420 protein-coding genes, 2 tRNA genes and 2 pseudogenes (1 of these 424 only partly in view) are annotated in these 461,373 nt (G+C 33.0%); 166 read left to right on the forward strand and 258 right to left on the reverse strand.

The genetic code is table 11. The annotated features are described in order from the left end of the window. From OA85_RS00005 to OA85_RS00045, 9 genes are all read right to left on the reverse strand, one after another. Positions 1–422, reverse strand: a 422-nt coding sequence (locus OA85_RS00005) for a cytochrome-c peroxidase (protein ID WP_039107191.1), incomplete at its 3' end; no start/stop codon positions are given. 452 nt (positions 423–874) lie between these two features. Beyond that, positions 875–1,876: an FAD:protein FMN transferase gene (locus tag OA85_RS00010; protein ID WP_039107194.1), complete on the reverse strand. Its 1,002-nt coding sequence runs from the start codon at positions 1,874–1,876 to the stop codon at positions 875–877. A gap of 229 nt (positions 1,877–2,105) precedes the next feature. Continuing rightward, the gene (locus OA85_RS00015) at positions 2,106–4,304 is read right to left on the reverse strand and encodes a PepSY domain-containing protein (RefSeq protein ID WP_039107196.1); all 2,199 of its coding nucleotides are present in this window, start codon (positions 4,302–4,304) and stop codon (positions 2,106–2,108) included. Positions 4,305–4,517: 213 nt separating this feature from the next. Further along, a complete protein-coding gene (locus OA85_RS00020; protein WP_039107198.1) occupies positions 4,518–5,000 on the reverse strand; it encodes a DUF2271 domain-containing protein in 483 nt (160 codons plus the stop codon). Between the two features lie 4 nt (positions 5,001–5,004). Further along, positions 5,005–6,519 carry an ankyrin repeat domain-containing protein gene (locus OA85_RS00025; RefSeq protein ID WP_039107201.1) on the reverse strand — a complete coding sequence of 505 codons (1,515 nt, stop codon included), beginning with the start codon at positions 6,517–6,519 and terminating at the stop codon, positions 5,005–5,007. Positions 6,520–6,802: 283 nt separating this feature from the next. Continuing rightward, entirely contained in the window at positions 6,803–7,951 is a 1,149-nt protein-coding gene (locus OA85_RS00030) for a PepSY domain-containing protein (protein WP_039107203.1), read from the reverse strand. 64 nt (positions 7,952–8,015) lie between these two features. Next, on the reverse strand, positions 8,016–10,388 hold the full coding sequence (locus OA85_RS00035; RefSeq protein ID WP_039107204.1) for a TonB-dependent receptor: 2,373 nt from the start codon (positions 10,386–10,388) through the stop codon (positions 8,016–8,018). A gap of 198 nt (positions 10,389–10,586) precedes the next feature. Further along, positions 10,587–11,066 (reverse strand): DUF6265 family protein, encoded by a 480-nt coding sequence (locus tag OA85_RS00040; RefSeq protein WP_039107206.1) that lies wholly within the window; start codon positions 11,064–11,066, stop codon positions 10,587–10,589. Between the two features lie 240 nt (positions 11,067–11,306). Further along, positions 11,307–13,598 carry a DNA topoisomerase 3 gene (locus OA85_RS00045; protein WP_039107208.1) on the reverse strand — a complete coding sequence of 764 codons (2,292 nt, stop codon included), beginning with the start codon at positions 13,596–13,598 and terminating at the stop codon, positions 11,307–11,309. 351 nt (positions 13,599–13,949) lie between these two features. On the opposite strand from OA85_RS00045, the gene OA85_RS00050 reads away from it, so the two are divergent. Further along, positions 13,950–14,591 (forward strand): hypothetical protein, encoded by a 642-nt coding sequence (locus OA85_RS00050; RefSeq protein WP_039107210.1) that lies wholly within the window; start codon positions 13,950–13,952, stop codon positions 14,589–14,591. 223 nt (positions 14,592–14,814) lie between these two features. Here the strand turns inward: OA85_RS00050 and OA85_RS00055 are convergent, their stop codons facing one another. The 4 genes from OA85_RS00055 to OA85_RS00070 all read right to left on the reverse strand — a co-directional run bounded on the left by OA85_RS00055 (position 14,815) and on the right by OA85_RS00070 (position 18,277). Next, complete coding sequence (locus tag OA85_RS00055) at positions 14,815–15,078, reverse strand: hypothetical protein (protein ID WP_197056040.1); 264 nt, start codon at positions 15,076–15,078, stop codon at positions 14,815–14,817. Positions 15,079–15,231: 153 nt separating this feature from the next. Then, positions 15,232–15,882: a DUF1801 domain-containing protein gene (locus tag OA85_RS00060; RefSeq protein ID WP_082014096.1), complete on the reverse strand. Its 651-nt coding sequence runs from the start codon at positions 15,880–15,882 to the stop codon at positions 15,232–15,234. 220 nt (positions 15,883–16,102) lie between these two features. Next, on the reverse strand, positions 16,103–17,014 hold the full coding sequence (locus OA85_RS00065; RefSeq protein ID WP_039107213.1) for an alpha/beta hydrolase: 912 nt from the start codon (positions 17,012–17,014) through the stop codon (positions 16,103–16,105). Between the two features lie 279 nt (positions 17,015–17,293). Next, positions 17,294–18,277 (reverse strand): glycoside hydrolase family 43 protein, encoded by a 984-nt coding sequence (locus OA85_RS00070; RefSeq protein WP_039107214.1) that lies wholly within the window; start codon positions 18,275–18,277, stop codon positions 17,294–17,296. Between the two features lie 572 nt (positions 18,278–18,849). Here OA85_RS00070 and prfA point away from each other — a divergent pair. The 3 genes from prfA to OA85_RS00085 all read left to right on the forward strand — a co-directional run bounded on the left by prfA (position 18,850) and on the right by OA85_RS00085 (position 21,789). Beyond that, positions 18,850–19,926: a peptide chain release factor 1 gene (prfA, locus tag OA85_RS00075; RefSeq protein ID WP_039107216.1), complete on the forward strand. Its 1,077-nt coding sequence runs from the start codon at positions 18,850–18,852 to the stop codon at positions 19,924–19,926. Positions 19,927–20,109: 183 nt separating this feature from the next. Further along, positions 20,110–20,922, forward strand: a complete 813-nt coding sequence (pyrF, locus tag OA85_RS00080; protein ID WP_039107218.1) for an orotidine-5'-phosphate decarboxylase — start codon at positions 20,110–20,112, stop codon at positions 20,920–20,922. A gap of 72 nt (positions 20,923–20,994) precedes the next feature. Further along, positions 20,995–21,789, forward strand: coding sequence for an ABC transporter substrate-binding protein (locus tag OA85_RS00085; RefSeq protein WP_039107220.1), 795 nt, complete (start codon positions 20,995–20,997; stop codon positions 21,787–21,789). Here the strand turns inward: OA85_RS00085 and OA85_RS17455 are convergent. After that, positions 21,784–21,933: a hypothetical protein gene (locus tag OA85_RS17455; RefSeq protein WP_197056041.1), complete on the reverse strand. Its 150-nt coding sequence runs from the start codon at positions 21,931–21,933 to the stop codon at positions 21,784–21,786. The genes OA85_RS00085 and OA85_RS17455 overlap by 6 nt on opposite strands. Positions 21,934–22,041: 108 nt before the next feature. Here OA85_RS17455 and OA85_RS00090 point away from each other — a divergent pair, with 108 nt between their 5' ends. From OA85_RS00090 to OA85_RS00100, 3 genes are all read left to right on the forward strand, one after another. Then, on the forward strand, positions 22,042–22,827 hold the full coding sequence (locus tag OA85_RS00090; RefSeq protein ID WP_039107221.1) for an alpha/beta fold hydrolase: 786 nt from the start codon (positions 22,042–22,044) through the stop codon (positions 22,825–22,827). 356 nt (positions 22,828–23,183) lie between these two features. Continuing rightward, a complete protein-coding gene (locus tag OA85_RS00095; RefSeq protein ID WP_039107223.1) occupies positions 23,184–24,668 on the forward strand; it encodes a catalase in 1,485 nt (494 codons plus the stop codon). A gap of 19 nt (positions 24,669–24,687) precedes the next feature. Then, complete coding sequence (locus OA85_RS00100; RefSeq protein WP_039107224.1) at positions 24,688–25,344, forward strand: VOC family protein; 657 nt, start codon at positions 24,688–24,690, stop codon at positions 25,342–25,344. Between the two features lie 308 nt (positions 25,345–25,652). Here OA85_RS00100 and purU read toward each other — a convergent pair whose 3' ends face one another. Further along, positions 25,653–26,507, reverse strand: coding sequence for a formyltetrahydrofolate deformylase (purU, locus tag OA85_RS00105; protein WP_039107225.1), 855 nt, complete (start codon positions 26,505–26,507; stop codon positions 25,653–25,655). Positions 26,508–26,714: 207 nt separating this feature from the next. Continuing rightward, positions 26,715–27,422: a DUF4197 domain-containing protein gene (locus tag OA85_RS00110; protein ID WP_039107227.1), complete on the reverse strand. Its 708-nt coding sequence runs from the start codon at positions 27,420–27,422 to the stop codon at positions 26,715–26,717. A gap of 318 nt (positions 27,423–27,740) precedes the next feature. On the opposite strand from OA85_RS00110, the gene OA85_RS00115 reads away from it, so the two are divergent. Continuing rightward, positions 27,741–31,193: a methylmalonyl-CoA mutase family protein gene (locus OA85_RS00115; protein WP_039107228.1), complete on the forward strand. Its 3,453-nt coding sequence runs from the start codon at positions 27,741–27,743 to the stop codon at positions 31,191–31,193. Between the two features lie 104 nt (positions 31,194–31,297). Here the strand turns inward: OA85_RS00115 and OA85_RS00120 are convergent, their stop codons facing one another. Then, positions 31,298–31,696, reverse strand: coding sequence for a FimB/Mfa2 family fimbrial subunit (locus tag OA85_RS00120; protein ID WP_039107229.1), 399 nt, complete (start codon positions 31,694–31,696; stop codon positions 31,298–31,300). Between the two features lie 1,178 nt (positions 31,697–32,874). On the opposite strand from OA85_RS00120, the gene OA85_RS00125 reads away from it, so the two are divergent. Both OA85_RS00125 and OA85_RS00130 read left to right on the forward strand, forming a co-directional pair. Continuing rightward, positions 32,875–36,969: a T9SS type A sorting domain-containing protein gene (locus OA85_RS00125; protein WP_082014097.1), complete on the forward strand. Its 4,095-nt coding sequence runs from the start codon at positions 32,875–32,877 to the stop codon at positions 36,967–36,969. A gap of 1,210 nt (positions 36,970–38,179) precedes the next feature. Then, positions 38,180–39,763 (forward strand): hypothetical protein, encoded by a 1,584-nt coding sequence (locus tag OA85_RS00130; protein ID WP_156129385.1) that lies wholly within the window; start codon positions 38,180–38,182, stop codon positions 39,761–39,763. Here the strand turns inward: OA85_RS00130 and OA85_RS00135 are convergent. Further along, entirely contained in the window at positions 39,753–39,944 is a 192-nt protein-coding gene (locus tag OA85_RS00135) for a hypothetical protein (protein WP_039107232.1), read from the reverse strand. The genes OA85_RS00130 and OA85_RS00135 overlap by 11 nt on opposite strands. 7 nt (positions 39,945–39,951) lie before the next feature. On the opposite strand from OA85_RS00135, the gene OA85_RS00140 reads away from it, so the two are divergent. Together OA85_RS00140 and OA85_RS00145 are read left to right on the forward strand one after the other, a co-directional pair. Next, on the forward strand, positions 39,952–40,725 hold the full coding sequence (locus tag OA85_RS00140; protein WP_039107234.1) for a T9SS type A sorting domain-containing protein: 774 nt from the start codon (positions 39,952–39,954) through the stop codon (positions 40,723–40,725). A gap of 510 nt (positions 40,726–41,235) precedes the next feature. Then, on the forward strand, positions 41,236–43,848 hold the full coding sequence (locus tag OA85_RS00145) for a T9SS type A sorting domain-containing protein (protein ID WP_039107235.1): 2,613 nt from the start codon (positions 41,236–41,238) through the stop codon (positions 43,846–43,848). A gap of 78 nt (positions 43,849–43,926) precedes the next feature. Here the strand turns inward: OA85_RS00145 and OA85_RS00150 are convergent, their stop codons facing one another. Continuing rightward, complete coding sequence (locus tag OA85_RS00150) at positions 43,927–44,499, reverse strand: DUF1543 domain-containing protein (protein WP_039107237.1); 573 nt, start codon at positions 44,497–44,499, stop codon at positions 43,927–43,929. 86 nt (positions 44,500–44,585) lie between these two features. Between OA85_RS00150 and OA85_RS00155 the strand changes: the two genes are divergently transcribed. Then, positions 44,586–45,086 carry a hypothetical protein gene (locus OA85_RS00155; protein WP_039107239.1) on the forward strand — a complete coding sequence of 167 codons (501 nt, stop codon included), beginning with the start codon at positions 44,586–44,588 and terminating at the stop codon, positions 45,084–45,086. 79 nt (positions 45,087–45,165) lie between these two features. On the opposite strand, the gene OA85_RS00160 is transcribed toward OA85_RS00155, so the two are convergent. Both OA85_RS00160 and OA85_RS00165 read right to left on the reverse strand, forming a co-directional pair. Continuing rightward, the gene (locus tag OA85_RS00160) at positions 45,166–46,125 is read right to left on the reverse strand and encodes a TerC family protein (protein WP_039107242.1); all 960 of its coding nucleotides are present in this window, start codon (positions 46,123–46,125) and stop codon (positions 45,166–45,168) included. Positions 46,126–46,281: 156 nt separating this feature from the next. After that, positions 46,282–47,295 carry a glutamine synthetase beta-grasp domain-containing protein gene (locus tag OA85_RS00165; protein ID WP_039107244.1) on the reverse strand — a complete coding sequence of 338 codons (1,014 nt, stop codon included), beginning with the start codon at positions 47,293–47,295 and terminating at the stop codon, positions 46,282–46,284. 375 nt (positions 47,296–47,670) lie between these two features. On the opposite strand from OA85_RS00165, the gene OA85_RS00170 reads away from it, so the two are divergent. Then, on the forward strand, positions 47,671–49,860 hold the full coding sequence (locus tag OA85_RS00170) for a glutamine synthetase III (RefSeq protein ID WP_039107246.1): 2,190 nt from the start codon (positions 47,671–47,673) through the stop codon (positions 49,858–49,860). 133 nt (positions 49,861–49,993) lie between these two features. Here the strand turns inward: OA85_RS00170 and OA85_RS00175 are convergent, their stop codons facing one another. Then, complete coding sequence (locus OA85_RS00175; protein ID WP_039107248.1) at positions 49,994–50,362, reverse strand: VOC family protein; 369 nt, start codon at positions 50,360–50,362, stop codon at positions 49,994–49,996. A gap of 143 nt (positions 50,363–50,505) precedes the next feature. After that, entirely contained in the window at positions 50,506–50,787 is a 282-nt protein-coding gene (locus OA85_RS00180; protein WP_039107250.1) for a DUF4242 domain-containing protein, read from the reverse strand. Positions 50,788–51,186: 399 nt separating this feature from the next. Here OA85_RS00180 and OA85_RS00185 point away from each other — a divergent pair, with 399 nt between their 5' ends. The 3 genes from OA85_RS00185 to OA85_RS00195 all read left to right on the forward strand — a co-directional run bounded on the left by OA85_RS00185 (position 51,187) and on the right by OA85_RS00195 (position 53,814). Beyond that, positions 51,187–52,365 (forward strand): AIR synthase related protein, encoded by a 1,179-nt coding sequence (locus tag OA85_RS00185; protein WP_039107252.1) that lies wholly within the window; start codon positions 51,187–51,189, stop codon positions 52,363–52,365. 186 nt (positions 52,366–52,551) lie between these two features. Continuing rightward, positions 52,552–52,908, forward strand: a complete 357-nt coding sequence (locus OA85_RS00190; RefSeq protein ID WP_039109231.1) for a hypothetical protein — start codon at positions 52,552–52,554, stop codon at positions 52,906–52,908. A gap of 303 nt (positions 52,909–53,211) precedes the next feature. Further along, on the forward strand, positions 53,212–53,814 hold the full coding sequence (locus OA85_RS00195) for a GNAT family N-acetyltransferase (RefSeq protein ID WP_039107254.1): 603 nt from the start codon (positions 53,212–53,214) through the stop codon (positions 53,812–53,814). Between the two features lie 18 nt (positions 53,815–53,832). Here the strand turns inward: OA85_RS00195 and OA85_RS00200 are convergent, their stop codons facing one another. From OA85_RS00200 to OA85_RS17680, 9 genes are all read right to left on the reverse strand, one after another. Beyond that, entirely contained in the window at positions 53,833–54,531 is a 699-nt protein-coding gene (locus tag OA85_RS00200; protein WP_039107257.1) for a DUF6629 family protein, read from the reverse strand. Positions 54,532–54,634: 103 nt separating this feature from the next. Then, entirely contained in the window at positions 54,635–55,300 is a 666-nt protein-coding gene (locus tag OA85_RS00205; protein ID WP_082014099.1) for a CPBP family intramembrane glutamic endopeptidase, read from the reverse strand. Beyond that, entirely contained in the window at positions 55,242–56,696 is a 1,455-nt protein-coding gene (locus tag OA85_RS00210) for a hypothetical protein (RefSeq protein ID WP_039107260.1), read from the reverse strand. The genes OA85_RS00205 and OA85_RS00210 overlap by 59 nt, the downstream gene beginning before the upstream one ends. Before the next feature lie 426 nt (positions 56,697–57,122). Further along, complete coding sequence (locus OA85_RS00215; protein ID WP_039107261.1) at positions 57,123–57,644, reverse strand: MepB family protein; 522 nt, start codon at positions 57,642–57,644, stop codon at positions 57,123–57,125. A gap of 107 nt (positions 57,645–57,751) precedes the next feature. After that, the gene (locus tag OA85_RS00220) at positions 57,752–58,912 is read right to left on the reverse strand and encodes an NAD(P)/FAD-dependent oxidoreductase (RefSeq protein ID WP_039107262.1); all 1,161 of its coding nucleotides are present in this window, start codon (positions 58,910–58,912) and stop codon (positions 57,752–57,754) included. A 24-nt stretch (positions 58,913–58,936) separates the two neighbouring features. Beyond that, positions 58,937–59,686 (reverse strand): AraC family transcriptional regulator, encoded by a 750-nt coding sequence (locus OA85_RS00225; protein WP_039107263.1) that lies wholly within the window; start codon positions 59,684–59,686, stop codon positions 58,937–58,939. A gap of 462 nt (positions 59,687–60,148) precedes the next feature. Next, entirely contained in the window at positions 60,149–60,559 is a 411-nt protein-coding gene (locus tag OA85_RS00230) for a hypothetical protein (protein WP_039107264.1), read from the reverse strand. 164 nt (positions 60,560–60,723) lie between these two features. Continuing rightward, complete coding sequence (locus tag OA85_RS17270) at positions 60,724–60,861, reverse strand: hypothetical protein (RefSeq protein ID WP_156129386.1); 138 nt, start codon at positions 60,859–60,861, stop codon at positions 60,724–60,726. Between the two features lie 71 nt (positions 60,862–60,932). Next, positions 60,933–61,061, reverse strand: coding sequence for a hypothetical protein (locus OA85_RS17680; RefSeq protein ID WP_255350534.1), 129 nt, complete (start codon positions 61,059–61,061; stop codon positions 60,933–60,935). Between the two features lie 517 nt (positions 61,062–61,578). Here OA85_RS17680 and OA85_RS00245 point away from each other — a divergent pair. Further along, positions 61,579–62,109, forward strand: coding sequence for a hypothetical protein (locus tag OA85_RS00245; RefSeq protein ID WP_039107270.1), 531 nt, complete (start codon positions 61,579–61,581; stop codon positions 62,107–62,109). Between the two features lie 28 nt (positions 62,110–62,137). Further along, a complete protein-coding gene (locus OA85_RS16920; protein WP_052257089.1) occupies positions 62,138–65,344 on the forward strand; it encodes an arabinofuranosidase catalytic domain-containing protein in 3,207 nt (1,068 codons plus the stop codon). Between the two features lie 143 nt (positions 65,345–65,487). Here OA85_RS16920 and OA85_RS00255 read toward each other — a convergent pair whose 3' ends face one another. Together OA85_RS00255 and OA85_RS00260 are read right to left on the reverse strand one after the other, a co-directional pair. Further along, positions 65,488–66,276 (reverse strand): anti-sigma factor domain-containing protein, encoded by a 789-nt coding sequence (locus tag OA85_RS00255; RefSeq protein WP_039107272.1) that lies wholly within the window; start codon positions 66,274–66,276, stop codon positions 65,488–65,490. Further along, positions 66,276–66,806, reverse strand: a complete 531-nt coding sequence (locus OA85_RS00260; RefSeq protein WP_039107274.1) for an RNA polymerase sigma factor — start codon at positions 66,804–66,806, stop codon at positions 66,276–66,278. The genes OA85_RS00255 and OA85_RS00260 overlap by 1 nt, the downstream gene beginning before the upstream one ends. A 230-nt stretch (positions 66,807–67,036) precedes the next feature. Between OA85_RS00260 and OA85_RS17685 the strand changes: the two genes are divergently transcribed. The 5 genes from OA85_RS17685 (at position 67,037) to OA85_RS00285 (ending at position 72,746) form a co-directional block, all read left to right on the forward strand. After that, a complete protein-coding gene (locus tag OA85_RS17685) occupies positions 67,037–67,687 on the forward strand; it encodes a DUF4331 family protein (RefSeq protein WP_039107276.1) in 651 nt (216 codons plus the stop codon). A gap of 26 nt (positions 67,688–67,713) precedes the next feature. Continuing rightward, on the forward strand, positions 67,714–68,265 hold the full coding sequence (locus OA85_RS17690) for a DUF4331 family protein (protein ID WP_039107278.1): 552 nt from the start codon (positions 67,714–67,716) through the stop codon (positions 68,263–68,265). 147 nt (positions 68,266–68,412) lie between these two features. Then, a complete protein-coding gene (locus OA85_RS00275; RefSeq protein ID WP_039107280.1) occupies positions 68,413–69,708 on the forward strand; it encodes a lipopolysaccharide assembly protein LapB in 1,296 nt (431 codons plus the stop codon). Between the two features lie 9 nt (positions 69,709–69,717). Next, positions 69,718–71,931: a TonB-dependent receptor plug domain-containing protein gene (locus OA85_RS00280; protein WP_039107283.1), complete on the forward strand. Its 2,214-nt coding sequence runs from the start codon at positions 69,718–69,720 to the stop codon at positions 71,929–71,931. A gap of 227 nt (positions 71,932–72,158) precedes the next feature. Then, a complete protein-coding gene (locus OA85_RS00285) occupies positions 72,159–72,746 on the forward strand; it encodes a glutathione peroxidase (protein ID WP_039107285.1) in 588 nt (195 codons plus the stop codon). A 58-nt stretch (positions 72,747–72,804) separates the two neighbouring features. On the opposite strand, the gene pip is transcribed toward OA85_RS00285, so the two are convergent. The 3 genes from pip to OA85_RS00300 form a co-directional block, all read right to left on the reverse strand. Continuing rightward, the gene (gene pip / locus OA85_RS00290) at positions 72,805–73,719 is read right to left on the reverse strand and encodes a prolyl aminopeptidase (protein ID WP_039107288.1); all 915 of its coding nucleotides are present in this window, start codon (positions 73,717–73,719) and stop codon (positions 72,805–72,807) included. Positions 73,720–73,742: 23 nt separating this feature from the next. Then, positions 73,743–74,693 carry a tRNA-dihydrouridine synthase gene (locus OA85_RS00295; protein WP_039107290.1) on the reverse strand — a complete coding sequence of 317 codons (951 nt, stop codon included), beginning with the start codon at positions 74,691–74,693 and terminating at the stop codon, positions 73,743–73,745. A 91-nt stretch (positions 74,694–74,784) separates the two neighbouring features. Then, positions 74,785–75,282: a GNAT family N-acetyltransferase gene (locus tag OA85_RS00300; protein ID WP_039107292.1), complete on the reverse strand. Its 498-nt coding sequence runs from the start codon at positions 75,280–75,282 to the stop codon at positions 74,785–74,787. Positions 75,283–75,375: 93 nt separating this feature from the next. On the opposite strand from OA85_RS00300, the gene menD reads away from it, so the two are divergent. The 12 genes from menD (at position 75,376) to OA85_RS00360 (ending at position 87,133) form a co-directional block, all read left to right on the forward strand. Beyond that, the gene (menD, locus tag OA85_RS00305; RefSeq protein WP_039107294.1) at positions 75,376–77,037 is read left to right on the forward strand and encodes a 2-succinyl-5-enolpyruvyl-6-hydroxy-3-cyclohexene-1-carboxylic-acid synthase; all 1,662 of its coding nucleotides are present in this window, start codon (positions 75,376–75,378) and stop codon (positions 77,035–77,037) included. An 87-nt stretch (positions 77,038–77,124) separates the two neighbouring features. Next, positions 77,125–77,466, forward strand: a complete 342-nt coding sequence (locus OA85_RS00310) for a DUF2853 family protein (RefSeq protein WP_039109233.1) — start codon at positions 77,125–77,127, stop codon at positions 77,464–77,466. A 110-nt stretch (positions 77,467–77,576) separates the two neighbouring features. Further along, positions 77,577–78,431: a S1 RNA-binding domain-containing protein gene (locus tag OA85_RS00315; RefSeq protein WP_039107297.1), complete on the forward strand. Its 855-nt coding sequence runs from the start codon at positions 77,577–77,579 to the stop codon at positions 78,429–78,431. Between the two features lie 732 nt (positions 78,432–79,163). Beyond that, positions 79,164–79,994 (forward strand): 1,4-dihydroxy-2-naphthoyl-CoA synthase, encoded by an 831-nt coding sequence (locus OA85_RS00320; protein WP_039107299.1) that lies wholly within the window; start codon positions 79,164–79,166, stop codon positions 79,992–79,994. Positions 79,995–80,079: 85 nt separating this feature from the next. Continuing rightward, complete coding sequence (locus tag OA85_RS00325; RefSeq protein ID WP_039107301.1) at positions 80,080–80,595, forward strand: PH domain-containing protein; 516 nt, start codon at positions 80,080–80,082, stop codon at positions 80,593–80,595. Then, complete coding sequence (locus OA85_RS00330; protein ID WP_039107303.1) at positions 80,595–82,109, forward strand: PH domain-containing protein; 1,515 nt, start codon at positions 80,595–80,597, stop codon at positions 82,107–82,109. The genes OA85_RS00325 and OA85_RS00330 overlap by 1 nt, the downstream gene beginning before the upstream one ends. 82 nt (positions 82,110–82,191) lie before the next feature. After that, entirely contained in the window at positions 82,192–83,142 is a 951-nt protein-coding gene (menA, locus tag OA85_RS00335) for a 1,4-dihydroxy-2-naphthoate octaprenyltransferase (RefSeq protein WP_039107305.1), read from the forward strand. Between the two features lie 33 nt (positions 83,143–83,175). Beyond that, complete coding sequence (locus OA85_RS00340) at positions 83,176–83,853, forward strand: metal-dependent hydrolase (RefSeq protein ID WP_039107307.1); 678 nt, start codon at positions 83,176–83,178, stop codon at positions 83,851–83,853. A gap of 134 nt (positions 83,854–83,987) precedes the next feature. Beyond that, positions 83,988–85,196, forward strand: coding sequence for a M48 family metallopeptidase (locus tag OA85_RS00345; RefSeq protein WP_039107309.1), 1,209 nt, complete (start codon positions 83,988–83,990; stop codon positions 85,194–85,196). A 186-nt stretch (positions 85,197–85,382) separates the two neighbouring features. Next, entirely contained in the window at positions 85,383–85,676 is a 294-nt protein-coding gene (locus OA85_RS00350; RefSeq protein ID WP_039107311.1) for a type II toxin-antitoxin system HigB family toxin, read from the forward strand. Between the two features lie 5 nt (positions 85,677–85,681). After that, positions 85,682–86,038: a type II toxin-antitoxin system HigA family antitoxin gene (locus OA85_RS00355; RefSeq protein ID WP_039107313.1), complete on the forward strand. Its 357-nt coding sequence runs from the start codon at positions 85,682–85,684 to the stop codon at positions 86,036–86,038. A gap of 42 nt (positions 86,039–86,080) precedes the next feature. Further along, the gene (locus OA85_RS00360) at positions 86,081–87,133 is read left to right on the forward strand and encodes an o-succinylbenzoate synthase (protein ID WP_039107314.1); all 1,053 of its coding nucleotides are present in this window, start codon (positions 86,081–86,083) and stop codon (positions 87,131–87,133) included. A gap of 105 nt (positions 87,134–87,238) precedes the next feature. On the opposite strand, the gene OA85_RS00365 is transcribed toward OA85_RS00360, so the two are convergent. The 27 genes from OA85_RS00365 to OA85_RS00485 form a co-directional block, all read right to left on the reverse strand. Next, positions 87,239–87,685, reverse strand: coding sequence for a DUF1572 family protein (locus OA85_RS00365; protein WP_039107315.1), 447 nt, complete (start codon positions 87,683–87,685; stop codon positions 87,239–87,241). Next, a complete protein-coding gene (locus OA85_RS00370; RefSeq protein ID WP_039109234.1) occupies positions 87,675–88,154 on the reverse strand; it encodes a nuclear transport factor 2 family protein in 480 nt (159 codons plus the stop codon). Before OA85_RS00370 ends, OA85_RS00365 begins: the two co-directional genes overlap by 11 nt. 247 nt (positions 88,155–88,401) lie before the next feature. Then, positions 88,402–90,435 (reverse strand): outer membrane beta-barrel protein, encoded by a 2,034-nt coding sequence (locus OA85_RS00375; protein ID WP_039107317.1) that lies wholly within the window; start codon positions 90,433–90,435, stop codon positions 88,402–88,404. 4 nt (positions 90,436–90,439) lie between these two features. After that, positions 90,440–92,131, reverse strand: coding sequence for an Ig-like domain-containing protein (locus OA85_RS00380; protein WP_039107319.1), 1,692 nt, complete (start codon positions 92,129–92,131; stop codon positions 90,440–90,442). 438 nt (positions 92,132–92,569) lie between these two features. After that, positions 92,570–93,580 (reverse strand): diguanylate cyclase, encoded by a 1,011-nt coding sequence (locus tag OA85_RS00385; RefSeq protein WP_231557050.1) that lies wholly within the window; start codon positions 93,578–93,580, stop codon positions 92,570–92,572. Between the two features lie 97 nt (positions 93,581–93,677). After that, positions 93,678–94,016: a hypothetical protein gene (locus OA85_RS00390; RefSeq protein ID WP_039107321.1), complete on the reverse strand. Its 339-nt coding sequence runs from the start codon at positions 94,014–94,016 to the stop codon at positions 93,678–93,680. Position 94,017: 1 nt separating this feature from the next. Next, the gene (locus OA85_RS00395) at positions 94,018–94,365 is read right to left on the reverse strand and encodes a hypothetical protein (protein ID WP_039107323.1); all 348 of its coding nucleotides are present in this window, start codon (positions 94,363–94,365) and stop codon (positions 94,018–94,020) included. Between the two features lie 56 nt (positions 94,366–94,421). Next, positions 94,422–94,700 (reverse strand): YtxH domain-containing protein, encoded by a 279-nt coding sequence (locus OA85_RS00400; RefSeq protein WP_039107325.1) that lies wholly within the window; start codon positions 94,698–94,700, stop codon positions 94,422–94,424. 34 nt (positions 94,701–94,734) lie between these two features. Next, positions 94,735–94,887 (reverse strand): lmo0937 family membrane protein, encoded by a 153-nt coding sequence (locus OA85_RS17275; protein ID WP_156129387.1) that lies wholly within the window; start codon positions 94,885–94,887, stop codon positions 94,735–94,737. A gap of 147 nt (positions 94,888–95,034) precedes the next feature. Beyond that, a complete protein-coding gene (locus OA85_RS00405; protein ID WP_039107327.1) occupies positions 95,035–95,670 on the reverse strand; it encodes a porin family protein in 636 nt (211 codons plus the stop codon). 216 nt (positions 95,671–95,886) lie between these two features. Continuing rightward, positions 95,887–96,357 carry a hypothetical protein gene (locus OA85_RS00410; protein ID WP_039107329.1) on the reverse strand — a complete coding sequence of 157 codons (471 nt, stop codon included), beginning with the start codon at positions 96,355–96,357 and terminating at the stop codon, positions 95,887–95,889. A gap of 164 nt (positions 96,358–96,521) precedes the next feature. Next, the gene (locus OA85_RS00415) at positions 96,522–96,707 is read right to left on the reverse strand and encodes a CsbD family protein (RefSeq protein WP_039107331.1); all 186 of its coding nucleotides are present in this window, start codon (positions 96,705–96,707) and stop codon (positions 96,522–96,524) included. A 201-nt stretch (positions 96,708–96,908) separates the two neighbouring features. After that, entirely contained in the window at positions 96,909–97,301 is a 393-nt protein-coding gene (locus tag OA85_RS00420) for a low affinity iron permease family protein (RefSeq protein ID WP_052257090.1), read from the reverse strand. A gap of 15 nt (positions 97,302–97,316) precedes the next feature. Beyond that, on the reverse strand, positions 97,317–97,538 hold the full coding sequence (locus OA85_RS00425) for a hypothetical protein (protein WP_039107332.1): 222 nt from the start codon (positions 97,536–97,538) through the stop codon (positions 97,317–97,319). Between the two features lie 140 nt (positions 97,539–97,678). Then, a complete protein-coding gene (locus OA85_RS00430) occupies positions 97,679–98,446 on the reverse strand; it encodes a DUF4382 domain-containing protein (protein ID WP_039109237.1) in 768 nt (255 codons plus the stop codon). A 144-nt stretch (positions 98,447–98,590) separates the two neighbouring features. Continuing rightward, a complete protein-coding gene (locus OA85_RS00435; protein ID WP_039109239.1) occupies positions 98,591–99,475 on the reverse strand; it encodes an MlaD family protein in 885 nt (294 codons plus the stop codon). A gap of 29 nt (positions 99,476–99,504) precedes the next feature. Then, positions 99,505–100,281: an ABC transporter ATP-binding protein gene (locus OA85_RS00440; RefSeq protein ID WP_039107333.1), complete on the reverse strand. Its 777-nt coding sequence runs from the start codon at positions 100,279–100,281 to the stop codon at positions 99,505–99,507. 1 nt (position 100,282) lies between these two features. Further along, complete coding sequence (locus OA85_RS00445) at positions 100,283–101,041, reverse strand: ABC transporter permease (protein WP_039107335.1); 759 nt, start codon at positions 101,039–101,041, stop codon at positions 100,283–100,285. Positions 101,042–101,198: 157 nt separating this feature from the next. Beyond that, a complete protein-coding gene (locus OA85_RS00450; RefSeq protein WP_052257092.1) occupies positions 101,199–101,693 on the reverse strand; it encodes a PA2169 family four-helix-bundle protein in 495 nt (164 codons plus the stop codon). 140 nt (positions 101,694–101,833) lie between these two features. Beyond that, positions 101,834–102,055, reverse strand: a complete 222-nt coding sequence (locus OA85_RS00455; RefSeq protein WP_039107337.1) for a hypothetical protein — start codon at positions 102,053–102,055, stop codon at positions 101,834–101,836. 34 nt (positions 102,056–102,089) lie between these two features. Continuing rightward, the gene (locus OA85_RS00460; RefSeq protein WP_039107339.1) at positions 102,090–102,473 is read right to left on the reverse strand and encodes a hypothetical protein; all 384 of its coding nucleotides are present in this window, start codon (positions 102,471–102,473) and stop codon (positions 102,090–102,092) included. A 295-nt stretch (positions 102,474–102,768) separates the two neighbouring features. Continuing rightward, positions 102,769–104,142, reverse strand: a complete 1,374-nt coding sequence (locus OA85_RS17730) for an OmpA family protein (RefSeq protein WP_052257093.1) — start codon at positions 104,140–104,142, stop codon at positions 102,769–102,771. Between the two features lie 228 nt (positions 104,143–104,370). Beyond that, positions 104,371–104,523, reverse strand: a complete 153-nt coding sequence (locus OA85_RS17280; RefSeq protein ID WP_156129388.1) for a hypothetical protein — start codon at positions 104,521–104,523, stop codon at positions 104,371–104,373. 29 nt (positions 104,524–104,552) lie between these two features. Next, positions 104,553–105,026: a Dps family protein gene (locus OA85_RS00470; protein ID WP_039107341.1), complete on the reverse strand. Its 474-nt coding sequence runs from the start codon at positions 105,024–105,026 to the stop codon at positions 104,553–104,555. A 183-nt stretch (positions 105,027–105,209) separates the two neighbouring features. Further along, positions 105,210–106,187, reverse strand: a complete 978-nt coding sequence (locus OA85_RS00475; RefSeq protein ID WP_039107343.1) for an MlaD family protein — start codon at positions 106,185–106,187, stop codon at positions 105,210–105,212. A gap of 3 nt (positions 106,188–106,190) precedes the next feature. Then, the gene (locus OA85_RS00480; RefSeq protein ID WP_039109243.1) at positions 106,191–106,970 is read right to left on the reverse strand and encodes an ABC transporter ATP-binding protein; all 780 of its coding nucleotides are present in this window, start codon (positions 106,968–106,970) and stop codon (positions 106,191–106,193) included. A 2-nt stretch (positions 106,971–106,972) separates the two neighbouring features. After that, positions 106,973–107,767, reverse strand: coding sequence for an ABC transporter permease (locus tag OA85_RS00485; protein ID WP_039107345.1), 795 nt, complete (start codon positions 107,765–107,767; stop codon positions 106,973–106,975). 383 nt (positions 107,768–108,150) lie between these two features. On the opposite strand from OA85_RS00485, the gene OA85_RS00490 reads away from it, so the two are divergent. Further along, positions 108,151–108,756, forward strand: coding sequence for a 2,3-diphosphoglycerate-dependent phosphoglycerate mutase (locus OA85_RS00490; protein WP_039107347.1), 606 nt, complete (start codon positions 108,151–108,153; stop codon positions 108,754–108,756). A gap of 8 nt (positions 108,757–108,764) precedes the next feature. On the opposite strand, the gene OA85_RS00495 is transcribed toward OA85_RS00490, so the two are convergent. The 26 genes from OA85_RS00495 to OA85_RS00620 form a co-directional block, all read right to left on the reverse strand. Continuing rightward, entirely contained in the window at positions 108,765–109,826 is a 1,062-nt protein-coding gene (locus OA85_RS00495; protein ID WP_039107349.1) for a class I fructose-bisphosphate aldolase, read from the reverse strand. Positions 109,827–109,886: 60 nt separating this feature from the next. Further along, positions 109,887–110,975 carry an alkene reductase gene (locus OA85_RS00500; protein ID WP_039107351.1) on the reverse strand — a complete coding sequence of 363 codons (1,089 nt, stop codon included), beginning with the start codon at positions 110,973–110,975 and terminating at the stop codon, positions 109,887–109,889. 400 nt (positions 110,976–111,375) lie between these two features. Continuing rightward, positions 111,376–111,570, reverse strand: coding sequence for a hypothetical protein (locus OA85_RS00505; protein WP_039107352.1), 195 nt, complete (start codon positions 111,568–111,570; stop codon positions 111,376–111,378). 299 nt (positions 111,571–111,869) lie between these two features. Further along, complete coding sequence (locus OA85_RS17570; RefSeq protein ID WP_231557051.1) at positions 111,870–112,082, reverse strand: response regulator; 213 nt, start codon at positions 112,080–112,082, stop codon at positions 111,870–111,872. Positions 112,083–112,212: 130 nt separating this feature from the next. Next, positions 112,213–114,657 (reverse strand): response regulator, encoded by a 2,445-nt coding sequence (locus OA85_RS00515; RefSeq protein ID WP_052257094.1) that lies wholly within the window; start codon positions 114,655–114,657, stop codon positions 112,213–112,215. A gap of 97 nt (positions 114,658–114,754) precedes the next feature. After that, on the reverse strand, positions 114,755–118,531 hold the full coding sequence (locus OA85_RS00520) for a response regulator (protein ID WP_052257095.1): 3,777 nt from the start codon (positions 118,529–118,531) through the stop codon (positions 114,755–114,757). Positions 118,532–118,559: 28 nt separating this feature from the next. Beyond that, positions 118,560–119,132 (reverse strand): chemotaxis protein CheB, encoded by a 573-nt coding sequence (locus OA85_RS00525; RefSeq protein ID WP_039107354.1) that lies wholly within the window; start codon positions 119,130–119,132, stop codon positions 118,560–118,562. Further along, positions 119,133–119,957, reverse strand: a complete 825-nt coding sequence (locus tag OA85_RS00530) for a protein-glutamate O-methyltransferase CheR (RefSeq protein ID WP_052257096.1) — start codon at positions 119,955–119,957, stop codon at positions 119,133–119,135. A 93-nt stretch (positions 119,958–120,050) separates the two neighbouring features. Beyond that, the gene (locus OA85_RS00535; protein WP_039107358.1) at positions 120,051–120,485 is read right to left on the reverse strand and encodes a response regulator; all 435 of its coding nucleotides are present in this window, start codon (positions 120,483–120,485) and stop codon (positions 120,051–120,053) included. 2 nt (positions 120,486–120,487) lie between these two features. Further along, positions 120,488–123,718 carry a PAS domain S-box protein gene (locus OA85_RS16925; RefSeq protein WP_082014102.1) on the reverse strand — a complete coding sequence of 1,077 codons (3,231 nt, stop codon included), beginning with the start codon at positions 123,716–123,718 and terminating at the stop codon, positions 120,488–120,490. Between the two features lies 1 nt (position 123,719). Further along, positions 123,720–124,283: an AraC family transcriptional regulator gene (locus OA85_RS00545; RefSeq protein WP_039107360.1), complete on the reverse strand. Its 564-nt coding sequence runs from the start codon at positions 124,281–124,283 to the stop codon at positions 123,720–123,722. 388 nt (positions 124,284–124,671) lie between these two features. Then, on the reverse strand, positions 124,672–125,199 hold the full coding sequence (locus OA85_RS00550; RefSeq protein WP_039107362.1) for a hypothetical protein: 528 nt from the start codon (positions 125,197–125,199) through the stop codon (positions 124,672–124,674). A 23-nt stretch (positions 125,200–125,222) separates the two neighbouring features. Beyond that, on the reverse strand, positions 125,223–125,699 hold the full coding sequence (locus OA85_RS00555; RefSeq protein ID WP_039107364.1) for a hypothetical protein: 477 nt from the start codon (positions 125,697–125,699) through the stop codon (positions 125,223–125,225). A 3-nt stretch (positions 125,700–125,702) separates the two neighbouring features. Beyond that, on the reverse strand, positions 125,703–126,380 hold the full coding sequence (locus OA85_RS00560; protein ID WP_039107366.1) for a peptidoglycan DD-metalloendopeptidase family protein: 678 nt from the start codon (positions 126,378–126,380) through the stop codon (positions 125,703–125,705). Positions 126,381–126,480: 100 nt separating this feature from the next. Then, a complete protein-coding gene (locus OA85_RS00565) occupies positions 126,481–126,744 on the reverse strand; it encodes a hypothetical protein (protein ID WP_052257097.1) in 264 nt (87 codons plus the stop codon). Between the two features lie 143 nt (positions 126,745–126,887). Beyond that, positions 126,888–129,296, reverse strand: coding sequence for a thiamine pyrophosphate-dependent enzyme (locus tag OA85_RS00570; RefSeq protein WP_039107368.1), 2,409 nt, complete (start codon positions 129,294–129,296; stop codon positions 126,888–126,890). Positions 129,297–129,482: 186 nt separating this feature from the next. Further along, a complete protein-coding gene (locus OA85_RS00575; protein WP_039109249.1) occupies positions 129,483–132,230 on the reverse strand; it encodes an aminopeptidase N in 2,748 nt (915 codons plus the stop codon). Between the two features lie 191 nt (positions 132,231–132,421). Then, positions 132,422–133,150 (reverse strand): TIGR00730 family Rossman fold protein, encoded by a 729-nt coding sequence (locus OA85_RS00580; protein WP_039107370.1) that lies wholly within the window; start codon positions 133,148–133,150, stop codon positions 132,422–132,424. A gap of 269 nt (positions 133,151–133,419) precedes the next feature. Continuing rightward, positions 133,420–133,860, reverse strand: coding sequence for an endonuclease domain-containing protein (locus OA85_RS00585; RefSeq protein ID WP_082014132.1), 441 nt, complete (start codon positions 133,858–133,860; stop codon positions 133,420–133,422). 138 nt (positions 133,861–133,998) lie between these two features. Beyond that, complete coding sequence (gene uvrA, locus OA85_RS00590) at positions 133,999–136,830, reverse strand: excinuclease ABC subunit UvrA (protein ID WP_039107372.1); 2,832 nt, start codon at positions 136,828–136,830, stop codon at positions 133,999–134,001. 143 nt (positions 136,831–136,973) lie between these two features. Then, positions 136,974–138,272: a TIGR00341 family protein gene (locus tag OA85_RS00595; RefSeq protein WP_039107374.1), complete on the reverse strand. Its 1,299-nt coding sequence runs from the start codon at positions 138,270–138,272 to the stop codon at positions 136,974–136,976. A 170-nt stretch (positions 138,273–138,442) separates the two neighbouring features. Next, positions 138,443–140,227: a chloride channel protein gene (locus OA85_RS00600; protein WP_039107376.1), complete on the reverse strand. Its 1,785-nt coding sequence runs from the start codon at positions 140,225–140,227 to the stop codon at positions 138,443–138,445. A 36-nt stretch (positions 140,228–140,263) separates the two neighbouring features. Next, positions 140,264–140,938 (reverse strand): DNA alkylation repair protein, encoded by a 675-nt coding sequence (locus OA85_RS00605; RefSeq protein WP_039107378.1) that lies wholly within the window; start codon positions 140,936–140,938, stop codon positions 140,264–140,266. A gap of 21 nt (positions 140,939–140,959) precedes the next feature. Next, positions 140,960–142,645 (reverse strand): gamma-glutamyltransferase, encoded by a 1,686-nt coding sequence (gene ggt, locus OA85_RS00610; RefSeq protein WP_039107380.1) that lies wholly within the window; start codon positions 142,643–142,645, stop codon positions 140,960–140,962. A 14-nt stretch (positions 142,646–142,659) separates the two neighbouring features. Beyond that, positions 142,660–144,345, reverse strand: coding sequence for a gamma-glutamyltransferase (ggt, locus tag OA85_RS00615; RefSeq protein ID WP_039107382.1), 1,686 nt, complete (start codon positions 144,343–144,345; stop codon positions 142,660–142,662). Then, a complete protein-coding gene (locus OA85_RS00620) occupies positions 144,342–144,926 on the reverse strand; it encodes an ACP phosphodiesterase (RefSeq protein WP_039107384.1) in 585 nt (194 codons plus the stop codon). The genes ggt (OA85_RS00615) and OA85_RS00620 overlap by 4 nt, the downstream gene beginning before the upstream one ends. 101 nt (positions 144,927–145,027) lie before the next feature. Here OA85_RS00620 and glmM point away from each other — a divergent pair, with 101 nt between their 5' ends. Then, positions 145,028–146,416 (forward strand): phosphoglucosamine mutase, encoded by a 1,389-nt coding sequence (gene glmM, locus OA85_RS00625; RefSeq protein ID WP_039107386.1) that lies wholly within the window; start codon positions 145,028–145,030, stop codon positions 146,414–146,416. 109 nt (positions 146,417–146,525) lie between these two features. On the opposite strand, the gene OA85_RS17695 is transcribed toward glmM, so the two are convergent. The 6 genes from OA85_RS17695 to OA85_RS00650 all read right to left on the reverse strand — a co-directional run bounded on the left by OA85_RS17695 (position 146,526) and on the right by OA85_RS00650 (position 152,137). Then, positions 146,526–146,648 carry a hypothetical protein gene (locus tag OA85_RS17695; protein WP_255350535.1) on the reverse strand — a complete coding sequence of 41 codons (123 nt, stop codon included), beginning with the start codon at positions 146,646–146,648 and terminating at the stop codon, positions 146,526–146,528. After that, positions 146,648–147,013: a cupin domain-containing protein gene (locus OA85_RS00630; protein WP_156129389.1), complete on the reverse strand. Its 366-nt coding sequence runs from the start codon at positions 147,011–147,013 to the stop codon at positions 146,648–146,650. The genes OA85_RS17695 and OA85_RS00630 overlap by 1 nt, the downstream gene beginning before the upstream one ends. A 184-nt stretch (positions 147,014–147,197) precedes the next feature. Then, positions 147,198–147,488, reverse strand: coding sequence for a hypothetical protein (locus OA85_RS16930; protein WP_197056042.1), 291 nt, complete (start codon positions 147,486–147,488; stop codon positions 147,198–147,200). Positions 147,489–148,120: 632 nt separating this feature from the next. Continuing rightward, entirely contained in the window at positions 148,121–150,658 is a 2,538-nt protein-coding gene (locus OA85_RS00640) for a TonB-dependent siderophore receptor (RefSeq protein WP_039107388.1), read from the reverse strand. Beyond that, positions 150,645–151,559, reverse strand: coding sequence for a FecR family protein (locus tag OA85_RS00645; protein ID WP_039107390.1), 915 nt, complete (start codon positions 151,557–151,559; stop codon positions 150,645–150,647). The genes OA85_RS00640 and OA85_RS00645 overlap by 14 nt, the downstream gene beginning before the upstream one ends. 62 nt (positions 151,560–151,621) lie before the next feature. Continuing rightward, positions 151,622–152,137 carry an RNA polymerase sigma factor gene (locus tag OA85_RS00650; protein WP_039107392.1) on the reverse strand — a complete coding sequence of 172 codons (516 nt, stop codon included), beginning with the start codon at positions 152,135–152,137 and terminating at the stop codon, positions 151,622–151,624. 260 nt (positions 152,138–152,397) lie between these two features. Between OA85_RS00650 and OA85_RS00655 the strand changes: the two genes are divergently transcribed. The 3 genes from OA85_RS00655 to OA85_RS00665 all read left to right on the forward strand — a co-directional run bounded on the left by OA85_RS00655 (position 152,398) and on the right by OA85_RS00665 (position 154,908). Then, a complete protein-coding gene (locus OA85_RS00655; protein WP_039107394.1) occupies positions 152,398–153,441 on the forward strand; it encodes a hypothetical protein in 1,044 nt (347 codons plus the stop codon). Between the two features lie 91 nt (positions 153,442–153,532). Beyond that, entirely contained in the window at positions 153,533–154,303 is a 771-nt protein-coding gene (locus tag OA85_RS00660) for a membrane metalloprotease (protein ID WP_039107396.1), read from the forward strand. Positions 154,304–154,326: 23 nt separating this feature from the next. Next, complete coding sequence (locus tag OA85_RS00665) at positions 154,327–154,908, forward strand: porin family protein (protein ID WP_039107398.1); 582 nt, start codon at positions 154,327–154,329, stop codon at positions 154,906–154,908. Positions 154,909–154,980: 72 nt separating this feature from the next. On the opposite strand, the gene OA85_RS00670 is transcribed toward OA85_RS00665, so the two are convergent. From OA85_RS00670 to OA85_RS00680, 3 genes are all read right to left on the reverse strand, one after another. Then, positions 154,981–155,883, reverse strand: coding sequence for a hypothetical protein (locus tag OA85_RS00670; protein ID WP_231557052.1), 903 nt, complete (start codon positions 155,881–155,883; stop codon positions 154,981–154,983). A 10-nt stretch (positions 155,884–155,893) separates the two neighbouring features. Beyond that, complete coding sequence (locus tag OA85_RS16935) at positions 155,894–156,313, reverse strand: DM13 domain-containing protein (RefSeq protein WP_052257100.1); 420 nt, start codon at positions 156,311–156,313, stop codon at positions 155,894–155,896. Positions 156,314–156,484: 171 nt separating this feature from the next. Beyond that, positions 156,485–157,078: a hypothetical protein gene (locus OA85_RS00680; protein ID WP_039107402.1), complete on the reverse strand. Its 594-nt coding sequence runs from the start codon at positions 157,076–157,078 to the stop codon at positions 156,485–156,487. Between the two features lie 210 nt (positions 157,079–157,288). Between OA85_RS00680 and OA85_RS00685 the strand changes: the two genes are divergently transcribed. Beyond that, positions 157,289–158,776, forward strand: coding sequence for an aminotransferase class V-fold PLP-dependent enzyme (locus OA85_RS00685; protein ID WP_039107404.1), 1,488 nt, complete (start codon positions 157,289–157,291; stop codon positions 158,774–158,776). A 97-nt stretch (positions 158,777–158,873) separates the two neighbouring features. On the opposite strand, the gene OA85_RS00690 is transcribed toward OA85_RS00685, so the two are convergent. Further along, on the reverse strand, positions 158,874–159,746 hold the full coding sequence (locus OA85_RS00690) for a lysophospholipid acyltransferase family protein (RefSeq protein ID WP_039107405.1): 873 nt from the start codon (positions 159,744–159,746) through the stop codon (positions 158,874–158,876). 115 nt (positions 159,747–159,861) lie between these two features. Here OA85_RS00690 and OA85_RS00695 point away from each other — a divergent pair, with 115 nt between their 5' ends. Together OA85_RS00695 and OA85_RS00700 are read left to right on the forward strand one after the other, a co-directional pair. Beyond that, entirely contained in the window at positions 159,862–160,500 is a 639-nt protein-coding gene (locus tag OA85_RS00695) for a rhomboid family intramembrane serine protease (protein ID WP_039107406.1), read from the forward strand. 54 nt (positions 160,501–160,554) lie between these two features. Then, complete coding sequence (locus OA85_RS00700; protein WP_039107408.1) at positions 160,555–161,244, forward strand: SIMPL domain-containing protein; 690 nt, start codon at positions 160,555–160,557, stop codon at positions 161,242–161,244. 144 nt (positions 161,245–161,388) lie between these two features. Here the strand turns inward: OA85_RS00700 and OA85_RS00705 are convergent. The 6 genes and pseudogenes from OA85_RS00705 to OA85_RS00725 form a co-directional block, all read right to left on the reverse strand. Continuing rightward, positions 161,389–161,469 (reverse strand) — tRNA-Tyr (locus tag OA85_RS00705). Positions 161,470–161,642: 173 nt separating this feature from the next. Beyond that, a pseudogene (locus tag OA85_RS17750) lies at positions 161,643–162,029 on the reverse strand (TlpA family protein disulfide reductase); the annotation flags it as partial. 18 nt (positions 162,030–162,047) lie between these two features. Beyond that, entirely contained in the window at positions 162,048–162,818 is a 771-nt protein-coding gene (locus tag OA85_RS00710; RefSeq protein WP_039107409.1) for a DUF4369 domain-containing protein, read from the reverse strand. 322 nt (positions 162,819–163,140) lie between these two features. Continuing rightward, complete coding sequence (locus OA85_RS00715) at positions 163,141–163,383, reverse strand: hypothetical protein (protein WP_039107410.1); 243 nt, start codon at positions 163,381–163,383, stop codon at positions 163,141–163,143. Between the two features lie 165 nt (positions 163,384–163,548). Further along, complete coding sequence (locus OA85_RS00720) at positions 163,549–163,989, reverse strand: KTSC domain-containing protein (RefSeq protein WP_039107412.1); 441 nt, start codon at positions 163,987–163,989, stop codon at positions 163,549–163,551. A gap of 175 nt (positions 163,990–164,164) precedes the next feature. Further along, positions 164,165–164,410, reverse strand: coding sequence for a hypothetical protein (locus tag OA85_RS00725; protein ID WP_039107414.1), 246 nt, complete (start codon positions 164,408–164,410; stop codon positions 164,165–164,167). Positions 164,411–164,501: 91 nt separating this feature from the next. Here OA85_RS00725 and OA85_RS00730 point away from each other — a divergent pair, with 91 nt between their 5' ends. After that, positions 164,502–165,047 carry a hypothetical protein gene (locus OA85_RS00730; protein ID WP_039107415.1) on the forward strand — a complete coding sequence of 182 codons (546 nt, stop codon included), beginning with the start codon at positions 164,502–164,504 and terminating at the stop codon, positions 165,045–165,047. Here the strand turns inward: OA85_RS00730 and OA85_RS00735 are convergent. Both OA85_RS00735 and OA85_RS16940 read right to left on the reverse strand, forming a co-directional pair. Then, a complete protein-coding gene (locus OA85_RS00735; RefSeq protein ID WP_039107416.1) occupies positions 165,044–165,439 on the reverse strand; it encodes a response regulator in 396 nt (131 codons plus the stop codon). The genes OA85_RS00730 and OA85_RS00735 overlap by 4 nt on opposite strands. Next, positions 165,436–168,273: a PAS domain S-box protein gene (locus OA85_RS16940; protein WP_082014103.1), complete on the reverse strand. Its 2,838-nt coding sequence runs from the start codon at positions 168,271–168,273 to the stop codon at positions 165,436–165,438. The genes OA85_RS00735 and OA85_RS16940 overlap by 4 nt, the downstream gene beginning before the upstream one ends. A 385-nt stretch (positions 168,274–168,658) precedes the next feature. Between OA85_RS16940 and OA85_RS17285 the strand changes: the two genes are divergently transcribed. The 6 genes from OA85_RS17285 (at position 168,659) to OA85_RS00770 (ending at position 173,043) form a co-directional block, all read left to right on the forward strand. Continuing rightward, on the forward strand, positions 168,659–168,811 hold the full coding sequence (locus OA85_RS17285; RefSeq protein WP_152556954.1) for a hypothetical protein: 153 nt from the start codon (positions 168,659–168,661) through the stop codon (positions 168,809–168,811). A gap of 2 nt (positions 168,812–168,813) precedes the next feature. Next, positions 168,814–169,056, forward strand: coding sequence for a hypothetical protein (locus tag OA85_RS00750; RefSeq protein WP_039107418.1), 243 nt, complete (start codon positions 168,814–168,816; stop codon positions 169,054–169,056). 17 nt (positions 169,057–169,073) lie between these two features. After that, the gene (locus tag OA85_RS00755) at positions 169,074–169,457 is read left to right on the forward strand and encodes a YchJ family protein (RefSeq protein WP_039107420.1); all 384 of its coding nucleotides are present in this window, start codon (positions 169,074–169,076) and stop codon (positions 169,455–169,457) included. Between the two features lie 107 nt (positions 169,458–169,564). Further along, entirely contained in the window at positions 169,565–170,683 is a 1,119-nt protein-coding gene (locus OA85_RS00760) for a VWA domain-containing protein (protein ID WP_039107422.1), read from the forward strand. An 80-nt stretch (positions 170,684–170,763) separates the two neighbouring features. Continuing rightward, positions 170,764–172,227, forward strand: coding sequence for an AAA family ATPase (locus tag OA85_RS00765; protein WP_039109255.1), 1,464 nt, complete (start codon positions 170,764–170,766; stop codon positions 172,225–172,227). 222 nt (positions 172,228–172,449) lie between these two features. Further along, a complete protein-coding gene (locus tag OA85_RS00770; protein ID WP_039107423.1) occupies positions 172,450–173,043 on the forward strand; it encodes a 2OG-Fe(II) oxygenase family protein in 594 nt (197 codons plus the stop codon). Between the two features lie 3 nt (positions 173,044–173,046). Here the strand turns inward: OA85_RS00770 and OA85_RS00775 are convergent, their stop codons facing one another. Beyond that, positions 173,047–173,607, reverse strand: a complete 561-nt coding sequence (locus OA85_RS00775; protein ID WP_039107424.1) for a 2'-5' RNA ligase family protein — start codon at positions 173,605–173,607, stop codon at positions 173,047–173,049. 208 nt (positions 173,608–173,815) lie between these two features. On the opposite strand from OA85_RS00775, the gene OA85_RS00780 reads away from it, so the two are divergent. Continuing rightward, positions 173,816–174,670 carry a DMT family transporter gene (locus OA85_RS00780; protein WP_039107426.1) on the forward strand — a complete coding sequence of 285 codons (855 nt, stop codon included), beginning with the start codon at positions 173,816–173,818 and terminating at the stop codon, positions 174,668–174,670. A gap of 72 nt (positions 174,671–174,742) precedes the next feature. Here OA85_RS00780 and OA85_RS00785 read toward each other — a convergent pair whose 3' ends face one another. The 3 genes from OA85_RS00785 to mnmE all read right to left on the reverse strand — a co-directional run bounded on the left by OA85_RS00785 (position 174,743) and on the right by mnmE (position 179,514). Further along, the gene (locus OA85_RS00785; protein ID WP_039107427.1) at positions 174,743–175,885 is read right to left on the reverse strand and encodes a saccharopine dehydrogenase family protein; all 1,143 of its coding nucleotides are present in this window, start codon (positions 175,883–175,885) and stop codon (positions 174,743–174,745) included. A gap of 361 nt (positions 175,886–176,246) precedes the next feature. Beyond that, positions 176,247–177,641 (reverse strand): glycoside hydrolase family 130 protein, encoded by a 1,395-nt coding sequence (locus OA85_RS00790; RefSeq protein WP_231557053.1) that lies wholly within the window; start codon positions 177,639–177,641, stop codon positions 176,247–176,249. Positions 177,642–178,125: 484 nt separating this feature from the next. Further along, entirely contained in the window at positions 178,126–179,514 is a 1,389-nt protein-coding gene (gene mnmE / locus OA85_RS00795; RefSeq protein WP_039107429.1) for a tRNA uridine-5-carboxymethylaminomethyl(34) synthesis GTPase MnmE, read from the reverse strand. Positions 179,515–179,692: 178 nt separating this feature from the next. Between mnmE and OA85_RS00800 the strand changes: the two genes are divergently transcribed. From OA85_RS00800 to OA85_RS00810, 3 genes are all read left to right on the forward strand, one after another. After that, complete coding sequence (locus tag OA85_RS00800) at positions 179,693–180,523, forward strand: universal stress protein (protein WP_039107431.1); 831 nt, start codon at positions 179,693–179,695, stop codon at positions 180,521–180,523. A gap of 158 nt (positions 180,524–180,681) precedes the next feature. After that, complete coding sequence (locus tag OA85_RS00805) at positions 180,682–181,515, forward strand: universal stress protein (protein ID WP_039107434.1); 834 nt, start codon at positions 180,682–180,684, stop codon at positions 181,513–181,515. A 98-nt stretch (positions 181,516–181,613) separates the two neighbouring features. Further along, positions 181,614–183,386 (forward strand): DNA mismatch repair protein, encoded by a 1,773-nt coding sequence (locus OA85_RS00810; protein ID WP_039107436.1) that lies wholly within the window; start codon positions 181,614–181,616, stop codon positions 183,384–183,386. 168 nt (positions 183,387–183,554) lie between these two features. On the opposite strand, the gene dnaN is transcribed toward OA85_RS00810, so the two are convergent. From dnaN to OA85_RS00835, 5 genes are all read right to left on the reverse strand, one after another. After that, entirely contained in the window at positions 183,555–184,673 is a 1,119-nt protein-coding gene (gene dnaN / locus OA85_RS00815; protein ID WP_039107438.1) for a DNA polymerase III subunit beta, read from the reverse strand. A gap of 103 nt (positions 184,674–184,776) precedes the next feature. After that, positions 184,777–186,462 (reverse strand): gliding motility-associated ABC transporter substrate-binding protein GldG, encoded by a 1,686-nt coding sequence (gldG, locus tag OA85_RS00820; protein ID WP_039107440.1) that lies wholly within the window; start codon positions 186,460–186,462, stop codon positions 184,777–184,779. Beyond that, a complete protein-coding gene (gldF, locus tag OA85_RS00825; RefSeq protein ID WP_039107442.1) occupies positions 186,462–187,187 on the reverse strand; it encodes a gliding motility-associated ABC transporter permease subunit GldF in 726 nt (241 codons plus the stop codon). The genes gldG and gldF overlap by 1 nt, the downstream gene beginning before the upstream one ends. Before the next feature lie 68 nt (positions 187,188–187,255). Beyond that, the gene (locus OA85_RS00830; protein WP_039107443.1) at positions 187,256–187,552 is read right to left on the reverse strand and encodes a putative quinol monooxygenase; all 297 of its coding nucleotides are present in this window, start codon (positions 187,550–187,552) and stop codon (positions 187,256–187,258) included. A gap of 66 nt (positions 187,553–187,618) precedes the next feature. Beyond that, positions 187,619–188,446 carry an S-adenosyl-l-methionine hydroxide adenosyltransferase family protein gene (locus OA85_RS00835; protein WP_039107444.1) on the reverse strand — a complete coding sequence of 276 codons (828 nt, stop codon included), beginning with the start codon at positions 188,444–188,446 and terminating at the stop codon, positions 187,619–187,621. 182 nt (positions 188,447–188,628) lie between these two features. Between OA85_RS00835 and OA85_RS00840 the strand changes: the two genes are divergently transcribed. Beyond that, a complete protein-coding gene (locus OA85_RS00840; protein ID WP_039109256.1) occupies positions 188,629–189,579 on the forward strand; it encodes a PhoH family protein in 951 nt (316 codons plus the stop codon). 43 nt (positions 189,580–189,622) lie between these two features. Here the strand turns inward: OA85_RS00840 and OA85_RS00845 are convergent, their stop codons facing one another. Together OA85_RS00845 and hmpA are read right to left on the reverse strand one after the other, a co-directional pair. Further along, complete coding sequence (locus tag OA85_RS00845; protein ID WP_039107445.1) at positions 189,623–190,042, reverse strand: Rrf2 family transcriptional regulator; 420 nt, start codon at positions 190,040–190,042, stop codon at positions 189,623–189,625. Positions 190,043–190,053: 11 nt separating this feature from the next. After that, positions 190,054–191,256 (reverse strand): NO-inducible flavohemoprotein, encoded by a 1,203-nt coding sequence (gene hmpA / locus OA85_RS00850; protein ID WP_039107446.1) that lies wholly within the window; start codon positions 191,254–191,256, stop codon positions 190,054–190,056. Positions 191,257–191,451: 195 nt separating this feature from the next. Here hmpA and OA85_RS00855 point away from each other — a divergent pair, with 195 nt between their 5' ends. Beyond that, the gene (locus OA85_RS00855) at positions 191,452–192,282 is read left to right on the forward strand and encodes a Cof-type HAD-IIB family hydrolase (RefSeq protein ID WP_039109258.1); all 831 of its coding nucleotides are present in this window, start codon (positions 191,452–191,454) and stop codon (positions 192,280–192,282) included. Positions 192,283–192,435: 153 nt separating this feature from the next. After that, a complete protein-coding gene (locus OA85_RS00860; protein ID WP_039107447.1) occupies positions 192,436–193,389 on the forward strand; it encodes a phosphoribosylaminoimidazolesuccinocarboxamide synthase in 954 nt (317 codons plus the stop codon). 76 nt (positions 193,390–193,465) lie between these two features. Here the strand turns inward: OA85_RS00860 and OA85_RS00865 are convergent, their stop codons facing one another. Together OA85_RS00865 and OA85_RS00870 are read right to left on the reverse strand one after the other, a co-directional pair. Further along, a complete protein-coding gene (locus tag OA85_RS00865; RefSeq protein ID WP_039107448.1) occupies positions 193,466–194,008 on the reverse strand; it encodes an SRPBCC family protein in 543 nt (180 codons plus the stop codon). Positions 194,009–194,032: 24 nt separating this feature from the next. Next, positions 194,033–194,494, reverse strand: coding sequence for a DUF1801 domain-containing protein (locus OA85_RS00870; RefSeq protein WP_039107450.1), 462 nt, complete (start codon positions 194,492–194,494; stop codon positions 194,033–194,035). A gap of 317 nt (positions 194,495–194,811) precedes the next feature. Between OA85_RS00870 and OA85_RS00875 the strand changes: the two genes are divergently transcribed. Then, positions 194,812–195,216: an ankyrin repeat domain-containing protein gene (locus tag OA85_RS00875; protein WP_039107451.1), complete on the forward strand. Its 405-nt coding sequence runs from the start codon at positions 194,812–194,814 to the stop codon at positions 195,214–195,216. A 73-nt stretch (positions 195,217–195,289) separates the two neighbouring features. Here OA85_RS00875 and OA85_RS00880 read toward each other — a convergent pair whose 3' ends face one another. The 7 genes from OA85_RS00880 to OA85_RS00910 all read right to left on the reverse strand — a co-directional run bounded on the left by OA85_RS00880 (position 195,290) and on the right by OA85_RS00910 (position 203,600). Beyond that, positions 195,290–195,886, reverse strand: a complete 597-nt coding sequence (locus OA85_RS00880; protein WP_039109259.1) for a DUF2238 domain-containing protein — start codon at positions 195,884–195,886, stop codon at positions 195,290–195,292. A 188-nt stretch (positions 195,887–196,074) separates the two neighbouring features. After that, on the reverse strand, positions 196,075–199,173 hold the full coding sequence (locus OA85_RS00885) for an efflux RND transporter permease subunit (protein WP_039107452.1): 3,099 nt from the start codon (positions 199,171–199,173) through the stop codon (positions 196,075–196,077). 3 nt (positions 199,174–199,176) lie between these two features. Further along, complete coding sequence (locus OA85_RS00890) at positions 199,177–200,262, reverse strand: efflux RND transporter periplasmic adaptor subunit (RefSeq protein ID WP_039107453.1); 1,086 nt, start codon at positions 200,260–200,262, stop codon at positions 199,177–199,179. 60 nt (positions 200,263–200,322) lie between these two features. Continuing rightward, a complete protein-coding gene (locus tag OA85_RS00895) occupies positions 200,323–201,570 on the reverse strand; it encodes a TolC family protein (protein ID WP_052257102.1) in 1,248 nt (415 codons plus the stop codon). A 178-nt stretch (positions 201,571–201,748) separates the two neighbouring features. Continuing rightward, a complete protein-coding gene (locus tag OA85_RS00900) occupies positions 201,749–202,021 on the reverse strand; it encodes a hypothetical protein (RefSeq protein WP_156129390.1) in 273 nt (90 codons plus the stop codon). A 38-nt stretch (positions 202,022–202,059) separates the two neighbouring features. Continuing rightward, positions 202,060–202,401: a lysozyme inhibitor LprI family protein gene (locus OA85_RS00905; protein WP_052257103.1), complete on the reverse strand. Its 342-nt coding sequence runs from the start codon at positions 202,399–202,401 to the stop codon at positions 202,060–202,062. A gap of 155 nt (positions 202,402–202,556) precedes the next feature. After that, positions 202,557–203,600 carry a site-specific integrase gene (locus OA85_RS00910; protein WP_039107458.1) on the reverse strand — a complete coding sequence of 348 codons (1,044 nt, stop codon included), beginning with the start codon at positions 203,598–203,600 and terminating at the stop codon, positions 202,557–202,559. Between the two features lie 385 nt (positions 203,601–203,985). Here OA85_RS00910 and OA85_RS00915 point away from each other — a divergent pair, with 385 nt between their 5' ends. After that, on the forward strand, positions 203,986–204,426 hold the full coding sequence (locus tag OA85_RS00915) for a hypothetical protein (protein WP_039107460.1): 441 nt from the start codon (positions 203,986–203,988) through the stop codon (positions 204,424–204,426). A gap of 180 nt (positions 204,427–204,606) precedes the next feature. Here OA85_RS00915 and OA85_RS00920 read toward each other — a convergent pair whose 3' ends face one another. The 6 genes from OA85_RS00920 to OA85_RS00945 all read right to left on the reverse strand — a co-directional run bounded on the left by OA85_RS00920 (position 204,607) and on the right by OA85_RS00945 (position 210,669). After that, positions 204,607–205,821 carry a peptidylprolyl isomerase gene (locus OA85_RS00920; protein WP_039107462.1) on the reverse strand — a complete coding sequence of 405 codons (1,215 nt, stop codon included), beginning with the start codon at positions 205,819–205,821 and terminating at the stop codon, positions 204,607–204,609. Between the two features lie 222 nt (positions 205,822–206,043). Then, complete coding sequence (locus tag OA85_RS00925) at positions 206,044–207,159, reverse strand: peptidylprolyl isomerase (protein ID WP_039107464.1); 1,116 nt, start codon at positions 207,157–207,159, stop codon at positions 206,044–206,046. Between the two features lie 85 nt (positions 207,160–207,244). After that, positions 207,245–207,892, reverse strand: a complete 648-nt coding sequence (gldI, locus tag OA85_RS00930) for a gliding motility-associated peptidyl-prolyl isomerase GldI (protein WP_039107466.1) — start codon at positions 207,890–207,892, stop codon at positions 207,245–207,247. A gap of 3 nt (positions 207,893–207,895) precedes the next feature. After that, positions 207,896–208,900: a bifunctional oligoribonuclease/PAP phosphatase NrnA gene (locus tag OA85_RS00935; protein ID WP_039107468.1), complete on the reverse strand. Its 1,005-nt coding sequence runs from the start codon at positions 208,898–208,900 to the stop codon at positions 207,896–207,898. Positions 208,901–208,969: 69 nt separating this feature from the next. Next, on the reverse strand, positions 208,970–210,226 hold the full coding sequence (locus tag OA85_RS00940) for a voltage-gated chloride channel family protein (protein ID WP_039107470.1): 1,257 nt from the start codon (positions 210,224–210,226) through the stop codon (positions 208,970–208,972). Positions 210,227–210,258: 32 nt separating this feature from the next. Then, positions 210,259–210,669 (reverse strand): RidA family protein, encoded by a 411-nt coding sequence (locus tag OA85_RS00945; RefSeq protein WP_039107472.1) that lies wholly within the window; start codon positions 210,667–210,669, stop codon positions 210,259–210,261. 266 nt (positions 210,670–210,935) lie between these two features. Between OA85_RS00945 and OA85_RS00950 the strand changes: the two genes are divergently transcribed. Beyond that, positions 210,936–211,541 (forward strand): hypothetical protein, encoded by a 606-nt coding sequence (locus OA85_RS00950; protein ID WP_039107474.1) that lies wholly within the window; start codon positions 210,936–210,938, stop codon positions 211,539–211,541. A 119-nt stretch (positions 211,542–211,660) separates the two neighbouring features. Then, positions 211,661–212,356 (forward strand): hypothetical protein, encoded by a 696-nt coding sequence (locus OA85_RS00955; protein WP_039107476.1) that lies wholly within the window; start codon positions 211,661–211,663, stop codon positions 212,354–212,356. 25 nt (positions 212,357–212,381) lie between these two features. Here OA85_RS00955 and OA85_RS00960 read toward each other — a convergent pair whose 3' ends face one another. Continuing rightward, positions 212,382–212,909 carry a hypothetical protein gene (locus OA85_RS00960; protein WP_039107478.1) on the reverse strand — a complete coding sequence of 176 codons (528 nt, stop codon included), beginning with the start codon at positions 212,907–212,909 and terminating at the stop codon, positions 212,382–212,384. 229 nt (positions 212,910–213,138) lie between these two features. Between OA85_RS00960 and guaA the strand changes: the two genes are divergently transcribed. From guaA to OA85_RS01015, 11 genes are all read left to right on the forward strand, one after another. Then, on the forward strand, positions 213,139–214,668 hold the full coding sequence (gene guaA / locus OA85_RS00965; protein ID WP_035670833.1) for a glutamine-hydrolyzing GMP synthase: 1,530 nt from the start codon (positions 213,139–213,141) through the stop codon (positions 214,666–214,668). A 128-nt stretch (positions 214,669–214,796) separates the two neighbouring features. Then, positions 214,797–216,746, forward strand: coding sequence for a LysM peptidoglycan-binding domain-containing protein (locus OA85_RS00970; protein ID WP_369699878.1), 1,950 nt, complete (start codon positions 214,797–214,799; stop codon positions 216,744–216,746). 127 nt (positions 216,747–216,873) lie between these two features. Further along, a complete protein-coding gene (locus OA85_RS00975; RefSeq protein ID WP_035670836.1) occupies positions 216,874–217,275 on the forward strand; it encodes an OsmC family protein in 402 nt (133 codons plus the stop codon). Between the two features lie 86 nt (positions 217,276–217,361). Continuing rightward, positions 217,362–217,595, forward strand: coding sequence for a DUF3820 family protein (locus tag OA85_RS00980; protein WP_035670838.1), 234 nt, complete (start codon positions 217,362–217,364; stop codon positions 217,593–217,595). Positions 217,596–217,667: 72 nt separating this feature from the next. Further along, on the forward strand, positions 217,668–219,281 hold the full coding sequence (locus OA85_RS00985; protein WP_039107481.1) for a CTP synthase: 1,614 nt from the start codon (positions 217,668–217,670) through the stop codon (positions 219,279–219,281). A gap of 70 nt (positions 219,282–219,351) precedes the next feature. Next, on the forward strand, positions 219,352–221,256 hold the full coding sequence (gene yidC, locus OA85_RS00990) for a membrane protein insertase YidC (RefSeq protein ID WP_039107483.1): 1,905 nt from the start codon (positions 219,352–219,354) through the stop codon (positions 221,254–221,256). Positions 221,257–221,348: 92 nt separating this feature from the next. Next, the gene (locus OA85_RS00995; protein WP_039107485.1) at positions 221,349–222,059 is read left to right on the forward strand and encodes a toxin-antitoxin system YwqK family antitoxin; all 711 of its coding nucleotides are present in this window, start codon (positions 221,349–221,351) and stop codon (positions 222,057–222,059) included. Between the two features lie 77 nt (positions 222,060–222,136). Next, positions 222,137–223,324, forward strand: coding sequence for a tRNA 2-thiouridine(34) synthase MnmA (mnmA, locus tag OA85_RS01000; RefSeq protein ID WP_039107486.1), 1,188 nt, complete (start codon positions 222,137–222,139; stop codon positions 223,322–223,324). 135 nt (positions 223,325–223,459) lie between these two features. Next, positions 223,460–225,073, forward strand: a complete 1,614-nt coding sequence (locus OA85_RS01005) for a S8 family serine peptidase (protein WP_039107488.1) — start codon at positions 223,460–223,462, stop codon at positions 225,071–225,073. 15 nt (positions 225,074–225,088) lie between these two features. Further along, entirely contained in the window at positions 225,089–226,033 is a 945-nt protein-coding gene (locus OA85_RS01010; RefSeq protein ID WP_039107490.1) for a nitronate monooxygenase family protein, read from the forward strand. Positions 226,034–226,042: 9 nt separating this feature from the next. Further along, on the forward strand, positions 226,043–226,453 hold the full coding sequence (locus OA85_RS01015) for a hypothetical protein (protein WP_039107496.1): 411 nt from the start codon (positions 226,043–226,045) through the stop codon (positions 226,451–226,453). A 175-nt stretch (positions 226,454–226,628) separates the two neighbouring features. Here OA85_RS01015 and OA85_RS01020 read toward each other — a convergent pair whose 3' ends face one another. Beyond that, the gene (locus tag OA85_RS01020) at positions 226,629–227,069 is read right to left on the reverse strand and encodes a DUF4268 domain-containing protein (protein WP_039107497.1); all 441 of its coding nucleotides are present in this window, start codon (positions 227,067–227,069) and stop codon (positions 226,629–226,631) included. Positions 227,070–227,167: 98 nt separating this feature from the next. On the opposite strand from OA85_RS01020, the gene OA85_RS01025 reads away from it, so the two are divergent. Continuing rightward, positions 227,168–227,809 (forward strand): CoA pyrophosphatase, encoded by a 642-nt coding sequence (locus OA85_RS01025; RefSeq protein ID WP_039107499.1) that lies wholly within the window; start codon positions 227,168–227,170, stop codon positions 227,807–227,809. 134 nt (positions 227,810–227,943) lie between these two features. Then, complete coding sequence (locus OA85_RS01030; RefSeq protein ID WP_039107501.1) at positions 227,944–228,753, forward strand: 1-acyl-sn-glycerol-3-phosphate acyltransferase; 810 nt, start codon at positions 227,944–227,946, stop codon at positions 228,751–228,753. Positions 228,754–228,760: 7 nt separating this feature from the next. On the opposite strand, the gene OA85_RS01035 is transcribed toward OA85_RS01030, so the two are convergent. After that, positions 228,761–229,393, reverse strand: coding sequence for a hypothetical protein (locus tag OA85_RS01035; protein WP_039107503.1), 633 nt, complete (start codon positions 229,391–229,393; stop codon positions 228,761–228,763). Next, a complete protein-coding gene (locus OA85_RS01040) occupies positions 229,390–229,893 on the reverse strand; it encodes an RNA polymerase sigma factor (RefSeq protein ID WP_039107505.1) in 504 nt (167 codons plus the stop codon). Before OA85_RS01040 ends, OA85_RS01035 begins: the two co-directional genes overlap by 4 nt. A gap of 286 nt (positions 229,894–230,179) precedes the next feature. On the opposite strand from OA85_RS01040, the gene OA85_RS01045 reads away from it, so the two are divergent. The 3 genes from OA85_RS01045 to OA85_RS01055 all read left to right on the forward strand — a co-directional run bounded on the left by OA85_RS01045 (position 230,180) and on the right by OA85_RS01055 (position 234,283). Then, positions 230,180–231,484 carry an NAD(P)/FAD-dependent oxidoreductase gene (locus tag OA85_RS01045; protein WP_039107506.1) on the forward strand — a complete coding sequence of 435 codons (1,305 nt, stop codon included), beginning with the start codon at positions 230,180–230,182 and terminating at the stop codon, positions 231,482–231,484. A gap of 51 nt (positions 231,485–231,535) precedes the next feature. Further along, the gene (locus OA85_RS01050) at positions 231,536–232,663 is read left to right on the forward strand and encodes a lactonase family protein (RefSeq protein ID WP_039107508.1); all 1,128 of its coding nucleotides are present in this window, start codon (positions 231,536–231,538) and stop codon (positions 232,661–232,663) included. Between the two features lie 405 nt (positions 232,664–233,068). After that, the gene (locus OA85_RS01055) at positions 233,069–234,283 is read left to right on the forward strand and encodes a 3-oxoacyl-[acyl-carrier-protein] synthase III C-terminal domain-containing protein (RefSeq protein ID WP_052257104.1); all 1,215 of its coding nucleotides are present in this window, start codon (positions 233,069–233,071) and stop codon (positions 234,281–234,283) included. A 48-nt stretch (positions 234,284–234,331) separates the two neighbouring features. On the opposite strand, the gene OA85_RS01060 is transcribed toward OA85_RS01055, so the two are convergent. Continuing rightward, a complete protein-coding gene (locus OA85_RS01060) occupies positions 234,332–235,396 on the reverse strand; it encodes a DUF3810 domain-containing protein (protein WP_039107510.1) in 1,065 nt (354 codons plus the stop codon). 110 nt (positions 235,397–235,506) lie between these two features. Here OA85_RS01060 and OA85_RS01065 point away from each other — a divergent pair, with 110 nt between their 5' ends. Next, complete coding sequence (locus OA85_RS01065; RefSeq protein WP_039107511.1) at positions 235,507–236,967, forward strand: aminoacyl-histidine dipeptidase; 1,461 nt, start codon at positions 235,507–235,509, stop codon at positions 236,965–236,967. 253 nt (positions 236,968–237,220) lie between these two features. On the opposite strand, the gene OA85_RS01070 is transcribed toward OA85_RS01065, so the two are convergent. From OA85_RS01070 to OA85_RS01090, 5 genes are all read right to left on the reverse strand, one after another. Next, on the reverse strand, positions 237,221–237,559 hold the full coding sequence (locus tag OA85_RS01070) for a DHCW motif cupin fold protein (protein ID WP_039107514.1): 339 nt from the start codon (positions 237,557–237,559) through the stop codon (positions 237,221–237,223). Positions 237,560–237,684: 125 nt separating this feature from the next. After that, positions 237,685–238,452, reverse strand: a complete 768-nt coding sequence (locus tag OA85_RS01075; RefSeq protein WP_039107515.1) for a carboxypeptidase-like regulatory domain-containing protein — start codon at positions 238,450–238,452, stop codon at positions 237,685–237,687. Positions 238,453–238,540: 88 nt separating this feature from the next. Beyond that, positions 238,541–240,496, reverse strand: coding sequence for a DEAD/DEAH box helicase (locus tag OA85_RS01080; RefSeq protein WP_039107517.1), 1,956 nt, complete (start codon positions 240,494–240,496; stop codon positions 238,541–238,543). 204 nt (positions 240,497–240,700) lie between these two features. Continuing rightward, positions 240,701–241,279, reverse strand: coding sequence for a non-canonical purine NTP diphosphatase (locus tag OA85_RS01085; RefSeq protein WP_039107519.1), 579 nt, complete (start codon positions 241,277–241,279; stop codon positions 240,701–240,703). A 1,042-nt stretch (positions 241,280–242,321) separates the two neighbouring features. Next, positions 242,322–243,830, reverse strand: a complete 1,509-nt coding sequence (locus tag OA85_RS01090; protein ID WP_039107521.1) for an FMN-binding glutamate synthase family protein — start codon at positions 243,828–243,830, stop codon at positions 242,322–242,324. A gap of 184 nt (positions 243,831–244,014) precedes the next feature. On the opposite strand from OA85_RS01090, the gene OA85_RS01095 reads away from it, so the two are divergent. After that, positions 244,015–246,396 carry a hybrid sensor histidine kinase/response regulator gene (locus OA85_RS01095; RefSeq protein ID WP_039107522.1) on the forward strand — a complete coding sequence of 794 codons (2,382 nt, stop codon included), beginning with the start codon at positions 244,015–244,017 and terminating at the stop codon, positions 246,394–246,396. Here OA85_RS01095 and OA85_RS01100 read toward each other — a convergent pair. Continuing rightward, positions 246,393–247,178 (reverse strand): NYN domain-containing protein, encoded by a 786-nt coding sequence (locus tag OA85_RS01100; protein WP_039107524.1) that lies wholly within the window; start codon positions 247,176–247,178, stop codon positions 246,393–246,395. The genes OA85_RS01095 and OA85_RS01100 overlap by 4 nt on opposite strands. Before the next feature lie 251 nt (positions 247,179–247,429). Between OA85_RS01100 and OA85_RS01105 the strand changes: the two genes are divergently transcribed. Both OA85_RS01105 and OA85_RS01110 read left to right on the forward strand, forming a co-directional pair. After that, positions 247,430–248,692, forward strand: a complete 1,263-nt coding sequence (locus OA85_RS01105) for an aminotransferase class I/II-fold pyridoxal phosphate-dependent enzyme (RefSeq protein ID WP_039107526.1) — start codon at positions 247,430–247,432, stop codon at positions 248,690–248,692. 107 nt (positions 248,693–248,799) lie between these two features. Beyond that, positions 248,800–249,267 carry a hypothetical protein gene (locus tag OA85_RS01110; RefSeq protein WP_039107528.1) on the forward strand — a complete coding sequence of 156 codons (468 nt, stop codon included), beginning with the start codon at positions 248,800–248,802 and terminating at the stop codon, positions 249,265–249,267. A gap of 92 nt (positions 249,268–249,359) precedes the next feature. Here OA85_RS01110 and OA85_RS01115 read toward each other — a convergent pair whose 3' ends face one another. Then, positions 249,360–250,478: a hypothetical protein gene (locus OA85_RS01115; protein WP_039107529.1), complete on the reverse strand. Its 1,119-nt coding sequence runs from the start codon at positions 250,476–250,478 to the stop codon at positions 249,360–249,362. A gap of 8 nt (positions 250,479–250,486) precedes the next feature. Continuing rightward, positions 250,487–251,452: a transporter gene (locus OA85_RS01120; RefSeq protein WP_039107530.1), complete on the reverse strand. Its 966-nt coding sequence runs from the start codon at positions 251,450–251,452 to the stop codon at positions 250,487–250,489. A 123-nt stretch (positions 251,453–251,575) separates the two neighbouring features. On the opposite strand from OA85_RS01120, the gene OA85_RS01125 reads away from it, so the two are divergent. The 7 genes from OA85_RS01125 (at position 251,576) to OA85_RS01150 (ending at position 258,682) form a co-directional block, all read left to right on the forward strand. Next, positions 251,576–251,857 (forward strand): DUF4834 family protein, encoded by a 282-nt coding sequence (locus OA85_RS01125; protein WP_035670903.1) that lies wholly within the window; start codon positions 251,576–251,578, stop codon positions 251,855–251,857. 49 nt (positions 251,858–251,906) lie between these two features. Continuing rightward, the gene (locus tag OA85_RS01130; RefSeq protein WP_039107532.1) at positions 251,907–254,339 is read left to right on the forward strand and encodes a YfhO family protein; all 2,433 of its coding nucleotides are present in this window, start codon (positions 251,907–251,909) and stop codon (positions 254,337–254,339) included. Between the two features lie 40 nt (positions 254,340–254,379). Further along, positions 254,380–254,538, forward strand: coding sequence for a hypothetical protein (locus OA85_RS17460; protein ID WP_165579406.1), 159 nt, complete (start codon positions 254,380–254,382; stop codon positions 254,536–254,538). Continuing rightward, on the forward strand, positions 254,538–254,999 hold the full coding sequence (locus tag OA85_RS01135) for a hypothetical protein (RefSeq protein WP_039107534.1): 462 nt from the start codon (positions 254,538–254,540) through the stop codon (positions 254,997–254,999). The genes OA85_RS17460 and OA85_RS01135 overlap by 1 nt, the downstream gene beginning before the upstream one ends. A gap of 95 nt (positions 255,000–255,094) precedes the next feature. Next, positions 255,095–256,378, forward strand: coding sequence for a glycosyltransferase family 4 protein (locus OA85_RS01140; protein ID WP_039107536.1), 1,284 nt, complete (start codon positions 255,095–255,097; stop codon positions 256,376–256,378). 42 nt (positions 256,379–256,420) lie between these two features. Beyond that, complete coding sequence (locus tag OA85_RS01145; protein WP_039107540.1) at positions 256,421–257,890, forward strand: lipopolysaccharide biosynthesis protein; 1,470 nt, start codon at positions 256,421–256,423, stop codon at positions 257,888–257,890. A 492-nt stretch (positions 257,891–258,382) separates the two neighbouring features. Then, positions 258,383–258,682 carry a hypothetical protein gene (locus tag OA85_RS01150; RefSeq protein WP_039107543.1) on the forward strand — a complete coding sequence of 100 codons (300 nt, stop codon included), beginning with the start codon at positions 258,383–258,385 and terminating at the stop codon, positions 258,680–258,682. Between the two features lie 6 nt (positions 258,683–258,688). Here the strand turns inward: OA85_RS01150 and uvrA (OA85_RS01155) are convergent, their stop codons facing one another. Next, positions 258,689–261,487: an excinuclease ABC subunit UvrA gene (gene uvrA, locus OA85_RS01155; RefSeq protein WP_039107545.1), complete on the reverse strand. Its 2,799-nt coding sequence runs from the start codon at positions 261,485–261,487 to the stop codon at positions 258,689–258,691. A 430-nt stretch (positions 261,488–261,917) separates the two neighbouring features. Here uvrA (OA85_RS01155) and OA85_RS01160 point away from each other — a divergent pair, with 430 nt between their 5' ends. Together OA85_RS01160 and OA85_RS17465 are read left to right on the forward strand one after the other, a co-directional pair. Further along, positions 261,918–262,502, forward strand: a complete 585-nt coding sequence (locus OA85_RS01160) for an RNA polymerase sigma factor (RefSeq protein ID WP_039107547.1) — start codon at positions 261,918–261,920, stop codon at positions 262,500–262,502. Between the two features lie 51 nt (positions 262,503–262,553). Continuing rightward, positions 262,554–262,697, forward strand: coding sequence for a hypothetical protein (locus OA85_RS17465; RefSeq protein ID WP_197056043.1), 144 nt, complete (start codon positions 262,554–262,556; stop codon positions 262,695–262,697). A 109-nt stretch (positions 262,698–262,806) separates the two neighbouring features. Here the strand turns inward: OA85_RS17465 and nth are convergent, their stop codons facing one another. After that, positions 262,807–263,472: an endonuclease III gene (gene nth / locus OA85_RS01165; RefSeq protein ID WP_039107549.1), complete on the reverse strand. Its 666-nt coding sequence runs from the start codon at positions 263,470–263,472 to the stop codon at positions 262,807–262,809. Between the two features lie 89 nt (positions 263,473–263,561). On the opposite strand from nth, the gene bcp reads away from it, so the two are divergent. Further along, the gene (bcp, locus tag OA85_RS01170) at positions 263,562–264,014 is read left to right on the forward strand and encodes a thioredoxin-dependent thiol peroxidase (protein ID WP_039107550.1); all 453 of its coding nucleotides are present in this window, start codon (positions 263,562–263,564) and stop codon (positions 264,012–264,014) included. Between the two features lie 97 nt (positions 264,015–264,111). Here bcp and OA85_RS01175 read toward each other — a convergent pair whose 3' ends face one another. Further along, entirely contained in the window at positions 264,112–265,575 is a 1,464-nt protein-coding gene (locus OA85_RS01175) for a TonB-dependent receptor (protein WP_039107553.1), read from the reverse strand. A 95-nt stretch (positions 265,576–265,670) separates the two neighbouring features. Between OA85_RS01175 and OA85_RS01180 the strand changes: the two genes are divergently transcribed. Genes OA85_RS01180 through OA85_RS01190 form a run of 3 tightly spaced genes read left to right on the forward strand, consistent with a single transcriptional unit; the run spans position 265,671 to position 267,382 of the window. Continuing rightward, complete coding sequence (locus OA85_RS01180; protein ID WP_039107555.1) at positions 265,671–266,435, forward strand: MBL fold metallo-hydrolase; 765 nt, start codon at positions 265,671–265,673, stop codon at positions 266,433–266,435. A gap of 12 nt (positions 266,436–266,447) precedes the next feature. Next, positions 266,448–266,948, forward strand: a complete 501-nt coding sequence (locus OA85_RS01185; RefSeq protein ID WP_039107557.1) for a hypothetical protein — start codon at positions 266,448–266,450, stop codon at positions 266,946–266,948. Between the two features lie 2 nt (positions 266,949–266,950). After that, a complete protein-coding gene (locus OA85_RS01190; protein ID WP_039107559.1) occupies positions 266,951–267,382 on the forward strand; it encodes a hypothetical protein in 432 nt (143 codons plus the stop codon). Positions 267,383–267,384: 2 nt separating this feature from the next. Here the strand turns inward: OA85_RS01190 and OA85_RS01195 are convergent, their stop codons facing one another. From OA85_RS01195 to OA85_RS01210, 4 genes are read right to left on the reverse strand one after another with little or no spacing between them, the layout of a single operon-like run. Continuing rightward, the gene (locus OA85_RS01195) at positions 267,385–268,032 is read right to left on the reverse strand and encodes an alpha/beta hydrolase (RefSeq protein ID WP_039107561.1); all 648 of its coding nucleotides are present in this window, start codon (positions 268,030–268,032) and stop codon (positions 267,385–267,387) included. Between the two features lie 4 nt (positions 268,033–268,036). Beyond that, entirely contained in the window at positions 268,037–268,363 is a 327-nt protein-coding gene (locus OA85_RS01200; protein ID WP_039107563.1) for a hypothetical protein, read from the reverse strand. A gap of 45 nt (positions 268,364–268,408) precedes the next feature. Continuing rightward, on the reverse strand, positions 268,409–269,662 hold the full coding sequence (locus OA85_RS01205) for a dihydroorotase family protein (RefSeq protein WP_039107565.1): 1,254 nt from the start codon (positions 269,660–269,662) through the stop codon (positions 268,409–268,411). A gap of 30 nt (positions 269,663–269,692) precedes the next feature. Then, positions 269,693–271,621 (reverse strand): BatA and WFA domain-containing protein, encoded by a 1,929-nt coding sequence (locus OA85_RS01210; protein WP_039107567.1) that lies wholly within the window; start codon positions 271,619–271,621, stop codon positions 269,693–269,695. 182 nt (positions 271,622–271,803) lie between these two features. On the opposite strand from OA85_RS01210, the gene OA85_RS01215 reads away from it, so the two are divergent. After that, the gene (locus tag OA85_RS01215) at positions 271,804–272,916 is read left to right on the forward strand and encodes a lactonase family protein (RefSeq protein ID WP_039109265.1); all 1,113 of its coding nucleotides are present in this window, start codon (positions 271,804–271,806) and stop codon (positions 272,914–272,916) included. Between the two features lie 138 nt (positions 272,917–273,054). Here OA85_RS01215 and OA85_RS01220 read toward each other — a convergent pair whose 3' ends face one another. The 8 genes from OA85_RS01220 to OA85_RS01255 form a co-directional block, all read right to left on the reverse strand. Next, positions 273,055–274,407 carry a DEAD/DEAH box helicase gene (locus OA85_RS01220; protein WP_039107569.1) on the reverse strand — a complete coding sequence of 451 codons (1,353 nt, stop codon included), beginning with the start codon at positions 274,405–274,407 and terminating at the stop codon, positions 273,055–273,057. Positions 274,408–274,484: 77 nt separating this feature from the next. Beyond that, on the reverse strand, positions 274,485–275,750 hold the full coding sequence (locus tag OA85_RS01225; protein WP_039107571.1) for a YaiO family outer membrane beta-barrel protein: 1,266 nt from the start codon (positions 275,748–275,750) through the stop codon (positions 274,485–274,487). Continuing rightward, entirely contained in the window at positions 275,747–278,137 is a 2,391-nt protein-coding gene (locus OA85_RS01230; RefSeq protein ID WP_039107572.1) for an LTA synthase family protein, read from the reverse strand. The genes OA85_RS01225 and OA85_RS01230 overlap by 4 nt, the downstream gene beginning before the upstream one ends. 17 nt (positions 278,138–278,154) lie before the next feature. Further along, the gene (locus tag OA85_RS01235) at positions 278,155–279,585 is read right to left on the reverse strand and encodes a glycosyltransferase (protein WP_039107574.1); all 1,431 of its coding nucleotides are present in this window, start codon (positions 279,583–279,585) and stop codon (positions 278,155–278,157) included. Positions 279,586–279,597: 12 nt separating this feature from the next. Further along, on the reverse strand, positions 279,598–280,674 hold the full coding sequence (locus tag OA85_RS01240; protein ID WP_039107576.1) for a HEAT repeat domain-containing protein: 1,077 nt from the start codon (positions 280,672–280,674) through the stop codon (positions 279,598–279,600). A gap of 32 nt (positions 280,675–280,706) precedes the next feature. Further along, on the reverse strand, positions 280,707–281,075 hold the full coding sequence (locus OA85_RS01245) for a response regulator transcription factor (RefSeq protein WP_039107578.1): 369 nt from the start codon (positions 281,073–281,075) through the stop codon (positions 280,707–280,709). Positions 281,076–281,518: 443 nt separating this feature from the next. Further along, positions 281,519–282,283 (reverse strand): TIGR02757 family protein, encoded by a 765-nt coding sequence (locus OA85_RS01250; RefSeq protein ID WP_039107580.1) that lies wholly within the window; start codon positions 282,281–282,283, stop codon positions 281,519–281,521. Positions 282,284–282,287: 4 nt separating this feature from the next. Next, a complete protein-coding gene (locus OA85_RS01255) occupies positions 282,288–282,950 on the reverse strand; it encodes an ABC transporter ATP-binding protein (RefSeq protein WP_039107582.1) in 663 nt (220 codons plus the stop codon). A 173-nt stretch (positions 282,951–283,123) separates the two neighbouring features. Between OA85_RS01255 and msrA the strand changes: the two genes are divergently transcribed. After that, the gene (gene msrA / locus OA85_RS01260; RefSeq protein WP_039107584.1) at positions 283,124–283,672 is read left to right on the forward strand and encodes a peptide-methionine (S)-S-oxide reductase MsrA; all 549 of its coding nucleotides are present in this window, start codon (positions 283,124–283,126) and stop codon (positions 283,670–283,672) included. 49 nt (positions 283,673–283,721) lie between these two features. Next, positions 283,722–284,018 (forward strand): hypothetical protein, encoded by a 297-nt coding sequence (locus tag OA85_RS01265; RefSeq protein ID WP_039107587.1) that lies wholly within the window; start codon positions 283,722–283,724, stop codon positions 284,016–284,018. Positions 284,019–284,030: 12 nt separating this feature from the next. Here OA85_RS01265 and OA85_RS01270 read toward each other — a convergent pair whose 3' ends face one another. The 6 genes from OA85_RS01270 to OA85_RS01295 form a co-directional block, all read right to left on the reverse strand. Further along, positions 284,031–284,333, reverse strand: coding sequence for a DUF6787 family protein (locus OA85_RS01270; protein ID WP_039107589.1), 303 nt, complete (start codon positions 284,331–284,333; stop codon positions 284,031–284,033). Positions 284,334–284,365: 32 nt separating this feature from the next. Further along, positions 284,366–284,800: a DUF6146 family protein gene (locus OA85_RS01275; protein ID WP_039107591.1), complete on the reverse strand. Its 435-nt coding sequence runs from the start codon at positions 284,798–284,800 to the stop codon at positions 284,366–284,368. A 110-nt stretch (positions 284,801–284,910) separates the two neighbouring features. Then, positions 284,911–285,474 (reverse strand): DUF937 domain-containing protein, encoded by a 564-nt coding sequence (locus OA85_RS01280; RefSeq protein WP_039107593.1) that lies wholly within the window; start codon positions 285,472–285,474, stop codon positions 284,911–284,913. A 94-nt stretch (positions 285,475–285,568) separates the two neighbouring features. Beyond that, positions 285,569–286,519: a D-2-hydroxyacid dehydrogenase gene (locus tag OA85_RS01285; RefSeq protein ID WP_039107595.1), complete on the reverse strand. Its 951-nt coding sequence runs from the start codon at positions 286,517–286,519 to the stop codon at positions 285,569–285,571. Positions 286,520–286,708: 189 nt separating this feature from the next. Further along, positions 286,709–287,779, reverse strand: a complete 1,071-nt coding sequence (serC, locus tag OA85_RS01290) for a 3-phosphoserine/phosphohydroxythreonine transaminase (RefSeq protein WP_039107597.1) — start codon at positions 287,777–287,779, stop codon at positions 286,709–286,711. Positions 287,780–287,872: 93 nt separating this feature from the next. Continuing rightward, on the reverse strand, positions 287,873–288,931 hold the full coding sequence (locus OA85_RS01295) for an acyl-CoA reductase (RefSeq protein ID WP_039107599.1): 1,059 nt from the start codon (positions 288,929–288,931) through the stop codon (positions 287,873–287,875). 136 nt (positions 288,932–289,067) lie between these two features. On the opposite strand from OA85_RS01295, the gene OA85_RS01300 reads away from it, so the two are divergent. After that, entirely contained in the window at positions 289,068–289,418 is a 351-nt protein-coding gene (locus OA85_RS01300) for a 4Fe-4S dicluster domain-containing protein (protein WP_039107600.1), read from the forward strand. A gap of 58 nt (positions 289,419–289,476) precedes the next feature. Here the strand turns inward: OA85_RS01300 and OA85_RS01305 are convergent, their stop codons facing one another. Together OA85_RS01305 and OA85_RS01310 are read right to left on the reverse strand one after the other, a co-directional pair. Further along, a complete protein-coding gene (locus OA85_RS01305) occupies positions 289,477–290,217 on the reverse strand; it encodes a class I SAM-dependent methyltransferase (RefSeq protein WP_039107602.1) in 741 nt (246 codons plus the stop codon). A gap of 94 nt (positions 290,218–290,311) precedes the next feature. Further along, a complete protein-coding gene (locus tag OA85_RS01310) occupies positions 290,312–292,960 on the reverse strand; it encodes a TonB-dependent receptor (protein ID WP_039109267.1) in 2,649 nt (882 codons plus the stop codon). A gap of 361 nt (positions 292,961–293,321) precedes the next feature. On the opposite strand from OA85_RS01310, the gene ychF reads away from it, so the two are divergent. From ychF to OA85_RS01335, 5 genes are all read left to right on the forward strand, one after another. Next, positions 293,322–294,416 carry a redox-regulated ATPase YchF gene (gene ychF, locus OA85_RS01315; protein ID WP_039107604.1) on the forward strand — a complete coding sequence of 365 codons (1,095 nt, stop codon included), beginning with the start codon at positions 293,322–293,324 and terminating at the stop codon, positions 294,414–294,416. 291 nt (positions 294,417–294,707) lie between these two features. After that, on the forward strand, positions 294,708–295,376 hold the full coding sequence (locus OA85_RS01320; protein ID WP_039107605.1) for a hypothetical protein: 669 nt from the start codon (positions 294,708–294,710) through the stop codon (positions 295,374–295,376). 79 nt (positions 295,377–295,455) lie between these two features. Then, positions 295,456–295,977 carry an NADPH-dependent FMN reductase gene (locus OA85_RS01325; RefSeq protein WP_039107607.1) on the forward strand — a complete coding sequence of 174 codons (522 nt, stop codon included), beginning with the start codon at positions 295,456–295,458 and terminating at the stop codon, positions 295,975–295,977. A 149-nt stretch (positions 295,978–296,126) separates the two neighbouring features. Then, positions 296,127–297,989: a DNA topoisomerase IV subunit B gene (locus OA85_RS01330; RefSeq protein WP_039107608.1), complete on the forward strand. Its 1,863-nt coding sequence runs from the start codon at positions 296,127–296,129 to the stop codon at positions 297,987–297,989. Positions 297,990–298,033: 44 nt separating this feature from the next. Next, entirely contained in the window at positions 298,034–300,763 is a 2,730-nt protein-coding gene (locus OA85_RS01335) for a DNA gyrase/topoisomerase IV subunit A (RefSeq protein WP_039107609.1), read from the forward strand. 44 nt (positions 300,764–300,807) lie between these two features. On the opposite strand, the gene OA85_RS01340 is transcribed toward OA85_RS01335, so the two are convergent. The 11 genes from OA85_RS01340 to OA85_RS01390 all read right to left on the reverse strand — a co-directional run bounded on the left by OA85_RS01340 (position 300,808) and on the right by OA85_RS01390 (position 309,011). Continuing rightward, positions 300,808–301,467, reverse strand: coding sequence for a PolC-type DNA polymerase III (locus OA85_RS01340; RefSeq protein ID WP_039107610.1), 660 nt, complete (start codon positions 301,465–301,467; stop codon positions 300,808–300,810). After that, entirely contained in the window at positions 301,467–303,386 is a 1,920-nt protein-coding gene (locus OA85_RS01345) for a DUF294 nucleotidyltransferase-like domain-containing protein (RefSeq protein ID WP_039107611.1), read from the reverse strand. The genes OA85_RS01340 and OA85_RS01345 overlap by 1 nt, the downstream gene beginning before the upstream one ends. Before the next feature lie 160 nt (positions 303,387–303,546). Next, positions 303,547–304,317 (reverse strand): TerC family protein, encoded by a 771-nt coding sequence (locus OA85_RS01350; protein WP_039107612.1) that lies wholly within the window; start codon positions 304,315–304,317, stop codon positions 303,547–303,549. A 39-nt stretch (positions 304,318–304,356) separates the two neighbouring features. Continuing rightward, a complete protein-coding gene (locus OA85_RS01355) occupies positions 304,357–304,731 on the reverse strand; it encodes a hypothetical protein (RefSeq protein ID WP_039107613.1) in 375 nt (124 codons plus the stop codon). Positions 304,732–304,796: 65 nt separating this feature from the next. Next, on the reverse strand, positions 304,797–305,375 hold the full coding sequence (locus tag OA85_RS01360; protein WP_039107614.1) for a DUF1572 family protein: 579 nt from the start codon (positions 305,373–305,375) through the stop codon (positions 304,797–304,799). A 2-nt stretch (positions 305,376–305,377) separates the two neighbouring features. After that, positions 305,378–305,950: a pentapeptide repeat-containing protein gene (locus OA85_RS01365; RefSeq protein WP_039107616.1), complete on the reverse strand. Its 573-nt coding sequence runs from the start codon at positions 305,948–305,950 to the stop codon at positions 305,378–305,380. Beyond that, positions 305,950–306,171, reverse strand: coding sequence for a DUF6095 family protein (locus OA85_RS01370; protein WP_039107618.1), 222 nt, complete (start codon positions 306,169–306,171; stop codon positions 305,950–305,952). The genes OA85_RS01365 and OA85_RS01370 overlap by 1 nt, the downstream gene beginning before the upstream one ends. A gap of 10 nt (positions 306,172–306,181) precedes the next feature. Next, positions 306,182–306,484: a Dabb family protein gene (locus OA85_RS01375; RefSeq protein WP_039107621.1), complete on the reverse strand. Its 303-nt coding sequence runs from the start codon at positions 306,482–306,484 to the stop codon at positions 306,182–306,184. Positions 306,485–306,490: 6 nt separating this feature from the next. Then, positions 306,491–307,303 (reverse strand): N-acetylmuramic acid 6-phosphate etherase, encoded by an 813-nt coding sequence (gene murQ / locus OA85_RS01380; RefSeq protein WP_039107622.1) that lies wholly within the window; start codon positions 307,301–307,303, stop codon positions 306,491–306,493. A 182-nt stretch (positions 307,304–307,485) separates the two neighbouring features. Continuing rightward, positions 307,486–308,154, reverse strand: a complete 669-nt coding sequence (locus OA85_RS01385) for a ZIP family metal transporter (protein ID WP_039107623.1) — start codon at positions 308,152–308,154, stop codon at positions 307,486–307,488. 92 nt (positions 308,155–308,246) lie between these two features. After that, the gene (locus OA85_RS01390; protein ID WP_039107625.1) at positions 308,247–309,011 is read right to left on the reverse strand and encodes a bifunctional 2-polyprenyl-6-hydroxyphenol methylase/3-demethylubiquinol 3-O-methyltransferase UbiG; all 765 of its coding nucleotides are present in this window, start codon (positions 309,009–309,011) and stop codon (positions 308,247–308,249) included. Positions 309,012–309,080: 69 nt separating this feature from the next. On the opposite strand from OA85_RS01390, the gene OA85_RS01395 reads away from it, so the two are divergent. Next, positions 309,081–310,271: a class I SAM-dependent RNA methyltransferase gene (locus OA85_RS01395; RefSeq protein WP_039107627.1), complete on the forward strand. Its 1,191-nt coding sequence runs from the start codon at positions 309,081–309,083 to the stop codon at positions 310,269–310,271. A 58-nt stretch (positions 310,272–310,329) separates the two neighbouring features. Further along, positions 310,330–310,566: a hypothetical protein gene (locus OA85_RS01400; RefSeq protein WP_039107628.1), complete on the forward strand. Its 237-nt coding sequence runs from the start codon at positions 310,330–310,332 to the stop codon at positions 310,564–310,566. Between the two features lie 222 nt (positions 310,567–310,788). Here OA85_RS01400 and OA85_RS01405 read toward each other — a convergent pair whose 3' ends face one another. The 3 genes from OA85_RS01405 to rlmD are packed head-to-tail and all read right to left on the reverse strand — an operon-like array spanning position 310,789 to position 313,585. Next, positions 310,789–311,604, reverse strand: a complete 816-nt coding sequence (locus tag OA85_RS01405; RefSeq protein ID WP_039107629.1) for a DUF6048 family protein — start codon at positions 311,602–311,604, stop codon at positions 310,789–310,791. Continuing rightward, positions 311,576–312,115 carry a DUF6452 family protein gene (locus tag OA85_RS01410; protein ID WP_039107630.1) on the reverse strand — a complete coding sequence of 180 codons (540 nt, stop codon included), beginning with the start codon at positions 312,113–312,115 and terminating at the stop codon, positions 311,576–311,578. Before OA85_RS01410 ends, OA85_RS01405 begins: the two co-directional genes overlap by 29 nt. A 57-nt stretch (positions 312,116–312,172) precedes the next feature. Continuing rightward, positions 312,173–313,585 carry a 23S rRNA (uracil(1939)-C(5))-methyltransferase RlmD gene (rlmD, locus tag OA85_RS01415; RefSeq protein WP_039107631.1) on the reverse strand — a complete coding sequence of 471 codons (1,413 nt, stop codon included), beginning with the start codon at positions 313,583–313,585 and terminating at the stop codon, positions 312,173–312,175. A 336-nt stretch (positions 313,586–313,921) separates the two neighbouring features. Here rlmD and OA85_RS01420 point away from each other — a divergent pair, with 336 nt between their 5' ends. Next, positions 313,922–314,506, forward strand: a complete 585-nt coding sequence (locus tag OA85_RS01420) for a DedA family protein (RefSeq protein WP_039107634.1) — start codon at positions 313,922–313,924, stop codon at positions 314,504–314,506. 35 nt (positions 314,507–314,541) lie between these two features. Here OA85_RS01420 and OA85_RS01425 read toward each other — a convergent pair whose 3' ends face one another. Then, the gene (locus tag OA85_RS01425) at positions 314,542–314,985 is read right to left on the reverse strand and encodes a hypothetical protein (RefSeq protein WP_039107636.1); all 444 of its coding nucleotides are present in this window, start codon (positions 314,983–314,985) and stop codon (positions 314,542–314,544) included. Between the two features lie 286 nt (positions 314,986–315,271). On the opposite strand from OA85_RS01425, the gene OA85_RS01430 reads away from it, so the two are divergent. Further along, positions 315,272–316,327, forward strand: coding sequence for a sensor histidine kinase KdpD (locus tag OA85_RS01430; protein WP_039107638.1), 1,056 nt, complete (start codon positions 315,272–315,274; stop codon positions 316,325–316,327). Between the two features lie 96 nt (positions 316,328–316,423). Then, complete coding sequence (locus tag OA85_RS01435; RefSeq protein ID WP_039109268.1) at positions 316,424–316,834, forward strand: OsmC family peroxiredoxin; 411 nt, start codon at positions 316,424–316,426, stop codon at positions 316,832–316,834. Between the two features lie 63 nt (positions 316,835–316,897). On the opposite strand, the gene OA85_RS01440 is transcribed toward OA85_RS01435, so the two are convergent. From OA85_RS01440 to OA85_RS01465, 6 genes are all read right to left on the reverse strand, one after another. Further along, entirely contained in the window at positions 316,898–317,884 is a 987-nt protein-coding gene (locus tag OA85_RS01440; protein WP_039107640.1) for an aldo/keto reductase, read from the reverse strand. A gap of 27 nt (positions 317,885–317,911) precedes the next feature. Beyond that, positions 317,912–318,595, reverse strand: a complete 684-nt coding sequence (locus OA85_RS01445) for an SGNH/GDSL hydrolase family protein (RefSeq protein ID WP_231557055.1) — start codon at positions 318,593–318,595, stop codon at positions 317,912–317,914. Positions 318,596–318,743: 148 nt separating this feature from the next. Further along, positions 318,744–319,631, reverse strand: coding sequence for a cysteine synthase CysM (gene cysM, locus OA85_RS01450; protein WP_039107644.1), 888 nt, complete (start codon positions 319,629–319,631; stop codon positions 318,744–318,746). Between the two features lies 1 nt (position 319,632). Further along, a complete protein-coding gene (gene epsC / locus OA85_RS01455; RefSeq protein WP_039107646.1) occupies positions 319,633–320,424 on the reverse strand; it encodes a serine O-acetyltransferase EpsC in 792 nt (263 codons plus the stop codon). A gap of 205 nt (positions 320,425–320,629) precedes the next feature. Next, positions 320,630–322,012, reverse strand: coding sequence for an ATP-binding protein (locus tag OA85_RS16945; RefSeq protein WP_231557056.1), 1,383 nt, complete (start codon positions 322,010–322,012; stop codon positions 320,630–320,632). A 227-nt stretch (positions 322,013–322,239) separates the two neighbouring features. Beyond that, positions 322,240–322,518, reverse strand: a complete 279-nt coding sequence (locus OA85_RS01465) for a DUF2752 domain-containing protein (RefSeq protein WP_039107648.1) — start codon at positions 322,516–322,518, stop codon at positions 322,240–322,242. A gap of 101 nt (positions 322,519–322,619) precedes the next feature. Here OA85_RS01465 and OA85_RS01470 point away from each other — a divergent pair, with 101 nt between their 5' ends. Together OA85_RS01470 and OA85_RS01475 are read left to right on the forward strand one after the other, a co-directional pair. Next, positions 322,620–322,802: a hypothetical protein gene (locus OA85_RS01470; protein ID WP_039107651.1), complete on the forward strand. Its 183-nt coding sequence runs from the start codon at positions 322,620–322,622 to the stop codon at positions 322,800–322,802. After that, positions 322,795–323,346, forward strand: a complete 552-nt coding sequence (locus OA85_RS01475) for a Smr/MutS family protein (protein ID WP_039107653.1) — start codon at positions 322,795–322,797, stop codon at positions 323,344–323,346. Before OA85_RS01470 ends, OA85_RS01475 begins: the two co-directional genes overlap by 8 nt. A 128-nt stretch (positions 323,347–323,474) precedes the next feature. Here OA85_RS01475 and OA85_RS01480 read toward each other — a convergent pair whose 3' ends face one another. After that, complete coding sequence (locus OA85_RS01480; RefSeq protein WP_156129393.1) at positions 323,475–324,434, reverse strand: hypothetical protein; 960 nt, start codon at positions 324,432–324,434, stop codon at positions 323,475–323,477. A 205-nt stretch (positions 324,435–324,639) separates the two neighbouring features. On the opposite strand from OA85_RS01480, the gene OA85_RS01485 reads away from it, so the two are divergent. Genes OA85_RS01485 through OA85_RS01495 form a run of 3 tightly spaced genes read left to right on the forward strand, consistent with a single transcriptional unit; the run spans position 324,640 to position 327,793 of the window. Continuing rightward, positions 324,640–325,560 (forward strand): EamA family transporter, encoded by a 921-nt coding sequence (locus OA85_RS01485; protein ID WP_039107657.1) that lies wholly within the window; start codon positions 324,640–324,642, stop codon positions 325,558–325,560. A gap of 17 nt (positions 325,561–325,577) precedes the next feature. Continuing rightward, complete coding sequence (locus OA85_RS01490) at positions 325,578–326,702, forward strand: cysteine desulfurase family protein (RefSeq protein WP_039107659.1); 1,125 nt, start codon at positions 325,578–325,580, stop codon at positions 326,700–326,702. Positions 326,703–326,719: 17 nt separating this feature from the next. Beyond that, positions 326,720–327,793, forward strand: coding sequence for an FUSC family protein (locus tag OA85_RS01495; RefSeq protein ID WP_039107660.1), 1,074 nt, complete (start codon positions 326,720–326,722; stop codon positions 327,791–327,793). Positions 327,794–327,855: 62 nt separating this feature from the next. Here OA85_RS01495 and OA85_RS01500 read toward each other — a convergent pair whose 3' ends face one another. The 19 genes from OA85_RS01500 to ppsA form a co-directional block, all read right to left on the reverse strand. Then, the gene (locus OA85_RS01500) at positions 327,856–330,084 is read right to left on the reverse strand and encodes a glycosyltransferase (protein ID WP_039107661.1); all 2,229 of its coding nucleotides are present in this window, start codon (positions 330,082–330,084) and stop codon (positions 327,856–327,858) included. 10 nt (positions 330,085–330,094) lie between these two features. Beyond that, positions 330,095–331,132 carry a pesticidal protein Cry7Aa gene (locus tag OA85_RS01505; RefSeq protein ID WP_039107663.1) on the reverse strand — a complete coding sequence of 346 codons (1,038 nt, stop codon included), beginning with the start codon at positions 331,130–331,132 and terminating at the stop codon, positions 330,095–330,097. A 45-nt stretch (positions 331,133–331,177) separates the two neighbouring features. Then, a complete protein-coding gene (locus OA85_RS01510) occupies positions 331,178–332,155 on the reverse strand; it encodes an MlaD family protein (RefSeq protein ID WP_039107665.1) in 978 nt (325 codons plus the stop codon). Positions 332,156–332,163: 8 nt separating this feature from the next. Beyond that, positions 332,164–332,916, reverse strand: coding sequence for an ABC transporter ATP-binding protein (locus OA85_RS01515; protein WP_039107667.1), 753 nt, complete (start codon positions 332,914–332,916; stop codon positions 332,164–332,166). Between the two features lie 6 nt (positions 332,917–332,922). Then, positions 332,923–333,705, reverse strand: coding sequence for an ABC transporter permease (locus tag OA85_RS01520; protein WP_039107669.1), 783 nt, complete (start codon positions 333,703–333,705; stop codon positions 332,923–332,925). A 199-nt stretch (positions 333,706–333,904) separates the two neighbouring features. After that, the gene (locus OA85_RS01525; protein ID WP_039107671.1) at positions 333,905–335,815 is read right to left on the reverse strand and encodes an SPFH domain-containing protein; all 1,911 of its coding nucleotides are present in this window, start codon (positions 335,813–335,815) and stop codon (positions 333,905–333,907) included. Positions 335,816–336,075: 260 nt separating this feature from the next. Beyond that, entirely contained in the window at positions 336,076–336,369 is a 294-nt protein-coding gene (locus tag OA85_RS01530; RefSeq protein WP_039107673.1) for a chaperone modulator CbpM, read from the reverse strand. Further along, positions 336,366–337,274: a DnaJ C-terminal domain-containing protein gene (locus tag OA85_RS01535; RefSeq protein WP_039107675.1), complete on the reverse strand. Its 909-nt coding sequence runs from the start codon at positions 337,272–337,274 to the stop codon at positions 336,366–336,368. Before OA85_RS01535 ends, OA85_RS01530 begins: the two co-directional genes overlap by 4 nt. Positions 337,275–337,315: 41 nt before the next feature. Beyond that, positions 337,316–337,573, reverse strand: a complete 258-nt coding sequence (locus tag OA85_RS01540) for a DUF2061 domain-containing protein (RefSeq protein ID WP_052257107.1) — start codon at positions 337,571–337,573, stop codon at positions 337,316–337,318. After that, positions 337,570–337,995 carry a universal stress protein gene (locus OA85_RS01545; RefSeq protein ID WP_231557057.1) on the reverse strand — a complete coding sequence of 142 codons (426 nt, stop codon included), beginning with the start codon at positions 337,993–337,995 and terminating at the stop codon, positions 337,570–337,572. The genes OA85_RS01540 and OA85_RS01545 overlap by 4 nt, the downstream gene beginning before the upstream one ends. 241 nt (positions 337,996–338,236) lie before the next feature. Further along, positions 338,237–338,836 carry a YceI family protein gene (locus tag OA85_RS01550; RefSeq protein ID WP_039107679.1) on the reverse strand — a complete coding sequence of 200 codons (600 nt, stop codon included), beginning with the start codon at positions 338,834–338,836 and terminating at the stop codon, positions 338,237–338,239. Between the two features lie 238 nt (positions 338,837–339,074). Further along, positions 339,075–340,136, reverse strand: coding sequence for a reverse transcriptase domain-containing protein (locus OA85_RS01555; protein WP_052257108.1), 1,062 nt, complete (start codon positions 340,134–340,136; stop codon positions 339,075–339,077). Between the two features lie 185 nt (positions 340,137–340,321). Continuing rightward, a complete protein-coding gene (locus OA85_RS17295) occupies positions 340,322–340,474 on the reverse strand; it encodes a hypothetical protein (RefSeq protein WP_156129394.1) in 153 nt (50 codons plus the stop codon). Between the two features lie 158 nt (positions 340,475–340,632). Beyond that, positions 340,633–341,787, reverse strand: coding sequence for a phosphatidylserine/phosphatidylglycerophosphate/cardiolipin synthase family protein (locus OA85_RS01560; RefSeq protein WP_039107681.1), 1,155 nt, complete (start codon positions 341,785–341,787; stop codon positions 340,633–340,635). Beyond that, positions 341,774–342,877 carry a site-2 protease family protein gene (locus OA85_RS01565; protein ID WP_039109273.1) on the reverse strand — a complete coding sequence of 368 codons (1,104 nt, stop codon included), beginning with the start codon at positions 342,875–342,877 and terminating at the stop codon, positions 341,774–341,776. The genes OA85_RS01560 and OA85_RS01565 overlap by 14 nt, the downstream gene beginning before the upstream one ends. Positions 342,878–342,977: 100 nt before the next feature. Next, positions 342,978–343,967, reverse strand: coding sequence for a 2-hydroxyacid dehydrogenase (locus OA85_RS01570; RefSeq protein ID WP_039107682.1), 990 nt, complete (start codon positions 343,965–343,967; stop codon positions 342,978–342,980). Between the two features lie 226 nt (positions 343,968–344,193). Continuing rightward, on the reverse strand, positions 344,194–345,486 hold the full coding sequence (locus OA85_RS01575) for a dihydrolipoamide acetyltransferase family protein (protein WP_039107684.1): 1,293 nt from the start codon (positions 345,484–345,486) through the stop codon (positions 344,194–344,196). After that, the gene (locus OA85_RS17300) at positions 345,479–345,640 is read right to left on the reverse strand and encodes a hypothetical protein (RefSeq protein WP_156129395.1); all 162 of its coding nucleotides are present in this window, start codon (positions 345,638–345,640) and stop codon (positions 345,479–345,481) included. The genes OA85_RS01575 and OA85_RS17300 overlap by 8 nt, the downstream gene beginning before the upstream one ends. Before the next feature lie 216 nt (positions 345,641–345,856). Next, on the reverse strand, positions 345,857–348,307 hold the full coding sequence (gene ppsA, locus OA85_RS01580) for a phosphoenolpyruvate synthase (protein WP_052257110.1): 2,451 nt from the start codon (positions 348,305–348,307) through the stop codon (positions 345,857–345,859). Positions 348,308–348,885: 578 nt separating this feature from the next. Here ppsA and OA85_RS01585 point away from each other — a divergent pair. The 6 genes from OA85_RS01585 (at position 348,886) to OA85_RS01610 (ending at position 355,738) form a co-directional block, all read left to right on the forward strand. Further along, complete coding sequence (locus tag OA85_RS01585) at positions 348,886–351,207, forward strand: PAS domain S-box protein (RefSeq protein ID WP_039107686.1); 2,322 nt, start codon at positions 348,886–348,888, stop codon at positions 351,205–351,207. Continuing rightward, entirely contained in the window at positions 351,208–351,924 is a 717-nt protein-coding gene (locus OA85_RS01590; protein ID WP_231557058.1) for an ATP-binding protein, read from the forward strand. It abuts the gene before it with no gap. Positions 351,925–351,945: 21 nt separating this feature from the next. After that, positions 351,946–352,356: a response regulator gene (locus tag OA85_RS01595; protein ID WP_039107687.1), complete on the forward strand. Its 411-nt coding sequence runs from the start codon at positions 351,946–351,948 to the stop codon at positions 352,354–352,356. Positions 352,357–352,374: 18 nt separating this feature from the next. Further along, a complete protein-coding gene (locus OA85_RS01600; RefSeq protein ID WP_039107689.1) occupies positions 352,375–352,800 on the forward strand; it encodes a response regulator in 426 nt (141 codons plus the stop codon). Positions 352,801–352,806: 6 nt separating this feature from the next. Then, positions 352,807–355,164 carry a hybrid sensor histidine kinase/response regulator gene (locus OA85_RS01605; RefSeq protein ID WP_039107691.1) on the forward strand — a complete coding sequence of 786 codons (2,358 nt, stop codon included), beginning with the start codon at positions 352,807–352,809 and terminating at the stop codon, positions 355,162–355,164. Positions 355,165–355,378: 214 nt separating this feature from the next. After that, the gene (locus OA85_RS01610) at positions 355,379–355,738 is read left to right on the forward strand and encodes a response regulator transcription factor (RefSeq protein WP_039107694.1); all 360 of its coding nucleotides are present in this window, start codon (positions 355,379–355,381) and stop codon (positions 355,736–355,738) included. Positions 355,739–355,835: 97 nt separating this feature from the next. Here the strand turns inward: OA85_RS01610 and OA85_RS01615 are convergent, their stop codons facing one another. The 12 genes from OA85_RS01615 to truA form a co-directional block, all read right to left on the reverse strand. Next, positions 355,836–356,282, reverse strand: a complete 447-nt coding sequence (locus OA85_RS01615; RefSeq protein ID WP_039107696.1) for a hypothetical protein — start codon at positions 356,280–356,282, stop codon at positions 355,836–355,838. Between the two features lie 126 nt (positions 356,283–356,408). Next, on the reverse strand, positions 356,409–356,816 hold the full coding sequence (locus tag OA85_RS01620) for a DUF2809 domain-containing protein (protein ID WP_052257111.1): 408 nt from the start codon (positions 356,814–356,816) through the stop codon (positions 356,409–356,411). Positions 356,817–356,956: 140 nt separating this feature from the next. Beyond that, positions 356,957–357,481, reverse strand: a complete 525-nt coding sequence (locus tag OA85_RS01625; RefSeq protein ID WP_231557059.1) for a GNAT family N-acetyltransferase — start codon at positions 357,479–357,481, stop codon at positions 356,957–356,959. Between the two features lie 12 nt (positions 357,482–357,493). Next, positions 357,494–357,928 (reverse strand): DUF1801 domain-containing protein, encoded by a 435-nt coding sequence (locus OA85_RS01630; protein ID WP_156129396.1) that lies wholly within the window; start codon positions 357,926–357,928, stop codon positions 357,494–357,496. A 302-nt stretch (positions 357,929–358,230) separates the two neighbouring features. Next, on the reverse strand, positions 358,231–358,635 hold the full coding sequence (locus OA85_RS01635) for a hypothetical protein (RefSeq protein WP_039107700.1): 405 nt from the start codon (positions 358,633–358,635) through the stop codon (positions 358,231–358,233). A gap of 126 nt (positions 358,636–358,761) precedes the next feature. Further along, positions 358,762–359,352: a nucleotidyltransferase family protein gene (locus OA85_RS01640; protein WP_197056044.1), complete on the reverse strand. Its 591-nt coding sequence runs from the start codon at positions 359,350–359,352 to the stop codon at positions 358,762–358,764. Continuing rightward, a complete protein-coding gene (locus OA85_RS01645; RefSeq protein WP_039107704.1) occupies positions 359,343–359,927 on the reverse strand; it encodes a hypothetical protein in 585 nt (194 codons plus the stop codon). The genes OA85_RS01640 and OA85_RS01645 overlap by 10 nt, the downstream gene beginning before the upstream one ends. A 447-nt stretch (positions 359,928–360,374) precedes the next feature. After that, positions 360,375–360,794: a cupin domain-containing protein gene (locus OA85_RS01650; RefSeq protein WP_039107707.1), complete on the reverse strand. Its 420-nt coding sequence runs from the start codon at positions 360,792–360,794 to the stop codon at positions 360,375–360,377. A gap of 647 nt (positions 360,795–361,441) precedes the next feature. Next, positions 361,442–361,930 (reverse strand): hypothetical protein, encoded by a 489-nt coding sequence (locus tag OA85_RS01655; RefSeq protein WP_039107710.1) that lies wholly within the window; start codon positions 361,928–361,930, stop codon positions 361,442–361,444. A gap of 230 nt (positions 361,931–362,160) precedes the next feature. Beyond that, positions 362,161–363,549 carry a dihydrolipoyl dehydrogenase gene (gene lpdA / locus OA85_RS01660; protein ID WP_039107711.1) on the reverse strand — a complete coding sequence of 463 codons (1,389 nt, stop codon included), beginning with the start codon at positions 363,547–363,549 and terminating at the stop codon, positions 362,161–362,163. Positions 363,550–363,923: 374 nt separating this feature from the next. Continuing rightward, positions 363,924–365,678, reverse strand: a complete 1,755-nt coding sequence (locus OA85_RS01665) for an ABC transporter ATP-binding protein (RefSeq protein WP_039107713.1) — start codon at positions 365,676–365,678, stop codon at positions 363,924–363,926. A gap of 108 nt (positions 365,679–365,786) precedes the next feature. Then, a complete protein-coding gene (truA, locus tag OA85_RS01670; RefSeq protein WP_039107715.1) occupies positions 365,787–366,557 on the reverse strand; it encodes a tRNA pseudouridine(38-40) synthase TruA in 771 nt (256 codons plus the stop codon). Between the two features lie 300 nt (positions 366,558–366,857). Between truA and OA85_RS01680 the strand changes: the two genes are divergently transcribed. Next, positions 366,858–367,355, forward strand: a complete 498-nt coding sequence (locus tag OA85_RS01680) for a metallophosphoesterase (RefSeq protein WP_039107719.1) — start codon at positions 366,858–366,860, stop codon at positions 367,353–367,355. Positions 367,356–367,358: 3 nt separating this feature from the next. Here the strand turns inward: OA85_RS01680 and OA85_RS01685 are convergent, their stop codons facing one another. From OA85_RS01685 to OA85_RS01695, 3 genes are all read right to left on the reverse strand, one after another. Continuing rightward, positions 367,359–369,053, reverse strand: a complete 1,695-nt coding sequence (locus OA85_RS01685; protein ID WP_039107722.1) for an ATP-binding protein — start codon at positions 369,051–369,053, stop codon at positions 367,359–367,361. Positions 369,054–369,064: 11 nt separating this feature from the next. After that, positions 369,065–369,727 carry a response regulator transcription factor gene (locus tag OA85_RS01690; protein WP_039107725.1) on the reverse strand — a complete coding sequence of 221 codons (663 nt, stop codon included), beginning with the start codon at positions 369,725–369,727 and terminating at the stop codon, positions 369,065–369,067. A 134-nt stretch (positions 369,728–369,861) separates the two neighbouring features. Further along, positions 369,862–370,275, reverse strand: a complete 414-nt coding sequence (locus OA85_RS01695) for a DUF4293 domain-containing protein (RefSeq protein ID WP_039107727.1) — start codon at positions 370,273–370,275, stop codon at positions 369,862–369,864. Between the two features lie 181 nt (positions 370,276–370,456). Here OA85_RS01695 and rho point away from each other — a divergent pair, with 181 nt between their 5' ends. Then, the gene (gene rho / locus OA85_RS01700) at positions 370,457–372,286 is read left to right on the forward strand and encodes a transcription termination factor Rho (RefSeq protein ID WP_039107730.1); all 1,830 of its coding nucleotides are present in this window, start codon (positions 370,457–370,459) and stop codon (positions 372,284–372,286) included. A gap of 101 nt (positions 372,287–372,387) precedes the next feature. Here rho and OA85_RS01705 read toward each other — a convergent pair whose 3' ends face one another. The 3 genes from OA85_RS01705 to OA85_RS01715 form a co-directional block, all read right to left on the reverse strand. Then, positions 372,388–373,644, reverse strand: a complete 1,257-nt coding sequence (locus OA85_RS01705) for an RsmB/NOP family class I SAM-dependent RNA methyltransferase (protein ID WP_039107732.1) — start codon at positions 373,642–373,644, stop codon at positions 372,388–372,390. 143 nt (positions 373,645–373,787) lie between these two features. Further along, entirely contained in the window at positions 373,788–375,749 is a 1,962-nt protein-coding gene (locus OA85_RS01710; RefSeq protein WP_039107735.1) for a KUP/HAK/KT family potassium transporter, read from the reverse strand. Between the two features lie 126 nt (positions 375,750–375,875). After that, the gene (locus OA85_RS01715) at positions 375,876–377,303 is read right to left on the reverse strand and encodes a hypothetical protein (protein ID WP_039107738.1); all 1,428 of its coding nucleotides are present in this window, start codon (positions 377,301–377,303) and stop codon (positions 375,876–375,878) included. 117 nt (positions 377,304–377,420) lie between these two features. Between OA85_RS01715 and OA85_RS01720 the strand changes: the two genes are divergently transcribed. Continuing rightward, on the forward strand, positions 377,421–378,485 hold the full coding sequence (locus OA85_RS01720) for an oxidoreductase (protein ID WP_039107740.1): 1,065 nt from the start codon (positions 377,421–377,423) through the stop codon (positions 378,483–378,485). Positions 378,486–378,549: 64 nt separating this feature from the next. Here OA85_RS01720 and OA85_RS01725 read toward each other — a convergent pair whose 3' ends face one another. The 4 genes from OA85_RS01725 to OA85_RS01740 all read right to left on the reverse strand — a co-directional run bounded on the left by OA85_RS01725 (position 378,550) and on the right by OA85_RS01740 (position 381,354). Further along, the gene (locus OA85_RS01725) at positions 378,550–379,008 is read right to left on the reverse strand and encodes a hypothetical protein (protein WP_039107742.1); all 459 of its coding nucleotides are present in this window, start codon (positions 379,006–379,008) and stop codon (positions 378,550–378,552) included. 49 nt (positions 379,009–379,057) lie between these two features. Beyond that, positions 379,058–379,471, reverse strand: a complete 414-nt coding sequence (locus OA85_RS01730) for a hypothetical protein (RefSeq protein WP_039109279.1) — start codon at positions 379,469–379,471, stop codon at positions 379,058–379,060. 33 nt (positions 379,472–379,504) lie between these two features. Beyond that, the gene (locus OA85_RS01735; protein ID WP_039107744.1) at positions 379,505–380,047 is read right to left on the reverse strand and encodes an RNA polymerase sigma factor; all 543 of its coding nucleotides are present in this window, start codon (positions 380,045–380,047) and stop codon (positions 379,505–379,507) included. A 62-nt stretch (positions 380,048–380,109) separates the two neighbouring features. Next, on the reverse strand, positions 380,110–381,354 hold the full coding sequence (locus tag OA85_RS01740) for an SRPBCC family protein (protein ID WP_039107746.1): 1,245 nt from the start codon (positions 381,352–381,354) through the stop codon (positions 380,110–380,112). A gap of 249 nt (positions 381,355–381,603) precedes the next feature. Here OA85_RS01740 and OA85_RS01745 point away from each other — a divergent pair, with 249 nt between their 5' ends. Together OA85_RS01745 and OA85_RS01755 are read left to right on the forward strand one after the other, a co-directional pair. Then, on the forward strand, positions 381,604–383,625 hold the full coding sequence (locus tag OA85_RS01745; RefSeq protein WP_039107747.1) for a dihydrofolate reductase: 2,022 nt from the start codon (positions 381,604–381,606) through the stop codon (positions 383,623–383,625). Positions 383,626–383,963: 338 nt separating this feature from the next. Further along, positions 383,964–384,353 carry a nucleoside triphosphate pyrophosphohydrolase family protein gene (locus tag OA85_RS01755; protein WP_039107748.1) on the forward strand — a complete coding sequence of 130 codons (390 nt, stop codon included), beginning with the start codon at positions 383,964–383,966 and terminating at the stop codon, positions 384,351–384,353. Positions 384,354–384,446: 93 nt separating this feature from the next. On the opposite strand, the gene OA85_RS01760 is transcribed toward OA85_RS01755, so the two are convergent. Continuing rightward, the gene (locus OA85_RS01760) at positions 384,447–385,514 is read right to left on the reverse strand and encodes a branched-chain amino acid aminotransferase (RefSeq protein ID WP_039107750.1); all 1,068 of its coding nucleotides are present in this window, start codon (positions 385,512–385,514) and stop codon (positions 384,447–384,449) included. A 307-nt stretch (positions 385,515–385,821) separates the two neighbouring features. Here OA85_RS01760 and mnmD point away from each other — a divergent pair, with 307 nt between their 5' ends. Both mnmD and OA85_RS01770 read left to right on the forward strand, forming a co-directional pair. Beyond that, positions 385,822–386,484 carry a tRNA (5-methylaminomethyl-2-thiouridine)(34)-methyltransferase MnmD gene (gene mnmD / locus OA85_RS01765; protein ID WP_039107751.1) on the forward strand — a complete coding sequence of 221 codons (663 nt, stop codon included), beginning with the start codon at positions 385,822–385,824 and terminating at the stop codon, positions 386,482–386,484. Positions 386,485–386,630: 146 nt separating this feature from the next. Next, positions 386,631–386,828 carry a hypothetical protein gene (locus tag OA85_RS01770; protein WP_039107752.1) on the forward strand — a complete coding sequence of 66 codons (198 nt, stop codon included), beginning with the start codon at positions 386,631–386,633 and terminating at the stop codon, positions 386,826–386,828. A 30-nt stretch (positions 386,829–386,858) separates the two neighbouring features. Here OA85_RS01770 and OA85_RS01775 read toward each other — a convergent pair whose 3' ends face one another. Beyond that, positions 386,859–387,803, reverse strand: a complete 945-nt coding sequence (locus OA85_RS01775) for a LysR substrate-binding domain-containing protein (RefSeq protein ID WP_039107753.1) — start codon at positions 387,801–387,803, stop codon at positions 386,859–386,861. A gap of 97 nt (positions 387,804–387,900) precedes the next feature. Between OA85_RS01775 and OA85_RS01780 the strand changes: the two genes are divergently transcribed. Both OA85_RS01780 and can read left to right on the forward strand, forming a co-directional pair. Beyond that, positions 387,901–388,380, forward strand: coding sequence for a Dps family protein (locus tag OA85_RS01780; RefSeq protein ID WP_039107755.1), 480 nt, complete (start codon positions 387,901–387,903; stop codon positions 388,378–388,380). Between the two features lie 111 nt (positions 388,381–388,491). Next, entirely contained in the window at positions 388,492–389,127 is a 636-nt protein-coding gene (gene can / locus OA85_RS01785; RefSeq protein ID WP_039107757.1) for a carbonate dehydratase, read from the forward strand. A gap of 26 nt (positions 389,128–389,153) precedes the next feature. Here the strand turns inward: can and OA85_RS01790 are convergent, their stop codons facing one another. The 3 genes from OA85_RS01790 to OA85_RS01800 form a co-directional block, all read right to left on the reverse strand. Further along, positions 389,154–390,356 (reverse strand): LETM1-related biofilm-associated protein, encoded by a 1,203-nt coding sequence (locus OA85_RS01790; protein ID WP_039107760.1) that lies wholly within the window; start codon positions 390,354–390,356, stop codon positions 389,154–389,156. A gap of 86 nt (positions 390,357–390,442) precedes the next feature. Then, on the reverse strand, positions 390,443–391,012 hold the full coding sequence (locus tag OA85_RS01795; RefSeq protein WP_039107761.1) for a YdeI family protein: 570 nt from the start codon (positions 391,010–391,012) through the stop codon (positions 390,443–390,445). Positions 391,013–391,027: 15 nt separating this feature from the next. After that, positions 391,028–391,555, reverse strand: coding sequence for a superoxide dismutase family protein (locus OA85_RS01800; RefSeq protein WP_039107763.1), 528 nt, complete (start codon positions 391,553–391,555; stop codon positions 391,028–391,030). Positions 391,556–391,789: 234 nt separating this feature from the next. Here OA85_RS01800 and OA85_RS01805 point away from each other — a divergent pair, with 234 nt between their 5' ends. From OA85_RS01805 to OA85_RS01815, 3 genes are all read left to right on the forward strand, one after another. Next, positions 391,790–392,704 (forward strand): YihY/virulence factor BrkB family protein, encoded by a 915-nt coding sequence (locus tag OA85_RS01805; protein WP_039107764.1) that lies wholly within the window; start codon positions 391,790–391,792, stop codon positions 392,702–392,704. 143 nt (positions 392,705–392,847) lie between these two features. Then, positions 392,848–393,276 carry an META domain-containing protein gene (locus tag OA85_RS01810; RefSeq protein ID WP_039107765.1) on the forward strand — a complete coding sequence of 143 codons (429 nt, stop codon included), beginning with the start codon at positions 392,848–392,850 and terminating at the stop codon, positions 393,274–393,276. Positions 393,277–393,374: 98 nt separating this feature from the next. Beyond that, complete coding sequence (locus OA85_RS01815; RefSeq protein WP_039107767.1) at positions 393,375–393,896, forward strand: DUF4251 domain-containing protein; 522 nt, start codon at positions 393,375–393,377, stop codon at positions 393,894–393,896. Positions 393,897–393,993: 97 nt separating this feature from the next. Here the strand turns inward: OA85_RS01815 and OA85_RS01820 are convergent, their stop codons facing one another. The 6 genes from OA85_RS01820 to OA85_RS17305 form a co-directional block, all read right to left on the reverse strand. Beyond that, positions 393,994–395,799: an acyl-CoA dehydrogenase family protein gene (locus tag OA85_RS01820; RefSeq protein WP_039107770.1), complete on the reverse strand. Its 1,806-nt coding sequence runs from the start codon at positions 395,797–395,799 to the stop codon at positions 393,994–393,996. A gap of 144 nt (positions 395,800–395,943) precedes the next feature. Further along, positions 395,944–397,125 carry an acetyl-CoA C-acyltransferase gene (locus tag OA85_RS01825; RefSeq protein ID WP_039107772.1) on the reverse strand — a complete coding sequence of 394 codons (1,182 nt, stop codon included), beginning with the start codon at positions 397,123–397,125 and terminating at the stop codon, positions 395,944–395,946. A gap of 3 nt (positions 397,126–397,128) precedes the next feature. After that, positions 397,129–399,519: a 3-hydroxyacyl-CoA dehydrogenase/enoyl-CoA hydratase family protein gene (locus OA85_RS01830; protein ID WP_039107774.1), complete on the reverse strand. Its 2,391-nt coding sequence runs from the start codon at positions 399,517–399,519 to the stop codon at positions 397,129–397,131. A gap of 49 nt (positions 399,520–399,568) precedes the next feature. Beyond that, complete coding sequence (locus OA85_RS01835; RefSeq protein ID WP_039107776.1) at positions 399,569–400,081, reverse strand: MarR family winged helix-turn-helix transcriptional regulator; 513 nt, start codon at positions 400,079–400,081, stop codon at positions 399,569–399,571. A 138-nt stretch (positions 400,082–400,219) separates the two neighbouring features. Continuing rightward, positions 400,220–400,609 carry a hypothetical protein gene (locus tag OA85_RS01840; RefSeq protein ID WP_039107778.1) on the reverse strand — a complete coding sequence of 130 codons (390 nt, stop codon included), beginning with the start codon at positions 400,607–400,609 and terminating at the stop codon, positions 400,220–400,222. Positions 400,610–400,811: 202 nt separating this feature from the next. Beyond that, complete coding sequence (locus OA85_RS17305; RefSeq protein ID WP_197056045.1) at positions 400,812–400,979, reverse strand: hypothetical protein; 168 nt, start codon at positions 400,977–400,979, stop codon at positions 400,812–400,814. 248 nt (positions 400,980–401,227) lie between these two features. On the opposite strand from OA85_RS17305, the gene OA85_RS01845 reads away from it, so the two are divergent. Further along, positions 401,228–402,562, forward strand: a complete 1,335-nt coding sequence (locus OA85_RS01845) for an ATP-binding protein (protein ID WP_039107780.1) — start codon at positions 401,228–401,230, stop codon at positions 402,560–402,562. Here the strand turns inward: OA85_RS01845 and OA85_RS01850 are convergent. From OA85_RS01850 to OA85_RS01875, 6 genes and pseudogenes are all read right to left on the reverse strand, one after another. Beyond that, a complete protein-coding gene (locus OA85_RS01850; RefSeq protein WP_039107782.1) occupies positions 402,559–403,611 on the reverse strand; it encodes a proline iminopeptidase-family hydrolase in 1,053 nt (350 codons plus the stop codon). The two genes, OA85_RS01845 and OA85_RS01850, sit on opposite strands and share 4 nt — an antisense overlap. Positions 403,612–403,635: 24 nt before the next feature. Then, positions 403,636–403,956: pseudogene (locus OA85_RS01855) on the reverse strand (long-chain fatty acid--CoA ligase); the annotation flags it as partial. Further along, positions 403,953–406,256 (reverse strand): HYR domain-containing protein, encoded by a 2,304-nt coding sequence (locus OA85_RS01860; protein ID WP_039107786.1) that lies wholly within the window; start codon positions 406,254–406,256, stop codon positions 403,953–403,955. The pseudogene OA85_RS01855 and the gene OA85_RS01860, both read right to left, overlap by 4 nt. A gap of 409 nt (positions 406,257–406,665) precedes the next feature. Then, positions 406,666–408,669, reverse strand: coding sequence for a cytochrome c biogenesis protein CcdA (locus OA85_RS01865; protein WP_039107788.1), 2,004 nt, complete (start codon positions 408,667–408,669; stop codon positions 406,666–406,668). After that, positions 408,669–409,979 (reverse strand): tRNA lysidine(34) synthetase TilS, encoded by a 1,311-nt coding sequence (gene tilS, locus OA85_RS01870; protein WP_039107791.1) that lies wholly within the window; start codon positions 409,977–409,979, stop codon positions 408,669–408,671. The genes OA85_RS01865 and tilS overlap by 1 nt, the downstream gene beginning before the upstream one ends. Before the next feature lie 27 nt (positions 409,980–410,006). Then, positions 410,007–411,293, reverse strand: coding sequence for an anthranilate synthase component I family protein (locus OA85_RS01875; RefSeq protein ID WP_039107793.1), 1,287 nt, complete (start codon positions 411,291–411,293; stop codon positions 410,007–410,009). Positions 411,294–411,513: 220 nt separating this feature from the next. Between OA85_RS01875 and OA85_RS01885 the strand changes: the two genes are divergently transcribed. Then, the gene (locus tag OA85_RS01885; protein ID WP_039107797.1) at positions 411,514–412,407 is read left to right on the forward strand and encodes a DUF4349 domain-containing protein; all 894 of its coding nucleotides are present in this window, start codon (positions 411,514–411,516) and stop codon (positions 412,405–412,407) included. 408 nt (positions 412,408–412,815) lie between these two features. Next, positions 412,816–413,193, forward strand: a complete 378-nt coding sequence (locus OA85_RS01890; protein ID WP_039107799.1) for a hypothetical protein — start codon at positions 412,816–412,818, stop codon at positions 413,191–413,193. A gap of 69 nt (positions 413,194–413,262) precedes the next feature. Here OA85_RS01890 and lpdA (OA85_RS01895) read toward each other — a convergent pair whose 3' ends face one another. Together lpdA (OA85_RS01895) and OA85_RS01900 are read right to left on the reverse strand one after the other, a co-directional pair. Next, on the reverse strand, positions 413,263–414,666 hold the full coding sequence (gene lpdA, locus OA85_RS01895; RefSeq protein WP_039107801.1) for a dihydrolipoyl dehydrogenase: 1,404 nt from the start codon (positions 414,664–414,666) through the stop codon (positions 413,263–413,265). Positions 414,667–414,817: 151 nt separating this feature from the next. Next, complete coding sequence (locus OA85_RS01900) at positions 414,818–415,276, reverse strand: Lrp/AsnC family transcriptional regulator (protein ID WP_039107804.1); 459 nt, start codon at positions 415,274–415,276, stop codon at positions 414,818–414,820. Positions 415,277–415,563: 287 nt separating this feature from the next. Here OA85_RS01900 and OA85_RS01905 point away from each other — a divergent pair, with 287 nt between their 5' ends. Continuing rightward, positions 415,564–416,790, forward strand: a complete 1,227-nt coding sequence (locus tag OA85_RS01905) for an aminotransferase class I/II-fold pyridoxal phosphate-dependent enzyme (RefSeq protein WP_039107807.1) — start codon at positions 415,564–415,566, stop codon at positions 416,788–416,790. A 124-nt stretch (positions 416,791–416,914) separates the two neighbouring features. Here the strand turns inward: OA85_RS01905 and OA85_RS01910 are convergent, their stop codons facing one another. Then, the gene (locus OA85_RS01910; RefSeq protein WP_039109280.1) at positions 416,915–418,846 is read right to left on the reverse strand and encodes an amino acid permease; all 1,932 of its coding nucleotides are present in this window, start codon (positions 418,844–418,846) and stop codon (positions 416,915–416,917) included. 303 nt (positions 418,847–419,149) lie between these two features. Further along, complete coding sequence (locus OA85_RS01915) at positions 419,150–422,065, reverse strand: FAD-binding and (Fe-S)-binding domain-containing protein (protein WP_039107809.1); 2,916 nt, start codon at positions 422,063–422,065, stop codon at positions 419,150–419,152. A gap of 251 nt (positions 422,066–422,316) precedes the next feature. Here OA85_RS01915 and OA85_RS01925 point away from each other — a divergent pair, with 251 nt between their 5' ends. The 14 genes from OA85_RS01925 to OA85_RS01990 all read left to right on the forward strand — a co-directional run bounded on the left by OA85_RS01925 (position 422,317) and on the right by OA85_RS01990 (position 436,982). Then, on the forward strand, positions 422,317–423,849 hold the full coding sequence (locus OA85_RS01925; RefSeq protein WP_052257112.1) for a glycoside hydrolase family 10 protein: 1,533 nt from the start codon (positions 422,317–422,319) through the stop codon (positions 423,847–423,849). A gap of 28 nt (positions 423,850–423,877) precedes the next feature. Next, the gene (locus tag OA85_RS01930; RefSeq protein WP_039107813.1) at positions 423,878–425,155 is read left to right on the forward strand and encodes an MFS transporter; all 1,278 of its coding nucleotides are present in this window, start codon (positions 423,878–423,880) and stop codon (positions 425,153–425,155) included. A gap of 104 nt (positions 425,156–425,259) precedes the next feature. Then, positions 425,260–426,870 (forward strand): glycoside hydrolase family 3 protein, encoded by a 1,611-nt coding sequence (locus OA85_RS01935; protein ID WP_039107815.1) that lies wholly within the window; start codon positions 425,260–425,262, stop codon positions 426,868–426,870. 141 nt (positions 426,871–427,011) lie between these two features. Next, the gene (locus OA85_RS01940) at positions 427,012–427,650 is read left to right on the forward strand and encodes a peroxiredoxin (RefSeq protein ID WP_039107817.1); all 639 of its coding nucleotides are present in this window, start codon (positions 427,012–427,014) and stop codon (positions 427,648–427,650) included. Positions 427,651–427,734: 84 nt separating this feature from the next. Beyond that, positions 427,735–428,043 carry a co-chaperone YbbN gene (locus OA85_RS01945; RefSeq protein ID WP_039109282.1) on the forward strand — a complete coding sequence of 103 codons (309 nt, stop codon included), beginning with the start codon at positions 427,735–427,737 and terminating at the stop codon, positions 428,041–428,043. An 89-nt stretch (positions 428,044–428,132) separates the two neighbouring features. Beyond that, positions 428,133–428,390: a hypothetical protein gene (locus OA85_RS01950; protein ID WP_039107819.1), complete on the forward strand. Its 258-nt coding sequence runs from the start codon at positions 428,133–428,135 to the stop codon at positions 428,388–428,390. 181 nt (positions 428,391–428,571) lie between these two features. Beyond that, positions 428,572–429,069 (forward strand): thiol peroxidase, encoded by a 498-nt coding sequence (tpx, locus tag OA85_RS01955; protein ID WP_039107820.1) that lies wholly within the window; start codon positions 428,572–428,574, stop codon positions 429,067–429,069. Between the two features lie 10 nt (positions 429,070–429,079). Continuing rightward, positions 429,080–429,454 carry a diacylglycerol kinase family protein gene (locus tag OA85_RS01960; protein WP_039107822.1) on the forward strand — a complete coding sequence of 125 codons (375 nt, stop codon included), beginning with the start codon at positions 429,080–429,082 and terminating at the stop codon, positions 429,452–429,454. 19 nt (positions 429,455–429,473) lie between these two features. Further along, positions 429,474–431,933 carry a DNA translocase FtsK gene (locus tag OA85_RS01965; protein ID WP_039107823.1) on the forward strand — a complete coding sequence of 820 codons (2,460 nt, stop codon included), beginning with the start codon at positions 429,474–429,476 and terminating at the stop codon, positions 431,931–431,933. A 4-nt stretch (positions 431,934–431,937) separates the two neighbouring features. Then, positions 431,938–432,627: an outer membrane lipoprotein carrier protein LolA gene (locus tag OA85_RS01970; RefSeq protein ID WP_082014136.1), complete on the forward strand. Its 690-nt coding sequence runs from the start codon at positions 431,938–431,940 to the stop codon at positions 432,625–432,627. Positions 432,628–432,633: 6 nt separating this feature from the next. Then, on the forward strand, positions 432,634–434,067 hold the full coding sequence (locus tag OA85_RS01975) for an LptF/LptG family permease (protein WP_039107825.1): 1,434 nt from the start codon (positions 432,634–432,636) through the stop codon (positions 434,065–434,067). A gap of 9 nt (positions 434,068–434,076) precedes the next feature. Then, positions 434,077–435,210 (forward strand): 3,4-dihydroxy-2-butanone-4-phosphate synthase, encoded by a 1,134-nt coding sequence (gene ribB / locus OA85_RS01980; RefSeq protein WP_039107827.1) that lies wholly within the window; start codon positions 434,077–434,079, stop codon positions 435,208–435,210. Positions 435,211–435,377: 167 nt separating this feature from the next. Beyond that, a tRNA-Ser gene (locus OA85_RS01985) sits at positions 435,378–435,465 on the forward strand. A 269-nt stretch (positions 435,466–435,734) separates the two neighbouring features. Next, positions 435,735–436,982: a site-specific integrase gene (locus tag OA85_RS01990; protein WP_039107830.1), complete on the forward strand. Its 1,248-nt coding sequence runs from the start codon at positions 435,735–435,737 to the stop codon at positions 436,980–436,982. Positions 436,983–437,157: 175 nt separating this feature from the next. Here the strand turns inward: OA85_RS01990 and OA85_RS01995 are convergent, their stop codons facing one another. The 4 genes from OA85_RS01995 to OA85_RS02005 form a co-directional block, all read right to left on the reverse strand. Beyond that, positions 437,158–439,824 carry a lipopolysaccharide assembly protein LapB gene (locus tag OA85_RS01995; RefSeq protein WP_039107832.1) on the reverse strand — a complete coding sequence of 889 codons (2,667 nt, stop codon included), beginning with the start codon at positions 439,822–439,824 and terminating at the stop codon, positions 437,158–437,160. After that, a complete protein-coding gene (locus OA85_RS02000) occupies positions 439,824–441,968 on the reverse strand; it encodes an ATP-dependent RecD-like DNA helicase (protein ID WP_052257113.1) in 2,145 nt (714 codons plus the stop codon). The genes OA85_RS01995 and OA85_RS02000 overlap by 1 nt, the downstream gene beginning before the upstream one ends. A gap of 312 nt (positions 441,969–442,280) precedes the next feature. Further along, positions 442,281–442,430, reverse strand: a complete 150-nt coding sequence (locus OA85_RS17310; RefSeq protein ID WP_156129397.1) for a hypothetical protein — start codon at positions 442,428–442,430, stop codon at positions 442,281–442,283. An 82-nt stretch (positions 442,431–442,512) separates the two neighbouring features. Beyond that, on the reverse strand, positions 442,513–443,280 hold the full coding sequence (locus OA85_RS02005; protein ID WP_039107834.1) for a hypothetical protein: 768 nt from the start codon (positions 443,278–443,280) through the stop codon (positions 442,513–442,515). Positions 443,281–443,900: 620 nt separating this feature from the next. Here OA85_RS02005 and OA85_RS02010 point away from each other — a divergent pair. From OA85_RS02010 to OA85_RS02085, 16 genes are all read left to right on the forward strand, one after another. Next, positions 443,901–444,689: a hypothetical protein gene (locus tag OA85_RS02010; RefSeq protein WP_039107835.1), complete on the forward strand. Its 789-nt coding sequence runs from the start codon at positions 443,901–443,903 to the stop codon at positions 444,687–444,689. Positions 444,690–445,524: 835 nt separating this feature from the next. Further along, positions 445,525–445,812, forward strand: a complete 288-nt coding sequence (locus tag OA85_RS02015; RefSeq protein WP_039107836.1) for a helix-turn-helix domain-containing protein — start codon at positions 445,525–445,527, stop codon at positions 445,810–445,812. A gap of 95 nt (positions 445,813–445,907) precedes the next feature. Then, positions 445,908–446,771, forward strand: coding sequence for a hypothetical protein (locus tag OA85_RS02020; protein WP_039107837.1), 864 nt, complete (start codon positions 445,908–445,910; stop codon positions 446,769–446,771). Further along, complete coding sequence (locus OA85_RS02025) at positions 446,755–447,414, forward strand: hypothetical protein (protein WP_039107838.1); 660 nt, start codon at positions 446,755–446,757, stop codon at positions 447,412–447,414. Before OA85_RS02020 ends, OA85_RS02025 begins: the two co-directional genes overlap by 17 nt. Before the next feature lie 115 nt (positions 447,415–447,529). Beyond that, positions 447,530–448,201 (forward strand): hypothetical protein, encoded by a 672-nt coding sequence (locus tag OA85_RS02030; protein WP_039107840.1) that lies wholly within the window; start codon positions 447,530–447,532, stop codon positions 448,199–448,201. 131 nt (positions 448,202–448,332) lie between these two features. After that, positions 448,333–448,734 carry a hypothetical protein gene (locus tag OA85_RS02035; RefSeq protein WP_039107841.1) on the forward strand — a complete coding sequence of 134 codons (402 nt, stop codon included), beginning with the start codon at positions 448,333–448,335 and terminating at the stop codon, positions 448,732–448,734. Between the two features lie 39 nt (positions 448,735–448,773). Next, positions 448,774–449,016, forward strand: coding sequence for a hypothetical protein (locus OA85_RS02040; protein ID WP_039107843.1), 243 nt, complete (start codon positions 448,774–448,776; stop codon positions 449,014–449,016). A 3-nt stretch (positions 449,017–449,019) separates the two neighbouring features. After that, the gene (locus OA85_RS02045; RefSeq protein WP_039107845.1) at positions 449,020–449,292 is read left to right on the forward strand and encodes a helix-turn-helix transcriptional regulator; all 273 of its coding nucleotides are present in this window, start codon (positions 449,020–449,022) and stop codon (positions 449,290–449,292) included. Positions 449,293–449,295: 3 nt separating this feature from the next. Beyond that, entirely contained in the window at positions 449,296–450,525 is a 1,230-nt protein-coding gene (locus OA85_RS02050; RefSeq protein ID WP_039107846.1) for a DNA cytosine methyltransferase, read from the forward strand. Then, entirely contained in the window at positions 450,522–451,028 is a 507-nt protein-coding gene (locus OA85_RS02055; protein ID WP_039107847.1) for a hypothetical protein, read from the forward strand. Before OA85_RS02050 ends, OA85_RS02055 begins: the two co-directional genes overlap by 4 nt. A gap of 10 nt (positions 451,029–451,038) precedes the next feature. Further along, entirely contained in the window at positions 451,039–453,168 is a 2,130-nt protein-coding gene (locus tag OA85_RS02060) for a sensor histidine kinase (protein ID WP_039107848.1), read from the forward strand. Continuing rightward, entirely contained in the window at positions 453,169–454,257 is a 1,089-nt protein-coding gene (locus OA85_RS02065; protein WP_039107849.1) for a response regulator, read from the forward strand. Between the two features lie 69 nt (positions 454,258–454,326). Beyond that, complete coding sequence (locus OA85_RS02070; protein WP_039107850.1) at positions 454,327–455,796, forward strand: ATP-binding protein; 1,470 nt, start codon at positions 454,327–454,329, stop codon at positions 455,794–455,796. Beyond that, complete coding sequence (locus tag OA85_RS02075; protein WP_039107851.1) at positions 455,793–458,615, forward strand: Z1 domain-containing protein; 2,823 nt, start codon at positions 455,793–455,795, stop codon at positions 458,613–458,615. Before OA85_RS02070 ends, OA85_RS02075 begins: the two co-directional genes overlap by 4 nt. Before the next feature lie 2 nt (positions 458,616–458,617). Then, positions 458,618–459,589 (forward strand): PD-(D/E)XK motif protein, encoded by a 972-nt coding sequence (locus OA85_RS02080; protein ID WP_039107852.1) that lies wholly within the window; start codon positions 458,618–458,620, stop codon positions 459,587–459,589. Beyond that, positions 459,589–461,373, forward strand: partial view of an AIPR family protein gene (locus tag OA85_RS02085; protein WP_039107853.1) — the 5' portion only. 603 nt of this gene lie beyond the right edge of the window; only the first 1,785 of its 2,388 coding nucleotides appear in the window; its start codon is at positions 459,589–459,591; its stop codon lies beyond the right edge, outside the window. The genes OA85_RS02080 and OA85_RS02085 overlap by 1 nt, the downstream gene beginning before the upstream one ends.

Here is a 461,373-nt window from a genome sequence, read left to right on the forward strand (position 1 = left end):
ACATTTGCAATAGTGCCATTATTCATTTCTACTGCACCAATAAAGGGATGAATGAGCTGTTCTTTTAGGTTTGGAGATCGTCCATTAAGAAAAAGACCTCCAATATAAGTTTCATCGGTTGTATTATAGGTACGCTCCGGAGAAAATACATTGTAAGCTAAATTTGGAGAATTGATGTTCGAAAAAGTACCAGTTACGGCTCCTTCCGAAATGTCTCTGTGCAAAGGATCACTAAAGCCAGTTTCTGGCGCATGGCAAGAAGCACACGCTTGACCGATAGGATTGGAGAGGTTTTTATCAAAGAAAATTAATTTTCCGATTGCTATTTTATTACTAATAACGGGCACATATTGGGAATCATCAGTACAGCTGGATAGCATTATTGCAGTAATAAAGCAAATTAAAAAGTATTTTTGATTCATTTATTTGGAATAATTAAAAATAAAAATGCAAATGTATAATCTGATTTTGATTTAACAAAACTTATTTAGATTAAATATTAATAATATGTTAAAAATATTTATAAGTGTTTGTTTTTTAATACTTTACGTTTATTTTTTTGGGAATAAATTCCTTGATTTTGGGTATTTTTCTTGTAGGTGTTGTTTTTTGATTCTACAAATTGTGAAATCCTGTCTCTAAAAAGAGTTTGAAGATTTTTTTTGTATTAAATTTTGTTAAAGGAATAATGTAAATGTCTGTTTCCTGAGCGAACTTTTCTTTGCTCCAGATTTAAAGAATTAGCACAGTTTTTTGAATATTTGATTTGTAAAATTTATTTCAAAAAAGCATTGAAATTAACCCTGAAGCATCAGAAATACGAAGCTTGTCTTTGTGGCAATACTATTATTTCTCTAGTTAAAATTTAGAGTAATTAAAATTGGGCTTTGAATTTTTTGATTCGGAAGTTTTTTGATTTTACTACTTTTCCATCATCCGTAATCATTAAACAACTATAATCGGGGTATTTGTTTAGCAAAAGCAGTCCTGCTGTTTTTCCTAAAACCATTAACGAAGTACTCAAGCCGTTTGCCGTTTCTGCATTTGGTCCAAAAACCGTCACACTGCATAAACCTGTAGCAGGATAACCCGTTGCCGGATTGATGATATGCGAGTAGCGCTTGCCGTTAAAAACAACAAATTTTTCATAGCTTCCTGAAGTCGTTACAGCATCTTGTTCTAATGGGGCAACAGCTAAAAGTTTTTCAGGATGAAAAGGATTCGTAATACCAATATTCCAATTCTTTCCGTTAGGCTGTTTTCCCCAAGTGCTCATATCTCCTGATCCGTTTATAATCCCGGCTTTAATCCCTTTTGTAAGCATCATATTCCGGCATTTATCGGTGGCGTAACCTTCTCCTAATGCGCCAAATCCAATTTTCATCCCTTTTAGTTTCAGAAAAATGGTGGATTGAACACTATCCAAGATTATATTTTTATAACCCACTTTTTCAACCGATTTCTTAATGGCTTCCGCCGAAGGCATCTCCGTCATGGAACCGTCAAACTTCCAGATTTTATCCATTGCCGCAAAACTGATGTCAAAACCGCCATTGGTCACTTCAGAAAACCGAATCGCTCTTTGCGTTAATTCAAAAACTTCGTTATCCACTTTCACTGCCCGAACACCCGCATTTTGGTTCACTTCAGACACCTTCGAGTCCGGTTTCCAGTCGGATATCAAATTTTCGATTCGTGTAATTTCTGCAATAACAGCATCTATATTTTCTTCTGCCGATAATGAATCCTTTGCTACAATGGTAATGTCAAATCGGCCGCCCATAAGTAAGGTTGTTCTTTTTCGCAAGACTTGGGCATAATTACCTTGACTCACAAAAAGTATCGCAATCAGCAAAAAGAAGTATTTTCTAGACATAAAATTCAGTATTAAAATAATTTGGGCGTGACCCTCCGTAAAAACTACGGGTCGTGCTGTACGTTCCCGCTTTTTTATGAGAGGCAAAAAAAGCCTCTCATAAAAAGAGCTTCACTACCATCACTCACGCGGAGCAATAACCAATCCATATATAAAAATGATAATGTTTCAATCCAGTTTCGGCTCCCTCTCCTTTGGAGAGTCCCGAAACTTCGGGAGGGTAGAGGACTTAATAACAATCCGTTAGTATTTGTCCATTGGTTTTATAATGAGAAATTCCCATAGTTGTTCTGTCTATACAAAGAACATCAAGAGCAGATTCCACGTCCTTTTGCATGGCAAGTGAACCGCAAATCATAACAACCCCTCCCTGCGTTAGTAAATCCATAAAAAAATCAGCATCTCGTTTGATTAAATCCATTACATAATGATGGTTCGCTTCGCGAGATAAAGCCACATGAAAACTTTTAAGTTGATGTTTTTGAATCATTTCTGCAGCAAATTTTTCATACCCTAAAACAGTTTCAGTTGCTTTTCGAAAACCACAATACAAATGAATGGGTGTCTTTTTCTTATTTTGTTCCATCATTCCCAAGAAGGGAGCAATACCAGTTCCATTTGAAATTAGCGCTACTTTGGATGCTTTTTTCGGGAAATGAAAAGCAGCGTTCTTAAGGATTCGTGCTTTTATAATCGAACCAGGTTCAACATCGTATAAATAGCCTGAACCCAAACCAGAAGGATGCAGTTTTACCACTAATTGTATGTTACCGTCATGATTTCCGATAGAGTAGAGGCGTTCTCGTGTGTCATTTGCAGGATAAATAGCCAAAAGGTCACCTGACGTAAATTTAGTGTTCATACTAGCTCGTAATGTGAGTAAAAAAGTATGTTCCGTATCAGAAATGGCAGTTTTATCAAGTACCATAAACTTTTGTAACCCTTTTGGAACATGATTGTATAATGATGGAGTAGCCGAAAGAGAAATTCCTGTTTTGGCACTCCATAATTTTACCCAGCCTACAAATTCTTCAGCGGATTTGTCATTTACGGTTTGTAATTCTAAAAAGCGTTCCGCCCAACTCTGTTTTGCCAATAAGGCATCAATGTCACAGGCAAAACCACAAAAATCAGGATACGCTTTCGAACCAAAACCAACTACCGAAACATTGATTTTTTGATTTTGTTCGGTTTTGTTGACCAGTGCTATAAATTTATTTCCATTAGAGGGAGGGTCTCCCAATCCGTGGGTTGAAGTAAATACGATAAGATGTTCTGCTTTTATATAAACCGAATAATTATTCAATTCGGTAAGGAAAACTTTTTTTCCGTTGGCAAGCAATTGTTTCTGAATAGCATTGGCAAATAGTAATGAACTGCCATTTTCGGAACCTACCAGTAAAATGAATGTACAGTCTTCAGGTTTGTATTTATTTTTAATGCGACTCGATCTTCGCTTTAAAGTCATGGCAAAACCGGAGTAGATAAAAAACAGAATGTTTAAACTCGCTATAGCTAAAATTATCGCCCATAAAATACTTGCTCTCCCAGTATGCAAATCAAGACTCAAATCCGATACTAAAGTTCTCATCGGGAAAGGAATTTCACGTACAACTGCACCAGTAATTTGGTTAACTTCTATTTCTCGGTCCTTTAATGTAATGATATAATATTCCTCGGGATCATCAGAAAAAGGGAATTCAATTTTTTGAACATCAGCCAGAAGTGTATTTTTAAATACGGACGAATCAGTATCTTTTTTTGAAATAGTCGTGGTTGCTGCCATTTCTATTTTTTCTTCTGTATCTGTTTTTTCGATAAAAAAGTTAAACTTTTCCAAGGTTAAATACGTTCCCGAAAGGGCAATTATCAAAATGGGAATTAACGCCAATCTACCCAATACAACATGATAATATTGAGCAAAATAGTCTTTGATGACTTTAGAAAAGAAATTGCGGAGGCCTCTTTGCCTGTTAAGTACTAAAGCGAAACCCGAAATAGAAATCAATACCAACAAAAAGGAAATAAAACCAACAAAAAAACGCCCGGTTTCTTTCAAAAATAAAGAACGGTGGAGCGCTGTAGTCCATTGGATAAAATCGCTTTTTTTTAAAGGTGTGCCTATTATTTTTCCGGTTTTTGGGTTAATATAGGCATTGACATCATTGTCTTCCTTATCAATACCTTGCAGCGTCACAAATTGATTGTGGTCGACACTTAATTCTGTTATTTCAGGATAGGCTTTTTTTAATACAGGTAAGGTTTCTCCAAGTGTTATTTTTTCGAAATTTTCAACTCGGTAGGGTGGTGTTTTTTCCTGTATGGCATCGACAGCGAGTATGACACCAGTTACTGATGCCAACACTAAAAATGCAGCAGAAAATACAGCCAAAGCCAAGTGTGAGTAACGCCAAAAAGAAAGAGTCATTGATGTAATTGTATTTTAGAAATTATTGATTGGTAAAAGTAAAAACAGATTTGCTTTTCTGACTTTATTTTTAAGCTTTGTCATAAAATTATATTTTTCTGAGTTTTTTTAGGAGTATTTATTAAAAAAAAAATCTGCGAAAATCTGGGAAATCTGCGTGTTACTATTTTCACGCAGATTTTGCAGATTTTCGCAGATAAAAAAGTTCAATATTTAAATTTTGCTTAATCTTACATAGCGAATATACCCTTTACCTTCTGTTTTTTCAGCCATTCCTTGTGTGGTAAGAGGTATTTCTAAATCAGTTGTGTAATATTTATGATCTTCTACTGCTGTTTCAAATCGTAATTTATACCCTTTGTTGATTTTAGCATCTTCAATTTCAATGGTGGTTATACTACGGTCACCGCCAGTTACTGAAGCTCCTGTTTTAGCACTAATATCCGTAGGTTTTTTAGAATAGAATTTATGCCATTCTTTAAGGGTTTTGTACCATTTTTTATCGTCACCCATTACATACAATGTTTTGTCATATTCGCCTTTGGCATTTACAAGTGAAACCACAATATAAGCACCTTCTCCCATATAATTGGACATTTGGAGCATGCATTTGTATTTACTGGTTTGTGCAGCTGCTTGGAAAGATAAAAGACATAGTAGCGCACCTGTTAGGCCTATTTTTAGTATTGACTTCATAATATTATTTTAAAAATTCTAGAGATACGTTGTTTTTTGTTAAAGACTCATTTTCTTTTGCCAAGGCATATACGCTTTCGTCAAAATCGGTGTTAATGTCTTTTTTCGCACCGATAGACACTAAGTATTTCAAGATAGTATCGTCTTTAGAAATCATGGCTGCTTTGTGCAATGCTGTTAAACCATTTTTGTTTTTTGCGTTTACATCGATGTTTAAATCGGCAATTTTTTTTAGTAAAGTTAAATCATTTTTGGCAACAGCGAAGTGGTATAGCGTACTGCCGTCTTTTTGAGGAGTGGCTAAGTTTAATCCTTTATCCTGAAGTAATTTTATTTTGGCAGTAAAAGGATCTTGTTTTGGTGCATTAGCTGCTTCTGGTCCACGCCCCATTCCCATTTGCGGTCTGTACGACTGTATTAAGTAATATCCTAAGTTGTTTCCATCTTTGTCTTCAACGTTGACAGCAGCACCTTTACTCAAAAGAAGTGTTATGGCTTCAGGGGTTCCTGACTTTACAGCCATTGTCAATGCCGATTCTCCTTTTAGATTTTGTGTATTGTTGTTTTTTACAATTGGCAATAACAATTCTAATGCAGCAATTTCTCTGGAAGCTGCAGCAACCATTAATGGAGTATTCCCTTCGTTATCAGATTTATTAGCATCCACTCCTTTGGATAAAAAGTAGTTTATGATTTCGGTTTGGTTGGATTTATTTACTAGAAAATGAAGTACAGTTTCTCCAGTTTTGCTTGTTACTGTCGGTTTTATTTTTAATTCCTCTACTAAGTATTTATAAGTTTCTAAAGTATTTGCTTCTCTGCGAGAACCTTGTGCAGCAATAATTAGTGCATTGTCATTGTATTTTACTCCTTTTTCTAATAACGTTTTTAAAAGTGTTACATTACCTGTTCTTGCTGCATAATTAAATGCAGTATTGCCATCGGAATCAATATCCTTAAGAGACAATCCTTTCGAAACAAAATAGTTAGAAAGAGTACCATCTTTGTCTAAAGGGATAGCCATAAGCAATAGGTTTACTCCGTCTCTGTATTTTTTCTTAGGGTCTATTCCAGCTTTAAAAAAAGCCTCATAAACAGCAGTATTGTTTTGACCACTATTGGCTGCAAATGTAATTGGGGTTGCACCCTGGCTGTCTTCTAAGTTTATGTCTGATCCTTTGGCTATAAGGTATTCTACGATTTCTAGATTTCCTTTATTAGCTGCCCAATGTAAATAAATGCGATTGTCGTGTGTAGATTTAGTGACTTCATTTCCTGGTTGTTCCAATAAAAATTTTATAGTGGCCGCAGGTGCATCATTATTGATAGCCATAACGGTTACGTCAAAAGCATTTGGGGTTGAAGCTGACGGGCTGTTGCCTTTTGCTATTTCAGCTTTAACTGCGTTTACATCTGGGGCTGTTTTCCAGAAAGACTGCTCCAAAAGTGTGTTTTTTGGTTGTGCACTAACGAATAAAGAAGCGACTAAGGCAAAAGAAATAAAAAGATTCTTTTTCATAAATTTTTTATAAAGGTTCTTATTAATTTAGAAAGTATGTTTGTTTAATTTGGTTATTTAGAATAAATAAAAATAACGCAAATGTAAAAATTAATATTTATAATATCAATTATTATTTTGCCCTTTTAAAGAGAAAATTTTATTGTATTTTTTAAACTTGTCTGCCACATTCTATGTCAAAAAAAGTACACGGATTTTTCAATTATCTTATTTAGATATAAAAATGACTGAAAGGTTTAAAGCCATTACTTAAATTTTTCAATTATGCTTTTTCATAATTGTATTAAACAGGAATAGTTGTGTTTTTCTTTTTTTTGTTTCGTCCCCACCAAACGTAGAATCCGGATATTGGAAGGCTCGCAATGAGTAAACTAAATAGGAATGCAAATATTTTTCCGGGTAAACCCAGTATTGCTCCGGTGTGAATGTCGTAATTCATTTTCATGAGGTTATCGGCAATTTTAGCTTCTTTTTGTCTGCCCCATAGATGGAAAACAGGTATTTCTTTCAAGCTGTATTGATCAAAATAACGGTAATCTATTTTCCAATAGGTTCCTTTGTCTGAATTAGCATTGGCAGCTATTGGAGAGGTCGCTTTTTCTGGTGGATGTATTTCAATGGATTCCGCTTGAGGATATTCTTTTTGCATTTGATGCCAAATTTTATCCAATGGGTTTGCGATTGTAGCTGTTGCTGTCTTTGTATTTATTTTCGAAAGCGGTTCTTCATATAATAATGATTTTTCACCACCGGATACTTTATAATAAGAGTATGCAAACCATTGAAATCCCCATACTAAACCTGTAATGGCGAAAATAATTCCGATTATAAGCACATAAAAACCAGTAATATTATGCAAATCATAGTTTTTGCGTTTCCACTTTGTGCCTTTTTTCCATTTGAACCAAAAGCGTTGTTTTGCGGCATTTTTATTTTTTGGATACCAAAGAATTAAACCCGAAACTAACAGTGCCAGAAATATTAATGTTGCCGATGCTACAACTGTTTGTCCAATTTCATGAGGCAACCAAAGATAGAAATGTCCGTCCAGTATAAAAGGAAAGAATCCTTCCTCATTATTTACTGTTTTCAAAACTTTTCCTGTATACGGGTTTATAAAAACGGTATAGTAATACGTGGGTTCGTAATGAAAAAATTCAGCTTCTGCGGCATTATTTTTTTCGTTGTATTTTATTGCATGGAGCAGTTTATTAGGAAGTTCTTTTTTAGCAATTACAGCTAATTTTGAAGGAGGTAAAAAAGTAGCATCCTGTTCTTTTACAAATCGATATTCTTCAGTACTATTTTGTATTTCTTCCTGAAAAGCATACAAACAGCCCGTCATGGCAATTATGAAAACAATTATGCCCGATGATAAACCAAGCCATAGATGTATTTTTCCAATCCCTTTTTTTAAATTATTATTTTTCATTAAAAATAGATAAAACCCCTCACCGAAATGAGGAGTTTAATTAAACAAACAAAACTAACTAACTCTAAAATTTATATCCAACAGATAAGCGGAAGTTAGTTCCTGCTTCTGTTTGCCAGTAATACATATCGCTATAGCTATAATATCCTCCAGAATACAGGTATTTGTTCAAGATATTATTGACAACAAGATTGACTGATATTTTGTTTTTTTGGTAAGTAACACCTCCGTCCAATCTGAAATAATCTGGAAGCATTGTGCTATTATCTGGCGAAATATACCATGGTGCTCTTTTTACTTGGTATTGGTATCCTAATGAAAAACCAACTCCATTTAGGGTTCCTCTATCTATTTTATAATTCAACCAGGCATTTTGGATGTGTCTTGTAGTTCCGGCTACTTGAGTTCCCACAAGTGATTGATCAGTATCTTTGGTTGTTTTTCCTTCCGTAAAGGCGTAGTTAACAATAAGATCTAAGTTTTTGAAAATTTCTCCTCTAATGTCTACCTCAAAACCTTTTGTTTTTTGTTGTCCACTTTCTCTACTGAATTGTTGTGTTCCGGATGAATGTTCCGGATCTAATGTCAGTACATTGTTTTTGGTAATTTGATAAACGGAAACAACTGAATTCCATTTTCCGTTTAACCAGTCTCTTTTTAAACCAAATTCTATATTTCCTCCAGTTTCAGGTTTAAAAGATTGGCCTTGCCAGTTCGTACCGTAGTTCTCATTAAAAGATTGATCGTTCACAAAATAGGCGGCCGTGTTTTTATCAATAGAATAACTCAAACCAACTCTTGGAGTGAATTTTTCGTTTTTGGTGCCCCCAGAGTAAGCATTATACGCTTTAAGAATCGTATATCTTCCCGCCAATGTTAATCTAAGTTTGTTGTCAAAGAAACCCAATTCGTCCTGTACATAGAGCGCTTTGTAACTGTTTTGGTATTTTACACCTCTATCTTCCAGACTTTTACTTCTGTCAAAAGTAGGAGAAGCGGCCAGTGTTCCGTGTTCCGGATTGTAAATGTCTAAGTCAGGCATAGTAAAATATTGGGACCAGTCATGAAAAAATGTTTTATCGCTTAAATCCAATCCCGATAGTATTTTGTGGGTAACTGATCCTGTTGTAGCTTCACCATTTATAAAAGCTTGCCCAACATAGATTTTTCCTAAAATATCCCAATTTCCACCAGCACGTTTAAGAATCGCATCATTGTTAGGGTCAAAGCCAGTGGGCCATAATGACATTCCTTCTTGTTGGTAATTAAGATAAGATGTTTGAGCAGTAAACTTCCATTTGTCACTTATTTTATGATCTAAAATGGCAAGAATATTTCTTTCTGTCATTTTAGTAGGATCTAAATTAGCTTCTGATGTAGAGAAACTTCTTGGTAAATCAGCATATCCTCTGTGCGAAAAAACATAATTGGCACCAACGGCATTTACTTTAGAAAATTGCTGCGTGTATTCCAGTGTTATGGCTGTTTTATCGGTTGCTAAATATTTAAGTACTGGTGCAAATGTATAGCGATCATTAAAATCAAAATCACGGTAACTTTGTTTCTTTTCACCCATTACATTGATGCGATACAATAATTTTCCGTTTTTTGTCAGTTTTCCGTCAAAATCCAAGGTACCTCTATATCGATCAAAACTTCCCAGCGTTATACTCGCTTCGCCTTTGGTACGTCCGCTTGGTTTTTTGGTAACTACATTATAAAAACCACTTGGGTTGCCGTTTGCAAGCATAAATCCTGCAGGACCTTTGACAAATTCAATACGTTCCACCATACTCATATCTTCCGTAAGTGGTCCCCAAGTTGAACTGACATTCATACCGTTTCTAAAAGCGGCCACTTGACTGCCTCTCATAGTAATATTGGCATAATTGTCCCAATGTTCCACTCTTGTAGCGCCACTCACATTGCGGGTCACCCCTTCAAGCATATCAAAAATTTGTTGATCTTGAATAAGTTTTCCTGTTATAACTTGTATGTTTTGTGGAATCTCAATAATAGGCGATTGCAAGCGAAGCGTTGATGAAACACGATTCGTTTTGAAAGCACTTTTGTTACTCAAAACCACTACTTGGTTCAATTCATTGTTCGATAAAGTAAGTTTTAATGTTACGGCAGTAATTTCTCCAGCAGTAATTTTTACTTCTTGTTCTAAGTCATTATACCCAACCAAAGTAACTTTTAGAACATGTACCCCTTCGGATATGTTTTTTAGTATAAACGCTCCATTGTTATCCGCAATAGTATTTTTGTTTGCTCCTTTTATAGAAACGGAAACTCCTTCGGCAGGTTTGTTGTCGCTCGTTAAAATGGTTCCTTTTATACTACCGGAGTTTTGGGCAAAAGCGGTAGTTATAGAAAGTAGCAGCAGACAGACGAGAAAAATAAATTGAGGTATTCGTTGTTTTAAATAGTTCATGGTTAAAAATTAAATGAGTTAAAGCTTATTTAGAACAAATAAAAATAAAGCAAAAGTAAAATTTAATTTTTATTTAACAAGTATTATTTAGACTAATTAAAAATAATGTTTTAACAAGATGATTTCTATGGTTTTAGATATAAAAAAAACCTTGCTTTTCTAGAGCAAGGTTGTAATTTCAATCTGAAATGTATATTTTTATTTGGTCTTTTTCATCGAAAATTGTTCTGAACTTGGTTTCCCTTGTTGAATTCCCGAAATTTTAGCCACTAAACTGTCAGGAGTAATTTGGGTATAACTGATTTTTTGAGGATAGTCGTGTTTTGGATTTTCAAAGACTAATTGTTTCTCGGTTGCAGTTGTCAATTTAAAAGAAACCGGTTTGTCATCGTTTTGTCCTTTTACGGCTGCATTATAAGTCAATTCTTCTCCTTTTTGTTTTAATGTTATGGTCTCAAAATGCAAGGTGTCTTTTTCTTTTATAAAGTAGGACTGTGCGTGAAAGGTGCTGTCATTTACTTTTTTCCAAGTTTCGGAAAGATTTCCATCAGCCGAATTGTTTTCCCAGTTTCCAAGTAGCCAGCGCGCTGCTTTGATTTTATCTTTTTCATTTGAATCGGATTCTTTGCAGGAAACAAGAGCTAACAACAGCATTATAAAAGTTATTTTTTGAAACATTGGTGTAAATATTTGGTGTTATTTTGAAATGCTAAATTATAAAAAAATAAGAGACTATTCGGAAAAGAATAATGGCACAATTCCGATAGTTCAATGTCATTAATTAGTATTTACAGTCGGATTGATTCATTTTAATCTGCGAAAATCCGCTGCATCTGCGTTCAATTTTTCACGCAGATGCAGCGGATTTTCGCAGATTTTTAAATCTTTTTTAAAAATGCATTCTGTTGTACACCTCTCTTAGATGTTTTCTTTCAAGATATTATGAACCAATTCTTTGGTGGGTTTTTGATCTTTTAGTTTCGCTCTAACCACATCAAAAGTAACTTTGAAATCACATCCCAATTTATAGTTGCTGCAACCATAAGCGGTTTTTCCTTTAAGCACCGTTCCTTTTTGACATTTCGGACAGACTAATTCGTCTGGAATAGCTTTCGCCAAGGTTTTTTTAGGTTCTAATATAAGTTTGAAATTTTCATCAAAGCGCAGTAAACCTTCCACAGTGCCGGTATCGGTTTTAAAATCTTTCAAGTTTACGGTAGACCCTTTTTGAAGCAATCGCAAGTATTGGTTCTCAGATATTTTTTTCTCTGCAAAAGTGTAAGGCAATAGAAACGTGCAACCTGCTTTATAATCGCCACAACCATAAGCCGATTTTCCTTTGATGAGTGTCGCTTTTTTGCATTTCGGACAGGCTTCCGCCAAAATTCCTGCCGCTTTCTTTTGCTCTACTTTAGCCACTTCTTTCTGAATACTTCCTGCGTGCGAAATATTGGCACGTCTGGTTTCACTCCGTACTTCATACACCAAGACTTCTACCATACGCTTCATATTGTTGATGAACGCAGCAGCGGTAAATGTCCCTTTTTCAATATCTTTCAACTGCTTTTCCCAGGAACCCGTAAGTTCTGCCGACTTTACCAAATCATTTTGAATAGTGTCAATCAATTGAATCCCAGTTGGTGTTGGCAAAACCTGTTTTTTGTTCCGAACGATGTATTGGCGTCTAAAAAGCGTTTCAATAATATTAGCCCGTGTTGATGGACGACCAATGCCGTTTTCTTTCATTAGTTCACGTAAATCTTCATCATCCACCTGTTTACCAGCGGTTTCCATGGCGCGCAATAAAGTGGCTTCCGTAAACTGATTGGGTGGCTTGGTTTCCTTTTCTAAAAACGAGGGTTCGTGCGGTCCTTTTTCGCCTACAACAAAACTAGGCAAGATGTCGGCTTCTTTTTCTTTGGCGTTTGGGTCTTCAAAAACTATGCGAAAGCCTTTTTTTAAGATCTCTTTTCCGGTGGTTTTAAAATGTACATCTGCCGCTTTCCCGATAACGGTAGTATTGGCTACCAAACAATCGTCATAAAATACAGCAATAAAACGCTTTGTAATAATATCATATACCTGTTGCTGATTGTATTGCAAATTGCTTTGAATCCCCGTTGGAATAATCGCATGGTGATCGGTTACTTTTTTATCGTTGAAAACTTTGGGTGATTTTTTTATCTTTTTTCCTAAAAGTGGTTGCGTCAACGTTGCATAATTGGTTAAATTTTGCAGGATGCCAGGTACTTTTGGATAGATGTCATTTGGTAAAAATGTCGTATCAACTCTAGGGTAGGTGACTACTTTTTGTTCGTACAAAGTCTGAACAATTTTGAGTGTTTCATCAGCCGTAAAGCCAAATTTTGTATTGCAATATACTTGTAAACCTGTTAAATCAAATAACTTAGGCGCAAACTCGTTGCCATTCTTTTTTTCGACAGAAACAATTTCAAACTCACTTTCCTTGACTTTATTGGCTAAAATTTCGCCATCTTCCTTTTTCAAAAAGCGTCCTTCCTCATAGCTGAAGAGCGTTTCTCTGTATAAGGTTTGCAACTCCCAATACGGTTGCGGTTTAAAATTCTCAATTTCCTTGAATCGGTCCACGACCATAGCCAAGGTTGGGGTTTGCACTCTTCCAATGGACAATACTTGTTTGTACCCACCATGTTTTACGGTGTACAAACGGGTGGCATTCATGCCGAGTAACCAGTCGCCAATGGCTCTGGAAAATCCTGCGTAGTATAAATTATCGTAGTTGGCGGATGGTTTTAAGTTTTCAAAACCCTCTTTGATGGCTTCGGTGGTTAGGGATGAAATCCACAAGCGTTTTACCTCGCCTTTGTATTGGGCTTCATTCATGACCCAGCGCTGAATAAGTTCTCCTTCTTGTCCGGCATCCCCGCAGTTGATGACCAACTCGGCTTTGTCAAACAGACTTTTTATGATTCTGAATTGCTTTTGTATACCCGAATTTTCCACCACTTTGGTTTCAAATTTGTCGGGAAGCATGGGTAGGTTGTTCAAGTCCCAACTTTTCCAATGGGGTTTGTAATCGTTCGGTTCTTTTAAGGTGCATAAATGCCCAAAAGTGTACGTTACCTGATAACCATTGCCTTCGTAATACCCATCGTGCTTGGTATTGGCTCCTAAAACGGATGCGATTTCACGTGCTACACTTGGTTTCTCGGCAATACAGACCTTCATTTTCTCCTTCTAATTTAAGGGCGCAAATTAGGAATTTAGATGTTGGTATTATAAAGAAATCTTTAGGAGTTATGAACGGGGGTAAATAGTGGAATGGGGCAATCACGTCCAGTTTGTTATTGTTTTATTTGCTTATTGAATGAGGAACGAATTCTTAAAGTTAAAGTAACTGTAAAATGCAAAAATAGGTTCCTATTAATGCTTATTTTTTTATTTAAGTATCTTATAATCAGTTATTTTTAAGTCATAACGAATTTAATTTCGTAAATTTGATTGTTGTTACTTATTGCTTTTTATATAATAGATTTTAATAGTTGAATTCGATTAATTAGCTTTTAAAATTCAGAAAAAATGAAAAAATATATTTTATATATTCCTGTTTTTGTTTTTTTAGTTTTGAATATAACTTGTTCCCCCGATATAAACCTTGATAGTTCTCCTCCTGCTAATAGTGGTGAAATGGGTGTAATTACAGTTAAAGAATATAAAACTAATTTACCTTTGTCAGGAGTAAAATTTAGTACCTATTATTGCAATGCATATGATTCTGAGTTTGGTAATTGCATAAGCCCAATATTATGGTCATCTTGTACAACTGATAGCAAGGGTAATTGTAAATGTAGTTTTCCAAAAAATGCATTCGAAAAGGTCACTATTGAAAAATCAATGTATTGGTCAAGATATTATATAATTAATAATGAGTATCTGATTGAACCAGAAGCTTGGGTTAATCTTAATTTTAAAACAGTTGTTGCATATCCGAGTACAAGTACTTTTTTTATAATAATAAATGGTGAATTACGCTTTGTGCGAGAATTTATTCAGCCAACATATAATTCAAGTAAGGTTTTTAGACTATTTGGTAATGAAGAAAACAAAGTGGATTGGGTGTTGTACAAAACGTTTAATTCCAGTGATGAAATTCTTGCTTCAGGTAGTTTTGTTTTAAATCCAGCGAAATTTGAAAATTTGACATATACCTTAAATTATTGAATTCTATCCGTTCTTACTGTAACGTCAGTTTGTTTGAAAATCCCCGCTCCCCGAAGTCTTCTCGAAAACGAAAATAGTATTAGTAGAATGCAGATCAACTTCTTTATTCATTAAAACTCTTTGGAGAGATGGGTTCTAACTTTAGCAAACTTTATTTTCCGTGTTTGTTGATCATTGGAATGGCTATAAGTTAGGAGGCTTCGCAGAGTAAAGTGAGTAAAAATCAACAACAGTCATGAAGAATACGGTCATGCATGATTACAAATGTCATCCATATCACGACTAGAATTACCAGCAAATTAATAATTGTGAGTGTTGTGTAATAATTTCTCTGAAAATCATTGGACTGGCTAATCATTTTTTTAGCGTAAAATTTAGAAGCAATTGGAATTAGAGCCATTAATACTAATACAACAATCCCTGGATAAAAACCGGTGACTGCAATACCAATAATGCTAAATACTGTTACTGTAAGGGTTATTGTCATTGACATGGATGTAACAATTTTAAATATTTTCGTTTCCATTTTGATACTAATTTAAGATTAAAAAAAACACTTTGAATTAAGAAGCATATTGAAGTTGTTTTTTCATTAAATCCACGCTATCGAATGGAAAGATATCTCGGTTTATAACTGTTTTTATTTATTTTCTCCTCGAATGTATTTGTGTGAACCGTCGCAGTTGGGCATTTTTTTAGACATCCCACAAATGCAATCGTTGATTCCTTTTCCGTCAAGAATACGCTGCGTGTATTTTTCAATTCGGGTTTCGCGGGTTTTGGATTGTTTGGAACCCGAAAAGTATAGGTTGTAAGCGCGTTGTCGCCCTGGAGTTAAGGCTTGGAAAGCAGTTTTTAAGTCGGGATTTTTGTCTAAGGTGTTTTGTAATTCTGCTACCAATTCAAGTTCGGTATTGCTTTTGAAATCCACTTTCAAGCCTGCTTTTTCAATTTCAATGGCTTCATAAATATAAGCTTTGATTATAGATTGCTGTTCTATGATTTCTTCCAGATTGGTAAACTTAAAGAAGCGTACCGCCTGACTGTTTTCTCCGGGTTTACTTAGAACACCATTGCTGTCTTGTAACAAAGTCCCCTTGAAAAAACTAAGCGTACAGTATTCCTTAAAACTGCCTATAAGGACAACATTATTTCCCTGAAAACAATAACAAGGATTTCGCCACTTGAATTCTTCGGTTAGACCGCAATCGAGCAGCAATAATCGCAATTGCTCCATTTCGGGTTGCCATTTTTTGGCATTGCTTATAAAGTCATCAACTTTGGGATTCATTTTATTTGGTTTTAAAAATAAAGGAGGTTTTGGTTTTATAAAAGTATTAAAAAAACGCAGGGCAAACGCTACGATGGTGCTACAAATAAATTCTTGCCCCGTGTTTGTTGCTTATTGGAATGGGTACGAAGTCAGGAGACTTCGCACAGCAATCCTGATTTTTAAGAGCGTTATTTTTTAAGGAATACTTCGCATAGCTGGTAGCGGCGGTAAATTAAGGTTATTTTAAATGTGTATTCAAAAACACTATAATTTTGTTTTTTATATCCTCAGTATTAAATAATGTTCCACCATGTTGGGCATTCGGTACAATTACAAAATCACTTTGGACGTTTGCCAGCTTTAAGTAAGAATCTAATAATTTTGATAGCGTAATAGGAACAGTCTGATCCTTATCGCCGTGAAATATCAGAAATGGCGGGTCATTTTTATCAACGTAAGTAGTAGGACTGGCAATTTTTGCTAAATCTGGCCGCAGTAGTGGCTGTGCGCCAAGCAAAGCAGTCGAAGTTGATTTCTGTTCCCCTTCATCTAAAGGCATACTACCTATACGGGCAATAAAATCTGACGGACCATAAAAATCGATTGCTCCCTTGATTTTAAAAACAGGTTGTTTTTTATTGAAATAAAATGCTTCGTTGTTATTATTATTTGATGTTCCCATCAGTGAAGCCAAATAGCCACCTGCCGAAAAACCGATAACAGCAATATTATCTTTATCTAAAAAATATTTTTCGGAGTTTTTATACAGAAAATCAACTGCTTGGTTGCAATCTTGTATTTGAGCAGGAAAGATTGCGGTAGTACTGTACCGATAATTAATAGAGGCAACCGCAAAACCATTCGCTAAAAGTGCATTTATCGTTGTTTTCATGTTTTCCATATCACCATATTTGTCACCCTGTCTCCAACCACCACCATGAATCCAAATCACAAGTGGTGATTTTTTTCCATGCTTTGCAGGCACGTATATATCAAGTGTATGTTTTACGAGCGAATCCGAAGCATAAGGAATAGTAGTATACATAATTGTTCCCTGAGGAAATAAATTTTGGATATTCGCTGGGATTTGTGCTGCGAGTTTGCCAGCAAAGGAAATGAGAAACAATAAAAAGACCGTGCTTTTTTTCATGATAGGCTGTTATATATTAGATTAATTTTTCTTAGGAATGAGCGCTAAAGTCCCTTTTTACAGGAGGGTTAGGACTAAAATAGTTTTATTTTTTGGTTTAATCAAATGCTCAAAATTGCAAACATGTTAGGAAAAGTTGGGAGGCTTCGCAGCAATCCTGACTTTTAAGAACGTTATTTTTTTAAGGAACACTTCGCATAGCAGGATTGATTAATTACTGCAAAAATTAGATTTTTTTCATTCGACTGATGCATTATGAATTAATATGGTACCTTAAAATTATTTAATTCTATGTGCTCTTACCCCTTCGTTTGTAATCGTAATGGGTTTGATGAAACCTTGTTCGTCAAAAAACATTTCTTCTATGCACGTTTCTCTTGAATTGGCATCTGTTTCGGTAAGCGGTCTTCTGTGATAAACGATATAATATTGATTAGAATCAGGTGCTTTCATAACCGAATGATGCCCTGCTCCAGTAGCGATTTTAGGATCTTGTTGCAAGACCTTACCAATTCGCTTAAATGGTCCCATCGGAGAATCTGCAATGGCATACGCCACGCAATAATTGGGTCCGCCCCAGCCACCTTCGGACCACATAAAGTAATATTTGTTATTTCGGATAAACATAAAGGGTCCTTCAACATAATTTTCTGGGGTAATCTCTTTAAATACTGTTTTGTCTTTGAAAGGGATAAAACCAGTAAAATCTGGTTTCAATTTACCAATATTGCAATGTTTCCATCCTCCATAAATTAAATAATGTTGACCATCCTTATCTCTAAAAACAAATTGATCAATAGGTTGTGCACCATTATAAAATTTATCTACTAATGGCTTTCCTAAATAATCTTTATAAGGCCCTTCAGGTTTAGATGCAACCGCTACACCGATTCCTCCGATTTCAGTATCATTTTGAATGTCGTTAGCTCCAAAAAACAAAAAATATTTATTCTTGTTTTTAATGATTGACGGTGCCCACATCGCTTTTTTTGCCCATTTTACAGCAGTTGTATCTAAAACTTTAGCATGTTTTGTCCATTGGGTTAAATCAGAAGATGAAAACGCATCCAGAAAAACTTGTTTTTCATAAGGCGCTGAAAAAGTGGGGTATATCCAGTACGTTTTATCAAAAATGATTCCTTCAGGATCGGCATACCAACCTTTAAAAATAGGATTGTTATTTTTTATTTTATCAGCAACAGCATTTTGTGCACTTGTTTTTGAGCAAAAAATAATAAATAGTAATGCTAAAACTCTGTTCATGGTTTTTATTTTAAAAGTAAAACAAATTTTCTAAAACCATTTACCGTAAAAGATATTTTTATCATTAATAATTTTACTCTTAATAAGATAGATATTAAATTAAAACTCAAATAATGGATATGAAAATAAAAACGGAGAGCATTTCGCGTAGCGGGGGGAGGAATCTCTGTTTGTTGCTCGCGTTTGTTGCGATTCCTTCTTCGTCGGAATGAGAAAATCATGGAGATTATTCCTTAACTTAATGACATTGAACGAGCGTCAGATTGGGGTAACTTCTTTTGATTCATCAATTTTACGGAAAACCGTAAACGCTATCTTTTTTAGTACAATTCCCTAGCCCTGATTACTTCCCTATGCTTTTATTTTAATTGGAGTTCAGTGAACTTCGTTTGTAGCGGCATCCTTTTTCTGTCCGCCGCGGCGGACAGAAAAAGATACAGCGAATAGCAGGAAATAGCTCCAGATTGCCACACAATTCGTTCCTCATTGTTCGCAATGACAATCTCAATTGTGAACCTTGCAAACTGAATACTTTTTTCGTATTTTTGCACTCCAAATAAAGGACTAAGAAAATGTTAGATAGACTTCAAATAGTAAAACAACGTTTCGATGAGATATCGGATTTGATCATTCAGCCGGATGTTATCTCTGATCAGAAGCGTTATGTGCAATTGAATCAAGAGTACAAAAGTTTAAAAGCTTTGGCTGAAAAGCGCGATGAATATGTTATTATCATGGCGAATATTGAAGAAGCAAACGAAATAATAGCGGATAACAGTGATGCAGATATGACCGAAATGGCCAAAATGCAACTGGATGAAGCGAAGGAAAGATTGCCGGAACTGGAAGATGAAATCAAGTTTATGTTGATTCCTAAGGACCCGGAAGATGCCAAAAATGTTATGGTGGAGATTCGTGCCGGAACGGGTGGGGATGAAGCGAGTATTTTTGCAGGGGATTTATTCCGTATGTACACGAAATATTGTGAGAACCGTGGTTGGAGAACTTCGGTTGTAGATATGAACGAAGGAACTTCGGGCGGTTTTAAAGAGGTGATTTTTGAAGTTACCGGTGAAGATGTTTACGGAACCTTGAAGTTTGAAGCGGGTGTTCACCGTGTACAACGCGTACCACAAACGGAAACGCAAGGACGTGTGCACACATCAGCAGCGACTGTTATGGTATTGCCGGAAGCAGAAGAATTTGATGTTCAAATCGATATGAATGATGTACGTGTAGATTTCTTTTGCTCTTCAGGACCAGGTGGACAATCCGTAAATACAACCAAATCAGCGGTTCGTTTGACGCACATTCCAACCGGATTAGTGGCCCAATGTCAGGATCAAAAATCACAACATAAAAATAAAGACAAGGCATTTGGTGTTTTGCGTTCCCGTTTATACGAACAGGAATTAGCCAAAAAACAAGCCGAGGATGCTACCAAACGTACGTCTCAGGTAAGTTCTGGTGACCGTTCGGCTAAAATTCGTACCTACAATTACGCACAAGGTCGTGTAACGGATCACCGTGTAGGTTTGACATTATACGATTTAGGAAATATCATGAATGGTGACATTCAGAAAATTGTTGACGAGCTAGCGTTAGTTAACAACATGGAAAAATTGAAAGAAGCAAGCGAAGTATTTTAATAAGTACTAAGGGAAAAGAATTAAGTATTAAGAAGTGTCGGACTGGATTTAGTTTGGCACTTTTTTTTGAAATTAATTTCTGACTTTGCGTCTCTGTAAGAAATAATAAACAGATTAAATTTTTGTAAACTTTGCGAATCCCGAAGCATCGGGATTGCGAACTTTGCGGTTAAATACACAACAATGACTACACAACAACTTATTGAGCAAATCAAAATCAAGAAATCATTCCTAGCTGTAGGATTAGATGTTGATTTGAATAAAATTCCACAACATTTACTAGAACTGGAAGATCCTATTTTCGAATTCAATAAAGCGATAATTGATGCGACCCATGATTTAGCAGTAGCTTACAAGCCTAATACTGCTTTTTATGAAGCTTACGGAATAAAAGGTTGGATGTCGTTGCAAAAAACAATTAACTACATCAACTCAACTTATCCCGATATCTTCACGATTGCGGATGCCAAACGTGGCGATATTGGAAATACGTCTTCGATGTATGCCAAAGCTTTTTTTGAAGATTTAAACTTTGACAGCGTTACTGTTGCTCCTTATATGGGGAAAGATTCGGTAGAGCCTTTTCTAGCGTTCGAAAATAAACATACGATTATGTTGGCTTTGACTTCAAACGAAGGTGCGTTCGATTTTCAGACTTTAAACGTTGATGGGAAAGAATTGTACAAACAGGTATTAGAAACGTCTAAAACGTGGAAAAACAGTGAAAACCTGATGTATGTTGTAGGTGCTACCAAAGCGGAATATTTTACTGAAATCCGTAAAATTGTTCCTGACAGTTTCTTGCTTGTTCCCGGAGTAGGCGCGCAAGGCGGAAGTTTAGCTGAAGTTTGTAAATACGGTATGAATGCCAATGTAGGTTTGCTGATTAATTCTTCCAGAGCGATTATTTATGCTTCAAACGGAACTGATTTTGTTGAAAAAGCAAGAGAAGAAGCGTTGAATATGCAACAGGAAATGGCAGCGATATTAGGTTAATGATGTTTAAAGTCTAATGTTTAAAGTTGCTCCACTTTGAACGTTAAACCTTTTAAACTTTAAACAAAAAACATGAAAACTCTAACTGACCAACTCGGAACTTCCCATTCTTTTGAAACGTCGCCCAAACGCATCATTTCATTAGTTCCTTCCCAAACGGAATTATTGTATGATTTAGGTTTGGAAGACCGAATTGTTGGGATTACAAAGTTCTGTGTGCATCCGTATCATTTTAAGTCCACAAAGAAAATTGTTGGCGGAACCAAGAAAGTGCATTATGAAAAAATCAGATTGTTGCAACCCGATATCATCATTTGTAATAAAGAGGAAAATACACAAGAAATTGTAGCGGAGTTGCGTAAAATTTGTCCGGTTTGGGTGACGAATATCATCACCATTGAAGACAATTTTCAAATGATTACCGACTTTGGCCAGCTATTCAATTGCAGAACCGAAGCCCAGAAATGGAACGATAAATTGGCTTTTGCCCTGAGCGATTTTAAAAACTTCGTTAAGGATATACCCGTTAAAAAAGCAGCGTATTTCATTTGGAAAAATCCTTTTATGGTCGCTGGTTCCGATAATTTCATCAATGAATTATTGAAACTGAATCATTTTGAAAACATTTATCAGAACAAGGGACGTTATCCGGAAATCGAACTCAAAAAAATGCGTTTAGAAGGTGATCCGGATTTGGTTTTTCTATCCTCAGAGCCTTTTCCTTTCAAGGAAGAAGATGCTTTTGAAATAGGCCGTTTCACGCATCATGCAAAAACGGTATTTGTAGACGGGGAAATGTTTTCCTGGTATGGAAGTCGCTTGCTAAAAGCGTTTGACTATTTTAAAAAAATACATCAAAAATTATAGTTCACATTCTTCCAGAACTAATTCTTCCTTAGCAACGGCAGGCTTTGAAGTGCTTTTTTTCGTTTCGAAATTTTGTTCAGCAAGTAGTTGGTATTCTCTTTTAAGCTTTTCTATTTCACTTTTCTCTTTCAATAATCCAATCATCGGTGTAATTTTTTGGCAAATTTACGTTTTACAATTGTTAAATTAGCATTAATATATGTTAAGATTGGGATTTAAAATTAAAGTTCTATTTTTACAAAAAATAAGAACGTGATTAATTATACCATTTACGAAAATAAAAATACCGATCAGTGGGTAACTTTTGTGCATGGTGCCGGCGGAAGTTCTTCTATCTGGTTCAAACAAATACGCGATTTCAAAAAGCAGTATAATATATTGCTATTGGATTTGCGTGGTCACGGGGAATCAAAACCGACCTTAAAAACGGCTTTCAAACAGCACTATACTTTTTCGGCTTTGGCTAATGATATTTTGGAAGTCTTAGACTTTCTTAAAATAAAAAAATCACATTTTGTTGGGATTTCATTGGGTACCATACTCATCAGACAATTAGCTGAAATGTATCCGGAACGTGTTCAAAGTATGATTCTTGGCGGTGCCATCCTGAAAATGAATTTCCGTTCTCAAGTATTGATGCGATTGGGGAATATGTTTAAGTATGTATTGCCTTATTTGGTTTTATATCAATTTTTTGCCTTTGTCATTATGCCTAAAAAAAGTCACAAGCAATCGCGTGTCCTTTTTATAAACGAGGCCAAAAAATTATACCAGAAAGAATTTATTAAATGGTTTAAACTCACTGCCGAAATTAATCCAGTTCTCAAATGGTTTCGTCAAGTCGAATTGAATATTCCTACGCTTTATGTTATGGGTGAAGAGGATTATATGTTCTTGCCGTCTGTTAGAAAGGTTGTCGAAAATCATTATAAATCTTCTAAACTTTTTGTGATAGAAAAATGTGGGCATGTGGTCAATGTGGAACAACCTAATGTTTTCAACGATGCCGTCCTTTCTTTTATAAATACAGCTCAATAAAAAAATGCCTGCATTATAAATGCAGGCAATTCTTTAACTAACCAAAACCAAAATAATAAATAACCAGTTTATTACCCTGCAAAGATCACACATAAGCGAGTGTTTTGCTGTTAAGATTTTGTTATTACTTTGTTGTATATACGTTAAGTTTTTTAACTTTATTCTGTTATTACCGGTTAACGGTTCCGTTTCGGAATCAACTTTTAAATTACCCCAATTTTACTTATTCAAATTTAATCCTCTTTTGTTGAAAAAACGCAGACCGTTTTTTTGATACTGTTTTATAGGCACTGTCAATTTTGTTTGTGTTTTTAAGTTTTGCTATTGCTTGATGAGAACTATTAAATCGTATTAATATGAAATCACATGAAAAACTTACAACAGCATCCGGGAGACCATTTGTAGAAAACGAAAATTCTCAATCGGTAGGTTCACGAGGACCTTTACTATTGCAGGATTATATTCTTCACGAAAAAATGGCTCATTTTAACAGAGAACGCATTCCGGAACGGGTCGTGCATGCAAAAGGTTCGGGAGCATTTGGGACATTTACCGTAACACACGATATCACTAAATATACCAAAGCTAAAATTTTTTCTGAAATTGGAAAAGAAACTAAATTAGTGCTTCGATTTTCAACGGTGGGAGGTGAAAGAGGCTCGGCTGATACGGAAAGAGATCCACGAGGCTTTGCCATGAAATTTTACACCGAAGACGGTAATTGGGATTTAGTAGGCAATAATACACCCGTTTTCTTTGTCAAAGACCCCAAAAAATTTGGAGATTTTATACACACCCAAAAACGAGATCCGTATACCAATATGAAATCGCCTACGATGATGTGGGATTACTGGTCGCTGAATCCAGAAAGTTTGCATCAGGTATTGATACTCATGTCAGATCGAGGAACTCCGTTTGGGTATCGTCATATGAATGGGTATGGCAGTCATACGTATTCTATGATTAATGGGGCTAATGAAAGAGTGTATGTAAAATTCCATTTCAAAACAGCCCAGGGAATTAAAAATTTCAGTAATGAAGAAGCGGCAGAAATGAAATCTCGTGATATGGATTTTGCTCAGCGTGATTTGTTTGAGAATATTGATGAAGGAAATTTTCCACAATGGAATTTACAAATTCAAGTCATGACGGAAGAGCAGGCCAATTCGCAAGACTATTATTTGAACCCTTTTGATTTAACTAAAGTTTGGCCTCATGGCGATTTTCCGTTGATTGACGTTGGCGTTTTAGAATTAAATCAAAATCCACATAATTACTTTCAGGATATTGAGCAAGTAGCATTTGCTCCAGCACATATTGTGGATGGAATTGGGTATTCCCCTGATAAAATGTTGCAAGGTCGATTGTTGTCGTATCCTGATGCACAACGCTATCGTTTGGGAACAAATTATGAGCAAATTCCAGTAAACCGTTGTCCGTTTGCCACCAATAATTACCAACGGGATGGACAAATGCGCGTGGATGGAAATGGAGGAAGTTATCCAAATTATTTTCCAAACAGTTTTGATGAAATGGAAATAGATCAAGCGTATAAAGAACCTCCATTGGAAATTTTTAGTAATTTTGCGGATTGGTACGATAGAAATTGCGAAGGTGAAAATGACCATTATACACAACCGGGTAATTTATTTAAAATTATGACTCCGGAGCAACAACAAAATACGATTAACAATATTATTACACACATGTCCGGTATCGAAGGTCCTAAAAAAGAGGAAATAGTTAACCGTCAATTGAGTCATTGGTATAGAGCTGATGGTCGAATAGGAGCGGGAGTTGCTGCAGGATTAGGAGTAGACGTTGATTTGTTAGAAAGATAATTAGTTTCAATTGAATAGAATGAATATACTCGAACTTGAATTACTAACAGATGCCCTCAGTGAAACGGAAGTGTTTTATAACAACGTCATCGGGTTAAAAACTATTTCGAAAAGCAATTCGAGTATTACATTTGCAGTGGGTGTAACACAACTAACTTTCAGGTCTTGTAAAAATTTAAAGCCAGTGTATCATTTTGCTTTTGATATACCCAATAATAAGTTGATGGAAGCTTTTGCCTGGATAGAAAAGAAAACAGAAATTCTAGCTGTAATTCCACCCCAAAAAATTGCCGATTTTTATAACTGGAATGCCAAGTCTTTTTATTTCTATGATAATAATGGAAATATTCTAGAATTTATTGCTCGTTTCAGTTTGGATAATGCTTCAGAGAAATCATTTGACGGTTTGTCAATTGTATCCGTAAGCGAGATCGGTTTTGTTACCAAAAATGTTTCACAGCTCAGTGATGAAATTTGTAAAAAGTATGCTCTTTCAGTATTTCCGAAGCAACCCAAGCTAAATAAATTTATTGTTCTGGGAACGGATACAGGACTTTTTATTCTGGTGGAAGAAAACCGGGATTGGTACCCAACGCATAAAAAAGCAAAATCGTTTTGGACTAAAGTAGTATTTGATAATAATGGGGAAACGATGGAAATTGAAGCTTCTGGTTAAAAGCGGATTATCGAAATTAAGGGTTTAAATGTGCCGTTAGGCACTAAATCTTGGTAGAAAACATGAATTGGAGCGAATTTATCGTGCCGTAGGTACGCAACATTTATCGTTTTGTTGCGTACCTACGGCACGCTAACGAATTTTAAATCTACTTACTACCTATATTTAGTACCTAACGGCACAAAAAAGACTTTGAACCCTTGATTCTATTAATAATCAAAAAATGCTCGTCAAAAGTGAGTGTTTTTTTTAACAGTTTTTATAAGGTTTCGGCTCCCTATCCTTTGGAGAGGGCCGGGGTGAGGATATTAAGAAAACACTACCGTTTTGTTATTGTAAACCATTGTTTTTCGCTCTGCATGCAATTTTATGGCTCTTGCCAAAACCATACGTTCCAAATCTCGTCCTTTCATAATAAAATCTTCTATGGAATGGCTGTGTGAAACTCTGGCAATATCTTGTTCAATAATTGGACCTTCATCTAATTCTTCGGTTACATAATGACTGGTGGCACCAATAATTTTCACGCCGCGTTTAAAAGCCGAATGATAGGGTTTCGCTCCAGGAAATGCCGGAAGAAAGGAATGATGAATATTGATAATTAGATTTTTGTACTGCGCAATCAAATTGGGTGTGATAATTTGCATGTAGCGTGCCAAAACAATAAAGTCGATATTATACTGCTTCAGTAAATCAATTTGCTTTTGTTCGCCTTCAGCCTTAATGTCTTTGGTAAAAGGAACATAATGAAACGGAATAGAAAAACGTTCCGCCACTGATTTCAAATCCTCATGGTTGCTTATGATTAATGGAATTTCAAGAGGCAATTCTCCAGCGCTGTATCGTCCTAAAATATCATACAAACAATGGTCGTATTTAGAAACAAACAAAGCCATTTTTGGTTTTTCGTCTTGGGTGTACATTTCCCAAGACATATTAAATGGAGTTGCTAAATTAGCCTGAAAATGAATTTTAATTGCTTCAATATCCCAGTTTTTTGCACTGAACTCACATTCCAAACGCATGAAAAACACATTTTCATCGGCATCCACATGTTGGTCCAGATAGATAATATTACCGTCAATGGATGCGATATAATTGGTAACAGAGGCAATAATTGCTTTTTGGTCTTCGCAATGTATAAGTATGGTAATTTTTTGCATTTGATATATCTCTTTCTACTTTAGTCCGTATAGTGTTTTTCAAAACTAAACTTATTTCTTTTTATAAAAAAATTTGATTTTAGTATTTATGTTTTAAAAATAGGAACAGTTTATCCGTAAAAACAAACACCTAACCCCTCTTAAGAGTGGAATTCGATTCTGCTAACATTAAATGTTTAGTTGTTTTTAGCAAATAAAGCGATTAAATTAAATCTTGTCCTGCATTGCAAAAACTTTTTGCAATAAAACGGAAGTTCTGGAACTTAAATTCGTTCTGATGTTTTTTTCTTCAACGGCAACCATCTTGAAAACGCCATTCATCGCTTGATTGGTAACATAATCAGTCAAGTCAGGATTCACTTTGTTTACTAATGGAATGCTGTTGTATTTTGTTATAATGTTAGACCAAACTTTATCGGCGCCCACTTTAGTAAACGAATTTTTTATCACGGGATTAAATTTTCCGTACAAAGCTGTTGAGGTGCTATTTTGTAAATACGTAGTAGCCGAACTTTGATTCCCCATCAAAATCGATTTGGCATCCATAAAAGTCATGTTTCTTACTGCATCAACAAATATGGGAGTCGCTTCCTTAACCGCATCTTCAGCAGCACGATTCAATACTTTCAAACCTTCATCAGCCAATGAACTCAGCCCAATTCTTCTTAAACCAGAATCCACTTTTCTTAATTCTTCCGGGAGTAAAATTTTTACGGCTTCATTTCTATAAAAACCATCTACCGCAGTCAATTTTGTTACTTGTTTAGAAATTCCGTTATTCAGTGCTTCCTTCAATCCTCCTGCAATATCAACGCCTCCTATTCCTTGCGTTTGCGGTAATTGATTCAGAACCTGTTGCATTTCGGCACAACTGGAAAGAGAGACTGCCGCCACTAAAATTAAAACTTTTTTCATCTTAAATTGTTTTTATAAATTTACTGTATCAATTCGGCCTATGACTTGTGTCAAAAGTACTACTTATTCAAAAATAAAGCCACGATTTTATTTAGGAGCACAAACTTTAGGATTTATTTGGGAACATGGGTCCCGCTGTCCTCTTTATCTTTTCGAGTCTTTTCTCGTTTTAGGAACGAGAAAAGACTCGAAAAGGATATCGCTCCCATCGGGGCTAAAATGAAAAATGGTTGCTTTTTTATCAACAACGGTATTAAAGGGCGAATAATTATTAAAAAAAAGTCGTAAATTGCACTCTTAAATTATCATATTCATAAAATGGAACACATAAAACCCTATATTCCTAATAATAAAGTAAGAATTGTCACCGCAGCAGCTCTTTTTGATGGTCATGATGCAGCTATTAACATCATGCGTAGAATTATTCAGTCTACCGGTGTTGAGGTCATTCATTTAGGTCACGATAGAAGTGTGGAAGAAGTGGTAAATACAGCGATTCAAGAAGATGCTAATGCGATTGCCATAACATCGTATCAAGGGGGGCACAATGAATATTTCAAATATATGTACGACTTGCTTCAAGAAAAAGGAGCTGGACAAATTAAAATATTTGGCGGTGGAGGCGGAGTGATTCTGCCTACAGAAATAGCCGAATTACAAGCCTACGGAATCACCAGAATTTATTCTCCTGATGACGGGCGCGCCATGGGTTTACAAGGAATGATAAATGATTTAGTGCAACGTGCAGATTACGCTATTGGAGATAAATTGGGTGATGAAATCAATCATCTGGAGGGAAAAAATCCAAAAGCAATTGCCCGTATTATTTCATCAGCAGAGAATTTTCCTGATGTAGCGGCCCAAACTTTGGAAGCAATCCAAAAGAAGAATGAAAATTGTACTATTCCGGTTCTTGGAATTACGGGAACGGGTGGAGCAGGAAAATCATCGTTGGTAGATGAATTGGTACGTCGTTTTCTAATCGATTTTCCGGAAAAAACGATTGGATTAATCTCTGTAGATCCATCCAAACGTAAAACGGGCGGAGCATTGCTAGGAGATAGAATCCGAATGAATGCCATCAATAGCCCTAGAGTTTACATGCGTTCCTTGGCCACACGCCAATCGAATCTGGCTTTGTCAAAATATGTTGCTGATGCAATTCAAGTCATTAAAGCAGCCAAATATGATATTATAATCTTGGAGACTTCAGGAATCGGGCAATCCGATACGGAGATTATGGATCATTCTGATGTTTCCTTATATGTAATGACACCAGAATTTGGTGCTGCAACCCAATTAGAGAAAATCGACATGCTTGATTTTGCTGATTTGGTAGCGATAAATAAATTCGACAAACGCGGTTCTCTGGATGCGTTACGAGACGTGAAAAAACAATACCAACGCAATCACAATCTTTGGGATGTGAATTTAGATACACTTCCTGTTTTCGGGACAATTGCCTCGCAGTTTAACGATCCGGGAATGAATACGCTTTACAAAGCGATAATGGATAAAATCCATGAGAAAACGAATTCTGATTTGAAATCGACGTTCCAAATCACTCGTGAAATGAGCGAGAAAATCTTCGTTATTCCACCACACAGAACCCGTTATTTATCTGAAATTGCCGAAAGTAACCGAAAATATGATGTGACGGCGGTAAGTCAGGAACAAGTAGCCCAAAAATTATACGGAATTTTTAAAACGATTGAATCAGTTTCCAAGAAAATTCCAGAATTAAATAAGACCGGAATTAATGATGATTCGGTTTTACCTAGTGCTTTGGAATCTGAAAAACCAGGAGTAGCTGAGGATAGAATCTTTTTGAATCTTTTACTAAACCAGTTTGATAAAGTAAAAATGGATTTGGATCCCTACAATTGGGAAATCATTTTGACTTGGAATGAAAAAGTTAACAAATACAAAAATCCAGTTTATACGTTTAAAGTTCGGGATAGAGAAATAAAAATGGCAACACATACGGAGTCACTTTCACATTCTCAAATTCCGAAAATAGCGTTGCCAAAGTATCAGGCTTGGGGCGATATTCTACGTTGGTGTTTGCAGGAAAATGTTCCTGGAGAATTTCCTTTTACCGCTGGTTTGTATCCTTTTAAACGTGAAGGAGAAGATCCTTCAAGAATGTTTGCTGGAGAAGGCGGACCGGAAAGAACCAACAAACGGTTTCATTATGTGAGTGCCGGATTGCCGGCAAAACGATTGTCAACGGCCTTTGACAGTGTGACTTTATACGGAAATGATCCACATGTACGTCCTGATATTTATGGGAAAATTGGTAATGCCGGAGTTTCTATTTGTTGTTTGGATGATGCCAAGAAATTGTATTCCGGTTTCGATTTGGTTCATGCAATGACTTCGGTAAGTATGACTATCAATGGGCCGGCACCTATGTTGTTAGGCTTTTTTATGAATGCTGCGATAGATCAACAATGTGAGTTCTACATTAAAGCGAATAATCTGGAAGCAGAGGTTGAAGAAAAAATCAACGAAATCTATACCAAAAAAGGAGTAGAGCGACCGCATTATCAAGGCGATTTACCCGAAGGAAATAATGGTTTAGGGTTGATGCTTTTGGGCGTAACCGGAGATCAGGTTTTGCCTACGGATGTTTACAATGAAATCAAGGCAAGAACGTTATCTCAAGTTCGTGGAACAGTTCAAGCGGATATTCTTAAAGAAGATCAGGCGCAAAATACTTGCATTTTCTCTACTGAATTTGCTTTGCGATTAATGGGAGATGTGCAGGAATATTTCATTACCAAGAATGTAAGAAACTTTTATTCGGTTTCCATTTCAGGGTATCATATTGCCGAGGCAGGGGCAAATCCTATCACGCAATTAGCTTTCACGCTTTCTAATGGTTTTACTTATGTGGAATATTATTTGAGTCGTGGGATGAATATTAATGATTTTGGACCCAACTTATCGTTCTTCTTTTCGAATGGAGTTGATCCGGAATATGCCGTTATCGGTCGTGTAGCACGTAAAATTTGGGCGAAAGCCATGAAAAACAAATACGGCGCTAACGAACGCGCACAAATGTTGAAATACCATATTCAAACTTCCGGACGTTCCTTACACGCACAGGAAATAGATTTCAATGATATTCGTACGACTTTGCAAGCGTTGTATGCGATTTATGACAACTGTAATTCTTTGCATACCAATGCGTATGATGAAGCGATTACAACGCCAACAGAAGAATCAGTGCGACGAGCGATGGCAATTCAGTTGATTATCAATAAAGAATTAGGGCTGGCCAAAAATGAAAACCCAATTCAAGGTTCGTTCATTATTGAAGAATTAACGGATTTGGTTGAAGCTGCGGTTTTAGAAGAATTCGACAGAATTACTGAACGTGGCGGTGTTCTAGGTGCTATGGAAACGATGTACCAACGCAGTAAAATTCAGGAAGAAAGTTTGTATTATGAGACTTTGAAACATACCGGAGAATTCCCAATTATCGGAGTGAATACGTTCTTAAGTTCCAAAGGTTCTCCAACGGTAATTCCAGCCGAAGTAATTCGCGCCACCGAAGAAGAAAAGCAATACCAAATTGATATGTTGCATCATTTGCACCAGTCCAATCAGGATTTAGTAAAGGAACACTTGAATACGCTTCAAGAAGCTGCCATTAAAAATGAAAATTTATTCGAACACTTAATGGAAGCAACCAAGGTTTGTTCTTTGGGACAAATTACTTCGGCTTTATTTGAAGTTGGTGGGCAATATAGAAGGAATATGTAGCATGCATAAGAATTGTAGATGCTAATTTTAATCATAAAAGAGGCTGTTCTTATAAAGATACAGCCTCTTAAAAATAATATACTGGTATTCTTTTCGGTAACAAACTAATCATCATTTGCTACATTTTTATTTTTCAATGCCGGTTTGTAAACTTCCGAGATTGCTTTTGTTGTTAAAATTGACTTTTCTTCAGAAATAATAATTTCATGTCTTACTTTTTTTAGATTGTTTTCCACAACCAAATAGTAAGTTCCAACTGGAAATGCATCTAAATTATACCTTCTTGCGATTCCTTTCTCTCCTGTTGCATTTTCGGTGTAGATTAAGTTATTCTCATTGTCATAGATAGATACATTAACTTTTTTGATTTCATTTAGAGAAAAGCTAATTTCATTTCCTTTACCTTTTTTTACATTCAGTAAAAAATCGCCGTCGATTGCATACGAACTCATGCTAGTCATTGCCACTACGAACAATAAACTTAATTTTAAAATCTTTTTCATGATACTAGTTTTTAATTAATAATTAAAATTTATAGTGCTAAATTAATTCAACAACACATGATGCAACACCGCTATTTTTTCTGATTTAGGTACTATTTTATCTTTCACGAAAACGATTTATGTTGAAAACGCTGTGATTTTATGTGTTTGTTTATTAAGTACTTATGAGTATAAAAGACTAAATATGAATTTTAATGATTATATTATCCTAAAAAAATGGACTAATCTATATCCAATATTTACATTTTAATTAAAGTCCTATCAATGCTATTGAGGTGGCTTTTTTTCTGGTTGAAGTATTTTTGAAGATATTTGATTAGTGTTGTCTAAATAAAAAGACTTTTCAGTAATGAAGATTTTTTTATAGCCATTTTCATTTCATTCCAACAATTTTGATAAATGAAAATTAATGCTTTAAAATCCCCGTGATGTTTCCAAAATCTTAAAAAAAATGAGCCGATTCTACTATTTTAAGATTATCAATAATTGTCCAAATTTTTCATCAAAAAATCAATAAAATTGCAATAAAGTGATTAAAATACAAGGACGATTTATTGGTTTTAACATTGTTTTTTAATTAACAAAATTTATGTAATAAAATAATTAATTAATTGATAATCAAATAGTTAACGAGTTATTTAGTATTAATATTTTATTGCCGTAAAGCTTTTCTTAGTGAAGTGTGTTCTTTGTCGGGAATAATAGAATGTTGTCTTGTTTATGTCTGTTTCTTTTCCTTTTTTTGGTGCAATACCTAACTTTGGTTTAACAAAAATTTATTTGATTTAGGTTGTTTACCAAGCAACTTTCAGGTTAATAAAAGGATTTTTTTGTTTCCCCTAAATAAATATCCTTTAGATGATGGACTACTTCAAATTATTTTTTGAAGATGTTTCGTTTTTCTGCAAGTTTTCTCCCCCGAGTCTGAAAACTTTTGTTGCATACCTATTTTGTTAATTTCAATGCTAATTGTTTAAGATTAGAGTTTTAAGGTTGCTTTTTAAGCGACGGTCTGGTTGATAAAGAATTTAGTTATTGTTCCCCACAATAAAAATCCTTTGAATGATGGAGTACTTCATAAATGTGTTTATGAAGGTGTTTTGTTTTTCTAGAAGTTTTATTCCCTAAGTCTGTAAATTTTCCTTTTTTCTAATTTATGATGTAAAAATACTTTTATTATGAAAAAGAATACAATTTCGAAGTTTTTCGATGTTTTATCTAGCAAAATAAATTGTTGCTTATCAACGAAAAACACTGTTTCTGAATTAAATTTTTTTAAATTTAATGAGAGAAATTCAATTGATTACCTGTCAAATTTATGGTTTCGTTGTTGGCACCAGTCGATCGTATTCCCATTTATGTTGGCGGCAATCCTAATGATAAGTTATACGGCAAATGCGCAAAACATTCTGGGAAGAGCACCCGTTTTAGCTCCTAAGGGAGGTTTTGGTGTTGACGGAAATGCATTTGTTAAGTTTCCGGGTCCTCCAGCAGATAATCCAACTTGGGGTGACTTTTTATTTGAGAATCAGGCAGCCCCTGTGACAGCAAATCCAGGGGGGATATTTGTACCTATACCACCCCCATACAATTATCCAGACGGGCCATTACCACCTGAATTTTATGTGTACCCTAATACTGTCTTTTTTAGAGATAATATTACAACCAGTGATCCAACTACTTTTACCAGTAGCAATAAGATCGATGATGTTGTAAGCTCTTATACTTGGGGTGTAGGTTCTTCACCAGACAAAAATGAAATTCAAAATGCAATTGCTCATTTTACTTATGGAGATCCTGTTTTAGGCGGAAATTCTGCCGATTTATGGTTGATTTTCGCTGCTGACCGTCAAGTGACTAACGGAAGCAGTTATATCGATTTTGAGATTCTTCAAAAACCATTGACTATGACTACGACGGGAACTGACTCAAAAGGGTTTGCTTTTGGAACCTTTACCTCTGCGGCGGGTACTCCTAGCGGACGTACAGTTAATGATCTTTTAATAACTATTGAGTTTACCCAAGGTGGAGTAGCAGCAAATGTGGTTGTTAGAAAATGGCTTGGAACTAAATATAGTGACCCTTTTACCCCAGCTGCCGGGACCGTTTATGGTACGAATAATTTCGTAACAACTGTGGTGCCCTATCCTGTTTATAATCAAGCTCCTGTTTCTACCAATCCTAATTTATGGGCTTATGCTCCAAATCAATGGGCAGAAGGGGCTGTTAATATAACTCAAGCTTTAGGGGTTCAAAATGATCCTTGTTTTGCAGTTAGTACTTTATTTGTAAGAACTAGAACTTCTGGTTCTTCCGGTCAATCAGAATTAAAGGATTTTCCTGGAGCACCTTTTCAATTACATTTATGTACGGATAAAACACCGCCGACTATTGTCTGTCCAACAGTAACCTCTCCAATTAATTGTCCAGCCACACCATCCTTCGGTGTAGCCACAGCTACCGATAACTGTCCTGGAAATATACCAATAACTTTTGCCGATGTAACCACTCCAGGCAACTGTCCAGGTAACTACAGCGTGACCAGAACATGGACGGCTACCGATGGTTGCGGCAATACCTCCACCTGTAGCAGAACTATTGTGGTTCATGATACTACACCTCCAGTAATTACTTGTCCTACGGTAGTATCACCAATTAACTGTCCTGCCACACCATCTTTTGGAGTAGCAACCGCTACCGATACTTGTGACCCAAGTGTGGCAATCACTTTTGCAGATGTAACCACTCCAGGGAATTGCCCTGGTAATTATAGTGTAACCAGAACATGGACCGCTACAGATGATTGTGGTAATACAGCAACTTGTAGCAGAACTATTGCAGTTCAGGACACTACACCTCCGGTAATTACTTGTCCTACAGTAGTATCGTTAATAAACTGTCCTGCCACTCCTAATTTTGGAACTGCAACAGCTACCGATACTTGTGACCCAAATGTGGCAATAACTTTTGCGGATGTAACCACTCCAGGTAACTGTCCAGGCAACTACAGTGTGACCAGAACATGGACCGCTACAGATGATTGCGGAAATACCGCTACCTGTAACAGAACCATCAATGTTCAGGATATTACTCCTCCGGTTATTACTTGTCCTACAGTGGTATCACCTATTAACTGTCCCGCCACTCCGACTTTTGGTGTAGCAACGGCTACCGATACCTGTGACCCAAGTGTGGCAATCACTTTTGCCGATGTAACTACTCCAGGCACCTGTCCCGGTAATTATAGTGTGACCAGAACATGGACCGCTACTGATGATTGTGGTAACACCGCAACTTGCAGTAGAACCATTAACGTTCAGGATATCACACCTCCGGTAATTACTTGCCCTACAGTAGTATCACCTATTAACTGTCCTGCCACTCCGACTTTCGGTGTAGCAACGGCTACCGATACCGATGATTGTGGTAATACCGCTTCTTGTAGTAGAACTATTAACGTTCAGGATACCACACCTCCGGTAATTACTTGTCCAACAGTGGTGTCACCTATTAACTGTCCCGCCACTCCGACTTTCGGAACAGCAACGGCTACCGATACTTGTGACCCAAGTGTGGCAATCACTTTTGCCGATGTAACTACTCCAGGCACCTGTCCGGGTAATTATAGCGTGACCAGAACATGGACGGCTACTGATGATTGTGGTAACACCGCAACTTGCAGTAGAATCATCAACGTTCAGGATACCACACCTCCAGTAATTACTTGTCCTACGGTAGTATCACCTATTGACTGCCCTGCCACTCCAACTTTCGGAATAGCAACAGCCACCGATACGTGTGATCCAAGTGTAACAATTACTTTTGCCGATGTAACTACGGCGGGAACTTGTGCCGGAGCATATAGTATAACCAGAACATGGACCGCTACAGATGATTGTGGTAATACCGCAACCTGCAGCAGAACTATTGTGGTTCGCGATACTACACCTCCAGTAATTACTTGTCCTACTGTAGTATCACCGATTAGCTGCCCAGGTACCCCAACTTTTGGTGTAGCAACAGCTACCGATACGTGTGATCCAAGTGTAACAATTACTTTTGCTGATGTAACGACTCCAGGCAGTTGTCCAAGTAACTATAGTGTGACCAGAACATGGACCGCTACCGATGATTGTGGCAATACCGCTACCTGTAGTAGAACTATTGCGGTGCAGGATACTACTGCTCCAGTGATTACATGTTCAGGTCCTAAAACGATCGAATGTAATGCTGCATTTAATTTTGATGAACCAACTGCCACTGATAATTGTAGTACATACACTATTATTACTGTTGGTACCGTAGTCAATGCTGATGGAAGTCAAACACGTACTTGGAAAGCAGTTGATGCTTGTGGTAATGAATCTACTCCGTGTAGCCAAACCATTAGTGTAACTCCTTGTGCTCATATCTTCCCGACTCAGACTACCTGTTGTAATTTCAGCACAGGAACAGCTACTCAGTTATCTCAAGTTTGTTATACAGCCTCTTCTCCTAGTAACGGGAAAGTGACTAATGCAATTCCGGGTGTGTTCTTCTATTATTCAAATGTGGTGGCACCAGCTGCTAACTTTACAATTAATGTAACACAATCTAATGATGGTGATTTGAATAAACTGTTTAGTGTGCAAAATACTTCCAATGTCCGTTTGTTTACTCAGGGATGCGGAACAAATGTAAACTTTACTGCAAGTATTGTCAGTGGTTCTGAAGCCAAAATGGTTGTGACAGGAGCTACGATTGGAGCAACGTATATTATTTCTGTAAAATACGATGTGAAATCAATCATTGGTGCTCATATCTCAGGTGCTAATCCTACCAGTACCTATACTTTCAAAAGCTTTACAAAAGTAGGTGCCAATGCAGCTGTGCTTGTAACAGGAAGTACAGGAACTATAGATGCCGTATCTGGTTGTACAGATAATACTCCATTACCTGGGGATTGTACACTTCCTACAGCAATTGCTCCTAGTATTATCAATAAAGCACCTAGTATTGAAGCAAAAATTGAAAGCGTAGGATTTGATGCATATCCAGTTCCTTTCAAGGATCAACTTACTATTAGATATAAATTTGATTATGTATCTGATGTAAAAATTGAGGTATTCAATGCACAAGGTATTTTAGTACTTTCAAAAACTGATACCAATAGTTATTTGAACAAAGAAATTGCATTAAGCCTTAAAGCAAATAAAGGACAAGAGCAAGTTTATGTTGTTAAAGTAACTACGGACAAAGGAAGCAGTACTAAAAAAGTAATGTCTTCCAGATAGTTTAAATAATTGTTTATCTAATCCCTAAAAAAAGAATGAAATGGATTAGAATATAAAATAAGCCTCGGGAGTGAAAATTTCCGGGGTTTATTTTTGTTGTTTTTTAATTGAGTTTTATATAAAAAAGCTTGAGATTGATAAAAGATTTTTTGTTTCCCATTATAAAAATATCTTTTTAATGATGAAGTGCTTTATTGCCATTTTTCATCATTTAAGTTTTACTAAAAAAGCGGACTAATTTTCGTTTACTATCTGCATTAAAATCAAAGCCATTTCAATAATAGTGATTTGGCTTTGATTTTATCTTTTATAAACAACTTGGTTTTTTATTTATCATTATCATTTCGTCTTACATTTCGAAAGAATAAAAAACAATGTTTTAAATTCTTATGGTGTTACCAAAATATTAAAAAAAGAAATCCATTTTAATAATTTAAGATTCTCAATAATGTCCTGAAATGGGTGTCTAAAAATCAGTATAAATACAATTAAATGATTAAAATGCAAGAACGATTTGTTGTCTTTAACATTATTTTTTGATTAACAAAATTTAAGTAATAAAAATATTAATTAATTGATAATCAATTAGTTAACGAGTTTTTTAGTATTAATATTTTACTGCTGTAAAGCTTTTCCTAGCGAACTATGTTCTTTGTCGGGTATAACAGAATGTTGTCTTGTTTGGCTTTATTTTTTTTTCGTTTTTTGATGTAATACCTAACTTTGGTTTAACAAAAAATTATTTGATTTGAGTTGTTTGTCAAACAACTTTCAAATTATTAAAAGGATCTTTTTGTTTCCCCATAATAAAATATCCTTGTATGATGGAGTACTTCATAAAATTATTTTTTGAAGATGTTTCGTTTATCTGCAAGTTTTCTCTTTGAATCTGAAAACTTTTGTTTACCCTGTTTTTATTATTTTTAATTCGAATCATTTTTAAAATCAATATTTTAAATTGTTTTAAAAAAGTGTTTTTTGTTCATAAATGGATATGGTTTTGCATATTCAGTTTATTGAAAGTATACTTCATCAATCTATTTTTTGAAGCTGGTTATTTTTTAGTAGTTATCTCAAATCGGTAAACTTCTTATTTTTTCTAATTATGGTATTAAAATACAATTTATGAGACAAAACCCTTTAATTTTTCGGAAACCCAAATTCTACTAATGCTTTCTTATTAATAATATGGTCTTAAAACCAAATTATTATGAAAAAAATTATCTCTTTTAAGATAAAAAGTATGCAAGAATATTGTTGTACTTTTTTCCAACTTTTAAACGTAAGTTTTTCAAAATTTAATTTCATAACTCCTATTTATTGGCGTCAGTCATATACTTTACCACTTATGTTGACAGCAATTTTAATGACAGGTTATAAAGTTAATGCGCAGGGGTCCATTAAAGGTATTGTGCCAGTACAGCACCCCATTGGGGGATCTGGAGTTGATGGCGATGCTTGGGCTCATGAACCTATTGGATCTATATACGAAAATGTAGGAGACTTGTTTGATAAGCTTTACGACCCGGTCAACAATCCAACCCATACGGTTAATCATGGTGTGCTTGACTTAACAACAGGAGCGCTTCTGTACCCTGGCTCCACTTTTTTTCTGCAGGATCGTTATCAAAATGATCTGACTATATTCACTCTCTCGAACAAAATAAATGATAATCCAAACACCTATACTTGGGGTGCAGGATCTTCACCTAACAAAAATGAAATCCAAAATGCGGGTGCTCATTTTAGTTATGGTGACAGTTCTATTCGTGGTGGAGATGGTGTTACTGGTGCATTTGGGGACCCTAATGATTTGTGGTGTCTTTTTGCAGGAGATCGTCAGGTAACTAATGGAAGCAGTTATATTGATTTCGAGTTTTTACAAAAATCTTTAACAATTACGGGTGCCACATTCGGTCCTCTAGATCCTGCTACTGGTACTGCCCCAATTACTGGTGGTAGTGGTGGTTTTGCTACTGAAGGAACCCAAGGAGGTCGAACAGTAGGGGATATTTTGGTCACTATTGAATTTACCCAAGGTGGGGGAGATGCCAATGTAGTGATTCGGAAATGGACACAAATAGGAACCGGAGTATATGAATATGTAATTGTGCCAAACAATGCTCCCGGTATCGCAGGAAATATTTATTGTACGAATAATACAGTAACTACTACGGTACCTTTTGATGCATATGGAACCACTCCAGGGACCTATGCCCCTAATCAATGGGCTGAAGGGGCTATCAATCTTACAAAAGTATTCGAAGCAACTAATAATCCTTGCTTAGTTATAAGTACGTTGTTTGTTAGAACAAGATCTTCAGGAAATTCAGCGCAATCGGAACTAAAGGATTTTCCTGGAGCTCCAATTCAGTTGAAATTGTGTTCGGATAAAACACCTCCTGTGATTTCAGCCTTACCAGAGGCGACCACTATCAATTGTCCATCAATTCCGGCTTTTGCAACACCAACTGCAACGGATAATTGTACATTAAAATCGTTGACTTCTACTGATGTAACTACACCAGGTAATTGTGCCGGTAATTACAGCGTGACCAGAACCTGGACTGCTACGGATGATTGTGGAAACACATCAACAGCTACACAAACGATCAATGTTCATGACGTTACAGCACCGGTAATCGCAGCTTTACCAGCCGCATCCACTATCAATTGTCCAGCAGTACCATCATTCGCACAAGCTACCGCAACAGATGCTTGTGATGCTTCCGTGACGTTGACCTTTGCCGATGTAAGAACCGATGGAAAAAATGTCCAGGTAATTACAGCGTAACCAGAACCTGGACCGCAACCGATGATTGTGGCAACCATTCTTCTGCAACACAAACAATCAATGTCCATGACGTTACACCACCAACGCTTACTTGCCCAGCTGGTGAAACAGTTGCATGTGGTGCAACACCAGTCTTTGGTATTCCAACAGTAAGTGATAGTTGTGATTCAAATCCAATCATTAATGATTTGGGAATTACTACAACAAATAATGCAGATGGTTCAGTGACCTATACAAAAACCTGGACAGCTACTGATGCTTGTGGTAATACATCAATTTCCTGCAGCCAAAGTATTATAGTACCTGCATGTGAAGGATGTACTTTAGGATATTGGAAAAACCATACTGACAGATGGTGTTCTTCTTACACTCCTTCTATGTTGTTTGGTAATGTGTTTGTAAATGCACCGTCTAATTTTGCTAATTTAACTTTACTGCAAGCTCTAAATTTAGGAGGCGGAGGTATTTATAATTTAGCTCGTCAAGGCGTAGCCGCTTTATTGAATGCTTGTAGTGATGAAGTTGATTATCCAGCACCTTATGGTAGTAATACTCAATCAGTAATAAATGCTGTTAACTCAGCCTATTTAGCTGGAGGAAGCGCGCCTGGAACATTGGCAACTCAACTGGATATTCTTAATAATTCAGGTTGTCCATTGGGCGGAACTAGTGCTACCCATAAAGAAGTTGGTTCTAGCACTAACGCTGATTTTACTGCTTATCCCGTTCCTTTCAAAGATATACTTACGATCAGATACGATTTTGATTATGTGTCTGATGTAGTAATCGATGTATATGATGCACAGGGGATTTCAGTGCTTTCAAAAAAGGATACCAATAGTTATTTGAACAAAGAAATCTCGTTACACCTTCATTCCTATAGAGGTCAAGAACAGGTTTATATTGTGAAAGTAACTACTGATCGAGGTAGCAGTGTAAAAAAAGTAATGTCTTCCAAATAGATTTTAAATAATTGTCTAATCCTTAAAAAATAAATGAAATGGATTAGAGTATAAAATAAAACCTCGGAAGTGAAAACTTTCGAGGTTTTTTTAACTCAGTAATTAATTTTTATTTTATAAAAAACAATCAAATTTAAAGTTGGTTTTTTATAAAATTGCTTGATGGTTAATAAAAAAGTTTTAGCTATTACTTCCCACAATACAATATCCTTTTGATGATGATGTGTTTCATAAAATCGTTTATGAGGATGTATTGCTATAGTAAGTTTTGACTATCAAAACGTAAGCTTTCTCTTTTTTTATTCTAACTTTTTTTATTTAAAAATTAGGTTTTTTTAAGCCCCATTTGGTTACTAAAAGGTTGTTTATTCCCCAAAATAAAATATGCTTTTGATGATGGAGTTCTTCATAAAGTAGTTTATGAAGGTGTATTGTTTTTTCTAAAAGTTTTCAGTTCCCAGTCTGCTAGTTTCGTACTATATAACAACTATGGTTTTAAACTTTATTATCATGGAAAAAAATTCACTTCTGACGTTTTTCGACGTTTTATTGCGCAAAATTAATTCTTGCTTTATACCGAAAAACACAATTTCTACATTAGGTTTAAAAATACCTAGTTTATTCTATTTTAATCCTCAATCACAAAAAACGGATCTTACAAAACGATATTCCCATAATAATGTTTCAAAATCAGGGTTTGGGGGATTCTTTTTTTCTTTTGTAAACATGATGCTATTTTTATTAATATGTTTCTTGTTTTTTTCTGCACAAATCAATGCACAGGTGCTTCCCGGAATAGCTACTGTTAATACACCAACAGGAGGTTTTCAAATTGAAGGTGATCTGCAAGCTAATACACCAATTGCTGGTAAAGGTGACTGGTTGCCAGGTGTTGCGGGTAGTGGTGGTAGTGTTTTAACTGTAGCAGGCACACCAGTTAATGCTTTAACAACTTTTCATTTAACGGATCTTTATAATACATCGGAAAATAATTTTTCGGGCGGTAAAAAGTTTAATGACAACCCAAATCTCTGGACTTGGACAAGTAACAGTGCACTTGGTAAATGCGATATAAACAATGCATTATTTCACTTTACAACTGCTCCATATACAGATCCAGTAACACATGTAAATTCGATTCACACCTGGCTTATTGTAGCAGCCGACCGACGCAGTAACAGTGGTAATGCCTACATAGATTTTGAATTGCTGCAAAATACAATGACAGATAATCCTAATGGCACTTTTTCTTCTGCGGGTCCAAACAATGGGCGAACCAAAGGAGATATTCTTTTAACGCTGGCTCTAACAAATGGTGGAGGTGCTGCTGAGTTTTTTGTAAATAAATGGGACTTGGTGGGTGGTATTTATGATTATGTTGACAAAACATCCTCTACTCCCGCAGGATCTGTTTACGCTTCTACCAATGCGGGAAACGTTCCCGTATCTTTTAGCGCTTTTGGTCTCAATCAATATTCTTCCAATTTATTTGTAGAAGCCGCTATAGACCTGACAGCATTGCTTGGTGCAATTGATCCCTGTACAAGTCTGGGAGTAAAAACATTATTCATCAAGACGAAAACTTCCCAATCTCCTACCGCTACTATCGTTGATTTTATAAATGCAAAACAGGTATCCCTGCAAATTGGGTTGGCAAATGCCGGTTTGGATCAATCACAATGTGGAAGTGTTTTCTCCGTTACTGGAACAGCCACCCCAAGCCCCGGAGATGCAATTAGCTCAACAACATGGAGTGTTTTTTCTGGAACTGCAGCCATTACAAGTCCTTCATCGGCAACCAGCAATATAACCGTTACAGGCTCTTCTGCCACTTTACGTTACACAGTAAACACTATTCGTGGATGTACAGTTTATGATGATGTTGTCTTAGAAGTTTTAACGCCTCCAACTGCCAATGCAGGCAGCGATGTGACAATAAATTGTACTACTACAAGTACCACTTTGGTAGCCAGCGGGGGCGTTTCCTATTCTTGGTCACCTGCAACGGGATTGAGTGCAACAAATATTGCCAATCCTGTAGCTACACCAGCGACTACAACAACTTATACCGTAACGGTAACAGGGGCAAATGGATGTACAAAAACAGATGATGTAATAGTGACTGTTACTACAACAACTTATACCGTAACGGTAACAGGAGCAAATGGATGTACAAAAACAGATGATGTAATAGTGACTGTCACGCCAGCAACTACAACAACTTATACTGTAACGGTAACAGGGGCAAATGGATGTACAAAAACAGATGATGTAATAGTGACTGTTGACAAAGCATTACCGTCAGCCAATGCTGGCAGCGATGTGACAATAAATTGCACCACTACGAGTACAACTTTGGGAGCCAGCGGAGGTGTTTCCTATTCCTGGTCACCTGCAACGGGATTGAGTGCAACAAATATTGCCAATCCTGTAGCCACACCAGCTACTACAACAACCTATACCGTAACGGTAACAGGAGCAAATGGATGTACGAAAACAGATAGTGTAATTGTAACAGTTGATAAAGCATCACCTTTAGCTCCAGTTGTTTGCGTTGTTCAGCCTTCTCTTTGTGGACCAACAACAGGATCAGTTACTATCCTTAATCCAATAGGTTCCGATTATGTGTACAGTATTGATAATGGTACTACCTGGCAGGCAGCTACTGTATTTTCTTCTTTAGCTCCAGGTTCAGTAACGGGTATAAAAGTTAAAAAACTAAGTTCTGGCTGTATCTCAGACCCTGCAGATTGTAGTGCTTCAAATTGTCCAGCACCATCTCTAGCTAAAATTGCTAATCCAGATACTAAAACAACAGAAACAATTGCTCCTATAGAAACAAGTCTAACTGCTAAAACTGCAAACTCAGGGTTTGATGCGTATCCTGTTCCTTTCAAAGACCAGCTTACAATCAAATACAAATTTGATTATGTATCTGATGTGAAAATTGAGGTGTTTAATGCGCAAGGTATTTCAATATTTTCTAAAATGGATACCAATAGTTATTTGAACAAAGAAATTGCGCTAGACCTTAAATTAAGTAGAGGAAAAGAGCAAGTATATATTGTCAAACTAACTACTAATCGTGGAAGTAGTGTGAAAAAAGTAATGTCTTCCAAATAATTTTAAAAACCAATTTTAACTGAAAAGCATCCGTTTAAGCGGATGCTTTTTTTGTTTACTTATTTTAATAGGCAAATGTTAAACAGTAATTTTATCTAATTTTAAATACTCAATATGCAATTCATCTTCTTTTAAATCAGTTACGGATTTTGTAATCTTTAAGGAGTACCGTTCTTTAAATTGTTTGTTCAATATATCCGATATATTGTAAATATCATCCACATCGATACCATATTTATCATCAATATGGGAAGTAGCTCCCTTGAAACCACAATGTTTATAGAAAGTGGTTTTCTTGGCATTTTTGGAAGCCAACCCTAAACTTTTGGCAACAGAAAGTATTTTATAATGGTATTCTTCAAATTCATTTTCTTTATAACCACCCAAATTAATAAAAAATAATTTTTCAGGAGCAGTAGTTGGAGCTGCATCTTTGATACTAATTTCAATCGAATAATTATCGACTACAGCAACTTCTCTCCAGGCATCAATATGTATTTTTCCTTTGGCTTCGGGCCAAAAAACTTTCATCTGTGGAATTAAATTTTTTAAAGAATTTCCAATTCCAAAAAAAATATCATGCTGCTCCGTAAGCCTTCCTTCCGGCTTGCAGCCCAGCATTACCATGTATAATTTAAGTTCTTCTTTCATATTCAAATATACATTTTTTTATAAAAAGATACTTTGGCACAATTCATGAATGTATAAAAAAAATGAACCATTAAAATATTTAAATCATGAAAAAAATACTTACCCTTTTAGCCATTGCAGGATTATTTAGTTTGCAAAGTTGTACCGTAACGGATAACGGACCTATTGTTGATAATCCTACTAGCCAAGTATTTGAAGTTAATGCTTCTTTTACTTCTAATAATAACTACAGTAAATTAATCACTTTTAGTTATCCCATTTATTCTTCGGATGTAGTATTAGTATACCGATTATCCGGTACAACTTCACAGGGTGGTGATATATGGAAATTATTGCCTGAAACACATTATTTTAGTGATGGAACACTTGATTTTGGTTATGATCAAGATTATACTACAAGAGATGTAAATGTATTTATGATTGGAAATGATTTGCAATCGGTTTCTACGGATTTTAGATTGAATCAAGTCTTAAGAGTTGTTATTGTCCCTGGAGGTTATGCAACTTCGATAAATAAAAATAGTTTTGAAGCGGTTATGGCGACTTTAAAATTAAATGAAAGTCAAATTCAAAAAATTCAAATGTAATTTTAGAAGTATACACATAAAAAAAGGGAATCGAAAGACTCCCTTTTTTTATGGTTTTATTTTTATGATATAATGTAGATTAGCTATTTTCTTCAGCAACTTCTTCTTTACCCATTTTTATAGATACAATGATTCCGACCAATAGCGAAACAGCTATAAAAGCTAACGATACCCATTCAGGCATTTCGATAAAATCGTGAAGTAACATTTTGAGTCCCACAAAAGTTAAAATAGCAATAAGACTGTATTCTAAATGGGCAAATTTTTCTAACATATTGGCCAAAAAGAAATACATGGAACGTAATCCTAATATCGCAAAAATATTAGAACTGAAAACTAAAAAAGGATCATTTGTAATAGCTAAAATTGCAGGAACACTATCAAGTGCAAATACAACATCCATGACTTCAATAACTACCAAGGCCACAAATAACGGAGTTGCAGCAGTAATATGCCTTCTTTTTACAAAAAAATGTTCTTTGTCCATGTGATTGGAGATAGGCATCAGTTTCTTAAGGCTCTTGTAAATAAAAGATTTTTTTGGTTCAAATTTTTCATCTTCACCGGTGAATAACATCCGCATTGCGGTATAAACCAAAAATGCTCCAAAAAGATAGGTTGTCCACGAGAATTTATTAATCAGTAAAACACCAAAATAAATCATTGTCCCTCTAAAAATGATTGCTCCCAATATTCCCCAAAACAAAACCCGATGTTGGTATTTTTGGGGTATTTTGAATGCAGAAAAAATTATGGCAATAACAAATATATTGTCAATACTAAGGGATAATTCGATCAAATATCCTGTTATGAATTTCATCGATGCAGCTATTGGTTTCAATCCATCCGGATTTGAAATGTAATTATTACCGTATAGCCAATAGATTACTCCAGAAAATAAAAAAGATAATGCTACCCATATAGCAGTCCATTTGCCAGCTTCCTTCGAACTGACAATATGTGGCGTTTTGTTGAAAACACCTAAATCGAGTGCAAGAAATAGTAATACGGCAGCTAAAAATGAAATCCAGACAATCATAAATCCAGTTGTTAATTATTAGGATGAGTAAAGATACTTTTTGATTATTTAAATTTTAAACTTATTGTTAAATAAAGTTGCTTTGTGATTACTGTAAGGCATAAAAAAAAGTGCCTTCATTACTGAAGGCACTTTTAAGTATAAATTAGCTAAGGTTTACAATACTGATTTTACAGTTTTTATAATTCTTGCAGCAATTTTGTATGGATCACCATTAGATGCTGGTCTTCTGTCTTCTAAATATCCTTTCCAACCATGTTGAACAGTATATAAAGGAATTCTGATTGAAGCTCCTCTATCAGATACTCCGTAAGAGAAATCGTGGATAGAAGCTGTTTCATGTTTACCAGTTAAACGTTGTTCGTTGTAAGCTCCGTAAACCGCAATGTGTTCTTCAACAACTGGACGGAAAGCTTCACATATTTTGTCATAAATTGCTTTATCTCCACATGTTCTAAGAACTTCGTTAGAGAAGTTAGCGTGCATACCTGAACCATTCCAGTCAGTATCACCTAATGGTTTTGGGTGGTATTCAATATAGTAACCGTATTTTTCAGTCAAACGATCTAATAAATATCTAGCAACCCAGATTTCATCACCTGCTTTTTTAGCTCCTTTTGCGAATAATTGAAATTCCCATTGGCCACAAGCAACTTCTTGATTGATACCTTCAAAGTTAAGTCCGGCTGCGATACATAAATCTGCATGCTCTTCTACTAAACCTCTTCCGTGTGTGTTTTTTCCACCTACTGAACAGTAGTACATACCTTGTGGGGCAGGGTAACCACCTATTGGAAATCCTAAAGGCAATAAAGTTTTAGTATCCATGATAAAATATTCTTGTTCGAAACCGAACCAGAAATCACCATCATCATCAATAGTAGATCTACCATTAGATGGATGTGGTTTTCCATCAGCAAACATCACTTCGGTCATTACCAAGTATCCATTAATACGAGTTGGATCTGGGTAGATCGCAACAGGAACTAATAAACAGTCAGATGAACCACCTTCGGCTTGTCTTGTTGAAGAACCATCAAAAGACCAGTTTCCTATTTCAGCTAACGTTCCTTGAAAATTTTCGTGTTCTTCTACTTTAGTTTTACTTCTAAGATTTTGTGTTGGTTCGTATCCGTCTAACCAAAGGTATTCTAATTTTATTTTAGCCATAATAATATAAATTTATTTTCTTTTTGATAATTTTCTTGTGCAAATATAAATTAATTTGTCAATCTCGTAAAATCAGGGGGTAATTTTTATTTAACGAGGTATAATTTTTAGCATTACTGCATTTTTTGAGGGGTATAATTAAAAAAATGTAATTTTAGTTGGGTATAAAAATTAAATTCATAATGCAGATTTTTTAGTCATTATTAAATAGTTAAGATTTTTATTACTTCAGATGTAAAAAGAGCTACTTTTTTTAATTTTAATTTCTATCTTAAAAAGAAAGTTAAGATATGTTAATGAGAGGATTAAATATTACTGGAATGAATTATATTTGTATGTGTTTTAAATTACGATTAATATTTTAAATTTATAATTATGTCATCAATTCGTTTTCAAGCATTAAGGGAAGCTTCCAATAGAAAACCTGTTCATTTTGAAGAAATAGACAGAAAATCAATTATTTATGGTTCTAATGTGTTTAATGATAAAGCGATGAAGCAATATTTGACTTCAGATGCTTTCAAAGCAGTTCAAGGAGCTATTCAACACGGAACTAAAATAGACAGAAAACTAGCGGATTATATCGCAATGGGAATGAAAGAGTGGGCCTTGTCAAAAGGAGTAACCCATTATACACACTGGTTTCAGCCACTTACAGGAACCACTGCTGAAAAACATGATGCTTTTTTTGAAACATCTTATGACGGTAGCGATCCAGTTGAAAAATTTGGTGGAGCACAATTAGTACAACAAGAACCAGATGCATCCAGCTTTCCAAATGGAGGAATCAGGAACACATTTGAAGCAAGGGGATATACAGCTTGGGACCCAACTTCTCCAGCATTTATTTTTGGAACTACATTATGTATTCCTACTGTTTTTATTTCCTATACAGGAGAAGCATTAGATAATAAAATTCCATTATTGAGAGCTTTATCAGCTATGGATGAAGCTGCTACGGAAGTATGTAAGTATTTTGACAAGAATGTAAAGAAAGTTACTGCGACCTTAGGTTGGGAGCAAGAATATTTCTTAATTGATAAATCTTTAGCAAATTCTCGTCCTGATTTAGTGATGACAGGAAGAACTTTGCTAGGACATACCTCTGCAAAAGGACAACAGCTTGATGACCATTATTTTGGTTCTATTCCAACTCGTGCATTAACGTACATGAGAGATTTAGAACAAGAATGTATGTTGTTAGGAATTCCGGTTAAAACACGTCATAATGAAGTGGCTCCAAATCAATTTGAGTTGGCCCCTATTTTTGAAGAGACTAACTTAGCTGTTGACCACAACTGTTTATTAATGGATGTAATGCAAAAAGTGGCTGAACGTCATGATTTGAAAGTGTTATTCCATGAAAAACCGTTCAAAGGAGTTAATGGTTCCGGAAAACACAACAACTGGTCACTGGCAACTGATACCGGAGTCAACTTGTTAAGCCCGAGTAAAACGCCAATGAGCAATTTACAGTTTTTGACTTTCTTTATCAATACTATTAAAGCGGTAAATGACTATGAATCATTATTAAGAGGTGCAATTGCAACGGCAAGTAATGACCATAGATTAGGTGCCAATGAAGCGCCGCCAGCGATTATCTCTGTATTTATTGGAGAGCAATTGACTAAAGTTTTAGCTGAATTAGAAGGGGTGACTACCGGGAAATTGTCTCCAGAAGAGAAAACAGATTTAAAATTAAATGTTGTTGGTAAAATTCCAGATGTGCTTTTGGATAATACGGATAGAAACAGAACCTCACCATTTGCTTTTACAGGAAATAAATTTGAGTTCAGAGCAGTAGGATCCTCTGCAAACTGTGCTAATGCAATGACCACTTTGAATACTATTGTTGCAAAACAATTGAAAGATTTCAAAATAGAAGTAGATGCTTTGATTGAATCTAAAGACATGAAGAAAGACGATGCCATCTTCAATGTTTTGAGAGAGTATATTAAAGTTTCCAAAAAAATTCTTTTCGAAGGAGATGGTTATAGTGATGAATGGGAAATAGAAGCAGGGAAAAGAGGTTTAAGCAACTTTAAAACTACTCCTGAAGCATTGAAAGCGAGAGCTTCTAAACAAGCTTTGGATTTGTTTTCTGAAATGGGGATTATGAACCATATTGAAGTGGAAGCGCGTTACGAAATTGAATTGGAGGAGTACACTAAGAAAATTCAAATTGAAGGCAGAGTTTTAGGTGATATTTCCACAAATCACGTTATTCCTACTGCAATTCGTTATCAAAATACTTTGATTGAAAATGTTAAAGGTTTGAAAGATATTTTTGGAACTGAGTTTGAAACAATCGCCAAAGAGCAAATTGTATTGATCAAAGATATTTCAAAACATATTGAAGGAATCAATTCAAAAGTAGCTGAAATGACTAACGAAAGAAAGAAAGCTAACGTAATGACTGATGCTCAAGAAATGGCTGAAGCCTATTGTAATAATGTAAAGCCTTATTTTGAAGTGATCCGTGAACATTGTGATAAACTGGAGTTGTTGGTAGACAATGAACTTTGGACATTGACTAAATATAGAGAATTGTTGTTTACAAAATAATAACAAACACTATTTCATAAAAATGCCTGTCAGTTATGACAGGCATTTTTTATGGTTTAATTATAAAGATTTTTAGCTTGGATTTATAAAGCAAATAGTCATTTAAGCGTCTAATTGCTGTTTGATTTTTCCGTTATTTCATGGAGTGAAATGCTACTTTGTTTCCTTCAGTGTCCGTAAAGTGTGCCATAAAACCATTGGGTCCTATTGATGTTTTAGGTAAAATGATTTTTCCGCCTGCCGCTTCAATCTTTGCAAGAGGAATACTCAAATCTTCACCACCGTTGAGGTAAACTAAAGTGCCTTTGTCAGCTGGTTGATACGCTGCATTTTCCACTAAACTACCTCCAATTCCATGTTCCAAGTCTGCCGGGAAGAAAGCTGATTTCATGCCCATGGCTTCCATTGGCTGCATTTTTGTGCCTAAAACTGTTTCGTAAAAGGCTTGTGCTCTGTTCAAATTTTTTACTGGAATTTCAAACCAGTTAATTGCATTTTTCATCTTATTTAGTTTTTTTGTTTAAAGTATTGAATTACTCTTTTTAAGATTTTGTTTTGTGGTTAAATTCTAAATACAGATTTTAAGTTTAGTTTTTTTGCTTGTTGTTTTTTATTTCCATTGTTGCAGTTTAAGGTCGTTCCAGACTAAACCGTTTGTTCTGCAGTTGTTGGGTCAATGGTAGCAAATACTTGACTTATCGAATTTGCTGGAAATCCGCCTGACTTCGCATGTTCCCGAATCATATCCTCGTTAGGAGCGATATACGTACAATAGATTTTGTCAGCAGTTACTTGGCTGTTGACCCATTGAATTTGGGGTCCCATTTTGCCCAGTACTCCACAAGAAGTTTGTGAAATGGTTCTTAACTGATCTTCAGTAAGTTTACCCGCACCGGGAATTTCTCTTTCAATTACATATTTAGGCATGATGTTGTGGTTTTTAGTTCCCTACTCTTATGGCTTTTCGGTACGGCCCCGTTTTTTTATGTGGTCGCTGGTTTCCACTTTTTTTTGGTTTATTTCTAGGTTTTGAATTTCTTAAACTTTTAAAGGGTTTTTGCTGTAATTTTAATTAAAATCAATACAAATCTAGTACGATGTTCATTATAATAAACTGTATTTGTTTATAGATTATTTTTTGCATTTGATTTGTAAAGTCCTAGTAAACAAAATAGTATGACAAATTTAATGAAATAAATTCACATTCGGTTTATAGATTATAGATTTAACGAAACACTTGAAAACCCGATAGGCAAAACCCAAAAAAAATAATTATCTTTGCCGCAAAACACATCTGCCTAAAAGCAGGTTACACAACTAGACTACATGAGTTCAGATACTTCAAAAAGATATGCGCTTCGCGGTGTTTCGGCATCCAAAGAAGATGTGCATAACGCCATAAAAAACATCGATAAAGGATTATTTCCTCAAGCATTTTGTAAAATTGTCCCAGATTATTTAACCCAAGACGAAGACTATTGCCTGATTATGCATGCGGACGGAGCGGGAACTAAATCTTCTCTGGCGTATATGTATTGGAAAGAAACAGGAGATATTTCTGTTTGGAAAGGTATTGCCCAAGATGCATTGATTATGAATATCGATGATTTATTGTGTGTAGGAGCAACGGATAATATTTTACTTTCTTCCACCATTGGAAGAAATAAAAATCTTATTCCTGCCGAAGTAATTTCTGCAATTATCAATGGAACCGAAGAGTTAATCAAAGAACTGGATTCTTTTGGCGTAACCATTCATTCCACAGGAGGTGAAACGGCAGACGTAGGTGATATCGTTCGAACTATTATTGTAGATTCTACCGTAACGGCTCGTATGAAACGTTCTAAAGTAATTGACAATGCTAATATTAAAGCAGGTGACGTAATTGTAGGTATGGCTTCTTTTGGTCAGGCTACTTACGAAAAAAGCTATAATGGCGGAATGGGAAGCAATGGATTAACATCGGCGCGTCATGATGTTTTCGGGAAATATTTGGCAACCAAATATCCGGAGAGTTTCGATGCTGCAGTTCCTGAAGAACTAATTTATTCCGGACAAGTAAATCTTACTGATTCAGTTGAGAATTCGCCAATCGATGCAGGTCAATTAGTGCTTTCGCCAACCAGAACCTATGCGCCTATTATCAAGAAAATTTTAGACCAATATACTGCTGATGAAATTCACGGAATGGTGCATTGCAGTGGAGGAGCGCAAACCAAAATTTTACATTTTGTACAAAATCTACACATTATAAAAGACAATTTATTTCCGGTTCCCCCATTATTTCAGTTGATACAAGAACAATCCAAAACCGATTGGAAAGAAATGTATCAAGTATTCAATTGTGGACACCGCATGGAAGTATATGTTCCGGAAGCCATTGCCCAAGACATTATCGCGATTTCAAAATCGTTTAATGTCGATGCACAAATTGTAGGTAGAGTGGAAGCAGCCGATGCTAAAAAACTGACTATTACCAGCGAATACGGAACTTTCGAATATTAATTTTTCTAGGAGCTAATCCCGCTATCCGTTACAATCTTTCTAGTCCTGAACTTGTTTCAGGATCCTGAAACAAGTTCAGGACTAGAAAGGATTTCCACTGCTATCGGGGCTAACCAATCAGGAAACTTTCGGATTATTAAAAAAATCTGTGTTAATCTGTGTAATCTGTGGCAAAAAAATAAAATTATGTACGAACTACTTTTTTGGCAATATCAGGACGGAATTTATTTAAACCATCATTTGGTTTACGAAGCTTTGGTCGAACAACAAGAAGTAACGGGTCTTGAAGAACTACCTGTAACTGTCATCCTCAATAGGATCAATAAGCTGTTCTCTCAATGGGAAAAAGTAGATGACAACAGTTGGAAAAATAATAAAGGGAAAGGCGCTTTTCAAATAAAAACCACTCCTCAAAGCATTCAAATTGATTGCTACGGCACCGAAGGGAAAATCATGAATCAATTGGTAGACGCATTGGCGGAGTTCAATTGTCCACTGTACGATCCTCAAGTTCCAGAGCGTTACGATGAAATGAGTGAGTAGCATTTTTAGAAGCTAATCCAGCTAACCGTTTCAAGTCCGCGCATAAAACACTATTTTTCTAAGTCATAAAAGGAGCTTCCGTTGGTCGCTCTTTTATAACAAGAAAAATTGGTGTTTTATACTGTGGGCTTTTCACTTTCATCTGGGCTAAGACATCCACGATTATTTATTGAATTCGAAAGAGGCCAACTTAAATGAACTTATATCTTTTATATGTTTAAAAAATTGTACTAAATGTTTTAGATTTATCTATACTCATAATTGGTATTGTCTTTTTTTTATAAATTAGCCCAAAAAAGAATCATGTCTATTTCCCAATTCCCTCAAAATACAATCCTCGAAGACGAATCAATTTTACTACGTCCTTTACTGGAAACGGATGTCGAAAATTTATTGGAAATATCCCTAAACGAACCTGAAACCTGGGAATATTCTTTAGTACGTGCAAACGGTAAAGAAAATCTGGAAAACTACATCAAACTAGCCTTAAAAGCCAAAGAAAATAAAACCGAATTCCCCTTTATAGTTTTCGATAAAAAGTCAGGAAAATACGCTGGAAGCACCCGTTTTTACGATATCAATTTGGAGTTCAAAACCTTGCAGTTGGGCTATACTTGGTACGGAAAAGATTTTCGTGGAACCGGACTCAACAAACGCTGTAAATTTTTGCTGTTGCAATTTGCTTTCGAAACCCTTGGAATGGAACGCGTAGAATTTCGCGCAGACAATAACAACCAGCGAAGTATTGCTGCCATGAAAAGCATTGGTTGTACAGTAGAAGGCGTTATGCGAAATCATATGCCCACTTTAGGGAGTGCTATTCGTAGAGACAGTATTATTTTGAGTATTCTCAGCAATGAGTGGTTCGCTAGCGTGAAAGAAAACTTAAAGAAAAAAATAGAGTAAAAACTAAAGGTCAGGAATTTAAACACTTGTTTTTTTGGTGTGTTCAATCTTATAGTAATATTTAGATTGCTTTTTACTGGGGTTTTTAATTTCGTCCATAACGATTAGTACGGAGATGCTAATAATAGAAGAAAAGAAACACCAAACCGAAACGATATAGTCAAGATATAAAATGGTTGTAATGAGGTAAGAAATCATGATGGTGATACTTAAGAGCCACATTTTTTTGATATCTGAAAATAAAGGAGGAGCAATAGTGGCAATGATATAAAGAAGGTCTCCATAACTGCCAAAAATGATTGGATACCTTTGGATATAAGAGATATGACGCCCAATAATTTTAGCTTCAACAGAATACGTGATTAAACAATACCCAAGATACAAAGCTACTGAGAGGCCAATTACAACCAGAATCCATTGAAAAAGAACATTTTCCTCTTCTTTCTTAAGCTTCAATGATGCAAAAGGAATCCATAAGGGCCAGACCACTTGTGCAAAAAACAAAAAGGTGTAGGTGGTGACTTGTTGTAATGGAGCAAAAAACGGTTTGGTTAATGCGAGCCATAAAAAGCCCTCTGCAATTTGTTGCACACAAAAAATAATCGGAATACCGGCAAAATATATTTGGGAAGGTTTTTGCACTTTTTTTATTGTCGCAACACTTATCGCTGCAAGAACAATACCCGCCCCAAAACTGGCACTAGCTGAAAAACACATAGAATTTAGTTTATATGAATTAAGACTTTGGAGATGCCATTAGACATAAAAAATAGACTTTCAACCCTTAATTCGTGTTGTTAATTTAAGTTTACTTCATTAATTACCACACCCACCAAGGAGCTTGCAGGACTTCGGCATAAACGATTAAATCAAAAATGACATGCGCTATAATGACTGGCACAATACTTTTTGAATAATTCTTTAAAAAACCAAGTACGACATAAGCACCAAAGGACCAGATAAAAAAGGATACAAGATGTTGTTGTGGTATCGCTGCCGGCGAAAGAAATAAACAAGCTTTGTAAGATGCATGTGCAAAGGCAGCAAATACCATTGCAAAATCGGTATTGAGCTTACTGATTTGACCTTGTATGAAACCACGAAAAACCAATTCTTCAATGATAGCAACGCTTGCTGCCACTACTACAAATGGTCGGATTACCGCAGGTAGAATTGACATTCCCAGATTGCCTCTGTAATAAATTGCGGCTATGATACCTAATTCAAGTCCAATAACAATTTGTACCAGCATTTTTAGAGAAAAAAGATTCCTAAATAAAAATCGGAATGCAACGGCTGGAGAACTGATATCCCTGCTAATAATAAAAGCTACCATTACCAAAGGAATAAAAGCTACGGCTTTCATTGGAAAAGGGTAGGTAATTAAATAGGCAAACACCATTATTTCAGCACTGCAAACTACTGCATCAAGCACTGCTTTTTTGGTTCGTCTGGGTATCGCTTTTGTTTGTTCTGAATGCTCCATTTTTTTTGTTTCTTTTAAAAGATTTCTTCAATAATTTTCTTGGAAAAACTAAACTGAATAAAAATACAGTAGGCACTAATAAAAGCAGCCAGCCAGAACCCATACAGGCTCCTGTATTAGGAACAATGATGCAACCTGGTAAACTCTTTTTCAGCGTTTGTACATAGGTGCTGTCGGCCTTATTTTTCTCAGGGATGGATAAGTATCTTAATTGCTTTAATGCATAGAGCGATTGTTTATCCGTTAGGGTATCTGTTATTACGAGTCCTCTGAGATTGGGTAATTTTTGCAATGCAGATAAATTTTTTACAGTATCATTTCCGTTTATTTCCAGAACTTGTAAACTCGATAATTGTGCGTTTATAATGTCGAATTGTCTTTGTGTACTATTCTCAGGAAATCCCAGCCATCGGATGTCTTTGTAGGAGCTAAGGACATCAATATTGGTAAAAATGCCAGAGACAATCAATACAGAAAGTTTAGAAAACTTGTTTTTTAATGTTGCCAAATCTCCTTTACAGCCAAAATTAGTAATGACCAGCTGCTCCAGATTTTTGAGTGGTCGCAAAGCGGAATAATCAGCCATACAGGCAAATAAACTTACCTTTTCCAGTTGTGGATTGTTCTTAAAAAAGGCATTATTCATGGATTTAATGTCACCACCATTGATAATGCATTGTTTTAAGGTAGGTATAGCGGGCAATGTAGCCGTAACTATAGAATCCGATATATTCAGATGCAGGCATTCGATGGATTTCCAATGTGCCAATAAGGATAATTGATTTTGTTTTAAAGATGCTCTTATAAAATGAGGTTTGAAAAAATCAGCCACTTTGATATAATTCTCAATTATAATTGGAGAATCATTTTCTTCAAATGACAAAGCGGTATTGGGTTTTAAATGGGCTATTTTTTTTAAATAAGGAATGTAACTTGGGGGAGTTTTTGATTTAAAATAGATGGTTTCTAAGTTATCAATTGTTCTTGCTTTCATTTTTTGAAACCAAGGGATAAGATTTGCTTTTTCAGTTACTATGATGGTATTTACTTTTCCATTTACAAAAACAAGGGAATCACCGGAATCATTAATCTCAAAAGAATCATTCGTCACGTCATTAAAAGAAATGGTAAGGTCATTAAACCCTAATACATCTCCTTTTTCGGCAAGTACAGCCCCATAATTTTTTTCATTGGAAGGAAATTGAACTAAACCATAATTTTTTGACAGGTTGATGGCGTCCCCTTTGCCATGAAATTTTACAACAGCAAAACGATGTCCTCCTTTAAATTCAGAAACAGCCCAAAATAATACTACCAACAGTACTACAACGAGTAAAATGGATAACCAATTAAACGGTTTAGGTTCATTACTTACACGATCTTTAAAGGTGTCCATAACGTAGTGGTTTATGTATTTATAGTTTGGTTAGCAACTTAGAAAATAGATGGCACGCACTTATTTCCTTTAGATAATTACTGCAAAACGAATTAAAATAAAACGGGGCTACTGAAACTGGTACTGCTAAAAATGAGTGCTAAAAAACAATGAGTCGTTACTACCCATCATTTTTTAAATAATTGATTTTAACTTAATAAGTTAGTCGAATTTTTAAAATGATCTAGCTTTTAAATAATAATAAGATTTTGGGGATAGGATAGGATTCATAAAATTGTGAAATCCTTAACTAAAGCTAAATTAAAAATAATTTTTGATTTTAACAACTGAAAATCAGTATATTATAAAAATAAATAAATTATTGTAGTACGTTTATGTAAAAAATAAACCTTGTTTGAAATTATTTAAATAAGGTTCCTTTTGCTGTTATTTAATTTCCAGAGAATAAAGCGATTTGGCCCGGTTTAAATCTATGTTTTTGTCTAAAGGGATTTCCAAGAAATAATCCAATTGCCATTTTTGAGTTTTTTGAGCCTGCTTATTCGTTGTGGTGTCCCAAGGAGGATATACCCGAATAGCGCGTTTTCCTTCTTTCAAATCTGTGGTAAGGATTCCGTGTTGAATAAGCACGGATTTAGGAAATACAAATTGACCAAAATGATCTCCGCTTCGAGTATTGATAATAAATAAATCGATGTCATCTGAAAGGTCAAAAGGTTGAATAGGTCCTTTTGCTATTCTTTTCCATACCGTGACGAATTGACCCACTTTTGTAGGTGTGGTTTTAGCCACGCGAAATAGTATTTTTGATGCATTCAGTTCAAATTGGTACGCACCATACTCCTTGCTTTCTTTTTCCGGTATCGGGTTTGTAAGTTCAAAGTCACAGGGATCAAAAACAAGGGTTTTGCTTTCTAGAAGAGTGTTAGGTATTGCAGTTGTAGGCATTAATTTTTTTAATTTAGTTTTTTAAAAATAACAAAAAGCCATGAATTACTCATAGCTTTTTGTGTTCTTTTTGTTAATTGTTCCAGTAAAATGTTGAGTGTTCATTTTCAGTGTCCGCTAAAGAATTCCAACATTGTATTTAATGCACTTTCTGAATGCATGCGTTCCCCATTGTCAAGTGATTCCTCAGCAATAAGGGCGGCTCTTTTTTGCATTTTTTTTTCATAGAAAGAAATAGCTTCTTGCAAAGTGTTGTACTTGTCAGATGTTAAACAATCGCTCAATTCTAACGCATCAAGCATCGCCATATTTACTCCTTCGCCTGCAAAAGGGGGCATCACATGAGCTGCATCACCAAGCATTGTCACGTTAGGTAGTGTTTCCCAAGTTTGGTCTAATGGCATACAATATATTGGACGTGGGATAAAAGGTGTTGCTGCTTTTTCAATCAACTCATACCAAATACTGCTCCACTCAGAATAGTCTTTTTTAAACCACTTCAACAATTGTGTTTTATTAAAAAAGTCTAAACCACTATTTGCTTCCCAATTTTCATCTGCTTTAAAACTTATATAAAAACCAATTTCGCCATTCGCTTTTTGACCTAATAAAATATCTTTTTTATTTCCAAAAGCCATTACTTTTCCTCCACGAAGCAAGGTAGCAATTAGGGGTGCTGATTTTTCTGCATCATAAATAGTGCCTTCAAGCATAGTTATGCCTGAGTAAAAAGGTTTGATATCTGTTATGTAGGGACGTATTTTTGAGTTTGCACCGTCAGCCGCAATAACAATGTCTGCGTAAGCATTTTTTTTATTTTTGAAATGCAACAGCCAACCTTCGTTTTGTTTTTCCATTGAAATAAAATGACTGTCCCACATAATTGTTTCGGGTTGTAATGATTCCAATAGGATTTTCCTTAATGCTCCACGATCTATTTCAGGACGAAAATGTTGATCACCAAAATTTCCATGGATTTTGGTTTCATGGTCACTGAAAAATATTTCTGAACGTTCATTTACGATAACCATTTTATCTGCACCTTGAAGAAAATTATTTTTAAACGCATCTAATAAATTTGCTTTGCGTAAAGCCGCTAAACCTGAATCTTCATGTAAATCAAGCGGTGAACCTTGCACACGGGCATTTTTATTAAGATCTCTTTCAAACACTTTTACGTTTGCTCCTTTAAGTTGTAAAAGTCTTGCTAGAGTCAGGCCGCCAGGACCTCCGCCAATAATGGCGATTTTTTTATTTTGTAACAACATGATTTTTAATTTTATGCTCCAAAACTATTGCTTATTGTACACTAAGAATTGTAAAAATCGGTCATTTTTATTTTTGAATAATTCTTTGGGGGAAACACCTGAAAGTTTCTTAATCTCTTTGATGAAATGGGATTGGTCGGTAAAGTTAAGTTGTGGAAAGAGCCTGCCTTCTTTGATGTGCGAAAGCGAAACTTGGAAACGAAGAATATTGCAATATGTTTTTAACGAAAGTCCGAATTGCTGATTGAAATAACGGTTGATTTGTCGGTCACTCCAAATGACTTTTTCTGAAAGTTCTTTTATGGAAATCTCTCCATTTGCAGTATGAATTAATTCAAATAATTTTCGTTTTCGTTCATCAATTTCTATTGGTAAGAGTGAATGAATTTTTTGCGAAGCCTTTTTGCAAAACGCATCAAAATCGTTCAAATCATCAATACTGAAATCCCAAAAATTATCCGTCATTGCTTTTCCGCTATTTAATAGGTCTGCAATTGATTGTTGGAAAATATATTCTACTGCAATCGGATTAAAACTTATAGCAAAGAAATTTGAAACATCAGACTTTGCTAGTTTAGGTTTGTTTTCCAAGCCCATCAGCAAAATACGAAGTTTATTGTCGGTTGTTTTAGAAAAGAGCAAATCAATTTTTCCGTTAGGAATAATTACAGCTTCGTCGATGTTTGACAGATTCTGCAGAGATGAAAAACAATAAACAAAGTCAGCAAGCGACTTTTCTGGTTTTATGAGTTTGTAATTCAAGAGAATGTCCATCAATAGTTATCTATTATTAGAGGGTCTGTTTAAAATGATGCCCAACGTCAGTTTTCCCGAAGCTTCGGGATAAAAACCTTCAAATGAACTCTATTGGGTTAATCAGTGAGTAAATATATGGGATTTAAACTATAATTAAAATTCTTTGTGGAAAAGTCACTTTCTCATTCCTTAATAGAATATAAGGCATAAAAAGCATTAAAAAGAGTTGTTGGAACCTCAAAATATTGAGCCAATACTTTCAGTAAATTTAGGTTAATCAAATTGAAAATCCGGCAAAGATTATAGGCTGAAAAACCAATCATTATTTGCTCACTGTTGTGGGCACAGTTTGCAAAACCGTGCTAACGATTGGGGTATATCAGCGCGGTCGGGCTTTGCCAAATCATCCCAAATACAAAACCAACTTTCCATTAAGCCAATTGCCCAAATCCGTTGTAGTAGCTGTTATGCCTAGTGCTTTTATTGTCGTTTGGTAAATTGTCCATCTTCGTTTTCAAATAAATTTTGATTCACTCTATAATAATACCAATTTTTTTGTCTGTCGTATTGGTTCTCTTTTTCAACTTTGTCATTCCATACACATTCATTAATTTCAAAAGTCTTTTCAATGAATTTAGCGTCAATTACTTTTAGCACTTCTGTTATTTTAGCACTTTCTGTATTTGGGAGTATAACAAGTATTTCGTCAATTATTTTTCTTGCGTCCATTTCGTTTAGCCATTCATAAATCAAGTCTTCATTGTCCGCATAATTGTCTGTAAATCGTTTCCACTTTGGAATTAAATAATTTAGCCCATTTTGTTTAACAAGGTCAGAATTGTTTTTTAGAATAGCTTTTATTTCGTCTGTATGTGGAAATTGTGTCTTCATTTATTTTTCTTCTGGCATTAGGCATAACGTTCTGGTACTACAGCGGGTTTGGTACTAAATTAAGCCCTATTTTCGTATTTGCCAAATCATCCCAAATACAAAACCAGCTTTCCATTAAGCCAATTGCCCAAATCCGTTGTAGTAGCTGTTATGCGACGCTTTTTTTATTTATTAGCTATTTCATAAACTATGTTTATAGTTTCTTCTAATTCAACTTCCATAACTTCAAATTTATCAAATGAGGTTTTCGGATTCATCATTTCACTCGCTACTCGTGGTTTTAAAAATTTTACTTCATCCATTTTTATTGATGAATATGCAATATCACGTAAATTATATTTAGAAACTTGTTTAACATTATTTAATTTTACATTTAAAGAGTCCAATCGGATGTTGTTGCCAATAAAACGGCAAGCGATTTAGCGGATACTGCTTTAGAAACGAATATCAATACGGTACAATCTAATGTTGATGCAAACAAAGCCGCAACTGATATTGCCATTGCAGGAGTTCAATCGGATGTTGTTGTCAATAAAGCAGCGAGTGATTCAGCAGATACCACCTTACAAGCGAATATCGATGCTGTTCAATCTGATGTTGACGCAAATGAAAGCGCAACTCAAACCGCACTAAATCTAAAAGCGGATCTTGAATCGCCAACTTTAACCGGAACACCATTAGCACCGACCGCTGTAGCAGGAACTAATACAGCACAAATAGCTACAACTGAATTTGTAACTGCAGCAGTAGTTGCCTTATCTGCAAATTTTGTTGATTTAACAACTGATCAAACCATTGCTGGAACTAAATTTTTTAGCTCTGATGCAAATATTAACGGAGTTACTGTAGGAAGAGGAAAATTTAATGAAAACTCAAATACCGCAATTGGACTCGGAGCTTTAGAAAATAATGAAGGGTATGCAAATACCGCAATTGGAAGAGGAGCTTTAGCAGGAAATATTAACGGAAGCGGAAATACTGCGCTTGGATATATTGCATTATCTAATAATAGTTCAGGTATGGATAATGTTTCAATAGGAAATGGTACATTACAAACTAACACTTCAGGTTCTCAAAATACAGCTATTGGGAATGGTGCTGATGTCGCTATTGATGGCATTACAAATTCTGTTGCCATTGGCGTAAATGCCATTGTCACGGCATCTAATACAATACAGTTGGGTTCCGACGGAAGTGGTTCTCATACTGCTATCACAGATGTTAAAACAAGTGGTAGCTTAACTGCTGCTGGATATAAAATTCCAAGTGGTACCTCTTCTCAATTCTTAATGGCTGATGGAACTATTTCAACAGGCACTGCTGAAGTCAGAGAAATGGCAGATGAATTTAGTGCTACGATTTCGCAAACAGAATTTACTTTAAACCAAGCTCCATCAGCTAACAGTAAAGTAAAAATGTATGTAAATGGGATTCGAATCAGTAATTCTGCTTATAGCATAAGTGGAACTACATTAACGTATGTGCCTGATAATAATGGTTCATACATATTATCGATAAATGATAGAATTCAGTTTGATTATTTTTATTAATACATAGCTTCCAATACAGCCAAATACTATGAATTTATATAAAAAAATAGTTTTCTTTATTTTGATTTTTGCCGCTTTTCAAGGGTATGCTCAAAACACTTTAGATGTTTTAGGCTTAGACAACACTACACCAGCAGCAGTTGCCTATAGTTTACGAAAAGTAAGTACCTCGTATGTTGGCAATGCTATACAAGTGCGTCGCAGTAGTGATAACGCCACTCAGGATATTGGTTTTGATAATAATGGAGATTTAGACACAAGTGCTTTGCTGGCATTCGTTAGCAGTGATAATGGTTACGTAAGTATTTGGTATGACCAAAGTGGTAACGGAAGAGATCTGATTAAAACAGATTATGACTTTCAACCACAAATAGTATTTGCAGGAGCTTTTAAATATATAGGTACAAGAGTAGCAATCGATTTTTTAGGAAATAAAGGGTTGGTTTATTCTGGATCACTAAGTTTAGCCAGTATTACTTCGGTGATTCGTTCTGAATCTGCAATTTGGCCGGGTCACCATTGCATTTTAGAGGGAAGCCCTAGAATAGGAGGGATATTAGAAAATGGAGGAACAACATTTCATTTCAATGTTTATCCACTTGAAATATGGAAAGATGGAATTTCAAAAACAACTTCTGAATCGCTGGCTCCCGTTGATGAAGCGATGGTTTTATCCATTAGTCCTCAAACCGATAACTTGTATCAAATATTTATAGGTAATTATGATGGTGGTAATGATGGTGGGTCAATTTTAGAAAGTGAAGCTATAGCATTTTCTTCTTTAAATCCGTCTAATATTCGTCTATCAATAGAATGTAATCAAGGGTCTTATTATAGAATTGCTATGAACTCATGTCCTACAGCAATATGGACTAATCCTTCGTCTTCAGATCATTTTGAATGTTTAGGAACAACAGCAACCTCACTGACTGTCCAGGCTTCGGGAACCAATCTTTTATATCAATGGTACAGTAATTCCAGTTCCAGTACAAGCGGAGGAACTTTAATTAGTGATGCTAATAGTAATATTTTTATTCCGCCAACTTCAGTTGCAGGAACTACTTATTATTATGTTGTTGTTTCCGGTTCTGATGGACCAGAAGTTACAAGTAGCATCTCTGGGGCAATTACAGTGGACGCTTTACCAACAGTGAGTATTTCTCCAACGAGTGCAATAATAAATTCTGGGGAATCAGTTACTTTAACGGCTTCAGGAGCCAACTCCTATTTTTGGGGTTTTATTAATGCTGTACCTTTAGATCATGTGCCCAATTCTAAACTTGCTGTGGGTTTACGTCGGTTAAGTTCTTCGTATACTGGTTCTGCAATCCGTTTAAGAAGAGATAGTGATGATACTGAAGCTGATTTTGGATTTATAAACAATGAATTAGATATTGCTGCAATTGCTATTTGGTTAGGCAGTGCCAATGGTTATTGTGTTATACTTTATGATCAATCCGGAAATGGAAACAATATGACTCCATCAGATTCATCTACGCAGCCTCTTTTTGTCCCTAATGGATTGAATGACAAACCTATTTTAAGATTTAATACCAATCAAAATCTTGGGAATTCTGTAGATTTTCCTCCTCCTTTTACGGTGATTTATGGAGCAAAACAAACAGGGCCTAGTCGTAATCGTGTGATGACTTCTATGTATAACAATTGGTTGTTAGGCTGGTGGGGAGGTTTTAAATCAAAGGCACATTATGATAGTTGGATTACCAATGATTTTGATGAAGTTGCTGATAGTAATGCCTATGTATATTCAGGAACTGGCGACGGAATCAACTCTGAGATATATGAAAATGGGGTTTCAAAAACAATTTTTCCTTCAGGTGGAGTTTCTGGTCCAAATGGAATTACGATAAATTATAATGAATCATCAGAATCAGATGTTACTGAAATATATGCTTTCAACACTGTATTATCTTCAACAGATAGAGAAGCTATCGAACACAGTACAGCTTCTTATTATGGAATATATGGTGACGCTCCCTTAGGGAATACGGCATCTATAATTGTTAGTCCTACAGAAACTACTTCTTATTCTCTAACAGGATATTCTGCAAATGGTTCGTGTTCTGCGACAAGTAATGTGACTATAACCGTATTTCAAAATCCAAACTTGATCAATTTTGGAGATATAATAAGAACTTATTTTGATGGTAATTTTATAATTACGCCACCATCTACTTTAAGTTCAGGGACACTTACTTATACTAGTAGTAACAATGATGTAGCTACAATTAATGGCACACTGGTTACGATTGTTGGACCAGGAATAACGACAATTACTGTATCTCAGGAAACGGATGGGGTTTATTTTGGAAGCGTTTTTACAGCAACATTGACAATTAATGATGTTACTGTTTTAACAAAAAACGGAAAAGTTAGCACTCGAGATTTTAATTATGTAAATAGAAATGGAGCAATAGCTTCTAGTACTGCGTTGACTACTTATGGAGAATCTATTTCTGCTAAATCAAACAACGGATTATCGGCTGCGTCATCCGGTATTAGTGCAGTGCAAATAAAAGCCGATTTTCCTAATTCAGTCGATGGCGTTTATTGGATTAATTTGCCAAATGTTGGCCCAACCCAAATTTATTGTATTATGGATAGTGCTTATAATGGAGGTGGTTGGATGCTTGCGATGAAAGCAACAAATGGAATTACATTTAATTATGATGCGACTTATTGGACAGCGGCAAATACATTAAATTCAACAGACAATTCTAGAAATGATGGAGATGCTAAATACGAAACAATGAATAACTATGAAGCCAAAGATTTGATGGCTATTTGGCCTGATATTTCAAATAACAATACAGAAAGCGGCAGTATTGATGGTCTGTCAAACTGGACTTGGTTACAAAATGATTTTCATGATCAGGGCTTAAAAACTACCCTCATTAGCAAATTTTCAGGATCACAAACTGAATATTATAGCGCTACTGATGGTTCAATGACCTTTTCGGGCTATGGAGAATCCGTATTTTCAAATCAAGAAGGGTACACTTTTTATGGTATTAATTATATGTTTAATTCGGGTTCTAGAGTTCGTTGGGGATTTGCATGGAATAACGAAACGGATCAAGGATCTAATGATATTTCTGGTGGAATAGGAATGGATTCAAGTTACGGAGGTTATTCTGCTGGGGACAAAATAAACTGTTGTCAAATTAACACTGGAGTTGACAGAGCAGCTAGAGTAGAGGTTTACATTCGATAAAAAACTAAAACTAAAAGAACATAATAATAGCTAGGACAGACATAGTTAATTTTAGCTGTTTGACTTTTTAAAATAATTCTCTCCATAAAAAAAGGTTCAACTTTGGGTTGAACCTTTTTTATTTTCAGTAGAAAAAGTGCTCTTTACACTTTTCCTAATGTATATAATTGTTCCATTGTAGGAGTTAAACTTCCGCCTTTAGGTTCGAGTGTGATACCAAAAGCTTCTGCATCAGTTGCATTATCCACAGCAAACATTTTTTGATCATTAACCTTAAAATTTTCCAATAGTCCAATACTTGTAGGGGTTAACGGGTTCAATTTTAATGCCCATACTTGGTATACCATTCCTTCTGGTGGTTCTGGTAATCCTGCGGCATCTACATAAACCACTTTGGTTTCTTTATTCCAATATACTTTTGCAGAGGATTGTGGTGCCACTGCTTGTCCGCCAAGTGCTACAACGGTATTGTTTGCATCTCTTACAACAGCTAAACTGGTTTCGCTTGCTTTATTTTTTAATTGTAAAGCATTCAAATCTTTTTCCATTTTTGCTTTCTCCACTTCGGCATTTACTACTTGTGTATTGGTTTGATCCAACTGATTGTATTGGTAACCAATGCCTGCTAATAATAGAATTGCTGCTGCCCAACCAATGTATTGAGACCAATTTCTTGTTGGTTCCAATTCGATTACTTTAGTAGCGTGTTTAAGCTCTAGTTTGGATTTTATTTTTTCGTAATTCGCCACAGAATGGAACGGTGAAAAGCTGGAAGATAATGCTACAATAGCCTTTTCTATAGCAATAATTTCATCGTTTATTTCTGGATTATTTTTTGCCATGGTATTCACTTCTTCATTTTCGGTTTCAGTGAGTTGACCATAAACGTAGAGTTCTAAAATACCTGATTCTATATATTCTTTTGCTTCCATTATACTTTCAAATAATTTCTTAAATCATTAATACAGTTTCGATTATGAGTTTTAACGGTTCCCAAAGGAATTTCCAATTCCTCCGAAGCTTCTTGTTGGGTATACCCTTTAAAAAACAGTAAATCTATTATTTGAATACATTTAGGTTTTAGCTTTTTTACAAACTCTTGAATCCCAATGCTATCAATTTTATTGACCAGTTTGTTACTGTCGTCAAATAGATGTACGAAATTATCTGAAGAAAGGTTTTTTTGACTGTTATTAAAATTTTTAGAACGTAGCTTATCAATAGATGTATTTCGGGCAATATTTAGAATCCAAGTATAGAAACGCCCTTTGCTTTCATGGTAGGAATCAATATTTTTCCAGATTTTGACAAATACATCTTGAAGCACATCTTCGGCTTCTTCTCTATTTTTTACAAGAACATTGATTACTGCAAACAAACTTTTTGAATACATATCATAAAGATGTGTGAATGCCTTTTCGTCTTTCTTATAAATTAATACTAACAATTCATCTTGAGTCATATATTTTTATTTTGCTTTTACAAACTTATACATTCTTATTTACAATTGGCAAATTTTATGAATAGCTACTTTAAAATAAATTTAAAATAAAAATAATTGTATTTTATTTAAGTATTTAAATTACTGAAAATCAAAAATTTAGCAAATATGTTGATTTTTTTTTATGATTTTTAAAACCAAAGCGAATACAAACCCGTAAATGCTTTTATAACCTTTTAATTTTAAACAAAATGAAAAAAACAAAAATGATATTAGGCCTATCGCTAGTTGCGGTTTCGGGCTTAATTTTAGTAGCTGCTGATCACGTTGATGCTCCAGCAGTAACAGGTAATGCAGCAGATATTACTGATGTGTACACTTTTCAGGGACAAGATACAAATAATCTTGCATTTGCAGTAAACACACAAGGATTGTTAAGTCCTAATGCTACAGCCGCGGCAACATTTAATGAAAATGTTATGATTGAAATCAATATTGATAACACAGGTGACAATGTTGAGGATTTAGTTATTCAAGCCATCAAAAGAGATGACAAGATGTATTTCTTTGGTCCTTACGCTCCAACCGCTACTGGAACTTCAAGCACTATTAAAAAAGAAGCTGCTTCAGGAAGTGTAACTATTTCTACTTATGGTTCAACTCCTTTAATTGCAGAGAAAAACGGAATGAAATTTTTCGCAGGACCAAGAGATGATCCTTTCTTTTTTGACTTAGGTCAATTCAAAGCAATCCTTGGTGGAACTGCTTCTGGATTCAAAAATCCGGGTACAGACACTTTTGCAGGAACAAATGTACTTTCATTAGTAGTTGAAGTTCCAAAAGCAATGCTAGGTACTTCAAGTACTTTGAATGTATGGGCTGAAACTAAGAAAAAACAATAACTAATTTTATTTTAAAACGTAAAGACATGAAATCTAATAAATTCAAATTAATAGCTGTAGCAGTAGTTTGTGCAGTTGTTTCAGTAAATTGTGATAATAATGATTCGACAACAGATCCTGTGGCAAGTCTTGATTTTTCAGGAACTTTTGTTCAACAAGATCAAATGGCCAGACCAGCAATAAACACTGTATTTATTGCATCGGGAGCACCGAAAGATGAATTCAATGCTGCTATTCCATCAATGATGGGCGCTAAATACCAATCTATTTTTCAATCTAGATTATTAGCTTTAAATTCAGGTTACACTGTAAATGCTTTAGGACAAACTGCACCTCAGTTAACAGGTCTTTTAGCTACTGATGTATTAAATGTTGATAAAACTAAAAAAACAACATTTTTTGATGGAACTAATGTTCTTACAGGTAGAGCTTTGGCAGATGATGTTATTGATGTGGAATTGTTATTGATTTTTGGAGGACCAATGGGAACTTCAAATGCAGGACTTACTTCTGATCACGTAGATGCAAACGATAAAGCATTTGGAGTTTCTTTCCCTTATTTGGCAACAGCCTGGTAATAATTTATAAAAAAAACAGAGTTTGATATATTTAGTTTCAACTCTGTTTTTTTTCTTTTCAAAACAAACAAACAAACAAACAAACAAACAAACAAACAAACAAACAAACAAACAAACAAACAAACAAACAAACAAACAAAACAGATTATGAAAACTTTAAAAATAATTCCATTATTGGTTTTTACAATCCTATCTCTTTTTAGTTGCGAGAAAAAACCAAGTCAAATTACCAATACTTCAGATTATAATAAATATCTGAATGTAAAAGGAAATAAATCATTGATTTTTGCGAATAACGAAATTGATTTCTGGCAAAAAAAATTCGATGCAGCTCCTAATCAAATTAGTTATTTAAGCATGATAGCATCTAATTATGCGACTCTTTTTGAATATACCGGCGATATTAAAAATCTATATAAAACAGAAGAGCTGTTAACAAAATCGAATGAAGCTTATGATTATTCAAGAGTTTCTACCATTCGATCTTTGGCAAGAAATTATATTGCGCAACATCGTTTTAAAGAAGCATTAGTATTAGCAAATAAAGCTTTTTCGATAGGAGAAGGCTTGAAAGAAACACAAAAATTACTCTTTGATGTTCAAATGGAATTGGGAAATTTTCCCGAAGCCGTACGCAATTTGAATGCCATGCGAGATATGAAAGATTATGATTATCTCATTCGTTTGGCAAAATGGAATGATCACAAAGGCGACTTGAAAACGGCTATAACTTTCATGGAAAAAGCAAGAGATATTGCGGAGAAAGAAGATAATAAAGTGCTTAAAATATGGTCGTATTCTAACTTAGGTGATTTTTATGGTCATGCGGGAAGAATCCAAGAATCATATGACAGCTATTTAAAAACATTGGCAATAGATCCTAATTATTCGTATGCTTTAAAAGGAATTGCCTGGATTGTATTCTCTCATGAACGAAACACAGTCGAAGCAAAAAGAATTGTTGAAGCGATTGAAGTGACGCACAATACACCTGATTTTTATTTGTTGAAATCTCAAATAGCCCAATTTGAAGGAAATAAAAAAGAAGAAATCAGTAATAGAAATGCCTATTTCGCTATGTTGCAAAAAAACAATTATGGTGCGATGTATAACAAATACAACGTTTTAATTTATGCTGATGATAAACAGACAGCTTCAGAAGCATTGGAAATTGCAAAAATAGAAATAGACCACAGACCAACTCCTGATTCCTATGATTTATTGGCATGGTCGTATTTGAATTTAGGTGAAAATAAAAAAGCATTGGAAATTGCACAAAAACATGTCGTTGGACAATCATTTGAACCTAAAGTGCAATACCACTTGGCAATGATTTATAAATCTAATAATTTAGCTAAAAAAACGAAGCCTATCAAAGAAGAATTGCTTTCCAGCTTGTATGAATTGGGACCAAATTTAGAGAAAAAGGTAAATCAATTATAAAGTATCAAAATGAAGAATTTTTTTGTAATCCTGATAACTCTTTTGGGTTTAACTACCTATGCCCAAATTCAAAAAGGAATAGTAGTTGATAGTGATGGAAATGCAGTAGAAAATGCATACATCAATAATATAAGTTCTGGAAGTCATGCGCATACTAATGAATTTGGGATGTTCAGTATTGATAAAACGGCTGCAGGAAATGTTTTGAAAGTAAATGCACTTGGGTTTAAAAAAATGAATTATACATTTTCTGGTTCTGAATTTAGAATTGTTTTAGAGGATGATATTTTTAGACTGAATGAGATTGTAATTCAAGCAAAACTTTCGGCGATGAATGTGATTTCGAAAATTGATTTGCAAACAACTCCCGTAAATTCTTCTCAGGAAATTTTACGAAAAGTACCTGGTTTGTTCATCGGACAACATGCCGGTGGTGGAAAGGCAGAGCAACTGTTTTTGAGAGGTTTTGATATTGACCATGGAACTGATATTGCCATTTCAGTAGATGGAATGCCAGTAAATATGGTTTCTCATGCGCATGGGCAAGGCTATGCCGATTTACATTTTGTGATTCCGGAAACAGTGGAAAAAATAGATTTTGGAAAAGGAACGTATTATGCCAGCAAAGGGGATTTTGCTACGGCAGGATACGTTGCTTTCCAAACTAAAGATAAAATTGAAAAAAGTAGTATTGGTCTAGAAGTAGGGCAATTCAATACGCTAAGAACAGTAGGATTATTTAATCTTTTGGGAAACCAAAAAACACAAAGTGCTTACATTGCAACGGAATATATCCTGACAGATGGTCCATTCGATTCCCCCCAAAATTTTAATAGGATCAATCTGTTGGGTAAATATTCAGCTATTTTAGCAGATAATAGTAAGTTTTCCGTTTCAGCCTCTCGTTTTTCTAGTCGTTGGGATGCTTCTGGTCAAATACCACAACGATTGGTTGATAACGGAACAATATCAAGATTTGGTTCAGTGGATGATACAGAAGGAGGAAGTACATCAAGATCAAATATAAATGCATCCTTGAGTAAACCAATTGATGAAAATACATTCGTAAAAGCCAATGCATTTTATTCAAAATATGATTTCGAATTGTATTCTAACTTTACTTTCTTTCTTTACGATCCTATTAATGGAGATCAAATTAGACAGAAAGAAAATAGAACGATTTATGGAATGAATGCTGAATTGAATAAGAAAACCAAGCTTAATGATGTAAATGTATTGATGCAGTATGGAATAGGTTTTCGTGCGGATGCTACAAAGGATACAGAGCTTTCACATACTTTAAATAGAACTACTACTTTGCAGCAAATTAAATTAGGGGATATTGATGAGTCTAATTTATTCTCGTATGTGAATTCAGAATTCAGTTTTGGAAAATTAATGATTAATCCCGCAGTGCGATTGGATTATTTTAAATTTAATTACCGAGATAAATTGACTACTGATTATAATACGCAAACAGAAAGTAAAGTGAAAATTTCGCCAAAACTGAATTTTATTTATTCGCAAAATAACAATTTGCAGTTTTATATAAAATCAGGAATAGGATTTCATTCAAATGATACTCGCGTTGTGGTTCAAAATAGTGGTAAACAAATTTTACCTACAGCAATAGGAACCGATATTGGTACGATTTGGAAACCATTTCCAAAGTTAATTGTCAATTCGGCTTTATGGTATTTGTATTTGGAACAAGAGTTCGTTTATGTGGGTGATGCTGGAATTATTGAACCAAGCGGAAAATCAAAACGTATGGGATTTGATTTAGGATTGCGGTATCAACTGAACGATTGGTTTTATTTGGATACAGATGCTAATTATACTTACGCCCGAAGTATTGATGAGCCAAAAGGACAAGATTACATTCCGTTAGCACCTGATTTTACTTCTACCGGCGGTTTAAGTTTTCAGAATTTAAATGGTTTTTCAGGTGGAATTCACTACCGTTATTTAAAAAGCCGTCCAGCAAATGAAGATAATTCTTTAGTTGCCAAAGGCTATTTTGTTTCTGATTTCAATATCAATTACAAACTTAAAAGTATTTCTTTCGGAATAGCAGTTGATAATTTATTCAATACCAAATGGAATGAAACCCAGTTTGCTACTGAATCAAGATTAAAAAATGAGCCAACAAGTGTAGAAGAAATCCATTTTACACCAGGAACACCTTTCTTCATGAAGGGGAAAATTACATATACATTTTAGCTTACTATAATCAAGATTAGTTTGTTTTGTTTGGAAGCCTGGTATTTTGTTTGATATCAGGCTTCTTTTTTAACTTGTGTTTAACCAAAATAAATTTTTAAGCAACAATTAATTGTTATAATTTTATAAAAAATATAATTTCAAAATCAGCATAATTGAAATACGGTAAAATACTGATATCGATATGCAAATTCCATATTCAAATAAAAAACAAATATTATCTATTTATGAAAAACCTATTATTCTTAACGTGTACTATTCTATTTCTTTTTAGTTGTCAAAACCAGGCACAAACTAAAAAAACAAAATTAAATAAAAGTAATACTGCTATGGCCAAGGAAACCATTTATCAATTTAAAGTAGAAGATTTATCAGGAAATATTTTTGATTTTGCATCTTTGAAAGGTAAAAAAGTAATGATTGTGAATACCGCTTCAAAATGTGGTTTGACTCCTCAATACAAAGATCTTGAAGCGATCTATAAAGAATACAAGGATAAAGGTTTTGTTATTGTAGGATTTCCAGCCAATAATTTTGCTTCACAGGAACCAGGAACTAATGAAGAAATTGCAACTTTTTGTCAATTGAATTATGGTGTGACTTTTCCTATGATGGACAAAGTTTCAGTAAAAGGAGATGATATGTGTGCAGTATATCAGTTTTTGACTCAAAAATCAAAAAATGGTTTGCAAGATTCACAAGTGGAATGGAATTTTCAAAAATACTTAATCAACGAAAAAGGAGAATTGGAAAAAGTGATCTCTCCAAAAACGTTACCAACTGATGCTTCAATCGTAGATTGGATTAAAGCTTAGTTAGTTATAAGGCATAATAAAAAAGCGATTTTCTGGAAACTGAAAATCGCTTTTTTGTTTATTTTAAAACTTGAATGATTCTATTTTCAATTTCTGGTTCGGTATCAGAATGTCCACCTTTTTCAATATATAAAATTGAACTATCTAATCTTTTATGTAATTCCTGAGCATAAATTAACGGACAGATATTATCATTTTCACCATGTATTATAGTTACAGGGATATTGTTTAATTTATTAGTATTTTGGAGGATAAAGTCTTCTTCAATAAAACAATGATTAGTTAAATAATAAGCTTCCATTATTGATAGTGACTGATAAGGAAATTGGGATATAATAGCATGAACTTCATTTACAGTCAGACCTTGTTTGAAAATAGAGATTTCATAAAATGCCCATTCATAAGAATAAAATTCTTTATCTTCCTCAGTTCCATTGAGCATTTTATCAAGATAATATTCTGCTATTTTCTTTTGATGATCTAATGGGACATTATTTTTAAACCGATTCCATACGTCAGGAAAATCGTTTTTTATACCACCATTAATATAATGTTCTATTGAGTTAAGGTTTCCTAGAAATATGCCTCTCAGTAATAAATTTTTAACTTTTGTAGGATTTTGAATAGCAAATATAAGGCTTAGGGTTGTCCCCCAGGAACCTCCAAAAACGCTAATTTTTTCGATACTTAGATGGTCTAGAAGTTTGTTAATGTCTTCAACTAAGTCTTGGGTGGTATTCTCTTTTATGCAACCAAACGGTATGCTTTTAGATGATCCTCTTTGGTCAAAGAAGATTACTTTTTGTTTATCAAAATTAAAAAATCTTTTATCATTTTCAGAAAACCCAGCGCCCGGACCACCATGAACAAATAAATAAGGTTCTCCATTTATATTCCCGCAAACTTCATAATATATTTTATGAAGATCACTAACTTGTAAATATCCTTTTTCGATAATATAATTTTGTTCCAATTGTTTATTTTTAAAATAAAAAATTAAATTTTCTCATTTTTGAAAATTGCTGCAACAGCCGCTTCATAATTTCTAATACTCTGCGCTTTTTTTATTTGTTTTAATACTTTATGTGGATTTGAAAACGTAGCAGAAAAGTATTCCCATAAATGATACATCTTCAATAAAATATGGGCTGATCCAGATAAGGATTCACTATATATGGCATATAAAGTGTCATGAAAAGCACTGAATAATTCCATTTTATTTGCAGGATATTCCATAGTATTGTTTTTTATCATACTTGGTAAAAAGGGATCGGAAATTAATCCTCGTCCAATCATCCAGTGGTCTATGGAAGGAAAACGCTCTTGCATTTCATGAAATTTAGCCACAGAAGTGATATCACCATTGTAATACAGTTTGTGAATCGTGTTATCGATGCATTGTTGAAACGCATCAAGATGTACGCCACCTTTATACAGTTGTTTGCCAATGCGAGCATGAATGGCAATATTTTTAATAGGATACGTATCCAAGATGGGTAAAACATCTAGAATTTCTTCGCTATTTTCATATCCCAGACGCATTTTCATAGACACAATAATGTCAGATTCAGAATGTGCTTTGTAAAGAATGTTGTTAATTTTCTCTGGATTACTGATAAGACCGGAACCCATACCAGATTTTGTAACCATTGGATATGGACATCCTAAATTCCAGTTTAATTCTTTGTATCCCAATTCTCGAACATATTTGGCTACAAATAAAAACTCTTCGGCATCGTTTGTTATAACTTGTGGAATTACCTCTAAACCAATATTATTTTCAGGCAGTAGGTCTCTTTCATAGGATGGTTTAATGACAAGTTTTCCGTTTAAACGGATGTAAGGGGAGTAATAGGTATCGATTCCTCCAAACAATTTGTTTTGGGCATTTCTAAAACGAAAGTCGGTAAATCCTTGTAAAGGAGATGAAAGTAGGGTATAGTCCATGAAATTTTTAATTGCGCAAATATACCATTCTTTATATGGTTAGGGTTTTTCTGGAGCAATTATGTTTTTTTGTTTAATGAAAAGTACTTATTTATTTTAGAATCAATTGCATAAAAACCAAATCGAGCCAATGATCAAATTTGAAACCTACTTCACGAATTGTACCCACCACTTTGAAACCAAACTTTTCATGAAAAGCGATGCTTCCTGAATTATCAGCATCAATAGCGCCCATCATGACGTGATATCCTTGCTCTTTTGCCAATAGAATGAGTTCAGCCAATAGTTGTTTTCCAATACCTTTTCCTATAAATTCCTGGGCAACATAAACGGAATGTTCTACTGTGAATTGATAGCCTATTTTTTGTCTAAATGGACCATAGCTTGCAAATCCAATAGCCCCGTTTTCAAATTCGGCCACAATTACCGGTAAATTTTTTTCTAATTTGTCTTCAAACCATAATTTTTGGGTTTCAAAATCGTGTGGCTCATAATCATAATTAGAAGTACTATGAAGTATTTCGTGATTAACGATTTCTAGTATTGTATCAATATCGGCAAAAACAGCTGGTCTTATCTTGATTTCCATTAAAAAGTATTTTCGTTCAAATTTAAGAAAACTATTTAAGATTAAAGAAAAACCTTTGCAACTTTGTATCTTTGTTCTTTTGAAACTAAAACAATGATTTACCCCAAAATACCTTTAGCACAAAGCATTATTGAAATTTGTTTGGCCAAAGGAATCACCACCATAATAATTTCCCCAGGTTCCCGAAATGCTCCACTAACGATTGGTTTTGTGAGTAATCCCGCCTTTCAATGTTACAGTATAGCTGATGAACGTTCCGCCGCTTTTTTTGCACTTGGAATTGCACAGCAAACTCTGCAGCCTGTAGCTTTGGTTTGTACATCGGGTTCCGCATTACTGAATTATTATCCTGCTTTTGCGGAAGCATTTTATAGTCAGATTCCTTTAATTGTAATCTCTGCGGACAGACCACAAAGCAAAATCGATATTGGCGACGGACAAACCATCAGACAGGAAAATGTGTTTGTAAACCATTCCTTATACAATGCCAATTTAAATGAAGTTGTTTCAAAAGCAAATGATTTCAAAATAAATGAAGCGATAGATTTGGCCTTGCATAAAAAAGGCCCCGTTCATATCAATGCGCCATTTGAAGAGCCATTATACGAAACTGTTTCAGAACTTTCGGTTGATGTCATGGTTAATGGTTTTGCAAATTTGAATGCTTTGAGCACAGTAGAAAATGTTTCGGAGTTTGTTGATATTTGGAACAATTCAACTAAAAAAATGATTTTAGTTGGTGTGAATGAACCAAATTTAATCAGCGAAAAAACAATTGCTGCATTGGCTCAAGATGAATCGGTTGTTGTCATGACCGAAACTACGTCAAACTTGTATCATCCTTCATTTATAAACAATATCGACACTATAATTACTCCTTTTACCAATGAAGATTTTGAGGATTTTCGACCGGAAATATTGGTGACTTTTGGTGGAATGATCGTTTCTAAAAGAATCAAGGCTTTTTTGAGAAAATACAAGCCAAAACACCATTGGCATATTGACACATTAAGAGCGTATGATACTTTCAATGCATTGACGAAACATTTTGAAGTGAATCCCAGTACTTTTTTTGAAGCATTTTTACCTTTAACGGGAGTGGTAAAAAGCGATTATTTTGAGAAATTAGAAGCAGTGAAACTTTTGCGAAAGCAAAAACATGAAAGCTATTTGGCAAAAATTCAATTTTCAGACTTTAAAGTTTTCGAAAAAGTAATTCAAAGTTTACCAAAGAATAGTCAATTGCAAATCAGTAACAGTTCAGCGATTCGTTATGCGCAATTAATAGCTATCGATTCTTCGATTGAGGTGTATTGCAACCGTGGGACCAGCGGAATCGACGGAAGTACTTCTACTGCTATTGGTGCGGCTGTCGCCAATAAAAAACAAACGATTTTCATAACCGGAGATATTGGATTTTTATACGACAGCAATGCTCTGTGGAATAATTATATCCCAAAAAATTTCAAAATAATTTTGATAAATAACGGTGGTGGCGGGATTTTTAGAATTTTACCAGGTCATGAAGAAACGCCTGTTTTTAATACTTTCTTCGAAACATCGCATGGTCTTACTGCAGAACATTTGGCTAAAATGTATGGTTTTGAATATAGTATTGTCAATGATGAAACGAGTTTAGTAAAGGAACTGGATACTTTTTATAGTCAAAATGAAAAACCAAGTATTCTGGAAGTTTTTACGCCAACATTAGATAACGATAGAATTTTGTTGCAGTATTTTAAAGAATTGGTTTAATTATTTTATTTATTCGTTAAAACGTATGATTAAATGTTTAAATTTGAGATTGTTAAAAATAATAATCAAATACTAAATTTTTTATTTATGAGTGCAAGAGATGAATTAATTGTAAAGTATGCTGCTGATTTGAAAGACAAATGTGGCGTTAATCCTGATATGGATTTATTGACAAAAGTAACTATTGGTTGTGGTCCGTCAATTTATAATGCCGATTCGGCAACTGTTGCCGGAAGTCAACAATCAGAATTGGATACCGTGAAAAACAATTTTCTAATTAAGAAATTAGGACTTGCTGATGGTGCTAATTTAGATGCAGGAATTGATGCTGTATTGGAAAAATACGGTCGTTCCAATAAAAATAAATACCGAGTTGTGGTATATTATTTATTGGCAGTTCATTTTGGAAAAGAGAGTGTTTACAATTAACAATAGATATAAAAATGAAAAGCGCCTTAGTTGGCGCTTTTTTTATGAAGTGATTTTTCGTTTTACCATTTTCAAACTTCGTACCTTTGCACTTTAGAAATTGAAAGAAAATGATTGAAATAGGAAAATACAATACGCTTACCATTTTACGCGATACCAAAGTGGGTTTGTTTCTGGGAAATCCAGAAAAAGATCCGGAAGGAATACATGATATTCTTTTGCCTAACAAATACGTTCCAAACGAATTTGAAATAGGCGAGGAGCTTATCGTTTTTGTGTATTTGGATCACGAAGAAAGACCCGTTGCCACAACATTAGAACCTTATATTTTATTGAATGAATTTGCACTTTTGCGTGTGAATTATACCAATCAGATTGGTGCTTTTATGGATTGGGGAATGGAAAAGGATATTTTGGTTCCGTTCAAAGAGCAAGCGCGTCCTATGGAAAAAGGAAAACGCTACTTGGTGTATCTTTATATGGATGAAAAAACCAATCGTTTGGTAGCTTCAAGTAAATTGAATCAGTTTTTAAAAAATGACCACCTTACAGTTGAAAAAGGAGAAGAGGTTGATTTAATCGTTTCCCATATCACTGAATTAGGAATTAACGTTATCATCAACGAAAAACACAAAGGTTTGTTGTACAAAGATGAAGTCTATGATGATGCAATTCGTACGGGAGACCGCATGAGAGGCTATATTAAAACGATACGTCCGGACAATAAAATTGATGTGGCATTGCAAGTTCAAGGATATCAAAGTATAGAGCCGAATGCAGAGAAAATTCTGGATGAATTAAGAGCCAGTAGAGGTTTCTTGCGTTTAACAGACAATTCACATCCGGAAGACATTAAAACGGTTTTGAAAATGAGTAAGAAAACCTTCAAGAAAGCCATTGGTGCTTTGTACAGGGAGAAATTAATCGAAATCAAGGAAGACGGAATTTACTTGATTAAGGAATAAAAAAAAAGAAAGACTAATCGAAAACGGTTAGTCTTTCTCTTTTTAATTCTGTTTTAGAATATTAAATTCTATCAGCAATAAAATAATTTTAATTTCATTCTAAAAGTATATTTATTCGCTTTTATAACTAATAGTATCCTTAATACTACTTTAATAATATTGACTTAAGCGCAAATTACTTTTTTAAATGGTTTGTCTTTAAATGTCCAAACACTTGCTTAGAAGCTAAGAATCAATTTCACATTAAAGCCATTGGTTTTGTATATATTAAAAGATTAATTTCCTGAAAATAATTATTTTATTAATGCACAACTTATTTGTTGAGCGGGAATGCAAATCTTTATTTTTAACCGTAGGTGTTACTCTTTATTTTTTACTATTGGGGCAAATGACCTTCTCATTAGCTCACTTATCTTGGTTTTAGAAATCGTATTATAATTTATTACCATCGAAAAAGGAGCGACAAAATTTTTAATTGTATTCAAAAAAACATTTTTTAGGTTAATAAATCAGTGACTTAATCAAACTAATCAAGTTATATTCTCCTGATTAGCAATATTTAAAATTAGGGATAATTTTAATTGCGGTCTGTTAATATTCTGTTTTTTTTTCGTTTTTTAACATTTTTGTTTGTTTAATCAGAGAAAGATTACCACAAGCTTCTCTAAAATAGAATAGATAAAATGTAAAAAATGATTTAATTTTACACTGAAATAATTTAAATCAATTGTAATGGATTGGATCACTGTCAAAGAATACGAGGACATAACCTATAAGAAATGCAATGGCGTTGCCAGAATAGCTTTCAACAGACCGGATGTGCGCAATGCTTTCCGACCAAAAACAACTTCTGAATTGTACAATGCATTTTATGATGCGCAGGAAGATACTTCGATAGGAGTGGTTTTACTGTCTGCCGAAGGACCTTCGTCTAAAGATGGAGTATATTCTTTTTGTAGCGGTGGGGATCAAAATGCACGTGGTCATCAAGGGTATGTGGGAGAGGATGGACAGCATCGTTTGAATATTTTGGAAGTACAACGATTAATCCGATTCATGCCTAAAGTTGTTATCGCCGTAGTTCCAGGTTGGGCAGTAGGTGGCGGACACAGTTTGCACGTTGTTTGCGATTTGACTTTGGCAAGTAAAGAACACGCAATTTTCAAGCAAACGGATGCTGATGTAACAAGTTTTGATGGTGGATATGGTTCTGCGTATTTGGCTAAAATGGTAGGACAGAAAAAAGCGCGTGAGATTTTCTTCCTTGGACGTAATTATTCAGCTCAAGACGCTATGGATATGGGAATGGTTAATGCCGTGATTCCGCATGATGAACTTGAAGATACTGCTTACGAATGGGCCCAAGAAATATTAGGTAAATCACCAATGGCTATAAAAATGCTAAAATTCGCTATGAACCTTACGGATGATGGAATGGTGGGGCAGCAGGTTTTTGCTGGTGAAGCCACACGTTTGGCGTATATGACTGAAGAAGCCAAAGAAGGCAGAAATGCATTTTTGGAAAAAAGAAAACCAAATTTTGAAAAGAAATGGTTACCATAAAAAAGTTTGATGCTTAAAGTTTAAATTTGTTTTTACCAATAACTTTAAACTTTTTAAAACTTAAACTTTAAACTAAATTTTATAAATGGAAAACTTCAGAAACGAAACTATAGATATCACACAGCTTCCTAAATTTGAAGAAGTACCTTTTTTAAGTTTGAAAAAATCCTACTGGAAAGTGATTTTGATTAATTCGTTTATTGTGTTTGTGTTGATGACAATTGGTCTGGGATTTGCGCTGTTAAAGATTGAGGAATTAGTAGCGTATCAATTAGAAATTAGTAGCGCTTTTGGACTCTTTATCCTGATTTTTGTTTTCTTTTCATACCTAAGTTTCAAGAAAAAAGGATTTGCTTTCAGAGAACATGATGTTCTCTTTAGATATGGAATCATTGCTACTAATACTATTGTAATTCCTTATAATAGAATACAACACGTAGCTTTGCATGAAGGAATGGTTTCACGTTACTTTGGATTGGCTAAAATTGAAATTTTCACTGCTGGAGGTAGTTCGAGTGATATTGAAATTCCGGGAATTGAGAAAGAACAGGCCGAAAATATCAAACAACTCTTGATGGGTAAAATACAAAAACAACTGTGATGCGGGCTGATTTTAGTCAACCGCAAAGACAGTCTATTGTTGGTATTTTGGTACTTTTTTTTGATACCATTCGTCATTTTGGTAAAGCACTTTGGCCAATATTAGTCGTTTGGATTTTTAAATTTAAAGAATTCAATCCTTTGTATTTGATACTTGGGGTATTGGGCGTTTTGTTGGTTTTTGGTATTATTGCCTATCTTAAATATTTAAATTTCACTTTCTTTCTGGATGAAAAAAATCAGGAATTTGTTATTACAGAAGGTATTTTAAACAAAACAAAAATAACGATTCAACTCAATAAAATCCAGCAAGTAACGATTAAGCAGTCCTTTATTCAAAAAATTATAGGAGTGCATACGCTTGATGTAGATACTGCCGGAACTGCTAAAACGGAAGTAGCAATCAAAGCCATTTCGCATGATTTAGCTTTAGCGTTAAAAGCGCATTTGTTAGAAAATGAAACGAACAAAACAATAGTAGTTTCGGATGAAATTGATGCAGAAATACAAGAGGATACAATTGGTAAAGAAGTATCGCCGTTTATAAAAATTAGTTTTTTGAGTTTGTTAAAAGTTGGGATTTCAACTAATTATGTGAAGAGTTTCTTTATTTTGTTGGCGTTCTCCATTACGTTTTATGATAATGTAAAACGTGTTTTTGGTGAATCGACCATCGATGAATCTAAAATTGATTCCTATTTAAAGGAAAATGCCATGTTAGAAATGGTTCCAATAATGATCCTTCTTCTTTTTAGTGTGATTCTGGTTATGAATGTCTTTAGAATGGTTTTTAGGTATTTTGACTTTAGAATTACAAAACAAACGGGTTCCTTGTTGCTTTCCTTTGGGTTGTTGAATACAAAAAGTACGATTATCAAACCTGAAAAAGTTCAAATTGTATCTGTTTCCAGTAATTACTTTCAAAAGAAAATGAATATACTTGAAATGAAAATCAAACAGGCGACCAGCGGAGAGAAAGAAGAACGAAAAGCTGCGATTGAAATTCCAGGTTGCAACGAATTCGAACAGAATGAAATTTTGAAATTACTATTTGATAAAATCCCTGAAAAAGGAGTGGTGTTAAAACCTAATTTTCGGAAGCTTGGATTTTCTATATTTCTTACAATTGGATTACCTTTGCTTGGGTTTTATTTTTTGAGGGATGAGGTAGTTTCCCAATTTCCTACTTTGGATATCTTGGCTGTTTTCTATGTTGTATTTGTTGGGATAATTCAGTTTTTTAAATATAGAAATAACCGTCTTTTTATCAATGATCATTTTATTATTAAACAAAGTGGTGCATGGGATATTAGTAATGAAATTATTGAGCCGAGTAAAATTCAAGCGGTCACGACATCGCAACTTTTTTGGCATAAAAACCTGAATATAGGTTCTATAACGTTACACACCGCTGGAGGAAATATCGCTTTTCAGTTGGGAGATTATATAAAAATTAAACAATATGTCAACCTTTGGTTGTACGAAATAGAAACGTCTGATAGTAATTGGATGTAAATAAAATGGTTAAAGTTTAAGGTTTAAAGTTGATTTTACGACAAACCTTAAGTTTTTAACTTCAAACTTTTAAATAAAAAAAATGAAACATTGGATTGAAGCCGCGCGTTTACGAACATTACCATTATCTGTATCTGGAATAATTGTTGGAAGCATGTATGCTTTGGCGCACCCAACGGATGCTGTATTAACCCCAACGGAAGTTTTCAATTGGCGCCTTTTTGGCTTTGCCATATTGACCACACTTGGGTTGCAAATACTCTCTAATTTTGCCAATGATTATGGTGATGGGATGAAAGGAACGGATAATGAGGACAGAATAGGTCCAAAACGCGCCATACAAAGCGGTGTGATTACTCCTGAAGCCATGAAGCGCGCTATTATCATCACATCTGCATTGACGTTACTTTCAGCGATGCTGTTGATTTATTATGCCTTTAAGGATACTAATTTGTGGTATTCCTTATTCTATTTGGTTTTAGGTATTTTGTCTATTGTGTCTGCCATTCGTTATACGGTTGGAAATACGGCTTACGGCTACCGAGGATTTGGCGATGTTTTTGTCTTTGTTTTTTTTGGGTTGGTAAGTACATTGGGAGTGAATTTTTTATATTCAAAACAACTGGATTTTGAATTGTTTTTACCTGCAATAGCAATTGGATTATTGAGCGTTGGTGTTTTGAATCTAAACAATATGCGTGACGAAGCTTCAGATAGAAAATCAAATAAAAATACCATTGTTGTAAAAATTGGTGGAGCTAAAGCTAAAATATATCATTATTTTCTGATTGTAACCGCAATGGTTTTGGTATTGATTTTTGCTATTTTAGATGATTTTCACTTTGACCAATATTTGTTTTTACTGGCTTACATCCCTTTAACTAAACATTTAATTACCGTTTATAAAAACAACAACCCTAAGGAATTAGATCCCGAATTAAAAAAACTAGCGCTAAGTACTTTTGCACTTTCGGTGTTGCTGGCGTTATGTATGATTTTCTTCTTCTCGGATTTGATCGTGAATAATTATTAAACTCAAATTAGTCTATTTTAAAATTTAATTCAAATGAAAATAACATTTTACGGTCACGCCTCATTGGGTATAGAAGTTGGTGGCAAACACATCATTGTAGATCCTTATATTTCTGCTAATCCAAAAGCGGCTCATATTGATATTGACACCTTAAAAGCCGATTATATTTTGATAACGCATGCACACGGAGATCATATTCTGGATGTCGAAGCAATTGCAAAAAGAACCAATGCGGTAATTGTTTCTAATGCTGAAATTGCAGGTCATTATGGAGCAAAGGGCTTTCAGGCGCATCCTATGAATCATGGTGGTAGCTGGAATTTTGACTTTGGGAAACTGAAATATGTAAATGCCATTCATTCCAGTTCTTTTCCTGACGGCAGTTATGGGGGAAATCCAGGCGGTTTTGTCATCGAAGGTGAACATAAAAACATCTACATCGCTGGTGATACGGCGCTTACCATGGACATGAAACTAATTCCTATGCGCACCAAATTAGATTTAGCGATTCTGCCGATAGGCGATAATTTCACCATGGATGTAGAAGATGCTATTGTTGCTTCTGATTTCTTGGATTGCGATAAAATTCTTGGGTATCATTACGATACTTTTGGTTATATCGAAATCGATCATGAAGCTGCTATTCGTAAATTCTTCGATAAAGGAAAAGATTTGATGCTGTTAGAAATAGGAGGTTCAATCGAATTGTAAATTTCATTACTGTAAAAAGAAGAATTAGGAGCTAATCCAGCTTTCCACTGTATCTTTCCTTATCTCGTTTAAAAAAAAACGAGATAAGGAAAGGATGCCGTTTCAATCTGGGCTAAAAAACGTTAATCAAGAAAATGAACATTCAAAAAATAGCTTTAATAGTATTATCAATTATTTCATTTCAATCTGTTTTTTCTCAAAAAGACGGCTATTGGGACAAAGCTCGCGCTACAACGGAAGAAATTACAGTTTCCGCAAGAGACAGAATAATTATTAAAACCCAAGATTTCCCAGAAGGAACAACCGAAGTAGTTTATAGAATAACACTTTTGGATAAAAATCAGCAAATGGCGGGTAGCTTGGTTTCGGTTTTAAAAGCCATTCCGGACCCAACAGGAATCAGTCAAGGTTCAGCGGGAGCAGTTTTTATCGTATCTAAAATATCAGGGGATGATAAATGTAAGTATGCCATTTTTTCAAGCAGCGATTTAGCTGCAAAATACAAAGAAAACGGAAAAACGGATGACGCTTGTTTGGTTCAGGATACGCCGGTTAGTAAAGATGCCAAACGACTTTCTACAGAGAAATCGGCTTGTATGAAATCTAATTCAGGAAATTTATGGTTTGGTTTCGAAAGTAAAAACTGGATTATGAATCAAAAAATCATTCTGGAAGTTGTGCCATGGGTCGATAATAAACTCAGTCGTGGTTGGACGCTTGAGAACAGAAAAGCAATCATTGAGCAATGTAAAACATCGAATATGGCTCAAAAAATGACCAATTCAGATGATTTTTGCGTTTGTATTCTCGATAAAATACAATCCAAATACAAGTTCAAGGAGTTCCAAAAATTATTGGCAATAGAACGTTCTAAAGCTTTTAAGGATTTTGGAAATAGCTGTTTCAATGAAACGGGCGCTTCTAATGTAGTTTATAATGGTTTGCGCAAACAGGCATCAGATTTAGCGAAACAAGGCCTTTATGGAGCTGCAATAGCTAAATTGAATGCGATAATTAATAACAATAAGGCAACTGCTTTAGATTATAATGCAATTGGAAACAGTTATATTCTAACCAAGCAATATGGCAAAGCGATTAAATTCCTAAAAGAAGGCGAGAAGCTCGATGATTCGGAGTTATTGATAAAGCTGAATTTGGCGCATGCGTATTTATTGAATAATAACTATTCATCAGCGAAAGCTATTTACAAAGAATACCAATCTCAAAACGTAACGGATAGTTTGGGTTGGACTGAAAAAGTAAAACAAGATTTTGAGACTTTCAAAAAAGCTGGTATTAAAAATGATGATTTTGAAAGAGTTTTAAAATTGATGGAGAAATAGATTGAAATTTTAAAACTTTATGTTTACTTAATTATATGCTAAGTAGAGATTGATTTGTTTAACCATATAAGAGATGTAAGAACATTTAAGTTTCAATTAAAAATAAATTAGTTGATTTTAAATTTTAAAAAAAAAAATAATTCCCAAAATGGGAACTTTTTATTATCTTTGTAAAATAAATAAGCTTTGAGAGTAATTGCAAAAAAAATATTGAGAGATTTTTGGTTAGCTCATGCAGATTGCGAACAGCAATTAAAGTCTTGGTTTCAGGAAACAAGCAAATCCGAATGGAAAAATCCCAACGAGATAAAAAAGGAATATCCAAGTGCAAGTATTTTAAATAACAATCGATTTGTGTTCAATATCAAAGGAAATAATTACCGATTAATAGTTAAAATAAATTTTGATTATCAAATAGTTTGGATCCGATTTATTGGAACGCATGCAGAGTATGATAAAATTGACGCCAACGAAATTTAATTACAATGGAAATTAAACCTATAAAAACAGAAAATGATTATAATCAAGCTCTTCAAAGACTTGAATTTATTTTTGATGCTAAAATTGGTTCGCCTGAAGGAGACGAATTGGAAGTGCTTGGTATTTTAATTGACAAATATGAGAATGAACATTTTCCTATTGGTATGCCGGACCCAATTGAGGCCATCAAATTCAGAATGGAACAAATGGGGTATAATCAAAATGATTTGGCCAATATTGTTGGTTTAAAAAGCCGAGCAAGTGAAATTCTAAATCGCAAACGAAAACTTTCCTTGGAAATGATCCGTCAACTGCATGAGCGATTAAACATTCCTACAGACGTTTTAATTCAAACGTATTAAATTGTTGATTAAGTTTATATTAACTCGTAATTCATAATTTTTTTGAAAGCAACGTACCACAAATACATTCTTAATTTCAAACGCCCGTCAGGAACTTCCCGTGGTGTAATGACTGAAAAAGAAACTTGGTTTATCGTCCTGGAACAAGACGGTAAAAAAGGAATTGGAGAATGCGGAATTCTTCGCGGATTGAGTATTGATGATAGGCCGGATTATGAAGAAAAATTACAATGGACTTGCGATAATGTTCACCTTGGACAAGATTGGCTTTGGGAAGCATTATTAGCCTTTCCTTCGATCCAGTTTGGAGTCGAAATGGCTTTCCAATCTTTAGTGAGTGAAACTCCTTTTTTGCTCTTTCCTTCGGGCTTTACAAATGGGGCAAAATCAATACTGATTAACGGCTTGGTTTGGATGGGTGAGGAGTCGTTTATGAAGCAACAAATCGAGGAAAAATTAGCTCAGGGTTTTCGATGTATTAAACTTAAAATAGGAGCCATAGATTTCGATAAAGAACTGCAATTATTGCGTTTTATTCGGGAACATTTTACTCCGGAGCAAGTCGAAATTCGTGTGGATGCGAACGGTGCTTTTGATGAAAATTTAGCTTTAGATAAATTAATGCAACTATATGAATTTAAATTACATAGCATTGAACAGCCGATACAAAAAAACCGCACTGACAGGATGGCAGAGCTGTGTAAATTCACTCCTTTCCCTATTGCTTTGGATGAAGAGTTGATTGGCGTGTTTGCATTGGAAGAAAAAGAGCAATTATTACAGAAAATCAAACCGCAATACATTATTTTGAAGCCTAGTTTTGTAGGTGGTTTTCGAGGCACGCAGGAATGGATTTCATTGGCTGAAAAGCATAAAATTGGCTGGTGGATTACCTCAGCATTGGAGAGTAATATTGGACTAAATGCGATAGCACAATGGACCTTTTTACAGGATAATTCCATGCCTCAAGGATTAGGAACCGGAGCATTGTATACCAATAATTTTGACTGTCCACTCGAAGTTTTACAAGGACAATTATGGTACAAAAATGAAGGTAATTGGGAGTTTGATTTTAATGAATTTTTAGATTTTTAGAAAATAAAAATTGTAATAGAAACGGTTCTATATTTGAATTTATGGTACACTGAAATCTTAAAGTTGTTATTGACTAAATAAGATTTTATTTTTTACCTAATTTTATTAAATAGCTAATAAACGCCTGTGGTAATTGATTTGACCTAGATGATAAGCAAGGTGAGTAGTCAAATGTATCAGCATAAATTCAGTTGAAGTCTTAGTTTCAAAAACTAAAAGAGGGTATTCTTTTTTTAATTCTTCTTCTGATACGTTATTAAGGGCATTGTTAACGATAACAATGGTTTCTTCAATTTTGTTTATTAATTCTGCTCTTGGGACATTCTTAAGCGAAAATTCAAGTGGTCTTTTTCTAATATAGCCTGTCTTTCCAAATTCTGCTCCAATATACGTATTAAGATTTCCTATTAAATGCAAGCATAGATTACCGGCGGAATTAGCGATACCTTTTTGTATGTGCCAAATTTCACTTTCATTTTGGTATAACTCAATCTCCGATTTTAATTTATTTAAATCTCTATCGAATAACGATTTTAAAGTTTCAATTAGCATGGTTGGTTTTTTTATATTTCTTCAATGATAATAATGCTTGTTGGTGTATTTTATTTTGAAAAAATCCAGTCCAACCCAATAAATATCCGTTAGTTCCTAATGCTTGTTTGGACCATTTCCAAATATCAAAATAATCAGAATGTTTGATGATGAACCCCTCTTTAAACTGAAATTGAGCCTGAATAATATTTACAACTTTTCTATTGGTTTTGCTAAAAGTATAGGTCGCTATCCATTGAGCGGCACCAGTATATTCGTTGGCTTTTACATCTGAGAATTCAATTTTTATATTTCCTTTGCTGCTTTCTATGAGCATTTTCCACATTTGGCATACATCATTTCCTTTTAAGAGACCAAATACGGGATCCCGAAACTGAATATCTGGATGGTAACATTGACACATTGTTGCGGCGTCAGCATTTGCAAAAGCAGTATAGAACTTGGTAAGGATTTTCTCGTTTGCAGTCATAATTAACATAAAGTGATTAGTAAAAATAATGATTTTTTTGTTAAAATTTCAGTTTTAAATAGTAATGTAAAAAAAATGAATGTCATTTATTTCTAATTTGATGCTTTGATACACGTAAATTAGTTGCTATTCATCGAGTTGTCTTTATTAAGAATTTAAAAAATTAAACAAAAAAAAAGAGGATAGAAACTTAAAAGTCTATCCTCTTTTTGTAATTTATAAAAATCATATTCTTTATTCCTATGCCTTATTTAGCTGCTGGGATAATATCGATTATTACGGTACGATTGTAAAAACGCTCTTCTGGATTTTTGTTTTCAAAAGGAGATTTATTTTCGTCCTCACCATATCCAAGTACTTCAAATTTCACATCGTTTCTACCAGATTTAGATAAACCACTTTCGATTATGCTTTTCACATCATTAGCACGAGCTAAAGATAAATCTTGATTGTGGACTTCTTCACCAATAATATCAGTATGACCATGAATAATAACTGTTGCTCCAACAGGAATTTTTGGTGTTATCACTTCAGTAAGGTATTTTTCATAGATAGTTATCGCTTTAGATTTATTAAATTCATAAATAATGCTATATCTTGTACCTTCTTCCATTTTTGCCGGAGTCCAAAGTACCATGTGTACCGGAGTTTCCTTCTCTACAATTTTACCACTTTTAGTTTGACCAATCATTTTCACAGTGTAATCACCTTCTGGACGGCTACCTAAAATTGATTTTCCAGGAATACTCACTTCTTCTTGTGTATAAGGTCCAAAAGCCTGTACTTTTCCTTGTTCATCAGTTATTTGTAATGACCATGTAGACAAAGCTTCATTAGCTCCTTTATTACTGAAAGTAACATAGCTTTCAGCTGGCGCTTCTTGCAAAGGAGCAATTTGCACAGGTTTTAATTGTGCATCAGGACCACTTTGAAATTCCATCAACAAATCTGGGGAAGTACTTTCGATAGAAACTCTGCGATCTCCTTCACGTAGTAATTCCAATTCAAGTGTTCCACCTGGTTGTTCTGATGGGATATTCGGTTTGTTTTGACCTTTAGTAGTTATCCTAGATGGATTTATTGCAAATGTATTTACTAAATAGATTTTGATTGATTCTGACATTGCAAGACCATCTTCAGGACCTTTCTCTGATGAACCGACCAAAGTAATTGTCGATGAAGGATTTTTTTGCATACGATCTCCAAGGATGTTTAAAACATTATAATAAACAATCATTTGTCTTTTAGAACGGTCTGACAAGTTTTTTGGAGCAAAAACTTCCAATTGGTCTTCTTTGAAATCTTTAACCTGATCTTTAGTCAATAGAACATAACGATTTGGGATTTCAGTTGATCCAATATTAAAGAATACATAGTTTCTAAGTGGGAATATTTCAGTCATTCTGCGATCACCAGCAACATTACTGGGTGAGTTTACAGAAAACTGAACTTCATGATCCTTCAACATATCAGTTGATTCTTGGATATTATGTCCTTGTCCCATTTTTAGTGCTATACCGGCTCTAAGAGTTGTTATATTCCATGTTTCTGTTGAACGTGGATTTTGACCAAAATAAGGCTGAAAAGCAACAAAAGGAGACAATACAAATTGTGTCTTATTCGTATCAGAAGAAAGAGGAATATCATAACCAGCTCCAATTTGCATTGAAAAAATAGTTTTTTTGACATCACTTAAATCTCCTGTTACTGCAGGACTGGCTGCTTGATCCGGATATGTGGGATTGATTCCTAATTGATAGGTAAATGATTTATCCATGTTGAAAGCCAAACGTGGCCCCCCATAAAGATAAAAATTAGATTTAAAAGGAGCAAAGCGTAAACTTGGTTCCACAGTAATATAACTTACGTTTGTAGATAAATCTGCCGGACAGTCACATGGAGTAACAATTTGGTCAAAAGATCCTTTACGATTATCATATCCAGCTTGAAGCATTACACCCCATCTGGAATCAGCAGGGCGATATTCTAAAAGCGGTGCTATGAAAAGTCCCACACCATTTCCGTTATGGAACGCAGCTGGGGAGGTAAAATCAGCATTCAATTGTTGAGTTGAGCCACGATAAAAATTAAAATTGGCGCCACCAGCAACTCCAAAATACCAAGAAGGTTTTGTGTACTTGATTACTTGCGTTTCTTGTGATTGAACAGGAGTTTGAACACTTAACCATCCCAATGCAATTATTGCAATACTTTTAATAGTCAGTTTATTAGAGGACCATGCAATGCATGATCCTATTTTAAAATTAGTTTTAGTTTTCATCTTTTTACGGCTTAGTGATTATGTTTGTGTGAGTCATTACTACAGCTCCATTTCTGGCAAGCATTCTACCTTGAGCGGTTGAATGTGATCCCATTGTTATAGATTGTAGGGCTAATATATTACCTACAAATGAAGTATAATCTCCAATAGTTGCAGAGCTTCCAGTTTGCCAAAAGACATTTTTAGCAAGAGCTCCGCCGGTAAGTTTTATATTTCCACCAGCCCCACCAATAGTGGTAAAAGCAGATGCTACTTGAAAAATCCAAACGTCTGTAGCACTACCGCTAAGTGTTAAATCACCTGATTGTACTAAAAGTGTAGAAGTTGATTTATAAATACCCGCAACAAGTGTTTTTCCTCCTTGATCACCTGATACCGTTATAGGTGCGCTATAAGAAGCTCCCTCAGCAAAAAGATAGGCATTAGTTAAATCTAGTTTCGCTTGAGTTAACATAGCTGCTACACCAGCAGGGGCAATATCGTCAGAAGCGTAAATTGCACCATTCACTATAATTGCAGGAGGAAATCCTGTAATTGAAGAACGAACACCTGGGCTTATACCCACATCCATGTTATTAATTACACTAAAACCAGCGTTATTGCTAACTCCAACTCCTGATAAAATTCCAAATCTTTCTGCTGATCCAAGATTTACGGTATTTCCGATTAAAGTTGAATTAGTACTAAAGTTCCAAACATAATCGTTAGCTAATGACATGCCAGCTAGATTCTTTGCTCCTGTGTTAATTGTAGCAGTGTAGGTAGTTCCCGCTAAAAGATTACTTGTAGGATTAAAAGATAGTGTTGTACCTGAATAAGAAACAACTCCCGGCACTATTGTGGTACCATTTTTTAAAGTAAATGTGGTAGCATTTATAGTCAAAGGATCCATTGCTGTACTAAAGTTAGCCGTAATAATTTTATTAACAGCAATACTTGTAGCATTATCTGCTGGGTCAGTAGCGGTTACTTTAGGAGCCGTAACAGATCCAGTAGTAAATGTCCATGTAAAATTATTAGTTAATGATGTTCCTTGTACATTTTTAGCTCCTGTAGTAATAGTTCCAGTATATACTGTATTGGCTGTTAATGGAGTAGTAGGAGAAAAATAAGCAGTTGTCCCAATGTATGAAACTGTTCCTGCTACTGGTGTTGTCCCTTGTTTTAATGTAAAAGTTGTCCCATTAATTGTTGCCTGATTCATTGCCATGTTAAAATCAGCAGTGATAATTTTATTAAGGAATACATTAGTGGCATTATTTAATGGATCAGTAGCAATTACCATTGGCGTAACTGTTGAACCAGTACTAAATGTCCAAACGTAATCAACTTGTAAAGCATTGCCCATTAAGTCCTTAACAGATGTTTTAATTCTTCCTGTATAAGTTGTGTTAGGAGTAAGTGGACTTGTAGGAATAAACGAAGCAGTGTCACCGTTTAGTGAAACAGTTCCTGCAACTAAAGCAGATCCTTGCAAAGTAAAAGAGGATTGGTTAAAAGTTGCCGCATTCATCTCTTCGTTGAAAACTACTGTGATGGTTTTGTCTAGAGCAATGTTAATTGCACCATTATCAGGACTTGTCGATAAGACAACTGGGCAAACACCTTCGATTTCTTGGAAATCGTCATTTGCGCAACCAGAAATTAATGCAATAAATAGTATTGCAAAGGTTAACATTAAATTTTTAGCTTTCATTTTTTTTGATTTAGGGGATTAAGTATTTTATACGACAAAGGTTGGTTTGTTCTAGACTTTAAGTATTATACAATTAGAAGTATAACTTGTGAAATTCACATATTCAAAATGTTAATATTTTAATTAATTAATTGATAGTTAATTTTTTATGTTTTTAAATGTGTTGAATATGTGTTAGGGTAGATGTTTTTTTTCTAAAAATAAGGTTAGAAATTGCTAAAAAATGTTGTGTCAAAATACATTTTAGAAGAAATACTTTTGAAGAATGGAAGAATATAAATAGTTGATACTAATCTATATTCGAAGATTAATTCTTTATTTGTTTTTAGCTATTAAAAAAAGAGGGTTTGACTTTTTAATTAAAAAGTCAAACCCTCTTTTTTTAATACACACATTGGGGGATGGTATTTGCAATACTATTAATTGTAATAAATAATTTTATTTACACTTAATTTTATTTTTCCCTTTTTCACCCAAATTGAAAATGAATAAGGTTAGTTCTTCTGTGAAAGTATCAAGAATTAAAGCAGATTGTCGGATGTAATTTATTGATACTTTAAGTTCTTCTGGTGAATTTATTTCCTGCTCAAGTAAAATAGATAAACCTAGAATATTTGCAACTGGTTGTCTGACTTTATGGGAGGTCATAAACATCATTTTCTCTAATCCATTGATGTATTCTTTTTGATATTCTTCAGCTTTTTTAAGCTCTGCATTAGCAATAATTAACTCAGCAGCTCTTTCTTCTTTTTCTTCGTTTTGAAAAATAAGCTCTCTGTTAGCTATGTTTAGTTCTGCAGTCTGGATTCTTCTTTCTTGGTTTTTAAATGCGAGTTTCTTGTTTGCGAAGTCTAGTTCTTCGGCTCGTTCTTCCTTTTCCAGGTTTTGAAAAGCAAGTTCTCTATTGGCGATAATTAATTCAATCGCTCTTTTTTCTTTTTCTTCGTTTTGAAAAAGCAGTTCTTTATTGGCAATAACTAATTCAGCAGCCCGTTTTTCTTTTTCTTCGTTTTGAAAAAGCAGTTCTTTATTGGCAATAACTAATTCAGCAGCCCGTTTTTCTTTTTCTTCATTTTGAAAAAGCAGTTCTTTATTGGCAATAACTAATTCAGCAGCCCGTTTTTCTTTTTCTTCGTTTTGAAAAAGCAGTTCTTTATTGGCAATAACTAATTCAGCAGCCCGTTTTTCTTTTTCTTTATTTTGATATGCAAGCTCCTCATTAGCAATAATTAATTCGGCAGCTCTTTTTTCTTTTTCTTCATTTTGATAAGCAAGCTCCGTATTAGCAATAACTAATTCAGCAGCTCGCTTCTCTTTTTCTTCATTTTGATAAGCAAGTTCAGTATTAGCAATAGCAAGTTCCGCAGCTCGTTTTTCTTTTTCTTCATTTTGAAAAACAAGTTGTTTATTAGTTATTATTAATTCTTCCTTTTTTATCCTTTTATCCATTTTATTTCAATTTAAATCCGTTAGAATTTTTACATTGCTATAAACATATTCCTTATAAAAGATTTTACTTCAAAAATTAATTAGAGCAGTTCTGAAGTTATAATTTTATATTATCAGAATGTTTTGTTACCACATTCGTAATTACAAATTGCAATAATGTTCCTAATATTCTTTTTATTGGATTATGAGTTGACCCTAACAAAACTTTTTTAGTTAAATAACCTGTTGACATTCCAATAGCATTACTAATTAGATTTCCTTTTATGTCAGATGAAGTAGTCATTTCGCTAAAAACACTTTTAATTATATTCAAAGGTTTTAAATTTTCATACGTTAGCTCAAACTGTTGTTTTAAAGAACGTAATTCTAGAGCTTGTTTATTTTCTAACAATACAATAGTTTCATTGAGCTTATCTGTTTCGCTAATATTTTTCATACTATTTTTTTTTAAGCATTTTAGTGATAATGAAATTACTGACAGGAGTTTTAATCCATTGATCCTTAAAAGTGTATAGTATAACCGAAATTAGGAAATAAGCACTTCCTATGATAAAGAAACCTAAATATGGTTTTCCCATTAATTCACCTATCCATAAAGAAAGTCCAATATTAGTTAACAGAACAAACATTGCAACAACAATAGCAACAGTTAATCTGGAAAGTAGAGAGGATAATACATCTGCTGATTTGTCAATTGCATTAAGCTTTACCAATTCGGCTGTTGTTCTAGTATAATTCTCTGCTTTTTCAAAAAGCGTTTCTATTGTTGTTGCGTAGTTGTCCATAACTTAATTTTAATCGAATTAATAGTTTGATATTTTAATGAATACACTACTTAAAATTAGATTTCTAATTTTTGAATTTCCTTTTTAGTTTTTTCTAATTTCTCTTTTCCATCTGAAAGTAGATCTTGACCTTCTAACCAGATACCTTCATATTTTTTGGTAATAGTACCTAATAGGGTTTCATATTTATCTTTTAAGTCATCAGCGTAATCATTGCCTTTACTTAAGATTCTTTTTCTTGTTTTCTTTCCTTTTTCCGGAGCAAATAATATACCCATTAATGCACCTGCTGCAAGACCACCTAATACGCCTAATACTAATTTATCTGTTTTCATAATTTATTTTTTAATGATTTATTTCTATTCTTAATTATAATCTTCGCCCTTGAATAAGTCTTAATAATATTGCGATTATAGCAATAACAAGTAAAACATGTATAATTGAACCAGCACTGTATGCAAAGAATCCAATTGCCCAAAAAATGATTAATATTACTGCTAATGTGTAAAGAAGATTGCTCATGATTTCTATTTTTTAATGATTAGTATTTAAAATTTTATTAGTAAAGTTAAAAATAAAATAAATCGTAATATATTGTTTTACAATATTTTATAAGATAAAAAAGGTGTTTTTTAACTTAATATGAAAATTATTCTATTATTTTTTTGATTAAAAAGAAAAAGCAGCGTAAAAACTCAAGACACTATTTTTAGCATCTGGAGAAGTGAAATTACTGCTTGAATTATCTTTCCCAATTTTGGTTAATCCATAATTGTAGCGAACGCCAAAACTTACAGGTTCTAAATCAAGACCAACACCTCCTGCAAGACCTGCATCAAATCTATTAAAATCATCGGTGTTAATATTGTCTTGGAAGTTATAATTCCCGTTGCTTGATTTGTTTGTAGTTTTTCCACTAACTAAGTAAGCAGCATAAGGTCCCGCATGAATATTGAAATTTTTTGTAACATTTACGACTAATAAAAGAGGTACTTCGATATAATCTAATTTAAACTGTGCAGTTCCGCTTACTAATGCATTGTTATAAACAAGTTCGGCTCCTTTTCCAGTATAAGAGATTTCTGGTTGAATTGAAATAAAATTGGTAACGGGTAATTTGGCAAATAAACCTACGTTAAAACCGGTCAATACATTATTATCATCAACATTATCAGTATAGAGGTTGGAGAAATTAACGCCACCTTTAATACCAAATTTAGGTTCGTTTTGTTGTGCCTTAACTCCCGTAAAAGTCATAAGACTTAATACAAGGGAAGCACAAATTAATATTTTTGATTTTTTCATTTTTGTTTTCTTTAAATTTAATTTATAGTAGATCTGATGTCTTACAAAGGTCAGCCCGAAAGAGGGGAAAAGTGTTACAATACTTTCCATAAAACTTATATTATTCACACATTTTAGTAATGATTATGAGCTATATAAAGTTTTTTTACAGGAGAAAAAATAATTGAAATAAAAAAGGCGAGTTAAAAAACTCGCCTTTTAAAATCTATTGTATTGTTATTTTTTATTGTCAACTGTCATGTCTTTTAAAGCTTGACCCAGTTCACTCATGTCATGATTGTATTCTCGTTTAAATGATTCCCAATCGCTGGCTTTATCGTTTTTATAGGTTTCAACTTTAAATTTGATATCCTTATTTTTTTGTTCCAGTTCCTCCACTTTTTTTGCGTACAAAGCATCAATTGAGTTTCCGGTTTTTTCCATTTTTGCTTTCAAATCAGTGATTCGTATTTCATTTTCATTGATTGCAATATTAGTTTGATTTTTGAATGCTTTCCACTCCTCGGCAGTTGCTTCTTTTCTGGCATTCATCAATTCTTCTTTAGCATCTTGCACATCTTCTCGAGCATCGGCTACTTTATCTTTAGCGATATCTTCTTTTTTAGTTGAAGTCTGACATCCTACGAATACGCATCCTGCCATAAATGTTGTTAGGGCAAGAGCATAAATTGTTTTTCTTATTTTCATATGTTTTTTTTTGAACAGTAGAGTGAGGATCTTTATTTTACCATTTTATAATTCAAACTAGAACAATCTAGTTACGCTAGTTTGAATTATTTTATGGTATTAATCAGGTAATTAATTTAAGAGAAATAGTTGTAAATAAATAGGATATCTTATAATACAATTATTTACAGGTTTTCAATAATTTTAAGTAATTCTTCTTTGGTTTTACCTAATTTTATTTGAAGCTTCCCAATCATTTCGTCTTTCATACCTTCTTTAAAAAGTAAATCATTATCAGTTAAAGCTGCAAATTTTTGTTTTAATTTTCCTTTTTGCTCTTCCCAATTCCCCTTTAGCTCTGTACTATTCATGTTTATTTTATTTAAGTTATAAAACAATATTCATAACAGTACAAAGGTCTAGTAATTGCTATTAAAAAGGCTTATAGAATTTAGGGTAAGACTTGTATTATTCACGCATTTACAATAATAAAAATACTTTTAAAATAAATAAAATAAGGGCAATAAGTGATAGAAGTCGATAAATAATTTATCTTTTTTTTAAATAACAAATTATATTTCTGCGTCTAGTTCTTTTATTTTTTCAGCTAATTCGTTGTATTCTTTTGAAAGTTCCGTTATTTCTCTTTCTGTTTTTACATCAGCGTTCAGTACGGCATTACTGGCAGTTTCATGAGATGAAACCAGCTCGTTTACTTTTAAATGTAAAGAAGCCGAAAATCGGTTAAATGATTTTTGGATAATAAATAAACTTAAAAAGGTAACTCCAAAAATAATATCTCCAATGATTTGATGTACATCCCTTGTTGTAAATAAATTATTAATCCACCACCAAAGTACGAAACATAAGGCGACAATAAATGTAATAGGATTACCAAGTATTGTTGTTACTGTTGAAGCAAGTTTTTCAAAAAGTTGCTCCAAATGGCTGTATATCTTTGTCATAAAATAGTTACAGGTTTATTTATTTGCTGTTTCAGAATGATTTGGAGTAAATTCCTTTAATAATGAATTCAATGATTCGTAATAATCTTTCAATATTTTAATATTAATTTCTGGACTATTTGTATTAGGAATTGTCACGGGCATTTCTACTAAATATTTCAGTAGTTCAGGATATTCATTTCGTATTTTCAAAGTAATTTTTAGAATAGCATCGTTAAGCTCTTTTTTGGTTTCCATGATAATTTTTTTGGTTGATTTAAACTTCTTTTTTCGAATGCTAAAAAAATTAAACTATTAGAAGTATCGCTCAATAAAAGCATGCTTCTAATAATTTAATTTTCATTATAAAATTGTACATTCTAGAAAACGATATTCTTTTATAGAAGAATTACAGTTCCTAGATCAGTTGTATTACCGGTTGTCACTACAATAGTGCTTTTGGTCACTGGAGCTAAAGGCAATACAGGAGTAATAGTTACATTATATGTCCCTGAAGGAAGTCCCATAACTAAAAATTCTCCACTTGCATTTACATTTGTTGAATAGGATAAATTGGTAAGAACATCAACAGCAGTAACTACAGCCATACTGCCTGCAGGAGTAACTTTTCCTTTTATTGAGCCACTTATTGCTGCTTCAACTGTTCTAATTACCGGTTTCAATTTATAGGTTCCGTTACCAGTACTAACAATAGATTTATTAGCATCAAAATCAAGAAGGACACTATACAATATGCCTTGTTCAAGCGTTTGGTGAACCTGTAGTTTTAACCCGGTTTGATCAGCGCTAGGTGTGCTTAAAGGATAACTTACGTTGTTAATTTTTACCGTATTTTCAGTTCCTAGTATAAGTCTTATTTGCTCGACTTTGGAAATTTCCAATGAATCAGTGGCAATTAGCGTACTTACTCCATTAGAAAAATCAAGTAGGTTATAGATTCCTTTTCGTACATTTAGTGTCACTGTTTGTCCGGCATCGCCAGTTACTTCTACACCCAGTATATCTACATTTACTTCATCATACGGACCTGGCGCATCAGTCATTCGTACTGCGTACGGATAACTACCTGTTGTATTGTCATTGTTACATGAATTCAATAAAAATCCAAGTAGAATGAAAGACAGAATAATTTTCATTTTTTTCATTTTCATTTTTTTTTAATTATAAAAATATTTTGATTACTATGTAAAGGTACTGTCACCTTTAGAACGAAGTGTTATAGAACTTTATTTTAAATTTGTATTATTCTCACTTTAAGCGCTTTAAATCTAAGTGTTTTAGTGTTAAATTTATTTTTTCGCATTATTGTCTTCAACAAATTTTAAATCTTTTTTCATTTCTAATTCTTGCTGCTCATCTAATTCTTGTTGTTTTTTTTCTTCCGCTTTTTTCTGTTTGTTAAAATAACCCCTTAATAAAAAATTATGTTTTGCGGCTTCAATAACTTCGTTAAGTCCTTTTGTTCCTGTTTTAACATTGGTTAAGGTTGAGTCAACCATTTTCCCCATTTTTTCATCGCTGACCAGTTTGGATAAAGCGCCTTTTCCGTTATTCATTTTAGTAGTGAAACTGGAAAATTCATTTGAACTGCTTTCTAAGTTGGCAAGAGTGTTTTTTAAACTAGCAGCAAATTCTTGATCAGTCATTAATTTTGATAAAGTTCCTTTTCCGTTGTTCATGTTGTAAGTAAATTGAGCCAATTGGGCAGTAATAATTCCTGCATTATCCACACTTTTTTTTACACTACTCATAACATCTTCCATGTCAATAGGCTTTCTTGAGGCAATTATATCATTGTCTTTTACTGATTTATTCGAATTAGTTCCTGGTGATATAGTTAATACTTTGTCTCCCATTAATCCATCTGAACCAATGCTGGCTATAGCATCTGTTTTAATAAATTGTTGAACCTCATCTTTTATCGAAATACTAACCACTACAGAGGAGTCGGTAACTAATTCGATATCACTAACTGTACCAATATTAATACCTGAAAAACGTACATTATTACCTACTTCTAAGCCGCTTACGGATTTAAAGTTTGATTTTAAATGAAATGTTGAACCAAATATATTTTGTTGTTTTCCTACAAAATAGATTGTAGCTATAAAAAGGACTAATCCAATTATTACAAACATTCCCAATTTCCATTGGAACCCAGATTCTTTATTCATAATTTTTGATTTATTTTTTAATTTTCTTTTTAAATGAAAAAGGAACGAACCCATTCATCATCACTTTTTTCTAGAGATTCATAACTGCCTTCAGCATGAATTACACCATCTTTTAAAATTATTACTCGGTCTCCAGTATGTTTTGCGCAAGCCATATCATGGGTAATAATTATAGAACTTGTTTTGTTTTTTTTCTGAAGGTCTAATATTAATTCACTTATTTCTCTAGAAGTAATGGTGTCTAATCCAGTAGTGGGTTCGTCATATAATATTATTTCAGGCTTTAAAATAAGTGTCCTTGCCAGTCCAACTCTTTTTCGCATACCGCCAGATAATTCTGAAGGCATTTTATCAATAGCATCTGCTAAGCCTACGCTTTCTAATACTTCTGAAATTTCAGTTTGCAACTCCTCTTTTGATAAACCGGTTACATGTCGTCTTAATGTAAAACTAAGATTCTCCCTGACACTCATCGAGTCGTATAGTGCGGCATTTTGAAACAGAAATCCAATTCTAACTCTAATTTCATTCAGTTCTTTAGCATCTATTTTGGTAATATCAGTATCAAATACATTAATCTCGCCTTTATCTGCCATGACTAAGCCAACGATGCATTTTATGGTTATTGATTTACCGGATCCTGACTTTCCTAATACTACTAAATTTTCTCCTTTATTTACAGAGAGATTGACTCCCTTTAGTACTTCGTTATCTCCAAAGGCTTTATGCAAATCCTTTATTTCTATTATGGGAGCATTTTTAATAGTGGTTTTATCAGCATCTATGTTTGTTTTTTCCTGTATCATTTTAAAAGAATAAATCAGTTAATTGTACCGCAAGCATGTCTATAATAAATATAGTAAGTGAAGCTGTAACTACTGCTGAGTTTGCTGCTTTACCCACACTTTCAGTTCCATTTGCAGCGGTAAAACCCTTATAGCATCCTATCATTCCTATGAAAAATCCAAAGAAAAATGTTTTAATGGTGGCTGGTATAATATCTAAAAAGGTCAAGGATTCAAAAACTTGTGAAGTATACCGTACCAGATTAACATCATTATGCATATTTACGCCTATATATCCTCCAAAAATTCCAATACCATCAGCATAAATTACTAGAACCGGAATCATAAGCGTAGTGGCTAATATTCTCGTTACTACTAAATATTTGAAAGGATTAATTGCCGCAACCTCCATGGCATCAATTTGTTCAGTTACTTTCATCGAACCTAACTCTGCTCCAATACCAGATGAAACTTTTCCAGCACAAATCAATGCTGTAATTACAGGTGCAATTTCTCTTATCAAGGATAGGGCGACCATTCCAGGCAACCAAGATTCAGCACCAAATTTTGCTAAAGTTGGTCTTGACTGAAGCGTAAGAACTAATCCCATTATAAAACCTGTTATAGTAACTAATGGTAACGATTTATATCCAATGGAATAACATTGCTTAACAAAGGCTCTCATTTCATATGGAGGTGTAAAAACTTCGCTAAAAAAACGTTTTGTGAATAGCGTTACTTTTCCAACATCGTTAAAAGTATTTTTTAAATATAGAATCAAAATAGAATATTTTTATTGAGATTAATAGATTGGATGAGGTTAGTTTATTCTATAGTATTTTGATTTTCTTGGAGATAAAAATCAAAATTTAATACTTTAAATTGCTATGAAAAAACTAATGTAATAAGTAGGTAAATAACGGTGTAATGAATTATTTTTATAGAATAGTTATTCCTTGTTTTAATAAAAAACACTTATTTTCAAATAACCTTTTTCGTAAGTTAATTATTTTTGAGTTGTCGATATTTATCAATGAATAGTGTTTTTGTAGCATAATTTGCTGCTCAAGACTCAAATTCTCCACCTTAAATAGTAATGCATTTCTATAATATAGTCCAGTAATATGTTCGTGTGATTCACAATGATTAATTATATCCTTACTGTCTTTACAAATAAGGGCGGCTTTAAGATTAATCCAAAATTTAGAAAACAGGTTGTTGATTTTTATCGTCTCTCTTGGGATTCCTCCTAATTTTTTAATTTCTTTTATAAGTTCTGATTTACATTTCAGACTAGTTTGTTGAAACTCTAAAAACAGTTTCTTTAAACTATTTTTTTCTGTTGCTTTTGAAGCAGTTCTATAACCTTCTATCCTGTCGTCATTAATTTCGATGAGTGTATTAAATACCTCGATTGATTTATCTGTGTTCATTTTTTTTGTAATTTAAATTAATGACTATCAGTTTAATAGAATTATATTGTTAGTTACAAAGTTGCACACTATAGAGACAAAATATGTTATAGAAATTTATATTTAAATTGTAATATTCACAGTTTTTAGTAGCGTAATTATTAGGCAAGTTGTTTGTTTTTACTAACTATTAAAACAATACCTCCTGCAGCTAATACGATCCCAACTATAGGCGACCATACTATTGGATGGTTTACTTCTTTGTTTATTTGTATTGGACCTATATCTACTACTTTTTCTGTAGTTACGTAGTTGAAGCTATTATAAAGCATCAATAGTATTCCAATTATTACCATTCCGATTCCTATAGTTCTTGTTTGCATTATTCTATTGTTTAAAAGGATTAGTAAAGAATGATTATGCTTTTGAAAAATAGTCCCTAACAAAAGCATGTTGTTGATTTGCAGTCATTTTATCTGTATTTTTAATTTCAATTTTAATTTTCAAAAAGCGTTCATCTTCACTTAATAAGTCAAATAATTCAGTCTTTGCATCAGTAGGTCCAAATAGAATTACTCGTTTGTAATTTTTAATGGCTTCTCCCAGTTTTTTGTAATAATCTTGAAGTAGTCCTTTTTCTTTGTTGTGCATTGTCTTTTCACTTTTTGCTAGACTTTTATTTTTTACATCATTAGTGAATTTTGATTCAATTGTTTCTATTTCAAAATGTTTAGATGTAAATTCCATTAAATGTGCAATAGAATGATCCATCCAAATGCCTAATTTTTTTGTAGTTTTCATAATGTTTTTTTAATAGTTAATAGAGGTGATGTGATTTAGCAACTGACTGTAATTCGTAATTTTCAATAAGTTAAATTTCAGCTATTTAGTCCTAAAAAACATTATATAACTTTAGGATAAAATTATATAATTCACATGTTTTTTATTTAATTGTTAAATGGTTGTTTTGACCACAAAAAAAGGGCTGTTGTCACCAACAGCCCTTAACCAAAAACCTAACCTAACCTAACCTAACCTAACCTAACCTAACCTAACCTAACCTAACCTAACCTAACCTAACCTAACCTTATTATTTTTAGTAGTTCATTTTCAACTCTACTCTTCTGTTTTTTGCACGACCTAAAGCAGTTTTATTACTGGCATTTGGTTTGCTTTCACCATATCCTACTGCTGTCAATCTAGAGGCAGCAATACCTTTTTCCATTAAATATTTTTTAACGGATTCCGTACGTTTTTGAGATAATTCTAAATTGAAAGCATCACTACCATTACTGTCTGCATGTCCTTCGATAACTAAGTTAGAAGCTTGATATTTATTAATTAAGGTTACTAATTCGTCCAATTGTACTAAAGAAGCAACTTTTAATTTTTCACTATTATTTTCGAAGAATATTTTACTTCCTAAATAGGTGATTCGTTGTACATCTTGTTTTGTAATTTCAGGACATCCTTTATTTTCCATAGTTCCTTTAACGGTAGGACAACGGTCATCCATATCAGCTACACCATCACCATCAGAATCTGGACAGCCATTTAAACTCAATGGACCCGCAACATCTGGACAACGGTCTAAATCATTTGTTACTCCATCTTTATCATTATCCATTGGACAACCCGTTGCATCAACTTTGGTTCCCATTTTAGTATCTGGACATTTATCGTTGATATCAACTACACCATCATTATCAGAATCAGGACAGCCATTTAATAATGCAGTTCCCGCAACATCTGGACAGGCGTCTAAATAATCAGCTACACCATCTTTATCTTTATCCAAAGGACATCCGTTTGCATCAACAGCTACTCCTGCTGGAGTGTTGGGACAGGTATCATTACGATCTGAAACACCATCGTTATCAGCATCTTTTTTGTCTCCAAAATTGAAAGTCAAACCAGCCATGTGAGACAAGTAAGCATCTTTTTTACCGGCAATTACGCCGTCTCTTCTGTCCTTATTAGAATAACTGAAGGTTTCCTGTAAATTCAGCATAATTACTGGACTCAATCTGAAATTTAATCCACCACCAGCTGTAGGTAAAGCATAATCAATTCTATCTTGGTCAAAGTTGACATCTTTGTCAAATAACATTGCACCAACTCCTGCAAACACATAAGGTCTTACCACTGACTCCGGTCCGGTAAAATTAAATCTAACATTTAAAGCCACAGAATTGAAATCGCTTTTAAAACTCCCTGCAGTACTATTGTAACCTATTGTTCCTTTTGAAGCTAAAAAATTTAAATCGAAATGGCGACCTAAATATCTGGATACAGATAAACCTCCAAAACCATAAAATGCTTTATCTGTTTTATAAAAATTATTACCAAGATCGCCTTGGTATTGCGTTACTCCACTATGAAGACCTATATTCCATTTTTTGTCTTCTGTTTGTGCTTTTGATAGTAATGTAAATGCTAAGCAAGTACACATCAGTAGGATTTTTTTCATTTTAATTTATTGTTATGATTTATTAATGCAAAGATGATTAACATGAAAGACTTTAATGTTATAGAACTTTATGAATAAGTTGCATCTTTCTCACATATGGATTATTGTAGTTTTGTCCCAAAAAGGGATCTATAAAAAAGCCTTTTTTATTAACCACTCCAGGAGAGATTAATAAAAAAGGCTTTTTAATAATTCTATACTTTAAAAAAATATAAATTAAGTAAATGGCTAAATCATTATACAAGATAAGTTTTCGTCGAATTTCTCAAACTCATTTTCTGTTATTGATTGTTCTTCTTCAAAATATTTTTTTGCGGTAATTTTACCAACTTTGCAATAACTATTAGAGCCTAAGTAAACTTCGTTTTCTAGATTTTCCATTTTATGTTGTGTTAATTTTTTAATTTAAATTAGTCTAGATATCTTCTTAAAGTCCAAGACATTGTTTCGTGTGATTCCATTAGACCGGTTAGAAAATCAGCAGTTCCAGCATCTTTATTTTCTTGAATACTTAGGTCGACATCTTTTCGTAAATGAACAATAACCGTTTCATGATCGGCTAATAATTCTTTCAGCATGTCTTTTTGTGCAGGATACTGATGAGGTGATTCTTTAAGTACCGTTATATCTGAAAACTCTTTCATTGTTCCAATAGTTTTTCCACCTAATTTACTGATACGCTCCGCAATTTCATCGATTGATTCTTCTAATTGTCTGTATTGACCTTCAAATAATTTATGAAGTTCCATAAAACTTTCACCTGATACGTTCCAATGAAATTTTCTTAATTTGATATATAACGTCATTTCATTTGCTAAAATTGACGAAAGAATTGTAATGCTTTTTTTTAAATGTTCTTCTGTAATTCCTATTTGTGGTTTCATGTTTTCTAGATTTTATTTAAGTTAAAATGTTATTTTTTAAGAGGATATTATTCCTGAATGCCTAGCTTTTATCTTTTAAATTCAAGAGATATAAATACTGAAAAATACATGTTGCAAAGATGCCTAGCTAATAAAGAGAAAGTGTTATATAACTTTTTAAAGAATTTACAAGATTCTCACATTTCATTTTTTAGGGGTATTTTTTTCGGTTTCTTTATTTTTCTTTTTAAAATAGCCTCTTAATAAAAAATTATGTTGGACAGCCTCCAGATCTTCATCTAGTTTTTCGGAACTGCTTTCTAAATTTTTAATGGTTTTTTTCAAGCTAGCGCCTGATTCTTCATCGTGAAACAAAACGCCAATAGTTGTATTGGGATTATTGCCGGCTTCTTTGAGATTATTTACAAATAAATTAGCAGTTTCAGTCATTTGATGCAATTGTAAAACAGATTTTTTTATAGAAGCATAAACGATTGTATCGGTTACTAATTCATTGGCAAGAGTTCCTCTGTTATTTAGTTTTGAACTAAAATCATTTAGGGAACTGATTAGTTGTTTTGCTTTTGCGGAAGCATCATTAAGTGATACTGTTACTGAGTTTATATTGTTGTATAAAGTGTTGTCGTTCAATAATTTCCCAACAGTTCCTTCGCTTGTAGTTAACTTTTTACTGATTGTTTTAAAATCAGTTGTGATTGCCAGTAGGTTTTCATTATTCTTCTGTAAAGTATTCAAAATATTCTCTGTAGAAAATGAATTCTCAACAGCTAAAGTATCTCCTTCTTTGACTGCACTGAACTGTGGAGTACCTCCGTAAATAACAATAACTTTATTTCCTATGAGACCATCGGTACTTATTTTTGCCTTCGCATCTTTGCGAATATAATCTTGTGCTTTTTTTTCCACTTCTAAGCTCACCAAAACATGCGTTTTCTTATCGATATTTATAGTGCCTACCGTTCCTATTTTTACACCTGAAAACCAAACATTATCACCTTTTTGAAGTCCATTTACATTATCAAATAAAGAAACCAGTTCCATTTTCTTTTTGAAGGTTTCATGTAAATTTCCAACCATTAGAATTCCAACGATTAGAAATACCAACCCTAAAAAAATAAAAAGGCCTACAATTACAGCGCGTTTATTTGGAGATTCATTCATGGTTTATTGTATGAAATTATAAGCAAAAAACTTTTTGACTTGATCATCATCTGCATTTAAAACATCTTCAAATGTTCCTACTTTCGAAAACGTTCCATCAATCAACATGGCTATACGGTCGCAGGTATTTTTTGCACATGTTAAATCATGTGTGATAATAACGGAGCTTGTTTTGTATTGCTGTTGCACTTCAATAATAAGCGTATTAATTTCGGCACATGTAATCGGATCTAAACCTGATGTGGGCTCGTCATACAACATTATTTCGGGCTTTAAAATCAAAGTACGGGCAATACCTATTCTCTTGCGTTGTCCTCCGGAAAGGTCAGCAGGAAGTTCATTTATTTTATCTTTTAAACCTACTGCATCCAGTGCTTCTTCTACTGCAAGATCCACCTGTTTTCTAGTGAGGTGTTTTACATTCATAGTTAATGGAAATGCCAGATTTTGATAGACATCCATACTATCATATAAAGCACTGCTTTGAAAAGAAAATCCAATGCGTAGCCTCAATTCGTCTAATTCTTTTCCATTTAATTCCGTAACTTTTTTTCCTAATACGGTTACTTCTCCTTTGTCAGGTTTTAATAAACCTGCAATAATTTTTATTAATACGGATTTGCCAGAGCCTGATTTACCAAGTACGGCAATATTTTCGCCTCTATAAATATTTAAGTCAATGCCTTTTAAAACGTCCAATTCACCAAAGGATTTATATAATCCATTGATCGTTATGACCGATTCTTCTTTATTGATACTATGTTGTATTTTGTCTTTTTCCATGTTTAAAAATATCGAATCCAATTCACAACTTGTACTATGACAACCTCTTCAAAAAAGATAAGAAATATGGCAAGTATTACCGCCTGATTAGTTGCTTTTCCAACGCCACGTGTTCCTTGTGTTGCAAAAAATCCTTTGTAGCAACCTATAATTCCTATTGTAAATCCATAAACAATGGATTTGGTTACTGATGAAAAAATGTCCAGAAAAGAAATATTTGAAAAAGCATTTTTATAAAAAATTTCTAAACTTGTCATCTCTTCATTATGAACATTGTAATACGAACCCAATAGTCCTATAAAACTGCAATACAATGCCAGTATGGGAATGGAAATTGTTGTCGCAATTACCCGCGTAACCACTAAGTATTTAAAAGGATTGATTGCTGATACTTCCATCGCCTCAATTTGTTCCGTTACTTTCATGGAACCTAATTCAGCACTAATACTGGAACCTACTTTTCCAGCACAAATAAGTGCTGTTACCAATGGACCTAAAGCTCTTACAATGGCAATCCCAATTAAGGAAGGCAACCAGGAAACTGCCCCAAAAGTTTCCAGTGAAGGCCGTGATTGTTTTGTAAAAACGACACCTACAATAAAACCGGTCAATGTTATTAAGGAAAGTGATTTTAATCCAATCTCAAAACACTGATTAATAATTTCACGCCAATGAAAAGGAAGTATAAATGCTTCTTTAAAAAAACGAATGGTAAATTGATAGCCTTTGTGAACGCCTTCTAAATAGGAATCAATTCCTTTTGAAAATAAATATTTCTTTGTATCGATCGTATTCATTTTGGAGCGTTTCTATTTAGTTACTATTCTACCGCTTTATGCTGTTTCATTTAAAAAAGTGTTTACTTAAAATTGAATTGTATTCCTAACGAATAGCATCATAAATTTACAAAAATAAATTACACGAAGTCTATTTTTTGCGTTGATATAGTGTTTGTAGTCAGTATTTTATGTTTTATTTTTTGAATAAATTGTTTTTTTATTAAGCATAATTTTTTTTAAGTTTAATAAAAATAGAGTATTAGTTTTTTATTGTTATAATAGCGATATTGCTAGGATATAAAAGTGTACTAGTTTTTATACTTTTTTGAGTTATTTGAAAGGATTTTTTTCTGAATATTTATTAGGGTCAGCTATACAAATGAAATAACAAATAACAAAATATGGCTTTATTAGTACTTATTCGGCATGGCCAATCCATCTATAATTTAGAGAATCGTTTTACAGGAAATCTGGATGTACCATTGACTTCTTGGGGAGAAGAAGAAGCAAAGCGCGCAGGAGCCAAGTTAAAAGACTTTAATTTTTTGTATGCTTATACTTCAGTATTGAAAAGGGCAGGGGAGTCTTTGAGAATTATCTTAGAAGTAATGCAACAGACCCATATTCCTGTCATTAAGAATGAAGCTTTAAACGAAAGAATGTACGGGAGTTTACAAGGACTTAATAAAGCGGAAGTAGCAAAAAAGTACGGAGAAAATCAGTTGGAAATATGGAGAAGAAGTTATGAAGTTCGTCCTCCAGATGGCGAAAGTTTAGAAGATACTTACAATAGAATTGTGCCGTATTATAAACAAGAAATAGAACCAAAACTAAAATCTGGTAAAAATATTTTGATAGTGGCTCATGGGAATAGTCTTAGGGCATTAATGATGTATTTAGAAAATATCAGCCCAATAGCAATAGTCAAAATAAACATTCCCACTGGAACGCCCAGACTTTACGATTTAGATACTGATCTAAAAATTAGAAGTGTGAAATATTTGTAAATGAAAGATTATGCTATGGAAACTTCTTTTGCCAGGTAAATTTCCTGTACCGCATTTATGAGGTTTACGCCTTCACTAAAGGGACGTTGAAAAGCTTTTCTCCCCATAATCATTCCGGCTCCACCGGCACGCTTGTTTATTACAGCCGTTTTTATGGCTTCCGCCAAATCAGTTACACCTTTTGATTCTCCACCTGAATTAATCATACTAATGCGTCCTGAATAACAATTTATCACTTGATAACGACATAAATCGATGGGATGCTCACTGGCTAATTTGGTATACATATCCGGATTTGTTTTGGCAAATTTTATAGCTGTAAAACCACCGTTATTCGTTGGTAGCTTTTGTTTGATAATATCTGCCTGAATTGAAACCCCTAAGTAATTGGCTTGACCAGTAATATCAGCAGCCGTATTATAATCGATTCCGTCTTTTATAAAGCCATCATTTCTGGAATAACACCAAAGAATTGTAGCCATTCCTAAATTATGTGCTTCTTCAAAAGCCTTTGCTATTTCTATAATTTGCCTGTCTGATTCGGCAGAGCCAAAGTAAACAGTAGCGCCAACCGCTATAGCGCCCATATTCCAGACATCTCTGACACTCCCAAACATAATTTGGTCGTATTTATTGGGATAGGTCATCAGTTCGTTGTGATTCAGTTTTACCACAAACGGAATTTTGTGCGCATATTTTCTGGATAACATTGCCAATCCGCCCATTGTAGAAGCGACTGCATTACAACCCGCTTCCATAGCTAATTTTACAATATTTTCTGGATCGAAATAAATAGGGTTTGGAGAAAAGGAACTTCCTGCAGTATGCTCAATTCCTTGATCTACGGGTAAAATAGAAATATAACCAGTGTCACCAAGTCGGCCATGTTGGTATAACTGCGTCAAACTTCGAATGGTTTGTCCATTTCGATTGCTTTGCAGAAAATGAGTATCAATATGGAAAGGAGTAGGTACATGAATTTGATCTTTCATAATTGTTTTACAAACATGATTTAATAAAGAGTCTTTTTCATCACCTAATAAATTCAATAATTGAACTATATCTTTCATTTTTACTTTGATTTAAATGGATTTCTAAAACATTGTTTTAACAGATAAGTCTATTTTAAATTACCCCTTATAAACTGGATAATCAGTGTATCCTTTCTCATCAGCAGTATAAAATAAATCCATATTGAGGTCTTGTGATAAAGGCCAATTGTTTTTAAATCGATCTACTAAATCTGGATTATTGATAAACGGACGGCCAAAAGCTACGAGGTCTGTAAGTCCGCTTTCAATTGTTGCTTCGGCAGTTTCTTGATCAAAGCCACCGCAAAGAATTAAGGTGTTTTTAAAATTGTGTCGAATCAATTTTTTAATTTCCAAAGGAACTGGAGGTGCGCCCATAGCGGAATGATCTACAAGATGAATATAGGCAATGTCCAGTTTATTAAGTTCTTTAGATAAGTAATCATAAGTGGCTTCAATTTCAGGATAATGTGGCATATCACTGGCTACTCCGTATGGTGATAAACGAATACCAGTTTTTTCTTTTCCAATGGCAGCGGCAACAGCGGCTACTACTTCGAGTACAAATCGGCATCTATTTTCAATACTTCCACCATAATTATCAGTTCTGATGTTACTTATTGGCGAAAGAAATTCTTCTAATAGATACCCATTTGCCGAATGTAATTCTACACCATCAAATCCTGCAAATAAAGCATTTTCTGCGGCGGCAACATATTCTGTTCTGGCATGAAGAATTTCTTGTAGTGTCATTTCTTTTGGGACAACAAAATCCTGTAATCCTTTCAAGTCAGTCCACATTTGTCCAGCCGCTTTTACTTGGGAAGGGGCAAGGATATGAGCATCTTTATGCATATTCAGCGGATGACTAATTCTTCCTGAGTGCATTAATTGAACAATTATTTTTCCACCGTTTTTATGTACTGCAGTTGTTATTGTTTTCCAGCCCGCTACTTGAAGCTCACTAAATATTCCTGGAATTCTGGCATATCCAAGACCGTTAGGCGATGGCGATGTTCCTTCAGTTATAATCAATCCCGCATTGGAACGTTGCGTATAATATTCCTTCATAAGTTCATTAGGAACATTGTCAATTGCTCTGCATCTGGTCATAGGTGCCATAACAATACTATTTTTTAATTCGATGGAACCCACTTTTTTTGTTTTGAATAATTCGTGTGTTTTCATGTTTTTTATGCTCTTAGATTGTTGATATAAAGATAATTATATTTAACGAGTAGTTTTTTAATTATTTGCAAAAATTAATGAGTCTTTATGTATTTACTGTTTGATAAGTAATGATACATCAGTTTTTAAACAATAAAAAGCAATACTTTTTGAATGGTAGCTGTAAAAAACAAGATTTTGTAAACAAACTTGAAGCCGATGTAATTGTAACTAAAAAAACCTCTCGAAAATTTTTAAAATTCCGAGAGGTTTAGTATGTATTATTCTAATTTGTAAAGCAATGCGAATTGCTTTTAATTAATTTCTTTGCAAAAAAGACAATGATTGCTGTAAAGACATAAATCATTGTCTTTTTTAGTTCTATTTAAAAATACATTTTGTGTTTAGAAAAAAAGATGCTTTATGATTCGTCTTTTGTTGTACGAACTAAACTAATTCCGGAAACGAAAAATATAATGCCTAGCACGCCGTATATGATTAGTGATTTGACATCATTCATTTCAGAGGAGGCACTTGAAAATAATATCGCTGTGTAAATAAGTCCACCTATTCCAAGAGCTGTAAGTAATGCTCCAAAGATTCTTTTTAGATTCATGATTTTTATTTTTTAAGTATTGGTTAATATAAAATTTAATTTTACTTTAAAAGTCTAATTAACTTATAAATAGATGTTTTAGTTTAACTATTTAAAGCATTTATGGACATTAGTGTTATAAGACAAATGTATTTTAATTAGACTTCAAAGCTGTTATATAATTACTAACAAAACTTATATCATTTACACTTAAAAAAATGAAAAAGATTACATTCAATCCATGTACCAGCTTAATTCTTTTTCTATTTTTTAATATTTAAAAATGATAGAGATAATTTTTTGCAAGCGAACAAAAACAGTTACGCTTTTACGACATAATCAAATGCTTTATACTGTATATAGTTTATGGCTACTTCAATTTTATCCTGAGACGACAACATTATAACTGGAATTTGTGGATTGAAAGCTTTTATTTTATCTAGGGTTTCAAGTCCGTTCATTGCATTTTCTACTATACCATCAAGTTGATAATCTAATATTATTATATCAGGATTACGGGATAAATTTTCCAAGCATAGTTCTCCAGTTGAATATGTTTCAATTGTGAAATCTGCATTTTACAGAAATTCAATTTCTAAAGATTTTAAAAATAATGCATAATCATCTACCAGAAAATTTTTTATTTTATTTTCGTTTTTACTATTATGAATTTTTAATTATTTGAAGTTCTTCCTCTAATTCGATACAAGCTTGTAGACAAACGTGTTCAAGTTGTAGCACTAAATCATGCATTTCTTCTGATTTTTCTTGAACCATTGTAAGTTCTTGAATTTTTTTTGCTAAGTTTTCAAAATCAGGACTGATTCCCATTATTGAAAAAGACGGAATCATTTTATGCGCAGCGGCACCTAATAAAGACCAATTTTGGTCAGCAAAACTTTGTTTAATTGTATCTATTATAGGAGGGGTTTGTACTAAATAGAGCGAAATCATTTCCATCATTAATTTTGGATTTGACTTTGTTCTCTGATTTAAATAAGTAAGATCGATATATCTTAGTTTTTTCTTTGGATTTTCTTCATTTTCAAAAAATGTATTGACTTTAGCACGTTTAGGATTGTTTAAGATACCAACTATTTTACTATACAACAGCCTTTCATCAATTGGTTTAGCCATATAATCATTCATTCCCAATGCTTTACATTTATCAGCATCAACAGTTGTTACGTCAGCGCTTAATGCAATTATAGGAATTGTAGAATTCATGGTATTTCTAATATATTCTGTAGCTTCAAAACCATTCATTTCTGGCATTTGCAAATCCATCAAAATGATGTCATAATTTTTTTCTTTAAGTTTTTCAATAGCTATTTTACCATTTTCAGCAATCTCATTAGCAAATCCAAAATCTTCTAAAAGTGTTTTCATTAGTAATTGATTGAGTGCAATATCTTCAACCACTAAAACTTTTATATTATTTATTTCTGAATCTAACTCCAACATTTCATTCTCTAATGCTGTATCGACATTTGTTTTTTCAAAAGATAATATAAAGCTAAATGTTGATCCTTCATTAATTATGCTTTTTACACGAATACTACCGCCTTGTGGCTCTATTAATTGTTTTACTATAGCCAGACCCAGTCCAGTTCCTCCATATAATCTTGAAGTTCCGCTGGTTGCTTGCTGGAAATTTTCAAATATAGTTCCTATTTTTTCCTCAGAAATACCAATTCCCGTATCTGTTACCGCAAACTCAAGAATTACTTTATCATCATCTTCATGTAATAAATTAACACTTACCGTAATTTTTCCTTTGGTTGTAAATTTCACTGCATTACTTACCAGATTTAAAATAACTTGATGCAAACGAATCGAATCGCCTAATAGGACTTTAGGTATTTTAGGATCATAGATTTTGACTAATTTTAAATTTTTTTCTTGAATTTTTGCTTCAAATAAATGAAGCATAGCTGAAATGGTGCATTCCATTTTGAATGGCGTTTTCTCAAATGTCATTTTACCTGCATCAACTTTTGCTAAATCGAGTATGTCGTTAATAAGAACTATTAATGTGTCACCACTTATTTTAATGGCGTTTAAATATTCCTTTTGTTTAGTTGACAAATCTGTTTTTAATACCACTTTTGTAAATCCAATAATGGCATTCATTGGTGTACGAATTTCATGGCTCATATTCGACAAGAATTGCTGTTTAGCCTTCACCGCATTTTTAGCTATAATGGTGGCATTTTCAGCATTTATTTTAGCCTCTTCAGCAATTGTGGTGGCTAATTCAGCAAAAACCTTGGCTTCAATCAATTCTTTTTCAATTCTTTTTTGATCCGTAACGTCTCTGGCAACAATAACAACCCCAAGCACATTCTCTTTATCATCTTTATATACTGATCCGTTGAATAATACTTCTGTTAACTTGCCATTTTTATGACGAAGTATTAGTGGAGAATCGGCAACGAATCCTTTTTCGAATACTTTTTGATACACTTCACCTGCCTTTTGTGGTTCAGTGAAATAATCAAAAAAATCAGTTCCAATTAGTTTTTCACGTGATATTCCGGTTACTTTTACTGATGCATTATTCATATCCGTTATTTTTCCTTCGGGACTAATGGCAAATAAAGGGTCGTGACTTGCTTCAATAAGACTAAGAGAATATTTTGAAAGTAATTTTTGGGCCTTAAGATCGGTGTTGAGCTTTTTTAATTGTTCTGCTTGAATTAATAATTCTTGATTTTTTTTATACAAATCCACAAAAACAGCCACTTTTGCTTTTAATATTTCTGGCAAAAGGGGTTTGATCATATAATCGACTGCACCAGCCTGATATCCTTTGTAAATTTGTGCGGAATTATCCATGCTTGCCGTTAGAAAAATAATCGGAACATGCTTGAGTTTTTCTATTTGACGAATTAATTCTACGGTTTCAAATCCATCCATCATTGGCATTTGTACGTCTATTAATATGATGGCAAAATCTTGTTGGTGCAGCAGAATTTTTAATGCTTCATTACCAGAATTTGCTTTTACACACAAATAATTTTCGTTAGAAAGGATTACTTCTAAAGCAAACAAATTTTCAGGAAGATCATCAACCAATAAAATTTTAACAGGGCTATTTATTTTCATTTTCAATTGTAAAATAAAAGTTTGAATGTTGGAATACCAACAAAAAAAGTTTAATTATAATGAATAGTGGATATACCACCTTCACAATTACGTTTTATTATTTACTTAACCATACACGCATTAATGACAGTAAACGTTCTACATCAATAGGTTTTGTAATGTAGTCGTTAGCACCGGCATCAATGCATTTTTGTTTGTCATCTTTCATGGCTTTTGCGGTAAGCGCAATTACAGGCAGGTTTTTAAATTTTATCTGAGATCGTATTCGTTTCATTGCTTCGTAACCATCCATTTCAGGCATCATAATATCCATTAATACCATATCAATGTCATTATGCACATTCAGCATCTCCAATGCATTTTTTCCGTTTTCTGATTTTATGACTTCCATTCCTCGTTCTTGCAATATTTTGGATAATGCAAAAACATTACGCATATCGTCATCTACCAATACTATTTTTTTGGAATGAAATATAGCTTCTTTATCATGTAAACTATTAATAATCGTTTGTTTTGATTTTGGTAAGTTACTGATGGTCCGGTGAAGGAAAAGAGCTGTCTCATCCAGCAATCGTTCTTCTGATTTTATGCCTTTTATAATAATGCTCTCCGCATATTTTTGGAGTAGATTATTTTCTTCTTTTGTAAGCTCTTTTCCAGTGTAAACAATAATAGGAGGCATGTTATGGCCTTTTATATCTTCCAGTTTATTGATAAGGTCAAAGCCGCTCATGTCTGGTAAACCAATATCCAGTATGATACAATCGATGTGATTCTCTTGATACAATGCTAAAGCTTCTTTGCCTGTTGCTGCTTCAAAACAATGTACATCACCATTGCCAATGAGTATTTTCATTGCCTTTCTTGAATTTTCATTATCTTCAATAATCAACAGGTTTTTTATTTTTCTATTTACAAAATTTTCAATTCGGTTGAAAGCTTCTTCCAGTTCATTTTTAGCGATTGGTTTCATCAGGTATTCTACTGCACCTTCTCTGATTGGTTCCAGCGAACGGTCATTTGCCGAAATAATATGCACAGGAATATGCCTTACAGATGGATTTGCTTTTAATTCATGCAATACTTGCTGTCCTTTGATTCCAGGTAAACCCATATCAAGAATAATTGCTTGGGGTTTATACTTTGAAGCAAGCAATAGACCATCTTCTCCAGTTGCTGCCGACAAACATTTGAATCCTTTTTTGTTAGCTTGGTTTAAAAGTATAGCAGCAAAATGTCGATCATCTTCAATAATGAGTACTACTTTATCATCTGCGCTTATTGTGTCTCTGTCATCTTTTATGGTATCATAATTTAAATATTCAGATTCAATTTTTGGGTGTGGTGTATACAAAACGGGTTTCAATGTAATTGTACTGAAAGTTTCTTGTTCAGGGAATATTTCAAGCGGAATAATGAGTGAAAAAGTTGATCCTTCTTCTAAATTGCTGCTTACTTTTATTTCGCTTTCTAATAACTTTGCAAGTTCCCGTGAAATGGAAAGCCCTAATCCGGTACCGCCATATTTTCTGGAAGTACCACCTTCTGCTTGTTGAAAAGCTTCAAATATAGCAGTTTGTTTGTCTTCGGATATTCCAATACCTGTATCAGTAACAGAAATATTCAAAGTGGTTTCCGTATTTGGATCAATACGTATAGTTACACTTCCTTTTTCGGTGAATTTTATAGCATTGGATATAAGATTTTTCAATATCTGATTCAAACGTTGTGAATCGGTGTGGATAAATTCAGGTAAAGCTGCCGCCAATTTGCAAACAAGTTTTAACCCTTTTTGCTGTGCCTGATGTTTGAAATCACGAAGAAGATCATTTGAGAAATTTTTTAATGATACTTTTTCAACATTTATAGACATTTTTCCTGCTTCAATTTTAGACAGATCTAGTACTTCATTAATTAATATAAGAAGGTCATGACCGCTTTTATAAATTATTTCTGCACTTTCAACCTGAACATCATCCAGATTTTTCTTTCTGTTTTCTGATAAATCTTTTGAAAGGATTAGCAAACTATTAAGCGGTGTTCTTAACTCATGCGACATGTTTGCAAGAAATTCTGATTTATACTTGCTGCTAATCTCCAGTTGTTTTGTTTTTTGCTCAATGTTATTTTTTGAAGCTTGAACTTCCTTATTTTTCTCTTCTAATGATTGAGTTTGTTCTTCCAATTCTTCATTGGTCATTTGTAACTCTTCCTGCTGTTGTTTAAGATCTTGCGCTTGTTGTTCTAATTCTTCATTCAGTTGTCTGAGCTCTTCTTGCTGTATTTGAAGTTCTTCAGCTTGATTAGAAAGTTCTTTGTTGGCAAAACTTAACTCTACAGCTCTTTTTTCTTTTTCTTCATTTTGATAGGCAAGTTCTTTGTTTGCAATTCCTAACTCTGCTGCTCTTTTTTCTTTCTCTTCGTTTTGATAGGCAAGTTCTTTGTTTGCAATTCCTAACTCTGCCGCTCTTTTTTCTTTTTCATCATTTTGGTAAGCAAGTTCTTTGTTCGCAATGCCTAATTCTGCCGCTCTTTTTTCTTTCTCGTCATTTTGGTAGGCGAGTTCTTTATTGGCAATGCCTAATTCTGCAGCTCTTTTTTCTTTCTCATCATTTTGAAAGGCGAGTTCTTTGTTCGCAATTCCTAGCTCTGCAGCCCTTTTTTCTTTCTCATCATTTTGATAGGCAAGTTCTTTATTAGCAATAACTAATTCTGCAGCTCTTTTTTCTTTCTCTTCAGCTTGTTGAACAGTATTAACGCTAATGGCTATACTGTTCATAGAAACACTGATGAATTCCTTCTCTGTTTCATTGAAATCAGTAAGTTTACCTATTTCTATTACGCCAATCGTTTTACCTTCAAGCAAAAAAGGAGTAATGAGCAAGTTTTTTGGTTTTGCATTCAAAATGGATGAAGTGATGCGTATTTGATCTTCGGATATATCTGTTAAATAAATTTGTTTTTGTTCCCAAGCGGACTGGCCAATTAATCCCTCATTTAATTTGAATTTTTCATTAGAGTCTTTAGCTGCTGAAAAGGCAAATTTACCGTTTAGTGTCAGGAGATTTTCTTTTTCATTAAAGAGATACACAGCTCCTATATTAGCGTTCAGATAAGTACATAAAAAACTGATAGTACTGTTTGCTAATTGTGCTATACTTTGGTCTCCTATTAATTTTTCATTAAGTTCGGAGTTACCTGTAAGTAACCAGTTTTTATTTGCAGTTTCAGATTCGGAACTTTTAAGAGCTTTTAAATTTTCAGTAACTATAGTGTATACAACGACAAGAATCATTACAATGATTAACAATAAAACACCAAAAACAATATTAAACTTACTGGCATCATCTTGACTGATTTCTATCCTTTCGGCAAGTAACGTTTGTTCAGATTCCTGTGCTTTATCAATTATTCTTCTTATCTCATCTTGCAATTGTTTTCCTTCGCCTGAAGCAACAAATTCCATTGCTTTTTTAAAATCTGTTTTACGAAGGGTTATGCATTTTTTTAAATTATCAAAACGTATTTTGAGCTCTTTCGCAAGTTCCTCAATGTTGTTTTGCTGATTAGGGTTGTCTTTTGTTAATTCCTTTATTTTATCAAGTTGATCTGTTACTTTTGTATTGGCAGATGTAAAAGGTTTCAGAAAATCGGTATCGCCAGTAATGACATAACCTCTTACGCCAGTTTCGGCATCAACAGAAGACATAAGTATTTTTTCGAATTCATATAATACCTGATTGGAATGATTTACCAAGGTATTTGAAGCGACAAATTTTTCACTGTTTTTAAAAGAGAAAATGGCAACTCCTAAAAGGACTAAAGCACAAGCTATAAATCCGATTACTATTTTTCTACCAAGGGTTATTTCCATTCTATAATATTTGTAAAGGTTATCGAAATTATTCTTTTTGTTTATCAATTTTTATCAGTAACGCGACTATATTCTCCAATGATAGAATATAATCAGATTCAATAGCACCAATTGCAGACTTTGGCATATAAGGAGATTCTGCTGTTTTCGGGTCTTGAATGATGGCTAGACCACCCAATTCTTTTATTCGCTTTATACCTCTGGTCCCGTCATGATTAGAGCCTGTAAGTACGATTCCAATTAATTTGTTTTTATAGGCTTCAGCCGCCGATTCAAATAATACATCAATTGAAGGTCTTGCAAAACTCACACGTTCGTCTATGGTAAAGGAAAAGGTTTTATCCTTTTCAATCAGCAAGTGATAATTAGGTGGAGCAATATAAATTTTGCCTTTTTCAATGTTCTCCTTTTCATCAGCTTCTTTTATATCAAGGTGGCTTTTTTCATTTAAAAGTTTTATCCATTGACTATCTGAATGAGCACCTAAATGTTGCACTATAATAATGGGCGTATTGAAATCAGCGGGTAAAGCTGAAAATATAATTTTCAAAGCATTCATGCCGCCAGAAGAAACTCCTATTACTATTGCTTTATATTGCATTTAATATTTCTTTTTAAATATTCGTTGTTTTGTATCCAACTCAATATATTCCTCATGCAGATCAGTAAACCGTAAACTTTCTTTGGATCCTAAACATAAAACACCCCCATTAATGATACTATTATAAAAAAGGGTTTGGACTTTGTTTTGTAAATTTTTATCAAAATAAATCAGCACATTTCGACATAATATCAAGTGTACTTCAGCAAATACACTATCAGTAACCAAATTATGATTGGCCCAAACAATATTTTTTTTTAATGATTGATTCATAATGACGTTATCATAATTGGACGTATAATAACTGGAAAAAAATTCTTTTCCTCCTGACAATTGATAATTTGTAGTGTATTCTTTTATCATTTTGTTCGAAAAAATTCCATCTTTTGCACGGTTCAAAGCTATCTGATTAAAATCAGTTGCATAAATAGTAGTTCTATCATACAATCCTTCTTCTTGCAAAATGATAGCCATCGAATACGCTTCTTCTCCAGTTGCACAGCCAGCATGCCATATTTTTATAAAGGGATACGTTTTTAAAATTGGGATAACTTTTTCTCGTAATGATCTATAAAAGGCTGGATCACGAAACATTTCGGTTACTGTTATCGATAAATCCTGTAGCAGTTCAGAAGCAAATGTTTCATCTTTCAAAACCTTAGATTGCATTTGGGAAATATCTTCTAAGCCTGAAAATGACATTCTGTTCATGATTCTGCGCCTGATATGAGCTTGAGAATACTGCCTGAAATCATAGCCATATTTCCTATAAATAGCTTCTAATAACAATGAAATTTCTAGATCTGATGTGTCTTTATATTGCATTTTTGTAAAATAAATTTGGTTTTTTTGACCAAATTAAAAATAGATTAATCTAACGAACTATGAAATTAATGGAGAATTATAGTAAAAAACAGATTACATGCGATCCATATACCAACTTAATTCTTTTTCCATTTTTTGATATTTAAAAATGGTAGTGATAATTTTTTGTAAGCGTACAAATGCTGTTTCACTTTTTACAACATAATCAAATGCCTTATGATGCATACAGTTTATGGCTACTTCAATTTTATCCTGCGAAGACAGCATCACAACTGGGGTTTGTACATTGAAAGCTTTAATTTTGTCTAAAGTTTCAAGTCCATTCATAGCACCTTGTACAATACCATCAAGTTGGTAATCCAATATTATTACATCGGGATTATGAGATAAATTTTCTACACATAGTTCTCCTGTAGAATAGGTTTCAATTATAAAATCTGCGTTTTCCTGAAACTCAATTTCTAAAGATTTTAAAAATAATGCATCATCATCTACCAGGAAAATTTTTATTTTGTTTTCGTTTTTCACTATTATTTATTTTTAATTACGTTAAGTTCTTCTTCTAATTCACTACAGGCCTGCAAACAAATTTCTTCGAGTTGAATTACTAAGTCATATATTCCTTCTGCTTTTTCTTGTGTGCTTGCAAATTCCTGAATTTTTTTTGCTATGTTTTCAAAAGCAGGGCTAATTCCCATTATTGAAAACGAGGGAATTATTTTATGTATTGAAGCTCCTAATAATGACCAATTTTTGTCTGTCAAACTTTGTTTAATACTATCAATTAATGGTGGTGTTTGTATTAAGTACAGCGATATCATTTCTATCATTAATTTGGGATCAGATTTAGTTCGCTGATTTAAATAAACTAAATCAATACATCTTATTTTTTTCTTTATACTATCCCTTTCTTGCAAATTGTCTTGCAAATTTTCCTTTAAATTCTCATTAAGTTTTGAAGTTAGTTTTTTTAGTTTAGGTTTCTTTAATATACTAACTATTTTACTATACAACAACTTTTCATCAACGGGTTTTGCCAGATAATCATTCATTCCAACGGCTTTGCATTTATCTAAATCAACAGTCGTTACATCAGCAGTTAAAGCAATAATAGGAATTTTCGAATTCATTATCTTACGAATGTACTCTGTAGCTTCAAATCCATTCATTTCCGGCATTTGTAAATCCATCAGAATGATGTCATAATCTTTTCCTTTAAGTTTTTCAATAGCTATTTTACCATTTTCGGCAATATCTAAGCCAAATCCAAAATCATCCAATAACGTTTTCATTAGTAATTGATTGAGTGCTATGTCTTCAACAACTAATACTTTTATATTTTTTATTTCAGTATCTAATTCCATTAGCTCAGTTTCTAATTCGGCATCAGCATTTGTTTTTTGAAAGCTTAAAGCAAAGCTAAATATTGAACCTTCATTAACGATACTTTTTACACGAATACTACCTCCTTGAGATTCTACTAATTGTTTTACTATGGCAAGACCTAATCCTGTTCCTCCATACAATCTGGAGGTTCCACTTGAGGCTTGTTGAAAATTTTCAAATATTTTTCCTATTTTCTCTTTGGGTATGCCAATCCCTGTATCACTTACAGCAAATTCAATAATTACTTTATCATCATCTTCATGTAATAAATTAACGCTAACAGTAATTTTTCCCTTTGTCGTAAATTTTACGGCATTACTGACTAAGTTTAAAATAATTTGATGCAAACGAATTGGGTCTCCAACTAAGACTTTAGGAATTCGACTATCATATTCTTTTACCAATTTTAAATTTTTTTCTTGAATTTTTGTTTCAAATAAATGAAGCATAGACAATATTGAGTCTTTCATTTTGAAAGGCGTTTTCTCAAAAGTCATCTTACCCGCATCTACTTTTGCTAAATCAAGTATGTCATTGATGAGAACGATTAATGCATCGCCACTCATTTTAATAGCATCTAAATATTCTTTTTGTTTAGCTGTCAAATCTGTTTTTAAAACCACTTTTGTAAATCCGATAATAGCATTCATCGGCGTACGAATTTCATGGCTCATATTTGACAAAAATTGCTGTTTTGCCTTTACTGCATTTTCCGCAATGATGGTGGCACTTTCGGCATTTCTCTTGGCTTCTTCTGCAATTTCTGTTGCTAACTCAGCAAAAACTCTGGCCTCAATAAGCTCATTAGCAATTCTTTTCTGATCCGTTACATCTCTGGCAACAATTACAACACCAAGTACATTTCCTTTATCATCTTTGTAAACTGAGCCGTTAAACAATACATCCGTTAATTTACCGTCTTTGTGACAAAGTGTAAGAGGAGAATCAGCAACAGAACCTTTTTCAAATACTTCCTGATATACTTCTCTAGCTTTTTGTTGTTCGGTAAAATAATCAAAGAAATCAGAATCGGTAAGTTCTTCTCTTGTCATACCTGTAATGTTTACCAATGCTTCATTCATATCAGTAATTTTTCCTTTGGTGTTTATCGTAACCAATGGATCAAGACTTGCTTCAATCAAACTAAGAGAATATTGCGACGCTAATTTTGCAGTATAGCTTAATTCTTCAAGCTCTTTATTTAAAATTTCGCGCTTTACTTTTTCATTATTTTGAAATAGAAGTTCTTCGTTAGCTATGATTAATTCGTTTGCCCGTTTTTCTTTCTCATCGTTTTGAAACAGAAGCTCTTTATTGGCTATAACTAATTCAGCAGCTCTTTTTTCTTTCTCTTCATTTTGAAAAAGAAGCTCTTTATTCGCTATTATTAATTCAGCTGCTCGTTTTTCTTTTACTTTATATTGTAAAGCAAGTTCTTCATTTGCGATTACTAATTCAGCAGCTCTTTTTTCTTTTTCATTGTTTTGAAAAGCCAGTTCTTCATTTGCAATTACTAATTCAGCAGCTCTTTTTTCTTTTTCATCATTTTGAAAGGCTAACTCATTGTTTGCAATAATTAACTCATTGGCTCTTTTTTCTTTTTCATCGTTTTGATGCGCCAGTTCTTGATTAGCAATTCTTAAATCTAATGCCCATTTTTGCTCTGCTATATCTCTTGCTACAACAACAACGCCAAGTACATTTCCGCTGTCGTCTTTATAAACAGATCCATTAAATAAAACATCGGTCAATTTTCCTTCTTTATGTCTAAGGGTAAGTGGAGAGTCAGTCACAGATCCTTTCTCAAACACTTCCTGATAGACTTCTCGGGCTTTTTGTTTCTCAGTAAAATAATCAAAGAAATCTGATTTAGTGAGTTCTTTACGTGTCATACCGGTAATATTCACTAATGCTTCATTCATATCAGTAATCTTGCCTTCAGTATTTATGGTAACTAATGGATCAAGACTTGCTTCGATTAAGCTTAAAGAATATTTTGAAAGTAATTTTTGGGCTGTTACATCTCTAGCAGCCGCAAAAACGCCAAGAACATTCCCTTTATCATCTTTATAAACGGAAGCATTGTATAACACATCCGTTAATTTTCCGTTTTTATGTTTTATCGTTAGTGGATAATCAGCAACAAAACTTTTCTCAAAAACCTGTTGATATCCTTGTTTTGCTTTTTCTTGTTCGGTAAAATAATTTGAAAAATCAGTTCCAATTAAATTTTCCCGAGAAATTCCTGTAATTTTTATTGATGCTTCGTTTACATCAGTAATCTTTCCATCAACACTAATTGTAACAAACGGATCTAAACTAGCTTCAATTAAACTCCTGGTATATTGAGACTCGTGTTTGTTTGTTGTGCCCATTTTAATTATTTATATCATTAGAATTTCCAATGTCTTCAATTGGATTTCTTCTTTTATCCTTCAACTGTTTGAAATGCGAAGGGGATAAACCAGTGACTTTTTTAAACTGGCTAGAAAGATGCGCTACACTGCTGTAGTTCATTTTCCAAGCAATTTCAGTAATGTTTAATTCACCATAAATAATTAGTTCCTTTATTCGTTCCGTTTTGTGAGAAATTATAAATTGCTCAATTGTAGTTCCTTGTACTTCCGAAAACAAGTTAGACAAGTACGTATAATCATGATTTAGTTTTTCACTCAGATAATCAGAAAAGTTCACTTTTATGTTTTCAGTAGAATGGTGTACCATTTCAATAATCACATTTTTTATTTTTTCAATGAGCATGGCTTTCTTATCATCCATTAATTCGAGCCCAGAATTCAAAAGGGCTGATTTAAGTTTTTCACGTTGATCCATAGAAATAGTTTCCATGATTTCAACTTCACCTAAATCAACAACAATGAAGTGTAGTCCCAGTTTTTTCAATTCCTCTTTTACCGCCATTTTGCAGCGATTACTAACCATGTATTTGATATATAGTTTCAAATTATTTTTTTTTAACAGATTATGTAAAAATCGGATAAACAGTATTAAAAACACTTACATAACTTTAAAAAAAAGTTGCATAATTCACACATTATTAATTTCAATTTATTTTTAATAATGTAGCCTTCGGTAGGAAAATGAGTAATTAAAAAGGGCTCTGTTTTTGAATAAAATGAACCCATTAAGTATTTTAATTTTTTTAAATTTACGAATAAACGCCGACAAAGAGGCATCATTCGAGTTTTAATAAAATAATGTGGGGTTTATGATCTAATTATCTGTGATAATTTTAAATAGATTACAACCCACAGATTCATCAAAGTAATGAATCGTTTAAAGACAAAATACTTTAGTCGGTTATTTTCTGTTATTGATACAAAGTTGTTATTTGTGTAGCTGTATCGTAATTTTTTTTGGTTTTATCCGAAGCTGTCGAAAAGTATGTTTTTCGATTAACAGCAGTAAAATTACCTATTTGACTGCTAAATTTACTGGCATTTCCTTTGATGTTAAAACGAATCGATTGAATATCAGTAATTTTCATTTTATTCATTTCTAAAGGAGAAAAGGTGTAATACGATACAATTTTATTTTCTATATTTTCCCTAATCCCTTTATCAGAACATATTATGATGGTATTATCAGTTAAATAAACATAGACTACCCCTGAAATATTAAATGTGGGGTTTGTAGTTGCAACGGCTAATTTTAGGATACCACCATTTTCTGTTTTTGCAATCTGTATAGCTGCAATTCCTGTTAAGGCATAGTTTTCACAAATAAAATCCAAAGAATTCGTAGCGTGATAAGATCTACCTTTAAAACTCAATAATTCCTGACTTGTTGCAGAAAACGTAACCATAATTAATAAAATAAGCAGGACTTTTTGATTCATGAATTCAGGGCTGTTAATTGAAATTATTTATATTGAAAAGTGTCCACCCAATCGAGTGATTTAATAGACGAAACCTTGTTTTCTTGATTCATTGAAACCCGAAGTTCTTTGTTGGCAACTTTCTTTGTATACAATGCTTTATAACGAAAAATACTAGTTTGATCACTATTGTTCTTATAGATTTCAACTAGCTGAAGGTCTTTAAAAGTACCATAATATTGACGAAATCTAGTACATGTTTTTGTCAAGCGTTCTTCGGTTGTATTTTTAATTACCGAAGGGGTTGCTTCACTTTCGTTAAAAGGTTTAAACTTAGAAGTATTACAGGTCATTAAAACCCTTTTTCCTAATTCATACGCTTTATCTTTTTGAGATTCACTCACTTCAGAAAATGTTAGTTTGACTAATTTTACTTCCTCAGGTTTAGGAGCAGTAACAACGGTTTTAGATTTACAACCTACTAATAAAACAATGCCTAGAAAGAGAATTATCTTTTTCATAATTTATGTAATTTTTAATAATAAGTTAGGATTAGGACAATTTTCTAAATAATAATCCAGATTATTTTTGCTGCAAACTCCAGGATAATCACCAAAATTAACTCCGATATTTTTTATAATCTGAAAATGTAAGTGAGGTGCATAATCTCCATTAATTGGTGAATTCCCCAAAGTTGCTATTTGTTGTCCTTTTTTAACAATATCTCCAATTTCAATTTTTGTAATACTTTCTAATGAAAGATGGCCGTACAAAGTATAAAAAGTTTCATTTTTTATTTTGTGTTCTAAAATAATGGTTGGGCCATAATCTCCCAAACCTGCATTATAATTAAAACTATGAATAGTTCCATCAACAGCTGCTAATACAGGAGTTCCAGCTTTTATCCATAAATCTAATCCAATATGAATATTTCGCTCTTCGGATTTAGTATCATTAAAAACAGCACTTCGTTTGTATAAATTACGTTCTTCATTATAACCTCCAAATGCGACTTTTGCTTCGCTTGTTGTTAAATAATTTTCGATGTATCTTTCGAAATCAATAGCATTGCCAATATCCAATTTTAATAATTCAGGATTAAAAGTTGATAAATCTAAAGCGATATAATTTTTATAATCAATAGAATCATCTATCACTTTAACATTTTGTATGCTTTTTAAAAGAGTTTCCAAAGTGTTCATTTTCTATTATTTTTAATAAAGTTTAAATTTAAAATAAAAAATGCCAACATAAATAATTTATGTTGGCATTATAACTTTTAATTAAGAGAATAATCGAGTATTATTTTTTGATCTCAATTTTTGCTTCACCACCCGAAACATTAACACTTGTTTTAGTTGCTCCATCTTTAGTACTGACATTTACACCATCAGTACTTACTTTTATAGAAGTACTATCTTTCGCTTCTCCTGAAACTGTAGGAGTGGATGGAGTAGATGCGCTAGATGTTTCCACTTGTGGTGCAATAGGATTGTCGTCTTTTTTCTTGCAGGAAACAATCGTCATAATCGAAAGTACTCCTAAAATTAGTGTTATCTTTTTCATCTTATTTTTTTATTATGGTTACTGACTAATGAATTGATTACCAATTTAGTATTTTAATTTTTTATAAACAAACGATTAATTAAGATTCAAAAAAAATCCCAACCTGAATTAAGTTGGGATTTCAATTTATAAATAATTATGTTTTAATACAAACTTGGAAATTTCGAAGGATTTACCTCATTCATCATTCCATATACTTTTTCGAATATATCTTCTGCAGAAGGTTTAGAAAAATAATCTCCGTCCGTTCCGTAAGCAGGTCTGTGCGCTTTTGCAGTCAAAGTCTGAGGTTTGCTGTCTAAATAAGTATAGGCATCTTGTTGTTCTATAATTTGTTGTAAAATATATGCCGAAGCACCTCCAGGAACATCTTCGTCAATTACTAAGAGACGATTCGTTTTGGCAATACTTTTTACCACATCTTGATTAATATCAAATGGTAATAATGATTGTAAATCGATTACCTCGCAATCTATGCCAACTTCAAGAAGCTCTTTGGCAGCTTGCTGCACTAATCTTAAAGTAGATCCATAAGAAACTAATGTAATGTCAGTACCTTCTTTCAATGTTTCCACAACGCCAATTGGTGTTTTGAATTCGCCGTAATTCAAAGGCATTTTTTCTTTTAATCGGTAACCATTCAAACATTCAATCACTAAAGCAGGTTCATCACATTCCAATAAACTGTTATAAAAACTGGCTGCTTGTGTCATATTTCTTGGAACCAAAACGTGAATTCCTCTTATGGCATTTATTATCATTCCCATAGGAGAGCCAGAATGCCAGATTCCTTCTAATCGATGACCGCGTGTTCGTATAATTAAAGGGGCTTTTTGTTTGCCTACCGTACGGTATCTTAATGTTGCTAAATCATCACTCATGATTTGGATAGCGTACAACAAATAATCTAAATATTGAATCTCGGCAATAGGGCGTAAGCCTCTTAAAGCCATTCCTATCCCTTGACCAATTATGGTTGCTTCACGAATCCCGACATCGGCTACACGAAGTTCTCCGTATTTTTCCTGCATTCCTTCTAAACCTTGATTTACATCACCAATATTTCCAGCATCTTCACCAAAAATTAGTGTTTCAGGATATTTTGTAAAAATAGCATCAAAGTTATCACGCAAAATCATGCGACCGTCCGTATCTTCTTTTGCATTTTCAGAATATTCAGGTAAAACTTTTTCTGCTGAGAAGACATTTAAATCTGTTTCAGAAAATAAGTTGCTACTGAATTTTTGTTGGGTTCTATTGGTGTACGAGGTGATCCAAAGTGACAATTCCTCTTTACCTTTTTCGTTCATTGCTAAACGCAATACTTTTCGGGCAGTTACAAGAATCTCTTTTTTCAAAGGTGATTTTATACTGTTTAAATCCGTAATCAGTTTTAGTATTCTTTCTTTGTTTTTACTTGTTTCTGCTATTTTTTGTAATAAGGAAACTAGCTCTTTTTGTTCTTCAATTATAGGTTCAATGAAAGCATTCCAAGCTGCTTTTTTAGCTTCAAAAACGTCTTTTTTAGCTTGTGAATCAATTGCTTCAATTTCTTCTGGAGAAGCAACATTGATGGCAATCATCCAGAGTTTCATTTGACGAAGACAATCAAAGTCTTTTTCCCATGCTAATCGATTCGCGTCTTTATATCTCTCATGAGATCCTGAACTGGAATGTCCTTGTGGTTGCGTTAATTCGTTTACATGAATTAATACTGGAATGTGTTTTTCACGAGCTATATTTGCCGCTTTTTCATAAGTAGCAATTAATTCAGCATAATCCCAACCTTTTACTTTTAATATTTCAAAACCGTTGGTATTATTCTCTCGTTGGTATCCTTTTAATATTTCAGAAATACTTTCTTTAGTGGTTTGATGTCTTGCATGTACTGAAATGCCATATTCATCATCCCAAACACTCATAACCATAGGTACTTGTAAAACACCAGCTGCATTTATAGTCTCAAAAAATAACCCTTCTGATGTACTTGCATTTCCTATTGTTCCCCAAGCTATTTCATTACCCTCAACAGAAAAATTTGCTGCATTGGTAATTCCTGAAACTTGCCGGTATATTTTTGATGCTTGCGCTAATCCTAGTAATCTAGGCATTTGCGCTGCAGTAGGAGAAATATCTGCGCTTGAATTTTTTTGTTTAGTTAAATCTTTCCATGATCCGTCTTCATTCAAACTATGTGTTGTAAAATGGCCTCCCATTTGTCTTCCTGCAGACATCGGTTCTTGTTCAATATCAGTATGGCCATATAAACCGGCAAAAAACTGTTGCATGGTTAATTCACCTATTGCCATCATAAAAGTTTGGTCGCGATAGTATCCGGAACGGAAATCTCCATTCTTGAATGCTTTTGCCATAGCTAATTGTGGTACTTCTTTACCATCCCCAAATATTCCAAATTTAGCCTTTCCAGTCAATACTTCTTTACGTCCTAGCAGGCTGCATTCTCTGCTTATAGTAGCTATTTTGTAGTCACTTAATACTTCAGTTTTGAAATCTTCAAATGTCAGGGTAGTATTATTTTTTTCTTTTATCATAATTGAAAAGTATAACTTTGTGCTGCAAATTTAATTAAAAACTAGCTATTTTCATAATTCATTAAAAAAAATATAATTTAATTATTAGTAGTCAATTTCTAATTAGTATGTGTATTTTTTAATTATATGTATCTAAAAAGCTATTTTTTGATGAATAATGTAATAAATAGTGATTTTTATCTTTAATTAGAACCATTTTCGATTAAAAAGATTGATTAATGTTTTTGGAGAGAATGTAACCACAAATCGTATTTTTTCGTTGTAATTATTTTGCCCAATTTCCCATCCATTGTTGGAATAAATTGGAAAATACAATTCGAAATAGTCCGTTACCAGATTCAGACGAATTCCACTATCGTATACGAATTTCTCATTTTGGTTTCTGTTTTTAATAAGACCAATGTCGCCATATACTTCCATCCAATTCCAAATATTGAAACTTCCGTTCAAAGTAGTAATCCATTGATTAGCAAAAGGAGTGTCTAATTTTGATTTAAAACCACCTTCAGCCAATATAAATTGTTGGCTGAAAAAACCACTATTTTCAGATCGACCATAATAATTGTAATCAAAGAGATAATCAGTAGGTCTGTCTAATGCAAAACTAAAAAAGTCTGAAGCGGTTCTATTGTATAGAAAACTACCGGCATAGAGGCGTAAATTAATTTGAAAATTGTTTTCAAATAATTTTCGATATTCAAATTCAGTGGCTACTTTTCCAAATTTACTTGATATCTGTAAATCAGAGGTAAAGTTAAAATGATTGGTTACTTCGGTTCTTGTGTTGATGTATTTTGCGTCAAAAACGGAGTAATTCTCCGTTGAATTGTCAATCACTAAAGCACTTTTCTCTCTGTTTACTAATACTTGGCGAAATAGTATTAACTGTTTTCTATTATCCCTAAAGTTCTCTTCTCTGATTCGTAATTGCACCGATGGATTTATCTTCAGGTAAGCTGCATCCGGAGCATAATGAAAATAAGAACCCGAAACCGAATATCTTACGTTGTAAAGTGTACTGTTTCTGTAATTTTGATTTACGACCAATGCCGCTGAACCTGTCAAATTATTTGTTTTTGAGGAATAAGCCGGATTGATATCGAATATAAAAGGTTTGTCTAAAATAGTTTTGTTATGTAATCGCAATCCCGGTGAAAAACCATCATATAAGTTATACGTTAGTGTGGGTACATATAAAATCTGATTGTAATACGGATCTTCTAAATCCTTCATAAAATTAAATTTTATAGGTCGATTGGTTGGATAAAAACCTTTCAATGATTTCCAATTGTTTCTTAAATTGTATTCTGGAACTTCATTACTGTAATTTAAAACGATTTTATCGGCATTTTTTCTTTCAATGGTAAAAGTGCTGTCCGTTTCATTGGCATCAAGCCATTTTTTAAAAACAATTTCTCCTTTTTTTACACCATAAACTGGAACAGGAACTGAAACATTGGTTTTGTTTTTTACTGAAAAAGTAATACTGTCTTTCGTTTTTGAGACATCAGTAAATTTATAATCTATGATTTCACGAGAACCAATTATGGTTTTAAAAAACCAGTTAATATCTTTATCAGCATTGGATTTTAGTATCCTTTCAAAATCAGTTCTCGAAACTTGTTTTTCCTTGTTTTCAACGTAGAATTGACGAATGCTATTGTTTACTTCATCATGCTCTAGATAATCGTCCAGATATCTAAAACTCAATCCGGCACGGTATTTACTGGCAATTTGTTCGTTGAATTTTATCAAACTATTTTTTGGATTTCCAAGTGGCTGATCTAAATTTTTTCGAGCCATAAGCATATAAAAATAGCTGTATTGCTCATTAAAACTTAAGTTGGTCAAGTTGTAGCTTTTTAATAATCGAAGTTTAGAAACACTTCCAAACATCTTCGTGTCTGGATGATTTTCATCAATATATTTCATCATGGTATAAACCTGGATTCCATCATAAATCCAGTTATCTTTCCTTGGATCTAAACGCAAACTATTCTTTAAATAGGAATTCAAATAGGTTTTCAAAAATTTAATCTCAAATATAAATTCATCTGTGAATGGACTTAAAAAAGAAGGCAATTGGTTCAATCCATAAAAAGGATTTCTCTCATAATCAGTTTGGGAAACTATTATTTTTTCATGTGGATATTTTCCAACAAGCGTATTTACATAATCCATAACACGATCAACAATAACTGCTTTTTGAATATCACTTATTTTATTTTCTTTCAAATTAGTCAGTACTTCATTGTTATTCTTTTTGAAGCTGATGAAACTTGTTTTGGGTTCTACAAAAAGACTAAAATCAGTTCGGTTGTTTCCAGATAATTTATAGTTTAAAAAACTTTCGTTCTTATTTAGTAAACTACTATTTAAATCAGAAGTAACTTCTAAACCTACAGGTATTTTCAAAGTAATATCATAACTAGAAACCCCATTGGCAATATCATCTAAATTGTTGTTGCTGTTTCGAACGAAATCATGGTTTTCATACCGGGCAGGAGTAAGAAACCAGTTTTTAAGGTTCATTTCGCCTTTATCATTAAACCCGTATTTAGTGAATTTATCACTTGGTATTTTTGTGATATAAGTGAGATGTAAAGTAGTTTTTTGATTTGGAAGTAGTTTTTGTCTTAGTTTAACTTCAATATAATCTGGATTTTTCTCTGTCCTTTCCCATGAAGCAAATAATAGATTGGTATCAATAATGGTTAAATTGTTAGTGCTTCCACGTTCTTCTATTTTAGCCAAATGAAAACCTCTGTAAAATTCATCCGAAAAACGTTTCGCCAAAGGAGTGTTTTTATCAGAATACGCATTATTCCAATCATTCAACACAATTGAAGTTAATGTGTCATTCGATTGATTGAAAAAAGTGATTTCTTGCTGAATATTCAATGTTTTGTTCTCGGCATTCAACTCAACAATCATTTTAGAATGGTGTTGCGCGTATTGTTTTACTGATGCCAATAAAACAAGAAGATAGACCGTGATTTTAAAGATTAATTTCAACTGTTTTCTTTAGAATTTAATAAAAAATAAATATACTTTTTTTTAGATAAAAACAGTAAGAAAACTAACAAATTAACATAAAAAAAGCTGTTGTTTAGACAGCTTTTCAATTAAAAATTAGGAGTTAAATCGTATTTTTTATAGAATTTATCCAAGACATCAACCACTTCATCTTCGGTATCTACAATTTTAAATAAATTCATATCTTCGGCACTTACCGTATGTTCTTTTTCTATTAAAACCGTTTTTATCCAATCAATCAATCCCGCCCAAAAGCTGGTACCAACTAATATTATTGGAAATTTTGCAATCTTTTTCGTCTGAATTAAAGTCATCGCTTCAAATAATTCATCCATAGTTCCAAAACCTCCCGGCATCACCACAAAACCTTGGGAATATTTTACAAACATCACTTTTCGAACAAAGAAATAATCAAAATTCAAGTTCTTATCCCCATCAATATAAGGATTATAATGTTGTTCAAAAGGCAATACTATATTCAATCCCACCGAGGTTCCTCCGCCCAGATGTGCGCCTTTATTTCCCGCTTCCATAATTCCTGGACCACCGCCAGTAATAACACCATAACCGGCTTTACTTATTTTATAGGCAATTTTTTCAGCAAGTAAATAATATTTATCTTCCGGTTTTGTTCTCGCTGAACCAAAAATAGTCACACAGGGACCAATGCGTCCCATGCTTTCATATCCGTTAACAAATTCGGCCATGATTTTAAAAATCGCCCAACTGTCATTGGTTCTTATTTCATTCCAGGTTTTTCTTTTCAGTCTGTCTTGGATTACTTTATCCTCGTCATTGTCAAAATCTTCTAATCTCATATGCTATATTTTAAATCTTATTTTTTGAAGCTATTTCCTGCTGTCCACTATATCTTTTACTTGCTAAAAAAGCAAGTAAAAGGATGCCGTTTCCATCAGGGCTAGGGCTCCCAAATACTAAAGTAACTCTTTTTTCAAAAACTGCGCCGTATAACTCTTCTTAATTTTTATAATTTCTTCCGGAGTTCCTTTACCTACAATTATTCTGTCTGCTTTTCCCCTCATTTGGAGGGGTGCCCGGAGGGCGGGGTGGTTTTATTGTCGAAATTTCAGATATTAGTAGCTTTATTTCCAAATTCTACAACAATATATTTCTCAAGTTCCATCATCACATTATTCAAATCATGTTTTACCCTTAAATCCGAAATTTTATAAACCTTTAATCCTAATGAAATGAGATAATCTTCTCTTTTTTGATCGTACTCCTCTTTGTTATCATGGCTTGAACCGTCAATTTCGATTACCAATCCTAAAGTTTTTACATAAAAATCTACGATATAATTACCTATAATTCTTTGTCTGTCAAAATCTATTTTCCAAAATATTCCTTTATGGACTTGTAACCAAAAAATGACTTCTGATAGCACACCTGCTTTGCGCAATACTCGTGATCTAGCTTTTAGTTTTATGTTGTAGGGTAAGTTTTCGATGAAATTTCTATAAATAGGGTAGGTGTTTATATAAGCGGTTATTTCTCTATTGTTTTCCATAAATCCTTGTTTTATTCCCCTCCTTTGGAGGGGTGCCATATATGGGGCGGGGTGGTTTTTAAGTGAAATTACAGAAAAACAGTAAAAATAACAAAAAAACCACCCCGCCCTCCGGGCACCCCTCCAGAGGAGGGGAATTTAAGCCAACTCTTTTTTCAAAAACTGCGCAGTATAGCTCTTCTTAATTTTTATAATTTCTTCAGGTGTTCCTTTGGCAATGAGTTGTCCGCCGCCTTTTCCTCCTTCAGGACCAATATCTATAATATAATCGGCTAGTTTTATCACGTCCATATTGTGCTCGATAATCAATATCGTATTTCCTTTATCAACCAGTTTATTGATTACCTCCATCAATACTCTGATATCTTCAAAATGCAAGCCTGTTGTGGGTTCGTCCAGAATATAGAAGGTATTTCCGGTATCTTTTTTTGATAATTCTCCCGCCAGTTTGATACGTTGTGCTTCACCGCCGGAAAGCGTTGTGCTTTGTTGGCCAAGCGTAATATATCCCAAACCAACATCCTGAATCGTTTTTACTTTTCTATAAATCTTCGGAATCATTTCAAAAAACGGAACCGCTTCATCAACCGTCATATTCAACACATCCGAAATGGATTTTCCTTTGAATCGAATCTCCAATGTTTCCCTGTTAAAACGTTTTCCTTGGCAAGTTTCACATTCTACATAAACATCGGGTAAAAAGTTCATTTCAATCGTTCGCACACCAGAACCTTCGCAAGTTTCACAGCGTCCGCCTTTCACATTAAAACTAAATCGACCCGCTTTATATCCCCGAATCATACTCTCAGAAGTCATTGTAAACAGATTCCTGATTTCAGTAAAAACTTCGGTGTAGGTTGCCGGATTACTTCTTGGCGTTCTGCCAATCGGACTTTGGTCAATATCAATCACTTTATCAATATGTTCCAATCCCTCAATTTTTTTATAAGGCTGTGGTTTTTTGACTCCATTGAAATAATACGCATTCAAAATAGGGTAGAGCGTCTCATTGATCAAAGTTGATTTGCCACTTCCCGAAACTCCAGTCACGCAAATCATTTTACCTAAAGGCAATTCTATCGAAACATTTTTCAGGTTGTTTCCTGTTGCTCCGGTCAGTTTTAGGAATTTTCCATTTCCCTCTCGACGTTTTGCAGGAACTTCAATTTTCATCTCTCCATTCATATACATCGCCGTTATGGTATGATGTCTCAAGATTTCGGCAGGTGTTCCTTTACTGATAATTTCTCCGCCATATTTCCCTGCTTTGGGTCCAATATCAATCACATAATCAGCACGTTCAATCATGTCTTTATCGTGTTCCACCACAATTACGGAGTTTCCAATATCTCGTAATTGTTCCAGAGAATGAATCAATTTATCATTGTCTCTTTGGTGCAAACCAATACTCGGCTCATCCAGAATATACAAAACACCCACCAACTGCGAACCGATTTGTGTTGCCAAACGAATCCGTTGTGCTTCACCACCTGAAAGTGATTTTGAACTTCGGCTTAAAGCCAAATAATCCAAACCTACATTCATTAAAAAGTTCAATCTGTCCTTAATCTCTTTGATTACTTCAGTGGCGATAATCTTTTGCTTATCAGATAAATGATTTTCTAAATCAAGAAACCAAGCTGTCAAATCCGAAATGTCCATATCACACAATTCGGTAATATTTTTTTCATTGATTTTAAAGAACATCGCTTCTTTTTTCAAACGGGAACCTTCGCAAACAGGACATTTTATTTCGTCCATAAATTCCTTTGCCCAACGTTTTATGGATGTTGAACCGCTTTCGTCATGCTGGTTTTTTATGAAATGTGAAATCCCTTCAAAATCAATTTTGTATTCTCTGGCAACGCCTAAATCTTTGGAGTTGATAGTGAATTTTTCTTTTCCACCATTCAGAATCATTTCCATTGCTTCCTCCGGAATAGTTTCTACAGTATCTGTCAATTTGAAACCGTATTTTTCTCCTATGATTTCCAATTGCTTAAAAATCCAAGAGGATTTGTATTCTCCCAAAGGAGCAAAACCGCCATTTTTTATAGATAATTTCGGGTTTGGAATAATCTTTTTTGTATTGATTTCATTCACTGTTCCTAGACCGTTGCAATGATCACAAGCACCTTTTGGTGAGTTGAACGAAAACAAATTCGGTTCTGGATTTTGGTAGGAGATTCCTGTTGTAGGACACATCAAATTTCTACTGAAAAACCGTACTTCATTAGAATCTTGGTCTAAAACCATCAATACATTCTCCCCGTGATGCATTGCCGTGTTGATGCTTTCGGTCAAACGTTTTTCATTTTCTGGAGTATCGTCAATAACCATTCGATCCACAACAATTTCGATATCGTGTGTTTTATAACGGTCTAATTTCATTCCTAAAGTAATATCCAATATATCACCATTTACGCGAACTTTAAGAAAACCTTGCTTGGCAATTTGTTGAAAAAGCTCGGCGTAATGTCCTTTTCGAGCACGAATAACCGGAGCCAAAATATTGATGCGTTTTTCTTTAAAATCATGAATGATCAAATCTTTGATTTGTTCATCATTATAACTAACCATTTTTTCTCCTGTATTATAGCTGTAGGCGTCAGCACCACGAGCATAAAGCAAGCGCAGGAAATCATAAATTTCAGTAATTGTTCCCACAGTTGAACGTGGACTTTTACTGGTCGTTTTTTGTTCAATAGCAATTACTGGAGAAAGTCCGTCGATTTTATCAACATCGGGACGCTCCAAACCGCCCAGGAACTGTCTCGCATAAGCAGAAAAAGTTTCTACATAACGGCGTTGCCCTTCGGCATAAATGGTATCGAAAGCTAAGGAGGATTTCCCAGAACCCGAAAGACCAGTAATTACGACTAGTTTTTCACGAGGAATGGAAATATCTATATTTTTAAGATTGTGAACGCGAGCGCCTTGAACTTCAATGGTATTGTCTTTGTCTAACATAATTTTTGCAAAAAAGCAAAGTTACCATTTTGATTTATTCTTTCGATAGAACAGTTTAGAAGTTTATGTTAAAAAGAAATATTAAAAAATGGTAACGTAGTATATATTAGTAAAGTTCAGCGTATATTTTGATACGCGAATAACTATTCTAATCTATAAATTTCAATTTTATCTTTGACCAACCTTTTCTCTAACCATAGTGATAATTTTTCCTTTGAGAGATTAGAAAGGTTTGTTTTACTTTGGTAAACTAATACGGGATATACTTTTAAACTATCTGTATTTTCATAAAATTTATGATTAGAAATAGATAAGTTATTGATTTCTGGAAATAAAATTTTCACTTCTGCTAATATTGCTTTATTATCATAGTGATTTGATTTGACTTCATTTTCTAGATTGGCAATTGTAATGTATTTTTTATTTAAATTGGATTTTCCAGAATTAATTTCATTCAAAATGTATTTTTTAATATCGGTGGTGTCTTGTTTGATATTTAATTCAGTATTATATATTTTATAATTATTAAGTGTATGTTTAAGTGATTTGATTTCTTGGTCGCTAAATTTTTTGGTTAAAAAAGCAAGTTCAATTTTTTTTGGATTTGAATTAAATCTAATTTTTTTATAAAGTATTGTATATCCTTTGTTTATGAATTCTTTTTCAATGAAAACTTCAATTTTTTGATTGTATTTTTTTTCGTCAATTAGTTTATAAGCAAAATAAATACTGGGCAACATTAGTGTTAAAATTAAAGTTGTTATAATATATTTTACTTGTTTTTGACGTTTTGCATCTACTTGTTGCAATGCAGGATATTTTAATAGTTTGACAATTAGTAAAGTTGATATGCAAATAAAAACGCAATTGATGGTATATAAAAAAAGGGCTCCTAAAAAGTATTTTATATTTCCGATAGCCAATCCGTATCCAGCTGTACATAATGGAGGCATTAATGCTGTAGCAATTGCTACTCCGGGAATTGGATTTCCCTTTTCGACTCTTGTAATGGCAATTACTCCTACAAGTCCTCCAAAAAAAGCAACTAATATATCATAGATGTTTGGAGAAGTTCTAGCTAATAGCTCTGATTGTGCTTCTTTGAATGGACTTAAAAAAAAGTAAGTTGTTGAGACTACTAAACTAACAATTGTTGCGGTTAACAGATTTTTTAATGCTTTTTTTAATAAATCAAAATCGAATATTCCTAAACTAAATCCGGCACCAACAATTGGGCCCATTAATGGCGAAATAAGCATTGCTCCAATGATTACCGCAGTTGAATTTACATTTAATCCAATGGATGCAACTACTATTGCACAAGCTAATATCCATAAAGTAGCCCCTTGAAATGTAATATTTGATTTTACATTTTCTAATACTTTGTTTTTATCTTCTTCACCAATTTGTAAGTCTATTAATTTTAATATTTTATTGATCATCGGTTTGGATTATTTCCTCAGTTAATATTGTTTTTAAACGTATAAATCCAATTGTGTCGGCAATTAATGATGAAATTAAAATAACAAATTTCGTGTTTTTTAATCTTTAAAAAATACGAAATAGAGAAGGAATAATTGTTTTGTTGATTAACACAATTAGTTAATTTTTATTATTCAATCGTCATTGATTTTAGTTTGGCTCTATAGGCTTCAAGAGCAATAGATTTTGAAATAAACCCATAATATTTCCCCTCTTTGATTACCGGTAGAAAAACAACTTTTGCATTTTCGAATTTATTCATTACAATTTCCATACTATCTTCTGGGGAAATTAGTTCTATAGGCGGAATCATAATTTCTTTTATCAACGTGTATTTTACGCGGTAAGGGTTGAAAATAATTTCTCTGATGGTATTAAAATGTACGATTCCCACTATTTTCTTTTCCTTATCTACCACAGCAAAAATAACTTGATTAGAATGTGAAATTAAATCAACTAATTTTTCCAGATTTTCATCGGGAGAAACAGTTAAATAATCGGTTTGTATAATTTTATTAATATCTAAGGTAGTCAGAATATTAGTGTCTTTATTGCTGGTGAAAACATGCCCTTTTTTGACTAAATTTTTCACGTCCATCGAGTGTTTTTCAAATCGTTTAGAAATAGCAAAACTAATAGAAGCAACAATCATTAAAGGAATCATTAAGTTGTAACCTCCAGTGATTTCTGCGATAAGGAAAATCGCAGTTAATGGTGCATGAAATAATCCACTTAATATTCCGGCCATTCCTACCATGGTAAAATTACTGATTGGTAATTTGGTCAATCCTGTTAGATTTAGAAATTTAGAAAAGAAAAAACCAATATAAGAGCCTAAAAATAGGGAAGGAGCAAAATTACCACCGTTACCACCACTTCCTAAAGTGATACCTGTCGCAAAAACTTTTAGCATCATTGTGACACCAATAAAAGCCAAGAGTATCCAATTATTATTTCTAAAATTACTAAAAAGAGTGTTTTCAAGTAATTCTCCAGGGTCATTTTCGGATAAGGTTTTAATACTTTCATATCCTTCTCCAAAAAGGGTTGGAAAAATAAATATAAGTACCGCTAAAATTGAAGCACCAAAAAGTGCTTTTTTATATGGACTTAGTTTAAGTTGCTCAAAAAAATGTTCAACGCGATTGAAATATCTAGAATAATATACTGAAATCAATCCCGTAAATAATCCTAAAAGTACATAGAAGGGGATGTTATGATAATCAAAAGTTTGTTGTTGTTTGAATGATAGTAGCACATTTTCGTCTAAAACAATAACAGAAACTAAAGCGCCTGTTGCTGCTGCGATCATAATGGGTGTAAATGCGGAAATACTGACATCAACTAATAATACTTCTATGGCAAATAATACTCCTGCTATGGGAGCATTAAAAGCGGCCGCAATTCCGGCTGCAACCCCACAACCAATGAGCAAGGTCCTGTCTTTGTAGCCTAATTTATATTTTTGTGCATAATTAGATCCAAATGCCGCACCCGTAACTACAATAGGACTTTCTAATCCTGCTGACCCTCCTAATCCAACTGTAAGAGAGCTAGTTATAATCTGCGCATACATTTGTTTTCGGGGAATTATACTTGCCTTCTTAGCAACGGCATACAAAATTTGAGAAGTTCCTTTTTCGATAGTACCACCTAGCACTCTTTTGATTACAAAAACGGTAAGTAAAATTCCAATGATAGGTAAAATACTATTGATGAAACTTAATTTTAATGTTCTATTAATATAGGTGGCAAATGAAAAAACCCAGTGTGCAAAAGATTTCAAAACGATCACTGCAAAAGCGGATGAAATACCAACTAAAATACTAGATAAGAATATAAACTGTTTTTGACTTAATATTGATTGTGACCAAGCAATTATTGTTTCTAATTTAAATATATATTTTTTGAACATTGTGTTTTTTAATAAGGATGCTAAAATACTACTATTTTAAGGGCAACAAATATTTTTTAATGCTTCTTTTGTACTTAATGGTTTTAAATTAGCTTCTAGAACAAAGTTCTTCACCGCTTCGGGATTTGTTTTTGCATATTCCCTTAATGCCCAGCCAATTGCTTTTTGAATAAAAAATTCTTTAGAATGCGCTTGTTTTAAGCATTCAGAGAATAAAAAATCAGCATTCGTTTTTTGTTTGTAATTCAATTGAAATAAAATAGCACTTCTATTCAGCCACATATTCTCTGACTTTGAAAATCGTTCAATTACATTTTTGGTTTCCAATGGAAATTCCAATAGATATTCTCCTAAAATGTATTTCGAAATGGTATCTACACTATCCCACCAAGAATTGTTACCTATCAGTTTTTCAATCAGTTGAATATCTTCTTTTTTATAATTTACCTTAAGTTCTTTTATTAAAATTTCAATGGCGCAATAATGAAATTCCCGTTCTTGTTTTGAATATAAAGCTAAAGCAATTTCTCTTGGGTTTGCTGAAACTTCTTGTTTGTTTTCTTTCCAAATTTCCTTGAAAATACGTCTTCGTTCCTCTGTTTTTATTCCAAAAAACGAAAAATTATTCTTCATGTATTTTGCCATTGCAAATGCATTCCCCTTATTCTCCTTTTGTTTAAAAGCGTTTTCTAATGCAATTATAAAGTTCATAAATTCAGATTTTCAATACATTTAAAATCCTACCGCTGTATCGTCTCCTCTATAATCAGCGCCACCTTCAAGTTTTTTATTTGGTAAAACTAAAATAGCATCAACTTTTCCTATTACTGGCGTCGTTTTTTCATTGATTTTATATCCTTTTGATTTTAAAACATCAAAGGTTTTAGTGTCGAAAGTATTAGGTTCAAAAGTGATTAAATCAGGTAGCCATTGATGGTGAAAACGTGGAGCATTTACCGCTTCTTGCATACTCAAACTATACTCGTAAACATTCAAAATCGTTTGTAATACTGATGTGATTATTGTAGAACCGCCTGGTGAACCCACAACCATAAATAATTTTCCGTTTTTCTCTACAATAGTTGGAGTCATAGAACTCAACATTCGTTTTTGTGGCGCAATACTGTTGGCTTCATTTCCTACTAATCCAAACATATTTGGTTCACCTGGTTTGGCACTGAAATCATCCATTTCATTGTTGAGAAAAAAGCCCAATGCATCACAGTAATATTTAGAACCGTAACCCGCATTTAGTGTTGTTGTGGCTGCAATAGCGTTACCAAATTGATCCACAATAGAATAATGTGTGGTTTCAGTACTTTCATTATAATTTACATTTCCTTCCTTTATATCTGATGAAAGAGTGGCTTTATCAAAATTAAAACTAGCCATTCTTTGTTGTAAATAGTCATCATTCATTAATCCCTTAAGTGGAATTTTTACAAAATCAGGGTCGCCTAGAAAATAACTTCGGTCAGCATAAGCTCTTCTTTCGGCTTCTACAATAACTTGAATAGATTCGGATGAGTTATGTCCCATTTTTGCCAAATCATATTGCGCAATCATTTTAAATATTTGAGCCAAACATATTCCGCCGCTACTAGGAGGAGGCATTGAAATAATTTTTAAATCTTTATAATCAAAAGTTAGTGGTGTTCTCCATTTGGCTTCATATTTAGCCAAATCTTCCATAGTGATAATAGCTCCTTTTTCCTGAAGGTATTGAACTAATATTTTTGCGGTTTCTCCTTTGTAAAATTCATCTCTGCCATTTTTAGAAATCCGCCTTAATGTGGCTGCCAAAGCAGGATATTTAATAGTATCATTTTCTTTAAAAACAGTCGATAGTAGGGAATTTGCTCCGTTTATTTTGACTAACTCATTTCGGTATTCGCTGAGACGTTTTTCTTGTTTATTGGTCACAATAACTCCACGTTCTGCTAATTCAATTACGGGTTTCAATATTTCTTCAATAGGTAAAGAACCTAATTTTCTATGTACTTCAAATACGCCTGCAATAGTTCCAGGTATTCCAATAGCAAGTGCTGTAGCTGTACTTTTTCCTTTAATAACATTTCCTTTATCATCAAGAAACATGTCTTTTGTTGCTGCTAATGGTGCTTTTTCGCGATAATCCAAAGTTCCGGTTTCCCCATTGGCTTTTCGATAGACCATAAAACCGCCACCTCCAATATTTCCTGCATAAGGATAGGATACGGCAAGAGCCAGTTCAGTTGCAACCATCGCATCAAAAGCATTCCCGCCTTTTTTCATGATTTCAACTCCAATTTTTGAAGCTTCTTCACGAGCAGATACCACCATTGCTTTATCAGCAACAAGTCCTGTTGGTTGAACTATAGCATTTTGGGTTTTACAACCAATAGAAAAGACACTCAATAGAATAATAATTTTTTTCATTCAAATATTTAAATTTAAAACCCAACAGCTTTGTTATCTCCTCTTTTATCTGCACCACCTTCAAGTTTTCCATTTGGTAATACTAAAACGGCATCAACTTCGCCAATGATTTCTTTGTTTTTTTCATTGATGATATATCCTTTTTTCATTAAATTATTCAATAATTCTTTATCGAATGAATTAGGTTCAAAAGTAATTTCATCAGGTAACCATTGATGATGGAAACGGGGTGCATTTACCGCTTCTTGCATGCTCATACCAAACTCATAAACATTCAATATCGTTTGTAAAACTGATGTGATTATCGTTGAACCTCCAGGTGTACCCACAACCATAAAGAGTTTTCCCTCTTTTTCTACAATCGTTGGTGACATGGAACTTAACATTCTTTTTTCGGGAGCGATGCTATTGGCTTCAGTTCCTGTAAGTCCGTATAAATTTGGAACTCCCGGCTTGGCACTAAAGTCATCCATTTGATTATTCAAAAAGAAACCCAATTCATCACAATATATTTTAGAACCATAATTATCATTTAAAGTAGTTGTTGCTGAAACGGCATTTCCGGCTGCATCGACAATAGAATAATGAGTCGTTTGTTTGCTTTCATACCCTTTGATTTCCCCATTTGCAATATCGGAGGATTTTGATGCTTTGTCGAATGAAAAATCACTCATTCTTTTTTCTAAATAAGTGGCATCTACTAATTCTTTCATAGGAAGTTTTACAAAATCAGGATCACCCAAGAAATAATTTCTGTCGGCATAGGCTCTTCGTTCAGCTTCAGTAATTACCTGAATGGTCTTTAGACTGTTGTGTCCCATTTGAGAGAGATTGAAAGGCTCAATCATTTTCATGATTTGATTCAAACATATTCCACCGCTACTTGGCGGAGACATAGAGGTTATTTTTAAATTTTTATATTGAAATGTAATGGGAGTTCTCCATTTAGCTTGGTATTTTTTCAAATCTTCCATGGTTACATTTCCACCTTTTTTATCAAGAAAAGTAACTAATTTTTGAGCAGTTTCTCCATTGTAAAATTCATCACGACCGTTTAAGGCAATTCGTTTTAATGTGGCTGCCAATGCTGGATATTTTATAGTATCATTTTCCTTGTATTCTTTCGAAAATAAACTGTTTGGACCGTTACTTTTTACAAATGAATCTCTATAAAACGATAAACTTTCGGCTTGAAATTTAGTGACTATAACGCCTCTTTCTGCCAAGGCAATTACAGGTTTCAGAATTTCACTTATTGGTAATGAACCATATTTTTTGTGTACTTCGAATATTCCTGCAATCGTACCTGGAATTCCAGAAGCCAAAGCGGTTTCTCTACTTTTACCTGCTATTACATTTCCTTTTTCATCAAGAAACATGTCTTTAGTTGCAGCCAAAGGTGCTTTTTCTCTATAATCTATTGCACCGGTTTCGCCATTGGCTTTTCTAAAAACCATAAATCCACCACCGCCAATATTTCCTGCTTGTGGATGTGAAACTGCTAGAGCGAGTTCTGTTGCTACCATTGCATCAAAGGCATTTCCACCTTTTTTCATGATTTCCATTCCAATTTGCGAAGCTTCTTCACGCGCAGAAACTACCATAGCTTTCGTGGTCACTAAACCTGTAGGTTCAACTGCTTTTTCATTCGATTTGCATCCTAAAACAGTAAAAGCAAGTAGAAACAGTATTTTTTTCATAGGGTCATTATTTTAGTATTCGAAAATAGTATTAATTCTTTAAAAAAATCGGTAAACTCGGTTTCAAATTCTGAATAAAATTCTGAAAGTTCATTTGTGGCAAATCTCATTTTAGATTCGTTTTTGGTACGATAATCCATTTGTGTCAAAATTTGATTAATTCCTTCAATAGTTTGATAACTGACTAACCAATTCTGTTTTATCATATAAGGCATCATTCCTTTAGTCCTTTCGGAAAGGAGTGCAGTATTATCCAGTAAAGATTGATAAAATCGATCTACAAATTCTTCTAATTTTTCATCAGAATATTTTGTCCAGTTTTTTGCCAAAAAATGATCGTAAAAAACATCCACAATTACACCGGCATAATGATGGTAATTTTCATGTAGTTTTTTTGTACTTTGCCTAAAAATGGGATGTGCATCAGTAAAAGTATCAATGGCACGGTGCAAAATGATTCCTTTTTTAATCTCTAATGGATAGCTTTCAAAATGTTTTCCACGGATACCATCAGCCATGAAATTACCAATTTTGATTAAATCATTGTCACCGGAAAGATAGATGTGGGCTAGGAAATTCATTCGCCTAATTTATGAATTATAAATGACTTTTGTAAACCGTCAATTATTATATTTGTGAGCAATTTAAAAATTAATATCCAAAAATCCATAAAAATAGAAATATGACTCTAATAAAATCAATATCAGGAATTCGTGGGACAATAGGAGGTAAAGTTGGTGATAATCTTACGCCGGTTGATGCGGTTAAATTTGCTTCAGCTTATGGAACTTGGTTAAAAAAATATATAGGAAAAGAAAAAATAACTGTTGTTGTAGGTCGTGATGCTCGTATTTCGGGGCCAATGATTCACAATTTAGTGGTGAATACTTTAATTGGTTTAGGAATTGATGTGATTGATTTAGGTCTTTCTACAACGCCAACCGTTGAAGTGGCTGTTCCATTAGAAAAAGCGGAAGGTGGAATTATCCTTACTGCTTCGCATAATCCAAAACAATGGAATGCTTTAAAACTATTGAACGAGAAAGGAGAGTTTCTGAATGGAGAAGAAGGGCTAAAAATTCTTGAAATTGCTGATGCAGAAGCTTTCGATTTTTCGGATGTGGACGATTTAGGGGCCATTATGATTAACGATGCTTATATGGATATTCATATTGATGAAGTATTGAATTTGCCTTTAGTAGATGTTGATGCAGTAAAAGCAGCTAAGTTAAAAGTGGTAGTTGATGGTGTAAATTCTTCGGGAGGAATTATTATTCCTAGATTATTGGAATTAATGGGTGTTGAAGTAGTTAAATTATATTGTGAACCGAATGGTCATTTTCCTCATAATCCTGAACCCTTAAAAGAACATTTGACTGATATTTCAGAATTAGTGGTTAAAGAAAAAGCTGATTTAGGAATCGTGGTTGATCCTGATGTGGATCGTTTGGCTTTTATTTGCGAAGACGGTGAAATGTTTGGTGAGGAATATACTTTGGTGGCTTGTGCCGATTATGTATTGAGTAAAACACCAGGGAATACAGTTTCTAATATGTCTTCTTCCCGTGCATTGCGTGATGTAACTAATATGCATAACGGAAGCTATGAAGCAAGTGCCGTAGGTGAAGTGAATGTAGTGGAGCTAATGAAGAAGAACAATGCTGTAATAGGAGGTGAAGGAAACGGCGGAATCATATATCCGGAGCTGCATTACGGTCGTGATAGTTTGGTGGGAGTGGCGCTGTTTTTAACACATTTGGCCAACAAAAAAATGACAGTTTCTGCTTTGCGTGCTTCGTATCCCGAATATTATATGAGCAAAAACAAAATTGAATTGACACCACAAATTGATGTTGATGCAATTCTTGTAGCCATGACAGAGAAATACAAAAATGAAGATATCACCACTATTGACGGTGTGAAAATTGACTTTGCTGAAAATTGGGTTCACCTAAGAAAATCAAATACTGAACCAATTATTCGTATTTATACGGAAGCTGCTTCACAAGAAAAAGCGGATGCTTTGGCACAACGAATCATTGATGAGATAAAAGAAATAGCTGGAATATAATATCATTATTTATTAAAAAAGTTAACCCTTTCAAATCGTATTTTGAAAGGGTTAACTTTTTTAATAAATAATTTTTATAAAGCGAAAGTTGCTTGTTCATTTTTATAAATCATTTTTTATGTCTAGGGTCATCGGCAGGATTAATGTAGATGATTCCCCAAGGACCTATGCCATGTAATTGAATGATGCATTCTTCCTTTGTGAAGAAATAGTGATGTGTTCCGGTTTTCATTACTGCAAACCTCCTGTTGTCATTTTCTTTGCTTCTTTTTCATTAAATTTATCTCCAATTCCCATATAGCAGGAACCTTTAATAACAGTAATGTGCTCATCGGCTGGATGCCAATGCGGCATTATCTTATAATTGGCGGGAATTTTTGCGCGAATCGTAAATAATCCTGCTACGCTTGGGTTTCCTTCTATAACAGCTGCTTTTGAACCAGGTGGCAAACCCGGAGGAGCTGGACCCCACTTAATATCATTGGGCATAATCATGATATGGTCTGCAGGCATTTTCATCACTTGTGCCTGAATCTGTGCAACTACGCTGAAGATACTTAATAGCATCAAGGCAGCTATTTTTTGTATTGCTTTCATTTTCATTGTTATTTTGAGATCATTTTTTTATGAGGATTCGATTTGAGATTAAGAACTAAAAGACAAATGGAAACCTTATGGATATTTGTATTTTGTTAAACGATATAGATTCGAATAAATTAGAGATGAACTATCTTACTGAGGCAGGTTCATCTCATAGGTATTTTAACGGACTGTTAGGTGTTCAATGAACAGCATTGCCAGAATATTCATAATGAAGTGGCAATACAGTAGGTTGAGTTGGCGTAATACCATTTTTAGTAAGAATAGGAGCTAACGTTTGTCCAAATTCATTAAACTTATCAGCATTTTCCCAAACATCTATCACTTTTAAACCTTTTCCAGCCTGAGCGCTCACATGATATTCCAATCCTTTTGGATTTTCATGACCCGCTGTACGCAAATCCTGCCATATTTGGTCATATTGTTTTGATGTCATTTCAGGAAATTCGTACTGAACCATTATTTTTTTCATATTTTCCATTTTGTTATTTTTTATTCTTCTACTCGTGTGGCTTTTCGATGACGCCCCGTTTTTTTAGTGGCTGCTGGTCTCCACTTTTATAGGTAATAATTATCGATTGGTTAGTTCTTAGTTTTAATTTTTTTCATGATATTAGCGCTTAAGTGTCTTATTATTTTAGTCTGTTTAATAAATTCAAAGAAAAGAACTTTACAAAAGAAAATCTCGATTGCATATACTCTTGAACACATTTCAAATCTAATATTTTTAGATGATAAAAATCTAAACAAAAATACGACTATTTAATATTTAATTAATTGGTTATTAGGTAAATATGGTTGTTTTTTGAATTTAATTACTTTAGATAAAAAAAGCATTATTAAAACATTGTTAAGTAAAATGTTTCTATAGAAGTAAACGGAGAATTAATGAAATAAGGCATTTTTTTATTCAAAAAATAAGCTTGAATTTATCTCAAATTAAGTCAGGAATGACCTTATCAGTAATTGTATTTTAACTGAAGAAATCATTTTCAGAAACTATATTGTAAAACTTATAAAAATAACAAGGTTATGATTTAATCAGACAAATAATTAAATATTAAAAAGGGTAGAGTTGTAAATCAACTCACATTAAAATAAATATTAAAAATTCACTCTAAAACTTATATTTGGCGTTAAGCCTAATGATTTGTTATTTACTTGAACAGCATCATTAGAGTCATTTGGATTGACTTTGTAATACCTATTGATAACATTATTTTGATTGGTAGCATTAATTACACCCATAGTAAACGAAGCTTTAATAGATTCCGACAGATTAAAATTATAATTTAAGGAAGCGTCTAAACGCATGAAATCAGCTAGATTTTCACTGTTTGGCGAACCATAATTTACCATTGTATTATTTCCTTTTTGGATGGTTTCTTTATCTACAATTGGTTTTGTATAAGGCTGCCCATTTCTCCAAATACCGCCAACAGCTATTTTTAGATTTTTAAATATATTGTAATAGAAACCTAAAGATACAGAATGTCTTATATCTACATTATTGGGAAAAGTTGAAGGAGTAAAAGTATCAAATTTATAGTCATTTGTACTGAAAGTATAACTGACCCAAACACTATATTGATAAGCTGTTTTATTGGCTAAAAATTCCAAACCTTTTGCAGTGTAACTTCCATTCGCATTATTAAACTGAAAACTATTATAAAAACCTTGATTGGAAGCAGTAATACCATCTACAATTTTATAAAAACCTGTAGCCTCAATATTTAGTTTGTTTTTATTGAATTCCACACCAAAAGATCCTTGTTTACTCGTTGCAATAGGTATATCTTTATTTGTGACTAAAACCCAACGTCTTTTTTCTACACCTAAGAAATCATCTTCAAAATCCACGATTTGAGTAGTAGATTGATTTTTAAATTCCCCTTCTAATTTTAAAGCAAATTGATTTGATAATTTTTGTCTGATATTTATTCGTGGCTCAACCAAAAACTTTTCAAATTTTTGAAAATAATTCAAACGCAATCCCACTCTCAAATAGGTATTATTCTTATTGTATTCCACTTCTGAAAATAAGGCGTGATTCAATAGAACATCTTTTTTAGTGCTAGAGTAAAACGGAGCACTAACGGTGGTTTGATTTAACATCCCCGTTTCATTATATTGGTAACCAAACAAGAAATTTAAGTTGTCATTTGTTTTGTAATAGGTATTTAATTTTACTCCTGTTTCCAGAACTTCATTGGCTTCGGTTAAGCGCTGGTCTGTTTCCACTCTATAATCGGTAGCGTCAATATTGTATCTGGAAAAGTAAGTAATTAGGTTTGTGCTTAATTTTGGACTCCATTGTCCTTTCCAGTTTCCTCCATAGCCAATATTTTTCTGGGATAAATTACTAACTTTAGACTCGGTTTCGTTTGAGTTAGTAATACGACGTTCCGAATAATCCAAAGCGTTATTGATACCAATAATATTGGCTCTAAATTGATGTTTTTCATTTAAATCAAAAAGCAATTTAGCGGTGTAATCATAAAAGTAAAAATCAGAAGAAGTATCCTTTTGGTTACTATCCGTATTGATTTCAGTGTCTTGAAAACTTCGTTCAAAATATTTAGTGTAAGTTGGAGATTTAAACAAATCGGTAATGGAACGACGTCCTGAAATATGTAACTCTAATTTTTTAGTTATTGGAATCTCTAAAAAGGCATCAGCACTTATTAAATTAATTCCTCCGCCACCAGAAAAAACAGTTGTAACATCGTCTTTGGTCTGCATGTTTATGGTACTGGAAACTCCATCGCTGTATTCAGCACTTGTTCCGTTTTTACTAACGATTACTTTATTGGTAAGATTCGGGTTGTAAGCAGATATTAATCCAAAGAAATGACCGGAATGATACATTTTGATATTATCCCAAAGCACTAAATTTTGATCGTTAGTTCCGCCACGCACATTAATATTGGCTATACTTTCATTGGTACTTTCAACCCCAGGAAGTACTTGAATGGATTGCAAAATGTCTGGTTCTATTTGTCCGGGAAGAATACCAAATTTTTTAGTGTTTAAAACAGTGCTTCCATCTAAATATTTTTGTAATCCAGGAGTTAAATAGACATTTATCAAAACTTGATTCAATTCTTCATTTTTTGTGGAAAGAATAATTTCTTTGCAATTATTTTGTGCTGAAAACAACTCTTTAGCTGCCAATTGTCTGGATTCAAAACCTAAATAGGAAATGGTTAGCGTTGCATTTATTGGAATATTCGGTAAATTGAATTTACCATTTTGATCTGTAATTGTATTTCTTCCGATGTCATTTACAACTACTGAAGCACCAATAAGAGGAGACTTTTTTTCGTTGGATAAAACAATTCCGCAAATGGATATTGTTTTGTTTAGCACCGAAACGGTAACATATCGATTGTCTAAAGCTTTGAAATTTAAAAGTGTTTTCGAGTTCAGATAATCAATTGTTTCTTGTAATGTAAATGAAGGATTCGGTTTTTCAATTGCAATAGTGGCTATATCTTCAACAGCATACGAAAACTTAACATCAAATTGTTTTTCGATGGAAACAATAACCTCAGTTAGAGCTGTTTTTTTAGCTGTATTTTGTCCATAACAAATACAACCCATACAAAGCAGTAGATAAACCAGCCATTTATTTAACACCATAATTGTAAAATATAACGGTTTTGCCTTCAATCCTGTAACTTAATTTAAGCGGAATTGTAACTGCTTGAAGCGCAATTTCTTTATTAGTATGTGTAAAACTTCCCGTAAACAGTTTTGAAGTATCTACATCTTCTTTTTTAATTTTTATATCGTACTGACGCTCTAGTTCTGCAATAACCTGATTTAAAGGAATTCGATTAAAACTCGATTCTTGTTGAATCCAAGAAGGGTTTTTGGCATTAAAATCTTCAACATTTTCAATTGAGCCATTTATAACTCGGAATGTTTTGCCAGGAGGCAATTTAACGGTTTTATTATTGTAAGTCACACTTACTAATCCTTCATAGCAATTAACTTCAAAATAATTTTTGCGTTCTTTTACATTAAAATGTGTGCCTAAAACTTTTACTACTCCAACCTTTGTATTTACACTAAAAGTTTGCCCTTTTTGTACCTTAAAGTAAGCTTCTCCTTCTAACGTTAAATCTCTTTTATCCGCCCATTTTTTTTCATTAAAAGTTAATTTTGAAGCGGAGTTTAATATCACTTCAGAATTATCAGGTAGCGTAACCGTTTTGGTTTGTGCTATTTGAGTTTCGAAAGATTTAGTATTGTTAAAAAACAAGAAATAAGCAGAGGTTAACATAATAACCAGAATGGCAGCGACTCTATAGAATGTTTTGAAATTTAATGATCTAACTTTTGTTTTCTTTTTAGAATGGTTTCGAGCCTTAAAAGCTTCTAAAGCAGCTTGGGCATCTACTTTTGGTGTTTCCAATTGTGATGCATAATGAGCAATCTTTTCAAGTGTTTTCAAATCTTCAGATTGTTTTAAATCTTCAATTTCTTTGCTTGAAAGCTCATTATTTAACCATTTTAATATCTCTTTTTCATTTTTCATTTTATATCTCTATGTTTATAAGACAACTAACGTTTAAATTACCCTACAGCTTAATGACTAATTTATATATTTTCTATTTGGGCTTTTAATATTTGTAGTGCCCCAGACATTCTTTTTTCTACAGTTTTTTGAGAAATATCGAGTAATTCAGCTATTTCCCTGTACTTTTTTCCATCTATTCGATTCAATAAAAATACTTCTCGCTGTGCTTCACTCAATGATGCGATAGCTTTAGTGAGTTTTTGTTTGAATTCTTCTTCTTCGAATAAATATTCAGGACTTTGATTATTCGTATCAAAGTTAGGTGCATCTTTAGCGTACCTTAATACCACTTTTTGATGCTTTATAGTATTTAGAAATAAATTATTGATGCTGGTAAACAAATACGTTTTTACTTTACTAAAATCAATTTTAGAACAATTCTCCCAGATTTTGGTAAACGCATCTTGTACCAAATCTGAAGCAGCTTCATCATCACCACATTTGTAATACGCAAAATTATTTGCTGATTGGACATGCTTTAAGTAAAAGTCTCTAAAGTGATTTTCTTCGCAAAGTGTACTTTTTTCGTCGCTCATTGAGTATTAATTCATTTTTTGTAGGCTGTAAATGTAAATTATTTTTTCAAAAAGCAATTATGTTAATTAGAATTGCTTTTTTATTAAAAATATCTATAAATTTAATTTGCTTATTGTTAGTGTTTTATGGTTTTTATTTGTAAAATTTTATATTTTTTTTAAATTTTTGGTAGGGTAAAAATAAGCGTAGTTGTCTTACTAATAGAAAGGCGCTAAAAAACATCGCTTGTAAATATAAAAATACATTAAATTTGAAAATTATGAAAAAATTAAAAATTGTTACAGGAATTGCATTGATGGCTATATTAGGTTTTACATCATGCCAAAGTGAAGTTAATGACGTACAAGGAGAGAATCCAAATACAAATTCGGCTAATTCAACTACAACAAGTAATCTAAAACGTACTTCGATGTATGATGGTTCTTTTGATGATTTCTTGGATGGAGCATCATGTTCTTCCATTTTATTACCAGCTACCGCTAAAGTAAATGGTGTTCAGGTTACCATTTTTAGTCAATTAGATTACCAACAAGTTATTTCTATTTTTGGACAGTCAAATAATGACCAAGATACCGTTGTATTACAATTTCCTTTAAGAGTTAGATTAAGTAATTATACAGAGGCCACTGTTAATAATCAAACAGAATATAATGCTATCCTTAATGCATGTACATCTGCGGAAGCTTCTGGCCAAGATGCTATTTCTTCAGTAAATATTAGCTTCCCAATTACAATTTTAACGTATAATTTAAGTTTACAACAAACAGGAAGTATTGTGATCACATCCGAACAACAATTATATACGTATATGTCTAATGTAAGCAGTACGGAATTATTTTCAGTAAGCTATCCAATTTCAGTGACAATTGCTGATGGAACGAAATCAACTGTTTCAAGTGATGCTGAATTGCAATCAGCTATTACTGCATCTCTAAAGACAGAAGCAACGATGAAAGCAGCAGTTGAAAATTCAAAAAAATTAGAAACGATTTTAGTTAATGGAAAGTTTAAAGTAGATTCATTTATAAGCGCAGGAGTTAACTCGGCAACAAATTACAAAGATTTCACGGTAGATTTTGCAAATAATTTATCAGTAACAGCCATAAATCTATTGAGTACAACTGTGAATGGGACTTATGCGGTAAGTTCGGAATTAGATGTTTTCCTAAAACTAAATTTTTCAGGAAATGCTACGTTTGCTTTATTGAATAATAATTGGAAAGTAACAAGTTTTACTGCAACAACAATATCATTGCAAAGTACAACTAATGCAGCAGTTACATTAGTATTGAAACAAATATAGGCTATATCTTAGTTGGTGTTTTTATAAAGAGCAGCTACTTAACATGATGTAGCTGTTCTTTAAAAATAAACTAATAATATAAAAGAGAATAATGAAAAAAGGAATTGTAATTCTAATAATGGGTTTGGTGCTATTTGTGTCCTGTTCAAAAGATGATGCTCTTAATACTAGTGAAACTATAAATTCTGTTGCTAATAAACAAACAACCGGAAGTTCTTCGAATGATTTATTATCGGATAAAAAGTTTACCAGCATGGTTGTAGAAGTAGTTTACGTTCAAGGCTTTGAACCATCAACAACTGCAATTAATAATTTTGTGTCTTTTCTTAATGCCAGAACTTATAAACCAAACGGAATAAGTATTGTAAAAAGAGCTATTCCTTCAACTGGTAAAGCAACTTTTACCGACAAGGAAATTGTAGCAATTGAAGATGCTAACCGAACAAAATTCAATACATCAAATCAAATTGCAGTTTGGTTATTTTTTACAGATGGGAAATCATCGAGTGACACCAGTACTGCAGTTGTCTTGGGTACAGCTTATAGAAATACCTCTTTAGTTATTTATGAGCAGACAGTTCAAGGTTTGAGCGATAGTCCATTTGAGCCTAATAGAAGCTTATTAGAGACTACAGTCATTAGCCATGAGTTTGGACATATTTTAGGGCTTACTAATTTAGGAGCACCTTTACAAAGTAACCATGAAGATACTTCACATCCAAAACATTGTAATGTAGAAAGTTGCTTGATGTATTGGTCTTCCGAAACTGGGAATGGTATTGCTAATATGGTTTCTGGTGGTTCAGCTCCACAACTGGATGCACAATGTCTTGCAGATCTTCGTGCCAATGGTGGAAAATAATTTAATAAAAAATTAGAAAATTTATGAAAAAGCAGCATTTGACAATAGCTTTATTTTTGGGAATAGTATTCTCAATAAACGCACAAATGAAAACAACGCATAAATCGAATGCCGGTATAAAAGGAGGATATAATTTAGCTGCGGTAAGTTTTGATGGAGATGGAGAAACAGAACAACGACATAGCTTTCACGTAGGTATTTATGGAGAGGAATTTATAAGTGAAAGCTTTTCTATCCAACCTGAATTGTTATATTCTCAACAAGGATATGTAATTACAAATAGCAGTGGGACTTTTACCCAAAAACTGAATTATATCAATTTACCGCTAATGCTGAAAGCTTATCCTTCCCAAAACTTCTTTTTAGAAGCAGGACCACAAATAGGATTAGCTGTTTCGCATAAAGAAGAATATGATGGTCTTTTTAGCAGTTCACAACAGTATGATCCTAATAGTTTTGATTGGGGAGTTAATTTTGGAGGAGGTTTTAAAACCGATTCTGGAGTAAGTTTAGGTGTACGTTACCATTTAGGTTTAGGAGATTTATATGATGACGGGAAAGCTAAAAACAGAGTTTGGCAATTTTCAGTAGGTTTTGATTTATAAGTTTGCAAACAATAAAATTCAAATGCCCAAGAATTTCTTGGGCATTTTTTTTAAATATATTTGAAAGTAAGCTTAAAATGAGATTTTATAAATTAACCCAGCAGTAAATTCTCTGGTCAATCCGTCAGGTCTAATAGTTCTCACAACAAATGGTGTTGCCAATGATAATTCAAGACTATTTTTAGAATTAATCCTATACGCACCAATCAAATTTCCGTTAATAGTCAATCCATCGGAGCCTATAATGGTTTCCCTTTTTCCAAAAGCATTTTCAAAATTGTCTTCTCCTAAATGATAAATGAATAGCACATTAGGTTTGAAAGTAAATTTTTTATTAGTTGTTTGAATCGTATAAGTAGTGCGGAATAAAGCATCTGATTTTCTTTCGAATAAATTAGTGGAAGGAAAATCATTTGTATCAGAAAACTCCTTGAAATAGGAATTTTTATTGTTATTAAAAACAGGAATTTGGATTCCAGTATTAAAATCCCATTTTTTATAATTGAGATTAGCACCAACAATCAAGTCAAAAGTTCCTAAACTCGATTGATAATCTAATGGAAGAGAAAAGCCATTAATTTTTTGATTCGAACTGGTAAAAGGTATTTTAAATCCCAATAGCGTACTCCATTGTGTTTTCGTTTTTTTATTCCAATTGTAATTCCCAATCAAATACCCATCACCCAAAGCGCCTCGTTTACCAAAACTTCCGTTTGCAACTGAATATGTGATTTTAGAACTCAGTGACAATCGTTCATTCACAGTTCTTGTATAGGTTATGTAAGGTGAAAAATAAGTAACATCAGCTTCTCCAGCGCCAAAAATACTTCCTATTTCAATCCCATTTTTGAATTCTTTCTCTGATGTTTGAAAACTATGCCCAATGGAACAAACGCCAGCGTCACTGCAACCTTGTGAATAGGATAGCGTATTGCTAAATATTGCAATAGCAACACTAAATAGTAATTTTTTCATGAGTTTGGTTTTAATTTTTAGATAATTGTGCTATTGCAAAAAGATGATTGTATTGCTGACAATGAATCAATACATATTTATAGGCTGAAACATCAACTTGTGAAGGAATTATATACACTCTTGCGGAAGTTAAATTACCTAAATTCACAAAATCCGAAGGTGTAGTTGTTTTAGAAAGATATACTTTTAAATCAGGTCCATTAGAAATGCTAAAGTTTTCTAATTGTACTTCATTTTTATCGGTACTCAAATAAATTTTAGCTGAACCGGTAACGGTTATTCCTGAAGTTGGAGTGAAATCACCTATAAAGATAGGAGGTGTACTTTCAGGAATTGTAGTGCTTAACTCAGGATTATGTGTCAAATCGCCTTCGACTTCGCAAGAAAATAGAATTAGAAAAAGCGGGAGTATAAAAACAAGTTTTTTCATAGTCAAATATGATTTTAATTCATTCGGAATTGATTACTCAAATTTAAAATGAATCAAAATCATATTTTGTCAGCTACTTTACATTTTGTGGGAATTTATATAAAAGATGATTTTGAGCTGTATTATTAAGCTTTATTGTTTTTTTGGGAAACAAAAAATACGGGTATTATTTTATAATTTGGACTCTGTTTTAGAAACGTGTTTCATATTCTCTAAATAGGACTCGATGTTTATTTTTAATTTATTGATACGAGAATAATCATTTCCATTAAAAATGATGTAAAGTACGGTAAGAGCAGAAATTATGTAAATAACCACACCCGATGTTGCGAAAAGATTAAAGGATATTATAGTGATAATGATACAAAATAATAGTCCAAATATTTTTAATGAATTTTCAGGATTTGATTGGGTAGTATTATTTTCAATAATTTCAGGTAACTGGTTTAATAATGAATCAATATCGGGTTCGCAAATTTCATTTTTTTTCAAATCGGTTATCAAATCTTCAACAGTTTTTATTTTCTTGTTTTTAGAATAGAGATAAGGGAATATCTCATTAATAAAATTTTGATTTCTTAAATCTTGAATATTTCCAATCAACATTTTAACTTCATTGGGTAAATCCTTTCTTATCGCAATTTCTTTTTTTAAAGCACTGAAAGTTGGTATCGTTAATGAGTCTACATTGTTATAAATATATTGAGTTAATTCGTCCTCTGATAAATGATGTAGTTTTTCTTCTAATACGCTGTTATCATTCATAATTTTTGTGGTATTTATTGATGAATATTGGATTGATTTCTATTTCTTTTACAAAAGTATTTCCTTTGTTTATTATTACTTTACGGGAAACCTCATTGACAATAAAAATTATTCTGAAATCTTTAAAAAAATAGCCGAAACTTAGAAATAACAAACTTCAAATTATAAATTCAATAAAATAATAATATCTTTGATTCAAATTAAATAATGATGACCACTATCGAAAAGCCAACTCAGTTAGAACTTTATTTCCAACAGTTTCGTGAGAATATAATTGGAATTAATCAAGAGTTTGAATCACCTTACGGACAAAAGCAAATTATCTATACGGATTGGACAGCGAGTGGTCGTTTGTATCGTCCTATTGAAGAGAAATTGATGAATGAGTTTGGTCCTTTTGTGGCCAATACCCATACTGAAACTACAGTTTCTGGAACTGCTATGACTAAAGCCTATCATCAGGCTAGACATATTATTAAACATCATGTACATGCTAATAATGATGATGTTTTAATCACTGATGGAACGGGAATGACAGGTGTTGTCAATAAGTTCCAACGTATTTTGGGTTTGAAAGTACCAGAAAATTTGAAGGATTTTATTACTATTCCTGCCGAAAAGAGACCTGTTGTCTTTATTTCGCACATGGAACACCATTCTAATCAAACGTCTTGGTTAGAAACTATTGCTGATGTTGAAGTAATTCCATCCACTGAAGATGGATTATTCAGTATTGTAAATCTACAAGTGTTATTAGAAAAATATAAAGACAGAAGCTTCAAAATTGCTTCTATCACTTCTTGTTCAAACGTTACTGGAATCAGAACACCTTATCACGAAGCCGCAAAGTTAATGCATCAACATAACGGACTTTGTTTTGTTGATTTTGCCTGTTCAGGGCCGTATGTAAAAATAGACATGCATCCTGAAGATCCGGAAAGTTATTTGGATGCAATTTTCTTTTCTCCCCATAAATTTCTTGGAGGACCAGGAACTTCGGGGGTTTTGGTTTTTAATAAAAAATTATATCAAAATTTGGTTCCGGATTGTCCAGGCGGAGGAACGGTAAGTTGGACTAACCCTTGGGGAGAACATAAATACATTGATAATATTGAAGATAGGGAAGATGGTGGGACCCCAGGATTTCTTCAGGTGATAAAAACGGCTCTTGCGATTCAGTTAAAAGAGAAAATGGGAATTGAAAACATTTTGAAAAGAGAACATGAAATCGTTGATTTTGTTTTTGAATCTCTTGGACATATACCAAATATTAAAATTCTTGCCGGTCAGCATCGAGATAGGTTAGGAGTAATCTCCTTCTTTGTAGAAGATTTACATTTTAATTTGGGAGTAAAATTATTGAATGATAAATTCGGAATTCAAACTCGTGGCGGTTGTAGTTGTGCGGGGACTTATGGACATTTTCTACTGCACGTAGATCAGGAAACTTCTCATAAACTCATTGATGAAATTACCTTGGGTGATTTAATTAGAAAACCGGGTTGGATTAGAATGTCAATTCATCCTACAACCACTAATGCCGAAATTGAATTTGTTTGTAATGGAATTAAAGCATTGGCTGAAAACCATAAAATTTGGGCTTTAGACTATAATTACAATTCAACTACAAATGAGTTTGTACACAAACAAGCACAATCTTTAGAAGATGAATTGGTAAAAAACTGGTTTTCATTATAATACGGAGGTTCTAGTGAATTAAATCTTTAGCAAAAAAAATCATTTATTCAAAAACTACATTGCTTTTGAATAAATGATTTTTTTTATTTTCAAGAAATTATTTTTTTCTGTGTTTCCATCTTTTATGTGTCCAAAAATAATATTCAGGAGCTTCAAGGATTTGCTTTTCGACTTCTTGAATAAAAGTATGTGTAATCCCAAAATCCGGAATTGATTTAGGATTATCAGTAATAGGAATCAATGTTGCTTGATAATAGCCTCTTTTTATTTTTTTTACTTTTGCAAAAACTACATTCAAATCATATTTCTTGGCTAACATTTCGGCCCCTGTGTGAACGGGAACTTCAATACCCATGAAAGAGTCCCAATGAAATATTCTATCGGCTTTTGGGGATTGATCACTGGCTAAACCATATACAGAAAGAATATTTTCTCTTTGGTTTTGTGCAATCAATGGAATAGTTTTATTGGTGACAACTAATTGTGTATTGTATTTTGATCGAATATCTCTAATGAGTTTATCAAAATATTTATTATTTATTTTTTTATAAACACCTACACCTTGGTATGTTATTTTTTGGTTAAGGGTAATCAACCATTCCCAACTCGCATAATGAGAAGCCAAAAGCATTATGCTTTTTCCTTTCTTCTCATATTCTTTAATTACTTCCAGATTTGTTATTGTAAATCTCTTGTTCATTTCTTCAGATGAAATGGTCATGGTTTTAATCATTTCAAGAAACATATCACATAAATGTTGATAGGATTTTTTCTCTATAATAAGACGTTCTTCATCGCTAAGATGAGGTAATGCCATCGCTAGATTTGCTCTTACTGTCTTTTTTCGGTAGCCAATGATGTAATAGACTAAAAAATAAATAGCATCAGATAATAAATAGAAAATTCGAAAAGGAAGAATAGAAACAATCCAAAGAAAAGGATACGCTATAATAAAAATAAGAAATTGCATGCAGTAATTTTTTTTGCAAATATAATGCAAAAATGAACATCCGTATAAATTTTGATTAGTAACTGTATGGCTATTTGAGAATGACTATATTTACGATTCACAATAAACAAACTTTATGAATGTCATTTTAATTGCAATAATTGTTGTAAATATTTTAATTAGTTACAAGGGATTTAATGATCTTTCCTTTTTTAGAAAATACGAATTTCATGTTGGAAGTATTCGTTCAGGCGAACAAATAAGAATGGTATCATCTGGTTTTCTTCACGCTGATTTACCGCATTTGATTTTTAATATGCTGACGCTTTATTTTTTTGCACCAGTTGTTATCGAATATTTAGGTAGTATCTCGTTTGTGTTAGTTTATTTTGGGAGTTTAGTTTTTGGAAGTTTGTTGACCATGCTTTTTCATAAAAACGATTATAGTTATAGAGCTGTTGGTGCATCGGGGGCAGTAACGGGAGTTTTATATTCAGCAATATTATTACAACCTGATATGATGTTAGGGATATTTTTCATTATTCCAATTCCTGCTTATCTTTTTGGAATTTTATACTTATTGTATTCTATCTACGGTATGAAAGCTAAGAATGATAACATTGGTCATACGGCCCATTTTGGAGGTGCTGTAGGCGGATATTTGATTACACTTATAAAAGAACCTCAATTATTCGTAGATCATACTTTAATGGTGGTATTACTGGCTATTCCTATTGTTGTTCTTTTTGTGATGGAAAAAATGGGAAAACTATAATGGCATAACTTTTGAAAGAGAATTACAACAAAAAACAATTAAAATAAAATTAAGATGAAAAAAGCTGTACTAATTCTATCTATCATGTTCATGTCTATGTCATATGCGCAAGAAGTTAAGCAAGTTCCACAAATAAGTGTAAATGGAGAAGGGAAAGTAAAGGTTGTTCCGGATCAAGCAACAATATTAGCTACTATTGAAACAAAAGGAAATAATGCCAAAGATGTTAAGAAGCAAAATGATCAAAAGATTGAAGCCGTTTTGAAATTTATAAAAAAAATGAACTTGGCTCCGGCGGATTATAATACCCAACGTGTTTCTCTAAATCCAGAATATGACTATGAAAAAAAGAAACACAATTATAATGCTACACAAACTATCGAAATATTATTGAAAGATTTATCAAAATATGACGAATTGATGGAAGGATTGGTAGACGAAGGAATTAATAGAATTGATAATGTTACCTTTCAATCTTCAAAATTAGCACAATATCAATCAGAGGCAAGAAAATTAGCTATGAAAGAAGCTAAACTAAAAGCAGAGGACTATGTTTCAGTTTTAGGTCAAAAAGTGGGGCGTGCGATGACAGTCTCTGATAACTCTCAAACCTATTATCCACAACCTATTCGATATGCTGCCATGAAAATGGAAATGAGCGATGCGCAGGCTCCAAGAGAAACGCTTGCAGTTGGTGAAATTAATATTACTGCTAATGTTAGTGTGAGTTTTATTTTAGAATAGAAATAGTAAAAATCATAAATTGAAAAGTCCCGTGTCATTCTAAAAATGAGACGGGACTTTTTTTTTGAAATAATATTAAATCTAGACTTTTACAGAATTTTATTTACTAAAAAAAAAACTCTTCAATTGCTTGAAGAGTTTTAGTGGGGAGAGCAGGATTCGAACCTGCGAAGTTTACACAGCAGATTTACAGTCTGCCCTCGTTGGCCGCTTGAGTATCTCCCCAAGACTCAACAAGCATTGCTTATTGTGCTAACCGGGTGCAAATATATAAACTGTTTTGAAGTTTCCAAACTATATTTACACTTAATTTTAGTATTATTTTTAAAGTATTGGTATTGAATAAAATAAAAAAATCTCCACTAGGGAGATTTTTTGTTTTATTCAATTGAAGGAAGTTATTTTGCCAAAAGCGCTATAATTTTTGCTCTTAATTCGTCTCCTCTTAAATCTTGTGCTACTACATTCCCTGAAGCATCAAGAATAAAAGTAGCAGGAATAGATTGAACTTTATATTGAGCAGCTATAGGCTCATCCCAAAATTTTAAATTGGAAATATGATTCCAAGTTAATTTATCTTTTGCAATAGCTTCTTTCCAAGCCTTAGCATCTTTATCTAAAGAAACACCAACGATGTTAAGTCCTTTAGCATGTAATTCTTTATATATAGCAACAACATTTGGATTTTCTTTGCGACATGGTCCACACCAAGATGCCCAAAAATCAACTATTGTAACTTTTCCTAAACATTCTTTCAGGGAAATTACTTTTCCATCAGGATTAGGTCCAGAAAAATCTGCTCTTCATTTAGTTTCAACAGCAGGAGCAGCTGATGGAGCAGTAGGGGCAGCAGCACCTACAGAAGGAGATTTCATTTCAGCAAGTTTAGCTTTTATGGCTTTACCTGGTTTTGTATTTTTTAATGACTCTTCTAAGCTATTGTACATTTTTTCTGATTTTTTAGTATCAGCACTTGGGTCATTAAGCATTCCTTGGATTATTAAAGCAGAAATGAATGATTTTGGATGTGTTTCAGCATAGGTTACATATTTAGCTTTAGAAGCTGTACCTACTTCTTCTTGAATTTTGCCAAATTCTTTCATCAATCCATTGATTACGGCCGTATCTTTAGTTTGTTGAGCAGTATTCATTGCTTGCATGTTTTTCTTCTGAAAATCCATTAATTTCTTTTGAACTTTAGTGATTTCTTGATTGAAAGCAACATATTCATCATTGTTATAAGTTCCAGATACTTTAGATTTTTGTATGCTATCTTTGTTTACAACTATGGTAATATCTCCATTTTCTAAAATAAAAGGTATTTTTTCTTGAACTCCTTCTACTTGTATTGTGTGAAAAGAAGGCTCTACAGCTTTTCCTTTAATTTCAAATTTACCATTTTCAATTTTTACGGTATCAATTGCAGTTAAACCACTACCATTTTCATTTGGCGTTTCTAGAATTACTGTTTTTCCATTTTCAAATCCAGTTGCAGTTCCAGAAATGGTGTATTTATCTTTGGTACAAGAAGTCAGCATTACAACAGCCGAAAGGAATAAAATTATTTTTTTCATTATTAGTTAATTAAGTTAAGTGTGCAAAAGTATTTAAAATTATAAATTATATATAATTTTACTACCTAAATTTTTGTTATAATTTTTTATTCTTAATAAGTATTTAGGACCATTAAAAATAAAATAATTTGAATTACTGTAGTAAACCTAATTTGAAACTTTTTTAAATTATTATTTCTAAATAATAAAATATATAATTTGTTGATTGTTAATATCTTTATTAACGATAAAATTAAAGTTCAGGAATTGGAAGTTAACATAATTAAATATCTAGACCAGGCAGAATATAAATTATTAAGTTAGATTTAATCATGCCTAAGGATTATTTTTTTTTTGGATTGATATGTTTAATTTCACACTTTTCAATACTATAATCGGCATGTTCTAATTCATTCATAGTAATCTTAATGTCTAAATTGATTTTTCTCAATTTTTTGTTTAAATCAGAAGATATTGGATTCGATTCAAGATTTAATTCTATTTGTTGTTTTTCTTGTTCCAGGGCATCTAGAGTTTCTTTTGCTTTTTTATGTTGGGATTTAAATAATTGACAAGGATCATTCATAATTTTTACTTTGTAGGTTTATAATTACTAAGAATCGCTAAATTATTAAATATAAGTATATTAAGCAAGCTTATTTTTTTTCATTTTTATAATATAAATAAACTGTTTTAAAATAAAAAAGCATCCCTGTTATAGGATGCTCATGTGTTTTTATTGAAAAAAAAACTAGTCTTGATTAAGAGTTTTTCTCCATGTAAAAGAGTTAAGGATATGTCTTTTAGCAAATCTCCCAGGAGAATCAGCATTTACCATTTTCACATAAGTTGCTTTAGGAACACTAATGTATTCATAAACGCTTCCATTTGAAAAATTGATAATCAATCTACCTTCAACAAATTTATAATCCGTGATAGTGGAAGTTGAAATAGTTTCAGTGTATTCCGGTAAATTTTGTTTTATAGTTTCAGGATTGATACTTACCAGAAAGTGATAAGCTTCAATAATTTTTTTACTATTTTCTTCTGCAGCTTTTAATCCTTCATCATTTCCTTGAAATTTGTCAGGATGCGCTTCTTTCATCGCATTACGATAAATCGTTTTTAAATCTTTAAGCTCAGCAGTTTTTTCTACATTTAGTAGTTTGCGGTATTCAACTATTTTTTTCATAAATAAGGTAACTACTTGTCTTTTAATATAAAATCAATATAATTTGATTTCAAAATCGACAAATTTTTTGCAAAGGTACACTTTTTTTTAAATTTGTTAGTTTAGGACTAAAAAAAAATCAAAAAAAGCAATCCTTTTTTTGATTTTATAGAAGTTTAAACAACACATTAAGAGGTTATTGTTGTGGTTTATTATTTGCTTTGTCAAAGTTTTTTGACTTTTTTGGATATTTATTATAACTAATATCGCTTGGATTTTCTATTATGCTTTTAATGGTAATCCAATCACCAATAGCATGTTTTTGAGCCATTTTATAATCTAAAAGATATTCACCACAAAAAAAGTTGTTGTTTTCATCTTTTTCCATAATTCCGGTGTAAACACCTTTTTGTAACATTCTTTCTTCAGAAGCTTTGGTCATAATCAATTTATTTAAAATAATTCTAGTTGGCAAAGTTAATCAATTATTGTTTGTCTTGTTCTATTTTAGACTTTCTGATTACCTTTGTTTCATGCAAAAAATATTTCGCCCTAATCCTAATTCATTCAAAAATACCTTTTGTGTATTTCATGAGGAGTCTTTAGATTCGTTAAAAGGATTGTCTGTTCAATACCAAAGCAAGTCTGGAAGTAGTTATTATTATACTATATTAGGAATGTATCGCTTGTCTAATCATTGGGGAAGATTAGCTAATAGTAAATGGCGATTAGAACCTTTGGAACCTGAAACCGAGTCTAAAATTAAATTAGGTTTTGCTTTTTGGACTAATTTTTATCCAGATAATGCAGTTGAGGAATTGTATTATTTAGAAGCAAATTATGTGAAAAGAACGGTTAACTATCAACATAAAAACAATCCGAATTATGATAATAAGGCAATTCTTCGGACTAGTTTTGAAACTACTAAAAGAATCAAGCAAATTCGAAATTTACTTACCTTGACTTCATGGGCTAAATATTTTGAGTACGATGACTTGGATTTTTTGCGTCAACAAATTATAAATGAACTGATTTTTACTAATAAATCTTTAGAAGAAATTAAAAGAGAAATAGCTTAATCATTTGTTGCCACTAATATTAAGTCATCAGTTGTTATGGGTTTTGATAAATAACCCAAAATATCCGGATACGTTTTAGTTTTGTTTTTATCTTCAACAGCTATAGAAGAGCTTACAATATAAATATTTATTTTTTTGTTTATTTGGGATTTTATCAATTCCATTTCTTCCATGAATTCCCATCCATCCATAATAGGCATATTAATGTCCAATAGAATAATATCTGGATATATTCCTTTGCTTTTTAATGTATTATGCAAAGTGTCGATAGCTTCTTTTCCGTTTTTAAATGAAAAAGCAGTTGAAAACATCTCTGATCTTTGAATGATTTTATTAACTATAATTTGGTAAATAGCATCATCGTCTACTACCCATATTACTTTTTTTGTCATTGAATATAAATTTTAAATGTTGTGCCTATATTAGGTTCGCTTTCAACGGTTATATTTCCTCCCATTGCATCAATTTGATTTTTTGTAATAAATAAACCAATTCCTTTTGAATCTGCATTGTTGCTAAATGTTTTATACATCCCAAAAATCTTATCTGCATTCCTTACAAGATCAATTCCAACACCATTATCTGATATTTGAAGCACATTCATTTTATTTTCCATAAACCATTTTATTATTATTTGAGGTTTTCTTCCAGGGTGTTTATAGCGAATGGAATTAGAGATGATATTATAAAGTACGCTTTCCAGATATGCAGGATTATAATTTACCATAATATCCTCTGGCATTATAGTTGAAATGGAAACTTCATTTGATGTGATTTGCTCTGAAAGTACTTTTTGAACGGTATAAATGTATTCTTTTAAATTTAGGGATTCAGAAACTAAACCAATATTTGTTCTTATATTTATTACTTCATTCAGGTGAAGCATAGTTTCACTTAGAGAACTTGAAACTGATTTTAATAATTGTATCATTTGGTTTTTTTCATCCTCTGATTCAGAAGATTCAATTAAACTCATTATAGATGCAATATTACTGGTATGTGACCTTAAATTATGGGAAACAATGTAAGAAAAATTAAGAAGTCTTTTGTTTTGTTCCGTAACTAAATTGAAGGAATTATTTAAATCTTTTTCGGCTTCTTTAGTTTTGGTAATATCTATCATGATACCCCTTAAACTTACTGCTTTACCATCTTCAAAAATAACGTTTACAATATCTCTTAACCATACAACAGCACCGTTTTTTGCAATCATTCGATATTCAAAATCATGATTTAAATTGGCTTTAGTTTGCGACAAACAATAATTTTGAACCCATTCTTTGTCTTCAGCATAAATATGGTCTGCCCAAAAAGTATGGTTTGATAGCCATTCCTCGGGAGTATATCCTAATATGTGTTCTACTTTTTTACTAATAAAAGAAAAAGAAAAGGTTTCAATATCACATTCCCATACAATTCCGTCAATTGTATTAATAAGAGACTCAACTCTTTGTTTTGTATCAAGTATAATTTTTTCGGTAGCTCTGCGTTCTGTAGTATCTTCTGTAGAAACAATAATTCGTTCTAATGTTTTTTTATATCCTCGAATTACATTCCATCTTAAATTTATATCACGATATTCTCCTTCTGCATTTTTAATTTTTGAATCTATAATAAATTGTTTTTCACCTTGAGTGACTGCTATTAGATGTTTTATAAAATCATCTTTTGATTCTAAATCAATTAGGTTTGATTTTTTTTGAATTAGTTCTTCTTTAGTTTTTACCTTATGAAGCTTAAGACAGGCGTTGTTAACATCTATTAATTTAACCAATGAATAACATTTATTAACTACATCTGGGTTGTTATTAAAATACTCAAAAACTATTTCTGTTTTTTCATTGATTAGATTTAACTCCTGAAGGTATTTTTTAATTTCCGAAAAATCTTCTTCTCTTAAAGGAAGAGGTGAATCATCAAATAAACTTTTAAATCGAGTTTCTGTTTTTTTAATTAGTTCTTCAGCTTCTTTTTTTAATGAAATATCTTCAACAATTGCAATATGTGAGGTTACTTTTTCATTTATTTTCCAAAGCGGAGACACGGTAAGATTAATCCATATTATAGTACCGACTTTTGTTAAATATCGTTTTTCTAAAGAATAGGATCTAATTTGTCCCTTTCTTAGTTTTTCTAAATTCATCAAATCTTCTTCTAAATCATCCGGGTATGTAATAGATTGAAAATTTTTTCCTTTCATTTCCTGATGTGAATATCCTAATAAGTTGCAATATTGTTTGTTAATCTCAATAAAATTGCCAGAATAGGAATCTATATAGGCGATTCCCACAGCTGCCTGATCAAAAATAGCTTCAAACTTTATCTCAGAATTCAAAAGTTTTGTAGCTTGGTTACTTACTAAAGATTGAAGTTCTTCAGGTATTTTTAAAAGAGTGTAAATCAAAAAACCAAAAAGTGCTGCCAAAATAAATCCTATAATTGCTGGAATTAAAATTTGATAATAAAGATAATTTTGATGCTTAGATATCAGGTATAATTTCCAGTCACCATCGGGAATATAGGTAGAGATATTATATTTTTTAGAAAAATCACTTTGATTGGGTAAATAAAAAACTTCTTTTTGGTTAGCAGAATTTTTCTTTGAAAATTGAAAATAATATTTTGAATCGTCAACATTATTAATTCCAGAAGATTTTAAAAAAGTATCTAATTTAATAATAACAGCAGAAAATCCCCAAAATTTATTATTTCTAAAAACGGGAAATCTACCTACAATTCCCATCCCACCTTGTTTTAATTTTAGCGGACCAGCAAAATACATTTTTTGATTTTCAATAGATTTTAAAGCTTCTTTAAGATAAGGAGCTTGTAAAATATTTAAATTCATAGCTGCTTCATTCCCTTTCATAGGATAAATATATTTTATCACCCCTTTAGGAACTAATTGAACAGCGCTAATACTATTGTTTGATTCCATCAATTTCGATCCTACATAATCAAAATTTTCAGGAACTCCTTTGTCATTAATTGTTAGTGCTAATGTTAAGGTAGTTGTATAACAGTTTTTAAGCGATTGTTCTATATTTTGATTAACAACATGAAGGATCGTATTCATTTCTCGTTGCTCATCTTCTTTTATAAGTTTATACTGTTGTGAGACTATAAAACAAGCAATATAGCTTAGAAATAGAAATGTAAGTAACCCTGTTGTCTTAGGTCTATTTAAGAACCAACTGATGAATTTAGGGTGTTTATTATGATCCATTTATGCTATTTGGAAGATTGACGAAGTTGAGTTATTTAGAAAATAAATGTATAAAAAAATAGAATAAGAGCATAATGTTTTCTTAATTATAGTCATATTCTTAATTTTTAATACGTTATAGTGCTTTTTTATGATAAATCGTACTTATTGGAATATCATATTTGAGATAAAAACTATTAATTGTAAAAAATAGTATGTGCAATTGTATTAAATTTCAATTTATAATGGAATACTCGAAGAATTGAAAATACTATTTTAAAAAAATGATTCCTATTAAAAAACAGAAATTATCAAATTAAAAACAATTTGAATTTCAATAAATAACCCGAACTTTGCACCTGGTTTTAAATCAAATAATTGATTTGATAATTAAAAGGAAAAGACAATGAGTAGAAATAACGAAAGGAACATAAAAAAACACAACGATAAATTGCACAAAGCACAAGATAAAGTAAAACAAGCTGAAATGTTACGCAAGGAAAAATTAAAACAAATTGTAAAGAAGTTCAATGAAGATAAGTCTTCAGAAAATAATTAAAAATGGAAAACAATAAATTTACAGATTTGAAAAATGGTGTTCAAGAAATAATTGATTTGATTGCCAATAAAAATGCCAAAGAGGCTAACAATAAATTAGTTGAAGTTAGCGAAGAATTAGACGAATTACTTGACTTTGCGGAAGAAGATGAAGACCTAATTGAAATTAGTAAGTATCAAGTATTATTGAATCAATTGCATCAAAAAATAATTGCGCTTGATGGACAAGTAACAGGAATGCTTTAAAAGATTTCTATAAAATAATGATTGTAAAAAAATGTTATTGCGGCTCCCAAAAAAACTTTCAGGATTGTTGTGAACCAATTATAAAAGGAATTCAGAAACCCTCAACTGCTCAATCTTTAATGCGTTCCAGATATTCAGCTTATGCAATACATGAAGTTGATTATTTATTGGCAACTACACATATTTCTGAACGGAAATACCATTCTAAAGCTGAAATTTTAAATTGGGCAATTTCCAACCAATGGCAAAAACTTGAAATTATAAATGCTACCGAGAATACCGTAGAATTCAAAGCCTATTTTCTGGATAGTAAACTTCAAAAACAAATTCATCACGAACTATCTACTTTCAAACTTGAAAATGGGAGTTGGTTTTATGTTGATGGTGAATTTTTCAATTAGCTTTCTTTTTAATAAAAGGCTTACTTATTCTTGTTATTATGTTTTTAACTAAAAATTAATAAACGTTTGTCTAGACTACATTTTAAAAAGATGTAATTTTAAAGTCTATGAAAAATGACAATAAAAAAGGATTTTATTTCAAGCAATACGAAGCCCCATTTCAGTCCCCGTTTGATAAGCTCTTTGGTATTTTCAAAGAGTTAATCGTACACACTTCGGGAGATTTTGATGAAGCAATAGACTGGTTGCGAGAATTAGACAAAGAATATAAACTCACCGATGAACAGTATACCATTGATGACTTTATCGAAGATTTAAAGAAAAAAGGCTACATCCGCGATGAACTCAAAGACGATGGCACTTCAGGAATTGGAATTACTGCCAAAACGGAACGCGCCATTCGCCAGCAGGCATTAGACAATATTTTTGGTAATCTAAAACGTTCTGGAAGTGGCAATCATAAAACCAAGCATTCCGGAAACGGAGATGAGCATACCGGTGAATTTCGGGAATTTCATTTTGGAGATGGATTAGAAAGAATTTCGTTGACCGAAAGCTTGCGTAATGCCCAAATCAATAATGGAGTAGCAGATTTTATGTTGACCGAAAATGATTTGGTTGTTGAAGAAACGCAGTATAAATCACAAATGAGTACGGTTTTGATGATTGATATCAGTCACAGTATGATATTGTATGGTGAAGACCGAATTACGCCTGCAAAAAAAGTTGCGATGGCTCTTGCTGAATTGATTACAACACGTTACCCAAAAGATACTTTAGATATTCTGGTTTTTGGAAATGATGCCTGGACCATTGCCATCCGAGATTTGCCGTATTTGAAAGTTGGACCATTCCATACCAATACGGTGGCTGGTTTACAACTCGCCATGGATATTCTGCGTCGAAAAAGGAATACCAATAAACAAATTTTCATGATAACGGATGGAAAGCCAAGTTGTGTTCGCGAAAAAGACGGTTCTTATTATATGAACAGCAATGGACTCGACGAATATATTGTCGATAAATGCTACAATCAGGCGCAACAGGCTCGGAAATTGCACATTCCAATAACCACTTTTATGATTGCCAATGATCCCTATTTGCAGCAATTTGTAAATCGGTTTACCGAAGCCAATCAAGGAAAAGCATTTTATACCGGATTAAAAGGACTTGGAGAAATGATTTTTGAAGATTATGAAACCAATCGTAAGAAGAGAATAAAATAGTAATCAGTTTGTAGTCTCAGCTGCCAGTTTTAATGGAGACCAGAATAAATAATAATTTCAATAGCAATTATAATAGTAATATGAAAATAGAAAATATAAAAACACTCGGAGAATTAAAAAAATCAGGTTACATAAGCAAAAGCATAAAAGATGAATTGCGTTCCAACCTTAGAGACAAAATAAAGTCAGGAAATCCAACATTTGAGGGGGTTCATGGATTTGAAAATACCGTAATTCCGGAATTAGAACGCGCTATTTTATCGCGTCACAATATCAATTTGTTGGGTCTTCGTGGTCAAGCCAAAACGAGACTGGCGCGCAAAATGATCGAATTACTCGATGAATACATTCCGTTTGTGACTGGTTCAGAAATTAATGACGATCCTTTGCAACCTATTTCACGTTTTGCCAAAGATATAATTGAAATCAAAGGGGATGAAACTCCAATTTCGTGGTTGCATAGAAGCGACCGTTTCTTCGAAAAACTGGCCACACCAGATGTTACCGTTGCGGATTTGATTGGAGATGTAGATCCAATAAAAGCAGCCAATTTAAAACTGTCCTATGCGGATGATCGTGTGATACATTTTGGGATGATTCCAAGAGCGAATCGTTGTATTTTCGTTATCAACGAATTACCTGATTTACAGGCCCGAATTCAGGTAGCGTTATTTAATATTCTACAAGAAGGGGATATCCAGATTCGTGGTTTTAAGTTGCGAATGCCACTCGACATGCAATTTGTTTTCACAGCAAATCCGGAGGATTATACGAATCGTGGAAGTATTGTAACCCCGTTAAAAGACAGAATTGGTTCTCAAATCTTGACACATTATCCGGAAACCATTAAAATTGCTCGAACTATTACAGAACAGGAAGCAAAACTGGACACAGCACAAAGCGATATGGTTTACGTGCCTTCGTTAGCGAGGGATTTATTGGAACAAATAAGTTTTGAAGCAAGAGAAAGCGAATATATTGACAATAAAAGTGGTGTAAGTGCCAGATTAAGTATTACTGCTTTAGAAAATTTATTGAGTACAGCAGAAAGAAGAGCATTGAAGTCTGGAGAAGATAAAACAACTTTACGTCTGTCCGATTTTATGGGAATCATTCCTGCCATTACCGGAAAAGTGGAATTAGTTTATGAAGGAGAGCAGGAGGGAGCGGCCGTTGTGGCGCAGCATTTATTAGGTGATGCAATTCATACTTTTTTCCCTGCTTATTTTCCAAAAATTGAAAAACTAGAAAAGCTAGACGAGAAAACGCCTTATACCGATATCATTGAATGGTTTTTTGCCGAAAGTGGTTTTGAATTATTGGACGATTGTTCCGATGAAGAATATGAAAGAATCTTGGGAAGTATTGTTCCGCTTGAAGTCTTAATCAAGAAATACCAACCACAACTGGAAAAAGAAGATAAATTTTTCATGAAGGAATTTATTCTTTGGGGATTGGTTGAATACAAAAAACTGAGTAAAGACCGCTTTTCCGAGGGGTATCAGTTCAAGGATATTTACGGAAGTTTTATCAGTAAATTATAAATAACGTAGTATTTATTAAACCATAAAAGTCATTTAAGGAATTATAAGTTTGTAATTTCTTAAATGACTTTTATGGTTAAAATTGATATTGTGTTTTGTCTTTTTTATTTATGATGGAATGAGTTTTCAATATAATTTTTTATTTATTTCATAATGAGACGCTAACAGTTTTATTTAGTCTACCTTGTCCCGTTGGCAGTATTTGCAGTCAATAAAATAGACATGAAAAATAGCTTTGAGGATTTAATTGCCTCTTATATTGAAAATAAAGTTGGGATATCCGAACATTTTTTGAGTACCGACTTGGCTAATAATTTAAAACAAAATTTGCTTACTTTGAATCAGGACAGTCTATTGATGGCTGCAGGAATCGGGAATTCTGAGAAACTTTCTTACGATGGCGCGATACGAAGCGATTCTATTTATTGGCTTGACAAAAAACACAACAATGCATTCGAAAATGAATTCTTTGCTCAAATTGAAGCATTTATTCTTTATCTGAACCAAAGTTGTTACGCGGGAATTACGGGTTATGAATTTCATTATTCGTTATATGAATCAGGTGATTTTTACTTGAAACATCTGGATCAGTTCAAGAATAATCCCAGCCGAAAATACTCCATGATTAGTTATTTGAACAGCAATTGGCAAGAAAGTGACGGTGGCGAATTGCTTATTCATCAATTGGATAACAATCAGAAAATTTCGCCTACTCAGGGTAAAACTGTTTTCTTCAAGAGTGATGAATTGGTTCATGAAGTTTTGGTTACTCAAAATACCAGAATGAGTATTACGGGGTGGTTGAAGAGTGATTAATTCCTAAAAAAGTGTTCCCTGTATTGGCTCTGGTTTTGGATTATTGTTAAATTTAAAGGTATCGGTTACAACAAACTGTTTTGTAGTGTCATCAAATTTTCGCAAAACAATACTTTCACACAAAAAAGCGATGTCTATTGAGCTAAATAAAGTTTTAGCTCTTTCGAGATTTTCCGGAGTTAATCTTCGCGCAATGGATAGATGGGGATCATTGCTTTTTTTCATATTTTGAATATGAAATGATTCCTGAATTTGTTTCATTATGGGTTTCAAACTACTTTTAGAATCTTTATTTGGCGAAATAAAAAAGGCTCCATTTGGATAGGAACTGAATTCATTTAAACATACTTCAACCGGATGTAAAGTATCACACAATCTATCCATTTGATTTTTAATAATTTCAATTTGTTTATCAGTTGCTTTGAATTCACAAATGGTAATATGGCCAATAGAATTTTTACTGTGAAACCAGCCCACTTCTTTGGACAATTGTTCTTTCATGGATTTAACCAATGAAATAATTGCCTCGGAAGGATATATCGCAACAGAATAATCTTTTTCCATAATTTTAATGATTTACGCTTTATACAAAAGTAAAGAAATAGCTATTGTAAGCTTCTTTACATGATATAAATCTGGAGATTGCATTCCTTTAACCCAGATTTTTTTTAGTTTAACTATATGATTATTTCCTTAAATAGCTTTTCTTTAATTTAATAAAAGAGTGCTACAGAAAAGATAAAATAGTAATTTTACAGTCAAAATATTGTCTATGTTATTTCTTATTTTAAGCATCATATGTAGTGTAACTGTTGGTGTACTATTTAAATTTTCACGCAAGTATAATGTAAGTAATACTCAAATTATAGCTTCAAATTATGTGTTTGCGCTTATTCTTTGTTATTTGTTCTTTAGTCCAGAATTTAATGATGTAGGAACTTCGGCACCTTGGGGTATTTATATAGCTATTGGTGTTTTGTTGCCATCTATATTTCTTTTTTTAGCTGCATCCATAAAACACATGGGTATAGTAAAAACGGATGCTGCTCAACGACTTTCTTTGTTTATCCCTATTTTGGCAGCTTGGCTACTTTTCAAAGAAGATTTTAATATGTTAAAAGTTGCTGCGCTTGTAGTTGGTTTTCCAGCATTATTACTCATTCTCGCTAAGCCTTCTCAAAACACCGAAAATAAATGGATATATCCTGCAGTAGTTTTACTTGGTTTTGGAGTTATAGATATTCTTTTTAAACAAATTGCCTTGTATACAAGTTTACCGTATACAACTTCATTATTTGTTGTATTTGGGATCGCGCTGCTAATCATGATTGGGGCAGTTATTTATGAAGTAGCAATCAATAAAGTGTCATTAAATATCAAAAATATTCTTTTTGGTGGTTTGGTAGGTATTTTCAACTTTGGCAATATTCTTTTCTATCTAAAAGCACATCAAGCATTCGTTCAAAATCCGTCAACTGTTTTTGCAGGTATGAATATGGGGGTAATCATCATTGGAAGCCTTGTTGGGATTATAATTTTTAAGGAAAAATTGACCAAAATGAATTTTGCAGGTCTTTTTTTAGCTTTGGTAGCGGTAGTTTTAATTGTAATCTCACAGACAATTTAAAGATGCACAAACGATACATCTTCATTAACTAAGTGTAATGAAAATGTATCATTATATGTGGCAATACTGTGTTTACACTTTACCGTAAACACGTATGATATAATTTCCATTTAAAAACTGTTTAGGACTAATTTGGCTTTGCAAGACAACTCCGTTATGAGGGGTTTCGAGTAATAATTGGGCTGCTTGGACTAATGGTGCTGCCGTAGTGGTTTGGATGGCTCTCAATTGATGTTTACCAACTATTTGTGGAAGTATGCATTTTGCAATTTCTTTTCTCCGTAACATTCCAGCTGCATCTTTGCCTTCTACTGCTGCATATAAAACAATTTTATCATCTTCAATATGAGGAATTATAGCTTCCATTTTTTCTTGAAGGCTTTTAATTGCGTCAGGTGTATTTCCTAAATTAGTAAGTTGCTCTTGAACCCAAGAATAATGCCCTGGATATCGCAATGTTTTGTAGTCAAGTGAACGTACCTTTCCTAGCAATGCTTCAGGTAAATCCGCTGCACCGCCTGAGGTGAGATCCTCTTCATAAGCAATGCCATCAATAATGATAGTTGCTCTTTCCGACAATGACGGCAGCGTAGTTTTTTTAAAATCCCTTAAGACTATGGTTTCTTTCAAATATTCTGTAGCTACTCCCACCGGACTCCAAGTAAAACCATAATAATGCGGAGCAACAGCATGATTGGTCAGGGCGCCAACTTTCATTTCTAATTTATCTACTTTATCTATTTCAAAGTCAAGGCAAAATTGTTGAAAAAGTCCATTGGCCAGCAAGTCGATGTAGCCGGGTGCGAGACCAGTTTGAAGTATAAAACCAGTTTTGGCATCTTTTGCCAAAGCCATTATTTCTTCGGTTTCTGAAACATATTCTGTGAGGTTGGCGTAATGTAGATTAAAATCTTTGGCAAATTGGGCTATTCTAGGTGCTTGGCTACCGGGTAAACAGTCGAGGATTATATCTCCTTGATGCAAAATTGCTTTCATTTCATCCGTTAAGCCATTTTCAGCAAGGTGGAAGTCTTTAACGAAACCCGTTTTTGTTGTTCCTTCTTGAATCCAATGTGCTACTTTTTTTGCTTTTGAATGGGTTCTGTCGCCAATAAAAAGAGTAGGGGGTACTTCACTCCATTCCATCAATAACAAACCAACAGCTTCGGCAATTCCACCGGCTCCAGCGATAATAATATTGTGATGCTTTTTCATGTATTAAAGGTACTATTTTTTCTTGATTTAGTATTTGAGATAATATAGTAATTTGTTGGTTGTGGAAACGAATTCCCTGTCAAGGATAGCAACGAAAAGCACGTAAAGGAAGAGGCCTTTTATAAAACAGACCCCGAAACAGCGACCAAAGGAAGCTCGTTTCAGGGTTATGTTTTATGGGCAACTTCCTGCGGACTTGTAGTGAATAGCCTGCTCGGACAGCATAATAATACAAAAAGGATTGTATAATAATATAGTTTAGTTTGCAAAATAGTTTAAATTCTTCTAATAGAACTTTTTGATATTGATGGAGAATGAAGTAGTCATGGAAAATGAAAAGCTACTGATGAAGGGAAAATCATCATTTACTTTTCTTCAAAGCCTCGATTAATTCTACCAAATTTACCACTCCGTAGGTAGATGAATAGTCTGATACGGCATAAGGCAATATAAGGCTGTTGTTGTGAATAATCGAACCACATGAATAGACTACATTTGGTACATATCCTTCCCGTTCATCTTCCCGTGGTGAAAGCAAGGGCTCTTTAAGTCTTCCTATTTCTTTGGAAGGATCATCAAGATCAAACAGCGAAGCGCCTATGCAATATCGTCTCATGGCACCTACACCATGGGTAATTACCAACCAGCCTTCTTTGGTCCAAAGTGGGGAGCCACAATTTCCAATTTGTGTAAACTCCCATGTATATCGCGGCTCCTGGAGGATTACAGGATTATTCCATTGCGTAGCTCTATCAGAATACATAAGGTAATTGTTCACACCATCAATTCTGGATAACATTGCATACTTGCCCTTGATTTTTCTAGGGAATAATGCCAGATTTTTATTTTGAGCACCGGCTCCATATAAGGGCATTACGCGGAACGTATAAAAGTCTTCAGTAGAAATAAGTTTTGGGAGAATGACATGACCATTATAAGCGGTATAAGTAGCCATTACTCTATCTGATTGATCATCATCCACAAAGCGCACAAAACGAGCATCTTCTATACCACGACTTTCAGAATCTGATATCGGAAAAATAACACGTTCGGTGATATCGGAATCGTGTTTGAATTGTAAATCATAAAATGAATCCGCCAACCACATCACTTCCTCGAGTGCAGTTCTCCTCTCCTGGCGAATCATAGGATCGCTTAATGCTTTATTTACCACATTTTTTAATGCGGCATATTCAAATTCATCGGGTAGGTCTTGCATAATGCGGGTTGAGTATTTATCCGAAGTATGCATTTCTGCTAATTTCATCAGAAAGCGTTCTTTGTTGTATAACGATTTGTGAACAATCTCTGCTTTATCAATGTTATTGCCAATTTTCATGATATGGAGATCGTTATTTTTATCTAAGATTCCCCTTCTAAAAACAATTGACGAGATATGACCCTCACCAGTGGCACGGAAAGAAATGATGACCCGTTTCTCTCCCTCTTCGAGATCCGATTGATCAAAATCTTCCACAATAGAAGGGTTGAAAAAAGCAGCGGATTCTATAGCATACTCCATTGTACAGTAAGAACCAATGAGCATTTTTCGTTCCTCTGACAGACCTTCATAATTGATTTGCATCCCTTCAATTATGCCTCTAATTTTTTCGCAATGCGTGAAGAATACGCGTGAAATATTTCGATGCCTTCTGGCAAACTCCCGAAGTGTATGTTCTAGGGTGTCTATGACTTGTTTTTCATCCAACAGCATTATGCGGCTCACCATCTGTTGGGTTCGCTGATCGCCATTCATAAAATATCGAGCTACAACTCTCCTTGAATCAGGTGTGAATATTATATTTTTTCGGATTACTGGAACTCGCATAGTTTTATTTTATAATTTATAATAAAATAAGTGCGCCTTTTTATGTAGTGATAAAAAGTCGTTTAAGTATTTTTACTTCATAGCTCGGTTCTAGTTTTAGAATGCCACAAGGTATCTTTTTGAAACGTATCCATTTCAGTTCCGAGTTGTTCTATTTCTAAACTTGTTCAAAGAGTTTTGCTAAACAAGTTGATTCACTTAAGAAATTGGGAATTTTGAAAGCTCTAACTTCAATTAAGTGATTAATTCAAAATTACAAAAATAATAATGAAATAAGTGTTAATGTTTGGTTTACAGTGTTAAAGCTTTTTTAAGAGTGTTGATTGACAGGAATCGAATTTTAAATATTGATTTCGATTTTGTTTTGATTAGATATTTGTATGGGTTATTTTCTTTGTTGTGATTTTGTATTTTACTTCCCGATGCAGAAATTAGCGAAAATATTCCCCAACAATTCGTCATTAGTAACCTGACCGGTAATCATCCCAAATTGATACAACGCTTCTTTAATATCCAACGCCATCAAGTCGCTGGACAAGTTAGTTTCAAGTCCAAATTTTACTTTTTGTATCTCGTCTAAAGCTTTTAGTAAGGAATCGTAATGTCTTGTATTTGTTACGATTGTTTCGTTATTTCGTAACGCGCCAGTATTCACAAACGAGAGCAGTTGATTTTTTAAATCCTCAACACCTAGTTTTTCTTTGGCTGAAATAAGTAAGATTTCTGGAATCTCCGATTTGATATTTTGGATTTCAGTTTCGGTCAATTTATCGGCTTTATTTCCAATAATAACTAAGGGTTTCAGCGGAAACTGATTTTTTATTTTTTCTAATTCTACTTTTAATTTTAGTCCTGAAATTTTAAACTCAGAGCTGTCAAAAAGAAAAACAACCACTTGAGCCTGTTCTATTTTTTCAAAAGTTTTTTTAATTCCAATGCTTTCCACCACATCTTCGGTTTCCCGAATTCCAGCTGTATCGATGAATCGAAAACCAATTCCGCCAATCACTAATTCATCTTCAATAGTATCACGCGTAGTTCCCGCAATCTCCGAAACAATGGCGCGTTCTTCATTCAATAAAGCATTCAAAAGCGTAGATTTTCCTACATTGGGTTCTCCCACAATCGCCACAGGAATTCCGTTTTTAATTACATTCCCAACAGCAAACGAATCGATTAATCGCTTTAGCACAAACTCGATTCTATTTAATAATTCATGAAATTGGGTTCTGTCAGCAAATTCCACATCTTCTTCGGCAAAGTCGAGTTCGAGTTCGATCAAAGAGGCGAAGTTCAATAGTTCTTCACGCAGTTTGGCTATTTCATTGGAGAAACCACCACGCATTTGTTGCATCGCAATTTGGTGTGAGGCTTCATTATCAGATGAAATTAAATCCGCAACAGCTTCGGCTTGTGATAAATCAAGTTTTCCGTTTAGGAATGCTCGTAATGTAAATTCGCCGGCATTTGCCATACGGCAGCCTTTTCGAAGCAACAACTGAATAATTTGTTGTTGAATATAAGTAGAGCCGTGACAGGAAATTTCTATTGTATTTTCGCCTGTATAAGAATTTGGACCTTTGAAAATTGAAACCAACACTTCGTCCAAAGTTTTGTTGTCATCTACAATATGACCTAAATGTAACGTATGGGTTTTTTGGGTGGTTAAATCTTTGTTTTTAATGGATTTAAAAACAGCATTACCAATAGTAATGGCATCATCTCCGGAAATTCGGATTACTGCTATTGCTCCAGCTCCCGAAGGAGTTGCCAGTGCCACTATGGAATCGTGAGGAATCATATTTTTATTCAATTTTATGCAAAAGTAAGTAAAATTGACGTTGCAACAAGACCTGCTTATTAAACCATTAACTTTATTTTTAGTTAAAAATAAGCCAAACTGGCAATTATCATATTATTTCATTATTTGTTTCGTAATTTTATGTAAATATTTGATTTGTAGTAAATTAATATGAGTCATGAAAAAAATTCTATTTCCCACTGACTTTTCGGATGTTTCTAATAATGCCTTCATCTATGCATTAAAATTGGCTGAAACGATACATGCTGAAATTATTACGTTGCATGTGTATCAAATGTTACAACCTAAATTCGCAGATTTTTCAGCTTATTTATATGAAGTTTATGAAGTTACAGAGTTAAGTAATTTTGAGAATTATAGAGATGAAGTTCCTGTTTTAAGAAATATAGCCGAAAAAAATAGCTTGGGACACATCAAGACAAGCCATGTTTTAGTTGTAGGTAATTTTATTCACGAAATTCAAAAATTAACGCAGGAGGAAAATATTGATTTTGTAGTTATGGGAACTAAAGGGGCAACAGGGTTAAAAGAAACCTTTTTAGGTACTGTCACCACCAAAGTCATGGATGATGTTAAAGCGATTGTATTTGCAATTCCGTCACATTGCCAATATCAACCCATAAAAAGAATACTTTTTGTGACACAATTTAAGCCAAATGACTTTAAAGCATTTAAGAAAGTGATGGAATTGGGTCATTTATTTCAGGCGCACATTGATTGTTTGTTTGTTCAGCAACACCAGCATGAAGCTAAAAATGATTTTGCTGACGATTGGAAATCTATTGTTGAAAAACAGGATATAACACTCCATACTATTGTAAGTAATGATGTGGAGGGAATTATTTTAAATTTTATTGAATTGCATAAAATTAATACAATTGCAATGCTTGTATATCATAGAAATTTCTTTGAAAAACTATTTCAAATCAGTCTTTCAAAAAAATTAGCTTTTCATGCTGACGTGCCAATTTTGGCTATTCATGAATAAAAGCTATTGAAATATTTATTAGAATAAAAATAGTTTACCTGATTCTAAATCAACATCTTAGTTTAAGTTTTTTTAATATAAATACCTGATAATTATCATGTTAAATATTTTGTTTTATAATTAACTTTGATAAATGAACTATATTAATACTAAATAAAATGAAAAGAATTCTATTTCCAACAGATTTTTCTGAAGTTGCCACTAATGCTTTTGTGCATGCTTTAGAATTTGCAAAAATAGTTCAAGGTGAACTCATTTTATTGCACACATTTGATTTGCCTGTATTTGATAATCAGTTTTTCCCTGAAAATTATGCAGTTATTTATGATTCATTGGAGTTAGCTCAATTTGAAATGTTCAAAGATGAAATTCCTAAACTGCGTACCATAGCTGAAGAGCGCAATCTCGACAAAATTAAAATGTCGCACAGGCTAATGGATGGTGATTTGCTTTTTAATATTAAAAGGGCGGTGAAAGAAGATAAAATTGATTTTGTTGTAATGGGTACTTCTGGCGTTACTGGATGGGAAGCTTTTTTTGTGGGAAGCAATGCTGGTTCTGCTATAATTGGTATTGATGTTCCTATGTTATGTGTACCATTGGAAGCTAAATTCAAAAAAATTCAAACAATAGGTTTTACAACTCGTTTTAGAACTAAAGATAAAAAAGCGCTTAAAACAGTGTTGGATATTGCAAAGAAAACGAATGCTAAAGTGAAGTGTCTCTACGTAAAAACCAGTAGTTCTGATGTTTCAAAAGATACTATAGATAAATGGGAAACCGAGTTTATGCAAGAACCCATAGAGTTTTTTGTTATTACCAGTGATGAAATAAAAGAAACCATATTGGATTTTATTCTCTACAAAGACATCGATGTGTTAACGATGCTTACCTATAAAAGAGGCTTTTTTGAAGGGTTGTTTAAACCAAGTTTTACAAAAAAAATGGCGCCTAATTTTGATATACCAATTTTGGCTATTCATATCGATTAAAGATATTTTATTTGTAGGAATTAGATTTAATTATTCCTTCTTCTATGTTGGATGAATTGTTGTTGTAAGCACTATATTTGTAGTTCATCAAATGAATTATGGAAGTATACAAAGTAAACAAAGAAGGCTTTTCAATAGCACTAAATGCAATCAATAAAAAGTACAATAGTATTAGCTTTTTTCGGCTGCTCACTATTGTACTTTTTTTAGTGTCCCTTTATTATTATATTAAAACAAACGGAGCTGTTTTTATTGCTATGGCAGTGTTCTTCTTTGGATTATTTATCGTTTTGATGCGTTTTCATTCTAAATTAGTTTTTCAAAAACAAATCAAACAAGCATTATTGGATATTAATGAAAATGAAATATCTTATTTGGAAAGAAAAAAGATCCCTTTTGAAAATGGGCAGGAATTTAATGATTTTCATCATCCTTATGCGTATGATTTGGATATTTTTGGGGAGCATTCCTTGTTCCAGAATCTGAATAGAACTGCTACATTCATTGGAAAAAAAACATTGGCAAACCAACTTTTAACGCTTTTGCCAAATGAGGAGATTATTAGAAACCACAAGGCTGTAAAAGAATTATCCGAAAAATTAGATTGGAGACAGGAGTTTTTGGCTTTGGCCAAAATAAGTAATGACACGAAATCCAGTTATGAAACGCTTTTACAATGGAGTAAATTTATCAGCACGCCTTTGTCTAAAGCTAATGTGTTGATTTCTTTTATTACTCCTTTTCTTTTTCTAGGAGTTTTTATTGGGTATTTAGTTACATTAAACACCATTTTTTTAACCTATCTGACGTATATATTTGTTTTTAATTTAGGCTTTTTAGGCAAATTTTTTAAACGTATTCAAATCGAAATAGCGAATTCCTCTGATATTGATAAAATCATCAATCAATACGGTTTACTGATGCAGAAAATTGAGACAGAATCTTTCGAATCTCAGAAATTAATTGATTTGCAACAAAAACTGACATTCAAGAAAGAAAATGCAAGTGTTCACTTAAAAGAATTAGCTGATTTATTTTCGAAAATGGACAGCATTGGGAATTTTGTGACTGGAATTGTATTCAACGGTACTTTTCTATTTAACATTCATGTTTTAAAAGGCTTAATTCAATGGAAAAAAGACCATACTGAAGCTTTGGAAGATTGGTTGGAAGTTATAGGTGAATTTGAAATGTTGAACAGTTTGGCGAATCTTTCGTATAACAATCCGAAATTTGTATTTCCTACATTGAATACTAATTTTGAAATAGATTTCGCCAATTTAAGTCATCCATTGCTAAATGATAAAACTAGAGTGGGAAATGATGTGAGTTTTCATCCCGAGTCCTTTATGATTTTGACAGGTTCGAATATGTCAGGTAAAAGTACTTTTTTGAGAAGTTTAGGAATCAATATGGTTTTGTCAGGAATGGGTTCACCAGTTTGTGCCAGTCAGGCTAATGTTCATCCATTGCCTGTTTTAGTATCCATGAGATTATCCGATTCGTTATCTGATAGTGAATCGTATTTCTTTGCAGAGATTAAACGCTTAAAGCAAATTATGGACGAGTTAGAAAACAGACCCGCATTTGTTTTATTAGATGAAATATTGCGAGGAACCAATTCAGATGATAAACGAAACGGAACAATTGAAGTAGTTAAAAAAGTAATTAGCAAAAACGCTATTGGAGCTATCGCTACCCATGATATTGAAGTTTGTCTGACTACAAATGAATATCCAAATGTTCTCACCAACAAATGTTTTGAAGTGGAGATTATCAATGATGATCTGCATTTTGATTACAAACTACGGGACGGTATTTGTAAAAATAGAAGTGCTACGTTCCTAATGAAAAAAATGGGTGTTATATAACAAATTATTGCATTTAGAAATCATTAGAAAACAAAAAACCGCAATTTCAAAAGAAGTTGCGGTTTTTTAAATATAAAAGTGGTTTGGTTAATAGCGTATTTGTTATACAATGGTAAGTATTATATTTGAATTTTAAAAATCTAAATATAACAAATTCAAAATATAATGTTAACTGTTCAGCATTACCGGCATAACAAGCATGGTAACAGTTTCGCCTTCTTCTAATCCATCAACTGGAGTTAGGATTCCGGCTCTGTTTGGTAATGACATTTCAAGCATAATCATATCCGATTGCAAGTTAGTCAACATTTCAGTTAAGAAACGAGAATTATACCCTATTTGCATATCATCACCTTGATAATCACAAGTCAATCTTTCTTCAGCTTTGTTTGAGTAATCAATATCTTCGGCTGAAACATTTAATTCAGCGCCAGCGATTTTCAAACGAATCTGGTGTGTAGTTTTATTTGAAAAGATGGCTACACGACGAACAGAACTTAAAAATTGAGAACGGTCAATCATTAATTTATTTGGATTTTCTTTTGGGATTACCGCTTCGTAATTTGGATATTTTCCATCAATTAAACGGCACATTAAAACATAATTATCGAAAGAAAAAGTAGCATTCGAATCGTTGTATTCAATTTTGACTTCGGCATCCGAAGTACCAAGGATATTTTTTAAAATGTTCAAAGGTTTCTTTGGCATAATAAAATCAGCAACTTGTGAAGCCGTTACATCAGTACGGGCATATTTTACTAATTTGTGCGCATCAGTTGCTACAAATGTCAATCCTTGCGGAGAAAATTGAAAGAATACCCCAGACATTACCGGACGTAAATCATCATTTCCGGCAGCAAATATTGTTTTGCTTATGGCTGTTGCCAAAACATCAGCAGGAACAAGTGTTACAGATGGATCGTCTAAGTTTACTGATTTAGGAAATTCAGCACCAGGAGCATAAGCTAAAGCATATTTTCCGGAATTGGAACTGATTTCAATCGTACTGTTTTCTTCAACTGTAAAAGTTAATGGCTGTTCAGGGAATGTTTTAAGGATTTCCAAAAGTAATTTTGCAGGAACAGCAACACTTCCTTTGCTCTCTGAATCAATTCCTAAAGTTGCTGACATTGTAGTCTCTAAATCGGATGCAGAAACCGTTAGCACATTGTGGTCTAAATCAAATAGAAAGTTATCTAAAATAGGCAAAGTATTACTACTGTTGATAACGTTACCTAAAACTTGTAATTGTTTCAATAAGTACGAACTCGATACTATAAATTTCATCTGTTTTGTTTTATTTTTTAACGTATTTCTCTATATTCAAAATACGATACATTTTACAAATATATCGTAAACAATTCTAGTTTGGAAACTTTTTTATTAACATCTACTTGCTGTATTTTCTTTTTCGAAGGAAAGTAAATAGAACACCAAAAAGCAACAAAATTAGAATTGGAAGCCCGATAGTTATGAATTGCGTAACGGTATAGTTTTCATAAACTTTTTCTTTATCCAATAAAGGTAAATCGAGATCTTTGCTTCGAATGTTAATAAGTCCATTGTCATCCAACAGGTAATTGACACAATTTATGAGAAAATCTTTGTTGTCATACAAATTTCCAGATTTTTGATCGTAACCTAATTCTACAGGTTGAAAATTTTTATCTAATTGATTTTTAATCAAATCTCCGTCAGAAATCACAATCATTTTATTGTCTTTTCCTTTGGTTTCAAATGTTTTTTGGTCAAATGGCAAAACTCTATTTTCAAACATCGAATGAAACGAACCCTCCAATAAAACCGAAAGGGGAATATTTCCTTTATTCAGGTAATCAGTAGGCGAAGTTTCTTCGGTAACGCTATTCAAATTTATTTCTGTCGGTGTACCTATTTTTTTCGAATATTGAGAGGATTGTAACAGAATCGTTTTCTTAATTCCGTTTTTCAACGTATCGATAGGATTGGCAAAATCAAAACGGATTCCTCCTAAATTTTTCACAATGGGATGTGGGCTATTAGGATAAACCTGAGGTGCAAATTTCCAGTTAAATTCTTGAAATTGAGTGGCACTTCCTTGTTCTCCGGTAGCCAATTTTATAGGACTTCCACGTTCATCTTTTACTAAATCAGGATTGATTCGAATACCGTATTTAAAGAACATATCATTCAAATTCAAATCTCTTGGATACGCCAAAGTTGCTCCGGCTGAGTTGTATAAACTGTCCATTTCAACAGCAACTTGATCTATAAGCCACAATGTTTTTCCACCGTTGATGATGTATTGGTCTAAAACCTGTTTCTCCGCATCCGAAAAAGTTTCTGTTGGTTTAGCAATAATTGCCAAGTCATATTTTTCTAAAGCTTCTAAACTTCCAATAGGATTTTTTGCAACCGAATCTAATGTAAATGGACCAATATGATAGCTTTCTCTTACTTGCATCAGAAACTTAGCCATTAATACATCCTGAAGCTCGCCGTTCCCTTTTAGTACTGCTATTGTCTTTTGTTTTTCTTTGGTAATTTTATTCAAGGCATCTGCAATCGAATATTCCAGATGTTGTACGGAACCAATCACTTTTTGGGTAGTGGAAGCGCCCATTCTGTTTTTCAACAAAGGAATATTAACTTCTTTATTGTTGTAAACAGCAATTGCCCAAGGAAAAACCATTGCTTGGGATTGTTTTCCTTTATCGTCAACCGTTATGTTTATTGGAGTCAATCCTTTTCGATACAACTCTTTTATGTTGTCCATGCTTTCGTCTTTGTTTTCCAATGGATCCACAAATTCAAAAATAATATTTTTGTTGTAGGCTTGAAATTCTTCCAGTAATTGTCTGGTTTCTTGCTGTAGTCGTTTGAATTCAGGCGGTAAATCACCTTGCATATAGACTTTTATGGACAAAGGATTTTTTACTTGTTTGATAATATTCAAAGAAGTAAGGGAAAGGGTATATCTTTTATCTTTGGTTAAATCAAAACGATGAAAAAATGAATTTCCTATCAAATTCAAAAGCAATAAAACAGCAATAGTGATTGCAACGGATTTTAGATTGTTTTTTTTAGCTGTATTCATTACGATTTAAAAGATTTTAGATTATAAACAGTAAACGAAAGAAATGCAACTGTAATGCTTACAAAATAGATAATATCTCTAGTGTCTATTACGCCTCGGCTCATGCTTTTGTAATGATTTTGCATTCCTAAAGCCGAAATAAAGTTCGAAAACGCAGGTGAAACTGTGGCTAATCCTTCAAACCCGAAGTAGAGAAAGAAACATAAAAAAACGGCTACAATAAAGGCTACAATTTGATTATCGGAAAGGGTTGAAGTAAAGATTCCAATAGAAGAATAGCCAGCAATCAAGAATAATAATCCAAAATAAGAACCAATAGTGCTTCCCATATCAATATTTCCTTCGGGTATTCCTAAACTGGAAATTACTTTTACATAAATAAAGGTTGGAATGATTGCCATTACAATTAAAAGTAAGGCTCCAAGAAATTTCCCGTTTACAATTTGCCAAATACTCAAAGGTTTAGTTAGCAATAACTCTAATGTTCCTTGTTTTTTCTCATCCGAGAAACTACGCATAGTTACTGCTGGAATCAGGAAAATCAAAATCCAAGGTGCTAATGTGAAAAACGGAGTCAAATCAGCAAAACCAGTATTTAAAATATTGTAATCTCCTTCGAAAACCCAAAGAAACAATCCGTTTATAATTAGAAAAATGGCAATAACCAAGTAGCCAATGGGCGAACCAAAAAAAGATTTTATTTCTCGTAATACTATTGATTTCATTCTTTATGTTTATTCGTTGATTTGGTTATTTGTTTATTTGAAACTGAAATCTGCTAATTGAACACTGATTACTCTAAGCTTACTAATTTGTCAACACTCCAAGCTTCTGGTTTGTCGTTGAATAATTTCTTGGTGAATGTCCAAACATCATAAAAAAGTTCAGAATTTCTATAATTTTCTAAATCAGCTTCGGTTTCCCAATAGCTGTAAGTAAAGAAAATGCTTTTATTGTTTTTATCCTGATACAGTTCTAAGAAACGATTTCCGGGAGCATTTCGTATTTTATCTTTCATTAACTCAAAGTTTTCTAAAAAAGCAGGAATATTTTCCTCATGAAAACTCAATTTTACTATTCGTACAAACATGTGGGATTTATGATTTAAGATTGAGGATTGACAATTTTAGATTTTTGAAATGATTACTGAACACTGCTAACGGAATACTATATTTATTATATCCCTATAATTCAATCCAAGTAAACTATTTGCAGAGCCTACTTTAGAAGGATTGCTTCTAAAAATGGCAATTTCTAGAAAACCGGCTTCATTGAAAATGGCTAATTTTTCCCCTTCATAATATTTTATCGGATATTTATCAGAACTCGCAATCGCTGAATAGTTTGGTAAAATGGTTTTGATATTTTTGGTTTTTAATACAATCTCATAAGGTCGTCCTTTGGCAACTTCAATAAAATATTTTTTAGTAATATTAGTCACCACGTTTCCAAAATGGTCAATGTAAATTACGTGACCCTTTAAAGAATTGCCATCAATAGCCATTAGAGCTTGTAAGTCAGTTACTTGCTTAATACTATTTATTTCTTTACCAATAACATTCATTAAACCACCTTTGGCAATATGACAGGCTACTTTTACAAATACGTCTAGATCAGTAGCTTCATTATGCAAACGGTCATGAATATTTATTGCTACCATTTTTTGCGGTACAATCTTTTGCGAAAGCATACTCAAAATGCCATTATCGGCAGCAATAAAATAATGATCGTTCCATTGCATGACGATATGTTGATTTTCTTTATTCGATTCCATATCGACTCCAATAAGGTGAACTGTACCTTTTGGAAAACTCGCATAGGATGCGCCAATAATGTAACTTGCTTCTACAGTGTTGAATGGGTCTATGTCATGCGAAATATCAATAATGGATGCCTCGGAATACTCAGATAAAATCTTCCCTTTCAACGCACCTACAAAGTGGTCTTTCAAGCCGTAATCGGTAGTAAGGGTAATTATTGACATAATTTTGTTTATAACTATTGGTGTTATGTAAACCTAATTTTATTAAATTTGAGAAGTGCAAAGCTAATAATAGTAAACTCAAAAAACGAAAAACAAAAAACAAATTCTATTTAAAAACTAGAAATATACTCGACAGCCAATTGATTTATAAAAAAATTAATTCTAATTTAAAACTACCTCATTTGAACGAAAGAATAATCGAGCTCATAGACATCGCTCCAAAAGACTTTTGGGGCGCTCAAGACACTCATCTTGAAACAATTAAAAAATACTACCCAAAATTGAAGATTGTTGCTCGGGGAACAACCTTAAAAGCTTTTGGCGAAAAAGAGGTTTTAGACGAGTTTGAAAAACGATTTCAACGGTTAATGGTGCACTTTTCACGATACAATAATATTGACAATAATGTAATTGAACGTGTTATCCTTGGAGATGGTCAGGAAGAAAGAAAATTCCAAGGGCAAGATAAAATATTAGTGCATGGTGTAGGTGGGAAAATTATTAAGGCAATGACTGCCAACCAACAATTGTTGGTGGATACTATGGCAAAAAATGATATGGTTTTTGCTGTTGGACCTGCAGGAACCGGAAAAACCTATACGGGTGTTGCCATGGCCATAAAAGCACTTAAAGATAAAGAAGTCAAGCGTATTATACTTACGCGTCCAGCAGTAGAAGCAGGGGAGAATCTTGGTTTTCTTCCTGGTGATATGAAGGAAAAACTAGATCCATATATGCAGCCTTTGTACGATGCGTTGCGTGATATGTTACCCAACGAAAAACTGGAGGATTATATTCTAAAGGGAATCATTCAAATTGCACCTTTGGCATTCATGCGTGGAAGGACATTGGATAATGCTTTTGTAATCTTGGATGAAGCACAGAATACAACGCATTCGCAGATGAAAATGTTTTTGACACGTATGGGAAAAAGTGCTAAATTCATGATTACCGGTGACCCGGGTCAAGTCGATTTACCAAGAAGAACCATTTCCGGTCTTAAAGAGGCTTTGTTAGTTTTAAAAGATGTCGATGGAATTGGGATTATTTATCTTGATGACAAAGACATTGTAAGACATCGATTGGTCAAAAAAGTAATTGATGCGTATAAGATGATTGAGAACAACGATTAAAACAAAAAAGGCTTTTTATAAAGCCTTTTTTGTTTGATTTGTATTAAAACATAGCACTCCAATTTTTGAATTCGATATCAGAAAGTTTATACTGATTTAAACTTTCAATAAAAGCTAGATAAGCGGTATTGAATAATGATTTTAGTTTGCAATGATGTGGTTGAAAAATACAAGGTTTTGAATCGCAATTAATGATAGGCGTATCGTCTTGTTCCAATAGATGAATTAAATCACCTAACAGAATTTCTCTTGCTTTCTCAGAAATCGTTATTCCACCATTCTTTCCTCTTTTGGTGAGAATTAATTGATTTGCCGATAAGAATTGAACTACTTTAATGAGATGGTTTCGCGAAATTTTAAAAGTATCAGCTAAATCATCCAAAGAACTTTGTGGAGTGTCTTTTTTTTGATTTAAATACATTAAAACCCGCATACTAAAATCTGTAAAGTGATTCAATTTCATATTAAAATGTGCTAATTAAGGCTTAATAATTGAGGGCCAAATTCTTCATAAAGTATATTTTCTCTATTTACGCCTAGTGCAACCAAAGATTGATATTGAACTTTTATAAAAATTGCCGGTCCGCAAATATAATATTTTGCATCGGCAATAAGGATTTCTTCTTTAATTTGATGTAAATCGATTCTTCCTTCGATGGCGTTTGTTTCTGATTCGGGTAAAGTTTCATAAAAAACAAAAGAGGTTAACCACTCATTTTCGTCGTTTAATTCCTCGATAGTATCTTTGAACGCATGAACACTTTCATTACGACAACTGTGAATCCAAACCGTTTGATTTTTTTGAAGAGAATTTTTATTGGTTTCTACCATACTCATCATAGGAGTAAGTCCAACGCCGCCGCTAACTAATACTAAAGGATTTGTTGCTTTTGGATCAGCAAAAAACACACCTGCTGGCGCGCTAAGTTCAATGATATCACCCTCTTTTTTATTATGTAATGCATTGGAAACAATACCATCAGGAGTTGTATTTTGACTGATTTCTTTTTTTACCGAAATTCTGTAATAGTCATTATTGGAATGGGAAGACAGGCTATATTGTCTAGGCTGTTTATGACCTAATTCCGGAATAAAAGTACTCACCGATATGTATTGTCCTGGATAGAAATCGGCAATTTCTTTGTTGTCTTCCGGTTTAAGGTAAAATGAATTAATTTCGTCGCTTTCTTTTACAATTTTAGAGATTATAAAGGTTCTCCAGCCTCTCCAACCTCCTTTTTTATTGTTTGTTTTTTGATACATTTCCGCTTCAATGCTAATCATTATTTGCGCCAATTCATTATAGGCACAGGTCCAAGCTTCAATTAATTCAGTAGTTGCGAGATCACCTAATACTTCTTTTATCGATCCGATTAAATGATTTCCAACGATATCATATTGCTCAGGTTGAATATTTAAGCTCACATGTTTATTTCCAATTGATTTTAACGTATTGATCAAAACAGCTGGATTTTCTATGTTTTCAGCAAAAGCAAGAACAGCTCCACTCAAAGCGTTTTGTTGTTTTCCACTAGCTTGATTTGCCATATTAAAAATGTTTTTTAGCTCGGGATTATTTGATAGCATTCTTTGGTAAAAATACGTTATCAAATCATTTCCATTTGTTCTTAAAATTGGCACAGTGGCTTTTATTAATTCTTTTTGATTTGCATTCATGATTTTATTCAATTTAAATTTTTACAAATATAGCAATCATTTTTATTTGTTGTATTTTAAATACAACAAATATTTTAAATATGTTTTTCAAAATCTCTTTAGGAAAGATTAACCTAAACTTGTTATAATTTTTTGCGTTTGTCTCTAAAATTGAATAAATTTGGAATTATTAAAAATGGCAGTGAAAAACGAAAGATGATACAAGAAAAAATAAAAGTCGTAATAAGCGACTTAGACGGAACCTTATTAAATTCAGATCACAAAATTTCAGAATATACCAAAACTGTTTTTCAAGAACTACACAATCAAAACTATTTAATAATTGTTGCAACAGGTCGTCACCATTTAGACGCGATGCCTATTGTGGAATGTTTAGGGATTCCTCTTTATTTAGTTACCTCTAATGGAGCAAGGATTCATTCCCCAACAAAAGAGCTTCTTTTCGCGGTTAATATGGAAAGTGATGCTGTTAAGTCTGTTTTATCCTTAGATATAGACCCAGAGATTACAACTGTTTTGTTTAGAGAAAATGTTTGGCAAACCAATAAACACAATGAAAAACTAAATAGTTTTCAAACGGAATTAAATTATCATCCAGAATTGGTAGATTTTAGTACGGTTGAAGATTTAAGTGCTATAAAAGTCTTTTTTACCCATGATACCCATTCAAAATTATTGGAACTGAGAGAACAAATTCTAGAAAATCATTCCTCGCTTTTTAGTCATGCTTTTAGTCTTCCGCTTTGTTTGGAATTTATGGACAAATCAGTAGACAAAAGTGTTGCCATTGCAAAAATTTTAGAAAAAGAAAATCTGCTTTTCCATGAAGCAATAGCTTTTGGCGATGGATTCAATGATGAAAATATGCTTAAATCAACCGGTAAAGGATTAATCATGGGAAATGCACCTGATAGTTTAAAAGATAAACTTTCTCATTTAGAAGTGATTTTAACGAATGATAATGAAGGAGTTGCTAAATACCTGTCCAAAGAATTATTAAAAAAACATACTTCGGAAATAGAGTAGGTGTGAACCGTAAATTTTCTTTATTTTGAATTTTTAGAATTTATTTTTAAAGCACTATTTATTTATACTTTTAGAATAAAGGATTCTTTGCTTTTCTTTGCAAAATAATCATAAATTTGCAGCTACATAAAAAAACAACACAACACTATAATAATGAGTAACACCATCACAACTACTAATTTTAATTTTCCAAATCAAAAATCTGTTTACAGAGGTAAAGTAAGAGAAGTTTACAATATAAATGATGATCTTTTAGTAATGGTTGCCACGGATAGGCTTTCAGCTTTTGATGTAGTTTTACCAAAAGGAATTCCATATAAAGGTCAGATTCTAAATCAAATTGCTACTAAATTCATGGAATTGACCCAAGATATAGTACCTAATTGGTTAATTGCTACTCCTGATCCTAATGTAGCGGTTGGGCATTTATGTGACCCTTTCAAAGTTGAAATGGTAATACGTGGTTATGTTTCAGGTCATGCTGCACGTGAATATGCTCTTGGCAAAAGAGAAATTTGTGGCGTTAAAATGGCGGAAGGTTTAAAAGAAAACGATAAGTTTCCTGAACCAATTATTACACCAACTACAAAAGCAGATAACGGAGAACATGATGCTGATATTTCAAGAGCCGATATTCTTTCTAAAGGAATTGTTTCTGAGGAAGATTATTTAGTTTTAGAAAAATATACCAGAGCATTATTTCAAAGAGGAACTGAAATTGCTGCCAGTCGCGGATTGATTTTGGTAGATACCAAATATGAATTTGGTAAAACGAAAGATGGCGTAATTGTTTTGATTGATGAAATTCATACACCAGATTCTTCTCGTTACTTTTATGCGGAAGGATATCAGGAAAGACAGGATAAAGGTGAGGAACAAAAACAATTATCTAAGGAGTTTGTTCGTCGTTGGTTAATTGAAAATGGTTTTCAAGGATTAGAAGGACAACAAATTCCTGAGATGACTGACGAATATATCGAAACTGTTTCTGAAAGATATATTGAATTGTATGAGAATATTCTAGGCGAGAAATTCGTTAAAGCTGATATTTCAAATATTGATGAAAGAATAAACAAAAATGTTTTAGCTTATTTAGCAAATAGATAAGAGAGGCTTTTAACAAAAATAGAAAACCTCAATTCTGAATTGGAATTGCGGTTTTTTGTTTTTAGTAATAATGCATTTATTTTTTTTCTAAAACAACTTTTAGATTATTCAATCCATCTTGCAAATCTTTACCCAGTATTTTATCCATATTCATAAATGCTAACATTAAATTCATTGGATACGGCATTTTGCCATTAAATCCCCATTTTACTTTAGTTTGATTTGGTGAAATGGCTTTCGTTATTATGTAAGCATTATCGGTTGATTCGAAAGGAACTTTAAAACGTAATTCAAAATCGATTCGTTCTCCTTCAAGGATTTTTTTAATTTCCTGTTCTCCAACACCTACATTTTTGTCCTGACTATTCCATGAATATACAAATCCTACCGTGCCGTCAGTTCCTGAAAATGTTTTAATCATTTTTGGATCTTTTCTATTCCAAACGCTAAAATTATCTTGATTTTTAACGTATTTAATATAATTGAAAACACTGTCTTTAGGTTGGTCGATAGTAATTTCTCGTTCTACAGCATAGTTTTTTGTCAGAAATAGAGCGGTAATCAATGCCAGAGCTACAATCGTTAATACGGCTAAAACAATTTTTTTGATAATGTTCATAGTTTTAAAAATTAAGGTTCGTAATTATTTTGATTTTTTAATTTGTGACTCGTAACAATTGATCCAGTCATCAACAGCCATTTTTTGCATAAGTTCTGCAATTAAATCAAAAGGAATATAATCAAACTTTTTAAATCGGATACAACTTTTTCCCATGTCGAGTTTTTGTATGCTGTGTTTGGGGTATTCGTTGACAAACCATTGCAATAATTCAGGATTAGCATAAATTCCCATATGATATATCGCAATAAAATTCTTTTGAGAGGCAATGTTTACAAAAGGTAACGGTAGTTTCGAATCACAGTGATATCCATTTGAATAAATAGAATGTGGTACAATATAACCAATCATCCCATAAGACATTTGTTCAACAAATCCTTTAGGAATATTAGTGACTATTGTTTCTCTAAGTTTAACAAATGCTTGCTTTCTTTCCTCAGGAATTTCTTCTAAATACTCCTTTACATTTATTGCCTTTGATTGCATTTTAAGAATTGTTTAAGTAAAAATACTAAAAAAGGAATAATTATAATTTGAATTATATCTTTTTATTAAAGCATAAAGTTGTTTTCTATTAATTATATAATTTATTTTTTTTTTCAAAAGTAGATGCTATTGTATGTTTAAATGTTTATATTCTAGTGTTTTACAATTTAAATAATATTTTAAAAAGTTAATATTTTGTTAAAATTAAGTACCTGGTAAAACAAGATACCTTTCTTTAGATGTATATTTGCATAGAATATTAGTTCAGAATTTAAATCATCAAAAAAATCAATCAATTAACAAAAAAATCAAACATCATGAAAAAATCAATCGTTTACCTAGGAGTTGCTTTAGTAACATTTTCAACTGTTTCTTATGCATCAAATCACAATTCTTTTACTCAAAAAGAAATCAATCATTCCATTTATGAAGGTGTAACTCCCTTGTGTATGGCAATCTACAAAGGAGAAATTGACCTTGTAAAAAAATTAATAGTATACGGTATTGATGTTAACGAAAAATCAAATGGATTAACTCCATTAATGATAGCCGCAAGGTATAATAAAGTTGAAATCATCAAATTATTATTAGCCAATGGTGCACATTTAAAAGAAAAAAATGAGATTGGTGTTAATGCATTAAAATATGCCCAAATATCTAATGCCAAAGAATCTGTAGTGTTTTTGAAATTATCAGAATCAAAAGCTATAGCTAGTCTTTAGGATTTATTTAGAATTAAAAAAAAAGCATCATTGTGATTTACGATGATGCTTTTTTGCTTTTATAATGAAATAATTAAACCATTTGAAGTTGTTTATCCTGAATTTTTGAAAACAAAATTAAACCAGTGATGGCTCCAATTGTTGCAAACAACATATCCGATTGTGTATCCCAAATATAGCCTTGAGTTCCTAAAAATGCATCTCCACCTTCTCCAGTTCCAAGTGACACACCCCATTCAATCCATTCGTAAGCAGCACTAATAGCTAAACAAATAGAAACAATTATGAAATTGAAAAAACTTTGGTTGCTAATTACCTTTTTCCGAATAAACAATTCACGTATTATCATTGCAGGGACTAAACCTTGAGCAAAATGTCCCACTTTATCATAATTATTTCTAGATTGATGGAAAACTTCTTTGATGTAATCAAATAATGGAACTTCGGCATAGGTATAATGACCTCCAATAAATAAAATAATAGAGTGAATTAAAATCAAAAAATAAGTAAAATTGGTAAATCTGAATTTCTTAAATGTGAATGCCAAAACGGAAACTCCTATTAATGCGGGTATAATTTCAAGAAAACAGGTGAAGTTTTCTTTTGGATTGATAATTGACCAAAGTAAGGTTGTAAAAAATATAATTAACATTAGATAGATATTCTTCATTTGCTTTTGCATAAATATGGATTAAGATTTTAGAACCATTCTTTGCTAAATTATAAATTTAAGTTTGCAGTTGACTTATATAGTAAAAATTCTATATGAAATTTAATATAAACCAAAAAGCACCATTATAAAATTATAATGATGCTCTTCTTTTTAACCCAACAATTAACAATATAAAACTATTTTTTCTATTCAATAGGTGCATGCTTTTTTCTATTAAAAACCCAGAAAATAACTGGGAATATCAATAGGGTAAGTACAGTTGCAGTAACCAATCCACCTATAATCACAATTGCTAAGGGCTTTTGTGATTCGGAACCAATTCCCGAAGAAACAGCAGCTGGCATCAAACCAATCGAAGCCATCAGTGCAGTCATAACAACAGCTCTTGTTCTGGCTTTTACACCCATAAAAATGGATTCTTCAAGCGTAAACTTGGCTTTTAAATTATTGTGAAATTCTGTTAAAAGAATAACCCCGTTTTGAATGCAAATACCAAGTAGGGCAATAAATCCAACTCCTGCCGATATTCCGAAGTTCATTCCTGTTATATGCAGCGCAATAATTCCTCCGATAATAGCGAACGGAACATTAGACAAAACCAACAAGGAGTCTTTTATATTTCCGAATAAAATAAAGAGTAAAAGAAAGATACCTATTAAACTTATTGGAACAACTTGACCTAATCTGGCACTGGCGCGAACTTGGTTTTCAAATTCTCCTGTCCATCCTACAGTGTAACCTGTAGGCATTTTTAGTTTAGCAACTCTAGATTGTGCATCAGCGATGGTACTTCCTAAATCTCGATCACGAACTGAGAATTTCACACCAATAAATCGTTTGGTATTGTCTCTGTAAATAAAAGCCGGACCCGTAATTGTTTTTACATCCGAGATTTCTTTTAACGGTATTTTTGCTCCGCTGATAGTTGGCACTTTCAACTCTGAAATATCTTTCTCATCTTTACGATATTCTTTTGCGTATCGAACTCTGACATCAAATTTCTTTTCGCCTTCATATTTTTCAGTTGCAGTTTTTCCTCCAAAAGCTAATTCTAAAACGGCTTGAGCATCTTTTAATGTTACTCCGTATGCCGCCATTTTTTCTCTGTCCAGAATAACACTTATTTCTGGTTGTCCTATATTTCTAAGAATACCTACATCTCTGATTCCTGGAACATCCTTGATTTGGGCAAGTACTTTATTGGCTAGCTCATCTAGTTTATCCAAATCATCGCCATATATTTTTACAGCATTGGAAGCATTTATACCAGCAACTGCTTCGGCAACATTATCGATTATTGGTTGGGAATAGTTATACCCAATTCCTTGGTGTTTGGTCAGTTTTTTATCCATTTCATCTACCAAACCATCCATTGTAATTTTACGTTTCCATTCTTCTTTCGGTTTTAAGTTTACTTGCATTTGCACGTAATAAAAACCACTTGGATCTGTACCGTCATTACTACGACCCACTTGCGAAAGAACTCCGTTTACTTCAGGAAAGCTTTGCAATTCTTTTCTTAAAACCGCTGTAGTCTTTACAGTTTCGGTCAAACTGGTACTCATTGGCAGTTTTGCTTCTACCCAAAGTGCTCCTTCATTCAACTGCGGTAAAAATTCAGTTCCTAGAAATGTGGCTGAGAAAAATACAACTACAATAAAAACAATGGTGCTGGTAAGTGCTTTTACTTTATTTTTAAAAGTAAATTTAAATCCTCTTTCTACAATTCTATCCCAAAAATTAACAAACGGATTGTTTTTTTCTCTTACATTTTTGTTTAATAATAAATGTGAAAGCACAGGAACTAAAGTCAATGTAAAAAGTAAAGCCCCAACTAATGCAAAACCTAATGTATATGCCAAAGGCGAGAACATTTTACCTTCTACTTTTTGAAAAGAAAATATGGGTAATAAAGCCGTAATAATAATCAGTTTAGAAAAGAAAATAGATTTACCCATTTCTGTTCCTGTTTTTTTGATGATGCTACCTTTGGCTAATTTATTAAACTTATCCATTCCAACCGCGTGGGCTTTGTGATCTAAAACTACAAATAATCCTTCGACCATGACGACGGCACCATCAATAATAATCCCGAAATCGACTGCACCAAGGCTTAGTAAATTGGCACTCATTCCCATTAATTTCAAACATAAAAACGCAAAAAGCAGCGATAATGGTATTACGATAGAAACTGTAAATGTAGTACGCCAATCAGCCATAAAAAGAAATACAATGCAGGTTACCAGAATAATTCCTTCCAGTAAATTGTGCATAACGGTATCAGTTGTGAAATTCATCAATTTATCGCGATCGTAAAAGGTTTCCATTTTTACGTCTTTTGGCAAAATACTATTGTTCAATTCATCGATTTTAGCTTTTACTAATGCTAAAACTTCTTTTGCATTTTCACCTTTTCGCATCACAACAATTCCTTCCACTACATCGTCATTCCCGTTTAATCCCACTTGCCCCACTCTTGGCATGGAACTTTCGGTAACATTGGCAAGATTTTTTACTAAAATTGGATTTCCATTGGCATCGTCAACAATTATGTTTTCTATATCAGCAATTGATTTTAATAATCCAACGCCACGAACGACAAAAGCTTGACCGTTTTTCTCAATTACATCACCACCAACATTCAGGTTACTGGCACTTACTGCATCATAAACCTGTAACGGTGTAATGTTGTATTTGGCTAGTTTAATTGGATCAACACCTACTTCATACGTTTTTTGTTGTCCACCAAAAGCCACTAAATCAGCAACTCCAGGTATCGCTCTTAATTGACGATCGATTGTCCAACTCTGAATAGTCAATAAATCGCGAGAATCTCTGTTTTTACTTTTAAGAACATATCTAAAAATTTCTCCCGTAGGACCGTAAGGTGGTTGCACATCAACATCTACACCATCTGGAAGCGATACGTTTTTTAATAAATTGTTCACTTGTTGGCGTGCAAAAGCATCATCAACACCATCATCAAAAATAATTTTGATTACAGATAAACCAAACATCGTGATACTGCGAACACTGGTTTTTTTCTGTACGGAGTTCATGGAAATCTCAATTGGTGAGGTTACGAATCGCTCAATTTCTTCAGCACTTTTCCCGTTCCATTGATTCACAATTATAATTTGTGTATTGGTCACATCGGGAAACGCTTCGATGGGCATATTTTTGAAAGCAATAAAGCCTGAAACAGCCAATAATCCTACCCAAAAGAAGGTAAATGCTTTATTCTTAATCGAAAAAGCAATGATATTTTTAATGAATTTGTTCATGTTTTAATCGTTTAATGCATCGTAAATAAATAATTGATTCTTAGTAATAACTTTTTCATTTTCTTTCAAACCACTTGAAATATAGGTAGTTTCGCCTACTTGTCTAAAGACTTCCACTTGTCTGGTTTCAATGTTATTTCGATCTTTGAAAATCATCACGAAGTTTTTGCTTTTATCAAATATTATGGCAGTACTGGGAACAGCAATCATTGATTCATCTTCATTAAATGATAATTTGATGCTTGCATTCATATCTGGTTTCAAAAGAAAATCTTTGTTTTGCAGTTTTACTCTAGCGTTCATCGCTTTAGTATTGGGATCAATTACATTGAAAATTTTATCTACTTTTCCTTTGAAGACTTTGTCAGGATAACTCAACGTTGTTATTTCAGCGTCTTCTCCCAGCTTTACTTTTTCGATATCACTTTCGTTTACATTGGCCATAGCCCAAACTTCGCTGATTTCGGCAATGTCAAAAATATTTTCAGAACGGTCATTTCTTAAAAGCATGTCTTGATTGATACTTTTTTGGATAATAAAACCACTAATTGGAGCCGTTACCTCATAAAGTGAACCTGATTTTATGTTGTATATTTTATAGGTTTCTTGAACACGGTTTAATTGAGAAATTGCTTTAGCAACTTGACTTTTGGCTTCAAGAACATCTCTTTCTGAATTTAATTTTCCGTCAAATAATTCTTGAGATACTTTAAGATTATTTTTGGCAACCAATAAATCACTTTTGGCATCGACCATTTGCTTTTCAAAATCAGCAATATCAGTACTTTTTATAGTTGCCAGTACTTGTCCTTTCTTTACATAATCACCTAATTCAACATTTACTTTAACGACATTTCCACCCACAAGCGGATATACATCAATTGATTTATTATTATCAGCAGTTATTTTCCCGTAAAAACTCAATTCATTTTTAACGGGTTCTGTTATTGCAGAAGCTGTCGTTGTTGTTTTAAGCATGTTGTCGCTCAATACAAAAGTGGTTGTGGTTTCCGGATTTTCTACATCCTTCTTGCAGCTTGTTAATGCTAATGCTAATAATGCGATTCCTATTATTACTTTATTTTTCATATTCGAATAATTTTATATTTTTAGTATTGGCTTTCTTCTTTGGATATACGGTAGAAGTGATTAAAATAAATCTTTGTTGATAGTGCTGTTTAATTCTTCACCTGAGAGCACTACTTTTTTCTTTAATTCATTTAATTGAACGGCAGCCTGATTGTAACTTTCCATGAAATCAGTAAACTCAAGTAAACTGATATTCCTTTTTTGGAAATTTTCTAAAATACCATTGTAAACCATTTCAAAATCAGAATTTTCAGAAGGGTTTATTTGTTTGTAATTTTTTCTGGATTCATTCCATTTATTCCAATTCGAAGCAATTTCAGTTTGTAATTCCAAATCAAAACTTTGCTTTTCTATTTTGGATTGCTCCAAAATTGTTTTGGCAAATTGTATATTTCCTTTGTTTTTATTCCAAAGGGGTAAAGGAATTCCAATGTTTATATTTTTTTGATTATCAAAAGCTCCTCCGCGTTGTGTATAAGAAGCACCTAATGTCAAATCTGGGATAGAAAGTGATTTTTGAAGTTTCACATTCAATTCATTTGCTTCAATATCTTTTTGCTTCAATAGATAATCAGGACGATTTGCAATGGCTTCACTTTCGAATGACTTGGCATCAAAAAGAATTTCTTTTGTGTATTTATTAAAATCAGAATCAGTCAATGTCGGAATAACAGTCTCATTTTCGTTTAATAATAATTTCAAATTTGCTTGTTCTTCTATGCTATTGTTAACGACTTCCATTCTTTCATTTTTGAAATTCAGGAATAATGATTGTAAACGAACTAAATCTTTCAAAGGCACATTTCCTTTTTTAGCTTGAACGGAGTAGGAATTAATCAAATCTTCAATATGTGAAAGTTGCTTGTCAGTCGTTTCAAGATTTTTGGAATTGAAATAAACGGTGTAGAAACTTTTGCGCAATTGCAATTTCAATGTTCGCAACAAATCATTGAATTCCAGTTCTGCTAATTGTTCATTGGTTTGGGCCAATTTAACTTCGTTTCGCTTTTTCCCTCCAAGATAAATGAGTTGATCGATACCAAATGACTTAGCACCTTGTGTTCCAATGTCGAAATATTTTCCTCTCTCCGGATTGTAAGCATTCAAATCAGCAGTTAATGTAGGGTTGTCCCAAATCCGTGCTTGAATAGTAAGTGCTTTAGAAGCATCAATATTATAATGTGAAGCAAGCAGAAAAAGATTGTTTTTCAGGAACTGACTTTCACATTCTTGGAGAGTAACAGTTTTTTGAGCTACAACAATCTGATTGATAAATAGGAGCAGTAATAATCCAAATAATTTTTTCATTGTATCTTTTATTTGATACAAAGTTGCTATCAACAGATAACGTTCCCTTGCTACAAGAGGTTTGGGATTAAATTAAGCCTTGTTTTCGGATTTGCCAAATCATCCCAAATACAAAACCATTTTCAAATTAAGCCAATTGCCCAAATCTATTGTGAGCAAGTGTTAGTGGTTGGCTTTTTTAGTTGTTAAGCGACACAATTTTTTCGGCAATATTTAGACAATGCTCCATATTGCTTGACAGTCCCATTCTGTCTGTTACAACCAAATCTAAATAATTTGCTATTTCAGTTTTAGTTGCTCCATTAATTTTTAATTGATAAACTTGTGGCAAATATCCATAATACTCATCTCTTGCGTCATCTCCAAAATCATTCACTCCAATTGGATCCCAATCATTCCAAAGGATTTCGTCAATGGATTTATAAAGTTTAGCTTCTTCGCTAGTCATCATTGCATTAAGTTATTGAATTCACATTAATTGACTCACTTTTATAGACCACCAATTAAATTTTTCAGTTCCTTCGTCCTTTCAATTGTAGACTGAATTAGGCAATCTATTTTCATTTTATTTTCATAAGGTCCACCGCCATCACCTGGATCTTGACTTTTGAATTTGCAATTCAAATCTCTAAATTTTATCCAAGCTTTTTGAGCTTCAAGTAAATTTTTTTTGTCGGTTTCTTTAAGTTCGTTTTTAAGCTTGTTATATACAGAATTTAATTCTTTATCAACCTTTTTATATTCTTCATTAAGTTCATCTTCACCCGTTACAGATTGTGAAAAAGAAATTGAGGTACAAAGCAAGAATAAAAAGAATATTATTTTTTTCATTTAGATTTAGAGTTAAGTTGTTTTGGTTATCGTCCGGTAAGCTTGCCACTAACTTGTATATAAGCGCTACAAAGTAGCGCATATACATCTCATTTTGGGTGGATAAGCGCTACTGCGTAGCGTATTACTTTCAAATATACACTTTAATTATTATCTTACAAATCATCAAATGGACTTTTTATTTGTTGGATACTTTTGGTACTAACATGAGTATAAATTTCTGTAGTTTTACTGCTATTATGGCCCAGTAATTCTTGTATATAGCGCAAATCAGTTCCGCTTTCTAGTAAATGTGTGGCGTAACTATGTCTCAACCAATGTAGTGTAGCTGGTTTTGTAAGTTGGACTTTATGTAAGGCTTGTTTCAGTACTTGTTGTAAACTCCTACCATCATAAGGAACTCCTGCTACTTGCCCTTCGAACAAATATTTTTTTGGCTTATATAAGGAGTAGTATTCTCTTAGCATCTCGAGTATTTTTGGGCTTAAGGGCACAATTCTATCTTTTTTTCCTTTTGCGTTTTTAAGTAATACAATATTCCTTTTTGAGTCAATATGAACGGGCTGAAGTGCTAATAATTCACCACAACGCAAGCCACAAGAATAAATCAAGCTTAGCATCATTTTATGCTTGATATTACTGTGTGCGTTCAAGATTAATTTTACTTCTTCTTTACTCAATACGTTAGGTAATAGCTTGGCTCTTTTAGGTCGATGAATTCTATCGATGTCAATTTTGGTTCCTCTTATTGTAATAAAAAACAGCTTTATTGCATTAACCGTTTGGTTCTGGTAGGAAGCCGAAAGATTATTTTTTAAAATATACTCGTTATTGTAGATAATTACATCCTCGTTATTGATTTCAGTAACGGGTTTTTCTCGATAGAAAATCAAGAACGATTTTAAGACTTCGCTATAGGTACCAATGGTGCTTTCGCTATAGCGTTTGGAACGCATCCATTGCTTGAATTTTTCTATTTGAACAATTCCCTCGAGTGAAGGAATTGAATTTGCAAGAGGCTCTATTTTGAAACGTTCTCTATTTTCGATTGTATCGGGGAGGTGCCAAACGGTTTTTTGCTGACTCCATCGTGCTCCTGCTATTTGTTTTATCCGGGCAATCAGATCTTGATTTTTTTCAAAATAAACGGCAATTCTATTTTCGCTTTTATGTTTTATCAGTTTTGCTGCCCAAGTCATATTGTGTTGGTTTTGTGATTGAAAGATACTAATTTTTTTACAAATATTGTTTTGTTAAACGAAAGGTTCTTACGGTACTGAGGCTTTTTTGCGTGAGGGATAAAAGTGGAAATCCTTTTATGAAGTGCAACGGAATAAAAGATTACAACGGATAGCCCGACCCGATTTTTTCAGCGGGTCACGCCCAAATTGTGAATAGTAAAAGCAGTAATGGTATTTGTTATCGGTTAATTTTTAAATAAAAAAGGTAGTGGACTTTGCAAAAAACTTTGCGAACTTTGCGGTCAAATAATAGAATATGAAATGTGCCTAACGCAAGTTCGAAATAAACACCAAATGGTTATGCAAATCACCTATTCTTTTAAAAAACAAATATAAACTACGTATGAAAATAAATCCAAAAAACGGAATTGACAAGCTCATTTTCGGAATGAAACAAAATGATGTTACCGCTATTTACGGCAAACCAGACAGGAATTACAAGGACGAAGATGATAATGTGATTTTTGCCTACAATAAACTTAAAATGCGTTTGACTTTCTATGTAGAGGAAGATTTCAAATTAGGGTATATCGTGGCTTCGAGTCCGGAACTGGAGTTGTTTGGGAATAAAGTGATCAACAGAAAAATCAGTGACGTCAAAAAAGATTTGGCTGCCAAAGGAATTACTAAATTTACTCAGGAAGAATTCGACACGTTCGAAAACTATTTTAATGAGGAAAACTGGATCATCTTTCAAACGGAATTTGATGAGGTTGTGAAATTTGAGATTGGCGCGATTATCAATCAAAAAGATGAATTTGACTGGAAATTCGGAAAGAAATAATAGGCTAAGATTTATAACGTGCAGCAGCTGTTTTGGATGTTAAAAACTTAAGTGGACTAGGATTAGATTTAAAACATAGAAGGAATATAAGTTCATGTAAGACTTAAAAATAGAAGCGCATAAAAAACCCGACAGGATATTAAAACTTGTCGGGTTTTTTTATGGAATACTTTTTACAACTTATTGTTTTGGAGCCGGTTGTTTTTCAAACATTTCCAATTCGAAAACAAGATTTGTATTGGGAGGAATAACACCCCCGGCACCTCTTTGTCCATACGCTAAATTTGAAGGGATGAAAATCACTGCTTTGTCTCCAAAAGACAATAGTTTCAATGCTTCTAAAAATCCAGGAATCATTCCTTCTTTTTTGCCCGCTTCAATAGGAAAGGCTTGGTATCCATTTTGCTCGGCTCTGTTTGCATCGTATTTTCCGTAGGCTTTGCAAACATCTTCATAACTGCTGTCAAATAAGGTTCCATCCTCAAAATAACCGGCATAATGGAAATAGAAAGTTGTTCCGTCAGCAGGTTTTACACCGCTTCCTTTTTGAACTATTTTATAGGCTAAACCTGAAGCTGTAGTTGTAGCAGTTGCTTTTGCCGTTTTTAAATAATCTGTTTTTGCAGTGATAACACTACCGTATTTTTCAAAATACACTTTTTTCTCTTCCGCTTGAATTGCTGCTTGCTTTTTTTGGTTTTCAGCATCAATTAAGGCTTGTTTCTTCGCGTCTTCGGATTTGTTGCCATAATAGTCTGTGAATACTTTTGGAGCGTCAAATTGTTTTGCTAAAGCTCCTTTTCTGGTAATGGTAATTTTTGTTATAACATCATCTTGAGCAATCGAGTTTACAACATTCATTCCTTGTGTTACATGTCCAAAAATAGTGTGTTTTCCATTCAACCAAGGGGTTTCTTTGTGTGTGATGAAGAATTGGCTTCCATTAGTGGTTGGGCCTGAATTGGCCATAGCCAAAATACCGCCTTTATCAAATTTCAAATCGGTAAACTCATCCTTGAACGCATATCCCGGACCACCAGAACCGTTTCCGGATGGATCACCACCTTGAATCATGAAATCTTTGATAACACGGTGGAATTTCAAACCATCAAAAAATGGTTTTCCTTTTAGTTTTTCATCCGCCACAAATGTATTTTTCCCTTCAGAAAGTGCAATGAAGTTAGCTACCGTTACTGGCGTTTTGTTGTATTCCAGTTGAACGGTAATGTCTCCTTTAGTAGTTGAAATAGTGGCGAAAATCCCTTCGATAGCTACTGGGGCTTTTACAACTGCTTTGACTGCTGTTACGGGTTTTTTGGCAGAAACTGGTTTCTTAGTTTGGGAATGTACAGTTAACATTCCTAAGAATAATAAAATTAGAATTTTAAATTTCATTTTGTAATAAATTAAGGTCTGACTTTTTGTTTTTTAATGTTTTAGGTGCTACTGCGAATTGTGTGGGTTGTATTTTTTGCCACGAATTTCACGAATATTTCACGAATTAATTCATTGATAATTTTCAAGGAATTAGTGTTAATTTGTGGAATTTGTGGCTAACTTTTTTTACTTTATTTTGGATTACCCATTGAATTCGTAATAGAACCGTGTTCTATTTAGTTATTGTTTCATTAATTCAATTTCAAAAATAATATTGGCATTTGGCGGAATCACTCCACCTGCTCCAGCTGGTCCATACGCCAATTTCGACGGGATGAAAAGTACGGCTTTGTCGCCAAAATTTAATTTCTCCAATCCTTCAATGAAACCAGGAATCATGCCATCTTTTTTCCCTGCTTGAAAAGGAATAGGTTGGTAGCCGTTTTGAGCAGCTCTGTTTTCATCGTATTTCCCAAAAGTTTTAGCATCATTTTCTACACTTGCGTCAAAAAGTTCCCCATCTTCCAGAAAACCTGCGTAATGAATATAAATTGTAGCACCGTTAACGGGTTTTTTACCACCACTTTTTTTAGTGATTATATATTGCAATCCAGTTGGTGTTGTTGTTGCTTTGGTTTTTAATGCTGCAAAATAAGCTATTTTTTGGTCTCTAACTGCTTTGTATTTCTCGTCGTATATTCTTTTGTTTTCAGCATCAAGAGCAGCTTTTTTCTTTTGATTTTGAGATTCTACAGAGAAATAATCATTGAATATTTTTACGGCATCAAACTTTTTGGCCGCTTCACCATTTCGGATGATGGTCACTTTGTTAATGAAGTCGTTTTGCTCAATCTTGTTGACTACATCCATACCTTTTTCTACAACATGTCCAAAAATGGTGTGTTTGCCGTCTAGCCAAGGTGTTGCAAGATGCGTAATGAAAAACTGGCTGCTGTTAGTCGCCGGACCGTTATTGGCCATAGCCAAAACACCGCCTTTGTCAAATTTTAAGTCGGTAAACTCGTCTTTGAATTTATAACCGGTATCTCCAGATCCAGTTCCTAATGGATCTCCCGTTTGTATCATAAATTCTTTGATTACTCTATGAAATTTCAAACCGTCGAAAAAAGGTCTTTTTTTAAGATTTTCATTGGTGACAAATTCGTTTTTTCCTTCAGCCAAAGTCACATAATTGGCTACTGTTATTGGTGCTTTTTCAAAATCTAATTGTACTATGATTTCACCTTTATTGGTTTCAATTTTAGCATATAAACCATCAGGAAGATTGTTATGTTCTTCTTTGCAAGAATACAATGTGGTTAGTACCAGTAATACGAATAGGAAGCTTTTTTTCATACGAAGTTAATATTTGTTTTTTTTAAAGGTTGGTGTCGCTAGTCTTCATTAATGTTTTTGAATCATGGCGATTTCATTGCTGAATTTATTGTGTTATGGTATCTTTTGATTTCGTTTCTGTGGCAACTTCCGGTTTAACCACCGGCGCAGCTGCAGGTTGTACTGCATTTTGTTTTTTATATGCAGCTTCCGGCATGAAATCACGTAAAGTCACAATGCAAAGTAAGGGCTGATTAGCACCTATTTTTTTGTTGTCACCATGATAACCGTAGCCCATGTGTGAGTTGAAAAGGAAGTTTACTTTTTCTTTTTTGTGCATCAATTTGATACCGTCTCTCAATCCCATCATGATATTTTGTTTGTCAATATAATATACTTGTGGTCTTAATTCGATTTCGGAATAAATGATATTACCCTTCAAATCTTTGATTTCATAATCAAAGAATGCGACATCTCCTTTTTTAGGTGTTAGCGTATCCTTTTCATTTTTAAGTGAATAGGAATACCAATATCCTTTGGTCGAAGCAATGAATTTTACTTTAGGATTTCTTCTGATAACAGCATCGATTTGTCCTTCCTCGCCGGCAATTAATTTTTTATTTCGCGCAATGGATTTCTTCATGAAGGTTCCCGAAGTTTGAGAAATAGGTCTGCGCGCTTCCTGATGTTGCTTGCAACTTGAAACTAATACCAACAAAAAGAATGCAATGGCGATTAACTTGCTGTTTTTCATGTATTATATCGTTATTTTTGTTACTAAATCTTCAAATTTCTTTATGGTTTCTTCCATCGATACTTCTGATTTTCCTCCAGCGGCATTGCGATGTCCACCACCATGGAAATGGTCTCTTGCAAATTGATTGACATCAAAATCGCCTTGGGAACGAAAAGAAATCTTGATGATTTTTTCTTCTTTATTTTCGATGAAAATAGCGGTAAAAAGAATTCCTTTGATGCTTAATCCGTAATTTACAATGCCTTCCGTATCTCCTTTTACATAATCAAAAGCGTTTAATTCATCTTGAGTAAGCGTCGTGTAAGCGGTTTTATGTTCCGTAATCACTTTCATGTTTTGAAGTGCTCTTCCCAGTAATTGTAAACGTCCATAAGAGCTGTTATCAAATAATAAGGTTGGAATCTCCGTATTTTCGACACCTAAATCAATTAGTTCAGCAACAATTCTGTGGGTGTTTCCTGTTGTTTTTGGAAAACGAAAAGAACCCGAATCAGTTAGAATTCCGGTATAAATACAAGTTCCAATTGTTTTGTCGATGTCCTCTTTTTTTCCAAGAAATAAAATGAAGTTATATAACATTTCACAAGTGGAACCAAACGAAGTATCTGAATAGGTAAATGTAGCATAATCATCAGGTTTCTGATGATGATCAATCATGATAAAGGGAACTGTTAGTTTTTCTAAAACATTTTCCATTTCGCCTGTACGATGCAAAGCATTAAAATCTAAAGTAAAAACCACTTCGGCATCTTCCAATATTTTGGTGCAGTTTTCTTTGTCTTTTTCGTATATTTTGACTGTTTCAGAACCTGGCATCCAAGCTAAAAAATCAGGGAATTCATTTGGGGAAACCACTACTGGATGGTGGTTATTTTTTAATAAAAAATGATATAATCCTAAAGTTGAACCCATAGCATCTCCATCAGGACCTCGGTGTGGAATTATGGCAATTTTTTTTGGAGTTGATAATAACAACTGTATCGCTTGAATGTCTTGTATTTTCATAGTGTGCGAAATTACATTTTTTTAATGTAATGTTGAAATCATTTATATAATTAACAAACTTTTACAATGTTACAAAAGCTCGATGTCTTTTGTTTTTACTTTTTGGTACAAACGGTATTTGGCACCTTTTACAATTTGGGCTTTGTAAATCCCAACAGAACCGGAACTAAAGTAAGCGATAATACAAGCAATACCAATGAAAACACCACTTTCTATCCCAAAAAGCTCCATTCCCATAACCGTACACGCAATAGGAGTGTGGGTTGCTCCCGAAAAAACAGCGACGAATCCCATTCCTGCTAAAATTGCAATTGGCAAAGGAATTAGTAGCGATAAAGCACTTCCTAATGTGGCGCCCACAAAGAATAGCGGTGTTACTTCGCCCCCTTTGAATCCTGCGCCCAGCGTAAATCCGGTGAATAGTATTTTTAACAGAAAATCGTAAGAAGTATTTGGATTTGAAAAGGCATCAACAATCATGGGAACTCCCAAACCGATGTATTTAGTAGTTCCAATAAAATAAATTGCTAAAGCAAGGATTATTCCTCCTATAAAAGGACGAAGCGGAGGATAGGATATGTTTTTTGAAAATAAAGCGCCCCAAAAATGGGTGCTTCGGGAGAATAACATGGCGGCCAAACCAAATAATATACTCGCAAGAATCACCCAAAATAAAGTGGTTAAATTTATTTCGGGAATTGTAGGAATACTATAATGGGTGTGTTTTACTTCCCAGAATTCAACGGTAAAATAAGCAACGTAAGCGGTTATAAAAGATAATGGAATGCTTTTGAAACTGATTTTACTGAAATATAAAACTTCTAAAGCAAAAAGTGCTCCAGCTAAAGGTGTTCCAAAAACCGATGCAAAACCAGCACTGATTCCCAGAATGATTAATGTCTTTCTATCCGAATTATCAAGGTTGAAAAGTGTAGTGAATTGATCTGAAATTGCGCCTCCCATTTGTACAGCCGTGCCTTCGCGACCTGCAGAACCTCCAAAAAGATGCGTTAGTAAGGTGCCGATAAGCACTAAAGGCGCCATTTTTAAAGGAATTGTTTTCTGGGGATTTTCATATTCTTCCAGTAATAAATTATTACCTTTTACAACATCCTTTCCGTAATAATGATAGCACAAGCCAATAATAAGACCGCCTATTGGCAAGAGCCAAATGAGCCAGTTATTGTGTTCTCTATAGTGTGTAACCCATTCTAGTGCCACTAAAAAAAATGCGGAAGCTGATCCAGAAAAAATGCCTGTCAAAGCACAAATGAAAATCCATTTGACTGTGACAAGCATTATTTTTTTAGCGTTTTCTAAATTCATTATTGAACGATCAGATTTTTTTGGCTAAAGTATTACAATCCTTCCTGAACTAAAGGTTTTTCTGGAGCTATTGCTGTAAATTCGATTTCAACCAAATATTCCGGTGCAACTAATTGATTGATTCCGTAAAAACCAGTTGTTGGTTTTATGTCTTTAAAAAATTTGGCGTGAGCCGTAGCAACCGCTTCAAATGTAGTAACATCAGTAGTGAAAATTCGGGTACGAATGACATCTTTCATGCCTACATTCAAGTCTTCCAGCACTTTTTCTACTCGTTCTAAAATATTCAGCGTTTGTGCATGCGCATCGTCAGCTTTTACTTTTTCACCGTCTATTATTGCTACTGTTCCTGATACTTCAATGATGTTTCCAATACGTACCGCACGACAATATCCCATTTTATCTTCCCATGGTGAGCCTGTCAATATGTTTTCTCTTTTCATTTTGTTTGTTTTTAACTGATTTTTAAAATATTAGAACCTACATTTAAATTTTGGTATATTTTTTGCAATTTAGAAAAAAATGAGAAATAAAAAACACTGATTTTTAATTAAAAAGTTCAATTTCGAGAAATCAATTTTGGAAAATCTTATGATTTAAAATGTAATAAAATTGGAAATTGAATGTTATTAAAGAAAGTGAAATTACGCCATTTTGCGTTTAGTTACCATTGGTTTTACAAGCAACTGATAAGTTAATATAAAAAGTTATGAAAAGAATTCTATTTTTAATTATTGTTATAGGTATGTCCCTAAGCGGATATGCACAGAATGAATTTAGCTCTAAATTTAAAGCAATTCCACCTAAAAATATAAAACCGAAAATAAAAAAAGTAATTCCTCCAAAGGCAGACTTACCAAAAATTACTGCTCCAAAAGTGATAAAAAAACTAGATGTCCCTTTTGATGTACCAAAAGTCAATTTTGTAAATCCTGAGAAAATTACTAAAAAAGTAGAAAATTTAGAGGTTGTTACTTATAAGAAAAATCAAGATTTAGGAACTTTTAAAACGGGTTCTCTTACTGCAAAAGTGAGGTATCGTGACGCCGCTTATGTTGATGGGGATAAGATCAGAGTGTATTTAAATGATAAGGTAATAGCTTACGAGGTTGTTTTGGATGGCGACTTTAAAGGTTTCGAGATAAAATTAGAAAAAGGGATTAATAAGATTGATTTTGAGGCATTGAACGAAGGTTTTGCACCTCCTAATACAGCAGAATTTGAAGTGTATGATGATAAAGGGAAAATTGTTTCTTCCAGTCAATGGAATCTTGGGACAGATTTTAAAGCAACTTTAATATTAATGAAAGAATAGGATTGTTCTTTTTTTAATTCGATAAATAAATAAAATTAATTTATACTATTTTTGTTGTTGACACTATGTTTTTAGTTTTAAATTTTTAATAAATATTGATTTATCAATATTCACTTTATATGAAACAGATTCTTTTTTTTATAATAATTAGTATTGGTATTTCTTCAAAAAGCTATAGTCAGGTTGAATTTAGTAAAAAGTTTAAAGCAATTCCACCTATAAATAAAAGTCCGAAGTTTAAAAAAACAATCCCTCCTGAAACGGATATACCACCAACTTATACTCCAAATGTTTTTAAAAGCCCTGAAATTAAAACCCCTAGTTCCGTATTGAAAATTGGAGAAGTAAGTACTATAAACATGACTCCAAAAAATGATTTTGCTAATCCAGGAGATGTTTATATGGATAAAATGGAAAAGGATTTAGGGAAAACATTGGTCAAAGAAGGATTAAAAGAAGATTCAAGACTTTTAGTTAAAATTGATGTCAATTTTGGTGAGATTAGAACGAAATCGAAATTCTTTTTAATTAAATATCGTGATTTTGGACAAATTGATGGGGATTTAGCCAAAGCTACTATGAATGGAGATGTCGTTCAAGAAAGATTATTGATGAAAGCGAATTATCAAGAATTTAAAATCTTTCTGATTGAAGGAATAAATACATTCGAAATTGAAGCTTTAAATAGAGGTGCTTTAGGCGGAAATACAGCTGAATTTCAAATTTATGATGACAAAGGACAACTGGTTAAGTCTGATTATTGGGAAAATTGGGATGCAGGAGTAAAAGGCAAGTTTGTAATTATTAAAGAATAAAGCGGAATTGAAAACTGCTGATTTGTTAAAACGGATCAGCAGTAACTTTAAATTTCATTTCAGATTTTACAGTAATATCTTTAGTTACGGATTCTTTGATAACCGCTTTTGCTCTTATTTTGTAAGAAGAAGCTTTAATGTATTTGTCTAATTTTTGTGAAGTACAAATTAGATTTAAAGTATTTGTCGTAGAATTAATATCATCTAAATACGCTAATTCGATTTCATCATTAGCATCTGTTGAAATGTACAAATGAATTGATTTTAAGAAACTGAATGTTTTGTCCGTTGGGTCAGTTATCGTCAATTTTAATTCAGTCAGTTTTACATCTTTTACTAAATCAGCTTTTGTATTGTTATTTTGAAACTCAGCACTTGAATTTGTAGTGACATCTGGCGTGATTATTTCAGTGGCGAGGTTAAGAGGAAATCCACTGGCTATTTTAAAACTAGTTTCGTTAGATACTGTAAAAGTCAATAATTTATCGACAACACTACAGGAAACTATAAAAAGAACAAAAAGTGAAAGTATTGCGTATGTTTTAATTTTCATTGTTTTTTAATTTTTTATGTATTCATTATATAAGGTTAACTCAAAATGGTACTGTATATTTCATGTGTATTTAAATGATTCTTTGTTTTTATTTTAAAAATCATTCGTTTTGTCAAAAAAAGACAGTTTCTGAAGAGTAAATAAATAGGATAAATAGCCTATTGAAAAAAAAATAAATATTTTTCAAAATTCAATTTTTCAATTCAAAATATAAAAAGTATTTTTGCGCATGCAACACAACGTACTTATTTTAGATTTCGGATCGCAATATACACAACTTATTGCGCGTAGAGTTCGCGAATTAAATATATTCTGCGAAATCTTCCCTTACAATCATTTCCCGAGTGATTTATCATCTTATAAAGCAGTAATTCTTGGAGGTAGCCCTTTTTCTGTTAGAGGAGAAGACGCGCCACATCCTGATTTATCTCAAATTAGAGGAAAACTTCCAATGCTGGCTGTTTGTTACGGTGCGCAATATTTATCCCATTTTAGTGGTGGTGAAGTTGCTGCTTCAAACACTAGAGAATATGGTAGAGCCAACTTGTCTTATATAAAAGAGAATGAAATTTTCTTTGAAGGAGTTTCTGAAAATAGCCAGGTTTGGATGAGTCATAGCGATAGTATTAAAGCTTTACCAACAAACGGGGTAAAATTGGCAAGTACACATGATGTAGAATTTGCGGCTTATAAAATTGAAGGTGAAACAACATACGCTATCCAATACCATCCAGAGGTTTTTCACTCTACAGATGGATCAAAAATGCTGGAAAATTTTTTAGTAAAAATAGCGGAAGTTCCTCAGAACTTTACACCAAATGCTTTTGTTAGCGAAATGGTAGCAGAGTTGAAAGAGAAATTACAGGACGATAAAGTAGTTCTTGGTCTTTCTGGAGGAGTAGATTCTACTGTAGCGGCAGTTTTATTGCACCAAGCTATTGGAAAAAACTTATATTGTATTTTTGTAAATAATGGCTTGCTTCGTAAAAACGAATTCCAAAATGTATTAGATCAATACAAAGGAATGGGATTGAACGTAAAAGGAGTTGATTCTGGAGATCGTTTCTTATCTGAATTGGCAGGTGTAAGTGACCCGGAAACCAAACGTAAAATTATTGGACGTGTATTTATCGAAGTTTTTGATGATGAATCACACCTTATAGAAGATGTAAAATGGTTAGCGCAAGGAACTATTTATCCTGATGTTATTGAATCAGTTTCAGTAAAAGGACCTTCGGCTACTATTAAATCACACCATAATGTAGGAGGTTTGCCTGATTACATGAAATTGAAAATTGTGGAGCCGCTTCGTATGCTTTTCAAAGATGAAGTACGCAGAGTAGGAGCTTCATTAGGAATTGACCCGGAATTATTGGGAAGACATCCTTTCCCAGGACCAGGACTGTCAATTAGAATTTTAGGAGATATTACGCCAGAGAAAGTTAGAATTTTACAAGAAGTAGATTCTGTTTTTATCGAAGGATTGAAATCTTGGGGATTGTATGATAAAGTTTGGCAAGCCGGAGCTATTTTACTTCCTGTAAATAGTGTAGGTGTAATGGGTGATGAGCGTACCTATGAAAAAGTAATTGCATTACGTGCCGTTGAATCTACGGATGGTATGACTGCTGATTGGGTACATTTACCGTATGACTTCTTAATGAAAATATCTAATGATATTATTAATAAAGTAAAAGGAGTAAATAGAGTGGTGTATGATATTAGTTCAAAACCGCCAGCAACTATTGAGTGGGAATAATATAATCCCTGCTAATTTCTTCTTTGAACATCATTATTTTTAATGTTCTTTATATAAACGGTATCAAGTTTTGGAATAAAATTTGATACCGTTCCGTTATTAATGATTGAATAATTTTATAAATAAAAATGATGAAATATTTTTTTGCAATTTGTATTACTGCTTTGTTGTTTAACTACAATGTTTTTTCGCAAGAAAAAAATACTACCCATAAAGTGGAGAAAGGAGAAACGATAAGTCAGATTGCAATAAAGTACAACGTTACTCCGTATGATATTTATCAATTAAACCCGGATGCGCAAAGTGGATTAAAGCCTAATAGTGTTTTGTTAATTCCAAAAAGTGGAGTGAAACAAAAAACTATAGTGCAAGCTAAGCCAATCGTGAAAACAACAACTCATGAAGTAGCACCGAAAGAAACGCTGTACGGTATAGAAAAAAAATACGGTGTTTCAGATGAAGATTTGAAGAAAGCCAATCCAACTCTTGAAAAAGAAGGGCTGAAAATTGGACAAATCCTTGTTATTCCCTCTAAAAACAGCCCGAAGACAACTACCGCTACTGTAATTCAAGAAAAAGTAGTGTATCACGAGGTACTTCCAAAAGAAACTAAATATTCTATCTCTAAACAATATGGAATTACCATTCAAGAATTAGAGAAAAAAAATCCTGAAATTGTTTCTAATTTACCTATCGGTTATAAATTAATTATCAAGGGCAATCCCGAAACTTCGGGACCAAAAGTAGAGAAAACTATTCCAGTTGTTGAATCTAAAAAAGAAATTGCAAAACCAAATCCTGTAAAAGCTGTCAGTTATTTAAATTATGAAGTGAAGCCGAAAGAAACACTTTATAGTTTGTCAAAAATGTTTGGGATGACTCAGGAAGAGTTAATCACTCTAAACCCTGCTTTGTCTCAAGGTGTTGTGGAAGGAATGATTTTGAAGGTCCCGGGAACGATGGCTATTCCGCAGGAAACTAAAAAAGAATACGCTGGATTATCAAAGAAAAATAGCAACAGAAAAAAGTTAGTATTGCTTTTGCCTTTTAATATGCCAAATATTGAAGGTGACACTGTCAATACCACTGCAATGCGTCTTAAAAAAGACAAGTTTTTGAATATGACTTTAGATTTTTATTCGGGAGCTTTGATGGCGATTGATTCTGCAAAACAAATAGGTCTTTCTATCGATGTGAAAATTTATGATTCGCAAGAAACCAAAAACACTTCTAATGTCGCTTCTATAATTAAAGAAAATAATTTGGAAAACTCAGATGCCGTTGTTGGACCTTTCTATCTGACTAACGTCGAGAAAACAGCTGAATTATTGACTATGAATCAAGTTCCTGTCATTTCTCCTTTATCAAAAGACATTGGGAACTCATTCAGTAATTTGTACCAAACCATTCCAACAGCTACTGCAGTTAAAAATGCCATGTTTGACTATATGAGAGTAAAAGACGGTAATATTATAGCTGTAGTCGATAAGAAAAAGGAATCAATGATTCAATTTATAAAAGAGAATCATAAAGATGTGAAATTTTCTGCCCTTGCCGCAAACGGAGCTTTAGCTCCTGAAAATTTGAAAAGTTTATTTGTGAAAGACAAAATGAACTATGTGGTAATGGAAACCGGAAATACAGGAATGATTAAATCAACAATGGCTACTATGTTGAGCGCTATGGCAACGTATAAAGTACAGTTGGTTATTTTAGAACCTAATGAAACATTAGATACCGATGAAATTAATTTTGTGAATTTGACAAAATTGAAATTAATGTATCCTTCTGTAACCCGAGAAAATGAATCTCCAGAAGCTTTAATTTTTGAAAAAGAATATAAAAAGAAAAATAAAATTTTCCCTAGCGCTTTCGCAACTCGTGGTTTTGATATTACATTCGATACCATGATGCGTTTGTCACAAGATAAAACGTATCAGGAAACGGCTGATACTATAGCTACTGAACAGGTTGATAATAAATTTGAATACTATAAAAAAGAAAATGGTGGATATACTAATAAAGGCGTTTACATCTTATATTATGACACTGATTTAAGCATCAAGGAAGCGAAGTAGTTTTTAGTGTCCAATTTTCAGTATTTGGTCGCTGTTTTCAGTAAAACACAAAACAACAATAACACATACCTGTCTCGTCTCCCTCTCCTTCGGAGAGGGTCGGGGTGAGGAAAATAATAATAAAATTATGACATCAAAAGTAACTTACTTAGGGGATTTAAGAACATCATCAATACATTTGCAATCCGGAAATGAAATCATATCAGATGCGCCATTAGATAATAATGGAAAAGGCGAGGCTTTCTCACCAACGGATACGGTTGCAAATGCTTTGGCAAGTTGTATGATGACTGTAATGGGAATAAAAGCCCGCGATATGAATCTAGATTTGAAAGGATCTACTGCTGAAGTAACGAAAATTATGAATGCAGAGCCAAGACGAATAGGAACAATAGAAATTACTTTTGATATGTCAGGAACTGACGACCAAAAGAATAAGACGATTCTGGAGCGAACGGCTATGACTTGTCCTGTTTTCTTGAGTTTAAATACTGAAATCGAAAAAAGAATTACTTTCAACTGGAAATAAGATAGCGTCGAGAAGCAAGAGACAAAAAAACAAGAGGGATTAATACATCTTGTTTTTTTGTCTCTAGCTTCTTTTTTATTAAAAAAATGGATAAAAATCAACAACAACTGATTAAACTGGCACATACCAAAATGCCTTTTGGTAAATATGAAGGTAAATTTCTTATTGATTTGCCTGAATATTATGTGGTTTGGTACAGTAATAAAGGATTTCCAAAAGGAGAATTAGGGGAACAATTGAAATTGATTTACGAATTAAAACTGAACGGTTTGGAAGAGTTAATTCGAAATATAAAAAAACGCTATCCTAAACCGATTTAATTTTCTAATTGACAATTTATAATTGTACTTTTGCCAAGTTTTTTACATAACTACAATACAAACAACAACAGAATGAATCAAACGAAATATATTTTTGTTACTGGCGGTGTGACTTCTTCTTTAGGAAAAGGAATTATTGCTGCATCTTTGGCAAAATTGTTACAAGCTAGGGGATATCGTACAACCATCCAGAAGTTTGACCCTTATATTAATGTCGATCCAGGTACTTTAAATCCATACGAGCATGGAGAATGTTATGTGACTGATGATGGTGCGGAAACTGATTTAGATTTAGGACATTATGAGCGTTTCTTGAATGTTCCTACATCTCAAGCGAATAATGTTACTACAGGAAGAATTTATCTTTCGGTTATTGAAAAAGAAAGAAGAGGAGAATTTCTTGGTAAAACCGTACAAGTTGTACCTCATATTACCAATGAAATTAAGGATAGAATGCAATTGCTTGGTAAATCAGGTGATTTTGATATTGTTATTACTGAGATTGGTGGAACAGTAGGGGATATTGAATCCTTGCCATACATTGAATCGGTTCGTCAATTAGTTTGGGAATTAGGAGAACATAATGGTTTAGTAATTCATTTGACTTTAGTTCCTTATTTGGCTGCAGCCGGAGAATTAAAAACAAAACCAACACAGCATTCTGTTAAAACATTGATGGAAAGTGGTATTAAAGCTGATATTTTAGTTTGTAGAACAGAGCATGAAATTTCAGATGAAATTCGCAATAAATTAGCCTTGTTCTGTAATGTAAAAAGAGAGGCCGTTATACAATCTATTGATGCTTCAACGATTTATGAAGTGCCTAATTTAATGCTGGAAGAAGGTCTTGATATAGTTGCTTTAAAGAAATTAGACTTGCCTAAAAAAGCGGCTCCGGATTTAAAAAACTGGAATACTTTTTTACGCAGATTGAAACATCCTAAACATGTTGTAAATATCGGTTTGATTGGGAAATATGTAGAAATGCAAGATTGTTACAAATCTATTTTGGAAGCTTTTATTCATGCAGGTGCAGCAAATGAAACTAAAGTTAACGTGATTTCTATTCACTCTGAGCATATTGACGCAACAAATATTGAAGAAAAATTATCAGGTTTAGATGCAATTCTTGTAGCTCCAGGTTTTGGAGAAAGAGGAATTGAAGGAAAAATAGAAGCAGTTCGTTATGCAAGAGAAAATAAAGTTCCGTTTTTCGGAATTTGTTTGGGTATGCAAATGGCAATTATCGAGTATGCAAGAAATATTGTAGGTTATCCTAATGCTAATTCGACTGAAATGAATGAGCAAACTTCACATCCTGTTGTCAACTTGATGGAAGAGCAAAAAACGATTACCGATAAAGGAGGAACAATGCGTCTTGGAGCATGGAAATGTGATTTAAAACAAGATTCATTGGCATATAAAATCTACGGGAAAGAAACTATTTCTGAGCGTCACCGTCATCGTTATGAGTACAACAGTAACTATGTTGCACAATTGCAAAATGCAGGTTTGATTGCTTCAGGAGTAAATCCGGATACAGGTTTGGTTGAGATTATAGAGTTAGAGGATCACCCATTTTTTATTGGGGTTCAATACCATCCAGAATACAAAAGTACCGTGGCAAATCCACACCCTATTTTTGTAAATTTTGTGGCAGCAGCAGTTCAAGCAAAGAAAAAATAACATAAAGTAATTTGTTTCTTTAAAACTGAAACTTTGAGCTTTAAACTTTAAACCTTTTTTTTAAATTATAATGGAAGAAAAAAAATTAGACCTTAATTCGATTATAGGTTTTATATTGATAGTTGGTATTTTGTTTTGGATCATGTTTCAAAATAAACCTTCGGAAGCAACTATTGCTGCTGATAAAGCTAAAAAAGAGTTAGTGGCTAAGGAAGCTTTAGCAAAAGAGGTTGCAACTAAAACAGTTGCTACTGCAGCAGCTATTGTACCTGGAGATTCGACTCAAATGGCACAATTGCAAAAAACTTTAGGAAATTTTGCTTATTCAGCGTCACTTCCTTCTGCAAAAGAAAGTTTTACGACAGTTGAAAATGAATTTGTAAAATTAAAAATCGCAAATAAAGGAGGTTATATTGTAGAAGCTACTTTGAAAAATTTTGAAAAATTCAAAAAAGGTTCAGGTCAATTAGTTGAATTGATTAAAGACAATAATGCCGATTTAAATATTCAATTGCTTACTAGCGATAACCGTACTTTAAATACAAAAGACTTATTTTTTGAACCAACAGTAACAAAAGTTGGAGCCGATCAAATAGTGTCTATGAAATTGAAAGCTGGCGCAAATGAGTTTCTGGAATACAAATACATATTGAAACCTAACGATTACATGGTTGGTTTTGATATTCGTTCGCAAGGATTGAATAAAGTTTTGAATACAGCTAAACCGTTGGGTTTAGAATGGAATTTGAAAACTTTCAGAACAGAAAAAAGTATCGCTTATGAAGATCGTTATACTTTATTGAATTATGAGTACGGTGATGATAAGTTTAATAATGTTTCTGGGACTGGAAAAGATGTTCAAGAGGAAACACCTGAAAATGTTAAGTTTATTGCTTTCAAACAGCATTTTTTCAGTACTATTTTATTGACTGATACTCCGTTTGCTAAAACAACATTAAAATCGCATAAATTAGTTGTAGATGAAAAAGTGGATACAACATACATCAAACAGTTTAATGCAAATGTTCCTTTAGCATTTACCAATGGTGAAGTGGATTATAAAATGAACTGGTATTTTGGACCATCAGATTATAAAACATTAAAAGCCTACGATAAAAATTTAGAAAAAATTATTCCTTTAGGTTGGGGTATTTTTGGGTGGATTAACAAATTTGTATTTATTCCATTATTTGGATTTTTAAGTTCTTACATCGCTTATGGAATTGCGATAATTATCTTTACTATTATTATCAAAATTGCCATGTCGCCTATTACTTATAAATCATTTTTGTCTCAGGCAAAAATGAAAGTATTGCGACCTGAAATTACTGAATTGGGTGAAAAATTCAAAAAAGACCCCATGAAGAAACAACAGGAAACGATGAAGTTGTACAATAAAGCAGGGGTGAACCCAATGGCAGGATGTATTCCAGCCTTGATTCAGCTTCCTTTTATGTATGCCTCGTTTCAGTTTTTTCCATCGGCTTTTGAGTTAAGACAAAAAAGTTTCCTTTGGGCAGACGATTTATCTTCTTTTGATGAAGTTGTAAAATTACCTTTTCATGTTCCTATGTATGGAAGTCATATTAGTTTGTTTCCAATATTGGCTGCAATAGCGATTTTCTTCTATATGAAAATGACTTCAGGTGATCAACAAATGGCTGCTCCACAACAGGAAGGAATGCCGGATATGGCAAAAATGATGAAATATATGATTTATATCTCGCCAATTATGATGTTGATTTTCTTCAATGGTTATGGTGCCGGATTGAGTTTGTATAACTTTATTTCGAACTTGATTACTATCGGAATTATGTTTGTCATTAAAAATTACATTGTTGACAGCGATAAAATTCATGCTCAAATACAAGAGAATAAATTGAAAGAGCCGAAGAAACAAGGTAAATTCCAGAAAAAACTTCAAGAAGTTATGGAACAAGCCGAAGCTCAAAAAGCGAAAGACAAAAAGAAATAAAAGTTAAAAAAAATCTCGATATATTTCGAGATTTTTTTGTTTACAGATAATTTAAGCCATCAGAAGTCGTTACTATTAAAAGGTTATTTATTATGAAAGCATTTTATAAAAAAGGAATATGTATTTTGGTTTTTTTGAATGTGTTTTGTCTTCACGCACAAACAGATTTTAATAAATTAGATGAAAAAGGAAAAAAAAATGGTTTGTGGAAAGGGTTTTTTGAGGAATCAAAAAGACCAAGATATGAAGGAACCTTTGTTCATGGTAAGGAAACTGGAGTTTTCAATTTTTATGATGATACCAAAGCAAAATCGGTGATAGCTACCAGAGAATTTAATCCTAAAGATAATTCGGCCTATACCATATTTTATGATCAAGACAAGAATAAAGTAAGCGAGGGAAAAGTAGTAAATAAATTATTTGAAGGGCAATGGAAGTATTACCATCAAGCTTCAAAAACTATTATGACTATTGAGAATTATACAAATGGAAAACTAGAAGGCTTGCGTAGTGTTTTTTATCCTAGCGGTAAAATAGCCGAAGAAATCAGTTATAAAAAGAATCAAAAAGACGGCGTTTATAAAAAATACACCGAAAAAGGAATTGTACTTGAAGAATCTATTTTTAAGAATAATGAATACAATGGTTTGGCCATTTTCAAGGATACGGATGGAAATGTGGTTTCTAAAGGACAGTTTGTAAATGGAAAAAAATCAGGGCCTTGGCAATTTTTCGAAAAAGGAAAAAAAGTCAAAGAAGTGAATATGAGTATTCCTCAAAATACAACAAAATCCAAACCTTAATTAAGTTTATTGTTATACAACTACTGTAGTAAATCTTTCGTAACTTTGCACCCTTATAAAATTATAATTTTTTGAAGATGAAGCGTGTTGTTGTAGGACTTTCGGGAGGTGTAGATTCTAGTGTTGCTGCTTACTTATTGCAACAACAAGGATATGAAGTCATAGGTCTTTTTATGAAAAATTGGCATGATGATTCGGTTACTATTTCTAATGAATGCCCATGGCTGGAAGATAGTAATGATGCATTGCTTGTAGCTGAGAAATTAGGAATTCCTTTTCAAACGGTAGATTTAAGTGAAGAATACAAAGAGAAAATCGTTGATTATATGTTCAACGAATATGAAAAAGGGCGTACTCCAAATCCTGATGTGCTTTGTAATCGTGAAATAAAATTTGATGTTTTCATGAAAATTGCGTTGAGTCTTGGGGCCGATTATGTGGCGACAGGGCATTACTGTCAAAAAAGCGAAATCGAAGTCAACGGCGAAACAGTTTATCAATTGCGAGCTGGTGCCGATACCAATAAAGATCAATCGTATTTTCTTTGTCAGTTGTCACAAGAGCAATTGGCAAAATCATTATTTCCTATAGGTGAATTGACCAAGCCGGAAGTTCGGGAAATTGCGGCTCAAATGGATTTGATTACTGCTGAAAAAAAAGATTCTCAAGGTTTGTGTTTCATTGGGAAAGTACGTTTACCAGAGTTTTTGCAACAAAAATTGCAACCTAAAGACGGCCTAATTATTCAAATAGATAAAAACGATTCTGTTTACAATTCTGAAAAAGAAGAAGGTTTAACTCTTGAAGAAGATTTAGCATTTGATGCAAGAAAAATTCCATACACTCCTGAGATGGGTAAAAAAGTAGGGAAACACCAAGGTGCTCATTATTTTACCACAGGTCAACGAAAAGGACTCAATGTGGGTGGAACAATTGATCCATTATTTATCATAGCCACTAATGTAGAAACCAATACTATTTATACCGGATTAACCAGTCAACATCCAGGATTGTTCAAGAAAGCATTACTTGTTGAAAAATCGGAAGTGCATTGGATCCGTAAAGATATGGCTTTGGCTAATGGCGAAACCATGGAAGTTATGGCGAGAATCCGTTACAGACAACCTTTGCAAAAAGCAATTTTACATCAATTTGAAGACGGAATGTATGTTGCTTTTGATGAGCCACAATCAGCAATAACCGAAGGACAATTTGTTGCTTGGTATTTAGCAGATGAATTAGTTGGTTCGGGAGTAATTTCTTAGTTTAGTGCTTTATTTGCAAAAAGACCTAAAAAAACATATATTTTTCCTGAATTAAGAATGTCTTCAAACAGCTATAAAGAGGGTTAAATCCTAACTTTGGTTGGGATTTTCAGGACCTAAAAAATAAAGTTAACTATGAGAAAATTCTATTTATTTCTTTTTTTGTTGATTACTTCTGTTGGTTTTTCTCAAGAAGATGCTTGGGTATATTTCAATGCCAAACCCAGTTCTCAACCTTATTTTGATTCGCCTTTGCAAATGCTTTCCCAAAGAGCTTTGGATAGAAGAATGATTCAAAATATAGTGTTGGATTCTAAAGATATTCCAATAGACGTGTCTTATATCAATCAAATAAAAGCCGTTGCAGGAATTACTGTTATGGCAAAATCCAAATGGTTGAATGCCATCCATGTTAGGGGAAGCCAAGCAATTATAAATTCATTGACAGCATTTTCTTTTGTCAGTAAAGTTGATTTTGCAAATAAACTACTGAATCAAACAGCAAAGATTGCGAAGTTATCCAAAATAAAAAAGGTAAATAAAAGCAAGAAAACCAAAATTAATTACGCTTACGGAACATCAGCAAATCAAATACAGATGCTTAATGGACAATTATTGCATCAACAGAATTATACTGGTTCAGGGAAAATAATAGCTGTTTTAGATGCAGGATTTCCAGGGGTTAATACAGCATTGCCATTTCAAAGATTAAGAGATAATAACCAAATTTTAGGAGGTTATAATTTTGTTTTAAGAAATCCCGATTTTTATACTGGAGTTTCACACGGAACATCGGTACTTTCGGCAATGGGCGGTTACAAAGAAAATTCGTTAGTGGGAACAGCACCAGATGCTTCCTATTATTTATTTATCACTGAAGATGATACTTCTGAAAATCCTGTTGAAGAATCGCTTTGGGTTGAAGCTGCCGAAAAAGCAGATAGTTTGGGCGTTGATATTATAAATACCTCTTTGGGTTATTTTGAATATGATAATCCTGCGTATAGTCATACTTATAGTGAAATGAACGGAACTACCGCCTTTATATCTCGTGGGGCTGAAATTGCATTTAGCAGAGGTATGATTGTATTGGCGTCAGCCGGTAATTCAGGAGGTACATCTGATCCATATATTGCTGTACCTGCCGATGCAGCATCTGTAATTGCCGTAGGAGCAGTAAATGCATCAGAGTCATTGACTTCATTTAGTTCCATCGGACCTTCGTCTGACGGAAGGATAAAACCGGATGTTATGGCTCAAGGACAATTGGATGTCTTGTCCGATGAATTTGGGAATATTGTATATGAAAGCGGTACTTCTTTTTCCAGTCCCATTATGGCAGGAATGGTTGCTTGTTTGTGGCAAGCAAATCCAAGTAAAACCAATGTCGAAATAAGACCGTTGCTATTAAAATCAGCAGATAGATTTACCACACCCAACAATCAATATGGTTATGGAATCCCAGATTTTAATTTAGCGGTGACTAATGGATTATCATTGAACACTTTTTCTAAAGATGATTTTATAATTTATCCAAATCCGGCAATTGATTTTATTACAATTTTATTACCGGTAGGACTTGATGGAGCGATGGTTAGTATCTATTCTATTTCTGGTCAAAAAGTATTGGACAAAGAAATTACAATTGAATCGCCTAGTATTTCTTTGAAAGCATTGAGTAAAGGAATGTATGTCTATAAAGTGGAATCAAATTCTTTTTTCAAAAGCGGAAAAATAATAAAACGTTAGCAGTACCAATACGTCATGAATAAAATCACAGAACTTTTCAAGATTAAATACCCAATTATTCAGGGAGGAATGATTTGGAATAGCGGTTATAAATTAGCAAGCGCAGTTAGTAATGCTGGAGGTTTAGGGTTGATAGGTGCGGGTTCTATGTATCCTGAAGTTTTACGGGAACACATTCAAAAATGTAAAAAAGCTACTTCAAAACCTTTTGGAGTGAATGTTCCTATGTTGTATCCCAACATCGAAGAAATAATGAAAATTATTGTTGATGAAGGCGTAAAAATCGTTTTTACATCGGCTGGAAATCCAAAAACGTGGACTTCATATTTAAAAGAAAATGGGATAACTGTAGTGCATGTGGTCAGTAGTTCAGTATTTGCATTAAAAGCGCAAGATGCGGGTGTTGATGCTGTTGTTGCTGAAGGATTTGAAGCCGGAGGACATAATGGTAGAGAGGAAACCACGACACTTACACTAATTCCAATGGTGAAAGAAAAAATCAAGATTCCGTTAATAGCTGCCGGAGGTATTGCAACTGGTCGTGGCATGCTTGCGGTAATGGTGCTGGGAGCAGATGGAGTTCAAGTAGGTAGCAGATTTGCTGCTTCGGTGGAATCATCTGCACATGAAAACTTTAAGGAAACGATAGTAAATGTAAAAGAAGGCGATACACAATTGACCTTAAAAGAACTGGCTCCAGTTCGATTAATTAAAAATAAATTTTATCAGGATGTTCAGCATTTGTATGAACAATGCGCAACAAAAGAAGATTTAATTGGTTTATTAGGTAGGGCCAGAGCAAAGCGTGGTATGTTTGAAGGAGATTTAAACGAAGGAGAATTAGAAATAGGTCAAGTTGCAGGGTTGATTCACGAGATAAAACCAGTTTCGGTTATTGTTGAAGAAATGATGTCAGATTTTGAAACGGGAATAAGAGAAGTAATGAATTTTGATTTTTAATTTATAAATATGACTAAAACAAAAATATATACCATATTGCTTTTTATGGTCTTAGGACTGCAATATTCTTATAGCCAAAACTATAAGTTTAAGACTTCAGGTTTTAGCGTTTTAGAAAAAAAGGAAAATGGGAAGTGGGGAAAATGGTCAGATTTGGATTTGGTCAATATTTTAGTCACATTAGACACTAATAAAAACAGAATTGTAATTTATTCCCAAGTTATTCAACTGTTTGAAATTGTCGATTATCAAGCCACTGAAGAAAATGATACTGATATTGTTTATTCATTTACTTGTAAAGACAATAATGGAGATAATTGTACGCTATCCATCATTACCCGAAAAAAACAGGACAATAGAAAGCAATTGTACATTAATTATGATGACAGAATTGTAGTTTATAATATCTTCAATATGTAAATAAAAAATCTGCTTTAAGCGGATTTTTTTATGTCAATTTGAATTCGGTAAAAGAAATAGAATTTTGATTTCGTTATGTTGCGTGAGGGATGGAAGTGAAAAGCCCACAGCCTGACGAAGGAAGAGCGAGGACTTGTAACGTACAGCCCGACCCGTTTTTTCAACGGGTCACGCCCTAAATTTTCTCAATATCTTTAATGAATTCATCATACTCCATGTAGAACAATTCCAGAGCATTCATTTTCTCGTTATAGAAGTCAAATATTTCATCCCAATAGTTGCGATTGCTAACGCCGACTCCTAGTTTTTCAACCCAAATGCGACTGATGGTTTTACCGTTTTCAAGAGTATAGTCTTTTTCGAAAACTAAATTTTTGACGAATTCGTCTTCCAGAATATTTTTTAATGCTTCTATTTTTTCAAAATAGGCAATTCGCTTTTCATCATTTCGATGCTCAATGTCGATTAAAACTTGGGCCTTTTTATTGTCTACGTAAAACTTGAAAGAGAAGTCCTTGATTTTTGTGTCGTATAGCATCCATTTCCGAGGGTATTTTTCTGCGAAAGTGACCCAGAATTCTCGTTTTAATTTTTGAGTTTCTTCTTTACTGTACATTTTATTTATTTGAATTTGATTTTAGAAAATTTGCGAAGCATTATTTTCTAAACTATATTTATAAGATCTTTTTTGAGATGCAAAAATAGACTTTGATTATGGATTTTCAAGATTTTTTAAAATATGTTCCTAATTTAGTAGAGGTAAAACTTCCTGCTGCCGAAGCGCACCTGAAAATGGCTCCATTAGAAAGAATTGACGCTTTGAAAAGTGGCATTTTTGATGATAAAAAAACTAGAAAAGCTGCTGTGATGATGTTGTTTTATCCTAAAAATGGAAGGACACATTTGGTACTTATTGTTCGGAATTCCTATGAAGGGGTTCATTCTTCCCAAATTGCATTTCCTGGAGGTAAGTTTGAAACCGAAGATGAAGTTTTTGCAAATACCGCTTTACGGGAAACTCATGAGGAAATAGGAATTTTGCCTAGGGATATTGAAATTATCAAGCCTTTTACGCAAATGTATATTCCGCCAAGCAATTTTATGGTACACCCTTTTTTAGGGATTAGCAGGGAGGAGATTCGTTTTATTCCGGACCCTAATGAAGTGGCAGCTATTATTGAATTGCCGTTATCCGTTTTTTTGAGTGATGAGATCATTATCAGTGCTGAAATGGTAACTTCCTATGCGGGAAAAATTAAGGTGCCAGCTTTCAAAATTGAGGAACATATCGTTTGGGGTGCTACCGCAATGATGATGAGTGAATTAAAAGAGGTGTTGAAAGAAGTTCTAGGTTAGAAATCTTTTTAGGAGTTAAAAACAGTCCTTTTAATTGAATTGTTTTTAATTTAGTTCACATAAAAACGACTGCTAACGACAAATATAATTTTCGTACGTTTGTAATCCAAATTCACAAAAAAATACACAATTTTATGGGATTGTTTAAGAGAAATCCTTTTGGACATATATTATTTATAAAAAAATGGTTAATCCGAATCTTCGGAGGTATTACGCATAGACGCTATAGAGGATTTAATGAATTACAAATTGAAGGTTCTGAGATTATCAGGAATTTACCGGATACGAATGTCCTTTTTATATCGAATCATCAAACCTATTTTGCAGATGTCGTAGCGATGTTTCATGTCTTTAATGCTAGTTTAAGCGGACGAGACGATACTATTAAAAATGTATGTTATCTATGGCAGCCCAAAATGAATATTTATTATGTTGCCGCCAAAGAAACTATGCAAGCAGGACTTTTGCCAAGAATATTGGCTTATGCCGGCGCAATAACAGTAGAAAGAACTTGGCGAGTAAAAGGAGTCGATATTGCCGAAAAGAAAGATGTTAATCCTGATGATACTGAAAATATCAAAATAGCGCTAAAAGATGGCTGGGTAATCACTTTTCCACAAGGAACAACCAAGTCTTTTAAACCAGTTCGTAAAGGAACGGCTCATATTATCAAACAACACAGACCTATAGTGGTTCCAATCGTAATTGATGGTTTCCGTCGTTCGTTTGATAAAAAGGGATTGCGCATGAAAAAGAAAGGAATCCTACAGTCGTTTATCATCAAAGAACCGTTAAGTATTGATTACGATAATGATACAATCGATGAAATTGTCGAAAAAGTAGAATATGCTATAGAACAACACCCTTCGTTTTTAAAAGTAATCCCAGCTGAAGAATTAAAAGCGCAGGAAGAATTGAACCGTTTAAGACAATGGGAATATTAACTTTGGACTAAAGGTCTATCTTTTTCAATTCCTTGTAATTAGCATACAATCTCCTTAACAAGATTCCATACAATAACCTGTAAAACAACCAGAATATCCCAAAAAACACAGCGATTGTCAGCAGTAGAATGCCTATAGTGATGGCCATAATTTTTCCATCATTGGCAATTTTGTCTCTTAAAACAGCCACATCAGGATTGTAAGTAAAAGCAATTACAAAACCTATAATTAAGCTAAAAACTATCATTCCAAGATTATACCAAACATAACATTGGACTGTTTTCCTTGTTTTCAGGATGTCTTTCATCAACTGTTTGGTAGAAACAGTTGTCGAAATCAGGATGTAGTTTTTATAAAATAAATAAATAAAAACCAATATCACGCCATAATTAAAAATGGTTAATGCTTCAAAATATTTTATTAGCTCATCGTGTTTGATCTTTTTTAAATAATCATCCGAATTAAAAAATAAGCTAATCGATGTCCATAGTAAAATTTCCAAAATGCTGATAATCAAAATCCATCTCACTATCGAAGATGATTTTTTATGAATCATTTTGTAAATCTCAATTTCTGAAACAGGCGTAAAAGAACTGTCATTCTTCTGCCAATCTTTTTTTAATAAATCCAGCTCTTTCATATTCCTAATGGATTTAATATTTTTTTTAATTTCCCTTTTATTCTGTTCATTTTCACCCTTGCATTTACTTCACTAATTCCTAATGTTTCCGCTATTTCGGTATAATCTTTATCTTCCAGATACATAAAAATCAATGCTTTTTCAATGTCATTCAATTGATATACCGCTTTATACATGAGTTTTATCTGTTCTTCTTCCTCATAATTATACTCAATATCATGAGTAAAATGCTGTCTTCCCTCAAATTCAATGGTGCTTATCGATCGTTTTGTCTTTCGATACAAAGTAATGGCTGTATTCAAAGCGACTCGATAGGCCCAAGTAGAAAATTTGCTGTCGCCTCTGAATTTTGGAAAAGCTTTCCATAACTGAATCGTGATTTCCTGAAACAAATCCTTATGTGCATCATCGCCATTAGTATACAACCTACAAATTTTGTGGATTATATTCTGATTTTCCTGCAACTGCTTTACAAAAGAATGTTCTAGATTATCACTCATATATACGTTAGTAATCCAAAAATAGATTTTGTTACAAAGTAGCACCTTTTTTCTGGTAGCACAAACTTTTCAATTTACAATAGGCATTCCTCCCGCTGTACATTACAATCTTTCTAGTGCTGAAAAATCAGCACTAGAAAGGATTTCCATTACCATCGGGGCTAATTTACACGTTTAATTTTTTTAATGACTTTTTCCAAAAATAAAAATTTTGATAATAATTGATAGAATTCAAGGTTGTAAAACATTGTATCTTTGAGTATCAACAATTCAGAACTTTTTAAATATGAACATCCCAGATTCAGCTTTACCCAGAATAGTAATTATAGGAGGAGGCTTTGCAGGACTTGCACTGGCCAGAAAACTAAAAGATAAGGAAGTGCAAGTTGTTCTTTTAGACAAACACAACTACCATACTTTTCAACCCTTATTGTATCAGGTGGCTACAGGCGGACTCGAAGCCGGTTCCATCGCATATCCTATACGGAAAGTTATTCAGGAATATGATGATGTTTATTTTAGACTGACTAATGTAGAAGAAATAGATACAGAAAATAAAAAAATTAAAGCAGAAATAGGGGAGCTGTCTTATGACTATCTAGTCATAGCAACAGGTTCCAAAACCAATTATTTTGGCAACAAAGAAATAGAGCGCAATAGTATGTCCATGAAAACCATACCACAGTCGCTCAATATTCGCAGTCTTATTCTTGAAAATTTCGAACAAGCCGTTTTAACCACTGATATAGCCGAACGAAATAGTCTTATTAATTTTGTACTTGTTGGAGGTGGACCAACAGGAGTAGAGCTGGCTGGCGCTTTGGCCGAAATGAAAAAAGCCATCTTGCAAAAAGATTATCCCGATCTTGATATTGCCAAAATGGAGATTAATCTCATACAAAGTGGCGATAGAATTCTAAATACCATGAGTGAGGATTCCTCGCAGGCCGCCGAAAAATTTCTAATAAGTCTTGGGGTGAAAATCTGGAAAAACGTCCGTGTTACTAATTATGATGGTCGTACCATAATTACTAATTCTGATTTGACTTTTGAAACTGCCACGGTAATCTGGACGGCAGGCGTACAAGGAGCTATTGTGGCTGGGCTAGATGGTGATTCGCTTGTTGAAAAAGTAGAACGCATTCGAGTAAACGAATTCAATCAAGTAGTAGGTTATGATACTATTTTTGCCATAGGTGATATTGCATCAATGGAAAGCGAAGCGTATCCGCAAGGACATCCCATGATGGCACAACCCGCCATGCAACAGGGAAAACTGTTGGGAGAAAACATAATTAAATTAATTAGAAAACAACCGATGGAAGCTTTTGAATACAATGACAAAGGCGCAATGGCAACCATAGGAAGAAATAAAGCCGTTGTCGATTTGCCAAAATACCATTTTAGTGGAGTTTTTGCTTGGTTTGTCTGGATGTTTGTGCATTTATTCTCCTTAATTGGATTCAAAAACAAAGCGGTAGTTTTCTTGAATTGGGTGTACAACTACATTCGTTTTGACCGCGAAGGAAGATTGATTATTCGACCATACAAAAAGAAAAGCTTCACGACATTTACTAGTGATGAAGTATAAATAAATTAGGTTTTTGAGTTAATTCTAAATTCTTAATATATCAAATTAAAAATGACTAAAACTATTGCAACTTTCTTATTTACTTTCTTTATTAGTTTTAATTTCTATTCGCAGAATAGTTATGTATTTGTTGGCTCTTATAATTCGGATAAAAATAAAGAAGGAATATATGTATTTCAATTGGATACTTTAACAGGTAATTTAAAGAAAATTACATCAGTCAAAAATATACTGAATCCTTCCTATTTAACGGTATCTCCAAATGGAAAATATATTTTTGCGTGTACAGAAACAAAAACACCAAATGCAGGAAGTGTCAGTAGTTTTGAATTTAAACCTCAAAATAAGACGCTAACATTTATTAACAGTCAAAAAAGTGGTGGTGAAAATCCGGTGTATCTTTCGGTTCATAAAAATGAAAAATGGCTTATAAATGCTAACTATACTCAGGGAAGTGTTTCTGTTTATCCAATAACTACTGATGGCAAAATAAATCCAATAGCACAAAATTTTTCCTATTCGGAAGGGAGTATCAACAAAGAAAGACAAGACCGTTCCCATGTACATTCGGCGGTTTTTTCTCCTAATTACGATTTTATATTTTTACCTGATTTAGGTGCCGATAAAATTAGAAGTTATCGATTTGATTGTGCTAAAGAACAACCTCTTTCAGAAAATCAATACCCTTTTACGCAAACCACATTAGGAAGCGGACCAAGACATTTTACATTCCATCCTGATGGAAAATTTGCCTATTGTGTTGAAGAACTTACGGGAACGATAAGCGTTTATAAGTATGAAGATGGGAAATTAGATGCTATTCAAAGAATTAATGCTCATTCTGAGGAATTTAAAGAAGGTTTTAATAGCGGAGATATTCATATTTCACCTGATGGGCGTTTTCTATATGCTTCAAATCGTGGAGAAGAAAACAATATTGCAATCTTTTCCATAGAAAGCAATGGTAGGTTAAAAACAATTGGATATCAATCTACTTTTGGAAAAACCCCAAGAATATTTACTATTGACTCAACGGGTAAGTTTTTAATAGTAGCCAATCAATCAAGTGGTGATGTAATAGTTTTTAAGCGTAATTCAGTTACGGGTTTATTAAAAAAATCGGGAACTGAAATAAAAGTAGAAAATGCTTCTTGTGTACAAATTAAGCAATATTTATAGTAAGCGTAGCAACAAGTCAAAAATACATAATACAAGCCTTTATCTTTAAATGAGTAGCTTCAATTTTATCTGCTTTAATAGTATTTTGAAAGCAAGAATATTTACGATATCAATTTTTATTGACGTTTGAATTAACTTGAAAATACGATCTTCGGGATAAACAATAAAAACTTTAAAACCAATAAATTAAAGTTGTGATATCATTCTTACAGGTCAGATAATCAACGTTTTTTAGGCGTAAAAGCATTCTTACAATGATTTGATTTTCAATATTTTAACAAAATTATAATATTTTTAATTAATTGATTATCAGTTAATTACGATAATTAAGAATTATGAGTGTTTAAGAGACTATTTTTGGAATGAGATTTGAATTAATTTTGTTTTTAAACAAAGTTATAATTAATGAAAAGAGTTATCCTTTCCAATTTTCATCCCATTTTGGTGGGAAAATTAATAGACCAAACAAAGCTCAATCAGTACACAAAATTTCTCTATTATCATTTTCAAAATCACCCACAATCGGGTATTTCAGGAAGTGATGGTGTCGAGCCAGTTAGTTTTGAGTCTATATCAGATCATGTAGATAAATATTCCGTTTCTTCAGAAAGCATAAATAGCAGACAAATTTTAATTTTTGAAGAGGTTGAGAATTTTATTGAAAATGAAATGGATATTACTTTGCCTTCTGAATACCATTTTCCTGTTGGTTTTGAAGTGAAGCCAGGAAATCTTTATGGCCCTAAAATCGAGGTCCGGATGGAATGGTTTAAAAGAAAAATGGGATATGTTTTTGATGAATTTTACTCAAATACAATTTCAAGCCCGGAAAATCTAATTCATGTTACTTGTTCCGGTTATTCCTCTCCCAGTGTTGCGCAAGAAGCCGTAATAGAAAGAGATTGGGAAACGGTTCAAGTTACCCATTCCTACCATATGGGATGTTACGGTGCTTTTCCAGCAATTCGTACCGGCAGAAGTTTGCTATGCTCTAGTGAAACTAAAGGTAGAGTTGATGTAGTTCACACTGAATTATTGTCGGCTCATTTAAATTTAGTTGAATTTTCCAATTCAAATACCATGATTTGCTCTCTTTTTGCAGATGGATTCATAGGATATTCTTTATTTGATGAAGAATCGTTTATGGAGGATGATTCCTTTCCGGAGAAAAAAGGATTGCGAATTTTAGCGGCTCATGAGGTAATTATTCCAGATTCATTAGAGGATATGTCTTGGGATTTAGGGGAATATAATTTTTTAATGACGCTCTCTAAACGAGTTCCCGTTTTTATTCGTAAAAACATCAAACCGTTTTTGACCGCACTTTGCAAGAAAGTTGATATTGACCTAGATAAAGAGAAATCCAAAATGCATTTTGCAATACATCCTGGTGGACCAAAAATCATTGATTATGTTATAGATGCAATTGGATTGTCTAAAGATCAGGCTAGTTGGTCATATGAAATATTGCGCCGTCTTGGGAATATGTCATCAGCAACGATACCACATATTTTTAACGAAATTGTAAATGATCCAAATATAAAATCAGGAACAAAAGTTGTTGCAATGGCATTTGGTCCAGGATTAACAGCTACAGGATTATTACTTGAAAAAATATAATTTAAGCAAAATTTTTAAAAAAAAAAGTAGGCTATAAGCGGTTTGTGTTTATAGCCTATTGTCGTTTTTATAATAATTCACCATCAAATTGACAAATTTACTGTATCCTTCCATACCGTCTTTTTGTTGGTTTAATTTCAGAAAATTGTCATAAAAAGCATGAAATCCCGTTTCTATTGGGGTTTCATATTGCTTCCAAAAGGTATCACTTTCTTTGTAGTTTTTCAAAATTCCCGGATGAACAGTTTTAAGTAATTGTTTAAATACTTTTTCATTTCGAATTTGCCAATTGCTTAAACAATAGCGTAAAGCCATGCTGTATCCTGAATATTGAAAGTATAAATTATCATTTTTTACTGAAGCTAAAAATCCAATAAAATTACATTCGCTTTCGTTGGCATAACCCATTTGATGCGCCATTTCATGATTGGTGGTCATTGGAAAACTATACATCGGTCCAAGGTCATTTACTTGAGCTTCATTGGTAAACGGATTCAAATAACCGCCAAAACCCATATAAGCCAGAGGCAGGCTGAGAATCGATTTTTTAGTACTCAAATGACTATAAGTAAAATAAGGGTAATGATTGGATAGGTTTTTATAACCATTTAAATTCATTTCAAAAACCTGTTCTTGCGAGTAAGGAAATATCACTTTTAAACTATCGTTTTTTGTAATCTGACCTTGAATTGCGTTAGTTTTGGTGATTAGTTTCTTGGTGAAAGCCAATAAATCAGCATCAGAATACTCTTTTTTAATGGCCATTTTCTCAAAAAGGGGTTGACGGTAATAATTGAATGCCCAAAGAATATGAAACAAAAAATAAAAAACGGAAACAAAACTTAAAATAGATAAAATGTTGTTTTTCCAGGCTTGTTTCCAGGATTTTCGATTGTTCCAAAACCATATCAAAATAAGGAAAATTACAATAAAATAAATAAAATCACCCACAGAAAAAGGAATTGTACCAAAAACTATTCTCGAAAATTTAGCAATCATTGGATACAGACCATTGCTATAAAATTGCTCCACCCATTCCGGAAAAAAAGGAATAATCTGCAAAAGTATTATTTGGAGAAAAAGAAAGGAAGGAAGAAAATATTTTGGTTTCACTTGATGAATTTTGAATATGTAAAGATAATTACAATATCAATTAGTATCGAAAAAGAATTTAAACTTTGTAACTTTGGGGCTTGTAAATGTTAAACCTCAAACAAAAATAAATGAGCCAAGAAATAAGAAATCTGGAACCCAAAGCACTTTGGAATAAGTTTGCTGATTTGAACGCGGTGCCCCGTCCTTCTAAAAAAGAAGAGCGTGTGATTGAGTTTATGAAAAATTTCGGAAACAGTCTGGGATTGGAAACTTTTGAAGATGATATCAGGAATGTAATTATTCGTAAGCCGGCTACTCCAGGAATGGAAAATCGTAAAGCGATTGTGCTTCAAGGTCATTTAGATATGGTGCATCAAAAAAATGCGGATACCGTTTTTGATTTTGATACACAAGGCATAGACATGTATGTGGATGGAGACTGGGTTCGTGCTAGAGGAACGACTCTTGGTGCTGATAACGGCCTTGGTGTTGCCACAATTATGGCAATTTTGGAAAGCAAAGATATTCCGCATCCTGCTATTGAAGCTTTGTTTACCATTGACGAAGAAACTGGAATGACAGGAGCCTTGAACTTAAAAGGAGGAATTCTGCAAGGTCAAATTCTTTTGAATTTAGATACGGAAGAAGACGATGAAATTGACATTGGTTGTGCCGGTGGAATCGATGTGACAGCAACAAGAAGTTATCATGAAGAAGAAGTTCCCGAAGGTTCTGTTGGGCATATTATTACCGTAAAAGGATTGAATGGAGGACATTCAGGAATGGATATCCATAAAGGGTTGGGTAATGCCAATAAAATAATGAACCGTTTGTTGTTTGACGCTTTTGAAAACTTCGGTTTGCAAGTGGTGGAAATTAACGGAGGAAGTTTGCGTAACGCTATTCCTAGAGAAAGTGTTGCTAAAGTGATTATTTCCGAAATGTTTGATGAAGCTTATATTTTTGATATGCAAGAAATCATCAACGATATCAAAAACGAATTTAAAACTACAGAACCAAACTTAACTATCGAAATCGTGAAATGCGATTTACCAAAAAAAGTAATGGATTTAGGTGTTCAGGAAGGAATTATCAGAGCAATTTACGCAGCGCACAACGGCGTGTATCGCATGAGTGCCGATATGGAAAATCTGGTAGAAACTTCTAATAATATTGCAAGGGTAATCATCAAAGATGGTGAGATTTCAATAGGATGTTTGACCCGTTCTTCTGTAGAGACGTCTAAATATGATTTAGCTAATTCGTTGCGTTCCGCTTTTGAATTAGTAGGTTGTGAAGTAGAACTTTCCGGTTCTTATCCAGGTTGGACTCCAAATGTAAATTCGGAGATTTTAGATGTGCTTGTTGCGATTTACGAAAAACAAAATTACGAAAAACCAAAAGTTGTGGCTTGTCACGCAGGATTAGAATGTGGAATTTTGGGAACTAATTATCCTGAAATGGACATGATTTCTTTTGGACCAACGATTCACGGTGCGCATTCTCCAGATGAAAGAGCGAGTATTTCTTCTTCTCAGAAATTTTGGAAATTTGTTTTGGAAATTTTAGCTAATATTCCGGTAAAATAATATCCAGTTATTGAAACAAGTGTTCAGTATTTATAACTGAACACTTCTTTCAAACTGACACTGAATTTTAGTCTCTTTTAGGACTGTTCTTCTTATCTCTTTTTTCTTCTTTCTTTTCCTTTGCAGTTTTCAGAGGTTCTTTTTTCAAAGTTTTCTTAGCGTCTTGACTTTTTGCCATGATATAGGTATTTAAATTTTGTTTTTAATTTTGATGTAAGTAAATGTATATAATATTTTTGATTTGTTTTAAATATTATTTCAAAAAATCCCCGTCGATGATTAATAATTCAACTCTATTAGTAGCAATAGAGCGATGTGAGCTTAAATCATCAGAAACTACATAAGTCATTCCTTTAGACAGATTTGTTTGTTCTCCGTTCTCCATTTCGCTGATGAAATCACCTTTGAGGCAATGTACAATATGTCCTTTTTGGCACCAATGGTCGGCTAAATAACCGTCAGAATAAATAACTTTCCGAATTCGTAACCCTCCTAATTGTATCGTTTGCCAATAGGCTGTTCCTGTTTCGCCTTTATGTTCTGTTCTTTCTATTTTGTCCCAATTGATGGCTTGGAAAGGTATGTTAGACATGGATTTTGTTTATTGAATTAATTTTAGCTAAAACTCGAATTTAAGTATTTTAAAATAAAATCCCCAACTACTTTCGTGATTGAGGATTGAAATTATCTTTAGACTAAAAACCTGTAGGCGTCATATTATTTTTTCTTTAGAATCTTATATTCCTCATAGCAGCCACTTATGGCATCCATAATTTGTAAATCATTTGCTGTTTGTATAAAAGCGTCAGAGTAATTGCAACGTTGTAAAATTTCGGCTAATTCATTTTTATCCACACCAAGAAGTACCGATATGGTTTCTCTGTCGAATTTAGATTCGAGTAGATTTCGAACCGTGTCATCCTTTTTCATTTCTTTTAGCTTTTTGAGTTCCTTTGGGTTTTTACCAAAGAAATTATAAAGCATATCCGCTGGATTAAAGATAGAGCCAAGCACTCTTCCGAAGGCATTTGGAGAATATTCACCTGCTTCGTACCCTTGCGTTAATCCTGAAATGCTGTAACGGTAGTTTTCTTTTGTTGGAATTAATTTAGAATCAACTTCGAGATATCCCGTTAAATTAAAAGGTCTGATGATTACTTCCTCTAGCGCAATTGCTTTTTCGGTAAGTTGAATTTTTGTGCTTTTATTTTTTATCCAGTCATTAGTAACTCGGACTCTTAAAGATTGGAAACCTAAACTGGTAAAGTGTAAAGTGTCGTTTGGTTGTACATCAATTTCGAAATATCCTCTTGAATCGGTAGTTGCTCCGCGTACTTTGTTGATATTGATGATGTTTACATTAGACAACGGCTGTTTAGTGCTGTTGTTGATAATAATACCATTGACTTTTTGGGAGAGTTCTGTTACTTGTGCGACAGCGGTTGCAGATAGTACTAAAAAAAAGAAAACTACAAAATATTTCATAAACTGATTTAAAACTTTAAAAGTAGTAAAAGAGGATTAAATATTTTGTAGTTCCAGTATATAATTATAAGAAAATTAACAATAGATGTTAGTCTCTTCTTGGTCTTCTTGGTCTTGGTGAATCACCAAAGCTTTCAGAACGTCTAGGTGCTCTGTCAGATGAACCTTCAGTTCTAGGTCTGTCAGATGAAAAACCACCTTCTCTTCTTGGAGCAGCGCTTCTAGAATCGCTTCTTCCGCCAAATCCACCTTCTCTTGGAGCTGAATTTCTATCGCTTCTGAAACCACCACCGCCAGAACCTTCTCTTCTTGGTGCAAAACTACCTTCTCTTCGTGGAGCTGAACTTCTTTCGCCTGAGCGACCTCCGCCAAAACCACCACCAGAACTTCTTCCGTTATGGTCACGTCTTCCGCCACCATCATTTTTAGAAATTTCAACATTGATTCTACGTCCTTCTAATTGTACGTTGTTCAATACTTCCATTACTTTATCAGTATGTTCCGGATCTGTGTTAAAGAAAGAAAAACCTTCTTTTACATCTACTTTGAAAACGTCATCACGACCTAAGTCTAATGTTTCTTTCAAGTAATCTTTCAATGACATCCAATCAAAATTGTCTCTAGAACCAATGTTCACAAAATATCTTGTTGCACCACCATTGTTGTTTTCTCTTGGAGCACCATCTCTATCATCACGCTCACGTCTTTCAGAACCTGAAGCTTGATTAGAAATATCTCTAGTTTTCTTGTAATAATTGATAAAACGGTTAAATTCAACCGATACCATTTTCTTGATTAATTCCTCTTTTGATAAACCTTCAAGTACGCTGTTAATTGCAGGAAGATAGTTGTCAATTTCGTGATCAACTTCTGTATCTTTAATTTTATTAGCTAAGTGTAATAATTGGATTTCGCAGATTTCAATTCCAGAAGGGATTGTTTTTTCTTCGAATTTTTGTTTGATGATTCTTTCAATTGAAGAAATCTTACGCAATTCGCTTTTAGTAACGATTACAATAGAAGTCCCTAATTTTCCAGCACGACCTGTACGACCTGAACGGTGATTGTACGTTTCGATTTCGTCAGGTAATTGGTAGTTTACTACGTGAGTAATGCTATCAACGTCAATTCCACGCGCAGCAACATCAGTAGCTACAAGCATTTGGATTTGTCTTCCTCTAAAAGATTTCATTACACCATCACGTTGCGCTTGAGATAAATCTCCGTGCAATGCAGCAGCGCTGTATCCATCTTCAACTAATTTTTCAGCAACGGCTTGCGTATCTCTTTTGGTACGACAAAAAACTACTGAGAAAATGTCTGGATTAGCATCAGCTAAACGTTTCAAAGCTTCGTAACGGTCACGTGCATTTACAAGGTAAAATTCGTGAGAAACGGTAGCAGAACCTGAGTTTTTAGCTCCAACTGTAATTTCAATTGGGTCAGTCATGAATTGTTTTCCAATACGTGCTACTTCAGCAGGCATTGTTGCAGAGAATAACCATGTGTTTTTTTCGTCTGGCGTTGTAGAAAGGATATTTACGATATCTTCGTAGAAACCCATGTTCAACATTTCGTCAGCTTCGTCAAGAATACAATAGTTGATTTGAGAAATGTTTACTAAACCTCTATTAATCATGTCTTGCATTCTTCCTGGAGTTGCCACAATAATTTGTGCGCCTCTCTTTATGTCTCTCGCTTGTTCTGTTATGCTAGCTCCACCGTAAACTGCTACCACATTAATACCTTTTTCGTATTTAGAGTAGTTTTTAATTTCGTTGGTAATCTGCAAACAAAGTTCGCGTGTTGGAGATAAAATTAATGCTTGTGTGTTTCTGTTGTTGGCATCAATTTTCTGAATAACTGGAAAACCAAAAGCTGCCGTTTTCCCTGTCCCTGTCTGAGCCAACGCAACCATATCTGTGTCTTTTTCCAATAATAGGGGAATCGCTTTCTCCTGTACTTCGGTCGGATTTTCAAATCCTAGATCTAAAATCGCCTTCAGTAACGATTCACTCAATCCTAATTGTTCAAATTTATTCATATGTATTTTTAAAATAGGGTGCAAAATTACTGTTTATAATTCATATAAACTAATGCTATTTTAAGATTTAATGATTTATTGTAATTTGATTATCAGAAAGTTATGTTTTTAATTTGCAAATTATAGTTTTTGCTTTAAGAATTCAATGTGAAATTACGACTCAAAATCGGATATATTGTTATAAAAATGTTGTATTGTAAAAATTTATTTATTTGCTTTCAGGAAGTCTATTAGCTGGAGTGTCGCTTTTCCTCTGTGACTAATTTTATTTTTAATGTCTAATGATAATTGGGCGAAAGTTTCCTGAAATTCTTCGGGTTTAAAAATAGGATCGTAGCCAAATCCTTGATTGCCTTTCTTTTCTAAAGTAATTTCACCTCGGGCAATTCCTGTAAAAAGATGCTGTTTGCCATTTAAGTTTAATGCAATGACCGTTTTAAATTGTGCCTTTCTGTTATTTTTATCGGATAAGGCCTCCAATAATTTATTCATATTATCCTCAGCATTGCGCTGTTCACCAGCATATCGTGCAGAAAAAACTCCAGGTTCTCCATTTAAAGAATCCACTTCAAGTCCGGTGTCATCTGCAAAGCAATCATAGCCATAGTTGCGGGTTACATAATTAGCTTTTAAAATGGCGTTGCCTTCAATAGTATCTGCTGTTTCAGGAATTTCTTCATGACAACCGATGCTTTCTAAACTTAGAATTTTGATTGTATCAGGAAGCATACTTTGTATTTCCAGAATTTTATTTTTGTTATTGGAAGCGAAAACGAGTTGCATTTTATTGATTTTAATTAGGCTTCAAAGATACATTTTTTTAATTATTTCATTGGAATGCCGTCAAAGCGGTTCGAAATGTTTATTGGCAATAAGGATCTCTAGTTTATTTGGAATTCAAAAAATACATTATGGATTAAACGGCTAAAAAACAACACGTTAATTAATGGTTAAAGTGTTGTTTTTAAATTATTTGAACTAACATAAGTTGTATCTTTGAGTGTGATTTTGATTAATCACTTGGGTAAAACCATCTGAAAAGAGAAGCTTATTCAAATAGTCCTTTCATGCTGAACGGTATGAGTTGATAAATGGTGAATCAAAATCTACAATCGGAGGCCCTTTAAAAAGGCCTCCTTTTTTTGCGGCTATTACTGAAGTATAGTGATTTAATTTTCTAAGGATTTATCCATTTTTTCAGGAGTTTTATATTTTTTATTTATCAGGGAAGAGCTAACTAAGATGTTATTTAAAATTTTATAAATCAATGCGTTAATTATTGGTTAAATTGCTTTTTTAGAGTTGTTTGAAATGAAATTCGCCTTATCTTTGAGTATGATTTTGATTTGTTTTTGAATATACCTATCTGCAAAGAAAAGCGTATTTGATAGTCACGATTACCGAAAGGTATCAGTAGATAACAACAAACCAAAATCTAAACTAGGAGGTCTGTATAAGACCTCCTTTTTTATGCCTAAATATTAAAAATAGTAATTTTCTATTTTTCTAATATAATTTTATCAAAAACAATTTTTATTAAAATTTACTAAAATAATTTTAACTGTAATAATGTATTAAGAATTATGATTTTAGTATTGAAATTGACACGTTAATGATTAGTTAAAAGTCTGATTTGTAAGATTTAATGCAGGGTTAAATTGTATCTTTGAGTGTGATTTTGATTAATTACTTGAGTATATCAATCTTGCAATAAGATATGATAATTCAATAGTCAGCTATACGAGTTAAAGTATAAGTTAGATAATGGTAAATCAGAATCAACAATTGGAGGGCTATAGACGCCCTCCTTTTTTGTTTATTTTTTTTAGTGTCTTGTTACATTCTTTAAATTATCAGGAAAATACAAGTCTGATAAATGAGCAAATTCATCGCCACGCATAAAAATATTAATATCAACATCGGCAAAACTTTTTTTACCGGCAGCAGCTAGGAGTTCATTAGCAGCATGTAGCGTGTTTTTATGAAAATGGAAAACCCGTTCTGATTTATCTGTTACAACCAATCCTTTGATTAACATTTTGTCTTGTGTAGCAACTCCAGTAGGGCATGTGTTATTGTTGCATCGCAACGCTTGAATGCATCCCAAAGAAAACATGAATCCACGTGCACAATTGCACATATCAGCACCAAGCGCAACAGCTCTAAGAATGGAATAGCCTGAAATTATTTTACCACTGCAAATGATGCGTATCTTGTCTCTTATCCCAAAACGCACTAATGTTTTATTTACAAAAATAAGCGCTGGTTCAAATGGCATTCCTACACCATCCGCAAATTCAAGTGGCGCAGCGCCAGTTCCACCTTCGGCACCATCAACGGTGATGAAATCAGGAAAACAATTTTGAGTAATCATTTCTTGGCAAATCGTTTCAAATTCGCTGGTTTCGCCAATACACAATTTAAAACCAATTGGTTTTCCATTAGAGAGCAACCGTAATTTTGCAATAAATTCTATTAACCCTTTTGTATCTGAAAATGCAGCATGACCAGGTGGAGAAAGTATCGTTGTATGTGGTTGTACACCTCTTATTTTAGCTATTTCTACTGTGTTTTTTGCAGCTGGCAAAACACCGCCATGTCCTGGTTTAGCTCCTTGTGATAATTTAATTTCAATCATTTTTACTTCTGGTAAGTTTGCTTTTTCAGCAAACTTGCCTCCGTCAAAACCACCTCTGTCATCGCGACAACCAAAATATCCTGTTCCTATTTGCCAAGTGATATCTCCACCTTGTTGATGAAACTCAGTTAGACCACCTTCGCCTGTATTGTGATAGAATTTACCTTTGAGGGCCCCTTTGTTTAAAGCCATTATAGCATTTTGACTCAAAGAACCAAAACTCATTGCCGAAATGTTTAATAACGAAGCGGAATAAGGTTGTGTACAATCTTGTCCTCCCACCAGAACTCGGGGCAATTCTTCATTTACTTTTGCAGGAAAAATAGAATGTTTAATTCCCTCATAACTCGATTGATTTAAATTTAATTGTGTTCCAAAAGGGGTCGTTGCATCAATATTTTTGGCTCTTTGATAAGCCAAAGTTCGTTGGTTTCTTGAAAATGGTTTTCCATCTGTGGAACGCTCGATAAAATATTGCTGAATTTCGGGTGCTATCGTTTCAAATAAATATCTAAAATAACCTAAAACAGGAAAATTTCTTAAAATAGCATGTTTCTGTTGAATACTATTGGCATAACCAATCAATAATAGAATCAATAAAAAGACCAATAAAAATAGGCCTACTTTAAAATATAAGTAAATACTCAAAGTAATTATAAATGCAGCAATTCCTAAAACGAAAAATTTTTGTCTCATAATGAAAGTTATTTCAACGACTAAATTAGTAAGAATATTAAAGATTTTGTGCTTTTGTAACTATTATTTGAAAGGAATTGTTTTATTTCACAAAATAGAAAAGCACAATTAAAAAGGAGTAGTTAAAAAAACTAAAGAGCTCTTTTTTACGTAAGTGTTTTTGTCTAATTGTAATTTATTAAACATGGGTCATAAAAAATGCATTGAATTTTCGATTACTTTGAAATTATTGTTTTTCTTGTTGTTTTTTACAAGTACTTATTCACAATATGTTTTTAGGAATGATGCAATTCCTAAAGAGATTTCCCTATATGATTTTACTACAATTACGGATGTTGGCCAAAGAAATTTAGATATTCATTTTGTGATTAAAAATTACAATTTACTGAATGTTAAAAAGTTAAAAACTGAAAGTGATGATTTAGGCTTTACTCAGAATAATTTTTGGTCAAAAACGGAACTGGAGAACCCTACAAATTTATCTCTAAACTATTATTTGGAAACTGCTCGTCCCATAACTGATTTGGTTGAGTTGTATGCTGTTAATGGTGTTTCTGGAAAAATAACTAAATCAATAAGTGGCGATAATATTCCTTATTCCAAACGAAGTTTTGATAATCGTAAAACCATTTTTAAAATTGAAATAGCACCAAAATCCAATTTAAAATTGTTTTTACATCTAAAGAGTGATGGTGAAGTAATTAAAATGCCAATAAAACTGTATTCCTCTGAAAGTTTTATAAGGATGCTTTCAAAAGAGCAATTGATATTTGGGATCTTCTATGGTATTTTAGTTATTGTAGCTATTATTTATTTCTTTTTCTTTTTTGCCTTACGCGAAAAAACATTTTTATACTACAGTTTGTATGTTGTTTTTGTTGGTTTGTTGCAATTTTCGTTAGATGGTTTTTTCTTTCAGATTGTTACGCCTTACGGTGGCTGGTTTTCAAATCATGCAGTACTGTTTTTTGCAATAATTGCCGCTTTTTTGTCAGGTAAATACAGTGAAGTATTTTTAAAAATTAAACAATATAGTAAAACATTTTATACGTTGTTTAATGTTAGTTATGCATTACTATTTGTTTTATTATTTTGCGCAATTTTGCTTCCTGCTACATTGTTGTATTGTTATATGTTGGTGAATGTATTAGCATTAATATTTTTGATTTTGATTATTTGTTCCATTGGATATCTTTATTATAAAAAAAAGCCAATAGACTCTTTATTTACCATTGGGGTTTTCTTTTTAATTCTAGGATTTGGGGTTTTTATTCTGAACAATTTTGGTCAGGTTCCTAATAATTTTTTAACAGAAAACAGTTCTAAGTTAGGTACCGGTTTAGAGATTATTTTTCTTTCGCTTTCGATGTCAAATTTAATCCGAAATCTTAAAAATGAAAAGAATGAACTCAATCGTCTTGCTTTGGTTCGTTCCGAAGAAATGAATGATTTGAAATCGTATTTCTTGTCAAATATCAGTCATGAATTACGAACTCCGTTGAATGCCATTATGAATTTAATAGATTCTATTTCCAGTGAAGTTCAAGATGATAAAATTAGAAAAAATTGTCAGATTATAAAGTATTCTTCCCATAGCTTATTGAGTTCCGTCAATGATATTTTGGACTTTTCTAAAATTGAAAAAAGGGAATTAATATTGGAAAATAATCAATTTGATCCGGTACAGGTTTTAGAACATTTGAAGAATAATGCCATCAATATAGCTAAAGATAAAGGGTTGGAATTTCAGTTTTCAAAATCAGACACTATTCCTGATTTTTTAATTGGAGATGTGACCCGATTGGTACAGGTCGTAAACAATGTCTTGAATAATGCCATTAAATTTACGGCTACTGGATTTGTGAAATTCAGTATTGATGCTGAATTGAAACCTAATAATAAAGCCAGTTTGATTTTGACTGTTTCGGATTCTGGTGTGGGGATTTCCAAAGATAAAATGAACAGTATTTTTGATTCTTTCTCTCAAAATAATATCGATAATAAGCGAAAATTTGGCGGACTTGGATTAGGGCTTTATATCGTAAAAACTCTTGTAGATATGCAAAACGGAACTATTTTAATGGATAGTAAAGTCAATGAGGGTTCAACGTTTAAAATTACAATTGACTTTGATGTGGCAGAACAACAAAAAGTAAAAGAAGTGGTAATTGAGCCGATTATTTATGATTTAGGAGGTAAATCAATCTTAGTGGTTGAAGATAATCCCATTAATCAAATGGTTGTTAAAATGATTACAAAAAAATGGTTGAATACGACTGTAGTTTATGCAAATAATGGTCAGGAATGTCTGGATGCTTTCAAAACAAACCAGTTTGATATTGTATTAATGGATCTTCAAATGCCAATAATGGATGGTTATGAAGCTACGATTGCCATTAGAAATGGTGAAGCAGGAACACATAATAGTAATATACCAATTATTGCAGTAACCGCTGATGTGATGGAAACCACAAAACAGCGCGTTAAGGAAATTGGAATTAATGATTATTTATCGAAACCAATTAAGAAAGAAGTTTTATTTCAGGTTGTGAAAAACTTAGTTTAACTGAAACGCAATCGCACATAAACGTGTTTGATTCCTTTTTTGTCAGATTCTCTTTCGTCGATTTCAAGAATATCGGTAAGGGATTTTAGCATGGGGGTCAGTTTTGCAAAGCCGTAATTTCTTGGGTCAAATTCAGGTTTTCTTTTTACAATAAGATTACCTACATCTCCAAGAAAAGCCCAGCCGTCATCATCACAAATATCTTCTATTGTGGTTTCGATAAGTTCTATCGTGTCTACATCTATTTTGTTTAATGATTTCTCAACAGGCTTCTCTACGGGTTTCTCCACAGGTTTTTTAGTGTCAGCCGATCGTTTTTTTGCTTTTTTCTTGATGGCGCCATCCAATACTTCAATGTAAATAAATCGATCACAGGCTACAATAAATGAATTGGGTGTTTTTTGTTCCCCAATTCCAATGACTTTCATTCCAGATTCCCGGAGTCTAATGGCTAAACGTGTAAAGTCAGAATCACTGGAAACAATACAAAAACCATCTACTTTATCCGAATATAACAAATCCATTGCGTCAATAATCATCGCTGAATCAGAAGAGTTTTTACCCACCGTGTAACTGTATTGTTGGATAGGTGTGATAGCATGTTCCAATAAAACACTTTTCCAGCCTCCAGCATTTGGTTTGGTCCAATCAGCGTAAATACGTTTGGTGGTTGGCGTCCCAAATTTGGCTATTTCTTCCATCATTCCTTTTACATTACTGTACGGAACGTTGTCAGCATCAATGAGAACGGCTAGTTTTAATTCTTTTGTATCTTGGGACATAAATTTCTAATGTTGAAATATTTATTCAAATATACAAAGTTTATTGATGAATACGCTTTTTAGCCCTGATCGAAATGGCATCCTTTTGTGCCGTCATTGCTAGGGACAAAGCAATCTTCTTTGACGGCACAAAAGATACAGTGTAGAGCAGGAAGTAGCTCCTGAAAAATAAATTTACTTTCAATACCTTTATAAAATTTAAATAATTATTTTTGCAACTTCTTAAAATTAAAATTATTACTTGATATATTATGGTAAAAGATTTATTCGAAAGGATTCAAAACAATAAAGGGCCATTAGGAAAATGGGCTTCGCAAGCTGAAGGTTATTTTGTTTTTCCTAAATTAGAAGGAGAATTGGGTCCAAGAATGCAGTTTGCTGGAAAGGATGTTTTGAACTGGAGTTTGAATGACTATTTAGGTCTTGCAAATCACCCTGAAGTTCGTAAAGCAGATGCAGATGCAGCGGCACAATATGGCGCGGCTTACCCAATGGGTGCCCGTATGTTGAGTGGTCACACTAAATATCATGAGCAATTAGAGCAAGAACTTGCTGCTTTTGTAATGAAAGAATCGGCTTATTTATTGAATTTTGGATACCAAGGAATGGTGTCAATTATTGATGCTTTGGTTACTAAAAATGACGTAATTGTATATGATGTTGATGCACATGCTTGTATTATTGACGGAGTTCGTTTGCATATGGGAAAACGTTTTACCTATAAGCATAATGATATAGAAAGCATGGAGAAAAATCTTCAACGTGCTACAAAATTAGCTACAGAAAATGGTGGAGGGATTCTTTTTATTACCGAAGGTGTTTTTGGAATGCGTGGGCAACAAGGAAAATTGAAAGAGATTGTTGCTATGAAGCAAAAATACAATTTCCGTTTGCTTGTAGATGATGCGCATGGTTTTGGAACTCTTGGAGCAACAGGAGCAGGAGCAGGTGAGGAGCAAGGAGTGCAGGATGATATTGATGTTTATTTCTCGACTTTTGCAAAATCTATGGCTAACATTGGTGCTTTTGTGGCTGCCGATGCAGCAATCATTGATTACCTAAAATACAATTTGCGTTCGCAAATGTTTGCTAAAGCTTTACCAATGATTCAAACTATTGGTTCGTTGAAAAGATTGGAATTGTTGCGAAATTCATCTTCATTAAAAGATAAACTTTGGGTAATCGTTAATGCGTTACAAGGCGGATTGCGTTCTAAAAATTTCAATATTGGTGATACGAATACTTGTGTTACACCAGTTTATCTTGAAGGAAGTGTGCCGGAAGCAATGGTTATGGTCAATGATTTGAGAGAAAATTACGGAATTTTCTTGTCGATTGTTATTTATCCTGTGATTCCAAAAGGGATTATTTTATTAAGAATGACACCTACAGCTTCACATACTTTGGCAGATATTGATGAAACATTAACTGCTTTTGAAGCAATCCGTGAAAAATTAGAAAACGGAACCTATAAAGAAATTGCATCACGAACTAAAGTTGATTTGGACGCTTAGTTCCGTGTTTAGTTTTATATAAAAATCCACCAGTCTTGACTGGTGGATTTTTTTTGGAATGAATTTAGCTATGAATTCGTACATTTATAAAACTAAAATGGATATTTATGAAAAAAGTAATTGTATTAGGAGTCGTTTTTATGAGTGTTCTGATTTCTTGTAAAAAAGAAAAAGAAGGAGCTCCAGCTGCATCAGAAAAAATAGCTGTTGAAGAACCTGTATCCGAAGAATGTTATAGCGCAATTATAAAAAAGGATACGATTTCAATGACTTTGGATATAAAGGGAGATCAATTGACTTCGGGGAAATTGAGTTATAATTTCTATGAGAAAGATAAAAGCTTTGGAACATTAGTTGGGAAAATAAAAGGTGATACGCTTTTTGCTGACTATGCTTTTATGTCCGAAGGTCTTGCCACTATTCGTCAAGTTGTTTTCTTGAAAAAAGGGAATACTTATGTTGAAGGTTTTGGTGATGTTGTAGATGATAATAAGGGAAAAGTAACTTTTAAAGACACGAAACAATTAAAATTTGACGGGAATATAGTTTTGTCAAAAGTGGATTGTAAAATGTAATTTATCTTTTAAAAATTGAACTATTTAAAACAAAAAAAATCCATTACCCTAAGTCAATGGATTTTTTAGTTTTAGTACTACAATCTAAAGTACTATAAATTCTTTAAAAAAGTACATCTGCGTTTATGAACTATCGGATTAAAATGTTTCCATAAGTTGTGAATGGCTAGGTTATCTGCTAATTCAGGAGTTCTGAAACAATTGACGACACCTTTTTCTTTGAAAGTGAGGTAGTATTCATTAAAAATTATAGCCGTTACCGCTTTGTTTTGATAATCAGGATGCACACCAATCAGATAGAAAATCATATCCTTACTTTGGTTTTTGGCTTTCAGCAAATGGAGGAATCCAAATGGGAATAATTTTCCTTTTGATTTTTGCAATGCTTCCGAAAATGAAGGCATCACAATACTAAAAGCAACAATATTATGGTCTTTATCTTCTACAAATTTGATGAATTCTGGATTGATAAAACTGATGTATTTTTTCTTGAAATACTCTTTTTGAATGTCAGAAATAGCTACAAAAGACGATAAAGAAGCATAAGATTCGTTGAATAAATCAAACATTTTATCTACATGTGGCATTACTTCTTTGGTAGTTTTGAAATTAAGCGGACTTAACTGGTATCTTCTTTTTACCAAATCATTTGCCTTTTCAAAAAATTCCGGTTTTACGTTTTCGAAAGGAAATTTACTTTCTAAGTATTTTTTTTCTACGCTATATCCCAATTGCTCAAAATGACTGGCGTAATAAGGATGATTATACCAAGTAATCATTGTTCCTATTTCGTCAAAACCTTCCGTCAAAACGCCAACTTTATCTAAATTAGAAAATCCCATTGGGCCTTCAACATGTTCTAGATTGTTTTTTCGACCTAATTCATATACTTTTTCTAAAAGTGCTTTTGTTACTTCGATATCATCGATTACATCAAACCAACCAAAACGAACTTTCTTTTTTTGCTGATCATTTACTTCGCTCCAATTGATTATGGCAGCGATTCGGCCTACAATTTCGTTGCCTTTGTAAGCGATATAAAAGTAGGCTTCAGCATTTTCGAAAGCGGGATTTTTCGTCTTGTCGAAGGTTTCCAATTCATCAGCAATGATTGGTGGAACCCAGTATTTATTGTCTTTATATAGAGAAAAAGGGAATTTGATATAATCCGTTAACTCTTTTTTTGTTTTTGCTTCTAGTATTGTAATCATTATTCTTTTTATTGTATGTTTTCTATTTCGTCTTTGCGTTTTTTATTTTTTTTCTCTGCTTTTTTAACTGATTTCGATTTTTTATCGCCTCCACTGTCAATACTCATTCGCACTTCTTGATAATTAGCATCATAACGCCAGGAAAAACCAACTCCACCATAAAGAACGGTTGGAGTATCTTTGAAATTAGTACTTATTGAAGCATCAATTTGCATGTCCTTATTTAGTAAATAAGCAGCGCCTCCACGAACAATGGCATCACTGTAAAAATCACTTTTGAAGCCTTGATTTTCTATAAATCCGGACCATTTGTCATTAAATCCTCTTGTTAAGGTTAATACGTAACCATAACTAGGATAATCAGTCGAAATATAATCGGCTATGATATTGGTTACAAAAACCCATTTTCCGTCCCCTAAATGGTTTTGTGTAATCAACATGATTTTTGGGGATATGCTGGATTTTGGAGAAAATGAATATGGATTGTCTGCCATTGTAAAATTAGCTCCCGCAAATACGGAAACAGCGGGAATTAATTGATGCCAATTGAAAGCATGGTTGGCTTTCCAACTGTAAACATTTATCTTTTTTTCGTAATTTTTAAAAGGATCGTAAATTAGGTATTTAGCTCCTAAAACCGTTTGTTTCAAAGCGGATCGATTCGTATTGTTGAATAGTGTGGTAAATTTCTCGTTTTGGTATTGTAAATCAGCAACCAATTCTAATTTTTCCATGAACAATCCCCATCTTAATGTGGCGTCAATCCCAAAGCCATTAGCGTCATAATTCAATAAATTATGTTTTTCTTTGATGCCGTAAATACCTGTTTCTATTTGGATTACTGATTTTCCAACTGCAAAAGCTGACATGGTTTCACCGGGTCTGTTAGAGTTGATTTGATCCGTATGCTGTCCATAATGAATACTCGGAATCATAAAAAGTGCAGCTAAAAATAAGATTTTGATTTTGAACATATTATTTTTTTTGGGTTAAAAAGTAATAACGCTTTTCAAATGTACTATATTTTATTATTTATTTAAGAATGATATTTTAATTTTGAATGTTGGATTTGTTAATTTTGCAAAAAATATTTGATTATGCAAACAGCTTCTTTTACGGGTTTTATAGAAACGATATTTTATATTCTGGCTTTCTATTACATTTTTAAATTTTTGGCAAAGTTATTCTTGCCTTTATTAGTTAAGAAAGTAGTGGAGAAAGCGGGTCAAAATTTTCAACAGCAACAACAATATTCACAGGATAATTCTTGGAAAACAACGCAAAGTAAAGACGAAGTGATTTACAATGCTGCGAATGCCAAAAATCCTCGTGAAACCAAAAAAGTAGGAGATTATGTCGATTACGAAGAAATAGATTAAATTTGCCGTAAAACTAAGATCTCAATACTTTAAACCAAACTTTCAAAAATTGAAAATAATAAATAAGTTCTATCCGCATGCGCTGGCCATATTTGGCTTTGTGCTCACATCTCTAATATATTTTTATCCTGTGTTGCAAGGAAAACAAATTTCCCAATCGGATATTGCTCAATACACTGGAATGGCAAAGGAGCAAAATGATTTTAGAGCCTCAGATCATGTGGAACCTTATTGGACAAACTCAGCTTTTGGAGGAATGCCAACTTATCAGCTTGGTGCTAATTATCCTCATGATTATATTGGGAAAATTGATGATGCTTTACGGTTTTTACCTCGTCCTGCCGATTATTTATTCCTGTACTTTCTTGGTTTTTATGGGTTAATGTTAGTATTAAAAATAGATCCTTTGAAAGCCTTTTTCGGTGCATTGGCTTTTGGTTTTTCTACTTATTTGATTATTATACTAGGTGTTGGGCATAATGCGAAAGCGCATGCTATTGCTTATATGCCGCTCGTTATTGCTGGTTTTATTTTAGTTTTTCGAAAAAAATACATTTCAGGCGGTTTGCTGACCATGTTTGCTGTGGCATTAGAAATTAATGCCAACCACTTTCAAATGACGTATTACTTGTTGATTTTCTTATTAATCCTTTCTGGTTATTTTATTTATCAGGCAATAAAAGAGCAGGAATATAAATCACTGTTGTATTCTTTTGGTGTTTTGGTGGTTGCCGGGATTTTTGCTTTGGGTGCCAATGCGACTAATTTATTGGCAACAGCCGAGTATACTAATTTTAGTATTCGAGGTAAAAGCGAATTAACCTTTAATCCTGATGGGTCAAAAACGACGAGTAATAGTGCAATGACGCATGATTATATTACAGAATACAGTTATGGGATAGCCGAAAGTTTCAATCTTATTGCTCCAAGACTTTTTGGGGGATCAAATCATGAAGCGTTAGGTCAAGATAGCGAAATGTACAACTTCATGATCGGTAAAGGTGTACCCGAAGCACAGGCTAACGATTTTGTTTCAGGAATGCCAACCTATTGGGGTGATCAACCTATTGTTGCTGCACCTGCTTATATTGGAGCTGTAGTTTTCTTTTTAGGAATCTTAGCTTTGTTTACTGACAAACGAAAAATTAAATATGTATTTCTTTCGGGAGCACTTGTGGCATTAGTGCTTTCTTGGGGTAAAAATTTCCCTGCTTTGACGGACTTTTTTATTGATCATGTTCCCATGTATGATAAGTTTAGAGCAGTTTCCTCGATACAGGTAGTTTTGGAGTTATGCTTTCCTGTTCTTGCCATTATGGGATTACAATCTTTTTTCAAATTAGATAAAACGATTCCAAAACTGCAGGAAAAAGCGTTATTAGAAACTGGCGTTTTTAGTTTGGGAGTGATTTTGATTTTGTTCTTATGCAAAGGCCTGTTTAGTTTTTCAGGTGGTAGTGACGAGTATTATTTGCAAAATTATGGACCGGATTTTATAAACGCACTCAAAGAAGACAGAAAGAGTTTATATTCAGCAGATTTATTGCGTTCTGGTTTCTTTATTTTGCTTTCAGCAGGTGTTTTGTGGTTGTTTATAAAAAATAAATTCACTCAGAATACAGCTATCATTTTGGTAGGTATTTTAATGATTTTTGATTTATTTTTTGTTGATAAAAAATATGTTTCAGGTAAAGATTTTGTCAACGGAAGAGAAGTAGAAGTACCTTTTCAGGAAACACCTGCAGATGCCCAAATCCTAAAAGATACTACTAATTACAGAGTTTTTGAAGTGGGTGATTTATTAGGCGCCAGAACTTCTTATTTCCATAAATCGATAGGTGGTTATAGTGCTGTGAGGCCTCAAAGAATGCAGCAATTAATTGATTACCAAATTGCCAAAAATAATATGGAAGTTCTTAATATGCTTAATGTTAAGTATGTAATTCAAAAAGATACCACAGGTAATTCTATCCCAACTCAAAATCCTAACACTAATGGAAACGCTTGGTTTGTAAGTCAGGTAAAATTAGTCCCTTCTACTGATGAAGAAATGAAAGCATTGGATAAATTAGATTCTAAAAATGTGGCAGTTGTCAATCAAAAAGAATTCGAAATTGAAAATAAGGCTTTCGCCAAAGACAGTTCGGCTACATTAACTTTGGATTCATACAAACCCAATGATTTAAAATATACTTCGAATAATGGAAATGAAGGCTTAGCTGTTTTCTCTGAAATTTATTATGGAAAAGGTTGGAATGCTTATATAGATGGTAAAGTAACCCCTCACATACGTGTAGATTATACGCTACGAGCACTTGTTGTTCCTGCAGGAAAGCATGCTGTTGAATTCAAGTTTGAACCACAAGTTATAAAAACAGGAAGTATAATTGCACTTTTTAGTTCGATTGGAATGCTGTTACTTTTAATTGGTGGAATTTATTTCGAGCAGAGAAGAAAGCAAGTAAATGAGAATAGAATATAAGAATTAGTCGAAATGTTTTTCTAAAATTGTACATTTGAATATGAAATCTTTATATAAAAAGGAAAATAGATTGATACAAAAAGAAATTGAAACTTCTGATTTGCAAAAGTTGTACTCTGAAAGAATAGAAAGATTTATGGCTTTGGTTGAGATTTCGTATGCCTTAAAAACTGCGCCAAGAATTATTCAGAAAAAATAATGCTTCAAGAAATTTTAGACATTTGGGAAAAACTCAACGAAAACAATGTTCGTTATCTAACCATTGGTGGATTGGCAGTAAATATTTATGGTTATACCAGAAATACTGGGGATATTGATATATTGATTGACGATACTATTGAAAATAGAAAAAATCTTCGTCTCGCTTTTGCAGCAATTGGAATTGGAGATTTTGCATCACTTGAAACCATGCAATTTGTTACTGGATTTACAGATTTTACTATTTCTTATGGCTTGAGATTAGATGTGATGACTTCTATTAAAGGGTTAGAAGATGAAAAATTTGACAGTTTGCTACAAAATTCAACGATTGTTATCTTAAAAGAAATTCCTGTGTATTTTTTAGATTATGATAATTTGATAAAAGCTAAAAAAGCTACAAACAGACCCAAAGATATTTTAGATATTGAAGAGTTAGAAAAGCTAAATAAAAAAAAATGATTGAAGATTGTTGATTAACGATTTTTGACTTCAGAAGTTTTAATTTAAACTTCTAAACCTTAAACTTCTAAACCTTAAACTTCTAAACCTTAAACTTGGAACCAAAGAAACTCTTAATAATCACCTACTATTGGCCACCGGCTGGAGGACCAGGCGTTCAACGTTGGCTTAAATTTGTCAAATATTTACCCGACTTTGGAATTCAACCTATTGTATATATTCCTGAGAATCCTACGTATCCAATTGTTGATAAAAATTTAGTAAAAGAAGTTTCGGAAAAGGTAATTATTTTAAAACAGAAAATTTTTGAACCGTATCAATTAGCTTCGTTTCTTTCGAAAAACAAAACCAAAAAAATCAGTTCGGGAATTATTCCCAATAAGAAGAAACAAAGTTTTCTTGATAAAACCTTTCTTTGGATTCGAGGGAATCTTTTTATTCCGGATGCCCGTGTTTTTTGGGTAAAACCATCGGTTGCTTATCTAGAGAAGTATATTGTGGAGAATAATATTGATACGATTGTTACTTCGGGGCCGCCGCACAGTTTACATCTTATAGGACTAGAATTAAAACAAAAATTAAATCTAAAATGGTTTGCTGATTTCAGAGATCCGTGGACAACTATTGGGTACCATAAATCCTTGCGATTATCTAATTATGCAGCCAAAAAACACAAAAAATTAGAACAACAGGTTTTGAATGCTGCCGATACGATTATTGTAACCAGTAAAACTACAAAAACCGAATTTGAAGCCATTACAACCAAACCAATTGCTGTTATAACCAATGGTTATGATACGGAGAATGTTGAAAAACAAACTTTAGATTCTAAATTTAGTTTGGCTCATATTGGTTCTTTTCTTTCGGAAAGAAATCCTTTGATTCTATGGAAGAGTTTGGTTGAATTGCTTGAAGAAATCCCAGATTTTAAATCCCATTTAGAAATAAAATTAATTGGAGCCGTAAGTCAGGAAGTATTGGAAACTATTACCCAATTTGGATTAAATGGGTATTTGAATAATTTAGGCTACGTTTCCCATGCGGAGGCAATTGCTCATCAAAGAAGATCACAGGTTTTATTGCTTGTAGAAATTGATTCTGAGGATACGAAAAGCATTATACCGGGAAAATTATTCGAATATATGGTTTCTGGAAGACCAATTGTTGCGATTGGACCCAGCGGTTCTGATTTTGCCGAAATCATAACTGAAACGAATACAGGTGTGTTTTTTGATTATTCTGAAAAAGTGAAACTAAAAAGTGTAATTTTGGACTTTTATAATCAGTTTTTGGCAGGAAAATTACAATCGAATGGAGTGGGTTTGCAAAAATATTCCAGAAAGAATCTTACCAAAGAATTAGCACAATTGATTAATTAAAAGATTAGTCTTTTTTGCAACTTTAAACCTTAAACTCCTAAAATGGGAATAGTATTAAATCAGTCTTTAAAGAATACAATAATAACTTATATCGGTTTTGGAATTGGGGCTATAAATACACTTTATTTATATCCTGTTTTTCTTGGAGCAACATATTATGCGTTGACGAATTATGTTCTATCGGCTGCAAATGTTATTATGCCTTTATTTGCGATTGGTATGCAAAATACTCTTGTGAAATTTTATGCACAATATGAAACTGAAGAGGAGCGATCTCAGTTTCTATCTTTTACAATATTATTCCCATTATTAATGTGTATTCCTTTAGGAATAATTGGATTCTTTTTCTTTGATGAGATTTCATTTTTTATTTCTAAGAAAAATGCTGTAGTGAAAGATTTTATTTGGCTTATCCCGTTTACAGGATTGTGCATGGCTTATTTTGAAATATTTTATGCTTGGGCAAGAGTGCATATGTTTTCTGTTTTTGGGAATTTTATCAAGGAAGTTGGTCTGCGTTTATTTTCTTTATTTATATTGATTGGAGTTTACTTTCATTGGATTACGGTTGTTGATTTTGTATATATTACTGCCGGTATTTATTTCCTAGCTTTTATTGTTACGATGCTATATGCATTTTATATAAAGAAGCCTGTTTTTCAATTTTCGATTCCACACAATGTAAAAGGGATAATGGAGTACACTTTTTATATCATTTTATCCGGAAGTGTGGCTAATTTACTTTTGGATGGCGATAAAATTATTTTGAACCAATACATGAAGATTGAGAATATTGCATATTATTCTGTTGCTACTTATATAGCTTTGGTCATATCAGTTCCAAGCCGTGCCATGCATCAAATTGTTTATCCAATTACTGCAAAGTTAATGCACGAGAATAAACACGACGAACTAAATAGTTTGTATAAAAAAACATCAATCAATCTGCAAATTGTGGGTGGTTTTGTAATGTTGTGCATTTTTGTAAATATCAATCAATTGTATGAAATGGTGCCAAAAGAATATAGTGGCGGTATTTTGGTCGTTTTTATGATTGGAATTTCTAAATATTTTGACTTGATGTTGGGTAATAACAATGCTATAATATTTAATACTAAATACTACAGAGCGGTATTGTTTTTAGGCGTTTTTTTAGTGATTTTGACTATAGGATTGAATATGATTTTTATTCCAATATATGGAATTATCGGATCAGCTTTTGCCACTTTATTATCAATTACTTTGTACAGTTTAGCCAAATTACTTTTTGTGGTCAAACGCTTGGATCTGTTTCCTTTCACGGACCAAACATTGCATTCTATGGCAATTACTTTTGTTTTGTTCTTGTTGTTTTATTTTTGGGAATTTCCTTTAAATCCAATAATTGCTATTGGATTAAAATCTGTTTTGGTAACTATTTTATATGTTTATCTTAATTATAAATTTGTTGTTTCAACTGAAATAAATCAAGTTCTTGATGCTGTTTTGAAAAAGTTGAAAATAAATATATAATAAAATTAAGAGTTCTTTTGCTCTAAAAGAACAATTCAATAGCTGAAATACTCCACCGTTTATGTTAAATAAACAAAGAAAAAGAAAGGTGCTTTAACTGAAGTGTTTTTTTGAATACTAAAAGAAATAATTTTTTTTTCAAGTATAACCTAATTCATACTTGAATTATATTTTCTCCTTATTTAATCCATATTATTATTCATAAATGTCATATTTCTAATCTTCTAGTTTAGAATGTTTTTTGATTTTAATAGTGTGAATTTTATAAGTTTATCCAAATATTTTGTAATGCTTTAACATTTTATTAAAAATACATTTGTAGTGTATTTTGATAGTTAGAGAATGAGATTTTAAGTGTTTAGCATTTGGGCAAATATCACTAAAAGTGGGTATTGTACAAATTAGATTGAACTCCTAATTTTGTTTTTAATTATTTGAATTAATTAATTGGAGTAAAATAGGATTAATTGGCTAATAATAAAAACAGAAATTATGAAAATTAACCACATGACTAACGAAGAAAATTTACAAAAATTTTCAAATATCATTGCTAATAAAATTCATAATGGATTTATTATTACAGAAAGAAATGATAAATTACCTTTTGCGATTTTATCAAAAGGAGGGAAAGAAGTAGATCACACTTTTAATTTTTTACTTTTTTGTCTGACATTAGGATTATGGTCTGTAGCTTGGGTTTATTTAACCTATGTAGCTTCTAAAGAAAAAAAGATATTGATTGCCATCGATGAAGATGGAAATACCTTTGAAGAAAAATGCTATTCAGAATAGCTTTTTTTATAATTTTTCCTTTAGGTATTTTCCAGTAATTGATTTTTTTATTTTTACAATTTCTTCAGGTGTTCCCACAGCCAATAATTTACCTCCATTTTCTCCTCCTTCGGGACCTAAATCAATAATCCAGTCTGCACATTTTATAAGGTCAAGATTATGTTCGATCACAATTATCGAATGACCTTTGTCTATTAAAGCATCAAATGAAGCCAATAGTTTCTTGATGTCATGAAAATGCAATCCTGTTGTAGGTTCGTCAAATACAAAAAGCGCTTTGTCTTTTGTAGCTCCTTTCACTAAGAATGAAGCCAGTTTTATACGTTGTGCCTCACCACCTGATAATGTAGAAGAAGATTGCCCTAGTTGTACATATCCCAATCCAACATCTTGCAACGGTTGTAACTTTTGAGTGATTTTAGCTTGCTTATTAGCTATAAAAAATGCAATGGCATCATCAATAGTCATAGTAAGTATATCATGTATATTTTTGCCTTCAAAAGCTACTTCCAAGACTTCTTTCTTAAAGCGTTTTCCATTACAGGTTTCACAAGGTAATTGTACATCAGCCATGAAAACCATTTCCACATTTATAGAACCTTCTCCTTTGCAGGTTTCACATCTTCCACCGTCAACATTAAAAGAAAAATGTTTGGCCTGATATCCTCTTATTTTTGATAATTTTTCTTTGGCATACAATTCTCGAATATCATCATAAGCTTTGATATATGTCACCGGATTAGAACGAGAACTTCTTCCTATTGGGTTTTGGTCTACGTATTCAATGTGTTTAATTTGAGAAAATGAACCGGTCATTTCAGTAAATTGACCCGCTTTTTCGCCTGCATTTTCCAGTTTTTTTTGCATAGCCGGAAACAAAATTTTCTTTACAAGCGTACTTTTTCCACTTCCAGAAACTCCTGTAATAACCGTTAATACGTCCAAAGGAAACGTAACATCAATATTTTGCAGATTGTTTTCTCTGGCGCCTTTTATTTCTATAAAATTCTTGAAGGGTCTTCGTTTTTTGGGAACAGTAATTTCTAAATCGCCATTCAGATATTTTGCCGTCAGTGAAGTTGATTTTAGGATTTCGTCATACGTTCCTTGGGCAACTAAATTTCCGCCTAAAGTTCCCGCCTCAGGACCAATATCTATAATCATATCAGCGGCCTTCATAATGTCTTCATCATGTTCGACTACGATAACAGTATTGCCTAAATCGCGTAATGATAATAATACTTTTATGAGGCGTTCAGTGTCTTTTGGATGTAAACCAATGCTGGGTTCGTCCAGAATATACATAGACCCAACCAAGCTGCTTCCTAATGAGGTCGCTAAATTGATACGTTGAGATTCTCCACCGGAAAGTGTTGCTGAATTTCTATTTAAAGTAAGATAATCTAATCCAACTTCGGTTAAAAACGATAATCTATTATTAATTTCCAGCAATAGTCGTTTTGCAATTTGCTTTTCGTAAAGATCTAAAGCAATACTTTCAAAAAAAGCAACCAAATGCTTAATAGGTAAATCAACTAAATCAGAAACAGTTTTGTCATTAATTTTTACGTAAGAAGCTTCTATTCGCAAGCGTTTTCCTTTGCAGGAATGGCATTTGGTTTTACCTCGATAACGAGAAAGCATTACACGGTTTTGAATCTTATAATTTTTTTCTTCCAATTCCTTAAAGAAATCATTCAGACCTTGAAAATAGGTGTTTCCATTCCAAATCAATTCTTTTTGATCTTCAGATAATTGATAAAAAGGTTTGTGGATAGGAAAGTCAAATTTGTAAGCGTTGTTTACTAATTCATCTCTAAACCAACTCATACTTTCACCTCTCCATGGGAAAATAGCGTTCTCAAATACGGATAAAGTCGTATTTGGCACGACTAATTCGGCATCAATTCCTATTATATTTCCGTACCCTTCACATACTGGGCAAGCCCCATAAGGATTGTTGAAACTGAATAAGTGTACATTAGGTTCTAAGAAAGTAATTCCATCCAATTCGAAATTATTAGAATAAGAAAACCTTTTATCCGAATTTAATTCCTGTAAATAACAAATTCCTTTTCCTTCAAAAAAAGCGGTTTGAACAGCATCAGCCAATCGATTGTAGAATTCTTCTTCTCCCGAAGTTTCGGGATTGATAACAATTCGATCAATAATGAGTTTTATGTCTTTATTGTCTAAAGAATGTTGATCGATTTCATCTAAACGGACCATTTCATTATCAACTTGAATCCTGGCAAAACCTTGTTGTAAAAGTACCTTTAGTTTGTCTTCCAGTTTTCGGCCTTCTTCCAGATGAATAGGAGCAAGTAGCAACCATTTGCTGTCAATGTCAAATTTTTTCACATCGTTTACCACATCGGTAACCGTATTTTTCTTCACTTCTCGACCAGAAATTGGTGAATAAGTGCGTCCAATTCTAGCAAATAATAATTTTATATAATCGTAAATTTCTGTTGAAGTACCAACTGTAGAACGTGCATTTGTTGTGTTTACTTTTTGTTCAATAGCAATTGCAGGAGCAATTCCTTTGATGTATTCCACTTTTGGTTTGTCTAACCTACCAAGAAATTGTCGTGCATAGGATGATAAACTTTCTACATAACGACGTTGTCCTTCGGCATATAAAGTATCAAATGCCAGACTTGATTTCCCTGATCCGGAAAGTCCTGTGATAACAACTAATTTATTTCGAGGAATCGCAACATCTACATTTTTTAAGTTATGTACTTGTGCGCCTTTAATAATAATATTTTTTTTAGGATCTAATGTAGAAAGGTCAACTTGCATAAAAACAATTAATTTTCACAAAAGTAATCAATTTTCATCGGAGAAAAGAGTTTGAACAAATCACAAATTTAGGATTATTAATGAAAGGAAATCAGAAATGCTGTTCTCAGAACATTTTGTATCTATTAAATTTCTTGTTAAATATTTTTTTTAGTTGTATTTATTTAATCTTTCAAATAACATTTTTTTAATTGGAACAAGCTTTTATCTGATAATACCATTGCTTTTACCCCTTCAACGTAAAAACTGCGTATATATTTTAACATTTTTATTCTTGAGATGTTAATTTTTCTTAATTTAATTTGCTTGTTAAAATAATTATTTGCTAAATTTGAAGAATATATTAACCCTAATTAAGCATTAGCCTATACTACAAAACTACTTTTTAGAGAAAAATCTCCATTTTAATTAAAAACTAAAAAGTATAACTATGGCTAATACACAACTTCCAGACGCATTATTGGTGCAGGATTATGTTGCAGGTAATGAAGATGCCTTAGCTTCATTAATCAAAAGACACGAATCTAAAATTTATGGTTTTATATATTCAAAAATCTCCGATAGAGATATTTCGAATGATATTTTTCAAGATACCTTTATTAAGGTAATAAGAACCTTAAAATCAAATTCTTATAATGAAGAAGGAAAGTTCTTACCATGGGTAATGAGAATTTCTCATAATCTTATTGTAGATCATTATCGAAAAACAAAAAAAATGCCCATGTTTAGAGAAACAGAGGAATTTTCTATTTTTTCAATAATGTCTGATGATTCTCTTACAATAGAAAATAAGCTAATCGCGGAGCAAGTCGAAATGGATTTGAAGAAACTTATTGAAGAACTTCCAATTGACCAAAAAGAAGTCTTGGTCATGCGAATGTATCAGGATATGAGTTTTAAAGAAATTTCTGAGGTAACAGGTGTAAGTATAAATACTGCTTTGGGTAGAATGCGTTATGCATTAATGAATATGAGGAAAGTTATTGATAAACATCAAATTGTTTTGACTAATTAACAATAAATTGAAACTTGTTCCGTTGTAATATAAAAACAAATTTATTACAATATGGCAAAAATTTACTCTAAAAAATCATTAGTTTCTAAGAAGATGAAGCCCGAGAAAGAAATCGTTTCTTTTTTATTGAATTATTCAAAAGCGTTAAGCATAATAAAAATAGAAGATAAAAATTTCGAAATTATAGCGAATTAAAAACAGTCAATTTAGGTATTGATGTTATTGTATTGAAAAAATTTAAGCTACAATTTTAGTACTTGAAATAAAAAATTGCACTAATTTTATTTAAAATTAGTGCAATTTTTTATTTAGAAATGGGATGTTTTTTATAATAATCATCTAAAACTGATTTTCTTCCAATCGTTTTGGTTATAATATCTTTATCTAAATCCCAGCCACGCGCTGGTGAATATTCCCGACCATACCAAATGATTTCTAAATGCAGATCATTCCATAATTCCTCCGGGAAAATCCGTTTAGCATCTTTTTCCGTTTGAACCACATTTTTTCCATTGGTCAAATTCCATCGATACATCAATCGGTGAATATGGGTGTCTACAGGAAAAGCTGGAACACCAAAAGCCTGAGACATTACTACACTTGCCGTTTTGTGTCCCACAGCCGGTAATTCTTCTAAAAATTCAAAACTTTGGGGTACTTTCCCACCGTGTTTGTCAATTAAAATATGGGATAAGCCATGAATTCCCTTTGATTTCATTGGCGATAAGCCACAAGGTCGTATGATTTCCCTAATTTCTTCCACTGACATTTTAATCATATCATATGGATTGTCAGCTTTTGCAAAAAGCAAAGGCGTAATTTGATTCACACGAACATCAGTACATTGCGCCGAAAGTAAAACCGCAATCAGTAAAGTGTAAGGATCTTTATGGTCTAACGGAATAGGAATCGTTGGATATAATTCTTTTAACGTATTTATAACAAACGTTACACGTTCTTGTTTATTCATTATTCATTAAATTTGATTTGTAAAGAAAAACAATTTCAATCTCAATAACAAAATTCAATTTCAATTCAAACAAATAAAAAATATAAATAATGACAACATTAAAAAAAGGAGATAAAGCACCTGATTTTTCTGCTCTTGATCAAGATGGGAAATCGCATCAATTAGCTGATTATAAAGGGAAAAAATTAGTTGTTTTCTTTTATCCAAAAGCGAATACACCAGGATGCACCGCTGAAGCCTGTGATTTAAGAGATAATTTTGAACGTTTCAAAGTGAATAATTATGAACTACTTGGCGTAAGCGCTGATCCACAAAAAGCTCAAGCAAAGTTCAAGGAGAAATATGATTTCCCTTTTCCATTATTGGCTGATGAAGATAAATCTGTAATTCAGGCGTTTGGAGTTTGGGGACCTAAAAAATTCATGGGAAAAGAATATGACGGAATTCATAGAACAACTTTTGTAATTGATGAAAATGGTATTATCGATGACGTAATCTCTGATGTTAAAACCAAAGCACATGCTGCCCAGATATTAAAATAAGTTTTAATATTTCAGAAAAAAAGCCAAGAAAGTAATGAAATACTTCCTTGGCTTTTTTATTTATTAAGATTTCAATTTGAAATCTGTGATCTGAATATTAGTTGTTACTTTCATTCAAAACTTTACTTGGGTCATACCCAAAAAGATGGTGCTCTTTAATAATTTCTGCAATACCAGAAGGAAGCATGCTTTCCCATCCTGCTTTTCCATGACTGATCATTTTTAGAACTTCACGAGAGAAAACTTCAAGATTTTCAGGATCATAGTCATTAATGTCAACCACTTTACCATTAAATTTAAAGAATTTATATAATTCTTTCATTCGTGGATGTACTTTTAAAGTATCTGATGTAATAACTTCGCCGTTTTCCCCTATCATTGGATACAAGAATACTTTCATATCGCGATAAAATAATTTTCCGAAAGCTTCCAGAATTCCACCACTTAAATGACGGTAGTATTTCTCATCAAATATATCAACCAAGTTATTTACACCCATGGCTAATCCCATTCTGGCTTTAGTATAATTGGCAAAATATTCAACTACTTTATAGTATTCTTGAAAATTAGAAATCATTACCGTTTGTCCCAGTGAACAAAGTAATTCAGCTCTGTCCATGAAATCTCTTTCGTCAATTTCACCATCCGAACGTAAGTTGGACAAAGTAATTTCAAAGATTACAAGTGTGTTTTCTTTTTCAACTTTATTTTCTTCAAGGAACATTTTTAATGATTTCTCATACATGTCCATGTTAACTTTAGTAACAGGACGAAAACTTCCTCTTAAAGCGAGTATATTTTTTTTGTAAAGAATAGCAGCAGGAAGTATGTTTTTGCCTTCAGGATCAAACATAACCGCATCAGTCATTCCATTTTTCACTAATTGTAAACTCATCAAACGATTGTCTACATCAGCAAAACGGGGACCGGAAAAATTAATAGTATCTATTTCCAGCTGATCTTTATCTAAATGGTCATATAAATAGCGCAATAAGCGTTTAGGATCATTGTATTTATAATAAGCACCATAGATTAAGTTTACGCCAAGAATACCAAGGGTCTCTTGTTGTAATCTCGCATCGGTTTCTTTGAAACGAATGTGAAGGATTATTTCGTTGTAAGCTTCGTCTGGTTCAATTTGATATCGAATACCTACCCAGCCGTGACCTTTAAATTGTTTGGCAAAGTCTATCGTAGCTACAGTATTAGCATAACTAAAAAACATTTTATTAGGATGTTTTTCTCTGCTTAACCGTTCTTCGATTAATTGCCCTTCAAAAGTTAGCATTTTTTTAAGTCGACTTTCCGTTACATAACGTCCATCACCTTCTATACCGTAAACAGCATCACTAAAATCTTTGTCATAGGCTGACATCGCTTTTGCTATAGTACCAGAAGAACCTCCCGATCTAAAAAAATGTCTTACAGTTTCTTGTCCAGCACCAATTTCTGCGAAGGTTCCGTAAATATTTTCATTTAAATTAATACGGAGTGCTTTGTCTTTTATGGAAGGAATTTGCTCGATGACTTTGTCACCTTTTAGTTTTATTTCAGTACCCATTTTATTTTAAATATGGCTAATATGTTACAAAGTTAGTTAAATAGGTTTCTAATGAAAGATAATTAACCCTATTTTTGTAAAAAAAAATAATAGAGTTGAAGGTATATTTTTTAGGCACTGGTACATCACAAGGAATTCCAATCATTGGGAGTAATCATCCAGTATGTAAAAGCACTGATTTTAAGGATAAAAGGCTTCGGGTTTCAGTTTGGGTTTCATGGGAGAATCATTCATACGTAATCGATTGCGGACCTGATTTTAGACAGCAAATGCTTTCTTCAAATTGCCAAAAAGTAGACGGAATCCTATTTACGCATGAACATTCAGATCATACTGCTGGTTTGGATGATATTCGTCCCTTCAATTTTAAACAAGGTGAGATTCCAATTTATGCCCATCAAAGGGTAATTGATAATCTAAAAAGACGTTTCGATTATGTTTTTGAGACTGTAAATAGATATCCAGGTGCGCCATCTGTAAGTACAATTGAAGTGATCAATAACCAACCTTTTTCCATTGGCAACAAAACTGCGATTCCTATAGATGTGATGCATGCAGGTCTTCAGGTTTTTGGGTATAGAATAGATGATTTTGCCTATTTGACTGATGTGAAAACAATTGAAGAAAGCGAAATAGAAAAACTAAAAAATCTAAAAGTATTGGTAATAAACGCTTTGCGCGAAGAATCTCATATTGCGCATTTCAATTTACAGGAAGCATTAGATTTTATAACTTTGGTTCAACCCGAAAAAGCCTATATTACTCATATCAGTCACATTCTTGGTTTTCATGAAGAAGTACAAAAAAGACTTCCAAAAAATGTTTTCCTTGCTTATGATAATCTACAAATCACAATTTAATTAATCTTAAAAATGAAAAAATCATTATTTCTTTACGCTCTTATTCTTGCTATACTTATGAATATTTATACTTATATGTTCTTGAGTAAGGAAGTAACTTTTGAACAGGATAGATATAAAAAAGTGACTACAAAGTTGAAAGACAGCTTGAATTCACTTAAAGATAAATTAGTGGATGCCAATTATTTTTCTTTAGAAAAAAATGAAAATGCCCAAAATTATTTTGAATCTTCAAATTCAGGAAAGATAATTCAATATGAAAAATTGATTCCTGTTGTTACAGAAAAATTATTGGACTATAATTCAAATCCTAATGGAAATCCTTACGTAGGTCAGGATAAAATAGGTGCTAATAAATTTATTATCAATAAAGTTAAAATTCTAAATCATCGTTGGATTATAGCTGATTTTAGTGATGGTGAAAATTGGGGAGAAGTATTATTGAAATACTTTGTCAACCCAGATGATAGTATTTCTTTTGAAGTGAATCAATCGCTTTTATATCAGAAATAATTATGAAAAAGCTATTATTATTTTTAAGCATTATTCTAGCTTTTTCTTGTGCAAGGCAAATGAATTCCAATACGGAATCTACTAAAACAGTAATAACACCAATAGTTGGTGATGACGTCGAGGAGCATGGCTGTAAAGCATCTGCTGGATATACTTGGTCAGTATTAAGAAATGAATGTGTTCGAATTTTTGAAATCGGGATACGATTAGATCATTACGAACAAGTAGACAAGGCTGCAACTACAGCTGCGTTTGTAGTTTTTGAAACCAATAATGGAAACAAAGCTGAATTGTTTTTAGATACAGAGAAAAAGCCAATCATTTTAGTCCGTAAAAACGAAGGCCAACCATGGGTTAAGGATGATTGGCAATTGATTCCTTGGAAAGGATATGTTTTAAAAAAAGCAAATGAAATTAAATATACAGGAAAATAAGATTAGTTATTTTCTAACCAATTCTTGAAGTCATAAAAATTTTGTGGGGCTACTCCATGACCTACAGGATACTCTTTGTAGGTAGAATGGATGCCTAATTTTTCTAAAAATGGTTTTGTTTTTCGGGCCCATTCCACAGGGATTACTTGGTCTACAGTTCCGTGTGAATGGAATATTTTAAGTTTTGTAAAATCATTTCTTAGATAATTTTCTTCCAAAATAGGTTCGCTTACATAACCGCTCAATGCAACTACCCTTTGCACTTTATCAGGATGCGACAATGCGATTGCATAACTTAAAATGGAGCCTTGGCTGAAGCCAACCAAAGTCACATTTTTAGCATCTATTGGATAGGTTTGAATTAATTCGTCAATAAATTGAGCGATTAAATCTCTAGAAACTTTTGCCTGTTCATGATCTGAAAATTTATTTTGGTCAGCATCAAAATTGATGGCGTACCATGCATAAGCTCCATATTGCATGTTATACGGAGCTCTTGCTGAAATTATGTAATATTCTTCAGGAAGTTCAGTTGCAAATGAAAATAAGTCTTCCTCGTTGCTGCCGTAACCATGTAATAAAAGTAAAAGCGGGTTTTTGTCTAATTTTATTTTTGGTTCTCGTATTTTATATTCTAAAGATAAATTCATTTGATTATGATATGTTTTTAAGCCATTTTTGGAAATAAGTCCCTAGTAAGGGAACCGGTTTTGTTTCGCCTTTTATAGCACTGGTAATACCATAGGACCATAAAACAAATACAAAAATCCACATAGGGGCAGAAATCATTAAGCTGTCAAAATTATTGACAATTAATCCTAATGATATAAAGGTTAAAGTGAGTCCTAATCCCTGGCGGATGTGGAATGAAGCAAAAGTATTTTTGTCTTCGGAATTCATTGACATCGCTATAAATACACCAATTCCTAAGATATAACTTGTAATTGCAGCAGTTTTTCCTGCTTCGATAATGTTATTCATGTTTTTTATTTTTTCTCACTTTGTGTCTTTGCGAGATTTTTTTATTTAGGCTAAAATTAATTTTCCTTGATTCACAATCCCGTGAACTTTTCCCTTAATTTCTGTTCCCAGAAAAGCGGAGTTTTTCGATTTTGATAAAATGGATGATTTTGTAAAAATGCTTTTTGGTTCCGGGTTGAATAGGGTAATGTTAGCTTTTGAGCCTTCATTAATGGTTTGTATATCGATACCAAAAGTTGATTTTCCCGATGTTAATTTCTCTATTACAGTTTCTAATGGTAGTACTGTCATCAAAGCACCAAACGCACTTTCTAAACCGATTGTTCCATTTTTGGCGGTGTCAAACTCCATTTTTTTATGTTCAATATCAATTGGATTATGGTCGGAAGTAATCATATCAATAGTTCCGTCTTTTATTCCTTTCAACAACGCTTTTCTATCGGTTTCTGTTCTGAGTGGTGGAGAAACTTTATATCTTGTATCGAATTCTTCTAGTTTTTCATCTGTTAAAACCAAATTATGCACTGCAACACTACACGTTACATTTAATCCATTGGCTTTAGCGTCTTTGATTAATTGTACTGATTTTTTAGTCGAAATCGTTGGAATGTGTAATTTTCCTCCAGTGTATTCTAATAGAAACAGATTTCTTGCGATTTGTAATTCTTCGGCAAGATTTGGAATTCCTTTCAAACCTAATCGCGTAGAAACTATACCTTCATTAGCTACTCCGTTTCCTTTTATGTTTTCGTCTTGAGCAAATGCAATGACTAATCCATCGAAATCCTGAACGTATTGCAATGCTATTTTCAGCAAATTAGCATTGTTCAAACTTTTAGTATAATCACCAAAAGCAATTGCCCCCGCTTTTTTCATATCATACAATTCCGCCATGTCTTTTCCTTCGCTTTGTTTTGTCAAAGCGCCAATCGGGAAAAGTTGTGTAGCAAATCCATATGCTTTGTTTACCACAAAATTTACTTGGGATTGATTGTCAATAATAGGGAAGGAATTGGGTTGTAATGCAATTGCAGTAAAACCGCTTTTGGCGGCTACATCAAGTCCGTTTGCAATGGTTTCTCTATCTTCAAAACCAGGTTCTCCAAGCGAAACACTACTGTCAAACCAGCCTTGTGAGGCATGCAAATTATCGAGTTTTACTTCATCTGCTTTTTCTAAATTGGGAAGCGATTTACCAATTTTTTTTATAAAACCATCAACAATTAAAATATCTACAGTCTTGTTATGAAAAGGACTTTTCGAATCGATAATTTTTGCTTCTCTGATGATTATATTCATAATGATTGTTTAATTATTTGAAATTCGGCTTTACTTCACGAACCGTATAATTGCCATTTCAGTTAGTAGAAATAACAGTGCAAAGATAACAAACCATTTCCAAATTTGATTATCAGTTCTGTCAGTTTGTAAAGTGTCAAAAAATGATGTTATGGATTCCGTTGTTTTATAATTAGAAATGATATTTTCATTGGCTGCAGCCAAATTACTTTCGGTTCTATTGTAATTAAAACTGATGTTTTCTAACCATGTTTTTTTATTGTAAATACTATAATTCCCAGCTTGTTCCGGATAATCATTGAAAATCATTTTCACTTTATTATTCAGAATTTGTTGGATAGGAATAAATTGTTCGTCTGAGCCTTTAACAGTTAAAATATCGTCTTTATTTAAAGAAGCGTCTGTCAGATGTGGATTTTTATTTCCTATTATGAAAGCACTTATGCCATTGTTTTGATTATTCATCGCCATTTTATAAAAAACTGGTACAATCAATGGTGATTGTTGGAAATTTGAATTTAGCGTATTAATTGGTGCTGAGAAAACTGAAACTGCAGCAACTGAATTTGTTAATGAAGTCAGGAAGATACTTTGGTCTTCATAGGATAAAGCGGCAGGACTTGAACTTGATAAAGCAAAAGAACTTTTTGTTTTTGGATATTGAAAATTAGTGACTTTATTTTCGAAAACAGTATTGAATATGGGATGATTAAAATTGATTTTAGCAATCAGTTTTTCTTTGTTTTCTAATGAGTTGAATTTTAGATTTCCAAAGTTCATCAAAAATGAATTCAAATTAGCAACCGAAGCTACTACTGAAGGAATCATAATTAAATTCCCGCCTTTTTCCACAAAAGATTTTAAAGTGGTTTGAAGCGCTTGGGGAATTTCATCCAGTTCATTTAAAACAATCGCATTTTGCTCTTCCAGTTTGTTATAATCCAGTGACCCTAGAGTGTAATTATTGAAATTGAATTCTTCATTGGTATAAATTCGGGAAAGAAAGTTGCTTTTTTCTGGTTCACCAATGCTGATTACATTCGTTTTCTTCGTTTTTGAAATGCTAAAAAACAAAGTGTTGTCATAACTCAAACCATTATCAATAATAGAAACATAACCATGAAAAGCTTGTTTTGGAATTGTAAAATTGATGTTTTTTTTCTTTGAGTCTAAAGTTACTATTGTCTTCGCAATAAGTTTGTTGTCATTGTATAAAGAAATAGGAATTGGATTGAATTCTTCACCATAACTGGATAGTTGGACACTAATTTCATAAAAATTATCTTGTGTTTTATTGATAAAAACACTGTCAATGGAAACGTTATTTTTTTGTTCCGCTTTTGGAATTATGAATTGAGGGGAGTTTTCTTTGTCACTATTTTTTAATTGTTTTTCATCAAGTCCTACAGCATCCGTAATGATAACAATATCTTTTTTAAAAGCGGATTTATGTGCTTTTATTTTTGCCATTATAGAAGTAAGCTGAAAAGGCGCAGCACTGTATTTTAGGTTTTGTAAAGAACTTCGAACCGACTTTATATCAGTATTCCAATAATTATCAGAATTGGTTAGCAAAGAAAAATTTACATTTTCAGGTGTTTCTTCCAGTAGTTCCTGAACGGCTCTTTTTAGCAATTCACCTTTTTTTCCTTTGGCTTGCATACTAAAGGAATTATCCAAAATAATATACAATTCATTAGTAGCGTTTTTGCTGTCTTTTGAATCAAAAAAAGGCTGTGCAAATGCTACAATAATGCAAGTGAGCAATAATAAACGGCAGGTTAGAAGCAACCATTTTTTGATTTTAGAGCTTTTTCTGGTTTGTATTGAAAGTGCCTTTAAAAAACGAACATTAGTAAAATATTCTTTTTTGAAACGACGTAATTGAAATAAATGAACCAAAATTGGTACAATCAATAAGAATAGAAAGTATAGAATTTCGGGATGTTTAAAATGCATTTTTATTTCAAGTTTACTTCACTGGATTTTATTTTCAATGGAGTTCATTGAATTTTATGAATCAAAAATACAAATTTGTTGACAGTTTTGGGAGATGTTGTTATAATTTTTCAAAGGAACAAACAATTGGCATTGATTCTAAAATATTTATGTATTTTAGCTTTTCAATAAAATTTAAAAACATGAAAAATTCGTATGTTGTTCTTCTTTTAATTTTCATTTTAACAAGCGTGCAAGCACAAAAAAACAAATTCAATTTGCTAATTGGAACCTATACCAACAGCTGTGAAAGTAAAGGAATTTACACCTATGATTTTGATACAAATACTGGAGGTTTTAATCTTAAAAGCGCCACTGAAAATGTTGTAAATCCAAGTTATTTGACGGTTTCAAAGAATAATAATTATGTTTATTCAGTAAATGAAAATGGAGCTGAAAGTACAGTAAGTTCTTTTGGTTATAATGCTTCAAGTGGAAAATTAAGCTTAATCAATAAACAAAGTTCCAAAGGAGCTGATCCTTGTTATATTATTAATGATGATAAAAATGTCATTGTGGCTAATTATTCTGGGGGTAATATTTCAGTTTTTAGTAAAAAGAGCGATGGAAGTATTTCTGAAGCAAAGCAGGTAGTACAACATTTTGGGAAAGGAATTAATGCACAAAGACAAGAAGGTCCTCACGTTCACATGGTTCATTTTTCTCCAGATAAAAAGTTTGTTTTATCTAATGATTTAGGGACTGATAAAGTGTATTCATATCAATACAATCCTAATGCTGCCAATGAAATTTTGAAAATAAAAGATAGTATTTCAGTAAAATCAGGAAGTGGGCCAAGACATTTAACGTTTAGTAATGACGGAAAATTTGTTTACTTATTGCAAGAATTGGACGGAACGTTAACTGTTTTCAGTTATTCAAACGGATTGTTGAAAAAAATAGAAGAGACTACCATTTTAGCAAAAGATTTTAAAGGAACTTTTGGGTCTGCGGATATTCACATTTCGCCTGACGGTAAATTTTTATATGCTACAAATAGAGGAGAAGCAAATACTATTTCAATCTTTAAAATTCTAAAAAACGGAAAATTACTGTCAAAAGGACAAACAAGTACTTTAGGAAAAGGACCTAGGAATTTCGTAATTGATCCAACTGGAAAATTTCTTTTGGTTGCGCATCAATATACAAATGATGTTGTGATTTTTAAAAGAAATGTAACTACGGGAGTGCTTACTGATACAGGAAAAAGAATCGCTTTATGTTCTCCGGTTTGTTTAGTTTTTACAAAGAATTAAACTTGAAAATTCAATAAAATTTATAAAAAAAGGGTTGAAAAATGGAAATCATTTTTCAACCCTTTTTTACTATTTATTTTTGTTTTTATCTTTTGTCCTCGATGTTCAGAAAAAATATCAGGATTTAGAAACTGAATACTATTTGTTCTTGTCTTTTCTCTTTTTATCTCTGGTTTTTAGCATATTTCTATTCACAGAACCATGCGTTTTTTTCTTAGTTACACCTGGTCCACCCAAATTGACTTTCTTATTCTTTTTACTTTTCTCTTGAAAAGCGCCATCTCCGTCAAGCTTCTGTTTTTTCATCATAAACTTAATCGGTTGTCTGTCTTTTTCAGGTTCGATTAATTTTGATGAAACTTCAACTGTTTCTGGGAAAGCTTCGATGGCTAATTCCATGTTCATTAGCACTTCAATCTCGACTTTAGATTCTTCTTCACGAGGTGCTATAAGACTTATTGCTGTTCCTGTTGCATCGGCACGACCGGTTCGACCAATTCTGTGCATATACAATTCAGGCATTTCGGGCATTTCAAAGTTGATAACATGGGTAATATTGGAAATATCCAAACCTCTTGCCATAATATCAGTAGTAATCAAACCACGTAAATTTCCTTCTTGAAACGAAGCCATCGTGCTCAAACGATAATTTTGTGATTTATTAGAGTGAATTACTCCAAACTGTCCTTCAAAATCTTCTTCGATACGTTCGTGAACCATATCTGAAATCTTCTTGTTATTGACAAAAACCAAAACACGACTCATGTCTTCGTTGTTTTGCAATAAGTGTTTTAGAAGGTTTATTTTAGTATTAAAGTTAGGAACTTGATAGGTGATTTGTTTGATGTTTTCCAATGGTGTCCCTGATGCCGAAAGCGTAACTTCTTCTGGATAATCAAAATAGTCATTCAAAATAGCATCTACTTCATCCGTCATAGTTGCCGAAAAAAGTATGTTTTGACGTTTTTTAGGCATCATGGCCAAAATAGCTGTCAATTGGGTGCGGAAACCTAAATTAAGCATTTCGTCAAACTCATCTATGACAAGTTTTTGCATTTCTTCAAAACGAATCACATTATCTAGCGTTAAGTCCATGATTCTTCCAGGAGTTCCCACTAGTATGTCGCAGCCTTGATAAACGGTTGTTTTTTGAGTATTGATGTTGACCCCTCCAAAAATACCAACGGTACGAACTGACATGTATTTTGTCAGTTTTTCTACTTCTTCCACTACTTGCACTACAAGTTCACGCGTAGGAACCAGAATTACTATTTTAGGGGTATGTCCCGGAGTAAATTTATATAATTTTAATAAAGGTAATAGATAGGCAAATGTTTTACCAGTACCGGTTTGTGCAATTCCCATCATATCTCTTCCAGACATTATCACAGAAAAAGTTTTTTCCTGGATGGGAGTTGGAGAAGTAAATCCTAAATCATCTATTGCTTTTTGTACAGATTTAGGGAGATTGAATTGTTCGAAAGTACTCATTTGCTTAAATTTTGTGCAAAGATAGTCTTTTTGAGAGGAATGTTAAGTTTTGATGCTAAACTTCAATAATGTACCCTCTATTTGAATCTTATTTCCCACGATAAATTAAGGGAATAGATCCAAAAGTAGTTTCCTGGGTCAAATATTATTTCTTGGTGCGTTATTGCAAATTGCGTTCCCCAAGCGTTTTGTTTGTTTGACGTCGTGAAATAATATCCAACATTAAATTTTTGGGACTTTAAATTTAGGATTGAAGCTTCGTTTCCACTAAAATTAAATTGATTTGTTTCAGGTGAAAACCCAATTCCTAAAGCAAGACCTAAATAATTATCTGCATCACTTCGGTATTTTCGGTATGTAAGGGTTCCAGAACTACTAGTTCCAGCGCCGCCAGGTGTTATATAAGGACGAAATGACCAATAGCTGTTTCCATAATACCAACCTATAGAGCCAGTATATATTGTAGTGGTTGTACTGTATTTTAAAGTTCGGAACCCTAAGGAAACTTCAAAACTTTTAGGTAAAGATTTGTATAATTCTGCACCAAATCTAACATCTGGAAAGAGAAAAGAATTGGACAGACCAACATTAACATAGGCATAAAATCCTTTTGAAATTTTTGGGTATAAATCGACTTCATACTGTAACCCATTTTCTTTGAATCTTCTATTGAAATTTACTTTCGCTATTATACTTCCATATTTTGTTTGGCGGCCATATTTTAAAGTGTGATACTGCATTGGATCAAATACATCCGAATATAAATCAACAGTTGAATTAATTCCAATAGAATTTTGACTAAGTATTTTATTTAAACTTACTTTATAATCCTTTGCTTTTTGGTCTTCTGGATTTTTATCCAAAATCAATTGAACTGTATGTAATGCTTCTATTGGGTTGTTTGTGCTTTCTAATGCACTAGCTTTTAAATACAAAATTTCAGCATCATCAGGAAATTTTTTCAAAGCTTCTGTAGTCATTTCTAAAGCTGCAAATGGCATATCTGCCCACGATTCATTTTTAATTGCGGCTATCCAGGTATTTTTATCTTTTGAATCTTTCTCTAAAATATAAGTAAATTCTTTTCGGGCTTTTTTATATTCTCCATCCCAAGAATAGGTTGTTGCCAAAAAAGAACGAATTTCGTGATAATCTGGATATTTAGTTAGAATAGAAAGCAAAGTATCCTGTGCTTGTTTACGCTGTTTATTAAAAGCTAAATTACGTGCTGTCTCAAAGGAAGTGTCTGGATCTCCATTGTATCTTTTCTCTTGTCCTGACACTTGTAACGGGCCTAAAAATGTCCAAATGCAAATAAGTGTTATGGCTATTTTTGAAGTCATTTTTTTAAGGATTTTTTAAAAGTTAAATAGTTGTTATTGTTAGGATATATCTTTAAAAGGCTGTCAATGGTTTTATTTGCATCTTTAAGATTACTCATTCTATTGTAAGCTTGTGCCAATTTATAAGCCAATTCAGGCTCATCTATTTGATTGCTTAATGCTTTTTTACCAATTGCAACAGCTTTTTTATTTTGGCCAGACCACCAATATACATCCATTAATGCGGAGTATGAATCACCATAAAAAGGCGTTCTGTTTATAGCATCCAGTAATTCTATTTCTGCATTTTTATAATCGCCATCCCAAGCTAATGTTCGGCCTTTCAAAGTTCTTACGTCGCCATAATTAGGTAGGTCATTCAAAACATAATTACATAATAATCTTGCTTTTTCACGCTCTTTTTTGAATGCTAAATCTCTGGCGAGAAAAAAAATCTGATCACGATCCAATCCTTTTGTTAATTTTTTGATTATCGAAAGTTGCTCAGGTGTAAACACATAAGAAGGTTTTGTAAAGCTGGCAGCAATATTAGTGATTTTATTTTTTGTAGTTAAGTATACATTTAATTTTTTAAAATCATTAAAGGAAGCGGTTATGGTATCCATCATGTCGTTGTTTGCTTCGCTAAGATTGAAATTTTCATCAATTTTAGAGAGGCTTCCATCTGAATAAAAATAGTCCTTATAAATATAATCATTAATACTCCCTTTGTATCTCATTAAAGGAATAGTGTGAATATTTCTAAATTCTCTAACGGTGTCCAAACCTTGGCCTATCCAGGTAGTTTTTTGAATTTTTTTGAATTTATAATTATTCATTAAAAAGGAAACTAGACTTGGCGTTACATCAGTATGTGAAGAAATGGATTTAAATTTTGCTGTCTTCTTCAGCATGGGGCTGTAAATGTAAAGAGGAACATGAAAACGAGATAAATTATCTTTTTGTGGAACAGGAATTAACCTATGATCTCCTGTAATTACAAAAATAGTATTTGCATAATCGGGTCTTTTAGAATAAGCTTCCATAAAACTTTGAAGAGAATTATCAGTGTATAAGAGACAGGCAAAAATGTCTTTGTATTCACTCATTTTATTTTGTTCTAAATATGACTTTGTTTTTAGAATACGTTCTACCTTTTCTAGGTACACTTTTTTAGAAGGAAAGTCGAATGGTTCGTGATTGGTAAGAGTCATTATGATATCCAATCGAGGTTCTTTTTTATCTTTTAACTCTGTTAATGTTTTTCGGTATATTTCGGCATCAGGATAACCCCAAGAAAAACCACCAGCGTTTTCCTTAGTCTTAACATATCCAGGACCAAATTTATTGATGTCTATGATTTTATCGATGCCATTATATTCTAAAAAATTACTTTTTCTATCAAATGTTGATTCATCGCCAGAATAATAAGTAGTGGTATACCCGTTTGATTTTAAAATACTGATTAAAGAATTATGTTTAGGTAACGGATTCAATTCCATAAATCCATTTTCTCCAAATGGTAACGAACCAATTAAAGAAGGTAGTGCGCCAAATGTTCGTCCTGCATTACTTACGAAATTCTCCCAATAAAGTGATTTTGACGTCAACGCGTCCAAGTAAGGAGTAAACCCTTTGTATTCACCATCATCGGTAAAATCACTTCCCAGTCCTTCCATAATAATAAAAACAACATTTGGTTTTTCTTTTTGAATATTGAAAAATGGACCCAATACATCTTTTGTGCTTTCTGATGTTTTTTCCAGAGGAAATTCTTTTTTGAAAGTGAGACTGCCTTCAGAAGCCAAAGCTTTATCATTTTCAGCTCTTATGATGTCGCTCAATAAGAAATTTAATTTGTTTTGAGAAGCAGTTTTCTTTGTACTGGCAATTACAAAAGTTAGACTTCCAAAAAAGAAGATAGCCAAAAGTAAAATTTTGGTATTGATTTTATGCCCAAATGAATTGAATAGCCAAATCAATCCCAAATAAACAATTGGTAATATTATGAACGGTAAAAGCATCAGAAAGGACAGCGATAAAGAGGCAGTTACAGTTGTGTACATGTCATCTAAAGAATAGCCTAAAAGATCGGCTCCAAGATTGATATGGGTAGTAAGGCTGTATCCTATCAATCCAAGTTGAATGATTGCAATAATAGAGAATAGTACTTTAATAACAATTATTCCTAAAGGGTTTTTAATGTATTTTAATACTAAATACAGGGGAAAAAACAATAATCCGATTAGTAATCCCGTAAAAAAATCATTTAATAATTTATAGGTAAATAACTGTAAATCAAATTTTTTGAATAATTCGATTAAGCTTAACAGGCAAAAAATAATTATCAGTGAAATTGTGGCGTAAATATATTCTAAACTGTTATAGTAAGAAAATTTCTCTTTCATTTGGATGTTTTATAGTATTAGGCTTTGGTCATTCCTTTTCGTGTCATAGCTCCCCATTTCTTTTTTTTGTTAAAATAGTAATCTATATTTCCACTAATTGCGGCATACAAAATAACCGGATGGTTTACAAAAGGTTCTAAAAAAGCAATCTTTAATAGGTTGAAACCTGTTCCTTTCTTTTTATATTGATGATAAGTAAGTTCTTCTGTAATTATGGCAACTATTGAAAACAAAACTGAAAATAAATAAGCAAAAATAATAAAGACTAATGAATAATCCCATCTCACATGATTTAGTGCAATAAGAATTCCAAAATAAATTATACCGGCTACTTCTATAATTGGAGCCATTCTTTCGAAAAAAAACCAATACGGATAGCTGATAAGTCCCAAGGATTTATATTTTGGATTAAACCCTATTTTACGGTGTTTTCTAAGTGTTTCGATTGTTCCACGAGTCCATCTGTTTCTTTGGGAAATAAATATTTTATAGCTGTCTGGCGCTTCTGTCCAGCATAGTGGATCAGGAATATAAGCTACTTTGTATTTTTGTTTCCCCTCTTCCATATACCTTCTCATTCGCACAATAATTTCCATATCTTCCCCTACGGTATTTGTATCGTAACCGCCCACTTTAATGGCTATTTTTTTATCAAATAAACCAAAGGCACCCGAAATTACTAACAAACCATTTAGTCTGCTCCATGCCATTCTTCCTAATAAAAAGGCTCTCAAATATTCTAAAATTTGACCTTGTTCCAGCCATGTTTTAGGAAAGTTTATATCGAGTAATTTACCATCCTTAACAGTGCATGAATTGGCTATTCTTATTACTCCACCTGCTGCAATTACTTTGGCATCGGTTGTTTCTAGAAATGGTTTAATCATTTTTTGAAGAGCATCTTCTAATAACAAACAATCCACATCTATACAAGCAACATATTTGTTTTTGCTTATATTCAGTCCCATATTTAAAGCATCAGCTTTTCCTCCGTTTTCTTTGTCAATTACCGTTAATTTGTCAAATGCAGGATTTATAGATTTATAAATGCCTTTTCTTAGTGGTTTTGTTTTAATCTGTTCATTGATATGATGGCTTATTTGAACTAAGTCATAGGCTTCAATAAGTTTGCTTAAACTATCATCTTTACTTCCATCATTTACAATGATAACATCATAATTTACATAATGACTCGATAATAAGGAACGTACATTTTCAACAATATTTAAACTTTCATTGTATGCAGGTGCTATAATTGAAATTGAAGGAGAAAAAGTCGAAGATAATATTTCCTTGTAATTAACAAAGCTATTTTTCTTTACATACTCAATTGTTTCGATAGCTGAAATTACTGCTAATATGATATAAGATGCAATTGCAATTGCAGAAAAAATAAAAAATAAATAAGGAATGATTGACATTATAATTTGTAAAGTACTTGCATCCATAGTCAATTGGTTTTAGGCTGTTAGCATTTTTTTTAATTCAATCTCATATAAAGTATATTCTTCAAAATTAATATGCTTCAATATCTCCATTACCAACAACTTAATTTCAAAATTTTTGTGATGTATATGTTCCAGTAAAAAAGGCTTATCACTATTCTCATACACATTTCCCATCATTTTTAGAAAAGCGATTTGTTCTTCATGACTGCGCTCATTAAAATTGTTTTTCAAAATGTTTTTTGCTTCAAAGATATTCAAATGGCTTAATGCAGAAATTGCATTAACTCTTACGTCTTCACTTTTATGATTTAACAGTTTAATAAGCTCATCTTTTGCTTCAAATTGATTGTAGACTTTAGCGAGTTTTAAAGTAAAAATAACTACAGAATCATTTGAAGATTTCAGCCATGGCCTAATGTCTGCAATTTGTGGGTCATTGTTAAGTTGAAGGATTTCCAATAATTGGATCTGATCCCATTCAGATAGAGACGTTTCTAAAATATTCAAAAATTCAAGGCCCTTGAAAGCATATAAATGGACCAGGTATAATTGCATTTCTTTGCGAACTTCTTTTTTAGGATGGTTGATGTTATTCATTATTATTTTATGAACTCCCTTTATTTTAAATTGTGTAAGCTCTCTAATTCCGATAGCGATAATATCCCATTTTTCATTTCTTAGTTTGGCTAATGAGTAACGTAAAAGCCCCAATTTAATAAAGAGTTTATCAATAGATTCCGCTATTTCGCCAGAAATCTCATTTCTTAATTTTAATAATGTTGAAATAATAATTTTTCTTTTAAAAGGATCAGCTACATATTTTTTTAATTCGTTGATAATTAATTGTTGGTCAGAACTAAAGCTTCCATCTTCATTTCCGGAATATAAATAGGTAACAAGATAAGATTCGTATTCCTCTTGATATTTAGCCTTAATCTTTTCATTCTCCCTTAAATTGTTCCTTAAATGTATCAGATACATTATCAGCATCGCAATAATTATTAAAAAAATGCAGCTAAAGCTCCATGCCAATTGGATTATTGGTGAAGAATGTTTTAAAAATTCTAAAAGGTAAAGATTCCTGTTCATAACTAGATGCTTTAAGTTATTCATTCGAAATATTAAATGAGCAATCGTTTTACCCTGATTACTAATTCATGTGGACTAAAAGGCTTACTCATAAAATCAGTTGCTCCCAAGTCAAATGCTTTAAGCACGATTTCTTCCTGTCCAGCTGATGAAAAAACTACAATTGGAGTTTGCGCATTCAATTTGTTTCTTACATGACTGATTACTTCTAATCCGCTGACAAAAGGCATCATAATATCGGTTAAAATTAATTCTGGACTGTGCTCTTCTATTAATTCGATTGCTTGCTTTCCGTCAATAGCGATAAGAAGTTTATAACCTTCTTTTTCTAATCTAAACTTTAGTAGTAATGAGAGAACTGAATTATCTTCGGCTAGAACAATTTTTTTAATTTTATTCATTTGTTTGGTAGTTTGAATTAGGTTAATAATTCAGATTTAAAATATCATAAATCATTTGTTAATAGCTTCAATAATTTTATTCTTTGCTTTCTTGTAAATTAGATTCGATTTGTTCGAATTTTGAATTTTTATGTAGTTGTCACTTTTTTAATTCTAAATTTTGTGTTTTTTTAACTCTAATTTATTAGTAATTTTATTAACCAAATGTAATCTAATTTTTTTTCAAAATATTCGATAAAGTGCATATAAAACGGATAAAGTGCGTAAAAACAATTAAATATAAGACAAATAGTACAATATTTAAAAATAAAAATTACTATATATGGCTTAAATTGTTTATAAAAGAGAGGATTGTAAAAAATAAAATAGTATTTCAATCAATTTCTAATGTTTCAAGAAAACTGAAGTAATCTATTTTGATTAGGTAAACTTTGAAGTAAAAATTAAAATCCCTCGAAAACGCCCAATCCAAATAATGCGAAGTCATATTTTACTGGATCATTTACATCAAATTCCCGAAGTTTTTTATCTAGTTCTGCTAGTGCTTTTCCATCATTTTGTTTCCTTGTAAGCAATCCTAATTTTCGGGCTACATTACCGGAATGCACATCCAAAGGACAGGATAAAGAAGCAGGGGAAATACTTTTCCATATTCCTAAATCAACTCCTTTATTGTCTTGACGCACCATCCATCGGAGAAACATATTGATTCGTTTTGCTGCCGAATTATTCAATGGATCCGAAATGTGTTTTTGGGTTCTATACTGATGTGGAATTTCGAAGAATGTCTTTTTGAATTCCGAGATGCTTTTTTGCATAGTTGCTAATTCTTGGTTTTTAGCATATACGGATTCTAAGCCATTATGGTTTTGATAAATGTTTTTTAAGCTTCTTATAAAACTGGTAAAATCCTGTCCGTTAAAAGTTCTATGGACAAAAGTTTCTAGTCGTTCCAAATCATTTTCGGAATGAGACATAACAAAATCATAAGGTGCATTCCCCATTAAATCCATCATTTTATGGGAATTTTTGATAATCATTTTGCGATTTCCCCAAGCAATTGTAGCACTTAGGAAACCAGCAATTTCCATATCTTCTTTTTGTGAAAATAAATGCGGAATTTGGACTGGATCACTTTCTATGAATTCGAGTGTATTGTATTGTATGACTTTTTCGTCTAGGAATGATTTTAATTCGGAATGATTCATTTTTTTAATTACTAATCAATCCATCTACCATTACTAATTTTCTATCGGCCATATTAGCTAATTCTTCATTATGGGTTACAATCACAAAAGTTTGTCCCAATTCGTCCCGTAATTTGAAAAATAATTGGTGTAGGTTTTCGGCTGAAGCGGTATCGAGATTTCCCGAAGGTTCATCTGCAAAAATGATTGCGGGTTTGTTGATTAAGGCTCTTGCGACTGCCACGCGTTGCTGTTCTCCACCGGAAAGTTCATTGGGTTTGTGGTTCATGCGATGTGAAAGGCCGAGGTAAGTTAGGAGTTTTTCGGCTTCTATTTCTGTTTCCACTTTGGATTTATTAGCAATAAAAGCGGGAATGCAAACATTTTCCAAGGCTGTAAATTCAGGTAATAATTGATGAAATTGGAATATAAAACCTAAATTTAAATTTCTGAATTTGGACAAATTTTTGTCGTTCATGGTCAAAATATCTTCATCATTAATGCGCAATTCGATCCCGTTTTCGGCCGTTGGTTTGTCTAAAGTTCCAAGGATTTGCAAAAGTGTAGTTTTACCAGCACCCGAAGCACCTACGATAGAGACAATCTCCCCTTTTTGAATATGTAAATCAACTCCTTTCAACACATGTAGTTGATCGTAATATTTATGTAGATTTTTGACTTGTATCATTTTGAAACTATTTTCACAAAGAAACAAAGATTTTAATGATTATTTCCCTTCGCAAATTATAAACTTTAGTTAATAAGGAATAATCACTTCCGATTATTAGATTAAATTTGGTTTTAAATTATTGGTTATAATAAACTAAACTCAAATTTTTTTGTAAACGAATAAACTAATAAATGAAAATGGAACAAGGATTGGAAGTTGCCACTTTTGCAGGCGGTTGTTTTTGGTGTACCGAAGCGGTTTTTTTAGAATTGAATGGAGTGAATACAGTGGTTTCGGGATATATAGGCGGAGATACAATTAATCCAACCTATAAGGACATTTGTAATGGCGATACAGGTCACGCAGAGGCTATTCAAATTACTTTTGATTCCAATAAAATAAGTTTTGGGGAATTGTTGGAAATATTTTTTGCAACGCATGATCCAACTACTTTGAACCGTCAAGGAAATGATATTGGTACTCAATACCGCAGCGAGATATTCTATAATAATGAAAATCAGAAAGATCTAGCCGAAGCATACATTGCTTTAATGACGAGAGAAAATACGTTTGGTGAACCAATTGTTACCTTAGTTTCACCAGCTACACTATTTTATGAAGCAGAGGATTATCATCAGAATTATTACAATCAAAATAAATTGCAAGGCTATTGTAGTTATGTAATTACGCCAAAAGTCGAAAAATTGAAAAAAATATTTAAAGACAAACTCAAGAATTAATTGGCATTAGATTTGTATGTTTTGTAATAAACAATTCTAAAATAGAATAATGGAAAAAATACAAGTTGGCGAAACAGATAATAAAAGCAGAAATTTTTTACTGGGTTTATTATTTGACGGAATTGGGATGTTATCGTTTACCGTTCCTTTCGTTGGAGAATTCTCTGATGTGGTTTGGGCACCCATTGCAGGATATTTAATGACAATAATGTATAAAGGAACTGTAGGTAAAGTAGGCGGAGTCGTTACTTTTTTAGAAGAAATTTTACCATTTTCAGATGTTATTCCCACATTTACCTTGACATGGATTTATAATTATTGGATAAAAAACAAAAACGCTTCATAATTGAAGCGTTTTTTATTCTTTAAAAAGAAATCCTAATCCCATCCGTTTTAGCATTTTCTTTTCGAATGCCCAAAAGAATTTGAATTGTCCGAAAATAAATCCTATTAAGACTAAAAGTACTTGGTATAATGGAAAAATCAATAATAATCGGACGGGTGTAAACCAATGACCTAAGTCTGATTTTGTAATTCCCAACCAAAAGCAAAAAGGTTTTGATAACCAAGCTGAAGCGGAACCCGTAATTGCAAAAACAATAAATATAATTGTGAGTTGTAAATTGGTTTCAATTCCCCAACGTTTTTTTAAATCGCTCATCTTTATTTATAATGATTACAAATATAGTGACATTATCTTGAGGGAACATAACCAAAGAGTTTTTGTTTGTAGGTATTTTGAAAATAAATCATATAATTATAAATTAGATAATTAACCTCATACCCATAATTAATATTTGAATCATAACTAATTGACATTTCATAAAGATTAGGGTCATATCGTTGTGGTTGCAAAACGCGGCTGTTCCACTCGCTAACGTACAATTGATTTTTGTTTTCTAAGTAACTTTGGGAATGATAGCCTCTTGGATAAGCTCTTGAATTAAGCCAAGTACTGAAACCTGGGTCGATTATAATTACTTCGTATTGCAGTTCATCATTGGCAATTCTAACGGTATCACTTTGCGTTGGAATTGTTTTGTCAGTTTTCGAAAAAGTAGGTTTAGAAGTTTTACAACTAAAAAGAGAAACTAAAATAATTGCTAATATGTAAATACTATTTTTCATGATAAAAAATGAATATTAAAGTTACGAAATTAAAAGGTTAATTATTAGTGTTTTAACAAAAAAATCATCTACTAAGAGTAAATGATTTTATATGAATATTTCGATTTCTATTATTTTCCAAAGAGTTTACCAAGTATGCTTCCAAGTCCGCCACCTTTTTGGGTTACTGCCGACATAGCATCGCTTATATCTACCTTACCATCTGCATTTTGGTCTAAACCAAATTGGCCACCATATTTTGAAATAGCCTCCATAATACCAGTATTTTGCCCGCTATTACCAGAAATAGCTCCAATAATATCAGAAATTTGAAAACTGGAATCATTCGGATCTTTGGCCTTATTGACTAAAGAACTCAATATTTGAGGGATTAAGCTTCCCGCTACTCCTGAGGCAGTTTCATTATTTATACCAAATTTTTCACCCAGACTTCCAGTAAGTTGTTCCGTTAATTTTTGAACTACAGGATTCGAACTGTCTTGCGCATTATTTCCTTGAAATAAACCTGCAAGTTGATCAGCTCCACCTTCTGAGACTATTTTTTGTAATCCGGAAATAATAGAACTGCTAGCTTCAGTCATTACAGCTTCATTATGCTCGTTTGGAATAGCGTTATTTTTAACAACGGATTCGACACCAAACTGTTGTGCTAATTGTGTTAATTGTTCAAACATGTCATTTGATTTAGATTAGAAATCAAATTTAATAAAAAAAGGGATTCATTAAACAATGTTAATGAATCCCTTTTTACTATTTAATGCAAAAAAACTAGCCTAATATGCTAATAATTTGTGAAGCTAATTCAGTACCAATTCTATCTTGTGCTTCTCCTGTTGCAGCTCCAATATGTGGAGTCATTGAGATTTTATGATTCATCAAAATAGTCATTTCAGGAGTTGGTTCGTTTTCAAAAACATCCAATCCAGCGAACAATACTTTTCCGCTGTCTAATGCTTTTACTAATGCAACTTCATCGATAACACCACCACGAGCACAGTTTACAATACCTACACCGTCTTTCATAATAGCCAATTCTTTCTCTCCAATGATGTAACCATCTTGAGCAGGAACGTGTAATGTTATGAAATCAGCTTCTTTGAATAAAGATTCCAATGATTGAGAAACGATAGTTGTTGTGATAGATTGACCATCAAAAAATTCAACTTTAACGTCAACTTGTGGGATAAACATATCTGCAGCAATCACTTTCATGCCTAAACCTAATGCCATTTTAGCAGTAGCTTGACCAATACGTCCAATTCCTACAACACCAAGAGTTTTTCCTCTTAATTCGATTCCGTTTGCATATGCTTTTTTCAAACCTTCAAAGTTTGTATCTCCTTCAAGAGGCATATTTCTGTTAGAATCATGTAAAAAACGTACACCAGAAAATAAATGTGCAAAAACCAATTCTGCAACTGATTCTGATGAAGATGCTGGAGTGTTGATTACATGAATTCCTTTGCTTTTAGCATAGTCCACATCAATATTATCCATACCTACACCACCACGACCAATAATTTTTAATCCTGGGCAAGCATCTATAATGTCTTTACGAACTTTGGTAGCACTACGCACCAAAACAACGCTCACATTGTTTTCATTTACAAAGTTAGCCACTTGTTCTTGTGCTACTTTTGTAGTTATAACTTCAAATCCACCTTTTTCTAAAGCTAGAATTCCACTTTTAGAAATTCCGTCATTGGCTAATACTTTCATTTTTTATGTCATTGCGAGGAATGAAACAATCCCATCCTCATATTTAATTTATTATTTTATTTTTCTGGAGCTATTTCCCGCTTTCCATTGCAATCTTTTATGTTTTTAAAGAAAAAACATAAAAGGATTTCCATTTCAATCGGGGCTAGGTATCCAGAATTCAATTGGCATTTTTTGCGAAACTGAAAACTAAACTTTAGCTTCCAATGCTGCCATTACATCAACCAATACTTGAACGCTTTCTAATGGAAGCGCATTGTACATAGAAGCTCTGTAACCACCTACTGAACGGTGTCCAGGTAATCCAGAGATTCCCGCAGCTTTCCACATTGCATCAAATGTTTCTGCATGAGAAGCATCATTCAATAAGAAAGTGGCATTCATGTTAGAACGATCTTCAATAGCAGCAGCTCCTTTGAATAATGGGTTTCTGTCAATTTCTCCATAAAGTAATGCAGCTTTAGCATTATTTATTTTTTCAATTGCAGCAACACCTCCTAGGTTTTTCAACCATTGTAATGTCAATAAAGATGCGTAAACAGGGAAAACAGGTGGAGTATTATACATACTTTCTGCTTTGATATGTTTAGTATAATCCAACATGCTTGGGATTATTCTGCTATTTTTACCTAAAATTTCCTCTTTCACAACAACCAAAGTAGTTCCTGCTGGACCCATATTTTTTTGAGCTCCTGCATAAATCAAATCAAATTTTGAAAAATCCAATTCTCTTGAAAATATATCAGAACTCATATCACATACAATTGGCATATCAAGTGATGGGAATTCCTTCATTTGTGTACCAAAAATAGTGTTGTTACTGGTGCAATGGAAATAATCAGCATCTGAAGGTACAGTGTATCCTTTTGGAATATGATTGTAATTTTCTTCTTTTGATGAAGCGACAATGACAGTATCACCAAAAAGTTTGGCTTCTTTTATAGCTGCTGATGCCCATGTTCCTGAATCAAGATAAGCAGATTTCCCACCTTCTTTCATCAAGTTATAAGGAGCCATAATAAATTCTAAACTAGCTCCGCCAGCAAGAAATAAAGCTTGATATCCTTTGCCTTCAAGGCCTAAAAGTTCAATAACAAGAGCTCTTGCTTCATCCATAACGGCAACGAAGTCTTTGCTTCTGTGCGAAATTTCTAAAATGGATAAACCAGAATTGTTGAAATTTAAAATAGCTTGAGCTGATTTTTCAAAAACTTCTTGTGGTAAAATACAAGGTCCTGCGCTGTAGTTGTGTTTTTTCATGGTGTAGTTTAAGTCCAAAAAATTAAAGTGCAAATTTCGGTAATAGGAGTTTAAAAAGCGTTAAATAATTCGAAAAAATTAAACAATTTTAGACTATATTGTTAACAAAAACGAAATAGTATCCACGTTATCTGCGTAATTCCATAATTTAGGTTTTTGGGTTTGTCCAAAATCAATGCTGTTTTCTATGATGTTATCACTTACAATACACTGAATTTGCTCACTTTCAGATTGTAATCGTATTTGTAAATCAGTGATGTCATCGTAAAATTCATAAAACACACTAGAAATTGGGGAGGCATGGCTTTTATCTTCTTTTATGGTCAAAAATCCATTATCCAATAATTTAAAATTACTCATCAGGAAAACGGCTTTGTTGTAATCATAATTGTTAGCATATTTTTCATAATGAATAACATCCTGATACTCAAATATGGCTTCAAAAAAACCATCGAAAATATACCCTTTTGGAACAAAAATTTTAGAGACATTGCGACATCCTAAACCAAAATATCTAAAAATATCTTCACCTAAAGCGCTTAATTGTTCTTTGGTTTCTTTTCCATTCAAAACAGCAATTGAATTCCTGCTTTTTCGTATTATGGAAGGTTTGTCTTTAAAGTAATATTCAAAATAGCGAGCGGTATTATTACTTCCAGTTGCTATTACGGCATCAAAATTTTCTAGTTTTCCTTCAACAAAAGTTATTCTATTAGCCAATTCAGAATCAACGGATACGATGTATTTAGCTAAAAAAGGTAATAAATGTTGGTCATTTGAGGATGTTTTTATCAATACATTATGCCCAGTGATTAAAACCGACAAGAAATCATGAAACCCAACCAGCGGAATATTTCCGGCAAGAATTAAGGCGATATTTTTAGGTTCGTTTATTTGAAAATTATAAGCAGAGAGCCATTGATTTAAATTTTCTTCAGTTAGTGCTTCTGCCCAAGATTGAATAGAAAAATAAACTTGTTCAGGCGTATACCATCCATTATGCGATTGTGATAATGTGATCAATTTGATAAAATCATCAAAAAATAAATCGTTATGTAAAACAGTAGGATTGATAGAAGAATTATCCTCGGAAAATTGACTTAAAAATTTTCCTAATTCAATAAAACTTCTTTTTTTTTCGTTTTGTAACATAAGTAACTTGTATATGAATAGTTTTGATTGTAATTTTGCACAAAAATAAGCTATAATAAGTTATAAGTCAAAAGAGAAAAAATCTTAAGTTGTTTTATCTCAATAGGCATAGCTTTTAACTCATAAAAAGATAAAGATGGCAATTATAATAACAGATGAATGTATCAATTGCGGTGCTTGTGAACCAGAGTGCCCAAATACAGCAATATATGAAGGAGCTGATGACTGGAGATATAAAGATGGAACCAAACTTAAAGGGAAAGTAATTTTGCCGGATGGTTCTGAAGTAGATTCAGATGAAGCACAAACTCCAATTTCTGACGAAATTTACTATATTGTACCCGGAAAATGTACAGAGTGTAAAGGTTTTCATGATGAACCACAATGTGCTGCAGTTTGTCCTGTAGACTGTTGTATTCCAGATGATAATCATGTTGAGACTGAAGAAACGTTACTAAACAGACAAGCATTTTTGCATAATGAATAGTGTGTAAATTCAATAACATAAAAAAAATCCTGAGTTAGTTCTCAGGATTTTTTTTATGTTATTTTTTTCTTGCTACAATTACATATGTATCGTAAGCATACGTTTTTCTGTCAATTGTTTTGATGATTTCAAAATCATTTAAATATAAAAATAATTGTATCTCATTTAAGGTAAATACACGCAATGTAGAAAAATCGTCTGCAATTATTTCTTTTTCACCATTTTTTAAAGTGTAGTATTGTGCAGTCCACTCCAGCATAAAATTTTCTGAGGAAGTTGTTTTCCAATTACTGTTTCTATAATACAGTATTCCATCATATTCCGCTTTGTGAATTATAACTTTATTTTCTGTAGTAAAAGGAATAAAGCGATTAGCGTCTATAAAGTCAAAAATGAGAATTCCATTTTCTGTTAAATTTTTGTAAATGGATTCAAAAGTGCTGTTTACGTCTTCATTTGTAATCAAATAACTAGTGGAACGCCCCGTAATTAGTATTGAATCAACGGGCTTTTCAAGTTCAAATTGTCTCATGTCACCGTGAATGAAAGTACAGCTCTTATTTCTTTCCTTGGCGATAGCTATCATACTTTGGCTATAATCCAGGCCAATATATTCTTGATTATTTTGCTGAAATCTTTTGGCTAGGTTACCGGTACCACTACCAACTTCTAGTATGGATGTGCAGTTATTTTCTTTAATTAAATGGTTGTAGAATTGGTATTCTTCATCATAATCAATGAAGGTTTGGTACATGGCATCAAAAATTGCAGCCATTTTTCCGTCATAAAGATTTGTCATGATAGTTGTAATAAAGTACTAAATTTAGGAAAAATAAACGAAATAAAAAAAGGGCTATCTTTCGACAGCCCTTTTAAGTTATTCAAGAATCAAATTAGAATTTATAGTTCAAAGATAAATTGAACATAGTACCTAATTGACTAAAGTGTGATCCATCATAAGTAGTATTTGCATAACGACCGTTGAAAGTAATTAAGTTGAATTGGTTCTTAACTTGTGCAGGGTCATTTAAAAGTGTTGTTCCAGCAGCATTTTCAGCTACAAATTTCCATTCTGGTAAAACATTTAATAAATTGTTTACATTTAGAGCTAAAGTTAATTTGTCAGTAGCTGAGAAATTAATTCCTAAATCAGTAACGATTTTTGGAATAAATTGAGTTTTTAAATTAGAATCTAAACCATCTTGATTAAAAGTAGTTTTTCCAAAATAAGTGTTGTTAAGTGAAAAATCAAATTTTCCTATTTTGTAATTTGCTCCCAAAATCCATTTAGTATCAGGTCTTGAAGTAAACATTAAAGATTCTAATGTTTGTCCAAAATTACCACTTTTTACAGGAGAAATTCTTTCGTTTTGAAAAGTAACATTTCCAGATAAATTAAATCCTAATTTTCCTGTTCCTAACATGATGTTGCTGTAGTTAGCAACCACATCTAAACCGGATGTTCTAGAGTCAAATGAATTTTCAAACCAAGCTACTGTACCAAATTGAGTATCTACTTTGTCTCCTAAAACGATTCTGTCTTCAACTTTAATGTTGTAATAATCGATTGTGAAATTAAAGTTTTTACTTGGTTTTGCTCCAATTCCCACAGTAATGTTAGTTGATTTTTCTGCATCTAATGGTTTAATTCCCAATTGACGAGCTTGTGGAGAAACATTATTTATAATACCACTTACTTGAATTCCTTGACCAGGTACAAATGAGTATTGTGATTTTTGAGTATAAATTTGATGTAAAGTTGGAGCTCTGAATCCTGTAGAAAGGGAACCTCTTAGTGTAATTTTGTCGTCTGCAAATTTATATCTTGAACTTAATTTCCAAACTGTAGCTCCTCCAAAGTCACTATAATCCTCGTAACGGACAGTTCCGTTTACTAAGAAATCTTTAGTAACATCATAAGCGACATCTAAATAAGCACCTAAGTTATAACGATTCCATTTTCCTGAATTTTCAGGTCTGTTACCAGCAAATGAATCTGCTCCAATTCCATCCCAAGATGCTTTGTCTCCTTCCATAACTTCAAAAGTTTCTGTTCTGATTTCTGAACCAAAACCAATACTTACTTTCTCTGATAATACTTTAGAGATATCTAAGTTACCTACAATATGGTTGAAAGAAGTTCCTCCTGGTTTAAATGCGATTGGGCTGTTTTCTAAGTAAACGTTATTTCCATCAGCATCTTGAATGTCAGATCTGTTGAAAGAGTTCTCAACTGTATAAGTTTGTGTATTTCCACCTACTGTGATACTCGCATCAGTATTCCAATCGTTTTTTGTTGATTTATATCCTAATGTACCATTGTAATCATTTAAATCTCCAGTAAATGTTGGCACATAACCTAAATAAGAGGCAGGTGTTCCATTTCCAAAGAAGTCTTTCAAGAAAGGATAATCAGATAAAGTTCTCCAATATGGAGTTCTATAATTTGCAAATGAGTTTACTTTTTTGTAAACATAAGCTGCGTTGTAATAGATTTGAGAAGTTTCGCTTAATTCGCTTCCACCATTAACTAAGAATTTAGCAGCAGCAGTTTCTGGCGATCCATTGATGTTTCCTGCATCTGGTTTTTTTGCAAGAAAAGCTTGAACATCTGAAAGAGAAGCTCCAAAATCTCCTGCATCTCCAGCAGCATCAACTTTACCTGGTCTGTTAGATAAATTAACTTTAGAGAAATCTACTGTATAATTTACAAATCCTTTGTCTCCTACTGTAGAACCGTTGTTTAAACTTACGCCTAACATTTCGCCATCACCTTGAGAAGTCATTCCACTTCTTACTGTTACTGATCCACCGTTAGTATTCTTTTTTAAGATAATATTCATTACCCCTGCAATCGCATCAGAACCATATTGAGCTGATGCACCATCACGAAGGATTTCGACTCTTTCGATAGCGTCTGTAGGAATTGCAGAAATATCTGCACCTGTTTCACCTCGTCCCGGAGAAGTTTGTACGTAAAGTAAAGAACTTAAATTTTTACGTTTTCCGTTGATAAGGATTAAAGTCCTGCTTGGTCCCATATTTCTAATTTCATAAGGGTCAAGCAATGATGTAGCATCATTTACAGGTGTTTGAACCGTATTAAAAGAAGGAATCTTGTACTGTAACGCTTTGTCAAAAGTAGCTTGTCCAGTTGATGCTAAGTCTTTAGAGGATATTACATCGATAGGAAGTGCAGTCGTGGTGTTACTTCTAGGTGCTGTTCTTGTACCAGTAACCACAACTTCTTGAAGATTTTGACCACCTTCTTCTGATAATGCTACATTTATTGTAGTACTTGTAGCTGCTCTTTCTACTTTATTGTATCCTACATAGCTAAAAATTAAAGTAGCCCCATCTTTAACTTTGATTTTGTAAACTCCGTCGATATCAGTTGAGACACCGTTGTTAGTTCCTTTTTCGATAATGTTAACGCCTGGTAATGCAGCACCGGCATTGTCTTTCACAACACCAGAGATTTCTTTTTGTGCAAAAAGAAATGTGACGTTTAGCAAGAATAATAATAATGCAAATTTTTTCATAAATTGTTGGTTTTGGTTTTTGTTTGGTTTGAAATCGGTTGCAATATAAATTTTTTTTAACAAAATATTAATATTTAGTTTAAATTTTTACAAACATTTATAGAAATTTTAATAATGATTAATAAAATTCTTATTCTGATAAATTGTTTAAAGAATAATATTGAATTGATAAAAAAAGTAAAAAAGGAGAATGCAATACATAAATGTATTGATTATGCCATCAAACATTTATTAAATCTTATATTTGCAAACTTTTAAAGTGAATTCTAAAAACTTTTAGCAGGATACTGTTATCTGTAAACAAAAATAGCATGAAGAATGGCGGGGCCATATTTTCATTAAAAACAAATATTATCTACATATGAAAGCAGGAATTGTAGGATTACCGAATGTTGGAAAATCAACATTATTCAATTGTTTATCCAATGCAAAAGCGCAAAGTGCGAACTTTCCTTTTTGTACTATTGAACCAAATATAGGTGTTGTAAATGTTCCGGATTCCAGAATAGAAAAATTGGAAGAATTGGTAAAACCAGAACGTGTGCAAATGGCAACCGTAGATATCGTTGATATTGCAGGATTGGTAAAAGGAGCAAGTAAAGGAGAAGGTTTAGGAAATCAGTTTCTAGGAAATATTAGAGAATGTAATGCGATTATTCACGTTTTACGTTGTTTTGATAACGATAACATTGTTCACGTTGATGGAAATGTAAATCCAATTCGTGACAAAGAAACGATTGATATTGAATTGCAATTGAAAGATTTGGAGAATGTTGAAAAACGTTTAGAAAAAGTAAAACGTGCTGCTAAAACCGGAAACAAGGAAGCAATAGTAGAAGAAGCATTATTAAACAGAATTAGAGAAACATTACTTCAAGCGAAATCTGCCAGAACAATAACTCCACAGAACTATGACGAAGAAGTTTTGATGGAAGGTTTTCAATTGATTACCGCAAAACCAGTATTGTATGTTTGTAATGTTGATGAAAATTCAGCAGTTAACGGTAATAAATATGTAGACCAAGTTCGTGAATTGGTTAAGGATGAAGATGCGGAAGTTATTGTACTTTCTGTTGGTGCTGAAGCTGATATTACCGAATTAGAAAGCTACGAAGAGCGTCAGGTTTTCTTAGAAGATATGGGGTTAAGTGAGCCAGGAGCATCTGTATTGATTCGTGCAGCTTACAAATTATTGAAACAACAAACCTATTTTACGGCAGGAGTTAAAGAAGTTCGTGCTTGGACTATTAATATTGGAGCAACTGCGCCACAAGCTGCAGGAGTTATTCATACTGATTTCGAAAAAGGATTTATCCGTGCTGAAGTTATTGCTTATGAGGATTTCGTTAATTATGGTTCTGAATCTAAATGTAAAGAAGCAGGGAAATTCAAAGTAGAAGGAAAAGAATATATCGTAAAAGATGGTGATGTGATGCATTTTAGATTTAATGTGTAGTTTCTAGAAAATAGAGAAAAGAATAAAGAAAATAGAAAGAAACCTGCAAGAGTAATTTTGCAGGTTTTTTTATGGACCTAATCCAGCTTTTTTGCTACAAGATTTCCCTGTAACGCTTATTTTTTCTAAGACCATAAAAGAGCTTCCTCTAGTCGCTCTTTTTGGTCAAGAAAAAATAAGTGTTAAAGAAAAATGCTTTTCAATGCTATCTGGGGTAAAATCAAGATTGCGATTAAATTAAATTTATAATTTTATATGTAATTTCACTTTAAAATTTTATCGGCATTCAAAATGAAAAAGTACTTTTTAGTTCTAGGATTATTATTTGTTGTTTCTTGTAAAAAAGCTGATGCATCAGAAGTTGATGGACTTAATCTTTATTTTGAAACTCCACAGCCTATAAATGATTCTGAATTATCAAAAATTCCAAATAAATTAAGGGGTGTATTTATGAATTCGGATTCTATTTTTATTAATATCAAAGAAGATGTAATTTTGAGGGAAAGCTATTCTAAATTTCGATTTCATAAAAAACAAATGGATTCTCTAAAACAAGAATTCGATTTCTCCGACGGAAAGGGCATTTTAAAAATAAATCGACAAGTATTTGATTGTAAAAAAAATGGAGATTCGTTAGAACTTTCAAGCAAAGATGTAGATACCATTTTTGTTTTTTCGAATACCCAAAAAGCAAAACGAATTAATGGGCAATTAGTTTTAAATACAAAAGATTCTATTTTTTGGAAAATTAAAATAATTCAACTAGATAAAAATTTACTTAAAATAAAATATATTTCTTCTGAAGAAGATTTAAAAAGAATAGATTCAATTACTAGAGTAAAGTCTAAAATGATTGATTCGTCTTCTTTTGTTCTTAAGCCGAGCCGAGGAGAATTTAAAAAAATTATAAATTTAAAACATTTAGGTGAAGGTCGAGAATTTAAAAAAACGGTCAAATAATTTCATAATCTGTGAATCAGAGGTTAATTATTTTTGTAGCAGTACTAAATTTAATTACTTTAGTAAAAAACAAATTTTTATGAAAATCATAGCCTTTGGCGGAAGCCCCAGTAAAAACTCCATCAATAAAAAATTAGCAACTTATGCTGCAAATCTTTTTGAAAATGCCGAAGTAGAGGTGTTGGATTTGAATGATTTTAAAATGCCTTTGTTTAGTGTTGATATAGAAGTGGAGATTGGTCAGCATGAACTTGCCAAAGCGTTTCTGGCTAAAATTGCCTCAGCTGATATTTTAGTAGTTTCGCTTGCAGAAAATAATGGAAATTATTCTGCGGCTTTCAAGAATGTGTTTGATTGGTGTTCCAGAATTAATGGAAAAGTTTTTCAGGAAAAACCAATGTTGCTTATGGCTACTTCGCCAGGCGGTAGAGGTGGGTCGTCTGTATTAGAAATTGCAAAAAATGCTTTTCCTCGTTATGGTGCAGTTATAAAAGCGACTTTTTCGTTACCAAGTTTCGATGCTAATTTTGATGTTGAAAACGGTAAAATTTCTAATCCTGAATTGGATAAACAGTTGAAGGAAATTATTAAGAATTTTTAAATTTTGGTAACCTTAACGATACGCATATTCTGAAATCTAAAATCTGTAATCTTTTTTTTTGTCAATATCATTCTTAATAACTTTGACGGCTTCCTGTTTTAAATTTTATCGAATTACACTACATTAGCACAAAATCCACAAAATTTACAATGTCCGATCAAAATCAATATACCGAAGATAATATTCGGTCGCTCGACTGGAAAGAACATATTCGCATGCGTCCCGGAATGTATATCGGGAAATTGGGAGATGGTTCCTCTCCAGATGATGGTATTTATATTCTTCTAAAAGAAGTACTCGATAACTGTATCGATGAATTTGTCATGGGTGCCGGTAAGACAATTGAGGTGACGATTAAAGATAAAACGGTTACTGTTAGGGATTATGGTCGCGGAATTCCATTAGGAAAAGTAATTGATGTAGTCTCTAAAATGAATACGGGTGGAAAATACGATTCTTTGGCATTTAAGAAATCCGTTGGTTTAAATGGAGTAGGAACAAAAGCCGTGAATGCTTTGTCTAATTATTTTCGTGTAGAATCCGTTCGGGACGAAAAACAAAAAGCGGCTGAATTCTCGGCTGGAAATCTAGTTCTTGAAGAAGATATTATAGATACAACTAAACGAAAAGGAACTAAGGTTACTTTTATTCCAGACGAAGCAATTTTTAAAAATTACAAATTCAGATATGAATATGTAATCAAAATGCTCAAAAACTATTGCTACTTAAACAATGGTTTGACCATTTTATTCAATGGCGAAAAATATTTCTCTGAAAATGGTCTGAAAGATTTATTGGAAGAAACCATTCATGCCGATGATTTGGAATATCCAATTATTCACCTAAAAGGAGAGGATATTGAGATTGCTTTGACGCACAGTAAAACACAATACAGCGAAGAATACCATTCCTTCGTGAATGGACAAAATACCACACAAGGAGGAACGCATTTAGCAGCGTATCGGGAAGCGATTGTAAAAACCATTAGAGAGTTTTATAATAAAAGTTTCGAAGCTTCAGATGTACGTAAATCCATTGTAAGTGCGGTAAGTATTAAGGTTATGGAGCCTGTTTTTGAGTCGCAAACCAAAACTAAATTGGGATCGACTGATATGGGTTCTGAGCCAGGAATGCAGTCAGTTCGTACTTTTGTAAATGACTTTGTGAAAACGAAATTAGATAATTATTTGCATAAAAATACAGCAACTGCAGATGCATTATTGCGTAAAATTCTTCAAGCCGAAAGAGAGCGAAAAGAATTATCAGGGATTCGAAAATTAGCTACTGATCGTGCCAAAAAAGCAAATCTTCACAATAAAAAATTAAGGGATTGTAGAGCCCATCTTACGGATACCAAGAATCCTAAAAGTCTGGAGAGTACGCTTTTTATCACTGAGGGAGATTCCGCTTCCGGGTCGATTACTAAATCGCGAGATGTGAACACTCAAGCAGTTTTTAGTTTGCGTGGTAAGCCTTTGAATTCCTACGGAATGAGCAAGAAAATTGTTTATGAAAATGAAGAATTCAATTTATTGCAAGCAGCGCTTGATATTGAGGATGGTTTAGAAAAATTGCGGTATAATAATATTGTAATTGCAACGGATGCCGATGTTGATGGAATGCACATTCGGTTGTTGTTAATTTCTTTTTTCTTGCAATTTTTTCCTGAATTAATAAAAGAAGGGCATTTGTATATTTTACAAACACCTCTTTTTAGAATCCGAAATAAGAAAGAAACGATTTATTGTTATTCGGAAGAAGAGCGAAAAGAGGCAATGGAAAAATTAAAACCAAAACCAGAAATCACCCGATTTAAGGGATTGGGGGAAATATCTCCGGATGAGTTCAAAAATTTTATTGGAGAAACCATTCGTCTTGACCCAATTATGATGGATAAAAATACTTCGATTGAGCAATTATTATCCTTTTATATGGGGAAAAATACACCAGACCGACAGGAATTTATCATCAAGAATTTGAAGGTAGAATTAGATGTTTTGGAAAAGGAGTAGTATAAATTAAAGAAATTATTCCAATATTATTATAGGATAAATAAATGAAAGACGAAGAAGACGATAACATAATTCCAGCAAACGAAGAAAATAATTCGGAAGATCATTCTACTGATGAAAATCAAGAAGAAAATGACTCGGATGAAATTATTAATGTAGATAAAAAATCTTTTGAAGGCCAGCATTTTTACGAAAATGAAGAAGATGAAAATGATACCATTACCAAAGTCACAGGAATGTACAAGGAATGGTTTTTGGATTATGCATCGTATGTAATTCTGGAGCGTGCAGTTCCTGCGATTGAAGATGGTTTTAAACCTGTGCAACGTCGTATTATGCACTCTTTGAAAGAATTAGATGATGGTCGTTATAATAAAGTGGCCAATGTAGTAGGGCACACCATGCAGTATCACCCACACGGGGATCAGAGTATTGGTGATGCAATGGTGCAAATTGGTCAGAAAGAATTGTTGATTGATTGTCAAGGAAACTGGGGGAATATCCTAACGGGAGATGGAGCTGCGGCTTCTCGTTATATTGAAGCGCGTTTATCTAAATTTGCCTTGGAAGTTTTATATTCTCCAAAGATTACCGATTGGGGCGTTTCTTACGATGGTCGTCGTGCGGAACCTAACAATCTGCCTGTAAAATTTCCATTATTATTGGCTTCTGGAGCTGAGGGAATTGCAGTTGGTCTTTCGACGAAAGTCTTGCCTCATAATTTTAATGAACTAATTGATTCGTCAATAAAAATTTTAAAAGGAAAACCATTTACGTTATATCCTGATTTTTTGACACAAGGTATTGCTGATGTGTCTAATTATAATGATGGATTGCGTGGTGGACGTGTACGTGTACGTGCCAAAATCGCGCAGCTTGACAAGAATACCTTGGTGATTACCCAAATTCCGTTTTCGACTAATACGACCACTTTGATTGACAGTATTTTGAAAGCGAATGATAAAGGGAAAATAAAAATCAAGAAAATTGAGGACAATACCGCTGCTGAGGTAGAGATATTAATTCATCTTTTTCCAGGAGTTTCACCAGATAAAACAATTGATGCATTGTTTGCTTTCACGGCTTGTGAAACTTCGGTAGCTCCTTTGGGGTGTGTTATTGAGGATAACAAACCACTGTTTATTGGGGTTTCGGATATGTTGAAAATTTCAACAAACAGGACTGTTCAGCTCTTAAAAAGCGAACTTGAAATCCAGTTAGGTGAATTGGAAGAACAATGGCATTTTCTTTCTTTGGAGCGTATTTTTATAGAGAATAAAATATACCGTGACATTGAAGAAATGACGACCCGAGAAACGGTAATTAAGGCGGTTGATGATGGTTTGAAACCGCATACTAAACACTTAAAACGCGCTGTTACCGAAGAAGATATTCTGCGTTTATTGGATATCCGAATCATGCGTATTTCCAAATTTGACAGCAACAAGGCGCAAGATAAAATTGAAGCCCTTGAAGGCGATATCGAACAGGTAAGACACAACTTAGAACATCTGATTGATTTTGCAATTGCCTATTTTACTAAGTTAAAAGAGAAATATGGAAAAGGGCGGGAACGTCAAACTGAACTACGTATTTTTGATGATATCGAAGCTACAAAAGTGGTTTTAAGAAATACCAAATTATATGTCAATAAAGAAGAGGGATTTGTTGGAACAAGCTTGAAAAAAGACGAATACGTTACGGATTGCTCTGATATTGATGATGTAATTGTATTCCTTCGTGACGGTAAAATGATGATTACCAAAGTAGATGCTAAAACGTTTGTGGGTAAGGACATTATTCACATTGCTATTTTTGACAAAAGTGATAAGCGTACGATTTACAATATGATTTACCGTGATGGAAAATCAGGTCCTTCTTATATCAAACGATTCAATGTTTCTGGAGTTACTCGTGATAAAGCCTACGATTTAACCAATGAAACTGCAGGTTCTCAAGTAGTGTATTTCTCTTGTAATCCAAATGGGGAAGCCGAGGTGATTACGATATTATTGCGCCAAGTTGGTAGTGTGAAAAAATTGAAATTCGATATCGACTTTGCCAGTTTAGCAATTAAAGGACGCGCTTCCAAAGGGAATTTGGTGACCAAATATCCAATCAAGAAAATTGAACTGAAAGAAAAAGGGATTTCGACATTATTGCCACGAAAAGTCTGGTTTGATGATACTGTCCAAAGACTTAACGTTGATGGAAGAGGTGAGTTGTTGGGCGAATTCAGACCAAGTGATAAGATTCTGATTATATCGCAATCTGGAAAAATAAAAGTAATTACGCCTGAATTATCGACACATTTTGATGAAGATATGGTAGTTTTAGAAAAATGGGTTCCTAAAAAACCAATTTCAGCGATTTATTATGATGGTGAAAAAGAGCGCTATTATATCAAACGTTTTTTGGTAGAAACAGAGAACAAAGAGGAAAGTTTTATCACGGAACATTCTAATTCACATCTCGAAATTGTAGCTACGGATTATCGCCCTGTGGCCGAACTAGTTTTTGCGAAAGTAAAAGGAGTTCAAAAAGAAAATATGAAGGTGGATATTGAATCCTTTATTGCTTTAAAAGGATTTAAAGCTTTAGGAAACCAATTGACAACTGATAAGTTGAAACAAGTAAATCTATTAGAATCGTTGCCTTACGAAGCTCCTGAGGAGGTTATTGCAGAAGAATTAGAAGTAAAAGGAGAAACAGATGCTGATGATGTGGATATTCAATTGGATGATGACGGTCAAATAACATTATCTTTAGAATAAAAAAAAGCTCCATCAGGAGCTTTTTTTTATGAGTTTTATCATTTTTATTTGAACAACTGTTTTAACGTAAGTCCCTTTTTATTTCTTAATTTATTTAGAATTTTCAAAAAAGCAATTGCTGTAATATAAGCATCGCCCATTGCGGTATGCCTGTCTTTTTGTGAAATATCAAATTTATCGGCAAGTTCGTCTAAACTGTAGTTGTCTTTACGTTCCAATAAATGAGAAACTAACAGCGTTTTTTTATATAGCACTGCCGTGTCCAAAGTCTTGTTTGTTAATTTTGGCAATCCATTTCTCTCCAATGCATTATTAATCATAGTAATGTCAAATATTGTATGATGTGCAATTATAATGGAGTCTCCTAAAAAGGCCAAAAACTGTTGTAAAGCTTCTAATTCAGTGGGGCGGTCTATGATATATTCTTTCAGAATTCCATGAATTTTTGCTGTAGCTTTATCATAATGTTCCTGTTGAATAAAAACTTCAAAACTATCATGAATGGGAATCGTATTATTTTGCAGGACGATAGCCCCAATACAAAGTATTCTGTCATTTGTATAATCAAATCCTGTGGTTTCCGTATCTAAAACAACAAAACGAGTTGTATCAATATCATTTAACAGTTCTTCATCGGATAATGTTTCTGATTTACCCAAAAAATTAAATAAAACGGCTTTACTTTTTTCTAATAAGTTAATCATCATAATATGTTTGAAGGGTTAAATCGGATGGTAATAAGTTCCTGAAGTTCCTTAATGGTTTTGAAAGTTCGCTTCAGTTTTATTTTTTCTAATTTGGACAAAGTTTCTAAGGCAATAAACTGACCGGAATCATGATGTAAAAGGCCTTGTTTGGTTCTGAACTTCAATAATGCTTTATAGGAATAGGAACAAGCTAAATACAATTCGCTGTTATGAGGCTCTAATTCTGACAATTTTTCAAAACGTTCCGGAGTATTGCTAATAGATTTCACTGAATGGGAGAGAATCAATACTCTTGCAGCATCAGTCAAAGGCATTAAAGCCCGTCTTTTTATGTCAAAAAAGTCTTTGTGGGCACCATCTTGTTCTACAAGAAGTTGTCTAAAGAATCCAGTAGGAGAGGGACTTTGTAGCGCACCACTTACTAAATGAATATAAAATACAGGATTGGCTTTTATATTTTCAAAAATAAAATCAGACAGATTATTTACGAGTTCCCTATCGCCATAAGAAAGGCTATAATCAAAAAATATAAAGGATAATAATACTTCATTTTTTCCTGGGTTGGTAATCCAATGGTAAACCAGACTTTCCCATTCGCCAAGGCTCAAACACCATTTTGGATTGGAAGCCATCATTTCTGCAGGACAATAATCATAACCAATTTCAAAAAGCCCTTTATTGACATGAGTAGCCAATTCTAAAAAATAGTTCTTAGTAGCTTCTTTTAATTCTTCTGGGACATCCTCATAAACTAAGGCATTATCTTGGTCAGTATGTAGCAATTGTTCACTTCTCCCTTGACTTCCTAATGCCAACCATGCAAATTTTACAGGAGGAGGCGTTTTCATCTTTTTTAACGCTATTTCTATTATTTGCTTAATGCAGACATCATTTAATTCGGTAATTATTTTAGAAGTCAGTGTCATGGGGATGTTTTGGTCTAAATATCCTTGTAACAATTGCATTATGCTGTCTCGTATTGGCTTTATCTGTTTGGCTTTTTTAGCTCTTTTTACCGCTTTTATCAATACTGCAGGATTATTGCCAAGTTCCACCATGACATCATGTTTGGATAGGATTCCAACAGCTTTGGAATTTGCAGTACCATCTTTTGTAAGACATAAATGGCTGATGTTGCTTTTCATCATTGCCATTTGTGCCTGAGTAACGGTCATTTTCTTGGGATAAGTAATAACGGGAGTCGTCATTATCAGTCCAGCAGTTGTGGTGATTGGAAATTCTCCTGTCACAATCTTGTTCCTTAAATCCTTATCTGTAATGATACCAATAGGAAGTTTATCTTCTATAACAAGAACGGCGCCCACATTTTTTTTAGTCATGATCTCAGCAATTTCTTTTGCTGTAGTAGTGGAAAAACAGGTTATCAGTTTTTTTGAATATTTTACTGGCTGTATGTCCAATAGGTTTTTATCAATGTCCAAAGTTTCACTACCTATAGTTTCACCATATAATTTTCCGCTATGACTTTTGGAATAAGGATTGCGTGTATTTGAAGCAAAGCTTTCTATTAAAAAATTTCCTATAGCTCTGTTTTCTAATGCGTAAGGTTTAAATATGCTGATAGGAACGGCATAAAGAATACTTTCTTCATAGGTTCGGGCTTCCATCTGATAGTTCTCATTGGCGATAAGCGGTCTCAACCCGAAAATATCTCCTTCATCACACCTATCCAAAACATCATTTTCTTGGCTGTTTCTTAATGTTACAGCTCCTTTATGAACTACATAAAAACAGTTGTGTGTTTCTTCGTTTTCGGCAAATACCAAACTATCTTTTTCTTTGTAAATAATGGATATTTGTTCAGAAAGAGTTTCAATGTCTTTTTGATGCAAAAAGTTGAATGGAGGGAAATTTTTTAAAAAGTCTGCGACTCTATGAGAGATGGTATTTTTCATGACGCTTATTTGTGTCTAAGATAAATTATAAAAAAATAAAATAAAAAGAAAAAGATCAAATTTGGGTCTTTTTAGTGTTTCCTTATTTAGGGAGGGTATAAATTTTCAGAATATAAAAAAAGCTCCCGAAAAGGAGCTTCTTTATCAAAAAATAGTTTGATTACTTATTTTTCTTCATTTTCATATTCAATACTTCAACTAATAAAGAGAAAGTTATAGCAAAATACAAATAGCCTTTTGGTACTGGTGTAACATGATTTCCAAAGATTAAAGCATTAGATAAATGAGCACTTTCAGTAAGTAGCATCATTCCAATTAAAATTAAAAAGGATAATCCCAGAATTTGAATAGACGGGTGTTTGTTGACAAAATTCCCAACAGGAACAGCAAATTGCATCATAATTAATACTGAAATGACCACTGCCGTAATCATGATATAAATAGCACCTTCAACACCATTAGTCATACCTACCGCAGTAAGAATACTGTCAAAAGAGAATACTAAATCAATCATAATGATTTGTAAAAGCACATTTTGAAATGATTTTGTAGCCGCTTTGCTTAATTCTTTTTCTTCATGTCCTTTTTCGTCTACTTTCTCCCGAATCTCATTTGTACTTTTATAAATTAAAAATAATCCTCCTAATAACAGAATGATACTTTGACCCGTAATTCCCGCAGAAAACCAACTCAAATCGATACGAAACCAAGGTTCTTTCATTTGAATCAATAAATTAATTCCAAATAAAAGTCCAATTCTCATAAACATTGCAAGAAACATTCCCACTTTGGTAGCTTTTTTGCGTTGTTCAACGGGTAATTTTCCAGTAGCAATCGATATGAAAATAATGTTGTCTATTCCTAATACAATTTCCAAAAAGGTCAATGTTAATAAGGCAATCCAAGCATCGGGATTTAAAAATACTTCCATTTTATTTAGTTATGATTTGTAAGTTTTAATTTGAAATTATTAATCAGCAATCTTGGTGACAGTCCCTTTTTGTTTCGTGTCAATACCAACCATTCCAAATTCAAAGGTATAGGAATTTTTTGATGTTGTCAAAATTTTCATGTCGATTGCCTTTTCTTCGGCCATGTTTTTGGGATGTAATTTCTGCAAAATATACTCACAATCATTCACCCATCGAATCGAAGCAGTGTCTGTTTTTCCTTCAAATGTTTCAATTTCCAGGCTGTCATTTCGCTCAAAAACGGTTGTTTTTTTTACGCCATTAACTTCGTGTTCAAATTTGAATTTCCCGGTTTTAAAATCCTTGCAATTGCGCTCCACATTGTAACATGACATTAGTAACAGTATTGGGAGAAGAAGTATTATTTTTTTCATTTCTTTAGTGCGTTTATTTTTGATTTTTTAAGTTTCATCAATCTTGGACAATACGATTTGGTTAATTATTTCGATAATCGTTTCAATTCGTCATCCGTAAAATTCTTGATGCTTTTTTCTTGTGCAAATTTAGTAGCATTGTAACTATCAGATTTATTTTTAGGAATAGATAAACTTTCCCAATCGCTATTCTTTAATTGTTTGGCATAAAATACGATTTGTCCAACATGATATGGATAATGAGCCAGTTGTCTGTTGATGGCTTCCACAACCGTATGACCTTCATTTCTAATATATATTATTTGTGAAAGTTGTTCGGGTTGTAATCCGTTTAAAGCATCAAATAAACAATTCCAACCTTTATTCCAAGCATTTAAAACAGCTTCTTTTGATTCCAAATCATTTTCAAACTCTCCATCGCGGTGGCGCCATTCTTTCTCTCCATCGCTAGTCAGGAATTCTGTCCAACGAGAAAGCATATTTCCCGAAAGATGTTTTACTATCGTGGCAATGCTATTCGTATCTTCATTTACACCCACAAAAAGTTGCTCTGGTTCGAGTTGTTCCATCGCTTTTTCTCCGAGCGTTTTATAATACAAAAACTGTTTTTTTGCACTTTCAAGATAGAGAACACTTGTTTCCATAATTACACAATTTTAATGTCGTATTTGTCCAAAAGTCCAATGATTCCTTGTGTAGAAAATTTGGCTTTTTTCATGGGATTGAATTCGGGATCAATTTTAAAATTAGTTGCTTTTGAAAAATCGGCCCCGGCTAATTGGGTATTGTTAAAAATAGCACCATCCAAGTTACTGTTGTCAAAAATGGAACTCGTAAGATTGGTTCCAACAAAACTTACCTCTCTCAATGCGCAGGAATTGAATTTTGTCTTTGGCATCTTTTTATTCGCAAATGATGAATAATCCAAAACGCATTCTTGAAAATTGACATTAAACAAGAAATCGTCGCATTCCTCAAATTGAATACCCAGTAATTTGCAGTTTTTAAATTGTATTCCTTTTAAGCTTGTTCCTGATAATTTGGTCATCGCCAGATTACAATCTATAAATTCGCAATCCATGAAACTACTATATGAGAAGTCACTATTTGATAAATCGCAGTTTTTAAAAACGCAATCTTCAAATTCTCGGTTGTTTACTTTTTTATCGACGTAAACAATTTTTTCAAATGTTTTTTGAACGTGAATTAGGTTTTCCATTAGTCATTAAATAAGCTTTTCATAATTGTTTTTAATCCCAAATACATCAGAAACATGGCGGCAAGACAAGCGATAATTCCTATTGCTAAAACTAAATAATGCCATATATTTTGTTGATTCATAAAGGCATTATAAATCACCGCAGGACCTATAAATAGCAACGGTAAAGCACCTGCTAAATATTTAATTCCTTTGGATAATAGTTCTTTGTTTGTTGCCATAATTTAATAATTAAAATTCATAATCCACACAATATCTCAAATCTCTAATTTTACCTATCCATTCAGCAACAACATTATGTGTTGGATGATTTTGGTATTTTTCTAATGTTTCAAACGAATTAAAATAGGAGTGTAGAACGGCATCAAAGTTTGAATATTCACTTTCAATATTTAATCCTACCCGTATTTCAACTATTTCAGGAATATCCTTTTTTAAACCTTCAAGTCTCTCTTTTAGAATAATTGCATTTTCGGCTTTGCTTTTGCCTTCTGCAAAATCTTTTAATTTCCACATTACTATATGGTGAATCATCGTTGTTTATTTTTTAAAATTATCAACAGCTTTCCTTACACTTCCGTGTTTTTTTAATAATTCGGCACCTTCTTCATAGGAAACAGGAATTTCTCCCATAATCATTTTCACGCCACGATCGACCAGCTTGCTATTGCTCAATTGCATATCGACCATTTTGTTGCCTTTCACTTTTCCCAGTTGAATCATGGTGGCGGTAGTAATCATATTCAGTACCAGTTTTTGTGCTGTTCCGGCTTTCATACGGGAACTTCCGGTTACAAATTCTGGTCCCACAACCACTTCGATAGGGAATTTTGCAGTTTGCGAAAGAGGACTTCCTGCATTGCAAGAAATACTTCCTGTGGTTATATTGTTCTCGTTGCAAGTTTGCAATCCTCCAATAACATAAGGTGTTGTACCTGAAGCGGCAATTCCTACAACGACATCATTTTCATTTATATTGAAAGCTTTCAAATCAATCCAAGCTTGTGTTGCGTTGTCTTCGGCATTTTCTACGGCTCTACGAATGGCGGTGTCGCCACCGGCAATAATCCCAATTACTAAATCGAAAGGAACGCCAAATGTTGGTGGACATTCTGAAGCATCAAGAATTCCCAATCGTCCTGAAGTTCCTGCGCCAATGTAAAATAATCGGCCGCCTAATTTCATTTTGGCAACGATTTCAGTCACTAAATTTTCTATTTGTGGCAAGGCTTTTTCAACGGCAAGCGGCACGGTTTTGTCTTCCTGATTGATATTAGAAAGCAATTCTTGAACCGACATTTTTTCTAAATGGTCGTATTTTGAGGATTGTTCGGTGGTTTTTGTAAAAGTCATTTTTTTGAGGTTCTAAGTTGCAAAGATTCAAAGTTACAAGTTTTATAGGAGGGGACAATTCATCAGTAATCCCCGATTATTTTGCGTGAGGGATAGCAGCGGAAATCCTTTTTATTTTTTCTTTAAAAATAAAAAGATTGCAGCGAATAGCCCGACCGCCTTTTCGGCGGACACGCCCAAACTCAAATAAAATACGCCAAGGCAATTCCTAAAATTATCATCGAAACTTTGGCAATATTGAACTTGTGTCCTTCGCTGGTTTCAAAAATAATAGTGGATGAAATATGAAATAAGATTCCTATTACAATGGCTGTGATTTCAGTATAATATACGTTTAAGATGGGCATGTAATCAGACAAAAATGTTCCTAACGGTGTCATAATTGCAAATGTTACCATGAAGAAAAGTATCGCTTTTTTATCCAGACTCGCATTGATGAAAAAGGTAGTCAATATTATGGCGATTGGTAAATGATGAATGGCAATTCCTACCGCTAAATCATGGTGATGGCTTACGGGAAATCCTTCCAGAAAGGCATGAATGCAAAGACTGATGAACAGTAACCACGGGATTTGAGTCATTATTTCATGTCCGTGAACGTGACCGTGTTCAGCACCTTTGGAGAAAAATTCCAATATGATTTGAAACAAGATTCCCAGCATGATGAAAATCCCAATTTTTGGATTAGCGCTTTCGTAGACTTCGGGTAATAAATGCATTACCGTTAAAGAAAGTAAAAAAGAACCGCTAAATGCCAATAAAAGCTTTAAGTTGGTTTTGTTTTTTGGTTTTAAAATCAATGCGATGATATATCCTATAAGTACGGAAAGTAAAGGTAAAAGATAATTCATATTTTTTGTTGAATCGTTTATTTGTTTATTCGTTTAACCGTTTAATTGTTAATCTGTTACTCGATTAAACACATAACCGATTAATCGATCAACTATTTGAAAATCATGATTAGTCGTTCACTATCTGTTTTGTGGAATTTTTTCAATTTGTAATCGCCAAAAATATCCAATAAGTAAATTCCGGCTTCTTCCATTAATTCTTCAAAATCTTTTAGCGTAAGCGCTTTAACTTTTTCGGTAAAATGAAATTTTTGACCTTTGTCTTCAAAGTCAATTTCTTTGTAAATATGACCGTCTTTTAGATAGCGTTTGATGTGAAAATCGATTCCTTCGACAGTTTTTGTTTCTTCTGGAACTAATGTTTCCAGGACGTGAGCAACATTCATGAAATCAATCACGGCAAAACCATATTCCGAAAGGCTTTCTTTGATGGCTTTTAATGTGGTTAAATTGTCTTCGTCATTTTCGAAATAACCAAAACTGGTAAATAAGTTGAAAATGGCATCATATTTTTCTTCAAAAGGTTCGCGCATATCGTGAACTTTGAAATGTAGTGTTTCATTAGTGTTTTTTGAAGCTTCAGCAATACTGTTTTCAGATAAATCAGCGCCAAGTACATCAAATCCTAATTGGTTCAAATAAATAGAATGGCGGCCTTTGCCGCAAGCTAAATCTAATACTTTTGCTTTTTCAGGAAGATTAAGATAATGGGTAAGATTATCCATAAAAACCTGGGCTTCTCTGTAGTTTCGTTCTTTGTAAAGAATGTGATAATAAGGAGAGTCAAACCAAGAGGTATACCAGTTTTCAGTTGATTTCGGTTGATTTTCAGTTGGTGGATTTTGTGCTGCAGACATTTATTCTTTTTCAATTAATTCGATTGATGCAAATTTAGTGTATTTTTGCACCGAATACTTGATTTTACAATGGAAAATAATTATAAAATGATTGCCAAAACCTTTTTTGGTTTTGAAGAAATATTAGCGAAAGAATTGCAAATGCTTGGTGCACAAAACGTGGAGCAAGGTGTAAGAATGGTGAGTTTTAAAGGAGATAAAGGGTTTATGTACAAAGCAAATTTAGCGTTGCGTACCGCTTTGAAAATCTTGAAACCTATTTATTTTTTCAAGGCAAATAATGAACAGGCTTTATACAAAGGCATTTCGAGTATGAACTGGTCTAAATTATTGAATGCCAATCAGACTTTTGTGATTGATACAACAGTGCATTCGGAATATTTTAATCACTCGGAATTTGTTTCCCAGAAATGTAAAGATGCAATTGTCGATCAGTTCAGAGAAAGAACTGGTCAGCGACCAAGTATTGATAAAGTACATCCTGATTTAAGAATCAATATTCACATCGATAAAGACCAAGTTTCTGTTGCACTGGATACTTCCGGGAATGCATTAAATCAACGTGGGTATAGAACCGCTACTAATATTGCTCCTATAAACGAGGTATTGGCTGCAGGAATTCTATTGCTTTCCGGTTGGGACGGTCAAACTGATTTCTTGGATCCAATGTGTGGTTCCGGAACATTTCTAGCTGAAGCGGCGATGATTGCCTGTAATATTCCGGCAAACATCAATCGTAAAGAATTTGCCTTCGAAAAATGGAATGATTGGGACAATGATTTGTTCGATGCTATTTCTGATAGTTTGTTGAAACGAATTAGGGAGTTTCATTACACTATAAAAGGCTATGATAAAGCACCAAGTGCGGTTCAAAAAGCGAAAGACAATATCAAAAACGCTAATCTTGATGAGTACATTACTATCGAAGAAAAAAACTTTTTTGATACTGAAAAAACTTCCGAAGGGAAATTGCACATGGTTTTCAACCCGCCGTATGATGAGCGATTGGATATTCACATGGAAGAATTCTACAAAAGTATTGGCGATACCTTAAAGAAAAATTACCCAGGAACAAATGCTTGGTTAATCACGGCTAATCTGGAAGCTTTGAAATATGTTGGACTAAAACCTTCAAGAAAAATTAAACTTTTCAATGCTGGTTTAGAAGCACGATTGGTAAAATACGAAATGTACGAAGGAAGTAAGAGAACCAAATTTCAGGTATCAGAAAGCAACGATCAGATTTCAGATATTAGTTAAAAAGTAATCAGATAGTTTTGATTTTAAACTTTTTCAAACCTTAAACTTTAAACAAAAAATGACCAAATTACAAGTACGTGCATTTATATACCAGTTAGGTTGTTTTGCCATATTATTTACATTATTTAGATATATAGTGGCACATTACACTGCTTTAACTGGTTTTTTTGTTCCTTTAACGGCGTTTGCTATTGGAACACTTTTATCTCCAAAATTTCAAGCGGTGAAAACTAAAGACGGCGAGAAATTATTTATGAAATGGATTTTCATAAAAGGACTTCGGGTTATTGGATAGTTGTAAAAATTATGTTTTTACTTTAAAAAATATAATAATTAGAGCATTCTTAAATGAACTTACATTCCTTATATGGTTTAAAATCCGCACCATATAAGGAATGTAAGTTCATTTAAGTAAAAGTCACAGTATATTTTTATTCATTTTACTCAAAACAAAAAAATATCGCAAAGAGAATACTGTTGGTTTTCTTTGCGATATTTTTTTATTCTAAATTCGTAATTATTTCTTCTCTACTTTTTTAGTAACGACTGTAGCTGTCTTTTTCTTGTAAAAAGGGATTAAATAAGTAACGGTATAATTTAATCCTACTCCAAAAGTACCATTATAAGTTCTGTTAAAGCCCGGAATGTATAGGTTGTCAAAATTATCTGGTTTTTTATTAGAAACTAAAGTATTCAAACGAAGGCTGAAACCCACAAACACATTGTTAAAAACTTTAGCTTTTACTCCTGCTACAACTTCAATCCAGCTTGCGGTTAATCCATTGTATTTTGCCCCGGATGTTATTGCTGGTACTTCACCAAAATAAGGATTTGCATTGTAGATTTTATAAGTATTTAATTGTTGGCTAAAACTACTCACGCCATATCGCATTCCTATCGAAATGATATTTTCCATATTCAGCCAGTTTTCATAACCATTGTAATCAAAACCTACTTTTAGATATGTCCCTTTTGCAGTGGTATTCAATCGGTCGTCATCGGTTGTTTTATTTTCGTTTCCAACTTCGGCCGCCAAAAAATATTTTTTTGTCAATCTATAATCGCCGACTAATTCTAAGCCTTTGTAGTTTTTATCATAAAAAGCACGCGTCAATTTGTATAAATCAACACCTACACGGAAACCATAACGATCCGTTTTTACAAGGGTATCGTTCTTTATTTCGGTGGCGTTTTTTTTAACTATAGGTTTTGGAGCTTCAGGGATAACTCCGTCCATTTTTGTTTTTTGAGTTGCATTAGTCTCTTGGGCTTGAGCCAAGAATATAGACAACATGAGGCAAAAACTAAAAAAATATTTTAATGTGTGTTTCATTTTCGTTTTCTATATTACTTTTTTCAACCGAGATGTATTTTATCCATTTTGTATCTGGAACCGTAGCGTCAGTATGTGTATAAGGATTTGCGGTGTTTAAAGTAAAAAGGGTTTTAAAACCGCATGCTCTTGATACAAAGACTTCTTTTCTCGTATAATCAAATTTGATATTATCTTCATTAACGAATACAGGATTAGCATTTCCATAATTTAAGGTAAAGCTATAACTGGTCGTATCTTCGTTTGTTTTCAATGGAATCGAAATCGTACTTCCGCTGGTTAGGTATTTAGAATCATCTGTAGCAGTGGCATTAAAAATAATTCCATCAGTCATTCCTGCGCCCACAACTTTCAACTTCGTCACGGTTTTTAAAACGGAAGGATTGTCGTAATCATAAAAAGTGATTACAAGTCTGGGTGTTGTAGGAGTATTTGCATCGCAAATATCATCTTTCTCACAACTGGAGAAGAATAGCGCTATAGCGAATACCAATAAAATTATTTTTTTCATATTTTTTTAATGAAGATTTTTGATTGCAGTTTATTAAAATCTGCGATCAAAAATCAATTATCGTCTTTCCAAAAGTACAACATTTTCAACATGATGCGTTTGTGGAAACATATCCACAGGACGTACTCGAGTCACTTTGTATTTCTCATCCATCAAAGCCAAATCACGAGCCTGAGTTGCCGAATTACAACTTACATAAACCACTTTTTCAGGAGCAATTTTCATAATTTGTTCAATTACGTCTTTATGCATTCCATCTCTTGGCGGATCTGTAATAATTACATCAGGATGACCGTGTTGAGCAATGAAACTATCGTTAAAAACGACTTTCATATCTCCTACAAAGAACTCACAATTCGTAATTTCATTACGCTCTGCATTCAATTTTGCGTCTTTAATTGCTTCAGGAACACTTTCCACACCGATTACTTTTTTTGCTTTTTTCGAAACAAACTGAGCAATAGTTCCCGTACCAGTATATAAATCATAAACAATTTCATTACCGGTAAGACCAGCAAAATCTCGTGTTATTTTATACAATTCATACGCTTGGTCGGAATTGGTTTGGTAAAAAGATTTCGCATTAATGCTAAATTTCAAGCCTTCCATTTCTTCCAGAATGTAATCTCTTCCTTTGTATAATTTAATATCGGTGTCGTATAAAGTATCGTTGGCTTTATTGTTCACCACGTATTGAAGCGAAGTAATTTGCGGAAATTTCTCGTAAAGATGATCGAGAAGCAATTCTCTATTGGCTTTGTCATTCTCAAAAAACTGAATCAAAACCATGATTTCTCCAGTCGAAGCTGTACGCAACATCAAAGTTCTAAGCAATCCTTCGTGTGCTCTTGGATTAAAGAAAGTCAAACCATGCTCATTAGCAAAAGCTCTCACTTCATTTCTAATCGCATTCGATGGATCTTCCTGCAAATGACATTTATTGATGTCAAGGATTTTATCCCACATTTTCGGAATGTGAAAACCAAGCGCGTTTCTGTTTCCTAAATCTTCCGTGCTGTCAATTTCTTTTTCAGTTAACCAACGGCTGTTCGAAAACGAAAATTCCATTTTGTTTCTGTAAAAAAACTGTTTTTCCGAACCAAGAATCGGTTCAAATTCCGGAAGTTCTATTTTTCCAATGCGCTGCAAGTGATTTTTTACTTCATTTTGTTTATAATACAACTGTTGGCTGTATTTCATATTCTGCCATTTACAACCGCCACAAACACCAAAGTGCTCGCAAATAGGTTCCACACGATGCTCAGAATATTCATGAAAATGAACTGCTTTTCCTTCGTAATAGGCCTTGCGCTTCTTGAAAGTCTGCACATCAACCACATCACCCGGAACCACATTCGGGATAAAAACTACTTTACCATCGGGAGCCTTTGCTACCGAAACGCCTTTTGCACCAGCATCAAGGACTTTTATTTGATGAAAGACAACTTTGTCTGTATTTTTCTTTGCCATAGCGCAAAAATAAGCGTTTGAATGGTTTTATAAATTCAAATTGAGAAATATTTTCATTCTTAGGTGTTTTTTATTTAAGCCCAATCCCTCTTTCCGTTACAAACCAGCAATCCCGCAAGCTGCAACAATACATTATTAAAAGAGCTTTAGTTGGTCTCAATTGCGAGTTTTTGGCTGTAATCGGGGGCAGGAGGAGTTATGGTTTTATTATAAACAATGCATTGATTCTAAGTCTAAGTTTTAGTATTCAGTGTAGTTTTAAAATATAATTTTAATTATAACTAATTGATTAATAGCGTACTATTTAGTAAATTTGAGTAACTAAAAAAGGATGCTATGTTTAGCGAAGTCATTTCACAGAGTCCTATAAGTTATTTAGGAATTTTTATTTGGTTTCTTTTCTTGGACCAATTAACTCCCATTCCTGAAGAAGTAACCTTGTTATCCATTGGCTATATTGCAGAGCACCATTTAATTAATCCCTATTTTGCAGGTTTAGCAGCATTTCTGGGGGTTACCATTATTGATACGGTCTTTTATTGGCTTGCCTATTCTGGGAATAAATTGATTAATCGTTTTAAAAATAGCGTCAGTGAAAAGCTGCAGAAGAAATACCTAAAAGGGCTAAAAGAGCATCATGTTCGGACGATATTGCTCTTAAGTTTTATTCCTAAAGTGCGATTTTTTAGTCCTATTTTTGCAGGAATGTTTCGGGTGAAATGGCAAACTTTTTTTGTTGTCAATGGCATTGGGACCATTATTTTTATAATAGTCTATATTGCTCTCGGGATGTTATTTCATAGCAGTCTGGAATACCTTTTAAAAGAAGTCGAACTACTCCGACACTCCATTTTTATTGTATTTATGGTTGTTATAACCATTGTCGTATTTTTTAAATTTCGACGTAAAACAATTCACTAAAGTAACCAAGTTTAAATCCTTGAGATGAAATACAATTATTGTTTTTGCTTAATTAATTCGTAGTTAATTATCGTGGGTAAGTAGAAACATAAATCGGCAGTGATTTTTCCAAGTATGATTCCTAGAAAATAATTTCCGGTTACTATTGGCATCCAATACATACAAAACGGACGAATAATGAAGAAATCTAAAATAGCAGGATAACCAAACTCTAATACCAAATTTTTCACCAATAAAAGCGTTTCTTTTAAAGTGGTTTTTTGACCAAGTTCTTGGTTTTTTTTAGCCATTTTTTTATAAGATCTAGCAATTATGATTCCATAAAATGCCAAATATTCCGCAAATGTAATTAAATATGCCGTAGTCAAACCGCTAAGGATTCTACTGAATTGTGAGCTGAGCAATGCAGAACTTGTGGCCGCTAATTCTGCATATTTGTATCGGTCAAACCATTCTTTAAAATTTGCTTTATTAAACATTGGGGAAGTATTTATTTAGAGGTATTAAAAAAACTCTTTTATTTATTGGTGTTTGTAGATTTTTGATTTTTATCGGGTAGCAATTGAATTACATCTTGAAGTCTGCAAAATTAAGGTTTTTTTGTTGGTAAACCCATTCCGAAAAATAGTTGTTAAAGAGTAGTAATTTCAAAGATAAGTGCTTTCATGATTTTAAAATTTTTATTATTAACGCAAAATTAATTGTACGAATTTTATACTGTCATTTTTAAGCATATCTTTACATTTCCAATGAAAAGACTATTATATGGAATTGTATCGTAAATTATCAAAAATTAGTTTTCTTAAAAACAGTTATGCATACAAATTCCTTTTTGTTACGTTCCTAGGGATTCACATTCCATTGATTGGATTGCTATTTTTTGTTTTATATGGAAAACAGTCAGCTTCACCTCATTCGATTGTTGTTTTTACATTAATCATGACTTTACTGGCCACAGGAATTACCTTATGGGTATTGAAAAAATTGATAAAACCGATTGAGTTAGCTTCAAAAGCATTGGATGCTTACAGAAGTACCAGAGTGGTATCTGAGTTGCCAATAACCTTTAAAGATGAAGCGGGTTTGTTAATGGCACATATTCAGGAATCAATTGCAGAAAACGAAAAATACATCAATGATAAGCAGGATTTAGTGTATTTACTTTCGCATGATTTGAGAAGTTTTGCGGGCAACTCCCAGTCATTGGCTAAACTTATAGTAGAAGAATATCCATCAGATTCCATTCCAGAATATGCTGATTTGATTTGTCAATCTACAGAACAGCAATTTATTTTCATTGAAACTTTTATAAAACTCATTAAAGATGAAGATGAGATTTCAAAAAAAGTAATGGATACTAAAAACCTTCAGATGAGCGTTGTTCTTTCTCATGTAGGGGAACAAGTCGCACAGAAACTGGCAAATAAAAAAATCAAACTGATTACGACTATTGAAGTTGAAGAAGCTTTTCTAAAAATAGATGAAGATTTATTGATTCGGGTTTTAGTTAATTTAATTGATAATTCTATAAAATTCTCCCTTTCTGAAAGTGAAATAAAGGTTAGTGTTCATTTGAATAAAGAGCGATTAGCTTTTGTTGTTTCTGATTCGGGAATAGGTTTCAATCCAAAATATAAGGAAGAACTTTTCAAAAAATTTACCAATAGAAGCAGATTAGGAACGGCTAACGAACCTTCAACCGGAATAGGATTGTATTTATGTAAAAAAATTGTCGAAAAATATCAAGGGGTACTCTTGGCCGAAAGTGAAGGAGTAAACAAAGGCGCTGTATTTTCAATTTTCTTTAAGAATAGCAATTGATTCCGGTTGAACTTTAAATTTTCGTTAAAAAACGCAATTTCTGAAATCATTTTTTTGATAAAAGAACTAAATTTGAGTAAACTAAAAACTACAAATATGAAAAGAAATGCAACTGCAGTCTGGAATGGTTCACTAAAAGAAGGAGCCGGGAAACTAACGACCCAAAGTACAACATTAAAGGATACACAATATTCATTCAAATCTCGTTTCGAAGAAGGAGTAGGGACAAACCCAGAAGAATTGGTTGCAGCGGCGCATTCCGGTTGTTTTACAATGCAGCTTTCAGCTTATATTACTGAAGGAGGTTTTGAAATTGAAAGCATCGAAACGAAATGCGATATCGAATTGGTAGAAGGAACTATAATAACTTCTCATTTAACTGTAAATGCAAAAGTAAAAGCAATAACAGATGAAGTTTTTCAACAATTAGTTACAAAAGCAGAGAAAAATTGCCCTATTTCTAAACTATTGAATGCAGCAATATCTACTACGGCTACTTTAGCATAAAAAGTAAGGATTCATATAAAAAAGGCTCGATTTAATCGAGCCTTTTTTATTTTATAAAATGGATTACCAAAGCTGGTGTACTTCGGGTTTGATATAACGCTCATAAATTTCATTCATGGCAGCAATTTTTTCATAAGTCAATTTTGGTAAATCATAAACAGATAAATTAGACAATACATGACTTTCGTTTGATGCACCAGGAATAATACAACTTACTTCATCAAAACTCAAAATCCATTGCAAAGCAATAGGAGCCAGATTTGTTGTATTTGGAAATAGAGCTTTCAATTCTTCGACGGCTTTTAAGCCAAGTTCGTAATTGATACCAGAGAATGTTTCCCCTTTGTCAAAAGCATCTCCATTTCGATTAAAATTACGGTGATCTTGTATGTCAAAAGTAGTTTGAGCATTAAATTTCCCTGTCAGGAGTCCGCTTGCGAGTGGAACTCTCCCAATAATACCGATATCACGTTTTAGTGCTTCTTTGAAAAATAGTTCGGATGGACGCTGACGGAAAAGATTGAAAATAATCTGAACCGTTGTCACATTTGGGAATTCAATAGCTTTTAGTCCTTCTTCGACTTTTTCGACACTGACACCAAGATTTAAAATTTTTCCTTGCTCTTTCAAACGATCAAACATTTCAAAAATTTCTGGACGGTAAAATACTTCGGTTGGAGGACAATGCAATTGGATTAAATCCAATGTTTCTAAACCGGTTCTTCTCAAGCTGTCTTCTACGAATTTCTGTAGTACCTTAGGCTGATAGCCTTCATTGATATGTGGATTAATGTGTCGACCACATTTAGTAGCCACATAAATTCGTTCAGAGCGGGAACGAACTACTCTGCCTACAGCAGTTTCACTCAATCCATTTTCATAAACATCAGCAGTATCAATAAAATTTACACCGTTGTCAATGGCAGTATTGATTAGCTGATCTGCGGTTTTATCGTTAAAGGGAGAACCCCATTTTCCGCCTACTTGCCAAGTGCCAAGAGATATTTCGGAGATTTCAAAATCTGTTTTACCCAGTCTGCGATAGTTCATTTTTTGTATTTTTTAAAGTGACTTTTTTTATAAAACTTTGGTTATTGCTTTTTCGAGTATAGGAGCCATGACTTCATAACCTACTTTATTAGGATGTACGCCGTCATTAGAATAGGAGATGGGTAATCCTTTTCGTTTATCCACCATAGCCGAATAATAATCAACAAACAGAATGTCATTGGCTATTGCATATCTTTTTATCATTTCATTCAAGGCTACTACTTTTTCAGCAGGATTTTGATTGGGTCTCCAAGGAAAATCAAAAGCAGGCAAAACGGAACAAAGAATTACTTTGATCTGGTTCGCTTTTGCTAATTCGGCCATTGAGAAAATATTATTTGCAATCATATCCAGTGTAGACGGACCTGTGTTTCCTGCAATGTCATTTATTCCAGCTAAAATCACCACTGCGGTTGGTTTTAAAGCTATAACATCGGCTCTGAAACGAATCAGCATCTGAGGTGTTGTTTGCCCGCTAATTCCACGATTTATATATGGTTTTCCGACAAAGTATTCTGCATTTATAATTGACCAAAATTCGGTTATAGAATCCCCCATAAATACAATTCTTTTTTGACCTGCTGCTGCGGGTTTAAGATTTGCATTTTCATTTTGGTATTTATTTAAATTTGGCCAGTCTTGAGCCTGTGCTTTTCCTCCCATAAATAGTGCTAAAAATAGAATACAGTAAATTAATGTTGTATTTTTCATTTGGTACCAGATTGTAAAATTTTAATTCAGAAAATGAGTTTCATCGGATTAAAAATAAAAAAAAACTTTTTCTTAAAAGCGAACCTGCCTCCCTTTTTGTATCGGAAAGATACTGAAAAGGAAGGCAGGTTTATAAAGGTGTTTTAATTTAGTCAAACAAATCCGAAGATAAATACCGATCGCCGCGGTCACAGATAATGGCAACAATAACTCCCGATTCTAAAGTATTGGCTATTTTTAAGGCTGCCGCAACGGAACCGCCGCTGCTCATTCCTGCAAAAACGCCTTCTTCCAGAGCCAAACGTTTGGTCATATCTCGGGCTTCTTGTTCGGTGACTTCAATAATCGTATCTACTTTTGAGGCATCGAAAATTTTAGGTAAATATTCTTGAGGCCATTTCCTGATTCCCGGAATTTGGGAGCCATCACTTGGTTGAGCGCCTACGATTTGGATTGTTGGGTTTTTCTCTTTCAAATAAGTAGAAGTTCCTATAATCGTTCCAGTAGTTCCCATTGCGGAAACGAAATGCGTTACAGTTCCCTCGGTATCATTCCATATTTCCGGACCAGTGGTTTTATAATGTGCTTTCCAGTTGTCATCATTTGCAAACTGATTCAGCATGATGTAACCGCCTTCGGCAACTTTTTTATCAGCATAATCTCTGGAGCCAATGATTCCAGTATCTGCAGGTGTTAAAATCACGGTGGCACCATAAGCACGCATTGTTTGGGTGCGTTCTTTGGTAGAATCTTCCGGAAGAATTAATTCAATTTCGATATTAAATAATTGAGCAATCATCGCCAAAGCAATTCCGGTGTTTCCACTGGTGGCTTCAATGAGTTTGTCTCCTTTTTTGATATCACCTCTTTCCAGCGCAGATTTAATCATATTGTAAGCCGCTCTGTCTTTTACGCTACCTCCAGGATTGTTTCCTTCGAGTTTTAATAAAAGTTTTACGTTTTTATTTTTAACCAAATTAACGGTCTCCACCAAAGGGGTATTTCCAATCAGGTCTAATAATTTTTGTGGCTTCATGCTAATTTATTTCTTTTATTTTTACTTCTGTAGTCGTGGTGTTGAGTACCATCGATTTTGCCGGAATAGATTTAGTAACCCAAGCATTTCCCCCAATGATACTGTTTTTACCAATTACGGTTTCTCCGCCTAGAATAGTTGCATTGGCATAAATGCAAACATTTTTCTCCACAGTAGGATGTCTTTTTGCATTTTTCATGTCTTTGCTCACACTTAATGCTCCTAAAGTTACTCCTTGGTAAATTTTTACGTGTTTTTCAATCACAGTAGTCTCCCCAATTACAATTCCGGTGGCATGATCAATAAAGAAAGGCGATGCAATAGTTGCGCCAGCATGAATGTCAGTTCCAGTAATACGATGCGCATATTCGCTCATTAATCTGGAGAAAAGTAATAAGTCTAATAAATACAATTCATGGCTTAATCGATAGATGGCAATGGCGTAGAATCCTGGATATGCTAAATAGACTTCTTCAATACTGTTTGAGGCAGGATCATTTTCTAAAATGTAGGCAGCATCCTGATTCAGTTTTTCAAGAACAGAGGGTAAACTTTCCAGATATTTGTCCCAAATAGAATCGCATAATGCATGTGGTTTTTTACAAGCAATTGCTGAAATTTCTTTGAATTGTAATTCAAGTTCAGCGATACTTTCATCCAGTGGAGCATTGGCATCAAATAGCGTATAGAATAATTTTTCAGTAAAGGCTTCCGTTTTCGTCTTGATTCCGTAGTTGATGGAAAAATGGCTTTTTAAAGCGCTAATATTTTTGATAATCAGATCTTTTGTCACGATTATAGGATTGAATTATTAATTTAAAGGCATAAAAGTAAGGCGATTTTTAGAAACAGTGGCAACATTAACACAAAGAAATTGGCATATTGAATGAGAATGTAATGTTTTTCTTGATTGGTAACATTTTTAGACATATTCTCGAAAAATATAACAATTATAGGGTTCTTGAATTATTCATTTGCTGCTTGCAAAAGAGTAAACTTTATGACACTGTCGTTTTTGGGTTTTTAGGAATAGTAAAAATAAAACTGGCACCATGAATCCCGTCAGATTCAATATGAATCTTTCCAGATTTTCCTTCGATGATTTTTTTGACAATAGACAGCCCAATTCCAGTGCTTTCTTTGACATCTCGTGCTAAAATAGTCTGAAAAACACCAAATACTTTTTCTTGGTATTTTTTGGGTATTCCGGGACCATTGTCTTTTATGGTAAATTGATGAAAATCAGGTAATGAAAGATAAGTACATTCTATTTTTCCAATAGGTTTGTCGTTATATTTTACCGCATTGCTTATCAAGTTACTAAAAACCTGGTGCATTAATATTTTTTCTGTACTAATAACGGGAAAATTGTTCCCAATACTGACTTCATATCCTTCATTGGGCACAATAGTTTTAACTATTTCTTCCAACATTTGATGTAAATCTACCTTTTCGAGTTCGATATTTGTTGTTCCAATACGGGAATACTCTAAAATGCCATTGATTAAGTTTTCCATCCTTTGAATTCTTCCTTGTAGTAATTTAAAATTTGAATTTGTTTCATCAGAAACGACATCTAAATCCTCAATAATCCATTCTGAAAGGCTGTAAATAGCTCTTAGTGGTGCTTTTAAATCATGTGAAACGATATAAGCAAATTGATCCAGCTCGTCGTTTTTTTTGTTAAGGACTATTAAAGCATTATGTAATTTCTCTTCTTCTGTTTTTCGATTGATTATGTCGAAATTGAGTATTTTATTTTTGGCTATTATTTTAAATAAAAAATGCGACGTAATTAGGAATAACAATACCAGTAAGCTGGATTCAATTACTTCAATTAATAAATCATTATCCCATGATTTTGCGTCAAAATCCATTCCATATACAGCAATAGTTTTACCTGTAGTTTTATCTTTTATAGGTATGTAAGCACTAACCCAAGTTCCCCATCTGTCGCTAGAAGGTTCAGTAATAATATCCTTTCCATCATTAAAAGCTTGATAGGTTGGTCCATCTGCTTCAGTGTATTCTTGTCCAGGAGGAGAATAATTTTTTGAAGTTTCAGGTTCTGAATCGACGATGAAATATATTTTCCCATTTTTTTGAGTATATAAATACGCAAAACTTGCTTTAGGATTAATTTTGATCACTTCCTTTAAAGTGTTTTTTAAATCTTGGTATTGTGGTTTGTTAATATCAGATAACTTTACTTCAAGTTTATTCAAATCCTTTTTTGGTAAGGATACTTCAATGGATTTTGCAATTTGTAATACGCTGTCAGTTCGATTGTCTTTAAATCGCATCCAGGTAAAATAGAGATAAATGATGCCTAAAATAAAAATAAAAATGGAAACTGTTTTTTGTAAATGAATTTTTTTCATGGATAATGAAATCATAGTATCTGAAACTATGTTTGTTTTTTAATAAATAATAAAAATTCAAATTGAACTAAATGAGTCTGATTCATTCCTGCACTCAAAAATAACAACTTTTAGGACTTGTAGCCAATTTAAAACGGTTAATTATTTTAGTTGCGCATTTTAATAATTAAAGCCTTTTTTTATTTTTAAAGCCTTATTCTCTAAATTTAGAAATGCAAAATCATCGCTTAATAGTGTTTGTAAAAATATCCAACAACCATAAATATCCCATTTAGAATTCCTATTCCAATAATGTATTTTTGATAATTATTTCGTTTATCAATAAAATGTAAACTAACAATTCCTAAAAATAATAGTGTAGTATAAATGGCTGGATACATCTTGAAAGCGGCTATAAAATCACCTTGTAAAATCAGCAGAAGTCCTCTCTGAAAACCGCATCCCAAACACTCCACTCCGAAGAGTGTTTTGCTTAAACAGGGGAACATATATTTTTCTAAATCCAATGGTTTTTCTTTTTACAATTTTACAAAAAAATAAGAAACGGTTGAGATAATAAATAGAGCAATTTTAAATTCATTACTTTTGGAAACTGATATTTAAAGAGATGAAAAAGTTTTTAATTCCCATAATGATTGTTGCGATCATTATAGCTTTATATGAGCAAGTGAATGCAGAGAAAAATGTTTATGTAATGGTTGTTGCAATTGTTGTTTTCATGTATGGAATGATGCAATTGAGCGCTAAGACACCGAGTAAAAATCAAGATAAAGAAGACGAAAATGTTTAATAAAGGAGATAAAGTTTCAGTGCTTGATGAAGCTATGAACGGAGTAGTGTTGTCAGTGAAAGACAAGCAAGTAACGATAGAAACAGAGGATGGTTTTGTGATGACATTTTTTGTCAATGAGTTACTTAAGATAAACGATTCCAGTAATTTAATGGATTCTATTAGAAGAATTAATGTAGATGAAATTTCGAAAGAGAAAGAGATCCCGAAACCACGAAGTTTTGTCAAGGAACGTAAAGATAAACACGAAATTTCAGCTCCGGAGTTCGATTTGCATATCGAAAAATTAGTTCCTAATAAACGTGGAATGTCCAATTATGATATTCTGACCTTGCAAACCGAAACTGCAAAAAGACACATAGAATTTGCTATTCGCAATCGCATTCCTAAGATTGTTTTTATACATGGTGTTGGTGAAGGAATCTTAAAAGCAGAGCTTGATTTTTTATTAGGTCGGTATGATAATATTGCTTTTCAAGAAGGTAATTATCAAAAATATGGTCAAGGTGCTACTGAAGTTTTTATCAAACAAAGCACTAAATAATTCCTGTTTTAGTTCTTATACAACACAAAAAAAGCGTCGATTCTTAAGTCATTTTCATTTGAAAATATATTAAGAATCGACGCTTTTTTTACGGTTATATAGGCTTGATTTTAGACTTTTATTGGTCTTTAATTTGCAGTTAAAAGTTCCCCATAAATGTAGTTGTCACCTAATTTGAAATCATTATTTCCTTTCTTCATTGTAACATTTTTAAGCACGATAGTGTGTTTAAAACCGTTTGCAAATGAGGTTGTAGTTACTTCAACAATTCCACTTACATTTGAAACTCCAGCCACGGCAATCCACTCTTCACTTATCGCAGGCGTTGTAGGAACCGTAGTTGTGCAAAAATAACTGGAGGTTAATAAACCTGAAAATAATCGATACGTAAGCTTATTAACCGTTGCGCTTATAAGTCCGGTTCTAGGAGTATTTAGAGGAGTAGCACTATTAACAATCAAATTAGGATCAATGTCTAATGTGAGCGCTTCGCTACTGTTATTATCGTAAATTTGTTTAGATGTTGGGCATTGTTCTAATGTTTTATCAAACCCAAATGGCAATGAAGTTGCTGAAGTAACATAATCTCCAAACGCAAATGTTTCATACACTTGGGTACCACTACTTTTTGCAAAAGTGATATTTTTGAAAACAATATTATGATTGTAACCCGTTATTTTGGTACTGTTATCAGTTGCATTTGTAGTTTTTACAGCAGTAGTAAATATTTGGATTTTCCCAGCAGTAGCTGTCCATTGGTCTGTTACAATTGGTGTTGCCGGTGGTATAGATTCACAAATGGTAGGCGATGCAACCGTTCCGTTATAAAAACGATATACAACTCTGTTACTCGTATTGATATCTATAATGACAGGAGTGTCAACCAAACTGGGTTCGTTTAAGAACGTACTTTCTGGGATGTCAAGAAGTAATGATTCCTTTTCTTTGAGTTTATAGATAATATTATTATTGGTAGTGCATTTTTGTGTTGCAGCAGTTGAGAAATCAATAGTTTCTAAAGTTAAATTTCCATCATCACAGCTGTTTAACAGCAACGCTAAAACCAATAGGCTTGCAACTCTTTTCATATGTATAGTATTTGAAACAAAAATAGAATTTTTAATTTGTTCCAAATACATTCCTATTCAAAATCATTGAATTTAACAGCATTTTAGGCTTTTAGATTTTAAATAATGATTTAAAAACTGCCGTTGATACTTTCTTGATTTGACAAGAAAGCGTTAATTCAAAGCAAATAGAAATCATTATCTTTGCGGCAATTTAATACTGGATATGAGACTCAACAAATACTATTTAGCCGCTTTTTCTGCCTTTTTTGTCTGGGGTTTTTTTAGTTTAGCATTAAAACCATTGCATGATTACCCGTCTTTGGACATTTTATTTTACCGCGTTTTTTTTAGTGTTGTTACCATGCTGTTGATTAATCTTTCTTTTAGAAAAAAAGTTTTAAAAAAAGACTGGAATCATTTTAAAAGCTTGGCTCCTAAACAGCAACGAAGTGTTGTTGTATTGACACTTGGAGGTGGCGTGTTTTTATCCTCAAACTGGTTTGTTTTCATTTATGTAATGAATCATATCAGTGTAAAAGCAGCTTCTTTAGCCTATTTAATATGTCCCATTTTAACCACGATATTCGCTTTTTTTATATTGAAAGAAAAGCTGAGTAAATGGCAATGGTTTGCAGTAATGATAAGTGCTTTCAGTTGTGTTTTATTGTCTTTCAATCATTTTGAAGATATTTTCTACAGCCTTATTACAGCAGCAACTTATGCGATGTATTTAGTGAGTCAACGAAAGAATAGTGAATTGGATAAGTTCCTTGTTTTGACCATTCAATTGGTTTTTACAGCCCTAATTCTCTTGCCTTTTTATCCAAATTATAGTGGAACCTTGCCCACGGAATCCTTGTTTTACAGCTGTTTGTTAGTAATCGTAGTTTGTTTTACGATTATTCCTTTGTTTTTAAATTTGTATGCATTGAAAGGGATTAATTCGTCAGCAGTTGGAATTATGATCTATATTAATCCAATTATTGGTTTTTTATTAGCCATATTTTATTACCATGAACAGGTAACTACTCTTCAATTGTTTTCCTATTTTCTGATTTTGGTTTCGATAGTTGTCTTTAATGAGAAACTAATCTTTTCCAGAAAATTGAAAGAAGCACCATCAGAAATGGAAGCTTTAAAATAATTTTATAATTTCAAAAAATGAAAAAAGTATATCTCGATAACGCTTCTACAACGGCAATTCGTCCTGAAGTTATTCAAGAAATGACCAAAGTTATGGCCGAAGATTATGGAAATCCATCGTCAACGCATAGTTTTGGGCGTAATGCCAAAAGTATTTTAGAACTGTCCAGAAAATCAATTGCAAAACATTTGAATGGTACTGCACAAGAAATAATTTTTACTTCCTGTGGCACTGAAGCCAACAATTGGATTCTTCGTTCTGCCGTTAAAGATTTGAAAGTAGAGCGAATAATTACCAGTAAAATAGAGCATCATGCCGTTTTATATACGATTTTAGTCTTGCAAAGTGAATACAGCATTCAGGTTGATTATGTGGCTGTTAAACCAAATGGCGAAATTGATATCACTGATTTAGTAGAGCTGCTTTCTCAGGATAAGAAAACGTTGGTAAGCCTGATGCATGTGAATAATGAAACAGGAACTGTTTTAGATTTGGATAGAGTAGGACTAATTTGCCAAGAACACAATGTCTTATTTCATTCCGATACCGTACAGTCCGTTGGAAAAACAACGATTGATTTACAAGCCTTACCCATTAATTTTATTGTGGCAAGCGCCCATAAATTTCACGGTCCTAAAGGGGTTGGGTTTGCTTTTATTCGAAAAAACTCCGGTTTACAACCCTTATTTTTTGGTGGCGAACAAGAAAAAGGATTGCGGGCAGGAACGGAAGCCTTACACCAAATTGCGGGAATGGCAAAAGCACTGGAACTTTCCTATTCTAATTTAGAAGCAGAAAGAAAGCATATCTCTGAATTGAAAAGTTACTTGATTACTCAACTCGAAATTGAATTTCCGGCTTTTGTAATCAATGGAAGCGTTGATGGATTTTATAATATATTGAATGTTTTATTGCCTTTTTCTGAAGATAAAACGGCTATGATTTTATTCCATTTAGATATGAAAGGAATCGCAGTTTCTCGCGGAAGTGCTTGTCAAAGCGGAAGTATAAAGCCTTCTCATGTATTAGCGGAAATGCTTTCTAATGAAGATTTGAAAAAACCAAGTTTGCGTATCTCTTTAAGCCATTATAATTCAAAAGAAGATATTGATTTGCTTATTGAAGCATTGAGAAGTATTTAAAAAGATAAATAATCAAAATGAAAGATAATTTCAAAACACTGGTCTTTAGAGAAGCAAAATCGTTGTTCGAATTAAAAAAAACGGAACGGCTATGGCATTTTCCGGTTTTAGCATCGTTGTGTGTTGGATTACCCTTGTTGATTGGTTATTATTTTAACAAACTTGATTACGGGATATTATCCTGCATGGGAGGGTTGGTTATTTTATATTTACCAACTACTACTGTGGCACGACGAATGATTATGCTGTTGACCTGTTCATTTGGTTTTATGATATCCTTTGTTATTGGACTTTGTTTTAGTTTTAATCCGATACTTTCTGCTGTAGTTTTAGGCTTGTTTGCCATGAGTGTCTATTGGGTTGTCAATTACTTTGGAATGAAACCTCCAGGAAGCTTCTTTTTTATCATGATTGCTTCCATTGCGAGTTGTATGCCATTTGATTTAGAAAAGATTCCTATTCGTGTGGGGTTGATTGGGATGGGAGCAATGCTTGCCTGTTTATTGGCCTTATTTTATAGTTTATTTAGTGCTAATCCAGTAAAAACGGAATTAATCGTGGTCAAAAAAAGCAATTACACGACTTTGTTTGAGTCTGGGATTGTTGGATTTTTTATATTTGTATCGCTGCTTATAGGGCATTTACTTCAATTAAGTAATCCGTATTGGTTGCCCATTTCTTGTTTAGCCGTGATGCAGGGTGCTAGTTTGCAACATGTATGGCAAAGGAGTTTTCAGCGTGTTTTAGGAACATTTATAGGTTTAGGACTGGCATGGCTGTTGTTATTGCTAAAAATGACTCCCTTAACTATCTGTATTAGCATTATGGTGTTGCAATTTATAATTGAAATGTTGGTAGTGAGACATTATGGATTGGCAGTTATTTTTATTACGCCATTAACTTTGTTTTTGGCCGAGGCGGGAAGTGCCATGACTGTTGATGCGAATACTTTAATTTCGGTTCGATTTGTCGATATTCTTCTGGGAAGTATTATTGGAGCTATTGGAGGATGGTTTTTGCATCATGAACAATTGCGTCACAATGCCGAAAGACAAATTCGTAAAACCAGAGTTCATATACTTAGGAAGTAGCTAGTACATTGGCTTGATAAATAAATCTTTAAACACTATGAAATAGTTTTTTATCGAAGATTTTAAAGGTTGTTTTCGGCATATTTTTCCATAATTAATCTCGCTTTAAAATAGCATAAGGTAGATTCTGCACCTTGATTGATGTTGATGTGTTTGTCTTCTAATCCATCATAGGAAGCACCATTTTCAGGATTATACATGATTTGTTTCAGATGATTATTTCCTAAAAACCAGATAAAAGCCAGTTTTAATTGATCTTTGTATTTTTTATTTTTGGTTACTTCATAAAATAAATCCAATGCAATAATTGTAGTGGCCACTTCGATAGGCTGCTCTCCATAGAAAACTCTTTCATTTTCTTTCTTGAACCAGCCTCTGTTTGAGATTACTTTTAACTGTCCTTTCATAAAATAATGAGAAAGGAGAAAATCAAATGTGATTACTGCAATTTTTTTATACTTAGGATTTTTTGTAACTAAATAACTGTACATCATCGCTTCGGGCAAAACGTTATTGGCATAAGTCATATAATCTTCATACCAACACCAATTTTCTGCTGAATTGATATGATAGTGATGCAAAAGTTCATCGGCAAATTTTTCTATATTCTGTCTTATACTCTCTTCTTTATATGCTAAATAATAATGATACAGTCCTTTCAAAGCATAGGCTATGGCTCTTGGGGATTTAATGTCGTTAATTCTTTTGATTGCTTTATTCCAACATTTTTCTGCCCGTAAAATCATTCCTGCAGGTAGAGATTCTTTATGTGCTATTGCGGTTCCCAAGCTCCATAAGGCTCTCCCGTTAGCATCTTCAAGATTTACTTCTTCATTTTGTTTCGTTAATTGATGGTCAAAGCTTTTGTAATTATCAAACCAGCCATTGTTTCGTTGAATGCCTTCTATAAAGTTTAAATAGATATTTGCGAGCTTCAAAACATGTTTATCAGGAAACACTTTGTTATATAGAACCATATTAATTAATGCTCTGGCATTATCATCTAAGGTATAACCTGATTCAGGATCAGGCTGACTGAATTTTGAAAATTGAAGGATTCCAAAATCAGTGGTGAGTTTCTTAATATGGTCTAATTTTATTGGGGGAAAATTAAACTTTAAATCTTCTTCTCGATTCGTCAATTGGTCGAATAATAACCGGTATTGAATAGCAATGTTTTCCCATGTTGTGGCATGTGCCAATGAAAAAGCGTTTCTTCCCATAGCAATTCGTTCTTCTTTATTTTCAATAAGATGCAAAATTGCTTTTTCGAATTCTTCTGGTTTATCAAATCCATTCAATAGTATTCCGTTTCCATTTACAAGAGTTTCAACAGCATGTGGAATGGGAGTAGAAATGACGGCACAACCACAGCTCATCGCATAAGCAAAAGTGCCACTGACAGCTTGATTGGGGTCTTTAGAAGAAAATAAATAGATATCTGATATCGTTAAATATTCTAGTAATTGCCACAATTGAAGATATTCATTGATAAAAATAACATTGTTTCCCAAATGGAGTTCATGCACAATATCAATAAGGCTATCCCGATATTTTTCTCCTTCACAACAAATTATTTCAGGATGCGTTTTGCCAATCACTAAATAAATGACTTCAGGATTTTTCTTGACAATTTCCGGCAAAGCGCGTAATACGGTTTCGATGCCTTTGTTTTTATTGATTAATCCAAATGTGGACATTACTATTTTATCGGAGAAATCATATTTGTTTTTCAATTCCTCTTTTTGTTCCCATAGTACAGTATGATTGCCATGAGGAATTACGATTGTTTTCATTTTAGGCAATTCGTAATCTCTAGTCAATATAGCTTCTGAATTTTTGGTAAGCACAATAATTCTATCGGATAAATCTGCTATTGCATGAACAATTTTCTTTCTTTTTTCATCTGGGTTTGGGAGTACAGTATGAAAAACGGTGACAATTGGTTTGTTTAGCGCTAATATAAAAGAGAGAATATAATCGCCATAATCTCCTCTAAAAAGGCCAAATTCATGTTGAATACAAACCAAGCCAATATCATTTCGTTCGTTTATTTTCTCTGCAACCAGCCTATAATGCTCTAATGAATCAACAGGTAAAATATAGGTTACTTCAGCATTATAGGAGAAGTTTTGGTCACTATTTTGCAAAGCACAAACCTCGACAGGAAGAGTTTCTCCAAAAACAATTTCCACTGCATTTACAATGTCATTAGAAAAAGTCGCTATCCCGCATTCTCTGGGAGAATAAGAACTTACAATTAGCATTTTTATTACTTTTTCAAATTTCATGACGCTTTTTTTAAGGTTGCTTTCTTAATTCAAGAAGCAATTCATTGATATTCATTTTAGCAACAGCAATATGTTTGTCAGCTGCACCATAGTATATATAAAGATCATCCCCAAACAATGCATGACCGGTTGGGAATACGACATCGTTGTCTTCGCCCTCTATTTCCCATTGTTTGGTAGGAGAGAAGAGCGGGTAAGGAAGTCTGGATATTTCCATTTCAGGTTTTTCTAGATGCAATAAAGCAGCCTTAGCATGATAGATTTTGCCTGTTGTTGTTTCGTGTACTCCATGATAAATTAGCAACCATCCATCGGGAGTTTCTATTGGTGGAACTCCAGCTCCAATGTAACTCATTTCATAAGCATCTTTTGGATCTAAAAGAATATGATCGGTTAAGTTTTGTAGATAATTTTCCCAAAAAGATAACGTTAAATCTTTCCAGTTGTCAAATTTCACTATTTGGATACCCGGCCATATTCTATGCAAAAGGACAAATTGCCCGTTTATTTTTCTTGGAAACAATACCACATCTTTATCGCGTAGTAAGCGGGTTTCATCACTTTTTAGTCCTATTTGTGAAAAAAGATTATAATATTCATGGTATTTTGGGTTTAGTTTACTCGCATTGCAAAAATTCACATGACTTTCATATTGCTGATAGTTAACCGGAGCAGTAATTATTCCCTGTTTTTCAAAATGAATCAAATCCTTAGAAGTAGCAAGTGCTCCCATAGCATTGATACCGTCATAAGCAGTATAAGTTATATAATATGTATCTTCAATTTTTACAATTCTCGGGTCTTCCACTCCTTGTTTTTCGTAATCAAAGTCCTGAGTAATGATAGGTTTTTCTGCTCTTTCAACTATTTTTATTGGACCTTCTGTTTTGGCATATCCAATGGTAGATAAATTTCCTTTCTGTACCGCTCTGTATAAAATATGTACTGTATTCCCATCTTGATAAATACCAGGATTTAAAACTCCTGTATTTTCGAATGCTCTTTCAGTGGGGCTTAGTATAATACCAAGTTTTTCTATAGTAACCATGAGTTGATTTTTTGTAATTTATTTTTCCGGTATAGATTCAATCTCCTATTTTTTCTGCTCTTTTAATTTTGCTTTTTCCTGTTTTTTAAAATAACCCCGAAATAAAAAATTGTGTTTCAAAGCTTCCATATTTTCATTTAACCGAAAACTGGCTTCGTTTATGTTTTTCATTGTAGAATCTATTTTCCGAACTAAATTTGGGTCATTAGAAAGGTAGTTAATGGCTCCTTTTCCTTCTTTAATGTTTACAATTGTCGAATTAAGATTGGTTATGACTTTGTCTATCTTATTGCTTGATTCATCTAAGTTTCTGACAATTTTTTTTATATTATTGGCGACAGCGGTATCTTTCAAAACACCAATTACATTATTTTTATTATCTAAAGAAGAAATGAGGTTGTTTATTTTTGTTACAGATTCCGAGGTTGTTTTTCCTGTGATTTTCAAATAATGCATGGTCTCTTTCAAATCGTTGGCTAAAATGGAATCTTTAATCAACAAACCGACTGTTCCTTTTCCTTGCGTTATTTCCTTTGTAATTTTAAGTAAATCTGTTGTAAGAAGCGCTGCATTCTTATTGGTCACACCAAGGGTATTGAGCATATCATCTGTGCGAATGCGACTTAAGGAATGTATCTCATCTCCTGGTTCTACAGATACTGCCGTTCCTTTTCCTGGGATAATGTTTATGATCATACTCCCTACTAAACCGTCAGAACCTATGGTGGCAATAGCATTTTTTCGTATATTATGAAAAATGGTTTTGTCAATAAGCATATCCACTTTAATGGTAGAATCATTAATCATTTCTATGGCACGTACAGTTCCTACATTTATTCCGGAATAACGCACATTGTTTCCTAATTGTAAGCCATTTACATTATTAAAAATTGCCTCTAAATGGTTGGTTTTTCCAAACATTTTTTGCTTGTCGCCAATGAAATAAACGGCTAGTATGAAAATCAATAACCCGATTATTACAAAAAGTCCAAGACGTATTTTTTGTGATGTCGTTTTTTCCATTTTTATTTTTATTTAAAGAAAGCTTGTATTTTAGGATCAGTTGAGCTTGATAATTCCTCAAAAGTACCTTCGGCATAATTGATACCATCGACTAATAAAATCATTCTGTTCGAAATCACTCTGGCGCAATCTACATCGTGCGTAATTATGATTGCCGAAGTATTGTATTTTTGTTGGATAGACATCATTAACAACAAAATTTCCTTTGCCGTTATGGGATCTAATCCAGTAGTTGGTTCGTCATAAAGAATAATACTTGGTTGTAGTATTAAAGTTCTTGCTAAAGCAATCCTGCGTTTCATTCCACCTGAAAGTTCTTCGGGCATTAGATTTATTGTGTGTGCTAAGCCTACATTTCCTAGCGCTTCCATAACTAGTGGAGTTGTATCTTTTATTTTTCCAAATTTTTTCTTGTGACGGCGCAATGGGAATTCCAGATTTTCTCTGACGGTCATTGAATCATACAAAGCACTTCCCTGAAAAAGAAATCCAACTTCAGTCCGGAGTTCGTCTAATTCTTCATGGTCTAGTTCAGCAATGTTTTTTCCCATAATTGCAATAGATCCACTGTCAGGCTCTTCCAATCCAATCAGGCATTTTATCATTACTGATTTTCCTGAACCAGATTTTCCCATGATAACCAGATTTTCCCCTTTATTCAAAACCATATGAAAACCATCTAAAACATGATTCTCACCATAGCTTTTTCGCAAGTCTTTGATTTCTATAATAGGTTCCGTATATGGTATAGATGCACTCATAATCAGTTATAAATCATAAAAAATATTCGTAATAAAAACAGCAATAAAGTCAATAATAAAAAGTAGCATTGAGGTAAAAACTACCGCAGAGTTTGCTGCTAAACCCACACCTGCAGTTCCTTTTTTACAATTATATCCCTTAAAACAGCCCACTAATCCTATGGCAAACCCAAAAAAGAAAGTTTTAATTGTTGCGGGTATTAAATCCCCAAATTCCAATGCATCAAAAACCTGATTGTAATACAATAAAAAAGAAACATTTCCTTTTATGTTTTCCACCAGATAGGAACCGAAAATGGCAATAAAATCGCCAAAAAAAACCAACACGGGAAGCATAAAAGTAGTTGCCAATATGCGGGTAACCACTAAATATTTAAAGGGATTTGTGCCTGAAACTTCCATAGCATCAATTTGTTCTGTAACTCTCATCGAACCTAATTCGGCGCCAATACCGGAACCGATACGTCCTGCACAAATCAAGGCAGTTATAATAGGTCCAATTTCTCTTATTATCGAAATACTTACCATAGAGGGCATCCAGGAAACGGCACCAAATTCCTGTAATGTGGGTCTTGATTGTAAAGTGAATACTAAACCAATGATGAATCCTGTAACGGCAACAAGCAGTAGAGAACGGTTTCCCATATTAAAGCATTGGCGTAGAAATTCTTTGAATTCAGAAGGACGTTTAAAAACTTCTTTAAAAAAACGTCCTGCAAAATAAGAGAGTTCGCCAATTTCAAGTAGAAAACCTTTGAATATTTCGATTATTTTAGAAAAACTATCCATAAGCGAATGAATTAATTTTTAACAGAAAATGGCTACCCAAATATACGATTATTTTGCTGATTTACAGTGGTGTTAGGTGTTGTTCGTTTGTTTTTTTATGGTTTTTTAGTGAAAATATACGGAACATTAATAAGTTATGAAAAAGACAAAAAAAATCCGCTGAAAAGCGGATTTTTTTGATGATAATTTAAATTGGAGATTATTTTGTACTCGATTCGTCTTTCCCGTTTTTAGTATCCATCATTTCCATTAATTTCATTCCTAGAAGGCCACTTATACCTCCGTCAGAACCTGCATTTCCTGAAATTAGAACATCTGGAATTACTTTGATTTTTCCTTTACCTATTTCCTCGGTTATTTTATATTTTGTAAAATTATCACCACCCATTGCAGAAACTTGTAATTGATACGCTTCGGCAGTTGATTTACCAATGGCCATAATTTTTTCAGCTTCGGCAAGACCAGTTTTAGAAATTCTTTCGGCTTCTGCACTTGCAGTAAGTTTCGTTGCTTCAGCTTGTGCTCCGGCTCTTGCTTTTGTAGCTTCAGCTTCGGCATTGGCACGCATTTTTGTAGCTTCGGCTTCCGCATTTACATTGAGCTTTAAACTGGTTGCATCCCCTTCGGCTTTTTTAACCGTTGCATCAGCTGTACGTTGTGCAATTTCAACACTTTGTGATGCTTTTACAATTTCCTTTTGCATATCTGCAATGGCAGTTTCTTTTTCTACACCTTGACGTTGTTCTTGTGCCATTCTTTGGGTTTGATAGGTTTTTTGCTCTTCTTCGGCAATTTTTCTATCGGTTAACGTTTTCATTAATGATTCTGGTGGAACAATATCTCCTATTAAGGTGTCCACAGCATTTACATTGTATTCATCTAAAACCGTTTTGATATGATTTTTAGCTGATTCTTGACGCTCTTTTCTGGTGGAAAGAAACGAAATCACATCGCTATCCTGTGCTGAGTTTCTAAAGTAGTTTCCAATTGTTGGCTCTAAAACCTGAGAAACAAGGTTGTTCATGCTCCCAAAACGGGCAATAACTTTTGGCGCTTCATTAGCAGGTACATGTATGATTTGTGAAACATCCAGATTAAAAGGAAATCCATCTTTAGAACGCACCGTAATCGTAGATAGATTTTTGTCTAAATTGTGTGATTCGCTTCTGGCATCTGCCCAATTCAAAACTAAATTGGTTGTTGGAACTGGTTCCAGTTTTGTTGTGTATTTGTTCAAAGCATATTTTCCCGGACCAAAAGGCTCCATCCAAACCCCACGTTGCCCTTTTGAAACAATATTTCCATGTTTGAAAGTATCTCCGGTAACATCTTTTCCGTCTTCTCCAATATAGGAAATTACCACACCAACATAACCAATAGGTACATCTGTCATTGGGTTTTGCTCAATTTGTACCGCCCATGTGTTGATATAATAGGAACCTGCCAAAATAACTTGAGGTTGTAATCCTCTATTACCTCCATTTTTTAGAAATTGATCAAAATCTTGAAAGTTATTGTGGTTTTCTACAAATTTACCTGCAATTTGACCTATTGGAATAGGTTCTCCATCCATTGCAGTGACAATTCCAACCATGTTTTCAAAAATCACGATTTGTGGGGTCATCACTACTTCAAACAGAAAAGTATTGATACGATAAGATCCTGTTGTGATAAAGGCTGATTGACGTCCTTTTTGTCCGCCATTATTTAGAAATAAAGTAGCATCTTGAAAATTATCAGAATTTACTTTTTGTGCCAAAATTCGACCTGTTGGAATTTCGGCGCCATCTTTACTCAATAGTAAGCCAATATTTCCTTCAGGAATAATGGTAAATGAGGTCATGTTTACTGAATATTGCCAAGGCCACATTGCCCAATATAAACCTGGAGCAAGTGTTTTAGCCTGAAAACCGGCTTCGCCTTTAGTCGCGATAATTCTTCCGTCGGGCAATGATTTTTCGGCTCCAAAGAGAACGAATTTTTTGGTAACTAAACCAATTTTATCTTCCGGTACTATTACCATTCCGAAAAAAACACGTAAAACGAATTTATAAAAAACGATAAATAAAACTAAAACTAATACCCACCAATACTCTGTAAGATTTGCCATATTAAAATAAAATTTGATTTTAAAATTAGTATGACTTTATGGATTTTTGTTACAAGTAAAAGTAATTTAATGTTTGAATAATCTTACTAATTGTGTTTTAGAAATAGAATGGAAAATTATCCAATAAAATAAGGCATTAAGAGGCGTTTTTTATTTTGCAAAAAGTACAAAACATAGTTGAAAACCAAACTGAATTCATGTATTGTCCAATTTAGAAAATCATAATTTTGGATGTGTTTATAATTTTCTCTATTTATAAATTAACTTTCGTACAATCGCAATCTGTTTTTAACGGAAGTTAGTTCATTTTGTAAGTCTTCTATTTTTTGTAGAAGATTAAATACTACATCAATTCCTTCCGTATTAACGGCTAATTCCTGATGCATCCGAATCATTTTCTCTATTTCAAAAATGGCATCAGGGTGAATGTATTGTGTTTCTTCGATTGTTTTTATTTCGAGTAAACCCATTTCACTGAGATTGTTAAAGAAAGCAATTTCCACTTTGTAATGGGTACTTAATGTAGGTAAGGGGATGAGGTTTTCTATGTTCATGTTGTTCTTAACTTAGCAAGTTCCGTAAATAATGCTGCTTCTTTTTCGGTAAGATTTGTGGGGATTTGTATTTGATACGTAATATATAAATCACCAAATTCTCCTTCTTTTTTATAAATAGGAAATCCTTTTCCTTTCAGTTTTACTTTAGTACCGTTTTGAGTTCCGGGTTTTACCGTAAGTTTTACTTTTCCGTCAAATGTATCTGCGGTGATTTCGCCACCTAATATGGCGGTGTATAAATCTAAATCCACTGTGGAGTATAAATTGTGGTTGTCCAACTTAAAATTAGTATGGTTTTCAACAGTGAAAGTGATATATAAATCTCCTTTCGGTACACCACTTGAGCCTTCTCCTCCAAGTCCGCTGATTTTTATTTGCTGACCATTCTCGACTCCGGCAGGAATAGTGATTCGAATGTTTTTGCCATTGATCGTTAAGGTTCGCTTGTGGGTGGTGTAAACGTCTTTTAGGTCCAGATGCAATTCAGTACTGAAATCTTGTCCTTTAAATTGGGCACTTCGACGACGACCGCCACCTCCTGATGCACGACCACCAAACATAGATTCAAAAAAATCAGAGAAATCGCCACCACCGCCACCGCTAAATCCTCCATAACCATCTTGCTGTCCGCCTCTTGAATATTGACCTTGCTGTTTTGCTTTTTCATATTGCTCAGCATGTTGCCAGTTTTCACCGTATTCATCATATTTTTTACGATTCTCGGCGTGGCTCAATACTTCGTTGGCTTCATTGATTTCCTTAAATTTTCTTTCTGCTTCCTTATCATTTGGATTTAAGTCGGGATGGTATTTTCGGGCCATCTTGCGATATGCCTTTTTAATATCTGCTTCCGTTGCTTTTTTATCCACTTCAAGGATTTTATAATAGTCTATAAATGCCATCCTAGATTATTTTTATAATTATCATTGTTGCAATTCAAATTTTATTGGCCTGAACTTTTTAGGTTGGTTTTTCCCCATTTTATTTTATCCCAAATTCTCTCATGAAAAAAATAAGCAAGTGTTGTATAGATATTGCTTACAATCATAAAACCAAGGGCTATTTTTATTTGTCCTGTGAATAGATAAATAGAAATAAAATCGAGTACCAAAATTACCACTCTGTAACTAATCGTTTTTACTATTGATCTTCGGATTGTTTCTTCCGTATGCTTTCTGTTAGGAAGAAGTTTTTCTATCATGGCTTGGTAGGTATAATAAATACTGGTATTTCTGAATGCCGGATTACTTTTTCAGCGACACTGCCCATAATTAAGTGTGAAAATCCAGTTCTGCCATGTGTACCCAAAACAATTATATCAGCATCCCATTCTTTGGCCACATTCAAAATTACTTCATACGGTATTCCTTCTTCTACAAAAGTCCAGATTTTATGTTCCTTAAATACGGTGTCAACAAGCATTTGTTGATTTTTTTTGTAATCGTTTATGGTGATGTCAGCAAATTCCTTAGGAGTGACTGCACCTTCAGTTATAAGCATTGTGAGGTCAACAACGCTTAATAATGCAATTTCAGCCTTTAGTTGAAGACCAAGTTGAAAACCACTCAAAGCAATTTTCTCTGATGTGGGATCATTGTCAACTGCGATTACTATTTTTTTCATGTTTCCCATATCCTTTTGATTAGATTTTTACTTTAATCTGAATATCCAGAAGTACAAAAAAACATCCTACCAATGGATTATTTCTACTATCAAATTTAATCAATTTTTCGTTGTTAAAATCAGAATTTGGTGTTTATTATGAATGAATTAACCTCAAAATAGTTCCTCTTTTTAGAACTGATCAACAGAAGAATTTTGTTTTTCATTTATAATTATTTTGCTAGTTTCATCGATAACGGTTTTACAATCCATTGGCAGAAACTTGTTGTTTGATGAATTCACTATCGGCTTTAATTTTTACTTCATTACTAATCATTGGCGCAGGAAATTTTGGACCAATATCAAAATCTGAACGTTTTAGAATACCGCTAAACTGAAAACCTGCTGTAATTGCTTTTGATTGTGGATTTACTATCGTTCCTCGATACCACATATTAATAGTCACCGGCTTGGTAATTCCGTGTAGTGTGAGGTTGCCCATTAACTTGTATTTGCCTTTTTCTTTTCCGAGTTTTTTTATGGAGGTACTTTTAAAAGTCATTTTCGGATATTTTTCTACTTCAAAGAATTCAGCACTTCGCAAATGATTATCTCGCATTTCTACTTCGGTATTGATGGAAGCTACTTCTGTTGAAAGCTCAAAGATGGCATCACTAAAATCTGCTTTGTTAGCTGTAGCAGTTATTTCAAATGTTTTGAATAATCCGGCAATATCAGAAATACCATGATGTACGGTGCTAAAAGTTAGTTTTGAATGCATCGGATCTGCTTTCCATGTTGTTTGTGCCAATAGAAAAGTAGAGAAAAATAGGGTTACGATAATTACTGTTATTTTTTTCATGAACTTTAATTTTATGTATTGATGAAGATTTTTTGAAGTTTAAAATTTGATTGTAACCAATTGTTTTCTGGAATTCAGAAATATCTAAATTCAGGCCACAGTGGATTATAAATTTTAGAAATTTCGAATATCAAATTTAATCAATTATTTAATGCTGAAATTAAATAAAATGTTTTATTTCAGTTGGTTATATAATTAAAAAAGCTCCAATTTGGAGCTTTTTATAAAAAATATTTTTTTAAATTGGAATCAATTCATCTTCCATCGTTTTCAAGTCTTGTTTCTTTTTTAAGGCAATCAGTATGGTTTTGTAGCCTATAAATTCCTCATCTTTTGGATTTATTTGCAGTACAAAATTTATTTTCCCTAACAGATGCTCCAAATAATTTTTTTGGTCAATCTCTTTATATTCTCGGTGCTCCTCGAAACCAAATTTCTTAATATAATACATGGCTTGCCTTAATTCATTGCGTTTATGAAATACTACCTGCGGTTTTTCATTGACGACAATGCCAATAACTGTTTGGCGTGTATTGGGCATCATCAGTTTGGTTTTGTTTTTATTGATACGAAGATTTAATTTCCCAACGGTTTCAGTTACTTTATGGAGTAGCTTATTTTCGTCAAAATCTCCGGAAAAACTCAAATCGTCTGCATAACGGGTGAATCTTATTTTGTGTTGTTTGCAATAATCAGAAATCACGGCATCGGCTTTTTTGAAAATCAAATTCGAAAGATAGGGACTCGTTGGCGCACCTTGTGGTAAGCTTCCATCGCGGATGCATAATTTTGAAAGCAATTTCGAGACCATTTTAGAATATCCCAATTCAAGAAATTCTTTTTCAACGGCTTCAAAGCTAATAGATGGAAAGAAATGTTCTAAATCCAGCGTGAAAACTTTGGGTTGGTTTTTATGAAATCTAAGGTTTTCAAGGATACTTATATTAGGTTTATATGCTTTCGCAAAAGGGCTAATGGGCACTTTATAAAGGATGTTTCTGAGAATCCAGATTTGGATTTCTTTCAAACTGGGAAGCGGCTCAGAAATAAGTCGTTTGCTGCCATTTTTTTTTAAAATCTCAAAATCCCGATAATAGCGTTTGGGATAAAGAGCCGCTTTTTTTAAAAATTCTTTTTTGTATCCAACCAAAAGTGATAAATGGGTTGTATTATAAATTACAGGAACATCATGTGCAAATAAAACTTCAGCATAATCCAGACAGCGTTTAATATTCTGTTCTGAATAGCCTTTTTTCTGGGCATCGTGTGAAAAGGTCTCTTTGTATTGAATAAAATCCATAAGGTTAAATCGTTAATGGAGTAGGGACTTTTATGTCCCTAACCCCAATTAAGAATACCGGTTTGAAAGTTCGGAGCTCTGCGGAGAATCTTTTAAACCTGGTGCTTGAAAGAGCATTCAATTACAGAACAGTGACTCACAGCTCCGTCGCTAGCCTAAACTAGCAAATTTCTTTGGGAAATGAACTAAAAGAACAATTCATCCTGACTGGGAAGAAATACTGTTTTTCGATCCAATTTCGGGATTTTACTGTCGAAATCCTTTTGGATCCATTCCTCTTTTTTTTTGGTTTTTATTCGATTCGGTTCCATTTTTTTAAATTCTAAATTATTTTTCATAAAACATTTAAAACGCTTGTTTTTAATGTTTTACATATATAAAGTTACAAAAAATATTATATAAAAGGATTGATTCATATAATTTTTTTAAACAGTTTTTTCGTCTTTTTAGCACGAGTTAATCTTTTTAAACTTCTTATAAATTACGAGTTATCATGTTAAGTATAGAAACGTTTATAAGGGGTGTACGTGATCAGTATTTCGATTAGTCGAGTAATAAAATACGAGAACAGATTAATAAATTTAGAAAAGAAATGGGTTTTTATTTCTAACGATTCAAGGGTTATAGGTTCACATTTGACAATGATTTGGTTGAGGTGGGATTGATACATTTTAGAAAATACAGTAGAATTTATTTCAACGTTCATTTCCACACTTCCATACGAACTTAAATTATTCAAATTAAAGGAGCCTATAGTAGTCCAATAGCCATCAATTACAGCTGATTTTCCATGTAAAATAGATTGATTCCATTCGTATAATTCTATATTATAATGCAACAGTTTGTTATAAAGAAAACAAGTTGCGCGCCGTGTCATGGGAAGATCTGAAATACCCGATAAAATTAATTTAATTTTCACATTGTTTTTAGATGCTTTATTTAACGCTTTAATGATTCGAATTCCGGGAAGGAAATAACTTCCCACGATGATTATCTCTTTTTTTGCATGGCAAATGGATTTGATATACCCATCACAAATCTCATTTTTTCTTTTTAGCCAATCATTTTGAATGATACGGACCAAGGCATCTTCCTGAACATGAAAGACCGATTTTATTTTTTTGCTGCTTACCCGTTTTTTCTTAAAATAAATGTTCCTGCAAAGTTCCTGAAGCGGCTGGGCAATTGTACCATTTAATTGAACGGCATAATCAAGCCAAGGCGCTTCAGTTGGCGTACCACAGTATTTGTCGGCAATATTTATTCCGCCTATTAGTGCAATTTTTGCATCAGCGACTATTACTTTTTGATGCAATCTTCTACCTAGGTAAAAAGTATAGGCTGAAAATAAAGGGGCAAAAAAACGAATATTTATTCCGCATTGTCTAAGCTCCTCTATTATATCAGAAGGAAACGATAAAGAGCCTAAACCATCTAAAAGAATGAAAATTTTAACCTGACGCGAAGCCGCTTCTTTTATTGCCGCAATAATTCTTTTTCCTGTTGCATCATTTTCAAAAAGATACATTTGAATATGAAGTTCAATCTGGGAATTATGAATAATTGTTTCCAATCTTGAAAAATAATCTTCGCCGCTATAAACAAGCTCCAAGCTTTTAGGAGCAATACGGCTAATTTTACTTTCCATCATGGGCTTTTTTTATTTTAACTTCATTAATCAGAATGAATTCCAAAAGATTTTCAATGTCCAAAGTTCCTATGAGTTGATTGTTTTCCATAACGAGCATTAATGTTGATTTATTTTGCTGGATTAGCTCAAAAACGTTTTCCAAAAGGGAATTGCTTTCGAGGATAATTAAATTTCGATCCATGACATTGTATATAAATTCATCATCTCCTTTTTTAGAAAGTGCCATTATTATTTGGTCCCGATTCAGTGTTCCTACAGGAATGTTATTTTCAGTAATCAAAAAATTCTTGTTTTGGCTGTCCAGAAGCAATTCTACTGCTTTTTTTATTTTTTCATCTGTATCTATTGTCTGATAATCTTTCATAACCACATCTTGGACTTTAAATCCTTTCAACATGAATTTTGATTCTGTATAATCAGCTTCAATTTGTGCGCCTATAATAACAAATATACCTATGAAAATCAAAAAAGGAGAGGTGAAAAAACCTAAAATAATAAAAGCCATTGCCAGAAATTGACCAATACGAGCTGCAATTCTGGTTGCAACATTTCGGGGAAGTTTAAAGGACAATAACGCCCGTAAGACTCTACCGCCATCCATAGGAAATGCAGGAATTAAATTGAAAATTGCCAACCAAAAATTAACTAAAAAGAAGTTCAGAAAGAAATTATTGGCATTGACGCCATTAGATAATTCTGTCATCAATTTATCTGTATTGTCAGGAATCGAAATAAAAAATGCCGTTATAAATGCCAATGTAATATTTACTAATGGTCCCGCAAAAGCAACTATTAATTCTTCTAATGGTTTTTCGGGAATTCTTTCTAATCGTGCTAATCCTCCAATGGGTAAAAGGGTGATGTCCTTAGTTTTTATATTATAGTTTTTTGCAGCCAGCGCATGTCCTAATTCATGCAGTAAAACAGTAATAAAAATGCATAAGATAAATACAACAGACCAAATTATTTGTGCGGTATTTTGGCCTGATTTGTAGTTCATAAAAATGATGAACAGAATAAGTAATGAAAATGTCCAGTGAATAAATATTCCAATACCGGCTACTTTTCCGAGTTTGAATGATCCTTTCATCTTTTGAATTTTTAATACTATCAATCATAGTATGATTAGAAAAAAATAAGCAAATAATAAAAATCAATAGTTTGTATTCGTTTTAAAATAGTAAGCCTCTTTAGTTTACTTCATTTTCAGAAATACCATTATATGCCCAAGCATTCAAATTTGCAATAGTAGTATGGGCGATTCCTTCTAATGCTTCATTAGTTAAAAAACCTTGGTGTCCAGTAATTATCACATTAGGATAGGAGCGGAGTTTTAGAAATAAAGCATCACTTACGGAAGCATTAGTATGATCCTGAAAAAATATCGGTTTCTCCTTTTCATAAACATCCAAACCCGCTGCGGCGATAGTTTTATTTTCAATAGCTTCTAATAAATCTTCGGAGTTTACAATACCTCCACGAGCCGTATTGATAAAAACAACTCCTTTTTTCATTTGTGAAAAAGTCGTTTTGTTAAACAAATGATAAGTCGTTTCGTTCAGTAAATAATGAACAGAAATCACATCAGAATTTGCGCATAAATCCTCTATTGAGACATAGGAAATAGGGATTTCTTTCATTAGTTCTTTGTTTTCCTGTATATCAAAAGCTAAAATTTTACAACCAAAACCATGCATAACTCGTGCAAAAGCAGCCCCTATTTTACCAGTACCAACGATACCTATTGTTTTTCCATGCAAATCAAAACCTACTAAATGATCCAAACGATAATCACCATTTTGCATTAACGTCTGACCTAAAACCAGTTTTCTGTTTAAAGCCAATAGGAGAGCAACGGCAAGTTCAGCGATGGCATAAGGTGAATATTTAGGCACGTTTGCCACTTTTATTGCCAGAGATTTGGCTCTTGCTAAATCTACATGGTCGTAACCTACAGAACGCAGTGCAATGTATTTCACACCGAAAGTATATAGTTTTTTCAATATAACTTCTGAAGCCTCATCAGAGGTGAAAAGCGAAACGGCATCAAACCCTTTGGCAAGATTTACGGTGCTTTCATTCAAAGGTTGCTCCGTAAAAACCAACTCGTGATTACCATGGGCCGCTTTTTCCAAAAAAGGTCTGTCGAAACCAAATATACTATAAACTAATACTTTCATTTTTGTTTTTTTATCTGAAATATAGGTGATTAATGATGGTAATATAGTGATTTTTAGATAATCTGATCTAGATTTTCATTAAACGCAACGATGAATTGTAGTGAATCATAAGAATCTATATGGAGTGCTGTTCTATTATTTTTATCGGATATCAATTCCGAGGATTCCGAATGAAGAGCAATGTTTTTTAGTAATTGAAAAAATAATATTTTTAGATTTTCAGGGATTATAATAATTCAGGATTTTGTAAATGTTTGTTTAAAGTAATTAAAAATCGGCTGCCTATTAATCCATCCGTAGCACGATGATCTCCTGCCAGTGTCACGTTTACGAAAGGACAAATACCAATCATACCATTTTCGGCATGAGGTTGTTCCAAAATATTTCCAAAACCAATAATTGCAACCTGTGGAGGATGAATGATTCCGAAAATAGAATCGGCTCCTCCATCACTAATATTCGTTATTGTTATAGTCGAATCATTCCATTCTGAACTTTGTAACCGCATGGCTCTTGCTCTTGGAATAATCTCATTTAATGCATCCATTATTTCATCAACATTTTTCTTGTCAACCTGATGAATGGCAGGAACAATTATGCCGCCAGTGCGAAGTGATACGACAAAACCAATATTGATATCTTTCTTTAGTTGTAAACCGTTATCCCAAATTGCATTCAAATCCGGAAATTCAAGAAGCGATTTTGCCGTTGCTTTTATCATTAATGCTACAGGCAGTAATTGTTTTTTTACCACACGATGCTCGTTTGCAATTTGTAACCAAGCTAATGTATTTGTAAGATTAATTTTTTTTTCCAAATAATAATGTGGAATTTCCCTTTTAGATTTGCTCATTGCTGCAGCTACTGCAGTACGTATTCCTTCAGCAGTATTCCCTTGTTTATCAGATTCATCAGGTAGTATCTCCGTGTTTTCTATTTCAATTTTTTCAATCGTATTATCCACATTATCTTTGGTAATGGCTACATCGGGTTCTGTTTCTGTTGTTTTTAAAGTATCAATAAGGTTGCCATCAGCTTCAATTTTTTCAATCGTATTATCTACATCATCTTTGGTAATAGCTACATTGGGTTCAGTTTCTGTTGTTTTTTGAAAGCCAATAGGGTTATCGTCAATACTTCTCTGGTATAATGGAGATTCTTTGATAGGTGTTTCTTCCACTTTTGGAACGTAAATTGGTTCCGTTTCTTTTTCTTCTATCGGTTGTAATGGTATCGATTCTTGTTCAGGAATTTTTTCTTCTATTTTTGTTTCCAATGCAACTACGCTTGGATTTATTAATGCCATTACGGTTCCCACGGGAATTTTGGCACCTTCTTTAATGAGCAATTCTGCAATGGTTCCTTCTTCAAATATTTCAATTTCAATCAGTTCTTTCTGTGTTTCCACTTCGGCAATAATATCCCCTCGCTTCACGGTATCTCCTGGTTTTTTTTTCCATTCGATTAGTGTAGCATCTTCCATATCCGCGCCCAAACTGGGCATTAGAAATTCAATCATGGCGTATCATTTTTTTTACTGTATTAATAATTTTTTTTCTTTGAGGAATTGTAGCTCTTTCAAGATATACAGCGTAGGGAATAGGAACTTCTATGCCATACAATCGTTGAATAAACGTATCCAAATCATAAAAAGCTCCCATAATCTTTCTCATAATCTTTGTGTTAATTTGAGAGTAAATACTGACGGAACACCAGGCATCTCATATAATAAGCACACGAAGGATTTTAGTCACTAAAACAAAAAAGTTTTTCATAAAACCAGTAAATCGATTACTTCTGCATCAATCCTAACTGTTGCTCCTTATTTTGCGAAAGCTAAAGCAGTGGTTTCTCTAATTCCGGATGAACTACCAGTTTCAACAGCTATTTTATTTTTGAATGTTGTTTCCATAATTGAGTCTTCTTACATTAGAATTTTTCTTTTTGTTTTCTGCTTCCAAAATATTTTCAATTCCTTTTACCAAAGCGTCAGGATTGAATGAAATACTATCGATTCCTGCATTCACTAAAAACTTTGCAAATTGAGGAATATCGCTAGGTGCCTGTCCACATAAACCTACTTTTATTCCAAAACGTTTGGCAACCCGAATCGTTTCTTTAATTAAATATTTTATGGCTGGATTTTCTTCATCAAATAAATCACTTACTAATGCTGAGTCGCGATCTAATCCTAATGTGAGTTGCGTTAAATCATTGGAACCAATAGAAAATCCGTCAAATAGTTTTGCAAATTCATCAGCCATTAATACATTACTTGGAATTTCAATCATGACATATACTTCTAGTCCGTTGATGCCTTGCATTAATCCATTTTTAACCATTTCATTAAGAACCTTTTCACCTTCTTCGACTGTTCTGCAAAAAGGAATCATCAATTTTACATTATGAAGCCCCATTTTATTGCGTACTTTTTTCATGGCTTCGCACTCTAAGGCAAACCCTTTTCGATAAAAATCACTGTAATAGCGGGAAGCACCACGAAATCCTATCATGGGGTTTTCTTCATCTGGCTCATAATATTTTCCACCAATGAGGTTGGCATATTCATTGCTTTTAAAATCACTCATTCGTACAATTACATCTTTTGGATAAAATGCAGCAGCAACAATAGATACGGCTTCGGCTAGTTTATCAATGAAATAATTTTTAGGATCTTCATATTCCTTGGTTAATGCCGCTATTTGGGCAACAATCGTCTCATCGGTTATTTTTTCAGGTTCACACAACGCCAACGGATGAATTTTTATAGTATTCGAAATAGCAAATTCCATTCGCATCAAACCCACACCTTGATTAGGATAATTACTCAATTCAAACGCTCTTTCCGGATCGGCAAGAATAAGCATAGGATCTGTTTTTGGCATTTCAAGTTTACTGAAATCCTGTTCTTTTATTTCCCATTTTAACAATCCTTCGTATATATTTCCTTCCTTCCCTTCGGCACAGGAAACAGTAATTTCCTGACCATTTTTTAGTGCGGATGTTGCATTACCACAGCCCACTACTGCAACGGTTCCCAGCTCTCGTGCGACTATGGCGGCATGACTGGTGCGTCCGCCTTTGTTGGTAATAATTGCCGAAGCTCTTTTCATGATAGGATCCCAATCAGGATTAGTCAAATCAGTGACGATAATTTCTCCTTCTTGCAACAAATGACCTTCTTGCGGGCTGTTTAAAATGCGCACTTTTCCGGAGGCAATTTTATCGCCAAGAGCAATTCCTTGTGCTAAAAGAATTCCTTTCTCTTTGAGTTTATAGATTTCCCGGACTTGCTTATTTGCTTTTCCGTGAACGGTTTCCGGACGCGCCTGAACGATATAAAGTTGGTTGTTCAAACCGTCTTTTGCCCATTCTATATCCATAGGTTTTCTATAATGTTTTTCAATTTTATAGCACCATTGGGCAAGCTGAATAACTTCTTTGTCGCTCAATGAAAACTGGTTTTGTTTCTCTAATGAAGTATCCGTATTGCTAATTGTATTTTCTGCGGATGAAGGGATAGATTTATTGGCATAAATCATCGTAAATTCTTTTCTGCCGCACTGTCTTTTTAGAATAGAATCTAAATCTGTATTTTCTAAGGTGGGTTTAAAGACAACCCATTCGTCAGGCGTAACTGTACCTTGAACAATATTTTCTCCTAATCCCCAGATGCTATTTACGATAATGGTATTTTCGAAACCGCTATCCGGATCAATAGTGAATGCTACGCCGGAAGCTGCTTTGTCGCTTCGAACCATTTGTTGTATACCTACAGAAATCGCAATGTCAAGTTTGGCAAAACCCATATCATGACGGTATTTTATGGCGCGGTCCGTAAATAAGGATACATAACAACGGTGTACGGCGTCGATTAACTGTGCTGTACCATTGATATTCAAAAAGGATTGCATTTGTCCCGCAAAACTTGCTGTTGGCAAATCCTCAGAAGTTGCGCTGCTTCGTACTGCTACATCAAGATTATTAATGTTGCATTGTTCACTAAGCGATTGGTAAGCCGCCTCTATTTCATCTTGAATTTCCACTGGAATGGTTGCTGATAAAATTAGATTTCTGGCTTTTTCTCCAATGGAAGAAAGATTGGAATATTCTTTAGTATCTAATGAAAACAGTAACTCTTTCAATGGTTTCTCCAGATTATTCATCTTTCTGAAAAGCCTGAATCCGCGTGCTGTAACAGTAAAACCATTAGGAATGTTGATGCCTTTTGGATTGAGCTGATTGTACATTTCGCCGAGAGAGGCGTTTTTACCACCAACTATATCAATAGCATCAATACTAATTTGGTTAAAAAATAGGATGTGTTTGTACTTTGCCATTTCATATGTTTTTTGAATAGAAACTGACGATTATTAGTCTGTTAAAATAGTAACAATAGAAAATAGTTGAGGCGCACTTTTTGGTTAATCAGACCGCAAATTTTTTACTTCAAAAGTAGGTTTGAAATTTGCTTGCATTTTGAGGTTTAAAAGCAGGAAAGTAGGTATTCCTTATTGTTGAAACCCATACTGTAAAATTAATCAATTAATTATTTTATTGGTGCAAAAAAAGACATTTTTTTCATTGCTTTTTAAAATTAAGTGATTAAAATACAGAGGCTTGTGTGTTTTGATTTTGTTAAAAAAAAACAGTGATGAAAATGAAATTTTTTTTAATAAATTAAAAAAGTAATGGCAGTATTTAATGATAAATAATATAAACTATATGTGAGAAAAATAGTTGCAATTAACAAGAATATTAAGTTTAGATAAATATTGATAATACAAAAAATAATTTATTTTTGTACTTAAAACCGTTAAGTTGGTTTAAAGAAATAGAATAAGTATAACAATAATTTTTTTTGTTTAGACCTACTAAATTCTGTATTATTGTTAGTAAAGAAAAAGCCCCCAAATTGATGAAAAAAAATCCGATTCCGGAAAATGAAATAGAGAGACTCAAAGCACTGAAAGAATATTCAATTATGGATTCTTTAGCCGAAAAAGAGTATGATGCAATCACTCAGCTTGCTTCTTATATTTGCGGAACTCCTATAGCCTTAGTAAGTTTATTAGATGAGGAAAGACAATGGTTTAAATCGAGTGTTGGATTAGGAGTTACTGAAACCCCAAGAAGCTTCTCGTTTTGTCAATATGCAATTATGGGCGACGATATCTATGAAGTCAATAATGCAATGGAAAATGAATTATTTACTGAGAATCCTTTAGTGACTGGAAATCCTAATATTCGCTTTTATGCAGGAGCGCCGCTTAAGGATGAAAATGGCTTTAATTTAGGATCTCTTTGTGTAATAGATACGGAGCCTAGGATATTGACCGATGAACAAAAGAAGGCATTACAATTACTTGCAAATCAAGTGGTTTTATTGTTGGATTTGCGAAAAAAGAATACGGATTTGATTAAGTCTCAAAAAGAATTTCAAAATTTTATTGAACTTTCAAAGGATTTAGTTTGTATTGCGAACGTAGACGGTTGTTTTTATAAAGTTAATCCTGCCTTTACAGATGTATTGGGTTATTCTAAAGAGGAATTAGAAGGTAAACCATTCGTAGGTTTAATTCATCCAGAGGATTTAGACAAAACTTTTAAGGAAGTTGGAAAATTATCAAAAGGACATAAGACTGTCAGTTTTGAAAATCGGTATCAGTGTAAAAATGGCAAGTATGTTTTATTGAGCTGGAACACATCCCCAGATCCTGCTACAGGGAATTTATATTGTATTGCAAGGGATATGTCAAAGGAGAAAGAAGCTGAACTAAATTTGATTAGGAGTAATAAATTATTAGATGAATCGCAAAGTATTGCAAAAATAGGGAGTTGGAAATTTGATTTAACTACTAATGACCTTATTTGGTCTAAGGGGCATTATCAGATTTTTGATTTGGAGGAATTACCTTCTGATCAACTTTTTAAAGCATACCGAAGTAAAATTCACCCGGATGATTTATTAAATCTTGACGAAGTACTTGAGCATACATTGAAAACGGGTGCTGATTTGCATTATAATCATAGAATTCTTTTTTCTAATGGAAGCTTAAAATATGTTGTAGGAATAGGGAAAGCTTATAAAAACACAAGTGGCGTAATAGTAGGGATTCAGGGAACTATTCAAGATATTACAGAAAAAACATTAGCGGAGCAGAAAATAAATAGTAAAACAAAGGAAATTAGAGATATTAAATCAGCATTGGATGAATCTGCAATTGTTGCAATTACAGATCAAAAAGGAATAATCACTTATACTAATGAAAATTTCCGTACCATTTCTAAATACACAAAAGAAGAATTAATAGGACAAGATCAACAAATTATTAACTCAGGGTATCATCCAACAAAATTTACAAGGAATATATTTGTGACCATTGCCAATGGAAATGTTTGGAAAGGAGAAATAAAAAACCGTGCAAAAGACGGATCTTATTATTGGGAAAATACAACAATTGTTCCTTTTTTAAACGAAAACGGAAAACCCTATCAATACATAGCGATTAGTACGGATATAACTCAAGAAAAATTAGCAAAAGAAAATTTAAATAGTGCATTAGTTGATCTCGAAAAAAAGAATAAAGAGCTGGATCAGTATGCATATATCGTTTCTCATGACCTTAAAGCACCACTAAGAGCTATAAATAATCTTTCGGAATGGATTGTTGAGGACATGCCGGAAATGCCAGAGGAGGTCAATACTAATTTTGAACTATTGCGGGGACGTATCCAGAGAATGGAAAACCTGATTAATGGAGTTTTGGAATATTCCCGTATAGGAAGAACCAAAATTGAAAAAGAAACAACTGATTTAAAAAAGGTATTGAGTCAAATCGTTGATTCTGTTGTTCCTAATGAAGGATTCGAGATTGTCATTGAAGATACGCTTCCTACTATTGAAACGGAAAAAATACTTATTCAGCAGGTTTTTAGCAATCTGGTAAGCAATTCAGTCAAGTATAATGATAAACCAATTGGTAAAATAGAATGTTTATATGAGCTATTGCCTGATTTTCATCAATTTACGGTAAAAGATAATGGTCCGGGTATCGCTGAAGAATACCATAAAAAAGTATTTGAAGTTTTTCAAACCATTGAAGCACGGGATAAAAAGGAAAGTACCGGTATAGGATTATCTATTGTTAAAAAAATAATTGAGGAAAAAGGAGGCGCAATTTATATAGAGTCGAAGAATGATAATGGGACAAGTTTTATTTTTACGGTTCCTAAATAAATGAATATGACCGAGTCAGATAAAAAATGTCAGGAGGAACTAATTTCCCTTAAAAAAGAATTTGAAGAGTTTGTTTATATTGTATCGCATGATATAAAAACACCAATGCGAGCTATTTCTAATATAACAACTTGGATTGAAGAAGATTTGGGAAGTGATGCTGATAAAGACATTTTAGATAACTTTAGATTGTTAAAAAATAGAGTGGAGCGTCTTGAAAAAATGATGAATGCATTATTGGAATTTTCTCGTGTAAACAGGACTGAAATGGAATTATATGAAGTGAATATTCCTAAATTAGTCACAGATTGCATTGAAATGATCGATAATAAATCTGAGGTTGAGTTCCATTTGTCCTGTAATTTAATAAATGAAAATAGTATTATTCTGGGTAAAAAATTGCAAAAAGTATTGTACAATTTACTGGATAATGCAATTCGATTTCATGATAAAGAAAAAAAGAATGTATTTGTAGAGGTAAGTGAGGACAAAACGCAATACGTGATAAAAGTTAGTGATGATGGACCGGGAATACCTGAAGATGTTAAAGATAAAATTTTCTCTATATTTTATACGGTAAATTCGAAAGATATTGTAGATTCGACAGGTGCAGGATTATCAATTAGTAATAAAATAATTAAAATGGTTGGAGGGACATTAGTGTATACTCCTGGTATAAATAAAGGTTCTGTTTTTGAATTTAATTGGCCTAAATAATAAGAATAATAAATTAAAATTATGACACATAGATTGGTAAATATTTTATTGGTTGAAGATGATGAGGTTGATGTAATGAATGTAAAAAGAGCATTTTCTAAAAACAATATTAAAAATCCGCTTTTTGTAGCCGGTAATGGTGTTGAAGCATTAGAGATGCTTGACGATAAGATTATTCCTTTACCAAAAATCATTATTTTGGATATAAATATGCCAAAGATGAATGGAATAGAATTCTTGAAAATTTTAAGGGAAAGTGAAAGACTGAAAAACATTTCCGTTTTTGTTATGACAACTTCAAATGAGGATAGTGATAAAATTAAGGCCTATAATTTGAATGTAGCCGGATATATTTTAAAACCGTTGTCTTTCGAAAAATTCGTTGTATCGGTTTCAACACTTAATAATTTTTGGCAATTATGTGAAATGTAAATTTTTTAAATTTACTTTATGGGAAGTTCAAATATTTTATTAATAGACAGTTGTAGTGCTGATTTAGAAAATGTAAAAAATGCATTTTCTGAAATCGGGATTAAGTCTACTTTGTATCTGGCTAAAAATGACACTGAAGCTTGGTCTATGTTACAAGGGGATAATAAAATATCGCCAATTCCTAAGATTGTATTAATAGATATTAATGAGGAAGGTGTCAATGGTATACATTTATTAAATAAAATGCGAATCCATCCCGATTTAAAATCAACTTTAGTGTTTGTAATAACAAAAACGGATAATGATCTAAATAAAATTGCCGCTTTAAATTTAAACATAGCAGGATACATGTATAAACCATGTGAGGGCGAAAATAGTAAAGATTTTTTTTCAATACTTAATGACTATTGGAATATCATTGAATTTACAAGTGAAAAAAGATAAAATTATATGGCTGTTGCTTTAAAAATACTAATAATTGATGATGATAAAGTTGATTCAATTACCATTATTCGTTCCATATCTCATTCTGGAATTATTGCTGATGTAGAAACTGCTTTTTCTGCCAAAGAAGGCATTGAAAAAATTAAATCATTTCATTATGACTTAATTTTTTTGGACTATATGATGCCGGATAGTGATGGAATTTCTTTTTTAAAAAAACTCAGAGATTTAGGGATAGAAACACCTGTTATTTTTGTTACTTCACAAGGGGATGAAAAAATTGCCAGTCAGGCTATCTTAGGTGGCGCATCTGATTATATTCCAAAAACATTATTAACTCCTGATGGTATTTCGCAAAGTATCAGAAATGCCATTAAACTGCATGAAAGTCTTGAACTGCGTAAGAAAACAGAATTAGCTTTAAATATTAATGCTAACAGACTTTATGAAGCCCAAAAATTGGCCAAGATTGGGAGTTGGGAAATAAATCTAAATGATGGAGGCATTTTTTTCTCTGAAGAAGTTTTCAATATTTTTGAAATAGATAAAAATAGTATTCCTTCCATAGCGCTCATTAAATCATGTTTAATTAATTCTGAGGATATTGAACTTTTTGAAAGTAACCTCAATTCTGTCAAAAATAGTGATTCAGAAGTTCAGTTTAGCCATAGTATATTATGTAAAAATGGAACAATTAAGTATATTAATGAGTTTATAAAATGTTTGAATGACGAACACAATGAGCCTTTCAAAATTCTAGGGACCATTCAAGATATTAGTGATCAAAAACGAATTGAGAAAGAATTAATAAAAGCGAAAGATATTGCAGAACAATCCGTTAGGGTTAAAGAACAATTTCTAACCAATATGAGTCACGAGATTCGAACACCAATGAATGGAATCATTGGATTTGCAAGAATTCTGGAAAGCACAAAACTAGATGATGATCAAAAACAAAGTGTAGAAGCGATTCAAAGAGCCAGCAAAAATTTAATGAATATTATTAATGATATTCTTGATTTTTCTAAAATTGATGCTGATAAAATGACATTTGAAGATGTTAATTTCTCTTTGTCAAAAACTATAAATGCAGTAATTGAACTGCTTTCTCCAATTTCAAATGAGAAAAAAATAAAATTATTGTGTGAAATTGATCCTCAAATAAATGATTTTTTAATTGGTGACCCGACTAAATTATCGCAAATACTAATTAATCTGGTTGGGAATGCTTTAAAATTTACTGAAAAAGGATATGTTGAGTTGATAGTTTCCAAAGAGAAAGAATCTGAATCAGAGAGTTTTTTACGATTTACAGTTGTAGATACCGGTATTGGTATTCCAAAAGACAAGATTGATTCTATTTTTGAAAGTTTTAATCAGGCTTCAAATGAAACGACAAGAAAATTTGGAGGAACTGGTCTAGGACTTACTATTACCCGTAAACTTATTGAATTACAAGGCGGAATAATAAGCGTAACAAGCGAAGTTGCTAAAGGAAGCGAGTTTTCATTTGTATTACAATACAAAAAGGTCCAAAAAGAAATTGTTGAACCAATAAATGTAAAAAAAGAGCCATTATCTTTTAATTTTCTAAAAGACATTAAAATACTCTTAGTTGAAGACAATGAGTTAAACCAACTTCTTGCGATTAAAGTATTCAAAAAATGGGAAAAAGAAATTGATATTGCCAATAATGGAAAAATAGCCATTAATAAAATAGAGCAGAATAATTATGACATTATTTTGATGGATATTCAAATGCCGGAAATGGATGGAATTGAGCTTACTAAATACATAAGAACTAACATGGGGGCTAAATCAAATATCCCAATAATTGCATTAACAGCTCATGCGACATTAGGAGAAGAAAAGCGAAGTTTGCACAACGGAATGAATGATTATTTATCTAAACCTTTCGATTTTAATGTATTGCTTGAAAAATTACACAAAAATTTAATGAATAACGACAATAATAAATCTTTTGATTCATCAGGATTAGAAGTTCCTGCTGAAAAATTAGTTGACTTTAATTACTTAAACGAATTTGCTGACGGTGATACCGACTTTATTCAAAAAATGGTTTCCTTATTTCTGCATAATGCGCCAGAAGCTTTAGAAGCAATATTAGTTTCAAATGGCAATGATGATATTAAAGTCTTAAAGGCTGAAGTGCATAAATTAAAATCTTCCATCAGTTTGTTAGGAATAAAAAAAGCATCAAAATGTATTGAAATTATTGAAAATGAAATTGAAATAAATCCTTTGGGGAAAATACGTAAAGACGAAGTTGAGAATTTTTATAACATTTGTCAGCTTGTTTTCAATGAATTAGAAACAATACATGGTTTTTCTAAAATTGTGTAATTAGTAAAAACTAAATCGGGTTTAAAAACGTAAATAGTATAATAAATAGTGTTTTTTTTATTAAAATAAATGAAGCAATTTTATAATAATTTTATAATATATTGATACTATTAACCATTCAGAAAGCCTATTTTTGAGAAAAGCTTACGCTTTTTTTGAGAACTATAGCGCATGATTTTTTCGAAGATTTATTCATACCGATAATTAATAATACATGAAAATACTGATAGCCGAAGATGATGAGATGATGTTAAAAACTATGGAGTTTAAGCTCATGCGAGAAGGATATGAAGTTGTTGCATGTTTAGACGGTAATGATGCATTAGATAAAATAGTTTTAGAAAATCCGGATCTTATTCTTTCAGATATTGAAATGCCTTTTGCTTCAGGTTTAGATATTGTGAATAAAGTAAAAGTGGAACTAAAATTAAATATTCCAATAATCATATTATCAGCAGTAGGTTTAGAAAAAACGGTGCTAAAGGCTTTTGAACTAGGCGCGGATGATTTTATAACAAAACCTTTTAGTCCTAATGAATTAATCATGAGGATCAAACGACTTTTGTTAAAGTAAAAAAACTCCTTTTTGTGCTAAACAAAAAGGAGTTTTTTAATAATTTATTATTGTAGATGAAAAATTCTTTAAAAGAGAATCACCAAAGAATACTATTTTATTTTGGATTATAAATATGAATAGATTGTCCAACTAATTTCCATTGACCCTTTATCTTCTCTAACATCCTGATTTCATAAGAGAAAGTTTTTTTTCCATCTTTAGCCGTAGATTCTTCATTATGGCTTACCCAAGCGCTATTTCCATTAATGCTCATTTTGTAGTTTGTATTCACGGAATAACCACCATTACCCATCGAACTTGGATTTGTATTGATCATCGCCATTGGAGGAACATCTATTGCGGTTCCGTCTGCAGTTGAAATTAATATTTTGCTATACGGTTGAATATACCAGCATTCTGTATGCCCCTTACTATCGGCAGCTCTCCATGTTGCGGATTCTTTTTCCAGTAATTTTTTTATTAATTCAGACTCATCTGTTTTTTGACTGTAACCTAATATGCTAATGCTTATAATTAAGAAAAATGATAATTTCCATTTCATATGAATACTGTTTTTTATGGTTCTTGTAAAAAAATTGATTGTTAAAGATACTGTTTTTCTGAATTCAAATAGATTTATTGATTCGTTATCTATTTGTTCTAATTTGCAATTTTGTGTTACTAATAACTACTTGTTTAATAAGTTGTTTGCTAGTGGTCTTATTTCGTTTTTAAGCCAATACTTTTCGATAATAATTACAATAGCAATTCCCATAATATAGGTTAGTAAATCAATCCAGGAGAATGAAGTTCCAATAACAGTTCTGGCAATTTTTGATTTTTCTAGATGTAGCTTTTCAACAATATTTAAAAATTGAAGAAATTCCATAGTGAAAGAAAAAAGCAATCCAAATAGAGCAACTTTTAAAACGAGCAATTTGAGAAAAGATTTTAAAAAGCAATAGATTAAAATAACAACCAAAACATCACCCAGATAAGGTCTGACAAAAGTGTCATGGACAAAAAGGGCAATCAAAACTTCAATAAAAAAAATCAGAATTGCGAAGCCAAAGTAGTTTTTGTTAAATGTTAGCATAATATTGGTTTAGGTTGTGCCTAACGTCTGTGTAGCTTTGCTTTTGGAAAACTAATTTTCAAATGTACAAAATTTTCAAATTAAGCCAATTGCCTAAATCAGTTGTTAATAATAGGCATTATTTTCGCTTAGTGTGTCTATTATAAATTCTGTTTTAGTTCGTATTCAATTTCATTATTGTCCAAATCTGCAATTTTAATAAAGTTAAGTTGCTCAAGAAGTTTTATTGCTTTCTCATTTTGTTTTGTTGTTATTGCCCAAATACGTTTTAGTCCGATATTATTTATTCCAAAATCTATGGCTAATAACATAGCTGAAGTCATAAAACCTTGTCCGCGGTATTGCCGTAATAAAACGCAACCAAGTTCGCCTGCTTCTTCCTCAAATCCACGATAGAACCCACAAGTTCCAATAATTTTATTTGTTAAATTGTCTGCAATTCCCCAATGGACGGAATTACCTTCAATATAGTCTTTGTTTATTTTAGCCTGCATTTCTGCCGCCTGTTGAAAAGTAGTTGCCTGAATAGAATCATAAAACGAAATTTCTATAAGGTCATCAATGTCCGTAGTCTGAATTTGTCGTAGCGAGATTTTGTCGCCGGATATAATTGGGAAAATGTTATATGGAGGTAATTTTATTTTATCTGTAACTGTATTTTTCATCGAGCAAGCCAACTATTTATCTACTAAAGTGGCACCTTCAACACCAGGATTTTTTTCAGCGAGCTTTAAAACAATTTTAAGAGTTTCAAGATTGATGTCCTCAATTTTCTTAAATCGAATGCAACTTATTCCCTTACTAAGTTTGCCAAGTTCCTTTTTATATTTTTCTGCTGCATGCTTATCTTCAATAATTGCACATACATAAATACTTATATAATTCTTTTGATTTGCCAAGGCAATTATGGGCCAATCCTTTTTTTGTTTTTTCGAATCGAGGTAGTAAAACGAACCATAACCAATCATATTTGAAGCAAAATAAGGTTTTAGTTCTGGAACTGCTTTTTGAATAAAATCATGAATAAAATCAATATCTTTCTTACGATCGTCAAGTACTCTCAAAAGATATTCTTCTATAGATTTAGATTCGTTTTTTGCAAACATGTTCATAATCGTATTGTTTATGTTAATTTCCGGGTTAACGTCCCCGCTGCCTGTTGCTGTTGTGGAGGTTCGTAACCGCTCAATTTTTGGCTTTGCAGAAAGTTGATGCGGAACGATAATTCCACTAAATTCCACAATAGCAACAGACAGCTGTTATGCCTTCGGTTTTATATTTATTCCAATTTTCACGTTTCAATTTTCGGTTTCGCTTCCGCACCGTTTAAGTCGGAAGTAATTTTTAAAACTATTTATTATGAAATTTTTTAAGTCAGACAAACAAGAAATGCGTTTTTACATTGTCGGTATGATTATTTGTTTTTCCATTGTATTATTTCTAAAACTGCTAAAACTATCGCAATGACAAAACCAATTCTTGCAAACCATTTTGTATATGGATATTCTTTGAGCATTTTTTGCGCTAAGTCTAAATCAATTTTAGACTTTTCAAATTCTATTCTTTCTTTTTCGGCAAGATATTTATCTTCTTCAATTATTTGGGTTAAAAATTCTTCTCCTTTGTCGGTTATGGAATATATAGAATCTCGATTATCGTCTTCAACTATCAAACTATTTCTTTCTAAAAAGTCAATGTTTTGTATAAATAAAGTTCTATCGAAATGCCTATCAATTTTTGGATATAAATCTTGGTCTCGCAAATTGATTACATTCTGTTTGAAAAAAATTAGATGGTTTTTAACTTCGTTATTATTCATATTTCTGTCGGTGTTTTGGTTCTCTAAACTGAGGCATAACGTTCTGGTACTACAGCGGGTTTGGGATTAAATTAAGGCCTATTTTCGGATTTGCCAAATCATCCCAAATACAAAACCAACTTTCCATTAAGCCAATTGCCCAAATCCGTTGTAGTAGCTGTTATGTGCAGTATTTCTTTTGACCTCTAAGTCCGCCCACTTGTCTAGCCAATTCTTCTTTTTTATTCGTCTGTGATAAACCTCAATTTCATTTTCAATACAAAATGGTGTGGGTTTAACAATTAAGTTTATTAAATCATCCAATCCATAAGGAGAAATGATATTCCAATTCTTGTCGATTGCAACTGCACTACAAGTTTCAGGAAAAGCAGTTAGTGCATCGTAAATTCCTTTATATGGATTATGCCCATTTCTAATATGCATTCTTGCTTGATTTTTAACAGACCAATTTATATCCGGATTTAAATATTCTAGTTTATTTTTAATAGTTTCTTCGTAAACTTTAGATAGATTACTTGTATTGTAAAAAATTATGTCGCAATCTTCAAGCTCATATTCTTCTCTATAATAATGCTGGAAATTCCATATTACATTTCTTAACGAGCCACCTGTCAGCATTAAGTTTTCAGAGCTAATTAATCCAATCGTTTGAATAATACTCGTTATTCTAGTACTATTTTTAATAATGTTGAGAATATTTTGCTTAATTAAATCCATAATATATGCCATTTACGTGTTATGAAATTCTTTTGGTCATAATCAGCACTCTCAATAAATGTTTTGATTTTCTTTTTCTTTTTTATTGTTTTTAGAGCATAAATGTAATCGCTGTCTTTGGTAGCTGGCAAAGAATTTATTATTGATTTATATTTTTCTGCATACAGTCCAATATCAGCTGGAGTAAAACTTGTTGGATTAGATATATTGCCACCTAGATAAGTAAACTCAACTTGAGAGATAAATTCTGTTAGCCGTGTTACAGCATTATTATGTTTATTTCCTTTTTGTTCAAATCTTAGAATTAGACTTAGTATAGAAATTACTAAAATTGATAAAGTCATTAAATCCATTATTAATTTTAGATTTTTACTGTCAGTTTTTTTTGGTGAAGTGCTTAGAAAGTCTGCAATAGTTTGTGGTCCAGTAAAACCAATGAAAGTGACAATCACGGCAACAATTATTGTAATTATTAAATAATAAAAATTATAGACTGCAAAAACTCTTGCTTTGTTAGAGTGTATTGTCCTAATTATTCTTAAGTCGTCAATTAATTCTTTCGGATTGTTTTTCATATTTATATTTTGTTTCTGTTGCGTGTGTTAATATTGCACATAACTTATATATAGGCGCTACAAAATAGCGTATATACATCACATTTTGGGTGGATAAGCGCTACTGCGTAGCGTATTACTTTCAAATATACACTTTAATTATTATCTTACAAATCATCAAAGAGGCTTTTATTTGTGAGATGCTTTTTATAAGTACGGGAGTTTTTAATTAGTACGGTTTCGCATGAAGGATGGCAGTGGAAATCCTCCCGATTTTTCTTCGGGAGATTGAAGCGTACAGCCTGACCTTGTTGCATAAAAAAACAAGGTCTTTTATACCATAGTGCTGCAACAGGGACATGCCCATAAAAAAATCCGCCTTATGAAAACGAGACGGATTTTGGTTTTTTTTAATCGTATTCAAAAAATGGAATCAAATGAATTATTTTACCAAAAAAGTATGGCTTGTTATTTTTTCTTGGCCGGAGCCATCATGGGATTCATCTTTTTTTGCATCATTGGTTTCATTTCGGTCACAATTAATTTGATTGTGGTGGTTCCAACGTTTTTGCCCATATGAGTTACTGCAGGCATATACATGGCAGTACCTGCTTTGATTTCCATAGTAGTTGCTGTTTTGCCTTTTTCAGTTATTTCTATTTTTCCGCTGGTTAAAGCATAGATGACATGGTTAGGATGACTGTGCCATGCAGCTACCGTTCCCGGCTTGAATTCAACCTCCATTACTCTTACTTTGTCGTTTTCGAGCAACACTTTTTTATACACATTTGAGGATGCTTTCATGGGGTCTTGTGCATACAAACTTGCTCCTTGTAGTAGGAATAATCCAAAGAGTACTGTCACTAAAATCATTTTGATTGTTTTCATCTTTTTTAAATTTAAATTTTTAGTTATTTTAATTTAATTTTTTTCTACTTGTTCGGCCTTTTTTGGTTTCGGTCTTTTTTTAAGTAGTCGATGGTTTTTGTATTTTATCTTTGTTGTGAGTCGGCATTGACAAGAAGCACATAACTGAATTATAGGTATTCTTGTTTGTCCGTAAAGGCTTATAGTGAATTTAAACCAACTTATCGGTTTAAATTCACTATAAGTTTTGGCGTACTAATTCATCCTTTTTTTTGAATAATGAGGCACCATAAGGGTGTCATTTTTACGAGGCTACTAATTTACAAAAAAATCCAACTCAATATTAAATCTAGACCTTTTTTTAATTATAACTAATTGAATTTTAATATTTTGAAATTTTTTTTATTGATGAGTGTTGTATAGTAAATACATCAAAAATCCGTTTTTTCTTGTTCCAAAGAATAAGAAAAAACGGATTTAGTAGTGCAGTCAGCAGCAACAATTTGTCTAGAATAAGTGTTGAATTTATAGTGCTATTTTTATCAGTATTAAACGAATAGATAGCGCAAGAATACTATTTTGTTTTGGCTTTAAATGTTGTTTTAATTGTATGAGTATTGTTTCGTAATTATTTTATTGTGCGTTGCATTCTTTAGTTAGTCAAATTTTTAATTTTTACTAACTATGGAAAAATCGGTTTCTCCATTGCCATAAATAACATCACTTAATTTAATATCGCTTCTTGATTGATCAATGATTTCCCAATGATTTATTGTTTCCACAAAATGTATTGGGGATGTAAAAGTAATATCAAATTTTATTTCTGATAAAGTATCAATATACCCTGTTGTATCAGTTAGTGACCAAGTTCCCTTATAAGTAGTTGTTCCGTCAGTGGCAGTTAATCTATTTTTAGTTTCAAAATTAAAATTAAACCTATTGAAATTAATTGCTTCATTGTTTTCAGAGTCCCAATAAAGATCTATTTTCAAAGTTCCGTCAGTAACAACAATAGTAATATTATTTTGGTTATCTATTGGAGCTACACCATTTAATCGATTGTCGGTTTTCAAATCCTCTGAACTTGGAGTGCAAGCAGGAGTAATTAAAATAATTATCAATACCGGCTTTAAACTGAATTGTCTTAGTGTTTTCATAGCAAATAAATTAAATGATTAAATTTTAACATATTTCCATATAAATATTGCACAACGTAATCAAATTTACGAATTAATATCAATTTATTTGTTAAAATATTAATATATTTTTAATAGGATTCTTGTTTTTTTATTTGCTTTAAAAACAAAAAAATCCGACTTGCTTTTCACAAATCGGACTTTATAGAATAGTGTAAAGCGCATTGTAATGCGTCTATACTGTGTGTTTATTACAAATGTATTACTTCGCCATACGCATCAGCAACGGCTTCCATAACGGCTTCACTCATTGTTGGGTGTGGGTGAATTGATTTTAGGATTTCGTGTCCTGTAGTTTCCAGTTTACGAGCCACAACTGCCTCAGCAATCATATCCGTAACTCCGGCTCCAATCATGTGACAACCCAACCATTCGCCATACTTGGCATCAAAAATTACTTTTACGAAACCATCTGGTGTTCCGGCTGCTTTCGCTTTTCCTGAAGCTGAGAATGGGAATTTACCAATTTTTAATTCGTATCCTTTTTCTTTAGCTTGTTTTTCGGTCAAACCTACTGAAGCGATTTCAGGAGTTGCATATGTACAACCCGGTACGTTTCCGTAATCGATTGGTTCTACGTGAAGTCCTGCAATTTTCTCTACACAGTTGATTCCTTCAGCAGAAGCTACGTGAGCTAATGCTTGCCCTGGTGTAACATCACCAATAGCGTAATATCCAGGAATGTTGGTTTGGTTGTATGCGTTTACTAAGATTTTATCTCTGTCAGTAGCAATACCAACTTCTTCTAATCCTATGTTTTCAATGTTAGTTTTAATTCCAACAGCTGAAAGTAAAATGTCAGCTTCAAGAACTTCTTCTCCTTTGGCTGTTTTCACAAATGCTTTAACACCTGCTCCTGTAGTATCAATTCTTTCTACTGATGAGTTAGTCATGATTTTGATTCCTGCTTTTTTCAAAGAACGCTCCATTTGTTTTGAAATGTCTTCGTCTTCAACGGGAACTACATTTGGCATAAATTCTACAATGGTAACATCAGTTCCCATAGAGTTGTAGAAATGTGCAAATTCTACTCCAATTGCTCCAGAACCTACAATAATCATAGATTTAGGTTGTGTTGGCAAAGTCATTGCTTGTCTGTAACCAATTACTTTTACACCATCTTGTGGTAAGTTTGGCAATTCACGGGAACGGGCTCCAGTTGCAATGATAATATGGTCAGCACTGTATTCAGTAACTTTATTGTCTTTGTCAGTAACATCAATTTTTTTTCCTGGTTTTAGTTTTCCAAAACCATCAATCACATCGATTTTATTTTTTTTCATCAGGAATTGAACTCCTTTGCTCATTCCGTCAGCAACACTACGACTGCGTTGAACAACAGCAGGGAAGTCTTTGTCAAATGATGAAACAGTCAATCCGTAATCAGAAGCGTGTTTTAGATAATCAAAAACCTGAGCTGATTTTAGTAACGCTTTTGTAGGGATACAACCCCAGTTCAAACATACTCCGCCTAAGTTTTCTTTTTCAATAACGGCTACTTTAAAGCCTAATTGTGATGCTCTAATGGCTGTAACATAACCGCCTGGGCCACTTCCTAAAACTATAATATCGTATTTCATTTCAAAGTTTTTTATTTGTTTTTTATTGGTGAAATGCAGTCGCTAACGCTCGTGTCATTTTTTTCTTTTTATTTAAATTTTGGTAAAAATGAATTCGTAAAAACTCATTTTATTTTTTAGTTATAAAAATGGAATTAGCAAAAGCTCATTTCATTTTAGGTGCGTTTTTACTAAATTAATTGATTTGGCGAATTTAAGGATTTATTCTGTTTTGAGAAAGTTTCAATGAAATAAAGTAATAAAGTAACAAAATTTCAAAAAAACACCGTTATTTTAAATAAAATTAGTTGAACTCATTCTAGTTTAAAATGCTATATAATCTAGTTTTTACGGTTAAACAATTAACCAAATTAACAAATAACCGAGTGAAAAACTTAATTAGCCACCGAAAATTGCGAGTCATACAAGTTCTTGTAATACCCACTTTCACGGTTGATTAATTCTTGGTGCGTGCCTTGCTCCACTATTAATCCTTTATCCATCACCACAATTTTATCAGCATTGACAATGGTTGCGAGTCTATGCGCTATTACAATTGAAGTTCTACCTTGAGTGATAGTCTCAGTGGCACGTTGAATCAATTCTTCGGAATAGGTGTCAATCGATGAAGTGGCTTCATCCAAAATCAAAATACTTGGATTACTCACATATGCTCTCAAAAACGCAATCAACTGACGCTGTCCTGATGAAAGCATAACACCACGTTCTTTTACATCAAAATCATAATTATCAGGTAAACTCATAATGAAATCGTGAACGCCAATTTTTTTGGCTGCAGCCAAAACCTGTTCTCTGCTTATGGCTGTATTATTCAAGGTAATGTTGTTGAAAATACTATCGGCAAAAAGGAAAACATCCTGTAAAACCACGGCAATTTGCGTACGCAATGAACTTAACGTATAATGTTCTATGTTGTGATTGTCAATGTAAATAGAGCCACTGTTTATTTCATAAAAACGGTTTAACAAGTTGATAATCGTTGATTTACCCGCTCCAGTAGAACCTACAATGGCAATGGTTTGTCCCGCATTTACTTCAAGGTTAATTCCTTTAATCACATCTTCTTCAGGAATGTAACCAAAACGTACGTTTTCGAATTTTATATCTCCCTTGAAAATGGGCGCTTCAATTGTTCCGGTATCTTGTATTTGGTCTTGAGTATCCAAAATATCAAAAACACGATTCGCCGCAATCATTCCCAGTTGCATCTCGTTGAATTTATCCGCAATTTGGCGCAATGGATTAAACAACATTCCTATAAACATTGTGTAAGAGAACAAATCTCCAAAAGTGGTAAAATGATCGCCATTTAATATTTTAATTCCACCGTACAACACGATAAATCCTAATGTTAATGATGAAATAATATCAGCGATAGGGAAGAAGATGGAGTTATAAAGAATGGTTTTTATCCAAGCTCTGTTGTGCTTGTCATTAATGCTTTTAAATTTTTCAAATTCAATATCTTCTCTGTTGAAAAGTTGCACAATTTTCATTCCCGTCACACGTTCTTGAACAAAAGAGTTCATGTTGGCAATTTGCGTACGCACTTCCTCAAAAGCCACTTGCATTTTCTTTTGGAAAATTCGGGTGAAGAAAACCAGAATTGGCATAGCCACAATAACAATCCAAGTCAGCGTCCAGTTCATGTAGAACATAAAAAGAAGTACCACAACCATTTTCATCAAGTCACTGATAATCATGAATAATCCCTGACTAAAAATTCGGGCAATTGCCTCAATATCCGATACGGAACGGGTTACGAGTTGCCCCACAGGAACAAGATCAAAATACTTCATTCTAAAACTCAACAAGTGTTTGAACAGTTTTGTTCGGATGTCTTTCACGATGTCCTGACCCAGCCAGTTTGCCCAGTATACAAAGTAAAACTGCGAAAATACTTCCATCAACAGCACCATTCCCATCAGGATTACATACATTAATAATCCTTGTTGGTCGTGGGTTTTTATATAACCATCAACCGTTTGCTTCAATAAATAAGGGCGCAAGGCCGCAAATATAGATAGCGAAATGGCAAAAATAATCACGCCGTTAAAACGCCATTGGTACGGTTTCGTATATTGTAATATTCGTTTGAATAATCGGGTATCAAATGCTTTTGCTTTCATGTTTTTTGGATTTATCCTGATTGTTTTCAGGAGCTATTTCCAGCTATTCGTTTCAATCTTTTATGTTTTTAAAGAAAAAACATAAAAGGATTTCCACTGCTATCTGGGCTATTGCGTAATGTAATCGTATTCTATTTTGGTTAAATATAAACCATGCGCCGGAACCGAAAAACCTGCTTTATCTCGGTTTTTACTTTCTATAATGGCAATAAAATCAGCCAGTGTAATCTTGTGTAATCCTATATTTACTAATGTTCCCACAATGGCCCGCACCATGTTTCGTAAAAAACGATTGGCCGAAATGGTGAAAATTAGATTGTCGTTTTCTTGTTTGTCTGCGCCCTGTTCGGCTGTGCCTCGAGTCCAATACGCTTCAAAAATCGTGCAGTCAAATGTGTTCACATCCGTATTTACTTTAGAGAAACATTGAAAATCAGTAAAATTAAACAATAATTTGGCCGCTTCATTCATTAAATCCACATCTAATTTTTGATGGAAATACCAACTTTGCTCTTGCGAAAAAACATCTTTAAATGTGTTGATATGGTATTCATACGTTCTTTTAGTCGCGTCAAAACGCGTGTGTGCTTCGTCGTGAACGGGAATAATGGTATAAATGACAATGTCTTTGGGTAAGTAAGAGTTGAGTTTGTGAACTAAATTTGAAATCTCAAATGGTTTTTCAAAATCGAAATGTGCAAACATTTCTTTAGCATGAACGCCCGTATCGGTGCGTCCGGCTCCCATAAGATTAATCTCGGTATTTAATAGTACCGAAAATGCTTTGTTCATCGTTTCCTGAACTGAGGCAGCATTGGGTTGGTATTGCCAGCCGTGATAATGGGTTCCGTTGTATGCTAATTTTATGAAGTACCTCAAGGTTAGATTTCAGATTTCAGATTTCAGATTTCAGATTGTTCTGAAAGAAATCGTGTTTTATACAATTAAAGTAGCAAAGATACTTATTAATTTTTGTGTCACGAAGTTGCTATGGCGCAAAAGTTTGTTAAGTTTTAAATGGATTTTTTATTTGGAATTTGAATGTTTAATTTTACCACAAAATCCTAGCCCAGATAGCAGTGAAAATCCTTTATTGTTTTTTTTTAAAACAATAAAGATTGAAACGAATAGCTGGAAATAGCTCCAGATTGCTTCGTTCCTCGCAATGACAATATAAATATGAAAAAAATTTTACTCCTTTCGGATACACACAGTCACATTGATGATACCATTTTAAAATATGTCGTTCAGGCGGATGAAGTTTGGCATGCGGGCGATATTGGGGATTTAGCTGTAACCGATGCGATAAAAAAACTAAAGCCGTTGCGTTGTGTTTATGGTAATATTGATGATGCTAAAGCTAGATTAGAATTCCCATTACACAACCGTTTTATGTGTGAGGGAGTGGATGTTTGGATTACACATATTGGCGGTTATCCAGGGAAATACAATCCCAGTATTAAAGCGGAGATGGATGCAAATCCTCCCAAATTATTTATTTGCGGGCATTCGCATATTTTAAAAGTAATATTTGATAAAAAGCATAATCTCTTGCATATGAATCCCGGAGCAGCAGGAAAAAGTGGCTTTCATCAGGTACGCACCATGTTGCGTTTTGTGATTGAAGGGGATAAAATTAAAGATTTGGAAATTATAGAAATAGAGAAAAAAGGGTAGCTTTTATTTAGCGGCAATAGGTACAATAATATAGATTGATGTTCCATAATGTTGTTTTGAATCGATGGAAATACCTCCTTTTAAATTGTTAATTCTCGCTTGAATCTGATTGAGTCCAAAACCTTCAAGTATATGAAAATGAGCGGGATCAAAACCTTTTCCATTGTCATAGACATGAATTTGAAGCAGATTGTTATTTTCTTGAATGGTAACCTTAGCAGAATTTGCTTGGCTGTGCTTCGTAATATTGTTTAAAAGTTCACTGACTATAAAATAAATTTTCATTTCAAATTCTTCATTATAACGCGTTTTTGTAGACACGGAACTCGAATACTTAAATTCAATTACGGAATTTGAGTTTTTTTCACATAAATCTTCTAGTGCATAAAATAAACCAAAACGTGCTAAAAGTGTAGGCATCAGTTCATGGGATAAATCGCGAACTTTATCATGAGCTTCTTCAAGTATAGCTTTGGTTTTTAATATTTCTTGGGGTGGTAACAGGTTTTGTGAAGTAAAAACATTTAAATGTAATCCTGCAGAAGACAGCAAGGCACTAATATTGTCATGCAAAAAAGAAGCGATTTTTTTTCTTTCTAATTCCTGTCCGTTGATGGATGCGTTGATGATGTTTTCCTGAATTTTGCTTTGTAAGTCTTTTAGTTTGTTGTTCTGTTTTAGCCTTGTATTTTGAAATAAAAAATAAAAAAGAATAATGATTAAGAGCAGTAACGAAATGACGATAATACTAATTTTTCTATTTTTATTCTGTTTTTCTATTAGTAAATTTTGCTTGGTTTTGTATTTGGTTTCTATGTTGTCAATTTCTCTTTTGTAGCGATCAATCTCAAGGTTAATTCCTGCAACATTTGTTTTTTTTAGTTTTTCTTCATAATTAAGTTCAGCCGTAATTGAGTTATAAAGAGTCAGGTTTTCGTATGCTTTTTGGAACGCTCTATTTTTTAATAAAAACTTGGAATATTCTAAATGCGAAAAAGACAAATCTGATTTTTCATTTCCTTCCGTGCCGTATTTTATGGCATTTTGAAAAAAGTAATTGGCTTTTCCGGGATTATTTTTATAGCTATTGTACATGCCATTGAGCATGTTCAGTGCTACAATTGTAGATTCATCACCATATTTTTTGTGGTATTTATTGATATATACTAAATAGGGGTAACCGTCATCAAAACGACCAATGTCAAAGTAAGCCCAAGTTATATTGAGTTTTGTAAAAACAATTTGGGCAAAATCATTTGTTTTTTGACTGTATTCTAATGATTTTTTGTAACAAACAATTCCTTTCTCATATTGTTTTTTATCAAAACAATAAATATTCCCTAAATTGTTATAGAGCCAATTTTTTAATTCGCTATTATTAGTTCTTTTAGCATAAAACAAGCCTTTTTTATAGTAAAAAAAGGCTTTGTCGAATTCTGTTAATTCATCAAAATTTGCTGCAATGGTATTGTAAATAGAGGCGATGAGATTGTCATCCTTAACAGTGATGGCATAATGTAAAGCGATTCTTGATTGTACGAGTGATTTTTCAAAATTGCCCGTTTTCATATATTTATTGGCCTCTTTTGCTAATAGTGTAATTTCTTCCTTAGTAGGTATTTTTTCTTGGGCAAAAAAAGAAGCACTAGAAAGGAATAGCAATAGAAAGAGTACAATGTTAATTCGAATTTTAGGCATAAAAAGAGCTTTTATTGCTTAATCAAATTGTTTTTAAGAGCATATTTTACTAAACTAATAGTGTTTTTTGCATCTAATTTTTTCATTATATTCTTACGGTGTGTTTCTACGGTATTGACACTGATAAAGAGTTGTTCGCTAATTTCCTTACCGCTATATTCTAAAGAAATCAAAGTGATGATTTCTAATTCGCGTCCAGTTAAAATGGAGTTTGTAATCGGTTCTGATTTATTTAGTTTTGGATTGTTTTTTGTAAATGAATTAAAGATTTTTTCTCTAACAGATTGGCAAAAATATTCCTCTCCTCTGGAAACGGCTTCAATAGCTTCTACAATATTTTCGCCTGCGCATTTTTTTGTCAGATAACCACTAGCGCCAAGTTTCATTATTTCTTTGATCAATTTTAGTTCGTCATAGCTGGAAAGAATAATAACCTTGCAGGGAAAGCCCTTTTCGGAAAATTCTTTAATGACTTCAATGCCATCTTTTTCAGGCATGTTAATATCCAAAACAAGAATGTCAGATTTGTTATTGATAACATCGTCATAAATAGTAGTTCCATTTAAAGAAAACCCCACTACTTCAAAATTAGGAATGGTTTGCAGTAAAGTACTGATTCCGTCAATGAGTATTTGATGATCGTCTGCTAAATGGATTCTGGTTCTTGTTTTCATAATGAAATTACTACGTTTCAAATTTAGAAAAATATAATGGATTATTTAGTAAGATTTTTAGTATTTATAAGCACAAAAAAACCCGAACTGTTACATTCGGGTCTTCTTCGCACTAATAAATTAAGTTTATAGGTTTACCTCAATCTATCCACAGATTTTACAAGATCTTCATCCTTTTTGATGGCCTTATTAGCCAAGACTAATAATACGATAGCAACTACAGGTAGAAACATCCCAATACCTTTCTCTGAAACAGCGAGTGTTTCTCCAGATAAGTTTAGTGAACGATATACAAACAATCCTAATAAAATTAAATTTAATATTATGTTCAATCTGCCAATGACAAATTGATTTTGTCTTTTTTTATACGATACAATACTTAATAAAGTAAGCGTTGTGCTTAAACCAAACAAGATTACATAAACTTGATCTTGCATAAATAAAAAATCAGTACCATTGTTCATTGTCCATAAAGGAATAAAAAATGGTAAAATTCCTGTCACTACAAAAGCAAGAAATAAATAAATGGTTTGAATTCTTTGTATCATGGTTTGAATTTGTTCTACAAAAATATATTTTCTTTTTTATAAATGCTATTGTATGATAAAATTTTATTCGTATTATTGCATCATAATACCGTAAGCACTTCATACTGCGGTTGATTCAAAACAAAAAAGTTTACTACCTATCTTTACAATTTTCCAAAATAATTAAACTCATAGAACATTCATGTTTGATATTTCTGCATTAAAAGAAATGAAGCTATCTGAGCTTCAAGAAATAGCTAAATCAGCTAAAACCATAAAGTTTAACGGTGTAAAAAAAGATACTTTAATTAGTCAAATTTTAGAGCATCAAGTGGCTACTAACGTTGATTCAGCTTTAGATTCTAAAAAGGAAAGTAATGTTGAAGACGATAAACCCAAAAGAGCGCGAATCGTTCCTGTTAAAAAAGTAGCGATACAAAAAGCGGTAAAAAATACGCTGTTTGAAAAAGAAGAAACTGCAACAGAAATAAGTACTCCAGTTGAAGAAAATCTTCCTTCAATTGAACCAGCACCAAGAGAAGAGGATATTACTCCAATTGCAGAACAACCAGTAGATGGAGAGAAAAAAGTAGGTAAAATTATTAAATTTAATAAATCAGCCTACGAAAAGAAAATTGCTTTAAAAAAGGATAAGGAAGAAGTAAAAGAAGCAACCAAAGAGAATGTAGAGGTTACAGATGCAGCCATTGAAGATAAAACGGAAGCTCCTGCTGCACCGGTTAAAAAGATAAATCCAAATCAATTACATAAGCAGAATCCAAATCAGAATCCTAACCAAAACCCAAATCAAAACGGGAATGGAAATGGGAATGGAAATGGGAATGGAAATGGAAATGGGAATCAAAATCCAAATTTTAAAAATAAGAAAAGTAATTTTGCTGCTTCTGATTTTGAATTTGACGGAATTATAGAAAGTGAAGGTGTTCTTGAAATGATGCCTGATGGGTATGGTTTCTTACGCTCTTCAGATTACAACTATTTGGCTTCACCAGATGATATTTATCTATCGACTTCTCAAATAAGATTGTTCGGCCTTAAAACCGGAGATACCGTAAAAGGAGTGGTTCGCCCACCAAAAGAAGGTGAAAAATTTTTCCCATTAGTACGCGTTTTAAAAATAAACGGACACGATCCTCAAGTAGTTCGTGATAGAGTTTCATTTGAACATTTAACGCCTGTTTTTCCTTCAGAGAAATTTAAATTGGCGGAGAAGCAAAGCACGATTTCAACACGAATTATTGATTTGTTTTCACCAATAGGAAAAGGACAACGTGGAATGATTGTGGCGCAACCTAAAACTGGTAAAACGATGTTGCTTAAGGAAATTGCCAATGCTATTGCGGCGAACCATCCTGAAGTGTATTTAATTGTTTTATTGATTGATGAACGCCCGGAAGAGGTTACCGATATGCAACGTAGTGTGCGTGGCGAAGTAATTGCTTCTACATTTGACAGAGAACCACAAGAGCATGTTAAAATTGCAAATATCGTTCTTGAAAAAGCAAAACGTTTGGTAGAATGTGGTCACGATGTAGTGATTCTATTGGATTCCATTACCCGTTTAGCAAGAGCTTATAATACAGTACAACCAGCGTCAGGAAAAGTATTAAGTGGAGGTGTGGATGCGAATGCATTGCAAAAACCAAAACGTTTCTTTGGAGCTGCCCGTAATGTAGAAAATGGAGGTTCATTGAGTATTATCGCTACTGCATTGACAGAAACTGGTTCGAAAATGGATGAAGTTATCTTCGAAGAATTTAAAGGTACCGGTAATATGGAATTACAATTGGATAGAAAAATTGCAAACAAACGTATTTTTCCGGCTATCGATTTGACTTCTTCAAGTACAAGACGTGATGATATGTTATTGGATCAAAAAACATTGCAAAGAATGTGGATTATGCGAAAATACCTTTCGGATATGAACCCGGTAGAAGCAATGGATTTCATCAATGATCGTTTCAAGAAAACGAAGAATAATGAGGAGTTTTTAATCTCAATGAATGATTAAGAAAAGTGTAAGAGAATTGAATAATGAACATATATAAAACGCATAAAAAAATCCTCGAATTCGAGGATTTTTTTATGCGTTTTGAAGTCTAAATCTATATTTTATTCAATTTCTTTCTGTACTCTTTTTTCTTTTTGTTCTAAGTTTTCTTTACGTTCTAACAAAGCCATATAGAATCCGTCAAAACCAGACTCTGAAGCCAAGATTTTTTGGTCTTTCACAAAGTTGAATTGTTTTCCAATGTCAGTAGTTAAGAAACGAGCAATTTGTTCTTGATTTTCGGATGGTAATATAGAACAAGTAGCGTAAACTAATTTTCCACCCGGTTTTACAATTTTAGAATAACTTTCTAAAACTTCCGATTGTACTTTACGGATGTTGTCGATAAATTCCGGTTTTAATTTCCATTTAGCATCTGGATTTCTTTTTAGAACCCCTAATCCGCTACAAGGTGCGTCAATTAAAACACGGTCTGCTTTTTCGTGTAATTTTTTAATGATTTTTGTAGAATCAATGATGCGGTATTCAATATTGAAAGCACCGTCTCTTTTGGCTCTGATTTTTAATTGCTTCAATTTGCTTTCATACAAATCCATAGCAATTAATTGTCCTTTGTTTTCCATTAAAGATGCAATGTGCAATGTTTTTCCACCTGCGCCAGCACAAGTGTCAACGACACGCATTCCTGGTTTTACATCAAGGAAAGCAGCCACTAATTGGGAGTTAGCATCCTGAACTTCAAAGAAACCTTGTTTGAAAGCATCAGTCAAGAAAACATTAGCTCTTTCTTTTAGCACTAAAGCATCAGGCTGATTTTTCAACGTTTCTGTTTCAATGTTTAAATCCATCAAAATAGCACGTAGCGCTTCTCTGGTTGTCTTAAGTGTGTTTACTCTTAGAATTACCTTAGCAGGTTGGTTTTGAGCTGTTATTTCCGTTGCCCAAACTTTCTCTCCTAATTCTTTAACACCTAATTCATCCATCCAGTCCGGAATAGATTCTTTTAAGGCTCTCACTTTTGAAAGTTCGTCAAAACGTCCTTTTATTTTTCTTTCCGGAGTTCCTTCCAGTTGGCGCCAATCAGGAATAGGGTAGCCTCTTAAAACTGCCCATACAGAAAACATTCTCCAAAGATTGTCTCTGTCAAATGGTTCTTTTACTTCGGCTATTTCTGCGTATAATCTTTTCCAACGTACAATTTCGTAGATGGTTTCGGCAACAAATTTTCTGTCAGAGCTTCCCCAACGTTTGTCTTTTTTTAAGGATCGTGCTACCACTTTATCAGCATATTCGCCTTCATTAAATATGGCGTTCAAAGCATCGATGGTAGTATAAACTAAATTTCTGTGTAATCTCATTTTAAATAATTGAGGTGCAAAGGTACTATTAATTGATTGAATGTTATATTTTTAATAATGAATGTTGTTTTTTAATTTTTAGTCATAAAAAAACACTGTTTTCAAAACAGTGTTTTTTTATAAATTAGTAGGATTTAAAATCCTTATTTAACTCTAGTTAAACCAATATTTTCTGGAGCATGAAGCACCATAGGAAATTTTTCTATTTTAACGGAGCTACTGTCCAGACCAAAAGCTCTTTCTTCAGATAAACTTAGTTTTTTAATAAAGAAATAAGAATTCATGATTAATTTTTCATGCCATCTTAAATCACTGTCATTTGAAAGGAATTTTTCAGATAATACAAATTTGAAATCACCAATAATATTGTTTTTATTCAAAGATTCATATCTACTGGTAATGTCCATCTCTCCTTTTTGTACCATGTCTTTAATTACTTCTTTAAACATCAAGTTTATCTTAGTAGGCTCTCTAAAACCTAAATTGAAATCAACACGATACAAATCATCTTTGACAATTTCGGTTACTTTATACTCTGTTTTATAAGGTTCGGTTAATATGTTTACGTGTACAAACCAATAAATATCAGCTCTTTTAGGTCTTTTTTGTAAAATAGAATACATTACTTTCTCTTCTATTTCATCAGTTCTGCCGGCATTTGTCATGTAAACTAAATGCGTTGCATATTTTGGTATCGATAAATCAGCACTCAATTCAACAAGTACTTTTTTATAATCTTCAATCTTAACAATTTTGGTGTAGCTTTTATTGATTTTCTTAGCCAAATACCAAATGGTCATAACAGATATTAAAAGTGTTGCTATAAAAAGAGTTACATAACCACCTTCAGCAAATTTTGTAATATTGGCTGCAAGAAAACTAAATTCGATGATTAGATAAATGGTAATTAACGGCATGATAAAAAACAATTTTACTCTTTTCATTATTAAATAAAAATTAAGCAAAATGGTTGTCATTATCATACATAATATAATTGCTAATCCATAGGCATGTTCCATATTACTAGACTCTTCGAAGTGCAATACAATACCCACACAACCAAAGAATAATAACCAGTTTATCGATGGAATATACAATTGTCCTTTTAATTCAGTAGGATATTTTATTTTTACTTTTGGCCAAAAGTTCAATCTCATCGCTTCATTTATTAATGTAAATGAACCGCTGATTAATGCTTGTGAAGCAATTACAGCTGCAAGTGTAGCGATAATAATTCCTATAGGTTGAAACCAATCCGGCATGATGAGATAGAATGGGTTTCCGTTTTTTCCGCCTAAACTTTGTAATGTTTCTCCTTCGTGATGGATTAAATACGCGGCTTGTCCAAAATAATTAAGCACTAAAGCCGTTTTTACAAAAATCCAGCTGATTCTAATGTTTTTTCGACCGCAATGTCCCATGTCTGAATACAGTGCTTCAGCACCTGTAGTACAAAGAAATACAAAACCTAAAACAAAAAAACCTTCAGGATGAATGTATAATAAGTGATAAGCGTAATAAGGGTTCAAGGCCTTGAAAACCTCAGTATGTTGTGCGATTTGTATAGAACCCAAAACAGCAAGCATCCCAAACCAAATAAGCATCATTGGAGCAAAAAATTTACCGACTAACTTGGTTCCAAACTGTTGAATTGCGAACAACACAAATAGAATTCCTATTACAATTGGGATTGTGTTTATATGAGGATAATAGGTTCTAATTCCTTCAACAGCAGAAGATACAGATATGGGGGGTGTTATGATTCCATCAGCAAGTAATGCACTTCCGCCAATAATTGCGGGGACTATTAGCCATTGAATTTTTGTTTTTTTGACTAAAGCATATAATGCAAAAATCCCGCCTTCTCCATGATTATCAGCACTCAAAGTAATGATTACATATTTTATGGTAGTTTGTAATGTAAGGGTCCAAAATACAGCTGAAATGCCTCCTAAAACGACATCTGCATTAATAATATGGTCACCAAGTATGGCTTTCATTACATATAATGGTGAAGTTCCAATATCACCGTAAATTATTCCTAATGAAACTAATAACCCGCCTAATGTTAATTTAGTATGCAAGTCTTTGTGCGCTGCGCTCATGTAATATTTTTAAAAAACTCGTCAAATTTACTCTTTTTAAATAAATTAAAGCTGTTTATTTAATAAAATGACAAAAAAAAGCACGGTTGTTATAACCGTGCTTTTTTTAATTTATGATAGTGAGTTTTAAGACCTTCTGTTGTCATTTCTTGATGAAGAATTCCCTCTTTGTTGTTCCATTCTTTGTGGAGCTGCTTCTCTTGAAGAGTTACCTCTTTGTTGTTCCATTCTTTGTGGAGCTGCTTGTGGAGCTGAATTCCCTCTGTTTTGAGAATAATCTCTTTGTTGTTGTGCTCTTTGTGGAACTGCTTCTCCAGAAGAATTCCCTCTGTTTTGAGAATAATCTCTTTGTTGTTGCACTCTTTGTGGAACTGCTTCCCCAGAAGAATTCCCTCTGTTTTGAGAATAATCTCTTTGTTGTTGTGCTCTTTGTGGAGCGGCTTCTCCAGAAGAGTTCCCTCTATTTTGAGAATAATCTCTTTGTTGTTGTGCTCTTTGTGGAACTGCTTCCCCAGAAGAATTTCCTCTGTTTTGAGAATAATCTCTTTGTTGTTGTGCTCTTTGTGGAACTGCTTCTCCAGTAGAGTTCTCTCTATTTTGAGAATAATCTCTTTGTTGCTGTGCTCTTTGTGGAGTAGCTTCTCTGGAAGGATTAGTTCTGTTTTGAGAATAATCTCTTTCTCTTTGTTGTCCCATTCTTTGCGGAGCTGCTTCTCTTGAAGGATTAGTTCTATTTTGAGAATAATCTCTTGATGGACTCGTTCTGTTTTGAGAATAACCGTTATCATTTCTTGAACCAACATTTCTTGACCCTCTTCTTTGCTCTAATTCATAACGATTTGTTACTTGTGCATTTCTTCTTGAAAAAGCATAATTTGGATGTTGTCTTTCATATCCATTGGAACGTCTGGAACTATATAACTCAATTGCTATGCTACTTCTTCTATTGTTTACATAATTGTAATTGTTATTTACGTTCAAGCAAATGTTGATGTTGTTTCTATATCTGAATACAGGGAATGGATTCCAAGTATAATAATAAGAAGGATAATAACCCCAATTCCATGTTGAATAATAAGGGTGATAATTATAAGACCAAAATGAAGCATAAATAAGTGGAGTGTTGTAATACACAGGCTCGTAAATGTAATTTTGACCATACATATACACATCTCCTACAACTTGTACATGAACATTGTTGTATCTGTCTTTCTCAACATCGATTGTAGCTACATCTTGGTATACATCTTGATCGATAACAGATTGTATGATTATGACGTGGGTTCTATTTTCTACGGATTCGATTACTCGTAAATAATCAACTTCATCGTCGTTATTCAAATCTAAATTTGATATTTGAAGTTTTGGGTCATTCAACCGTCTTTCAAAATCCTGAAGATCTCTCGAATCTCCAAAAATGGATGCGACAGCTCGTAAATCTAAGTTGTCACTAATTTCAGTATTCATTGCATTTACTGTAGTTCTATCCTGCGCATATATTTGTGTGGCGAAAACAGAAGTCAATAGACTTAAAAGGAGTAGTTTAGTTTTCATGATTAATGTTATTAAGTTTAATATTTTTTGATTATCCAATTACTGTGCCAATAAATAAAGAGGCTAGTTTGTATTTATATTTTTAATTGTAAATTAGCCTTTAAAATTTATATATAAATGAGAAGTATTTTTTTTATTTCGATGAGTTTTATTTTGTTTTTATCTTGTAAAACAGTTGGTTATATTGGGATTGATAATAATAATATGGATTTTAAATCCGTTAAAATCGATACGTTATTTCAAGATAAAATAAGTATTAGAGCCATTTTAATTGATGCAAATAAAATTTGGTATGCTGCGGATAATTCCAGATTTGGTTTTTATGATTTGGCTCAAAATAAGAAAAAGGAAAGCATTATTAGTAATGATAGTTTAAAGTTTGAATTCAGAAGTATTGCACAAACTTCGAAGGCTGTTTTTATTCTAAACGTTTCCAATCCTGCATTATTATATAAAATTGCTAAAGACGGTTCAGAAGTACGATTAGTGTATCAAGAAAATCATAAAAAAGTATTTTACGATAGTATGCAATTTTGGAATGATAAAGATGGAATAGCTATCGGTGATCCTATAGAGAATAGTCTTTCAGTTATAATTACTCGTGACGGTGGAAATTCATGGAATAAAATTGCATCGGATAAGTTGCCCAAAATAATTGATGGGGAAGCAGCTTTTGCGGCAAGCAATACTAATATTGTTATTAAAGGAAATAAAACCTGGATTGTTTCGGGTGGAAAAAAAGCCGGAGTTTTTTATTCATCTGATAAAGGAAATACTTGGAAAGTATATAATACGCCAATAGTTCAAGGAGAAACCATGACTGGAATTTTTACGGCTGATTTTTATGATTCGAAAATTGGATTTATAGCTGGAGGGAATTATGAATTGCCAAACCAGAATTTCGGGAATAAAGCTGCTACAACTGATGGAGGTAAAACATGGAAACTGCAAGCCGAAAATAAAGGTTTTGGTTATGCTTCCTGCGTGCAATATATTCCAGAGAGTAATGGAAAGGAACTAGTTTCAGTGGGTGCATCCGGATTGTATTACTCATCGGATAGTGGTAAATCATGGAAACAATTATCGGTAGATCCCAGTCTTTTTACGATTCGTTTTTTAGATAATCATACTGCAATTGCTGCTGGAAAAAACAAAATAGTTCGCATAAATTTTAAAAAATAAAACACCCTAAATAATAGCATGAACCATTAAATAGGGTGTTGTATTGAATTAATAAAACTTAATTTTATCTTCTCGGGCCTTTGTCGCGGTATTGTTGCAATAGTTTTCTATTGAAATCTTCTTCAGATTTTCTTAGTTTTATGATTTTAATCGCTGGAATAACTCCTTTAAGATTTGCGGTAAATTTTTTTCGTAAAAAAAATAATTCTTCATCGTTACTTTCCATTTGAGCGAGAAAAGCACTGGCTTCTTTTTCGGTCATTTTATCTAAACCTCCATCATCCATTCTTTTCATTAAAGTTTTCATCTTTTGATGTCTCAATTCAAATTGTTTGTCATCAAAAGTGTTATAGATAGGCCAAAATTTTTCGGCTTCACTTGTCGTTAAATCTAATTCGGTGGTCAAGAAAGCTACTTTCAACGCTTTGATTTGTTCCTTTTTTTCCTTCATTCTTTCGCCTTGAGCGTAAAAATTAAAGGATAATAGTAAAAAGAGTACGGGTAAAAATTTTTTAATGTTCATTTTTTTTTATTTTTTATTCAATTTTAATAGAAAGAATTCAAATGTATATTTATTCTAATATAAGATGCTCTAAATTAGAGTTTGTAGCTAATATGTCTTCTACAGTCTTGTCTTCCAGAACTACTGTTGTTTTCATTTTATTAATATCTTCAGGTTGTAATTCACTGATCAAATCGTATTGCGTCATATTAGATTGTTCGGTCAGGTAATTTTCTAAAGTGGCAGAATCTAATTCTTTTGTTTTGTTAGAATACGTATTTAGAATTGGAATCATCAATGCAACTATTAGAATAGCCGCCACCATCATAATTACAATTTTCTTTTTTTGAAAAATCGAAATTACTTTTGGTTCCTCTTTTGGCAATTGTTGTAAAACTTTTGCTGAAAAATTTTCAAAATAATGGTCTGGGGTTTTAAATCCAGATTCAATTTTTGGTTCGTTTTCTAATTTAAATGCTTTCATAATATTCATTAGACTTAATTAAACACAAAAGGTTTAATTTGTTGTTACAAATGCTTCAATTTTTTTGACTGCATGATGATAGGATGCTTTCAAAGCACCAACGGATGTTCCTAAAATCTCTGAGATTTCCTCATATTTTAATTCTTGGAAATATTTCATTTTGAAAACTAATTGTTGCTTTTCAGGTAAAAAAGCTATGGCTTTTTGTAATTTTATTTGAATTTCATTTCCATCAAAGAAAACATCTGCTTTTAGATTATCTATGGTTTTGTTTTGTAATGTTTCTGAAGATATTCCGTTCGTTTTTGCTTTTTGATTCAAAAAAGTTAGTGCTTCATTAGTTGCAATACGATACATCCAAGAAAAAAGTTTGCTTTCACCTTTGAAGTTTTTCAAATGTTGGAATACCTTTATAAAAGTATTTTGCAAAACATCATCAGTATCATCATGACTCAATACTATATTACGAATATGATTGTACAACGGTTTTTGATAATCTTGCAAGAGTTGTTGAAACGCTTGATTTTGCGTTTTTGGGTTCAATAGTTTTTGAATGAATTCCTTTTCCTCTTGCAAAGCTATTATTTATCAGTTAGAATGGAATTTATCAAATAGGTTTAATCAGAAGTGAAAAAATATTAAAATTCAGATTGTTCTTCTTCTTTTTTTGTCGGAGTTGGCTTTTTTACAATTGGTTCTGTTTTTAAGACCGGTTTAGTTTTTACAACAGGATTCGTTTTTACGACAGCTTTAGTTTTTGTAATGGGTTCTGTTTTTGTAACTGGAACAGTATTTACTGCGGGTTCTGTTTTTATCGTTTCATCGGTTTTTATAACAGTTGGTTTGTAAATTTTTACTGCTTCCACTTTTGGTTTTATTGGATAATAAATTTCAGTAACCCATTTTGAAGGGTTTTTTACTTCGTTTTTACTGATTGAATAAATTTCCAGATGCGAAACTGTAGCGTCAGCTGCGAGACGATTAGTGTTAAGGTATTGCGTGGTTTTATCCAATGCCTTATCTCTATGGGAATAATCACCCGTTAAAGTCGTTTTTACGGCTTCAAATGCTTCTAATTTTCCCGAATAAAGATCACTTCCTTCACTTGTATAAATTTGATTTTTAATTGGTACGCAAATAGATATTTTAGTGAGTTCATTTACCATGTCATAGGTGTGATAAATTATAAAAGGCTTTCCTGTAATTGTAAGATCATTTTTTTTACAAAAAGCTATAATTTTTGGAACAACGATTTTAAAGTTTTTAGAGACGTTAGCAATTTTACTGGTAAAAGTTTGATGTAAATAAAACGTTTCCGGTTTTTTTACCAAACCATCTACTTTTACTGAATAGGTATTTATTTCATAATCTAAGGTTTTATCTAAGTTGGCCAAACTTTTTTCGTACATACTACCTATGATTTTTTCAACACCTCCATTGAAAGCGGTATAAATTTTGAAAAGAAAACTCATTTTTCCTTTTGTTCTCCAAGTTACTTTTGTACCTCCAACAGTGTCTTTAAAACTCCAGAAAACATCAGATAAAGTTCCATTATAATTCATTTTTTGTGAAATACTGTCATTTTCTTTTACAAAAATTGTTTTCATATCACCATTACCATCTTTTCCTTCCCAAGAATAAGATCCGCCTTTTCCAATCGTGTTTTGAGGATACGTTATTTTCATTTCAGGATTCTCAACAGCCCAAGAACCAAATTCGCCCCAATTTTTAAAATCATTTACATAATTAAATACTGCTGGTTTTGGAGAATTTATGATTTTACTCCTTTCGACAGTAAAATCTCCTTTTTGTGTAGCGATGAAAATAGATAATGCAACTAAGCTAAGTAATAGTAAAAGAAAGATATATTTTAAAATCCTCATGATGAATTGGCTGTTTATCTTGTAAAGTTAGAAATTTTATTAATATAGCAGAGTAACTATTAAAAAATATAAAACGGGGCTTTCAAGTTGATTGTAATTTTTAGATTTTTTTTAATTCATTATCGAAAAGATTAAATTAATTTTCAATATCATTGAAATTGGATTATAAGTGATGGTTTTTATTATTTATTCAAAGAAAATGTATATTTGTTGAATAATAATTTATTAAACATCTAAATATCATTAATAATGAAATTACTTAAAATTATTGGAATTTTTATTATCCTTGCGGTTTCTGTTACGTGTAATGCACAAGTAGCTAAAACTACCGAAAAAGCTCCTTTTGATTATGTTGTGGAGCAGTTTGCTGACATTAAAGTGTTGCGGTATCAAATTCCAGGCTGGGAAAATCTAACACTAAAAGAACAAAAATTAGTGTATTATTTGACTCAAGCCGGAACTTCAGGGCGTGATATAATGTGGGACCAACATTATAAATACAATCTAAAAATTAGAAAAGCTTTAGAGAATATTTATAAAAATTATAAAGGGGATAAAACAGCTGAAGACTGGAAAAATTTCGAAATATACCTTAAAAGAGTTTGGTTTTCAAATGGAATTCACCACCATTATTCCAGCGATAAAATTAAGCCAGGATTTTCTGTAGCCTATTTTAACGGTTTGTTGAAAGCAACTAAAACAACTTTATCACCAACTATTGAAGCCATTATATTTAATGATGTAGATGCTAAAAGGGTTAACCTTGATGAATCAAAAGGTTTATTGGAAGGTTCAGCAATTAACTTCTATGACAAAGGAATTACATTAAAAGAAACAGAAGATTTTTACGCTAAAAAAACAAGCCCAGATCCTAAGAAACCATATTCTTATGGTCTGAATTCTAAATTAGTTCGCAATGCAAAAGGGCAATTAACAGAAAAAGTTTGGAAAAGTGGAGGTATGTATGGTGCTGTAATTGATAAAATTATCTATTGGTTAGAAAAAGCCAAGAGTGTAGCTGAAAATAAAAAACAAGCAGATGCTTTAGGATTGCTTATCAGTTATTATAAAACCGGTAGTTTAAAAACATGGGATGATTACAATATTGCCTGGTTGCATGCTACCGAAGGGAACATTGATTACATCAATGGTTTTATTGAAGTATATAATGATCCATTAGGCTACAGAGGATCTTATGAAGGGATTGTGCAGATAAAAGATTTTGATATGTCGGCAAAAATGGAAGTAGTTTCTAAAAATGCGCAATGGTTTGAAGATAATTCTCCGTTGATGCCAGAGCATAAAAAGAAAAACGTTGTTGGAGTTTCTTATAAAACAGTTATTGTAGCAGGAGAATCTGGTGACGCTTCACCAAGTACGCCTATTGGTGTGAACCTTCCAAATGCGGATTGGATTCGTGCGGAACATGGTTCGAAATCAGTTTCTTTAGGAAATATTATCGATTCGTATGCTAAAGCTGCAGGAAAAGGAAAATTAGAGGAATTTGCAAATGATGAGCAAGAAATTGCATTGGCCAAAAAATATGGTGAAATAGGAGATAAGATGCATACTGCTTTGCATGAAGTGGTGGGTCATGCTTCAGGACAAATCAACCCTGGTGTGGGAACTCCAAAGGAATCATTAAAAAGTTATGCTTCGACACTTGAAGAGGGTAGAGCAGATCTAGTTGGACTATATTATTTATACAACCCAAAATTACAGGAATTAGGCTTAGTTGATGATTGGAAAAAACTCGGGATGGAGTCTTATGACAGTTATATCAGAAACGGATTGATGACTCAGTTAGTGCGTTTAGAATTGGGTGCTAATATTGAAGAAGCGCACATGAGAAACCGTCAGTGGGTTAGTTCATGGGTTTTTGAAAAAGGGCAAAAAGACAATGTTATAGAGAAAATCACTCGCAACGGAAAAACGTATTTCAATATTACGGATTATGATAAATTACACGACTTATTTGGGCAATTGTTAAGAGAAGTACAACGAATCAAATCTGAAGGTGATTTTAATGCAGGCAAAGCATTAGTGGAAAATTATGGGGTGAAAGTAGATCAAAAATTACATGCTGAAGTTTTAGAACGCAATAAGCAATTTGCTTCGGCTGCTTATAGTGGATTTGTAAATCCAGTATTGGTTCCAAAATTAGACAAAACGGGTAAAATTATTTCTATTGAAGTACAACAACCAAAAACATTTGCAGAACAAATGTTGAAATACTCTAAAAACTTTGGAGTTCTACCTTTGGAAAATTAGTCGTTAATTCTCAAAAAAAAATGCCCACTTTTTTAGTGGGCATTTTTTTATTGCGAAAAATAAAGGTCTTAACGTTTGAAAAATATTTTTATCATAAACAGAAGTCCAATAAAAATTAAGAAGCCTATTAATATTTTGTAATTTCCTTTATAATATTCTTTATGTATTCCTAAATCTTTTCGGTAGGAATAAATTGCTGCAATAACAAAAGCAACAAAAAAACAGCCTGCAAATATTAATTGTCCCTGACTAAACATAGTTTAAATTATTTCGGGCAAATTTAGTTAATAGTTTAGAAATAGTTGCTAATTTGCCATTTCATTTAATAAAATAAAAAGATGCAAAAACAAATAGACTCCGTTAAAGAATTTCATACTGCATTTAAAATAGGTCACAAAGAAATTCCAACAGCTGATTTAGGCGAAAATAAACACACACTTCGGTATAATTTAATGAAAGAAGAAAATGAAGAATATCTGGAAGCAGTTCAAAACAATGATTTAATAGAAATTGCAGATGCGCTTGGTGATATGATGTATATTTTATGTGGAACTATTATAGAACATGGTTTACAACATAAAATTGAAGCAGTTTTCGACGAAATTCAACGCAGTAATATGAGTAAGTTGGGTGAAGATGGAAAACCTATTTATCGTGAAGATGGAAAAGTAATGAAAGGACCTAATTATTTCAAACCGGATTTTTCGAAAATACTTGAGGAAAAATAGCAGATTTCAGTTTGCAGTAAAAAAATAAAAATAAAAAAAGCGATTTTCAATATGAAAATCGCTTTTTTATATATGTAATCTGAAATCTGAAAATTACACTTTAACAGTCCATCCAAAAGTATCTTCAGCCAATTTATTTTGAATATTAGTCAATTTATCTTTTAGTTGTAATGCTACTGGATTTTCAAGTTTTGGTAATTCGTAATAAACGTCTTGATAAGAGAATCCAGAAATAGGGCTAACTACTGCAGCTGTTCCAGCTCCAAAAATTTCTTTTAACGTTCCGTTTTTAGAAGCTTCAACAAGTTCAGAAACTATAACTGGACGAACGTCTACATTTATACCTTCGCTTTTAGCTAAATCAATCAAGGTTTTTCTAGTTACACCATCAAGAATTCTTTCGCTAACTGGAGCAGTCAATAAAGTGTCATTGATTCTGAAAAACACATTCATTGTACCCGCTTCTTCTAATTTGGTATGCGTTGCATCATCAGTCCAAATTACTTGTTGGAATCCTTCCTTATTAGCTAAGTTAGTTGGATAAAATTGTGCAGCATAATTTCCAGCCGCTTTTGCAGCTCCAATTCCACCATTTGCAGCTCTACTAAAATGCTCTGCAATAAGTACTTTTACATCACCAGAATAATAAGCTGATACAGGAGATAAAATAATCATGAATTTATAATCATCTGACGGATTTGCAATTACTCCAGTACCTGTAGCAATCATAAACGGTCTAATGTACATGGAATTTCCTTTTCCTTTTTTTACCCACGCTTCATCTAATTGTAACAATTGATTTAAACCATTCATAAACACTTCTTCAGGAACTTCTGGCATAGCCATTCTTACTGCTGAAGTATTGAAACGCTTATAGTTTTCATCAGGTCTAAAAAGCCAAATGTCATTATTGTCATCTTTGTACGCTTTCATTCCTTCAAAAATAGCTTGGCCATAATGAAAAACTCTTGTAGATGGATCTAACAAAAAAGGTGCGTAAGGTTTAATGACCGGTTTTTGCCATTCACCATTTTTAAAATCACATTCGAATAAATGATCTGTAAAAACAGAACCAAAGCTTAAGTTTTCAAAATCTACTTCATTTATCTTTGAAGTAGGAGCTTTAATTATTTCAATTTTGCTAGTTTGAGTTGTACTCATAATAAGGTATTGTTTATTTTTATTTTTTATAAGTGATATGCTAGAGTATTAAAATCGTTGGTTTTTTATAAAACGAAGTTTAATATTTGCAAAATTAAATAAAAATCACTGAAATACTTATGATTATTCCATTAATTATAGCATTTAACTGTGATTTATTTATATTTTAAAAAATGGAAATAAATAGAGCCAATTTATATGAAATTTATAAAAAATATAGATTTTTTGAGACTATTACATTTTAGTTTTGATTAAATTTGACCATCTGCCACAACTATAAAACAAAGAATAACCTCAAATTATAATTTTGAAAAGAGAAATAATCCAAACACTCGACGGTTCTACAACGATTCATTTACAGGAATGGGATGAATGCTATCATTCTAAACACGGAGCAATTCAGGAGGCGCAGCATGTTTTTATCAAAAATGGGTTGTCTTTATTTCAAAACAAGCAAATTTCAATTTTAGAAATTGGTTTTGGAACAGGTTTGAATGCATTTATTACTTTTTTGGAAGCATCCAAAATGAATCAATCGATTGATTATGTAGGAGTGGAGGCCTATCCAATATCAGCAGAGGAAGTGGTATCGATGAATTATGTTGATGAACTGAATGCCAGTAATGAAAGTCCTGTATTTAAAAAAATGCATGAAAGTAATTGGGAAGAAAAGATTGTATTAAGGGATGATTTCACTTTAACTAAAAGGAAACAATTTTTTGAAGAAATAGATGATTTTGAAAAATTTGACTTGATCTATTTTGATGCTTTTGGTTATCGTGTTCAACCTGAGTTATGGAGTACAGCCATTTTTGAAAAAATGTATAATGCACTTAAGCCCAATAGTGTATTGGTTACTTATGCTGCGCGAGGAGTTGTTAAAAGGAGTATGATAGAAGTAGGTTTTACAGTGGAGAAATTAGCGGGGCCTCCTGGCAAAAGAGAAATGTTTCGTGCTAGAAAGAAATAGAAAAATTTAAATTTTGTGCTTAAAAATATACTTTCTTTTAAATAAAATAAAATATAAAAAAGAACGTTAATTTGTTATGTTGTGTATTTTAAAAATGTACTTTTACAATAGTTAATAAAAATTGATAACCCAAATCTTAATTTATTATGTCGAAAATTATGTTCGATTACACAAAATCAGTGCTTGAAAGAGTAAGTTTTGACCCGATGCTTTTTTGCAAAGAATTAGAGAAAGCAATTAAAACGTTATTACCATACGAAATGGAGCAATTGCGAGAATGGTTACTAAGTTTTACAATTGGAAGACCAGAATTAAAACAATGTTTGCTTATCGTTAATTCATAAAAAAAAAGGAACCTAAATTGGTTCCTTTTTTTATTTTTTTTGAAGTGGACTTATAATTTGTACATTTTGAAAAACAATTGCACCTTTTATAACACCAGCAATTGTGCTTCTTAGTGCATCAATTATCTGAATTTTTAATTCGCTTTTAGGGAAAATCAAACTAACTTCTCTTGCTGGTTTAGGTTCCTTAAATTGGCGTAGTTTTTTTTTGTCTGATTCCTTCAAATCTAATGTGTGCAAATAAGGCAGTAATGTTGTTCCCAAACCTTCATCGGCCAATTTTATTAAAGTCTCAAAACTTCCGCTTTCTATCTGAAAATGATTGATTTCATTTCTCCCTCCTGAATTTTTACACAAGTTTAATATTCCATCACGAAAACAGTGTCCATCTTGTAATAATAGGATTTCATCTAAGTTTAGATCAGAGACTTCAATTTCTTCTTTTTGAAAATTATGATGACTTTCCGGGATGTAAGCGACAAAAGGTTCAAAGTATAAAACAATTTCTTTGATTTTTTCTTCCATTAAAGGCGTTGCCGCAATCGCTGCATCGAGATGACCGTTATTGAGTTTTGTGATAATTTCTTCGGTGTTTAACTCTTCTATTATGAGTTTTACCTTTGGATATTTTTTGATAAAATTATTCAAAAACATCGGTAATAATGTTGGCATAATTGTAGGGATTATTCCTAATCTGAACTCACCTCCAATAAATCCCTTTTGTTGCTCTACAATATCTTGAATTCTATCAGCTTCATTAACAATGTTTTTAGCCTGATTTACAATTTTTTGTCCAATATCTGTAAGCTGGATAGGCTTTTTTGTTCTGTCAAATATTTGAATACTTAATTCTTCCTCTATTTTCTGAATTTGCATACTCAAGGTAGGTTGAGTTACAAAACATTTTTCAGCAGCAAGAGTGAAGTTTTTATGTTCGGCTACAGCCAAAACATATTTTAGTTGAGTGATTGTCATTTTTTATAGTAATATCTGATGCAAATATAAAAACAATCAATTTAACTTATAGTACAAAGCGTTGTTTTCTTGTCTAAATTTGTTTAAAATAAAAATTATGAAAACAAATATTTTAGGATTGCCCGTTAAAGAATCAGAATTAATTGTAACTGAATTAAATATATTACTTTCTAATTTTCAAGTTTATTATCAAAATTTAAGAGGAATTCACTGGAATATCCGTGGCAAGCGTTTCTTTGACTTGCATATAAAATTTGAAGAATTATACAACGACTCCCAATTGAAAATTGATATGATTGCTGAACGTGTTCTTACATTAGGAGGAACGCCGCTTCATACTTTTGAGGATTATATTAAAAACAATCAATTAACTATTGGAAAAAATATTTCTATTGATGAGAAAGCGATTCATTTAATTGTAAACTCATTGTCTTATTTGCTAAAAATAGAAAGAGAAATTCTAATTAAGTCTTCTGAAATTAATGATGAAGGAACGAATTCTATGATGAGTGATTTTATTGCTGAACAAGAAAAAACCATCTGGATGATGCAAGCTTGGTTAGAAGAAGAATTGTAACAATACTGGAGTTTATGTGAAATAATCAATAAAAATGGCAATGATTTTTTTTTAGCAAATAAAACTATTAATTTTATTTTACATTTGAATGAACTAAGACAGTAATTCTTTATGAGCGATTTTTATAAAAAAATATTAGAAAACAATAAACAATGGGTAGAAACTTCTCTAGCTAGCGATCCTAATTATTTTGCGGATTTAGCCAAAGGACAAACACCACCTTTATTGTGGATTGGTTGTTCGGATAGCAGAGTTCCAGCTAATGAAATTGTTGGTGCAAAACCGGGGGAAGTATTTGTACATAGAAATATTGCCAATATGGTAGTACATTCTGATATGAATATGCTTAGTGTTTTGGATTATGCAGTCAATGTTTTGAAAGTAAAACATGTACTTGTATGTGGTCATTATGGTTGTGGAGGAGTGAAAGCAGCAATGGGAAATGAATCAATAGGAATTATTGACAACTGGATTCGCCACATAAAAGATGTTTATAGACTACATCATGAATATTTAGATTCTATTGTTGATGAAAATGAACGTTTTAATGCTTTTGTAGAAATTAATGTAAAGGAACAAGTATTTGATTTGGCTAAAACATCAATCGTACAATCCGCATGGAAAAACGGGCAAGAATTAACATTACACGGTTGGGCTTACGGATTAAATTCCGGATTTGTTACGGATTTGAATGTCAATATCAGTTCAGATAAAGATTTAGATAATGTATATCAGTTAAAATTTTAAATTAAAATCGCTCTCGGGCGATTTTTTTATTCGATTTCTTCTAGATTTTCATTGAAAGCTGAAGGTAATAGGGTAGGGATGAATTTTATCAAAATTGGTAATAATAAACTTCCGCCCGGTAGTAAAAATATGGTCAAAGAAGGAATGGTTTTACAAATATCCAGTAATTGTTTTTTTACTTTTTTCTTTTCTTTTTCATCCAAATCTCTTCGGGTAGAATAGGCTAACAGAAGCATTAACTCTTTGCTTTGAACAATTTCCTTTAGCAATCTACTTTTATTACGGCTGACCAAAGTAACAACACTTTGAGTGGTCTGGTCGTAAAAGTGTTTGACTGGATTCGAGTAATTGAAATAGGGAATTTCTTTTTTATGTTTAGTAATGAATTCATTAGTGCTGTTTATGCTCTGATTAACAAAATCATCTGATATAGATAGTGTTTCAGCTAATGAATGTAAAAAATAAGCTTCATTATTTTCAATTATTCCATCACTCCACAGCGCCATTCCGGCAATATCGATTAAATAATATTTTTCTAATTCATTTGTAAAATAATCCAATTGAAGTGTTTCCAGACTTTGAACAGAAACTTTCGAAAATTTGCTGTAACGAATAGAAGCTTCAAAAAGTTTAATTAACAGATCATCATATTGAGATTTGTTTGACTTAATTTTTAGAGCCAGTGTGACAAGATTAACAATCGTCTCTTCAATTTTCTTCAAGTATTTCTCAGGAATTACTCCATGAATTAAATATTGGCGAAAAGCAACAACATCAATAAACAAAAGTGCATTCGTAACAAGATGGGAGAAATTTTTACTGATGATGGTGTCATTGGTTTGAACGCGTTCATCAATTATTTTTTCCAGTGTTAAGGAAAGAGAATTTTTAGGAAGTATTTTTTTGAATAAATTAAATCCTTGAGGATTCATTTGATTGTAAAAAGTAACCGCTTCTTTTATGAAATTTTCAGAACTGATTTCTTCTTTTGTCAAACAAAAAACATCGTATAATGTGTTTAATAAAGCAACTTTAGAAATCTCTTCTTTAAACCAGCCTTTGGTTTCAATAGTGTTTACTGTCTCAAATGTAATGATGTGACCGTATATAAAACCTGTATTTCTAACTTTTTGATAAAATGAATCAGTAGTTTTAGAAACAGTTTCGTTTGAAAATTTTTGTTCAATAAAAAATTTATCTATCCAACCTGATGCCGAAGGGTTAATCATTACTTTAATTTGAAGCTACAAAGCTATGTTTTTTTATGGTTGTGTAGAAAAGTTTAGGTTAAGTTTTAATTATTTTAGTGAAAATATTAATCTCTGGACTTTTTATTTTGAGAACAAAGATTTATGATTTCGGTTATCCTATTATTTCTAGTTTCTTCTCTTTTAGCCTGATTGAGCCAATAAAGATAGCTTTTCCTGTACGAAGGGCTAAAATTTTTGTAGTTTTCGAATGCAACGTTATTTTGGTCAAAAGCCATTTCTAAATCTAATGGAATAATCAAATCCTCCACAGCATCTAATGAAGTCCAAGAACCATTTTTTTTAGCAGTTTCAATTTTTGCTAATCCACTTTCATGCATCAAATTTTTTTCGATGAGTTTTTCGATATATGTTTTATTGAGTTTGCTCCATACGCTTTTATCTTTTCTGGGAGAAAACACTTGTTTTCTGCGGTCTTCGTCCATTTTTCTTACTGTTGAATCAATCCAACCAAAACAAATGGCAACTTGAACTGCTTCTTCCCATCGCATACTTTCAAATTCACTATTTACCCTATAAAAAATGAGATACACCCCTTTTGAAGAATGATGATTTTGATGCAACCAATCACGCCATTCTTCTGTGTTTTTAAAATAGTGGTGCTCTTTATCTTCCAATTGGGATTTAAAAAACTACTTAATAATAGCGGAACATGCTACTCTTGCACCAGCATTACCGGCGGGTTGAGAAACATAATCATCAGTTCCTTGGTGAACTATTAGTCCTTTTCCTAAAATATCTTTTGTCGCATCTCCACAACCTATACACCATTCATCAGTTGTTAATGTAATGGTCCCATTTCCTTTTTCATCAGCTGTAAAATTACCTATGTCACCTTTGTGATATTCGCCAACGCCCCATTTTCCATGTTTTTTGAATGTTGGGTTCCAGTGTCCACCTGCAGAACTTCCATCAGCGGCAGTACAATCTGATTTCTCATGGATGTGTATCGCATGAACACCCGGTTTTAGCCCGGCTAATTTTGCTACAAAAGTTACTTTACCATTTTTTTCTTCAAAAGTTGCAGTTCCGGAAACGGTACTGTTGCTTTTAGGTTCAAAAACAATATTCAATTTTTTTGAATTACTTGAATCGCTGCTAGTTTTACAACCTATAATCACAACAACAATTAGGACAATGGATAGAAATATTTTTTTCATGACTCGTTTTATTTCAAAGGTAAGAAAATTTTGGGTTGCAGATAATAGAATTAGATTTTTATATTCCAATTTAGTAGGAATTATACAATATTCATTTTAAATTCTTAATCTATTTATTTGTAGTTTTGAATGCAGTAGCAATTGATCCAAAAGTGATTACGAACGATGCTTTCGAATCAAATAAAACCAAAAACCTAAAATTTTTCCTACAGAAGAATATAAAATTAGTTTAAAATGAAGCACAAAGAATTAGCTATTATTAGTTGGAGTTTATTAAAACGAACGTATCAGGAATTTAATGATGATAATGCTATAAAACTTAGCGCCTCATTATCGTATTACACTATATTTTCATTACCACCATTGTTAATTATTATTTTATCTATTTTTAGTTTTTTCTTTGGAAGAGATGCAGTTACCGGAAGATTTTTTGGACAAATTAATGGAATGGTTGGCAACGAAGCTGCGATTCAAATTCAAGAAACCATTAAGAATATTGAATTGTCTGACAGTATAACATTTGCAACAATACTTGGAGGAATTATGCTGCTAATAGGCGCTTCGGGTGTATTTGCTGAAATACAAAGTTCCATTAATTTTATTTGGGGTTTAAAAGCTAAACCTAATAAAGGAATTATGAAATTCATTAAAAACAGACTGATGTCATTCTCTATGATTGCTTCAGTTGGGTTTTTATTGATGGTCAGTTTGATGGTAAACACTGTAATGGATGTTATAAATACTCGATTACTCGTTTATTTTCCTGATGCAATGGTTTATATATTTTATGCTTTTAATATCTTGGTTTTATTTGCAACGACAACCATGCTGTTCTCTATTATTTTCAAAACACTACCGGATGGTAATATCGCTTGGAAAGATGCTTTGATAGGTGCTAGTTTTACTTCTTTTTTCTTTATGTTTGGCAAATTCGCCATTGGTTTTTATTTGGGAAGTTCAACGGTAGCAACTGTTTATGGTGCTGCAGGTTCAATAATAATAATTTTAATTTGGGTATACTATTCGGCTATAATCTTATATTTTGGAGCTGAATTTACTAAAGTATATGCCAATGCACATGGAAAAAAAATCATTCCAAATGGATATGCTGTTGAAATTAAGGTGGAAGTTATAGAGATTAAAAAATAATAAAATGAAGATTCCAATTTTTTAGATTTTAAGAGTATTCGATACGATTTTTATAACTCTTTATTTTTTGTACTATTTTTTTAAAACCTGAAAATTGGCAATATTTTTGTTCTATTCTAAAGTATAAAATTAAAAACATTTATATGAAAAAAAATATTTTGACACTGACCGTTTTATGTTTGGCATTTATATCTTGTAATTCAGCTAAAACAGCAATGAATAATACGATTTCTCTTGAAGGAACTTGGGAGTTAAATTATGTTACAGGACCAAGAATAGCTTTTGATGGATTATATCCAAATACAAAACCGACAATCACTTTTAACTTGAAAGAAAGTAGTGTTTCAGGAAGCAACAGTTGCAACCGGTATTCAGGGAAATTAAATGTTGAAGGCAATAAAATCAGTTTTAAAGACCCAATGGCTATGACTAGAATGTTTTGCCCTGGGGAAGGTGAAAATATTTACATGTCTGCACTTCAGAAAATAGATTCCTATTCCATTTCAGAAGATGGGAAAACATTGAATTTCATCATGGGTGACATCGCAATGATGCGTTTTGAGAAAAAATAAATTCAATTTTTTTAAATTTAATTTTAGAAATTTTGAAAGTATATTGAAGTGATACGGAATTATAAAGTCATTATCGTTTACTATTAAAAATAGGTATTATGAAAAAGAAAACAGCAATTTTAGTAATTTTTATTTCACTGCTTGTTACAGCAACTTATGCTCAGGAAAAAAGTAAAAAACAAGTAAGGGAAGAACGTAAAATGGAAAAACAAAAACAGATAGCTGCTTTGGTTGATTCTAAGGCGTTTGTTTTTATTGGGCGGACAGCTTTGCCTCAAGGATTCAGGACTATGGATTTGACCACTAATCCTAATTATGTACAATTTGAGCCAAATAAAATTAAGAGTGAAATGCCTTTTTTTGGTACAGCTTATAGTGGTGTTGCTTACGGTAGGGATGGTGGATTAAATTTTGAAGGAAGTCCACAGGAATTTACTATTGAAAAAAAGAAAAATGCATATCAAATTGAAACAGTTGTTAAGGGAGAGACTGATATATTCACATTGTTTCTTTCCGTTTCTTTTGGAGGTAACACAACACTTACCATTAATTCTAACAATCGAAGTTCGATTTCCTATAACGGAGAAATTAGACCTATAGAAACAAAGGGAGGTAAGTAGGAGAAAATCAATATAATGAAAATGAAAAAAACCGTCTTGTTTTGAGGAACAAGGCGGTTTTTTAATAAATAAATAAACTAAAAACTATTTTTATGTGTTAGAAACAATATTCGTTTTCTGCCACTAATTTGGTAGTGATTATTTCTCTTAACCCTACAATATTTGGCATATTCGTATATTTTGTAAAACGGCGTAAACCCATTAACATCATACGTTGTTCATCACCTTCAGCAAAAGAAATTACACTTTCTTTACCTTTTTGAGTAACGGTATCTACTGCTTTATACAAATACAATTTAGCCATGGCAATTTGCTCTTGGACTTTGGCTTCGCCTTCTTTTTTGGCTAATTTTTCAGTTCTAAGAATAGTGCTTTCTGCCATGTAGATTTCGATTAAAATATCTGAAGCAGCCATTAATAACTGTTGGTGTGCATCTAAATCAGGACCATATTTTTGAACTGCTCCACCTGCAACCATTAAAAATGCTTTTTTCAATTTACCAATCATTTCTTTTTCTTCAGCAAATAATTCAGAATAATCAGGTGTATCAAAAGAAGGAATTCCCATTAATTCTTCTTGTACTTTTGATGCTGGTCCAAGTAAATCAACGTGACCTTTCATTGCTTTTTTGATTAACATTCCTACAGATAGCATTCTGTTGATTTCGTTGGTTCCTTCGTAAATACGAGCAATTCTGGCATCTCTCCAAGCACTTTCCATTGGAGTATCTTCAGAAAATCCCATACCACCGAAGATTTGAATTCCTTCATCTGCACAATTTTGAATATCTTCAGAAACAGCCACTTTTAGAATTGAACATTCAATGGCGTACTCTTCAATCCCTTTTAATTCTGCTTCTTGATGGGTAGCTCCTTCCGTTTCACGAGACGCAATTCGATCTTCAATATCTTTTGCTGCACGATAAGTAGCACTTTCTCCGGCATAACAGGAAGTTGCCATTTCGGCTAATTTTGCTCGGATGGCTCCAAACTGAGAAATAGCGGTATTGAATTGTATTCTTTCATTAGCGTATTTTGTTGCGTTTGAAATAACTCTGCGTTGGGCATCCAAACAGGCTGCTGCCAATTTGATTCGACCTACATTCAAGGCATTCATGGCTATTTTGAAACCATTTCCTCTTTCGGATAACATGTTTTCAACAGGAACTTTTGTATCTGCAAAGAAAACCTGACGCGTAGAAGAGGAGCGAATTCCTAATTTATGTTCTTCTTCGTTCATAGAAATACCATTACTTGGATCGTTTTCTACGATAAAGCCAGTTATATTTTTATCATCTCCTATGCGGGCAAAAACAATAAAGACATTACAAAAACCTGCATTTGTAATCCACATTTTTTGTCCTGTGATTTTATAATGCGTCCCATCGTCAGATAAGACCGCTTTTGTTTTTCCGGAATTGGCATCACTACCAGCGCCTGGTTCCGTCAAACAGTACGCTCCAAACCATTCGCCAGAGGCTAATTTTGTTACGTATTTTTGTTTTTGTTCTTCAGTACCATACAACGTAATTGGCATTGTTCCAATTCCGGTATGTGCTCCAAAAGCAGAAGAAAATGAACCTGTTGCTCCCGAAATATAATCGCAAACCAAAACAGTATTTACAAATCCCATCCCCATTCCACCATAAGCTTCAGGAACTGCGATACTCAAAAATCCCATTTCAGCTGCCTTTTGCATACTTTCTACCGTTAAGGCAAAATCTCTTTTTTCAAAACGGTCTTTATTAGGCCAGATTTCTTTGTCTACAAACTCTTTTACAGAGTCACGCATCATTAATTGTTCTTCATTAAAATCTTCAGGAGTGAAGACATCTTCGCACTTTGTTTCTTTAACCAAAAACTGACCACCACGGGTTACGTTTTTTTCAATTGTATCTGCCATTTTGTTATTTTTTAATATGTTTTTTTTATAATCTAAATCCTCGATATAGTCATTGCGACAAAGGAGGAATCTCAATAGTTAATTCTGCAATACTGGTAAAGATTCCTCCTTTGTTGCAATAACAAATAGGAGGGGAATCTTTGACTATAAAAGTTCGTAAATTCCTGCTGAACCTTGTCCAGTCCCTACACACATAGAAACAATTCCGTATTTGCTCCCTCTGCGTTTCATTTCGTCGAATAGTTGAACAGAAAGTTTTGCACCTGTACAACCCAGTGGGTGGCCTAATGCAATCGCTCCACCATTGACATTGATGATATCAGGATTTAGATTTAGTTCTCTGGTTACTGCCAATGCTTGTGATGCAAAAGCTTCGTTAAGTTCTATTAAATCAATATCATTCAAGGTTAAACCCGCTTGTTTCAATGCTTTTGGAATCGCTTTTACAGGTCCAATTCCCATAATTCTTGGTTCGACTCCTGCCGAAGCAAAGTTGACCAAACGGGCGATAGGAGTGAGGTTCAATTCTTTTACCATTTCTTCACTCATGATTAGAACAAAAGCGGCTCCATCACTCATTTGGGATGAATTTCCCGCAGTTACGCTTCCGTTAGCTTCAAATACAGGTCTTAAACCTGCTAATGCTTCTACAGAAGTTCCTGCTCTTGGACCTTCATCTTTATTTACGATATACGATTTAGTTTCTTTTTTACCATTTTCATTGATAAACGTTTGTTCTATAGTAATTGGAACAATTTGTTTGTCAAATTTACCTTCAGCTTGTGCTTTTAAGGCTTTCATATGCGATTGGTACGCAAATTCATCTTGGTCAGCACGAGATACATTGAATTGTTTGGCAACCGCTTCTGCAGTTAGTCCCATTCCCCAATAATAGTCCTCGTTTCCTGCTTTTGCAACGGCATAATCCGGAGTAGGTTTGTAGCCTCCCATTGGAATAAAACTCATGCTTTCGGCACCACCAGCAATAATACAGTCGGCCATTCCTGACTGGATTTTGGCTGTAGCCATTCCGATTGTTTCTAATCCCGAGGCACAATATCTGTTTACGGTTACACCAGGAACGTCTTCGATTTTCAATCCCATCAAAGAGATTAATCGTCCCACGTTTAGTCCTTGTTCCGCTTCTGGCATTGCATTTCCTACCATAACGTCGTCAATGCGTTTTTTGTCGAAATCAGGCAACTCATTCATCATAAACTGAATCGTTTCTGCTGCCAATTCATCGGGTCTTTTAAATCTAAAAACTCCTTTTGGTGCTTTCCCTACCGCAGTACGATAAGCTTTAACTATATATGCTGTTTTCATTTGTTAGTTTCTTAGAGGTTTTCCTTTAGTTAACATAAATTGGATACGCTCCAATGTTTTTCTTTCGGTGCAAAGGGATAAGAAAGCTTCTCGTTCTAAATCCAATAAATATTGTTCCGTTACTAATGTTGGCTCTGATAAATCACCACCAGCCATTACGTAAGCTAGTTTATTTGCGATTTTTTTGTCATGTTCCGAAATGTATTTTCCGGCAACCATTTGGTCGGTTCCAACAAGGAACATTCCTAATGCTTGTTTTCCAAGAACTTTTACATCGCTTCTGCGAATCGGTTGTGTGTAACCGGCTTCGGCCATTAGTAAAGCGTGTTTCTTGGCTTCAGCAATCTGACGGTCTTTGTTAACCACGATGATGTCTTTACCGTGTTGTAAAAGTCCGGTATCAAAAGCTTCGTAACCAGAAGTAGATACTTTTGCCATAGCAATAGTCAAGAAATATTCTTGCAATACGTTTAATTCAACATCATTTTTATGGAATAAATCAGAGGCACGCAATGCCATTTCTTTCGATCCACCACCACCTGGAATTACACCAACTCCAAATTCCACTAATCCCATATACGTTTCTGCTGCTGCAACTACTTTATCCGCATGCAAACTCATTTCGCAACCACCGCCAAAAGTCATTCCGTGTGGTGCAACCACCACCGGGATTCCAGAGTAACGTACGCGCATCATCGTGTCCTGAAACATTTTAATAGCCATGTTCAATTCGTCATATTCTTGCTCGACTGCCATCATGAAAATCATTCCGATATTGGCACCAACAGAGAAATTTGCCGCTTGATTTCCAATAACCAATCCTTGGTATTCTTTTTCAGATAAGTCAATCGCTTTATTGATAGCGGCCAATACATCACCACCAATCGTATTCATTTTAGACTGGAATTCTAAATTTAAAATTCCGTCTCCTAAATCTTGTATAATTGCGCCACTATTACTCCACACTTTTTTGCTTTCGCGAATGTTGTTCAGAATTATAAATGCATCCTGACCAGGAACTTTAGTTTGCGATTTTGCAGGGATATTGTAGAAAAAAGTTGCTCCTTCTTTAATAGAATAAAAACTAGAACTTCCAGAAGCCAACATTTCATTTACCCAAGCAGCTGGTTCAAGACCTTCCGCTTTCATCATTTCGATTCCTTTTTCGACACCAATGGCATCCCAAATTTCGAAAGGACCATTTTCCCATCCAAAACCGGCTTTCATAGCATCGTCAATTTTGTATAATTCATCTGAGATTTCAGGTATTCTGTTCGAAACGTAAGCAAACATTCCAGCAAAACTTTTTCGGTAAAATTCTCCCGCTTTGTCTTTTCCTTTTACCAAAACTTTAAAACGATCAATTGGTTTGTCAATCGTTTTGGTTAATTCTAAAGTGGCAAAAGAAGCTCTTTTAGCCGGACGGTATTCTAAGGTATCCAAATCCAAAGACAAAATATCCTTGTCTACTTTTTTGTAAAAACCTTGACCTGTTTTGCTTCCAAACCATTTATTTTCCATCATTTTGTTGACGAAATCTGGCAATTTGAACAAATCATGTTGCTCATCATTTGGGCAGTTTTCATAGATTCCGTTGGCAACATGTACCAAAGTATCTAAACCAACCACATCTACTGTTCTGAAAGTGGCTGATTTTGGTCTTCCAATTACTGGACCGGTCAATTTATCCACTTCTTCAATCGTCAACCCCATTTCTTTGACCAAATGAAACAAACTTTGAATCCCGTAAATTCCAATTCTATTTCCGATAAATGCTGGAGTATCTTTGGCAACGACCGAAGTTTTGCCTAAGAATTTTGAGCCATAATCAGTAAGGAAATCTAAAACTTCCGTTGCAGTTTGTGGACCAGGAATGATTTCGAATAATTTTAAATAACGCGCAGGGTTAAAAAAGTGTGTACCACAGAAATGTTTTTGAAAATCGTCACTTCTTCCTTCGCTCATAAAGTGAATAGGAATTCCGGAAGTATTTGAAGTAACTAAAGTTCCCGGTTTTCTGAATTTTTCAATTTGTTCAAAAACTAATTTTTTGATATCTAAACGTTCCACTACCACTTCAATAATCCAATCAACGGAAGCGATTTTCGCCATGTCATCCGTTGTGTTTCCAGTAGTGATTCTACTGGCAAATTTTGGATTGTAAATAGGGGATGGTTTCGATTTTAAAGAATTAGCCAAATGCTCATTCACCAATCGGTTTCTGACAATTTTGCTTTCTAAAGTAAGCCCTTTTTTAGCTTCAGCTTCGGTGAGTTCTCCTGGAGCAATGTCCAAAAGTAAAACTTCAACTCCAATGTTGGCAAAATGGCAAGCAATTCCTGAACCCATAATTCCGGATCCAATTACTGCAACTTTTTTAATTGTGCGTTTCATACGTAGTTATTATTTGTTTTTTATAGGAATATGGTATCGCTATTTTTAATTATTGATTGTTTTTTTGAATCGTGGCGATGTCATTTTCTGGTTTTTCAGTTTGCTCCGTCAGTTCGTTGACGCTCGTGTGATTAAATATATTTTTATCTTGAATTAATTCGTTTATCGTTTCTGCCACTTCAATAAAATGTTGCAGTTTTTCCTCAGAAATGTGGTTTCTCACAGTTTCATTGAATTTCAAAACGGTATTTTTTGATAACTCCCTTTTCTCTTTACCAAAATCGGTTAGGTAAATCAAAACGCCACGACCATCATAAGGATTTTTCTTCCTGATAATTAAGCCTTTATCTTCCATTGATTTTAAGGTTCTGGTAAGACTTGTCGCTTCCATACCCATTTTTGGACCTAAGGCAGTAGAAGGTGTGCCTTTTTCCTTATCCATACTCAGCAGAGCAAAACCCGTAGCCATAGTTGCACCGTATTTAGAGGCTTCTTCATTGTACATTCTGGAAACTGCTTGCCAAGTTGCTCTTAATATATAATCTATCGTTTTATCTTTCATAATCTCTAACTATATCGTTTTCAAATATAATAAAAAATACTATGCACGCATAATAAATTAAATTATTTTTTTAATTTTTTGTCAAAACTAAAAAACTCCCCATGAAATGAAGAGTTTTTTAGTAAGAATTTTCATTTATTATAATTTCCCATTCACCAGTGCGATAACTGCTCCGGTAAAGGCGGACATTACTATAGTGATTACAATATCCAATGCCATAATCTGAAAATTAATATCAGCTGTTGGTTTCATTGAATTGGCAAACAAATCCATATATAAAGCCATAAATAATCCAATTATGGCACCGGCACCAAAACCGGTTATCCAATTTGAAATCCCTGCCCATTTTGTAAAAATATAGGCTGTCAATAATCCAAAAGTAAGACACCCTAAAAATATGAATAGCATGTTTTCATTTCCATTAGAAGGAAATGCGTCTTTAAATATGATTCCGTAGAGCATCCATCCTAAAAGAAAGTTGATTATACCGCCTACAATACCTGAAACTAAAAAGTTTTTCACATTCATAATGTTTGGTTTTATGGGTTAATACAATAAAGGTATTAAAAAATAACAAAATAATAGGTAAAGTGTTAAATAACAATTGAATACATGGATTTAGTGGTAGTGAGAAAGAACATAATCGTTTTTTATATGTTTCTATTTTAATATTTTTCAAAAAAAAACTCCTCAGCTATTGAGGAGTTAGAGTTATTATTGAAGAAAATTTTTAAGATTTTTTAAAAGTACCACTATCCACATCTTTCAAAAACTTGATCACGCCAGTGAAATAGGTTTTAGGATCATCGTATTGCGAAAGGTGGCTTCCGTTAGGACAAAACAAGAGACGTCCGTTTTGAACTTCGTAAGCAATCCATTTCACGTGTTCCGGATCCATTGTGTTGAATTTGGAACTAATGCTATGGGTGGGAACTGTTAAGGTTTTCAATCTAAAGTCTAATTGTATTTGAAGTCATTTAAGCAAGTCCTGATCGCTGTAAATTTGTATTTTTCTATAATTACATATATTATTGCCTTGTTTTTTTGCTAAAAATGATGTATTATTGCCTTGTATTTTTATTAAAAACAACATATTATTGCCTTGTTTTTTTATAAAAATATTATTTTTTAAATAAATGAGAAGTTATGTATATTTCTAGAAATGTTGATATTGAGTTGCTTAATTGGAAAAAAACGGATAAAAGAAAGCCTTTGCTTATACGAGGTGCAAGACAAATAGGGAAAACGTCAGCTATTAGAGAATTAGGTAAGCAATTCACTCATTTTGTTGAAGTCAATTTTGATGAAAATCCAGAGTTTTCCCAGTTGTTCGAAAAAAGCTTGTCACCCGATGAAATTTGTCAGCAAATTGCTGTTATTAAAAATATTCCTATCATAGAAAATGAAACTTTATTTTTTTTGGATGAAATTCAAGCTTCGCCAAAAGCAATAGGAGTTTTGCGTTATTTTTATGAAAAAAAGCCAAACCTCCATGTTATTGCAGCTGGTTCGCTTTTGGAATTTACGCTATCAGAAATTCCTTCTTTTGGTGTAGGTCGAATCCGTTCCGTTTTTATGTATCCATTTAGTTTTGAAGAATTCTTGATTGCGTTAGGGGAAAGTAGTTTGCTAGAAAGTATTAGTAATGCATCGCCTTCTCATCCGTTACCACAACTTATTCATCAAAAAGCCATAGGAATATTAAAAAAGTTTTTGGTAATAGGAGGTATGCCAGAAGCTGTAACGACTTATATTGAAAATAATGATTTTCTGGCAGTTCAAAAGATACTTGATGACCTTATTGTATCTTATCAAACCGATTTTTCAAAATATAAACAAAAAGTACCTAGTTTAAGGATCCAAGAAGTTTTTAGAACAGTAGTGCAACAAGTGGGTAATAAATTTTCATATTCTTATTCGAATGCGACCTTAAATAACATTCAAATAAAAGAGGCGTTAGAATTATTGCAAATGTCAGGACTAGTATATTCAATTACGCATTCCTCTTGCAATGGTATTCCCATTGGGGCTGAAATTAATCCTAAAAAAAGAAAATTTATTCTTTTAGATACTGGGATTTATCAAAGAATGTTAGGGTTAGATTTAGCTGCTATTTTTATTGAAGATGATACTGAATTAATTAATAAAGGAGCTATTGCAGAATTATTTGTTGGATTGGAATTGATGAAAAATAGTTCAGAAAGTGCAATAGCAGCATTGTATTATTGGCATCGAGAATCAAAAAATAGCCATGCAGAAGTCGATTATACGATACAACATGGGACAGCTATTATACCTATTGAAGTAAAATCAGGAACAAAAGGGGCTATGCAAAGTTTGTACAAATTTTTGGAGGAGAAAAAAACAAATTTTGGAATCAGAACATCACTAGAAAACTTTGGGATATTTGATACAATTAAAATAATACCAATCTATGCTTTAGGAATTGTTATGAAAAACAAATTAAAAAAACTTAATTAACCTTTCTTAAACTCCCCATTATCCACATCTTTCAAAAACTTGATCACACCCGGGAAATAGGTTTTTGGATCATCGTATTGCGAAAGGTGGCTTCCGTTAGGACAAAACAAGAAACGTCCGTTTTGAACTTCGTGAGCAATCCATTTCATGTGTTCGGGATCCATAGTGTCGTATTTAGAACCAATACTCAAGGTAGGAACCGTAAGTGTTTTTAGTCTGGCTTTGACATCCCAATTTTTCAAGGAGGCATTTCCGGTGATACCAAATTCACTGTGACCTTGCATAAACACATATACATCAGGATTGATGTGTTTGAAACATCTGTTGATGGATTCCGGCCATTGATCCAATGGTTTTCTTAAAATGTGTTCCGTGTAGTAATATTTGAACAGTAATTCGCTGTATTTTGGATTTTCAAAATCATTGTTCTTTTCGATATCCTGCAATTGCTTTAGGATTTTCGGATCCATCTGTGGTGCGAGAACGTCTTTTGCGTAAGCGTTATATTCCTTAGCGCTCGCCATCATATTAGAGATAATCAAGCCTTTTAGGTTCTTTTGATATTTCAACGCATATTCCATCGCCAGGATTCCGCCCCAAGATTGTCCCATCAGGTAAAAATTGGAACTGTCTAAACCTAATGCAATACGCACTTGCTCGACTTCCTCTACAAAGCGTTCGTTAGTCCATAAACTATTGTCTTTGGGCTGGTCGCTATAATACGAACCCAATTGGTCGTAATAAATATATTCAATGCTTTCATTAGGGAAATACCCGTCAAAACATTCATACAATTCATGTGTCAATCCAGGGCCACCGTGAAGGAGTAACACTTTTATTTTGGGATTTTCACCAACGGTTTTTGTCCAAACTTTAAAAGTCCCTTTTGGCGTTTTAATCGGAATCATTTTGATGCCGCCAGTCAGCTGGTCGTCCCGTTTCGAGAAATCTAAATAATTTGCTTTTATGGAATCTTCTTTTGGTTTTTCTTGACAATTAGAAAAAAAGAACACACTTACGACGGAACAAATTAGAGCTTTTAGTTTCATGTTTTGTATGGGTTTTATGAAATGCTAACCGTAGATTTTATGGAATAAATCAATATATTTCTCCATTACGATTTTTCGTTTCAGTTTTAGCGTAGGGGTCAATTGTCCGCCTTCAATAGACCAAACGTCTGGGGTCAATTCAAAGCGTTTTATTTTCTCCCAATTACCAAATTTTTCATTTAAAGTATCAATCTCGGCTTGAATTCGTTCGATTACTTTTTCGTTGGAAATAATTGCTTCATTGCTTTTTCCAACATCTATTCCATGAATAACTGCCCATTCTTTAATGAAATCAAAACTTGGTTGAATGATTGCTGCCGGCATTTTTTGTCCGTCACCAATCACGTTACAGAACATGATCCGTCAAGGTTTACATCCTGATCCAATGCTGCAATTATAACAGGTTTCTCATTATCGCTAACCGTAACGGTAAATGAAGCGGAAAATGTGTTTGAAGAAGCATCGGTAGCCGTGTAGGTTACTGTTGTAACCCCTATCGGGAAGGTAGCACCTGAAGCAAGACCTGCAGTCTGGGCTATGCTGCTGCCTGCACAATTATCGGTAGCGCTTGGCGTAGTCCAAGAAACGGAAGCACCACAAACACCGGCATCATTATTTACAGTAATACTTGACGGAAGCCCAACGATAGTTGGTTTCTCATTATCGCTAACCGTAACGGTGAAGCTACAAGTAGCAATGTTACCACTCGCATCGGTTACTTTAAATGTATTGGTTGTTACTCCTATAGGGAATGTTGAACCACTTACCAATCCCGTTGTTTGTATTGTTGCGGAACCAGGACAATTATCTGTACCTACTGGTTTTGTATAAGTTACTACTGCACCACATACTCCTGCATCATTACTTTTTACAATATTACCAGGGCATGAAATTGAAGGGTTCTGAATATCATTAATAGTTACCGTGAAAGAACAGGTAGAAGTATTACCACTTGCATCAATTACTTTAAATGTATTGGTAGTTATTCCAATAGGGAATGTTGAACCACTCGCTAAACCAGTCGTTTGTGTGGTTATTGTACCAGTACAATTATCTGTACCCACTGGGGCTGTATAAGTTACTACTGCACCACATACTCCTGCATCATTACTTTTCACAATATTACTAGGACAAGTAATTGAAGGATTCTGTGTATCATTAACAGTTACCGTGAAAGAGCAGGTAGAAGTATTACCGCTTGCATCGGTTACTTTAAATGTATTGGTAGTTATCCCAATAGGAAATGTTGAACCACTCGCTAAACCAGTCGTTTGTGCAGTTATTGAACCAATACAATTATCTGTACCTACTGGTGCTGCATAGGTCACCACTGCGCCACATACTCCTGCATCATTGCTTTTTACAATATTACCAGGACAACTGATTGTAGGATTCTGCGAATCATTTACCGTTACCGTAAATGAACAAGTAGCTGTACCGCATGTATTAGTTGCAGTAATAGTAACTGTTGTTGTACCTTTATTAAAAGTTGAACCGCTACCAGTACCACTACTACCACTGCCAGTTGTTGCTCCGGTAAATACATAGCTAACTGTAGGAGATGGGGTTCCTGTTATCGTTGCTGTATATGAAACCACAGCTGTACAAACCCCATTCCCTGCATTAGTTACTATATTAGAAGGACAAGCAGTAAATGAAGGTAATGAATTTATTGTGTAAGAAGTACTTGCATTTACGTGACTCGTAGCAGAGCCAGTAATTGTGTACGAGCCTCCAGTACCGTCAAAATAAAAAAATGTTGCTGTGCTCGTTAATGCCCCAATAGAAACTGTTAAAGTGGAAGCTCCTCCTGATGTTGCTCTAAATTGCTTGGAGCCGGAAGATGAAGAAGAAGTTAAATTAACAGCTAACAATAATCCATCAATATAAGCTTTACCATCCCCATTTTGTCGTGTTACTGTCCATTGTCCAGTTTCTGTTCCAGAACAAGTCGAAGCTGGTACTACGGTAAATAAAAGTTTCCTACCGGTAGCTGTAACGGAAACGGTGGTTGTTTTATCTAAACTAAAAGTACCTGCACTTACGCCACTACCTTCAATCATTAAATTTATAGTCCAAATACCAATTCGGTAAGCTCCATTCAATATTTTACTTTCACTGTGAGGGTTCACAACAGAACCTAAGAAAGTTGCACTCGACGTAGTTACCCCATCAGGATCCACAAAATCAACTCGATAGTTCTTTGAATTATTCAATCCATTTGAACTTGTACCTATTGTTAAAGTCCCTTCAGTCCATGTCGCACTAATCGAAGATGCATCCGTAAACAAAACCTCCGCACTCAATCCTGAACTTTGACCTAACGCAGTCGCTCTTAAAGTTGAATCTAAACAATCATCTTCACAAACATGCCAAGTAGTAACAAAATTACCATTTTCATCAGCTATTACATACCAAGTTCCATGATCTTCACCGGTGCCGGGTGTCGCATCAGCATGCATAACTTGCAAAGTAACCGTTTCACCTGGTGTAAAGCCCATACCCGTTAGGGTTGCCGTGCTACCTGGTGCATAGTCAGCCTGATCAGAAGTTAGAGTCTGTCCAAAAGCTGCATTTACAAAAAACAAATTTGCAATTAAAAAAACAGTAGTTAAAAATGTGGATTTACGTAGAAATGTTTTCATATTTATTGATTTAAAATAATAAAATAACGAATACTATATGCCTAACTATAAAATGCAAAATCAATAGAATTGGGTTTCTATTTTTTTAATTTATTTTAGCTGAACTCTTTTTTATAATAAATATTATTTAACAGAAAATATTTACATAATCAACTAAAATTCATCAACTTAAATACTAATTTATATAATTAAGAAGACATTAATCTTATTTTTAATACATTTTCGATTAAAGGAATAAAAAAAACTACTAACTACACATTTTACTTATTTAGATGAAATAAAAGAAGCCAATCAAAAAAAATTCACTTTAATTGTTTACTCTAATTTAAATTAATCAAAATTTCATGCAATAAAAAAACCTGCTCAATTACTTGAACAGGTTTTAATTATTTTAAAATAGTAAAAATTCTTATTTTTTAAATTTGGAAATTCCGGTTTTTAACCACCTTTCATATTCATCTACTCCAACATAACTTATCGTTGGCGTAGTCTCGTTTAGACTATTTCCTTCCAAATCTGTTAAAACATACAAAGGTTGTGTATTGGTTTTATATTTCGAAATCATAAAATCGGTCCACTTATCACCAATGGTTTCGATTTCGGCTCCGGTAGTTTTAGAAATATAATGTTCGTTTTTAGGTAATTCGCGTTTATCGTCTACATACAACGAAATTAAAACAACCTCGTTATTCAAAATGGAAAAAACACGCATATCTGACCAAACATTATTTTCCATTTTTCTGCAATTCACACAAGCATAGCCTGTAAAATCAAGCATAATAGGCTTATTTACCGTTTTGGCGTAAGCTAACCCTTTTTCATAATCATCAAAAACAACTAGTCCATGTGGTCCGCTTTTAGCTCCTTCGGGTAAAATGGCAGTAGCAGCTTTAACTCCTGAACCTCCGAAACCCATTGGACTTTCACTGTATTCCATTGGTGGCGGAAAAGCATTAATTAATTTTAATGGTGCTCCCCAAAGCCCCGGAATTAAATAAATGGTAAACGTCAAAACCAGTAATCCCATTAACAGCCTTCCTACTGAAATATGGGTCATAGGACTATCGTGCGGCAATGTAATTTTTCCAAATAAATATAATGCTAATACTCCAAAAACAGCAATCCAAATAGCCAAGAACACTTCTCTTTCCAATAAATGCAATTGCAAAACCAAATCAGCATTCGATAAAAATTTGAAGGCCAAAGCCAATTCCAGAAAACCCAAAACTACTTTTACTGTATTGAGCCACCCACCTGATTTTGGTAAAGAATGTAACCAACCCGGGAACATGGCAAACAACATAAAGGGTAAGGCTAAAGCCAATGAAAAACCAAACATCCCGATGATGGGTGCAATACCTCCTTTGGAAGCAGCATCAACCAGAAGTGTCCCCACAATAGGTCCTGTGCAAGAAAAAGATACTATTGCTAGAGCCAATGCCATGAATAATATTCCTATTATCCCTCCTCTATCGGCTTGATTGTCTACTTTATTAGCCCAAGAATTAGGCAACATAATCTCGAATGCACCAAGAAATGAAGATGCAAAAATAATCAATAAAACAAAGAATAGTATATTAAACCAAACATTGGTAGACAGCGCATTTAGCGCATCAGCACCAAAAATCCATGTCACTAAAAATCCTAATACCACATAAATAAATATGATGGAAATCCCATAAATGATTGCATTTCTAATCCCTTTTGCTTTTGTTTTACTTTGTTTCGTAAAAAAACTCACCGTCATAGGAATCATCGGGAAAACACAAGGAGTAAGCAATGCGGCAAATCCTGATAAAAAAGCGATAAAGAAAATAGACCACAACCCTATTTGAGTGACTGGTTTTGCAGCTTCAACTTCTGATTTTACAGGAATAACGGTTTCTTTTACTGCTGGTTTTGAAACTATTGTATCAACTTTTACAGTATCCGTTTTAAGGACAACTTCCTTCGCAATTTTTGAATTTAATGGAATTGTAAAAGTAAATTTTTTCTCTAAATTGATACAAACTTCTTTACAAACTTGGTAATTCAAGTCGGTTTCAATTTTAGTGGTTTTCGGGTTTGTTATCTTGATTTCCTGTTGAATCTGAGCTTTATCATGAAAAAAAGTTTCGTTCACCCCAAAAACATCGTTGAAAGCTGTTGTTGTTTTACTTTCTTTAGCTTTACCAACTAAGGTAAAATTTCCTTTTTGATCTTTAAAAATAATTTCCAAAGGCAGTGGCCCACCATCTGGTGTAAATTGAGAATACAAATGCCAGTCTTTTTCAATAACTGCATTAAAAGTTAACAAATAAGTGTTCTCTGATTTTTTTTCAATTTTAGTAGTCCATTTTGCAGGATCAAGAATTTGTGCATTTCCTTTGGTGAAAGCCAAAAAAGCAAAAAGTATAAATAGTATTTTTCTCATTATTCTAATTCTATTTTAAGTATATTTTGTGTTTCGTTTTCTATTCTAAAACGGTTATCCTGACGAATTCCAACAATCCAAACAATTTCATCTTTGGAACATAAAAGCCACGTATTTTCTTTATCAATCAATGATAATTTTTCATCCTTAAATAATTTACTCACTTTTTTAGATTTACCTCCCATGCCAAAAGGCTGAAAAAAATCACCTTCACTCCAATGGCGCAAAATCAAAGGAAATTGTAATTTATTGGCGTCAACAAAGATAGTTTTATTTGAAACGATACTTATGTCGGCTACTTTACAAAAGGAAAGATTTAAGGGAATATTAACTTCTTCCTGATTTTCTTCAATTAAATATTCCTTCTTTTCATTTACGAAATTTATCGGACTTAGGATTAAGGAATCTCTGTCTTTCAATAATCGAAACTCCAGAGAAAAAACCTGCTTACCTGATTGACTTTCGACCAAATCATAAATATCATCCCATGCCGAAAATCCAAATTCTTTCAGCCATTGGTACAAATACGATTTGTAATTAGGCAATTTCATCAATTGATTCAAATCAAAGTGAATGTTTTCCTCCTCCTGCTTTGCTACTTGTTGATATACAATTATAGCTGCATCCTCAACCATAGCTTGCGCTTCTTGCAAATACGTTTCTGTTTTATGAAAAGAAGAAAGGAAATTTGGGTTTAATTCCTTTAACATTGGTACTAAATGATGGCGAATTTTATTTCGAAGGTATTTATCGGATACATTACTGCTGTCTTCTCGCCATTGAATCCTATTTTCTTTAGCATACGCTTCAATTTCTTGTCGGGAAAACAATAAAAATGGCCGAATCACATTTTCATTTTGTTCCGGAATTCCTGTTAAACCTTCTAATCCAGTTCCTCGTGTAAGATTGATAAGAAAGGTTTCTATATTGTCATCAGCATGATGTGCGGTGAGAATATAGTCGAATTTTTCCGTTTCCAATAATTCATAAAACCAGTTGTAACGCAACTCGCGAGCGGCAACTTGAGTAGAAAGCTTATAATCCTCAGCAAATGCTTTGGTATCAAATTGTGTTACAAATACCTGAATATCATTTGCGAGAGCATATTCCTGAACAAAATCCTGATCACCGAAACTTTCCATTCCACGAAGTTGAAAATTACAATGTGCAATACCAATTTTATATTCTAATTGCTGAAATAAATGCACCATAACCATACTGTCAATACCGCCGCTTGTGGCAAGAAGCAGTTTTTTTCCATTCAAAAACTGAAAATTGTGAAGAAGATGATTTTGGAATTTCTGTAGCATATTCAAAAGTAATTAATTCATTTTAATTTAGCTTAAAACTTCTCGCATAGCTTTGGCTTTAAGCAAACATTCCTCGTACTCCTTTTCAGGAATTGATTGTGATGTAATGGCACTTCCCACTGAAAAAGAAACATATTTTCTCTCCTGATTGTACAAAATACTTCGGATTACCACATTAAAATCAAAATCACCACTTGGCGTAAAATACCCTACTGCCCCACTGTACAAACCGCGTTTTGTTTCTTCCAAATTTTCGATAATTTTCATTACTGAAATTTTTGGCGCTCCGGTCATACTCCCCATCGGGAAAGTGGTTTTTATAGCATCGACCGCAGTATATTGATGATCTAATTTTGAAGTAATCGTAGAAATCATTTGGTGCACTTGCAAAAAAGAATAAATTTTACATAATTCTGTTACCGTTACAGAACTTTTTTGTGCTGTATGTGACAAATCATTGCGAACTAAATCCGTGATCATAATATTTTCCGAACGCTCTTTTGGGTCTAAAGCCAATTGAGTTCGCGATTTTTCATCTTCTACAGGATCCGAAAATCGTTTCGCAGTTCCTTTAATTGGCTGTGAAATAATCAATTCTCCTTCTTTTTTTAAATAGCGTTCCGGTGAAGCTGAAAGCAAAAAATGGCTGTTATTCTTGAAAAAAACAGCGAATGGTGGAAGAGAAATTTCGTTCAGCTTTATAAACTTTTCAATGGGATTAATAGTTGCATTTTCTGCAAAAAACTCCATGCAAAAATTAGCTTCGTAAATATCTCCGTGGTGAATGTGTTCCAATATTTTGGATGCCTTTTCGAGATAATTGGCTTTTGAAATTCGTTGTTGAATTGTTACTATTTCTTCTATTTCGATTTTCGAATTTTGAATTTTTATAATATCTTCAAAGTCTTCGTCGGCCTCATCGTCACACATATTGAGGTATTGGATTTCGAGTTCATTTCCTTTCAATAAAAATAATTTCTTAGGTTGAAAGAAAAATAAATCCGGAAAACCCAGTCCATCAAAATTATTGGATTGCAATAGCTCAACATCATTTTTTAAATCATACGATAAATAACCAAAAAGCCAGTCTTTGGTAATTTGCTGGTATTGTTTTAAATCTTCAAAAGCATTATGATAATCTGTTTTTATGGAAGTAAAAGCATCTACTGCTAGCAGACAATCATAACTGGAATGTCCCTGCGGATAATCATTACTATCCATAAAAATGACTTCACGAAATTGTTGCGACCAAAGTAAAAGTTGCTGTTTGAAGGCTGTCGGATCGGATATTTGCTTATAAATTGAAACTCTCAAAAACGATTTATTTTAGGATTCAAAATTACAATAAAAAAATTCCACCCAAGAAGCAGTAACCAAAAATTAATGGCACGATTTTTATTACAAAAAAGAATGACTTTACCTCCATAAATTGATCCGACTATTGATAAAAAATTACTTATCCGTTTTAAATAAAACAACTCCTTTACCTGCAATAAGTAAATCATTTTTAATCAATATTTAAAATCAATTCTCTATGAAAACAATTGTAAAATTAAGCGTAGCGTCATTAGTAATCATGGCATTGCTATTTTCCTGTAAAAAAGGAGAAACTCCAGCTGAAGATGCAGCACTCGAATCATCAACCAAAGTAACTGATGCTATTTCTTCATCAGCAGCAATCGATAAAAAAGGGGATAATCGAAAATTTATTCGGACAGCAGACTTAAAATTTAAAGTGAAAAATGTACCTCAATCAACGTATGCTATCGAAAACGCAACCAATAAATTTGGAGGATATGTTACCTACACTAATTTACAAAGTACCATTTCAGACCAAATAGAAACCAAAATAAGTCAAGACAGCATTCTGGAAACTACAAAGTTTTCAGTAGAAAATAGCATTACCATTCGAGTACCAAATACCAAGCTCGACACCCTGATAAAAGTGATTGCAAAACAAATTGCCTTTTTAGATTATCGGCTGATAAAAGCAGATGATGTTTCGATACAAATGATAAAAAACCAATTGACACAAAACAGGAAAGCAAATCATCAAAAACGATTGGAAAAAGCCATTGATACTAAGGGCAAAAAACTAAATGACATCACTATCGCCGAAAGTGATTTAGAGAATCAAAAGGAACAAAATGATTCCAGCACAATCGAAAACATATCCTTGCAAGACCAAGTAAATTTAAGTACAATAAAACTACAAATCTACCAGCCTGAATCCCTAAAACAGGAAAAAATTGCTAATACTAAAGATAAAAGCAACTATCAAAACAATATAGGAATCGAAATTCTGGATGCGCTAAAAAATGGTTGGTATATGCTTAAAGAAATAATTATTTTTATCTTCAATCTTTGGGCAATTCTGTTAATTGGAACTATTGGTTTTATTGTTTATAAGAAATATTTGCATAAATAAAATTAAAACTGTTAAAAACCAATCGTTTTCGTGTCAAAAAATTAATTATCTTTATATCATAAAATAAATATAAAACTATTTTGATACAAAATAATTGTAAACATGGGAATTAAAAACCTAATATATATTTGCATTCAACCCAAAGTTTACAAATAGCAATACAGTGATGTTTTCATAAATATTTACTACAAATAAGTTATGATACACCTCAAAAGATTAAATTTTTATTAGCGATAAATATAAAATACAAAGAAAGTGGTCAATGAAGAAGATTGAATTTATATGGAAGCACAATATTACAGTTAGACTTTTTCAGGCTTAGCCTTCGTCAATAAAAGGCTTTCTATAAAAATGAAATGGTATTTCTAAACAGTAATTTTAATTTGTTAACCAATAAAACCACATATTATGAAAATTGCTATCATCATTGTCAGAACTTTAATTGGCCTTTTATTTCTTTTTACTTCTATCAGTTATTTTTTCAATCTAATGCCAGAACCTGTTGCCACTGGGAATTTTAAAGCTTTTCAGATTGGTATAGTAGCCTCAACTTATTTAATCCCGTTAGCCAAAACTGTTGAACTACTTAGTGGATTGTCATTTGTTACTGGACGATATGTAACTTTAGCCAATATCGCCATTCTTCCGGTTACAATAAATATTTTACTGATCAATTTTTTCCTTACACCAGAAAATATGCCAATAGCCTTATTTGTGTTTTTAGGAAATTTATTTCTAATTTTCACTCATTGGGAAAACTATAAAAGTCTATTTTTGGCTAAATAATTTAAACCATATAAAATAAGAAACCCGCCTAATAGCGGGTTTCTTATTTTATAAAAGAGGTGTTTTTAATTACACATGTAAAGCTCTATTATCAGTAGCGGCTAATGCAGCTTCTTTTATTGCTTCTGCAAATGTTGGATGTGCGTGAGACATTCTTGAAATATCTTCAGCAGATGCTTTAAATTCCATTGCTGTAACGGCTTCAGCAATTAAATCAGCACAACGGGCTCCAATCATATGAACTCCTAAAACTTCATCGGTTTTTGCATCAGCCAGAATTTTTACAAATCCGTCTAAATCTCCACCTGCTCTTGCACGACCTAAAGCTTTGAAAGGGAAACTTCCTGATTTGAAATCAACACCAGCTGCTTTCAATTGCTCCTCAGTTTGTCCAACAGCAGCGACTTCTGGCCATGTGTAAACAACACCAGGAATCAAGTTATAATCAATATGTGGTTTTTGACCCGCTAAAATCTCAGCAACCATTGCTCCTTCTTCTTCTGCTTTGTGCGCTAACATTGCTCCACGAACAACATCACCAATTGCATAGATATTAGGAACTGAAGTTTGTAAATGATCGTTTACTTCTACCATTCCTCTATCTGAGATTTTTACTCCTGCTTTATCAGCATTCAATCCATCAGTATACGGACGACGTCCTACAGAAACTAATGAATAATCTCCTTCAAGAGTAATCGTTTCTCCTTTTGCATTTTCAGCTTGAACAACAACACCTTCACCATTTCTTTCTACTGATTTCACTTTGTGTGAAACGTAGAATTTCATGCCTTGTTTCTTCAATACTTTAGTCAATTCTTTAGACAATGAAGCGTCCATACCTGGAATGATTCTGTCTAAATATTCTACAACAGAAACTTGCGCTCCCAATCGTAAATACACTTGACCTAATTCAATTCCAATTACTCCACCACCAATAATCACCAAATGTTTTGGTACTTCTTTAAGTTTCAACGCTTCGGTAGAAGTGATGATTCTTTCTTTATCAATCTTGATAAATGGTAAAGAAGATGGTTTTGAACCTGTTGCGATAATGATATTTTTAGCTTCGATAGTTTCAGAAGTTCCATCTGCTTTTGCAACAGCAACATGTGTAGCATCAACAAATGAACCCAATCCTTCCAGAACTGTAATTTTATTTTTGTCCATTAAAAATTTCACCCCACCCGAAGTTTGATCAACAACGGCTTGTTTGCGTGCAATCATTTTTTCAAGGTTCACTTTTACTTCTCCGGAAACTTCAATTCCGTGATCTGCAAAATGAGCAATTTCACTGTAATGATGAGAAGAAGCAAGCAATGCTTTTGAAGGAATACAACCTACATTTAGGCAAGTTCCACCAAGAGTGGAATATTTTTCGATAATTGCTGTTTTGAACCCTAATTGTGCACAACGAATTGCTGATACATATCCGCCTGGTCCAGAACCTATAATGACTACGTCAAATGAACTCATAGTATATTTTTTTATTGTGTTTTTATAAAATGTCGCACAAAATTAAGGAATTAAGTTTTGTTTAAAGTTTAATTTACAAGGTTTTTTGTTATGAATTTTTAGCAATTCGTATTTACATACCGTTGAATACCTACTTAAATTGGCATATATACTAAATATCAACAACTGTCGTGCTTTTTACTTCACTAATCATAAATGTGCTGTGTGTGCTTCCTATATGTTGTAATGTGGTGAGTTTTGTAACTAAAAATTCGCGGTAGGCTTCCATATCTTTTACCACAATTTTCAGAATATAATCGTAATCGCCGCTCACATGATGGCATTCCATCACCTCTTTTAGCTTCACCACTTCACTTTCGAATTTAGCAATAAATTCCTTGGTGTGCTGTATCAGTTTAAGATGGCAAAAAACAACAAAACCCTTCTCAACTTTTGAACGATTGACCAACACGACGTATTTATCGATAATTCCTTCCCTTTCCATTTTTTTGATACGTTCATAAACGGCAGTAACGGAAAGATTGAGTTTTAAGGAAAGTTCTTTGGTTGTTTTCTTGCTGTCAGATTGTAATAAAAAAAGCAGCTTTTTATCTATTGAATCTAATGTCATTTTATTAAAAAATTTGGAATGGATAAATAATCTATAAAATTCTTATTTGAGAAGCTAATTTAGAAAATTAAATTAAATTATTACTATTTTATAGTTTTAAAATCCAATATTTAACGCCATGATTGATTATTAATCTATAATGATTTTATTTTGAAATAAATTTCTTGATGCATCCGAGATTTCTAGCCCAGATAGCAGTGAAAATCCTTTTCTTTTTTTCTTTAAAAAAGAAAAGATTGAAACGAATAGCTGGAAATAGCTCCTAAATAAACGATTAAATATAAATTATGAAAAATTTCAATCCCGCAGACAACATTCAGGATTTACAGTACTTTGGTGAATTTGGTGGTGTAAACCCATCAATTTCTGACTCCTCAACCTATACTTTTTTATCGGCAAAAACGATGTTCGATACTTTTGAAGGCAATATGGAAGGCTGTTATTTGTATTCCCGTCATTCCTCGCCGAGCAATTTGTACTTAGACAAAGCACTGGCAGCAATGGAAGGAACTGAAACAGCCAATGTTTCAGCATCTGGAATGGGAGCGATTACGCCTACGCTATTGCAATTGTGTGGTTCGGGAGATCATATCGTTTCTAGCAGAACTATTTATGGTGGAACGTATGCTTTCTTAAAGAATTTCACGCCTAGATTAGGTATCAAAACCACTTTTGTTGACATCACAAAATTAGACCTTGTGGAAGCTGCCATTACTCCCGAAACCAAAGTTTTGTACTGTGAGACGGTGAGCAATCCTTTACTGGAAGTGGCTGATATTGCTGGTTTGGCAAAAATTGCAAAAAAACACAATTTGAAATTGGTGGTCGATAATACTTTTTCACCATTATCCGTTTCTCCTGCAAAATTAGGTGCTGATATTGTGATTCACAGTTTAACGAAATACATCAACGGAAGCAGTGATACGGTGGGCGGTGTCACCTGTGCTTCACAGGAATTTATCGACAGTTTAAAAAATGTGAATAGTGGTGCCAGCATGTTATTGGGGCCAACAATGGATAGTTTGCGTTCGGCTAGTGTGATGAAAAACTTGCGTACGCTACATATTCGAATGAAACAACACAGTTACAATGCGATGTATCTGGCGGAACGTTTTGAAAAAGACGGACTAAAAACAGTTTATCCGGGTTTGAAAAGTCACCCGAGTCATGAATTGTATACTAGTATGATTAATCCAGAATATGGTTTTGGCGGAATGATGACATTGGATGTTGGAACTTTGGCGAAAGCCAATGAACTAATGGAATTGATGCAGGCAAAAAACCTGGGATACCTTGCTGTGAGTTTAGGATTTTACAAAACCTTATTTAGCGCGCCAGGAACATCAACTTCAAGCGAAATTCCTATGGAAGAACAGATAGAAATGGGATTGACTGATGGTTTAATTCGGTTTTCTATAGGTTTAGATAATGATATTGAAAGAACCTACCAGATGATGAAAAAATGCATGATGGAATTGAATGTACTAACATCAGAATCCGTTTTGATGGAATAGTTTTTTTTTAGTTTTGTAGTTTGTTGAATCCGTTTGAAAGTATATTTCGAACGGATTTTTTTGGTTTAAACAAAAAAAAACGTCTTGATTGTGCAAGACGTTTTCCTATATAAATCTTCAAATTTTATGCTTCTTTCAAGTTCAATTTACTGTTGTTACGACTGAAGCTAAAATAAATCGTCAAACCTATTAACAACCAAATAGTAAAGTAAATCCAGTTCCAAACACTTAGCTCTGCCATCATATACAAGCAACAGATTAAACCTAACAATGGAATCAACGATAAGTTTTCTTTGAATGACCAAACTGATAATCCAACCAAAACAATCAGAAAAATCCACATTGGAATTTTATGTTTGAATAAACCGAAACCACTTTCATATTTAATTGAATCTGATACTGGTAAACCTGCAATTACACTAGCATATTTAGCATCGTCTTGTTGGTACTGACTTAGTAAAAATTCTAAATCCGGAGTACCTGTTGTAGCATTTTTAACATCAACTTGCACTAAATAATCATATACTTTTTGAGTTTCTTCTTTATTTAATGATGTAATTATCGCTGCTGAACTATTGATTTGAGTTTCATTAGTAATGAAATCCATTGTATTTTTTTTATTGTATCCAAAAGCAAAAACCAATCCCATAATCATTAAGACTGGCATAATGAATTTTGAATTCACGTAAGGTGTTTTGAATTTTCCACGAGGAATATCCGTTCTGTTTTGCAAAGCCAAAACTCCTGCACAAACCAATACAAAAGCAAACAACGTCCCAATACTGCATAAATCCGTAACCATTGTTAAATTCAAAAATAAAGCAGGTATTGCCACTACAAAACCAGTAACAATTGTAGCATAAGAAGGTGTTTTATATTTAGGATGCACTGTAGAGAAACGTTTTGGTAATAATCCATCTCGACTCATACTCATCCAGATACGAGGTTGTCCCATTTGAAATACCAATAAAACACTCGCCATGGCAATTACAGCACTTACTGCAATAATTCCCGACATCCATTTTAAATGCAGTTTATCAAATACAAATGCTAATGGATCTCCTACATTCAATTCGTTGTAGCTTACCATTCCGGTTAATACTAATGCAATTGCAATATATAATAGGGTACAAATAATAATGGCCCACATCATTCCTTTTGGTAAATCACGTTGTGGATCTTTACATTCTTCGGCAGTTGTAGAAATTGCATCAAATCCGATATAAGCAAAGAATACAGCAGAAACTCCTTTTAAAACCCCTGAAACCCCATTAGGTGCAAACGGATGCCAATTATCAACATCTACATAAAAAATCCCTACAGCAATTACTAAAAGTACGATACATAATTTGACAACAACCATAATATTACTGGCATTACGAGACTCTTTCATTCCACGATAAACCAAAGCCGTAATTAAAACAATAATTAATAAAGCTGGTAAATCAGCCACAAGGTGAAAGGAACCAATAACAGGTGAAGTAGTCCATGCTGTATATGCCGCTTGTGTTGCTAAACTTAGATTTTCAAATGTTTTCCCACTTTGCATTAAAGCTGTTGCATCTTTAAAACCATTGGAAGCCGATAAATAATCCATTTGGGCATATTGTGGAAGATGAACCCCCATACTATCGAGCAATCCGGTAAAATAATCACTCCACGATATGGCAACGGTTATATTCCCTACTGCATATTCCATTATTAATGCCCAACCAATAATCCAAGCGATTATTTCTCCAAAAGCTACATAAGAATAAGTATAAGCACTTCCGGAAACAGGGACCATCGAAGCAAATTCAGCATAAGCAAAGGCCGCAAAACTACAGGCTATGGCAGTAAACAAGAAAAGAAAGATAACTGCAGGACCTCCATCAGCACTTGCTTTTCCTATGGTACTAAAAATACCGGCTCCTACGATTGCTGCAATTCCAAAGGCAGTTAAATCACGAGCGGTTAAATGCTTTCCAAGTGCATTATGGCCATCAGCATTATTTTTTTCAACCTGTTTTAAAATGTCTTGTACTGTTTTCTTTCTGAATAAACCATTTAATGCCATATTGCAAATTTTATCGTTAAAAATTAATCTGTCGTAAATTTTACGGTTTAATCCGAAAATAACGTAAATTTTATAAAAAATCAAATATATAAAACAATTTCAATATTAGAAATTTTAAGGAAACTATTTTGTTTTTAACTTCACCTCCCATTCCATATTTCATTTTTTTAACCATTAAAAAATATCAAATCAATATTTAATAGCTATAATTTTTACGAAATAAGAGATATAAAACAAAACTTTTAAACTAAATTCATTTTTTTACAAATATTAAACATTTAATGTTCCAAAACAAGTACTAATCTATTTTAAATATGACTTTAAAACAGTTACTGGATGCAGCGCTTTTCTATTAGTTCCATCAAAAATCTGATGACGGCAACTTGTTCCAGCAGCAGCAATGGTTATAGCGGCATCAGTTGCTCTGATTTTTGGAAACAAAGTATCTTCTCCCATTTGCATACTGATATCATAATGCTCTTTTTCATATCCAAAAGAACCTGCCATTCCACAACATCCCGAATTGTAAATCGTAACCGAACTGTTTTTTGGCACATTCAACATGGCAAAAGTCGCTTCAATAGAACTCAATGACTTTTGATGACAGTGCCCATGAATTTTTACTGTTCTCTCCGCATCAGAAAATTGTTCAGAATGAATTTTTCCAGTTGTAATCTCATTTTTAAAAAACTCTTCGATAGTAAATACATTTTTGGATAATTTTTTGGCATTGTCTTTATCATCTGCCAAACGGATGTATTCATCCCTAAAAGTTAATATCGCCGATGGTTCTATTCCTATCAAAGGACAATCAGCAGTAATAATTGTCGAAAAAATAGTAACGTTTTTATTGGCAATTGCTTTTGCTTCTTCCAGAAAACCTTTGGATATAAAAGCCCTTCCACTTTCCTCATGATCCACTACAATGACCTCATATCCTATTTTTGTCAATAATTCATACGCATCTATACCAACTGAAACATCATAAAAATTGGTAAACTCATCACAAAATAGATATACTTTTCCGTTTGCAAAAGAATCACTTGGTGCTTTTGATTTATTTTTTTTGTACCATTTTCTAAAAGTAGCTGGAGCCAATAAAGGAACTTCCCTTTTTGGAGCAATTCCCATGCTCTTTTTGACCAAAGGTAAATTAACAATGAAATTGGTAATCGAAGGAGTGATGCTTCCTAAACTATTTAATTTAGAGTTGAAAGCAAATATTTTATTTCGCAAAGAAAATCCATTTGCTTTTTGGTATTGGTACAAAAACTCCGATTTTAAGGCGGCTACATCCACATTACTTGGACATTCGCTGGCACAAGCTTTACAACTTACACACAATTCAAATACTTTATATAATTCTTCGTGATTGAACTTATTGTCTTTTTCTGAATGCGTCAAATATTCTCTCAGCGCGTTGGCTCTGGCACGAGTCGTGTCTTTTTCGTTTCGTGTGGCACGATAACTTGGACATAACGTACCACCAGCTGATGGCAATTTTCTGCAATCGCCGGAACCATTGCATTTCTCTGCAGCACGCAAAATCCCCATGCTATCAGAAAAATCCTGAATCGTTTTGATATCCGGTTCAACCCTTCCCGCTTCAACCCGAAGGTTTTCATCCATTTTGAAGGCATTTACAATTTTTCCAACGTTTAAAATGGTATCTGGGTCAAACGCTTTTTTTACTCGTTTTAATAATTCATAATTCTTATCTCCAATCATAAAAGGTAAAAACTCACCACGAACTATTCCGTCACCGTGTTCTCCGCTCAATGATCCTCTATATTTTTTAACCAAAATAGCCACTTCGGTAGCGATGTTCCTAAATTGGTGCAGTCCTTCTTTTGTCTTTAAGTTTAAAACAGGTCGTAAGTGAATTTCTCCGGCTCCGGCATGTGCATAATAAATCGCACTCTGACCATGACGCTTCATCATAGCAGAGAACTCCGCAATATAATTGGGTAAATCACTCAACTCGACAGCGGTATCTTCAATAGAATCGGCAGCTTTATCATCTCCAACAATACTTCCTAAAAGTCCGAGACCTGCTTTTCGTAACTCATTTATTTTATCAATGTCAGAGCCATAAATTTTAGGCAAGGCATACCCAAAATTATGCAGTTCAAGATCTGCTATCAAAGCATTGGCTTGAGATTCGGCATCTTCCATACTATGATGTGACGCTACTTCAAGCATGATAACTGCTTTTGGTTCCCCTTGTATGAAAAATCTATTTTTGGCTTGTTCCCTGTTTGTTTTAGTACAATCTAATATGGTGTCATCCATCATTTCGCAAGTGTACAAGTGATGTTTCATCGCTGTGACTACGGCTTCTAAACTTTCTTGAATGGTATGAAAATGCGCTACCACCATGACATTATTCGTTGGCGGTAAATCATCTACTTTCAACGTTATTTCGGTAGTAAATGCTAAAGTTCCTTCGCTTCCGCAAAGTAATTTACCTAAGTTTATTGTTTTTTCTGTTCCTGAAAATAGTTCTGATTTTAATAATAAATCTATTGCATAACCCGTATTTCGTCTGTGAATTTCAGGTTTTGGAAACTCCTTTACAATTTCTTTCTGGTTTTCTGTATTCGAAAGTTCCTCATAAATTGTTTTGTAGATAGTATTCTCAAGTGAATTCCCTTTTGTTTTTTCAATGAATTCTTGCGAAGTCATTTCTTTAAATACAGTGGAACTTCCATCACTCAAAACGGCTTTTAATTCCACTATTTTATCCCGAGTTACACCATAACGTATGGATGTAGTTCCAGATGAATTATTCCCCACCATTCCTCCTATCATACATCGATTTGAGGTAGAAGTATTGGGCCCAAAAAACAATCCATGCGGTTTCAAGAACAAATTCAGTTCATCCCGAATCACTCCTGGTTGTACCGTTACCGTTTTTTTTATGGGATCAAAAGCAACAATCTTGGTAAAATGTTTCGAAACATCAACAATAATTCCGTTACCAACTGTCTGTCCTGCCAATGAAGTTCCGGCAGTTCTAGGCGTTATTGAAATTTTATTTTTTGCAGCAAAGCGAATAATTTTGATAATATCTTCTTCCGTTTTTGGAAGCGCTACGGCAAGTGGCATAATTCTATACGCTGAAGCATCCGTAGCATAAAGTGTTTTATGAAGATCGTCATATAAAAGTGTTCCTTCTAATGATTGAGATAATTGCTCTAATTGAAGTGGGGTTGACATGGCTGGTACATTATATTTTATAAAAACTGACAATACAGCATTATTTGACAAATATAAATATATAGCCTATTATAAATTAAAAAATCAAATAAGAAAAAATCAAAAAAATTTCTCTTTTCACATAAAGTTTCATTTAAAAATACTTTGGCAAAGAAATTGCGCTAGTAAAATAAGTCAAATTTTATACCTGTTTTATCTGGTAAATTTCACTAAAAAAACTATTTTTGAATACTTTATAAAATAAGACCCTAATGAAAAATTACAAGCTTGTCTTAGTATTTATTTTGTTCTTCCTACTTTCTTTTTGGAATGGGAACGCACAAATGATGGCAACAAATCCTAAAAATGAATTTAGAGCGGTTTGGATAGCCACGGTTGTTAATATTGACTGGCCAAAAAGCAGCACGGACAATGTTAACAAACAGAAAGCTGATTTTATTGAAATTTTAGACACCTATAAAAAACTAAATTATAATGCCGTTATTGTTCAGATTCGAAGTGTTGGTGATGCCTTTTATCCTACGGAATTAGCGCCTTGGTCTCGGTTTTTGACAGGAAAAGAAGGGCAAGCGCCAAAACCTTATTTCGACACATTGGCATGGATGATAAACGAAACTCACGCCAGAGGTTTTGAATTTCACGCCTGGTTAAATCCATATCGCGCCACAATGGACTTAAATACGGCAATCTTAAGCCCGAAACATGATTTTTACCTACATCCAGATTGGATGATTAAATACGGTGGGAAATATTATTACAATCCGGCGTTGCCAGAAGTACAAGACCATCTGCTGAAAGTTGTAGATGAAGTGGTTAAAAACTATGACATTGATGCCATTCATTTTGATGATTATTTCTATCCATACAAAGTAAAAGGAGAGTATTTTAATGACACTGCAGCTTTTGTAAAATATGGCAACAACCTAAGTTTAGAAGATTGGAGACGTTCCAATGTGAATAATTTTGTCAAAAATGTTTCCATTTCCATTAAAAATATAAAACCTTGGGTACAATTTGGCATCAGCCCGTTTGGAGTTTGGAGAAATAAATCAGTGGATCCAAAAGGCTCAGAAACGGAAGCTGGCCAAACAAATTATGATGATTTATTTGCCGATCCAATAGCGTGGATGCAAAACAAATGGATTGATTACCTCGTTCCTCAATTGTACTGGAGTATGGACCATCCTAAAGCTTCATATTCAAAATTATTGCGTTGGTGGTCCGAAAACTCGACTAATACAGCAATCTACATTGGAAACGGAACCTATAAAATAAATACTGATTCTGATAAAAGATGGAATAATCCAAATGAAATCCCAAATCAAATTGACATCACCCGTAGTTATAAAAACATTCAAGGAAATGCATTTTTCAGTGCCAAATCATTTTTAAACAGAAATCAAAACGTAACGCAACTACTGTTAGAAAATCAATACAAATACCCAGCGCTTCCTAATGTTGTTCCTAATTCCATTAGAAAAGTAGTTGACGTACCAACAGTCAATACTATCGTAAAAAATGCGGTTTCTTCCAGCTTCAATGTAAAATCTCCTTTGAATAGCAAAATTCGCTATGTTATGGTATATGGATCAAATGCAACTACTAAAATTGATATTAATGATCCAAGTCAAATCATTGAAAAAATACCGTTTCAAGAAAAAAGTAATGCTGTTGAAGTAATCATACCCACTTGTAAACTAGATAAAAATAATTCCTGCGCCATTACATTCATCGATTTTTATGGTAATGAAAGTGAGCCAACTTTAGTGAACTTTACGCTATAAAATTTGAATTGAATATAATCCGCTATAAATGAGAAAAGACAACAGCCCTTGGTATTGGATTCCATTATTAAATTTCGCATCGGGATTTCCGTATGCCATCATAATCTCTGTATCGGTGATTATGTACAAAAGTTTGGGTATTAATAATGAAGATATCGGAGTTTACACTAGTTTGTTGTACTTGCCTTGGGTTATTAAACCATTATGGAGCCCATTTATAGACTTATATGCAACCAAACGAAAGTGGTTTCTGGCAATGCAATTGGTTATTGCAATTGCATTTTTGATTGTAGGGTTAACCATACCAATGAGTATTTTTTTTGTTCTGAGTCTCGCTATTTTTTGGGTGGCGGCATTTGCATCAGCTTCAAATGATGTGGCGAGCGATGGCTTTTATATGTTGGCTTTAGCCAAAGAACAACAATCTTTTTTCTTAGGAATTCGAAGTACTTTTTACCGACTCTCCATGCTTACCGCCAATGGATTAATCGTTATTCTAGGTGGTTTTCTGGAACAGAAATACGGAGACAAAAGCAAAGCTTGGTCCTACACCATGATAATTGTGGCCTTAATTATGGCTTTTCTAACCATCTATAACTATTTCACCACACCAAAAGTAGAAGAAGTTAAAGTTACTGTTGAAACTGAAAACAAACAGAGTTTTGGAGTTGTTTTTAAAACTTTTTTTCAAAAAAAACAAATTGGAATTGTATTAGCCTTTATATTGCTTTTCAGATTAGGAGAATCCCAATTATTAAAAATGTTAACTCCTTTTCTAATAGATGAAAAAATCAAAGGCGGCATGGGATTAGCCACTGAAGATGTAGGTATTATTTATGGTACATTTGGAGTCGCAGCACTGGTTATTGGAGGAATTCTTGGCGGAATTGCCATTTCCAAAGGAGGGCTTGGTAAATGGATGTTACCCATGTTTTTAGCCATGCACTTGCCTATAATTGGATTCATTTTACTTTCCCACTTTCATCCAGAATCCATTTTCTATGTTTATGCGACTGTAATTGCGGAACAATTTGGATATGGTTTTGGTTTCGCTGCCTTCATGATGTATTTAATTTATGTTGCCGATGGTGAATCAAAAACCTCCCATTACTCCATTGCAACCGGATTTATGGCTTTGGGAATGATGCTTCCGGGAATGTTGAGCGGATTTATTCAGGAATATTTGGGATATGGAAATTTCTTTATTTGGGTATTTTGCTCCACAATACCGGGATTAATCCTTTCCCGATTTTTAATTTTTCCTTCCGATTTTGGAAAGAAAACAGAACAAGAAAAAACAAACTAGCTTTTTTTTAAACATATAAGTCATATAAGTTACTTTAAGAGAGTCTTACTTAAATAAACTTATATGACTTATATGTTTAAAATTAATATCATATTCATTTCAAAATGACATTAAAACAAAAAATAGGGCAATTTTTCTTCCCTGCTGTTTTCATCAATGATACCGAAGAAAACATACTGGCAACCGAACGATTAATTAGAGAATACAATATAGGTGGATTGACTTTTTTTCATAGTAGAGCCAGTGCTGCAACCAATTATGAAACTAAGAAAAAAGTAGTTTTAAATGAGGATAGTTTTCAGCGTTTGAAGGAACTTATCGTTAGGTATCAAAATTGTGCTACTACTCCTTTATTAATGAGTATTGATGCTGAATGGGGATTAGCCATGCGTGTGGAAAAAACACCTCAATATCCGTACGCGATTACCCTTGGCGCTTTACCGAATAATGAAAAACATTTGGTTTACGAAGTTGGGAAACAAATAGGTTTGGACTTAAAATCGGTTGGAATCCATTATAATTTAGCACCATTAGCAGATATCAATAATAACCCGAATAATCCGGTAATTGGCTACCGCTCTTTTGGTGAAAATAAAGAAAAAGTAGCTGATTTTTCCCTCGAATATTTGAAAGGAATGAATGAGGTTGGAATTTTAGGTTGTCTCAAACATTTTCCCGGGCACGGAAATACCAATGTCGATTCGCATTTGGGATTGCCTGTTTTAGAAGAAACATTAGCTGAATTATTAGAAAATGAATTAGTTCCTTTTATAAAAGGCATAGAAAACAATGTCGATTCCATTATGATTGGTCATTTGGCAGTTCCCGCTTTAAATGACGGAAAAGATACTTCGGCAACATTATCAAAATCAATAATTGAAACGCTTTTGCGAAAGCAATTGGGATATGACGGTTTAATAATTTCAGATGCGTTGAATATGCATAGCGTCTCCAAATTATACGAGAAAAAAGGACAACTGGAATGGGAAGCTTTCAATGCTGGAAATGATGTTTTGTGTTTTGCCGAAAATGTACCCGAAGGAATTCAAGAAATTCTAAAAAATGCAACTCAGGAACGAATTGAAGCCAGTTTTAACCGATTGTGGAACTGCAAACAAAAAGCAGGAATTGTAGATGGGAAACTTCCTTTGCCAAATCTTACTGAAAGTGGTTTTGATTTTGAAGCCACGTCCATTTTAAACCGAAAAATTGCTAAAAACTGCATTACAAAAATAAAAGATGACAACAATACTATAACTGTTTTTGACGCTAAAAATAGAGAAGATCTTGCCAAACTTAGCTTTTATAAAAATACAGACAATACATTTTTTAAAAGCTTAAATGCTGCTTTACCTTCGCCTGAATTTTGTTATGAAACCGGAGGTGATTTCGCATTGGATGAATTAGAAAAAGCATTAACTAAATTTGACACTCTTATTATTTCTTTGTTTGTACCAAAGGCAAAACCTTTAAATAATTTTGATATTGAAGATTCAGTACTTCAATTTTTGGGTAATTTATTCCAAAACAAAAAATGTGTTTTGTATGTTTTTGGAAACCCTTATGTGCTTCAAGTTATCCCAAATTTAAAACACGCTTTAGGAATCATTGAAATATATCAAGATTTTACAGAATTTCAAGAAACCGCAGCGGAGCAGCTTTTAGAAAACACCACCTGCAAAGGTACTCTACCCGTGATTGTTAGCGGAATTTAATTAGCTGCTTTAATTTCAAAAACACTCCTTTATAAGAAATACTTATTTATAAATAAATATTTATAATCAAATCTTATTGATTCAATTCCTCTGTTTAGGCTATTTTTGCGCCATCAAAAAAATTAACTAAAAATAAATAATATGTCATTAGTAGGAAAAAAATTCCCAAGTATTTCAGTTGACGCCATTTCAGAAATGGGTGATAATTTAAAAATCAACATTTTCGAAGAAGCTACAAAAAACAACAAAAAAGTACTTTTGTTTTGGTATCCAAAAGATTTCACATTCGTTTGTCCAACTGAATTACATGCTTTTCAAGCGGCTTTACCAGAATTCGAAAAAAGAAACACAATTGTTATAGGTGCATCTTGCGATACTAATGAAGTGCATTTTGCTTGGTTAAACACTCCAAAAAACAATGGTGGAATCGAAGGCGTTACATACCCAATTCTTGCTGATACTAACAGAAACTTATCTAACATTTTAGGAATTCTTGACATTGAAGAAACTGGTTATAGTGAAGAAACAGATTCTATCATTATTGAAGGATCTAATGTAACTTATAGAGCTACTTACCTTATCGATGAAACTGGAAAAATTTTCCACGAAAGTGTAAACGATATGCCATTAGGTCGTAATGTAAATGAGTACTTACGTATGGTTGATGCTTATACACACATTCAAGAAAAAGGAGAAGTTTGTCCTGCAAACTGGGAAGCTGGAAAAGAAGCAATGAGCGCTGACAGAAAAAGTACTGCTGAATACTTAACTCTAAACTAATAAAACAATTTCAAAAAAAATGGCAATTTCAATATTTTAAAATTGCCATTGGATTTTGTTATTGGATTTAAAAAAATAAAAACTATGTTAATCGAATTAAACGAAGATACATTAGCGGATTTAATTACAAAAGACGAAAAAGTTGTTGTTCAATTTTCGGCTTCATGGTGTGGAAATTGTCGTATCATGAAACCAAAATTCAAAAAATTGGCTTCAGAAAACGAAGCAATTACTTTTGCTCTTGTTGATGCTGAAAATTTTCCTGAATCAAGAAAATTAGCTAATGTGAGTAATTTACCAACTTTTGCCACTTTTGTAAATGGTAAATTGGTAAACGAAACACAAACTAACAAACAAGAAGTATTAATTGAATTGGTGAACGAGATAGTTTAAAAGTTGAATTGGTTAATCGGTTAATCGTTAAAAAAACGTTTGACCTAACGAATAAACAAATCAACGAATAACCAAATAAACAAATAAAGATGAAATTACCGGTAATCAAGCATTTAACGCAGTTTATAGAAGAAAATGATGAAGATTACATCATAGAAACAATTGAAGTTCTCGAAGCTATGACTGAAATTACATCATTGAAAGATGAAGAATTAGATGTAATTGGTGAATTGATTTCTAATATGTATGGCGCTTTAGAAGTTAACAAACTGGTAAAAACGGGTACTGATAAAAAAGAAGCTTTAAACAGTTTTATGAAACGAGTTTTGGGTTCCATCGATAAATAAAAAATCAATTTTTCTAAAAACGCACTCCGAAACGAGTGCGTTTTTTTATGCATTTTATAAAAAAGACATTGGGTTGTACGGGTTTGCTTAATGCTCCAAAATCTTGAACTTTATCCCTAAGTTTCCTAACTAAATCTTAAATAATTTTCATACTTTTGAACCTCATTAAAAAACAAACATTATGGCTTCAATCACATTAGGAGGAAATCCAATACATACTTCAGGAGAATTACCAAAAGTAGGTTCTAAACTTATTGATTTTAAATTAGTTAAAAACGATCTTTCTATTGCTTCACTAAGTGACTTTGCAGGGAAAAAATTAGTTTTAAATATTTTTCCAAGTATTGATACAGGAACCTGTGCTACATCAGTTAGAAAATTTAACGAAAGTGCAAGTAAATTGGAAAACACAAACGTATTATGTATCTCAAGAGATTTACCTTTTGCCCAAAAACGTTTTTGTGGTGCTGAAGGACTTGAAAATGTTGTTAATTTATCTGATTTTCAAGAAGGAAGTTTTGGAAAAACAAATGGTTTAGAAATTGTAGACGGTCCTTTAGCAGGATTGCATTCCAGAGCTATCATTGTAGTGGATGAAAATGGAACAGTTACACACACAGAACAAGTTGCTGAAATTGCCGACGAGCCTAATTACGAAGCTGCATTAGCGGTACTTTAACAGCATACGGATGGAATTTCAAAAAGATAATACTTTCTTTACCGGAAGATTAAAAAGTGTCACTTATGCTTTTAAAGGTGCTGTAAAATTAATCACCACAGAACACAGCATAATGGTACAGTTTTCATTAGGAATTCTAATGACTATTGCTGGATTCTATTATGGCATAACTGCTACACAATGGCTTTTTCAAACTATGGCTATTGGCCTAGTAATGAGTATTGAAGGTTTAAATACAGCTGTTGAAAAAATAGCCGATTTTATTCATCCCAATTATCATGAAAGAATTGGATTCATCAAAGATATTGCTGCAGGAGCTGTATTTTTTGCTGCATTAACTGCAATAGCAATCGGTTTAATCATATATATACCTATATTATTCTAAGGTAGAATTACAATCAAGAATGGCAAAAACAACAAAAACAGCACCTTTAGATAAAAAAAAGGATTCTAAATCTGAAGAAAATAATCCGTGGAGAGTAACCAAACAACATAAAATTGTTCTTGGTTCTCTTTTGGTATTATTTTCAATTGCTTTATTATTCGCATTTATTTCCTTTTACATTTACGGTCAACAAGACCAAAGTGCCGTTGGTGAACTGACTAATAGAACTGAGACTGTTCACAATTGGCTAGGTAAATTTGGGGCTTTTTTAGCTGACTTGATTGTTTATAAAGGTTTTGGACTTGCCGCATTTATATTCGTTCGGTTATTTTTTCTTACGGGAATGTATATGGTTCTTTCCATATCCTTAAAAAAACTAAAGAATATTTGGTTTTGGGATTTATTCGTTATTATTATTCTATCCGTTTTATTTGGTTTTTTTGCTACTTCAATTCCTGAATTAGGAGGGACAATAGGATATGAACTGAATTTATTTTTACAAGATTACATTGGAAAAACAGGAACATTATTGATTTTGTTGTTTGGATTAATCATCTATGTAATTTTCAAAATTAAAATTTCCCCTGAAAAAATTCAATCCTTTTTTGACAATACAAAAAAAGAAATCAAAGCTGATTTAGCCACTATTCCCTTAAACGGAGGAAAAAGTAGCGGTTATAATTTAGAAGAATTTGCTGTTGCAGAGGAAGAAGAAGAAGAACTGGACGGAATACATTTAAAGACAAATGGTTCACAATTTGAAATTAACAAAGAGGCGTTGAAACCAACCATAAGCAACTCATCGGATATCAATCGAGATCCAATTGCGAAACCTCTTGCTATGGAAGTTACACCAATAGTAACTCCCGAAATCATTTCGAATCCTGTTGACACTTTCGTTATAGAAACTGCTCCGGAAGAAGATATTATCGAGGAAAATTTAGCATCGCGATTAGTGGCTGATTTTGGATTATTCGATCCAACTTTGGATTTATCCAATTATAAATTTCCTACGATAGATTTATTAAAGGAATATTCTACTGGAGGAATCACCATCAACCAGGAAGAGTTAGAAGAAAATAAAAACAGGATTGTTGATACGTTGCGCAATTACAAAATTGAAATTGCACAAATAAAAGCGACTGTTGGACCATCAGTTACCTTGTATGAAATTGTACCGGAAGCGGGTATTCGTATTTCTAAAATCAAAAGTTTAGAGGATGATATTGCTTTGTCTCTTTCGGCATTAGGAATTCGTATCATTGCTCCTATTCCAGGAAAAGGGACGATAGGAATCGAGGTTCCTAATAAGAATCCTACGATGGTTTCGATGAAAAGCGTTATTGGCTCAGCCAAATTTCAGGAAGCCGAAATGGAACTGCCTATTGCACTTGGAAAAACTATTTCGAATGAAACTTTCGTGGTAGATTTAGCCAAAATGCCTCACCTTTTAATGGCGGGAGCAACTGGACAAGGAAAATCGGTAGGATTGAATGCTGTTTTGACTTCCCTTTTGTACAAAAAACATCCAGCCGAAGTTAAATTTGTATTGGTCGATCCAAAAAAAGTGGAGCTAACACTTTTTAATAAAATTGAAAGGCACTATTTAGCAAAACTTCCTGACATGGATGATGCCATTATTACTGATAATGCTAAAGTAGTCAATACCTTGAATTCGCTGTGTGTAGAAATGGACAACCGCTATTCTTTATTGAAAGATGCAATGGTGCGCAACATTAAAGAATACAACGATAAATTTAAAGCCAGAAAATTAAATCCTGAAAATGGACACCGTTTTTTACCTTATATAGTTCTTGTAGTAGACGAATTTGCCGATTTAATAATGACCGCCGGAAAAGAAGTTGAAGTTCCTATAGCCCGTTTAGCACAATTAGCTCGAGCCATTGGAATTCACTTAATTATAGCAACACAAAGGCCATCTGTAAATGTTATTACTGGTTTGATAAAAGCCAATTTCCCTGCGAGAATAGCATTTAGAGTTACCTCCAAAATTGATTCAAGAACTATTCTTGACACTCAGGGTGCTGATCAATTAATAGGACGAGGTGATATGCTTTACACAAACGGAAATGACGTTGTACGCGTACAATGTGCCTTTATCGATACCCCTGAAGTAGAAAAAATCACTGAATTCATTGGTTCTCAAAAAGCATATGCAACGGCTTATCTACTCCCAGAATTTGTTGGGGAGGAAAGTGGCATTAATCTTGATATGGATATTTCCGACAGAGATACTTTGTTTAGAGAAGCCGCCGAAATTATTGTAAACGCACAACAAGGTTCCGCTTCATTGTTACAAAGAAAACTAAAATTAGGCTACAACAGAGCAGGTCGATTAATTGATCAACTCGAAGCTGCAGGAATTGTAGGCCCTTTTGAAGGAAGTAAAGCACGAAGTGTAAACATCCTGGACATGAGTTCTCTTGATCAATTTTTCAACAATGAACAAAATAATTAACACCATGAAATCAAAGATTCAAGTATTAAAAAAAAATAATATAAAAAGAATGAGCAAAATGTTTTTTCAAATTACCGCTTTATTACTTTTTAGTTTTTCAATACAAGCCCAAGATAAAAAAGCAAAAGATCTTCTGGATCAAGTTACAGCAAAAGTTAGAAGTTATGACAATATAGTAATTGATTTTAAATATTCTTTGAATAATGCCAAAGAAAATATCAATCAGGATAGCAAAGGGAACGTAACGATGAAAGGCAATCAATTTGTATTAAATTTCATGGGAGTTACCAAAATTTTTGATGGTAAAAAAACCTATACTATTGTTCCTGAAGATGAAGAAATTACTATTTCTAAAGTAAATGATAAAGATGATAATGCCATTACTCCATCGAAATTATTGACTTTTTTCAACACCGGTTACAAATACAATATGGATATGTTGCAGGATGTAAAAGGAAGAAAAATACAATATATAAAACTTGTTCCTACTAATGCAAAAGATCAGAGAAAAGAAATATTATTAGGTATTGATGTACAGACTAAACACATCTATAATTTGATTGAAATGGGTAAAAAAGGAACAAAAACTACTTTAACAGTTAATTCTTTTAAAACCAACCAACCTTTGTCAAAAAATCAATTTACCTTTACCGAAAGTAAATATCCAAATTACTACATCAATAAATTAGATTAATTTTAGGTGAAAATTCTTGACAAATACTTATTAAAAACATTCCTTACTACATTTGCTACGGTATTTGTAATACTATTTTTCATTTTTATACTTCAAACTGTTTGGTTATTTATATCCGAATTAGCAGGTAAAGATTTAGATTTACTAATGGTTATCAAGTTTCTGGGCTTTTCTATGCCTCGAATCATTCCTTTGGTTTTACCGCTTTCTGTTTTATTGGCTTCGATAATGACTTTTGGTGATTTATCTGAAAATTATGAATTGGCAGCCATGAAATCGGCTGGGGTTTCTTTAAAAAGAGCGATGAAAAGCTTAACTATTTTCATTCTTTTATTGAGTATTATTGCGTTTTTTTTTGCAAATAATGTGATCCCTTTTGCTGAATTTAAATTTATCAATTTTAGAAAAAATATAGCACAAGCTAAGCCTGCTTTGGCAATTGCTGAAGGGCAGTTTAGTGATGTAGGATTTTATAATATAAAAGTGAATAAAAAATCTGGAGAAAACGGAAATTTTCTTACCGGTATCACTATCCATAAAAAATCAAATCTTGGTGATGGCAGCAAAACGGTTATCAAAGCTAAAAACGGGGTATTGATAAGCAACGATAAATCCAGTATTCTGCAATTGGTATTGAATGATGGGTACTATTATGAAGATATCGTTCCTAAAAAATTTGAAGACAGAGGTAAAATGCCATTTGCAAAAAGTTCATTTAAAAAATACGTAATCAATATTGATTTATCAAAATTAAATAAAGTGGATGTAAATGATCAAAGCATTGCTAACACCAACACTATGCTTACGGTAAGTGAATTAAATTACACATTGGATTCATTGCATAAAAACTTAAAAACAGATGTTATTTCTTTTTCTGAAAACATGAATCAGCGAATAGCCATTCCCAAAGACAATAAAATAAAGCCTCTTAAAAAAACAAAAGAACTACCCAATAACATTCTTTCATTGTATAACAATGATCAAAAATCAAAAATCATAGATCTTGCCATTAGCAACTTAGCGAGTACCAAATATTCTATTGATGCCAGTAATACCGAATTTAAAAATAAACGAAAAAACATTAATAATCATGTGCTTGCATTTTATGACAAATTTGTCATAGCATTTGCTTGTTTTTTGATGTTTTTTATAGGGGCACCTTTAGGGGCAATTATCAGAAAAGGAGGACTTGGGCTTCCAATAATTTTTGCCGTTTTAATTTTCATAACATTTCACTTTATAAATACTTTTGGTAAAAGAATTTCACAAGAAGATGGTCTAACACCATTTCTGGGAGCCTGGATGTCATCTATCATTCTATCTCCATTAGCTATACTTTTGTCTTACAGAGCCACAAATGATATCGGATTAATTAATATGGATGTTATTTTAGCTCCATTTCAAAAAATATTTCAAAAAATATTCCCATCACAAAATTAAACAACACTCATGGTTACAAATAAAATACACCTCAATACAATAGAAGAAGCAATTGAAGATATCCGACAAGGAAAAATTATTATTGTGGTTGATGATGAAGATAGAGAAAACGAAGGTGATTTTTTGGCTGCAGCAGAAAAAGTAACTCCTGAGATGATTAATTTCATGGCTACACACGGTCGTGGATTAATATGTGCTCCATTGACAGAAAGCCGTTGTAAAGAATTAGGACTACATGTAATGGTGAGCAACAATACAGATCCTATGGAAACTGCTTTTACCGTTTCAGTAGATTTAAGAGGAAATGGAGTTACGACTGGAATATCAGCCGCCGACAGAGCCAAAACTATTTTATCTCTTGTAGATTCAAAAACTAAACCACATGATTTAGCACGACCAGGGCATATATTCCCTCTTATCGCTAAACAAGGAGGTGTATTACGAAGAACTGGACATACTGAGGCTGCAATAGATTTTGCACGATTGGCAGGCTTTAAATCAGCTGGAGTGATTGTAGAAATCATGAATGAAGATGGTTCGATGGCGCGTTTACCACAATTAGTAAAAGTGGCCAAAAAATTCGATTTAAAATTAGTTTCTATCGAAGATTTAGTGGCATACCGTATGCAACATGACAGTTTGATTGTTAAAAAAGAAGATTTTGATATTGAGACGCGTTTTGGCACATTCAGACTACGTGCTTACCAACAAACAACAAACAAACAAATTCATATTGCTTTAACAAAAGGGACTTGGAATTTAGGAGATCCTATTTTGACCAGAATTCATTCCTCGCAAGTTAACAATGACTTATTGGGAACATTAACCAATAATGTTGACCAACAACTTGACGACATGTTTAAGGTTATTAATGAACACGGTAAAGGAGCCTTTATTTTTATCAACCAAGACATGCAATCTATTAATTTATTGAGTCGTCTTGCTGAGCTTAAATCACTACAAGAGACAGGGGAAATGAAAGCACCCAAAATTGTTATCGATAGTAAAGATTTTGGAATTGGCGCACAAATATTACATGATATTGATATCTCAAAAATTAGATTAGTTTCCAATACCGAGGGAACAAAACGTGTCGGTATGATTGGATATGGATTAGAAATAACCGAATATGTAAAGTATTAAACCTATTTATTAAATTTTTATAAAAATAATTTTCTTCTAAAGTATAGAAAATGAAACATTTAAAAAATAGTCATTAAATTAGATGCTTTTTTTATAAAAATAGATTTGCATAACCAAAAAAGGTTCTTATATTTGCACTCGCAATCAGGTAATGAAAGCGACATATTGGAGAAATGGCAGAGCGGTCGAATGCGGCAGTCTTGAAAACTGTTGACTGTAACAGGTCCGGGGGTTCGAATCCCTCTTTCTCCGCCAGTAGAAAAACAAATGGTATCAAAACCCCGTAAATCTTATGATTTACGGGGTTTTTGCTTTTACGAAATATTCAAATTATTCATCTAATCTAATTCTTAACGAGATAAAATCGAGACCCTACAATAATTCAAAAATCAGGGTCTCGCTAAATCAACTTAAAATTTCAAACAACCTGTTCAATGGCTAGTTTATCACTAGTCCACTATTTAAACATCTTGTTTGATATTCTTTAGAAATCTAAATTGAATAATAATTAAAAGGTTACCACTATGAAAACTAAAATCACATTGCACTTTTATGCGAAAAGCACAAAAGCTAATGCTGCAGGTCTACTTCCTATCTATGTAAGATTAACTGTTGATGGAAATCGAATGGAGTTCAGTACCAAAAAATTTATAGATTTGACTAAATGGTCACCTGAGATGTCAAAAATGAAAGGCAATACAGAAAATGCTCGTTCATTAAATGAATACCTTGATTTACTAAAATCAAAAATATTCGACATCCAAATGGAATTAATTCACCGCAACGAACTCCTCACAATTGAAGTTTTCAAAAATAGACTTTGCGGTATCAAAGAACATCAACATATGCTCATCCCTATTTTCGGAGAACACAACCGGAAAGTAGAAGAGCTTTTGGGGCTCGAATACGCACCTGGAACACTAGAACGATACAAAACCTCACTCAAGCACACCAAAGACTTCTTGCAGTGGAAATACAACATATCAGATATCGAAATCAATAAAATTGACCATCCTTTTATAACAGAATATGAGTTCTATCTTAGAAGTGTCCGCAAATGCGCCAACAACACCGCAGTCAAATACATTAAGAACTTTAAGAAAATAATCAAAATCTGTATTTCAAATGGATGGTTAGATAAAGATCCATTTGCAAACTATAAATCAAAAATTCGCGAAGTCGAAAGAGATTATTTAACCCAAGAAGAAGTTCAGGATATCTATTCTAAAGTATTTGTAACCGAAAGATTAAATCTGGTAAAAGATATTTTCGTTTTCAGTTGTTTCACTGGCCTTGCATATATAGATGTCAAAAACTTAACCGTATCAAACATCAGTATGGGTATTGATGGTGGAAAATGGATATTCACCCATCGTCAGAAAACAGAAACAGCTTCTCGCATTCCCCTCCTCCCTATTCCGGAAGAATTAATTCTGAAATATGCGAATCACCCGCAATGCTTAAATGAAGTTAAACTATTACCCGTTTTAAGCAATCAAAAAATGAATGCTTATCTAAAGGAAATAGCGGATGTTTGCGGCATTAAAAAAGATTTAACCTTCCATATTGCCCGACACACTTTTGCAACCACTGTAACACTCACAAATGGTGTTCCCATAGAAAGCGTCAGCAAAATGCTAGGGCATAAAAATATAAGAACCACACAGCACTATGCAAAGATATTAGATAAAAAAGTGAGTGAGGATATGATGGTTTTAAGAAACAAAATGTCAAACTGCAACAATGATAAAATTATCAAAAATACCAATTAACACTTTTTTAAATTCTCACAAATACAAAACCAACTTCAAATTAAGCCTAAAACCCGACATTTTGCCAAACGGCAGTTATGCCTCGTTCTTATTTCTTCAGTCGTTGTTTACTTGTTCATTTTCGTGTCGTTTTGCGTTTGGAAAAAACTGCAAATGTGCTACCAAATGCGGTGGCTTATACTTTTTCTAATTTTATGATTTTCCATTTGTCTCCCGAAAAAATTGCTGTTGCTGTAATATTGCAATTCGTCGTTATTTTATTTTCACTTAAAACATTTTTTGGAACATAAAAATCTCCAACAAAACCAAAGTCAGGCGATGTGTAGCTCATATCATCCTCATCCAAGTCATAAAAATCAACAGTACCTCCACTAGTTTTGTATTTCAATACCAAAATACCATTTATAGACTTTATTAATTTAGGATTTATTTCTTCGGTTTCATTAATCTGAATTGGTTTAATAATTGTTCTATTTTCGGTTCTATGCTTTTTTGAAGTGTAAAATATTTCTAAAAACTTCCCTTCTTCTGGAATTATATCGGTTTCTGTGAATCGAATAATACCTTGAACAGTTGCGCTTCCAACGTAATGAAAAAGATTCTTTTCTTTGTTTACTCCATCAATAACTGCAATTATTTTTGAAAAATGAACAACTGCATTTTCTTTGTCAATCTTGGCAATGTCTTTTAATTCAATTCTGATTTCATCCTTTACTTTCTTGCTGTAATATTTAGCTTTAATAAAGTCGCCAATCTGTAATTGAATTTTGCCTTTTGGGGAAAATACTTCTTTGTTATCCGTGGTAATGGCGTGAATTATATTTTTTTCAGTATTGATGTAATCAATTGTAGCATAAATATCATCAAGAATTGACCAGTCTGGTTTTTCTGATTTATCAACAATTAATGGAATGTATTTATAATCTGTGATAGTTGTTTTTCCCATCCAAGCAAATTTGGCTTCAACCTCTTTTTTGATTTCTTGCTTGTGCAACTTAAATTTATAGACTTTACCTATTGATGATTGTTTTAATAAACCAAATCGTCTGCTACCAATTGAAAAATCAATTGTTTTTCCATTTGTAAAAGCAATTCTTTCTTTGCCTTCATTTTTCCATTTATCTACCAATATTACTTCTGTCCAGTCAATTTCTTCGTAAGCATATTGCTCAGCAATAGGAATATATTTGTCATAGAGACTTTTGTTGTCTTTTAGGTTAGTGTTCTGATTTTTTGTTTTGTTCGAAATTTCAATAAATGATTCTGATAATCTCCAACCCTTCAATTCTCTATGTATTTTATAAGAATTAAGTTCAATAATACAATTTTCGATTAAGCCATTATCAAAAAGTGTCTTAGCTAGTTCTAGATGAATATCGCCAAGAAAATCTTCATTTTTTTCAAGCTGAATAGCTTTTGAAAGCATTCCGATTTTTAAGTCTTTTTTGTTCTTGAAACAAGAAGAAAACTCATTCCAGATATACGATTTGTCGCCTAACTCTAAAACTAGTTTTCTGTAAATATTAATTGCTGATTCAAATTCATTGTTTTTAATGAGCAATAAAGCGTTCTCCCTTAAAAGCCATTCATCATTTGGATAAAGTTGAACGGCTTTTGAATAAATAGGTATCAACCAATTTTCACTAAACTCTTTGTTTTGGGTCTTTATAATTTCAAAAGTCTTTTTTATGCATTTAATAGCGAGTGGTTTATAAACTTTGTTATCTTTCTTAACTTCTTTCCAGTCTTCGTCAAGTAGGTTTTCAGGATTCCAAATTTTGAAAAAATCTAAAAATCTCCATTCTTCGGTTTCTTGCATATATCGTTCGGCAATACTCAAAATTTCAGAATGCCATTTTGACCTTTCATATTTTGAAAAAGTCTGATTGTATTTATTGAAGACATTCCATAGTTCAGACTTCTTATTTTCTTTGTAGGCATTGAATAATCTCCAGAAATAAGGCTCTCTTAATAAATCTAATACCTTTTGAGTAGAAGTGTATATTTTAACCGAAGTATTCAAATCATCCCAATCTAAAAAACACTCCCAAGTATTCAAATCCTCCCCGATATTTAAATCAGTATTTTCAATTAGAAAGTCAATATCTATTGATAAATCTTTTTCGTTGAATTCTCTAAATATTCTTGAAATTAATGATGGGATTTCCTTATCATTAAAATGCTGCTTCTTTTTATCTTCATTCCTTAAGTTCAAAGGATTCCATAATTTAAAGAAATTATAAAGATTGAAATCAGAATGGTCTTTTGAATAATGCAGTGCGAAATTCAAAATCATAGAATGAAGCATTGATGGTCTTTCATTCTTTAAATCTATATAATCTCTTAGAAAGGTTCTAACTTGAATTGAGGTTAATTCATTTTCTTTATCTTTTATGTATCTGTATATTACCCAACCATAAGCTTCGTGGTGAAGCTCAGTTAGACGATTTTCAGTAATCAGTTTTTTGAAAATATTTAAAGCATCTCGATGATTTCCATTTTTACTTAGTTCCTCTGCTTTTTGAACTTCTGTATAATTGACATCAATTTTCGGACGAAGAAAATTCTTTTGGCTTTCTATAATATCGTCAACTTCTTGAAAGTTTATTAAAAGTAGCTGATTATAATAAACTCCAGCTTGATTGATGTTTTTATTGAAAATATAGTATTTACTTAAATCAATTAGAGTGTAAGCAAATGCCTTTTGAATCCACTCATCATAAGGTTCGACAGAAAATAATCTTTGTGCAAGATTTAATGCCTCAGTTAATTTATTGAGTTTTGAGATACCTTCTAAATTTTTGGCTTCATTTCTAAGTTCAAAAACAGTTTTAGAATCCATTAATTATTGGTGTGTTTTAGAAGTTCATTAATTTCATCCGTCAAACCTGTTGTTCTTGTTGGGATAATTTCCGTTTTCTTAAAGATGCTTTTACCGTCATACCAAAACTTGTAAGTTGCAATGAGTCCGTTTTTCTTAAACTCATATACTTCGCAATAAGAGTTGTGTTCAATACTATTGATGTAAATATTGGTGGGTTCTATTTTCAGTTTTATGCTGTCATAAAACTCTTTTAAAAATGGTTTTTCAAATTCAAATAGGCTCTCGCTTTTTGATTCGGTCGTTTTTTCTTCTGTTAAAATGATTGCTTTATTTTCAAGTTGAGTTAACACAGAATAAATTGACTCAACAAGTTCTGTTCTGTTTGTTGGTTTTTCAATTCTTGTGATTTTATTTTTATTGTTGAAATGGATTTTGAAAACTACATTTTCGTTTCCTTGTGAGAAAGTGTAATGTTCCAAATAACTTGTATGTTTGACTGAATTAATCTTCAAGTTCGCATCTTTCAGAACATCATTTATTGCAAGAAATATGTTTCTTAAAAATGGTGTTTCGTTTGGAAGGTCAAAAGGTATTTCCATTTCTAATATTTCATCACTTAAAACAAGTATGTCTTGTCGGGGCGCGATATTTTCAATCCTTGGTGGTTGAAGGTTACTTCCAATTTTAAAATGTGGTTCGTCAATTGTAAATAGATTTTCTTTTGCTCTTGTGATTCCTGTGTAAAGCCAACGAAAATAACTTGAATTGAAATAACCCATTGACGTTTTGCAATTTAGAAAAGTATTTTTCCATTCTCCACCTTGTGCCTTATGACAAGTTACTGCATAACCAAATTTTATTCTTAAAGCATTGAAGTAAGGGTCAGCTCTCAAAGCATCTTTAAATTCTTTAGTTCCTGCTTTTAATGAGCCGTTACGAATTTTGAAATCAATATAAATAGCTTTCAGCTCGTCTGAACTTAAATCACGATTGTGAGAATAGAGTAGATTCTCAATTATCTTGCATTCGATGTCTTGTTTGTTTTGTTCTTCGTCCGTAAAAGCAATCATTACGTTGCGAAAAGTCAAACGAACATCAATTTCGACTAATTTTCCAACTCTATTTTTTCGTTTCAATTTAATTACTCTGCTTTCATTTACTGGCGATACTTGTTTTACAAAGCCAAAATCGCCATTAAGCAATTCCATTTTTTGATGATTGTAATTATTGCTAACTAAAATCACTTTGTCTCCAACCGTAAGAAATTGTTGATTTGGAAAAAAGTGGTTTCTAACAAAGTCGTTATACTCTTTTACTGATGAGTTGGAATGAGCCACAATTATAGTTTCGTCATCAATGCTATTGTTACAAGCTTGTAAATATTTTGAAAGAAGTTCTTCGTGTTTCGTTTTATTTATGTCTTTGAAATTTATTTCAATATCAAGTTGGTTGAAAAGATTAGCTTTTAATGATTCACGTATTTTGGTTGCGTTATGAAGTATTCCGCTGTCCGCTTTTTGTCTTACTACTTCTGTGAGCTCAAACTCTTTTGATTCAATGTTACAATTTTCTTTTAAATATTTGCAGTCCAATGCTGGCGAAAAATTCATATTGACTGGAGGTAACTGTGCATTGTCACCAATGAAAATTATTTTTTTATTGTGGTCATTGTTATCAAAATTGATATAATTAATTAAATCTTTTAATAAGTAACCTGAACCAAACCTAAAGAATTCTCCTTCGGAGTAAACATTTGAGAGCATTGACGATTCATCAATTATGTAAACTGTGTTTGCAGGGTCTACATTGTTCTTTAAGTCGTAATAGAATTTGTAAGTTTCTGTTCCGTCTTCTTCTTTTACTTTAAATTCTTTCAAGTCTTTGCTTGAATAAATTGATTTGTGAATTGTATATGCCTTGTGTTTTGTCTTTTGTGAAATTACTTTAGCTGCTCGCCCTGTCGGTGCAGAAATTCTAAAACTTCTTTTATTTGTAGAAAGAAAGTCTGTGAGCCCTTTCATCATAAAAGTTTTTCCAGTTCCTGCATAACCTTTAAGCAAAAAGCATGTTGATTTGTCGGCAAGAAATTCTTCCAATTCGGCAATAAGATTTGTTTGTCCTGGAGTTAGCTCGTATTCAGCAAAAGTTTCCTTAAGATTCATATTGTTATTTGTGCGTTTTGGAAAAAACAAATGTAGTGCAACCGTGAGTCGGCTTGTGCGTTGGGTTGCACCTCTTTTGATTTTGCGGAAGCATTGGCTTTTCTTTCCGTCATATTTCTGTCGTTCTTTTGTTGCACTGTCGTCTTTTTAGAATGAGGCATAACGTCCCGTGGATTTGCGCAGTGGCTTGTGATTCAAGACCGAACTCTCCAAACACAAACCCAATTTTGGCGGACAGCGTTTTTTCCGCAGGAAAAAACCAAGCCCAAGCCATTGAGCAAAACCACTGTTATGGGCAGGTTGTGTTTTTAGTTACAGTTTTGTTACTTCAAAATTCCCAGCACTTTTATATGATTTTGCTTGTGAATTAAAACCTAATCGTTCAATTTCTTTTTCGATGTCAGTTGCATTTGGAGTCGGAATTGTTGAAGAAATAACTTGAAATTCATATCCTTTAGACATGTTCCCGTAACTTCCCTTTGCTTTTAATTTATAAACTGCAATAATAATGTGTTTTATTTGTTTAATCGGTTTTAATTAATTTTTATTTTAAGAAATTGCGAACTTCATTAGCAATTTCTATCAACAAATTGTCTGAAACATTTGTGCTTAATTGTCTTGTATGAATTACCAATTTTGTTTTATCAGAATTATAATGTGTCCAAAATAATTGCTTTTCAACTCCACATTGTTTATCAAAACTCACATTGAAAATCTCTTCGATTTCATTACCATTGATATAATTGCTACAAGCTAATATGACAACAGGAAAATTTTGAAAAAAATCACTTTCTTTGAAAAATTGTTTTCTATTTGGAATTCCGCTCTTGTCAGCATCTTTTGTGAATTTTGCGGGTGAACTATTCATCTCTGTCAAAAAGAAATTATTGTGAAAATCAATCTCTTTTTCTTTTATTGATGATAAATCGTTTAAAAATATTAAATCGTGTAGCTTTTGATATTTACTCCAAGTTTGACCTTCTCTCAATTCCTTAGGATGTAAACTTTTAAAAGGGAACAATGGATTTGAAGTCAAAGGAGAATTTTTTCCTCCAATCCAATTTGGTAAAGAATCTACATTAACTAAATTTTCTATATTTAAATTCCATTTAATAGCATTCTCCTTGAAATCTTGAAGCATTTCATTTTGAAATCTTACGTACAGTTCGTTTCCATTTGCTTTGTTTTCAATGTCTGTTGCTGTTTCTTTACCAACAATTAAAATTTTGCCATTTGGATCACCTGTTCCAATATAGGTTTCTGTTTTTTTACATTCTTTTGCTTTTTTTACAAAAATTTCTGGATATTCCATTGGTTCAGACGTTTTGGTTTTTATAGTGATTTTATTGCGTTCCGGTCAACTTGCCCATAACTTGCTTATACTCGCTATAAAGTAGCGACTATACACTCAAAATTGGGTTGATTGTCGCTATTGATTGTCCGTTTTGAACAAATATAGATATAAAGTTTTTATTACAAATAATCAAAAGGACTATTTATTTGGATACCCAACTGATATGTATCCCACATCGGCATAAAACAAAAAATGACACCTCCTAGCATCTTTCTATTCCTTCCTCCTACTCTTCCAACTATCATTTTTATTATAATCCCTCCTAAACTCAAAAACCTTCCATGTCTGCTAAAGACCTAAAAAACAAACTACAATAAATCCTATTACTCCTTACATCAACTATAGAACGCATCGAGAATTACTCTTTGATTATGAAAATAAAATCATTTCGCCAATCACTTCTCACTATTCCCTGTCATCCTGAGCTTGTCGAAGGACACAACTCACTTTTCTCAAAAAAACACCTATTCAATTCCCGAATTGAACACTATACTTTTAGCTTCAAATAATTTATTTTGATAGGTTTGCAAAGGTTATTCCTTTTCTTCCTCCAGCAAATCACTTCAAATCATATAATTATGTCAGACCAATTTAATCAGGTCCGGATTAAACGTATTTACCAAATGCTGTTTGAAATGGCAAGTGGAAATATGACCATCCGCATCCAGGATAATAGCAATGATGAATTAAAAAGTATTGCTGTCGCATTAAATAAAATTGCGGAAGATCTCCAAAAAATAAATCTGGCATCAGGCTATATCAGTGCTTACTATCTGTACCAAAATCTAATTCAATTAACATTTGTATTGAATAATGATTTTATTTTACTGAGTTTTAATAATGAGGTGCCACTCACTCTTAAATATAAACCGGATACAATTGTCAATACCGATTTTGGAAAATTGATCGCTCAGCAATCGAAAGATCTTTGGAACGGCATTCTTGTTGAATTAGATAAAAACCCCCATTACAACACTACTTTGCAATTAATTTTAATTACTGGTGATAATCACCTGCTACAGTCATTTTGCACAGTATCTCGATTACTATATAGCGATGAAATAGTTGTAAGTTCAGTATCAACCATACTTCAAGAGATGCTTGACATTAACGACCGTCTCTCTGGTTCAAAAATTATAGCACGATATCGTGACAAAGGAACCGTTGACTATACCAGTCATTTAAAGATTGACCATATTATAGAATTACTCAAAAACGAAAACAAGTACCGCAATTACACCAACAAGGCATTGGGTGAAGAATCCGGTTTCGGTTCCACCCAAATCTTTACACGGGCATTCAATAACCGAACAGGCCTCTCTCCCACCTACTTCATCAGTAAATTAAGAAGTCAACAACATTCATAAATAATAACAAGACATCATCTGAGACACCCCTACAGTTACCATATCACAAAATCAATCTAATTTCCGACTTCAAGCCGCCCTTATGGTTGCCATACCAAAAAATCACGGTAAGAATTTAAGCATTGGCTGAAGGGAGTGTCCCCCGAGTCGAGTGTGAAACACGAGCGGCTGGGGTCGCGATAGGAAAATTTGTCCGATGATTTTTGGTATAAAAATATTGAGGCTTGATTTTTTGTTTCTTTTGTATCAAGACAAAAGAAAAGATTCTTTTCATCTACAAACCAAAAAAGTCAATAGTAACAATAAACTTAAAACCACATCCTATAGCCTCCCTTATAGTTCCCATTCAAAAAATCACGGCAAGATTTTCAGCATTGGTAACAGGAGTGATCCGGAACCGACTGCGTACGAAAACTGTTTTACAATCTAAAACGAAGCAAAATCAAACTAAGTTCCGACTTCAAGCCGTCCTTATCTTTTTATACCAAAAAATCACGGTAAGAATTTAAGCGTTGGCTGAAGGGAGTGACCCCCGAGTCGAGTGTGAAACACGAGCGGCTGGGGTCGCGACAGGAAAATTTGTCCGATGATTTTTGGGATAAAAATATTCAGGCTTGATTTTTTGTTTCTTTTGAAATCAGAGATTCACGAACTCCAATAAATTATTAACTCGTGAGTAATCAAGACAAAAGAAAAAATTTAATAAAAAGAAGTCAATAACCACAACCAATTCAAAATAAAAACCCATTTTTTCTTTCACAACTTGTGAACCACTTGTGATATAAAAACAACCAATCCCACCAATTTTGCACCATAACAATATAAAACGAAAGTTATGGCAATCGAAATCCTCACTAAAGCAGACCTCTGTGAATTCCGTAAATCTCTTTTAGAAGATATTACAAAAATACTTAAAGGCACAAACGAGCAATCCAAAAAATGGCTAAAATCAACAGAAGTCAGGAAATTACTCAACATTTCTCCCGGAACACTGCAAAACCTCCGTGTCAACGGCACACTCACATACACCAAAATCGGTGGTATTATGTATTACGACCAAACTGATATTGAAAAACTTTTAAACGGAAATAAAGTGAATGCCCTTCCTACCCTTTTCAAGTAAAGTCATTGCTAGGAACGAAGCAATCTAATTATGATTCCCCGTCATCTCGAGCGCAGTCGAGAGACACTTTTCACCACTCACTTTTCACTAAAAAAATGAACTACATCAAACACCTCACCGGTTTTTTCAATAAAATCAATTATGAAACCAACCTAAATCCGACGCATATTTCACTCTATTTGGCACTTTTCCAATGTTGGAACGTAAACCGGTTCAAGAATCCAACAGGCATTTCTCGGGAAGAAATTATGAAAGCCAGCAAGATCAATTCTAAAGCAACGTATCATAAATGCATGAAAGAGTTAGAACTTTTGGGGTTTATGATATACAACCCAACATTCAATCCCCACTCCTGCTCTAACATAATCATGATCAATTTCTCTGAAGAAGTAAAAATTTCTTCAAAAACACCACAACCAACCCATTCAAGAAATGAACCCGTTTACAATTTTAGTAAATCAAAAAATGAACAAGTCATTGAACAGGTAAATGAACAGGTCTATATATATAATAAAAAACAAACAGTTAAAAATAATTTAAACAATACAAAAATAGATATAGAAAAAATTTCAAGAGATGTACCAGTTCAAAATTTGAATCCATTAATAACTCCAAAAGAAAAAATAATAAAAGAAAAAAGTTCCGCAAAAAACGAAAAATCAATTGAACTCGATTTATTTTTTGAAACCACAGTACCTACACTCGAAATGATACTGGAATACTTCTCTTTCAAGGAAAGTTCTCAAATAGAAGCCAATAAGTTTTTCAATTACTACTCTAGCATCGGTTGGTTAATAGGCGGAAAAACAAAAATGAAAGATTGGAAAGCAGCAGCTAGAAACTGGATGCTCAACACAGTCAAGTTTGCTGCTAACACCCCAAAATCCGATTACAATTCCCAACCAAAACCGATGCACCTGCACACGGCAACTCAAAAAAACTATGACGAACCATTGTAAATCCGTCCGTGAAACCTTCGTGGTCTACAAAGGTTTCAAAGTATATAATTTCCAAAAATGCTTGGAATATTTAGAAAACCAAGGAAAAACAACCTATGGAAGATCGTTTCATATCAGCGAAATGGATCACCCTACCATCTACAAATTGTTGATTTATATGATAAAAGATGAGAAATCAGCTATGAACCAAAATATTGACTTATCAAAAGGCATTTTAGTATCAGGTTCTATTGGTTGCGGAAAAACATCCCTAATGAACTTAGTGCGACCTTTTGCTTATCATTCATCCGAGTACAAAATCAAAACATGTAGGGAAGTCTCGTTTGAATTTGCTAAAAATGGATTTGAGGCCATCAACTGCTACACGCTAAAACAAGCCAGTCAATCGAAACTAACCGGTTATTGCTTTGACGATTTGGGTGCCGAACAGCAAATAAAACACTTCGGAAATGATTGTAACGTCATGGCTGAGGTACTTATCAGCCGGTACGAACAATTTGTCGAAAACAAATCTGTCACGCACATTACCACCAACCTTTCCGCCTCCGAAATCGAAAACAACTACGGCAACCGCCTCCGTTCCAGAATGCGACAAATGTTCAATTTGATAACATTTGATAGTAGAACAAAAGACAAACGATAAAGTCATTGCGAGGATCTTCGAGACACGAAGCAAACCAATCTCATCACTTTGAGTAAAAATTCTATCGAAAGCAACTTTAACCTTTTCAAACCTTAAACTTTAAACTTTCCTCACCATGAAAAAAATCAACACCTTCTGGAACTGGTTCCAGGACAACAATCAAACCATCAAAAACCTCATCAACGAAACCCCTACAAACCAAAAACACATAAGCTTTTGGATAAACAAAAACCTGAGTTACTATTGCAAAGAGATTGAATTTATGATTGTCTTTCCAAAAAATGGAAATACAAAATCCGAACTCATAATAACTGCCAACGGAAACCCGGAATACTTTAACCAGGTAATTGATTTAGTCGACAATGCGCCACAATTAAAGAATTGGAAATTCACCGCTTTCATCCAACCAACCGAGAGAATTGATGAAATTATAAATGGTCTTGACGATCCATATATCTTTCATGAGATTACATTAAAAGCCAGCGAACTCACTTTTTTACCTCTTGAGTATCATGAAAAATCAAATAAGTTCGACATTGTAGTTTTTTTAAAAAACTATAATTTGTATTGCGATACAAAGACGCTTCATCAAGCAATTTTCATCATCATGCAAGACATTGTGGGAGAAAAGTCGCTATACCAAAACATCAATTTTGTTCAACTGGCACAAATACCGGAAAACAAGGAGGGATTGATTCAATTGTACGATTTTCAATTATTTCTAGACAATCTAAACGGTGTGGAATTAAATAATTATTTTCTCAAAATGTGGAAAACCGTAAAATGAACTAAAAAACAAAGTCTATTTTCGTCCATAAAAATTATTTAAAATTTGTTCAATATATTGCACTAAATAACATTGTATTAATTATATTTGTTATATGCTTAATAAGCAAGTCTAATTATAAAGGATTAATTATGAAGTCAATTAAAAAAGGAAATATTGTTAAATTCCATACACCGTTACCAGAAGAAAATCCAAATCAGTTATATGTAGTTTTGGAAGTTATTGAAGATAACGAAAGACCTAGAGCTGATATACAAGCATTAAATACGGCACTTTCTTTTCCTCCAATCAATACTGTGCGCCTTAGTGATTTAGAAGAGGTAGAAGTCGACACTAATTACTTAATTGGACATAAAGTAACAATCAATAAATCCGACTATTCGCAAGTAGAAGGAAGAGTGATCAAAGTTAGTGAACAAAAAATAGAAGTTAATCTTTCTAATGGAGTTAATGGAGTAGAAACAAATGTTTGGCTTACGGTTGTTGATGATAACGGAGTGCAACATTTAGGAACCTTATTCGTAAATCCTTAGTAAATAATTTAATGCTTAACTAAATAAACCGGAATTATCATGAATACATTCATAAATGAAGAAGAAAAACTAAAGCATCCATACTATAAACTAATGGAACTTAGAGGTGATGTGTTAGAAAGCGAGTTAAATACTTGGTCCAGATTAGATTTAATAGAATGGCTATGCTGGAATGACCGAAATGGAGTATATAGAGATGAACAGTCTTTACAGGAATTTGATAACATTTTGAGTAAAGAAGAAGCAATTGAAATTATTACAAGACAAATTACAGAAGCATAATAAATGAGTAATACAAAATCTCAAATTACAGATTTAAAAATGGAGAATTATCTTCATGATTGTCGTTTGAAAATGGGTGAAAACATTCGTGAAATCAGAGAAAAGAGAGGTTACAGTCAAGATGAATTAGCAGCGATAATGGAAGTAAATCGTTCTACTATCTCTAAAATTGAAAACGGAAAATTTAGTTTTAGCATAGATTATCTTTCCAAGTTTTCATGGTTTTTAGATTTCGATCTTTCAGTAGTTGATAATAAAGATATAAAATTAAAATAAATAATGGCATTAAATTATATTGATTTATTTGCAGGTGCAGGTGGGTTGTCAGAAGGATTTAAAAGAGCTGGATTTAATCCAATAGCTCATGTTGAGATGAACAGTCACGCTTGTAATACCATAAAAACAAGAATGGCCTATTATCATTTGAAAGATAATAATCAGGAAAATATTTACCTAGAATATTTAAAACAAAATATTGATCAAAAACAATTTTGGGAAAGTGTTCCAAATGAAGTTTTAAATACAGTTATCAATACTGAGATTTCAGATGATACTATTAAAGAAATTTTCAATAAAATTGATTCTCATAAGGATAGTAAAAATGTCGATTTAATTATTGGGGGGCCTCCATGTCAAGCTTACTCTATAGTTGGAAGAGCCAGAGATCCAAAAGGCATGGCTGATGATCCAAGAAATCATTTATACCTTCATTATGTTAAGTTTCTTAAAAAATATAAGCCGAAAATGTTTGTATTTGAAAATGTTCCCGGAATTTTATCCGCAAAGAATGGAGAATTCCTAGAGAAAATAAAGGAAGCCATTGATGAGGCGGGCTACATAGTAGAACACAAAACATTGACTTCAAAAGATTTTGGTGTACTTCAAAATCGTAGAAGAGTAATTTTAATTGGTTGGAAAAAAAATAAAAATTTAAAGTACCCAACATTTGAAAATTTTCCTATGCAGGGAGAAATCATGAAAGATTTATTTTATGATTTACCAAAATTAAAGCCAGGAGAAGAAAAAGTACCAGCCAGTTATACCAAACCAATTAATGAGTACTTAAACCTTTCTAAAATCAGAAATGGAATTGATTTTACAACCCAACATGTAGCTCGGAATCATAATGAACGAGATTTAGAAATATACCGAACAGCTATTGATTTATGGGTAAATAAAGGGAAAAGATTGAGTTATGCTGATTTACCTTCAGAACTAAAGACACATAAAAACGAAACTGCTTTTTTAAACAGATTTCAGGTTGTTGATCCAAAAGGTGTTTGTCATACTGTTGTGGCTCACATCTGTGCGGACGGACATTATTACATCTATCCAGATTTAAAACAAGTACGTTCAATTTCAGTTCGTGAAGCTGCCAGAATTCAATCATTTCCAGATGATTTCTTTTTTGAAGGTGGAAGAACTGCAGCGTTTAAACAAATAGGTAATGCCGTACCACCACTAATGGCAGAAGGAATTGCTAATAAAATAAAAGAAATGATTAAATGATAAATTGGCAATATTATCCAAAGAGAAAAGAAATACCAAATCATTTGAAAGATGTAGTTGATATTTTTGTTTTAAAACAAAGTGTCATTTCTTCCCATGATTTTACATTAAATAGTAATGAAGTTTTAGAAAATGTTTCATTAAATCTTTTAGAATTAAATTATCAAGTTGAAGTTTCAAAAAAAGCAATTGATAAAATAAAGGTACCTGTGCTTTTTGGAATGAATGGAAAGCTGGAAAAATATTTTGATGCGGATGCCTATAATGAAGACTTAAAAACAGTTATTGAAGTTGAAGCAGGTAGAGCAGTAACAAACTATCAATTTCTAAAAGATTTATTTCAGGCTTGTATGATGCATGAAGTAGATTTTTTAGTTATTGCGGTCCGAAATACATATCGAACAAACAAAGATTTTCAAAGTGTTATAACCTTTTTTGATACATTACAAGCGTCAGGTAGATTAATTCTACCATTAAAAGGAATATTAATAATTGGTTATTAAAATATAAAAAATGAGTAAAACACCAATTCAAAATGGGGAATCATCATTAAGACCGAAAGCTAGATTAATAAAAACTATAGGTGAAGATTTGATTAGTAACAATGTAGTTGCTATAATTGAATTAGTAAAGAATAGCTATGATGCAAATAGTCCTATAGTTGTTGTTGAATTTAAAGGAGTAATTGATAAAGTTTTCGAAGGAAAAAAAGAAAAAAGAGTTATCAAAAAGGAATTTTCAAAACTTATTATTCTTGATGAAGGAGACGGAATGGATCTAAACATAATTGAAAATGTATGGATGGAGCCGGCTACTAATTTTAAAAAAAAATCTGAAAATGAAAATAAGCAAAGAAGATTTACCGGTGAAAAGGGAATTGGAAGGTTTGCCTCAGCAAAACTAGCTAGTAAATTAGATATTTACACAAGAAAGAAAGATGACAATGAGATAATTGTAAATTTTAATTGGGATGATTTCTCAGATGAGGAAAAATATTTAGAAGATATTAAAACTAAGTGGTTTGTAAGAGAACCAAAAGCTATTTCAACAAATGGAACGATTCTCGAATTAAGCGAGTTAAGCAATTCTTGGGATGAAAATCAAATTAGAGAATTAAGAGTTTCATTATCAAGATTATTGAGCCCAATATCACCAATAGAGGACTTTTTAATAGAGTTGAGATTACCTGATGGCCTAGAAGACTTAAGTGGTTTGATTGAAAGACCCGAAACTCTAAATAGACCTGATTATTTTATAAAAGGTTCTATATCTGATAAAGGAATGCCTGAAATAGTTTACTTCAGTAAAAAAAATAATGAAACAATTCCATTAAGCTTGTCAATTGAAGAGTTTAATTTAAGAAATCCTAATAGACTTCCTGTTACTGGTCCATTTCAGTTTGAATTTAAAGTATGGAACAGAGATAGTGATTCAATAAAAAGTTTAGCAAATGATATTGATTCAACAGTTAAGAACGTCAAAGGGGATTTAGATGATTTAGCAGGAATTAGTATTTATAGAGATAATTTTAGAGTTATTCCATATGGAAATAAAAATAATGATTGGTTAAACTTAAATATTAGAAGAGTTAATAATCCGACAATGAGATTAAGTAACAATCAAATTGTTGGATATGTTTCTATTGGGCTTGATACTAATCCAGAATTAAAAGATCAAAGCAACAGAGAAGGTATTGTTGATAGTCAATCATTTGTTGATCTTAAAGAATTTATTGTTTTAATTTTAAATGAAGTTGAAATTAGGAGATACAGTGAGAGACCGAGAGAAAATGACGATGTTAATAAGGGTACAGAAAGTCTTTTCGATAGATTCTCTTTAAAAGAAGTTTTGGTTTATTTAAATGAAAAATTGCCTGAAAACAAAGAGGTACTTGATTTAATTCAACAAAAGGAAATTGAAATTAATGAAGGAGTAAAAAAAGTTCAAGAAATTATATCCAGATATAGAAGACTTACAACTTTAGGACAGTTAATAGATGTCATACTTCATGATGGTGGAAATTATTTAGGTAAAATTGATATTCAAGCAAATCTCATTAAACGTCAACTTAAAAATTCAACGATTAATTTTGACGCTATTGAATCAAATGCAGATAAAATAATAAAAATAAGAGAGGATTTTGCACAATTATTTAAACGAATAGAACCTTTTGGTGGAAGAAAAAGAGGAAGACCAAAACTAATAATTGTTGAGGATATTATTTATAATCAATTTTCTCTAGCTCATAGAGACTTGAAGAAACTTAATATTAATTACAAGTTACCAAGCACTAAAAATTCCGTTACAATTGATGAAGCTGAATTAGGAATAATTTTAATGAATTTGATTCAAAATTCAATTTATTGGTTAGAGTCTGTCAATCATGAAAGAAATATTTTTGTTGATGTAGAAAGAAATTTAGATTCTCTTTCTATAATTTTTAGTGATAATGGCCCGGGGATTAAAGAAGGCACTGAGTTATCTGTTTTTGATCCTTATTTTAGCACGAAACCTGATGGAATTGGTCTAGGCTTAACTATAGTTGGTGAATTAGTTTCTGAATATAATGGTGATTTTTATTTATTAAATAATGGTCCGCTCGAAGGTGCAAATTTTAAAATAACTTTTAAACATAGGATATAAATGAATTTAAGAATCTTATTTGTAGATGACGAAGAAATCGTTAACGAATTAGTTGAATTTTTTAATGGATCTCAAATTAATAACTATACAATTGAAGCAGTTCCTGAAAATTCATTCGATAGTGGATTAGAAAGAATCAGAAAAGAAGATTTTGATTTAGTTGTGTTAGATTTATGCAAGGGAAAAGCTTCCGCGGAGGCAGAACAAGAAGGATTAGGTATATTAAAAGATATCCAAGAAAGGACTTTTATTCCTATTGTTTTTCATACTGCTGTTTCACATAAAATTGAAAGTTTAAAATCTCATGTTGTTGGTGTTACGGACAAAAAAGATGGAGTTGAAAATTTAAAAAATGAAATAGAGCGATTAATCAATTCAAATATAGTTAGTCTAAAAGATAAAGTTCATTCTCTAGTGGAAATAGAATTTAAAAAATATTTTTGGGATACCATACATAATCAAAGAGAAATATTTAATAATGAAGATGAAGAAAAATCATTAGGATATTTAATATTAAGAAGATTATCTGCTTCTTTATCTAAAGATAATATTAGGAATTTAGTTGGTGATGAAAGACTTAATCACAATGTACTTCCTATGGAATTTTATATTTATCCAGTAGAAACAGTGAAAGAATTTGAAGCTGGTGATATTATAAGATATAATCATAAAATATATGTATTATTAACTCCAGATTGTGATTATGTCGAGAGATTTAAAAATACAACAAGTCAGGGCAGAAAAGCAGAAAGAATATTGTTAGCAGAAGTAAAAAATATAAATACAAACAAAATTTATACTGATTATATTGCTAATAAAAATTCTAATAATTTAGATAAATTAAATAGACTGCTATCAAATAATCAATCCGAAAGAAATTTTTATTTACCTAAAACACCTTTTATTGATAATTCAATTATTGATTTCCAAGAGAAGATAATGGTAAATTATGAAGAGCTTGATAAATCTTTAAGATTTACAAAATTGGACACTCCATATGCTCAGTCTATGATTACAAATTTTATCAGATATTATAACCGAATAGGATTTCCTGATATTGATAAAGAATATGTAATATCTCAACTTTAATATTTAATTAATTTTTTAAAAATTAGAAAACACTATTAGAATCATTCTTAAAATAAAAATGATAATTTAATGCACCAATACAAAGCCGAAAACGCCAAACCAAATCCAAAATCTACAATCAATTCTTATAGAAGTTTTGGATATAATTTATCCACGGCAATAGCAGATATTGTTGATAATAGTATCTCAGCTAATGCAAATCGAATAACTATAGATTATTTATGGAAAGGTAAAGATTCATTCATTTCAATTCTTGATAATGGTAAAGGAATGAATTTAGAAGAGTTGATTATTGCAATGACACCTGGAAGCAAAGATCCGGAAGACTTGAGGGATGAAAAAGACTTAGGTAGATTCGGTATGGGTTTAAAGACTGCTTCTTTTTCCCAATGCAAAAGACTGACAGTTGTTACAAAAAAAGAAGGTTTCAATACGATAAAACGATGCTGGGATATTGACTTTATTAATCAGGAGGAAGAATGGACTTTATTGGATTTTATTTCTGACGAATCCTATTTAAAAAAAGTAGATGAATTATCAAGTGGAACTCTTATAATTTGGGAATCTCTAGATCGTATTATAGGAAATGCTAATGAAGAAAATGAATCAGTAAAAAACGCATTTTACCAAGAAATGATAACGGTTAAAGAACATCTTGGTCTTGTTTTTCATAAATTTATAGAAAGCAAAAAAATTAAGCTGATTTCAAATACTTATGAAATTGATCCTTGGAATCCGTTCCTTTTAAATTTAAATCCAAAACCTGAAATGGGGCAAACAGAATTACTTCTTAATAATGTTGAAGTAACCTATTTCATACTGCCACACATGTCAAAAATCAGCACTGAAGATTATGAAAAATCGGGTGGTCCTTTAGGTTGGTACCAGCAACAAGGTTTTTATGTTTACAGAGGGGATAGATTATTGGTTTCAGGAGATTGGTTAGGAATAGAAAAGAAAAGGGAATATTCAAAATTAGCAAGAATAGCGATAAACTTTCCCAATGCAAATGATTTCGACTGGAATTTAGATATAAAAAAATCTACAGCAATACCTCCTATTGAGATTAGAAAGGAATTATCCAGAATAGCAAAAATTGCAGTTATGAAGTCTGCTAAAATTTACAATTGGAGAGGCCAGAAAACAATTTCTAATGAAAATGGAAATGCTTCATTTGAAAGCTTATGGAAAGACGAAACCAATAGAGAAGGAATTAAAAAATATAAAATAAACAAAAAACACCCGATAATAAAGCAGCTGTTGGAATCAGATAATACAAATAAATTATTTTCTAAAGCTTTGAAATTACTAGAAGAAAATATTCCAGTAGAGTTAATTTTATATAATCAAAACGAAGACCCTTCATTTCATGAATTGGAAAAAATCACAGAAAAACCAAGTGATGATTTAATTAAATTGGCAGTAGAATTATTTGAAATATATAAATCCCAAGGGATCCCGGAATCATTATCACGTCAACAAATAATGAACGCAACACCATTTAATTTTTTCCCTTTAATCAATGATTATTTAAAATGAACGATATAAAACATTCCGCAAGAGCAATTGCACATACGCTACTAAATCACGAAAAAACAAATGGTAAATTAACAGAGGATATAATTAAACAAATTATTGAAAAGGTTTCCATAATAAACATTGACCCAACTCAACCAATTGATAAGGACGATTTATTTGAAATATTAATGGCGGACTTCAGTATTGGTAAGGGATCAATAACAATGTTATCTGAAGATATAGAGCCATGGGTAAAAGAAAATAAAGTAAATATAAATTGGGAACTCTGGCACAGATATAAATCCTATATGGCTGAAAAAGATCCTTCTTTTCCGGTCAATGATTTGGATGATTTTACTGATAAAATTTTAGATAAATGTGTCAATCCTAAAATAGAAGGTTCATGGGATAGAAGAGGAATGGTTGTCGGACACGTTCAGTCTGGTAAAACATCAAACTATGTAGGCCTTATAAATAAAGCAACTGATGCCGGATACAAGGTAATTATTGTTATTGCAGGTACAATTAGCTCTTTAAGAAGACAAACCCAAGAAAGAATAGATGAAGGTTATATTGGTAGAAGTAGTTCTGCTTTCATAAATAATAATGGGGAAAATAGAATTATAGGAGCCGGTAAATATAAAGTGGGAACAGATATTTATTCCTTATCTTCTTCTTATTATAAAACAGGTGATGAAGGTGATTTTAATCAGGCAATTGCCAATAGATTGAATATACCAATTGGGAAAAATCCTGTCGTTTTTGTGATCAAAAAAAACAAAGGAATTCTGGAAAATTTAATTGACTGGTTTTCTAAAAACGATAATATTAAAACAATTGACGGTCACCCTAAATTATTTGATGTACCGGTTTTAATAATTGATGATGAAGCAGATGCAGCTTCCGTTAATGCTTCAAAAGATATAAATGACGTCAAAACAATCAATAAATTGATTCGAACATTATTAAATGTTTTTGATCAAAATACTTTTATCGGATATACTGCAACCCCGTATGCTAACCTATTTATTTCTCAGGAATATAATAATGAATTAAAAACAGTAGTAAAAGGAAAAGAATATTTAATTGGGGATGATTTATTTCCTAGGGATTTCATAATAAACATTAAAGCTGCAAAAAATTATATTGGAGCTGCAAAGGTTTTTGGGTTAGAAGATCCAGTAACCGGAATAATTAATGAGCCGCTTGACGTTTTTAGAAAAATTGATGACTATGACCCACCTTTTTTTACAACTATAAATAAAAACAACAAAGATGATCTGCCGGAATACTTACCGGAAAGTTTAGAGTTGGCTATAAAGTCATTTATTCTAACATGTACAATCCGTAGATTAAGAGGTCATGATAAAAAGCATAATTCAATGTTAGTTCACGTCGCTTTATATGTAAAATGGATTGATCGAGTTGCATTATTGGTAAATGAAAAAATCAGAGAATTTAAAAATAAAATCGAAAGTAATGATCCGAAATTCATTCAGGAATTAAAAGAATTATTTGAAAATGATTACGAACCGACCACGATAAGCACTCTAGAAAATCTGGACTATACTGATGTAAGAATAAAGAATCACCTTTGGGAAGATGTAAGATCGGAATTAAAAAACGCAGTATCTAAAATTGATGTGAGGTCAGTTCATGGAACAAGATCTACAACCAACTTGGAATATCATAACATAGAAGAAATTGACTATGGCAGATATGAAAATGGCTTGTCTGTTATTGCAGTTGGAGGAAGCAGACTTGCTAGGGGAATTACCTTAGAAGGCCTTTCTGTTAGTTATTATTTAAGAACTACTAAAATGTATGATTCCTTAATGCAAATGGGAAGATGGTTTGGATATAGACCAGGTTATGTTGATTTATGCAGGCTTTTTACAACAGAACAAATTTATGAGTGGTTTAATCATATTACTATGGCCACAGAAGAAATGAGAAATGATTTTGATGAAATGACAATAACTCATCAAAGACCCAAAGATTTTAGATTAAAAGTTCGGAATCATCATGGGTTAATGACAGTAACCAGTGTAGCTAAATTATATTGGGCACAAAACATTACAATTTCATTTTCCGGTTCGAATCCACAAACTTACCTGCTTTTAAAAGATAAGAAGTCGGTATCTAATAATTTCAGTTCGTTTTCAACTTTATTTAAAAGACTTGGCAAGCCAACTGAATTAATAGAAAAAAGAAAAAAAATAAGATACGTTCTGTATAAAGATGTTGATACTGAACTTCTAAATGAATTTATAAATAATTATAAAATTAATATTCCATCAATAAATAATGAAGTAATTACTGAGTATATAAAACAACAGAAATCAAAAAACAACATTAAAGAATGGAATGTCTGTATTGTATCGAATACAGATTCAGAGGTTTATCTATATGATCAGATACAAGGAAAAACACCAAATAAAGATTCGAGAAAACCATGGCCGGCTAAGAAATATTCAATAGAATTAGGCATTGATTTAATTGAATTATCTTGTAGCGTAAGAAATCAAACTGAACCTCACGAATTATATAAAATCACTAAAAACCAGATTGATGATACCGTTGACAGACAGGTAGATTTATTGGAAAATGGAGTTGGTACAATCAAGGAAAGAAGAGCCGCTGAGAAAAAAGGATTATTATTGTTATATGCTCTTGACGAACGTGGAACTTCAAATGTTGATTTTGGAGTGCCTATAATAGGTTATAGTCTGCATTTTCCAAAAATTGACGATGAAGTTAAAGTATCATATATGGCGATTACAAAAGATGATTTTGAAAATGAGCCAATGGAAGATGATGATAATCCTGAAAACGAATAATTATGATAGATATTAAATCCATTTGGGCAAATCAAACCCCAACAGATGAAATTATAATTAAAACCAGAATTGAAGATATTCCTCAGTTTAAATGTTATGCAGCAACAAACCATAAGACCGGTAACCATTTATTCATTCTGGAAATTTCTAAAAATGCTGTTTTACCCGAATTTAAAAATTTTAAATTTAAGGGACTTCTGATACATACTTTTGATTTTAATGATTCAAAAGAGTTGAATATCTATCTTTTAGACAATCAGCTGAAGGACATCTTTAGTTTGTTTATTGAAAATATTCTGGAAGAGGTATTAGATTGTGTTACCGAAAATGAGGCACTAATTGAAACTTCAAATGTTGTATTAAAATGGAAAAAATTATTTGATAAGATAAATTTTCAGGGGCTTACTTTAGAAAGTCAGAAAGGATTAATTGGAGAACTTTTATTATTCAATTCCTTTTTAGACGAGAATCATCCAATTGACAACCTCCTTGAAAGTTGGACAGGTCCGGATTATGAGGACAAAGATTTTTTATTTGGATCTAAAGGGATAGAAGTAAAATTCACATCTTCAAAAACCCCAAAAATAAGAATTACAAGTGAAAGACAATTAGATGCACAGAATTTATCTCATTTGTATTTAATTCTATATGTTGCCGAACAAGTTAAGGACAGAGGGTTTTCACTTAACTCAATAATTGAACAAATTCGGAATAAAATAACAGGCAATCACAATGCGCTGAAATTCTTTAATGAAAGATTAATATTGGTTGGCTACTTTGATGAGGATTTTGAAAATTATAATGGTCAATACGCTCTCAAAAAGAATTATAAATATTTAGTAGAGAATGATTTCCCAAAAATAGTTTCGTCGGACTTAGCATCAGGAGTTTATAATGCGTCATATTATATTGAGCTGTCTGCCATAGAGCCTTTTGTTGTAAATGTTGAATCAGTTATTGAATTAGTAAACTAATGGAAAGAGGATTAAAAAATTATATAGAATCTGTTCAGTCTGATGTAGCAGCTTTGGTTTATTCAGATGGCGATGGTGCCAGTTTTGAAGACAAATATACCGAACATTGCATTGAAATATTAGACAGTATAGGTAAATCAGAAGGAGCGAGAGTTTTATCATTTATTCATCCGGATTCTCAGGGAAGAATAGACTGGAAGATGAATGGATATTGTCTGAGAGATGAATTCAGGGATGATGATAATAAAGTTTATTTTGAAACTTTGGATCTTTTTATAACTAATTTTAATCATACTTCATATAATTATAATATTCCAAAAGAAGATTTTACTAAAAATATAAATCAAATAAAAAAATTTTTAAATGCGGCTTTAAAAGGACATATCGATTATATTGATCCGGCACAAACTGAATTGAATGCACTTTTAAAAATTATTATAAAGCAAAAATCCAACTTTGACAGAGTTAATATCTATTTTTTAATTAATGGTAATTCCAATCATGATTTAGAGAAAACAACAATCAAAGGGTATGAAAATTTAGATGTTTTTATTCATGTTTGGGATATTCCGAGATTTTATAAATTGAGTGAGTCTACAAGCAATAGAGAACCCATAGAAATTGAATTTAAAGATTTAATAACAGTGAGTAGTCATGGAATTCAATGTTTAAAAGTTCCTGATTTAAATGAATTATATGAATGTTATTTGGCAATTATTCCTGGTGATGTACTTTCAAAATTATATAAAGAATATTCTAATGAATTATTAGAAAGTAACGTTCGCGCTTTTTTAGGACAAACAGGAAAATATAATAAAGGAATACGGGATACAATTCGGGATAAGCCACAGATGTTTTTACCTTACAATAATGGAATAACTGCAACTGCTGAAAATGTAGAAACTATAATTGTTGAGAATCAATTATACCTGACGAAGTTGAATGACTTTCAAATTGTAAATGGTGGTCAGACAACGGCATCATTATTTCATACTCAAAAAAAATATAAAGATGCGGACTTAGGGAAGGTATTTGTTCAGATGAAATTAACTGTAATTAAAGATATTGAGCAAAAAAACATAGAAGTGCCAAATATTGCGAGATATGCAAATAGTCAAAATAAAGTTTCTGAATTAGATTTGTCATCAAATAATCCATATTTTGTTCAGATTGAATCATTATCAAGAAAGAAATATGTGGTTAATCCTGATAATAAAAGCCAGTCTACGTTATGGTATTTTGAACGAGTTAATGGTCAATATAGAGAATCGTTAAATAAATTAGCAACAGCTGCGCAACAAAGGAAGTTTAAAGAGCAGAACCCTACTAATCAAAAATTCTTAAAATCGGATGTTGCAAAATTTATTAATCTTTCAGAACTGGAGCCTTACTTTGTGTCACAAGGAGCGCAAAAGAACTTTATTCATTATACAAAAAAAATAAATGAATTGGTTAAGAGAAATAAATTGCCAGGGGAGAATTTTTATAAAAAATTAATCGCAAACGCAGTATTATTTAAATCAGTTGATAAATTATTTGGTAGAAAAAACATAGATGCAATTGGTGATACGAATCTAAAATCATTTACGGTAGCCTATACCTTATCATATTTTTATTATCTGACAGATAATCGTTTAGACTTATGGAAAATATATGAGGATCAAAAAATCCCAACTGCGTTAGAAGAAGTTTATAGAAAACTAATTGTTTTTGTATACAATCATCTGGTAAAATCATCAAATAACTCTCTGATTTCTGAATATGCCAAAAAAGAATCTAGCTGG

It is taken from the genome of Flavobacterium sp. AED (assembly GCF_000812945.1).
Taxonomy (GTDB): domain Bacteria; phylum Bacteroidota; class Bacteroidia; order Flavobacteriales; family Flavobacteriaceae; genus Flavobacterium.

What these genes read in the sequence shown, in the direction of transcription:
- OA85_RS00010 (WP_039107194.1), bottom strand. Translation starts at nt 1,876, where the DNA reads ATGTCTAGAAAATACTTCTTTTTGCTGATTGCGATACTTTTTGTGAGT.
- OA85_RS00015 (WP_039107196.1), bottom strand. Translation starts at nt 4,304, where the DNA reads ATGACTCTTTCTTTTTGGCGTTACTCACACTTGGCTTTGGCTGTATTT.
- OA85_RS00020 (WP_039107198.1), bottom strand. Translation starts at nt 5,000, where the DNA reads ATGAAGTCAATACTAAAAATAGGCCTAACAGGTGCGCTACTATGTCTT.
- OA85_RS00025 (WP_039107201.1), bottom strand. Translation starts at nt 6,519, where the DNA reads ATGAAAAAGAATCTTTTTATTTCTTTTGCCTTAGTCGCTTCTTTATTC.
- OA85_RS00030 (WP_039107203.1), bottom strand. Translation starts at nt 7,951, where the DNA reads ATGAAAAATAATAATTTAAAAAAAGGGATTGGAAAAATACATCTATGG.
- OA85_RS00035 (WP_039107204.1), bottom strand. Translation starts at nt 10,388, where the DNA reads ATGAACTATTTAAAACAACGAATACCTCAATTTATTTTTCTCGTCTGT.
- OA85_RS00040 (WP_039107206.1), bottom strand. Translation starts at nt 11,066, where the DNA reads ATGTTTCAAAAAATAACTTTTATAATGCTGTTGTTAGCTCTTGTTTCC.
- OA85_RS00045 (WP_039107208.1), bottom strand. Translation starts at nt 13,598, where the DNA reads ATGAAGGTCTGTATTGCCGAGAAACCAAGTGTAGCACGTGAAATCGCA.
- OA85_RS00050 (WP_039107210.1), top strand. Translation starts at nt 13,950, where the DNA reads ATGAAAAAATATATTTTATATATTCCTGTTTTTGTTTTTTTAGTTTTG.
- OA85_RS00055 (WP_197056040.1), bottom strand. Translation starts at nt 15,078, where the DNA reads ATGACAATAACCCTTACAGTAACAGTATTTAGCATTATTGGTATTGCA.
- OA85_RS00060 (WP_082014096.1), bottom strand. Translation starts at nt 15,882, where the DNA reads ATGAATCCCAAAGTTGATGACTTTATAAGCAATGCCAAAAAATGGCAA.
- OA85_RS00065 (WP_039107213.1), bottom strand. Translation starts at nt 17,014, where the DNA reads ATGAAAAAAAGCACGGTCTTTTTATTGTTTCTCATTTCCTTTGCTGGC.
- OA85_RS00070 (WP_039107214.1), bottom strand. Translation starts at nt 18,277, where the DNA reads ATGAACAGAGTTTTAGCATTACTATTTATTATTTTTTGCTCAAAAACA.
- prfA (WP_039107216.1), top strand. Translation starts at nt 18,850, where the DNA reads ATGTTAGATAGACTTCAAATAGTAAAACAACGTTTCGATGAGATATCG.
- pyrF (WP_039107218.1), top strand. Translation starts at nt 20,110, where the DNA reads ATGACTACACAACAACTTATTGAGCAAATCAAAATCAAGAAATCATTC.
- OA85_RS00085 (WP_039107220.1), top strand. Translation starts at nt 20,995, where the DNA reads ATGAAAACTCTAACTGACCAACTCGGAACTTCCCATTCTTTTGAAACG.
- OA85_RS17455 (WP_197056041.1), bottom strand. Translation starts at nt 21,933, where the DNA reads ATGATTGGATTATTGAAAGAGAAAAGTGAAATAGAAAAGCTTAAAAGA.
- OA85_RS00095 (WP_039107223.1), top strand. Translation starts at nt 23,184, where the DNA reads ATGAAATCACATGAAAAACTTACAACAGCATCCGGGAGACCATTTGTA.
- OA85_RS00100 (WP_039107224.1), top strand. Translation starts at nt 24,688, where the DNA reads ATGAATATACTCGAACTTGAATTACTAACAGATGCCCTCAGTGAAACG.
- purU (WP_039107225.1), bottom strand. Translation starts at nt 26,507, where the DNA reads ATGCAAAAAATTACCATACTTATACATTGCGAAGACCAAAAAGCAATT.
- OA85_RS00110 (WP_039107227.1), bottom strand. Translation starts at nt 27,422, where the DNA reads ATGAAAAAAGTTTTAATTTTAGTGGCGGCAGTCTCTCTTTCCAGTTGT.
- OA85_RS00115 (WP_039107228.1), top strand. Translation starts at nt 27,741, where the DNA reads ATGGAACACATAAAACCCTATATTCCTAATAATAAAGTAAGAATTGTC.
- OA85_RS00120 (WP_039107229.1), bottom strand. Translation starts at nt 31,696, where the DNA reads ATGAAAAAGATTTTAAAATTAAGTTTATTGTTCGTAGTGGCAATGACT.
- OA85_RS00125 (WP_082014097.1), top strand. Translation starts at nt 32,875, where the DNA reads ATGAAAAAGAATACAATTTCGAAGTTTTTCGATGTTTTATCTAGCAAA.
- OA85_RS00130 (WP_156129385.1), top strand. Translation starts at nt 38,180, where the DNA reads ATGAAAAAAATTATCTCTTTTAAGATAAAAAGTATGCAAGAATATTGT.
- OA85_RS00135 (WP_039107232.1), bottom strand. Translation starts at nt 39,944, where the DNA reads ATGATTGGATTTGAATCACAACTATCACTTACTGTTGGAATACCAAAG.
- OA85_RS00145 (WP_039107235.1), top strand. Translation starts at nt 41,236, where the DNA reads ATGGAAAAAAATTCACTTCTGACGTTTTTCGACGTTTTATTGCGCAAA.
- OA85_RS00150 (WP_039107237.1), bottom strand. Translation starts at nt 44,499, where the DNA reads ATGAAAGAAGAACTTAAATTATACATGGTAATGCTGGGCTGCAAGCCG.
- OA85_RS00155 (WP_039107239.1), top strand. Translation starts at nt 44,586, where the DNA reads ATGAAAAAAATACTTACCCTTTTAGCCATTGCAGGATTATTTAGTTTG.
- OA85_RS00160 (WP_039107242.1), bottom strand. Translation starts at nt 46,125, where the DNA reads ATGATTGTCTGGATTTCATTTTTAGCTGCCGTATTACTATTTCTTGCA.
- OA85_RS00165 (WP_039107244.1), bottom strand. Translation starts at nt 47,295, where the DNA reads ATGGCTAAAATAAAATTAGAATACCTTTGGTTAGACGGATACGAACCA.
- OA85_RS00170 (WP_039107246.1), top strand. Translation starts at nt 47,671, where the DNA reads ATGTCATCAATTCGTTTTCAAGCATTAAGGGAAGCTTCCAATAGAAAA.
- OA85_RS00175 (WP_039107248.1), bottom strand. Translation starts at nt 50,362, where the DNA reads ATGAAAAATGCAATTAACTGGTTTGAAATTCCAGTAAAAAATTTGAAC.
- OA85_RS00180 (WP_039107250.1), bottom strand. Translation starts at nt 50,787, where the DNA reads ATGCCTAAATATGTAATTGAAAGAGAAATTCCCGGTGCGGGTAAACTT.
- OA85_RS00185 (WP_039107252.1), top strand. Translation starts at nt 51,187, where the DNA reads ATGAGTTCAGATACTTCAAAAAGATATGCGCTTCGCGGTGTTTCGGCA.
- OA85_RS00190 (WP_039109231.1), top strand. Translation starts at nt 52,552, where the DNA reads ATGTACGAACTACTTTTTTGGCAATATCAGGACGGAATTTATTTAAAC.
- OA85_RS00195 (WP_039107254.1), top strand. Translation starts at nt 53,212, where the DNA reads ATGTCTATTTCCCAATTCCCTCAAAATACAATCCTCGAAGACGAATCA.
- OA85_RS00200 (WP_039107257.1), bottom strand. Translation starts at nt 54,531, where the DNA reads ATGTGTTTTTCAGCTAGTGCCAGTTTTGGGGCGGGTATTGTTCTTGCA.
- OA85_RS00205 (WP_082014099.1), bottom strand. Translation starts at nt 55,300, where the DNA reads ATGGAGCATTCAGAACAAACAAAAGCGATACCCAGACGAACCAAAAAA.
- OA85_RS00210 (WP_039107260.1), bottom strand. Translation starts at nt 56,696, where the DNA reads ATGGACACCTTTAAAGATCGTGTAAGTAATGAACCTAAACCGTTTAAT.
- OA85_RS00215 (WP_039107261.1), bottom strand. Translation starts at nt 57,644, where the DNA reads ATGCCTACAACTGCAATACCTAACACTCTTCTAGAAAGCAAAACCCTT.
- OA85_RS00220 (WP_039107262.1), bottom strand. Translation starts at nt 58,912, where the DNA reads ATGTTGTTACAAAATAAAAAAATCGCCATTATTGGCGGAGGTCCTGGC.
- OA85_RS00225 (WP_039107263.1), bottom strand. Translation starts at nt 59,686, where the DNA reads ATGGACATTCTCTTGAATTACAAACTCATAAAACCAGAAAAGTCGCTT.
- OA85_RS00230 (WP_039107264.1), bottom strand. Translation starts at nt 60,559, where the DNA reads ATGAAGACACAATTTCCACATACAGACGAAATAAAAGCTATTCTAAAA.
- OA85_RS17270 (WP_156129386.1), bottom strand. Translation starts at nt 60,861, where the DNA reads ATGGATGAAGTAAAATTTTTAAAACCACGAGTAGCGAGTGAAATGATG.
- OA85_RS17680 (WP_255350534.1), bottom strand. Translation starts at nt 61,061, where the DNA reads ATGGCAATATCAGTTGCGGCTTTGTTTGCATCAACATTAGATTGTACC.
- OA85_RS00245 (WP_039107270.1), top strand. Translation starts at nt 61,579, where the DNA reads ATGGATAATGTTTCAATAGGAAATGGTACATTACAAACTAACACTTCA.
- OA85_RS16920 (WP_052257089.1), top strand. Translation starts at nt 62,138, where the DNA reads ATGAATTTATATAAAAAAATAGTTTTCTTTATTTTGATTTTTGCCGCT.
- OA85_RS00255 (WP_039107272.1), bottom strand. Translation starts at nt 66,276, where the DNA reads ATGGAAGCAAAAGAATATATAGAATCAGGTATTTTAGAACTCTACGTT.
- OA85_RS00260 (WP_039107274.1), bottom strand. Translation starts at nt 66,806, where the DNA reads ATGACTCAAGATGAATTGTTAGTATTAATTTATAAGAAAGACGAAAAG.
- OA85_RS17685 (WP_039107276.1), top strand. Translation starts at nt 67,037, where the DNA reads ATGAAAAAAACAAAAATGATATTAGGCCTATCGCTAGTTGCGGTTTCG.
- OA85_RS17690 (WP_039107278.1), top strand. Translation starts at nt 67,714, where the DNA reads ATGAAATCTAATAAATTCAAATTAATAGCTGTAGCAGTAGTTTGTGCA.
- OA85_RS00275 (WP_039107280.1), top strand. Translation starts at nt 68,413, where the DNA reads ATGAAAACTTTAAAAATAATTCCATTATTGGTTTTTACAATCCTATCT.
- OA85_RS00280 (WP_039107283.1), top strand. Translation starts at nt 69,718, where the DNA reads ATGAAGAATTTTTTTGTAATCCTGATAACTCTTTTGGGTTTAACTACC.
- OA85_RS00285 (WP_039107285.1), top strand. Translation starts at nt 72,159, where the DNA reads ATGAAAAACCTATTATTCTTAACGTGTACTATTCTATTTCTTTTTAGT.
- OA85_RS00295 (WP_039107290.1), bottom strand. Translation starts at nt 74,693, where the DNA reads ATGGACTATACCCTACTTTCATCTCCTTTACAAGGATTTACCGACTTT.
- OA85_RS00300 (WP_039107292.1), bottom strand. Translation starts at nt 75,282, where the DNA reads ATGGAAATCAAGATAAGACCAGCTGTTTTTGCCGATATTGATACAATA.
- menD (WP_039107294.1), top strand. Translation starts at nt 75,376, where the DNA reads ATGATTTACCCCAAAATACCTTTAGCACAAAGCATTATTGAAATTTGT.
- OA85_RS00310 (WP_039109233.1), top strand. Translation starts at nt 77,125, where the DNA reads ATGAGTGCAAGAGATGAATTAATTGTAAAGTATGCTGCTGATTTGAAA.
- OA85_RS00315 (WP_039107297.1), top strand. Translation starts at nt 77,577, where the DNA reads ATGATTGAAATAGGAAAATACAATACGCTTACCATTTTACGCGATACC.
- OA85_RS00320 (WP_039107299.1), top strand. Translation starts at nt 79,164, where the DNA reads ATGGATTGGATCACTGTCAAAGAATACGAGGACATAACCTATAAGAAA.
- OA85_RS00325 (WP_039107301.1), top strand. Translation starts at nt 80,080, where the DNA reads ATGGAAAACTTCAGAAACGAAACTATAGATATCACACAGCTTCCTAAA.
- OA85_RS00330 (WP_039107303.1), top strand. Translation starts at nt 80,595, where the DNA reads ATGCGGGCTGATTTTAGTCAACCGCAAAGACAGTCTATTGTTGGTATT.
- menA (WP_039107305.1), top strand. Translation starts at nt 82,192, where the DNA reads ATGAAACATTGGATTGAAGCCGCGCGTTTACGAACATTACCATTATCT.
- OA85_RS00340 (WP_039107307.1), top strand. Translation starts at nt 83,176, where the DNA reads ATGAAAATAACATTTTACGGTCACGCCTCATTGGGTATAGAAGTTGGT.
- OA85_RS00345 (WP_039107309.1), top strand. Translation starts at nt 83,988, where the DNA reads ATGAACATTCAAAAAATAGCTTTAATAGTATTATCAATTATTTCATTT.
- OA85_RS00355 (WP_039107313.1), top strand. Translation starts at nt 85,682, where the DNA reads ATGGAAATTAAACCTATAAAAACAGAAAATGATTATAATCAAGCTCTT.
- OA85_RS00365 (WP_039107315.1), bottom strand. Translation starts at nt 87,685, where the DNA reads ATGCTAATTGAAACTTTAAAATCGTTATTCGATAGAGATTTAAATAAA.
- OA85_RS00370 (WP_039109234.1), bottom strand. Translation starts at nt 88,154, where the DNA reads ATGACTGCAAACGAGAAAATCCTTACCAAGTTCTATACTGCTTTTGCA.
- OA85_RS00375 (WP_039107317.1), bottom strand. Translation starts at nt 90,435, where the DNA reads ATGAAAACTAAAACTAATTTTAAAATAGGATCATGCATTGCATGGTCC.
- OA85_RS00380 (WP_039107319.1), bottom strand. Translation starts at nt 92,131, where the DNA reads ATGAAAGCTAAAAATTTAATGTTAACCTTTGCAATACTATTTATTGCA.
- OA85_RS00385 (WP_231557050.1), bottom strand. Translation starts at nt 93,580, where the DNA reads ATGGATAAAAGGATAAAAAAGGAAGAATTAATAATAACTAATAAACAA.
- OA85_RS00390 (WP_039107321.1), bottom strand. Translation starts at nt 94,016, where the DNA reads ATGAAAAATATTAGCGAAACAGATAAGCTCAATGAAACTATTGTATTG.
- OA85_RS00395 (WP_039107323.1), bottom strand. Translation starts at nt 94,365, where the DNA reads ATGGACAACTACGCAACAACAATAGAAACGCTTTTTGAAAAAGCAGAG.
- OA85_RS00400 (WP_039107325.1), bottom strand. Translation starts at nt 94,700, where the DNA reads ATGAAAACAGATAAATTAGTATTAGGCGTATTAGGTGGTCTTGCAGCA.
- OA85_RS17275 (WP_156129387.1), bottom strand. Translation starts at nt 94,887, where the DNA reads ATGAGCAATCTTCTTTACACATTAGCAGTAATATTAATCATTTTTTGG.
- OA85_RS00405 (WP_039107327.1), bottom strand. Translation starts at nt 95,670, where the DNA reads ATGAAAAAATCAAAAATATTAATTTGTGCTTCCCTTGTATTAAGTCTT.
- OA85_RS00410 (WP_039107329.1), bottom strand. Translation starts at nt 96,357, where the DNA reads ATGAAAATAAGAAAAACAATTTATGCTCTTGCCCTAACAACATTTATG.
- OA85_RS00415 (WP_039107331.1), bottom strand. Translation starts at nt 96,707, where the DNA reads ATGAATAGTACAGAGCTAAAGGGGAATTGGGAAGAGCAAAAAGGAAAA.
- OA85_RS00420 (WP_052257090.1), bottom strand. Translation starts at nt 97,301, where the DNA reads ATGACAAAGATATACAGCCATTTGGAGCAACTTTTTGAAAAACTTGCT.
- OA85_RS00425 (WP_039107332.1), bottom strand. Translation starts at nt 97,538, where the DNA reads ATGGAAACCAAAAAAGAGCTTAACGATGCTATTCTAAAAATTACTTTG.
- OA85_RS00430 (WP_039109237.1), bottom strand. Translation starts at nt 98,446, where the DNA reads ATGAAAAAAATGAAAATTATTCTGTCTTTCATTCTACTTGGATTTTTA.
- OA85_RS00435 (WP_039109239.1), bottom strand. Translation starts at nt 99,475, where the DNA reads ATGAATAAAGAATCTGGGTTCCAATGGAAATTGGGAATGTTTGTAATA.
- OA85_RS00440 (WP_039107333.1), bottom strand. Translation starts at nt 100,281, where the DNA reads ATGATACAGGAAAAAACAAACATAGATGCTGATAAAACCACTATTAAA.
- OA85_RS00450 (WP_052257092.1), bottom strand. Translation starts at nt 101,693, where the DNA reads ATGAACACAGATAAATCAATCGAGGTATTTAATACACTCATCGAAATT.
- OA85_RS00455 (WP_039107337.1), bottom strand. Translation starts at nt 102,055, where the DNA reads ATGCAAACAAGAACTATAGGAATCGGAATGGTAATAATTGGAATACTA.
- OA85_RS00460 (WP_039107339.1), bottom strand. Translation starts at nt 102,473, where the DNA reads ATGAAAACTACAAAAAAATTAGGCATTTGGATGGATCATTCTATTGCA.
- OA85_RS17730 (WP_052257093.1), bottom strand. Translation starts at nt 104,142, where the DNA reads ATGAAAAAAATCCTACTGATGTGTACTTGCTTAGCATTTACATTACTA.
- OA85_RS17280 (WP_156129388.1), bottom strand. Translation starts at nt 104,523, where the DNA reads ATGGAAAATCTAGAAAACGAAGTTTACTTAGGCTCTAATAGTTATTGC.
- OA85_RS00470 (WP_039107341.1), bottom strand. Translation starts at nt 105,026, where the DNA reads ATGAAACCACAAATAGGAATTACAGAAGAACATTTAAAAAAAAGCATT.
- OA85_RS00475 (WP_039107343.1), bottom strand. Translation starts at nt 106,187, where the DNA reads ATGAATGAATCTCCAAATAAACGCGCTGTAATTGTAGGCCTTTTTATT.
- OA85_RS00480 (WP_039109243.1), bottom strand. Translation starts at nt 106,970, where the DNA reads ATGGAAAAAGACAAAATACAACATAGTATCAATAAAGAAGAATCGGTC.
- OA85_RS00485 (WP_039107345.1), bottom strand. Translation starts at nt 107,767, where the DNA reads ATGAATACGATCGATACAAAGAAATATTTATTTTCAAAAGGAATTGAT.
- OA85_RS00490 (WP_039107347.1), top strand. Translation starts at nt 108,151, where the DNA reads ATGGCTTTATTAGTACTTATTCGGCATGGCCAATCCATCTATAATTTA.
- OA85_RS00495 (WP_039107349.1), bottom strand. Translation starts at nt 109,826, where the DNA reads ATGAAAGATATAGTTCAATTATTGAATTTATTAGGTGATGAAAAAGAC.
- OA85_RS00500 (WP_039107351.1), bottom strand. Translation starts at nt 110,975, where the DNA reads ATGAAAACACACGAATTATTCAAAACAAAAAAAGTGGGTTCCATCGAA.
- OA85_RS00505 (WP_039107352.1), bottom strand. Translation starts at nt 111,570, where the DNA reads ATGAATCTAAAAAGAATCTTTGGAGCATTACTTACAGCTCTTGGAATA.
- OA85_RS00515 (WP_052257094.1), bottom strand. Translation starts at nt 114,657, where the DNA reads ATGAAAATAAATAGCCCTGTTAAAATTTTATTGGTTGATGATCTTCCT.
- OA85_RS00520 (WP_052257095.1), bottom strand. Translation starts at nt 118,531, where the DNA reads ATGGAAATAACCCTTGGTAGAAAAATAGTAATCGGATTTATAGCTTGT.
- OA85_RS00525 (WP_039107354.1), bottom strand. Translation starts at nt 119,132, where the DNA reads ATGCAATATAAAGCAATAGTAATAGGAGTTTCTTCTGGCGGCATGAAT.
- OA85_RS00530 (WP_052257096.1), bottom strand. Translation starts at nt 119,957, where the DNA reads ATGCAATATAAAGACACATCAGATCTAGAAATTTCATTGTTATTAGAA.
- OA85_RS16925 (WP_082014102.1), bottom strand. Translation starts at nt 123,718, where the DNA reads ATGGGCACAACAAACAAACACGAGTCTCAATATACCAGGAGTTTAATT.
- OA85_RS00545 (WP_039107360.1), bottom strand. Translation starts at nt 124,283, where the DNA reads ATGGTTAGTAATCGCTGCAAAATGGCGGTAAAAGAGGAATTGAAAAAA.
- OA85_RS00550 (WP_039107362.1), bottom strand. Translation starts at nt 125,199, where the DNA reads ATGAATCAAAAAGTCCTGCTTATTTTATTAATTATGGTTACGTTTTCT.
- OA85_RS00555 (WP_039107364.1), bottom strand. Translation starts at nt 125,699, where the DNA reads ATGAAAAAGATAATTCTCTTTCTAGGCATTGTTTTATTAGTAGGTTGT.
- OA85_RS00560 (WP_039107366.1), bottom strand. Translation starts at nt 126,380, where the DNA reads ATGAACACTTTGGAAACTCTTTTAAAAAGCATACAAAATGTTAAAGTG.
- OA85_RS00565 (WP_052257097.1), bottom strand. Translation starts at nt 126,744, where the DNA reads ATGAAAAAGATAACACTAATTTTAGGAGTACTTTCGATTATGACGATT.
- OA85_RS00570 (WP_039107368.1), bottom strand. Translation starts at nt 129,296, where the DNA reads ATGATAAAAGAAAAAAATAATACTACCCTGACATTTGAAGATTTCAAA.
- OA85_RS00575 (WP_039109249.1), bottom strand. Translation starts at nt 132,230, where the DNA reads ATGATTGTTGAGTTGAATGCCGAGAACAAAACATTGAATATTCAGCAA.
- OA85_RS00580 (WP_039107370.1), bottom strand. Translation starts at nt 133,150, where the DNA reads ATGAGATTAGAAGATTTTGACAATGACGAGGATAAAGTAATCCAAGAC.
- OA85_RS00585 (WP_082014132.1), bottom strand. Translation starts at nt 133,860, where the DNA reads ATGGAAAACAATAGAGAAATAACCGCTTATATAAACACCTACCCTATT.
- uvrA (WP_039107372.1), bottom strand. Translation starts at nt 136,830, where the DNA reads ATGTTAGACAAAGACAATACCATTGAAGTTCAAGGCGCTCGCGTTCAC.
- OA85_RS00595 (WP_039107374.1), bottom strand. Translation starts at nt 138,272, where the DNA reads ATGATCAATAAAATATTAAAATTAATAGACTTACAAATTGGTGAAGAA.
- OA85_RS00600 (WP_039107376.1), bottom strand. Translation starts at nt 140,227, where the DNA reads ATGTTCAAAAAATATATATTTAAATTAGAAACAATAATTGCTTGGTCA.
- OA85_RS00605 (WP_039107378.1), bottom strand. Translation starts at nt 140,938, where the DNA reads ATGAACTTTATAATTGCATTAGAAAACGCTTTTAAACAAAAGGAGAAT.
- ggt (WP_039107380.1), bottom strand. Translation starts at nt 142,645, where the DNA reads ATGAAAAAAATTATTATTCTATTGAGTGTCTTTTCTATTGGTTGTAAA.
- ggt (WP_039107382.1), bottom strand. Translation starts at nt 144,345, where the DNA reads ATGAAAAAAATACTGTTTCTACTTGCTTTTACTGTTTTAGGATGCAAA.
- OA85_RS00620 (WP_039107384.1), bottom strand. Translation starts at nt 144,926, where the DNA reads ATGAATTTCCTAGCCCACATCTATCTTTCCGGTGACAATGATTTAATC.
- glmM (WP_039107386.1), top strand. Translation starts at nt 145,028, where the DNA reads ATGACTCTAATAAAATCAATATCAGGAATTCGTGGGACAATAGGAGGT.
- OA85_RS17695 (WP_255350535.1), bottom strand. Translation starts at nt 146,648, where the DNA reads ATGAAAACCGGAACACATCACTATTTCTTCACAAAGGAAGAATGCATC.
- OA85_RS00630 (WP_156129389.1), bottom strand. Translation starts at nt 147,013, where the DNA reads ATGAAAGCAATACAAAAAATAGCTGCCTTGATGCTATTAAGTATCTTC.
- OA85_RS16930 (WP_197056042.1), bottom strand. Translation starts at nt 147,488, where the DNA reads ATGAAAAAAATAATGGTTCAGTACGAATTTCCTGAAATGACATCAAAA.
- OA85_RS00640 (WP_039107388.1), bottom strand. Translation starts at nt 150,658, where the DNA reads ATGGTGTTAAATAAATGGCTGGTTTATCTACTGCTTTGTATGGGTTGT.
- OA85_RS00645 (WP_039107390.1), bottom strand. Translation starts at nt 151,559, where the DNA reads ATGAAAAATGAAAAAGAGATATTAAAATGGTTAAATAATGAGCTTTCA.
- OA85_RS00650 (WP_039107392.1), bottom strand. Translation starts at nt 152,137, where the DNA reads ATGAGCGACGAAAAAAGTACACTTTGCGAAGAAAATCACTTTAGAGAC.
- OA85_RS00655 (WP_039107394.1), top strand. Translation starts at nt 152,398, where the DNA reads ATGAAAAAATTAAAAATTGTTACAGGAATTGCATTGATGGCTATATTA.
- OA85_RS00660 (WP_039107396.1), top strand. Translation starts at nt 153,533, where the DNA reads ATGAAAAAAGGAATTGTAATTCTAATAATGGGTTTGGTGCTATTTGTG.
- OA85_RS00665 (WP_039107398.1), top strand. Translation starts at nt 154,327, where the DNA reads ATGAAAAAGCAGCATTTGACAATAGCTTTATTTTTGGGAATAGTATTC.
- OA85_RS00670 (WP_231557052.1), bottom strand. Translation starts at nt 155,883, where the DNA reads ATGAAAAAATTACTATTTAGTGTTGCTATTGCAATATTTAGCAATACG.
- OA85_RS16935 (WP_052257100.1), bottom strand. Translation starts at nt 156,313, where the DNA reads ATGAAAAAACTTGTTTTTATACTCCCGCTTTTTCTAATTCTATTTTCT.
- OA85_RS00680 (WP_039107402.1), bottom strand. Translation starts at nt 157,078, where the DNA reads ATGAATGATAACAGCGTATTAGAAGAAAAACTACATCATTTATCAGAG.
- OA85_RS00685 (WP_039107404.1), top strand. Translation starts at nt 157,289, where the DNA reads ATGACCACTATCGAAAAGCCAACTCAGTTAGAACTTTATTTCCAACAG.
- OA85_RS00690 (WP_039107405.1), bottom strand. Translation starts at nt 159,746, where the DNA reads ATGCAATTTCTTATTTTTATTATAGCGTATCCTTTTCTTTGGATTGTT.
- OA85_RS00695 (WP_039107406.1), top strand. Translation starts at nt 159,862, where the DNA reads ATGAATGTCATTTTAATTGCAATAATTGTTGTAAATATTTTAATTAGT.
- OA85_RS00700 (WP_039107408.1), top strand. Translation starts at nt 160,555, where the DNA reads ATGAAAAAAGCTGTACTAATTCTATCTATCATGTTCATGTCTATGTCA.
- OA85_RS00710 (WP_039107409.1), bottom strand. Translation starts at nt 162,818, where the DNA reads ATGAAAAAAATAATTTTATTCCTTTCGGCTGTTGTAATGCTGACTTCT.
- OA85_RS00715 (WP_039107410.1), bottom strand. Translation starts at nt 163,383, where the DNA reads ATGAATGATCCTTGTCAATTATTTAAATCCCAACATAAAAAAGCAAAA.
- OA85_RS00720 (WP_039107412.1), bottom strand. Translation starts at nt 163,989, where the DNA reads ATGAAAAAAATAGTTGAATACCGCAAACTACTAAATGTAGAAAAAACT.
- OA85_RS00725 (WP_039107414.1), bottom strand. Translation starts at nt 164,410, where the DNA reads ATGACCAAAGCTTCTGAAGAAAGAATGTTACAAAAAGGTGTTTACACC.
- OA85_RS00730 (WP_039107415.1), top strand. Translation starts at nt 164,502, where the DNA reads ATGCAAAAAATATTTCGCCCTAATCCTAATTCATTCAAAAATACCTTT.
- OA85_RS00735 (WP_039107416.1), bottom strand. Translation starts at nt 165,439, where the DNA reads ATGACAAAAAAAGTAATATGGGTAGTAGACGATGATGCTATTTACCAA.
- OA85_RS16940 (WP_082014103.1), bottom strand. Translation starts at nt 168,273, where the DNA reads ATGGATCATAATAAACACCCTAAATTCATCAGTTGGTTCTTAAATAGA.
- OA85_RS17285 (WP_152556954.1), top strand. Translation starts at nt 168,659, where the DNA reads ATGAGTAGAAATAACGAAAGGAACATAAAAAAACACAACGATAAATTG.
- OA85_RS00750 (WP_039107418.1), top strand. Translation starts at nt 168,814, where the DNA reads ATGGAAAACAATAAATTTACAGATTTGAAAAATGGTGTTCAAGAAATA.
- OA85_RS00755 (WP_039107420.1), top strand. Translation starts at nt 169,074, where the DNA reads ATGATTGTAAAAAAATGTTATTGCGGCTCCCAAAAAAACTTTCAGGAT.
- OA85_RS00760 (WP_039107422.1), top strand. Translation starts at nt 169,565, where the DNA reads ATGAAAAATGACAATAAAAAAGGATTTTATTTCAAGCAATACGAAGCC.
- OA85_RS00765 (WP_039109255.1), top strand. Translation starts at nt 170,764, where the DNA reads ATGAAAATAGAAAATATAAAAACACTCGGAGAATTAAAAAAATCAGGT.
- OA85_RS00770 (WP_039107423.1), top strand. Translation starts at nt 172,450, where the DNA reads ATGAAAAATAGCTTTGAGGATTTAATTGCCTCTTATATTGAAAATAAA.
- OA85_RS00775 (WP_039107424.1), bottom strand. Translation starts at nt 173,607, where the DNA reads ATGGAAAAAGATTATTCTGTTGCGATATATCCTTCCGAGGCAATTATT.
- OA85_RS00780 (WP_039107426.1), top strand. Translation starts at nt 173,816, where the DNA reads ATGTTATTTCTTATTTTAAGCATCATATGTAGTGTAACTGTTGGTGTA.
- OA85_RS00785 (WP_039107427.1), bottom strand. Translation starts at nt 175,885, where the DNA reads ATGAAAAAGCATCACAATATTATTATCGCTGGAGCCGGTGGAATTGCC.
- OA85_RS00790 (WP_231557053.1), bottom strand. Translation starts at nt 177,641, where the DNA reads ATGAATGGCGATCAGCGAACCCAACAGATGGTGAGCCGCATAATGCTG.
- mnmE (WP_039107429.1), bottom strand. Translation starts at nt 179,514, where the DNA reads ATGATTCCTCACGATTCCATAGTGGCACTGGCAACTCCTTCGGGAGCT.
- OA85_RS00800 (WP_039107431.1), top strand. Translation starts at nt 179,693, where the DNA reads ATGAAAAAAATTCTATTTCCCACTGACTTTTCGGATGTTTCTAATAAT.
- OA85_RS00805 (WP_039107434.1), top strand. Translation starts at nt 180,682, where the DNA reads ATGAAAAGAATTCTATTTCCAACAGATTTTTCTGAAGTTGCCACTAAT.
- OA85_RS00810 (WP_039107436.1), top strand. Translation starts at nt 181,614, where the DNA reads ATGGAAGTATACAAAGTAAACAAAGAAGGCTTTTCAATAGCACTAAAT.
- dnaN (WP_039107438.1), bottom strand. Translation starts at nt 184,673, where the DNA reads ATGAAATTTATAGTATCGAGTTCGTACTTATTGAAACAATTACAAGTT.
- gldG (WP_039107440.1), bottom strand. Translation starts at nt 186,462, where the DNA reads ATGAATACAGCTAAAAAAAACAATCTAAAATCCGTTGCAATCACTATT.
- gldF (WP_039107442.1), bottom strand. Translation starts at nt 187,187, where the DNA reads ATGAAATCAATAGTATTACGAGAAATAAAATCTTTTTTTGGTTCGCCC.
- OA85_RS00830 (WP_039107443.1), bottom strand. Translation starts at nt 187,552, where the DNA reads ATGTTTGTACGAATAGTAAAATTGAGTTTTCATGAGGAAAATATTCCT.
- OA85_RS00835 (WP_039107444.1), bottom strand. Translation starts at nt 188,446, where the DNA reads ATGTCAATAATTACCCTTACTACCGATTACGGCTTGAAAGACCACTTT.
- OA85_RS00845 (WP_039107445.1), bottom strand. Translation starts at nt 190,042, where the DNA reads ATGAAATTGAATCACTTTACAGATTTTAGTATGCGGGTTTTAATGTAT.
- hmpA (WP_039107446.1), bottom strand. Translation starts at nt 191,256, where the DNA reads ATGAATGCAAATCAAAAAGAATTAATAAAAGCCACTGTGCCAATTTTA.
- OA85_RS00855 (WP_039109258.1), top strand. Translation starts at nt 191,452, where the DNA reads ATGATACAAGAAAAAATAAAAGTCGTAATAAGCGACTTAGACGGAACC.
- OA85_RS00860 (WP_039107447.1), top strand. Translation starts at nt 192,436, where the DNA reads ATGAGTAACACCATCACAACTACTAATTTTAATTTTCCAAATCAAAAA.
- OA85_RS00865 (WP_039107448.1), bottom strand. Translation starts at nt 194,008, where the DNA reads ATGAACATTATCAAAAAAATTGTTTTAGCCGTATTAACGATTGTAGCT.
- OA85_RS00870 (WP_039107450.1), bottom strand. Translation starts at nt 194,494, where the DNA reads ATGCAATCAAAGGCAATAAATGTAAAGGAGTATTTAGAAGAAATTCCT.
- OA85_RS00875 (WP_039107451.1), top strand. Translation starts at nt 194,812, where the DNA reads ATGAAAAAATCAATCGTTTACCTAGGAGTTGCTTTAGTAACATTTTCA.
- OA85_RS00880 (WP_039109259.1), bottom strand. Translation starts at nt 195,886, where the DNA reads ATGAAGAATATCTATCTAATGTTAATTATATTTTTTACAACCTTACTT.
- OA85_RS00885 (WP_039107452.1), bottom strand. Translation starts at nt 199,173, where the DNA reads ATGAACAAATTCATTAAAAATATCATTGCTTTTTCGATTAAGAATAAA.
- OA85_RS00890 (WP_039107453.1), bottom strand. Translation starts at nt 200,262, where the DNA reads ATGAAAAATAAAGTAATAATAGGAATCGCATTATTAGCATTAGCATTA.
- OA85_RS00895 (WP_052257102.1), bottom strand. Translation starts at nt 201,570, where the DNA reads ATGAAAAAATTATTTGGATTATTACTGCTCCTATTTATCAATCAGATT.
- OA85_RS00900 (WP_156129390.1), bottom strand. Translation starts at nt 202,021, where the DNA reads ATGATGACTAGCGAAGAAGCTAAACTTTATAAATCCATTGACGAAATC.
- OA85_RS00905 (WP_052257103.1), bottom strand. Translation starts at nt 202,401, where the DNA reads ATGAAAAAAATAATATTCTTTTTATTCTTGCTTTGTACCTCAATTTCT.
- OA85_RS00910 (WP_039107458.1), bottom strand. Translation starts at nt 203,600, where the DNA reads ATGACTTGGGCAGCAAAACTGATAAAACATAAAAGCGAAAATAGAATT.
- OA85_RS00915 (WP_039107460.1), top strand. Translation starts at nt 203,986, where the DNA reads ATGAAAATAAATCCAAAAAACGGAATTGACAAGCTCATTTTCGGAATG.
- OA85_RS00920 (WP_039107462.1), bottom strand. Translation starts at nt 205,821, where the DNA reads ATGAAATTTAAAATTCTAATTTTATTATTCTTAGGAATGTTAACTGTA.
- OA85_RS00925 (WP_039107464.1), bottom strand. Translation starts at nt 207,159, where the DNA reads ATGAAAAAAAGCTTCCTATTCGTATTACTGGTACTAACCACATTGTAT.
- gldI (WP_039107466.1), bottom strand. Translation starts at nt 207,892, where the DNA reads ATGAAAAACAGCAAGTTAATCGCCATTGCATTCTTTTTGTTGGTATTA.
- OA85_RS00935 (WP_039107468.1), bottom strand. Translation starts at nt 208,900, where the DNA reads ATGAAAATACAAGACATTCAAGCGATACAGTTGTTATTATCAACTCCA.
- OA85_RS00940 (WP_039107470.1), bottom strand. Translation starts at nt 210,226, where the DNA reads ATGAATTTAGAAAACGCTAAAAAAATAATGCTTGTCACAGTCAAATGG.
- OA85_RS00945 (WP_039107472.1), bottom strand. Translation starts at nt 210,669, where the DNA reads ATGAAAAGAGAAAACATATTGACAGGCTCACCATGGGAAGATAAAATG.
- OA85_RS00950 (WP_039107474.1), top strand. Translation starts at nt 210,936, where the DNA reads ATGAAAAGAATTCTATTTTTAATTATTGTTATAGGTATGTCCCTAAGC.
- OA85_RS00955 (WP_039107476.1), top strand. Translation starts at nt 211,661, where the DNA reads ATGAAACAGATTCTTTTTTTTATAATAATTAGTATTGGTATTTCTTCA.
- OA85_RS00960 (WP_039107478.1), bottom strand. Translation starts at nt 212,909, where the DNA reads ATGAAAATTAAAACATACGCAATACTTTCACTTTTTGTTCTTTTTATA.
- guaA (WP_035670833.1), top strand. Translation starts at nt 213,139, where the DNA reads ATGCAACACAACGTACTTATTTTAGATTTCGGATCGCAATATACACAA.
- OA85_RS00970 (WP_369699878.1), top strand. Translation starts at nt 214,797, where the DNA reads ATGATGAAATATTTTTTTGCAATTTGTATTACTGCTTTGTTGTTTAAC.
- OA85_RS00975 (WP_035670836.1), top strand. Translation starts at nt 216,874, where the DNA reads ATGACATCAAAAGTAACTTACTTAGGGGATTTAAGAACATCATCAATA.
- OA85_RS00980 (WP_035670838.1), top strand. Translation starts at nt 217,362, where the DNA reads ATGGATAAAAATCAACAACAACTGATTAAACTGGCACATACCAAAATG.
- OA85_RS00985 (WP_039107481.1), top strand. Translation starts at nt 217,668, where the DNA reads ATGAATCAAACGAAATATATTTTTGTTACTGGCGGTGTGACTTCTTCT.
- yidC (WP_039107483.1), top strand. Translation starts at nt 219,352, where the DNA reads ATGGAAGAAAAAAAATTAGACCTTAATTCGATTATAGGTTTTATATTG.
- OA85_RS00995 (WP_039107485.1), top strand. Translation starts at nt 221,349, where the DNA reads ATGAAAGCATTTTATAAAAAAGGAATATGTATTTTGGTTTTTTTGAAT.
- mnmA (WP_039107486.1), top strand. Translation starts at nt 222,137, where the DNA reads ATGAAGCGTGTTGTTGTAGGACTTTCGGGAGGTGTAGATTCTAGTGTT.
- OA85_RS01005 (WP_039107488.1), top strand. Translation starts at nt 223,460, where the DNA reads ATGAGAAAATTCTATTTATTTCTTTTTTTGTTGATTACTTCTGTTGGT.
- OA85_RS01010 (WP_039107490.1), top strand. Translation starts at nt 225,089, where the DNA reads ATGAATAAAATCACAGAACTTTTCAAGATTAAATACCCAATTATTCAG.
- OA85_RS01015 (WP_039107496.1), top strand. Translation starts at nt 226,043, where the DNA reads ATGACTAAAACAAAAATATATACCATATTGCTTTTTATGGTCTTAGGA.
- OA85_RS01020 (WP_039107497.1), bottom strand. Translation starts at nt 227,069, where the DNA reads ATGTACAGTAAAGAAGAAACTCAAAAATTAAAACGAGAATTCTGGGTC.
- OA85_RS01025 (WP_039107499.1), top strand. Translation starts at nt 227,168, where the DNA reads ATGGATTTTCAAGATTTTTTAAAATATGTTCCTAATTTAGTAGAGGTA.
- OA85_RS01030 (WP_039107501.1), top strand. Translation starts at nt 227,944, where the DNA reads ATGGGATTGTTTAAGAGAAATCCTTTTGGACATATATTATTTATAAAA.
- OA85_RS01035 (WP_039107503.1), bottom strand. Translation starts at nt 229,393, where the DNA reads ATGAAAGAGCTGGATTTATTAAAAAAAGATTGGCAGAAGAATGACAGT.
- OA85_RS01040 (WP_039107505.1), bottom strand. Translation starts at nt 229,893, where the DNA reads ATGAGTGATAATCTAGAACATTCTTTTGTAAAGCAGTTGCAGGAAAAT.
- OA85_RS01045 (WP_039107506.1), top strand. Translation starts at nt 230,180, where the DNA reads ATGAACATCCCAGATTCAGCTTTACCCAGAATAGTAATTATAGGAGGA.
- OA85_RS01050 (WP_039107508.1), top strand. Translation starts at nt 231,536, where the DNA reads ATGACTAAAACTATTGCAACTTTCTTATTTACTTTCTTTATTAGTTTT.
- OA85_RS01055 (WP_052257104.1), top strand. Translation starts at nt 233,069, where the DNA reads ATGAAAAGAGTTATCCTTTCCAATTTTCATCCCATTTTGGTGGGAAAA.
- OA85_RS01065 (WP_039107511.1), top strand. Translation starts at nt 235,507, where the DNA reads ATGAGCCAAGAAATAAGAAATCTGGAACCCAAAGCACTTTGGAATAAG.
- OA85_RS01070 (WP_039107514.1), bottom strand. Translation starts at nt 237,559, where the DNA reads ATGTCTAACATACCTTTCCAAGCCATCAATTGGGACAAAATAGAAAGA.
- OA85_RS01075 (WP_039107515.1), bottom strand. Translation starts at nt 238,452, where the DNA reads ATGAAATATTTTGTAGTTTTCTTTTTTTTAGTACTATCTGCAACCGCT.
- OA85_RS01080 (WP_039107517.1), bottom strand. Translation starts at nt 240,496, where the DNA reads ATGAATAAATTTGAACAATTAGGATTGAGTGAATCGTTACTGAAGGCG.
- OA85_RS01085 (WP_039107519.1), bottom strand. Translation starts at nt 241,279, where the DNA reads ATGCAACTCGTTTTCGCTTCCAATAACAAAAATAAAATTCTGGAAATA.
- OA85_RS01090 (WP_039107521.1), bottom strand. Translation starts at nt 243,830, where the DNA reads ATGAGACAAAAATTTTTCGTTTTAGGAATTGCTGCATTTATAATTACT.
- OA85_RS01095 (WP_039107522.1), top strand. Translation starts at nt 244,015, where the DNA reads ATGGGTCATAAAAAATGCATTGAATTTTCGATTACTTTGAAATTATTG.
- OA85_RS01100 (WP_039107524.1), bottom strand. Translation starts at nt 247,178, where the DNA reads ATGTCCCAAGATACAAAAGAATTAAAACTAGCCGTTCTCATTGATGCT.
- OA85_RS01105 (WP_039107526.1), top strand. Translation starts at nt 247,430, where the DNA reads ATGGTAAAAGATTTATTCGAAAGGATTCAAAACAATAAAGGGCCATTA.
- OA85_RS01110 (WP_039107528.1), top strand. Translation starts at nt 248,800, where the DNA reads ATGAAAAAAGTAATTGTATTAGGAGTCGTTTTTATGAGTGTTCTGATT.
- OA85_RS01115 (WP_039107529.1), bottom strand. Translation starts at nt 250,478, where the DNA reads ATGATTACAATACTAGAAGCAAAAACAAAAAAAGAGTTAACGGATTAT.
- OA85_RS01120 (WP_039107530.1), bottom strand. Translation starts at nt 251,452, where the DNA reads ATGTTCAAAATCAAAATCTTATTTTTAGCTGCACTTTTTATGATTCCG.
- OA85_RS01125 (WP_035670903.1), top strand. Translation starts at nt 251,576, where the DNA reads ATGCAAACAGCTTCTTTTACGGGTTTTATAGAAACGATATTTTATATT.
- OA85_RS17460 (WP_165579406.1), top strand. Translation starts at nt 254,380, where the DNA reads ATGAAATCTTTATATAAAAAGGAAAATAGATTGATACAAAAAGAAATT.
- OA85_RS01135 (WP_039107534.1), top strand. Translation starts at nt 254,538, where the DNA reads ATGCTTCAAGAAATTTTAGACATTTGGGAAAAACTCAACGAAAACAAT.
- OA85_RS01145 (WP_039107540.1), top strand. Translation starts at nt 256,421, where the DNA reads ATGGGAATAGTATTAAATCAGTCTTTAAAGAATACAATAATAACTTAT.
- OA85_RS01150 (WP_039107543.1), top strand. Translation starts at nt 258,383, where the DNA reads ATGAAAATTAACCACATGACTAACGAAGAAAATTTACAAAAATTTTCA.
- uvrA (WP_039107545.1), bottom strand. Translation starts at nt 261,487, where the DNA reads ATGCAAGTTGACCTTTCTACATTAGATCCTAAAAAAAATATTATTATT.
- OA85_RS01160 (WP_039107547.1), top strand. Translation starts at nt 261,918, where the DNA reads ATGGCTAATACACAACTTCCAGACGCATTATTGGTGCAGGATTATGTT.
- OA85_RS17465 (WP_197056043.1), top strand. Translation starts at nt 262,554, where the DNA reads ATGGCAAAAATTTACTCTAAAAAATCATTAGTTTCTAAGAAGATGAAG.
- nth (WP_039107549.1), bottom strand. Translation starts at nt 263,472, where the DNA reads ATGAATAAACAAGAACGTGTAACGTTTGTTATAAATACGTTAAAAGAA.
- bcp (WP_039107550.1), top strand. Translation starts at nt 263,562, where the DNA reads ATGACAACATTAAAAAAAGGAGATAAAGCACCTGATTTTTCTGCTCTT.
- OA85_RS01175 (WP_039107553.1), bottom strand. Translation starts at nt 265,575, where the DNA reads ATGGGTACTGAAATAAAACTAAAAGGTGACAAAGTCATCGAGCAAATT.
- OA85_RS01185 (WP_039107557.1), top strand. Translation starts at nt 266,448, where the DNA reads ATGAAAAAATCATTATTTCTTTACGCTCTTATTCTTGCTATACTTATG.
- OA85_RS01190 (WP_039107559.1), top strand. Translation starts at nt 266,951, where the DNA reads ATGAAAAAGCTATTATTATTTTTAAGCATTATTCTAGCTTTTTCTTGT.
- OA85_RS01195 (WP_039107561.1), bottom strand. Translation starts at nt 268,032, where the DNA reads ATGAATTTATCTTTAGAATATAAAATACGAGAACCAAAAATAAAATTA.
- OA85_RS01200 (WP_039107563.1), bottom strand. Translation starts at nt 268,363, where the DNA reads ATGAATAACATTATCGAAGCAGGAAAAACTGCTGCAATTACAAGTTAT.
- OA85_RS01205 (WP_039107565.1), bottom strand. Translation starts at nt 269,662, where the DNA reads ATGAATATAATCATCAGAGAAGCAAAAATTATCGATTCGAAAAGTCCT.
- OA85_RS01210 (WP_039107567.1), bottom strand. Translation starts at nt 271,621, where the DNA reads ATGCATTTTAAACATCCCGAAATTCTATACTTTCTATTCTTATTGATT.
- OA85_RS01215 (WP_039109265.1), top strand. Translation starts at nt 271,804, where the DNA reads ATGAAAAATTCGTATGTTGTTCTTCTTTTAATTTTCATTTTAACAAGC.
- OA85_RS01220 (WP_039107569.1), bottom strand. Translation starts at nt 274,407, where the DNA reads ATGAGTACTTTCGAACAATTCAATCTCCCTAAATCTGTACAAAAAGCA.
- OA85_RS01225 (WP_039107571.1), bottom strand. Translation starts at nt 275,750, where the DNA reads ATGACTTCAAAAATAGCCATAACACTTATTTGCATTTGGACATTTTTA.
- OA85_RS01230 (WP_039107572.1), bottom strand. Translation starts at nt 278,137, where the DNA reads ATGAAAGAGAAATTTTCTTACTATAACAGTTTAGAATATATTTACGCC.
- OA85_RS01235 (WP_039107574.1), bottom strand. Translation starts at nt 279,585, where the DNA reads ATGGATGCAAGTACTTTACAAATTATAATGTCAATCATTCCTTATTTA.
- OA85_RS01240 (WP_039107576.1), bottom strand. Translation starts at nt 280,674, where the DNA reads ATGAACAGGAATCTTTACCTTTTAGAATTTTTAAAACATTCTTCACCA.
- OA85_RS01245 (WP_039107578.1), bottom strand. Translation starts at nt 281,075, where the DNA reads ATGAATAAAATTAAAAAAATTGTTCTAGCCGAAGATAATTCAGTTCTC.
- OA85_RS01250 (WP_039107580.1), bottom strand. Translation starts at nt 282,283, where the DNA reads ATGAATCATTCCGAATTAAAATCATTCCTAGACGAAAAAGTCATACAA.
- OA85_RS01255 (WP_039107582.1), bottom strand. Translation starts at nt 282,950, where the DNA reads ATGATACAAGTCAAAAATCTACATAAATATTACGATCAACTACATGTG.
- msrA (WP_039107584.1), top strand. Translation starts at nt 283,124, where the DNA reads ATGAAAATGGAACAAGGATTGGAAGTTGCCACTTTTGCAGGCGGTTGT.
- OA85_RS01265 (WP_039107587.1), top strand. Translation starts at nt 283,722, where the DNA reads ATGGAAAAAATACAAGTTGGCGAAACAGATAATAAAAGCAGAAATTTT.
- OA85_RS01270 (WP_039107589.1), bottom strand. Translation starts at nt 284,333, where the DNA reads ATGAGCGATTTAAAAAAACGTTGGGGAATTGAAACCAATTTACAACTC.
- OA85_RS01275 (WP_039107591.1), bottom strand. Translation starts at nt 284,800, where the DNA reads ATGAAAAATAGTATTTACATATTAGCAATTATTTTAGTTTCTCTTTTT.
- OA85_RS01280 (WP_039107593.1), bottom strand. Translation starts at nt 285,474, where the DNA reads ATGTTTGAACAATTAACACAATTAGCACAACAGTTTGGTGTCGAATCC.
- OA85_RS01285 (WP_039107595.1), bottom strand. Translation starts at nt 286,519, where the DNA reads ATGAAAGTATTAGCCAATGACGGAATTTCTAAAAGTGGAATTCTAGCT.
- serC (WP_039107597.1), bottom strand. Translation starts at nt 287,779, where the DNA reads ATGAAAAAACACAACTACAGCGCAGGACCTTGTATTTTACCACAAGAA.
- OA85_RS01295 (WP_039107599.1), bottom strand. Translation starts at nt 288,931, where the DNA reads ATGTTACAAAACGAAAAAAAAAGAAGTTTTATTGAATTAGGAAAATTT.
- OA85_RS01300 (WP_039107600.1), top strand. Translation starts at nt 289,068, where the DNA reads ATGGCAATTATAATAACAGATGAATGTATCAATTGCGGTGCTTGTGAA.
- OA85_RS01305 (WP_039107602.1), bottom strand. Translation starts at nt 290,217, where the DNA reads ATGACAAATCTTTATGACGGAAAAATGGCTGCAATTTTTGATGCCATG.
- OA85_RS01310 (WP_039109267.1), bottom strand. Translation starts at nt 292,960, where the DNA reads ATGAAAAAATTTGCATTATTATTATTCTTGCTAAACGTCACATTTCTT.
- ychF (WP_039107604.1), top strand. Translation starts at nt 293,322, where the DNA reads ATGAAAGCAGGAATTGTAGGATTACCGAATGTTGGAAAATCAACATTA.
- OA85_RS01320 (WP_039107605.1), top strand. Translation starts at nt 294,708, where the DNA reads ATGAAAAAGTACTTTTTAGTTCTAGGATTATTATTTGTTGTTTCTTGT.
- OA85_RS01325 (WP_039107607.1), top strand. Translation starts at nt 295,456, where the DNA reads ATGAAAATCATAGCCTTTGGCGGAAGCCCCAGTAAAAACTCCATCAAT.
- OA85_RS01330 (WP_039107608.1), top strand. Translation starts at nt 296,127, where the DNA reads ATGTCCGATCAAAATCAATATACCGAAGATAATATTCGGTCGCTCGAC.
- OA85_RS01335 (WP_039107609.1), top strand. Translation starts at nt 298,034, where the DNA reads ATGAAAGACGAAGAAGACGATAACATAATTCCAGCAAACGAAGAAAAT.
- OA85_RS01340 (WP_039107610.1), bottom strand. Translation starts at nt 301,467, where the DNA reads ATGATTAACTTATTAGAAAAAAGTAAAGCCGTTTTATTTAATTTTTTG.
- OA85_RS01345 (WP_039107611.1), bottom strand. Translation starts at nt 303,386, where the DNA reads ATGAAAAATACCATCTCTCATAGAGTCGCAGACTTTTTAAAAAATTTC.
- OA85_RS01350 (WP_039107612.1), bottom strand. Translation starts at nt 304,317, where the DNA reads ATGGAAGTATTTTTAAATCCCGATGCTTGGATTGCCTTATTAACATTG.
- OA85_RS01355 (WP_039107613.1), bottom strand. Translation starts at nt 304,731, where the DNA reads ATGAAAAAAATAATACTTCTTCTCCCAATACTGTTACTAATGTCATGT.
- OA85_RS01360 (WP_039107614.1), bottom strand. Translation starts at nt 305,375, where the DNA reads ATGGAAACAAGTGTTCTCTATCTTGAAAGTGCAAAAAAACAGTTTTTG.
- OA85_RS01365 (WP_039107616.1), bottom strand. Translation starts at nt 305,950, where the DNA reads ATGGAAAACCTAATTCACGTTCAAAAAACATTTGAAAAAATTGTTTAC.
- OA85_RS01370 (WP_039107618.1), bottom strand. Translation starts at nt 306,171, where the DNA reads ATGGCAACAAACAAAGAACTATTATCCAAAGGAATTAAATATTTAGCA.
- OA85_RS01375 (WP_039107621.1), bottom strand. Translation starts at nt 306,484, where the DNA reads ATGATTCACCATATAGTAATGTGGAAATTAAAAGATTTTGCAGAAGGC.
- murQ (WP_039107622.1), bottom strand. Translation starts at nt 307,303, where the DNA reads ATGACTTTTACAAAAACCACCGAACAATCCTCAAAATACGACCATTTA.
- OA85_RS01385 (WP_039107623.1), bottom strand. Translation starts at nt 308,154, where the DNA reads ATGAATTATCTTTTACCTTTACTTTCCGTACTTATAGGATATATCATC.
- OA85_RS01390 (WP_039107625.1), bottom strand. Translation starts at nt 309,011, where the DNA reads ATGTCTGCAGCACAAAATCCACCAACTGAAAATCAACCGAAATCAACT.
- OA85_RS01395 (WP_039107627.1), top strand. Translation starts at nt 309,081, where the DNA reads ATGGAAAATAATTATAAAATGATTGCCAAAACCTTTTTTGGTTTTGAA.
- OA85_RS01400 (WP_039107628.1), top strand. Translation starts at nt 310,330, where the DNA reads ATGACCAAATTACAAGTACGTGCATTTATATACCAGTTAGGTTGTTTT.
- OA85_RS01405 (WP_039107629.1), bottom strand. Translation starts at nt 311,604, where the DNA reads ATGAAACACACATTAAAATATTTTTTTAGTTTTTGCCTCATGTTGTCT.
- OA85_RS01410 (WP_039107630.1), bottom strand. Translation starts at nt 312,115, where the DNA reads ATGAAAAAAATAATTTTATTGGTATTCGCTATAGCGCTATTCTTCTCC.
- rlmD (WP_039107631.1), bottom strand. Translation starts at nt 313,585, where the DNA reads ATGGCAAAGAAAAATACAGACAAAGTTGTCTTTCATCAAATAAAAGTC.
- OA85_RS01420 (WP_039107634.1), top strand. Translation starts at nt 313,922, where the DNA reads ATGTTTAGCGAAGTCATTTCACAGAGTCCTATAAGTTATTTAGGAATT.
- OA85_RS01425 (WP_039107636.1), bottom strand. Translation starts at nt 314,985, where the DNA reads ATGTTTAATAAAGCAAATTTTAAAGAATGGTTTGACCGATACAAATAT.
- OA85_RS01430 (WP_039107638.1), top strand. Translation starts at nt 315,272, where the DNA reads ATGGAATTGTATCGTAAATTATCAAAAATTAGTTTTCTTAAAAACAGT.
- OA85_RS01435 (WP_039109268.1), top strand. Translation starts at nt 316,424, where the DNA reads ATGAAAAGAAATGCAACTGCAGTCTGGAATGGTTCACTAAAAGAAGGA.
- OA85_RS01440 (WP_039107640.1), bottom strand. Translation starts at nt 317,884, where the DNA reads ATGAACTATCGCAGACTGGGTAAAACAGATTTTGAAATCTCCGAAATA.
- OA85_RS01445 (WP_231557055.1), bottom strand. Translation starts at nt 318,595, where the DNA reads ATGAAAAATACAACATTAATTTACTGTATTCTATTTTTAGCACTATTT.
- cysM (WP_039107644.1), bottom strand. Translation starts at nt 319,631, where the DNA reads ATGAAGCCACAAAAATTATTAGACCTGATTGGAAATACCCCTTTGGTG.
- OA85_RS16945 (WP_231557056.1), bottom strand. Translation starts at nt 322,012, where the DNA reads ATGAAAAAAATTCATTTACAAAAAACAGTTTCCATTTTTATTTTTATT.
- OA85_RS01470 (WP_039107651.1), top strand. Translation starts at nt 322,620, where the DNA reads ATGAAAAAGTTTTTAATTCCCATAATGATTGTTGCGATCATTATAGCT.
- OA85_RS01475 (WP_039107653.1), top strand. Translation starts at nt 322,795, where the DNA reads ATGTTTAATAAAGGAGATAAAGTTTCAGTGCTTGATGAAGCTATGAAC.
- OA85_RS01480 (WP_156129393.1), bottom strand. Translation starts at nt 324,434, where the DNA reads ATGAAAAGAGTTGCAAGCCTATTGGTTTTAGCGTTGCTGTTAAACAGC.
- OA85_RS01485 (WP_039107657.1), top strand. Translation starts at nt 324,640, where the DNA reads ATGAGACTCAACAAATACTATTTAGCCGCTTTTTCTGCCTTTTTTGTC.
- OA85_RS01490 (WP_039107659.1), top strand. Translation starts at nt 325,578, where the DNA reads ATGAAAAAAGTATATCTCGATAACGCTTCTACAACGGCAATTCGTCCT.
- OA85_RS01495 (WP_039107660.1), top strand. Translation starts at nt 326,720, where the DNA reads ATGAAAGATAATTTCAAAACACTGGTCTTTAGAGAAGCAAAATCGTTG.
- OA85_RS01500 (WP_039107661.1), bottom strand. Translation starts at nt 330,084, where the DNA reads ATGAAATTTGAAAAAGTAATAAAAATGCTAATTGTAAGTTCTTATTCT.
- OA85_RS01505 (WP_039107663.1), bottom strand. Translation starts at nt 331,132, where the DNA reads ATGGTTACTATAGAAAAACTTGGTATTATACTAAGCCCCACTGAAAGA.
- OA85_RS01510 (WP_039107665.1), bottom strand. Translation starts at nt 332,155, where the DNA reads ATGGAAAAAACGACATCACAAAAAATACGTCTTGGACTTTTTGTAATA.
- OA85_RS01515 (WP_039107667.1), bottom strand. Translation starts at nt 332,916, where the DNA reads ATGAGTGCATCTATACCATATACGGAACCTATTATAGAAATCAAAGAC.
- OA85_RS01520 (WP_039107669.1), bottom strand. Translation starts at nt 333,705, where the DNA reads ATGGATAGTTTTTCTAAAATAATCGAAATATTCAAAGGTTTTCTACTT.
- OA85_RS01525 (WP_039107671.1), bottom strand. Translation starts at nt 335,815, where the DNA reads ATGGCAAATCTTACAGAGTATTGGTGGGTATTAGTTTTAGTTTTATTT.
- OA85_RS01530 (WP_039107673.1), bottom strand. Translation starts at nt 336,369, where the DNA reads ATGAACATAGAAAACCTCATCCCCTTACCTACATTAAGTACCCATTAC.
- OA85_RS01535 (WP_039107675.1), bottom strand. Translation starts at nt 337,274, where the DNA reads ATGGCATTTATAGACTATTATAAAATCCTTGAAGTGGATAAAAAAGCA.
- OA85_RS01540 (WP_052257107.1), bottom strand. Translation starts at nt 337,573, where the DNA reads ATGATAGAAAAACTTCTTCCTAACAGAAAGCATACGGAAGAAACAATC.
- OA85_RS01545 (WP_231557057.1), bottom strand. Translation starts at nt 337,995, where the DNA reads ATGAAAAAAATAGTAATCGCAGTTGACAATGATCCCACATCAGAGAAA.
- OA85_RS01550 (WP_039107679.1), bottom strand. Translation starts at nt 338,836, where the DNA reads ATGAAAAAAATAACAGTAATTATCGTAACCCTATTTTTCTCTACTTTT.
- OA85_RS01555 (WP_052257108.1), bottom strand. Translation starts at nt 340,136, where the DNA reads ATGGATTTTATTCAATACAAAGAGACCTTTTCACACGATGCCCAGAAA.
- OA85_RS17295 (WP_156129394.1), bottom strand. Translation starts at nt 340,474, where the DNA reads ATGAAAAATAATTTAGAATTTAAAAAAATGGAACCGAATCGAATAAAA.
- OA85_RS01560 (WP_039107681.1), bottom strand. Translation starts at nt 341,787, where the DNA reads ATGATGGAAAGTAAAATTAGCCGTATTGCTCCTAAAAGCTTGGAGCTT.
- OA85_RS01565 (WP_039109273.1), bottom strand. Translation starts at nt 342,877, where the DNA reads ATGAAAGGATCATTCAAACTCGGAAAAGTAGCCGGTATTGGAATATTT.
- OA85_RS01570 (WP_039107682.1), bottom strand. Translation starts at nt 343,967, where the DNA reads ATGAAAGTATTAGTTTATAGTATATTTGGTTTCGACAGACCTTTTTTG.
- OA85_RS01575 (WP_039107684.1), bottom strand. Translation starts at nt 345,486, where the DNA reads ATGATTGAATTTCTAATGCCCAGTTTGGGCGCGGATATGGAAGATGCT.
- OA85_RS17300 (WP_156129395.1), bottom strand. Translation starts at nt 345,640, where the DNA reads ATGAGAAAGATTATGGGAGCTTTTTATGATTTGGATACGTTTATTCAA.
- ppsA (WP_052257110.1), bottom strand. Translation starts at nt 348,307, where the DNA reads ATGGCAAAGTACAAACACATCCTATTTTTTAACCAAATTAGTATTGAT.
- OA85_RS01585 (WP_039107686.1), top strand. Translation starts at nt 348,886, where the DNA reads ATGAAAAAAAATCCGATTCCGGAAAATGAAATAGAGAGACTCAAAGCA.
- OA85_RS01590 (WP_231557058.1), top strand. Translation starts at nt 351,208, where the DNA reads ATGAATATGACCGAGTCAGATAAAAAATGTCAGGAGGAACTAATTTCC.
- OA85_RS01595 (WP_039107687.1), top strand. Translation starts at nt 351,946, where the DNA reads ATGACACATAGATTGGTAAATATTTTATTGGTTGAAGATGATGAGGTT.
- OA85_RS01600 (WP_039107689.1), top strand. Translation starts at nt 352,375, where the DNA reads ATGGGAAGTTCAAATATTTTATTAATAGACAGTTGTAGTGCTGATTTA.
- OA85_RS01605 (WP_039107691.1), top strand. Translation starts at nt 352,807, where the DNA reads ATGGCTGTTGCTTTAAAAATACTAATAATTGATGATGATAAAGTTGAT.
- OA85_RS01610 (WP_039107694.1), top strand. Translation starts at nt 355,379, where the DNA reads ATGAAAATACTGATAGCCGAAGATGATGAGATGATGTTAAAAACTATG.
- OA85_RS01615 (WP_039107696.1), bottom strand. Translation starts at nt 356,282, where the DNA reads ATGAAATGGAAATTATCATTTTTCTTAATTATAAGCATTAGCATATTA.
- OA85_RS01620 (WP_052257111.1), bottom strand. Translation starts at nt 356,816, where the DNA reads ATGCTAACATTTAACAAAAACTACTTTGGCTTCGCAATTCTGATTTTT.
- OA85_RS01625 (WP_231557059.1), bottom strand. Translation starts at nt 357,481, where the DNA reads ATGAAAAATACAGTTACAGATAAAATAAAATTACCTCCATATAACATT.
- OA85_RS01630 (WP_156129396.1), bottom strand. Translation starts at nt 357,928, where the DNA reads ATGAACATGTTTGCAAAAAACGAATCTAAATCTATAGAAGAATATCTT.
- OA85_RS01635 (WP_039107700.1), bottom strand. Translation starts at nt 358,635, where the DNA reads ATGAATAATAACGAAGTTAAAAACCATCTAATTTTTTTCAAACAGAAT.
- OA85_RS01640 (WP_197056044.1), bottom strand. Translation starts at nt 359,352, where the DNA reads ATGGATTTAATTAAGCAAAATATTCTCAACATTATTAAAAATAGTACT.
- OA85_RS01645 (WP_039107704.1), bottom strand. Translation starts at nt 359,927, where the DNA reads ATGAAAAACAATCCGAAAGAATTAATTGACGACTTAAGAATAATTAGG.
- OA85_RS01650 (WP_039107707.1), bottom strand. Translation starts at nt 360,794, where the DNA reads ATGAAAACAATCAAAATGATTTTAGTGACAGTACTCTTTGGATTATTC.
- OA85_RS01655 (WP_039107710.1), bottom strand. Translation starts at nt 361,930, where the DNA reads ATGAAAACACTAAGACAATTCAGTTTAAAGCCGGTATTGATAATTATT.
- lpdA (WP_039107711.1), bottom strand. Translation starts at nt 363,549, where the DNA reads ATGAAATACGATATTATAGTTTTAGGAAGTGGCCCAGGCGGTTATGTT.
- OA85_RS01665 (WP_039107713.1), bottom strand. Translation starts at nt 365,678, where the DNA reads ATGAAAGCAAAAGCATTTGATACCCGATTATTCAAACGAATATTACAA.
- OA85_RS01680 (WP_039107719.1), top strand. Translation starts at nt 366,858, where the DNA reads ATGAAAAAAATTTTACTCCTTTCGGATACACACAGTCACATTGATGAT.
- OA85_RS01685 (WP_039107722.1), bottom strand. Translation starts at nt 369,053, where the DNA reads ATGCCTAAAATTCGAATTAACATTGTACTCTTTCTATTGCTATTCCTT.
- OA85_RS01690 (WP_039107725.1), bottom strand. Translation starts at nt 369,727, where the DNA reads ATGAAAACAAGAACCAGAATCCATTTAGCAGACGATCATCAAATACTC.
- OA85_RS01695 (WP_039107727.1), bottom strand. Translation starts at nt 370,275, where the DNA reads ATGATACAAAGAATTCAAACCATTTATTTATTTCTTGCTTTTGTAGTG.
- rho (WP_039107730.1), top strand. Translation starts at nt 370,457, where the DNA reads ATGTTTGATATTTCTGCATTAAAAGAAATGAAGCTATCTGAGCTTCAA.
- OA85_RS01705 (WP_039107732.1), bottom strand. Translation starts at nt 373,644, where the DNA reads ATGAGATTACACAGAAATTTAGTTTATACTACCATCGATGCTTTGAAC.
- OA85_RS01710 (WP_039107735.1), bottom strand. Translation starts at nt 375,749, where the DNA reads ATGAGCGCAGCGCACAAAGACTTGCATACTAAATTAACATTAGGCGGG.
- OA85_RS01715 (WP_039107738.1), bottom strand. Translation starts at nt 377,303, where the DNA reads ATGAAAACTAAACTACTCCTTTTAAGTCTATTGACTTCTGTTTTCGCC.
- OA85_RS01720 (WP_039107740.1), top strand. Translation starts at nt 377,421, where the DNA reads ATGAGAAGTATTTTTTTTATTTCGATGAGTTTTATTTTGTTTTTATCT.
- OA85_RS01725 (WP_039107742.1), bottom strand. Translation starts at nt 379,008, where the DNA reads ATGAACATTAAAAAATTTTTACCCGTACTCTTTTTACTATTATCCTTT.
- OA85_RS01730 (WP_039109279.1), bottom strand. Translation starts at nt 379,471, where the DNA reads ATGAAAGCATTTAAATTAGAAAACGAACCAAAAATTGAATCTGGATTT.
- OA85_RS01740 (WP_039107746.1), bottom strand. Translation starts at nt 381,354, where the DNA reads ATGAGGATTTTAAAATATATCTTTCTTTTACTATTACTTAGCTTAGTT.
- OA85_RS01745 (WP_039107747.1), top strand. Translation starts at nt 381,604, where the DNA reads ATGAAATTACTTAAAATTATTGGAATTTTTATTATCCTTGCGGTTTCT.
- OA85_RS01755 (WP_039107748.1), top strand. Translation starts at nt 383,964, where the DNA reads ATGCAAAAACAAATAGACTCCGTTAAAGAATTTCATACTGCATTTAAA.
- OA85_RS01760 (WP_039107750.1), bottom strand. Translation starts at nt 385,514, where the DNA reads ATGAGTACAACTCAAACTAGCAAAATTGAAATAATTAAAGCTCCTACT.
- OA85_RS01770 (WP_039107752.1), top strand. Translation starts at nt 386,631, where the DNA reads ATGTCGAAAATTATGTTCGATTACACAAAATCAGTGCTTGAAAGAGTA.
- OA85_RS01775 (WP_039107753.1), bottom strand. Translation starts at nt 387,803, where the DNA reads ATGACAATCACTCAACTAAAATATGTTTTGGCTGTAGCCGAACATAAA.
- OA85_RS01780 (WP_039107755.1), top strand. Translation starts at nt 387,901, where the DNA reads ATGAAAACAAATATTTTAGGATTGCCCGTTAAAGAATCAGAATTAATT.
- can (WP_039107757.1), top strand. Translation starts at nt 388,492, where the DNA reads ATGAGCGATTTTTATAAAAAAATATTAGAAAACAATAAACAATGGGTA.
- OA85_RS01790 (WP_039107760.1), bottom strand. Translation starts at nt 390,356, where the DNA reads ATGATTAACCCTTCGGCATCAGGTTGGATAGATAAATTTTTTATTGAA.
- OA85_RS01800 (WP_039107763.1), bottom strand. Translation starts at nt 391,555, where the DNA reads ATGAAAAAAATATTTCTATCCATTGTCCTAATTGTTGTTGTGATTATA.
- OA85_RS01805 (WP_039107764.1), top strand. Translation starts at nt 391,790, where the DNA reads ATGAAGCACAAAGAATTAGCTATTATTAGTTGGAGTTTATTAAAACGA.
- OA85_RS01810 (WP_039107765.1), top strand. Translation starts at nt 392,848, where the DNA reads ATGAAAAAAAATATTTTGACACTGACCGTTTTATGTTTGGCATTTATA.
- OA85_RS01815 (WP_039107767.1), top strand. Translation starts at nt 393,375, where the DNA reads ATGAAAAAGAAAACAGCAATTTTAGTAATTTTTATTTCACTGCTTGTT.
- OA85_RS01820 (WP_039107770.1), bottom strand. Translation starts at nt 395,799, where the DNA reads ATGGCAGATACAATTGAAAAAAACGTAACCCGTGGTGGTCAGTTTTTG.
- OA85_RS01825 (WP_039107772.1), bottom strand. Translation starts at nt 397,125, where the DNA reads ATGAAAACAGCATATATAGTTAAAGCTTATCGTACTGCGGTAGGGAAA.
- OA85_RS01830 (WP_039107774.1), bottom strand. Translation starts at nt 399,519, where the DNA reads ATGAAACGCACAATTAAAAAAGTTGCAGTAATTGGATCCGGAATTATG.
- OA85_RS01835 (WP_039107776.1), bottom strand. Translation starts at nt 400,081, where the DNA reads ATGAAAGATAAAACGATAGATTATATATTAAGAGCAACTTGGCAAGCA.
- OA85_RS01840 (WP_039107778.1), bottom strand. Translation starts at nt 400,609, where the DNA reads ATGAATGTGAAAAACTTTTTAGTTTCAGGTATTGTAGGCGGTATAATC.
- OA85_RS17305 (WP_197056045.1), bottom strand. Translation starts at nt 400,979, where the DNA reads ATGGATCCGGAACACGTGAAATGGATTGCTTACGAAGTTCAAAACGGA.
- OA85_RS01845 (WP_039107780.1), top strand. Translation starts at nt 401,228, where the DNA reads ATGTATATTTCTAGAAATGTTGATATTGAGTTGCTTAATTGGAAAAAA.
- OA85_RS01850 (WP_039107782.1), bottom strand. Translation starts at nt 403,611, where the DNA reads ATGAAACTAAAAGCTCTAATTTGTTCCGTCGTAAGTGTGTTCTTTTTT.
- OA85_RS01860 (WP_039107786.1), bottom strand. Translation starts at nt 406,256, where the DNA reads ATGAAAACATTTCTACGTAAATCCACATTTTTAACTACTGTTTTTTTA.
- OA85_RS01865 (WP_039107788.1), bottom strand. Translation starts at nt 408,669, where the DNA reads ATGAGAAAAATACTATTTATACTTTTTGCTTTTTTGGCTTTCACCAAA.
- tilS (WP_039107791.1), bottom strand. Translation starts at nt 409,979, where the DNA reads ATGCTACAGAAATTCCAAAATCATCTTCTTCACAATTTTCAGTTTTTG.
- OA85_RS01885 (WP_039107797.1), top strand. Translation starts at nt 411,514, where the DNA reads ATGAAAACAATTGTAAAATTAAGCGTAGCGTCATTAGTAATCATGGCA.
- OA85_RS01890 (WP_039107799.1), top strand. Translation starts at nt 412,816, where the DNA reads ATGAAAATTGCTATCATCATTGTCAGAACTTTAATTGGCCTTTTATTT.
- lpdA (WP_039107801.1), bottom strand. Translation starts at nt 414,666, where the DNA reads ATGAGTTCATTTGACGTAGTCATTATAGGTTCTGGACCAGGCGGATAT.
- OA85_RS01900 (WP_039107804.1), bottom strand. Translation starts at nt 415,276, where the DNA reads ATGACATTAGATTCAATAGATAAAAAGCTGCTTTTTTTATTACAATCT.
- OA85_RS01905 (WP_039107807.1), top strand. Translation starts at nt 415,564, where the DNA reads ATGAAAAATTTCAATCCCGCAGACAACATTCAGGATTTACAGTACTTT.
- OA85_RS01910 (WP_039109280.1), bottom strand. Translation starts at nt 418,846, where the DNA reads ATGGCATTAAATGGTTTATTCAGAAAGAAAACAGTACAAGACATTTTA.
- OA85_RS01915 (WP_039107809.1), bottom strand. Translation starts at nt 422,065, where the DNA reads ATGTCAACCCCACTTCAATTAGAGCAATTATCTCAATCATTAGAAGGA.
- OA85_RS01925 (WP_052257112.1), top strand. Translation starts at nt 422,317, where the DNA reads ATGAAAAATTACAAGCTTGTCTTAGTATTTATTTTGTTCTTCCTACTT.
- OA85_RS01930 (WP_039107813.1), top strand. Translation starts at nt 423,878, where the DNA reads ATGAGAAAAGACAACAGCCCTTGGTATTGGATTCCATTATTAAATTTC.
- OA85_RS01935 (WP_039107815.1), top strand. Translation starts at nt 425,260, where the DNA reads ATGACATTAAAACAAAAAATAGGGCAATTTTTCTTCCCTGCTGTTTTC.
- OA85_RS01940 (WP_039107817.1), top strand. Translation starts at nt 427,012, where the DNA reads ATGTCATTAGTAGGAAAAAAATTCCCAAGTATTTCAGTTGACGCCATT.
- OA85_RS01945 (WP_039109282.1), top strand. Translation starts at nt 427,735, where the DNA reads ATGTTAATCGAATTAAACGAAGATACATTAGCGGATTTAATTACAAAA.
- OA85_RS01950 (WP_039107819.1), top strand. Translation starts at nt 428,133, where the DNA reads ATGAAATTACCGGTAATCAAGCATTTAACGCAGTTTATAGAAGAAAAT.
- tpx (WP_039107820.1), top strand. Translation starts at nt 428,572, where the DNA reads ATGGCTTCAATCACATTAGGAGGAAATCCAATACATACTTCAGGAGAA.
- OA85_RS01960 (WP_039107822.1), top strand. Translation starts at nt 429,080, where the DNA reads ATGGAATTTCAAAAAGATAATACTTTCTTTACCGGAAGATTAAAAAGT.
- OA85_RS01965 (WP_039107823.1), top strand. Translation starts at nt 429,474, where the DNA reads ATGGCAAAAACAACAAAAACAGCACCTTTAGATAAAAAAAAGGATTCT.
- OA85_RS01970 (WP_082014136.1), top strand. Translation starts at nt 431,938, where the DNA reads ATGAAATCAAAGATTCAAGTATTAAAAAAAAATAATATAAAAAGAATG.
- ribB (WP_039107827.1), top strand. Translation starts at nt 434,077, where the DNA reads ATGGTTACAAATAAAATACACCTCAATACAATAGAAGAAGCAATTGAA.
- OA85_RS01990 (WP_039107830.1), top strand. Translation starts at nt 435,735, where the DNA reads ATGAAAACTAAAATCACATTGCACTTTTATGCGAAAAGCACAAAAGCT.
- OA85_RS01995 (WP_039107832.1), bottom strand. Translation starts at nt 439,824, where the DNA reads ATGGATTCTAAAACTGTTTTTGAACTTAGAAATGAAGCCAAAAATTTA.
- OA85_RS02000 (WP_052257113.1), bottom strand. Translation starts at nt 441,968, where the DNA reads ATGAATCTTAAGGAAACTTTTGCTGAATACGAGCTAACTCCAGGACAA.
- OA85_RS17310 (WP_156129397.1), bottom strand. Translation starts at nt 442,430, where the DNA reads ATGTCTAAAGGATATGAATTTCAAGTTATTTCTTCAACAATTCCGACT.
- OA85_RS02005 (WP_039107834.1), bottom strand. Translation starts at nt 443,280, where the DNA reads ATGGAATATCCAGAAATTTTTGTAAAAAAAGCAAAAGAATGTAAAAAA.
- OA85_RS02010 (WP_039107835.1), top strand. Translation starts at nt 443,901, where the DNA reads ATGTCAGACCAATTTAATCAGGTCCGGATTAAACGTATTTACCAAATG.
- OA85_RS02015 (WP_039107836.1), top strand. Translation starts at nt 445,525, where the DNA reads ATGGCAATCGAAATCCTCACTAAAGCAGACCTCTGTGAATTCCGTAAA.
- OA85_RS02020 (WP_039107837.1), top strand. Translation starts at nt 445,908, where the DNA reads ATGAACTACATCAAACACCTCACCGGTTTTTTCAATAAAATCAATTAT.
- OA85_RS02025 (WP_039107838.1), top strand. Translation starts at nt 446,755, where the DNA reads ATGACGAACCATTGTAAATCCGTCCGTGAAACCTTCGTGGTCTACAAA.
- OA85_RS02030 (WP_039107840.1), top strand. Translation starts at nt 447,530, where the DNA reads ATGAAAAAAATCAACACCTTCTGGAACTGGTTCCAGGACAACAATCAA.
- OA85_RS02035 (WP_039107841.1), top strand. Translation starts at nt 448,333, where the DNA reads ATGAAGTCAATTAAAAAAGGAAATATTGTTAAATTCCATACACCGTTA.
- OA85_RS02040 (WP_039107843.1), top strand. Translation starts at nt 448,774, where the DNA reads ATGAATACATTCATAAATGAAGAAGAAAAACTAAAGCATCCATACTAT.
- OA85_RS02045 (WP_039107845.1), top strand. Translation starts at nt 449,020, where the DNA reads ATGAGTAATACAAAATCTCAAATTACAGATTTAAAAATGGAGAATTAT.
- OA85_RS02050 (WP_039107846.1), top strand. Translation starts at nt 449,296, where the DNA reads ATGGCATTAAATTATATTGATTTATTTGCAGGTGCAGGTGGGTTGTCA.
- OA85_RS02055 (WP_039107847.1), top strand. Translation starts at nt 450,522, where the DNA reads ATGATAAATTGGCAATATTATCCAAAGAGAAAAGAAATACCAAATCAT.
- OA85_RS02060 (WP_039107848.1), top strand. Translation starts at nt 451,039, where the DNA reads ATGAGTAAAACACCAATTCAAAATGGGGAATCATCATTAAGACCGAAA.
- OA85_RS02065 (WP_039107849.1), top strand. Translation starts at nt 453,169, where the DNA reads ATGAATTTAAGAATCTTATTTGTAGATGACGAAGAAATCGTTAACGAA.
- OA85_RS02070 (WP_039107850.1), top strand. Translation starts at nt 454,327, where the DNA reads ATGCACCAATACAAAGCCGAAAACGCCAAACCAAATCCAAAATCTACA.
- OA85_RS02075 (WP_039107851.1), top strand. Translation starts at nt 455,793, where the DNA reads ATGAACGATATAAAACATTCCGCAAGAGCAATTGCACATACGCTACTA.
- OA85_RS02080 (WP_039107852.1), top strand. Translation starts at nt 458,618, where the DNA reads ATGATAGATATTAAATCCATTTGGGCAAATCAAACCCCAACAGATGAA.